Raw genomic sequence first — 461373 nt, 5'->3', positions numbered from 1 at the left:
GGAGGTAAATATATGAAACTGCTTACACTCAAGCTTAAATCGGAAGCGAAGCCCATTCATTCGGGCAGGTTGGGAGATTGCAAGGGAATTAATCCTAAGGGTGAGAGTTTTGGTTTTACGAATTACTATATGACAAAAGACGGGCGACCGGCTATACCTGTTGTGGGAGAATTTCATTTCTCACGTTTCTCCTCTCTTCACTGGGAGGAGGAACTGCTTAAGATGAAGGCAGGCGGCATAAACATCGTCGCGACCTATGTGTTCTGGAACCACCACGAAGAGGAGGAAGGTGTCTTCGAATGGGGAGGAGAGCGTGATTTACGCCATTTCATTGACTTGTGTTCAAAAATCAGGTTACCGCTCATCATCCGGATTGGTCCTTTTTGCCATGGTGAAGTGCGTAATGGAGGGATACCGGATTGGGTGTTTCACAAGCCGCTTGAAGTTCGCTCAAACGACCCTGAGTATCTAGCACTAGCGCGCAGGCTGTACCGTGAAATCGCGAAGCAGGTGAAAGGCACCTTGTTCCAGGATGGCGGACCGATTATTGGGATCCAGCTGGAGAATGAATATATGCATGCCGGAGCCCCACTAGACGCATGGGGATATAAGACAGGCGTGTTTCTGAGCGCAGGAAAAGAAGGCAATCAGCATCTTGCTGAGCTTCGCAGGCTCGCTGAGGAAGCAGGTATGAAGCCGATGTTCTTTACGGCCACAGCGTGGGGCGGGGCTGCTGTTCCAGAGAGCGGAACGCTTCCGATGCTTGCTGGTTATGCATATACACCGTGGATTCCGAATCAGCCGCCGAGCGGAGAATACATTTATCGGGATTTACATGCGACTCCTATGGAGTCCGTGGGGTACGATACGCTCCAGTACCCAGTCGCATACTGTGAGATGGCTGGGGGAATGCAGGTAAGCTACACGGCTAGGCCGAATGTGTCTCCAGACAGTGTGGAGGCGATGACACTGGTGAAGCTGGCAAGCGGAAGCAATATTCTAGGCTATTATATGTATCATGGGGGATCGAATCCTAAGGGTAAACATACGTATTTAAACGAACACGGACTTCCCAAAATCTCTTATGACTATCAGTCTCCACTAGGTGAATTTGGCAGAGTCGGAGAATCATACGATCGTATTCGGACACTTGCACTCATGCTGGATGCCTTTGGCGAGAGTATTGCCCCCCTCGGAACGGAGCTGCCCCCAGGTCAATCCGAAATCCTCCCTGAAGATACAGAAACGATTCGTTGGTGTGTACGCCAAAGGGATGGCAGCGGCTTTCTATTCTTGAACAATTTTCAGGATCATGTGGAGACGAAGGAACATTCCGATGTACGTATTGAGCTCGACACGGGCAGAGGCGTTGCTGCATTTCCTCGTGAGGGCGCGCTTACGATGAATCGTGGGATGGGCGCGGTCCTTCCGTTTCATATGACCATACATGGTATCCGAATTGTAACCGCTACCGTACAGCCGCTGACCAAGCTGGATAACGAAGCGTCGCCGCTGGTTGTCTTTCAGGCACTGAATGACATCAAGCCAGAGCTCGTGTTGGATAAACAGACAGCAGTTCGCATATCTGAAGAAGGCGGACAAGTAATTGAGGAGGAATCGGTTTGGATTATAAGGCCTGCCGTAGGCAAGGAATATACGATCGATGTTCTGAAGCCGAATGGAGAAACCGTTAAAATCGCAGTATTCTCCAGGGAAGAGGCGCTTCAGACGTATAAGCTTGACCTATGGGATCAAGAGAGGCTTATGGTCAGCAGCAGCCGATTGTATGTAAAAGACGGGCGTCTCGTCTGCAGCTCTGAAGGAGCAGAGCATTGGCAGGTTGCCGTCTATCCTGCATTATCGTCTGACCTGCAAACTACGGTTGGTTCTATTACCTCTTCCTCTCTAGGCAGCTTTGACCTAATTGAAGTGAACGTACCTTCTTATCGTCCGATGGTTGAGATCACTTATCCATCTGACAAGCATGCCGTATTACAAACAAATACCGATTGGCCAGAGCAGATCGGTGACGTATTCTTATCTATTGATTACAGTGGTGATGTAGCAGCAGCATATCTGAAGGATGATTTGCTTACAGATCATATTCAATATGGTGAGGCGTGGCCTATTGGGTTAAAACAGTTTCGTAATGAGCTGGAATCCGCTTCTCTTACATTGTCCATAACGCCTCTGCGAGAAGGCACAGTTCATACCTTTGTTAATCAAGCGCTTGTGGAAAGGTTCGAAGGAAGGGAAATCGCTGAATTCCATCTCATTGAAGCGACTCCGATTTATGAGGCAGCCTTGACTCTTTCATTTCATCGTTAAGGAAGTGAACTCAATATGATTAACATTAGAAATGATCTGCCTCGGAAGCTTACGATTACGATGTGGGATTTCTCTTGGTATACGATGACGATGCCGGGTGAGCCGTATAGCGACTTAAGCGCGCGCTTTAAAGAAGCGGTGGAACGAGGATACAACACGATTCGGATCTGCGCTATGCCGTTCATGCTGTTCACAAGTGAAGGGAAGCGCCCTGGTCCATTGAAATTCGGTAATCTAGGAAAAGTCGGTCAGCGCACGCGCTGGTACAATTGCCGCGGTGGAGCTGAGCTGGACGGTCATGCTCATCTGCTGGAGCTGTTCAAGCAGGCACAAGCTCATAACTGTTATATTATGTTATCCTCCTGGGAGTATCAACAGAGCCCTAGCTTCCTAGCCCATCCCGAGCTGCGGGATGAGCTGGCTGCGATACCGCCAGAGAAACGGTTCATGGCTATCGCCGCTTCGATGAATCAGTTAATTCAATTCGTTAAGAAGGAAGGCTATGGCAGTCAAATTGTTTATGCAGAGCTGCATAATGAGGTGGAGTTCGGACAACTGACAGCGATCGGAACCAGCCAAGGGATATCAGATACGAATACGCCGGAACTTGTGGAAGTGATGCAGCCATATATTGAAGAGGCCGTAGATTATCTGCGCGAATGTCATCCAGATCTATTGATAACCGCAAGCTATACGCTGAACGAAGCTTATTCAAAATGCGATGTTGCACGTAACCTTCAGGTTGCTCATTTTCATTTATATATTAAAGGCGTGCTGAACGAGCTGATGGATTTGGCCGGTCTGAACGAGGATAAGCCGTTTCCGAATCCTTTTGTACAGTCGTTGCTTAGAGAAGATGCTCCACCCATTGAAGAATGGACACTTCCGGTAGGACAGGAATGGCGGATGGAAGGTAATCCGGTCGGGATGAAGCTAATTTATCTGCATGACTGGGCGGATACAGACAAATGGGATTTATTCCTATATGAGCACTATGCGGCACAAAAACTCGCAATGCTGCAAAAAGTGGACCTGCGATTTGATGAAGTTCATGACTGGGTACGGCGTAACGGTATTCCGGTTGTCATCGGAGAGGGTTACGTAGGATATACCCCGCTATACGCAGGGTTTGAAGAAGGACCAGTCGGAAAGTTTATCGCTGAATATGCGATCCGTAAAGGGATGTCCCTTGGTTTCTGGGGAATGACATTGTGCTCTAACTGCGCGCCACATCATCCGTTCTGGGACGACATCCCTTGGCAGCAGAAATGGAATCGATTCATATTGGAATATAATTAAGAAGAGAACAGGATTATGGTCAATTTGTAATTAGTTCAAGTAGGAGGAAGCTCCTCAAGGCAGCCAATGATTTAATTGGCTGCCTTTATTTTTTTAGAGAATAACCAGGAAGAGCCAGTAAGGATATCATTGGGATAATATAACAAATATATATTATATAAATAAAATTATAAAAATTATTAATATTTGATGAAGATTATACAAACTTAATACCTTTTAACTATTTAAGATGTTAAACTTTATAAGCTGACTGATAGCAAGGTGAACTGCGTCATTCCCTGAGAAAGTTATATTGATTTTGGGATAGACAGAGTTCTAGGAAACGGAAACAATATAAACCCAAAGGGCCCTTGGGTGAATAGGAAACAATCATATTTTCAGAGGACATGCGCACTTACTTGAGGATCGGTCAGATGTATTGAATTGTAATGGAGGAAAGATGAAATGCAGAAGCTACCCATTTTTACTGTAATCGCATTGTCAGTTGTTCTGTTAGTCGGATGTGGCAATGAGGTCACAAACATTAAGGATGACAATCCGACCGAGGCCAAGATGGAGTCAAATAGTAATGTGGACTCCGTCACTTCTACCGAAAGCGAGGGAACGACAACTACAGAAAACGTAAGTGAGGAAACTGAAAATTCAGACGATATTTGGACTTATTACAATGATGCGACCTGGTCAGACGATTTTAATGGTGTGGTAACAACGATCGAGAAAGTCGTAGTTTCAGACAAAGCACCTAAGGATGGAGATACAGAAGATTTAACTGCGTCCGCAGTAGGAATCAAAATGAATATCGAAAACACTACGGATAAAATATTTACTACGTATCCGGATCAAGCAGAGCTTATCACATCTACTGGGGAACAGGTCGATGCCAATATGTGGTTGTCAGATAATTTAGGAGGGGAGATCGAAGAAGGAGTTATCAAAGAAGGTAATGTAATATGGTTCCTAGATCGTGGAAACGCAGAAGATATTGAGTGGGTTAAGATCAAGTGGTACATTACTGAAGGTGACGGGTTTGGATCCAACGATCAAAGAGAAGAATATTCAGTTAAACTGCAGTTAAAGTAGAATCCAAAGTGACTGAGCATCGGTTAAGGAAATAGGGGGAAGTTTTGAATGTTTGCTATGGGTCTTATAGCTGGTATTTTCGGTATTATTGCTTCAATTGTTGCATTGATGATAGGCGGGGTGGATGCAGCGTTCTCAGATAGCGGAACATCAAGCATTACGGGTTTAGCGATTTCGGCCATGATTTTTAGTATCCTAGGAATTATTGGATCTGCAATGGCAAAATCAAAACCTAAAATTGCAGGAATCATCATGTTAGTGAGTGGTATAGCAGGATTTATAAGCATCTCCATGTTTTTCATTCTCTCCGGCGTACTCTTTGTTGTTGCCGGGTTTATGGGGATTTTGAGTAAAAAGAAGAGTGTAAATATAGAAGCATAGTTTTAATTGATCTGTGTAGCCTTAGGGAGAACTTCCTTAAGGCTGTTTTTTATCGTATTTCGGAGACTTTGTGTTTTCTTGACAACGTCTTGGCAGGGATAAAGTCTCTCTTTGGCGAATGTTTTTGGAAGACAGAGGGGGTGACTTCATGAAAATGGACGGAATAGATGAGTTAAGCAATAGCAGGTTACATGAGATTAAAGAAAATGTTCGTAATCTTGAAAATAATCGCTCTGTTTCTTTTGATGAAATGTTTAACTCGTCTTTCATGACAAGATTCACAAATTTTGAGAGTATAGATGAATTCTTTAATCAAAGCGGATTTAATGCTGACACAGAGGAGGATTTTGAAGCTATTCATCGAGAAGAGCTGGATGCTTATGTATCGAAGCAAACGAAATTTGATAGCTGGGAAGAGATGGTTGGCAAAGCAACGGAGGAATATATTTTTAAGCTGTTAGGCTTCTGAGAAGGAGAACGACTAAAATGATTCAGTCCATTGTACATATCGCTTTGGTTGTAAAAGATTATGATGAAGCGATTGAATTCTATACAAAAAAATTAAATTTCACGTTAATTGAAGATACTTATCAACCAGAGCAAGATAAACGATGGGTAGTAATTTCTCCTCCTGGCTCTGTTGGTACGACAATATTACTAGCTAGAGCATCTAAACCGGAACAAGAGCAGTTTGTTGGTAACCAGACTGGTGGCCGAGTATTTCTCTTTCTAAACACGGACGACTTCTGGAGAGATTATAATGAAATGGTCTCCAAAGGAATAGAATTTGTTAGAGATCCCAAAGAACAATCATACGGAATGGTTGCCGTGTTCAAAGATTTATACGGAAATTTGTGGGATCTTCTGCAAATGAATGAAGATCATCCTATATCCAAACGCGTTAAGTAATTCTTAAATCCAGGTGTGAGAAACACAAGAAGACCTATTCCTTGAGAATGGGTCTTTTTTTGATGGATTGTAATCTTTGATGTAGTGGGATAATATGTTAATTGTATATATCTTAAAGATATATGATGTGTGAGGAGGGGCATATGAAAAGAATCAATACTAGTCATTTTGCGATTCTCGGCTTACTTCGGATTAAACCGATGAGCGCCTATGAATTGGTCAAGTTCTCGAAGGAAAGCATCGGCCTATTTTGGAACGAATCCTATGGACATATTCATAAGAGCATCAAGCAACTGGAGCTAGAAGGTTATGTGTCGGTTGTGGAAGCAGCAGAGACCGGTAGGCGCAAAATTGTCTATGGTATAACGCAAGAGGGATGTAATCAACTTGATTCTTGGTTAACTCAACCTCCGATGGAACCTGTGATGAGAAATGAATTACTGATGAAGCTCTTCGTCTCCGATAAACGGAATGTGCCGCAATTAGTCGCTTTTCTGAAGGAAGAAATAGAAGCGAGTGAGGGATTAACCGCGATGCTCGCAGGAATTAAAGCGAGTGTTCCTGGAGCAGATCGTAAACAAGCCCAGCTCTGGTTATTGACTCTCGACTATGGTGAGCGATATCTGCAAATGACCATCGAATGGTGTCACCATGCACTTGCAATATTAAACCATCCACATTGGAGGCATATTGATGAGTAAAAAACGACTCAATTGGATCCCCATCCTGTTGATCACCATCATGGTTGCCGCTTGTGCGCCTCTATTGCTATGGTTCAGAAGCAGTCCGCTCCTCGCTTTAGAAATATTCGATAGGGCTGTATACAATCTGGAGATTAGTTATCAGATTACGGTATTGTTGTTAGCTATGATTATGATCGGCATTGTATATGGAATCGCAGGTAAAGATGGTCTTACGTATTTAAGTCTTAGAAGGCGAGATGGAATTATTCGGCCGGAACCTTGGATTGGAATTAAGCCAAAAGTAACGGAGTCATGGAAAAACTTAGGTTTCAACTTCGCGATTGTGATTACACTGGTGACCATTGTGGTCATATACTTCCAACTGGGGTATGGGGAAAGCATGAGTTTAGAGCTATATCCTGGGGTCATATTAATTCTTATCTTTTCGCTTATGAATGCCTTCTCTGAAGAAATCATCTTCCGGTTTTCATTTGTAGCTGTTGTTAGCAGATATGGCTTCTCACCGTATATAGCGCAGGGATTATCAGCATTGACCTTTGGTATTGTTCATTATTTCGGAAATCCAGGGGGAATAGTGGGTGTATTGATGGCTGCTTTTATCGGATGGTTTTTGGCCAAATCAATGTTAGAAACGAAGGGGTTCTTCTGGGCGTTAGCGATCCATTTCTTACAAGATGTCGTGATTTTTAGTGCTTTATTTATGAAGTAGGTGCATAAAGCTCATTCCTGCCCTATTTGAGTTCTCATAATGATATAATAGATCAATCTTTATTACTTACGTGGATGCGACGTTGTTGCAGCCATAGCAATTTAGCTTAATGAGTCAGGTCAAAAAGAAGTATGAGAGGACTAACTATGTACAATTGGATGAAAATCCTCATGATCGGAGGCATTGCCGCGGCCGCTTTATTGATCTTCGTAAATCGGATCGAAGCCCCTTCCACTAACGCCGCGTCGGAAGCGTATTATGTAGCGCTGACCGGCAAAGATTCGAATGATGGCTCCAAGCAGTCACCATGGAAAACACTGCAGCATGCAGCGGATACGGTTCAGCCGGGCAGTACGGTCTATGTTCGAGGCGGTGTGTATAAGCAGAAGCTGAACATTACACGTTCTGGTTCCACAGACAGTGGATCGATCACTTTCGTTAGCTACCCGAATGAAACGGCAATTCTCGACGGTACCGGACTAAAGGTCAACGGGCAGGAAGGGCTGATCGAAATCGATGACGCCAGCTACATTACGATTCAAAGTCTGGTCGTCCGAAATTTCACGACATCAGAGAAGGATCAAATGCCAATTGGTCTATTCGTTCATGGTTCGGGATCAAATATTAAACTCTTGAATAATAAGGTCTATGCGATCAAACATACGGCCGCAGTCGCCAGCGATCTGAGCGGAAGAGATGCGCACGGGATTGCCGTCTACGGGAATGAAGCACCCGATGCGATTACGAAGGTGACCATTGACGGGAACGAGCTGTACGATCTTGTGCTCGGGTCCAGTGAAGCGCTCGCGATCAATGGGAACGTGGATACATTCATGGTTACGAACAATAGTGTTCACGATAGCGACAATATCGGCATCGATGTTATCGGTTTCGAAGGTGTCTCACCTGACGAGCGTTATGATCAAGCACGCAACGGCATCATTAGCGGGAATAAAGTATATAACATTACGGCTAATTATAATCCGTCCTACGGCCAAACCTTACCGAACAAGAGTAATTCTGCAGGCGGGATCTATGTTGATGGCGGCAAAGACAGCATCATCGAGCGTAATTACAGCTTCGGCAACGATATCGGCATCGAGCTGGCCAGTGAGCATTACGGCAAAGCAACCAGCGGAATAACGGTGCGCAGCAATGTAGTATACAACAATCGCTACACGGGAATTGCAGTGGGCGGATATGATGAGGATCGGGGTTCAACGACAGACAGCACGATTATCAACAATACGTTCTTCAACAATAACACCTTGAATGACGGCAGCGGCCAATTGCTGCTGCAGAACTACACGCACGACAATGTCATCATGAACAACATTTTTCATGCTGGGCAATTGGATGTCTTCATATCTAACGAATACACGAGCAACTCCGGCAATGTCGTCGACTATAATTTGTATTATAGTCCGGTGGGTACGGACGATTCACTCTGGACATGGAAGGACAAGGAGTATGCTGGGCTAGAGTCATACCGGAAGGCTACCAACAATGATAAACATTCCATCTTTACCGATCCCCAATTCGTAAATATGCAGCTTGAGAACCTTCACTTGCAAAAGAGTTCTCCTGCAATAGATGTCGGTATGACACATATGTCGATCGAGAATACGCTGGACATCGATGGCAACAATCGGATACAAGGAGATATGGTAAATATTGGGGCGGATGAATAGAACAAGGTCACCATTAATAGTCGCTAATTGAGCGACTTTTTTTTATTTTCTGTATAATTTATCTGACAGCTTGATGTCTTCTATAAGTAAGTATGCTTAAAATTTATGTAATCTTTAGATTCAGTTAAGACTTTATAAAGATCTTCCAGTTATAAATGGTATAGGAGGGATTATTATTTACACGATTCTGATTGCTGACGATGAATCTGAGATTGTGGAGCTGCTTCAGCTCTATTTAGAGAAAGAGTACAACATCGTAAAAGCGAACAATGGTAATGAAGCTCTACACATGGTTCAAGCTGAATCTGTCGATCTCATTATCTTAGATGTTATGATGCCTGAGCTTAGTGGGTTGCAGTTCCTGAAGATCATTCGCCGGGATTGTCACATTCCCGTGTTGCTCTTATCGGCAAAAAGTGAACACCATGATAAAATTCTGGGACTTGAGCTTGGAGCGGACGATTATGTATCCAAACCTTTTAACCCGCTAGAGGTGGTTGCCCGTGTCAAAGCCATGATCCGAAGAGTACATCAATTTGATGGATCTACAGGAGAAAAGGAGACGAACTCAAATCTTACCCTCGGTAATCTTGTTCTGGATACAAATGCATGCACGCTGTATGTGTCGGGACAGCAGGTATCCCTGACATCTACGGAATATAAAATTCTGAAGCTTATGATGGAATCACCAGGGAAGCTCTTTACTCGTAAACGCATATATGAGGCGGTGTGGGAGGATTATTATGTGCATGAGGATAACAGCATTATGGTACACATCAGTAACATTCGAGAGAAGATTGAACGGGATTCGAAGAAACCCGAATATTTAAAAACGATTAGAGGATTGGGGTACAAAATGGATGCGTCTGTGGAAAAATAGAAATAAGCGTCCGCTGCAAACTTCGCTCGCATTTGATTTCTTTCGATTTTTACTTATTGTTGTATTCATCGCTTGCTGTGCGTATATGTTTATACAGCTCGACATTTCAAATCAGCTGAAGGAGTATCAGCTTGCTGATCCCGATCTGGAGGTTGAAGCCAGCGTCTACTTATCGGATATGGAGTCTGGACCTGAAACGAAAAAGCTCCTAGATAGCGGTGGTTGGCTTGAACTGTTAGACATAGATAAAAGCATCGTGAAAGTCATCGGATCTAAAAAAGATGAAGTGAATCGTTACACAGAAGAACAATTATTTACGCTTCTCGAAAATGGAGTGAATGATCCATATTATTCCTCTCTCACCCGTTACCAGGACGCTGATTCCACATATTGGCTGCTGCTTAAGATCCCTCGAGATCGAATTAACATTACAGTCAATAGTTTTCCGTTTATGTCCCAATTAAGTGAGCCTCTAGCATTGTACATCATGCTGGGTATCATCTTTATTCTGATACTTATTCTAGGCTACAGTTACACCGTCGCCAGGAGAATTCAAAAGCCGCTGAAGACCATTAGTGAAGGGCTGAATGAAATGATTCGAGGCAACTACAATACGAGAATTGAAGTCGATGCAGAGGAAGAATTTAAACAAATGGGTGAGAAGTTCAATTATATGGCGGATATGATTGAAAAAACGACAGAAGATAAGCGACTGGCTGAGGAGAGCAAACAACAGATGATCATGGATCTCTCCCATGACTTGAAGACACCAATAACAACGATTCAAGGATACGCGCAAGCCTTGTACGAAGGCCGTGTCGATGATGCTGAACGACAGAGAAAGTATTTGACGTATATTTACAACAAGTCGACGCAGGTGACGAAACTAATTCTAAACATGGTAGAGCTGTTAAAAACAGATTCGCCAGACTTTCTTCTGAAGACCGATCGATACGAGCTTGGCGATTTTCTGCGAGAAGTCATTGCGGACACGTATGGCGAAATTGAGAAAAAAAGCTTCAATTTGCAATTTCAGGTTCCGAATCATGCGGTATACGCACGATTTGATCCCGAGCTCCTGGCACGTGTCGTTCACAATATCATCAGTAATGCGCTGATGTATAACAATAATGGAACCCTATTAAGAATCGAAGTTATTCCACAAGAAGAGTTCGTAATGATCGAGATTGCAGATAATGGAGTAGGCATTCCGAATGAATTACAAACGACGATTTTCAACCCTTTTGTGAGGGGAGATAAAGCCAGAACGGCTACTGGCGGTACGGGGCTTGGCTTAGCTATTGCAATGAAAAATACTGAGCGGATGGGCGGAAGACTGACGCTTAGCAGCAATGACAAAGAGATGACAGTATTCAAGATTGAGATTCCTAAATGAAAATATGCGTGACCGACTTAGATGGAGGGGGTAAGTTGCTTCAAACAAACAAGATGATACGCTTTTGTATCGGCGTGATCTTTATTCTGCTTATCATTTTCCTAAGCTATAAAGTGCAATTTGTGTTTATACCTTTGTTTTCACTGTTCAATGTTATAATCGTCCCGCTAATGCTGGCAGGTTTCTTATATTACTTGTTAAGACCTTTGGTGCAATGGATGCATCGAAAATGGGGGAACCGCTCACTTGCCATCTTGATGATCTATCTTGTGTTTTTGATCGTTATCATCGGCTTCATCATTGGTGTGTGGCCTTCAATTCGCGAACAGCTGCATGAGTTCATCCTTAATATACCTGACTTGGTTACGAAGCTGACGGTTCAGCTTCAAGAGCTGGAAGACAGCGGGCTGCTATCAAGTATTCTGCCTGAGGGTAATGAGCTGATGTCACGTGTAACCCATATCATTAACCAGGGAATGAATTTGCTGGGTGCCTACTTGTCGAGCCTATTTACATTCTTCTCCAATTTCATACTTGTATTATTTATTACGCCGATCCTTCTATATTTCATGCTAAAAGAAGGAGGAAAGTTTGGAGAGAAAATCGTAGCATTTCTGCCGAGACGTTTTCGGGAAGATGGGCAGGAATTGATTGAAGAGATCGATAATTCACTTGGAGGCTTTATCGTAGGGCGCGTCATCACCAATATAGCACTCGGAGTCTTAATGTATATTGGGTTTATATTTATTGACCTGCCCTATGCGCTTCTATTAACGGTTATTGCGGTTATCGCGAATTTTATCCCATTTATAGGAGCGATCATATCCGCTGTTCCTATCCTTATTATTGGATTTATCCAATCACCGTCGACAGCGATATGGGCGCTGGTTATTATTCTTGGTGCTCAGCAGATCCAAGATAACATCCTCGCACCTTATATATTTAAGAAGTCAATTAACATTCATCCCATCACAAGTATTGTGGTCGTACTGGTGGGTCAGGATATGGGAGGTCTGATCGGCGTAATTCTCTCCATTCCGGTATATACCACAATCAAAATTATTGTTTTGAAGCTGTACGCTCTCTTTGTGAAGGAGAAGTGGGAGAAAGCTTAGTTCATATTCCAATCAAGAGGAGAGAAATATGATGATTCAAACTTCGGAGGGAAAAGTATCTATTTCTAATCAAGTGATTACCAAAATTGCAGAAAAAGCCTTGCGAGACATAGAGGGAATTAGGGTAGTGACGGGTGGTTTAAACGATATGCTGAGTCAACTAAGCAGCAGTAGGCAATCTAAGGGAATAACGATTCATCGGTTAGACGCAGTCACCAATGTTGAGCTGCGAATTATTGTAGATTACGGAGTGAAGATTCACCATGTATGTAGGGAGCTGCAACAAAGAGTGAAGAATTTGATTGAAAATATAACAGGCTCCTCAATCGGCGAGATTTTTGTAAAAGTAGAAGGGATTGCATTAGATTAGATTGAGGGATTACAGCTATTCGACTGTAGTATGGATTATTAGCGGCGGGGTTGCAGTTTAATGCAACGCCCGCTTTTTTTGTCGAGAAATATTAATCCACAAGAGAAGAAGATACGGACTTTAAAAGTCCATAGCTGTGTCCAATGTTTGACATAATCAGATTACAAATGTAATATCATAGCATGACTACAAATGTAGTCTACTGATTTCATCTGTTGTCCCACAAAGCCGTTAGTTATTGTGGTTGCCAAGTCATGCGAAGGGGGGCGGTTAGAGTTACATGGGCGCTAATGCATTACAAATCATATGAAATGGGGATTAAGTAATGAGAAATGTACAAAGGATCCGGGAGCTCACCGCTTTATATGCTAAACCGTATGTTTTACTAAGCATATTTCTTGTTCTTCTGCTGTTGAATGGGTGTGGAGGAGGAAAGGACACGGCAATAGTAGATAGTGTACAAGGTACGGATGCTAATACTTCTATATCAGTCTCTGCAGATGAAAGCTATGCAGACTTAGAAGAAGAGTATGATACGAGAGTCGGTGTATTTGCATGGGATACAGGTTCCGGCAAGATGGTCTCCTATCGTGCAGATGAACGGTTTGCTTATGCCTCAACCTTCAAAGCGCTGGCAGCAGGAGCAATATTGCTTAAAGAATCGGAGGAGGAGCTGGACAAGATCATTACGTATTCTAAAGAAGATGTAGAGGAGTATTCCCCGATAACAGAGAAGCATGTAACTACGGGGATGAAGCTCAGTGAAATTATGGACGCTGCTATTCGCTTCAGTGATAACACTGCAGGCAATCTGATGCTGAAGGAGCTGGGCGGACCGAAAGGCTTTGAAACCGTACTTCGAGAAATCGGGGATACCGTTACGATGGCTGACCGCTATGAGACCGAGCTGAATGAGGCCGTTCCAGGTGATGACCGTGATACCAGTACTCCGAGAGCCTTGGCGAATTCTCTTCATCATTTTATACTTACAGATACACTTTCCGAGCAGGAAAGAACGCTTCTGACCCATTGGCTCCGCAGCAACACAACAGGGGATGAGTTGATTCGTGCAGGGGTTCCTGAAGGGTGGAACGTAGGAGACAAGACAGGTGCCGGAAGCTACGGAACAAGGAACGACATTGGCATCATATGGCCTCCAAATCGTGATCCGATTGTTCTTGCCATAATGACGAGCCGCGATGAAAAAGACGCCGAGTACGATAACTCGCTTATTGCGCGAACGACAGAGCTTGCAGTTCAGGCTCTAAACCACATGGACAGTGGTTCCTCGAAGTAAGGACCACAAGAGAAGGGAGCGCAGAATTTGTTTGCCATTTTTACTGTCGCTTGTATAGTTTCTTCCATATCAGCTGGCGGAATTCTGCTGTTAAAATTCATGTTTCACCGTCAGCTTACGACGAAGTGGAACTACTATCTATGGTTTCTGTTGTTAGCTGCGTTAGTTATTCCTTTTATACCAAGTTCATTATTAAGTTCCGGAACATTCTTTAATGAATTCGGCGGTGCTTTATCTGCAAATCACAGCGATGAAGCAACTCAAGAACCGCTCTATGTATCCTCCAATGCAAATTTACTTCAGGACTTTACGGTATCTGTGGGTCGTTTCGCACCTGATTTATTTCAGACAGTAGTGATTTGCATTTGGGCTAGTGGAATCCTGATTCTAGCCTTCGTTTTTTTCATTTCCTGGATCAATATAAGACGTGTAACCACGTTGTCTAAGCGAGTTGTCAATCGGGAAATCTTGAATATACTGGAGCACTGCAAAAGAAAGCTTTACTTAACAAATGAATTGCGCATTCTGGAATCGCCACTCGTACAGTCACCGCTATTAACCGGGTTCTTTAAGCCTTGTCTTGTGTTTCCATCCGGATTTACCGAATGGCTGACCGAAGCTGAAGTGAAATATATTATCTTGCATGAACTGCATCATTTAAGAAGCAAGGATTACCTTACCAATTATCTGTTTGTTGTATTCCAGATGCTATACTGGTTCAACCCGCTTATCTGGCTGGCCTTCAGAAAGATGAGATTGGATCGTGAAATTGCCTGCGATCAAGCGGTACTCAAATTGCTGGATGAAGAGCAGCATACTGGCTATGGACTTACCATCCTCCATTTTGCCGAGCGGGGGTCTAAATCTTCTTACCTGAATCTAGCCAATCAGCTAGTCAGTCCAAAAAGCCAGCTGAAGCAAAGGATCGAGAAGATTGCCAATTTCGCAGCAGAATCCAGAAGCAAACAAAGAATAAGCATTGCAGTAGTCATTTTTACCGTCGTATTTATATTGTGTCAGCTTCCTCTTGTTTCGGCTGTTGAGTATGATGATTCCCGTTATTCATTTAAAGAGGCCGAGCCTGTTTATGAGGATTTAAGCCGTTATTTTTCCGGATATGAAGGAACGTTTGTACTATATGATATGCAGCAAGATGAGTATCAGATCTATAACAAGGATCACAGCACAAGGAGGGTATCGCCTGACTCTACTTACAAGATATACAGCGCCTTGATTGGCCTTGAAACAAAAGCTATTTCAGAGCAGGATACGAGAATAGCATGGAACGGTCACAAGTACCCATATACCGAATGGAACAGAGACCAAACGATGCATACTGCTCTGCAGGATTCAGTGAACTGGTATTTTGAGAACATGGAGTCCAGAATCAAACGCAGTGAGATACAACACTATTTGAATCTTATCCAATATGGAAATACTAATATTTCTGGCAATTCTGAGCCTTACTGGCTGGAATCTTCACTTAAAATATCAGCGGTTGAGCAGGTTAAGCTGCTGCATGCGATGTATACAAATCAGCTCGGTTTTGACCGCAAGCATGCTCAGGCAGTTAAGAAAGCGATTCACATAGAAGATAAGGGCGATAAGGCGCTATTCGGTAAGACAGGAACAGGCACGGTTAATCAGAAGAATACGAATGGCTGGTTTATTGGTTATGTTGAGGATGAGGACAACTGCTACTTTTTTGCAACCAATATCCAGGATCATGGTCGTTCAAACGGCAGTACAGCCTCACAAATAACGTTACGGATATTAGAAGACAAAGGGATATATTAGTTAGAAGGATGTGACATCGTTGACGAAACAGGTGCCAAAAATATCGGAATCCGAGTGGGAAGTCATGACAGTACTATGGGAAAGGGCTCCAAGAACAGCTGGCGAAGTCATCGATGCCTTGCAGCAGCGAACAGACTGGAAGCCCAAAACAATCCGAACACTGCTGGACCGGCTGGTCAAAAAGCAGGCAGTATCCATTAATCAGGATACAAAAGTATATACGTTTGCACCATTATTCTCTCAGTATGAATGTCAGCAGGCAGAGACGCAGTCCTTCGTTAAACGAATATACGGCGGTACAATGAAATCAATGCTTGTTCATTTTTTTGAAGACAATGCTGTATCAGACGAGGAGATTAAGGAGCTGCGCAGCTTATTGAACGAGAAAACGGATAAAAAGAAATAAGCACTGCATTGCTGTCGATCGTTTACTCTTAGGATTATCATCACTTACCACTACTGTACTAAATGATCTAAATCCGGCTGCAATTTGGTCCGCAGCATATACATCATGGCTGCTCCAACAAGAAATGCGACGGCATCTGCGATGACAAGTGACCAGATCACTCCGTGAAATCCATGTAACCGATTAGCGATATATAACACAGGAATGAGAGTAATTCCTTGGATCATTGACATAACAAACGCGGGGGCTCCTTGCGCTGTAGCTTGGAAGATCCCCGTAAACAACGTCGTAACTCCTGAAATAAAGAGAGAGAGGAAGGTCACATGAAGAATATAGCTGCCCATTTCAATTAATTGCGGATCATTTGTGAATAAACTAATCAGATGGTCGGAAATCAGATAGACGATGACACCAAATAATAAAGCCAAAACCACAATTGATTTGATCGTAAATCCAATGGTTTGCTTCATGCGTAATTTATTCGCTGTAAAAGTGAATGCAATTAACGGTACAACGCCCTCGCATAATCCCATCAATATAAACTCAGGAAATTGCAATAAACGTGATGAAATTCCATACCCCGCTATGGCTTGATCTCCGTATTCGACGAGAAAATAGTTCACGATCAGTGACATTGCACCCAGGAAGACACTCATAACAAAGACAGGAACGCCGATTTTAAATATGTTGCTCAGAATGTCTTTAGTCGCCCGGAACCATTTTATGGAGATCGTTAGGTACTGACTTCTATAACCCATATGGAAGGTGAAATATGCACTTGCTATTAAGTTTGAGATTACCGTAGCAGATGCAACTCCGATCACACCCCAATTGAAGACAAAGATGACTAGCGCATCCAGAATAATATTCACGACAACACTGAGAATCATGCCGATCATTGAAGTGACCGCTGATCCCTCCGAGCGCACGATATTCTCCAGCGTGAAGAATAAGATGACGAATGGAGAACCGATAAGCATAATCGTTACATACTCCTTTGTGAATCCGAAGGATTCAGGTGAAGCCCCGAGACAATGAACAATGGGATGGATCAGCGGCAGGCCGATGGTCATAACCATAAGACCGAGAACTAAGCTGCTGTAAAATGCGAATGCGGAAACATGTTTTACGTCATCATATTTATTCTCGCCTAGCAGACGAGAGATAAATGTACCGCTGCCTATACCTATCAAGCTGCCTAGCGCCATAATGACTGCGAATAAGGGCAAAGTTAACGCAAGTGCGGTTAACATCGCCGTATTGCCCAGTGTACCAAGGAAAAAGGCATTTAAGATGGAGTATATGACACTCATTGAACTCCCTAGCATCATTGGTACAGCAAAGTGAGCTACGGCTTTGGTAATCGGTGCTTTTTCAAAATAATAGAGGTTTTCCGTATCCATATAAGTCACTACTTTCTTCATAATTTTCGATTTATCTAACGGTGTTAGATTGAACCTTACAGTGTTAGATGTTATCATGAACCTAAGAACCTGTAAAGTATAAACTTACACTGTTAGATAAAAAGGACGGATACGAATGAAAAAACAGCAGCCTCAAATTTCAGAGGATAAGATATTGGAAACCTCGTGGAAGCTTCTCGGGGAGGAAGGCATTGAGAAATTCAGCATGAGACGGTTGGCAGATCGGCTTGGAATTCAGGCTCCATCTCTGTACTGGTACTTCAAGAGTAAGCAGTCTCTATACCAGCGTCTGGCCAACCAAATTTCCAAAATCGTTCTCGAGGAGTTTCGTTCTGATGGGGACTGGAAGGAACAAATGGAGGGTCTTGCGATAACGATACGGAGTGTGCTTAGTCGGTACCCTTGCTCCACACAGCTTATGATGATGACGCTGCCTCATGAGCCGGACATGATCCGGTTCACCAACCGCTTGTTGCTCTGTATGGAGTCAACGCCACTAGAGCAGGAGCAGAAATTACAGGCTGTACTGACGCTTACGAACTATGTTCTCTACTTCGTTCTAGACGATTATCAGCATCAACGTAATATCTCTGCGATCCTTAACGACCAGGAAGTGCTTCCGTCCGATGAGATGACTCGACTCTTAGATTCTATGAGCGAGACGGAAGCGGGACTGTTCCGTAGGACATACAAGAGTGGACTGTTTGATCTAATGGGGACGGATGGGGCATTTGAGTTTGGCTTGAAGCTGATTCTGTTGGGGATAGAGCAAGTGATAAAGGAGCAGGAGAAGTAGAAAGTTGAATGTAGAAAATGCCCATACGATGTCTATATACAACTCGTAATGGATACCGATTACATCAAGGTTATAACCGGAGTATCGCAAACGGAGTAATGACAGTTACAGCACAAAAAGCCGCGTAGAAGCGGCTCTTTGTGCTTTACTTTTGAACTAATGATGCTCACCGCTGTTGTTAGTGCCGCTGGTCGAGTTATTCTGATCCGCTTCGGGCACTTCGACATCTCCCACGATGAGCTGCACAGTAGGCATGACTTCAGAACCTTGAGAAGAGGCCATCACTTGAAAGTAATATATACCATCCTGTGGTAAGACGATATCGGCTGTAAACATCCCATTATTGCTATGGATCGGTTTGATTGTTTCATGAAACGGCTCCTTCCTGTCGTCAGAACTCCATATATGAAACTGAATTACATCAGGATTATCTACATTGATGTCTCCCTGAACAAGCTTAGCAACATAGGACTGGGGTACACCTATCTGGATTAATTCTGGAACGGTAATTTCCGCTCTGAGCACAATTTCTTGCTTGTACTTCTGAGCTGCATCTGCATCTACCGATGTACAAGCTGATAGTAACGAGGTCAATAGGATATACGAGTAGATTAGGGACGACTTTTTCTTCATTATATACCGCCTATTCTTTGAATTACGCGTTAAAGAACTTTTTAAGCACAGGAACCCTTTTAATGATAAAGAAATCAATAAGACCAACAACGATGAGTGACACACCTACTAATGGAAAGAGAATCCCGAACACTGCAAGAATGATGAACAGTCCTTTAATGTTGCCTGGACTTACGGAACGGGGAGCGCCCATCTTACCGTTAGGTTTACGCTTCCACCACATCAAAAAGCCAGTAAATACAATACCTGCAATGCCTATACATACAACAAGCCCTATAATTTGGTTTAATAAATCGAATTCTAACCCTTTATGGAGCGTAATTCCCCAGGCCATTAATTTGCCAATGGGCTCATAGTTTTCATACCGATAATCAGCAAGGACTGCACCGCTATACTGATCAATATGAACCGTTGCTTCATCTCGAGCCTTAGGTGGAAAAACCGATAAAGTAAATACACCTTCAGGAGTTTTTGGAAAAATGACTTCATACGTCGGATAAATCTCAAGGTTACTAGCGATACTTACAACTTGATCTATGGATAGCTGGACTTCTTTTACCGTTGATGCAGGAACATCTAGATTCTCAGCAGCCCATGGAACATCTGCGATATCTTTAGTTTTTAGCCCACTTGAAGGAGCATTTCCAACCCAGATGGACGGCGGATATCCGACTCCTGTATTTGTCGTAATGGTCTGCACTTTGGTCCCCCAAAATCCAGACCATAAGAGACCTGTAATGATAAGAAAAATCATCGCCGCCGATATCCAGAAGGCGGGAACAGCATGTAAATCCCTTAATAATGTTTTTCTTGTGGTCTTAAATCGGGGGATGAGTATACCTCTCCATTTACTCTTATCTCTAGGGAACCATAGGTAAAGCCCTGTGAATACTAAAATCAATGCCCAGCATGCTGCTAATTCAACAATACGATCCCCTGTCGTGCCTAGCATCAACTCACCGTGAAATTCTTCGATCCGATCCATTAGTCTGCTTTTATCATTCATATCTCCTATAATTTCAGCAGAGTAAGGATCCACAAACACGGTATACGTTTCATTGTTTTGGTTGATTTTTACTTCGGCAGATCGTGTCGCTTCCTCGCCAGGACGGTATTTTACGACCCTTGCATCTGGATAGCTGCTCATCACTTTCTCAATGAGTAAGGAAGGAGGGAGCTTGCTGCCTTCATCATTTACAACGTATAAATCACGATACATCCATTGTTCCATTTGAGGTTTGAATAAATATACAGATCCTGTAACTGCTAAGATAAAAATAAATGGGGCGAAGAAGAGTCCTGCATATAAATGCCATCTCCATAAGGTTTGGTAAATGGATGCGTTTTTTTGCTTACCTGTCACTATTGCTTGTTTAACGCTGCCTTTCATTAAGTTGCTCCTGTCCCTATATAATTTTTAACTTAACTCAAGCTATTATAGTTGAATTGATAAGCTGAGAGTATGACTCCAATGGGCTATTCAGGAAGTATGTTTAAATCGTGAATCAGATAAAATTAAGAATATTGTCCATGTAATCAGAGGATGTTGAATGGCTATGAGCGCTTAGCTTCTATATAATAAAGCACAAATTACGAGAAAGAGAGGAATTTGGATGAGCGCCAGATTACGTATCCCATTGGAAGAATCATGGATCTTTCAGGCAGATTTAAAGAACGAGGGAGAGGAACTAAAATGGCATGAAGGCGGCCCGCCTCAAGGAGAGAACGTCATGATTCCACATACGTGGAATGTTCAAGACGGACTGCAGGAGTTTCGGGGTACAGGGTGGTACAGTTGTAGCTTTTATGCTCCACCTGAATGGGAGAACAAATTAATTCGTTTGCAATTTGACGCGGTTTATCGTGATGCAGCTGTATGGGTAAATGGGCAAAAGGTGGGGGTACATATCAATTCTGGTTACACCTCATTTGTATTAGATATCTCAAATGCCGTCTCCTATGGAGAAAACAACAGGATCGTTGTATCGGCAAATAATGAAAATAGTCAGACAGCCCTTCCCGTAGGCAACAGCTTTGATTGGGCGGATGATGGCGGAATAATTCGTGGAGTATCCCTTATTGTTAGCGGACGCAGAGCAATGGATTACAGCAAAATACAGGCCGTTCCTGTATTTAGTGATGAAGCAAACGGGCGTAGCTGCTCGTACGGTTTAATATCAGGAGAGATTCGTTTATGGGAAGAAGAACAGAGTGAGTCGAACAACAGCACTTTTGGACTTAAGGTAACAGTAACCAGTGAAGAGGGCTCCACAATTTCAGAAACATGGGAATTAACCAGCAATGCAGGCATGTTATGTTTTGAAAATTTAAAGGTGGAAAGTCCCAAGCTGTGGCATTTTGATCATCCTCATTTGTATAAGGTTAATCTTGCTTTGTACTTGGATGATGAGCTTTCCGATGAGGAATCCATAGAGGTTGGCTTCAGAGAAATTCAGTCAGATGGCAATACATTACTACTCAATCGAGAGCCAGTCCGACTTATGGGGGTTGAATGGATGCCGGGATCTCACCCGGATCGAGGCATGGCCGAAACGCTTAGCGAGCTTGAGGAAATGCTCCGACATATGAAAGAAGCAAATTGCGTAATAACCCGTTTTCATTGGCAGCAAGATAGCAAGCTACTAGAATGGTGTAACCGTAATGGTCTATTGGTACAGGAAGAGATTCCGCATTGGCAAACGCCGTATGATCCAGACGATGAATGGCTTCAGACGTCTATGCAGCATGCACATGAAATGATTAATCGACACTATCATCATCCATGTATTTATGCATGGGGACTGGGTAACGAGATAAATGGACAATCTCCCATCACAGTTCGTTATTTTGAAAAATTGAAGGCGCTTGTTCGCGGTTTAGATGACACCCGATTTATTAACTACGTTTCCAATACGGTACATGAGGATCCCTCTACTGACACCACGGGTGTAGGTGATGTTATTATGTGGAACGATTATATTGGGACCTGGCATGGAGATCTAGATCGACCTGCTGTAATCGAAGCCATTACAGAAGCTTATAAGAATAAACCTGTAATTGTAGCAGAATATGGACTATGTGAACCAGCTTATGCGGGAGGAGACGAACGACGTAAGGAAATTCTAATAGAGAACACGATAGAATACCGTAAGCATTCTGGTATTGCAGCACTGATATACTTTAGTCTGAATGATTATCGAACACAGATGGGCGAAGCCGGTGAAGGCATGCTGCGACAACGTGTACACGGTTCCATGTATTTGGACGGTACGCCTAAGCCATCATATGAAACCTTACGGCAGTTGGCTTCACCGATCCATGTATCCGTAAATTCGGACAATAAAGAAGGAAGTATGGCAGTAATTATAGATACTGCAAATGACATTCCGTCTTACAGAATATCCGGATATACCATAAAACTTACTGATCCATTTGGTAACTGTTACGAAAAAGATATACCGGAATTAGAGCCTGGTGAGCAATGCGTGTTACATTTTATGGATGTACCTCATATCGACATGGAAGAAATCATACTGGATGTTCAGAGACCGACCGGATTCTCGGTAACGAGCGGTCCATTGACTAAGTACAACGGACATTTTACAGATCACCATTTGGTTCAGTAATTCGGTCTCTTAACTACTTACAATTATCAACCTTTTGGGATGCTCCGATATTCGGTCGGCGAGCATCCCATTATTTTTTTGAACAATCTTGAGAAATAATAGGGGTCCTTTATACCGACAGCTCCGGCTATTTCCTTCACGCTTTTATCCGATAAGGATAACATTTGTCCAGCTCGCTGCATCTTGAGTCTGAGATAGAACTCAATGGGAGGCACGCCAGTTTCCTTGTTGAACAAGTAAATCAAATGTTGTTTAGATAAGCCTAAATGACGTGCTAATTCCGGAAGCGTCAGAGACTCTGTCATCCGATCCGTCATGAATTGCACAGCTTGTTCCAAATAGCGTTCACTTTTATTATCCTGAAGTGTATGCATTAAACTAAATCCTACGTGACTAATTAAATGGCGGATACACTGGGATACATAAATCTGATTGTTCATGGCATACGGTTTATCTGATAACATGTCGTAACATTGTTCAAAGTCATCGACCCACCTAGAATGCAAGTTTAATGTAAAAGGGAGGGGCCCCGCGTCTAAAGAATAAGCTCGAATAAGAGATTCTGCGTCTGTCCCTGTAAGGTGCATCCAATAAATGGTCCAAGGATTTTCATGAGATGCACCATATTGATGCGGGGTCTCCGCTGGAATAACGATAAGTTGTCTGGGTTGCACTGGTACGGATTTATTGGTTTCCACCCAGCCTTCTCCTTTGACACAATAGATGAGGATATGAGATTGAGATCCTTTGGGTCTTTGTCTGTAATGAAATTTTGCAGCAGGAAAAAAGCCGATATCGCTTATATGGAAGTGACTTGTTAATGCATTATTTTGTAATTCTTTGAGCATAAATTCGGGTTGTATAAAAATCTTTTCCTCTTCAAATCCATCTGACTTCAATTTCTGGTCCGCCTCGAACATATACATCCTCTTCTCTAAGAATATTATTAAATATTATCATGGAATTGTAGAAATCAGTAACTTATAAGCTTCTCTCCAACAAAGCACCAACTTGTTTAGCCATCACTTGTGGCGGATACGGCATCTCGTTTTTAATCCACCATTCAATGACTCCTACATAAGCAGTACCAGCATACTGAAGCATTACATCTTCGTTGATATCCACGTTCTTTCCACTCTCCCTATCAATCTCACCTTTGAATCCTTCCATAACGTATTCAAGAAGCCGGGATCGAAAGGAGGGAGCGCCTTTACTGGCCAGCATCGTCGAAAAAAACAAATAATTTTTCTCGAAATACTCAAAAAAAGGTGTAAGTCCATTGCTCCAGTCCAACTTACATGCCCACTCATCCATTTCACCTAGCTCATTCATGTGAGATTCAATTAGTTTATCTAACAGATCATATTTGTCCTGGTAATGAAGATAAATGGTTCCTCGATTAAGATTCGCTTGATCTGCGATATCCTGGATGGTTATCTCATCAAAATTCTTAACGCTCATCAATTCGATAACCGCTTTTTTTAATGCTTCTTGTGTTTTAGCAATTCTCCGATCCATTTTAGCCATGCTTAGTCCTCCGATATTATTTAGATAATTAACATTTTCAAATATTGTGTTGAAATATCAACAAAATCAAAATTATTAACCATTGAAAGTAGTTTAGTGATTTTATAATAATTGACATGAGTTGATTAAACAAACTGTTTTGATAACTTGTGAATTGTACTAGAAAGCATTGAAGATAGGAGTTGTTTTTTTGGTCAAGCAAAATCATCTATTGATATTCATATTAACAATAGGAGTATTCGGGATTTTAAATACGGAAATGGGGATTATTGGCTTATTACCTTCCCTTGCCGATCGCTTTGATGTCAGTGTAACTCATGCGGGATTGCTAGTGAGCGTATTTGCATTAGGCATCGCCATATCGGGTCCGATTATGCCTTTACTTTTTTCAGGAATGAATCGTAAGAAGGTCATGTTATTAGTACTTGGTGTTTTTGTAATTGCCAACATTGTATCTTTAATTACAACGAGCTTTACCATGTTATTAATTGCACGTATCATACCCGCACTTTTTCATCCTATTTATTGTTCCTTGGCCTTTACAGTGGCTGGTTCGTCCGTAAGTAAAGAAGAAGCTCCTAGAGCTGTGTCCAAGGTTTTTATAGGGATATCTGCCGGAATGGTAGCTGGCGTACCCATCGCAAGCTTTATGAATCATACTTTTTCGTATGAGTGGGCAATGGCATTCTTTTTGATCGTCAATGCCTTAGTATTCATTGCTACGGTATTATTTGTACCTTCTATGCCTGTAAAGGAAAGGCTAACTTATGGCTCGCAATTTTCCGTAATAAAGAGACCTGTATTATGGATTTCCATTGTGACCGTGATTTTGTTAAACGCATCTGTGTTCGGCGTCTATAGCTATCTTACGGAGTACTTGGGAACCGTAACTAAGATGTCTCCTAACGCCACAAGTCTGACCTTGTTCATCTTCGGAGGCGCTAATATGATTGGGAACATTATCGCCGGAAGGCTGCTTACTCATAGCGCTGCTAAAGCCGTGTTCGTTTTTCCTTTGTTGTTGGTTGCTGTCTATATTCTTATCTTCTTCACAGGGCAGCTTGCAGTGGCTATGGCTATTACAACTATACTCTGGGGAATACTGGCTGGAGGCATTATGGCTAATATTAATCAATATTTGATTATGTCTGCAGCCCCCCAGGCGCCTGATTTTGCCAATGGATTATTTATATCGGCTTGTAACATAGGAACAACAGTGGGAACAGCTGTAGGCGGGATATTTATAACTCAGATGGGAACACCTTACCTTATACTCGTAGGTATATTATCGTTGGTGTTAAGTTTAGCAACCATTTTATTTAGAAATTATTTGTTTGCTCCTGTTCAACAACTTTCTAAGTGATGAGATTGCCTATACGTATTATCTAAAAAACAGGAAAAGAAGGAGAAGGCATTTATGAAAAGACCATATATCATTTGTCACATGTTGACGTCTTTGGATGGGAAAATAGCAGGAGATTATCTGGAGGAGGTTCGAACCCGATATTTCACAAGTAAATATGAAGAGATTCATGATCGTTACGAATGCAAAGCATGGATATGCGGCCGGATCACCATGGAGAAACATTTCACCTTTGGAAACAAATTGGATTTAGATCTAGAGAACACTCCGACGATTCCTAGAACAGATTACGTAGCAAATATTGATGCTCCGGGCTATGCAGTAGCAGTCGACCCTTTGGGAAAATTGGGATGGACAAAAAATTTCATTGAGGAAGATGAGGATCGTTTTGGCCATCATATAATAGAGGTGCTTACGGAAGAGGTGTCGGATGCATATTTAAATTATCTGCAAAAATTAGGCGTATCCTATATTTTTGGAGGCAAAAATAGTCTTAATTTTACTGTAGTTGTCGAAAAGCTCAAAAAATTATTTTCGATAGACAAACTTTTGCTTGAAGGTGGAGGACTTATTAATGGCTCCTTTTTGTATGAAGGATTAATAGATGAGCTTAGTCTGGTCTTGGTTCCTATAGTCGATGGCTCATCAAACTCATTGTCATTATTTGAAGCGAGCGCTCATCTTCCAAATTCAAATCCCGTAAACTTCTATTTAAAAAGCGTAGAAAGGCTCCATGATGGCGGTCTCTGGATGAAATACAAGATAAATCCTATGGTGTAATAAGAAGTTGATTATATTTCATTCTTGATGTATTATTTTCTCACTTTCTTGAAGTAACTCGAAGCAAAAGGAATCTAAGGAGACTTTTCATATGTACACTGTACCAGCAAGATCTTCTCTATATTGAAGAGGGATTAAATGAAATTTAAGTAGCTGGTGATCGTCATCCTGAAGCTTTGAAGCATTTAACTGATAAATAATTCGGTGACAGCTTTGGGATCGGATATAGAGAAATAGAAATACAAACAGAGGCAAGTGCAAAACTTGCCTCTTTAGCATGTATCAAATATCTAACTTACGAGAACCAATCATTTTCACCATCTCAGGGTCGCGATGGGAGAAGAACAAGCTTTCTTTTGTATCCATTGCAGCGATCGAGCTCATATCCTCTTCACTTAATTGGAAGTCAAAGACATTGAAGTTCTCCTCAATTCTCTCCTTACGAACCGACTTCGGAATAACAACCACTTCTCTTTGAATCAGCCAACGCAGAATTATTTGGGCGACGGATTTGCTATATTTTTCAGCAATGGATGTCAATAGTTCATTTTCAAACATGTTGTTTTTGCCTTCAGCAAAAGGTCCCCACGATTCAATTTGCACATGATTATCCCTCATGAATTGGGAAGCTTCGATTTGCTGACAGAAAGGATGAGTTTCAACCTGATTAATTGCAGGAGTTATTTCATTATGAAGAATGAGATCAATTAGTCGGTCACTATGGAAATTGCTGACTCCAATTGCCTTAACCTTTCCTTCCCTGTACAATTCCTCCATTGCTCTCCAAGAACCGTGAACGTCTCCAAAAGGCTGATGGATTAAATACAAATCCAGATAGTCGAGCTGAAGTCTTTTCAGGGAAGCTTCGAATGCAGTTTTAGTACGCTCGTATCCTGTATCTTGAACCCAAAGCTTGGTTGTAATAAATAATTCTTCTCTGGCCACACCGCTTTGTTTGATGGCTCTTCCTACAGCTTCTTCATTGAGGTAGGAGGCTGCTGTATCAATCAGTCGGTACCCTGCGGAAATGGCTTCTAGTACACTCTGTTCGCATTGATTTGAATCTTGAATTTGAAAAACTCCGAAACCAAGTATCGGCATTTTAACACCATTATTCAAAGTAACGTATTTCATATACTAATTCTCCTTTGTAATATTTATCATTTGCTAAGCTTCAAGCATGAAATCCTGCCCTCTATATCTATTATGCAATGACAAAGCTAGGAAGCGATATCCTGATCATATTAAATGTTTGCCTATTTATATCATTTAATCTGCTAAGAAAACGATACTTTTGGATGAGTCGTAAATTTCCTTGATGTGCTTGATGTCTGATTTGGGAGGGGCCCCAAATAAACGAGAATACTCCCGACTGAACTGAGAGGGACTTTCATAACCGACTCGGAAGGCAGCTTCGGAGGCTTCGGCGGATTCTGATAACAGTAAACGACGAGCTTCCTGCAACCGAAGCTGCTTTTGAAATTGAATAGGACTCATGCCGGTGACCTGCTTGAAGTTGCGGTGAAACGAAGGAGTACTCATATTGGCAGTTTCAGCGAGCTGTTCCACACGAAGGGGTTGATCAAAATACCGTGTTATATGTTCAATCGTTTCCATGATTCGGTAGTTGTTGCTGCCTTCCATTGCAATTTGCCCCAGGGTGACGCCGTAAGGACTCTTGAGAAGTGCGTACAGTACCTCCTTAGTAATCAATGGAGCAAGAAACGGAATGTCCTCCGGTCGGTCAAGTAATTTGACCAGTCGTAGTGTTGCATCCATAAGAGTAGGCTCCATTTGACCTACAAACAGGGCACGATTTGTCTGGTCTTTTGGCTTGATGATTAGGTTAGCCTCATTGATTACTTCTAAAATCTGTGAATGTGTAAATTCGAGTTTTATGCTTAAATAAGGTAATTCAGGAGTGGCTTTAATAATTTTCCCTACAACCGGAAGATCCATAGAGGCGACGAGGTAATCTGTAAGTCCATAATTGAAACGCTCTTGTGCCAGGAATACTTCTTTTAATCCTTGAGCGATCACGCAAAAACAAGGCTTGAAAACCCTATGGGAAGGCTCGGCCAATTTCGAAATCTGAATGATATATAAAGAAGGAATCAGCGTTTCGTGTACTCCGTCAACGACAGAGTGCTTCTGAATAAGCTCAGCCAATGCCTTTTGTTGTTTAAGAATGTCTTCCATCCTAACACCCCTTTCTATGTTCCTATAATTATAAATGAAGGGTGCTATCCTGATAATACCGCTGATAGTAATAGGCAATCATTTAATAGAATCAGGATAACAGCTATTCATTTTACATGTGCATAATTGATAGTGTTCCGATAACCAGGATTATCATTGGAATTGGAACAGGGATGTTTGTTGTGAGTGCCTATGCGATTGCCGCAAAGTTAGCCATAACCGGAAGACAAGGTGCGGCTATATCTACAGTTGCAATGGGTTACAGTTCATCACTTGTGTTTGGAGTTCCGATCGGAAGGATGGTGGCAGCATCCTATGATTGGAAGACAATTTTCTGGGCGATCGGTATTCTGAGTTTACTATCCATCTTTGCAGTATTTAAATGGATTCCTGCTCTGGGAGGAGAATCTGTTGTTTCTTTTCACCAACGTTTCACTCCCTTAGTAAATCCTAAAGTAATTTTCACACTTTTCGTTACTCTTTTTGTTTTTATTAATTATTCAATCATTAATACCTATATCACGCCTTTATTAAATTCAGCATTGCGGAAATGACAGAGATCATAAGTGCCATACTGCTGGCAATGGGAATCGCAAGTTTACTTGGATCACGGTGAAAATGAACTGTGCAGTGAAGGCAAAAAAACGAATGAATATAGATAATCGAGGAGGAAGAATTTGTATAAGCGACTAAAAAATTTGTTTTCAATAAAAGGCTACGGCTTATTTGTCATATGTGTCCTATTGGTCGGTACTGGAATATCAATAACAATGCCATACTTAGCGCTCTATTATACAGAAGAATTGGGAATGAGTGCAGGCGCGTTTGGCTCATTTACAGCTTTCAGTTCATTGAGTGGTGTGGTGGCAAACTCCTTTATCGGTAAATACTCGGATCGCATGCATGATCGAAAATTAATCATTATCTTCGCCACATTATCATCAGCACTAGGCTATACTTCATACTTGGTCTTTGATCATTACTTGATCTTGCTCATTCTCGTTAGTTTTTTTAGTGGTGTAGGGGCTGCGGCTATGCCTCAGATTTATGCTTATGCCCAGGAATCAGCAATTGAAAGTAATTCTGATGATAAGACGTTTGCAATGTCTATTTTACGCACACTTGTGTCTTTCGGATTCCTGATAGGGCCATTGATTGGAACCCTAATTTTAGCGGTTGTAGGTTATAATGGACTCTTTTTAGGAACTTCTGCTATCTTTCTTGTAATTTCATCTCTCGTGCTTCTATTTCTACCCAAAAAAAGAGCTGTTCAAAAGAAGAAGCCGTCTCGCACAAATTCAATGTCAGTCTATCATAAGCAGATTATGTATCCGTTGATTGCTTTTATCTTTCTATTTGCGGTTAATGCCATAAATGGAATTATTACACCTTTGTTTATCGTAAATGAACTTCAAGGCACACACACCGATGTTGGATTGGTGGTTAGTATCTGCGCAGGTTTGGAAATTCCTATTATGTTTATATTAGGTGCATTGGGCAGAAAGATATCTAACCATTCACTGATGATGGCCGCGTGTTTTATTGCAATCATTTACAATATTATATTAAGTGTGTCAACTTACTCATGGCAGATCATTGGGGCACAACTTCTACAGGCCTTGTTTGTTGCCATTATTATGGGTAATGGACTAAGTTATTTCGCAGAATTACTCCCAAATTCACCGGGGATGTCCTCAACGATCTACTACAACGGCTCGATTATTGGAAGGTTAGTCGGAAATTTAGGGGGCGGTGTCATAGCTCAGTTTGTAGGAGTTCGTGAGGTATATTGGGTATGTCTAAGTATTGCCATTGTTACTGTTCTTATCTTATGGTATACAAAACCCCAAAAGGCTGTTAAATTAACTGGATAAAATAATTACATTACAAGCAAAATAATCTTAGCTTATCCACGACTTCTGGACCATGGTTTATCAAGCGATCGAAGACTGACAATTGACAAAGGTTATTCCTATAGATATAATTACCAATAATTTCAAATCATTTAAATGTGCTGATTAGAATTAGTAGAAGCCATGAGACCTTTCAGAGAGCCGTTGGTTGGTGCGAAACGGCAGGTTCGATTGCTTTGAACTCGTCTATGAACAGTTTTCCTGACATGTAGGGGAAACCGGGTTTCCGCCGTTACAAGGATAGATGGTGATGGCCATCGAAGGAGTTCATTTCACCCCAGTGGAATGAAATTAGAGTGGTACCGTGGGTTCAACCTCGTCTCTATTGCAGAGACGGGGTTTTTTTGTTGGCGAAATTCCGGGTTTCGCCAACCCCGCTTGATATAGATATTCCATTAGATTAAGAGGAGGAGCTCAACTGATGAAGCGTAACATTATTGTATTAGACACCACTTTACGTGACGGTGAGCAAGTGCCAGGGGCCAAATTGAACATGCAGCAAAAGGTTGAATTTGCACAGCAGCTAAAGCGCCTGAAGGTCGATATTATCGAAGCCGGATTTCCGGCATCTTCCCAAGGGGATTTTCAAGCGGTGAGGGAAATTGCCCGTACGGTGGGAGATAGCGTGTCGGTCACGGCACTTGGCAGGGCAGTAAAAAGTGATATCGATGCCGTCTACGAGAGCATCCGCATCGCGCAGCAGCCGCTCATTCATATCGTGCTGGGATCCTCGAATATTCATGTGGAGAAGAAATTCAACCGCTCCAAGGAAGCCGTCCTGCAGATGGGTGTAGACGCAGTTCGTTATGCCAAAACCTTGCTGCCGCAGGTACAGTATTCAACCGAAGACGCATCGAGAGCGGATTATGAATATTTGTGGACGATGATCGAATCGGTCGTGAAGGCAGGAGCAACGATCATTAACGTGCCGGATACGGTCGGATATGCGGAACCGGATGAATTCGGCGAGTTGATCCGCAAGCTGAACGAGCGGCTTATGAATCTGAATCCTGAGGTCTTACTTAGTGTGCATTGCCATAATGACTTGGGATTAGCAACTGCCAATACACTAAGTGCAATCAAGAACGGTGCAGGAAAAATCGAATGCACGATCAACGGCTTGGGCGAACGGGCGGGCAATACTTCGCTTGAAGAAGTTGTCATGGCACTCAAGGTTAGAGAAGCGCGTTACCAATGCGGCACGAACATCCAAACCACCGAGCTGCTGCGAACGTCGAGGCTGTTGACTTATTTGACGGGACTGGATGTCCAAGTAAACAAGGCTATCACCGGGGAGAATGCTTTCGCACATTCCTCGGGTATTCATCAGGATGGCTTGCTGAAGGATAAACAGGTATATGAGATCATGTCGCCGGAAGAAGTGGGGGCAGATAGTATGGAGTTGATATTAACGGCTCGATCAGGCCGCCATGCATTCAAGCATGCGGTGCAGCAGCTGGGCTTCGATCCCGGTGAAGGCGAGGAGCTGGAGCAGCTGTTTCAGCGTTTTCTTGAATTGGCTGACGCCAAGAAGGAAGTATATGATCATGATCTGTTCTATTTGGTATCGGAGCATCGAGAGCAATCGGCAAGCAGCCGGCAGCTCTTTGAACTGCTATCGTTCCAAGTCGTAACAAACGATGAGTGTCCAACCGCAGCATTCACGCTGCGCAAAGGCGATTCGGTACTGAGGGGCAGCGCCGTCGGCGATGGTCCCATCGACGCTTTGTTTCGCGGGATAAAAGCACTGGCAGAGCTGGACGTCAGCTTGAAGCACTATAAGATCAACAGCATCTCTAGAGGCACCGAAGCGGTTGGACGGGTCAACATTCAGCTTGAATATGTCGGCAAGACCTATGCCGGCCGCGCGATGGATACTGATATTATCAAAGCCAGCGCTCAGGCGTTCTTGAACGGAATAAACGCTGCGCTGCTGGATACGGTATACGCTCAAGAGGATTCCGCGAGCGGTGAGGTCATGTTATGAAAATATTTGTAGCTGGAGCTGCAGGTGTAATTGGACGGTTGCTTCTACCCAGATTATTGCAGGCTGGACATGAAGTCATTGGAATGACCCATAGACCGGAGCGCAAGCCATTCATTCAAGCAATGGGGGCAAAAGCGGTCATTGTCGATGCATATGAACGGAATGATATTCTAGCTGTTATCGTGGAAGAACGTCCCGATGTTGTCATTCATCAGCTTACTTCGCTTAGCAATTGGGATCTCGAGGAGAATGCCAGGATACGAATAGAAGGGACCAGAAATTTGGTGGAGGCAGCCAAGGCCGCAAATGTTAGCCGATTCATTGCACAAAGCATCTCTTGGGCTTATGAGCCAGGTGATCATCCTGCTTCGGAAGAGGTTCCCTTGGATGTTCAGGCACCTTTGCCGCGGAAATCAACTATTGATGGTATTGTTGCACTTGAAGAGGCCGTAGCTGAAGTGCAGAGCCACGTAATTCTCCGGTATGGAATGCTCTATGGACCTGGAACCTGGTACGACAAAAAGGGAGTTATGGCAGAAAAAGCGCTGCAAAGGCAGGTCCCTGCAACCGACGGAATTACTTCCTTCCTGCATGTGGAGGATGCGGCAAATGCAGCTATGCTGGCATTAGAATGGCCTAGCGGCCCGGTAAATATCGTGGATAATGAGCCTGCTGCTGGAATACAGTGGCTGCCAGTTTATGCTGATGCTCTGCAAGCCCCTTCCCCGGAATATCAAGCGAAAATCGACAGGGGCGCGCGCGGGGCATCGAATACCAAAGCGATAAATGAATATGGCTGGGTTCCTAAATACCCGACATGGAGATCCGGATTTGCACAGAGCTTAAGATCACGATCGTATTAAAATCGTGCTAGCGGTGGAAACGACTTCTTTTTGGTAACGGATTGAAATTGCTCCTCTGATTAGATCCCTTATAGCCGTGAGGTTTCCCTGCGAACGATCTATCGTGACATGGATGCAATTAATCAAGCGGGTATCCCAATTGTGTCTTTCGCCGGATCGGAGGGCGGGTATGAGATTATGCAGGGCTACCGATTGGAAAAGCAGGTATTATCTTTGGAAGATTTCTCAGCAATCTGCTCCGCCTTACGCGGAGTGCGTTCCGCGACGGATCATTTGGAAATCGATCGATTAATTGAAAGAATCAGTGCGTTAATGCCTGGGCAAAAAACATTATGTGGATCTCGATTTCAAGCCGGTACCAAACGATAAAGCGCACATGGGCCCTATACATCAGGCGATCAAAGATCGTCAATATGTTTCATTCGCATACTTGGATGGGTCTTTTTCTCAAGGGATATACTTGGTATTCGTACGGCTATTGCCTGACTCGAATGGACATCCGCGTATTTCGACTGTCCCGTATAGGAGACCTGAAGATCTTAACAGAACATTTAGTGAGACGAGACTTCACGCTGCAAGATGTTGAAGAGCAGTTTATGAACAGAGTCGATTTCAAAAAATTGCAGATGGTACTCATTTTCCAACCCGAGATAAAAACCCGGGTGCGTGATGAATTCGGCTTCGACCAAATGATTGTAAATCTTGATGGAACCTTGTCATTAACCACCTATTTTTCATCAATGAAACGAGCGATTCAGAAAATTTTAAGCTACGGATATATGGTAAAAGTGCTGGAGCCCCCGGGATTAATTTCGAACATACAGCATCAAATTCAGATGATGGCTCAGCTCTATGAGCGATGAGAATGAAGAACCTCCTAAAAAAGCTACTAGAATGAATAGCTAATTTTGGAGGTTTTATTTATTGTGAGATACAAAGTTATGTTAATTGTATGGGATATAGCAGATAGCTCGAAGGTTGAGTACTCGTTATCCGATCATGGCAAAACTCTAAGCTCGGTGTTAAACGATATGTGCAAATGGGGCTTCACGCATATCGAATTTACGAAACAACCGGAAAACGATTGAATAACATAGGGAAGCGAATATATATCCGTTCCATATCTTTAAGCAAACAGGTGGATGCACTTACTTACGATAGCCTCGTTTTAAGATAATAATACAAAAGGCAGCGCAGCTAGGACAACTGCCTTTTGTGTATGAATATGACGAACATCAAATGAGAACAAGGTTCTAAGCCATTAAGTAGCCGTCGTAACCGGCCGGCATCCTGCTGCATACACAACACTGTTGCGGATCAATTGCCGGAAGGGCTCTGGCTCGAATGAGCGAGCGTCATGACCTGGCTGCAGGTAGATGATTTTGCCCAATCCAAAACCATTCTCCCACGCAGCGGGGTATCGACGGCCTTGATATTCGTATTCCAGAAATACCTTCACAGGAGCAAAGGGGTCGAACTCAACGACGTAAGGCTCCTCCCCCATAACAAAATCTGGTACTCCTTCAAGCAAAGGATGTGTCGGTTCTATGCCGTGGTAGCTCAAAATCTGATAAGGTGGATGTGTAATGAATTTCGCCCCTATCATCTGTGCTAATTCAGAGCTCCGCTGAAGGGAGATCCCGTTATGAATTACCAGTATGCCTCCCCCTCCTGCAACGAAGGTGATTAACCCTGCGGTTTGTTCGGTTGTCAAATCCCTCAGCCAGCAGTCCGTATAGGAAATAACGACGTCAAATTCATCTCTCGACAGCTCCTTCAAGGAATCATAATCTTCCGTAACGGTTAGATTAGTGGATTCACCGATGATCTGCACAAGCTGCTGACGAGCCGGCTCTAATGGATGCCAAACATCCACACCGTTATCACCAATTAGAAGGGCATTAATTCTTTTGTTCATTGTGTTTTCTCTCCTTTTCATGTCTAAATAATTGAAATACACTAATGATGTCGCAGAACATCGTAAAAAGACGCAGTTATGCGAGATTTTTTTTTTGGAGGAATAATTATGGAGCTGGAGACATTGTGGATGGATTATCATGAGCAAATACGTCACTTTGTTCATAAGAGGATTCGTGAGCATAACGATGCTGAAGACATCGTACAGGACGTATTCATCATGGCTTCTCAAGGCTTAGCGCAGCTTAAGGACGAAGAAAAATGTCGCGCTTGGATTTATCAGATCACTCGTAACCGAATCGCGGACTATTACCGCAGGCATAGAAGGACCGAGGAGCTGACGGACATGGCAGAGCCGGAAAAGGATGAAGCCTGCTATAGCGCCCGGGAGGCGATAGAGGGAATGAAGTCCATCTTACAGAAGATGCCTGACAAATACCGAGAAGCAGTCGAGTTAGCTGACTTAAAGGGAATGCCTCAAAAAGAGCTTAGTGAGTTTCTAGAACTCTCATATTCCGGGACTAAATCAAGAGTTCAGCGGGGCCGTGAGATGATCAAGGCGATGATGACCAGCTGCTGCGAAATTGAAACCGATCGGTACGGCAATATTATCGAGTACCGTGTTGTGAAGGACGAACCAGTGCCGGCAAGAAGAACGAAGAGATAAAGTCTGATACTCAGCTATTATGTAAAAGAAACAAGAACTTGATCGCTCCGCCGATAAGATATTATCCAACTAATGGACCGGATACAATGTCTAAATCTTGCTGTCTTACTCCGTATTCCTATGTCCCGTTAAAGGTGTGTGATAAATTAATAAAAAATAGATCTTAAAGGAGATGTGAGCTTGTTATGCATACGGTAATTGAACCCAAAATTCTTTACTTTGGCACCTCAGTCGTGCTTATAAGTACGATGAATGAAGACGGAACGCCCAATCTTGCTCCGATGTCCTCTGCCTGGTGGCTCAATCAATCGTGTATGCTCGGTATGAGCAGCAAGTCTCAAACCGTTCAGAATTTGATCCGTGAGCACGAATGTGTACTTAATCTCCCTTCCATTGACTTGATTCCTTCGATTGATCGGCTCACCCTATTAACAGGTCGTACTCCAGTACCCGAATCCAAAGCATTGAGGGGCTATACGTATGAAGCGGATAAATTCGGTGTCGCAGAGTTAACCTCGCTTCCGTCACAACTTGTCTCAGCACCACGTGTGAAAGAATGCCCTGTCCATCTGGAGGCCAAATTTGTGAAGATACATCCATTCGAGCAGCCTAGTTCCCTTGTCGCCATTGAAGTGCATATTGAAAAAGTTCATATCGAAGATTCGCTTCTAATGAATGCGAACTCAAATTATGTCGATCCTTCAAAATGGAATCCAATGATTATGAATTTCTGCGAATATTTCGGTCTAGGCGAGCAACGATCTGCATCAAAATTAGCACCGGTATTCGGACCTGAATCTGTAGAGTAGGCTTGAATTATAGCAAAGGGGGAGACTGGAATGAAGACGATCAAGTGCATGATGGATCACCTGTACTGGGCAGATGAGCAAATAATGGACGCGCTCGAGGAGAGTGAGATGAAGGAAAAGGACCTTCTGAAGCTGGTTCGTCACGTTGCGGTCGCAGAGCAAGTCTGGCTGTCCCGATTACAGGGAAAGGGCAGTACGCAGTATTCGTTATGGGAAGAAGAGGAAGACCTTACAGCAATCCGGACAATGTTCAAAGAAAATGCCGAGCAATATCGTGTCTATATCGAAGATCTTGAGGAATCGGAGCTGGACGAGATAATCAACTATACGAACCAGGCGGGAATTCCATTCAGATCGTCTGTCCGGGACATATTGTTACAGGTTCTCTTGCACGGGCAATATCACCGGGGACAGATCAACCGGGCACTTCGGATTGAATCGGCTGAGCCTGTCCAAGTCGATTACATCACGTTCGTGAGGCTCTAGCACGATCTATTTATTCATTAACCAATCATTAATTGTGAATTTGTTAAATCGTTATTTTCTTACATTCAGAATAATAGGAGATAAAAGCGATGGGGAGATTAGAAATTGTAAAAGCTAAATTTGAAGATGGCAAAATAATATCATTATTAATACAAGAGTCCTTTAAGCGACAAGCTGAGTTATTAAACATATCCGAGTCAGATTACCCAGATTATGTTGCATTCGAGACTGAAGAAATGGCTAGAAATAGAATTGCTAACACGCATGTGAAAATTTTATTTATAGATACTGAGCCTATGGGAACAATTGGTTCGTATATGGTGGATGAAGTCGGATATATTGAAAGACTAGCTATTCTTCCAAGATTCCGCGGGAATGATTATGGTAAACGCTTATTGGAGAAGACAGAAACGGAACTATTCAATAGTGGATGTAAGGTTATCAATTTATCGATTGTTGCGAGTTTTGATAGATTACAAAAATACTATGAGCAAAATGGATATCAGTGTAATGAGAAAAAAAGATATCCATTCTTACCCTTTGATGTGCAATATTTAAGTAAAAACATCAAACAACCAAACTTACGTTAACTACGTTTACTCGGCAGGTATTACTGCTTTTTTAATGTGTCGGTACAAGCTCTTGTCTTAAACCAAGGAGAAGAACTTGTACCCATTGCCGATTAGGTTTATAACTGATTGGTTTGACCTTTTTTATCATTAAAAAAGATTTTTGGTAATTTTCTGAGTTAGATGCTCAATTCTCGGTATCATTGCGGCATCATCAACTAATGAAAGTTTATGAGTTTTAAACAGTTGAATTTTCTTCAACTGATAATAATCGTTTAGAATTTGTTGAACAGTTAGTTGGTTTAACATTAGATATTTAATATCTAACATTCCTCTCAAAATTTCATCCTGCATAATTAAAAGTTTACCATTCAAATCATTAAAAATCCCTTTTTGAATTCCTTCCTTGTAAAAAGCTAATATTTTATCTTCACGCTGCTTTACAGCACCCTCAAATCGACCGTAACAATCTGGGTAACTAGTTTCGAGTTCTTTAATGAAGACATCCGAGAAGTATACGATTAGAGAGACAGATTGTTCAAACATTTGCTGAAACCGAGCACCGTAACTTTGTTCTGAATCCATCGAATTAAATGTTAAATCATTCATGTATTCTATAAAACCATTAACTATGAACCCGATAATCTCTTCTTTTGTAGAAAAATACTTATATAAAGTTGCTCGGCTTATTTCCATTAATTTAGCTATTTCATCCATTCGAACGGATTGAAGCCCATGCTTACGCAAATAAGGGAGCAACTTCGTTATATACTTAGCTCGATTTTGATACTTCTTATCCGGCTTATTTACATGGTTGTTCAGAATATATTCCCCCTCAACTCTATTATAACCTGAATTATAGCCATGTATATAATTAAGATACAAAGTAGACAAAAAAGATATAATTTGTTTACCTTGTAAAAATAATGTGATATGCTGTTTCTCGAAATTAATTAATCCATAGAGAGGATAATTCAAATGAGAACGCAGAAACTTGGAAACAGTGATCTTTTCGTTTCATCGATCGGTCTGGGTATGATGGGAATGTCTCCGGGTACTTATGGGACTATAAATGACGAAGAGTCAATTAAGACTGTTCATTGGGCCTTGGATCTAGGTGTAACGCTTCTTGATACAGCTGATACGTATGGCAATGGACATAACGAGGAACTATTGGGAAAGGCACTAAAAGGTAGAAGAGAGCAAGCTATCGTTGCTACTAAGTTTACGTTCGGACCGAATTGGGAGTTTATCGGAGGACACCCTGATTACGTAAAGAAAGCAATTGATGAAAGTTTGAGACGCCTCAATCTCGATTACATCGACTTGTATTATCAACATCGTGTCGATCCAAACGTTCCGATTGAAGAAACAGTAGGTGCGATGGCTGATCTAGTTAAAGCGGGCAAGGTTCGCTATTTAGGACTTTCAGAAGCAGATCCGGCTAACATCCGTCGAGCACATTCGGTGCATCCAATTTCTGCTCTTCAAACGGAATATTCTTTATGGAGTCGAGATGTGGAAGAAGAAATTCTGCCTACTGTAAAAGAACTGGGCATCACATTTGTGGCTTATAGTCCTCTGAGCAGAGGGTTCATCACAGGTGAACTTCGAAACTTTGAAGATTTTAAAGCTGATGACATGCGTCAATATTTACCGCGCTTCCAAGGTGAAAACTTCCAAAAGAATGTTGATATCGTGGACAAACTTAAAGAAATCGCGCAAGAGAAGAATTGCTCAGTTGCACAACTAGCGATCGCTTGGACGATATCTAAGGGAGCCGTACCAATTCCAGGTACGAAGCGCCGAACATATTTAGAAGAAAATGTAGGGGCAATTGAAATTGAGCTTACTACAGAGGACTTAAAACGAATTGACGGTGTTAGCCCAACTGCGTTTGGTGGGCGGTATTGATCGGGATTATATTTATGATTACCTGTTTCAGGGTGATTTTGTCTACAAAATGCAGTAAGATAGGACATGCTTCAATTGTATACAGAATAGATAAGGACCTCTCACCATAATGGTGAGGGTCCCTTTTTTTGGATTGATATAAAGAAGTGAAATTCCGTTAAGTGATTGTAAGACCTCCACTTGCATATCCCGCAACAGTTGTAGCCACATCAATTCCGGCAGTGACTGATGCTGAGAAAACCATGAGCAGTCGGTCACCGGCTGTAACAGGAATACTCAGCCCTGTAGTTAAACCGCTGGATATCGTGCCCAGTGCCAGGACGCCGGTCAGTGGTGGAGCCAAGGTTACCACTGCACCCGGTACAGCCGCAAAGGTGTTATTAGGTGTAGTCGAACGGAATAATTGTGCTGTAATAGTTACTGTAGATCCGACCAAGCTAAGTCCAGCTGTTGTACTGAAATAAGCGGCCAGTGAAGTAATCGTTCCTGCACGGGGTGCCGAGAAGGCAAAGTTAAGCAAAGTGCCTGCTGCGCCTGTGAGATCAATAATCCCTCCGGTAACACTTACCCCTGTAGAACTGCTGCCAAAACCAACTAAGCTGGAGGTATTCAATAGTCCACCTAACACAGTAGTCAATGCAGCTGGAAGTCCTGAAGCATAAGGAATGATTGCTCCAGAACCTGCCGCTCCCGTGGCTCCCGTTACACCTGCTAAGCCCGTAGCTCCAGTTACCCCTGTTGCACCTGCTAAGCCCGTAGCTCCAGTTACCCCTGTTGCACCAGGTAATCCGGTAGCTCCAGTAACTCCCGTTGCACCAGTTAAACCGATAGCTCCAGTTTCTCCAGTTGCACCTGTTGAACCAGTGGCCCCGGTTACTCCTGTTGCACCAGGTAAGCCCGCAGCTCCAGTTTCTCCAGTTGCACCTGTTGAGCCAATGGCCCCGGTTGCCCCCGTTGAACCTGGTAATCCGGCAGCTCCAGTTTCTCCAGTTGCACCTGTTGAGCCAGTGGGCCCGGTTACTCCCGTTGTACCTGGTAATCCGATAGCTCCAGTTACTCCTGTTGCACCTGTCGAGCCAGTGGGCCCGGTTACTCCCGTTGTACCTGGTAATCCGGCAGCTCCCGTTTCTCCTGTTGCACCTGTCGAGCCAGTGGGCCCGGTTACTCCCGTTGCACCAGGTAAGCCCGTAGCTCCGGTAGCCCCAGTTACGCCAGTAGCTCCAGCGATGCTTGGAATTTCTCCCAGCAATTCAGAAGAAACCAAACGATGGGCTGCTACCAAAGAGCCTGTACTGCTCTTACCCCATACGGATACTTGAATAGGATCATTCACCGTCGCAGTTGTAGTAAAAGTAAACTCGAACGCATCAAAATTAGCAAAATAGTCATTGTTCATTACTTCATTTGGTGCAATGTTAATTGACTCACTGACATACAAAGTCCTCATTCCACCATCCATGTAATACCCTTGAATGAGTACAGATGAAGCTGTTATATCGCTGCGGTTATCAATGCTGATGGTAACTAACTGAGTCGGTCTTACGCCGTTTACAGCATTATTTTCTATTGGCCCTGTTGATAAAAAGCTCATCGTTACATCTCCTCTTTTGAGTAGATTTTGTCTGTTAGATGTCCGTAAGTGTTTTTTCGTGCACTACCACACGATGTGCTTCAACCAATTGTCCAGAAGCTTGTTTACCCCACACGGAAACTCCTACTTCTTCCAAGCCTTCCATGCTTGTTTCAAAAACAAATTCATACGCATCTAAATCCGCAAAATAACTTCTAGTCACTACTTCGTTAGGTGCAATACTGACGACTTCATTCACATACAGTGTTCTCGATGTACCAAGCGCATACCCCTGGACGGATACGGTTAGAGAGTCCACTGCAGCACGACTTACCAATCTAATTGTGACCTGTTGTGTCGGTCTAACCCCGGAAACGGGATTGTTTTGTACCGGCCCCGTTGATAAAATAGCCATTTCCCCATCCCACCTTATATGACCACTTATACTAGCTGTATTTGCTATTAAGCCACATAACAGTATTATTCAAAGAATAAAGCAGCGGTGTGGACTGAAATACTGGAATATTTGAATATCCGCAATTGAGCGGAGACTTCAATAATGTGACATCTGCAGGGAATGATATCAATTAAGAGCACTCTGTGAGAAGCCAAACGCGATTTAATTAGCTATGATATAAAGACAAGGAGGTAAATGATATGCACGCTTGGGAAGCAATAGATAAGACGCTGACATATATTGAGGAACATTTAACAGAAGAGATTCGTACAGAAACGCTGGCTGATGCAGCCTGTCTTTCACCGTTTTATTTTCAACGATTATTTAAGCGATTAGTAAGAAAACCGGTACAGGAATATATAAAACTCCGCCGCCTGGCCAAAGCAATAAATGCACTGAACAATCCAAAGCTACGAATTCTGGATGTTGCATTAGAATACGGATTCTCCAGTCATGGAAACTTTTCGAGAGCATTTAAGGAGATATATCAAATGACTCCCGAAGAATATAAGAGGGATCTGCCGCTCTTAAATACCTTCAACAGACCGGAAATTTCAGCTCATTATGTGCTGGTTGATGAAAATGTCCCTTTGATCGTAGGGAATATGGTTATAGAAATTCAAAAGAAATTACTGAAAGAACCTGAAGTATACTTTGGCTTAGAAGCAGAAGTAAATATTGCAAATCAGATTCCAGTTGGTGAAAGTACGGGGATTGATATTCCGGGACAGCTGTGGAGAGCATTTCAATCCCAGAAAAATGAGATAGCAGATTCTATTAACGGTGATGTTGAAATGGCAATGTCTCATATGGCGAACCTAGAAAAAGGAACCTTCCTTTACTTTGTCGGTGGATTAGCCACATCAACGAATAGAAGTGTAAGTGATGATATCGTTAAACAAATTCTTCCTGCTGGCGAATATGTTGTATGTAGGATTGAAGCAGAGTCCTTCGAAGAGCTTGTTACCACCGCATTGAATCAGGCAAATAAATATTTGATTGAGACGTGGTTGAGTAACCATGAAATCGAAACACATCCGTTCTCTGCCGAAAAATATTACAAGGAAAATCCAGAAATGAACTGTATGGAAATTTGGGTGCTTCGTTTGTGATGCTAGATAAAATAGTTACAAAAAAGTTAAGAAATTATAACAAATTTTCAGTATTTATTTTTGACACTTCAGCATGTGGTAAGTAAATCCAACTAAAAAGATACTAAATGAAATATAGATATATTGACCTAATATAATTCAGGTTGATATTTAATGTTAAAGATATATTTAATTCTGATATTTAGCTAATAATTAGCGTTAGTATATAAAAAAACATTTAGTTCATAGATTTATTTTATAATAGCTGTTGTAGTTATATTATACTATGTAAAGTGTTGGTGTTTTAAGTCTTAAGTCCGATGAAATTTAGCTATATACTAGAATACAATGAGTTCAGTTTATGGCTTTTGAAGGATTTGAAACTTAACAAACCTATTACATCAGGAGGTTCTACAACATGAAGGTTACAAAAATGATACTATCTGGAGCTGTTGCATCTGCATTGCTCTTCGGCTCAGTAAGCCTGCCAGTATTCACAAGCCAATCTTATGCAGCAGCAACAACCAAAGAGGTGCTATACGGAGTTAACCTGCGAGAGACAGCAAGTACTTCTTCTTCTGTTATTCGATTGCTTAAAAAGGGCGAGACCGTTACCCTGCTAGGCACTTCCGGCTCTAACTGGATTAAAGTTAAGGATACAAAAGGAAACACGGGATATATTTCGTCCTCCTCTAAATATACACAAACTGTAAATGGAAGCAGCTCTTCAAGTAATGAAAGCAGCTCCAGCGAAAGCTCTGTTTCAACTAACACCAGCTCAACGGTAGAGAAAGTCATTTCTGCTGGCATGAAATATCTGGGAACACCGTATGAATACGGTGCATCACGCAGCAGCACAAATACATTTGACTGTTCTTCTTTTGTGAGACAAGCATTCATTGATGGAGCAGGAATTACCCTGCCTTCAGATTCTCGTAAGCAAGGAGCTTACGTCAAAAATAAAGGGAATGCAAAATCCAGTATTTCTTCCTTGAAACGTGGAGATCTGATGTTCTTTATGTCTTATAAAGGGACAAGCAAATCAGCTTATTCCGGTATTAACAAGAGCTCAGCTACAATTACACATGTTGGAATTTATCTTGGTGACGGCAAAATCCTGCAGACTTATTCAGCTGAATCAGGCGGAGTAAGAGTCGACTCCATTGAAGGAAAGCATTGGGAATACCGGTTCCTATTCGGTGGCAGTGCATTGTAATCATGATCTTAACATCCTAGCCTTTTCCTTAGGGAAATGGCTTTTTTTATTGGTTTAGGAACGGAAACGGGTCATAAGTTGTATTTTCTTATTGCGTATCTTAACATTGAGCATAACAAGACTTCAATTTCATAGCTGATTTCATTAGGAGAGTGAGTCATCGTGAGTATATCTGAACGTATTTATGGCAGCACAGAACGATTAATTTTAAGGCAATTCTCAGAACAAGATATTGAGCCCTTTTATTCGTACCGCACTAATCCGGTTGTGGCTAAATTTCAACCATGGGGAAACTATCAATATAACGATGCAGTATCGTTTGTTAGACAGCAAATAACAAATGTGCCAGGTCAGCCTGGTACCTGGTTCCAATTTGCCATTGTTTTGGTTGAAACGAATCAATTCATTGGAGATTGCGCTCTACATACACTCTTGGATGAGCCTCGAATTGTTGAAATTGGTTTTACGCTCGCTGAAGAGCATCAAGGAATGGGCTATGCCAGTGAGGCGATTAAACTTTTATTCAATTTTGTGTTTGAACAACTTCATAAACACAAGGTTATCGCGTTTACCGATGTTAGAAACGAAGGCTCAATTCGTCTACTTGAACGGGTGGGTATGAGGAGAGAAGGTCATCTTTTGGAAAACTATTACTCAAATGGACAATGGGTCAACGAGTATCAATATTCGTTACTTCAGTCCGAATGGATTAATTTGAAAAAATAAAAAAAGCGCTACCTAAACTGATAATGTCATAAACCTTTAATTCATAACAATTGACCGTGAGCAGATCAAAGATCCGCTGACGGTTTATTATGCCTTGGGAGCAGGATTATGTCTCTGTGCGTCGTTATACGATCGAAAATGGTTTTATGGACCGGAAGGATGATTGAAGCTTGTATTGGATAAAAGGATAACAGGAGGTAAAACATGCTGACACTAGTAGAAATAAGCGAAAATTTGCTGCAGGCAGAAATGGAGATTTTGAACTCGGATCCGTATTTTAACCGTGTATCGTTCGATTCCGAAGTAATGAGTCCGGAGGATCTGGCACGAGATAAAGAAAACGGAGCGAGGCTAGGGGCTGGCTGAACGGTTTCTGGTTCGGGAGGGAGAAGGGTTTGTCGGAATATTAGAGTTTATAATGTTAAACCCCAGCGATAATTGCCCTTGGCTTGGTCTGCTGCAAGTGGATAAAAAGCTGCAAGGTCAAGGATACGGTTCTCGAATACTTGGGCTTTACATGGAAGAGATGAGGAGACGGAACGTCGCTGTATTTCGAATCGGTGTTCTGGAAGGAAATGATGCGGCGCTTGGTTTTTGGCGGCAACAAGGCTTTGAAGATGTAAGCACGGCTAGAACTGTGGTCAATGATCGTGAGAAAACAGTATTCGTAATGGAGAAAAAAATAAATGAACAAGGACAATATTAGACCCATTGAAAGTTTGTTGTTAAGCGTACTGGAGATTCGTTTCAATGACCTGAAAAGGTCTGCAGGCTGGTCATTCAATCGCGAGGTCATCAAATGAAGCCCATATTCTTTGGTATTGCTTCGGCCTTCTTTTTTGCTTTTGCATTTGTTCTTAATGCTTCTATGGAGCTATCGGGCGGAAATTGGGCTTGGAGCGCTTCATTGAGGTTTCTTTTTATGCTCCCCATATTGCTGTGCATCGTATTCATTCAAAAGAAATGGCTCCCCCTATGGGCTGAAATGAGGAGACAACCGAGAGCCTGGCTTTTGTGGAGTACGGTAGGTTTTGGATTGTTTTACGCACCTATATGTTTTTCAACCGCATATTCACATGGATGGCTTATCGCAGGTACATGGCAAGTGACCATCATCTCAGGTATACTGCTTACTCCTTTTTTTAGCGAGAAGGTATCCTCTGAAAAAGGATTAGTAAACATTCGATACAGAATCCCTATTCAAAGTCTCTTCATGTCGTTATTCATCCTGTTGGGAATAATCTTAATGCAAATCGATCAAGCCAAGACCATATCATTTCATCATCTCCTCCTAGGAACAATCCCCGTTCTGATCGCGTCTTTTGCTTATCCTTTGGGGAATCGTAAAATGATGGAACTATGTGAAGGGCGCATCGATACGATTCAGAGAGTACTGGGAATGACGATTGCAAGTCTGCCTGTCTGGTTGATCCTATCCTTGTACGCCCTGTCTAGCACAGGATTTCCGAGTTTGGAGCAGAGCCTTCAATCCTTACTGGTTGCTCTGTTTTCCGGTGTTATCGCTACCATCTTATTCTTCAAGGCTACCGAGATGGTGCGAAAAAACATGCGAACGTTGGCGGCAGTTGAAGCTACTCAGTCGATGGAACTACTTTTTGCATTAATTGGAGAGATATTGTTTTTATCACTTCCCTTACCCTCTCTGCTATCTTGGTGCGGTATAATCATTGTTATGCTTGGAATGATATTGCAAAGTTTTGCTGCTAATAGAATGAAGTGAAGGCTATAGACAACTAAATAAGCTTAAGAACTCATGCAGTACCTGAAGAATACAAGCAGGTACTGCTATTTTTTTCTTAAGTCTTACTTATTGGACTTAGATATTACGAGTAAAGATACGTCCCCATTGTGGAATAAAGGAATAAATGTCTAATGGATACTTAATGCTAATTTCATGAAGATAAATCCGTTGTTTAGATAATTACAAGGAAAATAAAAAAGTTTTTTTATACTCAAGTGAACGAATTCGTGAACCTCTTCGTAATATATTTGATTCTGCTGATGTGGTCATATAGCAAACATAAATCAAGGAAAGGAGCAGTGACTGCAGTTGGATGAGCTTAAGCAAATAAAACGCGCGCAGCGTGGGGATCGTCAGGCGATGGCGCAGCTGCTGCAGACCCACTACTCCTTCTTAACAAAGTATCTCATTAAAATGACGATGAATCCGGAGCAGGCCGAGGATGTGGCGCAGGAAACCATGCTGAGGTGTATTGAGAAGATTCATCAATATAACGGAAGATCGAAGTTCTCTTCCTGGTTGATTACGATCGCTACCCGGATTTATATCGACCAGATGCGTCGCACCAAGGTAGAGAAGCAGTGGAGGGACCGGGAGCAGGCATTCCGGAGAACGGAGTGGCAGATGAAAGCTCAGCAGGAGGAATGGACTGATGCGATGCAGGCTTTGTCCAGACTGGGGTACGAATGGCGGCTTCCGATCTTGCTCAAACATTATTACGGTTATGCCTATGATGAGATTGCCGTCATGATGGACATTCCGCCGGGGACGGTTAAGTCCAGAATCCATCATGGATTGCAGCAGTTAAGAAAGGAGATGGCGACTGATGAAAAGGAATAAAGGAACGCAGGAACGATCCGCCAATCTGAATGAGCAGGATCCTACGTATGGCGAAGGCTTCCATGAAGTATCCGCAGAGGATCAGGCTCTGATTGCCGAGCTAGTGCATGGGTTCGACCAGATGGAGCTAGCCATTCGCAAGCCGGAGCCGCCGCCACTGCATGAGCTGGAGCAGCTTGTCGCAGCCGAACAGCAAAGGCTCCGCAAACGCACAGGACTAGAAGTTGCCCTGTTTTTGATCATTGCTCTGGCTTTAATAGTAAGCAATATGCTCTTAGCATCCATGAACATCGTTATATTTGTCGCCATCCAGGGGCTGGTCTTCGTCGGGGCGATCGCGTTTGCTGTACGATTTTTTTATCGTTCAAAGAAGAAGGTGAGATCCGAACATGCATAATACGAATCTCGAAACGATTCCTGTATGGGCTCTATTACTCGTCGCCTGCATCCTGCTGATTCAAAGCCTATTTTTATTCATCCATTCCCGCCGTCATACGAAACACTACTGGATCTGGGGAATCGTGGGGCTAATCCAGGCTCCGGGACCGCTTATTGCCTATTGGTTTGTTCATATTTATTGGCCTAGGAGAAAAGAACACCTGAAGAGAGGGAAAGATCGCAGTAAACCAAACAAGTAAAAGGGGGAAACACTCATGGATACAATGTCAAGCATACCTTGGAATCTGATTATGCCTATCATCGTCCTGCAGCTGATTTTGGCTGTGGTAGGATTGATATCTTTATATAAAGCGGAAGCAACTCGCGGACCCAAATGGTTGTGGGTCATCATCATCTTGTGTGGTAACATTCTGGGCTCCGTTGCTTATTTTGTCTTCGGAAGGAAGGATGTCTCATGACCCAAACATTGCTGCAGGTAAGGGATTTATCCAAGCGCTTTAAGGAGCGCGAAGTTGTCAAAGGAATATCGTTCAGTATTAATGAAGGCAGCTGCGCCGCTATACTCGGTCCAAACGGTGCCGGCAAAACAACCACGATCAATATGCTGGCTGGATTACTCCAGCCGTCGGGAGGTTCAATTGAGCTACTGGTAAACGGAAGCCCGACTATGGATCGGCGTCCATACATCGGCTTCTTACCTCAAATGCCTGTGTTTTATCCCTGGATGACCGGTGCTGAATTTCTGCTCTATGCTGGGGAGCTTGCCGGTTTGACAAGCCATGAGGCCAAGAAGGAGACGGGAGAATGGCTAGAGGCAGTAGGCATTCGGGATGCGGGGAAACGCAAGATCGGCGGTTATTCAGGCGGCATGAAGCAGCGTTTGGGGCTTGCTCAGGCACTCATTCATAGACCGAAGCTGCTCATTCTTGATGAGCCCGTGTCAGCGCTCGATCCCACAGGACGTAAGGATGTACTGACTCTGCTTCAGCGCATTCGCAAAGAGACAACGGTCTTGTTCTCCACGCATGTGCTGCATGACGTTGAAGAGGTTTGTGATGAAATTCTCATGATTCGGAGTGGCGATATTGCCCTCCAAGGAAGTCTTGACCATGTCCGCCAAACTTACAGCGAGCCAGTGATCAGTCTGGAGGTGGGTGGAGACGAGGCATCGCGGTCCTGGTTAACCGCTGTCTGCAGCAAGGATTTTGTCATCCATTCCGAGATTTCTGGAGGACGTGCGAAGATGAGGGTGGCGAACGTGGAGCAAGCTTCCCTTGCACTCATGACTGACGCTGTATCTCACTGCATCATGATTCGTTCGCTTGAAGCAGGCCACAGCACACTCGAAGACTTGTTTATGAAGGTGGTGCAATCATGAGGCAGTTCTTCTTGTTTTTTCGTAAAGAAATGCTGGAGATGAGACGCAGCTATAAATGGCTGTGGGTGCCGCTCGTGTTTTTGATGCTGGGGATCATGCAGCCATTGGTGACGCGTTTTATGCCGGTGATATTGGAATCAGCGGGCAATATGCCCAAAGGCATGACGATCACCATCGAGCTTCCTTCTGGGACGGAAGTGATGGGGCAGACGCTTAGTCAATACAACTCAGTCGGTCTCATGATTCTGGTGTTGTCCATCATGACCCTGAGTTCAGGAGAGCGCCAAAGCGGCGTCTCGCAGTTGATATTTGCGAAGCCGGTGTCTTACTTATCCTATACAGCGGCCAAGTGGGCAAGCATGCTGTCTCTCTTCACCGCGTCTTTCGTGCTAGGCTACGCGGGGGCCTGGTATTATACCGTGCAGATCATCGGAAGCGTTGATACCGCGGCAGCCTTAAGAGCAGGCCTTCTCTATTTGCTGTGGCTCTGGTTTACCGGATCGCTTACGCTGCTTATGAGTTCTCTAATGAATCCTGCAGCAGGCATTGCCTTCGTCAGCTTAGGGGCGGCAATACTGCTGTCCATGGCTTCACAATGGTTGCCACGGTTTACGACCTACAGCCCAGGTTCTTTACCGCAAATTTCGACGCAGTGGCTGCAGACAAGCGGTGAACCTACGGCTGCCTTAGGCGCGGCAATCCTTTGTTTGATGTGCATTATCTTCTTTTTCTTGATTGCAGCTTATCAAGTGAAGATAAGGAAATCCAAAGTATAACGGACACTAGATGCCGTATATGTCTTGATAATAAATAGAAGAAGGAGCGATATTTTGAATTCATCTTACATCGAAGTTCGTGACATCAATAAGAGCTACAACACACAGAACGTATTAAATGGAGTTTCCTTCTCGATCGAGAAGGGGAGTATAGTCGGTCTGCTTGGTCCAAACGGCTCTGGAAAAACGACGCTCGTGCGCTTAATGAATGGCGTTATCCTTCCGGACTGTGGCACAATGTGGTTGAATGGTTACGATCCGGTCACCGATGGAAATGCCATCCGGCGTCTCAGTGGCGTGGTTACAGAGGGAGCAGGACTCTATCATGAGATGAGCGGTATAGAAAATTTACGATTTTTCGCCAAAATATACAACTGCTATGATGAACAAAGAATCCGAGAATTGTTACAGCAATATGGCCTAGAAAATGCTCAAGATAAGAAAGTCGGAAGCTACAGTACAGGCATGAAAAAGCGTTTGGCCTTGGCGAAGGCACTTCTCCATCAACCGGAGATTTTGTTTCTGGACGAGCCGACAAACGGTCTCGATCCGGAAGGCATCAAGCAAGTCGTGAGAGACCTGAAAGCGATGAATGAAGCTCATGGCACGACGATCATCCTCTGTTCGCATGTGCTGCAGCAGTTGGAATCACTGTGTCATTCCTATATTTTCTTGAGCAACGGCACCATACTGGACACCGGGACGAAAGAAGAGCTGGATAAGAAGCATTTTAAGACGGTGCAGCTTCGGTTAACAACTGGTTTATCTATAGAGGAAGATAGGTACCATGGTTATCCCGTTCAACGAGTGGGGCCCAGCGAGATCCTGCTAGAGCTTCCTTCAACCGATTTAATATCGACGGTACTCCGTCAAATATTGGAAGAGACATGGGTGCACACTGCAGAGATCATGAATCGTGACTTGGAATCCCTGTATTTTCAAGTGAAGGGTGAGAAATAATGAATTGGAGTCAGATTAGAGCCATCGCTCAGAAGGATATAAAGGCCATCACAAGCAACGTACAAGTATTGATCGGGATTATAATACTTCCACTTGTGTTCGGCGTACTGTTACCAGGAGGGTTAATCTTCGCAATGAAATTGGTGAACATTGTCGATTCTGATTTAGTCAACATGGTACAGAAGGTCGTTACGCAGCTGCCTACAGGAGACAAGAAGGAGTTAATTACGCAGCTGCCTACAATTAACCACCAAATCATCTACATTTTCGTCAACTACATGCTTGGACCATTCTTCATGCTCATCCCAGTGCTGAATTCTTTAATGATCGCACTGAACAGTCTTGTCGGAGAGAAGGAGCGCAGAACGCTAGAAAGCCTACTGTTCGCTCCGATCGAGGTGAAAGACCTGTTCATGGGCAAATTAGTCGGGACCTTCATCCCCACCTTCATCGTCACACTGGCCAGCTTTGTTCTGTGCGGTATTATCATCAACGGGCTGTCATACACCATGTTCGACGGTCTGATCTTCCCGAATCTATCCTGGGGTATTATCCTGCTGTGGGTGACGCCGATGTTTACCGGATTAGTTATCCTGATCAGCATCTTTATCTCCGCGCGTTCCAAAGGGTTCCAAGAAGCACAGCAATTAGGAGGAGTCGTCGTACTGCCCATCGTCGGAGCTGCGATCTCCCAAATTACGGGGATCGTGTTCCTAAGTTCACAGATCCTGCTTGTCACTGGTTTGATGCTGTTCATTATCAATATCCTTTTATTGCGCCGGCTAACAAAAATGAATCAACGGAATGTGTTATTTGAGCGTCAGGTTCATTAAAATTAAAGAACCAGGAACGGCTGCCTTTTGTGTTGATGAATAAAAAGAGGACTTAGATGAAAACTTCGCTTCTAATAGGGGATGATGACAGATATGAACTCATTGGCTCGCAATAAAGACTTGTTCAGTCAAATCAATTGTCTTACGAAGATTGTTACGTTGAATCCTATTACAAATCATATTTTTATGGAAGCACCTGACCTAAAACTAACAGATTATTATATAGGTGCAGGATGCATTGCCAAAGCATTTGGAACTATGTATGTGGGTTACCTGTAAATTATGGGATCCATGATATTGATTTTGTTTATTTCGATTCTGATCTTTCATATGATAAGGAATGCGAGGTCATCGATAAGGTGAACCAAAGGTTCGGAGATCTTCCTATAAGACTTGATATAAAAAATCAATCACGTGTCCATTTATGGTATGAGAACCATTTTGGGTATCCAATAGATCCATATTCTTCGCTTGAAGAAGCCATAAACACTTGGCCCACAACTGCTACAGCGATCGGGATGAGAAAAGATGAGAATGGAGAATGGAGCATATATGCTCCGTTCGGTTTGAATGATCTATTCTCTTTAATTGTAAGAGCGAATAAATCCCAAATCACAAAAGAGATTTATGAGGAAAAAGCAGATAGATGGAAGGGAAAATGGCCAGCCCTTACTATTATCCCTTGGGATTAATCATTTCTGATGATTAGCCAAGATTCTGCATGGAATGATCCAAATAAAAAAACGGCTTTGCTGCCCTATTGGGACAGTGAAAGCCGTTTTTGAGTTAAGCTAGCAGTGAGGTTTTCATTCTGTTATTGTACAATCTGCCAAACACCTAGTTGACTAGGCACATTGCCTTGCGTCCACCATTTCGCTTGGTATGTAACGCCTTCATATAGGACACGATCTCCATCAAAGTAAGATTTGCTCGCATTCCATACTGGCGTTATGCTGCTGAGCAGCTTCCATGCATCCGAATTATCAGGTTGATTGCCTTGCGTCCACCATTTCGCTTCATATTCATTGCCTTGGAACACAACAAGGTCACCGCTTGCATACACTTGTGCAGGATCCCACTCTGATAATTCTCCGGCTTGTTGTTCTTTTGTTTTCAATGTAATAGTATTGCTCGGTTCCGATACATTGCCTGCCGCATCAACTGCCTTCACAACGTATGTGTACTCTGTGTTCGGCTGCAACCCGCTGTCTGTTGCCGTTGTACCTGATACGGTCTGAACTTTAACCCCATTACGATAGATTTCATAGTGCTTCACCCCTACATTATCCATAGAGGCGTTCCACATGAGATCAATCGTAGAGGTCGTCAGTCCCATCGTGTGCAAGGAGGATGGGGCAGTTGGGGCCGTTGTATCTTTAGCTGGGATTGGCTTGGTTGTCACTGTGATTGCAGTGCTTTCCTCGGAAACATTGCCTGCCGTATCCACAGCCTTTACCGTATACGTATAAGAGGTATTTGCTTCCAGTCCTGTATCAACAACGGAAGTACCTGTTACCGTCTGTACCTTTACACCATTGCGATACAACTCATAATGATGAACACCTACGTTATCGGAAGCTGCGTTCCAGCGCAGTTCAACCGTGTTCGTCGTTTGTACAGGAGATGTCACGGCAGTAGGGGCCCCTGGTGCCGTTGTGTCCTGTGAATCTGGAGTTCCGTTCGTATCGTTAATCAAATTCACATCCACTACCTGATAAAAGGCATTTGCGGTATCCGCAATTTCCCATACACCCAGAATCACATGATAGCCGCTGCGATCTGTCGGCAAGTTAATTTGATGCGAAACCGAGCTTGAAGGCTTGGCTCCACCATCGTTAAACGTCTGAATAAGCTCAAAATCAGAGCGAGCTAAAGGCTTATTTGGGTCCCAGTCCTTCTTGGTTATGTAATACTTCCATTCTTTTGTTGCGTGTTGGGCAGTTAATGTCCAATTTATGGTGTTCTTCCCGCCATGCATCTTTACTTTACTCCAGCGAGTAGCTGACTGCTCATCAAGCTGTGGGAACACACCACCACCTGCGATATGGCCATCAGCAGGTCCACTCGCCGGGAAGCCACCTAGACCTTCCACACTTTGCGGTTCGTATTGCACGGGTCCGCAGCTTGTGTTCTTCTGCTCCTTACATAGAGCCGCACGACTAGAGTGAATGTAACCATGAGCAGATACTTGGTCAACGAACAACATTGATCCAATGACTCCACATACGAGTAACGATGCTGCTTGCAGTACCTTTTTCCTCTTAACCCCTGCATTTAAGTTTAAAGTGTTAAACATTTTGCTAATCATTATCTCTCTCCTTTGAATTTATTGACATCTCTCAGAGACATCAAAAATTATCGGATATTGTAGAAAGATTGTGAAGACACAATTGAAAAATAATCTAAACGACTCATCTGCTAGTCCTATTAATTCAGGCACAAGGGACTAATGAACATTGGTCTCCAAAAGTCTTTGGCGAAATGAATAACTACCAATTTAAATTGGTCAAGATTCCGGTGATTTTGTCTGGCATGATCATACAGACACCGATAAGGTTTTTATTGTGATCGAAGGAGAGGTGTTCTTTGATTTTCGAGCAGGTCAGCTCAAACTGTAGCCATTTCCTTGCGGAAATGGCTTTTTGATGATTTAGGAATGAAGTCGGTGATTGAGATTTATTATATGACTAGGAATGCAAGCTAATCGGTAATCGGACTTCACTTGAAGATAAGCAATTAATATAGTAACGTTGACATGTGAAAACTGCCATGATATATTTAGCACGCTAAATGTATTTAAGGAGGCTTATCGATGAAGGTTAGTGTAGACTGTGATATTCGTATGTCCTTGGATAAAGTTTCTTCCCAAATGCGGCGGGATTATAGTGAGAGTCTTAGAGAACTTAATCTTTATGTAGGCCAGGATAATTTACTCTCACGCTTATGGTCGGGTGATGGAATAACACAAATGCAGCTGTGTGAACATTTAAAATGCGAACCGCCTACAGTAACAAATATGGTTAAATCTCTAGAGCAGAATGGTTTCATACACCGTAAACGTGATAAAGAAGATGCAAGGGTGATGCGAATTTATTTAACGGACAAAGGTAAAGAATTAGAAGAACCCGTTGGAATTAAATGGAAACAGCAGCAAGAGAAATTACTTCATTTAATGTCTGCTGAAGAACGCTTAATACTAAGGGATCTTTTAAAGCGTATGGAGAAAAACTTATACTAAGTCTTCTCTTAAAAATATATTTAGCATACTTAATATTTTATTTAGTACCCTAAATATTAAAAGGGAGTTCTGAAGATACATGGGCTAGAATATCGTCAATATTTTCTTAAACAGGAGGAGTCAATAGTGAATAATAGAATATGCGAAATATTAAACATAGAGAAACCGATTATACAGGGCCCTATGTCTTGGGTTACTAATGCCGAATTTGTTGCAGCGGTAAGCAATGCTGGTGGATTAGGGTTTCTAGGTCCAAATGCCGGGCAGGCTGATATCACTCGTTCACCTGAAATAAGTACAGAAAGAATGAGAATTGAAATACAAAAAATAAAATCTTTAACAGATAAGCCATTTGGAGTACCCCTGATTATAAATCGTGATTTAGCTTACACGTGGCCCTTATTGGAAACAGTTATTAATGAGAAAGTTCCGGTTGTTCTTGTGAACGATGTATTGGATGAAAGAATCTTTAAGCCGTTAAAAGAAAATAATATTAAAATTATTTATAGACCCCTTACTCCTACTATTGAGAATGCAAAAGCAGCAGAGGAATTTGGAATAGATGTTTATGTAGCAACTGGATTTGATGAAGGTGGTACAGTTCCGGAACGAGTTATCGGCACATTTTCGATTGTTCCAATGATTGTAGATGCTATAAATACTCCTGTATTGGCAGCAGGTGGTATTGGTGATGTCAGAGGAGTGCGTGCTGCATTTGCCTTAGGTGCGGAAGGTGTGTTTGCTGGTAGTGTTTTTATTCCAACAATAGAGAATCCAGCAGCAGAAAACGTCAAACAAATGATAGTAGATGCTACAGCAGAAGACCTACTAATGTTCCGTACGTTACCAGCTTACTACCGTTCTTTACCTACTAAATTAGCGAATAAACTTGTTGAAATGGATAAACAAGGGGCTACTCGTGAAGAAACAGCAAAATTGATGCGTGGATCAATTGGAATGCGTATCGGCATGTTAGAAGGTAATACTGACGATGGATACATTTCTATAGGTACTGGAATTACGCCAATTAGAGAAATCAGGACTGTAAAAGAAGTGATTGATTCTTTGATGCAAGACTTTAATTAGAATAAATATTGCAATAGCTAGTTGCTGTGTACATTATTTATTAGGCTCAAAAAGAAATTGGCAGGATATTTATTAAAAATGCTACACTATGGGCGAAGAGTAAATCAAATAAGAAGGTGTAAATGAATGCGGTTTGGAGAATTTTATATAGGACAAGAATTTAAAACCAAGTCATTGAGATTGTCCAAGGATGATATCATCAGATTTGCGTCTGAATTCGATCCCCAATATATGCACTTGAACGAGGACAAAGCGAACCAAGGAAGATTCAATGGAATTATAGCATCAGGAATTCAAACTCTGGCTGTTTCGTTTAAACTCTGGGTTGAAACAGGTAATTATGGTGATGAAGTCATTGCCGGAACTGCTATGAATAATATCAAGTTTATAAAACCTGTTTATCCGGGGGACGAATTATATACTCTTGTGAAGGTCACTGAACTGAGGGAAAAACGCAATGAAACAGGATTAGTAACTGTTTTACTAACAACGTTTAATGAGAAAGAGGAGGTCGTTTTTGAAGGAGAACTGACCGTTCTAATAAGAAAATAATACAAGCATTTATTCGTAGCAAGGAGGAAAATAAAATGATTAAGGAGGAAATAATCTCCCATTGCTTAACCTACAATGATGTTTATAAAAACCAACCTTTTGATGACAAATGGACCGTTATACGTCACAAAAGGAATAAGAAGATATTTGCAATGATCTTTAAACTAGACAGAAATCTTTGCTTAAACCTCAAGTGTGAACCAAACAAAGCTGATTTGCTGCGTACTATTTATGATGATGTTAAACCTGGTTATCACATGAACAAAACTCATTGGAATACGATTATTTTGGATCGTAATATGAAAGAGGATGATATCTTCGAGATGGTGCATCATAGCTTTGAACTTACGAAGCCCAAGTCAAATAAACAGACGTAGCAGATTAAGGTCAACTTAATTAACTAGGAAATGTAGAAGGAAAAGAATATATTCCATTGAAGTCGCTTTATTAGCGGCTTTTTTTGGCTAGTAAAGTCAGTATAATCACCTTTGGCAAAACATGCTATTCATTTTAAATTAGCTGTACACCTTTTTCTAACAATCAATGACGGTGAAATCTGTGATTATGTTGGGTTTCATCATAAACGGACATAAAGTAGTAGACTTTGTATTTATATATTGCCTATAATATGTGTACAATCATATTCATCCATAGAACCGAACAATTGAAGAGATTTTGTTGTGGAAGCGCTTCAGTTCTTATCGCAAGTTACTTTGAGAAGCTAGGAGTGCCTAAAGGAATAAATCATGAGATTTGGGGTGAAGAGCAGTGAATTAAAGTGTTGATGTAAATGCCGGGATTTATAGAAACGTTAAGGTTCAAAAGTATGGAATTACATATTCATATAGGTCTTTCTGAAGCCTTCTCATTCTTAACATCTTATAGGTGCCTCTGCTGTATGCAGAGAATCCGGAAATGGAGGATTTATGAAATTAAATATTCCTAACTCTACTGCCGATTTAAGACAAATAGCTGATCGTGTGGTGGATTACACATTTGGCATGGATTTAACTTGGGACTGGCCTGGTGGGGTTGCCTTCTACGGCGTAAGCCGAGCATTTGAAGTCACTGGTGAGCAGGTCTACTTGGAACGAATGGCGGATTGGGTTGATGAATATCTGGAAGCAGGTCTTCCGCGATGGACGGTAAACACGTGCGCTATGGGGCATATGTTAATTACGCTGTATGAGCAGACAAATGACCAGAAGTACCTCGATCTTATTCTCAGCAAGGTGGATTACTTGGAAAACAAGGCGCTGCGTTTCGGGGATGGTGTGCTTCAGCATACCGTATCTTCAAAAAATGATTTTCCAGAGCAATGCTGGGCAGACACACTATTTATGGCCGCTTATTTTATGCTTCGTGTTGGCGTCAAGCTGAAGGAGAAGCGATTAGTTGACGATGCTCTGCATCAGTATTTCTGGCATATCAACTATCTGCAGGATGAGGATAATAGTCTATGGTATCACGGCTACAATCATATTAATCAGGACCATATGTCAGGAATTCATTGGGCGCGTGCCAACGCTTGGGCTGCTTACACAATGTCTCGTGCAGCAAGAGGGGTGCCTGAAGGTTATCTATATCCTCCAATGATGCATATCTGGAGTTCACTTCGAGATCAGCTTGCGGCAATTAAAAAGCTGCAGAAGGAGGACGGACTCTGGGGAACTGTACTTGATTACCCGGAGGCGTATGGTGAAGTATCCGCCACGTCGGGTATCGCTGCCGCCATGGTAATGCAAGACAATCCGCTTCATGCGAAGTACGTTCGAAAGGCTTTAGACGGCGTCCTTGCCAACATCTCCGCGAACGGACGAGTAATGAACGTTTCTGGTGGAACAGCCGTTATGAACGACATTGAAGGGTATCTGCGCATTGATCGGAAATGGGCACAAGGCTGGGGGCAAGGGCTGGGTCTCGCTTTCCTAGCGGCAGTTATTGAGATGGTTGAATCACAGGAGGAAGGCTTAACGACTCAGGAAGGATTGAATCTAAGTCCGAATGAGGTAGAGAAAGAGAAGGAAATTGAAGCAAAGTGATTTCTCAGCAGATGTCTCATAAGTCGCTAAATTTAGCGACTTTTTTGTTTTAATGGTACAAAAGTTGATATCCCGAGGCCAGGAGGTATAAGCACTTGTGCAAAACCCCCATTGATGCATTAATATTAGGATCAAGAAGGGAAGACTGATAACAAAATTAAACTTTCATCAAGGAGTTGAATAAAATGAATAATAATAATGAAATAAAACGTTCTTCAAATGCAGAAAACATTCTATCTCAGATCGATCGTAAAACTAAGCTAGGCGACTTACGAAAAATCGCAAAGGACATTAAAAAAAATCACGAGCTAGCGATGGAACTGTGGTCCACCGAAGAGTTATTGCCTAGACTATTAGCAATCTTAATTATGGATAAAAAATTACTTTCACAAGAAGTGCTAAATAAGCTTGATAAGGATATGCAGACTCACATCTTTGATGAGCGAAATAACTTAATGGATTGGCTAATGGCTAATCAGCTCTCCAAAGACAAGAAGACAATTGCATTGATGGAGTCATGGGAAAATAGTCCTTCTGCTCTTCAAAGGCGAGCTTACTGGTACTATCAAGCGCGATTGAGATGGACTGGACAAACACCGCCTGATAACACCGCAGACTTACTATCTACATTAGAAGCTAATATTACGCGAGAGGAACCGGAAGTTCAATGGGCTATGAATTTCACCGCAGGATGGATAGGCGTTTATGATGAAAATAATCGTGAACGTTGTATTGAAATTGGTGAGAAAACGGGTCTTTACAAAGATGAAGTCGTAGCAAAAGGATGTACTCCCAGCTATTTACCGGAGTTTATCACGATTGAAGTTAACAAACGACAAAATACAATCGGATAACGTTAGACTGAAAAAGCGATCTCATGATAAAGCAGTTCCCACAGCTGTACGACTAAGTAAGCTAACGGAGAACGTTAGTTCAAAACAGCATAGAGCAGTTCGTCAGTCGGCAGATGCTCCTTTTTTGTTAAGATGAGAATTTTATTTGAATTGCTTTTAAAAACATATCAGCAGCTACTGAAAATGATTGATGTTTCTTCCAAACAATATACAATTCTGATTCAAGTCTTGGTTCTAGAGGTTTGAAGCAAAGGTTACTATCTCTAGACGTATTCACTATTTTATCGAGGGCTATTGCATAACCCATGCCCTCTTCAACCATAATCGCAGCATTAAAGGCAAGGTTGTATGTAGTCACGACATTTAATTTGTCAAAACCTTCACCAAACCAATCCAAAAATTCATTTTTAGAATATCTTTGTTGCAAAGGCTGACGGGAACAGATAAGAGGAACATCTAATAAATCCACTGCTTGAATGGTATCTTTGAAAGCAAGCGGACTATTCTTCTTCATAATAATGCCCCAAACATCCTTGGCAGGGATAACGATATGATTGTATTTTGACAAATCAGCCGGTTGAATTAAAACACCAAAGTCTAGCAATCCCTTGTCAAGGCGATCAGTCACATCTTCTTCGTTACCACTATAGAGATGATAACGAATCTTCGGATAATTTAACTGTAGATCTTTGGCTACCTTTCCTATCTGTCTCATGGCATCTGTTTCACCACCACCTATGTACACATCCCCTGCAATTGTATCTTCCATAGAGTTAAATTCAAATTCCACTTTATCGACCAGGTCAATAATTTCTTCCGCTCTTTTCCGCAGGAGAATTCCTTCCTCTGTGAGAGTGACACTGTGACTACTGCGAATGAATAGTTTCTTGCTCAGTTGTTGTTCTAAATCTTTTAATTGTCTTGATAAGGTTGGCTGTGTGATATGTAACAATGCAGCAGCAGCTGTCATGCTGCCTTCTCTTGCTACAGCAAGAAAGTAGCGCAGAACTCTTAATTCCATTTTATAAACCTCCTTTATTTATCTGGTTCAAGTATATAATCTAAAGAAATGTGTTTCAAGCATATCATGATATAAGATATAACTATTAGTATTATCTAAGAAACGCAGTTAAAATAAAATTGTAATTTCAATAGCTAGAAAATTTCGGCAAGACAGTGGAATATGCAGTGGATAAAAATGCCGTTTCAGTGTCGACAGTATGAGATGCATGATTATGTAAGTAATAAATTTAAAGGAGTAATACTTTTGGCTAAACGAAATAATTTACTGATATTCATATTAACGATAGGTGTGTTTGGAATTTTAAATACGGAAATGGGATATATCGGAATATTACCTTCTATAGCTGAACATTTTAATGTTAGTGTATCAACTGCAGGGTTGCTAGTAAGTTTGTTTGCCCTCGCTGTGGCTATATCAGGTCCCATCTTACCGTTATTATTATCAAGAATAAATCGTAAGACGATTATGTTAATTGTACTGGGTGTTTTTCTATCAGGGAACATTGTAGCTATATTTACATCTAATTTCACTACTCTATTAGTTGCGAGGATAATTCCTGCCTTTTTCCATCCGGTCTATTGTTCTTTGGCATTCTCGGTTGCTGCTGCCTCTGTAAGTAGAGAAGAGGCGCCAAAAGCTGTTGCTAAAGTATTTATTGGTGTTTCTGCCGGCATGGTAATCGGGGTACCCGTTTCCAGTTTTATTGATAGTGTATTTTCTCTACAAGCGGCAATGGCCTTTTTTGCTGTTGTAATTGCTATATCGTTCATTGCTACCATATTATTTGTACCCTCAATGCCAGTAGAGGAGAAAATTTCTTACGGAACACAATTAACCATATTAAAAAAATTAATTACGTGGCTTTCCATTGCAGCTGTCATTCTATTGAATGCTGCAATATTTGGAGTATATAGCTATTTAGCGGATTATCTCGGCACAGTTACAAATATGGCGCCTAATACAATCAGCTTAACACTGTTCCTTTATGGCGGGGCCAATGTTATAGGAAGTATGATTGCAGGCAGATTACTTACTAAGAATGCGACTAGATTAGTACTGATGTATCCATTGGCATTAGGAGCAATCTATATTATTTTATTTTTCACAGGACATTTTACTTTACCTATGCTTATCATTAGTTTAGTGTGGGGTATTTTTGGTGGTATAGGAGCTAATATAACGCAATATTGGATTATGTCAGCAGCTCCCAATTCTCCTGATTTTTCTAATGGATTATTTCTCACGGCCGCTAATTTAGGAACAACATTCGGAACAGCTGTAGGTGGAATATTTATATCACAAATGGGTATACGCTACGTTGTAATCGTTGGAATATTATCCGTGATCCTCAGTTTAGCTATGATCTTGTTAAGAATCTTTATATATAATCCGAGCAAAAAGCTAGATGCAAGATGAACATGAAGTTAATTAGATAAGTAGGCATAAAAAAGGCAACCAGACGGTTGTCTTTTTTTGATGAGGAACATCTCCTGAAGAATCCATTTAATAACCCTCCTTTATTTGACTTTAAGTATATAGCTTCAAGAAATGTCTATCAAGCATATCATGTTATAAGATATAACTATTGGTATTATCTAAGTGGCGTAGTTAGAATAAAATTGTAATTTCTATTGCAGAATCACAACGAAAACATCGAAATGGGAGGTAAATACAATGATGAAAAAGAAAAATTTACACTTTGGAGTACTTGCAACAATTCTGACAATGACAGCATGTAGTCCACAGTCAACAGCCCAGGAGGATACTCAGACACAGAGCGCTTCAGCAACCAATTACGGTGCGATGACGGATGTTTCCATTCGTGTAGAACCCATTGAACTCACAGAAGAGTGGGATAAAGTATTCCCTCTCAGCGATGAGGTAAATCACAGAAAAGTGACTTTCGTCAACCATTTTGGAATAACAATTGCAGCCGACCTATATGAGCCAAAGAATTATGAAGGTAAACTTCCTGCGATTGCTGTCAGTGGTCCGTTTGGTGCCGTTAAGGAGCAGTCCTCTGGCCTTTATGCCCAGGAAATGGCCAAAAAAGGATTCTTAACGATTGCCTTTGACCCTTCCTATACTGGGGAGAGTAGCGGATACCCAAGATATTTCAACTCACCTGATGTTAATGTTGAAGATTTCCAAAGTGCTGTGGATTTTCTCTCCGTTCAGGAGAATGTTGATCCTGAGCAAATTGGTATAATCGGTATCTGCGGATTTGGAGGTTATGCGCTTCAGACAGCCGCACTTGATACAAGAATCAAGGCGACAGCCGCAATGACAATGTACGATATGAGTCGTGTTACGGCACTTGGATATAACGATACCCTTGATGAGGAGGGGAGATATCAGGCTCGTGTCGATTATAATAATCAAAGAACAGAAGACTATACAAAGGGCATCTATACCCTGGGAGGCGGAAATCCAGAGAAAGCACCGGATGATGCTCCACAGTTCATCAAAGACTATGTAGATTATTACAAGACTGAGCGTGGCTATCACACACGTTCTGTAAATTCAAATGGAGGATGGGCTTCGACAACTGCAGGTTCCTTAATGAATATGCGTTTATTGGAATATGCTCCTGAGATCCGCAGCGATGTACTTGTTGTTCACGGTGAGGATGCCCATTCTTTATATTTTAGTCAAGATGCCTTTAAGCTTCTCAAAGGTGACAATAAGGAGCTGGAAATTATTCCTGGTGCAAGCCATACAGATCTATATGACCAAATGGAAGTAATTCCGTTTGACAAATTGGATACATTTTTTACTAATGCATTTGCAGATGAGTCATAAGGAACAAGTAGAAGGGAGCAGCTAGCTCCTGTCCTCTCAAATACCCTATACTCGGGTCCATATACGTCGGTTCAAAAGGGACAAGAGTATAGTCCCATTGAAAGTCGCTAATTTAGCGGCTTTTTTAGTTTATCGGTACAAGTCCTTTTCCCGATTGCCGGTAGTGGGTAGTCGTTGACTTGCTGGGTCAGATCATATTTAAGGACAATGGTACACTTCGGCCTTCAGGATACTGTTTGCCTAACGATGATGGGATTGGCAGACGCATCTGATCATACTTGGTTACGAAACGCGTCACCTAATTAAGTTTTAATCATACTTATCTTACAGCCTTCAAAAAGTGAGCTTGGTCCGTAATAAGCTGAATAGATGATATTTTATTGACTAGAAGGTCTATTTAGAAATTCCTGTTGTATGGAGTCAAGTTACCGTTCCCCCTATGAATAATACTTCATAGAATAGAAAATAGAATATCAATTTCATCTATAGAAAGTAGGGGAAATAAACGGTGGATGGGATAGGAAATACAGAGAGTGGTTTTGCGGCTCACGCAGAAGGATTAAATACTACTGCCAGTGGGACAGCGTCTCATTCAGAAGGTTATCAAACGACAGCAAGCGGAAATGCTTCCCATGCCGAGGGAAGCACAACTACAGCAGCCGGTGCAGCATCTCATACGGAAGGATACCTTACGAATTCAACGATCGATACAGCTCATGCCGAAGGTGATTCTACATTAGCTAGCGGCGCTGCAGCACATGCGGAAGGTTATAATACAAATGCTAGTGGAATTGGCTCTCATGCTGAAGGTGGAGAGACACTAAGCAGCGGACTATATGCACATGCTGAAGGTCAAAACACATCTGCCATCGGGCAAGCCTCGCATGCTCAAGGTATGCTTAGCTCAGCGAGCGGTGATTTATCCCATGCTGAAGGTCAAAGCACAACAGCCAGTGGTGTATCCTCTCATGCCGAAGGTGCTAGTACTATCGCAGCAGGAGCAAATTCTCATGCAGAAGGCACAGGATCGACAACGACAGTCAATGGCATTAGCGCTCATGCTGAAGGAGAAGGAAACACAGCGAGCGGCAGAGCTTCTCATGCTGAAGGTGGAGCTCAGGATCCAAGCGGAACAGCTGCTCCTAACCTATCGAGCGGTCCTAGTTCTCACGCGGAGGGGGTTGGAACAACCGCCAGTGGTTTTGCCTCCCATGCAGTAGGGGGAACTTTTGATATTACAATTGTCCAAGGCCCACAGGCGATAGGTGACTTCTCCCATGCGGAAGGGAACAGCACAACCGCAATCGGTATCGCCTCCCATGCGGAAGGGATTGGCACTATAGCAAACGGGGAAGCTCCCCATGCGGAAGGGGTCGGCACGGTAGCAGTTGGTATCGCCTCCCATGCAGAAGGATTGAATACAACAGCGTTTTTCAATGGATCTCATATTATGGGTCAGAATGGACAGGCGCGATTTCCTTTTTCCTGGCACTTAGCAAATGGTCTTATGGTCGGACCCACCTTAAACTCAGCTGTGATTGAAGGAGCCACAGGCAACCTTTATTTGGATGGAACGGTCATCTCTCCGGCAGCTGCCGATTATGCTGAAATGTTTGAAACATTTGACGGAAATACAATTGATGTTGGGTACTTTGTTACCTTAATGGATGATAAAGTTCGAACAGCTCATGCTGAAGATGACTATATTCTTGGTGTAGTGAGTGCGACACCAGCAATTATCGCCGATGCAAGTGATCTAAGATGGCATGATCTATACGTTAAAGATGAGTGGGGAAGAATCCAATATCATGATGTTGTTGTACCTGAAGTGAAAGATAAGGAAGGTCGAATAATTATAACTTCCTTTACCAAAAGAGAAGGTCAACTAAATCCTGAGTATGACTCATCGAAGGAATATATACCGCGATTGCAAAGAATAGAATGGATACCGGTTGGTGTTGTCGGTAAATTGCTTGTTCGTGATGACGGTACTAATCAGGCTGGGGGATATTGCTGGGCAAATAACGAGGGAATCGCAACGTCATCCACAACAGGCTACCGGGTTATGAAAAGGACTGGACCTAATCAAATTTTGATATTTGTGAAATAAGACTTATCTCATGATTGAGATTGTAAATGAATCATTAGCAGGAGCGCTTGAATAAGGTTCCTGCTTCTTATGTTTTGTGTAAACAGAAGATATACGTTAATGATCGATACATATGAGAGATATTCAGAATGAATTGGTTCATATATCGGACTGTAGACGGAGCCATGAATCAGACTCAGGGTTGTTTTGGGACATGCCATTCTCCAAGTAACATAAAGATACAATAAAATGAAAGGGAGTGGTTATTATGACTCGTATAAGGGAGAGCACCGTGAACAATCGTCTATTTTATATGGATCGTCTGCGGACATTTCTCACAATTTTGGTTGTGTTTCATCATGCAGCGACGACATATGCTGTGCCGGGTTCGTGGTATTTTTATGATACGCTGCAAAAGCCTGATGCAAGTTTTGTACTGATGCTGTTGTTTGTCTTTATCAACCAAGCGTTCTTTATGGGATTATTCTTCTTTATCGCGGGGTACTTTGTGCCCTCATCTTCTGATCGCAAAGGACCGAAGTCTTTTCTCAAAGATCGGCTTATTCGCTTGGGGATTTCTTTGATCGTTTATATCTTCCTCATCAGTCCAGTGATTTTATATACCACCACGCTCCATTATAGTGCAAGCGATAGCAATGAAGTGTCATTTTGGGAGTTTTATCGGACGCAGATCCTCAGCTTTGCAATCACAGAACCGGGTCCGCTCTGGTTTTTGCTTGCACTGCTTGTTTTTAATTCAGTTTATGCGCTGGTACGTATGGTTAGGAAAGATAGTGCTCCGAAGAAGAGTATCCCATTCCCATCGGTGAAATTGCTTCTGCTTACTGCCACGCTCATCGGACTTGTAACCTTCGGAATCCGTCAAATATTCCCGATCGGCAAGCTCATATTTGGATTGAATTTCGGCTATTTTCCTGCATATATCGTACTCTTTATTGCAGGGATCATCGCGTACCGTAATCAGTGGTTAACGAATATCCCACGTCGTACCGTGAAAATCATGGGCATCATCGCACTCATTTTCCTGCCGATACTTCCGATCGCCGCTCTCATCCTCAACCCGACATTGAGTACCGGAGGGGGGTTAAACTCAAATGCCTTCATTTATGCCATATGGGAGCCCTTTGTCGGATTTGGCATCTCTCTACTATTGTTGGCAGTGTACCGCAAATATCGCAATCAAACGAACAAATTTCAACGTAGTGTTGATTCTGCCTCGTATACGGTTTATATCATTCATTCACTCGTATTGATTGCTTATAGCATTTGGTTGCACAACGCACAAATGCCTCCGTTTATTGAGTTTCTGATATTAGGTGGGTTAGGGACAATCACGAGTTATTTGCTCGCTATACTGATTCGGAAAATTCCTTACGCCAAGAAAGTACTATAACCATTTTTATAATTGGGACCCTTCAGTGAAACGGCGGCTTCGCAGTGGATCGAAATCAAGTTTTTCAGCTTAGGTAAACACGTTGACAATAAATAAACGATCATTTATTATTGATCCATGAGATATAGAGATGATAACAAAGTCGAGGCAATATTTGACGCAACCATACAGCTAATTAATGAGATCGGGTTCTCTGATACGTCGATATCACAAATCGCCAAGAGAGCGAGTGTATCTGCAGCGACGATTTATATTTACCATGAGAACAAAGACGATCTGCTTTACAAGACCTACTTGAAGATTAAAGGCAAGATGAGCGAGAGAATGTTTCAGGAAGTGGATCATACCCGAACAGTTTACGAACGATTTGAGGTTATCATCCGCAACTATGTTGATTTTATTCAATCTTTCAAAGAGTATTTTTTGTTCCTGGAGCAAATAATGAATTCTCCTCTGCCTCAGAAATGGTGCCTAGAAGATACGGCAAGTCAGTTTCAACCGATCTTCGATCTGTTTGAAGCTGGCATCCGGCAGGAGATCCTGAAGAAGGAAGATATTAACATGCTAGTTGTTTACTCCATCTTGCCGATTGCCGAATTGGTGAAAGCACATTTGAAGAACGGGACCCTATTGAATGGTGAACAATTAGATTCTGCCATCAAGATGAGTTGGGACGCTATTAAAGCATAGTAAAAAAGTTTAAGCGATGATTAGCATCGCTTTTCTTTTCACCAATAGTAAATGAACATTCACTTATTATAGAAAATCGAGAGGGAATGAACAATGAAGTTTACCATCTTTGGAGCTAGCGGGGGTACGGGGTTACAGCTAATAGACCAAGCGATCAACAAGGGACATACCGTAAAAGCCTTTGTTCGTAACGCAGATCGAATCTTGCTTACTCGGGAGGGATTAACCGTTATAGAAGGCAATGTATTTAGTGAAGAGGATGTGGGATCAGCTATTGAGGGGCAAGACGCGGTGTTTGTCGCTTTAGGAGTCACAGCAGGAAGTCCTTCAGATCTATGCTTTCGTGGGACGCGTTCAATTGTGAACGCGATGAGAAGGCATAAAGTACAAAGACTGGTCGTTCTTACGGGCTTTGGCACCAGCAGAGAAAGTAGGAATCAGCTTGGAATTGGGATGAGGATGATTGTTAAACTGGTTTATTTAATAACGTTCCGAGAGTTTTACGATAAGGAAAGGCAGGATGGTATTGTGCGGAAAAGTGGTTTGGACTGGACTATCGTTCAGCCTTCAAGGCTCACCAATGAGCCGGGCAAAGGGCGATATAAGCACGGTGCTTTTAAACCTTCCATACTAGCTAAAATTTCTCGTGACGACGTGGCTAGATTCATGATCGATTCAGTCGAACATGCTCGTTATATCAAACAATCCTCGTTTATTCACGACTGAATGAACAGCATTGCGGTTTGTAATAACCCAATTAGATGTAAAATATAAGCTAACGGAGGAATAAACCATGAGACCAAACTGGACGCCTGACGATCTCCCAAATCTAAAAGGAAAAACCGCTATCGTGACAGGAGGCAATGGCGGGGTAGGCTATTATACGACATTAGAGCTAGCGAAGCACGGTGCCACAGTGATTATTGGAAGCCGGGATCCTATGCGGGGAGAAGAAGCCATCATCAAGATGAAACAAACGGCACCGAATATAGCTGTAACAGTAGAGCCATTAAACTTGGCAGATCTGAAGTCAGTTCGAAGCTTTGCCGACAAAATCCATGGGAAAGTGAAAGGTATAGACGTCCATATAAATAACGCTGGAGTAATGGCAGTTCCGACTCGTGAACTGACGGCAGATGGTTTTGAAATGCACTTTGGAACCAATCATCTTGGACACTTCGCGTTGACAGGTCTGTTATTACCGTTAATTGAAAAGAACCGCGGTCGAATCGTTACAGTTAGCGCAAAGTCAGCTCAAATGGGTGATATAGATTTTTCTGATTTAAGAATGGACAACAAATACAGACCAATGGCAGCATACAATCGCTCGAAACTTTCAAACATACTGTTTGCCCGTGAATTGAATCGACGTGCGAAGAAGAAAGGTATCACTTCTATAGCAGTACATCCGGGTACAAGTCCTACAGGAATCGGGAGAAACACACCGCGGGGAACCAGAGCATTCGGACTGCTATTAATGAAAATATTCGGAACTCCTCCTGATCAATCCGCTTGGCCATCTCTTATTGCGGCGACGGATTCGACAATCACCGGAGACATTTACCTAGGGCTAGGAATGAATCCGCTAAAGGCGAAGAGACCGAAGCTTGTAGATTTCCCCAAAAAGGCTTTGGATGCGCAGCTTGCGGATAGACTTTGGTTACTATCCGAGAAGTTAACCGATGTACATTATAACTTGTAAAAACGATCAAAAGAATGGTTCCTTTTTTCACATATATACACGCTAAGACCGTATTACATAGACTAGAACATTACGCAAGAGGGAGACATTAATTCAAAACCGCATGGAGCAGTTCGCCGGTTGGCAGCTGCTTTTTTGTTTAATCTAATGGGCAGTTTTGTTTAAGATTAGTCACAGAGAGTCGTATCATTTGATTCGCTGCATCGGGAATATGCATAGAGCATCGCCAGCGTTCATCCTGCGGAGCCTCCGGATATGGCCATGGAATCTAAAATCAACCCGATCATCATGATGGCAGTGAGAATAATGATTCGTTTCATCGCAAAAAATGTTGTCATTTGTGTCTATAATCATAAGATATTACGCATTCGGATGATTCTATCGTAAAATTTAATAATAAGAAAGTGCAGGAGTGTGTACCCGTGGCAAATATTATTGATATCGCAAAGCTAGCAGGCGTATCCGTATCCACTGTATCAAGGGTAATAAATAATCATCCTTATGTCTCGGAGTCGAAGAGGGAAATGGTACAGCGAGTCATTGATGAGCTTGACTTCACTCCAAACCGGTTAGCTGTTGATTTAATCCGTAAGGAAACAAAATGCATCGGTGTGATCATACCATACAACAACAATCAAGCCTTTGATCAACTGCTCCATGGCGTACTCAATCGATCGATTGAGCATGATTATTCTGTAATGGTGCTTCCTACGAAATACGATCCTGCTAAAGAGCTTCGCTGCTTAAACATGTTGAAAAATAAACAATTGGACGGAGTCATTATCACTTCTCGTTCTAATGATTGGAATTCAATCCTTCCGTATAGTAAATATGGAACCATCGTTGCATGCGAGTTCACTGATCATCCCCAAATTGGGTGTGCCTATATTGATCGGTATGCATCTTTCGTGGACGCATTCCAGTTGTTGAAGGACAAAGGTCATTCACGCGTCGCGTTTACAACAGCAAGAGGCGAAGAGAGTAGCAGCACACAGTTGACGATAAAAGCATACAAGCAAGTATTCAGTGATTTGTCACCAGTGTATCATTTGAATGATTGTCAAACGATGGATGACGGGTTTATAGCAGCACAGCGACTGCTTAATATGGAAGACAGACCCACAGCTATATATGCTAACGGTGATGAGGTCGCGGCAGGAATGTATCAGTGTGCAAAAGACATGAATTTAAGTGTACCGGAGGATCTGGCGATTATTGGCCAAGAAAATCAACCGGTTGGGATTGGACTGAGCCTATCTACCGTTGATCATCAGTTAGTAAAAGTTGGTGAACAAGCCTTTGATCTTACAATGGATAGAACCAACAATAAAGTAAAGATTCCCTACCAAATCATTATACGTCAGTCTACTTAGCTATTGACCTGAAAAGGATTTCATACTTTAGCATACGAATAGGGTTCATTACTTATCATGCTAAGGAGGATGAAATGATGATGTACAAAACCGTTATTTTTGATATTGACGGAACATTAATCAACACAGAACAAGCGGTGTTAGGCTCATTACAGAAGCTGCTGGAGAAGAACTATAATCGGAAAATGAAACAGGAAGATCTCGCATTTGCGCTTGGGATACCGGGAGCCGTATCTTTGGGGCAACTCGGTATCGAAGATATTGAATATGCGAATAAATGCTGGAATGATCTGATGAATGATTTCCGGCATACCATTCACGTATTTGAGGGTTTTCAACAACTGCTTGCTAATCTGAAGATACAATCCGTTGCAACTGGAGTCGTGACGTCCAAGACTAAACGAGAGTATCAAGATGACTTCGTCCCTTTTGGTCTCGCATCTTACTTGCCGTATGTGGTATGTGCAGATGATACAGATCGGCACAAGCCTCATCCTGACCCACTAGTTAAATTTCTAGATATATCTGATGCAAAGGCGGAAACCTCCATTTACATCGGTGATACGATCTATGATTACGAATGTGCCAGAGACGCCGGAGTAGACTTTGGATTAGCATTATGGGGATGCAAACAACCTGAGGCGATTCCAGCAAAATTTAAGTTCGCGAATCCAGAAGATATTCTTGTTCTTTGGGATGATATGAAGTAAGTAATGATAAGTAAAAAAAGGGGAGATGAAATGATGAGTTTTAAAGTGACAGAGTACGTTAACGAGAGATTAGAAGAGATTGAAAAATTAAAAAGCGAAACATTCGATTGGTTAAAAAACGTAACTAAGACTGTTGATGAGCTTACAAAAGAAGAAGAAATAGAAATCTTAGAGAAAAAAATGATTTATTATTCTGCTTCTGGTGCATTAGAGGAGCTAGGCAGATTAAAAGAGAAATTAGATGAATAGTTTATTGTTGAAACGATGGCAAGGCGTAACCAGAAGACTGTGACATAGAACGGGTTACCGGGGGACAATAATATGTTCTGATTACCGATTAGATGTATATCTAATCGGTTTCCACACGTTAAATTCAAGCTAGCAAGCAGGTTATCAATATTACAAGAAAGAATAGCAAAGCTTACTTCTCTCCCCAATATTTAATTCACATGAGCTTAAACTATGAACTTTCTTCAGTAGAAAACGAAGAGGTTTGTTTCCGATAAGCTGAAGGAGAATGACCTGTCGTTTTCTTAAATAATTTTGAAAATAAAAGTGGATCCTCGTAGCCCACCGAGCGTGCAATATCACCAATCGATAAATGAACGTGATGTAAAAGTTCGCATGCTCTGTTCATTCGATACTTGATGAGAAAAGCTTGTATGCTATGACCCGTGTACTCTTTAAATACAGTGCCTAAGTAATTGCGCTGCAAACCGATGCTCCTTGCGATGCCTTCCACCGTAATTCTACTGTCATAATTTAATTTAATAAAATCGATGACTTGGTTTATGTATTTTTCTTTTGGGTTATGAGAAACTACATTTTTAACTTCAGTGCTTCTTTGTGCCAGTTCACCAAAGTACATATACAAAAGTCCATTTAAATAGATGCTGCGTCCCTGAGCATTAGTATTTGTCCTCAACATCGTTTCAACATATTGAGTTAAGGAACCGTTATTCATATGAAAAATAGGCACTTCGTTTGAAAGTCCTGCTTCAAGAAGCAAATTTTCAGCAGATGTTCCATTAAATCCAATCCAGCAATAATGCCATGGACGTTCATGATCTGCTTTATAAAAAGCGACTTTTTCAGGACAGAGAAGGAATCCGTCACCTTTTTTTAGATTGTACCTTTTTCCTTCATACTGAAACACACCTTCACCATCTAGTATATAGTGTATTTTGTAGTATTCACGTATGGACGGGCCGAAGGAGTGTCCAGGCTTACAGGCTTCCATACCGAATTGGATTAAATAGAGATCATGCAAATGAGGGTTCGGTGAAATAAATTCGGTCATGCAGATATCTCCTTTGCCGTAGCTTAAACGTTTTGATATATAAATTTAACAGTACCACATTACGTGCATGATCGAATAGATCTCGCATCTTATCCCTAAGAGATAACATACATAAAACCATAAGAGAAACACATTGTGACATTATAAACACTTTTCTTTTCTTGTAAGCTCTAACTAGTAATACGAACCGAGTATTTGTTAGTTAATTTCTACACAGAGGAGAAATAGTCATGATATATCAGGCGAATGATCAACGGTACAATATGATGGAATATGAGCGGTCCGGAAAAAGCGGCATAAAATTTCCTGTTATTTCACTTGGATTATGGCAGAACTTTGGAGGCAATAAACCCTTTGAAGAATCAAGGGCGATGATACGGCGTGCATTTGACCTGGGTATCACACATTTTGATCTAGCCAATAACTATGGTCCCCCTGCAGGATCAGCTGAGGAAACATTTGGGGGAGTACTCAAGAAAGACATGATGCCATATCGCGATGAAATGCTAATATCAACAAAAGCGGGGTATTATATGTGGCCCGGGCCATATGGAGAATGGGGCTCTCGTAAAAATTTGCTCGCGAGTTTGGATCAAAGCTTGAGACGAATGGGAATCGATTACGTTGATATTTTCTATCACCATAGACCTGATACAGATACTCCCTTGGAAGAGTCGATGAGCGCTCTTGCACAAGCCGTGAAACAAGGGAAAGCACTATATGTCGGTTTGTCCAACTATGGTCCGGAAGAAACAAGACGAGCTGCTGAAATTCTTAAGGAGCTTGGAACACCGCTCCTTGTTCATCAGCCTAACTATTCTATGCTGAATCGGTGGATTGAGGAGGGTCTAACTGAAGTTCTGCAGCAACAAGGCATAGGATCCATCGCATTTTGTCCGCTTGGTCGTGGCCAATTAACAGGCAAATATGTAGACAAGTTGGAGCATGAATTGAATTCCGGCGAAATCACGTTGAAGCCTCAGGCGGTAACTGCAGAAAGACTCGCTAAATTTCGTGAACTAGAATCCATTGCAGCTCACCGCGGACAAAGCTTGGCACAAATGTCACTTACGTGGGCTTTGCGAAAAGGTGGAGTTACCTCCGTGTTAATCGGAGCAAGCAAGGTAAGCCAGATTGAGGAAAATGCAGCATCCGTATCTTTCCCAGCATTAACCGAAGACGAACTTAAAAAGATCGATAGCGTCCTAGAACAAATAGGGAATTTCCCTTGGTAATGAATTGAACATGTGCTTTAATAGACGTGTGTGAAACAAAATAAAACACTTTCAAGGGAATACCTCTTATCGTAAAGATATGGAGAACAACCTTGGAGGTGTTTTTCATTTGAATTACAGGGAGAGGTGCTGCGGATGGTTAACCGATTAATCGAGCGTGATTTTTGTTGCAGAAGAGAAGGGCTGATGATTCGAGGAAAAGAATTCCTGCCACAAGGAGATCATTTACCAGCGATCATTATTAGTCATGGATTTGGTGGAAATTCAATGAATCTGGAATCATACTGCCGAACGTTTGCAGCATGGGGATATGCGACATACTGTTTTGACTTCTGTGGCGGTAGCCCTGATGAAGAGGGAAGAAGTGACGGAAAATCAACGGATATGACTGTACTGACCGAACGTGATGATTTGATAGCCGTTATGGATTATGTTAAAGAGTTAACTTATGTTGATGACAGCAAATTGACATTAATGGGGTTTAGTCAGGGCGGATTTGTATCGGCGCTTGCCGCTGCCAAACGCGCAAATGAAGTGCACTCAATAATACTTATTTACCCAGCATTTTGTATTCCGGACGATGCCCGAAGAGGTGCATTAGCGAACTCATCCTATGATATCAATTGTGTTCCTGAAATTATAGATTGCGGGAGAATGACTATTGGCAAGATGTTTCATGAGACTGTCGCAGATATGGATCCTTATGAAGAGATCATTCCTTACAAAGGACCTGTACTTCTGATCCATGGCACCTCAGATGGGATTGTACATTACAGTTATTCTGTTCAAGCCCAAAATTCTTATGAAACAGGTCAATGTCAGCTGCAACTCATCAAGGAGGCTGGACATCATTTTACGGAGGAACAAACGGAAAGTATGATTGTTTCCATACATCAATTTTTAAAAGGAAAAAAGGAAGTATTAACGATTGATGTTCTAATTACTGGCAGCGAGGTGAGGAAAGATACGGGAACAGATAAGCAGATTGCTGTCTTTTTTACAGGAAGCAGTGAAAGCCCTTTCTTCAAAGGTGATATTGTCCAAGGGGCTGAGGACGTGCAGGATTATCATGAAGGTAACCTGACAAACATTCGAGCAGATTATGCGCTGGAAGGCGTTGACTATGTGGGGGATCACTGCCGAATTCATATTGTGAACCAGCGTGTGAATGGAGAGCTGAAGCCTGTTATACATACAGATAGCAGAGCACTTGATTTTCTTAATCATGCAGATCTGACGGCCTGTATTGAAGGTTTTACAGGTGGACTTACAGTTCGTATTTTCTCATAAGCAGAGTGTGTTGAGGCTAGGGTGCCTAAAGGTGCTCTAGTTCTTCGTGATCATAACGAAACAAATTCGAAACTGGCGAGCAGTTAGGTGCTAAAATATCTTGGAATCAAATAACAAAGACTGCTGTTATCCAGAAAGACGGGAATCAACTAGTCGCTAAAGTTGGTCCATATGTCAAAATACTAGACGGACGTGTTTATGTTCAGCTCCGTGAAGTGAATGATACTTTTTTTGATCATGATCCCATTGGATGGTCTTCAAGTCATCTTATGGCAAGTAATAATCATTTTTATGTCTCTGTTGCACCATTAGAAACGAGTACCGCATTAAAACTGGCTTCGGCATCCATTTCCAACAAAAAAGAACGCGCTGAGCTAGTTGAGAAAGCGAACGGTGCAGAACTTACTGGAGAGCTAACTTGGGAAGGGTTCAATAAATTTAAGGTTAATTATTCTGTTGAATGGAAGACCGGAGACTACTCTTACAGAACTGGAAATATTGAGATTAAATTGAAAAGGTCCGGAGAAAAATGGATTCCATATTCATATCAATACGATGAGTCTTGGGGAGTTGTAGTTCCCTGAATTTCGAAAGCCTGAGGTTCCAGGGCAGGTCGTCAAGATCAATTTACGTACTACAAGCATCCTATCTAAGTTTTCACTTGGAACGGCTGCAAAAGATGAAGAATCAGTGCACTAATGGAACCAAGACAGATTTCAGTAAAAACTAAACGGCCGCAGCTTAATTCTTGGCTTTTTTGTAATGTCTACTTGACAGGGTTAAGACCAAAGTACGACGCCACCGCCGTATAAAGATCAAGGTGATACTAAACTATTTTCCTTTGGGGAATCCTTTTACTAATTTCCTGTAGGCAAGAGGACTGAGTCTCGTCTTTTTTTTGAATGATTCAATAAAATAACTTTGGCTGCTGAATCCTATTGATTCAGAGATTTCAGAGATAGGAATATCTGTGGACTCCAGAAGTTCAACTGCTCTTGAAACTCGAAATTCCATAAAGTATGTTACGACAAATAATACTTGGATAAAGTACCAGTTTACTTTTTAAAGCTAATTTTGATGAATACAAAGTGATTAATGGGAAGTTTAACGCAACATTCCATTTTTTATAACGTATTAATTTATGGAATTATTGGGCGGTTTGAAAAACTATTTTATAAGGATGAAAGAATGAAAGGACGAAATCCATAATTATGCGTTTATTAACTTTACTTTTTTCATTTATCCTGATAACTGGCGTTATAGGATGTGCACAATCTGACAAAGATACTGTTCAAACTTATATGAATCAAATGAAACAATTAAATCAAGAAAATTCAGTCATCGATACAATCGTTTCAAAAACTGATATGGAAGGGAAGAGTGGAGATATTATAGGATCTCATCGAGATCCTGGTGATGATATCGGAAATATATATAGGATCGTTGATGAACTTGACTCTCTTAATGAAGTCGTTGATAAGCCCCAAATACCTGAATATTATTATGAAATGTTAATAAGTGCACAGGATAAGAACAGCCTAAAAACATTTGATATTAGAATTTTAGTAGACCCTGATATCACTTACATCAAATGGATTGATATTAATTCGAGTGATAAAAAATTGGAAGGTATTCAGATAAATAAAGATTATGAATTATCCGAAAATCTGAAAACTGACATTAAACAAATACTTAACTCGGTTAGTGATTAATGAAGTGTTTGTCTTAAAACAATATTGAGGTGTTGAATGAATTGGCAGTAACCTTTTTTGTCGCAGATTCTTTAGCTGAGTGTGTAAATAATTATGAGATAGTACAATTTGATGAAGATATTCATAGTATCATTTGGAATGACAAAGCAAACTTACCGGAGATTGCAAAAATATTGTATAGTCTAGACCCCTTCGATGTTAAATGTTTTATGGCTTCCGAAGTGGAAGATCTTAAGATCGTTTGTTCCGAGTTGCAGTTGGTGTATAGAGATAATGAGCAGATGATAAACTTTTTTATATCACTTATGAAATTATGCAATATTGCCTGTCAACAAAAGAAGCATATCATTGCAGTAGGGGATTAGTTATCCTAGAGGAATCACATAGGAGTCTAATTACTGTGAACTGCACCCCAATAGTTAGAAATCATCTAACTATTGGGGTGCAGTCTTTTTTACGGGGTTATAATCAAGAACAGTGATGCAGGAGAGTTTATTGACTTAGCGAATACTCTACACATGAAGTTATTTACGAAGCTCGTAGATAAGACGTTAGCCGGAAGAAGTTCTTAGTGTAGGAGGAGTCTATCTGATATTAGAAAAAGTTATAAATAGAATTGTAATACAAAGTGAATATAAGGATTTTGTTGATAAGTATATAGATCATATACTTGCCGAATTTAAAGGTAAGATTCATAGCATTTATATGTGTGGCTCGATTCCAAAAGGAACTGCTAAACCTTTTAAGTCAGATGCAGACTTTACTATTGTATGTGAAAATCCCAAAGATATTGATTACGAAAGATTGACAGCTATTAAAGACAGGCTTTTGGAAGGATATCCAGTTATAACTAAGATTGATACGATCATTTGCTCGATCGACGATGTATTAAGTAAACCAAATGAGTGGGGTTTTTGGGTTAAGATCATTTGTGTTTGCCTATATGGTGATGACGTTGGCGAGAAAGTACCACCGATCATTATTTCTCCAGAGTTCATTTTAGACTTAAATACAGAGACTAAGGAGGAAGTAGTTCGTATACATCGTTCACTTTCTAATGCTAGTGATAACACAATGAAATCTAGATATATTAAAGGTTACTCTAAGAGATTAATTCGTGCATTATATTCTTTGGTTTTAGAAGATACAGGTGTATGGCAAGATGACATTATTAAGATGAAGAATGCCATATTAAACTATTGTGAGATTGACTCCGCTTTAGTTGAATATCTGTATGCATGTTACATGGATAGTAATGTACCTGTTGAAGAGTTTCTGGGAATTGCAGAAGAAGTATATAGCTATTTTGAGAACGCCTTAAATGCAATGGCTGATTCCAGAACTTCCTTCAGCTAACAGAATTTTTACAATTCTGGTCACTCTGAGCAGCCAGCGACCAGACTCAAAATGTCCAACGCCGCCCGAACAGGTTAGCTCAGATAAAAACTCATAAGTAAACTACCTACCAATGTTAAAATCGGTTGTGCCACTACATTAGCCAGTTAAATGAAATGCATCTCTGTCACCTATGATATTATGAAAATAAAGTAAGAAAAAATAGTTAAAGGATGTTGAGTTAGGATGACTAATCGTGCAATGAACATTGTCGTAAAAGAATATGATGCCAATTGGGTTCATCAATTTCAAAAGGAAGCAAGATTGATCCGGAAAGTTCTTGAAGGCGAAATCCTAGAAATTTATCATATTGGCAGCACAGCGGTGCCAGGTCTCAAGGCTAAACCAATCATTGATATCATGCCAGTGGTTAACAAGATTGAGAACGTGGATGGATTTAATTCAAAGATGATTGATATCGGTTATGAACCCCTTGGAGAGTTTGGGATGGCTGGAAGGAGATATTTTCGTAAAGGAGGAGAAAACAGGACTCATCAGGTGCACTTTTTTCAAGTTGATCATGTATATGAGATCGAACGCCATATCGCTGTTCGGGATTATTTAAAATCGCATCTAAAGGACGTGCAAGAATACGGAGAGTTGAAAGTACATTTAGCCAAGCGATTTCCCAAAGACATCGAAGGATATAGTGTTGGTAAAGATGCATTTGTAAAAGATTTGGAAAGGAGAGCATTATTGTGGTGGCAGGAAAGAATTCAGTAAGAGTAAAAAATATTAAAGACTGCTTATTCGGAAAGTTACATTCATCTTAGATGGTAAAGCAGTCATTACAATAGGTATCCACTTTCGTTTCTTCGAAGCAATTACTGCATGTGCAGCTCCTTTTTTCGGTTATACGTTCTTCCGAGGCTCAAATCCAACCCTTGTTTAGAGCAATTGCAACGGCATCGATCCGATTCTTCGCCTCGAGTTTCTGAAGGATCTCTGAGATGTAATTACGGATGGTAGCGGGAGACAAATATAATAGCTTGCTAATTTCGCTCACCGAATATCCGGCTCTCAAATAGGATAGAAGCTCTGACTCCCGATTCGTTAAAGGATTCAGTTCTTCGCTCATGGAGAAGGTGAGGAGTGGACTGAATACGCGACTACCCTTATAAATTTTGCGTAAAGATACGGCAAGTTCCGATACGGGGGCGTCCTTTAGGAAATACCCCATCACTCCAGCTTGAATTGCTCGCTGATAATATCCGCTTTTGGCAAAAGTCGTCACGATGGCGATCCGGCATTTACTGCCCTCTGCCATAAGCTGTTCAGCTACGTCCAGTCCGCTTAATAGCGGCATTTCAATATCTAGTACGGCAATATCCGGCGACAGCTTTCGGATCAGCTGCAAGGCTAGCTCGCCATTGTCGGATTCTCCGACGATTTCGATGTCCGGTTCCATACCGAGGAGCCGGCTTATGGCGCTTCTTAACATTCCTTGGTCCTCTGCAATGACAATCTTCACCCTGTTTCCTCCTTGGCCCGCGTTCGGTGATGAGGGATGGCAATCGTCACTTTCGTGCGATTCTCAGCATCAGAATCCAGTTCCAGTGTTCCTCCTATTAAAGATAACCGTTCCTTCATGCCCAGCAGACCGGCACCCCATTTCTCCGTTTGATTCTGACCCTTCGCGATGCCGATCCCATTGTCACAAGTGAGTAACAAATAGCGTTCCTTATCTTCCAGGAGCTGAATGGAACATTTTCCTGCCCCGCTATGTTTGACGACATTGGTTATACATTCCCGCAAGCACATGCCAAGAACATTCTGTACGATAGGCATCATTCTTTCCGCGTCCATCCGTACGTGCGTTTCGGCCTCAATGCCGGCAGTTTGAAGAATATGCACAGCACGATGAAGTTCATCTCGGATATCGATGGATTGCATATCATTAACCATTTCCCGGACCTGCAGCAAGGCCGCCCTAGATATCCGCTGAATATCACCGACTTCAATTAGAGCCTCATTGGGACTAGATCGAATGAGTCTCTCCACCAGCTCGCCCTTTACAGTAATCATGGAGAACGTCTGGCCCAGCGTATCGTGCAAATCTCTTGCAATGCGTGCTCTCTCCGCATATTTCACATTTTCTGCGCTGGCATGAGTAAGCTTCATCTGCATCTCGTAAGAGACTTGGTACAGTTTGGACACATAGGGAAGGACGATCAATGCGATAGAGATGGGCAGCCACTCGAACCGAAGAGGTTCGTCAGACAGGTAAGCGGACAGGCAGACCGCGATTGTAAAACAGCCTGCCATGAAACCGACCAGACAGGAAATTCTGCGATACGAGACAAGCATCGACATGGCTAAGGAAGGGTAAAAGCCGAAGCTCATATGCCATGGAGTATGAACAAGGATGAAGTAGGAAACGACAATAAGCTGAATGCAGATATTTATCTCACGGTGCTTCGTATATAGCAGGCTCCTCCAATAACAGAAGGCAAGCAGCAAAAATAGGAATTTATCCAGCCATGCTTCTTGAAGCGGTGTGAAACCATATAAATAGACTGCCGGTATAATCAGAGGTACGAAGGCAAGCCATTTTCTTGAAATCGTATTCATAACACGTTCCTATCGTTTTAATTTGGAGAGCGCGCTTAGTAAGCCAGGTTGGAATCCACGCAATCGACAGGGAGGCTGTTAGCGCATGAAGCGTGTTTGCAATCCCTGCAATATTGGGTTCAGATGGATAAGCCCAGTCATACAGCGATAGAAGTAGTGCCCCCAGAACGGTGACTAGCCCATAGTAGAACCTTGGTTTAGAAGTCCTATCCTGGATCTTGTTATAAATAAAGGCGCCTATTACATTGACGACGATTGACGCAATCATGATTGAGAAGGGATTCAGCTGTTCAAACCGAAGATCCAGCAGCGCACACAAGACATAATATAGAATAATACACATGATCCCGGAAAGGAATCCTACACTTATACCAACCTTAAAGATTCTGTTCATTTCGTCACCCACTTCATAAGGTTTTGATTACAACCTTAGTGTATCAGCGTCAAAAATCGGAATGTAGTTATAAATATCATTTTTTTGACTCAGCCCTAGACAGGCAGCGAATTATACCCGAATATAATAACGTATATAACTAGACACGAAGGAGAGATCGTTTTGGAAAAGAGATCTATCGACCGACTTGAAGGGTTCGTCCAAGCAATTCCCGCAAAAATCGAACAATTGGGCTGCGAGCATATGAGGGTTCCACGGTCCGAAGGGAAATGGTCCAGACTGCAAATCCTGGGTCATCTGTGCGATTCGGCCATTCATAATTTGATTCGGTTCATTGACGCCCAGCATACATCGGGAAGATATACGGTAACTTCATATAACCAAGATGCTTGGGTTGTGGCGCAACGCTATGAAACGGCTTCGGTGGAGGAGGTCCTGGCGCTCTGGGAGAGTGTAAATCTCTCTATTCTTAGAGTCATTTCCTCTATCCCTGAAGAATCGTTATCTTCAAGTCAGGTGCTGCTGCCGGATGGGGAGATCCGAACCTTGTTGTGGCTAGTGGATGATTATGTCGAGCATCTGAATCATCATCTCCGGCAAATTCTCGATGTCGACTGATTCTGAGTTGAAAAGGGCCCAATGAAATGTTACGTAAAATTAACGGCATTCCTTTCAAGACGTTAAGTATGATGCTAAAAGAGCTCGAAGCGGACGGCTTGATTCTCCGCAAAGATTATGCCCAAATTCCCCCGAAGGTTGAATATTCCTTATCGGAACTAGGGCAATCGATCATTCCAATTTTACATATGATGTGTGAGTGGGGAGAGAAAAACAGGAGGCTTGATTAAACCTCCTGAAGAGTGTATGCCTTACAGAGTGTCTATAAAGCGAAGATATTCATGTGCTCTCACTTCCAATAGGTTGGTCGTCGGTCTATTGTCTTCGACTGTTGACGCTTCGTCGCCCTCCTTACCATAAACAGCAAAGAACGAGCGGTAGTCTGAATTGCAGTAATGGAACGTTGTTTCAAATGGTGCTAGCAGTTGCTCTAACGAATATTTGTATTTCCCGTCAGAACTATATTCCTCTCGTCTTATCCCGGTTGACACGGCTAGAGCGACTTTTCGATGTTTCATTTGGTTACCGCTGCTTGAACCATAGCCCCAGCCGTAAGTCAATACATCATCAAGCCATTTTTTCAACAGTGGCGGGCAATTGAACCAGAAGATCGGGAACTGAAATACTAGATTTGCATGCGATTCTACCAATCTCTGTTCGCTCTTTACATCAATGTTCCCGTCGGGGTATGTCTTGTACAAATCATGGACGGTATACTTCTCCGGAAACTTATTTAATTCTTCTACCAGCCGTTTATTAATCGTTGACGTTTCTAAGTTTGGGTGCGTTACAATCACCAGGGTTTTCATGTGACCCCTCCTTTATTCATGAGTATAATGGCGATTGCCTCAAATTATAAGTACGCACATTTTTTTCAGGTACTTACCAAAAGGTAACCGGCGGCTTTACAAGAACTGATAAAAATAGGAGGACTCAGGCCAGAGTTCAGCTTATTATGCTCAACAGCGTTAAGGCGAAGAAGAACTTGGTGCAGCAAATAAGTCGCGGAAATGAAGTGACCCCCAAAAGTTAGACACGGTTATTTCTTCAGGCAGCTTTCTCAAAATGAGTTCGGTACTGTACCGGACTCATTTTGATTTTTGCCTTCAACCGTTTGGTATTGTAGTATTTAATGTATTTTTCCAGTTCCTTCTTGAAATGCTCTACACTTTCAAACTTTTTGTAGTATAAAAACTCCGACTTGAGAATGCCAAAGAAATTCTCAATGACGGCGTTGTCATAACAATTCCCTCTTCGTGACATGCTTTGAAGAATGCCTCTCGACTTCAGCACATGGCAATACGTCTTCATTTGGTAATGCCATCCTTGATCTGAATGAAGGAGAAGACGGTGCTTCTCCGGCAGACGCTTCAGTCCTGTATCAAGCATCTCAGATACCAGAGAATAGGTTGATCGTGAACCGATGGTATAGGTGATAATCTCTCCGTTGAATAAGTCCAAAATGGGGGAAAGATACAGCTTTTCTCCAAATAACTTAAACTCCGTGATGTCCGTCACCCACTTCTCATTTTTGGCGCCTCAGCCGTGAACTGGCGATCCAGATGATTCGGTGCAGTCTTGCCGACTGTCCCTTTATATGACTTATACTTTTTCATGCGCACCAGGCATTTAAGGCCCATCTTCTTCATAAGCTGCTGAATCTTTTTGTGGCTTACTTTCCTTCCGCGAATTTCCAGTTCATCACGAATACGGCGATATCCGTAACGACCCTCATGCTCCATGTAAATGGACTGGATTTCAGATTCTAAATCAGCATTCGAATCGGGTTGACTCATTCTTTTTATAAGGTTGTAATAGGTGCTGCGCGGAATACCAGCCAGCTGTATGAGTGCCACCACCGGATATTTATGCCTTAGCTCCCAGACAACTTGTGCTTTGTCCTGTTTGGTGACTTTTCCTTGTTTCGAACTAAGGCATTCAACTTTTTTAGATACTCATTTTCCATTTCAAGCTGCTTGATACGCTCTTCGAGTGCTTCCACAGACCTTTCAACTACGGATCGTTTGGTAGACGAATTAGGATTTTTTTCATGGATAGACGCCCCTTCTTTTTTGGCTCAAGGGCTTCTAGACCGCCTGTCTCCATCTTTCTCTGCCAGGAATACAACATGGAGAAGTCCGGGAGCTTAAACAGAGCAGCGGTATCCATGAGAGAGGCGTTGGATTGAGCCATATAATTGAGTACGTCCAGTTTAAAGCTTGTCGAATAATTTGTATAGCCGTTAGTAAAGACAGACACACCATGCATCTCATAGAGCTTCAACCAATATTGAAATTGAGACTTGGTAACTCCCATTTGATTTGAGTATTCTGTTTGCGATAAATGTTCAGCGTTATACCCTTGAACTATCGCCAATTTTTTATCGCCAGTAAACTTAGTCATAAAAAAATGCACCTCCAACTGTTAGAGTGTGTCTAACAATTGGGGTGCAGTTCATTTTAGCGGCTTTTTTATTTTATCGACACAAGTTCTTGTCCCAGCATCAAAGTTGACAGGAGTTGCATCATTAAATATACTTAATATAGTAACTAACAAAAATACATTAACAAAGATTTATTAATAGAACATAGATTTCACAAGAGCGGAGAAAAGAGGATGAACATATGGAACAATACCGGATTGATACAAACAACGGTTTAGAGTTTGGACTATATACATTGGGGGATCATTTAGCTAATCCTGAAACGGGTAAGCGGATATCTGCCAAACAGCGTATACAGGAAATCATTGAATTGGCGAAGCTTGCAGAACAAGCAGGCATTGAATTTTTTAGTGTTGGAGAGAGCCATCAGGAATATTTTGCAACTCAGGCCCACAGTGTTGTCCTGGCAGCCATAGCACAGGCTACAACTACAATGAAAATAGGCAGCTCATCTACAATAATAAGCACCTCTGATCCAGTCAGGGTGTACGAAGATTTTGCAACGATTGATCTTATATCGAATGGCCGATCTGAGATCATTGCAGGTCGTGCTTCTCGAGTAGGGTTATATCAGTTATTAGGATATGATCTCAACGATTATGAGGAGTTATTCGAAGAAAAGTTTGATTTGTTATTGAAGATAAACGAGAATGAAGTGCTGAATTGGAAAGGCGAATATCGTGCTCCTCTTAACCAAGCAAGAATTCTCCCGCGACCTGAAGAAGGCTATCTACCTATATGGAGAGCCGTAGGGGGAACCCCTGCCAGTGCAATTAAAGCAGGTGTTGCAGGAGTACCTATGTTTTTGGCTCATCTCGGAGGACCTGCAGTGTTATTTAAAAGATCAATCGATGCTTATCGAGAAGCTGCACGTCAAAATGGACATGATCCGTCGAAATTACCTGTAGCAACCGCCGGTTTCTTTTATGTAGATGAAACGACGCAAAAGGCCCAAAGAGCCTATTATCCTTATATTAATGAGGGAATGAAATTAACCAATGGACGTGGGTTTCCAAAACAGGCATTTGCACAAGGAGCTGACTCCCGTGATGTTATGAATATTGGCAGCCCACAAGAAATCATTGAGAAGATCCTATACCAGCACGAACTCTTTGGGCATCAGAGATATATTGCGCAAATGGATTTTGGTGGAGTTCCTTTTAAGAACTTAATGAAGAACATCGATATCATTGGCAATGAAATTTTACCAGCGATAAAGAAGCATACAGTTAAAAAATAAGACATTGGAGGTCAGTAGTATGAAAGTTGTCGTATTGTCCGGTTCGAAGATCGGCTCCAAAACCAGAATCGCTATGAATTACACCGTAAACTCGATTCACAATAAGTATCCGGATGCTGATGTTACATTATTAGATCTGGCTCTCTTTGATGTTCAATTCAGTGATGGACGGAATTATATGGAGTATGAAGGAGACACGAAATTCGTCATTCAAACCGTTATGGAGGCAGATGTGATTGTGATTGGAACTCCTATTTTCCAAGCCTCCATTCCAGCGACACTGAAAAATATATTTGATTTGGCACCTGAAAAAGCCTTCCAAGGGAAGGTAATAAGCATGATCATTACGGCAGGCTCTCAGCGACACTTTCTCGTTGCAGAACAACAATTAAAGCCCATTTTGACTTTCATGAAAGCTCAAATGGTATCAACCTATGTTTTTATTGAAGAAAAGGATTTCCTTCGCAAAGAGATTGTGAATGATGATGTCTTATTTCGTATAGACCGCTTAGTGGAAGATACCTTCGTATTAGCGGAGACTTACACTAAGATCCTAGAGGCTGAAGAAGCGAAATATGGATTTTAAAGGAGCCAATGATGATGACTAATAAGGAGATTACGGCTGAGTCCCTGACTCCTGACAACAGATTCGTTAGTGAGTTAGTAATACAGGGAGATATGGAGAGAATTACACAACTGTATGGACACCCATATACTATTAAGGGGACCGTGGTACATGGTCAAGCACTGGGAAGAACGCTAGGCTATCCAACCATAAATCTTGGAGGGGAAGCTGACCTCTATGTATCTCCAAAACCCGGAATCTATTTCGGGACTTCAGTAATATTAGAAGGAGATCGGGAGACTGAGCAATATAACGCCATAATAAGCGCTGGCAACCGTCCTACTGTGGGTGGAGAATCTTATTTTATTGAAGCCTTTTTATTAGACTATTCAGGCGATTTGTATGGGCGAAAGGTATTACTTGAATTCTTAAAATATGTGAGGGAAGAAATAACATTTGAAAATCTTGATCAGTTAATGAAGCAAATGAAGCTAGATGAAAATCACGCGAAGTGGAAGACGGGTTTTCATTCACGAAATCGACTGGATTATATCATACTCTTCAATCTCAGTAGTCAGGGCATTAGCAGAGTCGGAAAGTAATCTTAAAAAGTCCATTTCTCAAAGCAAAGAAACAGATAGAAAAATGTACTTTTTTCGTATTGAAGATAAATTTTTGAGCACTCACATTGGGGAAATAGGATATACAGTAAACGAAATTACTCCACTCGGAAAAATCTTAGAGGTGGGCTATTTTATCAAACCACTGTTTTGGGGAAAAGGGTACACTTCAGAGGCATTAGAAGAAGTTATACGTTTTGCATTCGAAGAAAATAATGTTTTAGAATCTCATGCGGATGCTTGAAAGGAAACATTGCCTCTGAAAAAGTGATGATTAAGGAGGCCGAATTCAAATCGCTTGTTTGGCACAATGGTCAAATAAAAGATAGAGTTGTTTACCGATTGCTGCGCAACGAGTAGAGTAATTAATCAATAGCATAATCAATAGATATTCCAATTCACTCCTTAAAAAATGGAATTTGGGTACTGGAAAAAGGTATGGAGGGACAAAAACATGTTCCGATCAGCGATTAGGTATATAACTAATCGGTTTCTGTATGTTATATTCATTTTAATGAGGGACAGATTTGAGGAGGAATACGGATGAAAGAGGAAGAAGATATGGCCCCAGGATGGGATGCCATTGAAGATGCGATGACCAAGCTATACGGAAGTCAGATGCCTATGCACTACGGCTCGTCGCTGCCTGCTATGTTCGGAGGTGATCCGCTGGACGGCATCAGTGTATATAAAGCGGACCATCCTGCGCCGCATTGGCATATGGTGACTTTTGGATTCACGGAGCTGTACGGCAAGGAGAAGGAGGATAAGGAGCATAGCGGTTTCGGCTTTGAGCTGACCTTCAGGCTGAAGCGCAGCGAGACGGAGGAGCAGCCTCCGGCATGGGCTATTGACCTACTGCAAAACATGGGAAGGTATATATACAAAAGCGGAAACCGATTCCAGTCGGGCGATTACTTGGATACCAATGGTCCAATCTGCTTGGGTTCGGATACAAAGCTTACAGCGCTATGCTATACGGAGGATCCGGAGCTGCCTTCGATAGAAACGCCAAATGGGCGTATGGAGTTTATTCAAATGATTGGCATTACAGGGGATGAACGAGATGCGATGCAGACGTGGAATTCGCATGCCATGCTGAAAATCTGCGAGCCATATATGCCTTACTATATAACGGATCTAGAGCGCTCATCTTTGCTGATGCTGCCTGCGGTTGCCACAGCGGTGGAGGAAGGCTTGAAGCGTGACGGGTCGAATACGGGCTTCCTGTATGTCAGCCAATTAGGCTGGGAGCCGCCCGTGAAACGAATGTTAAGAAAATCGCCGGCGGTGCTTACGATTGGCGCCAAGCAGGCAGAGATTATCGGCAAGATGCTTTCGGGCCGCATTTTGAAGCAAAACCCTCTGTATCTCTCAGGTCCGAACGTTCGGGTAGCATTAGAGCCGGGAGATAATCCGGTGATTGAAGAAGGTCCGGAGCACATTCGTATCGTACTGGATGCGACAACCGTTGCCGAGCTGTCAAGCAAGCTGCGGCCGAAGGAGGAGCTTATTAAGCTATCCGCCTTTAAGGGTCTAACCGTTCAGGTAGCCAAAACGTATATTAAAGACCAGCAAGACAATGTGGTAGAGACGATTGGTTAAAAGTTAACTTATTAAGGCTAAGAATAGGGCTTCTTAAAGGTCAGCAGAATGACTGTTAAGAGGCTTTATTGCTTGTTAAGGGCTTGTCTGCATCGGCATTATGGACTTGAATGAGCCTCTGTTTAATCTTTCCCATTCACTGTCGGACGGCATTCTGCAGTAAAACTGAATAACTTAAAAACACTTAAACAAGCCTGTCTTTATACATAGACAGGCTTGTTTATACTTTTAATATATCAAGTTAAACGAAGAGTAACTTATCATCGTTCGACCGTTAGCCCACGTACACTTTTAAGTTCAATAGCCCTGTAAGTCCTGATATAATCGCTTCAAAGCTTTTAGTCAACCTAGAATTTAAGCTGCCTCTTGATAACGAAGATTTTCTGAGTACTACTGATGGTTGTCGACTTTTTGAGCATCCTCAATTTGGCTCTGAAAATGATATATATGTCTTAGATGAAGTGTTAACACAGAAAGAAATTATTAACTCAAACTATGGGAAACCTGAACTTCTAAATGTCGCTTATATTTTACAAGATTACATTATCATGAATCTACAAGAAGCAGAAGAGGGCAAACCAACCTACATGTATGTGAAATATTGTTATTCGCCTGTAGAATATATGAGAAGTTTGAATTGCGACTTTCAAACATGGTTAGATCGATTTATAGTATAAATACTGGGATTGGTTATAAGAATGTACTTTGGAGCAGCTTCATCGGCCGCTTTTTTAGTGTGAAGAAGAAACCTATAGCCCCTCATTTGCTCCCGAAACGGACGATCGGAGGATCAGGATAGAGCCTGCAGAGTTTTGTCCTACGGGGAATGCAGGAACTTCACGCGCTGATCCGATCCTTTCCCGAGCGGGGGATTATAGTTGTTCATTAGAACAATAATTTAGTTTATCCATATTGAATAGATTGAGATCAGAGAAGAAGATTCTGAAGAGGTGTATAATGTCAGGCTATCCTATTGAATACCGATTTGAAAAAGGATACTTTCTTATTCATTACTCAGCGACTAAATATAGAGAAGGGGATATCGCTGTAGTTAAACTGTTGGATCGGCCTTTTAAAGATAAGGTAGAAATGATGTTAAACACAAAGAATTATGCTTGCGCAACAAAAGTAGAGTTTCTAAATTTTGATCCAGTAACGAATGAAAAACCAGAGCTACTTTCAGTTGGTCGTTCTATGGAGCAAAGCGAGTTTGATAGGATGTGGGATACGATGAATGGATATTTTGGATAGGTAAAACTACTATGTCGGGGGATAAGAACATATTCCTATTGAGAGTCGCAAATTTTGCGGCTTTTTAGTTTTATATCCCCCTCTACAATCTCATATCGAGACACAAACACAGCAAAACAATTATGCGATACGATGTCACATTACCTCATACATGAGATCGTGTTGCATTTCTTAATCTTAGTACGCCTTCTTTTAATTCAGGATCAGATAAATGTGCAAAAGATAAATAAATACCATGTTTCTTGCTTAGAGCTGTGGAAGTACTGACTTCCGAGAATATAACCCCTTCTGTTCTTGCTAAAGTCCGGAAGGTATAATAACTCGAGGAATCCCCTTTCCACCAACCAAAAACGTGAAGTCCCGCTTCGTTTTCCACCCAATCAAACCAAGTGGAGAGCTCCTGTTTTAATAGTTTAAGTAACAGATGAAATTTGCGACTATACAAGCGATTCATCCTACGCAGATGCCGCTCATATTGACCACTTGTCATAAATGCTGCTAAAGCTCGCTGCTCTAATAAATTTACTGGTCTAGGTTCATATAATGCTTGAGCTTTTCTAAATGTATCAGACAATGATGGAGGAAGAACGACATAACCAAGTCGCACTTCAAATGGTAATGTTTTGGTAAAGCTGCCAATGTAGATTACGCGTCCATCTTTATCCAGTGTTTTCAGAGGTTCTACATGCATTCCTCGATATCTGAATTCACTATCGTAATCATCCTCCACAATCAAAGCATCATGACGATGTGCCCAGTCAAGCAAGGTTCGTCTGCGTTCAAGGCTAAGCATTTCACCAGTAGGAAATTGCCTGGATGGCGTGACAAATAACATACGAGCATCCCAATCTTGAGGAACAATTCCTTGACCATCAAGATTGGCTTCAATCAACTTCGCACCCGTAGCCAATACAGCCTGAGAAATTCCGACGTAACAAGGGCTTTCTGTCACCACATGATCACCAGGATCTGCAATTAATTGCGTAAGAAGTGCTATAGCTTGCATGGAGCCTGCAGTCACAGCGATCTGATTCGAATCGACTTGGATTCCCCTCATCCTTCTTAGGTAGGCAGCAATCGCTTCTCTCAATTTTGGCTCTCCCAACGAGTCCACAGTTGCGTAAGTTGTATTGGAGTAATGCTCTCGATGCCGTACCTCCGCATACAGTCGATTGTTCCATTCATCGTAAGGAAATTTGGTCAAATCGGGCTGATATTTGCTAAAGTCAATTAATGCTTCACTTGTTAAGCGGGTAACTGTTGATTGTGTATGTCTTTGAGGTGTTGTTTGCACAAGCTGCTCTATACGATTTCCCCAAGCGGATAAGTGCTGCGTGCTATATTGGGTTGTATTCTCCTCCTTGTTAAACTCACTTTGATAAGCAACAAAGGTACCTCTTCCATGCTGTGAATGAAGATAACCTTGAGAAGTTAACATATCATAGACTTGATTCACGGTTCCTCGAGAAATTTGATACGTTGCAGCTAATTCTCGTGTAGATGGCATCTTCTCACCGTGCAAGAGATTCCCCTCATGAATAGCTTCACGAATGGCATGATACAGAGCCTTCATCTTGGTATAATGGCGGTTTAAATATGAGCTATAAGCTGCATGAAATTGCATATGACCTCCGTAATTAAGAAAGTGGTACAATGAAATTATAAATTATTGGATCTTTTTAATTGTCAGTTTCCCCTTTATATTAATCCATAGATTCAAGTCAATCAAGAACTAAAAAGAGCTGCGATTAGATTGTTAAACATGGTATAGGGGGAATAGAAGTTATGAGAACAGGTACAGATCGTGTCAAAAGAGGGATGGCTGAAATGCAAAAAGGCGGCGTCATCATGGACGTTATGAATGCAGAGCAAGCAAAAATCGCAGAAGCGGCAGGGGCAACTGCTGTTATGGCTCTTGAGCGCGTTCCTTCCGATATTCGCGCAGCGGGCGGTGTCGCTCGCATGGCAGATCCAACGATCATTGAAGAGGTTATGAAGGTGGTCACTATCCCGGTGATGGCTAAGGCGCGTATCGGTCATTACATAGAAGCAAAAGTACTGGAATCCCTTGGTGTAGACTATCTAGATGAAAGTGAAGTCCTTACACCTGCGGATGAAGTATTCCATATTGATAAACAGGAGTTCACTGTACCGTTCGTATGTGGGGCCAAAGATTTGGGGGAGGCTCTTCGCCGTATTGGTGAAGGGGCATCCATGATTCGTACAAAAGGTGAACCAGGAACGGGTAACATTGTGGAAGCAGTCCGCCATATGCGTTTGATCAACGGTCAGATTCGTAAAGTGCAAAATATGTCCAAGGATGAGCTCTACGCTGAAGCTAAAGTTCTGGGTGTGCCTTACGAGCTTCTGTTTGAAATTCACGAGAATGGTAAGCTTCCTGTCGTTAACTTTGCAGCCGGCGGTGTTGCTACTCCGGCAGATGCTGCACTAATGATGCATTTGGGAGCAGACGGAGTCTTTGTTGGATCTGGTATTTTCAAATCGGACAATCCTGAGAAGTTTGCTCGTGCCATCGTTGAAGCAACAACACATTATACGGATTATAAACTGATTGCCGAAGTATCTAAGAACTTGGGTACCCCTATGAAAGGGATTGAAATTTCTAAACTGACTGCAGCAGAACGCATGTCTGATCGCGGTTGGTAAGAGGAGAATTAGAGTCACGCATAACCAAAAATCAAACTAAACCCTTGGAACTCGTTTCCGAGGGTTTTTTCTACATGCACTAAAGAATCAATGTTTGGATCTAGATCATGATCGGCAGCGATTAAAGGAAGGAAAACCACAACAACAAAGACAAGACCGATATTCAACGCCTTTTATGAAGGAGGATGGTAATCGGATACTTACAGAAAAATGGAGAAATTCGAATTATATACTTGTAAAATGCAAATATATAAAGAGGTGAGCTTAGATGGAAGAAAGTCCGAGAGAACTACTACAAGTGACTGCACGCCGATTCGGCCTTCTGAATAAGAATTGTTGTAGTGTAGGGACTAATGAAATATCAATGATCCAAAGCCATATTCTTTATGAAATTGATCGACAGCATGAACCATCTATGCAGCAGATTGCAGATTCACTCGGTAAGGATATAACTACATTTGGCCGTCAGGTGCAAACGTTGATTAAAAAGAATTTAGTCAAGAAAACAACACATCCCGAGGATCGTAGAGTATATATTCTACATCTTACGACCGAAGGGGAATTCGTGGCTACGACGATTGATGAGAATATGAACAGTTACTTAAATGAGTTTTTCTCTTTTATGAATGCTGACGATTCTTCAATTCTATAATTGAGTTAAATCAACGACTCCAATCTGATACGTTATTTTCATCGAACATATAATAAATTAATCTTTTTTTGAACTCATTCTTTCTAACTTTTCTTTATTAATGATAAAATATTCCCTGCCTTGTTTTTCTAATATTCCTTCTTCACGAAATTGGTTAAGTGTGTATAATAGATGTCGATAGCTTCCCCCCACGTATTCTGCTGTTTCGGTATGCTTCTCTTGAAAGTATCCATTATTTTCTATTTCTAGAATATATTTTGCCAATCGATTTTTAAATTCATAATCCTGCATAGCTGTATAATGATCAGTTCTTTTAAGTAATTTATTACCTAAATATTTTGATAAATTATGGAGGAAAAGATTGTCATTTAACAGATGCTCTTTCGATGAAGCCAATGGAACCGCTAAGCATGTGCAGTTATTTATAGCCACAACATCCTTTAAATTCTTTTCAACCTCAATCAAAGATAATTCACCAATAAAATCATCTTTCTTTAGAAACTGAATCAGCGCACGTTTTCCATTTTCGTGTACTAAATATATTTTTGCCTTCCCATCCAATAATAAAAATAGGTACTGAATATCTTCATCAAAGCGCACTATATATTCATTAGCAGAAAACTTACAAACAAAAGCCTGATGTAAAGCTGTTTTCGGAAAAGTTTCTTGAATATCATTATATATATCCACAAAATTTTCAGCGTAATCCTTTAAATTAATTTTCTCCATTTTATCACCTCTATATGAGATATCTCCTATTATTATATTTTTACTTTAGATATATTACTACCTAGAGGTGGTTAGGGATGAACAAATACAAACATATTATTTTTGACTTAGATGATACGATACTTGATTTTCATAATTCAGAAGAGAAGGTTTTAAAACAAATTATTACACTGTATGAGTTACCTTATAACAAACAAACCATTGCATGTTATAAGTACATTAATGATGGATTATGGCATCAATTAGAGGAAGGCTTGATTTCTCGTGATGAAGTGCTGTCAACGCGGTTTTCGCTTTTTTTGAAGGAATTTCATATAGATGAAAACGGAGCAAAAGTTGAAGCTATGTACCGAGAGCATTTAAACCAAGGTCATTTGGCCGTTACCCATGCACATGAATTATTAAATGCTCTAAGTAAGCAAGATTATAAATTATACATTGGAACAAACGGTGTAGGAAAGACTCAAAGAAAAAGTTTAGAAGATGCCAAGCTACGAGGATATTTTGAACAACTTTTTATCTCAGAAGAAATTGGTTATGAAAAACCGAATCCCCATTTCTTTTACTATATTTTTGATGCCGTGCATATAAGCCGCAAAGAACAAGTTCTAATGATAGGTGATCGTTTGACATCAGATATTCAAGGAGCGATCAATGTCGGAATAGATTGTGTGTGGTTTAACCCTAAGAAAAGCATGCCTAAATCATGTTCACCAAAGAGCACATATACAATAACAAATTTAATGCAAATAATGGACTTAATAGAGGAAGAATCATGAAAAAAGTAATTCCATCAATCCTACTCTATATAGTAAGTGCTATTGGCATTAGTCTTACATTAAAAGCCGATGTTGGAGTAAGCAGTTTTAATGCGATGAATTTATCTATATCTGAGTGGACTTCCATCAAAGTTGGTACAATTACATTCATTGCAAATCTCATTTTTCTAATCGGATATATCTTCCTTTGCGAAGAAAAGGATTATAAAAAATTCACTTTGATGTTCATTTCCATCTTGTTCTTTGGAATGATTATTAATTTCTTCCTCTATACTATTTTCGGTACGATTCACGTAGAAAATTATTTAGTAAGAATCGGACTTCTTATTTTCGGTTTGATACTAGCCGGTGGATCAACAGGTATTATTCTATCATTAGATATTATTCCTTTTCCTATTGAAAGTTTATGTTTACGAATAGCTGAATTAACAAAACGCTCTTTCTCTCAGTATAGATATTGTGTCGATCTATTCTCTATTGTTATATCAATAACAATATCACTACTATACAGTTTACCAATCAATATCCGTGAAGGAACGATTATCAGCTTCTTCTTATTGTCCGGCATTATTTCTTATACACGATTGAAATTTGCCAACTATCAGCAGAAACCAAAAAAAGGGGAATATAGCGCTAATTAGCCCTATAACTGCGACTTACCATGGAAGTGGGAGAGATTGACTGGGATAATCATTACACATCCGTTGAGGAGGAGAGGAACATGAATGTGGAAGTGTATACGTTAAATGCGTTTGCGAAAGGGGACCGTGGCGGTAATCCAGCTGGCGTTGTCTTGGAGAATGGCCTTTCGCTGGATGATACCGAGAAGCAGCTCATAGCGAAGGATTTGGGCTTTTCGGAAACGGCCTTTATGGAAAAATCCTTGCTTGCGGATTACAAAATCCGCTTTTTCACCCCCACCAGCGAAGTTGATCTGTGCGGACACGCCACGATTGCTGCATTTGGACTAATGCGTTCGCTGGGTTTGGCAGAGGAAGGGGCCTTCTATAGGATAGAAACCAAGGCAGGGATATTGGATGTCGATATTAGCTCGGAGGGTCTTGTTTATTTGTCACAGGCTTTACCACAATTTCTTGAAAGGATATCCTGTGAGGAAATCGCCCCATCTTTGGGGATGGATGCCGAGGATCTTGAAACCGGGTTGCCCATCCAGATTGTTTCGACGGGGCTTCGGGACATTTTGATCCCGATTCGCAGTAGGAAGCTTTTGAATGAGGTTCAGCCCAATTTTGACGCTATAACCGCCATAAGCAAAAAATATGATGTGGTTGGATATCATCTGTTCACACTGGATACTCCAGACGATGCTGCTGCGGAATGCCGAAATTTTGCGCCGCTGCACGATATTCCCGAGGAGAGTGCGACAGGAACATCCAACGGTGCCCTGCTCTGCTATTTGTACCAACATGGCCAACGATCTTTGCGGGAAGTAGAGCACGTTATTTTCAGGCAAGGGTATTCGATGGATTGTCCTTCTGAAATTAAGGCTGGATTGCGCCTGAGCGAGAGCGGTGAAATCAACCAGGTTCGGGTTGGTGGTGCGGTCGCTGGCATTGAACGAAGACAAATTATGATATAAGCGGAATCAAAAAGCCTGTTTTTAGCCTGAACTGCACCCCTTAGAATGGACATTGGAAAAACCCCTGGGTTTAACCGATGAAATTCTAGGGGGTGCATTTTTGTATGGCGATCAAAGGTCAAAAGTTTAGGACATATTCTGAGGAACTCAAGTTGGAGGCCATTCGTATGCACGTAGAAGAGAAATGGACCTATCGACAAATCAACGACCATTTCGGAATTCAAGATGAGGGGCGGAAGAAGCGATGGATGCGTCATACGTCTGATGCAACAGCTTGGCCTTCAGGCCAGCATTCGCCGGAAACGTCGATTTAACTTGACATATAAGGCTGCTCGAACGTGTAGCTGAGAATCTGCTTCAAAGGAAATTTACTGCCGAAAAACCAAACCAGAAGTGGGTGACCGATGTGACTCAATACGGGTTCGCGAGCGTTGGCTCTATCTTTCAGCTGTGAAAGATCTGTTTAACAACGAGATTGTGGCCTACGAACTTAGCCACGGAATGACAATGATTTGGTGCTTCAAACCTTTGCCAAAGCGTTCTCTAAGCAAAAAGACGTGACTGAATTGATCGTTCACAGCGACCAAGGATTTCAGTACACGTCTCATGCCTACCACGACATGCTGCCAAAGGTTGGCGCCCAAATCAGCATGTCTCGCAGGGGCAATTGTCTAGACAACGCCTCTATGGAGAGTTTCTTCTCGCATCTCAAAACGGAAGGACTCTACCCTTATGATTATACGAAATATGCTAGAGGCACAAAGGAGAATTGAAAAATATATCCGATTTTACAACAAAAGACGGCCACAGCGTAAATTAAAAAAACTGACGCCGATAGAATTTCGACGTCAGTTTGGATAGGTGTTTTTTAATGTCCACTAAACGGGGTCTTGACCAGTTTTTCCTCGGATCTTTTACATTCGTAAAATTCTTTCATTCGAGTGTTGCGAGATCGGATCAGACCACACTGTACCGCCATAACAAGTGCATACCGAAGCTGCCTGGAACCACGTTTAGTGATTCGATTCCGAGTTGCTGTAAACTTACCTGAAGCAAAAACACTGGGGTCTATGCCTGCAAAGGCAACCAGTTTCTTTGGATGGTCAAATCGGTCGACTTCCCCAATTTCGGATAAAATTGTTGCTGCAATTTTAGGGCCAATACCGGGAATTGACTTGGATTAAATCATACTCTTCAATCTCAGTAGCCAGGGCATCTATGGTCTGTTCCAACATAGCAAGATGCTCCGGGTACTGAAGAATAAGGCTGATTAAGATCTTAAGATTGATGAGGTGGCTCTCATACATGGTTTTCCGAAAAATGAGGTAGGAAACTCATGTAAGAAGCGAAGAGATACGTTAGAATACATAGCACTAAAAACACCTCTATACGCTGGGAAAACCTGATCCAAAACAGCTTGGAATTGCAGCATTGTCTGCACGGCCATCTTAGAGAAGGACTCATGTTGGCGCGTCAGATAACGCATATTGAGCAATTGGACACCTCTTTTTTTGATGGGTTCGAATTCCTCCCTATAGTACAGATCGCCGAGAAGAAGAGCGTCGGCAGCATCTGTTTTTACTTTACGAAGGTTTGTTTTTCGAAACCGCTTAGAAATGAGCGGATTGATTACGATAAATACATAGTGATGTTCCTCTAGAAATTGACAGACAGGGCTTTGGTAGTGCCCAGTGGCTTCCAGAATGATTGTAGGCCGATGACCTGATTCACGTTCGATGTCCTGAAAAACTTGAAGCAATATCTCAAGCCCATCCCACGTATGTTGGAAATAGAAAATTCCTTGGTATGGTTTTCCTCGATCTAAGAAAGCTTGTCCGTTACTTTCTTCTTTAGATATGTCTAGCCCGATAACAGGGTTCATTTTATCTCTCCTCGAAATCAATTAACCGGTAGCCCCAACGAACTCCTTGTCGCGCCACAGCATCGCATGTGATACGGGATCGATGTCCCAACCAGCCTCAAACATGGTTATGACAAGTAGGGGTGAACTTTATAGCGCTCGGGATCTGGTCCCACGGGCAGGTGCGTTCGACACGGCTACATTTAATCCTTTTAGTTAATGCAAAAAGGATCAACCAGAAAGAATTGGTTGATCTCATAATACGATGGGCAGGATTGCTGAATCATTCCTCGAATATTTTATCACTTGGATAATTTTAAAAAATTGTTAGGATAAGTTGTCTGAATGAAACGCAAATCAATAGATAAGGGTGATTCATGTGAAGCGAGGACTCATTGTGTATTTGAACGGAACGTCAAGTTCTGGAAAGACCTCCTTATCAACTGAACTGATAAATCAAAAAGAGATTCCTTTTTACCATTTATCAATTGATGAGTTTTTTAGTAATTACAATGATTTTGTTAATAACAAATTTCCAGATGAACCTCCAAGAGGAATAGATCATCAAGTTGTCTCGCAAATAGTTGATCATTCCATATTCTCAGTGTACCTTTCTACAATTAAATTGTTATCCGAATTAGGTTTTAATGTAATCGTAGATACCGTAATCCCAAATGACAAGTCGTTTAATGATTTTTATGATGTACTTATTGATCATCCTATATTGTTTGTAGGGGTACGATGCTCGAAAGAAGAACTTACTAGAAGAGAGCAGGGCAGGGGAGATCGCGCGATTGGACTTGCCCACTCCCAGTTCGACTACACATATTCATATGATGAATATGATCTTGAAGTGAACACGGAAGAGCTCAGCCCAGTTGAATGTACCGATAAAATATTAAGTTTTATCAAGTCCGATCAGGATTACTCTGTGTTTAAGAATTTAAGTAAAAGAGAGATTATTGTTTCATAGAAGGTGAATCATCAGATAACGACATATTCAAGCATTGGGGCTATTGCCCTTCGGTCTGCCCGCATTTCGAAATAAACTAACGGGAAACTTTAGCTCAATACAGCAAAGGGCAGTTTGCCGGTTAGCAGCCGCTTCTTTTTTTTATATGAGAGGTTGAGTAACTACAGGAATGAACAAACTATGTTATGCTGGATACAACAAAGTGCGTTCATTTCAAGAAAGGGGTTTAAAATGCCATGTGCCGAAATATCAAGACCTTATTCAATTTCGACCCGCCTGCGACGGAAGAAGAAATTCAGGCTGCAGCGCTGCAATTCGTAAGGAAGCTCTCGGGCTTTAACCGTCCTTCCAAAGCGAACGAAGCGGCGTTTAACCAAGCGGTGCAAGAGTTCACCGTCGTTGCACGACAGCTGCTAGATTCTCTGGTGACTCAAGCCGAACCTCGCAATCGAGAGGTCGAGATCGCTCGGGCCCGGGCACGGAACGCCAAGCGATTCGGAGAATCCTGAGTGGGTATAGAGTGAATCGCATTAGAGTTATGTGATTATTTATAAATTATGTAAATTAGATGCTATATGCAATTACTACAGAACATCATGTAGACAAGCTAGTAAATGAGTAGTCCGATTGCCGAAAAGGACAAGAACATGAGCCGATTACCGGTTAGATAAATATCTAACTGGAATTTAATGATCAAAAGGAAAAGGCCGCAGATGCGATTCGGCGGCCATCCTGCGGCGAGAGAATTCAATTTCTCGTTCGATATTTATCAATCTCACTTAGCAACCGATTAATGTTAGAACGGATATGTGAATTGTCTTCGTACAGTCTACTCAACATGACTCCGCCCTCAATTACTGAGGTTATATAGATGGAAAATTCTTCCACCTCTATCTCTTCTTTAAACTCCCCTTGTTCGATCCCCAACCGAAGAAGAGAACGGATTAATTCCAAAAAACTACCCATCGCTATTTGCGCCTTTTCCTTTAATGCAGGATGAGCGTCATCACTCTCGATGGCTGTGTTTAGAACGGGACAGCCCCCTGCAAGCGGGGGATTATCATAAGCATCCTGATAGACTGAAATAACGGCAGACAGTTTTTCAAAAGCCGTCTTTTTGTTCGCCATCGCATCCACGAAAGATGCTCTCAATACCGTTGCAGCATGTTCAAACGCTTCTAGGGCTAGCTGATCCTTATTCTCGAAATGATTATAGATTCCGCCCTTTTGCATACCGGTGACACGGGTCAGATCCGAGATAGAGGAGCCAAAGTACCCTTTCTGATTGAATAAAACGGCAGCTTGTCGGATGATAAAATCCTTGGTCTTTTCTCCTTTTTTCAACGCCATCCCCCTCAAAAAAAAACAATCGTTCGTTATTTTGATTATATATCAAATGATGCCTCTGTAAAGAGTCGTAAATGTATATAGACGGTTCATGAAATTTATGGTAATTTATATAACGAACGTTCGGTTTTTTTGTGGTGTGCAAACATTTCAAATCAAAGAGGAGTGATTGATTCTTATGAAAAAACAATGGTCGGTAGGTATGCTCGTATTTGATCAGGTTGACGCTTTTGACTTCGTTGGTCCGTCTGAGATTCTATCAGTTACGCGATACAGTGCTCAAGATGTTCAGAATATGATCTTTGGCTCAGCGGATGAGCAGCCTAAGCCATTTTTAGTTCATACGGTATCAGAAACAGGGGGAATCGTTACGGCCAGCAATGGCCTCCGCATTATGGCCGACTACAGCATTGAGAATGCCCCCCAATTTGATATCGTTTTGATTCCAGGCGGTTTCCAGCCGATAATCCGCAAACTGATCGCAAATACAAGGGTGATCCAGTGGATCACCGATCAAACTGTAGAATTGATGACATCTGTCTGTACGGGTGCATTCGCTTTAGCTCAAGCGGGGCTGTTAAATGGGAAAAAAGCAACTACCAACCGAAAAGGACTGGACTCCTTCCAGAAGTATTTTCCTGAAGTCACGGTAATTCAAGATCAAAAGTTCGTAGATGAGGGGAGCATTATTACTGCACAAGGACCAGATGCGGGGCTTCACTTAGCTTTTCATCTTGTCAAAAGACTATTGGGTGAAGAAGTGGCCCTCATGACAGCAGATACAGTAGAGTATGATGGATATGAAAAAGCTTTTTAGGTCGATTTCGATTCGATTGTGGCCAGCGAATTAGCCAAAAACCCGGTTTATGTTCTTGTCATCCGAGAACAAGAACTGACCGGGGACAAGAACAAAGACCCATTGAAAGTCGCTAATTAAGTGTATGTGTGAAATTAAATATAGTGATAGATGCTACGCGATTTAGGGAAGATTATTGCAAGTTCCGTATATTGACCCTCTTCTGATTGCACAGTTAGCGAGTGGCCAAGTTTGATTGCCATCTGATTGGCCAGGTATAATCCCATGCCAGTAGAGCTAGTATTTTTTCTACCATTAGAACCAGTAAATCCTTTGTCAAAAATTCTGACCAGCTCTTCCGGAAGAATACCAATACCGGAATCCTGGATCAATAGGCGCTTCTCTCTCGTATTTTCCTCAAGAGAACAGATAACGGAACCTCCACGCTCTGTATATTTCAAAGCGTTGGTGACGATCTGGTCTATAATGAATCCAAGCCATTTAGTGTCACTGTAAACCGTTGTTTCTTCTTCCCACATGGTGAATCGGATTCGCTTGGCGACGAACATCTTAGCATACTTCCGGACACTGGCCCGCATGATTTGATTCAATGAAACCTCTGCAATCAGATAATCTCTTGAGAATGAATCGATCCGGGAATAATAGAGTGTTTGTTCTACATAATGATCAATTTTGTTTACTTCATCCTCCAGCTTGTTCACGAGCTCTTCTAAAGAACTGATTGTATTATTTCTCAACAGTAGATGACATGCTGTTATAGGTAGCTTCACTTCATGTATCCAAGATATGATGAAGTCATGAAAGTCCGTTCGCTCCTCATGGAAAGTCTGGTCTGCTTCCAATTTGGCTTTATGGAGCTTTCTGGCCAGAGACATATACAGTCTCTGTTCATGACTTAAAGACTTAGGGATTGCAGCAAAGAAATCGTTTCCGCCATTTTTGATTATTTCACTCAGTACTTTATAATGTCCGTAGCGGCGAGTGAATCCGACGGCCAGATATACTCCTATCAAAGTAAAGCAACCTAACAAGTTGTAAAGAATATCCTCAGTGTCATACCTACCACCTGGACTGATAAACATCATTAAGCTGGTAAAAAGCATCATTGAAACAGCCAGTATAATAACAGAAAGCTTATCTTCTAAGTATTGTAAAAGACTCATTTAATTATATACCCCTCACCTTTGATCGTCGTTATGAATTGATTCTGTCCCAATTCCATTAGTTTTTTTCTGATACGCGTCATATTCACGGTTAATGTATTGTCATCTACAAAACTTTCATCTTCCCACAGACGTCGCATCATTTTCTCTCGACTGACAATTCTTCCTTTGTTTTGCATCAAAAGATTTAAAATTCGAAACTCATTTTTCGTAAGTTCGGCCGTTTGTGCCCCGCATAACAGCTTTCCTTCATTCAGGTTCAATATCACACCGTTATGCTCAATTACATTTAGGACAGAATCTGTATAAGAGTATGTTCTACGCAGCAACGCTTTGATTTTAGAGATGAGGATCTCGTCATAGAAGGGCTTCGTGATGTAGTCGTCTCCACCCATATTGATCGCCATTACCATATCCATGGGAGTGTTTCGGGAAGAGAGGAAGATAATTGGGACTTTGGAGACTTCTCTGATCCTACTGCACCAATAGAATCCATCATAAACTGGCAGATTAATATCTAGAAGCACCAGATGAGGTTGTTCTTTCACATATTGCTGCTGGACCTGATCAAAATCGTTACAAAGAACAGCTTCGAATCCCCATCTCTGAACGGTCGCTCCAAGCATTTCTCTTATCGTCACATCGTCTTCTATAACCATAATCTTCACACTTGTTACCTCCAATTAGGTTAAGTCCATCTCATTATACCTTTGTTATATAAAGGAAACATCTCTATTATACAAGGTGACAAAAGTGTAAGTCTGCTTACGGAAAACGTAAGTCAGAACCAAGGTTCCTTGTAAGTGAAGGTGTTATGCTACAAAGTAATTAACAAAGGAGGTGCTATGCAAGAAATGAAAGAGATCGTTAGAATTAATCAATTACAAAAGTCATTCGCCGTCAAAGGAAATGTCATGCCTGTACTGCATGGGATTGATATGAACGTTTATGAGGGGGAATTTGTAGGTATTATGGGGCCTTCCGGTTCCGGGAAAACGACACTGCTCAATATCGTTTCCACAATTGACGAGCCGACCTCAGGAGACGTTGTAATAGATGGGGAAAGTGTGCTGCAAATGAATGAAGCTCAGTTATCCGAGTTTCGCCGATCGAAGCTAGGATTTATTTTTCAAGACTATCATCTATTAGATACGCTAACTGTCAAGGAAAATATAGTGCTTCCTCTTGCTCTGGCCAAGATGGACGTGAAAGAAATAGAGCACCGAGTTGAGGCAATCGGGAATCGGTTTGGCATAGAAAAATTGATGGATAAATACCCTTATCAAATCTCTGGCGGGCAAAAGCAGCGTACCGCAGCATCACGGGCAATCGTTACCGATCCGAGACTAATCCTGGCGGATGAACCGACAGGAGCCCTAGATTCACGTGCAGCAACAGATTTGCTGGAAACCATGAATGATCTGAACAGGCAGGAGTTTGCCACGATTCTTATGGTTACACATGATGCTTACGCAGCAAGCTATTGCACCCGAGTGCTCTTTATTAAAGATGGCGGTATTTTCGCAGAGCTAGTCAAAGGCAACATGACCAGAAAAGAGTTTTTTAAAAAGATACTTGATGTGCTGAACGTGCTCGGAGGGGATGCAAATGACGCTGTTTGATCTGGCAAGGAAAAATATTCAGGGTAATTTCCGAAGTTACTTCGTTTATTTTTTTTCCATGTTTGTAAGTACGGTCATTTTTTATATTTTCGTTTCTCTTCAGAATAGTACAGAAATCATCAGATCAATTGAATCATCGGAAAGTATGAAATCTATTTTTTTCATCGCCTCCATAGTCCTGATATTGTTCGTTTCAGTGTTTATCTTGTATTCGAATCAATTCTTTACCCGGAAACGGAAACAGGAGGTGGGGCTTTACGCGCTACTGGGGTTACCTAATCAAACGATTGGGAAACTACTGTTTTATGAAAACCTATTGATTGGTACGATTGTGCTGGTCTTAGCAGTTATGGTTGGAACCCTATTATCAAAGCTGTTCTCCATGATGTTGGCGAGGTTGCTCGGCGTTAATGTCGACATTAGCATTTCAATTTCATTTCCAGCAGTAGCAAGTACAGTCATTGTGTTCATGATCATTATTCTGATTACGTCACTGCAAGCTTACAGACTGATTTACCGATTCCGGTTGATCGAGTTGTTTAGGGCAGAACAGGAAGGTGAGAGTGAATCGCGAGCTTCCATCATTTCTGCGTGTGCTGCGGTCCTTATCTTGTCAATCAGTTATGAGATTGGTTTAAGGGAGTTCACAAATACTGAACAGATACTAACCAACCTAGGAATGATGACGGTTGGAATCATTTTGGGCACTGGACTTATGTTTTCATCATTTGTCATTTTTATGCTGAGATTGATGAAAGGCCGTAAGCAGCATTACTTTAAAGGTATGAATTTGGTTATTACCTCAAATCTTGTATACCGGATGAGGGGCAATGCCCGTACGTTCACCATCATTTCCATCTTGTCGGCATTGGCTTTATGTGCATTTAGTTTTGGATTGAGCACCTACCACACCTACGAACATTCGGCGCGTTTGGCTGCTCCATTCAGCTACATGTTTGTCAGTCAGGACGAAGCTTTCAATAAGCAAGTGGACGATATCATCAAAAGAGATGCCGAACATCCTGTTACTGCGCAGGTGGAGATTTCAGTCGTTCAACTTAACGGTTATTCTTCTAATAACGAAATTATATCAAACAAACAGCTAGCCAATAACGAGCAGCCCATCAAAGTGATATCGATGAGCGGATATAACCAAGCTGCAGAAGCACTAGGCATTCCCCAAGTTAATGTAACGGAAAGCGATCAAGCGATCGCAATTCGCCCGATGTTTACCGAACATGAGTGGGCAGATTATGATTATGAAACCATCTCTCTGCAGCTGTCCTCTCAGCAGTTAACCTTGGCTTATACAGATATGACGATTGAGCGAATCGTGAACTGGAGCTATCCGGATAACATGATCGTAGTAGCTGACGAATTATACAAATTCGTAGAACGGCAAAGTACGCCTGTAAATTATATTGGATATGCGGTAGAAGAACAAAAAACGACGAAAAAAACCTCCGATACGCTTGCCGACATAGCAACACCGGAATCCAAGATGTCCTCGTACTATGCCGAGTATCGTGTAGGAATTGAAAATGCGGGGTTGAATGTATTTATTCTTGGTTTTCTTGGGCTTGTGTTCCTCCTTGCATTGGGTAGTGTCCTTTATTTTAAGCAATTGACTGAAGCTACAGGTGATATTTCCCGCTATGATATTCTCAAGAAGATTGGTGTGAGTAACAAGGAAATCAGAACGTCCATCATCAAGCAAAACGCTGTAGTTTTTATGCTCCCGCTGCTTGTTGGAATAGTCCACTATGTTGTCATTTTCACCTGGATGAGAAGGTTGTTCGGAGGATTGGGAGGCATCAGCCTTTTGGAGCCGATACTGATCTGTATAAGCATCTTTTTGGTGATTTACATGTTCTATTTTATATTGACCATAGGATCGGTCAGCAAACTCCTCATCGGGGAAGCATTACATTCCAGCCGTCTCGCTTTACTTGGTATAGTAGCAGGTATCCTAATACTCGTTGGATTCCTCGTCTGGTTGGCTCCGGAACCACTGAAAGAAGCTGAAGATCGAGGTACAAGCGATGTTCACTTTGATCTACCTAAACCGAAAGGGAATTACGTGATCGGCGTTACAGAGCTTCACTTGGTGGACACGGAAAGAATAGATCCATGGGTGAACCAACTCCAGAGGGAACTCATGATCAGTATTTGGTATCCGGCTGAAAAAGAAAGCGAACAGCGGGCAGCATATATGCATGAGGGTGCGGCTATGCATTACGATGAAGAAGAAATCCCATCGATTGGTCTGGATCCTGGGACGATTGATTTATCGGGCATTGATACGCATGCATGGCTGGATGCACCTGCAGTTGCTAAAAAAGGAGGATGGCCAGTGATTTTCTTCTCACCAGGAGGCACTGTACCACGAAGTTTTGGCACTATTCTAGTTCAGGAGCTGGCTAGCCAGGGGTATGTTGTTATCACAATAGATCACACACATGAATCTTCTGTAGTCGAATTTCCCGACGGGCGGATTGTAAAGGGAACATTACCGGAGATTAATGCTGAAACGGTGCTAAAGATGATAGAGGTACGAGTTGATGATGTGCGATTTGCATTGGATCAATTGGAGGAGATGAGGACCGGGAGTAATATCGATGCAGAGCAGAAGGGATTGCCTCAAGGGTTGCCTGAAACGCTTGATTTGTCAAAGGTAGGCATTTATGGGCACTCCGCAGGAGGTGCGACAGCGGCTCAAACGATGTATGAAGATGATCGGTTCGATGCGGGAATTGATATGGACGGAACTTTAGGGCATATGCCTAACCATCCACTTCCCGTGGCTCAACATGGTCTAGATCGTCCCTTTATGCTGCTTAACTCCGGTATCAATGATGAGGGGAAAGTGGACTCGCATTTGACTGCTGAGGACCGGGGTATGTTCTGGAGCCGAACAAGCGGATGGAAATTCGATTTAAGTATACCGAACGGAGCGCATTTTACCTTCACTGATTATCAGTACCTGTTACCTCAGATTGCGATGAAGCTGAGTCTCTCCAGGCAGGTGATCCATCAAAGCATAGGACCCGTTGATCCTCAGCGAGCGCTTGATGCTCAGAGGGAATATGTATCCGCGTTTTTTGATTATCACTTAAAGTCTATCTCGCAGCCCTTGCTAGAGTCATCTAATTCATCATACGCAGAGGTTAAAATAATTAAGTAGTCTTACGTGAAAGAGAGAAACAGTACAAACAGTATCTTAAGAAATGTAATACGAATTGTGTTTCTCATCGGTATACCCGTCGTAATACTCAAAATTCGGCTTTGAACCAGCGCGACAAGACGGCTGTGATTCTAAACAATTCAAAGTGTCGAACGAGCTTATTCATCTTTGCTATTCGGCAGGATTGCAGGCGGTATTGTTTAAGTTGGGATTTACAACGATCTCATGATAATTGTCGAGCTTGTAATCAATAATTCTTTGCGTCTCTATCAATCGTTCAATCTCTTTCTGAATTCTTTCCTTGTGTTCCATTAGTATGGAGACTCTCTGAGGGATAGAGGCAGCGCCTGCTTCGTAAAGATTGCGGAAATGCTTCATCTCCTCCAGAGTCATGCCTGTTGCCTTGAGCCTCGTTAAGAAAACCATGCCCGCCAATTGGCTTTTGCTATACGTTCGGTGTCCGTTTGCTTTGCGGTCGGCATGCGGAAGCAAGCCAATCTTCTCGTAATAGCGGATCGTATCCTCGGAGAGCCCCGTTAATTCGGATGCCTGTTTAATGGAGCTTACAGATTCAGGAATTTCGATCACTTTGCTGCACCTCCTTATCTTCCCATTCTAACTCAAGCAGAGGCCGGTTGATACAATTCTAAGCGTTCTCCGTCCGGCCCTTGGAAGAATATGAATCTGGTTCCGTCCGCCAACGTTACTATTTTTTCGTTAATAAAAGCTACGCCATGCTCTGCAATCCGAGCTGCTTCCTGTTCGACATCCTCTACCGTAAAGGCAATATGGTTCACGGTTCCTTCGTTTGGAAGCTCTGAATTTGTTCTTTCTACCAGCTCGATGATGAGATTCGCTTCCCCGGGAAAACCTAAAAATCCAAGACGTACGTTAGGATTAGGCTGACGGATTTCTTTAAGCTCCATGCCGAGCACTTTCTCGTAAAATGCAGAGCTTTCGTCGATGCTTCTCACGACTACGCCTACATGCTCCAGTTTTTGAACTCCCATATTTCGCGCCTCCAAGAAGTGGAATTTACTTGCATACTGATAATGATACAACTTGGAGTACACTCCAGATCAAGAGTAAAATTGATATAATGGCGATGACTTAATGATGCAGGAGAGTATTGGGACTCCTCGACCAATCTCCAATATCGGAGGGCTCGCTGGTATGATCCGAATATAGGGCGTTTTATTAATGAGGATACGTATGAAGGGCAACTCAATGATCCTATAACTCTGAATATGTATACTTACGTGCTCAATAATCCGTTAATTCATATAGACCTCAGTGGTATGTGTGTAGCTGGTAGGGATGCTGGTTGTTACGTAGATTCATATAGTGGCTATGACGGATTAATAAACAATCCGCAACTCGAAAACAACTCCAAAATGTGGGGAGAAATTCAAAGGTATATCCAGAAATATTGTAATAATAGTACATGTGTATCGAAACAAAAGGAAATGCAACTAAGATTGGAGAAGGCAAACGATCGAATCCGTAATAATGCATGTTCTTATGTGGATTGTTATATTGGTGATGCAAGCTTTATACTTCAAAGTGGAAAAGCAATTGGTGTGAGGATAAAGGTTCAAATAGTTGAGCCTGGATCGAACGCTTGGGATAAAATATGGGATTCATTTATGCCAACAGCTTATGCTGCTGAGCTGCCGCCAAGTTATATTGGAAAAAATAGTTTTGGATATATTGAACATTATTACCATAGCAATGACCATGCCTGCAGGTCATGTACATGTAATAGACAATAAAGGGAATGTGGTAAGGGTTGGACAAAATGTGTAAACCAATTGAAGGTGAACCGGAATTAAATAGGGCTCAATCATTGCTTGTAACCCAGTATCGAGCACAAATAAGAAGTTCAATCTCGCAAATTATGAAATGGTATAGGTACAATAATCCAAATAAGTACAGGTGATGTTAATAATAATAAAGGTGGTGTATTCTTTAAGTGAAAGCAACAGAAGAAATGATTGCCCTATTGAAAGGTAATCATATTCAAGGTGATGACTTGGTACTTCAAGTAAATCAGCTACTTGGATGTATGGATTTGAATGAACAGTTGGGTCTGCACAGAGTGTTATCACCACAAGCAATTAATCGTTTGCATCCAGTTTTAGACAAAATGACTATACATCCTCATTTAAAAGAACATCTAGTATGGTCGTATTTTTATCATCGTCTATCTGGATTGGATTCTCTTTCAAATGAACTTATGCAGGCAATGTTAAATGAATACTCTCAAAATAAATTCCTTGCTGTTGAAAGTTTGTTTATCAATGCATTGAAGAGCGACATTATTTCTTTAAAGCAACTTGAAATTATAGAAAAGATTTTTTCAAGTAAAGCATTTATCAAAGAGTCAGCCGCTTTCAAATGTCGGGAAATTGTTAGGGCAGGAAATAAATTAAAGCCAGTAGAAATAACAATGTTAATCGATATTAAGGCATTTAAAACTCTTGATTATGCTTTAGATAAAAATGCTGTAACAGATGAAGGGCTGAAAATGTTTACTGAACCACTTAATTCGGAACAAGACAAAAAATCGAAGCTTTCTTTATTCCGAAAAGCCCAGAATCATTTATCTCAATAGTATTGCCTTAGAGCCACTTGCGATTTGTCGGGGAAAAAACATATTCCCATTGAAAGTTGATATGCTCCCATCATAGTAGATAGTAGAAAAAAACTTCTACCGCTACAATGATGGGAGTTTTTCTAATGTCAAAAAGAAGTCCTATTTCCTTAGAAGTAAAATTACAAGCCGTTCAGCGTTGTCTTGAACGTAGGTCAAATCCAAACTATGAATCAAAACAGCTTAGAATTAGCAAGGGTACGGTTAAGGATTGGATAAGAAAATATGAAGCAGATGGTTTGGATGGGTTAAAAGAATCGAATACGTGGAAATCATATTCAAAGGAATTGAAGCTTGCTGCTATCAAGTATACTAATGAGATAGAATTGAAATCTACACGTAAGGGAAAAGCACTATCTCATATGAACAAAGGACGTAAAACAACTTTTGAAGAACGCATTGAAATTGCACAATATACAATCGCTAATAATTTGGATTATCAAAAAGCGATGGAAAAGTACGGTGTATCTTATCAGCAGGTGTACGCTTGGGTTCGTGAACAGGAACGTTTAATGTCGGGGGACAAGAACATATTCCCATTGAAAGTCGCTATTTTAGTGACTTTTTTTATGTTATCGGTATAAGTTCGTAAAAATCTATTTACTAGTTGAAAACGTTTTCTATTTATAATATATTTATATTATTGTAAAATTGTAGAAAAGGAGGGGGGTTCTACAATACTGGTTCCAAGAAATAAATTTTGCATAATACTTTAGAAAGGGTGTTTTTATGTTAAGTACAAACAAAAAAACAATAAGAAAACTCATACTGTGTCTTGTTTCTATTCCTTTAGCGTCCTCCCTTTTTTCTGTAGAGGCAACTGCACTTTCTTTTTCAGGTGGACGACCGAGTGCAAATTTCACAGCTTATTATACAGAGTCAGTTAGCTCATATGGATATGTATCAGCTTATGATGATGCTCGTTTTAGCTGGAACGACACGGCAGATTCTGTGAATATTACTAGAGTATTGAATGCAAATGGAACGCCGGATAAATATTATGTAGGTGTAACTTCTATAGCAACTCGGCTTGGTCAGCAAGAAGGATTTAAAAGAACAAGTACAGGGGGATACATTGCAGCAACTGCGAATGAGACCTGGGCCTATAGTAATGTATCAATATATCATAATAATATAGAGAAATTCGGACTTACTCGCCAACAAATTGTCTCAAATGCTACTCATGAAATTGGACATTCTTTAGCACAAGATCATGTTCCGGATAACTCAACCATAAATTCAGTTATGAGACAGGGAGTTCAAAATATTGGCCCGACATCTTACGATATTATTTCTATTAGAAATAAATGGGGTAATTAAGTAGAAAGGATGAGGAAAAAATGATACGAAATCGACGAAATATAATCTTCTTTTCAATTTTACTAGTTATTATCTTGTCTACATTTGTGTGGACTTTAAACATGAATTCAAATACAAATTCAATAGATACAGGAGCGAGTTTAGTAGAAGAAGAACCTACTTATTCAAATACTGTTTCTATTAGCACAAATTCAATTCGTTTTAATACTGTCGATAATCTTGATCAAGTAGCGGAATTAATTATTGTTGGAACACCGACTGAAACTTTTGAAAACAGAAAGCATGTAATAACCAATTATGATGATGGAGCAATACAAGATTTTTATACTTTGACTGAAATAAAAATCGATAAGATCTTAAAGAAACCTGAAGAATTCTCTGAAGAACAGGAAACAATTTCAATAATTGAGCCAGTTAGTTTAGACGGTGATACTAAATTAACAAGTGATGGTTATGTAGAACTTCAGAAGGGTGACCAAAGTATAATTTTCTTAATGAAAAATACCTTTGGAGATTACAGCATTATTAATGATAATCTGGGTAAATTTAGTCTCAATCATAAAGAGAATTCAGTGAGCAGAATTCAAAGTGAATCAGAACGTCAATCTATTGGAGATCAGTCACAACAGTACGAAGAATTCTATTCTCAAATCATGGAAAAGTACAATTTGAAGTAAATCTCAAAAAAATAACAAGGTCAGTTAAACTGACCTTGTTATTTTTATTGTATTCAGATGCCTTAATTTAATGAGAAAGGTAGAGCCGCTGCAGAGGTCGAAGGCTTTTTGTCCATGTGGGCGACCAAGTGATTGAATCGACCTATAACGGGTAGAAGGCAAGGGATGGACGTATGTCAAAGACCTCAAGGTCGGAGACTTGCTTGTTCAGAGTGATGGGAATACACTCAAGATTGACAGCATCGAACTGTTGCACAAACACAAACAGGTAACGGTTTACAACATGACGGTTGATGAGTTCCATACTTACTTTGTCAGTGACCTTGGGATTTGGGTTCACAATTCTAATTGCGAGTGGACCGCTCATGGTTACAAGCATTTTGCTTCAAAGAATATGACATGGAAAGACACCGTTATATCAACCAAAAGTGGTCCTGCTAAATATGTGTTAGGAACAGACGTCGAGGCACTTGAAAGAAACGTATGGGAAAATGGTACTCAAGTAACCAATGGGAAGACTTGGAAGGTAATGAAATTCGATAAAGTCATTGGGGCTAGTGAGGGTGTCGAAACTCAATATGTTCGAGTCGAGTATAGTGGTGGGACTATACACGGTCATCCTATTACTCAAGCCGAATACAATAAACTATTAAAATAGGAGCGATGATTTTGTTCAAAAATGTTAATTTTGAGCCAGGGAAAATTGTCTATAATGATATACAAATAGACGAGCATGATTCAATAGAAAATCAGCTCGATAATTTGAAAGAAGACTTATTTCAAGTTAATTATGATAATAGATTTATTATTGATATTGGATGGTTTCCCTCTTTCTCTAAGGATGGACATTTCAGAGTTGTGATAATTGAGGATTTTGAATGGGAAAAACCAATATACCAAAAAATTTGCCGCACAGTAGTTGAACTTAAGAAATATATTGAAGAATCAGTTACTGCTGTTAAATCAAAACTATAATATTAACTTGACCTTGGGGGCGGTAATCCTCAAGGTCTTTCTTTTACCTCCACCCAGTGCCGAATGAATCGGGCGGTACACCTTCAAAGAACTTAACCCTCATCACCATCGTATGATATTCCTCTAATATGCCTGTACGCACATGCAATGCTTGAATCTTATACCCTAAATAACTATATTCCGTTACGTTGAGGTGAAAAAAGAGCATACATCAGTCTATAATTTTAGAGTAAAAGATTTCCATACGTACTATGTCTCTAATCTGCATATTTGGACTCATAACCAAGACTCTTGTCGCGATTGGTCTTATGGTCCAAAAAATAGTTATGTATACTATGGAATTAAAGATGGAGAGAGGGTGTACGTGGGTATAACCAATGATACAGTGAGAAGAGCAAAAGAGCATGGTGGAAGATTTGATACACTAGAAGTAATAACTGAAACTCCAGTACAAAGAAGACAAGCGAGAGCAATTGAGACTTATGCGAGAAATCTAAACCCTCAATTCCAAAACGCAATGAGAAGTATTGGGACATATCGAACATGGTATGGATCAGCTATGAATTGGGCAGAACAGTGGTTTAAGAAACAATGAGGTGGGTGATACTATGGAGGAGTTTACTGAACTATTATTACAAAAGAAAAGCAGAAAAAAACCACGGGTAGGCGATGTGTTCTCTTTAAGGACGAAAGAAAACTTGTTCTATTATGGAAAAAATTAAAGTAGAACTAGAAAGTACTAACGTATTTCTTCGAGGATGGAATCTAATTCATGTATACGATCATCCTACGGAAACACTTATTGAAACATCGGAGATTGTCGAGGGACAAGAACATATTCCCATTGAAGTCGCTATTTTAGCGGCTTTTTTGTTTTATCGGTACAAGTTCGTGTCCCGAGTCAAGGACAAGAACTTGTACCGATTGCCGAAATTGACAAGAACATGTTCCGATTACCGATTAGATAAATATCTAACTGAATTCTACAGCTATTTCATTAAGCTAACGGGCAGGTTAGTTTAATAAATACATACCGGGACAAATGAAAAGATCGATTCTTATTGAATCGATCTTTTCATGTTAGATTTAGTTTACTAGCAAATAGTGTTAGATGGACTCTCTGTTAGGTGAAAATTGAGCTTGACTCCTTTATAAAATCAATGATGGTTACTTAATTTCTTTGCAAATTTGGAAAAATCCATTTTGAGTAACAATATTAACTTTTTCGCCATCTTTACTAAAAACTCTCATTCCTCCCATTTGCTCTTCTTTTATCTCTTTCCAACCCTGTTTAACTATTTCATTAACATACTCTTCGGGTATACTATTCTCAAATTTTAATCCTTCAAGTTCATATCTTTCTACTAATAAATCGGCATTATAAGAACCAGATTCAGTTTTTAATGCATTGGATGGAACAGGAAATCCCTTTTGGATATTGGATTCTATATATAGTGTATTTTTATTCTCAGTAATTATTGTGTTTACAGGAGTATTATCAGCTGCATAAACTTGTGGTAATGAGACCAGTAAGATTGCAGCTAGAGAAGTCGAAGCGATTAAAATGGCGTAGTTTTTTTTGTTTTTCATTAATTTCCCACCCTTATTAGTGTTGGGTTTAAATATAACCTAATTAAACACAATTTTCTAGATGTTAATATGTTTTTCTGAATAATTAATTTTTCTTTATCCTAACTCCACAAGTTGATTTTGTGGGTCTGATTCTTTGTAGTATTTTTACTGATGATTTTTATTTCGTATAGCTTGCCATTAATGCCTCTGTACTTAAAACAGGTTCGAAATGCTATATAATTTCACTTTAAAATTGACTATATTAATAATAACTAATAAAATTATAAGGACTATAATAATACTGGAATTAGAGGAAAAAATACTTAAAGGGGAACTTAATTATGAAGAAAAAAATTGTAGGTGCTGTTCTTGTGGCAGGATTGTTAGTTGGAGGAAGCACTTATACTTATCAAACTTTCGCAGCAGAGGGTAAATATAATACGAGTATAGCTGAGAAGTCTAATTTGGAAGATTCGCATGAACAAGAAAAAAACACGAATGTTACGATTAAACCTATTAATACAGTGCCAAGTGATGAAATTCATATACCGTTAGACTTAGCTAATTCAAATGCCACCTCAAATTATTCTAGGGCAACAACAAATAATCCAATTGTTAAACTATTAGGAAGTTATGTTACTGAGCTTGGAGAAGATCAACTTGAAGCTAGAGCAAACTATATTTTAAACAGTGGATCAGCTGTTGATATTATGCAAGTACCATTAAATATATCTCCGGATTCAGCAGTTGCATTCTATACTTCTGGAATTTACCCTGATGCAAAAGTAACAACTGGAGAAATTAATGGTTTTAAAGCTGTCTATATTAATGGGGAATATAGAAGAGCTATTCATTTAATTTCTGAAAAATATGCATATACGATAAATACAGTCTTTGAAGATGTAAATATTGATTATCTAAAAAATGTAGCAAAAGAAATTAAAGAATAGATTTATACTGCTGTTTTTAAGGATAATGCAAAATTGGAATGCTTGATGTTAAAACAAATAATCAGCCTAGTCAATTGGATTGGAACAAAGCTACAATCAGCTCTTAGTTGAATTTATGGATGTTATTAAAAAGGTTGCATCGCAGGTTAGAGCTTGCAGGGTGTCGACTAATTTGGGGAAGTACCAAGACTCAAAACGTCTTCTTTTTCACAATCCTCGGCGAACCATTACGCTAACCGGATTAGTCTTGCTTGCTAAACTAACGGGAAACTTTAGTTTAATCACTAGGAGAAGATAATTTTGAATCATAAAGAATTCGAAGCAGTTATAAAACTTCCCGCGAATATTCGATACGAGTATTTTATTAAGAAGGTTGTTGATTTTGAAGAAGTTTGGGGATTGTATGATGACGGATGGGCAATGACTTCAGACGACGATGGAAGCATGATGATTCCATTCTGGCCAAAGAGAGAATTTGCGGAATATTGTGCTTTTGAAGAGTGGTCTAATTATAAAGCACAGAGTATCTCTTTAGATGAGTTTATCAATGAGTGGTTACCAGGTATTGAGGAAGACCAGTATAAGCCATCAATTTTTTGGAATAGAAATGATTCAGCTGTTCTTACGGTTAACGTACTGCTAAACGATTTGGATCAAGAACTTGAAAAGTACTGAACAACGTTACGCTAACGGGAAACGATAGTTGAATGCTTAATGGCTACCGTGTGGAAGCTCTTCGCTCCACTAACGGGCAGCAGAATAAATGGTAGCCTAATTCATCACATTCCAAACTTATGCGTCTATCAATGGATGTGAAAGGAGGTGTTATTTGTGTCTGAAACATGCACAAAGTGCGGCGCCGTTCATACTGGGGAGAAGACCTGCGAATCGATTTTCAGCGAATTTTTGGCACTCGAGTTCACGGATCCCGATTACGGACGGGTTCATTTTCTCACCGTCGCATGCCACATGGTTCAACATGAGGGCTACAGCGATGAATTGTATGTCTGGGTGCAAACCGAACTGCGAAAATACCTGGAAAAAGGCCACACCACGGAGATGATTCGCCAGGATGCGGCCCAAGGACCAGGACGCAACAAGGGGATTCGAAGGCTGGCGGATGCGCAGCCTCTTCCCAAGGTGGCCTGGTCGATGACAATCGCCGATATGGCCGCGCAGATGCATGATGCGGAAAGTTATTGCAAGCTTATTGAGCAATGGGGACGTACCACTATGCAAGAGATGGGACCGCTTGTTTTGAAAAGATGATAGGATGGATTATAGTACAGCAAACAGCGGCAGTCAGGGGACTATTTCGCTCGCCAAATAAACCGGCTGGAACGCGGCACGTTTCCTTGGCCGAACGGTACTCGGCATGTTCCAAAACAGAATTCTAACAGGCTCCACAGCCGTATTTACGCCCTTTCCGAAAAGGACGTGTCGGGGGACAAGAACATATTCCCATTGAAAGTCGCTAAATAGCGGCTTTTTTATTTTATCGGTACAAGTTCGTGTCCCAAGCCAAGGACAAGAACTTGTACCGATTACCGAAAAGGACAAGAACATGGGCCGATTACCGATTAGATGTATATCTAAATAAGAAGCACATGTAGTTCAAGTCACAAAAGTACCTTCGCACTCGTAACATCTACTACAAGGAGAACAAAACAGAATAGGTTAAATGTTGATTCAGGAAAAGTTATTGTATGGAGAATTAAATAAAGTAGCTGGTTTGTTCAGTACCCAAGAGAATTAGAACTGGAATGAAGAAAGAACGAGAACCTGTACGGTTGACCAATTAGGCAGATATCAATTGATCCTTTCAATATTTTTTCGCAATAAATATTCAGTTAATAAGGGATTAACACATATTCATTTATAGTTGTTTTAATGTAATAATTTACCGTCTTCATTAATACTTACAACTTATGGTACTATGCTAAAGCACATATCTGGAGGGAGTTGAGATTAGAGTATATGTGTACCAATAAAATAGATAGGAGTGGAAGTTTTGAAGCATGGAAAGAAGAAAATTGTAATGAGTTGTCTTATCCTTTCCTTATTATCAGTGGTCTTTGTTAATTTCAGCAATAATAATGATCCAAAGACAACTAGTTCAACTGCTTTTGCAACGGAGAATACTCAGAACGAAGTACAAACCTACCAGTACGATTCTATGAATCGCCTTAAGCAGCTCACTTTTTACAAAGATGGTGTGAAGTACACTCGTAATTATATTTACGATGATAACGGGAATACGAAATCAGTTACGACCACCCCAGCTCCGTAGTAGAGTTCCACATCAGGAGGAAAGAGATGAAAATTAAAAAGCTCACCAGTATATTAATACTAATGTCTATATTTTTTGGTTTCAGTTTCATTCAAGTTGATGCCACTTCTCAAGAATCTAAAAAATCATCCTCAACTAAAGAATACATCGTATCTTTCAAGAAAAATGAAAATTCTCAACAAGTGCTGAAGGACAACAAGATTTCTAATAAAGAGAAAGATAAACTCAAAAATCATAATACTTCTGTGATCAGTTTGAGTAATGAAGAAGTAGAGCTTTTAAAAAAAGATGATAGTGTTGAGTTTGTTGAACCCAATGCTAAGGTGTCCATAGATGCCATTACCTCCTCCACTGGGGAGATAACAGAAGAAGTAATCAATGCAGAGGAAGTTCCCTGGGGCAATGTAGCTATTGGAGCTCACATGCTGGAAGAACAGCATAATAAGGGCAACGACATTAAAGTTGCCGTATTAGATACAGGCGTATCAAACCATCCTGATCTAAAAATTGCGGGTGGAATCAATATTCTCAATGGAACACCAAATTATGCCGATAATCATGGCCACGGTACGCACATAGCAGGTACAATTGCAGCGCAAGAGAATAATCAGGGTATAGTCGGTATCGCACCAAATGTGGAATTATATTCGGTTAAGGTTCTTGGTTCGGATGGTACTGGAACATATAACCAAGTTATTGAAGGTATTGAATGGGCAATCGACAATAAAATGAACATTGTATCCATGAGTTTTACAGGTACGGAAGAAAGTGAAGCGCTTCATCGAGCAATTAAAGAAGCTGAAGCTGCCGGAATCATGATGGTTGCTGCTGCCGGGAACAAAGGACTTGGCGAAGAAACGGAAATGTATCCTGCGTTATATCCTGAAGTCATTTCAGTTGGCGCAACTACCAAATCCAACGTACGAGCGAACTTATCAAGCACAGGAGAGAACTTGGATATTGTGGCTCCTGGCGTAGATATTCGAAGCACAACCAAGAATGGAAGTTATGGAAATTTGTCAGGAACTTCAATGGCCGTTCCTCATGTGGTTGGTGCAGCTGCAGTATTATGGTCCCAAAACAAAACTGCAGATTCCATGAAGATCGAGGAATTGATCATAGAAAATGCTACCGAACTGGGAAATGAACAAGAGTATGGACAAGGTCTCATTAACTTAGCGAAGTCATTAGACATTGTCGATTCTGCTCTTCCTCCATTTCAATCGGATTATGAGGATGACACTCAGCCTGAAGAAGATGGAAATGGTGAAATAAGTATCGCTGCAGTTGAACGTGGTGCAGTCGCTTATCTAGATAGAGGTGTACCTACTCCACCTACTGGATATAGCAGTTGGACTAAATTAGACATTGGGGTCGACAGTGATACTGCACGGGTCTGCTCTGGAACATATACAGGTAACTTTAAAGCTGGACAAACTGCACCGAATCCTCCATTAGCATGTGATACTTCCAACTGGAGTCTAGGCACTTATTCTGTCAAATATACGTACTATTATCCAGAAGGTATGTACAAGATGACACCAGAAATCTTTACAGTAACACCGGAATCACCTACAGGCGTCTCCGTTTCCAAAGTGACACAAAACAGCTTGTTACTGACTTGGAATCCTGTAAAAGATGTCACTACCTATAAGATCTTAGTAAATGGAGTGCTTCACAGCAGTGTGACTACGACAAACAAAAAGTTAACTAATCTGACTCCAAATACGGCTTATTCTATTCGAGTTAAATCTGTTGACCCTACGGATCCTAACGCAGGCGCGACATCTCCCGTAGTGAACCTAACCACAGATGGGCCAGGAGCGCTACCTCAGTCCATTCCACTTATTATTGAAGGTCAAACATATAATGCATATCCATATTTACAGTAATGAGCGAACAACTAGAACAGTCACTTGGGGGAACATATGAAAAACAACTGGGCGAGATACTTATCTATATTCATGATTCTTGTTTTGCTTATCACATCCGTTCCTTTTTCTTTAGCAGAAGCAAAGAAAGATGACACGGATAAAAAAAGTCAGCGTGCAGAAATCGCAAAATCTTTTAATGAAGATGAGAGTGAAATCCAGTCTCTACTAGATAAGGGCCATACCGCTAGTGAAATATCAGTAGCTTATATGAACCAGGCAACGGAAGAAATTACTTTAGAACAAGCGCTAGGGAAAGCTACAAAAGTCACGCTGAATCGATCCAAAGATGAAAGTGTTGTAGACAAATTAGCGACTAAGCCTAAAGTAGAGAAAGAGAAATCGACTGTAGCAAACAAGGACTCAAATGTGACAGCAGCAGCTGCAGTTGAAAATCCGGTGGATAAGGAAACATTAAACAATCTGGATTTAGAAACGAATAATGCTCCTTATTCCATTGGCTCCACAGGTGAATCTATTTCAACCTTAGATGGGAGTTTATCGCTTTCTTCAGCCGATATAACACTGCCGGGTCGAAATGGACTTTCTTTTAATCTTACCCGATCTTATAACTCCTCAGATTCTCAGTATTATGATATCAAGAGCACCATTTATGACGATGATGACCTCATCTATTCTGTATTCTTTAAAGGCCGGGAAAGAACATACCGCTTATTGTTTGCTCCTAAATTCCAGATGCTGCATAAGCGAGAATATGCTAAGACAGACGGTACAGATAGTGAAATCCAAGTCATCGGTACCGACGAGTGGACACTCGACAGTTCCATCAAGAAAAGTGATGCAGATAAGTTGGCGAGTAAACTGCAAAATGCAAAACCATCTTACACGAGTCCATGGTCTGAAAGTGTGAATGGATACAAGAAAAGAGATATTTATACGTACGTTGATAATTCAGTTCAGAGTGTTGATGTTAGTATGGAATATACCGGTGAATCGACGACAGGTGAATTCTTACGCCATCAATATATTCAGGAAAGTGAAGCTAAAGCAGAGCTGAATCTGTTAAATAGTCTCGCTGGTTCAACGGAATATCTGTTTGATGATGCTGAGATTACGGGTACAGATGAAACAGAGTATCTCATTAAGCTATATGATATAGACTCCAAGAGTGGAGAAGTGCAACCCGCAAGAATAGATGTAGAGCCGAACACAGAAGGAAAATGGGTATCCAGCCAGACAACGATTAAAACGTATGAAGATACCTGGTTCCCTTTAGGGAAAGGTTGGTCTTGGAACATTCCTTACATTAAGGACGGTACCTATGTACATCTAGCCAGCGGAGGAACGTATGAGCGAGATGGCAGTTCTTTGAAAGGTTATCCATGGGATGATATTTCGATTGCAGATCAATCAGGTACCATTTCAGTGAATCAGCAGCAGCAAACCTATAAATATATTCTTAGCTCCATAGATGGCAGTAAGCAATACTTTAATGCAGATGGTCATTTAATTAAGATGACAGACTCCTATGGCAACTATATTGATTTTGCGTATGCTCCATCGGCCGACTATGGCAGAGCCTTGCTTAGTAAAATATCAGACCCATTAGGTAACGAAATCAATATCACCTATTCAAAATCTAAAGTTGTCGTTACGAGTGGAACGAAAACAATTACCTATTCTAAAATTTCGATTCAAAATAACGGTAATGAAATTGAGATACTAGATCGGGTGACGGATCCAGAAAACCGGGTGACTCGTTACGAGTACACACAAGCAACAGACACAAGATACAATATGCTTGATGATAATGTTTCTACCGGAATTTCGAATGGCTACGCCTTGATCAACACGGTTTACCATCCAACGGGTGCAGAAACAAAATATGAGTATAAATCTCTTCCAACGACCCGGTATGTTGGCCCTGATGCTGTGAACCAGGCGTACCAAATTTACTCACGGGAAGACCGTATTGTAACTCTTAATCCGGATACACAAAAGCCAACCTATACGGCAAGTAACCGCGTTAACTTTGATTATCCAAAAGACATCGGCAGCTCATACGGTTCCGATCTTACGTTCTCTACCGTCACAGATGATGGATTGGCCAAGACGACCTATCAATATGATAAAGATTATATTGATGCCTCCACACCAACGACGTATTATTTAGCGAACATTAAACAAGAGCAAAGCGGGCTCGAAACTTCGGTAAATTACACTTATGATCGTGCGAAGCAGCTGACGACCCCAAGCGAAACGAGTACTTCATATAAGGATATTCAAACCGGAAAAACAAGAACCGAGTCAACTAAAACAGAGTATGATGCCTATGGGAATATAACTTCTCAAACCGATGAACAAGGTGTCACGATTGTGTATACGTACCATCCTAGAACGAATTTGGTTCATACCATACTGCAGCCTGTGGATGAAGGCCGGAAGATCTATACCGAAGTTACGAAAACAAGCCATAGCGATCCAGACGTGGTAACTCAAAAAGAAAACAGTCAGAACGGCAAGCTGCTCGGTATGAGCGATTACGATTATGATTCATATGGAAATGTGACGAAAGTCAAAACGAAACTCGATGCCGAAGATTTAACGAAAGAATCCGTTCAGGCCTTTGAGTATGATCCTAAATATAAAAATGCGTTTATTACATCACAGCAAACGAGTGGTATCGATAGTGCGGGTAAACCGTTTACTCTAAAAATTGGAGCAGAGTATGACCTGGCTACTGGTAACATGCTGAAATATATCGACGGTAAGAATTTGGTAACTTCTTATGAGTTTGATAAATTGGACCGGCTTCTTAAGATAACGAATCCAGATCAGACGATCGTAAGCACCGATTATGATGATGATAAGAATACGATCACGCAAACAAGTGAAACAGGAGCTGTTACTGAGATTCAATTCGATCCGCTTGGACGTGAGACTCAACAAGGGATTTATAAGAACGGCAGTTATGTAGCTAAACAAAAGATCGAATATGATAATTATAGCCGGATTGATTATCAAGAAGATGCAGTAGGAAATGTAACAAACTATGATTATCAGTCATTATCAAACGGTCTAAAAACAATAATCACCTATCCTGACAACAGCAAATATACAACAATTGAAAATGTAATTGATCTAAAGAGCACTGAAGTGGATGGATTGGGTAACAAAATAGAAACCACAATGGATCAAATGGGACAACCGGTTTCGACCGTCGAAACCGCAATGAATTCCAATGACCCAGCTCAATCCAAAGTGACTCAGATTGAAAAATTAAGCTATGACTATATCGGAAATGTAAAAACGATTGAAGATGCAAAGAAACAAGTCACGAAATATGACTATGATTTCTTAGGTAATGTAAAGAGTGTTACCGATGCTAAATTAAACAAAACTTCATACGAATATGATCTGACGGGAAATCTAACTAAAATCATTTACCCGGATGGCTCTTTCACAGAGAAACTATATGATGAAGCGGGTCGTCTGAAAGTGAGTCAGCAGCAAGGCGGGAAACAAGAAACCTATTTGTATGATGGAAACAGTAATCTTAAAGAGCATCACACACGGACAGGTGTAGTACTGAAATACGATTACGATACTCTAAATCGCTTGGAATTCCGGCAGGATGGATCAGAAACGATACAATTCACCTATACCCTTGATGGTCTTCGCAATAGTATGAGTGATAGTTCTGGAATAACGAGTTATGCGTATGATGAAGATACACGTGAACTACAGTCTATTACCTATCCAGACCAGAAAAAATTAGTGTACCAATATGACGAGCGGGGTAATGTAAAAAATCAAACAGGACCGTTTAATGATTCTGTGACATTTGACTATGATACAATGAGTCGAATTGAGAAAGTAAATGGTGGCCAAGACGGAGCCTATACGTATAACGCGAACGGTTCAGTGAAGACAAAAACGAGAGGAAATGGAATTACAGCTGCGTATAGCTTTGAAGGTCTTAAGCTATCATCACTTGAATATGAGCATCCAAGTCTATCAGCTGCAAATTACCGTTATCAATATGATGATAACAGTAATATTACCACCCAAACTAAAGATAGTATCACGCATTCCTTCACGTATGATGAGTTAGATCGAATTAAGACGTCATCCTTATTCCAGGAAGTATATGATTATGATACTCGTGGGAATCGGCAGACGTTGCAAAGTGTCAGGTTCCTGAAGACACCAATTCAAATTACGTATATGATAATTGGGATCGACTAACCGAGGTCACAACAACAGATCAGACAAAGGTCACTTATCAATATAATGGCGATGACTTAATGATTGAGCGTACTGAAAATGGTATCACAAGTCGCTATTATTACGATCAATACGGTAATATCATAGCAGAAGGCAGCGTCCAAACGGATGGGTCTGTTAAGAAAGTAGCCAGTTATGTTCGTAACGGTAATCAGCTTAATTACCGTGTGGATGAACAAGGCGAAAAACAGTATTATGTATTAAACGGCCACGGTGATGTGGAGTATATAGTTGACTCAGATGGAGAAATTTTAAATTCTTACACATATGATTTATGGGGTAAACCAATCTCGAAAAATGAGAAAGTCTCAAATATATTTCTCTATGCAGGAGAGTATTGGGATCCGTCAACTAATTTACAATATCTTAGAGCCCGTTGGTATAATCCAAACATTGGACGGTTTATAAATGAGGATACGTATGAAGGGCAGATCAACAGTCCGCAGACTTTGAATTTGTATGCTTATGTGCAAAATAATCCGTTGATTTATACGGATCCAACTGGACATGCAAGTCAAGGTCATGTTGTGGGCACTCTTTTAGATGTTGCAAAACAAGATGGCACAAACTCAGAAAGATATTGGAGAATAAGATCCAATCTGGGAACTCAAGCTTTGAATTTCTTTCCTGATGCTAAAGAAGATGGGAACAATAAGTTTAAATATTTATTTAATATGGCAACATTGTCAGGTTATTCTTCAGGTCAAGCTTCGTGGGCTAAGGAGCAACTAATGTTTGCATTCGAGACGAAATATCAATATGATCAAGCGGCATTTGAACAGTATCTGAACGGGCTTTTAATATCCTTGCATGTAAGTATACCAAAAGTGCCAAAAGTTGCTTCTGCAGCAGCAAGTGTGACCAGAGTTGCCAGAAACTCTCAAGTAGGAGTGCTTGGTGAACTTAAACTTGCAGAACTTGTTGGAGGAAAGCCCAATCAATACTTTAAAACAACTTTAGGAGGAAGATATGTAGATCAGTTATCAAATGGTATTGCTTATGAATCAAAAATGGGTTTTGTCAACTATTCTTCAAAAGTAATGACACAAATAAGTAAAGATGCAGAGTTATTGAGCAATGGGTCAATAGATGGGGCTACGTGGGTATTTTTTAGAAGTCCCAGTACAGGTAAGATTGGGGCTGATCAAAGAGTATTAGATGCTCTTGCGAGCTACGGTATCAAATATATATTTAAATAATGGAGGACTATCGATGTATCCTAAATTTATAATCCCATTCGAGTTTATTCCATTTGAAATTATGAATAAAAGAGAAGCAGATATTTTTTTTCAATGGTTCTTGGAGAGTCAACAAAGTAGAATACAAACACTAATTGAATATTTTAGAGGTAGTGAAGGGTTTATAGTTGAAAAATTAGACTTTACTCCAGAGTCTTTAAATTACTTGTGGAATTGGTTCGTACCAAGGATTGAATTGGTAAAAAAGTCAAGGGAGGAGTTACAGGAAGAACACAATGAAATACCGGAATGGCTTAAATCAGAAGTAATAGTAAATGAGGATAAATTTGGTGGAGAAACAGAAACAATAATCATTGATATTGGAATTTACTTTGGTAATGTGTTTCTCCAACAGTTTAGTCAACTCAAATGGGGAGTAATTTATAAACCGCGAAACTTTGCTGATGTAAATAGGCCAATAATCATTGGATTTAATAAAGATGTGGCCCTAAACCCCATAAGAATTGTTAATACTTGTGCTACTAAAGTAGTAAAAGGAACAGGGAATAATAACCTTATAGATTTATATAACGTTTGGGCTAAATATTTAGAGTAGAGCCATTAACCACATGCGAGTGTAACACTCCATGTGGTTTCTTTTTTGATAGCAGCCCCACCAAGTGCAGATTTAATCGGGTGGCAGAGTCCATAAACAAAGTGAAGACCGCCTCATGGGCGGCGTTTTCATCAAAGTTGTCGAGGGACAAGAACATATTCCCATTGAAAGTCGTTATTTAGCGGCTTTTTTTGTTTTATCGGTACAAGTTCGTGTCCCGAGCCAAGGACAAGAACATGGTCGAATTACCGATTAGATAAATAATCTAACTAAAGTTTACATCTATTTCATTAAGCTTACGGGCAGCATTCCTATTATGAAGAAATACGAGGTTTGAGAAACAGAAAGACTCCTTGGTATGATGTCTATGGGTCCTAGATGCTGGCCAGCGACAGGATCCAAATACAAACCAAGGAGACTACAAGATGAATTCTACTCAAAATGAACGGATTAATCAAATCACTTCTTCTACTTTAATTGTCGGTGTCGACATCGCAAAATTCAAACATGTGGCCCGAGCGCAGGACTACCGCGGAATCGAGCTCGGGAGGTCAATTACGTTTGAAAATAATCGAGAAGGCTTTGAATTATTCGTTAGATGGTTCCAGAAGATTGCAACGGAGCAAGAGTTCAAAGACGTCATAGTTGGCATGGAACCCACCGGCCATTATTGGCTGAACCTCGCGTATTACCTGGAAGAACAACAAGTTTTATGCGGTGTAGTTAATCCGCTGCACGTGAAGAAAAGCAAAGAATTGGACAACAATTCGCCGACCAAGAACGATATGAAGCTAGTCAAAGATGGAAGTAAGGAAATCGGCAGACGTTGCAAAGTGAACAGGTTCCTGAAGACACCAATTCAAATTACGTATATGATAATTGGGATCGACTAACCGAGGTCACAACAACAGATCAGACAAAGGTCACTTATCAATATAATGGCGATGACTTAATGATTGAGCGTACTGAACATGGGAATACCAGCCGCTACTATTATGATCAGTACGGTAATATCATTGCAGAAGGCAGTGTACAAACGGACGGATCAATTAAGAAAGTAGCCAGTTATGTTCGTAACGGTAATCAGCTTAATTACCGTGTAGATGGACAAGGTGAAAAACAGTATTATGTGTTAAACGGCCACGGTGATGTGGAGTATATAGTTGATTCGACTGGAGAAATATTAAACTCATACACCTATGATTTATGGGGGAAACCTATCTCAAAAACAGAAAAAGTTACTAATCCATTCCTTTATGCAGGGGAGTATTGGGATCCGTCAACTAATTTGCAATACCTAAGAGCTCGTTGGTATGATCCTAACATCGGCCGGTTTATAAATGAGGATACGTATGAAGGGGATATCAATAGCCCGCAGACGTTGAATTTGTATGCGTATGTGCAGAATAATCCGTTGAAGTATACGGATCCTAGTGGTCACATGGCTAAAAATCTCCTAAATGGATTCTTAAAGGATTTCTTAGGTGGTAGGAATGATGGGACGCAATATACGAATCTTGAGTTATCTGATGCTGTTTTAAATGCAAACGGAGACGATAGAATCTATTTAGCCCTTCATGAAATAGCACAAATTCATGCAGCAAAAGCAATTCATTTAGAAACGGGTTTAAACACTACATTAGAATTTCATGTAGAAAAGGAAATTAAATGGTGGCCAAATAAGCACTATTGGGTGGATATAGTTACGGGGGATGGACAAATGTGGGAGGTGAAAGCTAGGAGAGATGTTCTACATGGTGATACCGACGGATACTATGAGGATGCGGAGGAGCAACTCACAAAATACCAAGATGCAAATAATGATCTCACTAGAGGTGTTCAACATAAAGCAATTATAGGCATAATAGTCGAAGGTGATTTATACATGGATATTGAATTCATAAATAAAGGTAAAATATTTTATGAATTTTATTTAGATGATGGAAAAGGAATTAGATCGATGACAACAATACAAGCAAAAAACTATGTTGAAGCTAATCATTTATACCCCCCTGATTTTGACTTCAAACCTAAGAAAAAAGGGGGAAAGTAGTTTGCGTTCTATAGTAATAGTAGTTGCATTGTTACTAATATTCATGATTGAGGGGTGTTGTTCAATGGGGAGCAGTAATGAATTTAAGGAAGATGCAGAATATGTGGTGGATGTTCTTGAAGCATCAATCGAGAAAAAGGGGTTACCGAAATCTGAAATAGAAAGGCTTGATAAATTCTTTGAAAACGATTATCAAGATAAGGAAAAAGATATTCAAATGAAATTAATAAGTATCTATATGGCATTTTTAGGGAAAACAGATTTTAAAAATATAGAAACTGAGAGCAATCAACAATTGTTTAAAAAACTGAGAGCAGAATTAGATGAGATTAGGATGGAAATAACATCATTATAAACTATCTTATTGCCACATGCGAGTGTAATAACTCCATGTGGTTTCTTTTCGTCAAAAATCATAAATTTCTTTCACCAAACAAGGTTTGTTGGGGCTTATGCTGCAAAAATGAGGAATAGAAACATATGTACAAAATACGGGTTTTGTGAACATATAGTAAAGATTACAGAAATAAATAGCATTATTTTTATCGCAGTCCTTTTATGTACTAATGTGACCAACTTAAATTACTTGCCTCGGTTTTATCGCAGTCCTTTTATGTACTAATGTGACCAACTTAAATTACTTGCCTCGAGTTTTCTTTCATTTTGTATAGATAAATATGATTTTTTCTTTTCTTATTGAATATATTCATTATATTCTTTATTCTTAATGTTTAACTAAACATGGTTATTTCAAACGTTGCAGCTCATCAATGATCTGATCAAGTCGTTCCAGCATCAATTTATCGTTTTCCATTTTTCTTTTCATATTTACTTCAATGGCAACTACTTCGATGGTCAGTACTATAGCCATGAGGATTAATCTTCTAAGTTAACACTATAAATGAAGCAAAAGTTTCAACTCTTCAATGATTTTATCATCCGTAGCTCTGCTTCATATTTCTGTACAAAAAAACCGCATTTGTTATGCGGCTTCGTTGTGAAAGCGTTAACTTACGCTCTAAATCATTACAGGTATTATTAGAAAGTATATTGCCTCTCAATGTTTTTATTCTTGAGATTGATCCAGATCGTTATCCATAGATGAATCCAGATCCGTATCTGTAGATCCTGATCCTGCAGCTTCATCTTCAAGATGCGTATTATTCTGTTGAGTTCTTAAGATATCACTCAGTTGTGTCTGAAATTGATCCATAAGTTCTTTGATCTGTACAGCCTGCGCTGATTCCGGATTAAGCTTGATTTCTTTTACAACATCCGCCATAAGAAACAAAAGTTCTGGCTTCTCCTTCATCAAGCCACGTAGATGGTGTCTTCCCGCTTCTTTTTCCGGACGCAGATGACGTCTACGTTCTTCCCAATGCTCCCGAGGTTGATCTTGAGCCTTCTTTCTATCTGCCAATACAGCTAAGCCTTCCTCGGTAATATGATACAGCTTCTTTCCATCCGTATCTGTATTTCTGATCAGCTTCATGTCTTCTAATAGCTGCAGATTGGGATATACGGATCCTGCACTGGGAACATACAATCCGCCTGTCTTTTCTTCCATGGCCTTAATTAACTGATAACCATGCATTGGCTCAATGACTAATAACTCCAGCAAAGCAAACTTAAATTCACCTCTTCCGAAGAAACGATGTCTGCCTTCTCCTCGTCCGCCTCGATGATCTCCGCGTGAGCCTCCATGCCGGTACTTTACATATTCATGTCCTTCAACAGAATAATCCCGGTGCCCTGCAAAATGTCTCTGTTTCCTGTGTCCGTCTTGAAACTTCATATGACTTCCACTCCTCATTAACGATATATCGTAATAATATAGCGATATATCGTTAATGTCAAACTAAAATTTGGTTTTTTACGCTGTATTTTTGAGACCACATGCCTATTTTTCAATGTCAGCCTAACTCATTCGCAAGTCCCCTACTCCTTACGGAAATGTGTAAGCAGGATGTTACGAGAACTATTTTAGGATATATGTAAATTATTACCTGTAAATATCATCATAGTTTATGTTAGATTATCCAAGTGTTTAAAAACAACATAGAATGGGAGTTATGAATGATGAAAAAGAACAAAACTTGGTTACTCGCTCTAGCATTAAGTGCAGTATTTACCGCGAGCACGCTTCTTCCTTCTGTTTCTCTTGCAGCAACAGTAGTCGAAGGTACAACAGAGACCAGCGAATCGAGCACGCCAAACCAAACCGATGATTCTGTAATTATCGAGGGCGAAGAGGTTGAATTAACTGCTGATGAGCTGGATTTTGAGAACTATCTCGATCAATTGCTTGCGATTGCACAGTATGAGGAAAAAGCTTTCTCAGCACTACCGAGTACGTTGTACATATCCTCTTCAAACCGTAAATCTTTGTTCCTGAAATTCAACAATACAGTAGTGCCTAACTATACGAAATATGTGTCACAGCTGAAGCAGATCAAGCCGGAAAATGCGGAGCTGCAAAAAATCCATAACAAATTAACTCGAGGAAGCTACAACCAGCTCGAAGGATACCTTCTGTATAAGCGTGCACTATCGAAGTACACCATTAACCGTACACTGCTTACTCAAGGTAATGCCAAGGTGAAGACGGGCCAAGAATTGATTGAGCAGTCCAAGGAAGAATTCGATGAATATGCTGAACAGCTGGGCTATGAATAAGGATGCTCTAAGTTAATTAAATGATCTGGATATACAAAAAGAACGGTGATCTGATGAAGATCCCGTTCTTTTTGTGTAGATATCTATCGTGTTGCAGATATATTTCATCTTATGGTGTAGGTGTTCCACCGTTGGCATTAATCGTCTCACCCGTAATGTAGCTCGATTCCTGACTCGCCAGGAAGACATATGACGAAGCCATTTCAGCAGGCTGGCCCGCACGACCAAGCGGCGTGGTTGAACCAAATTCAGCGAGCTTCTCTGTCGGTTGACCGCCTACAATCTGAAGTGGAGTCCATACCGGTCCAGGCGCTACTACATTTACACGTATCCCTTTGCTCCCAACCTGCTGAGCCAAAGCTTTGCTGAATGTATTAATCGCGGTCTTCGTTGTTGCGTAATCCAACAGTATTGGCGACGGTTTGTAAGCTTGAATGGAGGAAGTGTTAATGATGGAGCTTCCCGGCTTCATATGCTTCACCGCCGCTTTGCACAGCCAGAACATGGAGTATACATTTGTCTTAAATGTCGCGTCAAATTGCTCTGTTGTGAGATCCTCGATCTGCTCCACATATTGCTGCTTACCGGCCACATTCGCCAGGATATCGATACCACCCAGCTCTTTGACGGCACTCTCAATCAGCTTCACGCAGTAGGCTTCATCCTTCAGATCACCAGGGATGGCGACGGCCTTCTGTCCCGCCTCTTCAATGAGCTTCACAACTTCTTTGGCATCGGATTCCTCTTCAGGAAGATAAGACAGCACCACATCTGCCCCTTCGCGTGCATAAGCAATGGCTGCAGCACGTCCAATTCCGCTGTCTGCTCCTGTAACGACGGCTTTACGTCCTTTGAGACGTCCTGTCCCGCGATAGCTGGTCTCTCCGCAATCCGGAACAGGCTCCATCTTCGATTGAATTCCCGGCTCAGGCTGCTTCTGCTTCCACTCTGGTGTAGCCTTCGGATACTGTGTCGTTGGATCCTGCATCATATATTGGTCTTGATTTGTCATGAATAGTACCTCCTTGAGTTACAACACTTAAGATTTAGTAAAGGTCCAGCTCTCTTCTTTGTAACCGAAAATTTTCGTTTTAAAACCAAGTACAGAACGATCCGTGGAAAAAGAGGCATGCCATAAAAAAACCATCCCACCAGAGCTAGCTCCAGTGAAGGATGGTTTCGTAACGATATTCAAGTTCAGGTAGTTATAATTGATGTACTAATAATGACCACTGAGTTATTTGCGAGTTACCGTGTAACCGCGATCCTGCAGAAGCTTCACGATGCCGTCTTCACCTGCATAATGAGCTGCCCCTACGACGATAAAGTAATCTGCTTCATCTTCTGCAGTTAAATATCCTTCAATTTTGTCCGCCATTTTCAAATTACGGTCCACGAGCATGCCCTTATAGTATTCTTCATTCGTCTTCATGCTATCGGTAATTTCGAGCAGTGCCTCTTCGTCACCCAGCTTCCACATTTCCGCCATTTGATCGACAGAATCATCGACCAGATGGAAGTTATCTAGAACAGATTTCAAATTAGTCTCTTGCAGCTCACCTGAGAATCCGCTTAACAGCTCCAGCTGGGACTGATAGGTTTCAAGCTCGATGATAGGCATTTTGCGTTCAATGGCTTTTTGCAGGAAATGCAGATCAATGCCGATCTCCCCTTGATACCCGGCTTCCATGGATTTAAGCTGTGACATCGTTATTTCCACGACCCATGGCTTATAGCCGTCTAACGCATCTTTCTCCAGTCCGTTCTCAACAAGGATTTCGCCAAGCTGCTCATAGGTTTCACTCGAAATATGATCCTTAAGTGTCGTTCCGTCCTGATACATTCCAAGATCCAGCATCATTTTCTGCATAGTTTCATCCTGTGCCTGTGTCAGGTCAATCTCTACTCCCAGATACTCTGAATCCTCAAATGCAATTTCATACGATGGGTCTAACGGATAGAAGCTGTCATCAGCAATATGCATCGAACCTACGAGGTAAACCGTATTGTCACGATTGCTTACCTCCCACAAGAAGCCCTTGCCTCCTGTCGTTAGAATGATCGTACGGGTTGCAGGATCCCATTCTACCTTGTAGCCGATCTGCTCACTAACCACTCGTACAGGAACATATGTTGTACCATTCACAATCTTGGTCTTCGCATTTACCGTGATCTGTTCATTGTCCACAAGTACGGTGATTGTACCTGACTTATCGGATTGAACGAATGTTGCATTAAGTGCTTTGAGCAGATCTCCCTGAGGTGCATATGTAATTCCTTTTTCAATCAATGGCAGTTTGCTCGTAAAATCAATCTCATGTCCATTCACTTCAATATCCGTGTCAGGTGCAGCTGCAGCTGCAGGAACGACGGGAAGCACCAGCATGCTTGCGGATAAGAATAAGGCAATAGTGGATGATCTTCTCTTTCTCTTCATTGTTAGTCTCTCCTCCGAATTCATTTCAAAATGTATGTATTGCTTCAACCTACTTGATAAAGCACTTGTTAAAAGAATTGACTGTGCATGTCAATATACACACTATATACTCTGATATTGGAATTCGTCAACCATATTCTGGATTTTTGATCTTAATAGATTCAGATTAATAAAAAAAGAAGCACAGATCTGCTTCTGTGCTCCCTTTATTTTAAGTGACTTATACATCTTCTCTTGTATTCACAATGTTCTGACGCAGAAGTGGTATTAATTCGAATAACGCTTCCTGCTGCGCTGGATGGATTCCCTCCATAATACGGTGCTCTAAGGCTGTTATTTGCTGTCTGCACTCCAGATAGATGGCTTCACCAGATTCAGTGAGCTCAATTATTTTCTCCCGTTTGTCTTTACCCGGGATCTGACGGACAATGTCGAGCTCCTGCAGTCGATTCACTCTTCTAGTGATCGTCGGTTTCTCCACCTGATAGTATGCTGAAATAGCGATGAGTGTGTCAGGTCCATTGTTTTTCAAATAATAGATTACCTGCCATAAAGAATACGACAGCTCATAAGTGCTCATCAGATCATTGAGCTTCGTAATAATAGGCCGATATAGACCAAGGTAACGCTGAAAAAATCCTTCCATAATTCTCACTCCTGCATCGTTTTTATATCCTAATCTAAAGCTTGGCTCTGTTAAATTCCTGGTCGAACTTCATCATACACAGCTGGTGCAAGAGCGTCATATGATTCTTCTCTGATCGAATCCAGCCTACCTGCATAGAAGGAGTTTCAATAGGCTTGATTTCAATTAAAACGTACTGATCTGATAACCATTTCCGCTGTCCAAAGAAAGAAAAATCATGACCAATCGTGACCGCCATATTTTCCTCAAGCGCCGTTCTAATCGCCTCCCCATTATTGGTTTGGAATAGAATAGGCAGTTCACCATAATTGGCCTGATGATCTGCGAGAAAATCGTCAACAAAAACGTCGTTGAACAGGGCAAATGGATATTTAACCAAATCTTTGGGGTGAATCGATTTATGCTTTGCGATCTCTGAATTTTTGTTTGCACAAATGACAAATTTACCTTGAACGATCGGTTCAAATACAAGTCCTGCAAGGTGTTCGATGTCCTTCTTATACATCGCGATTAGACCCAGCCCGATACGATTCAGCTTGATATCGTCCATTATGAGGTTTGAGGTATTCTCTTCAATATTAATTTGAACCAAGGGATAATCTTGTTTAATCGCCGCAAGACAGCGGACCAGTACAGGCATCACACCGGGGAAGGCAGCGACATTCAGCTCACCACGGATGCGATTACTCTCGAAGCGGGACAGCTCTTTGATTTCGTCAATGGTCTGAATCGCCTCCATCGCTTTGTTCAGTATCCTTCTGCCTTCCACTGTAATTTCAGCTCCCGCATATGAACGCTTAAATAGAGTCAGTCCAAGCTCCTCCTCTAATTTGGAGACGGACTGAGACAGTGCAGATTGAGTGATATGCAGCTGATGGGCAGCAGCCGAGAAAGAACCCGATTTGGCGATTTCAACGATATATTCTAGCTGCTCAATATTCATCTAATGCTCCTTTACTATTAGCTATACTAATAGGGTTATTACAAACATTAATTATATCTTATTATGTAACTCCAGGTATAATCAAATTGTAATCGTTATCAATACTTATGATGGTTAAGGGGATGACACATATGAAAGCAGCTGTATTCTATGATATTAAAGATGTTCGCCTAGAAGAGAGAGAAATTCCTGCAACACCTGCAGGTAAGGTTAAAGTCAAAGTGAAGTTTGCAGGTATATGCGGCAGTGATCTTCATGCTTATCACCATGGGATTGGAGTTCAGACAGGTACTCCTCACCCGATATCCGGTGCAATGGCTCCGCTTACGCTGGGTCATGAATTCTCTGGAGTGATTGAGGAAATCGGTGCAGAAGTCACAGGTTATAACGTCGGGGATCGAGTAGCGATCGAGCCGCTGATTTATTGTGGCGAATGTGAGAATTGCAGAAAAGGAAACTACAATCAGTGTAATCAATTCGGATTTATCGGTCTAAATGCCGATGGAGGGTTCGCTGAATATGTAATCGTCGAGCCTTACATGCTTCATAAACTGAACGATCAGGTATCGTTCGAGGAAGGTGCGCTCGTTGAACCTACGGCAGTCGCTCTACATGCAGTACGTCAAAGCAAGCTGAAGGTAGGTAATAATGTCGCTGTATTCGGAGCTGGACCCATTGGACTCCTTACGATCTTGTCTGCCAAATCCGCAGGAGCTGCGCGAATCTATGCTATCGACGTATCCGATGAACGTTTGGAGCTCGCTGCCTCTATAGGCGCAGTACCGATTAACAGCTTAAAGGACAATCCGGTAGATATCATCAATGATGCAGGAGGGGTTGAAGTTGCTTATGAAGCAGCCGGTGTTCAACCGACCTTCAACAGTGCCCTATCCGTTGTCAAAAAGGGCGGCGAGGTCATGGTCATCGCTGCATTTGCGCAGAATCCGACTGTAGATATGATGCAGCTCATGACTAAGGAAGCAAATATCACGTCTATCCTTGCCTATCGTCATATCTTCCCTGAAGTGATCTCCCTCATTGCTGAAGGAAAACTGGATGTGAAGCCAGTCATCACGAAGAAGATTACACTGGATCAGATCATTGAGGATGGACTTGAGCTATTGGTGAGAGACAAGAGCCAGGCCAAAATATTGGTCGAAATTGTGTAATCCAGTTGTCAATTGTTATTCTAGATTCGAAGACCCTCCGTACAAATGTGCGAAGGGTCTTCTTTGTTTTTGGTTTATCTCCATGCGCTGATCCGTTCTGACTTGTGTACAAACTTGGAGGATAAGGCTTTACTCCGTGCCGTGAGGAGCTGCTTCCGTCCATCGATCGTTCGGGTGTATACGAGCTCGGCCGGACCTATATGCTTCTGCCATAATTCAGCGAATCGTTCCGCATGCTCTTTGCGACGTCCAATTTCATCCGGGACCGGATAATAATCACGCCTTGTCACAAACCATTTGCGGGATTGAGAATAAATGAAGTATTTGGGGCTATCAATCGGTTCTAACAGCTGCTGGAGTGTATTCAGAAATACAGTCTTGTCTTCTGTACTTCCTCCAGTCAGCCAGCACACGATCATCCCTTCCTTCTCCTCTGCTTGAATTCGCTCGATATGCGGCGGCAGCTTCATCTGCTTCATTTCGAATAACACGGTATGGACGATAAGTGCGGTTTCCCGGAAGCTTCGCTCCAGAGAATGGTGTCTCAGCTTCATTTTTATTGCTTTATATAACCACGGACTGGCTATAAGTCCTGAAACGACAATGAGGAGAGATATTCTAAACCAGCCAGGAGCATCCGATGTATACCATGCAGGTGTAAGAACAGCCTCATTGCAGGCCGAGATCGCCATAAATAATGCGAATAGTAGGACTGCTTTTACCGTGTGTTTATACACGACGGGCTTCGGTATCCCCTCAGAAGGAATTTGAAGCTCCTCTGTCATTTGACTATTCAGATCAATCGCTGTATTCCAGCGTTTCTTAAGCTGGTCCCTCTGTCTAGCACGTTTAAGCGTATCTTCATTGTACATTCGAATCTGTTCCGGCTTGAAACTGTCATTCGAATCTAGACCCATCCGCGCTATTCCGGATTCGATGGTGTTGTCTATTACGGATAGGCCCACTAGGGAGCGGAATCTTCTGGAGAGTGAAGCTAAATCCTCTCCGCCTGCCCATGCCTCTGTATCGATGCAAGCCAAATGCCATATGGCGCCTGTCTTCTCCGGATGGCTTCGGTCCGTACGAATGGCACGGCCTCTCATTTGATTGGACAGCATAAAAGTCCCAACATAGGAAGCCATAATAAGCGAATTAATGCTTGGCGCGTCCCATCCTTCTCCTAGCAAGGCGGCTGTACCGATCAGGACCTGAATGTGTCCTTGAGAGAACACCTCTGTAACAATGGCTACAATACCTGATCGATTCGAATCACGTATATCTATGATCACATACTTCGGATCATAGTCGAGAGGCTTATGTGACAAAGTAATGCCTCGTGTTGCTGCCAGCTCCAGCGCATGGTCCGCTGCCTTCAGCGGAAGCACAACCAGAGAGCCGCTAAGAATGCCAATGGGTAAATCGGCCGCAGACGATTCCTGATCTCCAAGTTTCCTTCGAATCATTTCGAAGACGGGAACAACACCGAGCCGATGGAGCGGCTTCTCGTCGCCGCCTTGCTTCGGCATATCCTCCTTGCGAATATAGTCGGTCAGGATGACCATACGCAGCTGTTCACCTAAGACGGAACGTTCAAACTGAAGAATCTCACCAATATTCGTCAGCTTAGATGAGCTCTGGATGAGCATCTTATCCATGGAGGGCGTTGAGCGAAGATACACTTTTCTGCGTTCGAGCATACCCATTCGGCTGAGCCTCCGTTTAAGATCCTTCAGCTGGGGCATTTCCGAATCAATATGCTTGTCCTTGAACAGCACGCCATTCAGCAGCTCTTCCAGCCATTCAAAGGTCAGCTCGGGTGCTTCAGATTCTTTCAGACCCAGTACTTTGACTGCTTCTTTCCATACCGGCTGGTTTGTCGCTCTTAAGAAGATAACCATACTTGAATAATAGCCTGGTGACGTCAAAATGTCCTCGATATGGCTGCTGGAATCCAGGATATAAGGATGATTCACTATGGTCTTTATCATATATTCCGCATGGAGGAGCTCCTGTTTGATAGTGCCTGCTTGGGAGCGAAACTCCTTGATTTTCGCTGATTCCTGCTTCGTTGGCGCAGTAAGGCTGATGTAATCCTGATGCGGACATAGCTCCCCATGCTTCACAAGCTCGGGAACACTGATCTCTTCGTCGATGGGGCCACATAAAGCCATGTAACGCTGCCACTCTCGTGGATTCACATCATAAGGCGGTGTTGCCGTCAGCGATATCTTGGTCGGCTCACTCAGCATGCTGCATAGTTCCATAGCACTTTGCCACCAGGACACTCTTAAATGATGGGCCTCATCAAAAATGATCGTATGTATGGACAAGCTCTTTAACTGTGCGAGTGTAGCTTCTGCTGCAGAACAATCGTCACCATCCACTGTTTCATCTTCAGACTCGAAGCCCTCTTCCCCATTGATTTCAATGATTTCGTTAGTTGAATCCTGCTCCTTATCCTCATTCTTCTCGCTTACCGCACTAAAAAGAGCATGCAGTGCCTGATAAGTTGTAATTGTCACGAATGCCGGTTGTTTAATCGAAGTAGATATCCAGTCAGGAAGTGTTGTTGTACCCAGAAACATCTCCGCAAAACGGCTGGCCCATTGCTGTTTGATGGTTAGTGTTGGAGCTAGGATGATGGTCGGACGGTTAATTCTGAGCATGACTTCCAGACCAAGCACCGTTTTGCCCGATCCAGGGGGTGCCACAAGATGCAGATGCCGGTTCGCCAAATGCTCCTCTAAGCTGCCCAGCACACGCTTCTGATAGCTGCGCCAAGGATAACAGAACGTTATGTCCTGCGGAAAAGATTCCATTTCCTTCTTCATTACTTCTCACCTCGTTTGCGTAGAAAATGGGATATTAGACCATACTAATTATACAGAAAAATGATAGAGTGCAGGAAACTTCTCTAATAAAGGGGGATTATACAATGCCTGTGTGGCTTCTATATTCCATACTGTCTGCCATAACCGCTGCCCTTGTTGCGATCTTTGGCAAGATCGGCCTGGAGAACATCGATTCCAATTCTGCCACCGCTATTCGTTCGGTCATCATGGCGTTATTTTTAGTCGGTGTTATTGCTGTACAAGGGAAGTTCGCTGAAGTTGGCGAAATACTGACACAGAAAAAAGCACTAAGCTTCATCGTCCTTAGTGGAGTGGCTGGAGCCTTATCCTGGTTGTTTTATTTTCTGGCTCTCAAGTACGGCAAGGTGTCCCAGGTGAGTCCAATTGATAAATTTAGCGTTGTGATTGCAGTCATTCTTGCGGTTGTCTTTTTGGGTGAAAAAATATCTTGGCTGAATGGTATAGGGGTCGCACTCATCGCTCTTGGGGCTATTCTTGTTGCAATCAAGTAAATACAGGGCAGGACACATCCACCAATTCTGCGCTTTAGGCTCACAGAATAGGCAGGCGCATCACACTTAAATGATGGCTTGACTATATGCTGTAGTATAATCGCAATTCGGTGTATGGATTAAATCCTAACTTGGAGGTGTAGAGCATGGCTGCATTGGCGGAGCTGAAAGCGAGGTCTGCAGCTTACCTCGTCGGGTTACTGCCTGCTGTGAAGCTTGCAGCGGAGAAGCTGATTGAGCGATGCTATTCAGAAGGTGTGGAAATACGACTTACGGCAGGCTATAGAAGTGCGGCTGAGCAGCAGCGTCTGTATGAGCAAGGCAGAACGAAGCCGGGCCCGATCGTCACGAATGCTAAGCCCGGCCAATCCAATCATAACTACGGGCTTGCCATTGATTTTGTTCTCGTACAGAGCGGCTATAGTATGAGCGTGGATGATGATCATGATGGTATAGCTGACTGGGCGGAGGTCGTTGCTCAAGCGAAGCTGCTCGGGTTCAGCTGGGGCGGTGACTGGATTTCATTTAAAGACTATCCTCACTTCGAGATGATGTTTGGGCTCAGCCTTTCTCAGCTGCAGGCAGGAATAAGGCCGACATGGCAGCAGCAGCAAGCTGTGATAAACCGAATTCAGGGAATGGAGGAATCAGAAGAGATGTCAAAAGTGGAGGAGCTTCTTCAGAAGGACAAAGAAAAGTCAGCAATTATATCTGCGCTTGAACAGCGAATTATTGCACTTGAGCGGAGAGTAAATATATCCTTAAACCAAACGCCCCCGGATGCTTATCACGCAGCACTGCAGGCAGCCAAGGCTGCAGGTGCGATGAGCACATCCAATGACAAAGATCTCTCAGGTCTCAAGACAATTCAAATCCTATACAACATGGGGCTGTTTGAGCCGGAGTTTACCCGATTCATTCAGAGCTTAAAGCAAGCAGGAGAGTAACAATGGCCATCATACCAAGGCACTTCATCATCTTAATCATGCATAATATGAGCTCTTATTCAAAAAAAAGTAAGCAGTGGAGAACGATTTCTCCACTGCTTTTATGCTTCATTACAGTATCTTGGACACATGCTGTGCTTTAAGGTCTAATTGCTCGGAGGATTGAGATAGGGTGCTAAATTCATCCATCGTCACTTGAAGCTGCTGCCGGCTCTGATCTATGTATTCCTGTACTGCTCTGGTTCCATTGGATATATTCATAATTTCATTGGACATTCCTCTAATACTGTCGCGTATTTCGTAGATCGAATCCTGCACCATTAACGATAGATTCTTCACTTCCTTGGCCACGACATCAAATCCTCTGCCGTATTCCCCTGCATGTGCTGCCTCGATCGCTGCGTTAAGGGCAAGAAGCTGTGTCTGTGAGGCGATATCCCGAATCGTTTGAACGATCCCTTGCACCGCATGCGATTGCTGCTTCAGCTGATCCAGTATTTTTAAATTGTCATTTGAGACTTCATCTACCGCAGAAATGCTATTCAGTAGCTCCGAGCTTCTATTTATACCGTGTGCAGCTCTAGCATTCAAGCTGGAGGACATGTCTTGCAGCTCCTCAACGAGTTGAACTATCTCATTTTGACGGTTCGTAATGTTGGTCGCTATTTTGTACACCCCAATGATATTATCTCCTTCATCATAGATAGGCATATAGGTAGCCTCGAGCCACACCGTGTTATTCTGTGCGTCCTTCCGCTCAATCTTGTCTTGGAAGCGATGTCCGTTCAGAATACTAGCCCAGAACGATTCATACTCCGGAGTTGATGCGAAGGAAGAGAAGCAGAACTCATGATGATACATCCCATAGATTTGATCTATAGCATAACCCATCGTTTCGGCAAAACGTTCGTTAACGTAGATGACCCGTCTCTCTAGGTTGAACCCGATGATAGCTAGATTCTGGTTAAAAGCCCGGAGCACCGCCGATGGATCAACAGCACGAATGGGTTCCGATTGTATGTTCATTAATGATAAAGCCTCCGTATATTAATAATATGGCCTCAAAAATAGGATGGAAACCATAAATAGGTATGGAGTTAACCCAATTTAAGAGAATAGTCCTATTACTAATATACTACCGCGCGAAATGTTTGAATCACATTTTGTCGAAATATTTGTTAATTTTATTAAATAGAAGATCGATTCTCTCGATAATCACTTGGAGTTAAGCCATAATGCTTCTTGAACAGTCTGCTGAAATACTTCACATCCTCATAGCCGATTAACAGGGCAATTTCACTAAGTTTGGCAGGTGATACGGATAACAGCTCTTCTGCTTTTTTCATTCTTAGTTCCGTGACAAATTCAACAAAGGATCTTCCCGTCACCTTCTTAAACAGCTCACTAAGATGACCAGGATGCAGATGCAGATGATTCGCTACATGCTGAAGATTCACCTCTCTCAGTGAGACTGATTCCATGAAAGCTTTCGCTCGATCCACATGTGATTCTGGGCCTTGACTGACTTGAGAATGGTAGCTGGACATAATCGCATGAAGATAGCGGAACAACGCTCCTTCCGGAATGAATCCATTCCCATCTGCATTTAAGCTGGACTCGATATGGATCTCCCCGTCGGAGCCGAGCATTCGAAAGGTCCTGTCCATCCATCGATGTGCCGCAGCAGCGGCAGAACGTAAACAAGCTATTGTCGTTTCGAAAGTCCCTTCCGGTTCCATGATCAAATTCTCATATAACTGTGAGGTCCATGCTTTTAGAGCGACAGGATCGTTGTCTAGTAGAATGACACCCAGCTGGTTCTCTTCTACTGGACTGATAATGTTTTTTCCGCCTCTCCGTTGTTCTATGTCGGTGTAATTGATTATCTTATCCGGCAGGAGAGGAAAATACCGCAAAGCACAAACAGCTTTTTCATAGCTTACATGTGCATTTTCTAAGTCAGCTACAGAGCTTCCCGCTGCCAATCGTATCGAGCATTTGAGCAAGCTCTCTGCTCGTTCAAGCAGTCTTGACCATGTTCCGTACCGAGGCAAATTTTGGCCATCATAAGCAGGGGCAAGGCAGACCAAGACTTGTTGATGAATCACGTAAATACAGCCAGGTAGAAGATCTTGAAGTAAATTTCGAAGGGCAAATAATAGAAGTCTTGATGAGTAGTTTGGTCCGTTCCATCCGCTGGCTTCCCATATAAGCACCTTACAGCCTGAACTGAAATGATTAATTGTCTTGTCCCCAGACAAACCGCTTGCTAAGAACTCGATCGTTCCTTCTGTCACTTCCCCATGAATAATCCACTTTACACATTCTCGTTCGAATTCCTCACGGGCCTGCAGTACATCCCTTCCCTTCTCAGCCCAGCGTTCCGTAATCCGGCGTTTAGCCTCAAGAACGGTGCGGATGATATCTTCAGGAGGACTTGTTTTGAGCAAATAATCCGTTACTCCCTGTCGGATGGCGGTTTGAGCATATGAAAAATCATCATACCCGGACAAGATAATCACTTCCAGGTCAGGCTGGATCGTTTTCGCTCGTTCACATAGCTGAAGTCCAGAGATTCCATTCATTCGTATATCGGTCATTAGAATACTCGGACACTCTTGTTCGATTCGCTGAAGAGCTTCTTCTCCAGAAGCAGCAGGCTGAAGCAGCTCGAGACCAAGCTCACACCAGGATATAACTCGGGTTAATCCCTCTCTGATAATTTCTTCATCGTCAACAATGAGTACTCTCATATCGTCTCCTCCATAATCGGCAGTTTAAAAGCAATTCGGGTTCCTCCGCCTTCCCTGCTGTCTATTTCGAGATGAGCTTCTGGACCGTAATGCAGCAGAAGACGCTCGTTCACATTTCTGAGTCCGTAGCTGCCTTCCTTCATATGATCATGTAACGATTCGTCCCTATTTGCAGTTGCTTCTATCATTGTGCGGACGTCTTCTAAACGATGCATTGACATACCAGCCCCGTCATCTAAGATTAGAAAGCTCATCCGATGCTGCTCTTTTCGAACCATGATCAGGATTGAGCCCGGTCCCTCCTTCTTGTTCAGGCCGTGAATCATTGCATTTTCGATCAATGGCTGCAGGAGCAGCTTAAGCATCCATTTATTCTCAAGCTCTGGATCAACCATATATTCGATCTTAAATTTGTCAGGATAACGAATATTCTGCACTCGGACATATTGACGGATGTGGTCTATTTCTTGGGAGACAGGGCAATACTCCTTCCCATGATTCAAGCTTAAACGCAAAAATTGACTCAGCCCCTCTACCATATCAGCAATTCTCTTCTCTTTGGCCATCAGTGAAATCCAGTGAATGGATGCTAACGTATTATATAAAAAATGAGGATTGATCTGCGCTTGAAGCGCATGCATATCGGCTTCTTTTTTACGCGCTTCCTCACGGATCAGATCCTGCTTCAGCTGTTCGATATGTGCTCCGAGCAGGTTATAGCTCTGTCCGAGCTTACCGATCTCATCTTGGGTTGTAACTGTGAAATGGGGGAGCGGCTCGTGAGGATTAATCCGATATAAATGACGTGTAAGAAGCAGCAATGGTCGAGTGATTCTGCGCACAGTCGCCCAGACTAAGCACACGCTGATCAGAACCGATATAGCAACCGCAACAGCGGTAATAGTTAAGATGTAACGGTTCTCCTCACGATATTGGTCATAAGGAATAGAGCCGATCAATGTCCATCCCGTAGAAGGCTCGCGCACGTACATGAACGTCTTCTTCTCTTGCTTCTCTCCGTACACCGCTGACCCATTTGCTCCTTGATCCAGCATCGCTAGAAGTCCTGGATATTGATCTTCGATTCGCATTCCTAATCGGGTCTTGTCAGGAGAAGATAGGATCCCCCCGTTGGGATCAATAAGTTCAATTCTACCGTTACCACTCGCGAACTCTTTTTCAGCAAGCCGATGAGAAATTTCTTTCTCACTCAAGCTGATGGACAGCCATCCAAGATGCTTATAATCATGAATACTTCGAATGGGCCTGGTCAGCGTCATCACATACTGCTCTCCGGCATAGTTCATAATTCGATATACAGGAGACCAATGCTTTTCCCGAATTTCGGTCAATACTCCCTCAGGTATGTCCGCTTCATACCAGTTGGCTGTCGTCAAATCGGCAGAGAAGTGTTCGGGCTGAATCACAATACTTGCGATATAGGATTTGGAGGCGGCAAGATTGGTCATTCTGCCAATAATCTCCTGCCTCTCTTCTTCTTGCTCCTTATCCTGCACCAGATAATCTTGGATATCTCGCTCACCAATTAAATAGATGGACAAGTTGTCTACGTCCTGGAGCATAAAATGTAAGTTTGCTTCCAGTTGTTTTAAATAATCTATCCCCGACAGCGTCGCCTTTTCTTCCGATATGCGAGCCGCTGTATCAAAGGCAAATAAACCAAGCACCACGAGGGGTACAATGATCGAACCAGCAATGAGCACGGACAGCTTGCGCTGCAATGATGATCGTAGCCAGCTCCTCAAGAGATCCCCCTCCTTCATGATGTGGTTATGGTATTAGTATCCGTTAACCCTTGACTGCTCCGGCTGTCATTCCTTTCATCATCTGCTCCTGAAACAGCAGGTAGAGAAGAACCGTTGGAATAATAGACAACGTCATCGCAGCCAGCGTAAGTCCATAATCGGTCTGATAACCGTCGGCAAAATTAGCGATGGCTAATGGCAGTGTTTTGAGCTCAGTTTTATTAATGAACACCAAGGCAAATGAGAAATCATTCCATGCATGTAAAAAGCTAAGGATCGTTACGGTAGACAGAGCGGGCAGTGACATCGGAAGCATGATGCGGAAAAATAACCCCCACAGCCCTGTACCATCCATAAACGCGGCCTCTTCGATATCACGAGGGATACTGGTCAAATATGCAGTAAGTATAAAGATGGCTGTTGGCAGGGCAAAAGCAGTGTAGGGCAGGATCAGAGCCCAGTACGTATTTAATAGAAGCATCTGCTTCATCAGAATAAACAAAGGAACCAATGTGCTGTGTATAGGAATCAGCATGCCGATAACAAAAAATGCAAGCATGATCCCTTTCCATCGAAAGGCAAACCGAGCAAGCACAAAGGAGGCAAGAGCGGATATAAATAAGGTGAGTGCCAAGGAGCCTATCGATACAATCATCGAATTGTTAAAGGCATTTCCAAGATTTGCGCTCTCCCAGGCCACAGTGAAATTTTCCCATTTCCAGACTTCCGGTAATCCAAAGGGTCTGTTATAGAAATCCTCATTGGTCTTGAAGGCACTCGTAACAAGCCATACAAAAGGATACAATGTCACAATTCCATAGAGTAAAAGCACGAACCAAAACAACGCTCTTCCTATCCGACGAAACAAAGTGGAAGCTTGGGAAACGGCAGGTCTTGCACCTGCAATGTTTGGCTGCATGTGTATGCCTCCCTTCAATTCTATTGGCATGAATTTAATTTGCAAATGTATTTTGGCCTATAATCAACTCTGAAAAATGCAAATTACACCGATGACTCTTTTTTTCTCGAAGCGATCCACTGACTTGTTCCAATCAATAAGAGACTGATCAGTACGATCGTAGTCGAAATGGCACTTCCGAACCCGTATCGATAGGTCGTAAAAGTGGAGTTATACATATAGGTTGCCAGTAATTCTGTGGTATGTGCAGGTCCGCCTTTTGTCATGATGTAGACAAGATCAAATGACTTCAAGCTGCCGGATATACACAAGATGACAGCCACCTGCACGGTGTTTTTAATCATGGGCAGGGTAATACTCCATATTTTTCGAATCCCTGTTACTCCGTCAATCTTAGCCGCATCATGAATTTCACCTGGAATGTTCTGAAGCGCCGAGACGAAGATGATTAAATACAATCCGACAAAACTCCAGAGTAATGGCGGAACGAGCGAATAGATCGCAATGGCCGGATCTGACAGCCACTCCATCTTCCAATCCTCCAGCTTTAACGCATCCAGCAGAAAGTTCAAGATACCGATCTGTGGGTGATAGATATACTGCCAGATCATACCAATAACAACTGTAGACAAGACCATAGGTAAGAATACAGCTGAACGTAGAAACTTTTGCAGAAAGCTGCTCTTATGCAGGAGAACGGCCAAGGCCAGCGCCAGTGGAATCTGTCCAAAAACAGAGGCAAGGACAAAGATAATGTTATTTTTCAGTGCCCGCCAAAAAATGGGGTCTTTAAAAATCTCTGCGTAATTCTGAACTCCGATATAGACCGCGTCCCCAATTCCTGACCAGTCAAAAAAACCATAGTACGCTGACCAAATGACCGGTACGAACACAAACAGAGCATAAAGAATTACAGCAGGAGCGAGTCCTATAACAATAAAGCGGCGATTTCGCAATGCATTCATGGCTTTGACACTCCCTTTAAATGAGAATACCCCTCCCCTATCGGGAAGGGGATTATTCTATTTTCCAACGGCTGCAGCCTGGGCATCCTGAATCTTACGGGCAACCTCTTCCGGATTGCCGTTCATCAACAGCTCCTGCAGGCTATTGTCGACCACTTCGGTTGCGGCTGAGCCAAACTTGGAATCATATACAGGCGTAATCTTGACATCCTGCATCAGTTCATACAGTTCTACAAAGAGTGGATGAGCCTTGCTTCGATCCAGTTCAACGTCATAGCTGACGAGCGTGCTGCTCTCAAGCGTTGCTTTTTGACCGTCTGGACCGGCTAATTCATAAAATAGCTCCATAGCTGCTTCTTTGCGTTCGCCTGTCAGCTTTTTGCTAACACCAAGGCCCGTGCCGACGACTCCAGCGGTTACCTGCTCCTGGCCCTTCCCTCCTTCGATTGGGGGCAGTATCGTGATATGCGTATGGTTCAGCACTTCTTCCGGTGCATTATTCACCAGATTAGCCAGGGCCCATCCGCCATTAATGACCATCGCTGCTTTTCCTTGAAAATAGAGCTGCATCATTTGCGTTTCATCGATGCTGTTAAAGCCGTCTTGAAAAGCACCTGAGTCTCCAAGCTTCTTGAGCACATTCAATGCTTCTACAAACTCTGGATCTGTAAATTTTGCACCGCTCTGCTCGATCGCCGATAAGAACCATTCTGTTCCTGTAATCCGGTCGGCAAGTGTGCTGAATAGTGTAGATTGAACAACCCAGTTAGCTTTGTTTCCAAGTGCAATTGGAATGACATCCTTTTCATTAAATGTCTGAATCGCGGACTCCAGTTCCGCCCAAGTGGTGGGGACCTTAACCCCGTGCTCTTTGAACAAGGCTTCGTTGTAATAGATAAAAGAGCTTGGCGCAAGGTTCATCGGTACAGAGTAGATATTCCCATCCACGGTATAGCCTTCAAGTGCATTGGGAATGAACTTATCCTTCCACTCCGGATTTTGGTCAAGTTCTTCGTTAATAGGTTGAAGCAGATCCCCTTTAACAAATTCCTTGGTCATGGCATCCGGCCACATGACGAAAAGATCAGGCATTTCATCAGCGGCAGCTACCGTACGGAGTCTTGTACGCAGCCCATCGGATGGCAGTCCTTCATCAATCACTTCAATGTTGGGATGATCAGATCTAAATTGCTCAATAATACCTCGCATCGCTACAGCTTTGGCATCCTGACCTGTCCAGTTGTGCCATATGGTGATGGACACCTTCTCTGAATCTTCGTTATTGCCACTCGTGCCACTTCCTCCGCCGCATCCTGCAGCAATGACCGAGATAAGCAAGCACAAGCTAAGGACAATACTCCATTTCTTCATGTATGTCTAACCCCCTTAAATATGTTAAGTCTCATTCTAATAGAAGCGCTTACACCTGATAAGGAGAATAACATCGGTAAGAAGGTAGAAAAATAACGGATAAAAATAAACCGCGATGATCGCGGTTATAGTCAATTCTTTCTTAGAGGAGTTTGAACCGCACTTCGGGATTGATCCTTCTTGTGAGCTCATCCAGCTCCGGTGAAGCATACCAATCCTGCTCAAATAAACTCTGACCGTATTTAACGGTATGGATTACCGTCCTGCAATATGAGCTTCCGTCCATAGAACAGTTTAAACGGAATTTGCTCTCGCCATTGTCCATCTGATCAAATTTCGTATAGACTCCATATGCTTGAGCTTCAATTTCGGTAATTTCTTTCAAATATATTCATCTCATTTCACTTATGTAATTTCTTTTATTTTTCTTAGTCGAAAGTATTTCTGCCTATATACATATGTGACTGGATTATGGAGCAAGGTTTGTAATTCATGTACAATAAGGGTTGGCTAATTCACACGGAAGAAGGTTTACATATGATTGAGATTGTCGTACTGCTCCTTGTCGGAGTATTGTCTTCATTATGCGGAGCGGTCGTTGGACTGGGCGGAGGGTTTATCATTGTTCCTTTTCTTGCCTTCGCTTATGATATGCCTGTCTCGGAGATTGTCGGTACATCGCTAGCTGTATTAGTGTTCGGATCACTATCCAGCACAATTGCTTATGTGAAGCAGAGAAGAATTGATATGAAGAGTGGCACATTATTCGCGGTCGCCATGATCCCTGGTTCTGTTCTCGGTGCCTTTACGGCCAATATTGTGAGTAATCGGGGATTTTTCGTGGCACTGGGTGTTTTTCTACTATGCATGGCGCTATTTCTACTGAAAAAGCCGCAAAAATCACAAAATTCATTACTGAAGCCTACGGTTACTCGAGCATTCAGTGATGCGAGTGGAACAACACATACCTATTCATTCAATCTAAAGGCAGGCGTCTCCATTGCACTGGTTGTCGGATTCATATCCAGCTTCTTCGGCATCGGGGGAGGCTCTGTCATGGTACCGACGATGGTCATGCTGCTCTCGTTCCCAGCACATATCGCTGCCGCCACTTCCAGCTTATCGATCCTGATCTCTGCAACGTCAGGAAGTATTGCGCACCTAGCCTTAGGACATATCGATTTCATGAAACTATTGTGGCTGGCCGCAGGTTCTCTCATCGGCAGTCAGCTTGGAGCAAGAATTGCATCGAAGCTGCCAGGAGGAGTCATTCTGCGCTTCCTGTCCATTGCACTGATCTTCGTAGCGATACGGTTAATGTTCAAGAGCTAACTACTGGGTAGCTAAGTTAAACACAAAAATATAGGTTGGAATGCTCCAACCTATATATTTAAAACATCATGTTTTGAAGGAAAATCACTCATTTTAGTACCTGCTGTATTCGATCTCACAAGCATCATTTCTTAATTGCTCTATAATTGTTAAATATGTAAGAGTTGATCTCGTCTGACTTGTTATCATGATCTACCATCTCAAGCTCCGATTCAATTTGTGCATTTCTATGTATCGCTAATTGACCGATCATTAAGGACTTGAGTGTCTGTTTCGCAGATTTCGTAACTTCTTGCAGTTCAGCTAGATAGAGTGGCTGCTCTCCGCTATGCTTGATATGCTGAACAACGGCTTGAAGCTGCAGATCCTCTCCAAGATGAAGGGTAACCCGATCATTTCTTTGAAGTCCAAGAACGGATCCTGCGGCAAACAAGATCTCGCTCATGCTCAAATTTTTCACTTCACCTATAGAGTCAGTTTCATTGCTCAGCGATCCAGCATCTGCTGACTTAAGTTCTCTTTCAATAATACAAGTTAGCTGATGTACCGGCAGCAGTACTTCTTTGCGACGCTGGAAGAATCTTTTCTGAACCGGCGGAGGAAGAATACATAATATATGTTTTCGATAAAGGCCGATAGGATAGGTATCAAAGGTAATCAATCCTTCTGCATAAATGGTGATGCCTATGGATTCCCCGAGAGAGATCCTCTTGTTCTCATTTAGTGCAATTTCAAACACATCTCCATCAATATATGTAATACGTCCTCCGAATGTATGATCCCGCGTCCGAATCATCACCATACTCTCCAATAGAACAAACTCACTGATCTTGTCTATTAACATTGTTTACCCATCCTCTCGCGATCAGGACATAAAAAAGCACACATTTACCAATTAGGTGAAATGCATGCTCCTCATTGATTCTATATATATCGGCATTTTGAATCCATTCGTGAAATAATTCTAAATTTAAGTCCCGCAAAAGGTTTGATAAGCACAATCCTTCGGAGGCAGTATGGCATATTCCTCTTGTTCCTTGGAATAGGCATACGGATCAGCTAGAACCTCCAATAACTGCTCCATCACGGACAGATCTTCATCCTCTACGGCGGCTTCCAGCGCTTCCTCTACTCTATGGTTCCGAGGGATTACGGCAGGATTATTTCTCTTCATTAATGCTTGAGTCTCATTCTTGCTCTCTTCTTGCCGCTCTAGACGCTTCTGCCATTTGGAATGCCATTCCTTATACTCTTGCGTATCAAACATGACTTGACCAGCCAGTTGATTCAAAGTCAATGCACGGAAGGTATTCGTATAATCCGCCTGATGCTCTTGCATCATTTCCAGCAGTTCAGCTATTAAAGCCTCATCTTCTGGTTCTTCATTAAATATACCGAGCTTAGATCGTAGACCCGACAACCAGTTCTGATGAAATAAGCTGAAATATTCCGATAATGTCTCTTCGGCCATCTTCACGGCTGCAGCTTCATCCTCGTGCAGGAGGGGGAGCAGCGTTTCAGCAAAACGTGCCAAGTTCCAAGCTCCGATCTGAGGCTGATTGCCATATGCATAGCGGCCCTCTCGATCGATGGAGCTGAATACGGTTGCCGTGTCATATGTATCCATAAAGGCACACGGACCGTAATCGATCGTAATTCCGCTCAGGGCCATATTGTCCGTATTCATAACCCCGTGAATAAAGCCGACCAACTGCCATTTGGCGATGAGTGATGCTTGTTGTTCCACCACTTTCTTCAGGAGATTCAAATATCGTCCTTCATCCTGCTCTACATCAGCATAATGCCTAATTAAAGTATAATCAGCCAGTGCTCGCAGATCCTCTATACTCCCCCAATTTCTCACAAATTGGAAGGTTCCGACACGAAGATGACTATCTGCAACACGGGTGAGTACTGCGCCAGGCAGCACGCTCTCACGATACACAGGTTCACCGGTTGCGACAACGCCAAGACTGCGTGTTGTGGCTATTCCAAGCCCGTGCATAGCTTCACTAATAATGTATTCTCGCAGCATCGGTCCGAGCGCCGCTCTGCCATCACCGCCTCTGGAGAAGGGCGTTCTTCCCGCTCCTTTTAGCTGAATGTCTAAACGCTCACCGTCTGGTGTCAATTGTTCTCCTAACAGAATGGCTCGGCCGTCCCCAAGCATGTTGAAGTGCCCGAATTGATGTCCAGCATACGCCTGAGCGATGGGTAAAGCTCCCTCGGGGAGGATATTGCCTGCGAGAATGGCTGCGCCTTCCTCACTGTTTAACAAATCTGGATTTAACCCCAGTGACTTCGCCAGCGGTTTGTTTAATATAACAATGCTTGGAGCTTTAACTTTAGAAGGTTCTGTAGGTTTATATAGCAGATTCGGCAGTCGGGAATAGCTCTGATCAAAGTTCCAGCCTGCATCCTTGCTTGCATTCATATTTGTCATCTTGTCACCTATATTCTCATCAAAATGAAAACACCACTTCTGTATTGTTTACGGCAAAGTCAAACTTATCCGCAAGTGCATCTCGCATTGAACTGTATCAAAGCTCAAATGCTTACTCCTAAGTTTACCAAAAAACATGCAGAAAGTCCTTTAGATCCAAAAGTGTTATTTTACATTTTAAATTCAGAAAGAAACCCGTTAGATATTGAAACCATATTGTTCATCCGGGATTTTGGTAAGGACGACATACAAGCTAGAGTAGGACTCTGCACCGTTTTGAAATGACAGCATCTCTTCTCCATCGATGTGGATCACATCACCCGATTTTACCAACACGTCAGCTCCATCACTTGTGATGACACCTTCTCCATTCAGCACCAAAATGTAGACGTTCGCATTCGGATGCCGATGAGCTGGCAGCTCTGCACCAGGACTGAAGTTCAGTAAGAAGATAACATTTTCTTTCTCCTTGTTAATGATCCGTTTTGTAAATTTATGCTCCTGATATTCTTGATATTGCTTCAGGTTTGTTCTAATCAACTTCGCCACACTCCTCATAATTAAGATAAGATCCGCTTTGATCCTGTAAGCTCTTGAATTGGTTTAATATTTTGCGTGAATTCGAGCGTTCCCAGATAGGTACCTTCTTCATCCCTTACTGCGAAATATCGAATATATACAAATTTGTCTTTGACCGGTATCCAGAAATCTTCAACATCCTTATTCCCTGCTTTGAAATCATCCAATAGTTGGTTCACTACATGCACACTTTGCGGGGGATGGCAATTTTGAACCGTTCGGCCGATCACTGCTTTGGTGCGCGCAAAAATCCGTTCTTTACCGTGTGAGAAATATCGGACGATATCATTCTCATCAATAAAAGTCAGATCCACAGGCAGATGATTCATCAGTGCTTCCATCTGTTTTACGGATAACACACCTGTACTCATTCGAACATAACCTTCTTGTAACGTCTCATGCTCGCCTTCCATGCTTGCTGCTCCGGGTTCAGTCGCCCTTTCAGGAATCCACTTACGATCTGGTACAATCAGGCAATAACCGATTTCATCACTTTGTGCTGCGATCTGAAGCCATTCATCCTCTGTTAATTTGTCTAAGGCCATCGGCAGTAATATATGTTCTTCCTTATAGATCATCTCGGTAACTTCTTTCATGACTCGTTCGGCGAGACCTAAGAACATCTCCGTATTGCCATCGAAATCTGTTAATTTGGCTTTGAGTTCTTTAATCCCAATTCGAATGCCATCATCAACAGCCCACATCACCTTAGTGGGTCCGTATATCGCATATTTCTCTAAAAAAGGAAAGAGCAAATTCTCTTTCCGGCTGTAATGCTTGTCGACATCATACAGGAGACTAAGATCCTCTAGCAATTTGAGACGATTGCTTTCATACTGATCTTTGAGAAAATGATCCAGATGCAGCGCAATATTAAAATTAACCAGCTGATCGATTTCTCGATTTTCCATTTTGAAGGTATGCACGGGATGCCCTGGCTGCTCCTCTGGAGAGCTAGGTCTGTGAATATCTTGGATTGAACCTTTAAATACGGCGGCATGTACACTGCATAAACGTTGTACTTCGCTGACCGGAATGCCTTCCTCCTCCATGAGCACCCGCTCAAGCTCTGATATTTCACTAACTGAAATTTCTCCAACAGCCGAATTAAATCTTGCCTTTACCTCCTCGGCACTCTTCCCATGATGCAGATCCAAAATGATTTCTCTCAGCATACTTATCCGCTTAGAATGGCCGACAGCTTCTTTGATCTCACGATTGTTAATCAATTCACTCATATCTCTCACTCCTATACAAGTTTCCTAATGAATCTAATCTCAAATTATCATTAGCCAAGATGATTCCTTGTGATTACAATCACAAGGAATGAGGCATCATTTTGAATAATAAAAAAAGAGCCGGCGTTTATTCGCCGACCCTGCTGTTAAGTTCTATACAGCTTCGTTCTTGTATTTCTAATTTAATTGTTCCGATTAATAATGTAGTCGAGCAAATGCTTCAGAAAATCTGTCTTCTTCGGCATCTCATTAAGAGCTTCAATAGCGTTGCAATAATGGTCCCACATCATCTTGCTGGCACCTTCCTTACCTAGCACAGTGACAAAGGTGGAGTTATTATTCTCAACATCCTGTTGGATCGGCTTTCCTAGTGCCTCTACATCCCCTTCGACGTCAAGCAGATCATCCTTAATCTGAAAGGCAATACCTGCATGGTAAGCGTATTTTTTGAGCAGATTCACTTCAGCTTCATTCGCCTTAGCAAGAATTGCCGGCATCACCAAGGAGGCTTCAAATCCAATCCCTGTTTTGTAGAAACAGATCATATCAAGCTCCGCAAGTGTCAGCGGCTTCCCCTTGGAATTCAAGTCCATCGCTTGCCCCATACAGATTTCCCCTGCCTTTTGGGAGGAGTACTGAATCAGGGAGAGCACCGAAGCTGGATCGAATTGATGCAGGGAGGTTTGCTCCTCTGTGGCTTTTTGAATTAGGAACAGACCGGTTAACTCTGCTGTAGCGCTGCTGTGCACCTCATGCAGTGTAGCCCGCCCTCTGCGGGTAGCCGCATTATCCTGTGATGGAAGATCGTCGAAGATCAAGGAAGCCGTATGCATATACTCCAGCGATCGAAGGAGCGGGACAAGGGAAGGATACTCCAGACCATATTCATTAACACCCATAACCCAGGCTAGCAGCGGGCGCAGACGCTTGCCTCCTCCTTCAAGACTGTAGTTGGCAGCATCGATGAGCGGCTCCTTCATCGGAGAGATGTGTTCAGGCTTCGTGATCTCAAGCACACGATTAATTTCGTTCTGAGCTGAGTTTAGCGTCTCTAGAAACTTTTCTTTCTCGGATTGATCATGCTTCATCACGCTCAGCATCTCATCTCGCAGCAATTTGTCGAAGAAGTCAACGTCTTCTGCTTTGTCCACCATGTACTGAATGAGCTGGTTAAACTCCGGATGCCCGGAAGAAAAAATCTGCATGATTTCATTGTATTTTTGTTGACCGACACGCTTCTTGCAGCGCTTCAAACCATTAATGGCCCGATCTAATATCACTTCTCTCGTCTTCGGATCAGACTTGTATACATTGTGAATCAGGTTCGAGATCACCGCCCAGTATAACTCAAAAGGGTTAACCAAATCTGTTCTATGATCCCGGTGTGTTAGATAGTACGTATATGGCGTAACCGCTCCATCCTCTAAGTCTTCGAACATATCCGCGAAATCATCCGCCAGCTGATTGTAGATCCCATAGTAAAAGGTTCGATAATCAAATCCTTCATCCTCAGGAGCACTGATGACGGAACGAACAATGAGCCGGGACGAGGAAGATTTGAGAATGACAGGTAGGTACAGCTCTTCATTGGTGTAGCTTGTGTACTCAAGGCTTTTTACACGGTCAATGTCCTGAGACTCAAAGAACACATAGGATTGCTCAAAAAAAGTATTTATCGACTCAGGCCGTTGATAATTTTTAATATAATCAAATGCTTCCTTAAGCTCAGAATGAATAAATTCAATGAGTTTTGCATTAGCTCCTGACCATTCTTGTATATGTAGTGCAGGGACTTTTCCTGTAAGCAGTGCCGTTCGAATAAAATGAGCGTACCTCTCCTTCTCCTGTATGCTTAACGTCTCGGAATCGAGCAGATCGTCAATGTAAGGATAAGTCAGGCCATAGGAATATCCGAGTCTTAATGCTTCATCAATTCTCCTTGCCCGTTCTGCAGGCAGTGTATCGCCCTCCATATCATCCAGAACGTGCATCACAACGCCAAATATAATCTTAATCAGCTTGCGCTGAGCTTGCTCTGCATTCATCTGCTCAGGGATGTGGGAGGAGACGCTGCTGAGCTTATTCATCACCCAAATAGCTGCCGGCTCAACCCCTTCCTTCTGAGCCCACCGATAAAAAGATGCCAAGCTCACGAAATCCGGTTGTGAATTTCCCTTCTCCTGACTATTCTTCGGTTCAATCAAATGACGTTTAATCGTGGTCACCATCTGCTGCACCTTATGCTCGGTATCCGGAGAATCCAGATATTTGCCCATATCTCTTAAGTAAAAATAAGATACACTGCGATTTAAATAATCGTCTAATTTACCCGTTATATTCAAGTAAGATAGGTATTTATGATAATTGCTGGCATCCATCTTCTGATTGCTCTGCGAAAAAAAAGACCATATCGAACGTCGATGAATATGCTTCTTCTTCCACACTTTGAAATCATCCGTCAGCGCAGATACATAACTCTTATCGGATACTTGCTGCTGTAGAAGTTCAAAATACGCTGCCGCCTTCTGTTCGGACTGCAGGTACCATGTCTCTGCTTGATCTGTATATTGCTTAATCATTTCGTTGTCTAACCTCAGTTTCTGTATTGTATATAAATAATTATAGATATCATCATTTCTCTTTGTTCCTATACGTATTACGAGCTGATGGGTTACAAATGAATGTTTTTCTCCGAGGTAAGTAACTTCAGAATATATACTTACTATTATAAATTATCATCCTTCAAGCAATAATACAAAAAAGAACCTGGCTGGATGCCAGGTTCTTAATGCTGCGTACGAAATATAACCTTTATTCTTTTACTTAATGGAAACCTCGTATTTTTCACGAGCTGCTTTGGTTGCTTCCACCATATGCTTCAGTGATTGTACCGTTTCTTCGGTTCCTCTTGTTTTCAAACCACAATCGGGATTGATCCAGAATAATTTAGGGTCCAGCACGCGCAGAGCACGGTCAATCATAGAGGTCATTTCTTCTACCTTCGGAACACGCGGGCTGTGAATATCGTAGACACCAAGTCCAATGCCCAGCTTGTAAGTATTATCCTCGAAGCTATGAATAAGCTCACCGTGACTGCGTGATGTCTCGATCGAAATGACATCTGCGTCCATATCTTCAATCGAATCAATCATATCATGGAATTCGCAGTAGCACATATGGGTATGAATTTGGGTGGAGTCCTTCACCGTACTTGTAGTCAAACGGAATGCCTTCACTGACCAAGCCAAGTATTCTGCCTGCTCTTCTTCTTTTAGAGGAAGTCCTTCACGTACTGCAGGCTCATCGACTTGAATCATTCCAATGCCCGCTAGTTCAAGCGCTTCAACCTCTTGTCTAAGTGCGTAAGCAAGCTGATAGGCGATCTGTTCTCTTGAAATGTCATCTCTCACAAAGGACCAGTTCATGATGGTAATCGGACCCGTCAGCATCCCTTTAACAGGACGTGATGTTTTGGATTGGGCATACTTGGTTTCTTTTACCGTCATCGGTTCTTCAAATCGAATGTCTCCGAAGATGACAGGCGGCTTCACGCAGCGAGAGCCGTAGGACTGTACCCAGCCGTTCTGAGTGAAGGCGAATCCACCCAGCTTCTCACCGAAAAATTCAACCATGTCTGTCCGTTCAAACTCACCGTGAACAAGCACGTCCAGTCCAATCTCTTCTTGCAGATGGATCCATGTATCGATCTGCTCCTCGATGAAGCCTTCATATTTGCTGTCGCTCCACTCGCCCTTACGCCAGAGTCTGCGCGCTTTTCGTACATCAGCCGATTGCGGGAAGCTGCCAATCGTCGTTGTCGGAAGCAGCGGTAAATTCCATTTATCCTGTTGAAGCAGGTGACGTTTCGAGAATGGCTGACTTCTCTCTGGATTGACGGAGCTAATGGCAGCGACCTGCTCACGAATATCGTTACGCTTGCGATCTGGTGACTGTTCCAGCGCACTGAGAGCCACATCACAATCGTCAAGCTCTGCTTGGATTGCCTCGCTCCCTTGATTGATCCCCTTGGTTAGAAGAACCAGCTCAATCAGCTTCTCATCAGCGAAGGCTAATGCGCCTTTCAGTTCGGGAGCGAGAGCTATTTCACTTGCTAGTGATACTGGTACATGAAGCAGGCTGCAGGAAGATTGGATAATGAGACGATCCTCAGATACCCATTTGCTGATTTCTTGCAGCTGTGCGAGCTTGTCACGCAAAGCGGCTTTCCAAATCCCGCGGCCGTCGATAATGCCAGCTCCAAGTACTTTGTCCTGAGGGAATCCGTATTTCTCAAGCGACTTTACATTGCCTGAATATCCATGAACAAGATCAAGTCCAATCCCTTGAACCGGCAGCTGAATGATATCCCCATAGTTCTCAACGGATTCAAAATAGGTTTGAAGCATAATTCTCAGCTTAGGCGCTGCAGCTGCAAAAGTGCTGTAGATCTTCTGCAGCCGCTGAATATCCTGTGAATCCAGCTTCGTTACTAGGATAGGTTCATCAACCTGCACCCATTCCACACCCTCATTCGACAATTCCTGAAGGATTTGACTATATAGCGGGAGCAGCTGCTCGATCCATTGATCCAGCTCTCCTTCCTTGTATCCTTTGGACAGCTTCAGGAAGGTAAGCGGTCCAATAATGACCGGTTTGCCTTCAATGCCGAGAGCTTCCTTCGCTTCTTTGTAAGCAATGAGAGGTTTATTTTCTGTAAGTGCTGGAGCTGCTCCGTCCAATTCCGGAACGATATAGTGATAATTCGTATTGAACCATTTTGTCATTTCACTTGCAGTTGCCTCTTTCGTTCCGCGAGCAATCCCGTAATACACAGAGAGGGGAACCGTGCCGCCATCATATGTAAAGCGCTGTGGAACGATACCGAACATTGCAGCCGTATCCAGCACTTGATCGTAATAGCTGAAGTCACCGACAGGAATCAGGTCGATTCCTTGTTCTTTTTGTTTGATTAAATGACTTAAGCGAATCTCTCGCAATTGTTCATGAAACGCGGCTTCTTCAAGCTTGCCTGCCCAATAAGCCTCTAGTGCTTTTTTCCATTCTCTCTGTGCCCCAATTCGTGGATAACCTAATATGCTGCTCTTTACCATCTCTTAACACTCCTATCTGAAAAATTGTTAAACAAAAGATATCACGGATCAAAGGTTATAGTGTAACTGTAATAAACTATACCTGGTTATAGCCTGTGGCTATAGCTAACAGCAGAGAGAAGGATAAAATGTCGAAAACATGATTACGTATGACTCCACACGAGTGAATACATTCATTCGTCAAATAAGTTGATTTAAAGTTGTCGAATATTCATAAGTTCAAACGACAGAAAAATGGATATCACTGTGTCGAATCTTGAAATATATTGGGCTTGGCGTGGATATATTAAGCAAGGTAAACGGATGAGGATCTGAACAAAACAAAGAGGAGGCAATAAATCATGGATAGCACGCATGACTATGTGAAGAAATTAAACGAAAATGCCGAGAAACAACGCCATAACAAAAATAATGGCAAAGGCACGCCTGGCGATAAGCTCCCGTCCAAGCAGCACAGTACCAATAAGTAACGACATTGATTTATCTATATTTTTGTGGTTAGATTTTCAGGAATATGTCTTTTGGTCAAGCCTTTGGTTTCGACAGAGATGTGACCTATAGAAAAAAGCCTGACGCGTCAGGCTTTTTCAAGACTATCATTCAATCGTAATGGTTTCATGATTACTCCATATTGAAGATCGAATCAATTCTTTTTTTGGCACCTTCCCATGATTCCATCACAGGTACTTTGTACTGCTCCAGTGCCTTTAGATTCCATGGATGAGGGATACAGAGAACCTTCTTCCCTCGCTCTATGGCGGGCAATAGATTATGCATACCATCATCGATGAGAAGATCATATTCGATCAGAGATTTCCTTTTACACACAAACAACTGCTGTAAGGAAATAAACGGCATATGCTTCTGCAGCCATTTCCACTTCTCCGCTGCCGATGAAGGGTCCCCCGCCGTCACGATAATCAGATCATATGCTTCATGAATCTTCTCCATCTCGGCTACCACATGCTCATCAAATAACTCCAGCTCTTCGTAAATTCGCGGCCGGTTAAAGAATACATCATGAGTACTGTCTGGATGTCGCAGGTGATCCGTGTTCCAGTCGATCATGTCTTCATAACGTAATGGATGTGTCGGAAAATCATTGTTGTTATGAAATATTGCTCTTCTGATGAAATGACATATCGTATCGTCCATGTCTACTGCTATTACGGGCTTCGTCATAGATCCTCCTGCTATGGGCTGAAATCTTAATCATTTCTTATTTTCATTTTATTGATACATTACACGAAAGCATTTGTCAAACAACCGACATGTATTATTTATTTTCTGATCTGTCTCTTTAATGCTATAATCGCACCCAGATGTAGTCCTTCATGAAAAATAGTTCGGATGAGCACTTGCTCAATGGTGTGCATTCCCATCTCTGTAGGAGCAAACTCTTCTTCCATTCGATCCTTGTATGTCTCCCTGATCACACCAGGTTGTTCCTTCAATAGAGCGACCAGCTCAGGCAAGGATGGGGTATCTGCAGTGAACTGGGCCGGGCTTGTTCCATAACCGAACCACTGATTAAATGCATTTGATACCAACAGCTCTTCCTTAGTAAGTATACGTATCCATAAATACTGATCAAGAATAATATGCCCCAGATTCCATCTCATATTGTTATTGAAGCCCTTCGGAATCATCTCTGCTTCTTCTTCGGTAAGGTCCTGCACAAGATGTAGCAGCTCCAACCGATATGTATTCAACTGTTCAAATAATACCTCATGTCTGCTGTTCATTGCATCTCCTCCTTTTCTATTTGTACCAATAATATACATTATATTGGTAAATTCTCTATTCAAGGTAATACTACATTCAGTAAATATTCAATCTCCCGTCTAATGTTTTATTCCCCCTGAACTCCAAATAAGGTAAACTGAACTATTAAGAAATTTAGATAGACGGATTGTAATAGAATGTGTCGCACTTCATATTACAATCCGTCGACAGAAAAAGTTATGGATCGCCGTGTAAAGGAGAGAAATTGAATGTCCAATACAAAAGAACTTGATACCCTGCTGCAGTCATTGCCGAGCTGGGTAGAGACCAGCATCCCCCACGCTTCAAGCGGAAAGGTTGCCTCATATATTCCCGAGCTCTCCAAAGCTCCACAGGATGCACTTGGCATCACCATCCTTGCACCTGACGGCCAATCCGTATCCGCTGGAGATTGTTCCCAAGTGTTTACGATGCAGAGCATCTCAAAAGTATTTACACTCATTCTCGCACTCATGGATAATGGCGAAGATGAAGTGTTTAAGCGAGTTGGTATGGAACCTACAGGTGATAATTTTAATTCCATGCTGAAGCTCGAGCTTGTACGCCCAGGGATTCCCTTCAATCCGTTTATTAATGCAGGTGCGATTACAGTTACTTCTCTGATTCATGGCAAAAACATGGAGGAGAAATCGCAGCGAATTTTAAATTTATTCCATAGCCTAACTGGAAAAGACAATCTTGCTTATGATATCGATGTTTTCAATTCAGAGCTGGAGAGCGGCGATCTGAATCGGTCAATTGCCTACTTCCTTAAGGGGAATCAAGTACTGATCGGAGACGTGGACGAGGTGCTGGACATCTATTTCAGACACTGCTCCATTCTCGTTCAGTGTGCGGACTTGGCAAGAATGGGATTGATTCTGGCCTTAGATGGCGAGGATCCACTGACGGGGACCCGACTGCTGCCCAAGAGATATGTACAGATAGCGAAGACATTCATGACAACATGCGGCATGTACAATGCGTCTGGTGAATTCGCGATAGATGTCGGCTTACCTGCCAAAAGCGGTGTATCCGGTGGGATCTTGTCACTTGTTCCCGGTCGATACGGAATCGGCGTCATCGGTCCTTCACTGAACGATAAAGGGAACAGCCAGGCGGGTGTCCATTTGCTTGAGATGGTATCCAAGCAGATGAACTGGAGCATGTTTTAAGCTAAACAACGTAATAAGGCTTCATCGTTCTGAATGATAGGTTGGTGTATAAAAAGAGAAGCTCCACTTCAGACAGTGATGTCTGATGTGAAGCTTCTTCTTCTATCGATTGAATGCTATTTAACCGATTCTTGAAGTCTGTGAGCTGCGTGCAGTGTAGGTCCTACAAAACGGTTCAGCGGGAAACCGCCTGCAATCGCTTTGGTGATGAAGGACTTCCCTTCACGAACTGCATCTTTTACAGACAAGCCCTTGGCAATACCGGCCGTAACCGCTGCAGAAGTTGTACATCCCGCACCATGTGTATAGTTAGTTTGTACGACATCGGCTTCCTGCCACTCAAAGCTCTTGCCATCGTATAACAGATCTACTGCTCGTCCAGGTTCAATGACACCCCGGTCTTTGATCAGGACATTCTTCGCTCCATGCTCATGAATAATAGCAGCTGCCTGCTGCATCTGCTCATGAGAACGAATCGGCCCCGTCTTCGCCAGCTGGGAAGCTTCAAATAAGTTAGGAGTGACCAGGTCAGCTCCCGGGATAAGATATTTCAGCATCGCTTCGGTATTTTCCGGTTGAAGCACTTCGTCCGTACCTTTGCACACCATTACAGGATCGATTACGATTCCTTTGTGATGGGTACGCTTCAGTTCGGAAGCAACAAGCTCAATAATCTCGACTGAGCCCAGCATGCCTGTCTTCATTGCGTCGAATCCAATCCCGTCGAGCACCGTGCGAAGCTGCGCCTCAACAATGCCAAGATCTACAGGATAGACGAGATGATCCCACGTATCAGGCTTCATTGCCACAACAGTCGTGAGAACCGTCATACCGTATACGCCAAGCTCCTGGAAAGTTTTGAGATCGGCTTGAATGCCAGCTCCTCCGCTTGTATCTGAACCCGCTATTGTTAATGTTTTTGGAATTGTCATGATGATGTTCTCCTTTACAATGTACAGTTGGAATCATCCTACTTCGAATTTGGTAGCTTGTCAAACGATTTTAGAGAGTCGTCGCATCAATTAAAAAAAGAAGAGGAGTAAATCTTTCCTCTTCCTTCCAAATGAAATACCGTATATATTATTTCACCATTTACCATTAAAAATGTAAATTTACAGTGCTTCACTATTACGTTCCGCTTGAACCAGTGCTTTTTGCTGCCAAGCCTTGCTCTTCCAGCGAATCAACAGCAGAATGCCTCTCAGCCATTCATCGGCGATAAATGCCGCCCAAATTCCATACAGTCCGTAACCTAAATGGATTCCTAGTATATAGGTGAGCGGGACACTGAAGCACCAGGTGACCAGAATAGATACCAGCATGGCTGCCTTGGCATCTCCTGTGGCTTGCAGGGCACGCTCTAATATAACATTGAAATTACGGCCAGGCTCCAGCAGAAAACTGAGCAGCAACAGGGAAGCTCCCATGGCAATTATATCTGGATCTGTTGTGAACAGCTGAATCAGCGGTTCCCGAAATAAGACAAGGACAGATACGGCACCTAAGGTGATGAACTGACTTCGAATCAAATTACGCAGTACGGTGCTGTAAGTGGCTTCGTGTTTCCCAGCTCCAACGAGCTGACCCACAATGATCTGACCCCCTCTGCCCAATGAAACGGCCAGAATCATCACAAAAAACATAATGTTTTGAGTGTAAATCTTCGTGGTCAGCGCACTTGCACCCAGCATTGAAATAAAAGCTGTTGTCACAAACTGATTGGTGGAATATGACAAGGACACCGCAGAAGAGGGAACTCCAACACGCAGCACCTTCTCAATATGATCTCTGCGCCAATGCAGCAAATCCGTCCATTGTATACGAACTTCCGCCGTTCTCCGAAGCAGAATTAGATTAATAATAAGGCCGGCACATTGCGCAATAATTGTGCTAATTGCTACTCCGACAATGCCCAGCTTAGGAAAGCCAAAAGGTCCAAAGATGACTAGGTAATTACCGCATATATTTAAAATATTCATGAAGATCGAAACGACCATCGTTTGTCGGGTTAAGCCATGGGACTGGATCATCGCTGTTGCTGCACTGAGAAGAGCCTGTATAACCAGACCTCCTCCAGCAATCATTAAGTAACTCTGTGCCTGCTCAAACAAGACCGGATCCAGATTAAACAAGCGGAGTAACGGACCACTAAACACAATTACAGCGATGCTGACGACGATGCCAAATAGAAAATTGAGCGCAAGCGAAGATCCTGCGAGTCTGCCGATCTCTGACTTTTTGCCGGCACCCAAATACTGCGAGATCACAACTGCAGAGCCGAGTGCTACAAAATTAAACATGAGCACAGCAAACATGATAATCTGATTCGCCACGCCAACGGCTGCTACTGCATCATCAGAAACTCTGCTCAGCATGAAGGTATCGGATGTACGGAGCAGCATCTGCAGGGCTGACTCGATAAAGATCGGCCAGGTGATCGCAAATAGAGTGAGCCCGGCAGCCGGCAGGACATTATTGTTGTTAGACTTCATATGCTCTCTTTATTTTTTCAATCCCCAGCTTAGCTGTTTCAAGAGGGGTTAATGCTCCATAATCTGCCCTAAACAGCTCTAGAGACAAGTAGCCCTTATATCCGGATTTGCTTAACAGAGCAGCCAGTTCTCGAGAAGGAGCAATTCCGTCACCTGGGAATACACGATCCGCATCCTGGATATGCTCCTTCGAAGGGATTCCAGGATAATCATTGACATGAACAATGCCAATCTGATCACCCGTCCACTCCGCAAGATCTTCTAAATTACTTCCTCCCGTATACATATGGAATGGGTCCAATAAAACTTTAGCTCCGGCAACACCGCTCGCTTGTAAAACATACTGTGCATCACTAACACAATGAAGCCGCTTAGCCTTACCCCAGAATTCCAGATAAGGCTCGACTCCGATTTCCCTCGCCAGCTCTGCCAGTTTTGCAAATGAAGAGGCAAAGTCTTCGAGTTCTACATCACCGACGTTGCCATAAGGCGGTGCTGCCGCAGCAGTACAGCCAAGCTCTGCAAGGGTGTGCAGCTCTCTCTCAGCAAGCTCAAATCCTCTTTTTCGCTCAGCTGGATTTGTGTCCGCCCAGCTCCAGAATGCAATGGCGTTTGCGAATTCAAGACTGTGCGCCTCCATATCACTTCGCAGTTCGGATAAAAGTCCACCTGCTTCAAGATAAGTATCAATATCTTTAACCCACAGCTCAATCCCTTGATATCCCGCTTCAGCTGCGATCCGGATCTGTTCCCTTACACCGAGCCGATACGGCAAGAGTGTGGAAGTATTCAAGCATAATTTAAAAGGCAGCAACATCATTTCCTTCTTTCCGTATGTAGTTATGGTTAAGGTTATGGAGTAAACGGGACCCTTCTCTGCTCAGCATGACTTTCCATGCCAAGCTCGATGACACGAATAGCCATTCTTGCCTGCTCCGCCTTAACCGCTAGTTCACTCACTCCCGTGATGGCTTCATACACGTTCCGATAATATGAATCATAGCTGCCGGGAATGGTCTTGATGCGTCCAGTGAAATGAAGCCCATCTAACGTCGTATTTAAAGTTCCCCACCTCTCGGCCGGTTCTTCCCCCCAATGCGGTGTCCCTGGTACTCCGCCAGCTTTGAGTGCATCCTCTTGTGGATCTTCGCCATATTTGATATAAGACCCGTTCATGCCATACAAGCGATATCTCGGTGCTGGATCCACCGAGAGCAAGGTTGACTTCAATCTCACGGACAGTCCGCTGTCATAGTGAAGCGTAACATCAAAATAGTCGGATGCCTGTGCCTCTTCTCGCTGTACCTTCAAGTCGGCTTGAATACTGTTTGGCAATCCAAACAAGGTTAATGCCTGATCAATCAGATGGACTCCGAGATCGTAGAATGTCCCAGAGCCTTCTCCTCCTGCATCCCTCCATCTTCCAGGTTGTGCGATCGGGCTGTAGCGATCCCATATCAACTCTGCTTCGGTTATAGGACCGACCAAATTGCGCTGGACCACTTCTTGCAGCGTCAGATAATCCCCATCCCATCTGCGATTATGGAATACACTAAGCACAAGCCCTTTTTCCTTAGCAATCGAGATCAGTTCATCCGCTTCTTCTCTCGTCGTTGTGAAGGGCTTCTCCACGACAACATGCTTGCCGGCCATAAGCGCATCCTTGGCAAATGAATAATGATTCGTGCTCGGAGTCGTAATGACAACTAGATCAATGTCAGGATCATGATAGAGCTCATCGACCTTCTGCAGAGCTTTGATCGAAGGGTAATCGTTCAAGCAGGAATTGCCGCTTCGCTGAACAATCGCTGCAAGCTCAAGACCTTCGACGGAAGTTATAACTGGCGCATGAAAGGTTTTGGCTGCAAAACCATACCCGATAATACCAACTCGGACATTTTTATTCATATTTACATTCACCTACTTGCTTATATTCGTATACATTCTATCTCTGTGAACCAATGTTATATAAAATTCGATTAATCGGATACTGCGATTCGGACACTTTGACTGGAACGAGATCGCGATAGACCGGATTGAAGTACTTCTTGCGGTATTGACTGGCTGTGAGACCTTTCACCGACTTAAACAGGCGGCTGAAATAATTCTCATCCGTAAACCCTACGGCAAAAGCAACCTCCTTGATGCTGCCGGCTTCATACAGAAGGAGCTGACAGGCTCGATCAATGCGTCTGTGAATAATGGTCTCTCTCGGTGAGCGGCCAATAAACTGTACGAAGGATCTAGTAAAATGTTCGTGTGACCACCCAACCTGATGTGACAGCTGTTCAATCGAAATCGGCTCATCCAAATGCTGATCTATATAATCCAGCGCCTTGACGATCTGACGCGGTACTCGATTGGCAAGCTTCATCATCGGCTCGTCATAGAGGTGTCCATCAATCTCCATCAGTAAAGACCATAGCAAGGAGCTTCCGCGAGTCTGAAGCTTGCCAGGATAGGCATATGCGATATGCATAATTTGCTTCATTAATCCGATGTGCAGCTCTTCACTCAGCGGCACACAGCTTGGTCCTCCAGGAGCAAAAAGGGGCAGAATCTGTTCAATTTCAGACGGATCAGCGAATCCAAAATGAATAAATAAGTGCCTCGCCGGCTGATTTGGATCATATTCATAGGAATGCAGCTCGCCTGGTCTGGTCAGAACAAAGCTCGGCTCCTTCAGCACATAAGCGCGGTCATCTACCCGATAGACGCTATGAGTACTGTCCGGGAAGAACAGCAGCTCATAGTCATTTATCCGTCTTGGACCGAGAGCGGTACCGGGCTTCTTGACGATATCGCCGACAATATGGATACGCGGCAATTGGACCTGATGTGTGTGTTGTTCCCGGTTTGACATAATGCTCATCCTTTTCTATTACGCTTTAATCCCCAGCTTCTGTAGATTTCGGAAGCTGATCTTAAGGCTTTCCATCGGATCTCTACGGCTCTGATCCTGTTCAACAACGAGCCACTGCGTTCCAACCTGCTTGGCAGTATCTGCAATGGCATGGAAATCGAGAATGCCTTCTCCGATCTCGGCAAAAAACTGCTCCTCCCCAGCTTCCATATCTTTAATGTGAAGCAGCGGGCAGCGATTCTTCAATTTGCTTAAATATTGAACCGGATCTACGCCGCCACGCTTCGCCCAATAGGTATCCAGCTCAAGCTTCACAAGCTCAGGATCCGTTTCCCTCAAGACAATATCGAGAGCGAGTTCTCCGTCAAACTTGTTAAATTCCCAATCATGATTATGATACAACAGCTGAACTCCTCTTCGCTTGAACTTCTCCCCAGCTTCATTCAGCTTGGCGGACTTCAGAAGTACTTCTTCTTTAGAAGAGAAGCGGAGTGACAAGCCTACGAATTTCTCACCATTAACCTCTTCCAAATAATCAGCAATCACATCCGGATCAAAATCAAATGTATCAAAACCAGCGTGACTTCCAATGACCTTAAGACCGAGATGATCCAGCAGTGATTTCTGTTCTGCAATCGTCATTCCTTCAGGAGGACGACCTAATTCGATCCCTTGATAGCCAATTTCAGCAATTTGGGTTAGAGTTCCCACATAATCTTGGCTGAGTTGTTCGCGAACGGTGTAGGGCTGTACTGCAATTGGAAACGTATTCATACTTGTATACATCCTCTCTGAGCTTCTTTTGTATTCATGTATTTATGTCAACATTAATCCTTACCATCAAGGCTACATATCCAAAGTGTTATACTTCAGACCCATCGGTATAGGTGTCGGTTTTTCTGTGGTAGATTCCAGCTTAATATGCTGTCCTTGCTCCGAAGCTTCGAAGATTCCCAGCGAGATATCGAGCACATGACGAGCGAGCTGTCCGCTGGCGCGGTTTTTCCGTCCAGACTGAATGGCATAGGCCATATCGGCAACACCCATACCGCGTCCTTCTTCTGCATACGGATGGGAATGTGGAATTTCCTTCGTCTGCCCGTTCGCAAACTGTATGGATATTGTGCCGCCGAAGAAGTTCGGATCTGGAACGTACAGGATACCTTCTGTTCCATAGATCTCCATACGTGGGGAATAGCCGAAGGCTTCCTTAGCCGCAGTGAAGCTCGCCACCGCTCCGCTGTCAAAATCAAGCACCGCTGATACATTGGTCGGGGCTTCGATGGGAACCGACTGGCCAAAGGCTGGAGATTTAGGATTCTGAATAACAACTTCCTTATGTAATTGTCGCGCAGAGCCGGTTACACGGTTCACAGGGCCAAGCAGTGCGATGAGAGCGGTCAAATAGTATGGCCCCATATCCATAATTGGATCTCCACCCAGCTTCAAGAAGTTGCGGAAATTGGGATGCGTACCGCTTGTTGAGTTCCCCATGATAATGGTTGCGCTTGCAGAATAAGGGGTTCCAATCCAGCCGTCATTGATTAATTTGATACAAGTCTGGATACCCGCACCAAGGAACGTATCAGGCGCGCAGCCTACGAGCAGGTTTTTTTCCTTCGCCAGATTCAGCACTTGATCGGCATCCTCCCGGTTTAGTGCAAATGGCTTCTCGGTGTACACATGCTTGCCTGCATGCAATGCCTGTAAATTGAGTGCTGCATGCGCACTGGGTGCTGTCAAATTGAGAACGATTTCAATCTCGGGGTCTGCGAGGAGCTCCTCCACAGTATATACATGAGGAATACCGTATTCCTCGGCTCTTTTCTGGGCAAGCTCCGGTACCAAGTCCGACACCGCTTTGACCTCCACTATGCTATCAAACATGCCGGTTAAATTCTTCAAATATATAGCACTGATCACACCTGTACCTATAACGCCAACTTTGATTCTGCGCACGATCACATCATCCTTTTCACATGAAATTGATTCTCTTGTGTAATTATTATTACGTATTACAGCCAGGAGCTCAATGGACTGTAACGCAAATAAACTGGATTTATTTGATGTGATCTCAGGATGAATTACAGAGACTCCAGGAACAACAGGTTGCGATAAATGTATGGACTGCAGCTAGGCTTGAAATTTAGAGCAATGCCTCCATCTTCAATTCCGGCTTCAACACGGATCAAGGCTTTCGATTTAACGAGAGCTCGAACCATTTTGTTAACGGCTTTCACATCTCCCACGCCTGCGGCTCTCGATAGGGCTGCTGCGAATGGACGGTTGTATGCGAGCTGAGTGTACAATGGAGTGACAGCCCTTGCGATCATGCGATGCACTCTTGTATTAAAATAAAATTGAACGGAACCTGGTATAATGGTCGTGCCATTGGTCAGCTCGGTGATGGAATGTTTTGTGGGAAAAGAAATAAAATATCCGATACCGTTGGAACCGAGGGGCAGTCCCATGGCCTTCCTCGAAGCCAGTCCAAGCAGCACCCCCATCTTATCGAGGTCCGCAGCAATCACTGCCTTGCTCCATGCTGAGGCATATTTCGGATGTTCTGCAATCGCACGATAGAACGGCAGCATTACTACTGCACTGTATTGAATCCTAGATACCGGAATATGTGATGATTTTTTAGGTGCCTTTCGCTTCATCGTCATGTTTAGAAACCTCCTATAGGTATACATCGTTTATAGGATCAGTGTATGACGCTGTTTAGTACATGATTGGGCAGCTTCTGGCATTTATCGTATTTGAGGAGCTGGCATGGCGTTCATGTATATCCAAGGAAGGGAATTACGCATGGCATTATACAGAGGATGATCCTCTCTATGTCTCGAATTCATAATTGATTTCACTGCCATTGTGAATCCGGTGTGGATTTGATGTGGACCACTCTCATTGATGTGAAGATCACCTATGTAATAGTTATAAGTTTGATAATCCTGGAGCAGCAGCTCTATGTTATCCAAGAGCAGCTTATGCTCTTCACTCCCCTTCTCGATGATGACTGAATTCGACTCAGACAGCAGCACCTCTTCAATGTAATGACTGTATAGCTGATTCGTCACAATAAATTCGTTAGTTGACACTTTTTCCCCACCTCTTCCATTGAAATAGGGCTCTATTAAAGCGAACTGCTCGACCGCACGTAAGATATGATCGGAGATTTGACTCGTCCGAAGCGCCAGGTCTTCTCTCTTGACACTGTCCTGACTAAGCAGCACCTGCATGGCTGTCAGATCGGTCACGGGAGCATCAATCCAGTTGCTCTTCAATTCCTTCCACAGCTTTTTATTCACCGACCACAGCTCTGATTTTGCAGCCTTATATGTGCTCAGTTCATCCTCGCTGCGTCCATACTGATTGAATGAAGCAACACTTGCCCATATCAGCAGTATAGAGCATATTGCGACGACCCCGATCCTCGCCTTTGAAGTTTGTTTTGTCATTATAACTACCTCAATTATTTTAATTTCCCCAGCGTAATTCCTCATAGAAAAAATGTTCGCTGCGATCCTGTTGATTCGCTATCTCTTTCATAACTCGCTTGTAAGTGGTCACGATATCCGCAGGGGCATCTGTATTGATGTGATAGGGGGCTAGTGCCTCCGTCAGCCTCGTGTAATCCGATATAAGAAAGCCAACTTCTGTCCGCAATTGATCTATTAATTCCTGATCACCGTCACGAAGGGCTATATCGAATTTCAGAAGCCACTTTTTCTTCAGAAATTCCATGTATTCTCTCGTCACCGAATCCATAGTTGTGATCGTTACCCGGCCGTTTCTATCAAAATGGTCCTCCATCAGGGTAAACAGGAATAACGCTTGCTCCCAATGGAAATAGACATTATTCATCCTGTCCCTGATTTCGGCGGAATTCGATTCGTCTTCATTCAGAAGCTTAGCCACTTGCTGCAATTCTTCCAGCGGATACTGGATCCAGTGCTGCTTTGTCTTCTCCCAGGCCAGTTCTCTCATTTCCAGAACCGTGTCCCTGGTATAAGCCAGTCGATTGATTTCCTGCTCCGTCTTATGCTCCTCATAAGCATTAATGGGTATGGAGATCAGCGGAATAAATAGAATAAGTCCCAAACATGCGGTTAGAATTAATTTGTTCTCTTTGGATATCTTCATGTTCAACTCCATCATTCTGTCGATAAGATAACTAATATTAGCAAAATATACTATATATTAATACTCTTTAAAAGTAATATTTTGGATAGCAAAAAAGAGACAACTTGGTTAACAACCAAGTTGTCTCTTCTGGATACTGCAGGCCAAAATTCAATTGTTTAGTTAGGAACCGACACATCGTTCAATTCACGCTGCAGCACTTCGCCAATTCGCTTCATGCCTTCCACAATCCGTTCATTCGGCATATTAGAGTAGTTAAGACGCAGTGTATTCTTAACCCCGCCGTTCGGGAAGAACGGTGCTCCAGGTACGAATGCGACATTATTATTCAGGCATTCAACAAACAGCACGCTTGAATCAACGGTATCCGGAAGCTCCACCCATATGAATAGACCGCCCTCAGGCACACTGTGCTTGATGCTTGCAGGGAAATATTCCTTGATACAGGACAGCATCGTCTCGCATCTTTCTTTGTAAACGTCTTTGATCTTCTCTACATGAGCATTGATGTCATTCTGCTCCATATATTTTGCAGTAAGCATCTGAGCGAAGCTGTCTGTATGCAGATCAGCCGACTGCTTCAATGCGACATACTTATCAATGATCTCCTCACTTGCGCATACCCAGCCAAGACGAAGTCCTGGTGCAAAAATTTTGGAGAAGGTGCTGAGATAAATGACTCTGCCTTCGGTGTCAAAATGCTTGACTGGTGGAAGAGATTCACCTGCAAATCGAACAGCTCCATACGGGTTATCTTCGACAATCAGCACATTATATTTATTCGCCAGTTCGACCATGCGCTGCCTTCTATCCAGCTTCAAGGTACGACCTGTCGGGTTCTGGAAGTCAGGAATCGTATAGATGAATTTGGCCTCCGGATGGGCTTGAAGAGTCTTCTCCAGCTCCTCCATGATCATGCCATCATCATCCATAGCGACTTCTACGAACCTAGCGTCATATACTTTGAACGCGTTAATGGCAGCCAGATATGTAGGACTTTCACAAATAATCGTATCGCCTTCGTTAATAAACAGCTTGCCTGTCAGGTCAATCGCCTGCTGTGAGCCGGAGGTAACAAGAACCTGCTCAACCTTCGATTGAATACCAATTGCGCTCATTCGTTCACAAATGGCACTACGCAGAGGGGTATATCCTTCAGTTGTACTGTATTGAAGTGAAGCTTGTCCCATCTCCGTCAATACGGTATCAGCAGCTGCTCTGATCGCATCCACCGGGAACAGCTCAGGCGCAGGAAGGCCTCCTGCAAAGGAAATGACCTCGGGTCTTTCCGTTACTTTTAAAATTTCTCTTGTCTCCGACGGTTTAACATAGCCGGCTCTAGTTGAATATTTATCGTCCATTTCATTTACACTCCTTTGAATTATATAATAACACGCCATGGCGAATTGTAAAAAATAATAATCTTCATAAAATCCATAAAGAGAATCACACCTTATGTATTGTATCAATAATTGCAGGATCAATTCGTTGTTATCTTCATTAAGCAGCGGAGTGAATAAACAAAAAGAACTGCAGATCTCCCGCAGTTCTTTACATTGATTATATGTTGACTACCTGCTCCTGCTCCAATTCGTCTCTGGATGGGGGCTCTCCCTGAAGCTGCTTCAGTAGCTTCTTCATCATCACAGAAGCCTTGACTCTCAGCTCTAGCGAATCCGATATTTCCACTTGATAGGCCCCCTGCTGAATAGCCATTCTCAGCTCATCAACGGTGTTAACGGGGGCATTCATCCGGTTCATTACGCTCCCATATTGAAGACATTGATGACTGTCGCTTCCAGCAACAATCGGGAGCCCAAGAAGTTCTGCAAAAGGATAGATTTTCGCTTGATATGCCGCTGCGCCTTGTTTGTACAGATCCTTTGCATTAAGATCCAGGGCATCAAGCCGCTTCAGCAGGTTTACATTGATATGGTGAAGCGGGGTCGATGAGCGATATGGATGCGCTCCAATCTTAAGTACATTCCGTTCCTCTACAAGGTCAAGCAGCTGGGCAAACGGGATGAAGTTATCTTTAGACAGATAAGGCTCAAGCTGTTCCCGAATTGACAAGATCTCCTCTCTTGTGCTGATGAGAAGGATATGCCCTGTTTCTCTAATATCGACCTCCATCCCGGGAAATACACGGACCCCCTCGGCCTCGTAGTAGTGCCCATTATAAGAGTACGCCTCATCAAGCGCTGCATAGATTTGTTCAAAATTCTTCGTGTTAAAGTGCTCGGTGAGTGCAATGCCTAAAATATTATTCGACCTTGCTTCTGTCAGCATCTCCTTGAAATAGTCCAGGGAGAAATCAGATTTCTTGGATAGCTTCCCATGAGTATGCAAGTCTATGAACATTCGATTCATCTCTCCTTAGATATAACTTAAGATAGGAACTTTTCTGTCAATTGATTAGTACAGCAAGTTCGGCAGCCTCTCTCCAAACCAGAACAGCCAGGTGATGTAAGCGAATGAAAAAATGATAAAATAAACATCGATGGCTCGAACCTTAAGATAGGACAGCCTCAGCTTCTTCACTTCAGGATGATTCATACCGTACGTAAAACCTCTTGTCTCAAGTGCCTCTACGGTCGTTCTCGAGCGTTTGGCCGTATTCAGCATAAGTGGGTAGAAGCTGAGCACCAGAATACGTAAATAGTAAAAGATGTTCCTGAAATAGAGCATGCCTGGGCGCTCAGGCGAACGTCCTCTTAGCCGGTAAGACAGCAGAATTTGATGGAACTCTGATAACAATGTAGGCAATATCCGATAACCGTACGATAAGCTGAACGAGAATGCTTCGGGAACGCCAAGCGCAGATAGACCATCACTTAATTTCTCTGGATCCATACTGGAAAATACAGCAATGCTCGCCAGCGAAATAACGGATAATTTCAGTGTAAGAGTGAGGAGCGGCAATAATGTTTCAAGGCTGCCTCCAAACAGCATGGAGAACAGAAACATCCACCCTACCTGACCAACGAGACCCAGCGTTAAAATAATGAGAATAACGTAGCTGACCCTCGCAAGGGCCGTCATACTAACGATAAACACAAACATACCGAACAGTACGGTCGTGTTATGTATGAACCAAGGGACGGTGGCAAAGAACAGATACCACAGCAGCAAGGTCCGGGGGTCTAATCTTCCAATAAAAGTTGTTGATCTGCCGTAGGCTGTCCCTAACAGCTCCAGCTTAATCCGTTCTACGGAGATGCGGTCAAGCGTTTTTCGGACGATATCCATGTGCTCACCTCCCCTTCCCCCGTTAGCTCAGACCCGCTTGCAGGTGAATAAAATGAGAGAAACTCCTCAAGTGTATAGCAGATCCTTGGCAATCCTAAAGCAAGGCTAAGCTCCATGAGCTGAGTCGATACTAGACCTGCACGCTCCAGCAGTCTCCCGTCAGCGAAGATTTCTTCCTTCGTTCCATCTGCGAGCACAACCCCCTGATGCATAACGATGATTCGAGTTGCCCACTCGGAGACCAGCTGCATATCATGCGTGGCAATAATGACAGTCTCCACCTTGTCTTTCAATGAAGCTAATACGTGCTGCATCTCCTGCTTGGTTGCGATATCCAGATTAGCTGTCGGCTCATCCAGGAGCATTATAGCTGGCTCCATGGCTGCACCAATCGCCAGGGCCGTACGACGCTGCTGTCCACCGCTTAGCAGCCGGGCATCCTTGTCCCTAAGCTCCTCTAATCGGAAATGCTGCAACATGCCTTCAAGCCGCTGATCTTTACCATGTACACGATGCGCATTCAGATAGTACGCAATTTCTTTTTCAACGGAATCTTCAATGAACATTTCCTCTGGATTTTGGTATACAAAAGCCGTATGCTTAGCCATTTTCTCGGGTGTCATTGCTCTTACGTCCTGCCCATTTACCTGCAGGTATCCCGAAGTTGGTTTTACGATGCCAGCAATCAGCTTCAGAAGAGAGGATTTGCCTGCGCCGTTATTGCCCACGATGGCGATGGACTCACCCGAATGAATGTGCAGATCAACTCCGTCTAATACCGCCTGCATTTTTTTAAGGATTGTTCGGTAGGACAGATGGACATCTTCAGCCAGGATCATGGTATTTGCTGTATCTTCGATTTCAGTTGGGTGAGTCATTGGCTTATCCTGAGATTTTGCCTCGATTCTCTCCTCCGCTGCAAACCAATGAATGGCTTCCTCCAGTGTGATGGGAAGAAGTTGTTCCTTATGCAAACGCTCATTCTGTGGATCTATGCTCTGTTGACGGGCAACCCGCCAAGCAGCCTGTGTCACCTGAGGGGGGAAGATACCGAGATTCAGCAAAGTTTCCACTGAAGATAACGCTTCGCGGACAGGCAGCTTCCACTTCACTCGGCCACCATCCATCAATACAACCTCATTGCAGTAATCAGCAATAAACTCTGTATGATGCTCTATAACAATAATGGTTTTTCCCAAATCCTCATTCAGATGCTGCAGAATATCGTATATTTGCCGGGCATGACGCGGATCCAGCTGGGATACAGGCTCGTCGATAACCAGAATTTCGGGGTCCATGGCAAGTGCACCGGCGAGAGCAAGCAAATGCTTCTGTCCACCGCTAAGTGACCAGATGAAGGCATCTTTTACACCATACAGTCCCATCATTCGCAGTGCTCTCTCCCCACGGGCAGCGTAATCCTTATATCCGTAATTCAATGGTGTGAACATAACATCGTCCATGACGGTAGGCCTGACCAGCTGATTCTCAAAATCCTGGTATACATAGCCCACATATCTGGATAACTCCGCAACCCCTGCAGCTTCTGCAGTCAACCCACAAACCGTCGCATCCCCTGTATATTCACCTGCATAATAGTGCGGAATCAAACCGTTAAAACATTTGCACAGAGTAGATTTGCCTGACCCGTTGCTTCCGACAATGGCGATAAAATCTCCTTTGTTCACGGTAAGCGATACTTGATCTAACGCAGGGGCATCATCACCGGGATATGTAAACGAAATGTTCGTTAATTGGATAACGGGCTCAGACATTTTTGGTCTCCGTCCCTTTATCCGACTTCTCAGCCTTGCTGCGCATGGCAATGAGTGTAATGACTGATATTAGTGCAGCTGCTCCAATACTGATCCATATGAGCTGCTGTTCGGACACGCCTGTAAAGATGTCCTCCCATTCAGCAATGTTCCATTCCGTCTCAGAGAGAATCTCTGCTCCCACGGCGACGACCGCAAGGATTACACTGAGGATCACATATTTCGGTGATATCCATGCAGCTGTATCATATTTCATTCCTTTATGACGGGGACGTATGCCTAGAAGGGGTTCGATCTTTCCATACAGTCGGGGAACAAGATATAGGGTCGGAAGCAGAGCAAACAATATGCCTGAGAATAACACATCGTTTAGAAAACCAACCCCTTCGATGACGACGATACTTTCAGCAAGTCCCTCTACCGCTTCAAGCTCTTCTACACCTACCCAGACCTTAACAATGTCCACTATAGAACTAAGTAATTGATGAATGGCCACCCCTGTAATTGCTGCGATTCCTACCTGACGCTTGTTCGTTGGATCCTTAACTAATCGACCAGCTGTGTACATTGCCAAGGAAAAAGTGATGAATTTCTCAACTTCGCCAAGTCCGCCGAATTGACCGAGCATCAGCTCACCGAAGATGATCTCCCCTACCGATGCGCCGACAGCAGCATACAGCGGATGAAACAGCATGCACAGCGTGAGCGGAATGAAGGCAAAGTACTCCACCGATAATTCGATAGGCCCAAGCTGTACGCTTGGGATCAGTTCTGTGAACATGTTAGACAAACCATACAAAGACATGGACAGCACAAATATCATCATTTTCTGTGATGAGGTCAGTGTGTACCGTGCAGACAATGTATTCATCGTGTTAAGTTCCTCCTCTAATCGTGAAATATAACACCATTATAGGAAGGTCTGATTATCGCAAAATTCCAGTTATATTAACGCAAAATCAACATTTTTTCATCATTTTTGACGGTGTAAAAATATTTACATAACATTCGATCCTTATATTAATGATGTCTAAGCAAGTTTAATTGCAATGTATGTAGGATGGGGGTAAACAATAGGATGTATGAAGAATGGGGTAAAAAACACTTCTCTACCAATCAGCGGCTGCTGGCTGATTTTATTCAGCGGAATGAGCAGCGCATTCTGTATATGACAGAACAGGAGATTGCTGAGGAGGTTGGAATAAGCATCGCCTCTGTGTCAAGGTTCTGGAAATCAGTGGGCTACGTCAATGCCAAGCAGTTCAAGGCAAAGCTTCGTTTCCGCTTGGAATCGGCTCCCGCGGTCAAATTGGAAGAAACAATGAGTAAGATCGACGGACTGCCTCTGCCACAGACGCTGCTCAGTACGATTCATCAGCACTTGGATGAAACCTGCAAACGACTGGATTCTGAAGTACTGAATGAAGCCTCTGAGGCGATACGTCAAGCGAGACAAATCTTTGTTTTTGCCCCGGGTCCGTGTATTTCACTCGCAGAGCTGTTTGCATTTCGATTACGTCGATTTGGTCTCCAGATTCAGATTATGGCTGCAAGCGGTCATGAATTACTCGAAACGCTGATGCACGCCGGTCCCGATGACGTACTGCTTGTCTTTGGTTTCGTTCAGTTACAGCCGGAGATTGAAGTGATACTCGATTATGCAGAGGAAGCAGGTTATCGGGTCATTCTCATCACGGACCGCCTTGTGTATCCCCGGGCAAGTCAGGCAGATCTGGTGCTGTATGCGGGAAGAGGTGAAGTATGGGAATTCCATTCCATGATTGGACCTGTGTTCGTCATTGAGAACTTGATCCTCAACGTAGGTCTCGCTATGAATGAGGAAAGTCTCGGGAAGCTGAGACATCTTCAGCAATTAAGGGCTAGATATCATTCCAAGCTTCCTCGTTAGTCGATTAATATCGAAAGAATGTATGTGATAGCTAATAAGAGGCTGCTTCCTCCACATAAAAACGATCGAATCCGCTAATAGATTCGATCGTACTTAGCTGCTCTTATTCAGAGACCATCTGGTTTGTCAGAGATCCCAGCTTCTCAATCTCGATGGTCACGGTGTCTCCCGGTTTAAGATATACCCGGTCTTCCTTAGGTAACCCAAGCACGACACCTTCCGGAGTTCCTGTCAAAATGATATCTCCGGGCAGAAGCGTCATATGCTGTGAGATATAGCTGACAATCTCGTCACAGTGAAAGATCATGTCCGAGGTATTGGAGCTTTGCTTGGTTTCACCGTTTACAATACACCTTATATCCAGTGAGTTAGGGTCACCTACCTCATCAGCTGTCACCAAGTAAGGCCCAAGCGGAGAGAATTTGTCACACGATTTACCAAGCAGCCATTGTGGCGTCCTCATCTGCAGATCACGTGCAGACAAATCATTCACATTACAATATCCATAGACGTAATCCAGCGCATCTGCTTGGGCTACGTATTTAGCTTCCTTTCCGATGACAATCACGAGTTCAGCTTCATAATCAACTTCACTGCTTACGCTTGGCAGCGGAATGTCTTCCCCATGAGCAGCCAGGGTGTTATTGAATTTATTGAAGAGAATTGGATATTCAGGTATTGCTGCGTTTGTCTCTTCAGCATGTCTTCGATAGTTTAGTCCGACACAGATGATTTTGCTCGGATGGGTCACACATGGAGCATAGGAGATCTCATCTTCCGGGACAATGGATTGTGCTTGTACTTCCTTATTCTCTCCGACTGCCCGCTTAAGTCGTTCCAATTCTTGTACTCCTGACTGGCCTGTCTCAATTGCAGCGTGAATATCCAATGGAACCCGGTTCATATCTGGCAGCAGCGAAGCAGCTGTGTTTACATCGATAATGCCGCGATCAATCTTAATCCCTAATCGGTTGTCCCCATTCACTCGAAATGTAACAAGTTTCATTTCATATCCACTCCTTTTATGTATTTATGCATTCTTGCCGAATACAACGCCGCCATCAATATACAGAGGAGAGCCCATCATGAACCTGGATTCGTCGGAAGCAAGGAAGAGCGCAGCACTGGCTACGTCATCGGGTCTTCCCAGATCGCCGCTTAATTGTCTTGTCTTCAGAGATTCGAAGGCTTCAGCCGGATCATCATAGGATGAGCGCAAGTAGCTCTCAACGAAAGGCGTAAGAATGGTGCCGGGTAAGATAGCATTCACCCGAATATTGTATGGAGCATAATCGACCTGCATTGATTTGGTAAGGGCAAGCACCGCTCCCTTGGTCGCAGAATAAGATGCCCGCTTCGCGAGTCCAATCTCGGCAATGCAGGAAGACATATTGATAATGGAGCCGTTCTTCTCCTTCATCATATAGGGAAGAACATATTTGGAAGGCAGAAACACACCGCGAATATTTACCGTCATGACACGATCCCAATCATCTGGCTCTATCTCATGAAGCTGTCCAATTCCGCTGATTCCTGCATTGTTAAACAGGATATCGATTCTGCCAAATTGATCTATAATGCGGCTCACCATCTCTTCCACATGCTTGGCATGGGTTACATCGGCTTGCATGAATAGAGCTGTCCCCCCAGAAGCAGAGATCTCCTGGACGGTCTCCTGACCTTTAACTTCATCCAAATCATTGACGATGACAACGGCACCTTCTTTGGCAAAAAGCATTGCACTGCTCTTGCCGATTCCAGATCCAGATCCGGTAATTAAGGCGATTTTGTTAGCCAGACGCAATCGTATTCCTCCCTTATTCGTCATCACAACAAGTCTCTATCGTTCCATATGGTCCTCTGGCTGAGCAGCCTTCACGGTCAATCCGCCATCCACCATCAGCAAATGTCCGTTCACCTGCATCGCCTCTTCTGATGCTAGAAATACAACTGCATCTCCGATTTGACGTGCTGTACCCAGCCTTTTCATCGGATTGGCTTCAATCTCTTTGGCCCGGATTGCCGGGTCAGCCAGAAAATCAGTACACATATCCGTGTCTACTGTACTCGGTCCAACGGCATTAACGTTAATACCGTATTTACCTAGTTCAATCGCCATGCCCTTCGTCAGCATATGACCTGCTGCTTTGGATGATTGGTAATGTGGAATCACTGGACTTGTAACGACAAGGCTCGCCGTAGACAGGACATTTACTATTTTTCCGTATCTCTTGGGGATCATTTGACTAGCAGCGAGCTGTGAACAGAGGAAGATCGATTTGACGTTCGTATCAAATGTACGATCCCAAGTCTCTTCCGTAGCCTTCATGAAAGGCTCGAATGGCGCGATTCCTGCATTGTTGACCAAAATTTCCACCTCTCCAAGCTGCTCCTGGATGGCTGAGAACATGGCATCAACTTGAGCTTTACTACCTACATCGGCCTGCACGATCATCGTCTTAACACCGTGGGCTTCAGCATTTCTGGCCACCTGTTCAGCCAGCGCTCTTGATCTCTCCGAGGAATAATTAATTGCCACATGCGCTCCTTCCTCAGCAAGCCTGTAGACAATGGCCTCTCCAATTCCCCGGCTTCCTCCGGTCACCAGTGCAATGCGGTTCTCGAGTCTCCCCATCTTCCTTCCTCCTTATAAACTAGGTCCAATTCGGTTAATGCTGAATTCCTGGTGGCCGAGTATTTCTGCCTTTGTGAGCTTGCCGTTCGCTACTTCAACAATTTCCTGCCAGATGGCTATCCCAGCTTGCTCCAGGCTGAGTTCCCCGGACAGCATTCCACTTACATCGACATCCATGTTGTCACTCATCTGTTCATACATCCGCTGATTGCCTGTGATCTTAATGACAGGAAGCACAGCTGCACCTGTCGGGGTGCCTCTTCCGGTCGTAAAGCAGACAATATGTGCGCCGCCGGCTGCCATTCCTGATACACATTCAATATCGTTACCGGGTGAATCCATAAAATATAAACCGCTTTCAGGAATCGCTTCTGCATATTCTATAATTCCATTGATAGGTGCAGTACCGCATTTACTGATACATCCAAGTGACTTCTCTTCAATGGTGGACAGGCCTCCCGCAATATTCCCTGGACTGGGATTGCCGCCGCGCATATCGGAGCCCATTCGTTCGACTTCCTTTTCAAAGCGATCAACGATTTCAAACATCCTGTTCTTCATCTCTGGCGTTGTACAGCGTTCAGCAAGCACATGCTCCGCTCCAATGATCTCAGTAGTTTCACCGATCACGATGCCTCCGCCCTGGCCAATAAGGATGTCACTGGCCGAGCCAAGGGCAGGATTAGAAGCGAGGCCGGATGTCGCATCTGAGCCGCCACATTTGACACCCACCTTTAGCTTGCTGATGGGAACAGACACCTTGGGCATGCCATCCAGCTGTGTCTTCATTTTTCGAGCAATTTCGATTCCGTGTGTTATCGCTTTGACAGATCCACCTACAGATTGGATATCAAACATTTCAACCGGCTTGCCTGTTTTCCTGATCTCCGCTGCTAGTGCAGCAGGATCTACAACCTCACATCCGAGACTGATAATAATGACGCCACCCACATTCGGATTCTTTCCTGTCCCCGCCAGCATGTTAAAGGTACGCTCCTTATCCGCTCCAATCTGGGAGCACCCATGCTGATGAGGGATTGCGACGGTATCCGGCACCATCTGCATAATACGATTACTGACTTGGTTAGAGCATATTACGGTGGGGATGATTAACAAATGATTGCGAATTCCAATATCTCCATTGGGCCGCTCATAAGCTTGAATTGTATTCATACTGTCCCTTCCCTTCCTGCTTGATCACCGCGTCCTCGTAATCCTTCGATATTGTGGATATGCACATGCTGACCTGCTTCAATCGCGATACTAGCCTGGCCTATAACCTCCCCGTACTTCTTCACCTTCGTGCCTTCGGGTATGTGACTCAGCGCCACCTTATGACCAAACGGGATGTCATTCAGAACGGTTAATTGAAAACGGTTACCATTAAAAACAAAAGTAATGTCCTCTCCGGCTTGCAAGTCCTTGAGCGCTGTTGCCACATGATCGTCTGCATGCATTTGAATTACATCAGCACCGGTTAGAATATCTTCTCTTATGATACTCACCGCCTTAACATACTGGAATCCATGCTATCATAAACCTTAAATTAACAAGGTTGGTTGGTACTGTCAATAGCAGAAATTGCTCTTCATATAGCCAGCGTACTTGATATTGAATGTACAAAAAATAAATGGCAGCAGCATATTCACAAAACAAATTACAACTGTTATAATAAAAATTATAGTTGAATCAATTTGTTATCTCTTGATTCAGTTACAACCAAATATGTTGATCACGGGAGGAGCCTGCCACACAAGGCCCCTCTCTGTTTATTTTTAAGGCGTGTTTACGGAGAGATTGCGTAAATGCGCCTTTTTTCGTTGAGAGTGGATATTTCCCCCGATGATGTAACAACATAAATATGGAAACGAAAGGAGAAAGATATGGAATTTATTTTACACCTAGTACTCATCCTCATCTTCACTAAACTGGCAGGTCACTTGTCCCTTAAGCTGGGTCAGCCGTCCGTTCTTGGTGAATTGATCGCCGGTGTGATCCTTGGTCCGGCTGTACTTGGATGGGTCCATCAAACCTCATTTATTCATGAATTCTCTGAGATTGGTGTCCTGATCCTCATGTTCATCGCAGGACTGGAAACGGATTTGGAGGAGCTCCGCAAGAACTGGAAGGCTGCACTTGCTGTAGCGGTTGGCGGTATCATTCTGCCCTTCGTAGGCGGATACAGCTCTGCTCTGGCTTTTGGGATTGAGCAAAGCCATGCATTATTCCTTGGACTTCTGCTCTGTGCAACATCAGTGAGTATTTCCGTTCAAACACTGAAGGAAATGAACAAACTGAATTCACGCGAGGGTACAACCATATTGGGTGCTGCCGTAGTGGACGATATTCTAGTCGTTGTCCTGCTTGCCGTGATGATGAGTCTGCTGGGAACAGGAGAATCCGTAAGTATTGGTTCTCTTATTGGTAAGAAGGTATTGTTCTTCGTTGTCATTATCGCAGCAGCAATCTGGGTCGTTCCGCTCGTCATGAAGTGGCTCAGCAAGCTCAGAGTGTCGGAGACCGTTATATCCGGTGGAATCATTATCGCACTTGCCTTTTCATATTTTGCCGAGTGGATGGGCGTTGCAGGGATCATCGGCGCTTTTGCAGCAGGGATTGCCATTTCTCAAACCCCTTACAAGCATACAGTTGAGCACAAGCTTGAGCCGATCGCATACAGCTTATTTGTTCCCGTATTCTTTGTAAGTATTGGTCTTAATGTGAATTTCGAAGGCGTTGGCTCTCAGATCGGATTCATCATCGTCCTAAGTGTGGCAGCCATTCTTACGAAGCTCCTGGGTGGAGCACTGGGTGCCAAGCTGACAGGATTCAATATGCATTCCTCCTTCGCTATCGGTACAGGAATGATATCCCGGGGCGAAGTCGCTTTGATTATCGCCGGAACTGGCCTTGCTTCAGGCCTATTGGATCCGCAGTATTACACGTCGGTCATTATCATGGTGATTGTAACAACTCTCGTTACTCCACCGCTTCTCAAAATCATGTTCGCGGATAAACATGCGAAGAAGCTGAGTCAAGCAAGTTCACAGAAATAAAATAGTGAATATCTTAAAAAAACAGGCACGACATTCTGAAAAATGTCGTGCCTGTTTTATAATCGACGAGACTCGAACCGCCTAACTTCAATCCAGCTCCATCTCATATCTAATAGATTTGGTGCTCATTCCATTGGATTCCAGGAAAGCTTCAGCACGCTCATTGTCCGCAAGTACATCGATCTCAACAGCATCCGCCTGTCTCTCTTTACCCAGCTTAATGATAAATTCCATTAGAGATTGACCCACGCCTGCTCCTCGAATCTCCTCGCGGACACAGAAATCACGAATGAACAATACCTTTCTCTGCTTGTATATCTTGTGTGCACTTACTTGCTCTTCATCCACGATGGCATATCCTGCGATTACATTGTTCGTGGATTCAGCAACAATCACCTCTGAGTGAGGAGCATCAAGGAACCCACGGACTTCTTCCTCCGTATAGTTGTCAGCAAGCTCATACAGATCAGGTCTTCTGTCGGCGATGACTTCATCGTAGTCTTTTCTTAATTGAATAATAGATGGGATATCCCCTTCAACTGCATTACGTATTCGTAGATCCAAATCAAATCTCTCCTGTCATAATAGGCTCGAAGCTAGATATCTATATTATTACCCATTTGTGCTATAAACGATCTCCCTACTTGAATAAATCAATTACGCATCGAAAGAATTATCCTTTTGCTGCTTGAACGTCTATTCGAGAAACATAGCTATGCAGAACCATACCAATCACAACGATCAGCATTCCAATCCATGAAATGGATGAAGGAATTGCAATGGACAATAACAACACTTCACCTGCAAGAGCAAACAGCACTTCCATGGACTGCGTCGCCTCCACTGCCGCTAATTTCTGCATATTCCCTCTTACCATATCCGTTGCTTTGAAGAATAGTACCGTTGCAATGACTCCGGAACATAGAGCCACAAGCAGCGACTGCATACTCTGATCAAGACTTGGCAGGCCCTCCGTTGCTAGACCATACACAGACAGCAGAATCCAGAATGGCAGGCTGGCAAGTGTCATGCCCAGCACTCTCTGGTAAGCGTCCAATCTTCCTTCGCACAGCTCCATCATTTTACGGTTACCCAGTGGATAGGCAAAAGAAGCGATAAATACAGGAATGGCACCTAGCAGCAGATTCTCTAGTGAAAAGCTCTTTGCATGCTCAACCTGCATCAGCACTATACCTAGCAAGATAAGGAGCGACATCAGAAGTCCCTTCATAGGAATTCGACCTTTGATCTGAAGGACGCCAGTGGAAGTATGTACGGTTTCAGTAAATAGCGGAGCAAGCAGCATGCCGGCAATGATCGTAAACTGCCACGTACCTGCAACCAGCCATCCCGGAGAATAGGCTGCTGCAAAGCATAATGGAGCATAAAACAAGCCAAAGCCAACACAGCTCCACAAGAGCCAGGTTCTCGGCTGTTTTTTCATCTCGTCTATCAGTGGTCTGAAATTTCTTCTAAACATGACGATCGCAACGAGAAAAGGAATCATAAATATATAGCGGAGCGAGGCGCTCCAGATCCAGCTGCCGCCGGACAACTCCATCGATGCGTTTAATACAAAAGTAAATGCAAAAAAGAAGGCTGCGAATATTCCTAACAATATCGGTCTCAATGAACTCACCTCAGGCGGTCTATGAATTAGCTGCATGCAGATGACGATAATCAGTTGGTGACATGTGACAGTGGTTCTTGAAAGCACGGGTGAACGAATACAGGCTCGTATATCCGACGCTATATGCAATTTCTGTAACGGTTGCGGTGGATTGACTGAGCAGCTCCTTCGCCTTATCCATTCTTACCCGGGCGATGTATTCCGTAGGTGATACTCCGACAGCGCTCCTGAATTCGGTTGAGAAATAAGTGCGATTCAGCCCCGCTAGACGTGCGATCTGCTGTACGGTAATTCCCTCCGAGGCGTGCAGGCGGATGTAGTCCAGACTCTTAGAGATCCAGGATAGTACACGGTGCTCCGGCTGTCGTTGACTAGAGATCATCAACTGACCTAGTAAACAATAGCAGCGGCCTCTGAGCTCAAAGCTGGCAGCATCATTTGTTGCGTCCTTCTGTCTCAGCACGTTCATCAATCCGGATAGGTGTTCTTCGATCATAGGGCTGCATCGATTCTTGAGATAAGGCTCATGACGTGACATTCCTAGCAGCGTTAGAATATTCTCCATCCCAGGACCATCCATTGCCATCCAGGTAAGCCGAAGCGATTGCTTGTCTTGATTCTTATAGTACAAATAAGTGATGCCTGGATACATACAAAATAAATCTCCCGGACCAAGCAGTCGCTGCTGTCCGTCATATTCAAACCGAATATGACCTTCCTGTACCATATGAATGCTGTAGCATTCGATTCTTCTTGGCCCCACCCGATAGCTGGACTTAGCGATATTTCTGCCCATTCGGACAAGCCAAGCCTGGTCTCTCTTATCGAATTCCGAGGGGGTATTAAACAGAAATTCTAGCACTGGTATAACTTCACCCCGCATACAGACAAAATGTTAAATCTATCATACATTAAGTTATTTCCTCTGTGCAGATCTTTTTTTATAATTTTCGACAGAAGGAGGATGTTCGATGAAGAAACCTAACATATTGTTAATTACAAGCGATCAGCAGCACTGGGATACGATTGGTGCATTCAATAGTGAGCTGCATACTCCTAACCTTGATCGGTTAGTAAGAGAAGGAACGACTTTTAACAGAGCGTATTGTCCTAACCCGACTTGCACGCCTAGCCGTGCCTCCATCATTACGGGGATGTACCCAAGTCAGCATGGAGCCTGGACACTTGGCACCAAATTGCTGGAGGATCGGCATACGGTGGGAGAGGATTTCAAGGCGGCTGGATATCAAACGGCACTGGTCGGCAAAGCGCACTTCCAGCCATTAGTATCCACAGAGACTTACCCTTCCATGGAAGCACATCCTGTAGTGCATGATTTTAATTATTGGAAAGCATTCAACGGTCCATTCTATGGATTTGACCATGTAGAGCTGGCACGCAACCATACGAATGAGGGGCATGTCGGTCAACACTATGCTCTATGGATGGAAGAGAAAGGTCTCGATAACTGGAGAGATTACTTCCTTCCTGAGATCGGAACGATGGATCGTACCCAAACCTACAAATGGCCGATTCCAGAAAAGTATCATTACAATACTTGGATTGCTGAACGGACCAATGCACTGCTGGAAGATTATAAAGCGAACGACGACAGCTTCTTCTTGTGGTCCAGCTTCTTTGATCCACATCCAGAGTATTTAGCACCTGAGCCTTGGGATTCCATGTATGATCCAGACGAATTGACCATTCCCAAGATCGTCGAAGGTGAGCATGACAAGAATCCGCCCCATTTTGGCAAAACACAGGAGGACAATCCCGACTTCTCTTATTTGTCAGAAACCGGTCAGGGAATTCACGGATATCGATCTCATCATTATTATGAATATGGCAAGCGTGCGCGGCTTACAGATTACGATAAGAAGAAGCTTGTAGGCGTTTACTACGGAATGATCAGCCTGATGGATAAATATATTGGCAGCATACTCGATAAGCTTGATGAGCTCGGACTTGCTGACAATACGATTGTCGTCTTTACAACGGATCATGGACATTTCTTCGGTCAGCATGGCTTACAGGCAAAAGGCGGGTTTCATTATGAGGATCTGATTAAGCTGCCTTTCATTGTACGATACCCGGGTCATGTTCCTGCCGATCAGCAAAGCAATGCTATCCAATCATTGGTTGACCTTGCCCCTACCTTCCTGTCATTCTGCGATCTGCCCATTCCACATGCGATGACTGGTGTTGATCAGAAGAAGGTGTGGCTGGATGAGAGCACTTGTGCTCGTGATCATGCGATATGTGAGTTCCGGCATGAGCCGACGACGATACATCAGAAAACTTATGTGGATGCAAGGTATAAAATAACGATATATTACAATCAAACCTATGGTGAAATCTTTGACCTTCAGGAGGATCCACAGGAGCTGAACAATTTATGGGATAACCCTGAACGGAAAGATCTCAAGACCGAGCTGCTCTTAAAGTATGCATGGGCTGAGTTGGGCAAAGAATCCATGCCGATGCCAAGAATTACGGGAGCATGAAGTGAGTAACTGATGGATAGAACAAAATATATTAGCAACGGAGTAATGCCGCATGAACAGAATATGTGATATGCGGTTTTTTTCTTACAAAAAAATGTAGGTTTGTCATCTGATCGGCTATTGTGCCTCGTACATCAACGTACTGTTTAATGAAACGATGCTCCCTGCAGAGCTCACATTAACAGCTTAATCCCTCCATTCTCCTGATTTCGACAACAATACTGTAACCCTGGCTGTAAACATTTCCTCTCATTTCCTCCCTATAATAAATCTTGTCTTACTGTCGTAATGCGAATAACGTGTGATTCGTATCAACATAAGAGTGATCTCTTATAAGAAAAAGGAATTTTTGGGTAATACATAATAAGAAGAGCGAACAGCTTAGACTAGGGAGGAACTAATAATGAATAAGAAAAGTATGAAATGGTCCGCAGCTATTTTGTCCGCAGGTCTATTGGCAGGTAATGCGAGCTTTTTTAGTGGGCAGTCCGAAGCTGTCGTTGCTGCCGCAACCTCAGTCCAAGCTTCAGACGTCGTAATGAAGTATAATGGCAAGACGCTCTCTGCTCCAGGCAAGCTGGTTAATGGAAGCACGATGATTCCGATCTCGGTGTTAAGAGATGATTTGGGGCTTAAATTAAGCTATGAGGCTGGCAAAGGGGTTAAAACCTACACGGTCGGAAGCGGAGTCACTCAAATGAAATTGGAAGTAACGGAATATGGGATTAACACCAGGATCAACGATCGTTATATCGGAGACAACAATACGAGTTATGAAGCCTATGAAGCCAAAAATATAAACGGCAAGCTATATGTTCCCTACAGAGTGTTGAAGGAATATTTAGGTTTCCAGGGCTCTTACAACTCATCATCCAAAACATTAACACTGAAAAAACAGCAGCAGAACAAGGTAACCATCACTTCGGAAACGATCTCAGACAGCAACAACAATGCAACCATGGACATTCGTTATCCGAAGCTTAGTGGGCTTGCGAATGCAGAAGCTCAGGAAGCAATAAACAAAACGTTCAAAGATAAAGCAGAAGCTTTTGCAGCAGAAGCGAAGAAAAAAGCAAAAGATCGGGATGCTGAGTTCGAACAGCCTTATGAATTCCATGGTACCTTCCTCGTCACTTTTAACCGGGATGGAGTGCTGAGCATAGCCACTGATTTGTACGAATATGTAGGTGGTGCTCATGGAATGACTTACCGTGAGGGCTTTACGTTCTCCCTCAAGGATGGTAAGCAGCTGACATTGGACGATCTGCTCCATTCATCAGATGCTGCCAAGAAGAAGCTGGATCAAATGCTGCAGAAGGAGACAAACGCAGACAACTTCAACTTTGGGTTTAACGGACTGAAGGAAGATCCGGATTTCTACGTTTCTGAAAATGGGCTCACCGTCTTTTTCCAAATTTATGAAATTACCTCCTATGCGATGGGATTCCCAACGTATACCTTCAGTTTTGCAGATCTGCTGCCTAAAGGAACAGACCCCTTTGCGGATGCACGATAATTTGCGAAATGGGCAGGCAGCAAGCTTGAGCCAACATATAGATACACCAAAAAACCTTTGGAGCTTTCCTTCCAAAGGTTTTTTGGTACTTCGGTTAAGATACTTTTACTGGAGTCTGTTCTCCCTGCCACAGCAGCTGCATCTCTTCACAGCTCTCTAACAGTTCACGAAGGCTGCCTTCTGCTTCAATTCGTCCATCCTTCATTACAATGATATGATCTGCCTTGGATAAAGCTGCTCTTCGGTGAGAGACGGCGATGCAGGTCACATCCTCTTCCTTAAACAATCCATCCCATACCTGCTGCTCGGTTTCAACATCCAGTGCGCTCGATAGATCATCGAAAATATACAGATCTGAGTCTGTCATCAGCATGCGCGCTGTTGCTGCCCGCTGAATTTGGCCGCCGGACAGCATCACGCCTCTTGGCCCAACCAGTGTATCAAGTCCTTTTTCTAAGTCCCCTACATCTTTATTCATTACAGCCAGATTCATCGCACGCTCGAGGGACTCTTCCACGCGGCTGCGCTTGCCCTGAACCATATTTTCCTTCAAAGTATCACTGAACAAACGCGGCACTTGTGGTGTATACGCTGCTCTTGGCGGTGTTAAGAATTGAGCCGGATCAATCTCTGTTCCGTTCCAGTGAATGGATCCTGACTGCTTAGGAAGCAGTCCCAGCAATGTCCGTACCAAGGTGGATTTACCCGAACCGATTCTTCCCGTAATAACCAGGAACTGCCCACGTTTCAGCTCCAGATTTACATCCTTAATCCCGTGATTTGAATTCGGATATTGATAGGTGAGATTACGGACCGCGACCTCTTCCAGTTTCTCCCTATTATCCCTGCTGATGACGGGCAGCTCGGGAGGATCTTCATACAAATATATTTCACGATGATCCATTATCCGATCCTCTTCACCTGGGCGGAACAGCATACGCATTCGGTCAAAGGACACCTTGAGGCGCTTGTGCTGGAACACCATGTAGCCGAACAACGAGATACTAAACCCGATGTTCGTCAAATAAGTGGTAAATAGTGCGAAATCTCCAACCGTAAAATTTCCATTTCTCATCTCAGCCGCGCACATCAGAAGGATAAGTCCCGTACAAATACTTAGAATGTGTTGATTCAACGATCTCATCCACTGCTTAAACAAGTTATCCTTGAGTGCAGCCTGACGGCGGTCTTCGTTCAGCTTCATAAATCGAGCATGTACGTGATCTTCAGCCTCCCCAAGCTTGAGAGCCTGAACGGCGCCGAAGGTCTCTGCGATAAAGCTAGTAATCCGTCCGGTTGCCTCCTGATTCTGCTGACCATATCTGCGTGCTCGATTGCCTGAGAGGTTGTTCAGCAATGTAACGATGACTAAGGGCAGTACAGCTACTAAAGTAATTTTCCAGTTGATGCTTGCCATGATCGAGACCGAAACGACGGAGAACACGAACATCCCCCAGAAATCGACCCAGGATTCCACATATTCGACGACCTCGTTCACATCATCGCGGAAACGACTCATCGCTTCCCCAGGGGAAGCGGGCAGATTCCGTCCTGGCCAGCGCATAATGCCTGCCAGCATATTCGTCCGCAGAATGGCTTGGATATGAAAAATATAGGTTACCCATTCATAGAAGGCGATGAGCATGGTTCCTACTCTCGTAATTCTTACAGCTACCATGACAAGCAGCGGCACGGCAAGCCACAGATAATCGTTGGTATTCCCGGCAGCTGCGCGATCGAAGAACCACTGCATCGCAAGCCCAATGACTAGCGGGAGCGAATGGAATATACACCATAAGAGACCATTGATAATAAATAAAAATGGCTTGAATCGAAAAAGCTTATTAATAAAGCCAGCTACGGTCATGCCAGCTCCTCCTCTCTGCCTGTAACGAGCAATCTTGCATAGTGGGAGGCTGGATTCCTCGCGAGCTCATCACGTTCTCCAAACTCCAATATTCTGCCATCACCCAGCACCATAATTTTGTCCACTTGATTCAGTGTAGCAAGCCGGTGAGCGATCATAATTCCGGTGCATTCCTTCATCATCTGATCAACTGCCGACTGAAGCATTGCTTCGGTCGCCGCATCCAGCCTCGAAGATGGTTCATCAAGGATGACCAGGCTCGGTTTCGTAAGGAACACTCGGGTTAGGGCAAACAACTGCGCTTCGCCGGCGGATAAAGATGTTCCTCCTGTATTAAGATGTGTATCAAGTCCGTTAGGCTGAGCTTCAATCCATCTGCTTAGACCCAATTGCCTCGTTTTGTGCAAAATCTCATCATCCGAGATTTCTTGATTGAACAGTGTCAAGTTCTCACGAAGTGTTCCATCAAACAGCTGTACATCCTGAGTAACCATCCCTATGCGTCTATACAGCGCTGGCAGAGACAGCTTGGTAACATCTACACCACCTACGCGTATAACGCCGCTGTTGATATTGTATAACCTAAGCAGAGTTCGGCTAAGGCTCGATTTGCCGCTGCCCGTCCGGCCTATAATACCTAACAGTTCCCCAGGCTTCAGCTCGAAATGAATATCAGTGAGAATCGGTTTATCCTCGTTATAACTGAAGTGGACATGCTCAAATTCGAGACTCAAAGGCCCTTCCGGAAGCTCGGTCTCCTTGCCTTCACTAATTTCACTTCGTAAGGATAACAGTTCTCTTGAACGAAGCATGCCAGATTTTGCTTTTTGAAATTCCTGTATTTGATCACCCAAAATTTCAATAGGCTCGTTCAGCATCTGAGTATATTGATAGATTAGGTACAGTGTGCCCAGTGTAATTGCTCCGGACATGTAATAATGTACGCCGATAAGCAGCACGGCCGTTACCGCTAGTGCAAACAGAATAACCGTTATATTCCACGGTATGACCCGGAGCATCCAGGCTCTTCTCCCCTTAAGAAATACGGAGCGCATCAGCCGATGAAATCGATTCATCACATAAGGTACATGGCCATTCGCCTGAACATCTTCGATTCCAGCAATTCGCTCTTCAATCAAACCGAACAGAGAAGCGCTGACCTCCCTTTCTTCCTTAGAGGATCGCACCCCAAGATTGCGAATCACAACCATGAATAAGATCGATAGCAGCGTAAATGCCGTCATGACGAGTGCAATAGGTACGCTGATCGTGAACATGAAACCCAAGATCCCAGCAAGCAATACGAAGCTGCCGATGACCTGAACGATAAACATCGCAAAAAAATTGGAAATGGCTGTTACATCTCCATCTACCCGCTCAATCATCTCGCCTGGTGTTTTCACATTGTGAAATTTCATATCCAGCCGAAGACAGTGCTTCAGCAGATCACCGCGCAGCTGATTGGTTGCACGCCAGGATACATCGTTCCCGAAATAGCTGACGGCTACGGTTATAAGCTGATTGACGACGGCTACAACCAGGTATATACCTGCCAGCTGAAATAAAGTTGCGAGTAATCCCCCTCCTGCAGCTGTGTCGATAAAACGCTGCACAATCTGCGGATTCAATAGCTGCAAGCCGGTTGATGTCAGCAGCATAACCAGCAGTAAGAGCAGCCGTCCTTTGACTGGCTTCAGATACTTTAGCAGCCATGTCATCGATAATTTTTCTTTCTTGGGCACAGTGCCCACCCCCATCTGCACACAAATATGTATCTCTTATTTTCATTTGACCTTAGGTCATTTGCTGATAAATCATAATAAGTCTACATGAAACGAACATCCATTCCTAGGTAAAAAATAATTATAATCCCATATCAGGCGGAATCGCAAAAAAAGCACAGCAGCACTACTGAATTCCCCCTTTAATTACGATGGGTCTATTATTTTTAGATCCACGTAATATAGTATGAGCACCATTGAATTCATCATATTTTTCCAACATCTATCAAAATGGAGCGAATGCATGGACGTTATACTATTTATTATGATCAACGTATTACTTATAAGTTCGCTTGTTGTCAGCTATGTTCACTTAAACAAAAGGCGGAGACAAATCAACCATCAATTGGGCATGAATATCTCGATGACGATCAGTATGATCTGTGCGCTGTCTTTTGGTGCGCTGTGGGGCTTTCAATTCCCTATGCATTCCAGCTGGGTTACCATTGCGGCAACAGTGCTGTCTATGCTCACAGGGTTTATTTACGGAAGGCTGGTCGATATGCAGTGCGTAATTACCGGTATCTCAAGTGGGATGATGACTGGACTAATGGGTCCAATGATTGTGATGCATACAAACCGACCGGCGCTCCTGCTGATCTTTATTATGTTTCTATTCTTCTTCTCTATGATTCTATTATGCGGTTCTGTACATATGAATCAGAAGGATGAACGTTAGCAGAATCACGTTTATCAAGCTGAACAATATGCTATAAATCCTATAAATCTCTCCTTCTTCTAACAAGGCTCTGTTATAATGAGTAAGATTCCTAATCTTTCCAAGGGATCAAAATTCAGATAAGGAGTGATTTCATGGTATCCAAGTTCACCTTGCACAAGCATGTAAAATCACTGTCCAGCGTATTTCTCGCTTCAGTGCTTGTACTAGGGTCTATTGCCCCAGCGGCCCTGGCCGAAGAGCAAACCGCTGCGACAATGCAAGCTCAGCAGGTTAAAGTGCTTAATCCAGAGACAGCTTCCGTATTCCTGGATAAGTTCTTTAATTCACCTGAGGCAATGGCACAATATGTGGGAGCCTCCGTGGCTATTGTGAAAGACGGTGAAGTCGTTGCACAAGAAGGCTATGGATATTCTGACCTTGCAGCACAGACACAGGTCGATCCGGAAGAAACGGCTTTTCGTGTAGCCTCCGTATCCAAGACATTTAACGCTGTGGCCGCGATGCAGCTTGTTGAACAAGGAAAAATCGAATTGAAAGCCGATTTCCAGCAATACATAACGGGTCTTGAATTCGATAATCCTTATGACAAACCGGTAACGATTGAGCATTTGCTGACACATACAACAGGGTTTGAGATACGGGATCCTCAGCAGGAAGATATTCACACGGATTTTGATAAAAACGTTTCCATTGAGGATTATGTTCGAGAGCATATGCCTCCCGTTGTTCGTGAACCGGGGAGCTCTTATATGTATGATAACTTTGCCTCTCTCTTATTAGGACTTGTCGTTCAAGAAGTGAGCGGTCAACCGTATGAGGAGTATATGCAGGATCATATTTTTGAACCGCTGGGAATGAAGAACAGCAGCTTCCTGCTGACGGACAAGTTCAAGGAACAGCTCGCAACGGGTTACGATGCAGCGAAGAATCCCATTGATCTATACGCGATATCTCCGAATCCCATGCCTCATGGTGGAATGCTGACGACCGCTGAAGATATCAGCCAATTTATGATCGCCTTCCTAAACGGTGGAACGGACGGTGAGAACCGAATACTGACCGAGTCTACCGTAAATAGTATGGAAATTTATCGTTCGGCAATCCATCCTCTTCTGCCGGACACAACCTATGGGTTTGAAGCCGCTTTTCAGCTCCCTGGAGCCGGAAGCAGCTCTAAGATTATTACGAAGGCAGGAGATCTAACGGGATTCAGTTCTTATCTCTTCCTTATTCCGGAGCAAAATACAGGTGTCTTCCTTACTTATAATCAGACGGGTGCTCTACGAAATTTGTTCTATCCTGCTTTTATTAATGAATTTTTCCCTCAGTATGCAGAGGCAGTCGAATTTGACGACTATGAGCCCCAATCCGCAGATGAGCCTCAGCGTTATTCCGGATTGTACGCAGACCTGCGTTTAAGCACCATCGTCAGCTCTGTTTCAGGAGCAGAGGAGCAGGCAGGCAAGTTGGCCATTCAGGATGCATTCCTTGGGCCTCGTGTCCTTACACAGGTAGAGGAGAATCTGTTTGTCGATGAGATCAGCGGCCAGTTTACCGCATTTAAAGAACACGAAGATGGCAGCGTATATTTGAAAGAGCCCTATCTGAATCCAATGGGTTACGAACGCAAAGGTGTAGCACCAGCAGGGTTTAGGGATGTAAGTCCAAGCAGTCCTTATGCTGAAGCATTATACGCTCTTCAGTCTTTAGGCTATTATCCAAATGACGCAAGTACGTCGGTCAACCCGAAGCATATCGTCACACGAGCTGAATTTGTCAAGGAGATCCTGAAGGTCAGCAACATTCCTGCCAGTAAGACAGCACCTGCAGAAGGAACCGATTGGGCTCAGCATCCTTCCGCTGGCTATATCCAATCCGCTCTGGAAATAGGGATGCTGAGTGAAGCGGAGCAATTTAAACCGAATCAAGCCATCACACGTCAGGAAGCAGCTGTCATGCTGTGGAGAATCTATAAACTACAGTATCCTGATGAACTGTTTACAGAGGTTAAGCTATCTGGAAACACAAGCGAATGGGCCGTTCCTGCGGTCAAAATGATGATCGGGCTTGGTATTTATGGACCCGAAGTAGACATTCATTCGGATGGTTCTGCCGACTTTCAGTCCAAAAAACCGCTGAATGTACAAGAAAATGCAGCTATTATTTATAAACTATTAACACAACCAACAGATCAAATTGCAGCAGCCCTGGCTTCGGAACAAGCTCAAGCAGCAACGTCCTCCGGGGACGAATAAGTCGAGTAATAAGTTGAGGATACAAGGAACTATATAAGAAAGAACACTTCGGTTGCAAAAATGCAGCCTGAAGTGTTCTTTTTGTTAGCATCCTAACTCTAGGAATTAATTAAGGGCAAGCTGATCTACCAGCTTAGGCAGCCAATCATTCAAATTATCAAATTCAAAGCCGGCTTCGGCCGCTGTATTCGTGTTCATATACCAGGAGGCTTCCACTCCAAAAGGTGATGCTGCATCCTCTTCAGTGTCCTTCGTCAGCATAGCCTTCTGACCTGTCTTCGACTCAATGAGCTCCATCAACTCACCTATTGAAATGGTATTCTGTGATGCCGCGTTCACAGGGCCGGTAATGCTGGATGCTCCTGCCCATGCCAGAAAGCGTGCGGCCTCCTCTGAATGAATAAATCCCATTCGGGCGTTCAGATTAGGCAGTCCGATCGGCCGGCCCTCTTTAATGCGATCCACATGGAAATGCAAACGTTTGGTGTAATCATCGGTTCCGAGTACGATCGGGAATCGTACGCATACGACAGGAAAAGAGGCTTGCTGCATAAATACAGCTTCAGCCTGACGTTTACCCTCCTGATATGTAAAGCGGTCGTGTCTGCCATGCTGAATCCCATACGTCGAAGGATCAAAATCCTCTTCCTCCATAGCATCCTTAACCCCTACATCGTAAACGGACAAACTGGATGTAAAAACGTACTTCTTCGTTCTGCCATCAAAGAGCTTCACCGCATCCATGGCTGCATCTGGAGAGTAACAAATATTATCATACACGATATCCCATTCTTCTTTTTCAGCGGCTGCTCGCAGCTGCTCCTCTACCTCGCGATCGACGATGAGATGTCTTACTTCTTCTCCAAAAGGAAGAGGTGTGTTTCCGCGTGTCGCTACCGTAATTTCAGATTTTCCTTCTTGCAGCAGGTAATGCACAAGTCTTTTTCCAAAAAAACGCGTTCCGCCAAGGATTAGAACCTTCTTCATTCTTTCTTCCCTCCATTTCCTCTCATTTAACAGTAAGGTATACAAGACAACAATTAACTACCGCGAAGTCCAAGCCTTCAATCTCGTCCCACATATGATATTCCAAGTCTATCACTGATTTCATAGAGGAGGAATGGTTATGTGGCTGGCTTTAGGATTATCAGTGGCCGCAGTGATTGTGCTCTCGATCATCACATTACGATATTGGGACAAACGGGCAGACAGTAAATTCCACCCTCATGCGCCAAACGAGCTGATTATCAAGTTTGTTGAGGGCACATCACAGGATGACATGAAGGCTCTGCACGAAAAAGCAAAATGTACCGTTATCGATTCATATGAGGATCTAGGATTCTATCGAATTACCTCTAAACGAAAAATGCGTAAAATGCTTAACATATATCGTAAGCACGAGCTGATTGAATCAGCCGAACCCAATCATGTGTACAAGGCCGTATACACTCCGAATGACCCCTTCTATCCTGGCTATCAATATGCTCCACAAAAAGTGCTGGCTCCTGCTGCATGGGACATCACCCAGAGCTCTGCTGCCATAAGAATAGCGGTCGTAGATACCGGTGTACAGCCGGACCATCCTGAGCTGGCTGGAAAATTACTTCCGGGTTATGACTACGTGGATTGGGATCCTAACACCAGCGATGGGAATGGACACGGCACGCATGTCGCCGGAATAGCTGCCGCTGCAACCAACAATGGAGTCGGCATTGCCGGCATGGCTCCCTTCGCCTCCATCATCCCCATTCGCTCTTTGGATAACAGCGGGAATGGCTTATTGTCCAGTGTCGCTAATGGCATTGTCTATGCCGCGAACAATGGAGCACATGTCGTGAACTTAAGTCTTGGATCACCCGCTAACGATTCGTTTCTTCAAGCGGCTGTGCAGTATGCCTGGGATCGTGGCGCTGTTGTTATTGCAGCGGCGGGTAACGATAACACAACAACACCCATGTATCCGGCCTATCTCCCCGGTGTCGTCGCAGTGGCATCAACGAATGCATCGGATGTGAAGTCGGCCTTTTCCAATTACGGTGCATGGGTCGATGTTGCAGCACCTGGTGACCAAATCTTGTCCACGTATCTTGGCAGCAGCTATGCTTATTTAAGCGGTACTTCAATGGCTGCGCCTCTCGTATCAGGTCTTGCAGCTCTGCTTGCAGCTCAGGGCAGATCGAACGTCAATGTAAGAGACTGTATTGTATTTACTTGCGACCCGATCGCAGGTACAGGCACTTACTGGGCGCATGGCCGCATAAATGCATTACGGGCAGTACAGCAGCCTGTCTCTTAAACCAATGGACCGATCTCAGTAAAGTCTATCTCATCGGTGTAAAATCTTTGACTTGTCCTAATATTTGATCAATTCTCGCTAGAGTAGTAGAATCCAGCTCAATATCTACGGATTTCGCATTCTCCACAATTTGTTCGGGTCTGCTGGCACCTATCAATGCAGAGCTGATTCCCGGCAGGCGAAGTGTCCATGCAAGTGCGAGCTGAGACAGCTTCACCCCAAGTTCATTCGCTAGTCCATCGAGCTGGTACACCACCTCAAGCACGTCGTCACGCAGGTAACTGCGGATCACTCCATTCACGGCTTCATTAGCTGCTCGTGTACCTGCCGGCGGTTTCGCTCCTGGCTTGTATTTACCTGTGAGGATACCCTGGGCAAGCGGTGAAAATACGATCTGACCCATTCCTGCTTGCTCGGACACACTCAGCACCTCTTCTTCTATGTAACGTTCGAACATATTATATATCGGTTGATTGGCAATGAGGGGACGGAGATTCAGTTGTTTCGAGATGACTGCAGCCTCTGTAATCTGAGCAGGACTCCACTCGCTAATTGCAGCGTATAGGATTTTGCCTTGTGCAGTTAGATCATCCAGTGCACGCAGAGTCTCTTCCGTAGGTGTTTCATCATCATACCGATGGCAAAAATAGATGTCGATATAGTCTGTTCCCAGACGCGTAAGACTCGCCTCACATTGCTCTATGATTGCTTTTCTGGACAAACCTTTATCATTAGGTCCCTCTCCCATCGGGAAGAACACCTTCGTGCTCAGCACATAGTCCGAGCGTTTATAGGATCTTAGAGCTGCTCCTAACGCCTTTTCTCCCTCACCCCGATTGTACGCATTAGCCGTATCAAAAAAATTGATTCCGCATTCAAAGGCCTTATCAATACAAGCATCTGCTGCCTGCTGTTCTGCCGCTGTACCATAGGTTAACCAGCTGCCCAGACCAATCTCACTAACCTTGATTCCGCTTGATCCTACTCTCCTGTATTTCATGGACTCTCGCTTCCTCTCTGCATATGATTTTATTTTCTAATAGAGTGAAACCAATGACCCCTTCAATATATAGGAAATTCGGAATAAAGGGCAATGGGGAAATTTGATGTTGACCATTATATTTACACAGCATGGAATAACAAAACCGCGCAAGCCACCTGGATTCGTGACAATGCGCGGTTTATTATTAATCTAGCTATTTTACTTCAGACGCCACGTAATTAGTGCATTCACTACGATTAGAACACCAGCAGCCATGAATAGCATCGCAACATTCGTGAATTCAATAAATACACCAGCGATGCCGAGTCCAATGGGAGCCGCCAGCAAAGACATGCTGCCTATAAAGCTAAACACTCTGCCGAGCAGGTGCGGTTCAATCTCGCTTTGAATTAATGCAGAGAACGGAGCGGAAAAGATCGGACCAGAGAGCCCGATTAACAGACTCATGACGACAAATACATAGAATAAGGATGCCGGCAGAATACCTGATATAAATAAAGCAACGCCCATAATGAGCATGCCTCCTGCCATAAGCCGAACCTTGCTGAATCTGTCACCGAATATCCCTATCACGGATGCGCCCACGATCAATCCGATGGCAAAGACGATTTCAACCATTCCTGCCTGAAGTACACCCTGATCAAAATGGTTTCTTACCATCAGTGGAAAGTACGTACCAACGGGAATATATAGAATGCTGACGACCATGATCAGGATCGCCAATCTCCATACCTTGGGATGGCTAACGATCGCATGGTAGCCTTCTTTCATCTCAGCTAACAGGCTCGTTCCACTGTGCTCCACTTGTTTAGACAGCTTGGGTATTTTAATGAACAATACAATGGTTGAAGCAATCAAGGCTCCAAAGACGTCAATGAGCAGAACCCATTCCAGGGAGCTGGCAGCAAGAATGCTCATCCCCAGCGCGGGTCCAGCAATATTCGTAATGGATCCTACCATTTGACCCCAGCCGGAAGCCTTGGTCAGATGCTCTTCAGGAACAAGCAGTGGAATCGTAGCCTGCATGGCAGGCATATGAAAGGCCGTGGCTAAGGACCGAATGACCAATACTACAATAATAAGTCCAATACCAGGCTCTTGATACAGCATGGTGATAAATAGCAAGAGACTCCCTAAAGCGACGGTCATATCAGCTGCAATCATCATAAGTTTGCGTGAATAACGGTCAATAAGGGTTCCTGCAAGCGGACCAATCAATGCCTGGGGAAGAAAACCCGCAATTCCAGCTATGGCTAATATGAGCGGAGAACCCGTCGTGTCGGTCAGCCACCAGATCATACTAAACTGCACCGCAGCACTGCTCAGTAATGAGAAGAATTGGCCTGTATATAAAGCAATAAATATAGGTTTCCATTTGTTCATCGTCATATGAATCGATACCTCCAAAATTAGCGTATCGATTACTCATCGATACGAGCTTTAAATTAGATCTGAACTAATCTAAGCTCGTATCAAAAGAACAACAACATCATCATATATATCCCTCCAAATAAAAAGTACACAGAATGTACTGCTCCGTGTACAACCTATACTTTACCTGCGGCCCGGAATAATGTCTAGCCTAATCAACCAATTCAAATAAATTCCATCCGTCAATACAGGGTTAGATGACAACATCGTCAATGAAAAGCCTTGCTTACACCGCTGAACAGCTTCATCTTACACTGCGCTGTAGTCAATCTCCATGAACTGAACGACTTCCTTCTCCCAACGCTCAGTTACAAACTCCACATGCTTCGGATGTACATTGTATGCCTCATAATCTTCCCGACTGTTGAACACCATAGAAAATCCATAATCATATGTATTCTTTGGGCTGATCTCGCGAAACACTTGAAAATGGTTAACGGTAGGAATACTGCTGAGTGCAGATTTGCCTTCTTGAAGAAATGCGGATTCTTCCGATGAGCCATGAGCGTGTTTCAGTGAAAATACTACAGAATGTATAATTTGCTGTTGTTCCATCCTATTCACTCCTTGAATTTGTAATTGTATACTTCTAATATTATACGGAAATTATAACCGCTTCCTATGAATATTTGATATGTTCTGAAACTTATTTGGTCCTCATAACGTCTTTTGATTGTAATTTATTTACAGTCAGGAGGACAAACACATGAATAAGCGCCATGGAGCACGTGGTGTAACAGCTATAATTACGACGATCATGCTTCTTACTAATGCAGGAGGGTCTACTCTATGGGCTTCCGATTCTTTAACTAAATCACCATCCTCTAGCTCATCGAATTCATTACTGCATGCTAGCAGCACCGCCTTTACACAAGTTGAAGCAGAACAATGGAATTCGATTGGACTTCGAGCTGATGGTACCGTATGGACTTGGGGAAGAAATTACGGGCTGATGGAATCACCCGCATTATTTAGAATCGTGAGCCCTGCGAGACTGGATATTCCTGCTGAATTTGTCATGATCAAAGAGATGGGACAGAAACTGCTCGGTCTCAAAAAGGATGGCACGGTATGGTTATGGGAGTCAGTGTCACAGACTTCTAACTCTTCTACAGCACTTCATCAAGTACCATCTCTTACAGATGTAGAGTCTATATCTACACTTGGCAATATCGTGCTCGCTTTGAAACAAGATGGAACCGTATGGGGATGGCATTATGACATCCATTCCGGCCATTCAAGTATACCTCTGCAAATAAAAGGATTAGTCCATATCAACAGCATCGGCACAAGCTCATATCAGATGGCACATGCTCTCAATTCAGCTGGAACCGTATGGGTATTCACAGTGACGATAGATAACAAGGAACAGGTGGTATTTTCTAAACCGAAAAAACTTGAGAATCTACCTGAACTTCACACGGTCAGCGCCTATTCTCCAGATCAAATGTATGGTATCACTTCCTCAGGAACTACACTCAAATGGGGCATTGATATGTCCACTTCAAAAATTCGGTTATCGATGAAGCCGCGGAAAATATACCCGGCGTTGAAAATGCAGAGTGTAGATGTTCATCGTGATTATGCGGCTCTATTAACTACCGATGGCGAGCTCTGGATCGACGGGAAACGACCGACTGGTAAAGGCGGCCATATCGTTTCTCTTAAACGCTTCAAGCAGGTGTCCGCAGGAGAATATCATGTGCTGGCTATTGATACGCAAGGAAAGGTATGGGGATTTGGAGCAAACAAATGGAACGAAATCGGAATTCCTAGTACAAGAGACAGCATGGTATATACTCCGCAGCTCGTACGTGATGGCATAACGATCAAGGTGAATGGAGAGGTGCTCTATTCTCCGTATACCGCTGTTATGAATAATCAATTGATCAGCGTTCCGCTAAGGCAAGTGGTTGAGGCATTAGACGCGAAGCTGGTTGTAACTTCATCATCCCATGTCGGTCCAGAGTCACGTCTCTATACAATCACAAATGGTCTAACCTCTGCGTCTTTTGAGATGAACCAACCTGAAGTGAGCATCAATGGGAGAGTAATAACACTGAGCAGTACGCCATACTTAGAAACGAATGCAGTGATGATTCCGGCAGCTTTACTTAAGAAAATGGGTTATCAAGTGAACTGGAATGCTCAGTTGGCTGAGCTCCAAATTAACAGTAACGAATAGCAAGAATGAAGAAAGACCTGTCCCATACAATATAGGAGCAGGTCTTCTTATGTTACTGAATATTATTCAAAAGGATATCGTAGTCCCCACTGGCCACGAATTTGATCAAGCAGCTTCATAATGGATACAGACTCGTCCAGCGGAATCACAGAGCTCTCTGTGCGTCCTTCAATCAAGCATCTGCCAAGCTCTTCGGCTTCAAATGCGTAACCAATGCTTTCGCGATCATCCTCAAACGTTGTTACATTGCCGTTAACATGGAGTTCTGCTGTATATGCATTGAGGAAAGACGGAATGCGGATATGTCCATCAGTGCCGTAAATAAAAGCTTCATTGGTGAGGCCGAGACGCACGGCTCCGTTCAGCTGAGCAGTTTTACCGCTGCCGTAGGAGAATAGTAGTGAGAACTCTTCATCTACACCCGTCTCCCCAATATGTGCTGTACTCCACACCTGCTCGGGTTCAGCACCGAAGATCATGGATGCAAAGGATACCGGATAGATCCCCGCATCTAATAATGCGCCGCCTCCAAGCTTAGGATTTAAGAGCCTGCCTTCTGGATCGTAATTTGCACGGAAGCCGAAATCCGCCTTAACCAGCTTAATTTCTCCAATCTTCCCTTCATTCAGCCACTCTCTTACCTTACATATAGCCGGGAGAAATCTCGTCCACATTCCTTCCATAAGGAAGACCTTATTCTCTCTTGCGAAGGATACGAGCTCTTCTACTTCACCGGCATTCACTGTAAAAGGCTTTTCGCATAATACCGCTTTTCCTGCTCTTAGACACAGGAGAACATTTTCCTTATGAAAAGGATGCGGTGTAGCTACATAGATCGCATCCACCTCAGGATCATTCACCAAGTCTTCGTAACTGGCATGTGCTTTCTTAATTCCATACTCGGCGGCAAATTTCTCCGCACTCTCCGCAGTTCTTGAACCGACGGCATAGGCCTCTCCATTGCTTGCATAGGCAAGGTCCTTCGTGAACTGAGATGCGATCCATCCTGTTCCTAATATTCCCCACTTAATCGTTTTCGACATGTTATGTACCCCTCTCCTCAAATCACAAATTGTCACCGTTTTCAAATCACACTGGATATGTTTGCTGTGGCATCACTTCTGTGAACCATTATAAAGGACTTCCATGAAGATTGCGATAAAGGATGACAAAAAAAGGAACACATCAGCGATGTGTCCCTCTCTTCCGTATGAACTACACTTCGATAATGATGGGTAGTATCATCGGTCTTCTTTTGGTTTCGCTATATATAAATCGTCCTACGTCATCCTTCAAGATTTGCTTGATCAGGTTCCATTGACTCGCTTCTGATTCGGACAGACTGTCCATCGAGTCCAAGATCACTTGATGAATTTGCTCCATCAGCGCTTCGTTCTCTTTGACGAATACGAATCCGCGTGAGATAACTTCTGGAGAAGCCATCATTTTTCGCTCTGTTTTGCTTAGCGTGGTAACAATGATCAGCATACCATCAGAGGCCAGATGTCTCCGATCTCTGAGTACAATGTTCCCGACATCACCGACGCCTAAACCATCGACGAGATTGTTCCCTGCATGTACCTTAGGTCCCATTGAAGCTGATCCATTTTTGATTTGGATGGTTTCGCCGTTCCTGACGATAAATACATTCTCGCTGGGTACACCTACCGATTCAGCAAGCAGGCGATGCTTGTACAGCATTCGAAATTCACCGTGGACGGGAAATAAATATTCCGGCTTCATCAGCGTCAGCATCAGCTTTAACTCCTCCTGACTACCATGACCAGAGACGTGCATACCCGAAGCACTGCCTGAGCCGTAAATAACTTTAGCGCCGATGCCATACAGATTGTCAACGACGTTGGATAGATTACGTTCGTTGCCAGGAATCGCTCCGGCAGCAATAATTACCGTATCTCCGGGCAATATTTCAATGTGCGGATGCTGTGAGCTTGCGAGCCGGGACAATGCAGCCATAGGCTCTCCTTGACTCCCCGTACATAGAACGGCGATCTGCTCTGGAGGATATTTCTCGGAATCTCTTGCATCAATCAGCAGACCTTCAGGAATTCGCAGATAACCTAGATCATTGGCTACTTCGACCACATTCACCATGCTGCGTCCAAGCAATGCCAGCTTACGATTCGTTTCAATGGCCGCATCAATAATCTGCTGGACTCGATTCACATTCGAAGCGAAGGTGGAGATGAACACCTGCTGTTTGGCACTGGAGAAGGCATCAAGGATATGGCTGCCGACAATTCGTTCAGAGGGAGTAAAGCCGGCACGCTCAGCATTGGTACTCTCTGATATCAATACCTTAACGCCCTTCTTCCCGATCTCTGCCATCCGATGAAGGTCCGGATACGGTCCATTTACAGGCGACATGTCAAATTTAAAATCACCTGTATGGACTACCGTGCCCTCAGGCGTGTCGAATACTATGCCGAGACAATCCGGAATACTGTGGATCGTCGGAAAAAAGGAAGCTCGAATGGAGCCTGCGTCAACGACCGAATTCTCATCGATGACATGCAGCTGGGATTCGTCTAACAATCCGTGTTCCTTCAGCTTTATTTTGATTAAACCAATGGTTAATGCGGTTCCATACACCGGTATATTGAGCTGCTTGAGCAAATAGGGGATGCCGCCAATGTGATCCTCATGCCCGTGGGTGACCACAAGTGCCTTGATATCCTCTTGATGATCTAACAGGTAGGAGAAGTCAGGCACAATTAGATCAATTCCCGGCAGGCTTTCATCTGGGAATTTCGATCCGCAATCAATAAGTACAAGATCACGGTCATACTGAATAAAGTACATATTTTTACCGATTTCGTTGACACCGCCTAGAGCTGCGATTAACAACCGACTAGCTTCCGTCCTCAATACGAAATACCTCCCTTTCATGTTCGAGAAAAGATGATTAGGACTCTTTGGTTCCGTAAGTCTGCTTCTTCCTCAGTTCACGATTATCATGATCTACCCATATGTGGAAGACATATTCGAACGCAGCCATAACCAGAGAGATAATCAGAATGTCTGTGAGTGTGGTGTTCCAGAACATAAGCTCCTTAAATATCCATAGAACGGCAAATACAAAAACAAAATCTGCTACCGTTGCTATGATGTTGTTCGTTTTTCGAAATACTACAATATCTCCGAATAAAAAACCGATAGAAGCAATCAGCAGAGCAGCAAACCATGAAGTGATGAAGGAAGCATCGGAGAGCCACATCAGCAGTCCTGTCACCAGCACACTGTATGCTAGAAATTTTGTCATTTCTTTTTTGATATGAATCGCTCCTTCTGAAATGAAATAGATTCTAGATGTTATATTATCCGCAAATTGCAATTTACATCCAAAATGATTCAGAAGTTTAACAGCGTACTATTCGACTCTAATTGTAAACATATAGCTGGCACTTCCCTTGTCCCAGGAAGCATAAACACTATAAATGTAAATACCTGCTATTCCTGGTGCAGTCATCGTGTTATAATCCAATGGGACATTTTCGGATTGCAGATCATCCGTCCAATTCACTACTCCTATTGAGCCCTCCCATCAGGCTATAAGTTGAGCAAACAATGTACAGTTAAACAACTAAATCTTCAGGGCTTAAACCAATATAATAGTAAAGGATGCTTGCACACATGGTAAGTAACAATGGAGTTGCTAACGCCTGGAAAAAGAACACCGCCCTATTCTTAACCAGCCAGACCATTTCGCTATTCGGCTCCTCGCTGGTTCAGTATGCCATCATGTGGTATATCACTTTGGAGACCCAATCCGGCATTATGATGACCATCTCCATTATTTGCGGATTTGTTCCTGCCTTCTTCCTATCCCCCTTTGCAGGAGTATGGGCAGACCGGTATAACCGGAAGCTCTTGATTATGCTCGCAGACTCCATGATTGCCCTATCGACACTGGTACTTGCTGTGTTGTTCCTGCTTGGTTACGAGGCCATTTGGCTGCTCTTCGTGATGTCTGCAATTCGGGCGGTCGGCACAGGGATACAGACTCCGGCAGTAGGGGCCATTCTTCCACAGTTTGTACCAGAGGATCAATTAACCAGAGTTAACGGAATTAACGGAAGTATCCAAGCCTTCATCATGATCATATCTCCTATGGCAAGCGCAGCATTGCTTACGAAGGCCAGCATTGAAGTCATTTTCTTTATCGACGTCGTTACGGCACTAATTGCGATTCTTACTCTCTTGTTCTTCCTTCGTGTTTCTGCGCATACCAAGGCGATGCAGGATCAAACTACCAGCTATTTGGAAGATTTGAAAAAAGGTATTAAATATATTGGCGATCACACCTTCCTGAAGAAATTTTTCGTTTATGTCGCATTATTTAACGTTCTTGCTGCACCTGCTGCTTTTCTCACACCTTTGCAGGTTACAAGAACCTTTGGAAGTGATGTATGGAGATTAACCGCTATTGAAATTACATTTGCGATTGGCATGATGATCGGAGGAATATTGCTCGCAACCTGGGGCGGGTTCAAAAACAAAATCCATACCATGGCTACGATCGCACTTGGCGTAGTCCCGATCTTCGCCATTTACTTAACCTTTATGAGCTTGTTTGGACTCGCAATGCCTTTCTTTAATACGCCATTCACTGTCCTCCTGCAAGAAAAAGTAGAGCCCGACTATCTGGGAAGAGTGTTTGGTGTCCTCACGATGATATCCACTTCGATGATGCCGCTTGGCATGCTTGTATTTGGCCCCGTTGCGGATGTCGTCGCTATAGAATGGCTGCTGATGGGAACCGGCATATTGCTGCTGGTATTGGTATTCACTCTTATTGGAAACAAAGTGCTGGTTGAAGTCGGTAAACCTGCTGTTAATGAAGATACGCATTAAAAATACAAAAAGGCTGCCCAGAAGGCAGCCTTTTTCCTGTTTCTATATCTTATTGAACTTTTTGAAAGGTGTTTTGATGCTCCTTGTTCCATAATTCCTGAAAATAGTTGCTGCGACACATGAGCTCCTCGAAACTCCCTGCATCTTCAATCGCTCCGTCTTTCACTAATAGTATTTTATCAACATCCTTGATGAAGCTAAGCCGATGTGCAACCACAAGCATCGTCTTCTCCTTGAACATATGCAGCATCTCACGCATAATCTGCTTCTCTAGAATATTGTCCAGCGCAGACACTGGTTCGTCCAGAATTACAAGCGGACGCTGCTGACCCATAATCCGGGCAAAAGCAAGCCTTTGCTTCTCCCCGCCAGACAATTTGGTCCCTCTTTCCCTCACCCAAGTGTCCAGCTGCTGAGGAAGTCCTCTCACTTTATTTTTCAAGCCAACCTTATCCAGCAATTCATATAAGTCTTCATCGCAGTGATTCGGCAGCAGCAGATTATGACGAATCGTCGTATCAAAAATCGGGGGCTCCTGCGAAATGTAGGACAACTGATCATACAGATGATGAAGATGAAGCTCGTCAATATTAATCCCATCGATTAATATTCTGCCGGATTTTTTCTTGAGCAGGCCCGTCATCAGCTTGACGATGGTTGATTTACCACTCCCACTCATGCCGGCAATGGCAACCGAGCTGCCCTGCTCAATTGTAAAGCTAACCTCGTTTAAGATTCGATGATTCTCATAATCGTAAGTGACCTTATCAAACTCAATTCTTCCTCTCAGGGCACTAATTGAAATGCCGATATCTAGATTCTGATCCTCTGGTTTGTTCAGGAAAGCTTCAAACCGCGAATAAGTAACCCGGTCCAGCTTGTAATCCACATACAGCACATTGAAGATTGCAATTGGCATATATACTTGATCAATGAACATGATCATCGCAACAATGACACCAATAGACAAGTCACCTGCAATGATTTGGTTCGCACCGTAGAAGATAACTCCGATCTTGATCACATTAACAAACAGAGCAAAAATCGCAAAAAATGCTTCATGCACAAGTCTAATCTGAGTACTTCTCTTGATGATTTGACCCGATGTACGAGTCATTCGATCGATTTCTCTCTGATAACGCCTATTCAAGCGAAACACAACCAGCTCCATAAATCCGCGAACGGTGTATCTCGACATTTGCTCCTGATCTGCGATCAGCGATGCTTTCACACGATAGAGGGTCTTAAGCAGCAAGTGCGTCATTACGAATACAAGCACGTAGCCGGCTAAAATAATGAACATAATATGGATATTATATAATCCGATAAATAACAGGCTGAACGCAATCTTTGGAAGCAACTCATGAAATATGGTGAGGTAGAACGAATGCAGCATTTTGCCTCCTGCCTGAGCTCCGTTCTCAATCACCTTGATCATCTCGCCGGTTCCAATACTTTGATACGATGCATAATCAATTTTGGACACTTTGGTTAATGCGAAGATCTTTAGTTTCTCAACAATGCTGTTTGATAAATAGGTATTTGGATATTCATCGACATAATTCAGAATAGTCAATCCGATGAGCACCGCACCATAGAGGATGATGAACCATATCATTTCTTCGATATGCTCCACAGTAATAATGGTATCCAGTAATTGCTGGAACATTTGGATCCCCAGTGCTTCTAAGTATTGAATGGCAAATCCAATCAGAATATATATGACAATCATCCATCTAAAATGCTTTACACAGCTCTTCAACAAGACACGTCTAACCTCCATCAGTGAAATGTAAAAAAAGCCAAGGAAGCACCATAGCAGTGACAAATGAACCCTGGCTCTCCGGCCATAGGCGTATTTGTCCTCTTGCAGTGTCCCTTGACTCTTTTTATAAAAATGGTCAATTCCGGGCACCGTTCTAGTCATTAATCAACACTCGGCCAAAGGGCAGACTGCCCCCTTGGCGGCTGGTACGCGTTTTACCCAGCCCGATGATTAATTACTTCGAACGATACGGAATGCCATCCTCTTCACCTCGTATGTATAGACTGTTCTTATTGTAAATGATGGAAAAATGGTTGTACAGTCATTCCTTGTACTCAGAAGCCAATATGCCGTAATACTCCAAGTCCTCATATTGTCCCCACTTCATCACATGCTGCGGGAATGTCCCCTCTAGCTTCATGCCAATCTTTCTCATGACTGTGGAAGAAGCAGGATTACGAACTAACGCTGCTGCCCAAACCCGATTTAATTGCAGATCGTAAAAAGCAAATTGGAGTACACATTGAGCCGCTTCCGTACCATATCCCTGTCCCCAAAACGGTTTGCCAATCCAATAAGCAAGCTCAGCATGATTGTGATTACGGTTAACCTGCAACCCCACGACGCCCATGAACTCGGTTGTCAGTGCATCAAGAACGGCAAAGGAATACCCATCTCCCTTAGACTGAATGGCTTGCCTCCGTACTATAAAAGCTTCGGCAGTTCCTGCAGGATAGGGATAAGGAATGTTTAATGTCGTACTTGCAATATCCTTTTCAGTCAGCAAGGCTTCCATTGCAGCAGCGTCCTGTCGGTCCAAGGACCGTAATACCAGCCTGTCCGTCGTTCTTTGTTCCATCATACCTCACCCTCTCAGCAAACGCTCTTTTTTATACTGCTTGTCTCTCAAGTAATCATCCCATGAATCGAGCAGTCGTTCCGGCTCTGCTTCTATTAAATCCATTGCTGCATCCTCATGCCGGCTGCGAAGATCATTCATAATGTCAATTAAATCCTCGCGGTCCAGCAGCCTTACACCATTATATCCTGCCAGCTTCAAGCAAGCATCCGTATAAATGCCAGATGTAATAACGATAGACTTCTGGGCCCTGTAAAATGGCATCGCACTATATATCTCCTGTACAGCAGACAGCCCTACCGGATTACTAACTGCATATCGCTTGGCCTGAATAATTGCCCGATTCCCATTCCGATCGGTAAACACCAGATCCGCTCCAAAATCCCGGCTGCTCACGGTCTTGTAAGCATCTTCGTATCCCAAGGCGAGAAATAAGCGAAACAAATATTCTTCGAAATCCTTGCCATCTTCCATACGATCGATGTCTTTAATAGTGATCTTGTAAGGATTAAGCTCCCTTCGCCTGCGCCTTCTCGATATACGGATAATAATTCTAGCGGCGATGACAATCATGATGGCTGCCACTATGGCATAAATTACGGCCAACATTTAATTCCTCCCTATTCTTTGAGTCCCGATATGTATGCTTGCTTGCGTATGAAGGAATCCTGTGTTCCGAAATCAAGAAAATAATAAGAACATGCATTCTCCTGCTAAACAAATTATAAATGGACTGCTTCGAAAGGTAAAGTATAACAACTACAGAAGCAACAACGCTTCACGTTATGTTGGAAACTGGCTGATTTTGACAAAATCACATGTTAACGGATATCGTATAAGATGAAAAACCTAATCCAGGAATACAGGAGGTATGCAAAATGGAATACACTTATCTCGGAAGAAGTGGTTTGCAAGTATCCAGACTCTGTCTCGGTACAATGACATATGGTGCCTGGGATATGGATGAGAGCAGCTCTCTGTCTATCATTGACAAGGTGCTGGGTTCGGGGATTAATTTCATTGATACGGCAGATACATATGGTAAAGGAACGACAGAGGAGATTATTGGCAAGGCGCTTCATGGAAGACGGGATCAATTCATCGTTGCGACCAAGTTTAAAGTACGGACCGCCGAAGGCGTCAATGGTGAAGGAGCCAGTCGATATCGCATTATGCGGCAGGTAGAGGCAAGCTTGAAGCGACTGAATACGGATTACATCGATTTGTATCAGATCCACCGCCCGGATCCATACACTCCGCTTGACGAAACTCTTCGTGCGATGGATGATCTCGTTACTCAAGGCAAAGTACGATACATTGGATGTTCGAATTTTGAAGCTTGGCGTATTGTTGAATCCCTGTGGGTCAGTGAGAAGATGAATTTGGAGCGCTTTGTCACCAATCAGCCATCCTACAACATGTTCAATCGTTATATTGAACAGGAGATCTTACCTGTCTCCGAGCGGCATGGATTGTCAACATTAGCTTACTCTCCATTAGATGGGGGCTGGTTATCCGGCAAATATCGCAGCGGACAACCCCTTCCATCAAATTCTCGCGGTGAACGGATGGATACAGAAGCTCCAGTGAATCGTGATAAGCTGGCTAAAGTGGACAAACTCGCTGAAATAGCTGAGGCCAAAGGAATTACACTCGGTCAATTTGCTCTTGCCTGGCTGCTTCATCGGCCAAGTGTGATTCCCGTAATTGGAGTTAGAAATGAACAACAGCTACATAGCAATCTTAAGGCACTCGATATCAAACTTACGGAAGAGGAAATAAGACGAGTTGAGGAGATATCCCCTAGTCCTTATATCGACTTTTCTCAAGACGGCAGCTTCTGGTTTGACGAGCCCAGGGCTTATCGATTCAAGTAAGTTCCGACTAGCAATCCGTCCAGCTCTAAACTACTAAATATATTACAGCCCGAGCATATTCTTAATGACGATAAAAATGACGGGGATGAACAACGCTGGGATCATATTCATCGTTTTGAAATGCTTGATACCCAGAATGCTGAGCCCGGAACTAAGAATAAGCACGCCGCCTACGATCGAAATTTCGGTGAGCAGCTCGGGCGTAATATAACCAGCTACCGCACCTGCGAGCACATAAATTAATCCCTGCCAGCAGAACAGCACAGCAGCTGACCAGGCAATTCCAAAGCCAAAGGTGGATGCCAGCACCATGGACGTGATCCCATCTAACATTGCATTGGACAGCAGGTAAGTATGATTACCGTTCAGTGCACTTTCAATAGGTCCCACAATGGATAATGTACCGATACAGAACAGCATGATCGCTGTCGTTAAACCTTCTGCCAGATTCCCTTTCGAGATGCGGGATACTGCGCTTTTGAAGCTGCTCTCAAGATTCAGCCTCTCTCCAATCAGACCACCTACCGCTAGACTGACGATGAACAGTACAGGATAATGACTGTCAGGCAAATATTTAACGATGGAGCTAATGCCAAGTGCGGTAACAGCCAGCCCCATCGCCTGCATCAAAATGTCCTGGTAGCGCTCCCCGACTCCCTTCTTAAATATACTTCCCAGTGCACTTCCCACCAGGATCGTTGCTACATTTACAATCGTTCCTATCACTTGATTTCCTCTCCTATTTGGGTTTTTGTTAAACACAGAATAAACCCTCCAGTTACTGGAGGGTCAATGTTATTTTACAGGGATCTGTATTTCGGTTACAAACTTGGACGTATCCTGCGTAAGACCATAATCGATATACGTAATCTCTAGCCCATCATCCATGATACGATAGCCATTGTCTGCAATGTAATCCATCAGCTGTTCATAATATGGGGCTGCATCCTCATGTGTACCTGCAAACCGAATCGTAATATTCATACTTTGAGGAAGAAGCTTCTGTTCTATATGAAATGGCTTACCCTCTTCCTCAACAACGACAAAGATCGAATCATACTCCTCAAAGCGTCTTGCAATAAGGCTCTCCAATGCAATGGATAGTCCTACTTTTCCCAGAAAAATCGTTGATTTCATCTTGGTTTGATTCTCCAGCATACGAATCGGCAATTCTAAATTATCACTCTTATGTATCTTATGCTTCAGGACTACAATCGCTCTTTCGGGCAGCTCTATCTCACGAATTTTATACAGCTCATTCACATTGGCTGCATCCTGGATTTGATGAATTCGACTTTCTATCTTTTGCTTAATTTGTGTGAACTCATTGATTTTATCTACCGTTCTTTGATGCTGTTCCTGAAGGAGCTGCAGGATATGATCAATATCGCGATGATCGAGAAACTGCTTGATTTGTTTGAGCGGAACGCCGAGTGCCTTCAGATAGAGGATGGTATTCAGCTGTTCAAATTGATCTATTGAGTAATAGCGATATCCCGTAGTGGTGTCCACGGACGCCGGTCTAAATAAATCTATTTCGTCATAGTACCGAAGTGTACGAATGTCGATCTGAAAGAGCTTTGAAATCTCCCCGATCAGGAACAGGTTGTCCATTTCTGACTCGATCCTCCTATTTTCTCTGTAAATCAATATATCATAGTTTGAAAATCGAGGGAAAACAATAGGCATGGGCTTAAGCGGAAATTCCAATGTAAATAAAGTATCTCAAGGGGGATCTAGATTAATTTTGTCATCTTCTAAATGAACTTTTCGTATTGACGAAAGGCTGAACCATAGCCCACATATTGCTAATCCAACTAGCGGAATCCATACAGCTGTGGTGAAACCTAGATGTTCAGCAAGTCCTCCTCCTAGTGGAGCTCCAATAACAACAGCACTACGGTTAATAGATCGAAGTGTGGCATTCATACGACCTTGAAGGTGAGGTGGTGTGACATATTGTCTGTATCCCATTTCAAGAGGTCCCTCAATCCCCATCGCAAATCCATAAACGAACTGTCCTACAATCACATACAGGAGGACAGTGAACTGGGACTCAGAATGGTTAACTGTTGAAGCTAGAGCCGTCAACATAACTGCTGGTGCATAAAGAATTCGAGAAAAAGTGATGCCACGTCCAACACCAAATCGTGTACCAACGATATGAGATAGTGAGGTCCCAACAACTGCACCAACACCGGAAGCACTGAGGATATATCCAAGAAGTGTAGCATTAAGGCTAAGATCAATTAGATAAAAAGAGGTTAGTATTGTCATTGTCATACTATGAAAGAGGAACCATAGATGGGTATTCAGAGCAAGTGTGCGCAGATATGGATGTTGATAAACCCATCTCAATCCTTCCTTAATTTGCTGACCAAGAGGCTCCGTATTCATTCTTTTTGAGAATGGATGTTTAATTGATATCAATTATACTCCTGAAAACAAATACGATAAGGCATCAAAAAGAAGGGCAAACGGTGCACTCACGAATGAAACAAGTCCACCTCCAATTGCTGGACCACTTGCCTCCGCGACGGCTGAACTTTGTTCTAACCTTGCATTTGCACGTGTTAATAAAGGACGAGGGACCAATTGTGGCACAAAGGACTGGTAGGCAGTATCATTAAATAGTGATAATACACCAAACAAAACTAAGAGGGTAATTAGCCAACCAATACTGATCATTCCTGAAATAGACATTAAACAAATAAAGATTAGAACAATGCCACGTCCTATATCTGTTATGACCAATATAGTCTTCCGGTGAAAACGATCAACGAGAACACCAGCAATTAATCCTAAGAGTATGTAGGGAAGCCACCTTGATGCTGAAACCCAGCCTAAATCTACCGCACCCCCTCCCAAATGTTCAACCACTAATACCTGAAGAGCAAGCGTAGTTATATATGTACCAAAACTTGAAGCTGTAGAAGAAACCCAAAAACGAACAAAATCTCTGTTCTCCCTTAATTTCATCGGAATTGCACCTCATTTGTCATTTATTAGCTATCCAATATTTTTCCTTAACCTCTTAAATTCCCTTCTTGAATTATTATACATTTATTCTTTGATTAAAGATCGTAAATAACTATACACAAACCTAATAGCAAAAATAGCAAAAAAAAAGCAAGCGCCTTTAAGCGCTTGCTTCTTCCTTCCTATTTTCTTGGTTTATCAGATGCTTTATTCGCAGCTTCTTCCAATCGACGATATCGTCTCAGATCTGCTTTCCTGATCGGGAGTGGTTCCTTCCTAAGCAGCTTCACAACAGCGATGATTAGGAGCAGCAATATTACAGTGAATGGTAAGGCGGCTATCAATGATGCGGTTTGAAGCGCCTCGAGACCGCCGCTGTATAAGAGAACCCCCGCGATGGCAGCCATCAATGTTCCCCACACCACCTTCGCCGTCATTGGCGGGTTCAAGCTCCCTTTCGTTGTCATGCTGGACAAGATGTAAGTTGCCGAATCTGCAGAAGTGACAAGGAAAGTAAGGATGAGCAGAATAGACAAAATGGACATGACCGTTGAGAATGGCAGCTGTCCAAAGAGCTGGAACAATGCCGAAGTAACATCCTCGTTAACCGCTGCCGCGATGCCTGTGGATTCATGAAGATCGAACCAAATCGCCGTTCCACCAAAGGTTGCAATCCAGAGACAGGCAATGAGCGGCGGTACGACCATAACTCCTACGATAAACTCTCTGATCGTTCTGCCTCTGGATACTCTTGCTACAAAAGCGCCTACGTACGGGGACCAGGCAATCGCCCAAGCCCAGTAGAATATCGTCCAATCTCTTACCCAAGTCCCCTCAGTATAGGGCTGCAAGCGTAGACTGTACGATATGAAATTCGTTATGTAGTCACCCAGTGCCAGCGTAAACGTCTCCAGAATAAACACCGTCGGACCAAGCGTAAATACAAATAGAAGGAACAGCAGTGCTACACCCAGATTTAAATTACTTAGATACTTGATACCTTTGTCCAGACCTGTCGTCGATGAGATCATGTACGCAATAAATATAGCAACAAGTATTCCTAATTGAATAAGCGTACCGTTGCTGGTTCCTGTCAAAGTGCTTATTCCACCGCTCATTTGCATAACACCTAGTCCGATGGAGGTCGCAATCCCCATAACCGTAGCAATGACAGCCAGAATATCAATCGTTTTCTTTACTGCGGGTTTATTACCCGTAACGGGCTCCAGCGCTGTAGATACAAGTCCATCCTTCTCCTTACGAAATTGAAGGAATGCAATGACGAGACCAACGAGCGCAAATACAGACCATTGACTGATTCCCCAGTGAAAGAAGGAATAGCCCATGGCAACGCGTGCAGCTTCTTCCGACTGTGATGCCACGCCTCCAAATGGCGTATCAAAGAAATGGCTCATTGGTTCAGCTACGCCCCAGAATACGAGACCCACACCGAAACCGGCTGAGAACAGCATTCCGATCCATGTAAAAAAGGGATACTGCGGCTTTTCTTTCTCCCCGCCTAAGCGGATCGTTCCATACTTACTGGCAGCCACCCAGATGAGGAACACGATAATAACGAAAATAGACAGCAGATAAAACCAACCAAAATTATTGGTTGTTAAATTGTACAGCATGCTTGCTGTGTTACCGAATGCATCGGGCATTAAGGCACCCAGTACAGCAAGGAGAGTGATGATGATAGCTGAAATGCTAAATACCTTATCTCTCATTAATTTTCGAATCAAAAATCCCACCTCATACCTATTTATTTATCAATACCTCTACAGTATTGCTATTTAAACCGAATTCCATGTAAATAAACGGTGTACGAGACTTTTTATCTTCAACTACAATGAGCAACATCTTACAAGAATCACAAGCTTGGTTATAATATAATGACATCAGCGAGACAGATTATAGAGAGTTGGTGCAGCGAGTGGCTCAAGAAAATAGGACGGTTTGTTATGATACAGATTTGGAAGTAGAGGCTTATCGATTTGAAGGAATTATGCAGAAATTTCCTAACCATTTTCATGATTATTATGTACTTGGATTTATCGAACAGGGAAAGCGCTATTTGGCTTGTAAGAATAAAGAGTACATCATCAACACGGGTGATGTTATCATCTTCAATCCTTACGATCCCCATGCATGTGAGCAAGTTGATGGCAGGACGCTTGATTACCGCTGTATAAATATACAGCCAAGCATCATGCAAAAATATGTATTTGACATCACGGGGAAGCAGGAAACACCCTATTTTAAGGAACCTGTTCTGTGTAATAGTGAGATCGCGGATACCCTGCGAGATCTGCACACGATGATTTCCGAGAGCCAATCTGATTTTAAAAAAGAGGAATTACTCTTATTACTTATAGAAAATCTCTTAAGAGATCATACCGAGGAGTTCATCCCTTCATATGAATCCTGTCTTCGCACAGAAATCAAAACGGTATGCAAATACATCGATCAAAATTTCGATCAAACGATTACCCTTCAAGATTTATGTAAGCTCACAGGTCTGAGTAAATATTATTTACTCCGTTCGTTTACCAAACAAAAAGGAATTTCTCCTTACAGCTATCTAGAGACACAACGCATTATTCATGCCAAAAAGCTTCTAGAGCAAGGAGTTCGCCCTATTGAGGTGGCTATTCGTACCGGGTTCAGTGACCAGAGCCATTTCACTAATCATTTTAAAAAGCTCATTGGACTTACGCCAAAACAATATATGAGAATATTTACTGAGCAAACATCACAAACCGTATATACGGAGGCCAAGGCATAATGATACAGCAGCCAGCCAGATCAACAGGACATATGCTCGCTATTTTCACGATCCTTATATGGGGTACTACTTTTGTTTCTACCAAGCTTCTGCTGTTTGACTTCCATCCGATTGAGGTTTTATTTTTACGATTTCTTATTGGTTACTGTATTCTGTTGCTGCTCTACCCTCGAACGGTTAAAACGAGATCAATCAAAGAAGAGCTGCTGTTTGCAGGTGCTGGACTATGTGGAGTAACCCTTTATTTTCTCTTGGAAAATATCGCTTTGACCCTTACCCTTGCAGCAAGTGTAGGCATCATCGTTTCCATTGCTCCCTTTTTCACGGCTTTATTCGCACATTTTTTTCTGAAAGGGGAAAAACTGAGCATATCATTCATGGTTGGATTTATCGTAGCACTCATCGGGATCATACTGATTGGATTTAACGGCAGTTTTGTGCTCAATCTAAATCCGCTCGGTGATTTCCTAGCCTTCCTGGCCCCTATTCTATGGGCAATTTATTCAGTACTTATGAAAAAAATCAGCGAAAAAAGCTATCATACTATCGGATCTACACGAAAAGTGTTCTTCTATGGTTTAGTCTTTATGCTGCCAACACTGTTCCTATTTGAGTTAGACCTGAGCTTAGCTAAGCTAACCGAACCTATGAGCCTGCTGCATTTACTCTATCTTGGGATTGGCGCATCGGCACTCTGCTTCGTGACTTGGAACCGGGCAGTGGGCATTCTAGGCGCTGTCAAGACAAGTATCTATATTTACTTGGTCCCTGTTATTACAGTCATTGCCTCCCATTTAGTACTGAACGAGCCCCTTTCCTGGACTATGGTGGTTGGAGCACTCCTCACTTTGGTTGGTTCATTTATTTCTGAACGCAGAACAAAGCCTCAATACAGTAATCATTAAAAAGGATGGATCGCTTGAGGCCAGTGGGCTTCAAAAGATCCATCCTCTTCTATATAGTTCAAATAATTAGTTTGTATTACTCAGCCAGTTCTTTAATTTCTTCATCTGTAAGTGCCTTATTGTATACTTTCACTTCATCGAGGCTGCCGTTTAAATACGGATCTGCCGCATAACGGCTCTTGCCAAGATACGCATCGGTCGTGGTGAGCTCTTTTGGATTAAAAGTCATCTGATCGCTCGCTGTAACGACCTCTCCGTTCACATACAGCTTGCCCGTGTTTCCTTCGAGTGTAACTGCAACATGCGTCCATTCATTCACTGGAAGCTTCGTAGGTGCAAGTAAACTTTGATCCACTCCATTATGGATGGTAAACTGCATAACTCCCAGATGCTGAGAAGGTGTCAGGAACATATGCTTGCCGAGCCCATTGCCAAAATCAAAGACTCGCTGCCAATCTCCCCCACCGTTCCAGTATACCCACGCTGCGAAGGTGAAGTCTTCTGCATCTGTAACTAACTCAGGCACTTCCACATAACCATCTGTACCATTGAATTTGATCGCTTGACCTTGTTTGCCAGATCCTTGTGGTTCAGCTCCACCAATCAGTGTACCATCAAATCCGTTGCTGCTGAGGTCAGGAACCGATTGTCCCGATATTCCTTCAAAATCATACTCGACCAGCTTCGGACCTTCGATTTCAGCAAGTACAGTGACATTAAACGTTTTGGTATCCTGTACTTTACCCTTTTGAATCGTTGCTGTAAGCTTCACCACCGCATTATCTTCACCAGCCGCAGGTCTTGTGACAATTCCAGCCTTAGAAATGACACCTTCATTAGAAGAAGTCCATGAAATCACACTGTCTCTGGTTCCAGTCACAGGCAAATTGATATTCTGATATACTGCCGCAGTATTGCCTAGATTGAGATCTTTTTTCACCGCGGCAACCACTTCCTTATCCTTCAACTCCTCCATTTGGCTGCCCCATAACGCGACTCCGGAATCAGATAAAACGCTGAAGGTTACTACATTTTTCTGAGCCGATTCGTCCCATTCGTTCGTGAATACCCCTGTATAGGTAACGCCATCTGCCTTAAGTGTTGCTATCCCGTCTTTATCCATGCTCCAGGTGCCCTTCACATCACCGCTGATCTTGCCGTTCTTCTCCAGTGTAGCAATGACGGATGTTTTGAGCTCCGCTGAAATGTCTTTGCCATGATTCACCATTTTGTAGCTGCCTGCTACCTCGTTCTTCTTCACTTCCTTCTGCTGGATGTCCGTATAGCGGTAAGGTGCGACGACTGGCCATCCTTTGTCATTCATATACATTTCATGGACGCGAATCTCGTGCTCTTCCCCACGACCTGGGAAACGGGTATGGAAGAACAGCAGATGCTTGCCTGTCTCTTCATCATAATAAGCTGAATTGTGACCTGGAGAAATATAGCCAAGACCTGTCCCTGCTCCTGGATCTCCAAGCTCTCTCGTGAATTGATAGTTTCCTACGAGCTTTACTCCAAAAGGTTCAATAGACCGATCATCAAACAGAGGCAGCTCTGGATTTGCTTTGACCTGAATCATATCATTTCCTTCTGCATCCACATACGGACCGTCCGGATTCTTGGATCTCGCAACCCTGATGTTATATCCGCCTACCGCATCCAGCCCGCCAAAGGATACAAACATATAGTAGTAATCGCTTTCAGGACTGTACAAGATATAAGGGCCTTCAATCCGGCTGTGGTTACCGCCCATCAGCTTCTTGCCGTAGCCTTGTCCTGGCAGCTGTTTACCGGTTTTGGGGTCCAACTCCATGATGAAGATACCGCCTGAATAAGATCCGTATACCATCCATAGCTTCCCGTTCTCATCAAAAAATACATCCGGGTCTACGGCGTTCGGATGAATGGTTGCGTCGTAAATGGTTCCATCTTCACTCGGTTCGCCCCACATGCCGGATTTCAGCATGATCCCTTGATCAACATAAGGTCCTTCAATATGATCCGCTACCGCTACACCAAGTGCAGATCTTGGAGAATCCCCTTTACAAGCATTGTAGTACATATAATAACGTCCATCTTCCAGTTGAATAACATCGGCTGCCCACAGGGTAGTGGTCTGTGCCCATTCAAGTGTTTCCTTAAGTTCTTCTGTCACATTCGGGATCAGTTTGTTGCCATCAGCAACACCCGCTGCGACCATATCCCAGTTCATCAGATCATTCGTCTTCGCAGCAGCAAGATGAGAACCGAACACATAATAGATATCATCCACCTTGATTACAGATGGGTCATGCACCGAGCCCTCCTGAAACACGGGAGCTTTATTGGCAGGCTTCCCCTTCTTTGCCGTATCCACTTCTGGACTCGCATACCCCGAAGTTCCAATAACGCTGCACAATACCGTCAGTGTAGTCGTTAATACGGCGGCTTTTTTGCTAGCTTTGAGTAAATTACGCAAAACATCCCTCTCCTTTGCATCAGAAAAAAGTATGAAACTAGAGTCAAGGTAAAACGCTTACACAAAGAACTGATCGACGTATGATAAGACTGAATATGAGGTATGTACATCGACAGATAGTTTACATATATATAAATATATTTAACTATTTGTTAAATAATAGCACCATCTGTATGCGTATTCAATGGATAAATTACACGTTGTTCATAAAAGTCTGATGGTAGGCATTTCTGAATTGGGTCGGAGTCATATTTACATTTCGCTTAAACAATCTCATAAAATACTTCTCATCCGGATAGCCCGATTCCTCGGCCACCTCCTTTATGGACAGGTTTGTCCGAGTAAGCAGCCCCTTCGCCTTCTCCATCCGTATTTGATGAATATAGGCGAGCGGACCCATGCCGGTATATTGCTTAAACATTCGAGATACCGAGTCCTGATGATAATTGAATTTAAGAGCAATCATATTTACAGTCAGCGGCTCAGCCGCGTGCAGCTTCGTCCACTCCAACATTTTGACAAAATGAGATTTCCCTTCAGACACTCGGGAGTTCTGCTCTGCAAGCCGCTGCAGGGTAAGCTCGGATATTTCGATAAGGAGCGAGGTCATCAAGTAATGTACACTTTGCTTCGTATAGTAGCTTGAATTGGCTACGTGCAGAATTTGGTTGACAATAATATGGATCCGGTCACCGTAAGGAGCTGAAGCATACTGCGGAAGATATAGATCAGACACGGTCCAAGCCAGCACGGGCTCTGAATGGATCGACAGGCTCTCTTCTTCCATTTCAGATGAACTTAGAATCTGTGGCGGCTTCGGACAATCAAAATGGAACCAATAGAACTTCACACCAGGCTTAGATACTCGGTATCCCCTGTGCCGGTTCCCTGGCTGCAGCAGTAAGATGTCTCCCCGGCTGATCTCGTACTGTGTATCGTCTTCCTCAATATATACCGTCTCCTCCACCCCGATAATGAGCTCGTAAACACCCATAATCCGGTCCAAATGAATCCATTCCGTTTCAGAAATAAATTCCCCTGCTGCCAAGAAATGCACAGGCTGATCCCCATTAATCTTCAAATAATTCATTCGCGTTCCCCCATATAGGTCTGTCGGAAATGTCCACCTTATGTAACCTTAATCTACCGACAAATCTAGAGATGAATGGTAATTTAATGATAAAAATATACACTTGCTTCTCATTGCTGGCAAGACATAAGGAGAGAATAACATTGAAAGCTGCTGCATTTGACTTGCACCACGTCAGAGTGGATGCCGGTCCTCTTAAACATGCGATGGAACTAAATACAGCCTACCTGCTGAAGCTGGATGCGGATCGTTTACTATCTCGTTTTCGTGAGTATGCAGGACTAACACCAAAGGCTGCTCACTATGAAGGATGGGAATCCAGAGGTATCAGCGGTCATACCTTGGGACATTATTTGTCCGGATGTGCGCTGATGTATGCGTCAACGGGAAATGAAGAGCTTAAACAGCGTGCTGATTACGTCACTCAGGAGCTTAAAGTATGCCAGGACAGTCACGGGAATGGCTATGTATCCGGTATCCCGCGAGGCCGAGAGTTGTTCGAGGAAATTAAAGCCGGGGATATCCGATCCCAAGGATTTGATCTGAACGGCGGCTGGGTTCCACTGTATACGATGCATAAGCTATTTGCCGGGCTGCGTGATGCTTATACTCTTACGGATAATCGGCTGGCACTGGAAGTCGAGATTCGGCTTGGGGAATGGCTTGAGGATATCTGTGCCGGACTTACCGAGGAGCAGATGCAGCAAGTGCTGCACTGTGAATATGGCGGAATGAACGAAGTACTTACCGATCTCGCTGAACATTCCGGTGATGACAGGTTCTTGAAGCTGGCCGAGCGCTTTTATCATGGAGAAGTACTGAACGATATTTCTGAGGAAAAAGACACGCTCGCCGGACGTCATGCCAACACCCAGATTCCCAAAATTATTGGAGCAGCGAGACAATTCGAAGCTTCAGGAGAACCGAAATATGCCGATATTACCCGCTTCTTCTGGGATCGCGTTGTTCATCACCATTCCTATGTTATCGGGGGGAACAGCTACAATGAACACTTTGGCGAACCAGATCAGCTGAACGACCGGCTTGGGGAAGGCACATGTGAAACCTGCAACACTTACAACATGCTGAAATTGACCAGACACATGTTCAAATGGGATGCTCTTGCTCATTATGCAGATTATTACGAGCGAGCGATGTTCAATCATATTCTTGCTTCTCAGAACCCAACGGATGGCAGCGTCTGCTATTTTGTATCCCTGGAAATGGGTGGTCAAAAATCGTTCAACTCTCAATTCGAGGATTTTACCTGCTGTGTAGGATCAAGTATGGAGAGTCACTCTTTATACGGGAGCGCCATTTATTTTCATCAAGATCGTAATTTGTTCGTGAATCAATATGTTCCGTCTACAGTTCAGTGGAAAGAGCTAGGCGTCACCCTACAGCAGGAGACCCGCTTCCCACAAGAAGCGACCGGCCGCATAACAGTCCATGCGGATAACCAGGTACAGTTTACACTCCAAATCCGCTGTCCTTACTGGGTTGAGAAAGGCATGAGCATCAAAGTTAATGGTGAAGCCTTACCAGTTAACGCTCCCCCTTCTACTTACATTTCGCTCACTAGGGAATGGCAGGATGGGGATGTTGTAGAATATGAGATTCCAATGACTGTCAGAGTGGAAGCCATGCCGGACAACCCTAAGCGTGTTGCCTTCATGTACGGTCCGCAAGTGCTGGCTGCAGATTATGAATATGCCGAGAGCGTCAAGGAACGTGAGCTGCCAGCGGTACTGATCGGTACGCCCGAAGGGATCGCAGACCGCATTAAGCCGGCCGGGGAACAACTCTATCATCTGACTGACCGTGGCTCTGACGTATATTTCAGACCGTTCTACTCACTCTACGATCATCGTTATACCGTCTATTTTGACGTGTTCACACCGGAAGAATGGATGCAGACCGAGGCAGAATATCGGGATAGCGCAGCCTATCAAGCGAGGCTGGAGGAGATCACAATCGACTTTATGCAGCCTGCTGAAATGCAGCCGGAACGGGATCATGAGTTTGAAGGCGAGCACGTAAATCTAGGCAAAATCTACAATCGAAAATACAGAGATACATGGCCGTCTGGCTGGTTCTCTTTTGAGATGAAGGTTCATCCGGATGCTCCGGTAAGCCTTGCCGTCACCTATCTAAAAACATCTGATCCAAAGATTCGCTTCCATATGGAGGTGGACGGGATAAAGCTTGGCCAAGGCGTGCTTGAATCTGAAGAGCTCAACCAGCTGGAGACGTTCATATATGATCTGCCTGAGACGATAACAGCGGGTAAGGATAAGATTCGCATCCGATTTGTGGCAGCTGGCGGATACAAGGTGGCACCGGTAGCCGGCGTCCGCACCGTGAAGAGAGAATCACTCTTACCATTATAGAATTGGTGAGCATAACCATTGGACACACAGAATAAGTGAGAATCAATGATTTAACATATTCCAGGAATTGATTAATTAAACACAAATATAAATGGCTCGCGTCCTACTCCATATTGGAGTAAGATGCGAGCCTATCTCTCTCTCAATGTAGAATTCTAAATTGATCCAGCAGTTGACCGTCCACGTCATAGGCTTGATACGTCAGCATTTTCCCCGAGATCGAAATTCCGGCATAGATTTGCTTATTATTCTGAAAATGCAGCTTATGATAGAACTGATCCTCTTTCAGCTTGTTGAATTTAGGTCCGCTGGCATTGACTACGACATAGATGGCTCCTTCGTGATCTCGCACCGTATCGCTTCCATCCCCGGTGACCCTTCCGTCCTTCACAGGATGTGAACGTGAGTACACATGATTGTGACCCTGAAGCACCAGATCCACCTTATATTTGTCGATAATGCGAGACCAATCCACCAGCTTTTTCGTAATCGTGCCGCCATAGATGGGTCGATGCATCACCACGATCTTCCATTCACAATGAGTTCCTTCCAGATCGGCTTCGAGCCATTTCGTTTGCTGCTTAATACACATCTCCGTATTCAGTACTGCAATATGTAAGCAGCCGTAGTCAAAGGAATAATTCGTCTGTGTTCCCTTCAGCGCTTCAGCTCCATTCTCAGGGAGATGGAAATAGGAAGCATAACGGGCTGCTCCGATGTCTTTGATATCATTATTACCAATGACCGGAACAATGGGCGTCTCTCCAATCCAGAATGTGCTGGCATTAAAAAAATAGCTCCATGCGCTCTTCTTCGCTGCTGTATCAACCAAGTCTCCGGCGTGCACAACGAAATCAGGATCTGCAAATCGGGCAAACGCCTGTTTCATCGTATTTTCCCAGAGACGAAAATCGTTCACCTTATCCGCCTGGGAATCCGTTACATAGATGAATGATACCTCTGATATCTCTTCTGCTGCCGTTGTAAAAGTATAGGGTTCGCTCCAATCTTCCTCATTGCTGTCTCTTACCCGATAGCTATACATTGTGCTCGGCTTGAGACCTGCTGCTACCACTCGATGAACAGCCATCTCCTGACCCTCTAGTCTGATCACGGAATGGTTAGCTTCATATCCTGCAACAAAGCTGTGTTCAAAGTCTCTCACATTCCCCTTTGTGATTTGCAGCTGAGCACTGCTATTCGGATTACGACTGTGCCAGGTAAACGCCCTGCTTGTAGACGGATTGCCATGAATTGTCGTTACCATCTGCCCCGGAGTCTTGTGGGCTCTCGATCGTAAAATCGATGAAAGAATGATGAAGCCACAGATCACAGCTATAGCTATTAGAATGATCCCTATTATCGTATTCATGATGAGCACCTACTTTCCGAATCCACCCGCTCTCTCCAAGGGGTAAACCCCCACTTGTCTTTTAAACATATACCCGGTTCGTTTCAGCTCTCAAACGTATTGAAAAGATCACTACACTGTCTTCTTCTATCATTTTCTTCTCATGCTGCGAATCAGCTCTTTCTGCTCCGCACTTACTTGATAAGATTCGGTTATTTTTTGCAGTGCCTTGTTATAAGTGAACTTATCTAGCGAGCTCTCTAACAGATATTTCGTGCTTTGCTCCGGCATTTTGATATAACAGATCGATATAGCCCAAGCAACAGCCATCTGAACATAATATTCCTCGCTGTGTATGGTGTCGAGCTTCTGCAGCACCTGTTCAATGTATTCTTCATCAACAAAGTAAGTGAGAAGCATCACGACACCAAAGCGGATATGATAGGTATCCGCAGATGACAGATAAGGGATAACGAACTCCCATACACGCGGTTTGTTCTTCTTCGTTATCTTAAGTCCGCTGCAAAAGCTGTCACAGATAGACCAATTCGTGATCTTGGGTATAAAAGCAGCTACATATTCCAGCAACTCGTCAATATCAGTCTTGATGTAGCCAAGAACCATTGCCTGAAGCATCACCTCTTCAAAATACTCGTCATCAGCCTGTTTTAGATATGTACGCCAATCGCCTTTGGCAATCGTCTTGGCCAGCTTATGCAGCTCAGGGTGTCTGACACCGAGAAGGTTCGTAATATTCGGTATAAGCCGTGCTGTAAACTGCTGATATTTCTGATCGGATAAGGCAAGCAGTTGTTCCTTTAATTGATTATTCATGGATATTCTAAACTCCTCTTCATTTCATCTATTTCTACTCAAGTCACTCACTCCGCAATTATAGCACATACGTTCGTGTTTTATCGATTAAGATTAATTCAATAGGCTACTTCATAGTTCATATGAACCAGGTATAAAGTTTTAAATATTTTGGAATAACCACCTATTTATTATAGGTATATGGTATTATATTCATTAAAAATCCAAAGAGAAAACGTGGGGGTGGATCTATGTTTGATTGGATAGGATTCAAAAAAGGGTTGCCGTTATGGCGTTCATACCAATTAAACAAAAATCTTAAGAAAGATGTAGAGGAAATCTTTGAAGGAATCGCAGAAACAAGAATGAACATTCTGATATCTTGGACGGAGGATTATTGGCGCCATCTGGAGCAGCTGCTTACGCAATTGAAATCTGTGGCAGGCGAGTCTTCACTCTTTGACAACGATCAGATGAGCAATCGGAGCCAATTGTTTGCTCAGACCTGCGGCCGGGCAACGGACATAACTGAGCTTTTTCTACTAGATAGTAATCATCAGGTGATTTACTCCACTTACGAATCGCATATTGCTGCGAAATATTCGGAAGCCCATGCTTTATGGGAAGGGATCTCATACGTATCCTCTTCTGATCATCAAGACAGGAAATGTCTATTCGGACCTTATCGAGATCCGCTCACTCTACAAATCGGACCTCGCTCTTCCACTTTCCATGATCAGATGACTCTATTGTTCATTGAACCGATATGGCAGGATGATCATTACATGGGCTCTCTCTGCGCAAGAATCCCCAATGACGTGATCGGTGATTTGATTCAAAGAGAATCAGGACATATCTATCCGGATTCCGGTGATAATTATATTTTTATGGCGAGACCTGAGCTTAATACGAGTATCCTTCCTGGAACAGCTCTTTCTCGAAGCAGGTTTGAAGATCATACCTTCACCCATGGTGAAAATCTGAAAGACGGCATAAGCACCGACTGGGGAACGGTTTCAGTAAAGGAACATACGGAACTTGAATTAATGTTCACTGATCCGTCTACGAACGAGCTTCACCCCGGTGTCGCAAATACCATTCGTTATGGCAGTAACTTATTTGTGGAATTTCCAGGTTACTCAGACTATCGCCATATCCCTGTCATAGGCAAAGGTGTTACCTTTCGACTTCCTCATTGCCCCGATACTTGGGGGATGATGTGCGAAGGCGATCTAGAGGAAGTCTACCGGATACGAAGTATAGGATACAATCAATTGAAACAACAAGCATTGTTAGCAGTCATGGGTTCGATTATAACCGGTGCCATTACGTATTTTATAGCAACCTATTCTTCGATTTGGATGGGAGCTCTTCTTGCCGGAGTCATTCAGCTGCTCTCCATCCTCACGATCTTCACAATCGTACATAAAAAAGAAACTACGAAAATTGTCGCAGGACTAAGAGATATTACCCGATTCATACGAATAAATGCAGAAGGTAAAGGGGATTTAACTCAGCGTCTGAAACCAAATGAGTTTGGAAACGATGAAACCCGTGAACTAGCCAAATGGATTAACAATATGATTGATTCCCTTGAAGGCATCATGCTAAGAGTAAAAACTGCGGCGGCAGATGTATTATCCAGCCAGCATACGTTAAATGAATCAACGAAAATAACAGCGGGCTCGACCCAGCGAGTGAATCAAAATGTTCAAAACATGATTCAGCACACGCTTGATCAGCTTCGCGATATTGACGTGGCTAAGGAAGTGACAGGTCAAATGCGTACCCAGCTTCAGAAGATCGAACTGGACGCATCCAAGGAAATCGCCATCGCGCAGTCTGAGGTCGAAAGAATCGGGGATAAAATGCAGCAGATTCATGAAAAAGTGGAAGATACAAACCAATCAATCCGAACATTTATGCATACTACCGAGCAAATTCGCAGTGTAGTAAGAGCGATTGAGGAGATTTCGGAGCAGACGCAGCTGCTTGCCTTAAATGCTTCCATTGAGGCAGCCAGAGTCGGAGAGCATGGTCGAGGTTTTGCTGTAGTGGCTTCTGAGATCCGTAAACTCTCCGAGATGACCAACGAATCAACTGCAGAAGTGCATCAGATTATTAAAAACATACGTGACGATGCCGTTCAAGCCTACAAATTCATGGATGAAGGAAGCCGAGTTGTTCATGAAGGGAATGAGTTAGTATCCGCCGCTATAGAGCTATTATCAGCAGCTTCTGTTGAAAATGCCCGCAAGACTCAAGTCGTAGATGAAGTTGTGATGCTGATGGAGAAAATCGCAGGCACCAGTATTGAAAATCGAGCGATATCAACAGAGGTTGAATCCAAAGTTATGGAACTAATTCACGAAATTAAGAATGTACGACACACCTCCCAAAATGTAGAAAGCACCACTCTTCTGCTCGATCAAATGGTCAGCCAATTCAAACTATCTGAATCACGCACTCGTTAAATGTGGTCATCAAGACGCAAGAGATGAGATCACAGCAATCATTACAACTTATCTCAACAGCATGCTGAGAACGTAATGTATAGACAAATACACACATTTGGGCCTCCTTTAATACAGTAATAGCAACATAAGGAGGCCGAGATCAATGCTGATGTTTGATAAAGAAAATTTAGAGCATGCATCACCAGGTGGCTGGATGGAAGAAGCTTATCGTTTTTTCTCTGCGAAAATGTCGGATACCGACCACAAATTCCCCTGCATACCTGCAACCATTGGATATAAATTGAATCATTTCCGCTATGTATTTCTTAGTGATCCCCGAACACCACAAGCTTCGGAGCAATTGGCAAAGAGCCTTGCTGCTTATGGAGAGCAGTCAAAAGAAATCGGCAACTATACTTCTCTCATTGCTATTTTCGAAACCCCGGCAGATCTAGTTGAGCATTACCATGTAGAAGATTATCAGGGTCTGTTCTGGGATGTGCTTAGTAAAACGAGCGCGCGTGATGAACAGCCGTGGCCTGAGCAGATTCCGCAAGACCCGGATCATAACGTGTGGGAATACTGCTATGGTGATGAGCAATATTTTATGTATTGTGCAACTCCCGCTCATCAGCGAAGGCAAAGCCGGCATTTCCCTTACTTTATCTTTGCCATTACCCCTCGCTGGGTGCTTACCGAATTCAATAAGAACATGTCGGCCGCTGCTCAAATTAAGAAAAAGATTAGAGAAAGAATTACCGAGTATGATGAAATCGGTGTTCACCCAGATTTGAACTTCTATGGCAGTGAGGACAATTTTGAATGGAAGCAATATTTTCTGAGCGACGATGAACAGCCAGCTACGGGTAAATGTCCGTTTGCCCATCTGCATATGAAGAAAATTTAAGATTTTAGTAAACAGTAGCGCTCCAACAAAGTTCAATAAAATCACTCTCTTCCCAGCGCTGCTGTCACTACAGATTCGTCTGATAAATTCTCAGATATACTCTTATTAATTCTTACAATAAACAAATAAGCAGAGCCCTGTTATAACACAGCACCCTGCTTATCCTATAGGTTCTTTTCATCGTTACAGCTATTCGTTACAGTGCTATTTTATAGGAATCCATATCTCTGAATAGCAATCGGGACTGTAAGGATCTTGATCTGTATAGTACTCGAACTCAATGAAGCCTGATTGCACGTATCCGCTAGAAGGAAACCACTCAGTATAAATTTGCTTCCACACCTTCTGCATCGCATCAGGCATAGGACCAACCACTTCAAATACAGCCCATTTCGCAGCTTGAATTGTAAGCTTTGACAAATGCTCCGGAGTCTGCCCCCGATAATCCGCTGCAATCCAGTAGGTCATCATTTGTTCTTTCTGCTGCTCCTCATTGGACACGCAGACACCGAGCACTCCCTTGATCTCTCCGTTATTCAAGCCGAATAACTGGTCATTAATCCCGTTCTCATGCACTTCTTTCCACATCTGTGGAATCATCACCATATTGTCTCCATTAGATAGTGAAAAATCTCGATGAATACCTACAACATCAAAAGCGTCTTTTTCTACAATTCTGTACTTCATCGGTTATGCTCCTCTCAAACTCACCTGGATCACCAAACGGTTAAATGAAATAAGTTGACTACTCGGCTTTCTCGCTTCACTCGGAGTAATACCATGCTGCCTGCGAAAAGCTTTGGTAAATGCTTCGGGAGTGTCGTAGCCGTATTTCAGAGCAATATTAATCACCTTGCTGTCCGTTCTGCTAAGTTCTTGTGCTGCCAAGGTTAGACGTCTCCGCCGGATGTACTCGCCCACAGAAATATCCGTCAGGTAGATAAACATAGGTTGAAACTGATAAAGTGATGTATCTGCTTGTTTTGCAACCTCCGTGATATTGATCTCCTCCAGTATATGATCTTTCTACCGATAACACATAAAAAGCCCTCTATTGAAACGCTGATTAAGCGCTTGTAAGAGGGCTTCCGATTAAATCATTATTCTACGGTCGCCGGGTCCATCCACATAATCTCCCACAGATGTCCGTCTAAATCTTCGAAGCTTCTTCCGTACATAAAGCCATGATCCTGAGGTTCACTGTATGATCTTCCTCCTGCTGCTATAGCCTTGTCCGCTATCTCGTCTACCTGCTCTCTGCTATCTGCAGATAAACAGAGGATAACCTGTGCAGCGGCTTTTGCGTCTGCTACCGGTTTGCTGATAAAGGATTTAAAACGATCCTCTGTCAGCAGCATCGCATAGATTTGGTCACTGATAATCATGCTGGTAGCGTTCTCATCAGTGAACTGTTCATTGAATGCAAAGCCGATAGAAGAGAAAAATTCAATTGAAGCGTTTAAATTCTTAACAGGCAGGTTCACAAATATTTGTTTGGATTGAAGAGCCATAATTCACCTCATCGATTAGGATGATCAGATCATACCATTTTTTTACTATATTGGACATCCTTTTTTGAATAATTCGCCTGCTTTTGGTTCAGTAAGATCCCTATATACAACCTGAACGCCTTCCGGGAGAACGGCTCTGTCCGGATGACGTAAAACTGCCCTAACATTTTTATCCATTTGTACAAGTTCATGAACAAGATGTCTTCCTACGTCCCAGTCGCACCGGTTACTAGAATCGTCATTTATATCTCCTCCATTTATTGTTGATGGATATAACGGGATTGAATTTCAGATATGACCTTTAATAAATCTTCTATCAGCTCGTTTGGAGATAGGATCTCGTCCTTCGATCCGTAATTTAAAATTATCGAAAGCGCGTTAGGCCGCATCCCGACAGGAGAAGTTTCATTCCTTAATACTTGATCAAGGGCATGCAGACTCCAATCGCCGTATCCTTTCTTGTCTCTTGCAGCTTCTCGCTCCGCAACCATTTCCGGATCAGGACATAACACGATGAAGTAGAAGGGACGGCTTTGCATATACGATAAGAATTCATTCAAGACTTTCCCAATTACGACATCTTGGACTATTCTTTATTTTGTATAAAGAGTGATGGGATCTTACCCAAGGGAGTAAAAGATTATAATAAATTTTCTATCCTTTGATTCCCGAAAGTGTTACTCCTTCAATGATGTATCTTTGCCCGATTACATAGACGATCAGAACCGGAATTAGGGCAATAGATGCACCTGCCATCATTAGCGTCCAGTCCGTTGAATACATCCCTCGATATAAATTCAACATCATCGGCACGGTAAACTTCTCTGGACTGTTTAGAAAGATAAGAGGATTAAAGAAGTTGTTCCACATGCCGAGAAAAGTAAAAATACCTAAGGCAGACAATGCCGGTTTAATCAGCGGCAGCATAATTTTAGCATAGATGGTCAGCCTCCCTGCGCCATCCACTATCGATGCCTCCTCCATGTCCTTTGGTATTCCGCGAAAGAACTGTCTCAGTAGAAAAACGCCAAACGCGTTCAACAGCGCAGATGGGATGATGATGGCGAGATGGGAATCCAGCCAGCCGATATTTTTAAACATCAAATACAGTGGAATAATGGTCACCTGTCCAGGAACCATCATAGTTGCGAGAAACATGACGAACAGAGGCTCCCGCAGCGGAAATTTGATTTTTGCAAAGGCATATGCTGCCATAGAACAAGTAATAAGCTGGCATAGGACAACAATGACGTTAATGTAAAGACTATTGAGATAAGCTCTGCCAAAGGGCAGCGCAGTGAGAGAATCCCTGAAGTTGGTCCATACAAACGGATCAGGAATCCATTTCGGCGGAACGACAAACACTTGGGACAAGTCCTTCAAGGAGCTGAGCAGCATCCAGACAAAAGGCAAAGCCATGATACAGGCGCCGATGATTAACACAAAATGAAGCAGCAGCGTACTGATCCTGAAGCCTTTAAGCGGCATTCGTGGTTCCTCCTCTCATAAGATGGGCCTTCTAATCCTCATAATGCACCCAACGCTTCGACATTTTCATTTGGAACAATGTAAGGGTAAGGATGACGATGAATAGAATGACGGCCGCTGCCGTGCTTTTTCCAAAAGTAAAATCAACAAATGCCATTTCATAAATATGATAAACCATCGTATAACTGGCTTTTGCTGGTCCGCCCGATGTCATGACAAAGGACTGGTCAAAGACCTGAAATGAGCCGATAACGGACATAATGGTTACGAAAAAGGTGGTTGGCGACAACAGTGGTATCGTAATGTACTTGAGCTGCTGCCATTTACTTGCCCCGTCGATCTGCGCGGCTTCATAGTATGTGGGCGAAATTCCTTGAAGACCCGCCAGAAAGAGGACCATATTTCCTCCAAGCCCCATCCAGATACTTAGCAGAGCGATAGAAGGCATAACAAATCTGCTATCAGTCAGCCACTGCGGTCCCTGTATGCCGAACCACTCCTGTAAGTACAGATTGATCAGGCCAAAATCCGCATTGAACAGCCACATAAAAACAACAGCAACCGCAACGGACATCGTAATATTAGGCATAAAGTAAATCAGTCTATAAAAGACCTTGCCCTTCACCTTGTTCAGTCCAACCGCAACAAGCATCGCGAGAACAATCCCTGTCGGTACTGATAGAATCGTATAGTAGATCGTGTTGACGACAGCGATCCGAAATTCTTCATCCTTCAGCTGGGAAGCAAAATTGGCAAATCCGACAAACTCTTTCGTTCCCATGCCGTCCCAGTTCATCATACTGATGGCAAAGGCAGAAACTAACGGAATCAGGGCAAAACAGATTAAACCCAATAATTGCGGGAAGATAAAGAAATATCCCCACAAGCCGTCTTTCCTTCTGTTGGTCCATGTTGTTCCCGAGGACATTTCACCCTTCGGAGATGAAGAGGGTAACGAAGGTCTCGGCAGCTGCAAGTTCACTATACAGACACCTCCTTAGCTGGGTACATGATCAATATCACTTGCTCTTATATTCGTCGATCTTCTGGTTCGCCATCGTCTGAATATCCATGAGAGAAGATTCCAGCGGCTGATCTTTCAGCCATAGCGCCTCGAACTTGGAGGCGATGTCCTGAGTTAATCCTGGAATACCCGCCTCAGCAGGAGTAAGTGCATAACCCACCTCACGTGCATCTAAGAACAGCTGTGCATGCTCAGGAAGGTTGCCCTCAAGTACAACTTCATCAACCCCTCCAACGGATGGAACGGCATTACTACCGCCTTGCAGGCGGAATTTTTGACCATCGCTGTTGAGATATTCGGAGAAGAACTGAAAGGCTGCCTCTTTGTTCTTTGAGGCTTTATTAAGCACGAGATAGGCAGTGGCTATCCCTGCCGGCTCGATTTTGTTGCCGGTGTTTGTCGGCCATGTCACGACATCATATTCCAGGCTGGCATTTTTCTTAAACAACGGCAGGTACCAGCGCCCAGCACCGACAAAGCCAACTTGGTTGGACATGAACATTGCATCTCCGCCTTGTCCTTTGGGAAGGGTGCCTGAGAACGTAATATTCTTTACTCTTACGTTATCGTATAGAAACTGAAATGCTTCCTTGGAGCGCTCATCCGTTGCTCCGATAAATTGACCATTCCCATCATAAATCTGGCCTCCGTTCGAAGTAACCCAGCTATGATAAGTGTTCCAGCTGTTATCCAATACGTATCCGTATTTATTGCTCTCACGAATTTTGGTCGTCATCTCCTCAAATTTGTCCCATGTCCATTCTCCGCGCCCCTGCAACTCTGCAGGCAGTTCCGTTATTCCCGCCTCCTCAAGCACCTTTTTGTTATACCAGAGCACCATCGGATTGCAGTCTACGGGAACACCATAGGTTTGTCCGTCCCGCTGAGCTGCACCCCATAACCCTGGAAAGTAGTCCTCCTCTTTAATCAGGCTGCCTTCCGCCTCCATAAGCGGTGTAAGATTCTCAATACTGTTGTTCTCAATCAATTTAACGATAAGTCCATCTCCGGCATAAAAGATATCCGGGGCTGTTCCTCCTGTAAGCTGTGTCAGAATTTTTTGGTCGTACTCACCGGGGATCGGAATAAATTCTGCCTCAATGTCAGCATGCGTGCTGTTAAATTCTTTCGTCAGCTCCTGATACCGGCTGAGTTCTCCCGGGTTGCCCCAGCTTGCCCATTTGATCTTTACCTTTTCCCCCGACTCTCCGTCCGATCCTTCGCTTCCTGCTCCGCTGCATGCTTGAAGAATTGTGGAGAACAACAGCGCGAGTACAAGCATCGCCCCTCTAGCCTGTTTTCTTGTCATCATTTTTCCCTCCCATGAATTTTAGGTGCTGAATGTAGATGACTTCACTACGAAGTATTTTTTGTAAGCGCTTTTATTATAAATCGGGTTGAACTATCCATTGAACGGGATATGTTCCGAAAGAGTGTGTTGGATTCCGATGATTCATTTGCGATACAACCCTTGATATTCAGCAGGAGATATGCCGACCCATTTCTTAAATTGTTTGCTGAAGTGCTTTACATCATTGAAACCGGACATTTCTGCTACCTCATACACTTTGAGCGAGGAGCTTCCCAGCAGGTGTTTAGCATGCCCAAGCCTTAAATGAATCAAATAATCTATGAAGGTATGCCCGGTTACGCGTTTAAACATCTCACTAAAGTAATTACGGCTTACGGATACGTGACTTGCTACTTCTTGAAGTGAAATACTTTTTCTGAAATGGGTCTCTATATAACTGACTGCTTGGGCCACAATTCGTTCATGGATGGATTCTTCCGGAGACAGAGCAGTAGATAACGCTGCGACAAGATCACGATAATCCTGTTTGACAATAACGATCACTTCATGAACCTGCTTTAACCGATCCAGCTGCCTGATGTGAGCAGCAATTTCGTGCTTTGCTCCCTGCTGAACAAACAGGCTTAACACTCCTTCCGCCTCTGTGATTACCCGCTGCTTGCTGTTTGAGCTCATCCAGCACCTGCATATATTCTCGAGGATTTCCTCTCCTTTGCTATACAGGCCAGAGCGGATCATGTCGGTAAATTGCAATATCGATTCCTGGTTATTTGCTGAATCTGCAGGGTAATCCTTTTCCATTGTTTCAGCAGTCAGCACCTTTCCTGGTCCAGTGAAAAACGTCGCGGCAAGCGCTGTTCTCGCCTCTTCCCATGCAGAACGAATCCGGTGTAAAGGTGGATGCTTCCTGCTTATTCCAATAGTCAAATTGAGTTCTGAGCTTGAGAAATCCCGGAGGCTGCGCTGCGTGTCTATCCACTCGGCCAGTAAAGGGATCTTCGCCGTATCCTCAGGCAAATAGATTACACATTGATGAGAATAAGCAGTACAGAAGATGCTATTCGGAAACACCTCATACCATCGCTTCTTGAGCTGTTCTAACGAAATATTGGAGCCGTCAGTGTCTAATACAGCCATCCGAAATGGTCCTGCAGTCATCTCCGTATGAAAGGCTGTTGAGGCAACTATATCTTCTGACAGTGCCTTGTACAGCAGGTGCTCTTTCTTTTTATACGGCAGCAGGATAGCCTCCTTCCTATATTCGTTTAGTATCCGAAGGTTTTGTTTTTCCTGGTGCATTTTTTTCGCAGCTGATCAAGGACAGGGACTAACGTGCTTTCAGTTAATGTTGGTTTCAAGATATAATCCGAGGCACCTAGCCGGATTCCTTCCCTTACGTATTTAAAGTCACTATGGCAGCTCAACAGCAGGACTTGAACCCAAGGACACAACTCCCTGGCTGCACGGGTTAACTCAAGCCCATCCATAACCGGCATTGCAATGTCCGTAATGAGGATATCGATGTCTCTGCTCTCGACCCATTTCATCGCCTTAGCACCGTTAGCTGCTTCACCTACGACTTCATAGCCATGCCCTTTCCAATCAAAGACCGTCCTTAGTCCTGTTCTTGCTATTTTCTCGTCATCAACCAACAGCACCCTGCACATCCAAATCTCCCCCTTGGCTGGATAAGGTAATCTTCACTTCGGTTCCGGCCCCAATTCCGCTTCTCATTTGCACGCCATAGTTATCGCCGTAATACAATTGAATGGTTTGATGCACATGCCTGACTCCGATATTCATCATCCCTTGGTTAAATCGTTCTCTGTCCCGGTTCAACAGCTCCTCCAATCGATCACTGCTCATCCCAACACCGTCATCACGAATGAGAATTGTTAAATCCTTTTCGTTCAAAGCAACCTTAATCTCGATACGGCCTCCACTGTCCTTTGGAGCAATACCATGAAAAATAGCATTTTCTACAATAGGCTGAAGCAGCATACGCGGCAGCGGTATTTCCCTAAGCTCATCCGGACAGCTGATGTCCAGCTGAATCTCATAATCATATCTGTAATTTTGAATGATCATATATTTAGTAAGCAGATCCAGCTCCTCTCCCAGCCTTATAAAAACACCGTCGCGGGCTAAGCTCCCTTCGAGAAGCTGTACAAGTGTTGTTATCGTGTGATCGACCTCTGTCGTTCGGTTCAGCCTGGCCAGCCATCGGATGGAATTCAGTGTGTTATAGAGAAAGTGAGGGTTAATTTGGTAGCGGAGAGCCCTGATTTCCGCCAGTTTCTTCTCTCGCTCCTCTCTTGCGATTTGTTGAATGAGGATATCGATCTGTTCAATCATTTTGTTAAAGCTCTTGCCAAGCTGTCCAATTTCATTGCTTCCTACATCCGGACTTCGCACACTAAGATTGCCCTCTTCTCCTTTTCGCATCAAACGGCTCAGCTTCACCAGCGGATTTCCTATTTTTAAGGTGACAAAATAACCCATTCCTATTGCAAACAGAAGAGCACAGAGTATAATCCATACTGTGAATTTTCGAATACTTGCGGAATCAGCTGTCAGTTCTTCCAGCGGTACAATGCCGTGAACATACCAGCCGTTGTTCATTTTTTCAGGAATCATGAGAGTGCTCTTATTTCCACTGTGAAACTGCCTCATTTGAGCGGGGAGCTCCAGATCACTGATTTGCCCGTAGAGTGTCTTGTCCGGATGATAAAAATACTGATGCTCATCATTCGTGATGACCACATAACCGCTGTCACCAAACTGGACCTTGTCGAGCTCCGAAATCAGCACATTGCCCATCATTTCAAAAAATAAAATTCCGGTTATTTCACCTGTTTCCCAGCTGCGAATAGCCCGGCCAAATCCGAATATAGGAAAGCCCATACCCGCCTGTTTGAGGTACGATTCCTCCGATAAACCAAACCAGACAGAGGCTCCATTAGCCTGAAAAATCTGCTTAAACCACTCGGATTGCTCATGGTTGGGAATCGACATAAAGGAGTCGGCGCTGAGCACAGAATTCCGCTTTTTGATATCAAAAATATAAATATCCAGAATCTCAGGCGAGTTGATCATAATGGAGGTCAGCAAATCTTTTCCCTCTTTCACCTTAGCGGTGCTCTCGTATAATCCGGATTCCTGATCCTCCAATATGCCGTGGATAATTTTGCTGTTGAGAAGCATCATGGAGGAATCGTCGATTTTCTTGAAGAACATATTCAATTTGTCACTCAGCTGCGTTATCGTAAGAGACGCTACCTTGCTTACCTGCTCCTCTACAATGGAGGCTGATTTTTCATATGACAGGTATCCCATGATGATTACCGGTATGGCCATACCGATAAAAAAGAGCAAAAACAATTGAACAACGATGGAATGCAGTGATTGAAGGACTCTCTCGGCAAGCTTCCTCATATAAATACTCATCTCCTCTCTTCTTTTTGATAGCGCTTCCAAATGAAGTGAGTTAATATTACAGCATTCTTGTTTAAAAGTCGTCATTTTCTTTGGGGGAAAAACAAAACGCCCGAAGTCTAAAGTAATAGACCTCGGGCGCATCAATTATTTGTTATAAATTGCTTAAAGCTGGTCCCTCTATGGCATTTTGAAGCTGTAATTCCGTATACGCAATTTCCTGACCGTTCAAGAGCAGTACAATACGGTGAAGGCCGGGGTAATGGCGGCGTGTGCTCAAATCTGCCCAGCGATGGGTCCTTGAGCCGCTAAGCCGGGAACCTCCTTCTACTGTTTTGTCCGATAACAGAAATTTTTTGCGGGAAACCTTGCTTCCAGCCTTAACAAAATCAATACCGTATTCGATTCGAATACGAACAGGGGGACCTGTGCGAACAAGCAGCTCGTACCTGAGTGTTGTATTCTCTCCAATATTTATCGTGACAGGAACTACCGACACGGCTGCCTCCATAGCTAGCGGCGTTGTCTCTGAGGCTGAAGTGTATCCGAACAGGGCCATCACTTCCGGTTCGGCTGAGCGAATTAAGCTTCTGCAGGCATGTCTGACAATCCAATCCGTATGCGGATTCTGTCCCATCCATTCCTTGGCAATCTGTAGAACCAGCTCTGGGTGATCCTTCGCAATGTCATTCAGATTGTTGGCCACACTTTTACGAACATATAAGGATGGATCCGTCTTCAATTGAGTCAGTATAGGCAGGATTGGAGCGGGATCACGCTTAAATTCTGTCAATGCTTGTCCCCACGGCAGTCTTGGTCTGCAACCTTCACTTGCGAGCCGCCGTACATGCTCATTCTCACTTGTAGACCAGGATCGCATTTGCTTCATCATCCGTTTAGGATGCTGAATAATAAACGGTCTTACCGCAAACTCAGCAGAAGAATGCTGCGTAAATGCCTCAAGTGCTCGCATGGACAGCTCAAAATGCTCATCGGCTTGACCGAATACCTCGACATAATCTGGTAGAATCAGATAAGGGAAACCAGAGCAATGCCGGTTCACTTCAAGTAAAATATCTATTGCATGTTCATATCGTTCAGGCAATAAAGTTCCAAGCACGTTAGTAATATGACGAATCCGAGCTTTCAGAGCAAGCTCCTCCCAATGCTCATTCATGACTTTATCTACGAAAGCTTCAGCCGGAAAGGAAGGATCAGCAGCTTGTATCGTTTGTCCGAACTCCATTAGAAAGGTTGGATTATATATTTTTTTCAACGGTTCTGCCATGTAATTATTCTCCTTGTCTTAAATGTACTATAGACACCACATCGAGAAGATTCTGTAACGCTGCTATTCCACGTACTTGTTCTTCTAATGCGTAATCATTGTAGGCCAGTGACTTTAGTGTTATTTCTTTCGCCTGGGCAATGTTATACTTCTCAAGATCCGCTAATACCTCACGAACAATGTTCAATGAATAGGCGGCTTTTTGCACAGTTCGAATGATCAGTACTCTTCGGATATCAGACGCATTGTAAATACGAAATCCACTATCCTTGTGTCGATCTGGAGTGATCAACCCTTCCTTCTCCCAGTGTCGGATGGCAGACGTAGATACATTTGCTTCTCTTGCTACATCCCCAATTGTAAAATAATTTCGATCAAAGAAACGCGGAATTTCCATCAGCTCATTTAATTCAAGTATTTCTGCCGTTTTTTGTACAGTTTCCTTCTCTGTATGTAGCTTTACCTGTGCTTGATTAACCAGCCATAATGCCTCCATCTTGTTCCCTCTTATAATAAGTGGCATAAGCTCCTTAATCAATTCCATACCAAATCCAGGCAAGAGCGCACGGATACATTGAAAATAGGCCTCATGCTCCACGGTATAAATTCGGTATCCATTCTTCTCCCTTTCCACCTTAGGAACCAACCCCCAGGATTCATAATGCCTTAAGGCACTGGTGCTAATGTTCAATTTCTTGGCTATGTCAATCCCTCTCATAAACTACTCCTATGAACATCTTGTTATTTGAAATTAAACCTCATGACGGCTTTTAAGTATAGAATACCCTTACTTCAGTAAAAAACATAACAAACCTTAGCATTTGCATCAATATTATATGATCTAAATGTAAGGTGAAATTTATCAAAATCCTAAGGAGTGAAGTTCAAAATGAAACATACGATCGTACCCTATTTCATGGTGCTGAGTGCATCCCAATTTATTGATTTTACCAAGTCTGTTTTTCAGTCCGAGGTCGTGAAGGTTAATAAGCATGAAGAAACAGGAGGAATTATTCATGCAGAAATGAAAATCGGTGAGAGCCTCATTTACTTTGCCGATACTTCACATGATGGCAGCTGCGGTCCAGGCGTATGCGGTGAGTTAAAAAATGACGGATTAATTCCAATTCAAATGTATATATATGTGGATAACGTAGCAGATACTTACGAGAAAGCAATCGCAGCTGGTGCAGCATCAGTGATGGAAGTGATGGAAGATGAAGTTGGCGGCTGCATGGCAGGGTTTGTCGATCCATTTCAAAACTTATGGTGGCTTCAATCGAAAAAGTAAAGCAGTACAAGAGCCATAACAAAAAGAGAAGTACCTGTCAAAGCAGGTACTTCTCTAGCCTTAATTCCAATGAAGCAAATATTACGCGTGAAATCTCATACCGTCATATACAGCTTCCACGTATCCAGCACGGATGACAAAATCACCAAAATGCTCTCCATCCTCACGCTCTTTAGCATATCTTGCGATGATCTCATCAAGCGACTCCAATATTTCTTTTTCCCCAATATTCTCTTTGTAGAGCTTATTGAGGCGTGAACCGTTAAATGCGCCGCCCAAATACATATTGTATTTACCGGGTGCTTTGCCGATGAAGGATAGCTCAGCCAGCATCGGGCGGGCACATCCGTTAGGGCAGCCTGTCATGCGGATTACAATCTCCTTCTCACGAAGTCCGTTACTTTCCAGAATACACTCGATTTTTTCCATAAGTGTAGGAAGGTAACGTTCGGATTCGGCCATCGCAAGTCCACAAGTAGGAAGCGCAACACATGCCATGGAGTTTCTACGAAGCGCTGAATAATGAAGCCCATCCGTCAAGCCGTATTCAGCGATCAGCTTCTCAATCTTCTTCTTGCTCTTCGGTCCGACGTTCCCAATAATCAAGTTCTGATTCGCCGTGAGGCGGAAATCGCCTTTGTGAACCTTGGCAATTTCACGAAGACCTGTCATCAGCGGATAACCATCTAGATCGACAATTCGTCCGTTCTGGATAAACAGGGTGAAGTGCCATTTGCCATTACTGCCTTCCACCCAGCCATAACGGTCACCATTATGATCGAAATGAAAAGGACGCGCAGGCTCCAAGGCATAACCAAGACGAGTGGTCAATTCATTCTTCAGCCAATCCAGACCCCGATCATCTACCGTATATTTGAAGCGTGCGTGCTTACGAACGGCACGATCACCGTAATCACGCTGAATCGTCACAATCTTCTCAGCTACATCTACCATCTGCTCTGGAGTACAGAAGCCGATTAACTTGCCGACCTGAGGATATGTTTTGGTATCTCCATATGACATCCCCATACCGCCGCCTGCGGTCACATTGAACCCTTTCAGCTTGCCATCCTCCACGATCGCGATATATCCGAGATCCTGGGAGAATACATCGACATCATTCGATGGAGGTACTGCAATACCGATCTTGAATTTACGCGGCAGATATACCGCACCATAGATAGGCTCCTGCTCTGCATCATTATCACGGCTGTCAATGATCTTCTCTTCATCAAGCCAGATCTCATGATACGCTCTTGTGCGGGGATCGAGATGATCACTAACCTTACTAGCCCAAGCATACACTTCTTCATGCACTTCGGATTGGTAAGGATTTGGGTTGCACATCACGTTCCGGTTAACATCTCCGCATGCAGCAAGTGTGCTTAGCAGTGCATCGTTTACTTCGCGGATCGTGCTCTTCAGATTCCATTTCAGTACACCGTGAAGCTGGAAGGACTGACGTGTTGTCAGCCGGATTGTACCGTTTCCGTATTTATGAGAGATCCGATCCATCATCAGCCATTGATCCGGTGTCACCACACCGCCAGCAGCGCGTACGCGCAGCATGAACTGGTAGGCTGGCTCCAGCTTCTGCTTGGCACGCTCGTTGCGAAGATCACGATCATCCTGCATGTAGCTGCCGTGATGCTTCATCAGACGATTATCATCTTCTGGAATAGAACCTGTAATTGGATCTTTTAATGTTTCAACAAGACTGCCTCTTAAATAATTGCTTCGACGTTTTATATCCTCTACATCGCTGTGGGGTGCATTTTGTGGCGGGTACAATTCATTTAGTGCCATGCTAGTATCTCCTTCCGGTATGAAAAGCCTTCCTTAGTAAACATCGCGTTGATATCGTTTGTCCTGCTGTAATCGAATCAGATAATCCGTTGCCGCCTCCATCGTCAAGCCGCCTTCCTGTACGAGAATGGCTGCAAGTGTGGAATGAACATCGTGCGCCATCTTCTTCTCATCTCCACAGACGTAGATGTAAGCACCCTCCTGAAGCCACTCGTACAGCTCACGGCTTCTCTCGAGCATCCGGTGCTGAACATATACCTTCTCGTCTGTATCTCTGGAGAAAGCGACATCCATCCGGGTCAGCACACCATCTGCCAGCCAGCGCTGCCATTCCACCTGATATAAAAAGTCGGTTGCAAAATGCTGATCACCATAGAACAGCCAGCTCTTACCCCCGGCTCCCTGCTCTTCTCTCTCTCCAATGAATGCACGGAAAGGAGCAACACCCGTACCTGGTCCAATCATAATAATTGGTGCATCAGGGTTCGCTGGAAGCTTGAAGTTATCGTTATTCTGTATAAATACAGGGAGTTGATCTCCTGGTTCAATTCGTTCTGCCAGCTGCACGGAGCAGACACCGTAGCGATCCCGTCCGTTCGCTTGGTAACGTACTGTACGCACGGTCAAATGCACTTCATCAGGATATGCACTTGGACTGCTGGCAATGGAATAGAGGCGTGCCGGGATTTTACGAAGCAGCGTAACGAATTCAGATGCGGTTACACCTCGTAGATCAAAGTCCTGGATCAAATCGAGCAGATCATGGTCATTGATATAATTGCGAAGCTCTTGTTCATTACCTGGCTCAAGTAGCTTTCTAAGCTGAGCATTCGAGGTCAGATTCACAATTTGCTCCAGCAGCGGCTTTGTCAGTACCGTAATTTCAAAATACTTCGTCAGTGCATCCTGTAAAGAGAGCGTGTCGCCTTTTTTGGATACCTGAATGATTTCTTCACCGTTCCACCCTGCTGCAGCAATGATCTCTTCTACGAGCAAAGGATGATTCTGAGGGATGATTCCCAAGCTGTCTCCTGGCTCATAAGTAAGTCCAGATCCTTCTAAGGACAGCTCGATATGTCTCGTTTCACGATCAGACCCGCGTCCGTTCAAATTTAGATTCTCAAGCACCTCGGCTTGAAACGGGTTCGATCTGGTGAACTCTGATTCCGTACTGGTAGAGGCTGCCGCACCTACACTACTGACACTTACCGGTGTTAATGTACTTGCCGCATTCAGCTCAGACAGGACATTATTCATCCATTCGGCTGCTGACTCTTCAAAGTCAACATCGCAGTCCATTCTTGGCGTCAAACGAGTTCCGCCGAGCTCGGCCAGACGATTGTCAAAATCCTTGCCTGTTTGGCAGAAGAATTCGTAGGAAGTATCTCCAAGTGCCAGAACAGAGAATTTCAAGTCATCCAGCTTAGGTGCACGTTTACTGTGCAAAAATTCATGGAAAGCGATCGCACTATCCGGCGGCTCTCCTTCTCCATGGGTGCTGACGACAATGAGCAGATTTTGAACCTTCTTCAGATTGTTTGGTTTGAAATCACTCATAGAGCTGGTTGTTACTTCAAACCCTTGCTCCTGAAGCTTCTTGCTGAATTTCTTCGCAATTCCGCTGCTGTTTCCCGTCTGGGAACCGAACAGTACGGTAATCTCTTTGCTGATCGCAGGTGCAGCTACTGCAGGCTGACCAGCAACGTTCACAGCCGGTGCTTCTAACGCAGATGTCGCAGCCACACCGCTTGCTTGAATCGCCGTTAAATAGCCGCTAAGCCATATACGCTGTGTCTCGGATAATGTAGGTAATAATCGATTTAATAGTTCCGTCTGTTCCTGAGTAAATGGGCTGTTAATCACTTGGAGTTCCAATAATATCCACCTCGGATGCTTTGATAATAATTCTCAGTAAGTTTATCAGAATTAATTTGTCTCTACTGAAACTATCACAGGACCAGAGAGTGGTCAATTAGATTGATCTTATGACATCTATCAGGTTTGCTGATAAAGGGTGTTTTTTCGTGAATAAGAGATAATTATCTAGAAATATGGTGATGAATAGAAAACTCTCCCTATCAAATAAGGAGAGTTTCTTAGGAATGCTTTACTTTTTAGATTTTTCTTTCATCTTAATTACAACAGCCGTCAGCGGCTCAAGTGTAATTGAAGTTTTACTAAGTTCAAACCCGGATTTGTCAGAAACCGCCTTAACTCCAGCTTCATCCTGATCCACGACAACAGTTCCTTTCGTAAGATCTGTGTCGAGACTAAGCGTTCTTGGGGTTTGATCCGCATTAACAAAAACATAGTATGTCCCCGTGTTATCCGTAGACTTATTTTTGTAGGCGATGATTAGATCCTTGCTGTTCATCTCCGGTGCCTTAATTAGAGATACATTCTTATCTACGAGAGATTCATCCCCTAGACGGAAGGCGTTGGTTGATTTCCTCAGTTGAATGAGTCCCTCCGTATACTCCCTTGTTACACTGTTAACCGGATATTTCTTACTGTCCAGTGCCTTATCCCAATCGAATTTGTTAATCGCATCTGAAGAGTCATAGGAATCGTGAATGAAATAGCCAAATACTTTACCGGTTTCATCTGACAAAGCGTGATATTTCTGCTCAGGCAACCCTTCACCATGCCACTGCTTCGTACGTCCGTATTCCTGCCCCGCGTGCAGAAATACCGTTCCCTGAGAAGTCAGCACCATCAGATTCCCAAGTCTGATTCGCTGATGAATTTCAAGATCATTTGCCGGTATGGACGGATCTTTCTTGATCGATTGTGCAATAACATCATACAGCGGGAGATTATCGTGAGCTTCAATATATTGCACCATATCTCCAGGATCGTCCGCTGGCGTGTTTGTCGGCTGGCCTTTGATATTGCTCATGATCAGGTTGATATCTCTTGCACCGCCAGTAAGGAATCTAGGCTCTCCTTCAGAACCGAATCCGGATTTTAATTCATTACGAATTTCATCGGAGAATACACCCACATCATTTGTCTCGTCCATCCAATCCTGGTCCGCACCTTGTCCGGCAAGTTCAGTATCTGCATTGGCTCCACTGAAGGTTCTCCAGCCCTCACCAATGAATAGCGCATTCGGATTCAGCTTGGCAGCTGCATCATAAGCTTTTTGAATAGAACCGGAAGTCGCATCCCCCATCATATCGAATCGCATTCCATCAATTTTATACTCATCAAACCAGTATTTCACCGAATCCACCATCAATTTCTCTGCCATTACATGATTCGTAGCCAGATTATTGCCGAAGCCGCCGACGTATGCACCATTACTGTCCTTCCAAGCATAGTAATTCGGAACGATATCATTCAGAAGATCAGCATTCGCCATGTGCGTATATACGACATCGAGAATGACACCCATACCTGCATCATGAATAGCATCAATCATGTTCTTAAGCTCTTTGACTCGAAGCTCCGGATTTGTGGCATCTTCGGAATACGCCCCATCAGGAGAGAAGTAATTGTGAGGGTCATATCCCCAGTTGTATTCGTTGCCTCCGGCAGAGTATTGAAGCTCCCTGTTACCCATCTTCGTCTCATCCCCATAGTACCAGGCCATAACCGGGAGAAGCTGTACGTGAGTGACGCCAAGTGATTTCATATAATCCAATTTGTCTTCTAATGCATTATAGGTGCCCCATCTGGAGGTTAGGTCATCTTGAATTGAAGGATCGGAAGTATAATCCCGAACGTGCAGCTCCCATATAATCGCATCCTCTCTATTTTTATAACCGTCAATCTTGGCATAGTTATAACCCTTCGGATTTGTTTTACTGAGATCAATGATGGCTGCTTTACCAACGACATCCCCGTCTTGACCCGCAGCGCCTGAGGTATCGACCTGGAAGGCTGCCATCGATTTCGCATAAGGATCCAGCACTTTTCGACTCTCGCCATTGTTTACAACCTCATATTGGTAGAAATAATTTTTAAGATCCTTCACGCCATGCTCTTCTGGTCGAACTACGGTCTTCCATACCCCTTGCTCTTGAAGGGTCAGCTCCTTGGATCCAATATGAACAGATGCATCCTTCTTATCGTATACATTTAGCTTTACCGAGCTTGCAGTCGGTGCCCACAGCTTGAAGGTGACTTTTTTCTTACTGTATGTAGCACCGAGGTCGTTACCCTTATAAGCATATAATTCATCAATAACACTCCAATGAAGCTCTGCCTTAACCGATATGCCTGCATACGTAATTGTAAGTGGAAGCTTGTTCAGATCAAAATCAGCTGTGATTTCTACTGTATTATTCTCGCTTACTTTGACTTCACTAGCTTCAACAACCGAGCCAGCCTGATCCTTAATGATCAATTCCCTGCTTACCGCATCCGGAGTAAGTCCTTCAGTTCGAGTAAATTTGAGCTCAATCAGGTCCTTGGATGTGACTGTAGCAGCTGTAACTCCTGTAGCCATCTCACCATAGGGTGAGACGTACACTTGATCATCACCTTCCCGGACCCATAAATGATCATAATGCTGAAGGAGGTTGAAGCTCTTATCTCCACCATCCTTTTCCTCGCCATTATTACGATTCACTATAAGAAACCCGAGCTTCGTGGCATCCTCTTTTAGCTCAACATCAATATAAGCACCATATTTATCGGTCTGTTCGTTAGTAAATGGGAGCGCGCCCTTCGGCCAATCTGTTGAAGGCGCTTTCACATCTTCCCATAACCATAATCCATATCCATTATAGTCTTGATCTGCACGAGAATAATGGATTCGCACGACATCATCAGCCAAGGGTACAGGTTCATACAGGAGAATCTCGTCTGATCCTTGTCCCAGCCACACCTCATTTATATTTGTTGAGCTCAGCTCTAGTATCTTATCTCCACCGTGCTTCTCCCCGGTCGTCCGATCTACGATGAGAAAGCCAACTTTTTTAGCATCTGCTCTGAGCGGAATATCTACATAGGCTCCATAAGCATCCTGCTGTTCTGCTGTAAACGGAATTGCACCGCTTGGCCATTCGGCTGATGGAAGCTCTACATCCTCCCATACCCAAACACCCAGATTCTCTCCAGTCCCGTCATAATGAATTCTTAAATTCTGCTCAGGTATCGACTGAATTGAATGATTCTCCTGAGCATCAACAGGCACGATCCATATGCTTGTCAAGACCATAACTGCAGCGATGAACACTGTTAATGCTGTACGCAAAGAACGATAATTGCGCATGAACATTCCTCCGATTCATATTGAAATGGAATACACCAAATTTGGTACCGTTTGCATAGATTGTCGAACCGTATGGATCGTTGTCATTCTAACTTCTTCCTGTTCAAGAATAGCGTAAACATACACCTCCGTTCTGATTAACGCAAACATTCTTCTAATTGTCTGCTTGTGGTTTTGTTCAGACAAGGAATTCCTTGCTTTATTTCCAATGAAACCGTTTGCATGATTATATTACCTTTGAGTCTTGATCATCGTCAACCACTTGTTACCCTTCTTCGCGATAAACAGTTCTTAAGAAGGATATTTTTTTGATATAATCATCTGAAATGATTCTAGTAACGAATGTATAAACTTAAGGAGACAGGAAGCAATGCAGCCCTTTACCGCAGAAGTGATTCGAGTCATTCAATCCATTCCAGAGGGAAAGGTAATGACCTACGGACAAGTTGCGGCTTTAGCCGGAAGTCCTCGTGCGGCAAGACAGGTTGTCCGGGTACTTCACTCGATGAGTGAGAAGCATGCCCTCCCCTGGCACCGAGTCGTAAATAAGTTCGGAGAGATAGCCATCCCTGAAGACGAGCAGCGATTGATCCAAGAGATGAAGCTCGAAGATGAAGGTGTAGAACTGGGACTTGACCGACGGATTGACCTATCCAAATATCAGGCCTGAAAAATCGAGAAAGAGGAGAATCCGGACCATTATCCGGAACTCCTCTTTTTATTAGGACAAGCGTTCGTTCAGAAACTTAGCGAATTCGAATGACGAATGTTTTCGTATTCGCTGCACCTTGATCATCTGTGACGATGAGCTCCACCGTATAATTTCCGCCTTTGGTATAGGCATGTGTAGCGGTGACTCCACTACCCGTTGCTCCATCTCCAAAATTCCATACATAAGAAACAATGCTGCCATCCTCGTCGTATGAATTTGAAGCATCGAAAGTAACATCCCGGTTACGCTGCGCTGCGCTCGGAGATTGAATGATGGCGACAGGGGCTGCATTTGGCGGAGCCGGCTCTTCCCCACTCTCTGTGACATATAATTTACCAAGTGCTGCAACTTCTGTTTCGTTACCTGCTGTATCCCATACTCTTACTACAATAACTCCGCCTTCGAGCCTCAACGATTCTGAGGTTGTATAGGTTCCTTCATAGTGTCCAGGAGAAGTCTCTGTGAGCGGAGCTTCATTGAAGCTCGATGGGGCATTGCCTGGCAGTTCGACACGGAATGATGCTGACAGACCTGGGCGGCTGTCGAAGGATACATACACCGCCTCTCCTGCTGAAATATGCAGATCCGAACTTGGTGCGAGATTCGTTATGACAGGTGCTGCCCAGTTTACTACTACTGTACGTGTAATGGTCGTTTCGTTGCCAGCCAAGTCTGTTGCTATTACAGTAACGACATTATCACCTGAGTTGATCAGAAGACGATGCTCGAAGCTTCCATCCTCCGTAACTTCAGCTGCTTCACCGTTCACTGTAACCGTATCAAGGTATTCATCATTCACTGTACCTCTCACGGTATAAGCTTCAGCGTTCGTCGTCTCTCCATCCTCTGGAGATGTAACAACAAGCTCTGGTGCAGCTTGATCAAGAGTTACCGTTACTGGAGTAGAAGGGTCTGTTACTTCATCACCCACCAAGACTTCAGCGACAAGAACGTTCTCGCCTGCATTCAGGTCGATCACCGCTTCAAATTGTCCCTCTTCCACCGTCGCAGTTGCTGCTTCTTCTTCCCCATTATAAATCGTCACTGTTGATCCGTTGGCATTGGAAGTACCTGTAATTGTAATGGACTCCTCATTCGTGTACGTATCTTCTGACGGAGAGGTGATGATTGGCGCGCCAATCGCATACTGTACATGCGCACGGATCATGTAATTTCCTTCCTCTAGAGGGGAGGCAGTCCATGCGCCACTGATCCGCTGCCATGCCCGTTCAGCGACTGTACTGCTCTCATCGGTTGCTAGTCCCGGTGAATAAGGATTCGCTTCGGTCTGCTCGTATACAATGTAAAAGTCTCCTGTAACCGAGACCGGTTCCGGGAACTCTACCGTTGTCCATTCATCATTTCTTAGTGCAGTACCGTCAAATGGACCTGCAAGCTCACGTCCGGGTGCTCCATCTGGTCCAGATGCATCATATACAGAATAACTGAAGGCTGTACCGCCTGGGCTCGGCCACTCTGTATTCCAGAAGAGGAAGGATGCTCCGGTTACTTGTGCCGCTTCTGATTCAGGACTCATTTTAACAGCCCACGCATTCCCTGCCGCATTCCATGCACGAGCATTCTCCGCTGTTCCGTCATCATATTTGATCTCACCTGCATAGCCGATGAAGGGCTTCAGATCAAAGTCATGCGTGACAGTATCGTTCGCAGGAACGGTTACTGCTGCTGTTTCACTATAGTAATCTAATGCGGAAATGGACAAAGTATATGTTCCTTCATATACCTGCAGAGTAAAGACCCCCGCTTCGTCAGTCCGTACAGGTGATACCTGTGCGTCTTCCATGACCATGACTACCGCATCTGCAATCGGCTCTCCCGTACGTTCATTTGTAACGGTGCCCGTAATCGTACCTTGTGGAATTTCTTCGAGCTGGAAGTTAACGTTACGTGTCTTGCCATCTTCAATGCTTACAGGAACCGTCTGTGGGTAATAGCCGTAAGACTCGACCTTCAAATTATAGTCACCGGCGACATGATTAAAGCTGTAACGGCCTGTAAATGCATCCGTACGAACCGATCTTCCGGTTTCGAGAACCGTTACCGTAGCAGAGACAGGAAGACTAAACAGTCCTATTTCTCCATCCTTCGATACGGAATCACCTTGAGTCGTAATCGGCTGCTTGCTCACAAAGTCCGTCAATACAGGGGCATTCTGTATTGCTTTAGCTTTTTTAGATTCAGTCTTTGTATCACTAGCTGTTGATTCTGGTGCAGATACAGCCAGCACCCGGACATCATCCAAATACCATCCCGCTTTTTGTACACTGCCATCCGTAGTTAATCTAAAGCGTACTTGAATTTCATTTCCTGCATAGCTTGTCAGATCAATAAATACAGGTGACCACTGTTTACCTTCTGTTACATTGGAGTAGTAACCAATCTCTGTCCAGGTCGTACCGCCATCCGTGGTTACTTCCACGTAGGCATCATCATAGTTTCTTTCGATTTCGTACCAGTGATTGAAGGTCAGTGCAGCCGTATTCTGAGAAGTTAAGTCAATCACAGGCGATACAAGAGAAAAATTTGAGCTTGCCAGATAAGTTCCGTTCAGATCAGTTCCCCAAACATTCGGAGGAGTGACCGCAGAAGCTGGACCCGGTGCAGCAGGAGTGCCCCGCTCCCATACATCATTCGTTCCCAAGTGTGTCCAGCCATTATCGTCTTCACCGTCAAATGAATCGCTGAATACAGTTTCTGGTACAGCTACATCAACCGCTATCTCATTGGAAGCGTCACTCTCGTTGCCGCTGTAATCTTTTGCTTTGACTACATAATAAAAAGTTGTTTCTCCTTCAATCGTAATACTGTCAACATAGGATGCTTCAGATGTCGTGCCAATCAGCTCATATCCCGTGTCAGATGCCACAGAACGATAAACATTATATTCCTTCAGATCTTCATCAGCAGGAGCACTCCACTCTAGCGATACGTCACCAAGTATTGAAGGTGTTCCTGTCAGCTCAGATGGAGCTGCTGGAGCCACTTCATCCGGAAGCTGCAACGAGAAGTCATCAATGTACCAGCCTTCTCCTTGAATTGAAGCGTCCGAGCTGAGAACAAATGCCACATATACTTTTTGTCCCGCATACGCGGTTAAATCTACATATTGGTTCGCCCAATCTTCACTGCTGCCCGTAACCGTCAGCAACTGTTCAAATTCATAGTCGTTCTCTTCTGTCGCTAGATACACAGTACCAAAATCACTGCCGTCTTCTAGCTCATACCATTGCTTGAAGGACAACAGGGCACCTTCAGGCGCATCTTCCAAATTAATTGGCGGTGCAATTAGAGCGGTGTTAGAATTCGGTGCATACGTACCCGTTAAATTTGTCGCCATTACATGCTCCCCAGAATAGGCACTTCCAGGTCCGCTTTCAGGAGTTCCCCATACCCAAGGATTGTCAAGATCAGGCAAGAATCCAACATAGTCCTGTTCAAAATTTTGGGAATAACCTGGTTCAATTCCTTCCAATACGTCTACGGAATGTACTTCCGTCTCATAACCGTTATTGCCATAGTCATTCACACGGATGTAATATTCAAGGCCTGGCTCCTCGATAAGTGCTGCAGGAATAACAGCTCGGTACGTACCATCAAGCGCATCTCCGGAAGTGAGTTCCGCTGGTATGTATACATAGCGGCTCATACCTTCTGTTCTTGCAAAAACACTGACTTCAGTAACGGATACATTATCACTGGCTTCAATGGAGAATCCGGCATCAAGTCCGGCATAAACCGATTCCAGAACAGTGTAATCCAGCTCAGGTGCAGTCAGGTCATCACCGTCGATGGTCACTCGACCCGTTACAGAACCGACACCTTGAAGGACTGAGCCAACCGCATCAAGTGCATTGACAATGCCGTGTCCATATCCGTTGTTAGGTGATTCCGGATAAGTGCTATCTGTTCTTTCTGTCGCTGTTTCTGTCAGAATATCCTCCAGATCATCGACAGTGAGAGAGCTGTTCGCTTGCAATAGCATGGCCGCAATGGCAGTTGTATGGGGGCCTGCCATCGATGTTCCATTCCAGCCTCCTTCATAACTGCCGCCTGGAACCGATGAGCGAATGTTCACACCCGGAGCAGAAACTTCAGGTTTAATCTCATCATACGGGGAGGGACCCAAGAGTGAGAAGTCAGCCAAATCTCCATTGATGTCCGTTGCACCTGTAGCAAAGGATTCCGGATAGTTCGCCGGATTAGCAACCGATCCAGGGCCACCAGGATTCGTCAATGTTGTGTTACCTGCAGAGAATTCGGGGAATATCTGGGCATCACGCCATGCTTGGACGATGGGTCTGAACCATTCATCAATACCTGCTCCTCCACCCCATGAGTTGTTCACCACATCTGGAGCAAGCTCTGGATGTAGATTCCCCTCTTCATCTACCGGTGCCAGCAGCCACTGAGCACCATCCAGAATGATGGCATCCGTGGTGCTCGGATTAAAGATACGGACCGCCATCCATTTTGCGCCGGGTGCTACACCAATCATATTCGTGCCGTCTTCTTCAGCACCTACCATCGTCCCCATTGTATGTGTACCATGACCGTCCGTATCGGCTGGAAGTGAGGCACCGCTATGAGGATCGTACCAGCTCAGCTCTGGATCAACGACATTTCCGCTGGCATCCAAACCACGCCATTTGCTGGCTAGGGCAGGATGTGTATAATCAACGCCGGAGTCCAAATTTGCGACGACAATTCCAGAGCCGTCAATTCCTTGCTCCCACACTTCGGGTGCATTGACTTGAGCGATGTTCCATTCAATTTCTGCCGGGTCATAATCAGAAGGTTCTGTATTCTTGTTCTGATCCGCTGCTGAGGCAGCAGAATCGCTGTCCAAATCATTCGCCTTCGGAGTCGAAGCATTCTTATCAACCGTAACTTCCTGTAGGAATCGTTCTTCATTTGGAAGGATCTTGTCAATGCCAGGCTGAAGGGCCAGCTCCTCCATCACCTCTTTGGTACTTGTAACCGCCAGTGAATTGACAATGAAATAGCTCTTGTATTCTTTAACTCCGCCAACTTCCTTCTGTTCATCCAAATATTTTTGGATCGGTATTTGTGTACGGGATGCCGTTTCACGCAGTGTACTAACCACTGAGGTACGAGCTGAGAGCTTCGCAGCTGCAGGGGTTGCTTTTTGAGTGGAAGCCAGATCCATTGCTTTCTGAGAAGCAAGCGCAGTATCCGCTTGTTCTGACATTTTGATCAGGTAGGTGACATATTTGTCTTCGTCAAACAGCTTATTTAGCTTAGAGTCTACTTTTGCAGTGATCAGTTCGGGAGCCGCAGTACGCAAATCGATCTTATCAGAAACTGAGGTCGTCGGTGCGGCCATAGCCGGACTTACGATGGACACTGCCAGGAGGAAAGCCATGCTTAATGAGAAGGTTTTTTTCGTCTTTTTCGCTGTGACCAAGTCTAATACACTCCTTTTAGATTAGAAATAGAAACGTATGAATTCCCTCCAAACAAATACACGACCAATTAAACGACGAGAAGATACGAATCAGAATTTGATTGGAGCACCACCTCCTTTAAGGGGTTAATAGAAGTGAATTCATAGACTTAAGCGTCTTAGATGGGAAAAAGAAGATTTATTTGAGTAGATTCAGGGGGTTAATCTATTTTGTATTACTGAGAGAGTTTAAAATTCTTGGAGATTGATGAGATTCTGAGAGTTTGATGAGATGAGAGTTAACATTTTAGAGGATTTATTAAATGAAAAGCTATTGCTTGTGAAGAGAGTATAAATCATAAAAAAAGACGGTTACAAGCATTTATTTAACATAATTTTACATTTGGTTCTTAATACTTATTTTACATAGGTCAATTAAGTATTAAGACGGATACGTCATATGACATGCATGTCACATTTTTCGATAAAATTCTCATAAAAGGATAAAGAACCGCGTGTATAGCGGTTCTTGAAGGAAAATGCGAATTGGGGCGTTGATATTACTACTTGGATAGAATAATAATGTCAATTTTGTGAAAGATGCAGGACGGATTATCCAGCATTTATTTTTCAGTTGTGATTTAGGTTGTTTGGTCTATGAAAAATACATTTTGACGCACAGATCAGCATGAATCAAAAACAAAATAGTACCATCTATGCTCGTGCAGCATTTCTTTCGTCCTGTTCGCCTGAATTCTTCCTATTTTATTTGTTGTTTATTAACAACTTAATAGGAATAAAATACTAATTGTTTCATTTTGGCGAATTAGTGCGAGTGCCTGTTTGCTGTTCGAACTTTCGGAACATGATTTCTGTACAAGTAATGAAAAGCTGCGAGCAGGAGGATATGCATGACAGCGAACACAAAATACATATTGCTGAATACCGATGCTTCCAGGTTTCCATTTAGTCCATTCCATGCACTCCTCGCTCCTTGATCAAGGAGTATACTGTAGAAGGAAGCGGCGATTGCGCCGGACATAAAATTAAGAGTCGAAACAAGCCCCATCCCTATTCCTATATATTCTGGAGCAAGTGAACGGGACACGCTGTTAATGAGCGAAATTTGAAGACTCATTTGGCTTACAGTACCTACAATGAGGATAGCTGCTATCCAATAATGATGAGCCCCTGCCCAAATGGACATCGCCATAAATGTAATGAACAAGAGACATGCCGATATCGAATAGACAAAGTGATTCCCACGGGTATCGACGACTTTTCCAATCCTTTTTCCAAGCAAGGCAGAACCGATCGCTGCGGGAACCAACATAAATCCGACGATTCCCGAGGAAAGATCATTGACCTGTTGCAGCAGCAGCGGGGTCAGAAATGGGAACGAGAACCCAATCCCCTGTACAAGAACCAGAATAACCAGCCCGATAGCATAGCCTTTCGATCGAAACAATTGAAGGGGTATAAATGGGACTAACGTCAGCCTTGAACGAACAATAAATAATATAAACAGGACTGACGCTGCTGAAAAATACAGTATGTTCGCTTGAGTTATCGACATCATAAGCAATACAACAAATAAGGCGAGCAGGCTTCCCCCGAAGTAGTCGATCTTATCTTTCTTTAACTCGCCCTTCTCTAAATACTTTAGGTAAAACGGTAAAGTAACCAGTGTAAGGATCGGCACTGCAAACAGCCATCTCCATTCGGCAAAGCTGACAATTGCTGCTGAGATGACAGGTCCTATTGCATTTCCAACCGCAAGTCCTGTAAAGGTAATCCCCAGTGCATACCCTCTTCTCTCCGGACTGAAATATCTGACAGGTATGATGGTACTCATGGCCGGCACTACAGCAGCCCCTGCCGCCTGTACGATTCTGCCCAGTACAACCATAGAGTAAGACTGCGCTGTAAATCCAACCAGCGACCCCAGAGCAAACATGAACAATCCAATCACAACTAAATGCCGCAGATGAACCAGGCTTACCAGCTTCCCGTATGTGAGCGTACCCAGCGCGTAGACGACGAGATACGCGGTGGAGACCCAGCTTACCTGAGCTACGGTTAATGAAAATTCAATGCTGATGTCCGTCAGCGCGATGTTAAACATCGTTACACTCATGACCGACAGCACCATGGTAAATGCTAAAATTCGAATTAGTCTATTTGCACGATCGGCTGCATCTTGTTGAGTCGGACTAACCACCTTGTCGTCCATTTCAGTTTTCCTCCCTTACTTCTCTTTTCTCCAGTTTATTCTTGAAGAAGATGGAAGAAAAATATATATTTAGCCATATTCTTATATACTGAAGTATATTAAGCTGTATATAATCGAGAAAAAGGAGCGAAAACGATGGAACTTTTGCAGCTTCACTATTTCCGTACTGTGGCGCAGCTTGAGCATATGACGAAGGCTGCTGAGCAGTTAAGAATTGCTCAGCCTGCGCTCAGCAAAACCATCGCTCGCCTTGAAGAGGATCTGGGTGTTCCTTTATTTCGAAGGAACGGCAGGCAGATAAGGCTTAATGAATACGGGAGATCATTTCTTCAGCGAGTAGAACTCGTGCTGTCAACACTTGAAGAAGGCAGAAGAGAACTTGAGGACATGGCTGGACTGAACCAAGGAAGGATTGAGATTGCCATTCAAGACCCGGATCGTATAGGAGAGCCTTTGAAATTGTTCAGTAAGAAGTATCCAAACGCCAAATTCGGATCATTCAAGCCACACATCATGAGATGGAGTCTTTACTAAATGAAGATCGGATTGATTATTGCCTGTCTTCCCTTCCGATCGCTGCATCGGATATCCAATCTGAATATCTCACGAAAGAAATTATTAATTTGGCACTCCCCCCAAACCATCCCTTCTCTGATCGTGACAGGCTGCAGCTGTCTGAAGTGAAACAAGAGCACTTTGTTGGTTACAAGGAAACTCATGCTCTCTACCATATCCAGAATGAATTTTGTCGTAAATCCGGAATTTCACCAAATTTTGTATGCCGGGTGGATGAACCCTCCATGCTGCTCAAAATGGTTGAAGCAGGGATGGGAGTCGCCTTCGTATCCTCCTGTATTCGTGACTGGTCTCCCCAGGTGCAGCTAGTCAGCATCGTTGATGAGCATTCCAAAGCCTTGTTTCGTTTAACCTGGCATAAGAACCGCTATTTATCGAAAGCGGCTCTAGCTTTCAAGCAATTTTTAATAGACTACTATATGCAGGGTTTGAATTTAAACGAGAAGCTGGAAGATCGATGGCAGAACGAGGAAAAAATCTCTTCGTCAAGATAAATAAAAGAGCTGGACCGTATTAATGACGAATACGAGCCAGCTCTATAAGAACGAATACACTCTTTTAATTAATAAATCCTTCCAGTGCAATAGTCGGTTTGCCATCTGCGTTCCAGGCACCCTTGTTGTATCCACCATTATACCCGGGGGTCGCTTGAGGTTCCCAATAGAATACACCGAGCCCTTTGCCTCCAGAAATATTACGCACATCATTTTTGATCTTTGTAATGAAGCTCTTGGCTGCCGAAGCCTGATTGTAATCCATACCGATCTCGGATATGACAATCTCTTTTCCATACTTCGATATCAACTGATTCGCATTCGTTATGGTCTGATTCACCTTGGTCGTCCAATCAGAGGCCGATGGATATAGAGACAGTCCGATGACATCAAAATTGGCTCCATTTTGAACAAGACCTCCGATATTCCAGTCGAGAACGGCCTGATCATGTCCGTTTGCCAGGTGCACGATGGTTTTCGTATTCGGACTGATCGACTTCACGGCATTATGCCCGGTGTTCACGAGCCAAGCATAATTTTTCATGTTTACGGAAGCTTTACCGTCATTCCATAACATCCCGTCATTTGTTTCGTTACCAATTTGAACCCAATCCGGTGTAACCCCTTTGTTCTTCATAGTATTCATCACATAAATGGTGTGGGACCATACGGCGTCCATAAGCTGCTGAAAAGTGTAATTTCGCCAGGCATAAGGCTTGTTCTGCTGTCCCGGGTCAGCCCACGAGTCACTGTAGTGCAAGGTCAGCATTACACTCATTCCCAGATTCTTCGCTCTAAGCGCGAGATCAGCTGCTTTCTCTGCATTCATATATCCGTTTACATAATCACTCATGTTGGGATTCACCCATACACGCAAGCGAACCGAGTTCATCTGATAGTCATTTTTTAAAATTTGCAGGATATCACGCTGCACCCCGTTCTTGTCCTTCCACTTGTATCCTGCTGCTTCCATCCCTGCTACCCAGCTGATATCCGCTCCTTTGGCAAAAGCAGGGGCTGCCTCCGCCTTACGATCTTCACCAGACGGGCCGAGCAGCATGAGTAACATCGAGAGACTCAAGAATATCAATCCAAATCTGTTTCGGTGCTTTTTCATACAAGACCTCCTATATCCAGTTCACTCTCCTCGGAAAGTGTTATCTGTATTGTAAACGCTGTCATATATGCATCCTAGGATATTTTTCCAACATTTTGGCACTTATTCTAACCTGACTAAAGGAGTAGGAATCGATAAGGTAAAGGAGGTAAAAGAAAAAGCCCTCCATGAAGGACGACTTTTTACGTTTAAGCAGGTTATTGTAAAGGCTTGAGTGCTTCCACATATTGCGGATACCAGTGATCCCACTCTTCTTTACTCTCTGTTAATGCTCTTCCATTTAACAAAGTTTCAATAGCATCAAGGCAGACATGCCAGCCTGCCAGATCCTTAGGGGTATGGTCTGTAAGAAAAGTGATTTTTTCTGAGAGTAGAAGCGTCGAAGTTTCGCCCGTTTCGTCTGCATGGATTTCAAATCGCACCTTGTCTTCTCCCCACACAAATTCGAGTACCTTGCCCTCTACATAGTCCAATATCGGCATTTCCTCATAAGTCCCATCCTGCATATCAAACAGGATCATTCCCCCGTTTCCGAGTTCTTTCACCTCAAGCTCTGGAAACCACTCTTTCAATCGTTTGTTATCAATGAGCATTGCCCATACCTTATATGCAGGATGATTTAATTCGCGTTTGAATTCTGCGATGTAACCCGATTCATTCCTCTGAATTTGAGCGATCATTTGAATGTCCCTCCTTCTTATATACACATCATTATACCGATAATATGAGGTTAATACGAATGCTCCAAACCTGCGATTCCATTGGACCTGGAGAACTAAGCTACCTTCTTCGTCCGATGTAGAGTAAATGTGAGGATATACCAAGCAGCGCAGTGTCTTCTGCAGTTGAGATCATCAGCTCCACATATTTTCGGTAAGCCTCGTCCCCTTGATTTCTCCAATAATCCACCTGTTCAGGTTGCAGCAATGCTCCGATACTGGTAGAGCCAATAAGATTAATCTTCTCAAATCCATGCTCCTGCATAAAAGGTTCGATGCTGGCTGTGTCGAAGTAGTACGCTCCCGTAAAACGCCCTTTATCCTCGTGATTAAATCTGCCTGTAGCCCAAAATTGCTCGAGATTGCCCATCGTATGATTCGGCTTCCAGTGCGCTGGATTCAGTAATGAGTTCAGCAGCATGCGGGTGCGTGTCTGAAAGGCAACAAATACGATTCCACCTGATCTGGTAACTCGATACAGCTCCTTCGCCGCCTTGGATCGATCCGTTTCCTCCTGCAAATGATACAGAGGACCGAGCATCAGGGATGCATCAAAGGCTTCGTCCGAAAATAAATGGAGGTCGGCTGCATTCAGCACATGAAATCCGTCAAATTGTGAGGTCAGCTGTAAATGAGCTGCCTGTTCCTCAGCTACGCTTACAAGTCTCGGAGTCAGATCAGACAAGGTGACCCGATAGCCTTGCTTCGCCAGCTCCATTGCATATTTACCTGGACCTGCCCCATTGTCCAGTACATGACCCGTCGGTGGAAGATTTCGCGTTATATAATGCCAGTTCACTGTAAATTCCAGCGGTTCCCGATCCAGTCTTCCCCATTCATCAAAGGCTTCATAATAATCAATGATCTCCTTCATCATTACCTTCCCCCTGCAATGGATTTCACCTGCTTAGCACAAAAAATCCCGTCGCCTCTAAAGAGGCGACAGGCCATCATTCCTTCGCGGTACCACTCTTCTTTATTCGAATGCAGGTCATGATCACAAACGCATCCGAATCTTGAACAACCGTATATCGACGGTTAGCCGGTACAGCCTAAATGAAGTCTCCAATATCAGCAAGAGTTCAATTCAGCTATACTACTCCAGGGTGAGGTGTGCCTCTGCTTGAATCCCTGCCTTGCACCAACCGGCAGCTCTCTAAGTCATCATGCGGAAGCAGATCCCTTTCATCGCTTTTCGTGTTTTGAATTTCCACTATTATACATATAGAAAAGGTTATTGCCAAGCAAAGAATTTGCAAAAGCTCACGTAAGATCTCTGATCATTTGCCCCATCTGTCTGGACCATGCTGTGTCTTATTTCAAAATATAATGAGAAAGAACGCTCTGCACCTCGTAAATATTCGTGTTTTTATTAAACGTCTTTTGAAGCGGAACGGTAGAACTGGAAATGTAAATCTTAAGTTCAGCTTCCATGTCAAAGTGTCCTGCCGTTTCAATGGAATAATGCGATATGCTCTTATAAGGGATCGAATGGTATTCCACCTTCTTGCCCGTAATCCCTTGTTTATCAACAAGGATTAATCTTTTGTCAGTAAAAATAAACAAGTCTCTTACAAGCTTATACGCTCGCTCAATTTGCTCATTAGGTGCCAGCAGAGCAGCAAATTCTTTTTGAACTTCAGCCAAGTTCACTTGTGAAGCATTTCCTAATAATCCATCTAAAAATCCCATATAATGGTTCTCCTCCGTTCCTATAATAACTCCATTATATTAGAAAAAGTCCGAAATTAGCAGTCAGAATCTAGGAAACGATCAAAAAGGCAAAATTCATGCGAGCGCAGTAGAACTCACGTGAACCTTGCCTTTCATCTACATATCAAATTGTCATTCTCTAACCTTTTACCGCCCCGAGTGCAACGCTGCCGATAATCTGTTTAGAGAACACGGCGAACACGATAATAATAGGGACAATCGAGATGGCGACACCCAAGTACAGGAGTCCATAATCCATACCGTAATATCCCTGAACCAGTGCAACGAGCACCGGCAGTGGATATTTATCCAGTGAGAAGAACAATACAAGCGGTGTAAGGAAATTGTTCCATGAGCCAATGAACGTAAATATGCCAAGCGCTGCTACCGCAGGACCAAGAATCGGCAGCACAATCTGGTTAAAGGTTCTGAACTCTCCGCTCCCATCAACCCGTGATGACTCGATAATCTCATCCGGAATGCTGCTCTCGATGAATTGCTTGATGAAAAATACGTTGAAGGCATTGGCTGCCGCCGGCAATATGATGGCTGCATAGCTGTCCAGCATGCCGAGTGTACTGAACAGTCGATACATCCCGATCAGCGCCAGCTGTCCGGGTACCATCATCGTCGCCAGCAGGAACAGGAACAGCCATGTGCGGCCTTTAAATTTATATTTTGCAAATCCAAAAGCCGTTAAGGCACCGATATACAGGGAGAGAATCGTGGAAGCTCCTGCGATAAAGATGCTGTTCCCGAAGCCCCGCCAAATGTTGATCTTGGAAGCCATATTGGCATAATTGTCGGGCAGGAACGAACCCGGAAGAAAGGTGAAGGTTGACGCGATCGTAGCATTGTTATGGGTAGAATAGATCAGCATGAGATAGAACGGGATAATACAAATAATGGCTAGCGCAATTAGAAAAAGATAGACCAATACTTTGCCGGGTGTCAGCCGATTCACCTTTGCTTTTCTCTCATAAGCCATGCTTTGCTCTAATGATTTGGCCGTATGCATCCTCATTCCCCCCTCTTATGAGCTGCTCTTGCGTTTGGTCATCACGAACGAGGCAACCGACAACAAAATAATGATCACGAACAAGCAGAAGGCAATGGCTGCTCCATAACCAAAACGCGTGCTTTGGAAAGCAACATTGTACAGATACATAATGCTTGTCATGGCTGCCCGGTCAGGTCCCCCCGTTCCGTTCGTCAGTGTAAAGGGCTGATCAAAGATTTGAATGCCGCCGATGATGGACGTAATAATCTGGAACAAAATAATCGGGCGCAGCATAGGAACGATGATGTGAAGGAAGATATGCTTCTTCTCCGCGCCGTCAATTTGGGCCGCTTCCTGCAAGGAAGGGTCGATGCCCTGCAGCCCTGCAAGATAGATCACCATGGAGTAGCCAAAATATTGAAAGAACAAGATCGCCGATACGATCAGCCGCATGAACCAAGGATCGTTCTTCCAATTGATCGGATTCTCAATGAGACCCACCTGGACAAGAAAGTGATTGAGTCCCCCAGACTGCCAATCGAAGATCAAGCTCACCAGCAAACCTAAGGAAGCAGCAGTGACGATGTTCGGAAAGAAGTATACGGCCCTAAAAAAATCTCTTCCTTTGAGAAGCTTGTCATTTAGAATAAAAGCCAATACCAGCGAAACGGTCAGCTGAGGAACTACCGATATTCCCCATATGAATAAGGTATTAAACAGTGTCTTCCAAAAGAGCGGATCCTGCACGACGGCCACGTAATTGCCAAGACCTACGAACTCCGGCGTCGTAATTCCGTCCCAGTTGGTAAAACTGATGTATAAGCTGTACAGAATCGGATAAAGTCCAAAGATGAGAAAAATGATGAAAAACGGAGCAATAAAATAATAACCATAGTGGTCTTTGCGTATGGACTTAGCAAACATTCATTGGTACCCCCCGTGATCGGATTCCTATTCACGTTCTTTCGTATTCAGCATTTCACTCCAATCCTTCGAGCTCTGGAAATCTCAATTTGACGTCGCGTTTAATTCTCTCTACGGCTTCCTCCTTCGTTTGAATGTCGTTGTTCAGATACAGCTGAAGGACGTTTTTGAATATATCACTGTTGATCACCGTGTCATATTTCGTTCTTTTATAGACAGGAACGTCTTTCGCTGCCTCTGAGAAGAACTCAAAATGCTTCTGCCCGCCAAGATAATCCGACGTTACTGTCTCTGCCAGCTGATCATTCACGATCATGTTGCTCGTAAAGTAGTCTTGTTCCTGTGCCAGCTGAGACAGAAATTCGTGGTCAAAGTTATAAAACTCAATAAACTTCCAGGCCAGATCCTTCTTGTCACTATTGCTGTACATGGCAATATAGGTTCCACCCGAGCTGAATCCTGTTGGTCCTTTAGCGAGCCCCCACAGGCCAGAAGTGTCCGGAGCATTGGCCTTAAAGGTGTATTGAAGCCCCCAGGTGGCTGCTGGGTAAAACATAACTGTCCCCTTCTGCATGGAGGCAGCGGAGCCTGCACTTCCTTCTTCATATTCCGCAAGCACTTTACGTTCTCTCGCTTCTCTAACGAGATCCAGAATCTCTAAATACGTATCATCCATGACAAACTTGCCGTCTTGCACCCAAGGTATTCCATCATAAGAGTTCGAAATCGCGTTCCAGTTCGCCAGAGCATGGACTTGGTTGCCACTCTCCTGCTGTACTCGTTCACCAATCTCAAAGATTTTGTCCCAGGTGTCAATTTGCTTGCTGACCTCTTCGGGATCATCTGTCCCCAAGTATTCCTTCGCCAGATCCCGCCGGTAATAGATAGCGCCCGGAGTTGCCTGATAGCCAATCGCTCTAACATTCCCTTCACTGTCTTTCTCATTGGCCTGGACAAAAGGATACTGCTCAGGAAGCAGTGTGTCCGCATCGTAAGGTGCCTCTGACAGATTTTGCAGGTAAGGCACATCAATCAGCTCTCGTATGTTAGCGTTTTCAATCATAAAGACATCTGGTGCCTTGGAGCTGGTCTGCAGTGCCGACTTCAGCTTGGTGATATAGAAATTGCCCGGAATGTTGACAAAATTGACCTTAATGTCCGGGTACTTCTCCTCGAACTTCTCAATCGCATAGCCGGCTTCATCCGTGAAGCTCCACACCGTGATCTCGTTATCATTAGATTCGGCCAAGGCCTGGAGCTGACAGCCTGACAGCAATACGGCTGAGCATAGCAGTACAAGCAGCGCTAGATGATGGCGTTTAACCTGCGGCTTCCGGTGACGAGAAAATAGATTCATGAGCTCCCTCCTTCAATTAAGGAAACGCTTACATTTTATTCGATTATATTGATTTTGAAGTAGGCTTTCTTCACCGATATTGTTCATCATCCTTCATATTTTGCGTTGTTTGTTTTATGCTTCTTTCGAAAATCGGACGGGGTGCAGTTATTATATTTTTTGAACAGGCGGTTAAATGAGTTAATATTGTTAAATCCGTGGCTTACCGCAATATCAAGAATGGAATCCTCACTGAACAGCAGCGCCCATTCCGACTTAATAATTCGAAAATGATTCAAATACTCCATCAGCGTGATGCCCTTAATATCCTTGAACAGCTTACAGACGTAAAATTTACTAAATTTAATATGGTCAGCGACTTGATCCAGCTTGATATTCTCAGCGTAATGCTCCTCCAGATATTCACATACCCCCTCAATAAACTCAAACTTCTTCGAGGTAGTAATTTGCCAGTTAAGCGCCTCGGAATCCTCACTAGGATCGATTGTGCGCAGGAGCTGTACAATAAAGTCATACAGCCTTGCAATCATGGCCCATTTATAACCTGCCTGTCTGTTGCTCTCTTCCGCTGAAAGCGCACTGAGGTACTCTCCTAATGCTCTTTCTTTACATGTGGATGCAGGAATAACGGATGTTTTATTAAATAACTGCTTCATGCCAAGCCAATCTGTGTCTTCTATAAAGCTACTCGTAAACAGCTCCATTCGAAACAATATAATGGTCAAATTCTGCGTTCCCGGCAAAAAACAATGCACATCTCCAGGCTTGATCACCAGCACATCGCCTTTTTGAAGCTCATAAATACTGCTGTTCACGCCAATACGCCCGTAGTCCCCTTCGACAAATACCATCTCCACCTCTTCATGCCAATGTGCTGCATAGTTAAATTGATCACCCGTATGAATAACCCTGATAGGAAAACCTTCTGTCATATGACCTGTTTCAAGAAATGTCGGTACGCCCATTCTCTCCACCCTTTCCTATTCGTTTTTATCACACTACCTTATTATAGTTATGCTCCCCCGGTTCGTACCAGCAAAAATATAAATAAGCCGCTGTTTTCAATATAAATGAAAGCAGCGGCTTATGCAGGAATCCACCTTGATTTCGAGAACATAAATGAGGTTTTATTGTAATTTACTTCAGTTAATTAGGTCTTCAAAGTAGTTCTTCAATTCCTGTATGCTCTTCGTACGAAGTACAATTTCTTTATCATCGGTAATTAACATCGTCGGGATCTCTTCAACATCCACCCGTTCCGCTCTAATCAGGTTATCTTCCGTGTTGATGTCATACAATTGTACACCTTGAATAACCTCTAGCAAATCTTCACTTGAGTTCATATATTCAAGCAGCTCGTTATCGAGCTCTCTGCTCGAATCGCGAAACAGATGAATTTTGTACATCCCTTCTGTATCGGATAGAAAATAAGAAAGCTCAGCTTCCTTGCTGCTCCCGCTGCAGTCTGCAGCATATAGGAATAGAAACACAACGAGCAACTTGAATTTTGTCAATTGAATCTCCACTAATCAAGCACAATGGTCTTGTTCATTTCAGCCCAGGTAGCAGGACCTATAATACCTAGGCGCCATAGAGCAATGCCTTTCAGATCGTAACGCTTCGCAAGACCAATCTTCGTATTAATGCTTGCTGCAGTTTCGCTGCCACGGGATATCCCCAGAATAAGCTTATCCTTGTCAACCTGCTTCAGTGCCAGCTGTATGGCTTCATCCACCTTTGCCACGGGCTCAGGACTTTTTTCATCTCCATAGGCATACGCCATAAGAACAAGATCATCCGCAAAATTTGCGAGTGTCTTATAGTCATAGCCTTGATACACGCTGTTCAGTGCATGCACAATGACGGTCAGCTTCATGTCTTGCTGCTTGGCTCTTGAAGACAGCTCTTTCACAAATGCATTATAATCGCTCTTTACCTTGGATTTATCACCAGTCATCCCGAGTCCTTCGAGGTCCAGTGCAATGCCTTTGAAGCCTTTTTCTGTTGCTGCCTCCATTATGCTGTCTATCGTTTGACTTCGCAGTTCCTTGTCTTCGAGGTTCTTCGTCAGCTCCAGCATGCCATCTACGGAATATACCATGAGATAGGGAGTTGTTCCTTCCGATGCAGCATCATTAATAATCGATTCACCAGTAATCTCTCCTGATGGAGCGGGCCATCTGTACTCATCCCCGGTTAACGTAAAATGACCTTCTCGATCAATTCGGCTCCAGCCAAACGCGGCAGCGTCAAACTGATGGAGATACGAAATCTCATCAAAGGAACGCAGAGCATAATAGCCAAGTGTGTACATCTCTTCCCGAGGCGATGTAATCGATACAGTCTTGGACGCTTGGTTCCAGCCTACGCCTGCACCAAACTGCTGACTGAAGAAGCTAAGCGGAATCATCGTTGTATTGCTGATCGTCCTTGGGGCTAATGTTAATGAGACGTTTTGACCATTTACCTTAGCTGTCTTGCTGCCGAGGGTGAGCTCAACTGTCTTTTTGATGCCATCTGACAGCTTGGAAGCCGTTATTTTCTTGGCCTTCTGGTTCCATACTACATTGATCCCAAGCGCTTCGGATATCGCTCTAAAAGGAACCATCGTTGTTCCGCTAATGACGACCGGTTCTACTGGAAAAGGCAAAGGATAATTATCCAGCATAATCTTCACTTGATTGGTGCTCGCCGCTTGTGCAAACGGAGCTGCTGCTCCACCGGCTGCTGAACCTAATACAATGGCGCAGCTGAGCAGTATTTTTCCCCATTTCTTCATTCTTGCTCGTCTCCCATTCTCATCATTATAGTAAAAGGTGTATCTATCAACGCTGCATATTTTACTATAATAATAGAAGAAATAGGTTAATTTTCTTTAATCTGATAATATTTATCTTTCAATTTTATTGCATTTACAACAATTATGAGGTAAGTTTATATATATATTTTGTTGTATATGCAACAATAAGATTAAGGAGTTGAGTTATGACGGAGATTCTTCGTGAAATTGGAATGATAGCAAGAGCATTAGATTCTATAAGTAACATCGAGTTCAAAGAATACGATCTGACTAAAGGCCAATATCTGTATCTAGTGCGAATTTGTGAAAAACCCGGAATTATTCAAGAAAAGTTGGCTGAAATGATTAAAGTAGATCGAACTACAGCAGCTCGTGCTGTAAAAAAACTCGAAATGAGTGGCTTTATTAAAAAAAAAGAGGACAAGCATAATAAAAAAATAAAGAAACTCTTTCCTACAGAAAAAGGAATGACTACTTATCCTTTTATTAAGGAAGAGAACGATTATTCTGAACGTGTTGCTTTAGAAGGGTTCTCTGACATAGAAACAGAAAACATGCTTCACTCTCTCAGAAGAATAAGATCAAATATCGAAAAAGATTGGGAATATGTAAAAAGAGGAAAAAAAAGAGTTTATTAAAAATATATTGGGATGTGACATATTCTTATGGCTATTAACATAAAAGAATGCACTAATGAAGATGTGCTGCTGCTCCAAGAAATAAGTATTGAAACATTCAATGACACATTCAGTAATCAAAACTCACCAGAAAATATGAATTCCTATCTGGCAAAAGCATTTCACTCCAAACAGTTGGAAAAAGAATTGTCCAATATCTCATCTGATTTCTATTTCGTTTATTTCAATAATGAAGCCGCTGGGTATTTAAAGATTAATATCAATGATGCTCAATCTGAACTAATGGGTGATGAATCACTTGAAATAGAAAGAATATATATCAGGAGTGAATTTCAAAAACATGGCCTTGGCAAGCGACTTTTAAATAAAGCTATTGAAGTAGCATTAGAACGTAACAAAAACAAAATTTGGTTAGGTGTTTGGGAGAAGAATGAGCCTGCCATCGCATTTTATAAGAAAATGGGATTTGTTCAAACCGGATCTCACTCATTTTTGATAGGTGATGAAGCGCAAATTGACCTTATAATGTCTAGACCCCTTTTATAAGCAGCCCAAGCAAAATTCGAAAATAAGAAAAAGCCAACCTTGTTTAAGGCTGGCTTAAATTCACCACTTACAGGTACAAGGCGTCTACATAAGCTTGATCTTCTTGACCTTTGGGAGAATATCCTTCTTTTATTAATGTACGAATCGTTGTTTCCTTGAGCACCCAGACTAAATATTTATTCAATATCGCCCATAGAAGAATGCCCAGCAGGAAAAATGGAATGAGTGACACAGACATAATTATGGAGAAAAAGAGCAGCATGATCTGTGCGAAGATAAAGTACAAAATAATGAGGCTTGGAGCCAGCATTTTACTTGCTCTCACCTGACGATATACTTTAAACAGCTTGAAGGACGCTGTCCAATTCAGCTTGCCTTTTGCTTTGACAGGCACTTCAGCCGGTGTATCTCCCTTTAACATGTAGAGTAGTGATTTTTGGTCTTTCTTCTTGTTCAACGAATGGTTCCACCTTTTTGTTATGAGATCTGATATTGTATGCTAGTGTTTCGCTACCTCCTCTACAATACCACATCCGAATTCAATATTGAAATATGCGCAGGATCTAGAGATCACTCACTGCCTCTTGCAATATCCGAAAAGATTCCTTACGCTTATCCAGATCGTAGATAAAGGACAAGGCCATCAGCTCATCGAACAGATATTGTTCCTTCAGCTCCGTTATTCTTCGCAGTATGGTTTCCTTAGAGCCTATAATATGAGCCTGTTTAATAGAGTCCACTAGTTCCTTGTCACGCAGCGACAGCTCAGCTTCATTCCAAGCTTCCGGACTGTCCATTCGCAGTACTCTCCCTTTTTTTAAATAAAAGGTAAACTGTATGGAAGTCTTCGCGAGCTCCTCCGCTTCTTCATCTGTATCTGCCGCTATAACCCGAATCGCTGCCAGCCCGTAAGGATCATGAAGACCATCATGAGGTACGAAACTCCGTCTATATTCACGGAAAGCGGAATAGAGCTGCTCCTCCTGCCCTGGTGAGAAATAAGCAAAGGCGTACCGAAGACCCATGGATGCGGCAAGCTGCGCACTGGAGGGACTCGTTCCGAGAAGCCACAGATCAGGAGTGAACTGAGTGCGAGGCGTGGTCATTAATCCTCTTAACGGATGGGACGTAGGGAGCACTCTTCCAAGATATTCTTGCAGCTGACGCAGCTGCTCTGTATAGGTATCCGGATCTCGAAGCTGTAAATCCTGTAACGCTTTGGTCGAGTTCGGCAAACCACCGGGGGATCTCCCTACCCCTAAATCCACTCGATTCGGCGCCAGCGCAGATAGTACTTTGAAATTCTCAGCAACCTTGTACGGACTGTAATTTTGCAGCATAACACCGCCTGAACCAATCCGCATATTTGACGTAATTGCAGCGATATAACCGAGAAGCACTTCTGGCGAAGAACCGCCCATTGCATCGGTGCTATGATGCTCAGCTACCCAATACCGTGTATATCCAAGTTGATCAGCAAACTTTGCCAGCTGGGCCGTTTCGTTAAAAGCCAATTCAGGAGTGCCCTTCACCTTCAGCGGTGTTTGATCCAGTATACTGACGCGCATTGTACACTCCTCCTTCTGTCTTACATGACGATTTTAAGATGCTGAGCTATATTAATTGCATCTTCTATGTATTATAAAAGATTTTGTCGACCAGTCCTAATCACGATGATGATTAGTTAACATAATATTAAATATGTAAAACATTTGGCTTTTTCCACAAAAAAAGATCCGCCATATTGGCGAATCCCTCTTAAGTTTCATTTTATCCTTCAATTAAACCTTTCTCGATCAGAAAATCACGAGCCACATCTTCCTCAAGCATAGCATCTACATCCACTTGGGCATTGAGGTTCTGCATTTCCTCCTCCGTCAGGAAGCCTTCCAACTCATTCAGTATCCCCTCCAGCTCTGGGTACTGTTCAAGCGTATCTTGTCTAATCAATGTGGAAGCGTCATATGGAGGGAAGAATTCTTTGTCATCCTCCAAAATAACAAGGTTATGCACCTTAATCTGCGCGTCCGTTGCATAGGCATTCGTTACATCCGTCTCGCCTGCTTCAATGGAGCGATACATAATCCCGTGGTCCATCCCTTTTGATTCTTTAAAGTTCATACCATACAGCTCCTGAATTCCAGGATACCCGTCATCACGATCGAGGAATTCGAACTCTACTCCAAGCACCATATCTTCGGACACTTTTGCCAAATCACTGAATGTCTTCAGATTATGTTCTTTGGCAGTCTCCTGGGTAACCGCAAGTGTATACGTATTATTTATGCCATAAGGCTCCAAAAATTTAAGTCCATCCGCTTCAACCAGCTCGCGGGTTTTATTCAGCGTTTCTTCAGCAGTCCCCGTCTCTTCCTGATAATAGCTGGCTACAATGGTTCCTGTATATTCGGGATACAGCTGGATTTCGTTATTCTCAAGCGCAGTCCAGACCACATTTGACCCGCCTAGATTTAATTGACGTTTAACGGTAATATCCGTACGATCTTCAATGAGTAGTGCAATCATATGTGCAAGAACGACATTTTCCGTGAAATTTTTCGAGCCGATCGTGATCTCTCCTGCGGAATCACCTGACGCTCCAGACTCCCCTGATCCATTGCTGCATGCACCCAAGATTAAAGAGGCAGCAAGCAGTAGTGCCATTCCTGTTCCAAATCTGAATTTCTTCATTTTGTTTCTCTCTCCTGTTCTATATGCGATGTGTATTATTCTTGTTAAACCTTCAGACCCTTTGGCGTTGTTCCCTTCTCAACCAGCCCCAATACATAATCAATGATGAGTGCAAGCAATGCCGCCGGTATAGCGCCAAGCAGTGTCAATGCGTCGATGTTGCGCTGAATACCAAGGAAGATGAACTCCCCAAGTCCCCCTGCTCCGATAAAAGCCGCAAGAGTGGCTGTACCTACGTTAATTACAGTGGCTGTTCTTATCCCAGCCATCATGACACTAAGTGCGAGCGGGAGCTGGACTCTGAACAGAATTTGCATATCCGTCATGCCCATGCCTCTGGCAGCCTCAATAACAGCAGGATCTACATCCGTAATACCTGTGTAGGTGTTGCGAATAATCGGCAGCAAAGAATATAGAAATAGAGCAACAATAGCTGTATTCATGCCGATTCCAAAAAACGGGATCATAAAACCGAGCATAGCGAGGCTCGGAATGGTCTGCAGGATTCCTGCTGTACCAAGCGTTACGCCTTTAAGAAACTTAACTCGTGTAATAATAATACCGAGGGTAATCCCGACCACCGCAGCAATCAGCATTGAAATCACCACAAGCTGTATATGTACGAGCAGCCCACTCAGCACATCCTCACTTCTTGCCTCGAGCTGATACATCAGCTGTGAAAATAACGACTGATCTCTCATGCGAGCACCTCCTTCTCTCCAACCCATTGAGAAGCAAAGGCAGTCAGCAAGCTGCTTCGGGTGACGATTCCAACAATGACCCTATTCGCGTCAACAATAGGGATAATTCCATATGGAGCTTCATTAATGATGGCCAGCGCATCTCTTGCGGTCCCTGAATCTTCAAGTACGACCGCAGCCGGATGCATGACCTCACCGATCGAAGCTGCGTCCATATGATTGGACAGGTCATAGGCAGACACAATGCCAAGCAGCTTCCCATCTTTGTCACCCACTAGCAATGTATCTGTCTTGCGTTGTCTCATCATCGTAATTGCTTTGGCAGGCGTCCGATCCGGCAGAGCGGTTGACGGATTATCCCGCATCACATTCGTTACCGGAATGTATTCCGGATTCTGATAGATCCGATTCTTCCCGATAAAGCCTTCAACAAATTCATTTGCCGGCTGGCTCAGGATCTGATCCGGTGTATCGATCTGCACGAGTTCACCATCCTTTAGAATGGCGATCTTATCGCCCAGCTTGAGTGCTTCCTCCATATCGTGCGTTACAAACACAATCGTTTTCTTCAGATTCTGCTGCAGCTTCAGCAGCTCATCCTGAAGCTGCTCCCGAGTGATGGGGTCAAGTGCGCCAAAAGGCTCATCCATCAGAATAATTTCTGGATCTGCCGCAAGGGCTCTTGCGACACCGACCCGCTGCTGCTGTCCACCGGATAGCTGTTTGGGATATCGCTTGGCGAATACTGCAGGGTCCAGACCAACCAGCTCCAGCATTTCAGTAACCCTCTGTTTTTTCTTCTCCGGGTTCCACTTCTTCAATTGAGGAATCAGGCCAACATTATCTTCAATCGTATAATGGGGAAATAAACCGGCTTGCTGAATGACGTAGCCCATATTTTTGCGTAGAGTTACGGGGTCTTCTGTTGTAATATCCTTTCCATTGACATAGATGCGACCGGACGTATGCGGAATCAGCCGATTGATCATTTTCATAGTCGTCGTTTTCCCGCAGCCGCTTGGTCCAATCAATGCCAGGATTTCTCCTGCGCCGATCTCAAAGCTGATGTTCTTAACTGCTTCAAGACCATTCGGATACTTCTTGCTAACCTGTTCAAATTTAAGCATAAATACCTTCTCTAACCTCCTGCTAAGTCATATACCGAAAAGCGTGCTTTTCTGCCTCTGCTCCGCTTAGTGAGTAGATATAGAAAAGAAAGCTTTTGGACTAGACATTACTATAACAGATATATATTTTACTAACAACCTTTATATACTATATAAGTTGTATGTATTTTTATGGTAATCACGCTGTATTCCTATTAAATTCGTGAATAAAACCACTCATTGGACCAAAAAAACACTTGAATAAACCGTTAGGTTTATCAAGTGTTTTGGCATGTACTCATCTTAAGTTTATTATTTTGTAGGTCCAAAAGATTCTCTGTTCTAGTTAACATAATATTTATTATGGTAAAAAAGATTATCACTAAGGATTGTTAAGCAGGCTGACAGATGCTGTTCATAAAGACATAAAAAACCTACAGTTATTCATTCCGTATAGATCGCAAGATTTTCCAGTGTGGACCTTAAACCTATGTCGTGATCCTCCTTCTGTATACCTTCAGGTACGTTTTCACATATGATAGTAACCTTTGTGCCTTCTGAAATCGTTTCAAACAGCCATTTCTGTATCATCTCACCTGAGAATGCCGGGTCCTCGGAACTGAAGTTTACGGATTGCACAATTCTTTTTTCTGGAACCAATTCTAAAAACTCGCCTTGGGATACATCTGTGTTATTTGAAGTCTTACCAGGGAGATCGTGATCCATTTCATACGTGAGGGTGATTCTATATGTTCCGCCTACGCGGGGATCAAACACGTCAATACGGCCTGACATTCCTTTCGGTGGTAGCCAAGTAACCAGTGCTTCCGAGTTCACGAACGCCTGATATAGAGTCTGTGGTGACGCCTTAATCACTCTTGAAGCAGTATCTGTTCTCCTGTTCATTGACTTATTATCCATAATAAATCCTCCTAATACATTCTATTTATATTTAAATTATCACATAAGAATGGAGGGTCAAACTATCTTGTATTAATTGTAGAGTTGAGCTACCCAAATAAAATAAGAAAGGCACATTCTCTCATCATGAGTGAATGTGCCTGATCTAATTGACAGCTTTTTTCTCCAAATCCTTAAGGATATTTATTGTTCCGGTTGCATTTTTTGATTGATAAAATGGGCTGTCCGATCGTACATTTTCTCGTCTCCCACTGCCACGATAACATCATCTTCTCTTAAAACAACATGAGGTCCAGGCGAGATGGAGACCTCCGTTCCCCTGCGAAGCGCAATGATGGTTGCACCAGTATTTTGCCAAAAAAATAGGTTACCAATCGTGTTGCCGATCACATGAGAATTGGCCTTAATCGTAATTTCCACAGGCCGGTAAGGCTTCAAATTCTGCATTCGATCCGATGCCTTAATAATTTCGTTTAACAGCTCCTCAAACCGCTCATCAATCGCCTTCTTCTCTTCAAGCAGTGACTCCAGGTCTTGTTTCAGCGAATAGGCTGATTTCAAATAATTATGTTTCGTAATATACTCGTGAGCCAGCTGCTCTGACAAAACGATGATCTCCTTGCCCTGAGATACAGAAACGATATTTTCTTCCTTGAGCAAGCCAATCGCCTTGCGGATGGTCTCTGGAGATACATGGTATTGCCCAGCCAGTAGAGAGCGCCCGGAAATCTTGCTATGACGGGGGAATTCTCCGCTTACGATCCTTTGGGCAATATCAAGAGCAATGGATTTATATCCGGCCTTTTCCTGCATTGTTACTGTCGTCCCCTTATCCTACACGGTCAATTATGGTTGAATTCTTCACTTGTAAATGGATTTCTATATTTTATCTGATTCATTAAGGGATATCAATCAAGCAATCCGTTATGGATTACTTAAAATGTTATCGTCTATATTTAATTAGAAATTGGTTTACATAATATTTATTACGAATACTATATCTTTAATCCTCTCCAGCATGAATATAATCAGGGACGACAATATCCAGCATCGCCATCGCCTGCTCCTTCTCCCGATTCGTTACGTGAGTGTAAACGGTTGTCGTCTGAATCGACGAATGACCAAGCAATTCCTGCACTGTACGCAAATCAGCGCCTTTACGAAGCATCATTGTAGCAAAGGAGTGCCTGAGCTTATGACTTGAGTATGATACGTGCTGCGCAGGAGGTACATCTTGCTGAAAACGCTCAAACGCTTCGGAAGCAATTAACTGTATTGTACGAATGGACAGCCTTCTCCCCTGCTGGGATACGAACAAGGCATCCTCCTTCGATTTTCGAGGCTCAATCCGTTTATTCATTACCTCCTTCAATACTTCACCCACAGCATCAGGTACAGGGAGCAGCCTCCACTTACGACCTTTGCCGAATACACTCAGCGTTTTTCTATCGGCGTTGTAATCACCTAAGTTGAGCAAATGCACCTCACCTACTCGCAGTCCCATATAGCCCATTAGCAAAAAGATCGCCATATTCCGTTCCCGGTATTTCCCTTCTACCGACGCCATGAAACGTGATAGATGCTGTTCATCCATAAATACAGGGACTCTATTCTTCTCTGTCTTGGATTTCTTAATTCCGGCCGCCGGATTAACGGTAAGGAGCTCAAGCTCAATTAGAGCTTTGAAAAAACAATTCACGGCTGCATGCTTCCGATTCCTCGTCGCATCGCTGATGCCCCGGTCACGTGCCTTGGATAAGAAGGACAGCACCTGAAGCCGTTTTACCCGATCGATCGGTTTCCCATCCAGCGTGTCTAAAAATTCAGATACATCACTCTTGTAAGATTTCACGGTATAACCTGTATAGCCCGCATCCTTCAACCAGATGTCGAAAGCCTCGAGCTCCTCAGCATAAGTTTCCTGTATGTAATCTGTCATCATGCTCGTCTTCACCACTTTCTTAGCTGCTATTAAACTGACCAAGTAATCGAGTGTAGATATAAAAATAGATTTAATCAAAAACTGCGTATAATTTATATTATACGCAGTTTTTTTACGGAAAGAAAGCGGAATATAATGTCGTAATATAGTTGTTAGTTGCAATGAATATTAAACTGCTATCTCCCTGCTCACCTACCCTTCGACAATTAATTAATGTAATTCTGATTCCTACAAAAAACAGCTGTCAACTTGACCAGCTGCTTCTAAAGTTATTTAGGATGACCTATAGATTATTTCAGCTCACATATTAAATCTCCCTATGGCTTTGTTCTTTCGTATCATTCAGACGTATTGCTCAACCCACCCTTTTATTTGTGAAGCCACTTCGGTTACATTCGTTTCCGTAGTATCAATTGTAGGCATGGGTGGATTATAAGCCTCGCCAGCAATCTCAAGCAATCGTTCTGCAAAGTTAAGATGATTCTGAATCTCTTCCTCAGACCAATTTCTTTCACGTAGACGTTTCTCGCGAGTTTCTTCATTACAATGTAGGTTGAGATAATATACATGCTTGAAAAAAGAATAGTCTGCACATTTCTCAATATCCCATGGCATCATGGTTCCGCATATAATCGTCATACGTCCACTCTCCGCGATGTTTCGGGCAACTCTCAGCCAAATATTTCGGATCTTCTCCCAATCGTGCCCAACAAAATCAACAAGATGATCAGGGTCAAAAATATCAAAGTCAGGCATTAATCTCCGCAGATCCTGAATTACATAGGATTTCCCAGAACCGCTTGCTCCCGTTACGATAAATAAAGGTAATTTACTCTCCATTGGTTCAACCTCGATTCATCCTATTTAAGCTGTTAGATCTTCTTTGCAAAATAGATCCACAATACAAAGAACACAATCAAAACAAAAAATAAAGCAGCCATTAAGGTATAAAATATCATCGTGTTGAAGAAACCGGCGATAACAGAGGCCATCCCAAGACCTACAAGAATGATGACCATGCTGAGTGAGCTGGCACTCTGAAGAATCACTGCATTCCGCTCGTCGTTCTCTTCGATATACAGCTTCTTCAGCTCTGCTTCATTTTTGCTGGCTTTTCTATACTTGACGAGGAAAAAAACAATGCATAATTCAACACCGATAAAAGCTCCTGTATGAAACCCTTTAATAAAACTGGGTAATTCGGGCAGACCCCCTCGATAAAACACAAGTCCTGCATAGATCAATAACATGGCAGCAGCAATTAATAATAGAGCGTTCTTGCGGGTTGTTACTTGAATCTTATACTTCTCCATTACATTTCCTCCACTTCGCTGAAATCAAACACTTCTTCAATGGTAAGTCCAAAATATTGGGCAATTTTGTAGGCAAGAACAAGGGAAGCCGTATATTTTCCCGTCTCAAGTGAGGTAATGGTTTGTCGGGTAACGCCTACAATGAGCCCTAGTTCCTCTTGCGACAGCTTATGTTGCTTACGCAGTTCAGCAATTCTTGTCTTCAATTGACCACTTCCTTGCAATGTTTACTTTGCATATTTAGAATAGTTTACTTTGCATATTTAGAATAGTTTACTTTGCATTTTATGTCAAGCATACTTTGCATTTAATCTGCTAATCATATTTAATCCATGGATTTTCATTACTAAATCTGATCACTTCTGGACATTTCTCTCGGGAACAAGTAGTTTAGTATTGATACTGTTTAAGGAGGAGAAGGATGATTTATTTACATACTTTTTCATTTCCGAATGATGACATGGAATTTGACTTTTTCATGAATATAAAGAGAACGTGCTATGACTCGTTTTATCCCTTCAAAATCCTGTCCAAAAATGGCTTACAGGTCATTGATTTTGAGCCGGTGACAATATTATATGGCGGGAATGGTTCAGGGAAATCCACTGCACTCAACGTGATTGCAGAGAAAACGGGAATCCAACGTGATTCCATCTATAATAAATCTAATTTTTATCCTGATTATGTGCGTATGTGCGAGATGCATACGAGAGCAGACATTCCAGAACATAGCAGGATTATTACTAGTGATGATGTATTTGACTTCATGTTGAATATCCGAAATCTTAACGAGGGGATTGATCATAAGCGGGAAGAATTGTTCGATGAATATTTGGATGCGAAATATTCGCAATTTCAGATGAGATCTATGGAAGATTACGAGCAGTTGAAGAAAGTGAATGCAGCCAGAAGTAAAACACAGTCCCGATATGTACGAAGCACTTTGATGGATAATGTGAGGGAATATTCTAATGGGGAAAGTGCCTTCCGCTATTTCACTGAAAAAATCGGAGAAAATGGACTTTATATTCTGGATGAGCCAGAGAATAGTCTCTCTCCACAACGTCAGCTGGATCTTATGAAATTCATTGAAGATTCTGCTCGTTTCTTTGGCTGTCAGTTTATTATCTCCACACATTCTCCATTCCTGCTATCCCTAAAGGAGGCGAAGATCTATAACCTGGATGAAAATCCTGTGAAGGTGAGACACTGGACCGAATTAGATCATGTTCGCACATACTATAAATTCTTCAAAAAGAATGAGAATGCCTTCAATTAATCAGATAAATGGAACAATCCTCCACTCCCCTGCGTCAGTTCTTATATGACAACCCTTTGGAGGTCGAAAATGCGATTATCTATAACTGGTCTCACTTTATTATTCATCCTCATGCTGCTGTCTGCTTGCTCTTCCAACGTCGATTACACACCGGATGAGATCACTAAGACGGAGGAATCGGTTACCGCAATCAAAAGAATTGATGATTATCAGATAAGACTGAAAACAAATTCAGTGAATGAACAAACGGCTCAATTGCTGCGATTTCAAGCTGGTCTCCGATATGTGGGCAGCGAATCTAAGATAGAGATCATGCATGGCTTTGATATACACCGAATTGATCTGCAAATAGACGGCGAATCTATTCTTCCACCGAGTTCCTCTGAGAGTATTGCTATACCTACCGTGTTGACTAAAAATGAATGGCTTGAGGAGAACATGGAATTGTCAATGAGTGAAGATCAGTTTGAGCGGATGATCAAATCAGACGGGGATATCGTTCTGTATTCCTATTATTTTGAGGATGGCAGAACCAAGGTGGAGAACATGACCCGAGCGCTTAGCATTAAAATGTCCGACAATTTTCAATAATGAACTAATGCGATAGCTTGGCACACACCTCACCAAGAGAACCCGGCCGGATCTATGGAATTCATACAGCAGAAAAAACAGCAGCGACAATTAGTCACTGCTGTTATGAACTGGCGTTTACCCTCACCCGGGATAAAAGCAACTATTATTCTTACGTCAAAGCATTCCAATACGTTACGCGATCCAGCGGAAGACGAGATTTAGGCAATCCAGGCTTCGCTGCTTTACCGATTGAAATAAGCATGACCGGAATCAGGTTGGATGGAATGTTAAACTCTTCGATGAGTCTTTCATGTGAGAAGCCACCCATCGGTACACTATCGTAACCTCTTGCCTTCGCAGCCAGCATCAGCTGCATGGACACCAGACCTCCGTCAATCTCAGCTGTACTCCGAGCTATTTCTTCTGACATCGTACGGTAATATTCTAGCATTCTTGGTACGTAAGCATCCCGAGCTTCCTGAGGCATGCCCAGCTCTACAGAACGATCATAGATCTCATCTGCCCGTTTATAAGCTTCTTTGTCGCCTAACACAATAATTGTCGCTGCGGAATCCACGACTTGTTGCTGGTTATTTGCGATCGGCTTGAGTGTCTCTTTGACAGCAGGATCATTAACGACAATGAAGCGCCATGGCTGCAGGTTGGAAGAAGAAGGTGCAAGCACGGCATCTTCAAGAATGGCTGTTAGTTCTTCCTCCGAGATCGTAACACTCGGATCATAGCTGCGAATGGACTGGCGTTCGCGAATTAACGTGAAGAAATCAGTTTGTATATCTTGGGTCATTTTGTATGCCTCCCTAATATCTGTAATTATTATAATTACGAATTGAAACGAAAATAATATAATGCAAAATTAAATTTTTGTCAACTTATTTGAACCCATATCGTCTCTATATATTATTTATAATGCTAGAACTCCGTGAATCAAGCTCTGCCCGTTCGCTTTGCCTTATACATCGCTTCATCTGCAATCTTCAGCAATTGAGTTACATTGGATGCATCACTCGGATATATACTGACACCCGAGGAATACGTAATTGGAATTTCCGTATTCTCGTTACGAAATGAATGCATAGATAGCAAGGACAGACGCTGATTAATGAATTCATCCACTTCCGCTTCAGACACCTCAGCACAGCTGATTATTAGTACAAACTCATCTCCACCCATTCGAGCTGCCAGATCATTTGGACCAGACATGTCCTTAAAGATGCGAGCAATATGCTTGAGATACAGATCACCTATGAGATGACCGTACGTGTCATTAACCGGCTTAAAATTATCCAGATCAATTAATACGAGAGCGAACATATCGTGTTGTGCTATTTTTCGCTCAAGGTATTCCTCCATTGCTGCTCTGTTATATAGATCCGTTAATGAATCGTGAAGTGCAAGATGCTTATATTCTTGTTCTGATTCCAGCAGTTTACGCTCTGTATTCTTGAGAGAGGTAACGTCCGTCAAATGCATTACGAAGAGCTCTTCATTCAACCCCTCCACCAAATCCAGATTCATGATGAGATCAACATGATCCATTCGATCACTATCCACTCTCATCTCCCAGTGGGTTGTTCCTTCACGCTGCTGATCTAAGGAAGCCAGTACTTCTGGAAGCCTGATCCCATTATTGAACTCTATATGCTGGGGAATCTCCTCGGCTTTAATTCCTTCAAACCAACGTTTTGCCTTAGGATTAAGCTCTCTTACGATCCCCTGACGATCCAGCAGCATAATGGCTGTAGGAGCTGACTTGAAGAGAATATGAAACAATTTGCGATAATCCGGCATGATATGGTACTTGCCTATCTGATGTCTTAATACAACCGCCCACATGAGATAACCTACAAAATACAAAATCATGGAGTATCTTGTGTTTATTAACATGGATTGCAGCATTAATGTCACCAGTACGAACCAAGCGAACAGCGAGAACAAACCGAGAAGTAAGGAGCGGGATGCTTTTTTTACTTTCTGTTCCTTCGTTCTATACCAGGTTACAGACAATATCACCGCAGACAGCAGAATATATCCGGCTACAAATAAGAGAGTCATCAGCAAAAATAACGGATCCAACGGACTTCTTCCATCAGTTATATCGACGTTATATAATTGCTTATGATCCATCGTCATGAGAAAAATAAGCCACAAGGTAAAGGGAGCGGCATAGATGATTGGTAACCGCCGCTTCAAATGCTGTGTCGCAGATCCGCCCATCAGAATACACAAATGTACTAAGAAGCAGATGACAAACAGAAGCATGGGCGCACTTCCATATAGAACAATCTGCATCTGATACTCTGGAAGCAAGGACGTCTTGACGTATTCCCCCAGAAAATAAAACAGAAAAGCAAGCATCAGACAGGCAGCTATTCGGTTCAACATACTCCTCTTGTTACGATGAATTAAGGTAATCGCCATATATAAGAAAAAATAAGTAGGAAGCAATATTGTTAGAAAATCCATAAATCGTTCGTTCATTGTTAGATAATCCTATCACGTATGTTAAATTATTAGATGTCCAATACCGCCTTCAAGGTCGATTGTATCGTTGGATATTTAAATTCAAAGCCTTCTTCGAGTATCCGTTCTGGTACAACCCACCTGCTCTTCAGTACCAACTCTGTCTCCGTTCGAATAACAATAGCACCCATCTCCAGCATCCACTTGGGCGTTGGAATCCCTACAGGGACACCTAGTGTCTTCCTCATCTCGTGCATTAGTTCACGATTGGTCACAGGGTACGGAGCCGACGCATTAAATACGCCTATAAGATCTTCACGGCTCTGTATATACTGCACTATGCGGAACAGATCCTCGACATGGATGAAGCTGAATTTCTGATTACCTGGCCCCTGCTTGCCCCCTAGCCCAAATCGCGTCAAATAAATATAAGGTGTCAATACACCTCCGCCCGGTCCGAGCACAATAGCAATACGAAGAGCAGCCTGCCTAGTATGAGGCAGTTCATAGCTAAAGAACGCTTCCTCCCATGCCTTAGCCACCTCGACAGAGAATCCCGTGCCGAGCTCACCTGATTGTTCCGTCATCGGTTTGTCTTCAGCATGACGGTAGATCGTTGCCGTACTTGCGTTAATCCACAGGGCCGGGGGCTTGCTGCATTGGAGTACAGCCTCTCCAAGAATCCGAGTTGTACGCGTACGTGACTCTGTAATCTCTTTCTTATTTGAGTCATTGTATCTGCAGTTTACCGATTTACCAGCCAGATTTATTAACAGTTCGGCACCATCCAGGGCATGGCCGATTCCGGTACGATCTTCCCAAGAAATATGACCTTGCTGTCTAGAGATGATGAACACATAATATCCCAGCTGCTCAAAGCTTTGTTGAAAATACTGACCGATAAACCCGGTCCCTCCTGCAAGTACGACCTTCTTCATACGCTCACCTATTTTCTCTATGATAAATTATGAAATAGATTCACTCATAAGTTCAAAAGTTCAAGCCAATCCCGATGATTCAAAGAGGCAGTAGACTCAGTTTGTCCGACACCACAAACATTGCTAGAAACAGGAGAAACAGCACGGGCTGGACTGCAATAAATAACACCGTAGGATTAAGCAGCTTGTTAAACCGGTATACATATTTCGCAACAATGATAAATACCGCTGTCAGGATTACAGCGATCCCAATACCGATCAGGATCATTCCTGCTCCAGGACCTGGCACCGCTTGCCCTATCCTAGGCAGGTATTTCATGACGAGCTCGAACCCTGCCGCTCCTCCTGCATATAATAGAATAAGGCCGATGATATACCGAAGCCTTGATACATATTGCTCTGATAACTTAATCAGTTTGGATACGACGATTGCGTTCCCCATTACAAAGACTATAAAAAAGATGGAGAATGCGATGGTATCCACATTCACTTCCGACGTATAAAGGTCCACTATTTTCATCTGCTGTCATTCCTCTTGTTGTCATATGTTTATGTTCCCTTGCTGCGTACACTGTAATATCTCATTGCTCTGGGTACACCTTGTATCTCTAATTTGCCGCCATAGATCAGCTCTCTTAGTCGGTATTCAATGAACGCATCGCCTGTATACTGTCCGGAATGTCCGATCACTTCGCCAATGACTCTAGCAGCCTTCAAGAACTCCCCATTGGGCTTATCCTTTTCAAGTATACGAACCTTCTCCAATATAAAATCATCAAAATAGGTCACCTCTGCAGAGAGCAGCTCACCAAATGCCCATATGCGGAGCAGATTTGAGCTCTCCGACAAAGAAAGCCATTCTTGTTCATAACATCGCCTTTGTTCGTCTGTTACCAAGACATGCTTGGTTGGATCACGATACACTCGCGATAATTCCTTTGATGAGATCTCTCCCGTATGGGAATAGAAATGTAATACACCCGGCTGATCTTCCTTCTGTTCATTCGCGGCTGGAGCATCCAGTATATATAGATTGTTAGAGCGATCCTTTAATAACCAGCTCACATATCGCATTCCAGTCTGCTCATGTGCATTATTGCTGCACCAAATATATATCGCGGCATCTTCAGGTAGGGATTCAATAGAACGATAACCCCCGTCCCTGACATCCTCAAATTTTGGATCCAGATGCTGACGAAACCAGGCTCTTCTCTCCTCTCTTCCTTGTTCTTCATGAAGCCGCCATATCGGCCCTATAGAGAACACATCATGAAAAAGGATTATTCGATCGGTTCCGTGGGAACCATTCTCTTGAATCATCTGCCTCACACTACCAGCAGCAGATACTCCTAATACGATATGTATATTTTTCGTGTTCTCATCCGGCATCCAGCTCTGTTTATGAGCTAGCTGCTGGTTTTGAGTATTCAAAACCGCCTCATAAATGTTCAGCATTCGATCATACAATTGTTCCTTCAAGATGTCTTGCTCTTGTGCCATCTGCATATAAATCATGAAGTGAAGCATCAGGGTCCTGAGTTCGGATTCGTTCATCTGCTCAACGGTCCGTTTTAATTGATCGAGATCAGGCATCTGGCGTTTCCCCCTTTTTTTACACATTTGCCTATCTATTATAAACGCGCTTTAGTAGAAAAAGTATCGTTATCGTTAGAAATAAGCCCCCCCACTTGTTGTAGAAAAGCATCTGAAACAAAATAGAAGAGATTGCCACAGCAATCCCTTCTCGCTCGTTAATTCTCTTATTTTGCATCATAAGATGCTTGGAACTCCTCAATAACCTGTGATCCGCCTGCTTTTAGCCATTTATCGACTTCTGCCTGCCAGCCGGCTTCGTCAATCTGTCCCATAATGTATTTCGTTTGGGCATCACTGATTAAGAGTTCAAGCTCATTGCCTCTTTCCATATAGGTTGCGGATGTCAGATTCAGACTGATGTTCGGAACCACATATTTGGCGTTCTCCTTCGCCATCGCAGTCCCTTTTTCTCCTTGAGGCGTATCCTTCAGCGGCTTCACATGATAGCCCTCGATATTGAGCAGATTGTCGCGATATGGCTTCACCTGCTGCTGGAACAGGGCAAAATCAATAAACTCCGTCCGGCCATCGTCCGTTTCCTTATAATGCACATCCTTGACGCCTCTCATCAGCAGTGTCGAAGACGGCTCATCCAGCAGTGCATTCATAAATTCAAGCACTCGCTTCAGCTCTTCCTCTGACTTCACCGCCTGCTTCGGAATGGCCAAGAATCCATTATGCCCTGGCTCACCAGCAAGTCTTATGCCTTCGGATCCTGTCCATGCCGCATTATCTACGACATAGCTTGGGTCGGTTGCAGTAAGCCGCTCATACTGACTCTTCAGAGCTTGGGCGACTGCATTTCCAAGACCGGCACGGCCTGAATCGAACAGCTTTCCTGTTTCCGTACCGTCCATCACGGCAAAATCCTGATTAATCAAGCCTTCGGCATACATCTGTCTAAACATATTAAGCACATCCACATACTGCGTAGTCATGAACTCAGGTGTAATTTTACCATCGACAAGCCCCCATTTATTTACCCCACCGATACTAACCGCAAGACGTGTCGTTACCGCAGAATGTCCCGTATTGTAGCCTTTGTCGAGCACAAATCCATAGGTGTCCTCCTTACCGTTGCCATCCGGGTCCTTCTGTACCATCGCCTTCTGCAGCTCATACCACTCATCCAGATTGTCCGGCAGTTCCATACCCAAGGTCTCGAGCCAATCGCTGCGGTAGTTATAAGAAGCACGTCCCATGTCACGGAATAGCGGAATGCCGTATATTTTTCCTTCTACAGAAATGTTGTTATAATGATTCGGGTCTTGTGCCTTCAGATTTGGATAATCGTCAATATAAGGTCCCAGCTCCCAAAAAAGACCGGATTGCAGTGCACTTATTACAATGGGTACGTAATTCAGCTTCATAATCATGGGCATTTCATTGGAAGCAATCATGACACTGACCTTCTCATCATAAGCAGAGGACGGAACCCACTGAATACTAAGGTCCGTATTCGTATATTCCTCAATCGCCTTCTCTACATCACCGCTCTCTGGAATTTCCCCCACCTGGACAATCGCCATACTGATGGGAAACGGACCGTCTCCATCAACAGCTGCACTGCCATCATCAGAAGTACCGCATCCTGCAAGTAATAAGGTGGTGGACAGCGACACTACACAAGCTCCTCCAAGTAAGCGCTTAACTTTTTTCAAAAGTTATCTCCCCTTATCTATTCATTTTAAGATACATATTCATTGAGGCGACTCAGCACATATCAGCCTTTAACCGAACCAAGCATAACTCCTTTTACAAAATGCTTCTGTAAAAACGGATAAACGAGCAAAATCGGCATGGTAGCGAACACAACGACCGCCATGCGAATCGTGAGCGGCTGAATATCCAGATCCTCGAACGCGGTAGAATCCCCGATACTGCTCTGAGCTAGGATGACGATCTCACGCAGGTACACCTGGATGGGCCATTTGGTATTATCGTTGATATACAGGACCGCACTGAAGAAAGTGTTCCAATGATCCACAGCATAGAATAGTGCAAATGTAGCAATGGCGGGACCCGAGAGCGGCAGCACAATCCGGAAGAAAACGCCGATATCCGTACATCCATCGATCTTGGAGCAGTCCTCCAGCTCGCTCGGAATCTGCTGAAAGAAATTTTTAAGTACAATCAGGTTAAATGCGCTGATAGCACTCGGAATGATGAGCGACCATAGTGAGTTGGTTAAATGCAGGTTCTGTACAACAAAATAAGTCGGAATCATCCCCCCGCTGAACAGCATCGTGAACAGCACGCCGAGCATAATATATCTACGTCCTTGAAGCCGAGGTCTGGAGAGCGGATAAGCCACCAGACAAGTGAACACGAGATTAAATAGCGTACCGACAATGGTGACATAGATCGTGACACTTAAACTGCGGATCAGCGTATTGGTTGAGAAAATATACTGGTACGCAGACAGTGACCACTCCTTCGGAAAAAGAATCAGTCCCCCCTTAGCCACTTCCTGCGGCGCTGTAAACGAGACAGCAATGACATAGATAAAGGGCAGCACGGCTGCCAGAGCGGCTATTGTAAGCAAGATATAATTAATCACATCAAACATACGACTCGCTGCAGTTTTATCCTGAACCATGTGAGAACACCCCCTTCTCTTATATTCCCTCCTTTAATAAACGCCTTCTTCTCCGAACCTTTTGGCCATCCAATTGGCTGAGACGACCAGCACGAGAGCCACCACGGACTTGAACATGCCTACCGCTGCGCTATAGCTGTACTGCCCCTGGAGAAGCCCTTTGGTATAGACGAATGTATCGAACACTTCGCCGACATCCCGGTTCGTAGGGGCCAGCATAAGGAAGATCTGTTCGAATCCGGTATCCAAAAAACTGCCAAGCCGAAGAATTAACAGAATAATGATGGTGCTCCGAATCGCAGGCAGAGTTATGTGCCATATCTGACGCCATCTGCCTGCTCCATCCATCCGTGCGGCCTCATATAGCTGCATATCGACACCCGTTAGTGCCGCAAGGAAGATAATCGTTCCCCAGCCCACTTCCTTCCATATTTGCTGAGAGACAATAACCGTTCTGAACCATTCTGCATCCAGCAGGAAGGCAATTTTTTGACCCGTCAGCTGATAGATGAGCTCATTAAGAATTCCGTTCTCCGTCGTCAGCAAAATATAGCATATCCCTACCACAACGACCCACGATACAAAGTGCGGAATATAGATGAGCGTTTGTATAAATCGTTTAAAGCCTTCCCGCCGGATCTCATTCAGCATCAAAGCAAGAATGATCGGCGCCGGGAAGAAGAATACCAAATTGTAAAAAGCGAGCAGAAACGTGTTGCGGAACAAGATAAGAAACTGCGGATCACTGAACAATCGTTCGAAATGCTTCACGCCTACCCATGGACTGCCGAAAAACCCAAGATGCGGTTTGAAATCCTGAAACGCCATAATCAAACCATACATCGGTACGTATTTGAAAATAAGAAAATATAGGATACCAGGTATAAGCATGACATACAGCCATTTATCTCGTAGTAGACCTGCTATGGACAATGATCCCTCTTTTCGCATTCTCATCATGACCGCATCCGGCTTGGCATCCGCTAATTCTGACCGGTACTTGATGATCTTCCTCCCCCTTCTGCATTAGATTAGGGATAATTATACAGATCAACACGATGACAGGAAATGATCATTTCATAACCTTTCATTCCGTTGTTGTAGAATTCAACTCGCTAGTGTCCAATAACTTCCACATAACCTTCGGTATGCAGGATATAAGGTATAGTCAATGCGGACCCGAAGCTCATCGCTAACGTTCAGGTTCTAACTTGGGCTCTCGCTCCCGCTTCAGTTCCAGTTCCCGCTTCAGTTCTGGCTCCGGCTTCGGCCGCTCTGTGCTTCGTTCATACTGCTCCCGATATTGCCCTGGCGTCATTCCTGCCCATTTGCGAAAGGTTCGTATGAAGGCACTCGTATTGCCATACTTCAGCCTGCGTCCGATGTCGGACACGAGCAGACTCGTGCTCTCCAGCAGCAGCTTTGCCTGGCTCATCCGATAGGAAGTTAAATATTCACTGAATGGCATGCCGACATCTTTCTTAAATACTCTGCTCAAATAAAAAGGATGGTAATTCAATTCAGCAGCACACGATTCCAGCGTGATGTCCTGATCAAATCTGGTATGAATCATTTCCAGCATACGGCTCGCAATCCTTACCTGCTGTTCCTCCGCCTGCCGTTCCATTGCACGAATAATAGGCAGGAACAGCTGCTGCTCGAACCAATAACGGATATCCTCCTTTGTATTCAGCTTGGTCAGCTTGGACAGCAGCTTCTCTCCGCTTAAGGTGCCGCCAAGCTGTAATTTCAGCTCTTGTGTCTGTGCTGTTTCAATAATTCGCATGGCCAATTTAATGAGAAGGATATTGAGCTCCGGTTGAAAGGCCCGATTTTCGGTAATTTCGTTCAGATAGAGGTCCATTGCCAGCGAGAGCTGATCCTGCTCTCTTTTTCTCAGTGAATACAGAATATGTTCTTCAATCTCCCGCAGCTTGGCATATGGGGTTCTGCTGTCTGAATGGTCTGTTCGATGTGGAGTGTAACGTATAATTCGGCCCGCATCCGGTACCATCCGCTGCCTTAGGGCAGAGGCGGATTCCAGATAAGCTTCAGGAGCAGCAGACAGATCGAGGAAGGAGCGGCTCAGACCAATACTGATTTGCAGCTGCAAGTAACTCTCGATCTGTTCCTTCAATTTCACCGCCATTTGATAGAATAGTTCCTCCCCTTGCGCTTCCTCAGCTCCAGAGGGCGGCTCTATAAGCAGCGTTACTTGAGCATGTTCCAGAATAACCGGAGCAAATCTATAAGCCGGACTGATTAGCTCTTCTACCATATTATTTATGGCATACAGCAGCAGCTCCAGATTATGCTCCTCATACTTGCTTAAATGGAAGGTATCAATCTGTATCTTCATCACCGATAAGGCTTGCCAAGACTTCGGGAAATCACATCTGGAAGATCGCTTCACAAATTCATCCGCCTGTATTCGATTAGATAGCAGCATCAGCATCAGTGATTCACTCATATGCTCTGTATGCGTAGACAGCTGTGCTTGAAGCTCTGTTCTTGAGGAAGAGAGTCTGCGAATGCTTTGTTCTATATAGTGGAGTTCATTCGAACCAGCACGCTGGGCATTCTGATCGGGCTCGATATCCGTCTGGCGCGAGTATTCGAGCAAGCGATGAATCGGCTTGTACATGCGCCGGCTCCAAATGTAAGCGGTAACAATAATAACAACTAAAACGATGCCACTCACCATGGCTGTAATCCACGCGATATGCTGTGTTTGCTTGGTTATGGCCTCAATAGAGGAGACAGACACATGAGTCCATCCGTAAGAAGCCGAATGAAGATAGGTTACGTTATATTGACCGCCGTCCACTTTGGTCCGAAATGAATGGGCTGCAGTTTGCTTTTTCATTTCAGAGTTTTTTAGACTGCTGAGCACCTCCGTGTTGACCGCTGAATCCAGCTCATTTTGCCAGGAGTCCGGGATGGAGCCAAGGATTAGCCTTCCTTCGGCATCGATAATATATGGTGATCCCAGCTCTGATGCCCTCGATAAACGTTCTGCCATGTGCTTTTTAGGCATCTTCACGACGATAAGACCTTTTGGACCCGTACGCATAGGGAACAGGGGGATTTTTTGGACCCACGTTGTATAGATTCCGCTGCTCGATGTATCCATGAACAGGCTGCTGTCATGGGAAGCATATTTCATGATTAAGTCTCTATCCTTGAATTGATCCAGGCTCTGAAAGCGATCCAATCCTGTGACCGTACCATTCCCGAGATGGATAAAATAAGCCTCCGAGGTCATGACTGGGGTTTGCAAATTAGACAAAGCCGAAGACATCTCTCGAATTTCCTGAAAATGAGTGGGTGTCCAATTCTCTTGTAACGCTTGCTTCATCAGGGGGGAGTTCGCTAGCTGCAGTGTAGAGCGCTCTAGTCCTTTCAGCATGTCATCAATCTGCTGTTCGTTTTGCCGAAGCAGCTGCGTGTTGCTGGCTAATACCTTCTGTTCGACATCACCAGCGGCAATGTAATAAGATAAGAAGCCCATTGTCAGGACCGGAATCAGTCCTAGAAGCAAGCTGAAACGCAGCAGATGCATCATATAAGTAGGCATAAACTTGGCTCCTCCCTTTAAGCTCATAATATATTCACCCTAAATGTGACTGTTCCTGGAATTTACAGCCAGCAGATGAGCAATATATTCCATAAATTGGTGGAAAAACCTCTTATGACGCAACAAATGAACTGATTTTTGAACTAAAAAAGCACCACTGCATAAGCAGTAGTGCTAATTCATACAACGAACTGTCAATTCCGTTACTGCATAGTTGCGGGCACCTTTACTCCCATCAGCCTGCCTTCTGCCTGTATAATAATCATTCCGTTTGTCTTGAGGGTCGCCTCATGCAGATCAGCCCCTGTTTTGACTCGGAAGACGGGTTTAGTTGTCATCATATGAATACCGAGCAGGGTTCCGTTACGCTGTGCCATATAGATTTCATTCCCGTACACATCAATATGAGCCACAGGCGCGTCCCCATACCATCCAATCCTCTGACCGTTCGCCAGCTTAACGCCGGCTAAATTCCCTGAAGCATCCTTGAATAGGAGTCTTTCCTGCACAACTCCGAGCATGTCCAAGCTGTCTCCATCAGGACGCTGTAATCTGCGGAGCGGGTCCTCTCCAGCCTTGTAGCTGTTAAAATTGTATACTGCGACCTTATCGCCTTGCTCAATGTACAGCTTGTCCCCTGCAAGGTATGCATCTCCCGAATAGTAACTATACGGTGGTTCACCAGCCAGCTTCCACATGTACTCCCGGCTTCCCTTCTTCACACCGGTCTTCAGGTTAAACGCATTTACGATCACCTTGCGATCGGGCAGAGACTGATAATCCGTCAGCATCGGTGAGTAATAGTCTATCGAATACACGAGTCCGTCTTGGATCTTGAGTGCTTCACCTTGGCCAAAATCTTCCCACAGCTCTTTTCCCGTCTTCTTGTCGTATGCATTTAGTTGAATGGATGTGAGTGCTCCTTGAACTAAGAAGGTTCTAAGCACCACGCCATCGGCTTCTTCGAAATAAGCAGTACCGTTTCCTTCGGCCTTCTCTTCATCCACCTTCCACTTGAGTTTGCCTGATAATTTATCAAATGCAAAGGTGGTACTGCCATTGATCGCATATAATGTATCGGAAGTGGGGATTAACGCTTCCGTCCGTTCCCATGCATCAACATAAGTGGATGACTGTGCCTGCCATTTTAATTTACCCGTCTTTGCATGGAGAGCATAAGGCTTCTTATCCGTTGTCATCCCATATAGGATCCCTTGATCATACGTGATGAGTCGATTCAAATGTCTTCCGTTACCGTAACTCCATAGCCGTTTACCCGTTTGTGCGTCAAGTGCGATCAGCTTATTGCCGGAAAATGCAAACACTTTACCCTCTTCAGCGATGGCCTGAACTCCTGTACCCTGGCTCTGCTCCAGACCACCATCAACTTGGAGTGTCCAGGCTGGTTTCAATTCAGGGACTTTAATTGTAGAACCGGAATACCAGGTGCGTACAGAAACATCTGCCTTTTCTGCACTAATGATAGAAGTTGGCAGGATATTTGCACCATGAATAGTCAGTACGCCAGCGGTTATAAATGCAATTACTCTCCTGATCCGCTTCTTTTTATATTTTATGGTCCTATCATTTTTGTTAGAGCTAACAATCATTTATCCTCCCCAAACCTCTAATATCGTGACTAGATTACATTTGCCCTCATCATGGAGCAGATAAAGCCGTTGTGCCAAGATTGAAAATGCCGCTGTCGTTTGGATCATCTACTATCTTGCTAGCAATCTGTTCTCCGGATTCGTCGTAGCCCTTAATCTCATAAGGCATGTCTGCTGATGAAGGAAGAAACACGAACCATATGCGCTCATCAGGTCCCGCTTCAATTTGCTTCGCCTCATACCTTCCGTCTTTTATCGTCTCAACCGTTATTCTTACAACAGAGGGATCAAAAAGGTATCCGAATAACATTGGAAACGGAGTCGAAACGCCCTTAAGTTCAGGCAAAATCATATAATGGACAGCAGAAGGTTTATCAGAAGCTTCGCTGTTTGAGAAACCACCTCCCCATACCCATTTCCAGCCGAGCCGGGTTTTTCGGACATATTCGACCTGTAAATTCTCGCTATCTTGTCTCGTGCTTGTCTTGAATAGCAGCATCCCTTCGTCCACAGGCTCTTGATGTATGACATACGGAGATGAACTGCCACCTCTAAATTGTTCAACTGCCTCTTCCGGTGTCTTGCCGATTGGAATTTTCAAAAAATCATCATTCATGCCAACTGCCTCTGATAATAGGCGATCAGCGATACCGCCCGGCCTTTCAATCACAAAGATGGCTGCATAAAAGATGGCTGCAGAGAGTAGAATGACGGCTAGAATTGTGAATATCATCATACGGCTGCGTTTCGTTTGCTGTGTCATTCTGATCTCCACCTTAGACTTATATTTTCAGATGTTACTGTAACGACGGAGGATTCCACGTATTCATAATTCAATATATCAAACCCAAATCCTTCCATACGTATCTATTAAAAGGAGCAGATGATTGAAGTTGATTGAAGTTGATTGAAAATCTATAAAAATTAGATGGGTTTCGCAAGTTAGTCCATTGCCCGAATCAAACCATGGATGCTATAATGAAATCGATTTACTAAAACGGTTTCGTTAACGCTTTCTAAATCCACTATATTTATACATACTTGAGGTGACTTATGAAATATAACAACCCGGTTATCAAAGGCTTCTACCCTGACCCGAGTGTCTGTAAAGTAGATGATACCTACTATCTTGTTACCAGTTCATTTCAGTTTTTTCCCGGTGTTCCGCTCTTTGAGAGTAAGGACCTGATCAATTGGAAGCAGATCGGACATGTACTCACTAGAAAAAGCCAAGTCATGCTGGATAAGGTGAACAGCTCAGGCGGCGTTTTTGCCCCTACCATACGACATAACAATGGCCGCTTCTATATGACTACCACAAACGATACGACCCATCAGAATTTTTATGTCTGGACAGATGATATTTATGGGGAGTGGTCTGATCCGATCTATATTGATCAAGGTGGTATCGACCCGGATCTGTACTTTGAAGACGGCAAAGCCTACTTCATGAGCAATGGAAGCGACGACGACGGTACAGGTGTTATTCTTCAATGTGAGATTGATATCGAAACAGGCCGCAAATTATCTCCTAGCCTCCCTATTTGGAAAGGTACAGGGGGGCGTTTTCTTGAAAGCCCGCATATGTACAAAATTAATGACTGGTACTATTTATTAGCCGCTGAAGGTGGAACGGAATTTGGTCATATGGAGACCTATGCCCGCTCTTCTTCACTTCACGGTCCTTTTGAACCCTACGCGCATAATCCGGTTCTGACGAATCGTAATTTGGGTGGTTATGAAGTTCAGGCCGTTGGTCATGGTGATTTGATTCAGAATCAGGAGGGAAACTGGTGGCTCTTCCACCTGGGCTTCCGCCAGATTGGCAAATGGATCCCTTACCACCACTTGGGACGAGAAGTCTTCCTGACGCCGGTTACTTTCGGTGAGGATGGATGGTTTACAGCAGGACATAACGGGACGACATTAACTAGCTTTGAGACTAACCGGATCCCGGAGCATGTTGTGCAGAATGAGAAGAAAGAGTATACCTTCGAGAATACGGAATGGAGCCTGGACTGGTCCTATCTTCGTCACCCACACTTCGAGAATTATGAACTCGGAACGGATAAAATGACGCTCAAAGGGACTGAAGTTACACTAGATCAAGCTGAATCACCTACCTTTATAGGCATAAGACAAAGAGATTTTAATGCAACCATTTCTTGTGAGGTTGCCGTTACAAACGGTGAAGCTGGCATCACACTCTATATGGATGAGAACCACCGTTACGATCTGGCAATCCGTCAGTGTGAACAAGGCTATGAGGTGATTGAGCGTCTTAACATTGGGGATATCAAAGCGATTCAAACGACGATACCTCTGCCAGACAGCAATCACGCCACACTTATCGTTGAAGCTGTCCATGAACGCTATAGTTTCTTCCTTCAGCAAGGAGATCAACAAATCCCGCTAGGAACAGCCCAAACGAAATACCTATCCTCAGAGGTCGCTGGAGGATTTACGGGTGTAGTCATTGGTTTATATGCTTGTGGTAAAGATGCATCTGCTGAGTTCACGAAATTCCGTTGTAAATACGAGTAAGCTTACGTTAAAAAAGGGGCGGCTGCATAAGTGCAACTGTCCTTTTTTGCGTGTTATTCCGAATGTTCCTTCATTTTCTTACTATCTATGTATATTCGTAAGCTTTCAAAGACGAGCAGAAGTAATTCACACAATAGCTTCCAAATGATCATACACACGAAGAAAAACAAGATTCCCCCTATCATACCAAGTACGTAATTTGGGGCTTCTACACTCGAATAAATGTGAAATCCAGTTGACTCCGTGATCGTAGTTGGAAATAAGACGGATACGGCCTTTCCGAAAATATAAGAGTAATATAGCGCGATAGCTAGTCCGGCATAAAATACTAATGAAATCAGATATTTATAATCGGTATCTCCTAGAGCAAACCAATTGATCATTTTATTTTACTCATAATGACAAGCTCCTTTTTATGTAACATTCTACCATAAATGTAGTCATTATGAATCATACATGGTGAACAGCGGAAAAAGAGCCCTCATCTTCTGAAGGCTCCTTGTTGAAATCGAAGTCGTCATCATGATAATGGTTACGTTTTATGCGTTTTTTTCCCCCTCATTTACATCTCCGATAATTTGCTGTGCAGTTCTGAGAAGGTCTAGTAAATGTGTACAATTCTATAAAAAGTAGATGATAGTTTAATCATATCGATAGAACGGTGCATAAATTGAAAATATGATGCAGGATGGGAGGTGCAAGTGATGACTAATTCTGTTCAAGGAACTTCCTATGATAATGGTTCTTCCAAAACCCTCGGTGTCATTCTAGTATTGTTTATATTGCTTGTAATTATTGTTAAAGCTTTTAAATGGTCTTAATTTGAAAATAAAAATGTGACTCCTTCTGTCAAAGTGGGAGGTGAAAAATATGAACGAAATGGTTAAAGAGTTTCTTAAAAGAAAAAAAATAAAAGTTGTCGTTTTGAAACCAGGTGAAAAAGCACTTGTCGTATGTAAACATCGTTGTCACCACAAAGATCATAACAAGCATAAAAGATCTTAATCTTGATTAGGTTGACTATTCTTTAATCGAGGCTGGATAGCTCCAGATTTATGAAATAACACAATAAAGCACTAACCTCACGATTTAACGAGGTTAGTGCTTTATTGTGTTGATTAATTTTGTTATAAGTAAATTAAGCAAGTCTCGTCTTGAAATCCTGGTATCCGAATTCGCGAACGACCTCACAATTACCGTCTTTACGTTTCACCGCAATAGCCGGCAATGGCATACCGTTAAACGTATTTGTCTTCACCATGGAATAGATCGCCATATCTCCGAATACCAGTCGGTCTCCGCCCTTCAGCGGCTGATCGAAAGAGTAATCTCCGATGACATCGCCCGACAAGCAGGTTTGCCCGCCAAGTCGATAGGTATATGGCTTCTCTCCCGGTTCACCGGAACCCAATAGAGGCGGACGGTAAGGCATTTCGAGTACATCCGGCATATGACAAGTTGCCGATGTATCAAGAATGGCAATATCCATCCCATTCTTGTGAAGATCCAGCACAGAAGTCACCAAGTAACCTGCGTTGAGGGCTACAGCTTCTCCCGGCTCCAGAATTACCTTAAGACCATACTTCTCCTGCATTCTTTTAATGCATGCTTCAAGTCTTGGGATATCATAATCTTCTCTCGTAATATGATGTCCACCGCCAAAATTGATCCATTCCATCTGTGGCAGCCACTGTCCAAACTTCTCTTCCACTGCATTCAGCGTCGTCTCTAAATCATCAGAGTTCTGCTGACATAGCGTATGGAAGTGAAGACCCGTCACGCCTTCGAGCAGCTCTGCACGGAAATCCTCGTGCTTCGCACCGAATCTCGAGCCTGGAGAACATGGATCGTAGATTTCGTGACCTTCCTGCGTGGAGCATTCCGGGTTAATACGAAGTCCAACTTGTCGTCCAGCCTTCAGCGCTCTATCCTTGAACTTCTCCAGCTGTGAGAAGGAATTAAAAATAATATGATCGCAGATCGAGATAATCTCATCGATCTCATCCTCACGGTAGGCAGGGGCAAACACATGGTTCTGCTTGCCCATCTCCTCATAGCCTAAACGTGCTTCGAACAAACCGCTCGCTGTTGCACCACACAAATATTTTCCGATCAGGGGATACATTGCAGTCATGGAAAATGCTTTTTGTGCAAGAATAATTTCGGCTCCTGTACGCTGCATAACACCATTCAGGATCTTCAGATTCTTCTCGATGAGTTCCTCATCGACGACAAAACAGGGTGTAGGTAGTTCCTCGAACTTCATCTTAGCGAACAGACTCCGATTTCTTAGCTTCCTCCGGCAATTGATCTACAAGCACCGGATTGAAATCTTCTACCCACGGAAGTCCCCATTTGTTCAACTCTTCCATGAATGGATCTGGATTGAATTCCTCTACATTGTATACGCCTGGTTTATTCCATTTACCAGTCATCACCATCGCTGCTCCGATCATCGCAGGAACACCCGTAGTGTAAGAAATCGCCTGGGAGCCTACTTCTTTGAAGCATTCTTGGTGATCACAGATATTGTAGACGTAGTAAGTCTTGTCTTGGCCATCTTTCTTCCCTTTGAAGATACAACCAATGTTCGTTTTACCTACTGTACGTGGTCCGAGCGAAGCGGGATCTGGCAATACCGCCTTCAGGAATTGCAATGGAATGATCTGCTTGCCTTCGAATTCGATCGGCTCGATCGAAGTCATGCCCACATTCTCAAGTGCCTTCAGATGTGTAAGGTAGCTTTGTCCAAATGTCATGAAGAAACGAATACGCTTCAGGCCAGGGATGTTCTTCGCCAGGGACTCAAGCTCTTCATGGTACAGAAGGTACATGTCCTTCTCACCTACTTCAGCAAAGTCGTATACACGTTTGATCTCCATCGGCTTGGTTTCGATCCATTCGCCATTCTCCCAGTATCTTCCGTTCGCCGAAACTTCACGGATGTTGATCTCAGGGTTGAAGTTCGTTGCGAACGGATAGCCGTGGTCGCCGCCGTTGCAATCCAGAATGTCGATATATTCAATTTCATCAAAGTAATGCTTAAGTGCATATGCTGAGAATACACCTGTTACGCCTGGGTCAAAGCCGCTTCCAAGAAGTGCAGTAATTCCTGCTTGCTCAAAGCGCTCTTTGTAATCCCATTGCCATTTGTATTCAAATTTCGCTGTATCTTCCGGCTCGTAATTCGCCGTATCCATGTAATGTGTCTTCGTTGCAAGACAAGCATCCATAATTGTTAGGTCTTGATATGGCAAAGCCAGGTTCATTACGATATCCGGTTTAACTTCGTTAATTAGAGCAATGAGTTCATCTACGTTGTTCGCATCGACCTGAGCTGTCGTAATTTTCGTTTTTCCGCCATCCAGTTTTGCTTTTAGCTCATCGCATTTCGATTTGGTACGACTCGCAATGCAAATTTCTTCGAATACTTCACTGTTCTGAACACATTTGTGAACTGCTACTGATGCTACGCCGCCGGCGCCAATAATAAGTGCTTTTCCCATTCTCATATCTCCTAACAAATTAAATTTTCAAGCCGTATTCAGTACAACCAAATCAGCCGAATGTATGCCACTTGTGAAATTTGCAAGAAAAGTATGGTATTCATAGCTTCTCAAAACAAAAAAGCAAGTGTAAAAATCGCATAATTGCGCATCACACTTGCTTACGATATATCGTAAATATTAAATAAGCATAATTACTCCATAACCATCCGAGATGGTCACATGAACATGAGAAGGCTCATTCATATTTATGAGTATATCAATAATGGATCAGAGTCTGTCAGCAAATAATTACTTTTTCCACTCTTATTGACCGTTTCACAAGTTGATGTGCAGTGCACAGGTTGTAAAGTAACCAACTTATAAAATTTGAGCTTTTAACTCAATCAATAAGGCAACGAAAGTTGCCGATCGGCATTTGACCCGGCTGTCCGTGTGGCCTTAACGTCCTACCTTTATCGTAGGAGTGGTCAAAATTATCTGCTGGAAAGATCCGTTACGATAATTAGCTTTCCATTTCACGCAAGGACTACAATAACAGATGTGATAAACTTATTCAAGAGTTTTCTAGAAAAAAAGAAAAATGATTGTTAATGACGCTGATTACCTAATAATTCTTCAAATCTAAATTCTCAAAGCTTGTACTAGGCACTCGATTGAGTCGCTCTGAACCATCCGCGTTTATTAGTTAAACACGGAATCTGGGACGTAATATACTTTTTGTGTATTTGTCTTGTTAACCGGATCGGGAACAATTGTGAAATAGACATTGCCGTTCTTGGTCTGGACCCCTTCGATCTCGTGGTTCCCTACATTCGTTATGTTCACGAGAGTTTTGAAGGTACCTGAGTTCGAAATCATCGCAATTTGAGGCGTATCTCCTTCAGCTCCACCCGATGTGTAAATCTCTGTACTACCCAGCATATCTGCTCCCTGAAAAGAACCATTCGGCCGGATAATGCCGCTTCCCGACTGAGTAAAGCTGCTGACACAGGCACTTACCGCCGCTGCGCTGTCCATCCGTACCTGCTCATTGCTGTCTAGAAGCTGATTCAATTTGGCAGTGTCATAGATCGACCATGTCACGGTACCTTCAGCGGTCTGGACTCGGAAGAAGGTATGTGTACTGTTGCCGCCTCCATCAACACGATAGGTGTCTCCTAGTCTAGCGCCTGTTTTATTCGCATAATTCATGTAGGTAAACCGGCGCAGATCCGTATAATCCACCGTGGTTCCTGCCGCATACTTAAGTCTTGCGACTTGCAGTGACCAGTAATAAGACGTGGAGGCATCCGCTTTTGAGCTGAAATAGAAATAATTCTCCCCATTGTACGTATACATGTCGAGCGTTTGGCAATGGCCGGTATTCGTTACCGTCATCTCGTCCACATAATTCGCGTTCGTGCCATCGATCAGCAGTCTCGACAGATAGCAAGTGCCTTTTGAGCGCTGGGTTACGTACAGATACTTGTCAGCAATATAAGCTTTTTGTACAACGACGTTGTGCTTCAATCCCTTAAGATTGTAGGCCAGCTTAGCTGAGGCATTAACTGTCTTCTGTGGCGATGCAGCCTGTGCAGGCAATACAGTCATACTGAACATGATGCAGGCAAGAAACAGTGATATCCATAATTTCATACTTCCCTTCGGCTTCTTTAACGCTTGCGACTTGAACATAGTACACCTCCATTTGGATGTGAGGATAGCTCGTCCAGCAGCATGTATGAGAACATCAGCACCAGTAGATATGGATCAGCTATCCAGTTATCACTATGTTCTGCTTATGTTTTCCGAATTCCTTGTTTATGTAAATTATGGTCTTGAATCCCTGTTAACTGCATGATGTCATGAACTCCTTAACCGAAGAAAAAGTCCAGAATGTTAGAGCCCTGCGAGGCTTTCTTGTTGTAAAATTCGGAATATCCGCAATTGTTGCAGAACACGACGATAAATTGATTGTTTTGAATATCAAACATTTTAGACAATCCTGTTCCCGTCATGGCTACTTCTTTACTGTCTGCGTTTTTACTTCCACATTTAATACAGCCTTTATTATTGTTCATGTTCATACAGCCTCCTAATTTCAAAATATAGATCTGTCATTGTTACCCGATCGTATACTTGCTCTGCTGAACAACCTTAAGCCATTCATTTGCAATAAGCTGGTGTCCAGCAGTTGTCGGATGAATTCCATCCCACACCCAATAGGCTGTATCTGCACGGTTCGCCGCTTGATTGAAGGTTTCTTGCAGAGGCACGAAAAGGGTATTGTAGTCTTCTGCTAAATGCCGAACGACACTGCGGTACTCGTCCATTTTTGAGCTCCACTCGCTCCAATCTTTATCCGTTGCTTCTGAATGCATTACAAACGGCTCACATAACACAATCCCTGTATCTGGCAATACTTCGCATGTCTCGTCCAGCAGCTGTCGATAGATTCGCTCATACCGGTCTGTAGCCCCCCGAGCACTGCCTGAAATGATACTGTGAGCGTCATTCACACCTACTAGCAGGCTAATCAGATCCGGCTGTAAGCTGATTGCATCCTCATTCCATCTGGCATAAACGTCAGATACGCGATTACCGCTGACCCCTCTATTCATAAAATACGGCTGAGACTCTGCATACTGGGAACCAAGCTGTGCAGCTATAATATATACATATCCATGTCCCAGTATGTGGTTCGGATCGAGGTTACGCCCCCAATTGCCGTCCGTTATCGAATCGCCTTGAAACAAAATTTTTCTTCGCTTGTTCTCCATCCTATTCACTCCGCTCTGCCCTCAAGATGTAATACGCTTCCATTGTCCTCTTCATTGTACATAAGGTCATTCATCCTGCCTAGTCTGTATATCGCTGTGAGCCCATGCTTAGAGTTCCTCATATGGAAGTGCGGGTTCGCGTCAATTGAATAAACTAGCAGCAATAACAAATACTATGGATTGCATCTATGACGAAAGCGGGTGTTTATATGGAATGGATATGGAAATCTCTCCTCTTAGTTATTGCCGGCGTGGTATTACTTCGTGTGGCAGGAAGAAAGTCGATCTCTCAAATGAGCGTAGCAACCACGGTAGTAATGATCTCTATTGGGACAACGATCGTCCAGCCCATAGCTAATGAGCACTTGGGGAAAGCAATCGGCTCAGCCAGCATCTTCATTCTGTCATTGCTGCTCCTTGAATACCTCCAGTATAGATTCAACTGGGTGGAAGAACTATTGTCAGGGAAAGCGAAGCTGGTCATTGAGAACGGACAATTAAGAACGGATAATTTACGATCCATGCGAATGACTGTCGATCAGCTGGAGGTAAGGCTTAGACAGAACGGGATCTCTCATCTATCCGATGTGAAGAACGCAACGATTGAATCTAATGGACATATCGGATATGAACTGATGCCGCATGCTAGACCGATTACAATGGCGGATATAGAGAAGCTAATGAATAATCTTAATCCGACAACTCAGGAGCAGCCACAAGCGGATGAAACACTTTTTGATGAAGTCAAACAAAACGGTCATCGCTCAGCGGTTGATCCAAAGCTTCAGTAAATTCTTAAAGCCCTTATTCGTTAACATGAATCGAGTTCCTGCTTAATCCTGCGATGACATATCGGTGTTACAGTTGGGTTGTACGTACACACATTGATAACACAAAGGATGATTAGACATATGGGAATTCACACTTACTTTCGTTCATTGAACGATCTTGAGCGCATCATACGCACACCTGGGAAGTTTAAATTTGAAGAGCACAGCGTGTCTGCGCATTCCTGGAAGGTAGTGCAATATGCCAAGACCCTGGCTGACATCGAGGAGCAGCATGGAGTCCACGTAGATTGGAAAAAGCTATACGAGATTACAAGCAGCCATGACTATGGCGAAATTTTTATCGGCGATATTAAGACCCCTGTCAAGCACTACTCTCTTGAGCTCCGCGCCATGCTGCAGCAGGTAGAAGAAGGCATGGTTCAGCACTTTATCGAGGAAAATATTCCCGAGGAATTTAAGTCGATCTTCCGCAGACAGCTTCGTGAAGGCAAAGACAATTCTGTTGAAGGGCTAATCCTAGAGGTGGCAGACAAGCTCGATCAGGTATATGAAGCGTTTGTAGAATTGCAAAGAGGTAACACAGAGAAGGAATTTGTTGCAATGTATCGCAATGCAATTGTGAAGATTAAGAATATCGACCTGCACTGTGTTCGTTATTTTCTGGAGCAGATCCTCCCCGACATTATCGACGAATGTATGACCTCCCCTTATGATATTAAGCAGATCACGAAGGAAGCCCTCGCTCAATAAAACCTCATAAATGAATTGGCAGCTCTCTAAAATTTCTCGCACGAAAAAAGCCGCGAAATCGCGACTTTCATACATAAAGGTTTTATACGAAATGATCACATGGTTTAACTACGGTTTGATGGCTGCAATCCGCAGTCTGCTGATGTCGATCATCCAATGACCATCCTTGTATAGCTCAGACCTCACTCGTTCTTCCACAGCATCATATATGAGCGCTTGGTGTTCAGCCGTAACCCCCCCGAATAGATAAGAAGAGAAGTTATCCATCCAGTTCCGAATCCCTAATCCCCCTTTTAACGTAGATTTACTGTCCATATGCTGAGCAAAAATGACCTTGAATCCCGTTTGCTCCAGCAGACTGGAATATTCACCGATTGTAGGATGATACCAAGGGTTTCTTCCCTCCCACTCGTATCCATACTGTTCCAGCTCTGCTCTGATTGCAGTCAGTATAATAGCGATATTACCGCTTGCCGCGAATTCCGCCACGAATCTGCCGCCATTCCGAAGGGCAGACCCGATGGAGCTGACGACTGCAGGTGCATCCTTGATCCAGTGCAGCACGGCATTCGAAAATACAGCATCATATGGAATTTCAGTTCTATAATACCGAGCATCTTCAACCGATAACTGCAGTTCAGGATAATTTAGCTTTGCCTTCGCTATGATTTCCTCTGAGGCATCAATTCCTGTTGGAATCGCGCCGGCAGCCGCAATCTTGGCCGTTAAATTCCCATTTCCGCAGCCTACGTCCAGTATTCGCTCTCCGGCTGCAGGCTGCAGCAAGGAGATCAGATCGTTGTTCTGGGGTCCAGAATGATTAGCCTGGTTCGCAGAAGCTTCAATATTCATTGACTCATCTCCTCTTATTGAAAGTGTTTATAGATATATAATATCTCTAATATGACGTTAGTGTATCCATCTTATGCAGCAAAGGTAGAAAGCTCGGTAGGAACTGTCTACCATGTCAGCATGTGCAATGTGAAATGTACAATCTTCATTCACCATGCGTTTTCTATTTTTCGCACAGTAGGAATGAATCCTTCCTTTAACTTTTTACTTGAAGCATCTTTGCGAGACTGGATATGGTCTGACTTCTCAGATGTTCTTCCATTTTGCCCTCTGCTTCCAGCACGACCTGCTGTATCAAGCACTCGGATCCGTGGTTTAAATTGCATTCGAACAAGGAAGTCGTTCCTTCTATTGCGTGTATAATATCAAGGAAAGAGATCTCTTCCCAGCCGCGTCTCAAGCTATATCCCCCGTTTGCTCCTGAGACCGATTCAATCATCCCTGCCTTGACCAGCTTCGTCAAGATCTTGGATAAATACGTGGAAGATACCTTCTGCCGCTCAGCCAGCTGCTGAACACCGACAGGCTTATCCGGAGTAGCCGCTGCTAGAAACAGCATCGTATGCAGAGCATAATTTGTTGCCTTGGAGTATTTCATTTGCCTATCATCGCCTCGATAAAAGATTTAATGAGTCCATAATACCTTTTATTTCAAGACAGCGTCAAGAAATCACCATGACTGTTCCCAGGCTTCTGCCAGCAATTCTGAATTAATTCCCGCAGCAGCCATGGAACCCATAGAAGCAGCCATAATAAGCTGGTACATCTGAGTTGCTGAATCTCCCGCACTATACACTCCGGGCACACTTGTCTTCCCGAATTTATCTACAACCACCGTTCCATCCTCGGCTGATTCACAGCCTAGAAGCTGAGGAAGGTCAGAGCCAATACCGAGTTCTGGAGCGAAGAAAATCCCGGTACATGGAATCATCGTGCCATCATCCAAACGAATACCTTCAACCATTCCGTTTATTCTCAGAAATAGGAGTATCAAATACCGGAATGTGATGTTTAAACAGCTGTTCTCTGTCCTCTGTCGACATCTTCTCATCTCCATTCGTGCAGATCGTGAAATCTCGAGTCCAGCCGGATAAGGTCTTCGCCAAATGCAATGCCTTGTCATGGCTGACAATAACGACCAGCTTCTGATCTCTAAGCTCCCAGCCATCGCAATAAGGACAGACAAAGGCGCTCTTCCCATATACCTCTGCCAATCCTTCCATTGGAAGTCGGATATCTCTCTTCCCAACCGCCAGCAGCACCTTTTTAGCATGATACGCTAAACCTTTATCCGTGGTAATTGTAAAATCCCCATCCGCTCCACTCGCAGACACGGCTGTATCCGTGGTGAAAGTTACGCTTGGATACGCCTCAATCTGCTCCTTTGCCACTCGCCGGAACTCATGCGGGGTAATTCCGTCTCGAGTGAGAAATCCGTGGGAGTGACGAGTCACTCTGTTCCGAGCCTCCTCGGCATCAATCACCAAGACCTTCTTTCTTGCTCGGCCCAACACAAGTGCAGCATTCAAGCCCGCAGGGCCGCCGCCAACAATAATGCAATCATAAGTCATATCTAAATCCCCTCTCTAAATATAAGATATTATAGATATTTTATATCTATAATTAGTACGTAAAAATGTGTCGCAGTGATGCTTACTGTCTCTCTCAATGCTTCTAGAATGCTGTTCATGCATTCTTGGTTATCCACTACAATCAATTATTATGGATATAATGTGTCTATAATAACTCTAATTAGATGTTTTTACAAGCAGGAATTTTCTCCTTAGGGTTAGAGGAAAGTTATAAACGACTCTATGCTGCACATAAAAACGTCATCTCCCCTGATTCAGCAAGGGAAAATGACGTTTCTGTTCCGTTTAATCCGGAATATTATATTACAGATTAATAAGGATCTGCCTCATGGCTCTTCTTCACCGCATCCTTGGTTGCTTGGTTTGCTGCCAGTGAGCCTTGTCCATATTTCGAAGAGCCTGATTCACGGCCAGGAAGCTTGCCTTCCTGCTCCATCTCACGCAGCTCTTTGACTTTCTTCTCAATGCCTTCTCTTACACGTCGGCCATAATCCTCATCTGCCTGCGTAAAATGCTCGACCATCGCCGTTTGAATTCTTGGGTCACATACCGCAAGTGCTTCAGACAGGTTCTTGATCAATTCATCACGTTCCCAGTCCTCAAAGCTGCGATACGTCTCCCCTGCCTGACCGTAGTTGTTAGGACGATCAATAGGCTCGCTCATCGCTGCAGCATTATACGTCGGACGGTGCTGAGGATGACCTTCTCTGCTCGCTTCCTGATACCCGCCGATCATGGACGGTTCATAGTTGATATGTGGGTTATCTCCGGATTCCTTCGGATCACGGATATCCATCTGTCCGCGATGCTGGTTCGTGCGAACCTCCGTTTTCGGTGCATTTACCGGAAGCTTAAGATAGTTCGCTCCTACACGATATCGCTGCGTATCAGAGTAGGAGAAGGTACGGCCCTGCAGCATTTTATCATCGGAGAAATCCATGCCGTCTACCAGCACACCTGTACCGAATGCGGCTTGTTCAATCTCCGCGTGAAAGTCTACCGGATTACGATCCAGCACCATTCTGCCTACCGGAAGCCATGGGAATTTATCTTCTGGCCACAGCTTCGTATCATCGAGCGGATCAAAGTCCAGCTCAGGATGATAGTCATCCTCCATGATCTGTACGAACAGCTCCCATTCAGGATAGTCGCCTCGTTCGATGGCTTCATACAAGTCCTGAGTCGCATGACCGACGTTCTTCGCCTGAATAGAATCGGCTTCCTCCTGGGTTAGGTTGCGAATCCCTTGTTTCGGCTCCCAATGATATTTTACAAGCACGGCCTCGCCTTTATCGTTGACCCATTTATAAGTATTAACCCCTGAGCCTTGCATATGGCGATATGTAGCCGGTATACCCCACGGAGAGAACAGGAATGTGATCATATGCGTCGCTTCAGGCGAGCGTGATACAAAGTCAAACATCCGCTGAGGATGAGAGACGTTCGAAGCAGGGTCCGCCTTAAAAGCATGAATCATATCAGGGAATTTCATGGCATCCCGGATAAAGAAGATCTTAAGGTTGTTACCTACGAGATCCCAGTTGCCGTCTTCCGTATACATTTTGACTGCAAATCCGCGGGGATCGCGGGCTGTCTCTGGAGAATCCTTCGCTCCTGCAACCGTGGAAAATCGAACCATCAGCGGGGTCTTCTTACCCGCGCCGGAGAATACTTTGGCCCGAGTATACTTCTCTACCGGCTCATCTCCTACTTTTCCGTACGTTTCGAAATATCCAAATGCTCCGGTTCCTCTAGCATGCACGACACGCTCAGGTACCTCTTCCCGGTCAAAATGAGAAATTTTTTCGATAAAATGATAGTTTTCAAGTGTGGCTGGCCCACGATTACCGATTGTACGAATGTTCTGATTATCCCTTACTGGATGACCTTGCCGCGTCGTCAGTGTCTCGCGCTGTACATCTTGCTCGCTTGATGCATTCTTGTCCTTGTTCTCTGCCAAAATGAAAACCTCCTTCAAAAATTTGTACTTTTTGCGGCTTGCAATGGAATATTTCTTCCATCTTAGAACTTCTTCACAAGAGACCTAACTCCTTCATGACGAACGTCATATTGGCCTCATTAATGTTTAAACTTAGAGAATTTTCATCAATCATGAAATGAATTAAGTTAGGATGAATCTTTCGTGAAGCAAAGATTAAGGTTATGAGGCTGAATGTTCAGCTTCCACAGACGCCAGGAAGTGCTGAATTTCTAATGTTGTGTCATTATAAGGCTTGTTCTCATGCCATCCATAATTAAAGAAGCCATGTCCCATGCCATCATAGGTTAGAAACGTAATGTTGTTGCCTGCTTGATTCATTTGCTCGACAAAGGTTTGATTCTGCGCGTAGAGTTCATCCGAGGTTCCACACATCCAGAGGGTAGGCGGCAGACATTTCTTAATATGATGAATAGGAGACAGATCTGTCGCAGTCTCTAGTAAATCAGGAAACAATCTGCCCATAATGTCCACCCCATCCATACCGGCTGCGAACACAATTAGGGCGTTCGGGATATGATTGGTACTGTTATCATCATTAAACTCTTCAAACATGATCGAGGATACAGCAGTATATCCACCAGCGGAGGCGCCGCACATGACAACGCGATTTGGATCTATACCGAGCTCCGTCGCATGGCTTCTGATCCATCCTACTGCCGACTTGGCATCACAGATCGCTTGCATGGGAGTAAAGCCTTCATCATGGCCGTTTCGATAATCAACACAGATTGCAACAATACCCCGAGAAGCTAAATACCGTGCCTGATTCTGAAATTGAGCTGGTGATAAAGGACCCTTTTTGAAACTCCCTCCATTAAAAAACAAGATGGCTGTCCTATTCTTAGCTGAATTATCGGGATGTTCAGACTCAAATATGTACAGGCTCAGTTTACGTTTTCCGACCGTTTTGTAGGTAACTTGTTTTACAGGATAATCGAACTCAATTACACGCATATTCATTCCTCCCCATTCGTTGTAGACTCATTGCTACACACCATATTTTACCATAATAGATGTAAATAAAAGGAATCATCTGCATACAATAAAAGCGAAAAAGCCATGCAGTTCCTCTGCATGGCTAGATTATAACTATAGTGCTTGCAGCTTTATTTTGCCGCATTTCTTCGCATACTTGCCGTCGTTCCTCCATCTACGAGCAAGTCCGTCCCCGAAATATACGATGCCTGGCTGCTGCACAAGAATTCTACGGCAGAAGCGATTTCATCTGGCTCCCCTTCTCGTCCAAGCGGCGTTCTCGCCAGCATTTCTTTCATCACTTCCTGCTGTGCAGACTCCTGTCTTCCCATTGGCGTGTTGATGATTCCCGGAGATAGAGAGACAATGCGTGCTCCCTTCTGTCCCCAGTCCCATGCCTGATCTTCCACCATGAGCATGACGCCTAGTTTGGAGAAGCCGTAGGCCGCACCTGAATTGCCCTGAGCAAATCTTTCCATCTGCTCAACATAGTCCGGAGCCAGCGGATTGATTAAGATCTGGTTATACGCTTCATTACGAGGAACAGAGTGGCCAGATGAAGATGCAATACACACGGCAACCGTTCCAGGAACTGCGAATGGTAAAAACGCTTTCAAAATTAACGCTGTGCCAATCGCGTTGACTTCTAATATTCTCTTCGAGTCACCCATGGTTGGGGACAAGCCAGCCGTATGAATCATTGCACCTAACTGTCCAAGCTCCGCAGCGGATGCAGCCAATTCATTGATCTGCTGTTCATTCGAAATATCTACTGTTCTTGTAGTTACTTCTGTGATCCCTTGTGCAGCCAAATCCCCTTTGGTCTGAGCCAAACGATCCTCGTTAACATCCACAAGAAGCAGCTTGCCCTGCTTCCCCATTCGGCTCGCGATCGCTCTTCCCATACCACCCGTGCCACCTGTAATGACGAATACCTTGTCCATATCTTTTTGCCTCCCTATGTGTAATAAAGTAGAATAATTGGTGAACATATCTCTATTGTAATAGAGCTTATTTTACATACTCAATTTACAATATGGCGCCAAGTGTTCAGTTTAGCAAGGAAGGATACTTCAGAATGCATAGTACTGATGAGCACACCCTCTCCGCCAAATCTCTAATTGCTGAAGCGCTGCTCAAGCTGCTTTCCCTACAGCCCTTTGATAAAATCTCGGTCCGAGCCATTGTGCACAAAGCAGGTGTCAGCCGGACAACATTCTATCTTCATTATCAAGATAAGTACGATTTATACGACCAGTTAACCAAACAGATTACTACAGAGTTTATGAATCTATATGGTGCCAGCACGGATGAGCAGATGGAGTCTAACGTTCGTATGGAATTACAAGATAAAAAGGATCTCCTGCCTGTGACCATCGCCATATTTGATCATGTGCGGCATTATGCTGATTTTTACCGTGAACGCTATGAAGATCCTGCCTTCATCTTTCAGCTGTCAGAACAGCTCTCCACACGGATGAAACGGATTTTTCTGGACGAATTCTATGCCATCTTTCTCGCATATGGTACTGTAGGATATATTGGGCGGTGGCTCAAGGACGGACTAAAGAGCAGCTCCCATGAAATTGCCAATCAACTAACAGGCGTCGCCATCTCTTCGCTGCATCAGGCACGTCAATAATTAAAAATACAAAAGGCCGCTTAGTAGCGGCCGGTGTTACGAATAGGTGGTCAGGTAGATGTACGTCGAGCTAAAAGTGTATATTTTTCATCGCACTTGAGTCTAGCTGATGTTGTTTCTTCGTATAAACCATCATCAGCGGAATACTGATCGCAAACGCTCCAGCCACAAGCAGGAATGGAATTCGCGGATCTATTCCGTATGCCCAGCCGCCAATGACGCCGGAAGGTGAAATAACGATCAGGATGAGGACCTGGAGCAGAGCAAATATTTTGGCGCGGTTCTCATCGTCAATCGCATTCGCCACGGCCGTTTCCAAATAAGGATACGTCATCATCGTACCGATCGCCGCAACGATCGTGCTGACACTGAGCAGGATAAGGTCACCTTTTGGCGCCACAACCAGAATGACATTCGATAAAACAGAAATGATAAATCCCCACACCATGATACGGTTCACCTGCGATTCAGCAATCCGGGGCATGATCCATCGCATGAACATGAGCATGATAATGGAGGAGAACGCCGGGAACACAGAAATCAGCCCGCTCCCTAGCTGCAAATATTCAACCATAAAGATGGAAATATACGTCGTCTTGACTGTCGTTTGAAAATTAAACAAAATATAGACCGCGAATATGATGAGGAGCAGCGGACTGCGGAGCATCACTTTCAGCACGGACAAGTAATCGGACATCCCCTCTTTGATACTCATTGACTTGGCTTCCTTCATTTTACGATAGCCTATATCCGTCTCCCTCGTCGCATAATGGCGACCAATAAACTGAATCGTCATCATAATACACGCCAGAACGAACATGATACGAACCCCAGGTACAAGGGAGAAATGGTACACCAGAAGTCCCCCAATCGGAGCGAACAATCCGCCTACCACACTAATTAACTGCAGTAAAGTAAATACGTATGTTCTTTCTTTAGGAGCCGTATCCTCAACGAGCAGACAGTAGAACGCGGTATGAGGAACCTTTTGAAAACCGTTCACGATCGCGGCGATCACGAAAAACCAGAAATTTTGCGAGACTGCCCACAGCAGTGTAGCGACGCTCCAGCTAAGTACATCAAAATAGAGCAATGCACGCTTACGCCCCATTCGGTCTGTGAGGTATCCGCTGAGGAAGGAAGAGAGTACTTGCACGAGCAGTCCGATGGTAGTGATCCAGCCGATTCCCGTCTCGGTTACTCCGAGCTCATACATGAAGATCGAGCTATACGTCACAAACATGCTGTACGGAATCAGAAACAGCGGTTCATAGATGAGACAGCCCTTCGCATTGCCAGTCAATTGACGAAATGAGTTAGAAGCCATATGTTCCTCCGGATATGTAAGAAATCGAATGATAGAATGATGATCACGTTTTTAAAGTGATAGAAACAATTAACTAGTAATGAAAGCTGCTTTATACTTGATCAGATACTCATTTTCAAGCTTTAAATTGTTTAATAACATGGTCCAATATTCCCTTAACTCACGGTAACTCATTGTATGTAGCTCATCGTTGTTCAGTTTATCTGTAAGATAATTCATGTCTGTTAACCAAGTTTCCATTAGTATCAATGCTTCTTCGTCGGAACCATTTTCGCTCTCTAATAATCTGCCTAACTCTGTAGTTCCGTAAAATCCAAATAAAGTGCCTAACTCTCTATACCGTTCGTCTTCTGGTTCTACAGTCTCCAGCGTATGAGTTGATAGTTCCAAGCTCCAATGAATAGCAGTCACATATTCTGCTTTCTCTTGTAGAGACAAATCTTTATATTTCCTTTGGAGAATATCACCAAATCGATACGCATATTCAACCCCTTTCTGAACCTTCTCAAACTGTGCTTGTTCTTTGTCTCTTAGCTGTTGGAAGAAATAAATATTAACTATTACGGACAAGATGAGTGCGATGATGAGCAGATGCTTCGCCTTCATTTTTGCTATCCTGACCCTCTCCTTATTGAAACAGTGCGAATCCATATCAAAGAAGATTGACTGTATCATCATGTTATCTTCCATAAAATGACTTCGTATCCTTTTGAAGTCTATCATAATAACAAACGGAACTAAATGGTTAATGACATAAAAAAAGCCGCTGTGTGCAGCGGCTGATTACCATTATATTCAAGAACGATTAAACATAACTCTTTGTATACCAATGCTCGGGAATAATATCTTTTTCAAGCTCAAGCAGTTCTTCAATGATACGGTCAGCGTCTGCAATCGAATGCACCAAAGGATCTATCAGCATCGCTCTTCTAAGCTTCTCCCGGCTGCCTTCAATGACCGCTTCGGCAGTTAGTTCATGAGTGTCCAGGACAAGCTCTTGCATTCCTCGGATTCCTCTCGGCATCTCACCTACAGGCAGCGGCTTGACCCCATTCATGTCAACTTCACATAGCAGCTCCAGAAAAGCATCATCGTTCATATTAGTCACTGCACCCTGGTTGAGAGTATTTATGTAGAACGGCTTGCCTAATCCCCCAACCATATTTTCTATAATATCAGTTGCATGATCTGGACCAAATGAAGTCATATATTGTTCAATCGGTATTTGTCCGCTAATAAATTGGTCTACCTGCTCCCACATTTCCTCGTGGCGCTTGTAGCGGTCTTCTGTCTCCCAAATGGATAGCGGCGGTATCGCATTCTTCGTTTTACCAAGTCCCTGGTAGTAAGAAACATATTCCTTTGTATGCGCAGTACAAGTTGGAACATATCCAAAAATATCGTACAATTCGTAGCTTATTGCGTCATTAAACAGTGCCTTAGCACCGGTATCTCCACCCACGGTTTCTGTCTCTGCCGAACGCTTCAGTGATTCAGCAATATCAGGGAGTACATTGCGTCCTTCATACTCTGCCTTAAGCAGCCAAGTGAAGTGATTTACACCTGCGATCTGCAGATCGAACTTGCTGTCGATTTCTGCTGTATACTCGTTTTTGTTGTTAATAATCCCTGCTCTCTCCGCATATATGATCTTCTTGTGAGGCATATGATGGGAATCACATAGAGCAAAGCTCTTGAGGCTTGGCGCATACCTATTTAACGCAATTCCATGTACGGTAGAAGGATTAATGTAATTGATCACCCATGCTTCTGGACAGAGCTCTTCAATGTCCTTAGCACATTCCATGATGACAGGCAGCTCACGCATCGCCCGAAATATACCGCCGGGTCCAATGGTATCTCCTGAACACATTCGAATCCCATATTTCTCGGAGATGGCGCAATCGATGCCCCGATACTTTACGGTATCCTCTGCGAAGCTGAGTACGACAAAGTCTGCATCCTTCAGCACGAGCCTGCGATCTGTGGAGCCCTCAATCTTCAGATCTACCTTATTCGCCTGTACAACCATCTTGGCGAGCTGAACCAGCTTGTGCAAGCGCTCTTCATTCGTATCCACCAAGGCAAGCGTCCCTGTGTTCAGATGCTCGGAATGAACCATTTGCCAGATCGACTGCCGTCCAAAAAACAAGCTTCCTGCGCCGAGCACGACGACTTTCGGATTTTGAATACTCATGACATCATCTCCTCCATTCAATAACTATATTTTAGAATTGAACATTCAATATCTGAATGCCTCAGAGTATTCTAAACATGTCATTTAGTACGATAATGATATACCATTAGTAACCTATGATATATTGAATATACAAGTGATATGTCTAATGGTATGGGAGAATGTGAATATGAATAACTTCAGTATTTTCAGAGATTTATCAGAGCATATCGTGCTGCGAATTAATTCATGCAGAGAAGTTCATCATTTGAGTGGTTGGATCGAGACCAAGCAGCATCATGATTACGACTTGTGGTACGTCCAAGAAGGGCAGATTGAGATTCGCACAAATGATTCCGTACATTTGGCCTCAGCCGGAGATTTAGTTCTCTTTAATCCAAAGGTAGCTTACACCGCTTCGAATCTTGGCGACGATTGCAGGTTTCTCTACACCCATTTTGACTTTGGTTTGGGGGATCAGCTTCGAATCTTGGATCAGTTTCAGCTGGCGGGTGTCATGGCAAGCACTCTTGTCCCAGAGGAAATCAGCCTGTTCTTGAAAGCTTATAAGGAACATCAGCTTGGCTCATCCATGTCAGGAATTCATTTAAAAGGCTGCCTTACGATCTTAGTCGCTAAGATCCTGGAATGTTATGAGCAAGGAGAATATGTAGGCCAATTCGCTAACCCTGCTCCCGAACGCAAAAGAATTACGAGCCTGCAATCCCTTCAGCCTGTACTGGATCATATTCAAGAACAAATACATATGCCGCTCCGTGCGCGGGAACTTGCTGTAATGGCAGGTATGTCGGAGAAATATTTCATTTCCTACTTCAAACAGGCATTGGGGATTACTCCGGGGCTATATATCTATCAGCTAAAAATGAATCGCGCCCGCGAGCTGCTGTACAGCAAGCAGTATACAGTCCAGCAAATCGCTGGCTTACTCGGATATCCAGATCCGTATAGCTTCTCGAAGGCGTTCAAGAAGTATTATAACGTTCCGCCTTCCAAGTTTGATTGAAGCACATATAGCAAAAAGCACCGATTCAGTTAAGAATCGATGCTTCCTTTTTTAATGAAATGAAGTTGTTCCGCCCATGGGTGTTTGGGTTTGCGCTGGAGCGTATCCATTTTGCATTTGTGTCATATCCTGCTGTGTTAGCTGTGGTACTTGGTAGTAGCCATGCTTATTTTGATACAGCGAAATTTCATATGCCATCTCGATACAGTTCGGAACCGAGTCAGCCAGCACACGACGCACCACCGGATTGGTTGATTCTAATGCAGCCATCGTTTTCGCTGTTGCACCGGACTTAACTGAATGCAGCATGCTGCAGGAAATGACTTCATCATTAATCTCAGCTGCAGATTGAATCGGCTTGTTCGGTTGAGTTGGCTGTACTCCGTAAGTAAAATCATTCCCTTGATGCATTTTGTAGCTCTGAGTCGGCATCGATGGATCTTGTCCTGATTTAAAGCACTCTAACGTCGTATTGTACTCATCCGCCATAAACTGCTTCTGGCGCTGCATGATATCTCTCAGCTCAGGATCTTGGACGTGCTGACTCAGTATGGTGTACGTGTTAAGGGTTGTGACAGCCCCTGCCAGTACTTCGTGCACATCGAACATTTCATGTCCACCATGGTTCATTTGCGGTGATACTGCACCCGTTTGCATATTTTGGTGATTGGGCTGGAATTGCATTTACGTAATCCTCCTCTTATTGGCCAAGCATATCTCGTGATTTTATTGGATCGAAGCATTGTTCAAACCAAGGATATTATGAAGTCGTTTGGTCCAAAATATTCAGGAGATCGAAACATCTTATTTGGAGGAATTCGTTGTGGGATACATATTCGGGATCTTGTACTTTCTTTTTTGGTTTTTTGTTTTTACGTTAAAAGGGATCTGGCTTTAATTTTTATTGTAATGATGAAAATCCTAAAGTTATATGTAAAAAAAATGTGATAATTTAACTCTCCTTTTTGACTCCGAACTTCTATATTATTCGGCTGTGCGTCTGGTTTCCTTCACTCGCAAATCGGCGGCTTTCAGTGGAGAGCAAAAAAATACATAAATTATTCCATTATAAATCAAGAAATGTTATTGTTTATTTATACGTACATATTATAAATTTTTCTTAAGCGAATTTGAGGTGAAAGAACAATTATGAGAAAAGATAGAAACATTACAGGTATTGTTTTAGCCCTAATTTATTGTTTTGTCCTTTATACGATTTTAACTGATGCCCCCACTGGTGAAGCTCCAAATAATCCGCTATGGGCTTACTCATTGATTCCAATAGGAGCTGTTGTAATTACTTCTCTCTTTGATTATGTGATCAAGTTTGATTTGTTCAAAAAGAAATTTAAAAATGAGAAAGAATGAATGTCGGATAAAATGACCTTTCTTTATTTTCCCCCTGTCACAGTCGCCTCCTTTAAACACACCCACTGATTGATTTCATCGTACCCACTCACCCTTGCCTTAACCCGATACCCTGGATACATCCATTCCGCTGGAGTAAGAGACTCTAGCAGAGCCGAATCTACTAAGCCCACCGCATCCTGCGTTAATAAGTTAATCAGAGTGCCCTGTGGAAAGAAGGCTTCAATATACCCTTCGACCTTTGTGCCAACAGGAAATTCACCTTTCGTCTGTTTCCAGTGCTCAGCTGAGGTGACAAGCTGCTGGTTCCACAGCCGATTAAACTCGTCTTGATTGATTTCTTCGTAGTAAGGTTCCTCAGGATCAAGCGGATGCTCTGCTAACATAAAATGATGCTGTTCGTGCTTACGATTCGATGTGATTATACTGCCATCGTCATGGATTACAATCTGTCTATAAGCTATACCTTGCTCATTTATTTCGAAATACCAAGTCCCCATACCCGGTTCTTGAACGTCTTTTAAATATCTCAACTCAAATCACTCCTTAACTGCCTATAAGCTGCCATGATATAATGATTTCCTTAAGATCTCTTCCCTCCTGGAGGATTATGAGAAGTGACTGAAAGATGCTATATGCTCTCTAAAAATAGCTCAACTTCTTTGGTGGATTTGAGGATAATCACTCGCTTAGCTTGAGATAGCTCTTCGAGTTTTTTTAGAATGCCAGGTCTTTTCGTTCGGGGATAATTCCATATCCATTTAAAAAAGTCTAGATCGAATTTTTCTTGACAGCCTTCTCCCATATCGGGTCTGGTATGGTTTCGGTATTGAATGATTCGCTTGAATGCACGATATACACAAATGACTCTATGAATGTCCAAGAAAATGATGGTATCTGCAGCATGAAGTCTGATATCCATTGTGCCACTGTAGTTTCCATCAATAATCCACTCTTCTTTTTCCACTAGATCAAGCTGAACGTCTTTTTGTTCATCCTTAGAAGCGGGAACCCAGTTGGGTTTCCAAAAAAGAGCATCCAGATGATATACGGTTATTCCTAACCTTTCACCTAATTGCCTCGCCAGCGTGGATTTACCTGACCCACCTGACCCGATAAGCACCACCTTTCTCATAAATCTCACCTCCCACCGGTAATAAAGATAAATTTGAAAATTTAACCTCTAATTGAACACAGGCCTGAACATGTTCCAAGTAATAGCCGAAATGATCATTTTACCTCAACCGTTTAATCATCTTATAATTGGTTAACTTCACTCCCCTAATCTCAACCGTTTGTTCTTTCACAACTATATAGCCTTGACGTTCGAAAAATGGCTTGGCTGTAATGCTTGCTTCTGTATCTATTTCCGGAAGGTTGAACTTCATCGCCTCTTCTTCCAATCTACTAACTAACGACCCTGCGACCCCCATGCCCTGATAATCTTTGTGGACAAACAGTCGATCCAAGTACCCATCATGCCTCAAATCTGAAAATCCAACGATTTTATCTCCGATTTTGGCAACAAAGGTTGTATTTCGGCTCAGCGATTCTTTCCAAGCCCCCATTTTGGAATCCTTCTCATCTCTTGGCGCCCAAGCATTTACCTGCTCCTCAGAGTAATCTTTCGAATTCACCGCATGAACGGTTTCATAAAATAAATTAACGATTTGCTCCAAGTCCGTTCCCTTAAATCTCACGATCTCAAAATTCATTTGCAGCCCCTCCTTCTAATATAAAGTAACCATGCCTAATGCAGCCCAACTTTTAGGATAAGATTTTATCAGTAAAGCCTGCATAAAGACAAGTAGGAATCTGCTAGCTTGCACATTCATCTCTATATAAAAAAAGCCGCCGTATGGCGACTTCTTCATCTCTAGCTATGCAGTTCGTAACCTTTTTATCGATGCAAAAACAATCAAAGCGGCTCCCAAACCAGCACATATCATATACATAAGAGAATAAGAGGACACATCGGCTACGGGCCCCATCACCACTCCGCCAAGCGAAACGCCGAGATCGGCAGTGGCAATAAACAGTCCAATCAGCATGTTCCGATGCGCTTCAGGCAAGACAAAGGTCAGATAGGTCGTAAGCGTCGGATATAGAATGGCCTGAGCGATTCCGATGAATAATGCACTGATATAGAACAATACTGCTCCTATGGTTACCGACAGACTCACGAATAATGCGGCTAACGTCAGCAGCAGTAGGGTACCGGCAATAAACATCGGATGCCACTTCCCGTCGGACGGAATCTTCTTTCTCAGGACGAGACGGGAGACGACCACCGTAGCCGCTTGAATCATGAGAAATACGGCAGCATTGCCATATGTAATTTGATCCGAATAGAGTGGAATGAACGTGGCGAAGGATCCGAATACAACGGAAGCGACCAGCATCAGAACACTGCATTTAAATAAATGCGGGTTTGTAAATAAATGATGAAAAGACCCGAGCATCCGAGTCCCTGGCTCATTCACCTGCTCCTTCATTTGCGGCTTCGCCGAATCGGTATCCTTCGTCATTCGAGCTGTATATCCGACAATTCCCGTCAGCAAGGCAATCGATATCATCACCGCTCCAAAGTAACGGTCATCGCCTGTCTCCCACAGCATGAGTGCAAACAGGGGTCCTACGATCCCGGGTATATATGAGAACAAGGAGTATAGTGAGATCCCTTGGGAACGCTCCTTTTCCGGGAGTGCGTCGATAATACCAATCTGCAGTGCCATAGAGAAAAAGGCCGTCGATACGCCCTGCAGGATGCGGGCAATGACATATACATTAAAATCAGTCACGGCATACAGGATCAGCGCGATCCCATTCGTAACCAATATCACTCGAAGAATCTTGATGGGACCATACCTTGAAATCATGGAGCCGGCCCATGGACGGAAAAACATGGTCGTAAACAAGTAAGCTCCCATGACGAGCCCGATCGTCGTGTTACTGGCGCCACGCTCGTCCCCCTGCAGCGGTATAATAACATTAAGTATGGCATTGGCACTGAAGTATAGAAGTACCAGAATATATAGTCGAAGAAAAGGCCAAGATAGTGCACCCTTCATGTTCTTCATGTTCCTCCTTGCTTGTAAACTGCAGCATCTATGGAATGATCTATATTGTGATTAATGATCGCAATAACGTTCTGGCGTACGGGGTCTCTACTTCCTTCAGTTGATCCACCGTTACTATTTCCTCAACCTGCCCATCCTTGAAGATGATCACTCGGTCGCATAGGTAGGCTGCTGCTTGAATGTCATGGGTGATGAATACATAGCTCATATCATAGATGGACTTTAATTGCTTCAGAAGCTCCAGGATCTGAACCTGAATCGATACATCCAATGAGCTGATGGCTTCATCCAATACGATGCATTTGGGAAATGTAGATAGAGCTCTTGCAATACATACCCTCTGAGCCTGTCCGCCTGACAGCTCATGGGGATACATTTTTCGATAAGAAGCATTTAGTCCGACTTGTGTTAGCAGCAGATCAATTAATGCATCCACATCCTGAACATCCGTGCCTCTTAATGGTTCTCTAATGGCCTCTTCCACTGTGAAAAAAGGGTTGATCGATGAAGTGTAATCCTGAAATACCGCACTGATACTGCCGGCTCGTACTTTCCTGTCCAGCACATTTTGACCATTCCATGTCACGGTGCCAATATCAGGCTTCTCGATCCCTAAAATTAACCGTCCCAATGTGGACTTCCCGCTTCCACTCTCACCAATAATCCCAAGGCATTCTCCATCCGCACAGTCGAAGCTTACCTTCTTTAAGATCTGCTGCTTTTTGCCGGAGAATAATCCGCCTTTTTTGTATGATTTCTCAACTCGATCCACCTTCAGCAATGGTGTTCGCCCCCATCAATCTTTTAAAATGATTGCTAAGTGTCATTCTGCTGGACACCAAGTATTTCGTATAATCATGCTCAGGTCCATAGAAGATCTTCTGAACAGAACCGCGCTCTACCACCCTGCCATCCTTCATGACCATAACCTCGTCGGCCAGCTTCTTCACGGCAGCCAGATCATGTGAGATAAACAGCATAGAACAGCCGAGCTGTGCTCTTAGTCTCGCAAATTGCTCCAGAACTTCATATTGCGCTATGCTGTCAAGCGCGGTCGTAGGTTCGTCCGCAATAATCAGATCCGGCTCAAGGACCAGGGCGAGCGCAATCATCACACGCTGCAGCATACCGCCTGACAGCTGATGCGGATACTTATCCATCACGTCGATTGGATTTTTGAGCATCACTTGCTCCATCGCTGCGGACATGCGTCTGACGATTTCTTTTTTGTTCCAGCCGTAATGCTCTGACAGCGTCTCTTGCAGATGAACCCCGATTACGCTGGAAGGATCAAATGCGCTCATTCCATTCTGCAGAATCATGCACAGCTCTTTCCCTCTTTTTTTTCTCATTTCCTTCTCTGCTAATTTGTTCAGGTGTTCGCCTTTAAATATAATCGTCCCTTCTTGCCCGAGCCAGCCCTTATTCAGCCGCATGATCGATCTGCAGGTGATCGTCTTACCGCTGCCGCTCTCGCCTACGATCGCAAGACAGCTGCCGTTTCTCAGTTGAAAGGAAACATCGTGTACAATTTTTTGTCCAGTTTGGGTGTTCCAAATATTCAATCCTTCCACTTCAAGAACATTTCCCATCTATCTCACCGCCTCTTCACCTTTATATTTCATGAAGATATTTCTGCGAGCTCTTCTCTCTTTGAATTTCATTCCTGCGAGCTTGGGATCCATGGCTTTCTGAAGCGCATCCGACAAGAAATTGAAGCTCGTAACGACTAGTATGATAGCAATACCCGGGGCGAGCATCAGCTCGGGTCTCGTAAACATCACTTCTCTTGCTTCGTTCAGCATCATGCCCCATTCCGGACTCGGAGCTTGAATACCGAGACCCAAGAAGGAGAATCCGGAAATTTGCAGAATCATCGAGCCTAGTGAGCTGCTCGCAAGCACGGCAATATCCGATAGAGTCAGAGGCAAGAGATGCTTGAATATGATGCGAGTACTACTCGTTCCAGCGGCTTTGGAGAAGCGGATATAATTCGACTCCGTATATTGCATAACAGCCGTTCGGATCATTCTGGCAAACCATGCCCACTTCATCACGATAAACGCAATGAGGATGTTCGTAAGCCCCACGCCGAATACTCCAATAATCGCCAGAGTCATCACGTATCCGGGGAATGAGAGCACGATATCACATAATCTCATAATAAGAGCGTCTACTTTTCCTCTAAAATAACCGGCCAGGAAGCCCATCGCGCCACCAAAAATCAAAGATATAGCGAGTGCGGCGATCACCCATAGCACGCTCGGACGAATCCCATATATTAAGCGGGACAGAATACATCTTCCGAGATGATCATTTCCTAAGAGGTATTCCCATGATGGTGTATTGTAACGCAGCGCCATATTTACCTTGAGCGGATCATGTGGAGCAAACCACGGTGCGAAAATGCCGAGCACGATCGTTGAAACCAAAATAATAAGGCTTGTGACAGCCAGCTTGTCTCTTCTCAAATTTCTCCAGACTCTCATTTATAGATCATTCCTTAGCTTGGGATTGAGCATGGCATTGACAATGTCAGCGATCGTATTGAACAGGACAAAGGATACTGCCAGTATAAGCACAAAGGCTTGAATAACTGGAAAATCCCGACTGAGAATCGACTTCACGCTGAGTGAGCTGAGTCCTGGCCATGCGAATACATTCTCTATAACGACGGTACTGCCGAGAATGACAGGGACTGCCAAACAAAATATGGAAACAGCGACCTGGAGTGAATTTCTCAGCAAATGCATAATCACCTTTCGCTCCTTGATGCCGCTGGCACGCGCATACAGTACATAATCCTCGTGAAGATTGTTCAGCATGGAGCTGCGGACATTTCGGAAATAGATGCCGGCATAGCTTACCGAGATCACAAGCACAGGCAGAATATAATGCTGATAGCTGCCCATCCCGCTGGTAGGCAAGAGATCCAGTTTAACCGAGAAGTAAAATATGAGAAGTGCGGCCAGCCAGTAAGGCGGCAGCGAGGTCAGAATGAATGAGAATCCTCTGATGGATTGGTCGAGCAGCTTCCCTTCATGAAGTGCACATATGATACCAAGCACGATCGACAGGATGATGATGGCCACAGAAGAGACAAGTGTAAGCTTGAGTGTATTCATAAAAGCAGGGCCGATTAAGGCGCTGACAGGTTCTCCATCCACAAAAGAGTGACCAAAATCCAGCTGTATTACGTTCGTTAACCAATGGAAGAATTGAATGAACAGCGGCTGATCCATACCAAGCTCTTGTTCGGTCTGAAGGATCAGCTCTTCTGTAATGACGGGTACGCCTTGTGCCTGCAGGACGGCCTCAGCCGGTCCTACAGGAGACAAGTTAACGAATATAAATGTGACAAAAGAAATGATGAGCAGAAGCGGTACAGATATTAGCAAACGTTTAACAACATAGCTTCCCACTTGCGTTCTCCTTCCTTACTCGAAATGCATCTGATCGAAAGGCAGCTCAAACTGCGATTGTTTAAAGGAAATTCCGGTTAAATCGGACGGAGCGACGACGGTCACACTACCATTAGAAATCGGTATGAACACCGCTTCATCATGAACGACGGTCAGGATATCCGCGTACAATGATTTGCGTGCTTCCTCGTCGGTTGTAATCATGACCTCGTTGATATTTGAATAGAGCTCATCGGCTTGTGCAAGGCCTTGTGTTGTATATAAGTACGATGCATCGGAAGTAAAGGCTGAAACGGTGCTCTGCGGATCATAAGCAAGCCCCCAGGTTTGATTAAATAGCAGCTCATAATCACCCGATCCTCTTCGGCTCGCAACGGAAGTCGATTCTTCAACTATAATCTTCAGCTGAATACCGATCTCCGCCAGCGTGCTCTGTATGAATTCAGCCTGTATTTTCTGAGTGGATGAATTCACATCATAATACAGACTTATGGACAGCGGTTTTCCGTTCTTCGTTCTCACACCGCTGTCATTCAGCTTCCAGCCTGCGCCTTCCAAAATTTCATTAGCCTTGGCCTGATCATAGCCGCGTTCCTTCAGCTCCACGTCCGCATATTCCACATTGGAGGAGAACAAGGTGCTGGCAGGTGACTCTGTCCCATTGAAAATATCTCTGGCAATGGTCTCCCGATCAATGGCGTACCAGATTGCTTCCCGCACAGCCGTTTCGCTTGCCGGACTTTCTTTTTTGCTGCTGTTAGCTACGATCATCTTCGTATTAACCGGTTCACTGCGTACCAGCTGATAGTCACCGGTATCCACTAATTGATTCATCGCTTCAACATCCATGCTGTCGGCTCCCCGGTCATCCGTGAAGGCGAAGTTGACTTCTCCCTTAAGCATGGCAAGGTAAGTCGTCTCTCCTGCCGGCAGCACTTTCGAGGTAATTTTCTTAACCTGGGGCACCTCTCCCCAGTACTCTTCATTGGCTGTGAATACGGCATACTCTTCCTTTTTGTGTTCCGTTAGAGCATAAGGGCCTGTTCCATGATAGCCGGATACCCCGTCCTTGGTCTCTCCATTAATAAAATCCTTCGGGGAAATGAAGACAAAAGGTCTGGTCATGGATAATTCAATCAGAGCCGGATAATACGGCTCACTAAGCACAAATTCAACCGTAAATTCATCAATTACATTGCAGCTAACGAGCTGTGTCGACAGCTTGATCCAGGAATGCTTCTCCGCATTTCTCTGAACAGCTTCTATGTTAAGCTTGACTGACTCTGCATTAAATGGCTCCCCGTCATGAAACGTAACGTCTTCCCTTAGATGAAAAGTATACGTTTTGCCATCTTCGGAAATATCCCATGATTCAGCAAGCAGTGGCTTAATGCCGTCCTTTGTGTTCTCAACGAGTGATTCATATACCATTCCCTGTGCAGGCATGGAACCCGTGTACAGATGAGGATTCATATCGCCGATGTCCTTGGCTGAAGCGTAGATGAGCTCCTGAGCAGGAGTATTGCCGCTGACGGTCTCTGAATTCGTGTCCCCGCCCGATGAGGATTGTGACGAACATCCGGATAGGACGATCACCGCTAATAAAAACATGCATATGGATTTGAAAGGTTTGCTGAACAAGCTTGATCTCTCCCTTTTTCTCTTTTTATATTGATCATGTCTATGAAATATGCGTAAATTTTACGATTAAACAAGAACAGAAAATGGCCATAAAACCACCAGTATATATTGAATTTAGAATCGAATCCTTCCGTGCTATTCAAGTGAAATTGTTCAGTATACGAAGCATGCTTAAGGACGATACTACAGCGGTTATTGAGTTAAAACCATATTGCCTATTGCTATCCTATGATCTTAGGATTACTGCACTTAAGGAGCTGCAAATTTGCTTCAGATCCTCTGCGAAGGTTTGTACTTCAAAAGCATTGGACAATATTCTCTCCGGGTGCTGTAGGGCAATCTCTTGAATCGTGTTCTCATACCTCTCAACAAACCGGTCAATGGTTGGCGAAGCATTGTTTGTATGCCTGGCAATTCCCTGAATGATTTTGAGGCGATAGTAATCCTCCTTCGGCATTCTCGGAATATCCCATTGCCCCTGTTTGTTGATGAATGTCTTTCTAATGGGAACAGCGGAGAAATCGAAGTATTTGCCATCCTTATCCGGCTTGGAGAAGGGATCAATGAGCAGACAAGTGTACCTGATATACAGCAAATATTGCTGATGGATGTCATCCAGCTCAAGAAAATGCTCAATATCCTCGCGGGCCAGACTCTCTGATCTAATCGGGTAATTGTCATCAATCATAAACTTAAGCAGATTAAGCGGTTCCACCTGGAGAGAGGACAATATATTCATGATCTCTTTCCATTGGGACAGCATCTCTTGAATCAAAGTGGATGTAATAGGTCCTTCAGGAAACAGCTTATATACGTAAGCCGGTATATCCGATTTCCCAAAGATTCGATGTAATGAAAAATTATTCATGAATAATGGAGGGTGCACATACAAGGATATGTTTCTGCTCTCCGCGGCGATTGGTGATTCCATTCGCTTAAGCTGGACGCCAGACCTCGCAAAATGCTCGCATAAGCTGCTCACACGATCAGAAGCAGGAATCGTAGATCCGACATACAGCTTCTTCTTCACTGCCGTGGTCAGTACTTGATTGGACGGAGTTGAATCTACCCATCGTGTGTCCCCCAGATAGGTTGAGAAGCTGATCATCTCAGCTGCTGGATTCATGGCTGTCATATAACTCTGAACCAGGCTGCCTGACCCCAGTGTCGGTGACATAAGCAGGATGCAGCTTACATGTCGAAGGAGCTCCGCGTCCAGCCTCTGAAGCACTTGTCCATATGCATCGGCCGTCACGGTTAGTACAATCGTATCCCACATACCGGTTACTGTTTCATAGCTCTGGAACAACTCATCAACCTTAATCTCGCCTTCCATCACTTGATGCAGTTCATTTTGAACATCGGCCCGAACGAATTGATGGTAACTGCTTAAGGCATTATAAAAATGCTCTGATCGCGCAGAGATCCTGCCTGCAATTCCGATGCGGCTGTTCCACTGCTTCTTCATAAATACGGCCATTTGAATCGATACCGGACCTGTACCGCAGATTAGAACTCGATTAAAATCGCTCATACAACCTCCCTAACTCCTAAGAGTTGTTCTTCTTATACAGAGCAATATCAAATACCTGATCGTGGCGCAGTACGTGCTCCTCAAGTCTCCACTTTAACGTGTCCACTTCCTGGAGAGGGAAGTTAAACAAGGACTTCAGTCCATTGCCATACCTCATCGCCACCACCACTTGGTCACTCGTCAGTGCATGCAATCGATCCATGATATTGAATTTGTCTTCTACCGTAGAACTGAAGATGATATGGGTAAATTCGTTTATCCCTTCAAGCTTCTCTGGTGGTGTCTGTGTAAGACAGATATCATACTCCGGTCCAAGAACGTTGAGGACAGAACGACCTAAATGAATCGCTTCAGCATCAATATCTACGCCTACAACCCGCGCACCTGTTCTCTTGGCAATGAGCAGAGGCGTCATCGGGAACGAACCGGAACCAACTAATAACACCTTGGAATCGGAGGACACTTGAAAACTTCCAAATTCCTGCTCGATGCAGGATTCAATATTTTTGAAATAATCAGACTGATCCGAAGAGCCGCTAAGCAGCTTCAGTGCCCGGTATTTCTCCATGATTGCGACACAAAAGGCCGATTCTCTTCTAAGGTTCCATACCAGCTCAGCCCCCAATTCTTCGGACGCCAGCTCATCCCATAAATTTCGGTTTGCCTGGTTCGTAATGAATGCCGCATATTCATCGGTCAATAACTCTAGGTCATGTGAATGGTGAGTCGTCGAATTATATTGGTGAGACATTGCTTCAAACCGTTTCAGGAATGCTTCTAAGCTGTGGGTAAAATCGTGTGAATCGATTGTAATCGTCCTAGCCATCGATATAAGCTCTCCCTTCAGCCACAATTTCGACATTGCCCTTAATATTAACGCTCGTCAATCGATTGTTATATGTAGCATGAACCTTTATAAGTCCGCCGGGCTGAATGACTTCTATATCGACATTTGTATTGTTTCTCCATGCCAGATAAGCTCCTATGGATGCCGTACCCGAGCCACAGCCTCTTTCCCATATCATGCTGCCAAGCTTGGGAACATGAATGAGCGGTGTCATCCTATAATTTTCTGGTTCATACAACAGAATGCCTATAAGCTTATGATGACCAGCCAGTCCCATGAGTTGTGCTGTCATTTGAGCCGAATTTCGAATACTTTCGGAGATCTCGTCTATTTCCATAATGAGATGAATGGATTCCTCGTAACGTAATAAGAAACAGGGATAATCATGTCCTTCCATATGTATCATCTTCGGTTCGATCTCATACGGTACAGGCATATTCAGCTCACAGGTATAGTGATCACCATGACTCACAACCAGACAGTCAATTAATTGATCAGTCCCAGAGGACTCAATAGTAATCTTGTCTTCCTCATAACGTCCGATACCCTTCTTGGATACGATATAGGCGGCCAGAGACATGCATGCATTTCCGCAAAATTCACCTCCAGCCATATGTAAATATGCCGCAGCACTGCCTGTCGGCTGTTCAATGAATCCTACCTGCTCCGCATGAATACTATCATAGGACATAATCTGAGTGGCAATGGACTCATAGTTCCGATTTCCATGATCCGTTTGAACAAGTACGGTCATATTCTGTGTCGGATTACATTTCACAAATTCGATCTCCTGCCGCATCCACACTTCCCTCTCTTTAATTGTAAATATTACGATTAACTTTGGGTTGTGTTGATTATATGATTAACACTAAATACTGTCAATTCTTTTTTTGTCCAAGTCAATTTCATCCAGAAATTAAAAAAAGAAAAGGAGCCGCAGAATCGCGGCCCCTCGTATGCTTCAGCTGGAATATAGAGAACAATAGGTTCGATCAAACCGGCCAGAGAGTAAATCTTCCTTACGAATAAAGAATTGTAATACTCCTGCATCCCACCATAAAAATCCGATATCATCATCAGAATCGATCTCAAGCAGCATAAGCGTATCCTGAATTTCTTGCATAGCTGCCGTCTCCCCGCCTGCAAGCTTCTCAGAGATCCTCTTGAGCGCTTCTTCGGTACTGTATTTGTACTGCTCACCGGTCAACAGCATTAAGGCTGCTTCATATTCTGCATCATCATGCTGTCCCTCTGGATAACCAAATATTTGAACAACATCTTCACGATGTCTGTCTCTAATCGCGAAACTCAGGTCCTCATACTCTCCATAATCGTGTTCCTCGTCCTCTATCACATCATAATCCACGTATGCATAATTTGGAGGCTCAAGTGAAGATCTGGCTTCCAGCTGATAGCCAGTAAACTTCCCTTCCAAAGTAGTTATATTGGGAGATTTACGTCTTGCCGCCCCATCTAGTTCATCCCTCTGCACAAATAATACTTGGTGTTCAATGTTGAAGGCAGGTTCATCAATACCTACAAAAAAATAGAGCATGCCGCTAGATGGCAGCAAGAATGATTCATCATTCTTATGTATCTCATCCAAATTCAGCTGGGCAAGAAATGTCATAGGCGTACCACTGCTTGCCTGAGGCCAGACAATAGATGACGGCAGATCAGGATCTCCGCCAACTCTTGACACGCAAGGATGAGTATAATCCTCTTTCTTCGACTTCTTCAACCTTACCCCTTGCCGTGTATGTTCAATTACATATTCAGCCGCATGAGTGAAATCATACTCTTCGATCAATTGTTCCAGCTTTTGTCGAGCACCTTGTTGAAGACTCATATTTTCTCCTCCTTAGTACATTCTTGTGAACCTAATATAAGGGAAATAGAATGTGGATACAGCCTCAGAGCTCTTTCTGATCTATTAGATATTGAGATGTAAATTCAAAAAATGCAGCAGCATCTTCCCAGCTATCAAAGCCCGCCTGAGCCATTACATCGCTGCCTCCGCCTTTCCCCTTAAATTCAGCCAAATGCTCCTTAAAAAACTTCCCGCAAGACGGAGCAGCTTCTTTATTCTGAGAAAGAACCACTTTATTCTCGGCAGCTGTGGCAAGCAGTACCGGTTTGCTCGTAATTGAGGTTAATTTATTTGCTAACCCTTGCAGATCCTTAAGTGTCTTGTCCTCGAAGGTATGACTGATCAAAACCTCAGTGGCATCACTAATCATTTGATGCGCAAGATACTCATCATTTTGAGCTCTAAGTGCAGCCAGTTCCGTTTGAAGCTGTTTTTGTTCTTTCTCCAAATTCATTAGCCGTTCTACTAGCTCTTCCTTACCCGCTTTGAATCGAGAGGATAACGTGCTGATGATCTGCCCATACAAGTTAAATTCCTTCAGTGCTCGATAGCCGGCTGTAAAATAAATTCGGGTATTCCCTTTCTGCTTCTCAGTCTTGAGCAGCTTGATTATTCCGATCTCACCGGTCGAGGATACATGGGTGCCTCCGCAGGCATTGTATTCCACATCCTTCATCTCCACGATGCGGATGTTCTCCTTCACAGTAGGCTGCTTGACCAGCTTGATTCCAGCAGCTTCTTCTTCGGTCACCCAATAGCTAAGAATCGGATGATTCAAATATATATGGCGGTTCGCTTCCTGTTCCACCGCATTTATTTGGTCTCTGCTCAGCTCAGCTGATTCGACATCAATTGTGCAGTAATCAACTCCCAGATGGAAGCTGAGTGTCGGGCATTTATAGAGCTCAAGGCAGACAGCAGACAGCAGATGCTGTGCGCTGTGCTGCTGCATATGATCGAACCGGACGTCCCAATCAATCCTGCAGCTGACCTCACTCGATTCAGGCAAAGATTGAACCTTATGTACGATCTGATCTCCATCGGCAGTAACATCCAGTACCGGAATCCCTTGAATCGTCCCGATGTCACAAGGCTGTCCTCCCCCATGAGGATAAAAAGCCGTTTCTTCGAGCTGAACGTAACAGCTGTCGTCTTGCTGCCATGCATCTATAATCCGGGTCTCCCATTGGGTCATATAAGCGGAGTCGTAGTAAAGCTTCTTTGTCATGATGAATAGTCCTTTCTTCACTCTGTGGTATGTTCCTCAGACGTGTTACACTTCGGCAGCTGTGAACAGTTACACTGTCCAAGCATGCTTGTTTTATTATACACGGCTTCCTCTTATTAAGGTATTCGTGATCCAGATTATACGCTGATAATATAAAAGAACCTCCGAGTTCCTGCGGCACTGCCGCCAAGCCTCGAAGGTTCTTGTTATTGTTTAATGATGAATTAGAGCACTTTCTGCAGGAAGCTGATCGTACGCTCATGCTTCGGTTTACCGAATACTTCCTCTGGTGTACCCTCTTCAATAATATAACCGCCATCCATGAAGATGACCCGGTCCGCAACCTCACGTGCGAATCCCATCTCATGCGTCACGATCATCATCGTCATGCCTTCACGCGCAAGGTCCTTCATAACGCCAAGTACTTCACCCACCATCTCAGGGTCAAGCGCCGAAGTCGGTTCATCAAACAGCATGACATCCGGATTCATCGCGAGTGCACGGGCAATCGCTACACGCTGCTTCTGACCACCCGATAATTCGGAAGGATAAGCACCGGCTTTATCGGATAGACCGACACGCTGCAGTAACCGCGTAGCCGTCTCACGTGCTTGCTGCTCATTCATTTTACCGAGCTCCATCGGAGCAAACATGATGTTCTTCAATACATTAAAATGCGGAAACAGATTAAAGTGCTGGAACACCATCCCAATGTTTTCTCGAGCTTTGTTTATGTCTGTTTTGGGATCACTTAGATCCTGATCATCCACAATAACATGTCCAGCCGTAATTTCTTCGAGCTTGTTGATGCAGCGTAAGAGCGTACTCTTTCCGGATCCGGAAGGACCAATGACGCACACCACTTCACCCTCGTTGACAGACATATCAATGTTCTTAAGTACTTCATTTGAGCCATAGCTCTTCTTCAAGCCTTCAACACGAACTTTACCCACGACTACGTTTCACCTCCAGCGAGCTAGCAATTTTAGTTAGAATAGTGATGACAATCAGATACATGATAGCAACCATCAGCCAGATATCAAAGGATGCGAACGTTCTCGCGATAATAATCTTACCGGATTGAGTCAGCTCGACCAGTCCGATCGCAGATAGGATCGACGTATCCTTAAGTGTAATAACCAGCTGGTTAATAAATGAAGGAATCATCACACGGATCGCCTGTGGAATGACAATCTTCATCATCGATGTGCGATAAGGCAGTCCAAGCGAACGCGCCGCTTCCATCTGACCTTGATCAATGGATTGAATCCCGCCGCGGATGATTTCTGTTACATAAGCACCTGCATTCAAGCTGAGTGTCAGAATGGCAGCCAGGTACAGCGGCATCGTAAAGCCAAACGCCTGTGGAATACCAAAGTAAATAAAGAATGCGAGTACGATAAGTGGTATACCACGGAATAAATCAACGAACACAGTTGCGATGAAGCGCAGGACCTTGTTTTGTCCAACCTTCATAAGTCCGAAGATCAAACCCAGAATAAAGGCAAAGAACAAGGATACTATCGTATAAATCAGTGTTTGTCCAAGACCCTTCAATAGCGGTGGAATCGACTGTAACATCAGTTCGCCGCGACTTATGGTTGGAGCAGGTACCCCTTCACCGTCTCCCAAATACTTCTCGAGAATCTGATCATACTCTCCGCTCGCTTTAAGGTTTGTGAGTCCAGCGTTAAACTTTTGCAGCAGCTCTTGGTTCTGCCCTTTGCTAACCGCAAATCCGTAGGAACCGCCTTCTTCCTTATCCGTTACGATCTTCAGTCCATTATTTTGAGTTACTCCGTAAGCCAGGACCGGATAGTCTTCAAAAGTAGCCACTGAATTGCCCGTCTTCACATCATCATACATTTGTGAGGAATCATCAAATGGCACAATGGTGAATCCGTACTGTTCCGAAATAGACTCAGCGAAGCTGTATCCTTCAGTACCCGTCTTGACGGCTACTTTATGACCTTCCAGGTCTTCATAGCTCTGAATGGTATCGTTATTAGCACCGACACCCATAACAACCCCGGATTCAAAATAAGACTCTGAAAAATCAAATTTCTGTTTTCTTTCGTCTGTAATACTCATACCGGCAATAACGCCGTCGACTTGATTCGACTCCAGCGCTTGTACTGCCGCATTAAACCCTAGCGGTTTAATTTCGTACTGAAAATTCTGATCCTTCGCAATTGCATCTAACAGATCTATGTCGATACCGACAAAATCACCGTTGATATCTTGAAATTCAAACGGTGCGAATGTTATGTCTGTTCCAATTACATAGGTTTTTCCGGAATTCGACTGTGCTGTAGCACCTCCCGCCCATCCGGACAAGCCGGTTACTAGAAGCAGCACCAGCGACAGAATAAAAAATGAGACCTTTGTTGTTTTCATATGTCCTCCTCTTGACGGTCTTCTTTTTCATAGTTACACCTGATTTACGGAAGGAGCTCGTACTCCTTTTTAACAGACGTAACGATTATTATACATTTTTATTTGCCGCATGAAAATAATCATTCGATGAATTTTTGTACAGTTATTATTCGTCTCTCTTGTGTATTCGATACAATTCGACATAACGAGGATTTCATTATCCAGTCAACATTTCTGCTAACAACGTGCAATATTTCCGCTTAAGTACATCAAACAGCACAAAAATAGCCATCTCCACAGATTTCTTACCATCGTGAAGATGACTAGAATTTTTCGATCTTATTATTCCGTTGGTTCTACTTTAACCAGCATTTTACCGATGTTTGTACCTTGGAACAGCTCCAGGAACGCTTCAGGAACACGATCAAAGCCTTCATATATTGTTTCTTCATATTTAAGCTTCCCTTCCGCTAACCATTGTCCCAGCATCTTCGCACCTTCGGGTAAGCGGTCTGCGTAATCGCCAAGCACAAAGCCTTTAATCATAGACCGTGTCTTAATCAATTTCGTCAGAATCCGAGGACCGACATCACTGCCCTCTTCTTGATTATAGGATGAGATCGCGCCGCAGAGCGGGATACGTGCATAATCATTCAATTGGGTCATAACCGCATCGGAGATGTCACCACCCACATTGTCGAAGTAAATATCGACACCTCTCGGGCAGGCTTTTTCAAGAGCTTCCTTCATATTGGCCGTCGTCTTGTAGTTAATAGCTGCGTCGAATCCAAGCTCCTTCGTAAGCCAATCTGACTTCTCGTCTGATCCTGCAATACCTACGACATGCGCTCCCTGGATTTTGGCAATTTGTCCGACAATGGAGCCGACCGCGCCGGCTGCGCCTGAGACGACAACTGTCTCCCCTTCCTTGGGACGTCCGATGTCCATAAGTCCAAAATAGGCCGTCAAACCTGTCATGCCAATAACACTAAGATAGGCGGATAATGGCGCGATGTTCTCATCAACCTGCTGCAGCTTGTCCGCATCCGCTACGTTATACAGCTGCCATCCAAGCATACCCAATACTTTGTCACCTTTACTGAAGCGATCAGATCGAGATTCGATGACTTCTCCAACGACACCTCCAGTAATCACTTCACCTAGCGGATAGGGAGGAACATAAGACTTGGAATCATTCATTCTGCCGCGCATATATGGGTCCACGGATAAATAAATCGATTTAACCAACACTTGACCTTCACCAGGCTCTTGAATCGGTGCTTCTTCAAATTTAAAAGTATCTTCCGTTGGCATGCCTTGGGGCCGTGAATGGAGCAAGATCTTTCGGTTCATCATAATAAATATCACTCATTTCGTAAGTATTATAGGGATATAAAGTTTTAAAACCTTCAAACTATTTGCGCAAAACAAAGGTTTCTCTTCTGCCTCAGAGGCTATCCAAGAAACCAGGTACTGCTGCATTAAACATATCCTTTACTAAATGAATCTTCTTATTCTGTCCTTCTCTAACGACATGAATCAGCTCAGCATCATTCATAATTTTCAGATGATAAGTAACATTCGATTTGTCCATGCCCAGCGTCCTTCCAATCTCACCACAGCTATTGGCTTGCGGACGTTCCATTAGGTAACGGACAATCTCGATACGTTTCTTCTCCGATAGTGCCTTGAAGATTCGCGCTCTCTTCTCATCATCGATATTCAATAGTTTGATAGTCATAGAACTATCTTACTCATTAAACGATATTTCTGTCAATGAAACTGACCATTCGAAATATTTACAGCAGTTTCGCGAGCTCATTCCATTCAAGCTGAACCGTTGGTTCAAATGCATCACTGTGCAGATATCTAAGAACGCTATGGATGAACTGCCTTCCTTCTGGTGTATCCTTTATTCTCTCATCGTCAAAGGTTCCAACTAACACTCGACCCTTGAACACGCGAGCCTCAAATAACAAGCCGAGCTTATGATTACGCTCGAAATTGTCAATGGTTTGAACAATCGGCTGTAGCTTCGGCTCCATATCGTCCATTATGATAGACCTGGAGTTCATGACAATGCTCCACCATGGATAGGTAGAATGTGACTCCGTAGGGAAATGTGCAAACACCGGATGCTCTTTATTGATATACAGTCCCATCGTTCCCACCGGTGTCGGCTTATTCATGCTTTCTGATATAGATCGAAACATCGGATAACACCAAAAATCCGTACTATAGGTTCCTTCTATGGAATGAGGCAAGGAAGCCGGATTCGGCAGCAGCAACACATCTTCACCCTGCTCTAACAGTGCACGGACCTCATCATTCAGCTCGCGGAATTTATGAACTCCTGCCCAGTCCAGTTCTGTGTGCATCGGATATATCCAAAGATCATAATTCTTGTAAATATCAGTTCCCTCGATCGTCAGCTTCAGCTCGACCTGTGTCATCACTTCAACCTCTGGCAATTGGATCTGAATCGTACCTATCTGTATATGATTCGAATCCGGACCCGCAGGGATCATTAATTCGCCTTCGGCAAGAGACGTCCCCTTACTTAACAATTCCCATTTTAACACTTTATTCTCGATAGAATCTGTCCGGTAATAGCTGAGTTCAACTTGGGCTGCAAATATCGCTCCTGCCTCATAATTATATCGTTCAAATCGAGCCAGCAGGACAGCATCCGAACAGAAGGTTCTCCACTCTTCTGGTGTGATCAGTCCTTTGGAATCCATGAATGCATCCAGCATACCGACTAGCGCCGTTCCTTGTCCACTGAAGTCCTGCAAATCCAGCAGCTGGAATCCAGCAAGTCGTTTGGTCCGAAATGCTGCCTCCAGCTCTTCCTTATAACATGCTGCAGCTAGTTTTCCGGAGTTCTCGAAGTAAGCCTCGGCCAGATGTCCCAGCCCCTTCGCTTCAAGCCGATCCTTAAACACCTCGAAATTTTTGGCCTTCAGTGATCCTGTATATTTCTCCATTTCCTTAAAATTCGGGTATGTCGCATATTGCCCAATCTCATGAGAGATAACGGGAATATGAGGAATTAACTGATCCTCCGCTGTTTCTGCCTGCACAGTACGCATCTCAGTTCCATATTGAATCTGAATCGACTTTATATCCGCTGATTGCTCTTCAATTTCTGTCTTAGCAGAAGGGACAATCTGTTCATCGTAATCCTTCATTGTGCCTGGAAGATCGGTTTGAACATGGCCAAGTGGTGCGTCACACATCGCATAGGAGCCTCGGAACAGACGATCCTTCGAGAAGCGCACTCCACAGTAGAAGTCCTCTTCCTCCAGAATAACAGGTACAAATTGAAAATTGTTCGAGCCTTCAGTATACAAATGCCGCGAATCGAAGTCCTTATACTGCTTCAAAATTTCATTTAATTTCTCCTTGCTCCCCCATAGCTCATTTCCGAGCGACATCATCACAAATGAGGGATGATTACCAAACGCACGAAGCATCGCGTAGCCTTCACTTATTAGATAATCCTGCTCTGCTTGATTATGCTGTTCATGCGTCTCATCGGTTATGGTTCCCCAGAACGGAAGCTCCGGCTCCATATAGATCCCTAACATATCTGCTGCGATAAATGCGGCTTCCGGCGGACAGCAGGTATGAAAGCGATAATGATTAATACCATAAGATTTGGAAATCTTCATAATTCTGAGCCATTCTTCCACATCCGTTGGAGCATATCCCGTTAGTGGAAAAATCAAGCCGTCATGTTTGCCGCGTAAAAATGTGTTCTTCCCGTTGATCGCAAACTTATCTCCAGCTGCTGTGAATTCGCGAAGTCCAATCAAGACTTGATGTGAATCCAAGACATCGCCGCTAACCGCTTTCAATTCAATGTTCAGCTCATATAAATTAGGCTTCAAATCGCTCCACAGCAAGGCATCTTCACCCATTTCATAAGTAACCGATACATTATTCGAGCTTAACTGGAATACTTGCTCCTTCACCGTATGTTTAACATCTGTATTAGAATGTCTTGCCGAGATATGGAGCTTAACGGCATCCCAGCTGCCGACAAGACGGGCTGTCAGCGCAACTGTCTTTTTCACCGGATCGGTATAAGCTTGAATGTTCTCTATATAACGATGGCTGAAGAACTGCAGCTCTACTCGACCCGTGATTCCGTTCCAATTGGTCTGTGTATCCTCGGAAGTCATATGCCCTCCCTTGGTCGGATAATTCGTATTGTCTACACGGATCGTAATGGTATGCTTCCCTTCACTCAGTGCTCCTGTTAGATCATGTACGTGCGGAGTGTTTAGACTGTTCTGTGTCCCAATCTCTTCTCCATCTACCCATACTGTGGTGACACGTGTACGCTCCAAGTACAGGAAGCAAGGCTTGTCCTGAAGATTCTCCGGAACTTCCACTTCTTTAGCAAACCAAGCATGGCCTTCAAAAGCATATTCATCGGTTAACGCACCGACTTTGACCTCTGTATTTTTCTTCCCCTTCTTTGCATGGGATGTCGTATTCGGTAGTGTGATGCTATCTACAAATGGCAGCTGTAGACCCTGCTTCTGCTCATCCAGCTGCAGACGCCAGGCCCCTTCTAGATTCATTCTGTGCAGCATTGTATTCATTCCCCTCTCCAACACTTCAGTTTCTATGTAATACATGCCATTCTATCATGATAACGCTTCATTTTAATACCTTTAATATCCGAAATTATCATTCAGTTCAGAGTGCGGTTAGGATAACAGCCAGCCCATTAAACCCTCCATGCACAATCATTCCTGGCACAATCGATCCTGTCTTCTCATAGCACCATGCACATATGACTCCCGATACAAAATTGACGGGCAAGGTGTTGTAAGTTGGTATATGGACAATCGTAAAGATAAAGGAACTTAAAAATATTCCGGCGCCAACACCCCATTTAACCCGGAACCACTTATATAGAAATCCGCGATAAAAAATCTCTTCATACACAGGTGATATAATCGCCGCTGAGACAAATCCGATCATGATTGTGAGCAGGCTTATATTTTGCTGCAGACTTTCTGTTTTACTATTCTCTGTACCTATGTGCAATAGATCCATCAGGATCAATATGAGAATGCTGGATGCAATTAATGCGATCAGCCAGATTATGATGAATCCCCAATACGATTTAGAAAAAGCTTGTAATCCAACGTCTGCCCACCTTAACCCATGCGGCTTAAGCGCAATGAAATACACGCCTGCGATAAAAATGATGGCCATGATCAGACCGGTTAAAGTACCCGAATATAAGCTGTTTTGAAGCCATTCATACAGAAAGTCTTGCAGTAAATACTCAATCGTGACCGGAACAATACCAAGGACAAGCAGGAGTAATAATCCGAGCTCCTTGAATGACCACTCCATCGATGCAAAGATTTGTTTCTTCATATTTCTTCCTCCTAGAACGCATTGTGTGATAAATTCAGATTAAACGGTGACGTTACGTAACCTGCAAGCTTTTTTTAGGAGGAATTACATAATGAATTTTTTAACTACAGGAATGGTATCGAAAAAGCTGAATGTCTCTCTACGAACCCTGCGTTATTATGATCAGATCGAGCTGGTGCAGCCTTCATTCAAAGACGAAAACGGCAAGCGTCATTATACGCCAGATAACTTATTGCTGCTTGAAAAAATATTACTGCTTAAGTCCGCTTCCATGTCACTCGAAGATATCAAGAAACTAACAAATCAGCTGTCCATCGAAAAAACGCTCCGTGTTCACAAGAACCACCTTGAATATGAGTTAACTCGACTAGAGGGCTCGCTCGATCACACCAATACACTGATTAACATGACGAAGCTCCAAACCGAGATAAAATGGGATCTGCTCCTGCCACTACTGTCAAATGATGATGAAGCTGAAGAACGAAAAAGAAGAAAGAAAAAGGTCATGGAAGCGTGGTTCACTGAGGATGAACAAATCGTCCTTACTAATCAATTACCAAAAATGGAGAACGACCCTGTTCAATTAACAAAATGGATTAACTTGATTAAACGAATTGAAATTTGTCTGGAGGAGAATAAATCTCCAAGCTCACGTGACGCTCAAATTATTGCCGAGGATACTCTGCTGCTATCTAATGAAATGTTTCAAGGCAATAAGGAGCTTGCCGACAAGTTCTGGAATGCAAGACGTTCTGAGGAAGCTTCGTCAGATCTCAATCTGTATCCGATTAGAGAGGAGATTCTTGTTTTTATGGAGCAGGCCCTTATTTATTATGAAACAAATCATAATTTAGAGTCTAACGCAAATATATAAAGTACTGCCATACTATAATTACGAGGTCCAGGGTAAATTATATTTACCTTCGGACTTTTTTTGTATTTGTTTTTCAGTCAGGTACATCACAAGAATGAACTAATAATGTTGACAAATTGTGAACAGAGGAGTAGCTTAGAGGTATACCATTTTTTGAACGTTTGTTCAAAACAATCGTTCAAATGATATACATTTCAATTTTAACTTAGAAGGAGAGATACAGATGAACTACACAAATATTACCGTAGCAGGCAGCGGTGTCTTGGGAAGTCAAATCGCTTACCAGACCGCATTTCATGGATTTCAAGTCACCGTATATGACATCAATGATGAAGCCTTGGATAAAGCGAAGGATCGGATCTCGAAGCTTAAAGCGCGGTATCAGGAGGATATGGGTGCAACTCAGCAGGAGGTAGATGCTGCTTACGAGCGCATGTCTTTCAACTCGAACCTCCGTGCAGCCGTTTCAAGCGCGGATCTGGTTATTGAAGCCATTCCAGAGATTGTGCCGATTAAGACGGATTTCTACAAGAAGCTCGGAGAAGTCGCACCTGCACATACCATTTTTGCATCCAATTCTTCTACTCTGCTGCCAAGTCAGTTTGCCGAAGCTACGGGTCGTCCAGCTCAATTTCTTGCCCTCCACTTCGCTAATGAGATCTGGAAGAACAACACAGCGGAGATTATGAAGCATCCAGGTACCGATGAGAAGGTGTTCGAGGATGTAATTGCGTTTGCTCGCGCCATTGGTATGGTGGCCCTTACACTGCACAAGGAGCAGCCTGGCTATATTCTCAACTCCCTGCTAGTGCCATTGTTAGATGCAGCCGAGCTTCTCTTGGTTAAAGAGATTGCCGATCCGGAAACGATTGACAAAACCTGGATGGTCGGTACAGGCGCACCGAAGGGACCTTTTGCGATTCTTGACGTGGTTGGTCTAACTACAGCCTATAACATCGTTCTTGCGAAAGCGAAGGCTACAGGGAATCCGAATTTGGAGAAAGTTGCAGAGCTGCTGAAGACCGATTATATTGATAAGGGTAAGCTTGGCGTTGCAACGGGAGAAGGCTTCTACAAGTATCCTAATCCCAGCTATGAGCATCCTGATTTCCTTAACAGCTAAAGGAGTATATTGACCTATGAGCCCTGCGAAGGACGACCAGGAAAAAAACAAACATGTAAAAGATCAAATACTGAAAGCAGCCAAGAAGCTGTTCTCATCACAAGGGTATGAAGCGACAACGGTCAGGCAAATCTGTGAAGAAGCCGGTGTTTCGCTCGCTCTTGTGTCTTATCATTTTGGCGGTAAGGAGAAGGTGTTCTTCGCCTTATTTGATCCCATCAGGGTGACGACTCAGAATCATCTGTACGACTTGTCGAAACCGTTAGATGCCCTGATTGATTTTTGCAGATCCTTTGTCTTATTCAGATACGAGGAGCACGAGCTGATTACCATCCTTCAGCAGGAGCTCTTCCTTATGAGTCCGAGGCTGGAGCTGATGACGGATGTATTTCTTCCCTCGTGGGACGAGCTTCGACAGATTCTGACGGCTTGCAAGGAGCAAGGAGTTATTGAGTATGAGTCATTAGAGATGACCATTAATTTTGTGATGGGAACTTTAATCTTCTCGTTAAGCAATCCTTTTCTTAATCCAATAGAGAAGAATTACTCGCCAGAAGAAGCGGCAGAACAAGCCATTGGTTATATTCTCAAGGGCATACGAAATTATAAAGGCACGCAGTAGATGCGTGCCTTTTGCATGTTCTCCAAACTCATTTACCACAGAAAATTTGAACGTTTATTCTACTCTTTTTCTCGAGCCACTTTTTCCATTAATTTATGGATCCAGTCCTGCTCAGCCTTTAGCTTAAATATAGATAGTCGAAGCACTTCATCCCGGTAACGATCAATGTTATGCTGCTCCTGTCTTTGCTCCAAATCGAATAAGAGCTGTTCGAGGTCCTTCATTCTCATATTTAATATGCGCAGCCGGTTATCCGGTGAAATATACCGAAACAGAGACACACGGATCAAGAATTCGGATTGATGCTTCGCATCTCTCTCTGTAAATACATTGACCAGGTCCGTTATTCGTCTCCTTCCATTCTCCGTAATCTCATATATATACTGTGTTGGCCCCCCGCTATGCTCATTCATTCGCTTCGTGACCAGGCCTTCCTCCGTAAACTTACGTAATGCGGGATACAGCATGTTGTTGTTCACATCCGTCAAATATCCTAGATCCTTCTGGATTTCCTTCTTGATTTCGTAACCATGTTTAGGAGATTCTTCGATCTGGATGAGTATAAGCAGCTCTATGTACATAATGTAAACTCCTTATATGGTGTAGTTCCTTCGTTTTTCTACGATATTGTAAGCTTACCAAATTCTTAGCTTTATCTTCAATCTATATTCGACAAAAAACCTCGGATCGGGCTGATGGTCATGGGTCATTCGAATGTGTCTGTGCATTTTCATATATGTTAAACTAACATAGTTAAAGCTTATTCAACACCATATTCTCACAAATGAGTGGAGGGATTGATCGTGAACAATGAAATTATATCCTTGGAGGAAATTACCGAATTCAAATCGTCGTCAGAGGAATTCAGCCCTTATGCCTGGTATAAGGACAAGCTTCAGAACGATCCTGTCAGCTATAATGAGGCAACGAACACATGGAATGTATTCCGCTATAACGATGTAAAACGTGTGCTGAGTGATTATGAGCATTTCTCTAACGTCAGAACACGTACGACCATCAGCGTTGGCGCTGATGTCGACGAAGGTAAGCACGCCGGGAAATTTAACCTGATGACAGATCCTCCCGAACACCGAAAGAGCCGCTCCCTGCTAGCTGCTGCATTTACCCCACGCAGCTTGAAGCTATGGGAGCTTCGAATCCAGGAAATCGTAAGCGAGTTGATTGACTCCATGGAGGACAAGCCCGTCATTGATATTGTCGACGAGTTTGCCAGTGCCCTGCCTACGATAGTTATTGCGGATCTATTAGGCGTCCCTACCAAAGACCGAATGTTATTTCAGCAATGGGTATATGACTTGTTCCTTCCTATGCCCAAGGAGAACCAAGAAACGGTGAATGAGCGTAAACGCAAAGCCGCTGTTGAATACTATTCCTATCTCTACCCTTATATTGTCCAAAAAAGATCCAATCTGTCGGATGATATCATATCGGATTTGATCCGGGCAGAAGTGGATGGAGACCAGTTATCCGATGATGATATTGTTAGAACAACGATGTTCATTCTGGGAGCAGGCATTGAAACGACAAGCCACTTGCTGGCCAATACGTTCTACTCCTTCTTATATGACAATCAGGAAATATATAATGAGGTTCGTACAAACCGTGAGCTGCTTCCGAATACGGTGGAGGAAATGCTGCGCTATCGTTTTAATGTAGCGAAGATGGACCGTACGGTCAAAGTGGATAATAACTTGCTTGGTGTTGACCTGAAGAAAGGGGACGTCGTGGTTGCCTGGATGAGTGCAGCGAATATGGATGGTGAAGTATTCGAAGATCCGTTTACGTTAAATATTCATAGACAGAATAACAAGCAGCACTTGACCTTCGGAAACGGTCCTCACTTCTGTCTAGGTGCACCTCTCGCTAGGCTGGAAGCTATTACAGGAATCAGCATGTTCATGGATAAGTTTGCAAGAATCGAGCCGGTTCCAGGCTTTAACCTGGAAGAGAACCTGACGCCATCTGCTGCAGGAAAAATGCTCTCTTCACTGCCGGTACGAGTTTACAGAAAATAAGCTAACTAAAATCCAATTGAAAATGGAGAGCTGTATACTATTTATGCAGCTCTCCTATTTGTAATTTCACCATAAGCAGCCGTTCAAGCTGTACAAATGTAGAATTTACGAAGTAACCTTTGAATTTCCCTCCTCTACAGCCATCACTTCCCTTGCTGTTTCTATGAAAGATAATATGATGGGTGAGAGCCACTTGTCTTTATGCCATACCATATGTGTGTATACGTGCAGGTCCGGGATTTCCCATGGAAGTGCAATGAGCTCACCTCGTTCAACCTCGGCTTCCACTGTTATTTCAGGAAGAAAGGCAATGCCGATTCTCGCTATAGCACATTGTTTAATCGCTTCCGCATTTTGAAACTCCAAATAGGTAATATCATCAATCCCCTTTTTCTCAAACGAACGGTCAAACATGGTTCGATAGGTACAGCCTTTTTCGTTGACCAGAAACACTTCTCCGTGAAAATCTTCCAGCTGTAGTATACTTCTTTCGGCCAGCGGATGGTCAGGAGCAACGAAAAAACGGAACGTTTCTTCTAGCAGCGGTTCCACTGTAAGTCCCGTCGAGAGAATGGCTTCATCCAGCATAAACACCACATCTGCAGTTCCCTCGAAGAGCGTTTGCTTGAGCACCTGATTCGGAACAGAGCGGAAAATAAGCCGGATTCCCGGATACCGCGAACGAAACTGCTGAAATACGGTGGGAAGCCGATAGGCACACAATACTTCGTTGGCACTGATCGTCAGGGTCCCGCTTAATAAATTATCATTTTCATGAACGGCACTTCGAGCTTCATCCAATTCTTCTAAAATGGTATGAACATGGCTTAGGAATCGCTTCCCCGCTGTGGTAAGTACGAGTTGTTTGCCCAATCGGTCAAATAAACGAACACCAAGCTCCTCCTCCAATGCTTTGATCTGCATCGTGACGTTGGAAGGGACATAATTCAGAGCCTCTGCAGCCCGACTGAAATTTAAAGTTGAAGCAACCGTGCGAAACGTATTCAGTTGTCGCAATTCCATTCTGCAACCCCCATTCACTTTCAATATTATTGAATATAGCTATGAATTCTGTTCACTTTTATTGAGATTACCATAGCACTATACTAACAACAACAAATGCATTTGTAATTTAAGGGTTCAAGATGAAGGGAGCAGTAAATCAATGGATTACGAGGTTTTTGATCTGGGTGACGTTAATTTGCAATCAGGAGTGACTTTACCAAACGCATTTCTTGCTTATAAGACGTATGGAGTATTGAACGAAAAGAAGGATAATGTGATCGTCTATCCAACAGCGTTTGGCGACCAGCATGTTCAGAATGAATGGTTAATTGGAAACGGCATGGCACTGGATCCACAGAAATATTTCATTATCATTCCAAATCTGCTGGGAAACGGACTGTCTTCGTCTCCGAGCAACACAGCTCCGCCTTTCGACCGGGGACATTTTCCACAAGTTACGATCTATGACAACGTGAATTTCCAACATCGGCTGGTCACTGAAAAATTCGGCATTGAAAAGATAGCACTCGTCGTTGGATGGTCGATGGGCGGTATCCAATCATTTCAATGGGCGGCAAGTTACCCCGACATGGTGGAACGAATTGCACCTTTCTGTGGAGCTGCAAAGACTTGGCCGCAAGCGTATGTGGTCCTTGACGGAATGAAGGCTGCACTTATGGCTGCTATTGACTTCGATTCAAGTAAAGTAAACCAATTGACCTCTGCACATATGCGAAGTGTTGGCCGAGTTTATGCGGGATGGGGGCTATCCCAAACCTATTACAGAGAAGGACTATATCGTGATATGGGATTTGACACACTAGAGGATTTTGTCGCTGGCGTTTGGGATGACAGCTTTATGAAGATGGATCCGCACAATGTCCTTGCCATGCTATGGACAGGCCAAAATGCAGATATAAGTGCTAATCCGGTCTATAAAGGAGATTTTGATAAGGCATTACAGAACATAAAAGCACAAGCCTGCATTATGCCAGGGAGTACGGATCTATTTTGTACTTCAGACGAAAATGCATACGAGGCTAAGCTTATACCAAATGCTGTGCTTCGTCCTATTGAATCGATCTGGGGCCACTTTGCCGGTCGCGGAATCAACAGTGCTGACAGCAAATTTATTGATGACAATTTAAGACACTTGTTGTCGCTTCATCCGAACAGATCAATAAATGCAAGAAATTAAAATAAAGAAAAGAAAAGCCTACTTCCCCTCCCTATAGCTTGGGAGAAACGTAGGCTTCTCTTCGTCTAGTTCTATTCCATCGCCTTACGAACATCATAATTCTCCAGGTCGATGTCGAGCTCCATTCCAAGTGCCAGCTTAGCAAGCTGGTTCCCGATATAGGGCCCCATTGTAAGTCCAGAGGCACCTAGTCCATTCGCCGTCATAAGCCCTTCCCATCCTGGAACTGCACCTATGACAGGCAGGAATCCTGGTGTAAATGGACGGAACCCCACTCGGACCTCTTGAAAAGTACTGTTCTCCAAGCCAGGAGCGAGCTCCAGCCCTTTGTTCAGAATTTCCTGCATTCCTCCAGCTGTTACTCTGGTATCATAGCCTTCGATATCGTTCTCATGTGTCGCACCGATGACTATTTTTTGCTCATCAAATGACAGCAGATATTGATCCGTTGGCGGCATAACGACAGGCCAGTCCCCGGTATTTTCATAATCAGCAACCTGAAGATGCATAATCTGTGCTTTCTGGTAGGTTACTTTAAAATGAATGCCTAAGGGTGCGAACAAGGAATTGGCCCAGGCGCCAGCACACACAATGACTTCATCAGCAGAATATCGTTCTTGACCAACAGATACCCCCGTTACCTGGTTTGATGTATACTCCAGAACGGCATCTCCATGAATAAGCTTGGCTCCGTTACGCACCGCCGACCGAAGAAGCGCATCACGCAGTGCCCGGCCATCTACTCTGGCTCCCCCGCTAACGTATACAGCATGGTACCCTTCTGCTAGCAGTGGGAAGAGCTGATGGGTCTCATCCGTGCTTTTCTGCGTAATGTCGCCAATCTCAGGTGCGTCCAGCTTCCGCTTCTGTGCCCGTTCCTCCATTTTACCGATCTTCTCCACATCCGTATGAATGCTAAGGACACCGACTCCGGCATAACCCGTTTCTGTTTCGCCCTCTTTCTCTAAGCTGTCGATCAGTTCCGGGTAATAACGAGCTCCGCCCTTCGCGAGCTGGTACCATGCCCGATTACGCCTCTGTGATAACCATGGGCATATAATTCCCGCCGCAGCATCGGTGGCCTGACCTTCATCCTTACGATCTATAACCAAGACCTCTGCACCAAGCTTTGCTAAGTGATAAGCAGTTGATGCTCCGAGTATACCTGCTCCTACTACGATGACTTTCTTCATGCTTACATTCCTTTCTTCAACCAATGACTCCATTATAACGAATACTGCATAATAGTATAAACACAAAAAGAAGCAGTTCATCATCAACTGCTTCTTCGTGAAATACTAGTTAATCGTATATTTTACCCAGTCGTACTCAGCGTGCAGCGGATTACGACTGGGAATATTGGTCGTAGCCGTATGTTTCATGCTGCCAATCAAATCTAGAACGTATACCCTGTATAGTAAGTCCTTCTGTTGTAAATGAGCCGATCATTTTCCTCGGACCACTCGGAAGCCCTGATCAGGACCAAAACCATTCGCATCAAATTTTCCGGGAAACGAGATCTCATTATTATTAACCCCGCCGATCCAGCCGCCGCCCTTTACTACACGCCAAGAATTCTCCGGGCTGTCGGGGTGGCTGTACCAATCCCAGCACCATTCTCGCACATTACCAGACATATCATAAATCCCTAACTCATTGGCTTTCAGGGACCCAGCTTTCTTCGTTTGATTTCGATTGTTCTCGATGGCGGGCCAGCTCCAATCACCAGTTAATATGTTATCCCCTGCATTTATCCAGTACCATGCCACTTCATCTGGGTTATTGCTTCCACTATAGGCATAATTCAGACTTTTCTGGCCTCCACTTGCAGCGTATTCCCACTCAGCCTCAGTCGGCAGGCGATAACCGTTAGCATCTTCGTTTATGGTAACCGTCCATTTCAAATGATCGTTCTCATTCTTATTCTTCTTATCTATAGTACTCTTATCAATGTTGTAGTAAGGTTTCAAATTCTCCTTAAGACTACGCTGATTGCAGTATTCCACGGCATCGTACCAGCTTACCGTTTCAACCGGCAGATCTTCTCCTTTGAATCCGGACGGATTCTCTCCCATAATCTCCATCCATTCCTTCTGAGTTACTTCATATTTTCCAATATAAAAATCGGAAATCGTGATGTCTGAATCACTAAAAGTAGACTTGCTGCTCTTAAACGTTCCACCTTCTACGTATACTAAATCATCGCTTACATCAGATTCATTCGTTGAACAAGCGCTCAAGCCAGCGGCTGCCACAATAAATAAGCACAGGATCAGCTTTCTCATTCCATAGTCTCCTTTAAAACTACATTGAAAGCAAAACAGGTCTTTGGACCTGTTTTGCTATATGAATATCAATAAATATCAATATTACAAGTGCTTCACTTCATTTGATCTTGTTACCAGACTGTCACGTTAGAGCTACCGCTGCTCTGATATCCCTCAGTAGCCATAACCTGATAGGACCAGCTATTGCCTAAGTGCATACCTTTGCTCGCCCATGCATTAACATGATTACTGAATGTGATCGTGGAATTTACACCAATAGGCCGCTTGGTTTGTCTTACGCTCCAGTACTGAGGGAAGGTTTGAGTACCGTCAATGGAAGGCGCATTATATCTCATAGTCGTGTAGATGTCATACGTTCCGCCATCACTGTTCACTGTGCCTTTGTATGTTCCAGTAGGACGATAGGTTCCCCAGTTGTCTACCACGTAGTACTCGATTAGTGAATTTCTGGTCCAACCATAAAAGGTCAAATATCCGTTACCTGAAGGAGCAAATACGCCGGCATTATAGTTAACTACCCTATTAGGTGTACCGTATGTCCAACCTTTACCCACAACGAAATTGCCGGTGTTCTGCCAGTTTACACTGTAGTTACCACCTGAGCCATTCACGGCATTAACGGTTCCTCCACCATCTGTCCAATTCTGCCAGTAATCCGTCGCAGCACTTGAAGTTGCGGCAAATACTCCAAAACTCATAGAAGCGGCAAGAACAACTGTCAACAATTTTTTACTGAATTTGAACATGGTAAACGACCTCCTGATATTTTAATAGATTGGTTTATATCCTAGTAATACTGTGATCTTCCTACTGTCTGGTTATTTGAACAAGTGTTGTAAGAATAGATACAAATCGTTCTTCCACACGGGCCAGTCATGGCCTCCGCTCTCTTCATACCAAATGTGTGTCACACCATGCTGCTCCAAGTATTGATGTAAGTCAATACTAATCTGTATAAGATTGTCTTGATATCCGCAAGACAACCACAGCAAGTTTAGCAGCGATGATGCTTCCACTGGATTAGGTACGAGAAGACTTGGCGCCTTGGTGTTCGGAGCTGGGGAAAAGGCACCTACCCAAGCGAAAAGGTCCAGATGGCTGAGTCCGATATTCAGAGACTGACCTCCGCCCATGGACAATCCGGCAATTGCCCGGTTATTCCTATCTGCGCTTGCGGAATAGTTCGACTCAATGTAGGGTATAAGGTCATCAATAAGGTCAAGCTCAAATCGTTCAAACGCGCTTATCTTCTCAGGTTCAAATAGGTCCCCTTCAGCACTGTCATTAGGCATAGCCCGTCCGTTCGGAAGGACAACAATCATGGGTACAAGAAGATTGTCATTGTATAGATTATCGAGAATAATCTGCGGAGCTCCATGGTTGTACCACTCCGCTTCATCCCCGCCAATTCCGTGCAGCACGTAAAGGACAGGGTATGTGAGATCCGGGGTATAGCCTGGTGGTGTGTACACCATCGCTTTACGTACATTTCCAACCGTTGTGGAGTTATACTGGGCTGTCTCAATCAGTCCACGAGGTATGTTGTCGCGATATTGGTCATATCCCGCCGGTGCTGAAGATATCATGTACATAAACTCCCTTCACGGCTTGCATGATCCCATTGGCTGAATACATGTCCTTAATCGACATATCCAAAACCGAGTATAGTGAACAGTCTATCCTCATGCCCCTCCATCATTTCAATTTCAATCGTATGCTCCTTCGCCTGATTCTCATCGAACAGGAGCATGGCATGGCAATGTGTCCAGTTCACTTGGTGTGGATCCGCTTTTTTGACGAATTTGCCATCCACCCTGATATTCGCAGTTCCGAAGTGCTCGCTGCAGGAGTCTTTGAAGATCAGAATAAGTCGTTTGCATCGCAGACACAGCTTAAAGCAGCTTTGGCTTATTGTCTTGTCGGGAACGTGCATCCAATTATTCGGGAAAAGCGGCGTTCTGTATTCATGATCATCCATCTCGCTCATCTGCAGATCCGTATCGATGTGCCGAAACCTGCCTGTGTCGATCCGGGCAAGTTGATTCCCGTTCTTTCGATCTAACAGTTTTACATTGACATAATCGTTCCCGATAAGTGGTGTCTTTCTGAGGTCCGGCTCTTCCTGATCCGGTTCGGATAGATCCGTCACTTGGAACAGATAAGCCAGTGCATCGGCCATGATCCGATGTCCCGCATTGGTAGGATGGTAAATATCATGAAAATATTGCTCTTTAGATACGATGTTGCCCTCACCTTTTGTCTTTCCGAATTGCTCTACAAGAGCATCTTTCATGCTCACCATAGGCAGATTATAATGCCAACCTATCGGAGCAAGTCGGTCCTGAAGGTTCCAATCATTCTGAAAAACACTGAACATCAGAATTACCGCAGGGTGATGACCATTAGCAAGCGCTTTCAAAACCAAACTTTCGTAACAGTTACCCCGAGTCTCATCGTCCGCATCATTTACGGCAAATTCAATGATCACGATATCCGGCTGAATCGTACCGTCTCGGAGGACATCCCGCTCATAACGTACGACACCAAGTTCTGAAGGCGTCCCACCAACACCCGCTTTAACTAGCTGAATTGAATTTCCATCTGAAGGAGCGAACATCAGCTTGAATCGTTCATAAGAGCGATAGGCATAACTTTGGAGATGAATGGGTGAAGCACCAGCTCCTTGAGTAATGGATCCACCGATGTAAGCAATAACGACAGGAACGCCTTGTCTGGCCTTATCGATGGCTCGTTTTAATCTGACATTGTTACCCTTGTTCAGCAGAGATCGGGCAATCAGTTCCAGATATGCCGGAGAATCGTAATCAATGTCCGTCTTGAAAGAGGATTCATCCACTCCCACAGGATCGCGCGGTGCAGTTAACTCTAGGTTTTCATCTACATCTCCTGTATTGCCAAGCATGTTACATCACCACCATCCTTTCAGCTAGAGTTTACACTCCAAGTACAACACATTGAAGGAAACCTGTACTTAACGGTAGACTTGAGGCTCCTTCTCTCCGAGTGTATCGCCTACATTCTTTATCAGCTACCCGACAGAATATAGGACTTGTTTAAATTTATCATCTCCATTCAAATAAGAAAATATTGGAAATAAAACATCTGTGATTTTTAATGTAAACGCTTTAATTTATACACTATAAGCATGATATAATTTCATAAACAATCTTTACAAAAGGAGATCAACAATGAATACGTTAAGTCAGGGCGCTTACAATACAGGTGCATACAGCAACTTTTTTCAAAAACTGGGTTATGACGAACAGGAGATTATCGCTAAACTGGAGAAGACATGGAACGATTTGTTCTATGGAGATGAGAACACACGAATCTATTATCCGATGGATCAGGACAAGGGTTACATGCTTGACACTGGCAATTATGATGTTCGTTCTGAGGGAATGTCCTATGGTATGATGATGGCTGTACAGATGGACAAGAAAGAAGAATTCGATCGACTCTGGAATTATTCCCACACGTTTATGCAGCATACTGAGGGTCGTTACAAGGATTATTTTGCGTGGCATTGCAAGCCTGACGGAACCCGGCTGTCACAAGGTCCTGCACCTGACGGTGAAGAGTTTTTTGCCATGGCCCTGATATTTGCCTCGAACCGCTGGGGTGATCGCGGCGCACCGTATGATTACAAAGTACAAGCTCGAAAAATCCTTAAAGCTTGCTTACATCAAGGTGAAGATGGCGAAGGCGATCCCATGTGGGATCCTCATAACCGGCTAATTAAGTTTGTACCGGAATCGTCATTCTCTGATCCCTCCTATCATCTTCCTCACTTTTATGAACTGTTTGCTATTTATGCGGATGAAGGAGATCAAGCCTTCTGGAAAGAAGCAGCAGCGGCAAGCCGAGCTTACCTGCATACAGCCTGTCATCCGGTAACTGGACTTTCTCCTGAATATGCGAACTATGACGGTTCTCCGGCTCCGATTCAACCACACGGTGATTTTAGACATTTCTACAGTGATGCATATCGGGTTGCAGCGAATATTGCTATGGACTGGGAATGGTTTCGCAAGGATCCCTGGCAGATTGAACAATCCAATCGGATTCAGTCCTTCTTCAGTGACATTGATATATCCGATTATCGTAGATATACAATTGAGGGTGAGCCCTTCGACGAGCCATCCTTGCATCCAATTGGTCTGCTTGCTACTAATGCCATGGCATCACTGGCTGCGGACGGCCCCCATGCTGACCAGTTTGTCCGCCAATTTTGGAACACGCCTCTCCGTCAAGGCGAGCGTCGCTATTATGACAATTGTCTATATTTCTTTAGTCTGCTGGCATTAAGCGGCAGATATCGTATCTACTAATAACCAGCTTAACATTCTACTCCTACTCAAGCGAAAGAGGACTTCCCTGAACATCGATTCAGAGAAGTCCTCTTATGCGTCAAATTAATTACTGATGGGAACAAACTTCCATTGTTGATTCAGTGCCCCCGTATAATCGTTTTGCTGCAGCTTAGCACCGTCGGCAGTAGAAGAGTTCATCACCTCAACTGCCTTGTTGCTGTTTACGTTGATAATGCTCCAGTATCCGTTCCCCAAATCATTGATTTTGAAATGCTGGGCGGTCGTGTTCAAGTTGCTCATCAGCTGTACAGCTTCGCCGTTCGTTAATGTCCCGTTGCGAATGTCGATGACCTTATCCGGGGAGTTTACACTAGTCAGCATATAATTCCCCCCAGAAATTGAGTTCAGCACCCACTTCTGAGGATTGCCCCCCAGATCGCTCCATTGCTGCAGATGAAGATTGTTCACATTCTGCCCACCTGGAACATCAATGACTTTGCCAGAATGTCTTGCCACGATTTTGTAGGTCATACCTGCTATCAGGCCAGTTGTCGATGCACTACCCGGATAGGTTTGAGCGCGTTCATAGTACCAATTGAACAGGAAACGCCCCATTGCACTTCGAGAAGTATCTCCATCCCATTTTAGTCCTGCCGTAGGATCGGCAAAGGAGCTTCGTTGTCCCGGCTCCAGAATGAACCCATTCATATGAGCAGCAATGCTTACGTTGCCCGCTGCATTAAAGATTGTTTTGGTATTTGTTCCAAAACCTTCATTGCTGCCATTAAACAAGTTCCAGTAAGCCGAATCTCCAGGCTTGTTCTTGAACCAGGTCACTTCAGTTACGTTAATTGGATAGTTGTCTGCGGCTGCTTTTACATTGGTGTTCCACTGATCTTGTAAGATTGAGAAATTGTCATAAGCTCCATAACCTGGATACCAGTGAACCGCATACCCATAATTGTTCAGCGGATCCGTCAAAGGATGACTTGCAGTTAGACTATAAAATTGGTTATAACCCAGTCCTGCCGCCCAGATTACATTGTCCGCACCCTGGCTGCGAATCGTAGAGATGATCGAATTCTGGAAATTGCGTAAATCGTTCCAATGGTCAACAAAGTCATTCTCCCCGTTATATCCGCCCCAATGTCCATTGGCATACGACTTCACCGGTTCATTGATCAGCTCAAAATGAACATTATCTGCACTTTTTATTTCCGGACGGGAGGCGAGATAACCCCATATTTGATTGAATTTTTGTAGATTTGAAGCCGTCGTTGCTTGCTCGTCCTTCAATGTAAAGTCGAGTCCCAAAACGACATATACCCCTTTTGTCTTCGCATATTGAATGTACGGGATGATAACGTTTTGTGTGACCGTCTGCACTCCGGCAAAATTATATGTCCCAGCGGCCACGTCCCCCATGTCTTGGCGGTCGATGAATAATCTCACTTGGTTCATGTTCCATCCATGATTGCTTCCGTATTTCGGACTTGTGTCTGTAAACGTATCGGTAATATCTTTTAGATAAGCAAGCGTGGCCTTATGCCGATCATTACCGTGGAGATTGAGATAATAATTACTGTCCTGGTATGTCCAGTATGCACCAGATGGCTGGTGCCAGCCATTTAGAAGTACCGGCTGATTGTTGCTGTTGACCAGATGTTTACCGCTTACATGAAGCTTCCCCATTGGCATACCCACCCAAGCCTCGGCGCGGCCGCCTCCCCATGGAGCAATGGTAATCAGCAAAGCTAGAATAAGCAGAAGCTTACAAGATGTCATCATCTTCTTCACTTGAATCCCTCCTGATCTATCAGATGGTTTGCGATATAATGTTTGGTTCTAACCGACGATTCCCGAACGCTCCACACTCTCCACGAAGTAGCGCTGTACGAATAGATAAATTACAATCAAAGGCAGAATAGCGAGTAGAATCCCTGTATCCTGAATCATGCTTAGGTAAAAAGGATCTGCCTTGGAGGCACCATCCCCGACCTGCTGAGCAAGGTTGTATGGAAGAGACGACAATTGCGTCGACATGACCTTGCTGGAGGTCAGATATGTGGTTGTATAGAAACTGTCATTCCACTGCCACACGAAGGAAAACAGCATGACGGTCACCATAGATGGAATGGCATTAGGCAGCATGATTCTAAAAAAGGTTCGACCAATACCTGCTCCATCTACGTAAGCGGCCTCTTCCACTTCCTTAGGGATTCCTCTAAAAAACTGGCGGAAGATAAAAATATACAAACCTGCTTTGAGTGAGTTGGCTGTAACTGCCGTAAGAATGAACGGCCAATAAGTGTTCAACAGATTGACGGGTTTACCCGTGATGAGGGTCATGAGCCCCAAAAGATCAAAGTTCTTCAAATTTAAATACACGGGAATGAGAATGGTCGTTGGCGGCACGAGAATCGTCAGGATCACGCCTGCAAACAGCCAGCTGCTTCCTTTGAATTTAAGCCTTGCAAACCCGTATCCTGCAAGTGCACAAGAAGCCGTCGTTAACAAAGTCGTTGTGGCCGAAAGTGTAAATGTGTTGAACAGCGTTTCCCAGTAGTCCATGACTTGAATCGCCTGTTTAAAATTCTCAATGGAGAAGTTCTGAGGAATCCACACAACTACCGCAGAATAAAGATCAACCTTATCCTTAATGGAAGTCGAAATTTTCTGGAATATCGGGAAGAGGATAACAAAGGAAAGTCCGGTAATTAAAACAAAGCGGATCATGGCCCACAGCCAGCCCTTCCAATGCTCCAGCGATAACAATCGTGATGTCTTCACGCGGGACATCCTCCTTTTTAATCTTGATAGAACACACGTTTCGAAAAAATAACCGTTACGATTATTAAAATGATGGCGATAGCCAGGAAGTAGACCCATGCCATGGCAGAGCTTAAGCCAAAGTCGAACTTAACGAAGCCGGTCTCCCGAATCAGTTCCGTCATGGCATTATTGGCAAATGAATCGATAATAGTATAGATTGCATTGACGAAGATGAGCGGGCTGACCATTGGAAATGTAATTTTCCAAAAGGCTTCGTAGCCAGTTGCCCCTTCGATCTTTGACGCCTCGTATAGTTGAGGTGAGATGGTTTGAATGCCTGCCAGAAAGATCAGAATCTGTACGCCGGATTGACTGACAATCTGATAGATTCGATCTACTGCGCTGCTTAAGTACGTGACGATCCATTCACTTACACCTGCATCAAGCATCAATTTCTCCAGTTCCAACGTGCCGAGCGAGCTTCCGCCCGTGCTGTTCTGATTAACTGCTTCAATTAAACTGGTGCTCTCCAGTGACATAATAACGCCTGATGCCAGAATAACCGGCAGGAAAAAGATAGATCGTGCCAAGGCTCTACCCCTGAATTTCTGATTCAGGATGACGGCAAGGAACAGGCTGAATATGATGATAAGAGGCACGTTGACAAGTACGTCTGTTACCGACTCAATCAATGCACGGTTGAAGCTGGTATTAACGGTGAGCGCTTGAACATAATTGACGACACCGGTGAATTGAATCGCTATGCCTTCCGCATTAGCCTGAATCGTACTCATGCTGTAACGTAACGAAGCCATTAGAGGAATGAAGAAGAACAATACAAATCCAATAAACCAAGGCAGTACGTAGATTACGCCCCACAGGGCTTTCTGCTGAGCATACGTGCGATTTCCCCATTTCCATTTCAGAAGTGTCTTCAGAGCTGCTCACCACCAGTCACGTAACTAAGAGCTTTTACGGTATAGTTCTCCACATCCACGGGGAAGTCATTGTAATTGACGATAGCAAACCCTCCGCCTTCATACGTTGTTCGAAATACGCCTTCCGCGAGGGATTCATGTGACTTCATTGAACGCCCGGCAAACGGAAGGTTCGCCTGATTGGCCTCGTTGTAAATTTGGGCAGCTAGGTCGATCCACTGCTCATAATTTGACGCATAGAGGTGATCGTAATCGGTCTCTTTCACAACATGATTCGGGGCGTTGAACCAGGCAAAGTAAGGACTCGCTCCATATTCAATCAGCTTCAGGACATATTGTCTTGCGTTCGTATAGGTTGAGAGATTGTATGGAGTGCCGGTATAGCTGATGCTCCCATGCACGACGAGCTGATAGAACGGAATCTCTTCATCTTCCAGCTTAAAGCGGCTGCTTGTCATTGGAGCATCTGTCAGGTCTGTTACATAAGGCAGCGCGTAGCCGTTTCCGCCATCCGCAACAACGGAGCCCGCCTGCTGTTTAATCTGTTCGAGTGCCTTGGTTACGACACTAAGCGATTGCGTTCGATCGAGCAGCTTCTTCGGATTCATGTCACTGTTCAACTGTTCTGCCAGATCCCTAAGAGAAAGTCCATCCATCGGAAGAGGAGCTGTATCCTTCAGCATCTCTTCCGTCAATTCGTCTAGTAAATTGGGAGAAAGAACATAGGATGGAGATCGATCCAAGTTACGCCGCTGTCTTGCCGGGTCCATAGGGTAGATGACCGCTGGTTCCTGTGTTAACGTTCGTGAAGCTTCTTTAGATGGTCTAAAACCTTTTTTGGATTGTACACTCAACATAGCAACATCCGGATAAAAGCCGATCCCCGACTCTCGTGTAAAGGAGCTGAATTCGCGCATTTCCTTTTTCCCGCCAATAGCACGATCCACGTTAATGGAGTCCGGCATCCGATGATAAAGCCCGTCATTAAACCAACCGGCATAGCGAACTTGAATGTTGGACACCTTCTTTTCTTTCAGCGCGGAGAGTATATTTTGAGCTTCGTCAAAAGTAGTTAATGCCTCCGTAGAATCATAAGGAATGCCGAATATATGTTGGCGAGTGGACATGCCGCCAAGCAGTTTAAGATAAAACGGAAGGCTGTTCTGCTCTCTACTGGTCTTGGACTCGGGCAGGCCGCCCGTTTGCAGCAGATAATCTCGATAGAGAGAGGCCAAGCCCGAGTAAGATGCCTTCTCTGCGCCGACAAAAGCATATCGAACGACGAAGTCGGATGCGGTCGGTTTGGCCTGGAATTTCGGAAGCGTTCGGACCATGTCACTTGCCTGAAGGGTTACATCGCTCTTGTTCACCACATAGAAGCTCGGATATACATTGTTGTAGCTGTTTAGCTTGCCGCTAATATCAGCATTGACAACCGCAACAGCATCTCCTTCCTCAATAATCCCTAGAAAAGCTCCTTCTTCCCGAATCAGTCCAAAGACGGGCAATCTGGCTTTAGCTTCATTTGAGCTAACTTCGCGAACCTTCATTGTCATATCCGGGCCGTAAATATCTTGCTGATACGCTGGATACTGGACTTTGCCATTATTAAAATGAATCAATGCCCCAGAACCATCTGGTACAAATATGGAGCCTTCTTCATTTGAACCACCGGCTCCGAAATAATCCAGAACAGAGATCGTGTTAACCGGATATTCTTCTGGAAAATGAATTCCGGAGGAGGGTATACATACAAGCAGATCCTCACCGTCCAGTTCATATTCCATGGTGAGCATGAACAGTCGCGGCCCGCTCTGCTCAAGCTCAATCCCATGCTCGGTATGGTCCTGTTCGAGATCTTCTTCCGTATAGCCGGCTGTCTCAAAGGCTTTTAAAGCTCTGGAAAGCTGAAGTCCTTGCAGCGCCTTATCATTTCGAGTGTAGATTCCTTCTTCCTTGTCTTCTGTATAACCGATTTTTAATGCACGCTGCCCAGCGCTGTCGAGCTGGGAGAGCAGCTTCTCTTCAAATCGTTCTTTGCTGATCTTCACTGGCAAATCTTCAATGGAGCGTTCAGTGCTTCCGAACTGATAATGAACCCGAACTCCGTTATCAATCGCTTCATAACTTACCTGCTTGTGTCCAACACTATCCGTGTAAGAGTTTACGGAACTGCTCTGACCCAGACTGTTAAAGAAGCTGAGTCTTGTTTGTGATGAGAGAAGATCTTTGTTAATCCCGGTTGCGATTCCGTCCTTGTCACGATCAGCTGGATTGCTTCGCCATATTTGACCGCTCTGTTTGTGAAGAACTGCAATCTCAGCAGTCTCTTCGTGAATGAACAGCTGAAGCGAATTATTCTGGGCGATTCCAAGCATGCCTGAAAGACGAGCATCGCTGAAAGACGATTTCAGTTTTTCTCCGGGAGGCAGGGAGGGAACCTCAGCTTGGTCAACAGTAGTCGCCGTCTCACGGACCTGGGAAGCTGGCGAGATTTGACAACCACTGAGAAGCAGACTGCCAATGAGCAGCATTCCGCTGATTCTTTTGGCTACGGCATATTTCATTGTATATCTCCTCCTTCCTTAGCCCCGAAGCACTAATTCCTGATAAATAGTTACAACAAAGGAAACGATCTGCTGTACAAGGCTAAAGAACAATAGGCACAGAAATGCCATAAAGGCCATAGCAACTAGGGTGAGCAGCATCGTCAGCACCGTTTTGGCCGGAGTATACTGGTGGACTGTCATATTTCCCACGAATAACAGATATAACGTCCAGCCGACTGCAAGTGCGTTAGAGAAGTAATAAAATGCAGTTTCCTGTGCGGAAATGACGAGACTCAGCCAAATCCATGGAAAATGAATGAGAAACAGCGGCACCAGTGCAAAGCACGTAGACATAAAAATTTCAGAGAATTTACCTTCCCCGTCCATAAGCGTGGTTAAAGACCAATTGGCAATACACCAGAACAGTACCGGAATAATGACATATACCATTTCAAGCAGGCTGTTCAGATACTTCGGATTGTTGAAGTTAATGAGGAAACCGCTGTACTGGGCATGCAAAATTTTAGTGATAACCAAAAGTACTAGAATTAGGAATGCAATCAGCAGTGTTGTTTTCTGATTCCGTTCGTATTTCAGTTCCCAGTATCCATTGAATGGATGAAATATGAGATGCAATGGGTACTGATATAATTGCTTACTTGACGTCTGCATTCGCTGTCCTCCTTTTTTGTCTGCGAACAATGATGACGGTGACAAACGCAGCTGCAGCCAGGAATAAACCAGACATCATCCATGAGAAATGCTCACGCATCAATTCTTTGCGAAACAAAAGAAAAGCTTTGGAGTAGCCTTGGCGCTCCATACTCCGCTTAAAGTATTGCGCAGAATCCTCATACTCCTTCTGGCGAAGCAGCGCTTTGCCGATTCCCGCATAGGCATACTCCAGATTGGCATTCATCTCAGCAGCTTTGGCAAACATGACCGAGGACTGATCTTCGTCGCCGTTATAATAACTGCGTACCGCTTCATGCAGCGTGCGCCCGTACTCCGTCGTTTGAAAGACCGTAATCTCGCCGAGCGACTTATCGAGAACGAGCATACGATCGCCCGAACGTTCCAGAGCCACAGGTGTATTGAACTGACCCCGTCGGTTGCCAATACCGCCAAATATATGGAGCAGATAACCGTCGCCATTGTAGGTGAAAATTCTTCCCATGTTGGAATCCAGCACGGAATACATGTCACTATCACCAACATCAATATCAATCAAGCGTGATGGTCCGGCTTCGTTGGTGTACACTAGATCGCCCTGAGGCGGCTGATAGCCCTCTCTGCGCAGGATGTCTGTTCCCTGGGCATTCAGCTTCTTGATAGAATCTTTACCGCGATCGCCGCTTGTCGCATAAATGAAGCCTTCTTCATCCATATCTAGATTGGTAAATTCCGTCGGGGTAAACATGACCATCTGACTGCGCTGCTCACGGGTTGCGAATCGTTTCCACAAATACTCCACCGGATCAACCTGAACCCTGTTTGCTCCGATAAAGGAAGAGAAGGTGCCATCGGCGCTGAACTCCATAAATCCATCAAAAACGCCTTCGGCCATGATGTAGATCCGTTCCCCCTTGTCCATGACGATCCGTAACGGTTTAAATATAAAATCCGTCTTTAACAGATCCGATTTCGGTTCAGCCACAATCTTAACCAGTTGCCCTTCCTCATCTAGATGCACAACCCGGTGATTATCTGAATCGGCAATAAGCAGGTGGCCTTTATTCGTAACGTACAGTCCCTGGGGATTATTAAAATATTCTTCCTTGCCTTCCCGTTCAAATGAGTCAATTGTTCTCACCAGCTTGAAAGTGTGGTCCATTTCAATAACCCGGCCATTGCCAGAATCCAGTATAAAGACGTGTTGATTCTCTGTTACATGCATATCGCTCGGTTCTTTGAAAGGGACCGTGTTCAGCTCCTTGCCTGTGATGATTGCGGTTGCCTCATATGCCGCTGGAGCTGGAACGGTATCGCCCCAGTAGGAATAATGGTAAGCATCTGAATTGGTGTCTGCACTTACGTAGGATGCTTCTTGACTGAATAACAGGAGGCAGACTATGCCCAAGATGATCACTTTATGTTTTTTCCATATGCTTTTCTGCACGTCGCTGCCTCCTTTCTACTCCTTCATGCCCGAAGTGGCCATGGTCTGCATGACGCTGCTCTGGGAAATGACGAATAGGGTGATGGGTACAATCATGAGCAGTAAGGCAACAGCAGCCCCAACTCCCGCTCTTGCTATCCCTCCCTGAACAATCTGACTCAGTGCATAATGCAGCGTTTTGAGATTTTCACTGTAAATGAAGCTCCCGCCATCCGTGCCCCAGAGCGCAGGGAACTGCAGAATCATGAGCGTAAGCCAGGCCGGTTTCACATTGGGCATCACAATGCTCCAGAAAATTCGGTATTCACTCGCTCCATCGATTTTGGCTGCCTCCAGCAATGCATTAGGAATTTGCTCCATAAACTGCTTCATTAAGAAGAGTCCTAACGAGAAAGCGAGCGAAGGCACGATAATGGATGTATGCGTGTTAATCCAGCCAAGCCAAGACATGACCATGTAGTTCGGAATCGACGTTACGTGAGGAGAGAACATCAATGATAGAATGACAATCGTAAACAGCACTTTTGACCCGGGAAAACGATATTTGGCCAGCGGATAAGCTGCTGCAGAAGCAAGGAGAATATGTCCTGCTGTTCCCACTAGCGTTATAAGCAGCGTATTCGCGATATACCTTGATAAGGGAACCCAGGAGTTGCCCATCAGATTAATCAAGTCTGCAAAATTCTCCGTCGTCGGATTATTCACCCAGAAGCGCGGCGGAAATATAAACAGCTCATCGAGTGGCTTAAAGGCATTGTTTACAGCATAGATTAGCGGGAGTATCATGAATGCTCCAAACAGAGCCAGCAGTGCAAATAACATTAAGCTAACGGTAAATGACCGGTTAAGTCTCTTCGGCATACCAAAGACGCCACGTACTTTGCTAGTCATTGTCATTCACCTATCTTTCTCAGCATTTTTTGCGTCATCACATTCGTTCCCAGCATAAGTACAAAAAGAACTGTAGCAATGGCTGAAGCGTATCCCATCTCGAAGCGAATCGTACCAAAATCCATCAAATGAGTGACGACCGTATGCGCCGCATAGTTTACACTTGGGAACCCTGCCAGCGCGATCGAAATTTCTGCCACAGCGAAGGATGCCGTAATCTGCATCACCGCACCAAACATCAGCTGCGGTCTCATCGAAGGCAGTGTAATGTACCATAGCTCCTGCCATCGGTTTTTGATCCCATCCACGGTGCCGGCCTCCACAAGCGAACGATCAATATTTTGAAGGCCTGCAATAAAGGCCAGGAAGCTGGTCCCTAGACTGAGCCATAGCTGCACAATAATGACGATGGTCAGCACGTACCTTTCGTCTGCGAGCCATTGAATGGGTTCCAGAATAACACCAAGGCGCATCAGGAAACCATTCATGTATCCATAGCTGTCACCAGAGAAAATAATAAGCCAGATGAAGAAGACGTTTCCCGATATGGATGGAGCATAGAAGACCAGCGTCATGACCGCCCGAATCTTGGGAGAAAGTTCATTGATAATCCAAGCAAACAAAAAGCAGGCGATATAACTGACAGGGCCCGTAATTACGGCAAAAAGCAATGTGTTCTTCAGTGCAATCAGAAATACGTCATCGTTCAGGAATAGCCGCGAATAGTTCTGCCATCCGATAAAACGCGGCATTTCCAGCATATTGAAGTGAAAGAAGCTCAAGGCAAGCGAAATGCCCACCGGTATCACAGTAAACATGAAAAAGATGATCATGAACGGTGCCATCAATACGTAATAGTGTCTGCTGAGGTATAGATCCCGTTTCAAAAGGGACCACCAGCCCACCTGACGCGCATGAATGGCAGGAGCGGCTGCCGTCTTGGTTGTTTTGGCTTGCAACCGTTACCCTCCCTTCCCTCTATTTCAGATTAAATTCCTTGCGTTTAAGCTCAATCTCTTCATCGATATACAGTACATAGTCCGACAAAGCCTCACGTGGATTTTCACTGGCGTTGACGACCTTGCGGAAGGCATTGTCAAGATGCCGGCCTGTAAAATAACCTCCAGGAAGCTGTGGGATACCCTTCACCCATTTCCACTGCTTTTCCAGGTTTTGATAATCTTTCACTGGCCAAGGCAATTGCTCCAAGGCTTTAATGTTAGCCGTTGGATAACGGGCAGCAGCCCCCATAAGGCCTTCCATTTCTCTTCCGTATTCGATCTGCGTCTCTTCATCGGTCCACCACTTCATAAACTTCCACGCAGCCTCCTTGTTGGCGGCATTTTCAAGCATCATCACTGCACTGGTACTACTCGCTACCTCATGTCTGATCGAACCGTCTGGTAGTTCTGTACCCGGAACAATCGTAAAGTCCCAAAGGTTACGTATTTCCGGAGCCATGACGGTAAGCATGTTATACGTAGTGTAATCAGCTATCCCGATTGGCATCTCGCCGGTACGGAAGCGGTTGGGAAAATCAGCTTTGAGCGGAAACTTATAATTGGTGTAGAACTGTGTCCAGCGTTTAAAGGCATCCATTGAGATTTCCGAATCCAGCGCGCTTCTTGTCCCGTCTTCGTTATAGAAGGTACCGTCATTTTGGTATAAGAGCATGGCAAAGGTCGCATTCGGTACTAAATTGGCGTTGTTCAAGGTATCATCAATGGGTAGATAGAACTCCATGTTATGCTTTTGAAGTACGGAGATGGTGTTATATACTTCCTCCCATGTCTGCGGCGGTTCCAGACCCAGCTCGTTTAGAATATCCTTGCGGTAAAAGAGCATAGGAAAATGCTGCTGTTCTGGGAGTGCATACACTCCATCGTTGTAGCGATAAGGAGTTAAGCCGCTTTCGCGAAATCTGCCCGAAATCTCTTCGAAATCCGGAAACCCACTTAGATCAGCTGCTGCATTTCTCATTGCATAATTTACCGGGATGTCTTCCCCCATTTGCATGGCTACGTCTGGTCCTTCCCCCGCAAGTGTTGCAGGCAGCAAAATGTTAGGCGGGACCAGACGCAATTGTACTGAAATATCAGTATCCGGGGTAAACGAATCGTCGATCATCCCTTTCAGCACTTGTGCTTGATCTCGTCCGGTCGTAATCCACACGGTGATGGAATCTTTCTTACGCTCCACATTGCCAATGCTGTCGTAATCTTCGGTATATGAAGCGATATATGCGCCCAGCTCGTGCTTGACCTGTTTAATGGCGGTTGCTTCCGCCTTCGGTAATTCCTCATCAGGCGGTGATACGACAAGGTAATCGATTGCAATCGGTTGTTCACGGACCATTAAAATCCAGGTGCCGAGACCACCTACATTGATTTTGAACGTATCCAGCCTTTTAGGTACCGTCTCTGGTCTAGCTGCCATATCCTCAAGCTGGACCACCATGGCATTCAATACGGCGACCTTATCACTCTGCTCTCCTGTACTCTGTTCCAAATAGTCTGCAACCGAGCGAAGGGTATCTGCCTGCCGCTCAAAGACCTCGGTCATCTCTGGAATTCGCTGCTCCAACTGATAATCCCGGAGTGGATCCGGCTGATTAGAGGTGATCATCAATATTTTGCGATACATCTGGTTCAGTTCCAGCACACTGGATTCCACGGTTCGAAGCAGCGGAGCAATGTCCCCTAGCGTGACCGTTAACCGTATTCGATGTTTACCCTTTTCAAGATGGAACTGATAAGGCTCATCCTCTTCGATACCCAGCGCGTGAGTTTGCCAAGTTGGGCTATAGTTAAACCTGATGCGCTTCATTTCCTTAAAGGGAACTTTGCCGTTAATTGTTAGACTGCGGGTGGCGTAGATCCCTCGTAATTGATCCTGCTTCACTTTGAACGCCATTTGATACAACCCGTCTTCAGGCACATCAATTTCCCACTCGATCCATTCACCAGGCAGCTTCCAGTTCATACCACCAATAGCGTTCATACGAATTTTAGATACGTGGTATGGCTCAAGCGAAGGACTAGATCGATCCGAGATGGGCGCAAGCGTCGGCGACGACTTACTTACCGCATCTTCCCCTTGTACCTTCAGAAGGGAGGGGCTCGATTTTTTTAGGCCGAGCGAATCGTAGGTCTTCTCCAGCTCTTCATAGGACGGGACATCCCCTTCCTGATACAATTCAATATAATCAATAGCCATGTTTTCTCTTAACGAAGTGAGTGATAACTGCCGGCTGCCCTTCTCAAAATAAAATTGATATGGCTCCTCGAAGTAACCAGCGCTATCCTTGAAGGAAGCAAGCTGCCATTCAGGCTGTTCCACTTGTCTCGGTTTGAGATCGTTTCCGCGATCATCCTGGCGTGTGTTCTCTTCCCGATTTCCCCATACTCTGTCAAACAGGAGAGCGTCAGCTCCCCTGAAAGGAATCTCTCCGTTTATCTCAAGCCTGCGTTCGATGCCCGAGCTCTTACCTTCAACAGGATAATAATGAATGCGGATGTGATACAGACCACTTACCTGAACTGGAACATCCCAGCGAAGGGTTCCTCTTTCTGGCGTAATTACGGCGCTGCCCTCCAAGCCGGCATAACCTTGTACGACCTCGAACTCCCCGCCATCACTCTGAGCATACGATTCGCCTTCAATGCGAACTATTTCATCAGGTCGGGCCGTGTTGGCATGGGTAGTCAGATAATGCTCATAGCTGTGCTCATCCTCGCTGCCCGATACCGCTTCAAAATCCTCAAGCGCATGTAGCGTTCCCGGCCTGCGATCCTGCGATGGATATAGGGTCCATATGGAGAGCGCCAGGGCCAGGACAAGTACCACGATGAGTCCCTTATTCTTACGTGACCGCATGTTCCAATGTATCCCCTTTCCTTACTGCGTGTTTATTTGTATACCTCATCAATTGCGGCCTGGAAAGGTGCCTTGTATTTCTCAATCAGGGTTGATACGGATACGCCCTCTTTGAGCTCTGCATCAAAATCCCAATATGGTAAGGATGGGAAGGTGTTGTGGTCAAGAACCAGCATGCCCTCTGCCACCATTCTCGCATTATTGATATCGGCTTCATCGATCAGATAGGTCTCCAGTGTGGATTGTTCGGGGTATTCATAAATGGAATCAATTTCATTAATTTTCTCCCAGATGTACATCAACTGTTCCGGATTCTCCACAGATTTCGGAATGGTCAAAGCTTGATAGCGTGATTCACCCGAATGATAGGCCGAAGCGCTAGGTCCTTTTGGAAACGGCAGGAAGCCGATGTCGTAATCCTGCATATCCGTCATAATTCCTTCAACCTCATACATGGCACCTGCATACATGAGCGTATTACCTTGACGGAAGAATGTGGCGGGCTCTGTCCAGTCACCGCCTTCAGAAGCTCTGCCGACCTTCTCTGTTGCCAATTTGGATAGGAAATTCAATGCCTCTTTCGTCTTAGGATCTTCCAGGTTCTGTTTATCCTCATTTGTCAGAGAAGCTTCATTGGAATACAGGATCGGTTCGAGCAGGCCCGTTTGTGCCAATCCCCAGGTATCGAGCTTGCCATCGTTATTTCGATCTTGATTTGCTTGCTTGGCTACGTCGATAAACGTATCCCAGTTCCATTCATCTGTATCCACATATTCTTGCAAAGGCTTTAAGCCAAGCTCCTGCATTAATGTACGGTTATAGAATATCCCATTGATGAAGGAGGACTTATCCTCGGTAAATCCATACCCCTTGCCTTCATATTGCATGTACTCCTTAGTGGTTTTCTGATTAAATACCTTGTCATTTTTGATATACTCATCCACCGGCCACAGCAGATCCTGCTTGGTTAAAGCCGGTATAGCGTAGTCTTTGCCCAGTCTTACAATATCGCCGAGCGGTTCCCCTGCCATCAGTGAAGCGACCACTTTCTCTTGATACTCCCCGAAATCAATCGAAACATATTCAATTTCGAAGTTATGCTTTTTCTTCAATGCTTCCAAATTCTCAATCCGTTGAATGTTATCTGGGTTGTTATCTGGGATTTGCATATCCCACCAGGCAACGACTTTAATTGTCCTTCCCCCCAAGTCAAAATCCATCTCTGGTGTCGACATTTCGTTCGCTACTTCCTCTTCCGGCACCGCCGGTTCTTCTGTTGGAGATTGTTCTTCTTGAGTCGTTTCTGGTTCTGGTTCAGCGCTTGGAGCAGGGCTGCATGCCGTGATAAATAGCATGACTGCAAATACCATAATTAGTAACTTCAAGACATTTTTTCTTCTCATTGTTTTCCCCCTGTTATCATTTGTTCTCAAGTTTATATCTTGAATGAAAACGCAAACAACCCGGGGAAATACAGATGTTTATCCTGGCAGATTATAGATAGGTGTCCTAAACCCGGAACAGCGGGAGGAATGAATTTCCAATTGGTAAAGAAATGCTTATTCAACAAAAATATGCATATTGTATGCGCTTTCTTTAATTACCATAATAGTTTTAAGCTATATTTCAGTTGATCCATGGATACCTAATTCAAGAGAAAGTGAGGTATTGCTTCGTGCATCAAATATTACTTGTGGATTACAGCCGCTATCTGTACAAAGAGTTGGAACAGCTTCTGCGTCATAGGAACGATAACTACACCATCAGAAATTATGTATTTTCCTCTTCTGCTGCCCTGGAAGCAATAACGAAGAGTGATTATTCTGTCATTGTCGTAAATACAGAGCGTTGTGACACGGCTGCTTTATGGTTATGCCATAACATACGTAAGTTCAGTCAGATACCGATCCTCCTGATGGGTGGCAGGGATCACTTTAGACTTGTACGTAAAGCATTAACTTATCAGGTAAATGATTATCTCCCTTTTCCCGTCTGCCTCTCTTCCTTTCTTCACAGTTTGCATGGACTGATAGCCAAGCTGGATACAGAGTCATCGTCTCTTCTTCACCCTATGGATATGAGAGGCAAGCGAATGGATTCTTGTCATGTGATACATGTCGTCAAGACCTATGTGAGGGAACATTTATGTGATGACATCACGTTGAAGAAAATCTCCGACATGCTGCATTTCAACTGTGCTTACCTTGGTCAAAAGTTCAAGCTGGAGGAAAAAATGTCTTTCAATGACTACATGCTGCAGCAGCGAATGGAGAAGGCTAAGCTCCTCTTGTCCTCGACCCGTCTGCGAAATTATGAGATTGCCTTAGAGGTAGGCTACAAAGATCTCGATTGGTTTTACAAAAAGTTTAAAGCCTATACCGGATCAAGCCCCAATGCCTACAGAAGACAAACGAGCTACACCGCCTAGATTAAATTCTCCATCCCAATATGGCTCCTGCTTCACCAAAAAAAACCACAGGGCTGTCCCTGTGGTCATTTACAAATTTAGGCTTGCCCTTCACATTTCCCGCTGCCTATGTTTAGCGTATTACCTGAGATTCTCGGTACTCCTGAGGGGTCATGCCTGTGAGTTTCTTGAAGAGCCGCGTAAACGAATGTGCTGCCTCATAGCCCACCTTTATTGCGACCTCCCGGATCATGAGATCCGTATTCTGCAGCAGCTCCTTCGCTCTTCTAATGCGGCAATCGTCGATAAACTCAGATAGGTTCGTCCCCTTCTCTTGCTTAAACAACCTCGATAAATAAGATGGGTTAAAGTGATGCAGCTCAGCCAGTCTTACCAGCGAGAGGTCTTTTTCAAGGTTCTCCTCAATGTAGCTGCACAAAGAACGGATCGCCATATTCGTACCGTCTTGTTCATTCGATCTCTTGAAATATACCAATTCATCAGCTACACGATATAAGTACTTTACAGCATCTTTTCTACTGGTGAATTCCCCTAAATGAAGCAAGCTTCTTTGATCTTCAATATTCTGCTGAAGTCCCCAACGATTGATCGTCGACTGTAGCAGCAATGCTACGTTATAATAGGTTTCTACAGCTCCCTCCATTGTAATATCCGACTGCAGCAATTCTCCGGTAAGCTCCTCAAACATGTCATAGAATGATTGAATCCGTCCTGTTTCTAAATATCCTGACATAAGCTCAATCTTGCTCGAAATTCTTACGGACTCTTTTGCAAATCCTGTAGAGGGGGATTTGTCATCGTCTGTGAGTACCATGGATATGCACTCGCCTGTATTCATCCATTGAAGCAATCTTAAGCGTTCATATTGTCTCGTAATCTCTGCAAAACTACAGCCTCGCCCACTTAATGTGAAGGTGATGGATACGCCAAGTGAAGCCATGCATGCATTCTGCACCAGCTCTAGTGTACCCTCCAGAAATTTTACTAAGGTGCTATCCGCCATCCCGTCTTCTCGTTTCATCTGAACGAGCCAGACAGTATCACCAGAATGGTCTGTAACACTTGCATATACTGCGTTCTCATGCATGAACGAGGATCCAATAATGCGCACTGATTCTTGAACCCGTGTCAGATCAGATGTATTCTCAAGCGATGGGTTTAATCGACCCAAGACCATATGTACTGGGTGGCCAGCCTGTAAATCAATATTTCGTTTGTTCAACTCATACTGTAAATCGTTTGCCGTAGATGTAGCAGCCATACTATCTTGAAGTAATTTTCGTAAAAATTCATCTTGCTGCATCGCTGCCAGTTGGGAGGTTACTTCACGTGTTTGATTCATCAAATCCAGCATCATGTGACTCCGATGAATCTCATCCAACACTTCTTCAACAACAGACATCACCTTGTTATAGCCTTCCGTTTTGAGCAAGTAACGTACGTTCTGTAATTGCAGAGCTCGATAGGCATAGTCAAAATCACTATGTCCTGTCAAGAAAATAACCCGACAATTCGGCCAATAATCTTGAATCTGTTTTGCCAGCTCCAGTCCACTCATACCTGGCATGCGAATGTCCGTCAAAATAATATCGATTCTAGTGCGCTGCATCCAATGCAAAGCCTCTTTTGAGGAGTAGGCTTTACATACGTCTAGCCGGTCTGGCATGGCTCTGGCGAACGTTTCATACAGACTGTCTGTAATAATTTCCTCGTCATCCACAATCAATAGTCGATACATTTGATTTCCCCTTCCTTCGCACGAATTCGAATAGTGACTTTGAAGCCTTGAAGTTCGCCTCTTGCTAGGAATAGGCCGCATCCTTCTCCATATGTCAGTCGTAGACGTCGATGAATATTCATCAATCCGGTCATTTCATCCGTACCATCTTCCTGCTCTAATCGATCTTGAATACTTTGAATAAGCTCTTCTCTCGTTTCACACCCGTTATCTTCGACCGTAATTTCGGCATATTCACCTATAAGGCTAAAGCGGACGACCAGGAGGCCTGTAGTCGTGTTCTTTTCAAGGCTGTGCTCATAGGCGTTTTCAATAATAGGTTGAATAATGAGCCTGGGCACCTGAATATGTTCCATCTGCTGCGGTAATGCTCCGAAATCTACTTTAATGCGCCTTGAGAATCTGAGCTGCTGGATTTCGGTATATATTCTTGAGTGCTCTACTTCTTCCTTCAACCTGACTTGGTCTGTCCCGTTACGGGTAATGAATCTGAAATATTCCCCAAGCATATTCGTAAACTCTTCGATCCGCTGCGTTTCCCCAGTTCTTGCAAGCGAATTGAGGATGAAGAAACTATTGTATAGAAAATGCGGATTAATTTGCGATTGAAGCTGTTTTAACTCCGCACGCTGCATCATCATTGTTTTTTTAAAATCTCGATCAATGAGCAGCTGAAGATTTTCAATCATCTGATTAAACCTGGAGTAGAGGAATCCAAATTCATCTTTTCGATGGTGGACAATAGGGATATCCAGCACACCTGCCTCCATTTTTTTAAATCTTTTGACCAAATGTAGTAAAGGAATGTGAATTAGCTTGTAGCTTGAATAAAGAAACGCTGCAATCGCAACAAATGATGTGATTGCAAACAACCAGGCCCAATGATTGAACTTGCTGAGGGGACTGGTTACAATTTCTTCCGGTATATACGAAGCCACGGACAAACCGAGGGCATCTATATGGGACTGGGTCACTTGATACCTTTGTCCGTCCACCTTCATCCACACTTCGTCACCTGAAGCCTGTACACTCTGCTCTTGATAATTGGATAGAATGACATTGCTGATTTGTTGTTTATCCGTGATGGCATGTCTCGTTTTGTCCTCAACCAGAAATGTAACACTCTCAGGATACAAGTTAAGCCGAGATAATTCATTCTGAAAATGTTCTGTATCTAGCTCCACTTGTATAACAAACAGCGCTGCTTCACTCTTCTTGCCAGATAGACGAACGGCACTTAGGTTTATTGTCTCCTCTTTTATGGTGAAGCGCGTGCCTTTCCCCTGGTTCCCTGAGCTGAAGTATTCATAGGAGTCCTCATCGAAGTCGTCGATTCCTATAGTTGAGGAAATGCTCTTGCCAACGGTAGGAATATGAATATTGACATTCTCAATATAGGCACTGCTGTTCTTGAAGGCCGCTAGTCGTTCTGATAAATAATTCAGTGTATCACGTCGCTCAACTTGATCCATCATATCCCAGAGAATCGCCAGCCGATTGAGTTTTCGATCTTCAGCGATATTAAACTGCTGAAGCTCAATCCATTCTACTTCCCGGTTTAACTCCGCTACATACTGGTTCAATGTTCTTTCTGCAGATAAGGATATTTCCTTGCTGGCATTGTCATAACTCCATTGATATAAGTACACGCCGAGAAGAATTAGAGGAAGTACGAAGACCAGGTAGGTGATGATTAATCGTGCAAATATACTATTAAACCATGATTCGGCAGGTATCTTCAATCCACTCACATCCAATGCAAAAATGGTAGAAATCCTTCTTTATATAGAGTATGGTCATGGGAAAGTATAGAGCTGCTTAAGAGACCTCCGCTTCGAACCACGCATTAACTTCCGAAGTAATCTGATCTCCTCCCAGCTTGCGCCATTCTTCTACGAAGCGATCAAACTCTTCGATTGGCTTGCCAAGAATGATGTTCATATAAGCTTCAAGCTGGAGATCTCGGAGGATGATCTGCCGATCAACCATCGTGTCCGTTACCCCACCCGTGTACTGATCATATAGAAGCTGACCGTTCTTCTCATAGGAATCAGCGATGCTAAAAGCTCCTGTAGGCCCATAAGTTTGTTTCCAGCCCCAGCCACTATCTACACCTTGTGAATCGTAGGCTACCATTCGTTTGTGAATGACAAGAGCTTCATCCTTCAAGCCCGAGTAATCTCCTGTTTTCCTAGCATCGCGAATTTGTTTGTAGGCATCAATGTTTTTGTTACCCGGAAACGGAGTAACCGGTGACAGCTTCCACACCGCTCGGGAGTCATCGTTATAGTAAGTTTCATACTTTGCATGCTCACCCCAGTTTGTATCGAGATGAAGATTCATCAGCTTCACGATCACTTCAGGATGGGAGAACCCTTTTTTAACAGCGAAATATTGACCCGTATTTAAACGAAGCGGGACAAAGAGATTTCTCCCTGATTCCGCTACAATAGGGTAAGCCTGCCATTCCGCATTCGTATCGTTATCCCGGCTGCTCTGCAGTATAAAGGACGCCCACTGCTCGCCATAGAGCATGCCGATTTTTCCGTCGGAAATTAGACGCAGCTCCTTGCTTCCATTTTTGTAACCGAAATCCGGATCCAATTGACCCTCTCGATACATGGTCTGCAATACTTTCAGCGCTTCGCGGACTTCAGGTTGTATGCCGCCGTAAGCAAGCTTCCCTTCAGAATCTTTAATCCATATATTAGGAAAAGCGCCGTATCCAGCCATCAACCCGGAAGCCCCCATTACGGGATCCCATAAATAATTCGTCAGCGCCAATCCATATGTGTCGTGTTCTCCGTTTCCGTCAGGATCTCCATCTGTAAACGCTTTCGATATTCGAATCAAGTCTTCCATGGTTTCAGGTGGCTGCAGATCTAAACGCTCCAGCCAGTCCGTTCGAATCCACAGATATTGTGCAGTTTCGATCGAAGAAGATGTCTCGGGAATTGCCATAAGTTTACCGTCAATCGTGGCTGCGTTGAACGATCCTCTTCCCTCTGCCTCCAAAATATCTTTTGTAAGCGTTGAAGCATACGTATCATACACTTCGGTCAATTCTTCAATCAATCCGGCATTGCTTAGTTGCCTGAGCTGGTATGGATTGACTTTGACCACGTCTGGGAAACGTCCAGCAGCGAGGGATACCCCCAGCTTCTGGTTGTATACATCTCCACTCGCAATCCACTCATAGTGAATCCGAATGCCTAATTCATTCTCGTACAAACGGGTCCAGCGATTATCCAGCACGGTCTCATCTGGAAGCTCACTAATGATCTGTTGCAGTTCTTCTCCGGTTTCCATGACAAACGACACTTCTATCGGAGGGGAGTATTTCCCTAAACTGTATAAGTTCTGAATTTGCTGCCCATTCGACTGTATATTTTGTGGTTCTACATTCTCTTCATATTGACTTGCTGGGATGCACAGAACAATGAACAGAACGAAGGTCTTCCTTGTTATATCCTGCCATCTCATATTCATGACAACATTCCCCCAATTCAGCTGGAAATGAACACTTCTCTTGCTCTATCATCTGGAATCCCTATATTGTACAACAACTTATGCTTGCTGAGTATATAAGAAGCCGCCGTTTGGCGACTTCTTATATACTCAATCTAACGCTTAGGGCATGATTACTCGGTAATTGAAATTTGAAAAGTCGGCAGTACCACCAATTGCACTTGTTGAATACAAAAACAAACCAATTCGACAACCCATAAAATGATCTAGCTTGTAAACCATTTTATGGGAAATGCCTAAGCTCCTCCACTCCGTTCCATCCAAGTAAGCGAAAGAACACTCGTCTTGATTGTCTACAAAGTTTCCATAAGCTTTTAAGGTAACTACCGGATCTGCTACGAGAATACGGGCATACTCAGTAGCAGGCTCTTGGTCAATCAGATTTCCGAAGATGGTGGAGTCTTCACTGCTTCTAGCCTGCATAACCAAGTAAAATTGACCTTCATTTTTCGTAAGGGCAATCATACCGTATGTACCAATCAGGAAGCACAATCCGGCATAATCACCGTCATTCAGACCGCTGCCATCAAGCCTAACCGTAGTTTCGCAAGCAGGTCCCATGGAACGCTGGGTTAGCGTATTTACGGCAAAGGTCAGATTCGGACTGATCTGACCCGTCCGTACTCGATAAACGCCAGGTTTCTCGGTTACGGTCCAGAGATTGTCATTCGGGGTATGATTCCACTGCCAGATATCACGAAGACGAATTCTCCCATCCTCACCGATTTCATAATGAAATGAATCACTACCGACCAAAGGACGATAGCTATAACCGGGTCTCGTGCTCGGGATATCAATCTGTTTAGGTGCTTCACTTCCAAACTCTGGAACATGGTGATTAAAACGAATCGGTACCACGACAGGAATACGGCCAACCGCCCCATGATCTTGAAATAGCATCGCATACCAGTCACCGTCCGGTGTATCTACGATCCCCCCTTGGGCAACACCGGAGTTAAAGTAACCCATATCATCATTGAATACATCTCCACCGGTAAATACTCCTTCCAGGGAATCGGCCATGTAAAAAGCCTGTGTTCTTCGGCCAGAAGCCTTCGTTATGTGAATTAAAAACACATAATACTTCCCATCTATTTTGTAAAAGTGAGCCCCCTCGTATCCCAGGTAACTAGGCTGCTCTTCCTTTACGATGATACGCTCTAGTCCACCAGGCTTAGGTCCGGTCAGATCTGTATCTAATTCAGTTAAATAGATCTCGGTATTCCCGTGCACAAGATAAATCCGTTCATCATCGTCAAAAAATAAGGAGCAATCATGATAGAATCCCTTTACAATTTGCTTATTCCACGGTCCTGTTATAGAGGTTGATGAGTACAAATACGTTTTTCGAGTATCGTTGGCGACAAAGATGACGTAGAACATTTCCTGATGATACCGTAAGGATGCAGCCCACATGCCTTTGCCATAAATATGTTGACCGCTCTCAAGTCGCTGAGCAGGTGTGTTATCCAGTGTGTCGTAAACATGAGTGGCTACTTCCCAATGGATTAGGTCATAAGAGCGAAGGATGACGCAGCCCGGCATCATATGCATGGTTGTACTCACCATGTAATACGTATCTTCCACGCGTATAACATCAGGATCTGGGTAGTCAGCCCATATCATTGGATTTGAATACATTTTATAATTTCACCCCATTTTGTTCTGAAGAATGAATAAGGAAAAGAACAATATTCAATGTGATGTTGACCATTCTAGTGAAGAAGCTGAGTATATAAACGAAAAACCTTCTATGCCATGTCTGTATTGGCAGAGAAGGTTTTTCGGCCGTGAACGTAATTCCATGCCACTCGCTGAGACAACAAAAACTCAAGTCACTTCAGTGACTGCGGTTAACATCAGAGACTGTCAACCCTATAGAATCCGCAACACTGCTACTTTTCTGGATATGGATCAATCATTTGAATGGTGCCATCCGGATTGTACGTCAGCTCAGCAAATTTAATACAGCGTTTGTAGTCGATGCCTTCGGAGAGGGAACTATCATGATAGAACAAGTACCATTTGTCCTTAAATTGAACTATGGAATGATGCGTTGTCCAACCCATAACAGGTGGGAGAATTGTGCCTTGAAACGTAAATGGACCTGTTGGGCTATCCCCTATGGCATACACCAGCTTGTGCGTCGTTCCCGTGGAATAGGACAGATAATATTTGTCATTATACTTGTGCATCCACGGACCTTCAAAGTATCTGCAATCTTCGTTGCCAGCAGTCAAAGGCTTTCCTTCCTGATCCAATATAACGATCTCCATTGCCTCTGAAGCCATAGAGAGCATATCCTCACTCAGCTTCGCGATTCTTGGACCAAGTGCAGGAGCATCCGGTGCTGGACCGTCAGCATCCTCCTCATACTTCCCAGTCTGCCACTTCTCCAATTGCCCGCCCCATAGTCCGCCAAAGAGCATGTAGGACTGTTCATCTTCATCAGTGAAGACGGCAGGATCGATGCTGAAGCTCCCCTGAATGTAATCTTCCTCCGGCTCAAACGGACCTGCCGGAGAGGGTGATGTGGCGACCCCAATGCGAAAAATGCCTTCATGATCCCGCGCTGGGAAAAACAAGTAGTATTTTCCGTTTTTATAAGCGGCATCTGGTGCCCACATCTGGCGTGATGCCCAAGGTACATCCTTTACATGCAGTACTTCCCCATGATCCGTGACAGGTGAGTCTGGATCAGACATGGATAGAACATGGTAGTCCTCCATTTTGTACTGATCCCCATTGTCATTCACAGGTTCGTTATGATCCAGATCGTGCGAAGGATAAATATAGATGCGATCCTCGAATACATGCGCTGATGGATCGGCAGTGAATATATGAGTAACTAAAGGTTGGTGCTGGTTAGATAATTTGGACATTCCGATGACTCCTTCCAAATAATGTACAATCTTGCTCAAATCAACGATCGATGTTTAAGGATTGAAGATATTACATCAGCCCACGTTCTCATTTGAGCGAAGGAATTTGGGCAACACGTTGATAAGCTTCTTTGGGACGAAGTGCTTCATCAAACAGGAAGGGCCAGTTTTTACGTCCCCGAACAGGGAAATGATCCAGCCACGTGTAATTATCAGCAGCTCCCCAGAATGTCACGGCACTGATGTGCTCACGATACTCGTAAAGCAGTCGAAAAATAGAATCGTATCTCTCAGCCTGTAGTTCCAGCATTTCCTTTGTTGGATGAGTCAGGTCCGTACGTCTGTCTTCAAAACGAAATACAGAGACATCCAGTTCGGTGAGCTGAAGCTGCAGTCCAAGCTGAGCATAGCGTTCAATTGCAGCACGCATGTCGTCCAGTGTCGGATCGTACAAATTCCAATGCGCCTGCAAGCCAACTCCATGAATTGGTACGCCTTGATCCAGTAATGAACGGACGAGTCGATAAATACGCTCCCGTTTATGTGGATTAGACTCATTATAGTCATTATAGAATAATAGCGCTTGAGGATCTGCTTCGTGAGCGAATTCGAATGCTTTGGCAATGAAGCTCTCTCCTGCAATATCCAGCCATTTGGATGGCCGCAGATAAGCATCCTCGTTTGCATCATCAGATATGACTTCATTTACGACATCCCAGCCATAAATGATGTCTTTATATCTGCCAACGACAGTCTGTATATGTGAGCGGAGGCGTGCCAACAAGACCTCTCGATCAACTGGGCCGCCTGTCTCATTCTCAAATAACCAATCTGGTGTTTGGTTATGCCAGACGAGTGTATGTCCACGCAGCATCATGTCTTGCTCTCTGGCGAATGCAGCGATGGCGTCTGCGTCCTCGAAGGTGTACACATCCTCCTGAGGATGTACGCTGGAGAATTTCATTTCATTCTCTGCTGTCAAACTGTTGAAATGGTACGTGAGTAATAAGCGTTGACTTTCAATCGTTCTGGGATTCACTGCAGCTCCAATGTGGAACGCATCCTTGTACAATGTTCTTAGAGGTGCCTCTTCTCGTATAGAATTCATTGTATCCCTCCTCTAAATGCAATAATGAATGCTTTATGTTAGCTCATCAATCCGAATAGCCGTGAGTTAGGACTTGTATTCAAACCAGTCAAAGTGTGCAGGCGTGCGGCTTGCTTGGCCATTACCGGTGGCGTATAGTCCAACTACCGCCCCAGTGAAACACATTTTATGCACGAAATCCTCAGGAGATATTGCACGTGCAGAGCCTGATCCCAATGACATCCAGTTTATTCCATCTTCTGAACAGGACAATTGGTATTCCGTCTCTGTAGATTTGATCTGGAGTATTAGCTCTTCTGATTCCGTATCGCTCTCATGTACAATTTCGGACACTCCTCGTACTGTCAATCGGGCAAAGATCACTTTGCGGCCTTCCGATTGTCTTATGCCGAGCTCATAGTGTGCATCCTCATCCCGGCGAATGCACAATCCCGCCTCTTCTCCGTCAGCGACTGGTGCGAATGAGACGGAAGTTCTAAAACTGGCCAGAACATGCTGCTGTCTCCGCCCAACAAAAGTAATTTGACCCACATCGCTGAGGGTGGAATCTTGACCATACATGGTCAGTGAACCTGGCTTTTCTGTAAGAGAGCTCTTGCCTGCTGACGGATTACGTACGAACATCCAGTGTGGCCCAAGCTCTTCATTAAAGTCTTCTCGAGCCTGAACAGCTGTATGGCCCTCTGTTGTAGAAGGCACAGACAACGGCGTGCGCTCAACAATCATATCTAAGCTTACCGTTCCTTCATTATTATCAATATGCGGCCAGCCATCGTTCCAGATGACCGGTGCCAGGAATGTTTCCCGTCCAAGCACACTGTATCCGTCCTCTGTCAAACGAACACCTAGAAATACTGCCCACCAGTCACCCTGATGATCCTCCACGAGGTCAGCATGTCCCAGATATTGAATAGGATGATCCAAATTGCGGTGGGTCAGAATTGGCTCCGGATAGCGTTCAAATGGACCATAAGGGTTGTTGCTTCTGCCAATGATTTCGCGATGCTCCTTGGCCGTTCCACCCGAGGCAGACATCATATAGTACATACCATTGATTTTGTACAAATGCGGCCCTTCCGTCCATGGTCCGCCATCCCCGTACCAGACAACTTGGGGTTCAGTAAGCGCCTCTCCAGTCTCAATGTTGATCTCGTACTGAATCGCATGAGAATTATAATCCGCACCTTGCTGAGCGGTAACATAGACTTTGCCATCCTCGTCAAAAAACAAAGAGGGGTCTATTCCACCATAAGGAATTCGAATGGGATCTGACCACGGGCCAGCAGGATTGGTAGCTGTCACATAAAAATTGCCGATCCCTCTTACATCTGTCGTAATCATATAAAATGTACCTTCATGGTAACGCAGCGCAGGAGCAAAGATTCCGTCCGAGCTCTTCTGATCGGTCAGGTTAAGCTGGCTGACTCGATCCAGTACGTTCCCAATCTGCTCCCAGTGAATCAGATCCCGGCTCCGAAAAATCGGAACACCGGGAAAATATTCAAACGAACTGCAAATGAGGTAAAAAAATTCTTCTGCCTTCACGATACTCGGATCCGGGTAGAATCCGGGTAGAATTGGATTGGCATAACGAATTGTATGTGATTGAAGCTGTGGCATCTATTCCTTCACACTCCCTACATTAAGTCCAACAACAAAGTGTTTTTGCATGAACGGATACACGAACAGAATTGGTACAGAAGCAACAATGGTCACGGCTGCGCGAATAGAGATTGGAGTTACCTGCGTTGTAAGTTCCGCGCCAATACCGTTAGCTACGGAAGGATTACTGTTCGCATTCATACTAGAGGATAAGAGTTTCATTAATTCGTATTGCAGCGTGCTCAGCTCTTGACGTGAAGACGTGTACAGGAATGCATCAAACCACGAATTCCACGCACCTACGGCGACGAACAGTGCAATAGTCGCAAGTACCGGTTTACACAGCGGAAAAATAATTTTCCAGAAAATCTTGAATTCACCTGCACCATCAATCTTGGCTGATTCAATCAAGCTCTCAGGAATGGTGTAAATATAAGTACGAATAACGATCAAATTGAACGCACTGATCATGGATGGCAACACATAAACCCAGAAGGAATTAATTAAGCCCAGGTCCTTAATTAGAAAATATCCAGGAATAAGTCCTGCATTGAAATACATGGTCATTACAAAGATTGTCGTAATCTGCCTGCGGAAAATATACTCCCGCCGACTCAGGGTGTAAGCCAGCATAGAGGTTAAGAAAATATTAAGAACAGTGGAAAGAACCGTACGCGCAACAGAAACAAAAAACGCGTTATAAATGGTACCTGACGCAAATACGGCGTTGTAATTCTGCAAAGTGAATTCGCGAGGCCACAGATAAAGTCCTCCACGGATCGTATCGTTCCCTGCGTTAAATGAAACAACAATCGTATTTAAAAAGGGGTACAGGGTCACCATAACCAGCAAAATCATAAAGATGGTGTTAAACGTATTAAACACAAGCGGTTCAATACCCTTACTGCCTGGACGACGTACAGCTAGTGGTGCTGTATTTCCTGAACCCGATAAAGGTGTCTTTTTCATCATTATAACAGCCTCTCTTCCCCGAGCCGCTTGGCAGTCCAATTCGCTAAGAGCAGGATTGTAATGCTGACTACGGTCTTAAATATTCCTCCAGCAGTGGCGAGTGAATAGTTACCCTGCGCAATTCCGTACTTGAGTACGAAGATATCAATGGTTTCTGACCAGTCAACAACCAAACCATTCCCTAACAAATACTGAACCTCGAAGCCTGCTTCAAGAATATGTCCAGTCTGCATAATCAGCAGGATGACAATCGTAGGCTTAATTCCTGGTAAGGTAATATTCCACATTTTTTGGTAACGATTTGCTCCATCAATATCCGATGCTTCATATAGCGCAGGATCGATGGATGCAATAGCCGCCAAATAAATAATCGTATTCCAGCCGACTTCCTTCCAGATATGTGAACCCGCAACGACCCCCCAGAAATACTTTCCTTCGGTCAGCCAGAGAATAGGCTCATTTATTAAATTCAGCCTCATAAGAATATCGTTCACAATACCGTCAGAAGCGAGCGATGTCGCCACAATACCAGTAACGATAATCCATGATAAGAAATGGGGAAGATAAGAGATGGTTTGAACCGTCCGCTTCCACATCACCTTTTTGATTTCATTAAGCAGGAGCGCCAAAATAATGGCAGTAACAAAGCCTAAAATCAGGTTAATAATACTCATGGCGAGCGTATTTCGAAGCACACGTATAAAATTGTCATCCGTAAACAAGAACTCAAAATGCTTAAATCCTACCCAGGTCTGCTCAGAGAAGCTTCGTGCAGGTTTATAATCCTGGAAGGCCATTGTCCAGCCCCAGATTGGCACATAAGCAAAGGTAATGATGTATGCAAGCAGAGGAACAGACATCCAGATGAGCTGTCTTTGTGCTTTGATGTTCTGCCAAGTTATCTGCCTTATTTTCCGCTTTTTCTTCGGGTTGTGCGGTTTGGATCCCGCTACAATTTCCTCCATAATATCAAGCTCCCTATCCATCTTTATATTCGAACGAAGTACGACAGATCGACATTTCATATATGATTACAGATCATATACAGCAGCAATTTAAATCAGGAAGGAAGAAAAACTTCCTTCCTGATTATTTCATCATTGCTTTATTTCACAGACCAGTTCTCAATTCTCCATTTCAGAACTTCGTTCATACGGTCTTCATAAGCCTGGATATCCAGCTTGGAAATTTCGGAAACGTATTCATTCCAAATGCTCTCGAATTCAGAGCCATCTGCAGCCAGAATTGCTCTTGGTAAATATTTTGTAGACAACTCATTTAGCTTAGTACTTGCAATATTGGCTGGAGATCCATCAACAAGATCCACAGACCAAGCTGGATAATAAACCGGATTTTCTGGCGGTGCACTGAAGAAGTCTACATAACTGTTAAAGCCGTAAGCATCTAATACTTCCTTATCAAACGGTCTCAGACCAGCTTGATATTCTTCTGGCTGATTGCTCGCCGATGTTGCATTACCATCGCTGAAGTAGCCTTCCATTTTGGGTGCGGTTGCATAAAATGCATCCGCTTTGTTAGCCAGCTTCCAAGTCGCATCTGCGGCGTTATCCCGCTGCTCCTGTGTTCTCATGAAACGACCTTCTTCATTGACGTAGTAGTCCTCGTCCTCAATACCCCAGGTGAGTACTTTCTGCCACTCTTCTTCCATCAACTTATCCAGTGTTTTAATGATTTTGACAGGATCTTCAGCACTCACGGTAATACCGAAACCATTGTTAAGGTTAAGGGCTGCACGGTCACGATAATAATCTTTGATGCTGCTATCATAAACAAGCGGGAAGCCTACATAAGTGCGTTCGATTTTGTTTTGCGTGATCAAAGAATCTTCTGCGCTCCCGAAGTTCCAGTGTTGATCGAACATACCCAGAACTGCACCACTAGACAATTTGGCCATGTATTGATCATAGTTTTGAGCAAAAGCTTCTCTATCCAGCAGACCTTTTGCATTGATCTCGTTTAGCTTCGCGTAATAATCTTTAGCATAATCCTTGTCTGCAAAGATCTCAGCAATTCCATCTTTTACGACTACACCGCCATCATTAGGATGACCGATCAGATGCTGTGGTGCGTTCAGCAAGCCCCAGTTCTTCCAGTCGTAGTTCAAAATTTCAAATCCAATGGTTGGCTGTCCGTCAATGGTCGGATACTTCTCTTTGTATTGCTCGATCAAATCAAAATATTCGTCCAGTGTTTTTGGTGTTGGATAACCAAATTCTTTTAATACTTCTTTTTGAATCCAGAAGGCTGGTCCGCTGTAGTAAGTATCAGCTACTTCACCGTTGTACGCACCGTAGTTAGGCAGGTAATAAATATGTCCATCATTAGGATCCTTCATTTGATTCCAGTATTTTTCGTAATGTTTCTTCAGGTTAGGAGCATGCTCCTCGATCAAATCTTCGAGTGGAATGACTGCACCCGCTGCTGTTAGTTTGGTATCTGCAGAGATAAGGTCAGGATAATCTCCACCAGCAATCATTACACCCAATTTTTGGTTTTTGTCACCAGCCAAAAATTCAAACTTAAAGGAAACGCCAAGCTCATCTTTTATCTTTTTATAAATCTTGTTGTCGGCCGTTGGCTGCTGTCCGGCCTCGTTTAGAAATACCGAAATTTCTATCGGTTGGTCAGCCGCCACGTCAGTTCCTTTTTCTCCGCTGCTTCCTGAATCGTCTGCACCGCTAGAGCAAGCGGCTAGCACAACGCTCAGTGACAACAGCAGTGTTGCTCCCTTGCGGAAAAGCCTCTTTTTACTGTCCCCCATAAAGCACCTCCAAGTTTGATTCGGACTTAAATGTAAGCCCTTTCAATAGAACTATTTCATTATAAAATTCTAGCTATTAAGAAACTATATTCGAATTAAAGCTCTTTCCGAGAAAAGCTCAGGTCTTCTGCGCTACATGTATTTTCTTATACTCATTAGGAGACATGTCCACCCTTTTCTCAAATTGCTTTAAAAAATGATGGTAGCTGGAGTATCCAACTTTTTCAGAAACCTCACTATTTTTGTATTGATTCATCTGAAGCAGCTGACAAGCTTCCTGAATCCTCAGATTATGAAGCAATTCGTTGAAACCAATTCCGTTTTTGCGTATCAGTAATTGTCCTAAGTAGGCAGGATGCAGGAAGAATCGTTCCGCCAGTTTTTTGACAGTGATGCTCTCTCGGTAATGTGCATGAATGTAATCACTAATTTCTTGGGCTATACCATGTGCTTCGGAGGCGTTCTCCTTAAGCAGAAGCTCAAAGCAGACTCGCCCGCACGATTGCAGCATGCCGATCAAATCATTCAAGGTTAACAGAACTTCACCCAGATTGGGTATATCAAACAAGAGGTTGGAAGCATCTGAATCCTTCGCTAGTTGGGCTTCCATATAGGCACGAATTTCATGGAGCAGATAGATTACGAATTTACGAGCCTTATCTGGATGAACCCGCATCTGACGAAACGATTGTTCAATATAAAGGACAACAGACTGGTATGCTGCATGATCAATGAGCTCAAAAGTTCCCAATGTTCTCTCCAGTAGTTCTACCTGATTGTAATCTAATTGAAAGGCCTGATCCTTGAATTCATCATAATCTATGATTAAGTAATCAGCCCCTTCATAGAAGGCATGCAGAAGCGCTTTCTCTGCTGTCACTCGGGAATGGCTGATACGATGAAGGGAGGTTTCGGGAGCTCCAATAGCCAGAAATGCGCGAAAGCCCGCCAGATGGCGAGCCATGACCTCCAATCGCTCTCTTACCGTGTTTTCTTTGGATCCCTCGTTTACCTCGTTTACATCCTTAAACACGATAGAAACCAGATCACATTGTAAACGAATCATAAACACGGCTTGCATTCCAGTTAGACACTCTGCAGCTATGGAGCTCCACTTCCCGTAATCTTCTCCCGGAATTTGAATCAAACATACATTCCAGACATCAGCAGACTGAGACAGTTTCTCCATTATACGAGCCGCTTCTGTAGACAGATCTTTGCCCACTAGAGCGTCCTTCAACGCAATAAGTTCCTGTTCTCTTCGTGCGATCTGTCCAATATAAATCTGCTTCTGCTCTTTAATGATTTCTTCTTTCATTTGCCGAATCTCGAGCTCCGCCTGCTCCTCATCCAGTGGTTTAAGCAAATAACGGGATACTTTAAATTTAAGTGCCTTTCGAGCATAATCGAAATCACTATATCCTGTCAGAATGATAAATTTGGTGGAATGGTTTCCTCTTCGCCTCCACTCCTCAATCATCTCGAGGCCATCCATAATTGGCATATGTATATCAACCATGACTAGATCCGGATGCAGCTCTTCCATTCGTTTCAAACCTTCGGCGCCGTTAGAGCACACCCCGCATATCTCAAAACCAAGATTCTCCCATGGTATCCATAACTGCAGGCCCTCAATGGCCAAGGGCTCATCGTCAATCAACAGCACTTTAAATACCACTGTCCATTCCTCCTTCTTCACCTTGACGTTCCAACAGCTGTAATGGAATTTCAAAGGATACCTCCGTACCCTCTTCAATTTTGCTCTTCAGGTTAAATTTCACTTGATTGTCATAGTACAATTCGAGACGACGATACACATTACGCATCCCAATATTGTAGCCTCCGCTCTCTTCTTGGCTTCGAATTTGACACTGCACTTCTTTCAGTCGTTCCTTATCCATGCCCTTGCCATTGTCGGATACAACGATGCGCAGATGCTTGTCCACAATGTCTGCTCGAATCTTAACAGAGCCCGTCCCTTCTATAGCTTGGATACCATGTTTGCAGGCATTTTCCGCTAATTGCTGGATACTCATTTTAGGTATTTTATAAAACCGAGCCTCATCCGTAATTTCAATGTCATATTCAAATTTGTCCCGAAAACGGAATTTCTCAATCCCCAGGTACATAATGGTGAAACTCATTTCTTCCTCTAGCGTGACGACATCGTCCTTCCAATTCAAAAGGCGACGAAGCAGCTTGGACAGATCCTTAATAATGTCCTTGACGTCCACATAATTATTTTTGGTGCTGACCACAAGCAGTGCATTCAGCGTATTAAATAAAAAGTGAGGATTCATCTGGCTTTGCAGCATATTAAGCTCGGCGCGAATACGTTCAGCCTCCTGACTTCGTTGCTGAATTTCAAGCTTATACACGTTGTTAATTAATGACTTGATTTGAGCAGTCATCATATTAAAGTTCGTAATCAAATGACCAATTTCGTCTTGTCCACCATCGATATTGATCAGCTCAAATTTCTCGTTTCCTACCTTTTGCATATGTCTGGACAGTCGCTTTACCCGGTGATTGTAGGAACGCAGCATAATATAAATAAAAATGGAAGTAATCAGTGTAATAATACCGGCCAGCATGCCGAAATAAAGCTGCATGGATAACATGGCTTCTTTGACACGCGTTTCTTGAGGCACACCAATTAATTTCCATCCTTTTATATAACTAGCACTTCCTATCGGGACAATATGTATATCCTGATCTTCCACCTTATTCATATCAAACAATTCATATTGGCTGTCCACCTCGCCATGATACTTGTCATCCGCAGACACAATGATTTGGTTCTTGTCATTAACCAGATACATTTCCAGAGAGCTCTTCTCTCTTGCAATCACGTCATAGAAACGATTTAGGTAAAAGTCGATACGCACCAACTTCTGATAAGATCTGTAGGCATAGTAGTAGTCCATTTTTTCAATAATGCTTAAATAAGAAGAGGTCGCAGCACGATTATTCATGGCCTGGTCCCGGTAGGCAAGTACTTTTAAAGATTCCCCCGTTGCTTTCCACTGCTTATACCAGTTACTAGCATGCATCGTACTGTTCAGCACATAGTAATCCCCACCGGACACAATGGTCGGATTGTCCGTGTAAATGCCAATACGCTGAATTTGGTTATTCGTTGGAATATACGAGGTTACGCGGTGACGAAGCAGATCATCGAACGTGTTGTAGAATTCCGACTGGCCATTGTAGCCCCGATCGATGGATTCAGATAACACCTTGTCCGTGATCAAGGCATGACTGACAGCTATACCGCCATCAATCATGGTATGGATATCCTTTCGGGCCCTCTCCATTGAGATTTGCAAATTCTGCTCCTCCCGCTCCTTGATCAGCTCTGACATACGATCCATAAACAGATAATAGCTTGCAAAGATGGGGAGTAATATTCCTATGACAAATATGAGCATAAATTTATAGTTCAAAGGAATATCGTTCACGATACTACGGACTCTGAATTTTCTGAACATTTCATTATCGCCATCCTTCGCTTCATGCTTAGCTCTGCAAAGACCTACTGTAGTTTTCTATATTGCGAAGGAGCCGTACCTGTCATTCGCTTGAACTGACTAATAAAATAGTCGGCACTCAGATAACCCGAATGCACGGCAACGTCAGTAATGCTCATGTTGCTCTGACGCAGCAATCGCTTTGCTTCTTCGATCCGCTTATCATTCAAATACTCACGAAAAGTCTTACCCGTCTGCTGTTTAAATGCTTGCCCTAAATAGTTGGCGTTCATATGAAATTTCTGTGCTAGCTCCTGAAGCTGCAATTTGTTGCGGAATTCCTGATTGACGTACTGCTCCACTTGAAAAATCGTGCTGAATTCCTTTTTTTTTCGCTGTTCCTGAAGGGCTTTCAAAGCATTGAGGCTCAATATGACCCCGTACTGTTGAAACGCAGGATACGAGTTTATCCCAATAATGTCACCTGCCATTTGCTGAACTTGCTGTACAAAGCGGTCTACATCCCCTTCAAGCTCCTTTAGATGCTTAAGAATACTCATCTCAAGGGCAATCAGCTGAACTCGAACATATTCTATATCCGATACAGTCTGCTCTGAGTCAGGATTGGCTAGCATCGCATTTACTTTACCTTCCACCCTGTCCTGTTCGCCCGAAATAATGACGTCCATCACATCTGACAAAGCTTTTTGATTCACTTTAGCCATACTGTCTTTCTGAGGTAATTCCTGGTGATTCACAAAGCCGGAGCCACACTGATAGCGCTTCCATTTTAATGCGAACAAAGCTTTTTCGTAAGCTGAACGCAAAGTGTTTACTCCACTTGAATCATGTCCGCATGCCACTGTCATTAATGCTCGGTCTGAATACATTTCAACCAGATTTCTCCCCGCCGCTTCCAGCTGCTTCAGAGAATGATGCAAACCGTCAGCAAACAATCCGATGTTACCTTCCTCATCTAAAAATGGTTCGGCATAAGGGATCCCAGCGTGACTGTACAGCCATGTTTTGACTTCGTCCTTATTCGTATCCGTTGAAATTAGAAGACAGGCCATGCTCTCATGAGCTTCCATTCGAAGCGTTTTACTCACCTCGTATCGCAACTCAATGCTGTCATCACCTTGTAACAAGCGATTGAACAAACAATTTACATAGAGTGCATTTTCGCGTTGATGCACTTTGGCTGAAATCTGCTCTTCTAGAATTTTACGACGAATTAACTCCAATACGGTTTCAATCTCATCTTCATCAATCGGCTTAAGTAAGTAGTCCTCCACACGTTGCTCCAGCGCTGTTTTCACATACTCAAAACTATCGTAACCGCTTAGAATAACAAATCGAGGAGGTCTGGCAAGCACTTGTTTAGAACGGTCTATCAGTTCAAGTCCGTTCACCGAAGGCATATGAATATCTGTAAATACTAGATCTGGCTGAAGATTCTCGATCATGGCCCAAGCCGCATTTCCATTCTCAGCCTCTCCGCAAATTTGGAAACCGTATTTGTCCCAGTTCACCATAGTTCGTAATCCCTCAAGTACCCATGGCTCATCATCTACCAACAAGACATCCAGCATTCATGTTTCCCCTTTTCTATTCAATACATATGGAATTGAATTTTAAGAATCAATCATCAACAGGATAAAAATATCACACCCAAGAAAAGGTTGCTACATAAAATTATCTAAAGCTTTAATCTCATATGCAACCTACAATCCTTTAGTTCGCGACCAAATCTTTACTATTTAAACGGATTCGGAGGGATAACACCTTCTAAAATAGGGGAATGGTATTCTCTTTACTTGCTTAATAAAAAGGCGACCTTCATAAGTAGGCCGCCTTTAGCTTATTGCTCATGTTTCACTATACTTGTTCATACAAGTGGAAGATCTTTAAATTAGATCGCCGCTTTATCGTATTTATTGAACAGCTGTCACTGTAATGTTATCCACATTTGGTCCTTCAGTTCCGGTTGTTACTATTTTTAACGTATTGGTTCCCGCGTTCATGGGGACTTGAATGCTCTTCTCGCTCCAAGTTGACCAGCTTCCCGTTGCCGGGAAAGGCTCGTTGCTGATCACCTTGGTCCCATTGACAAAAATATCGAGGTTACGTGTCCCGCTTTCCAATGCATATCGGAACTTTATGTTTTTGGTACCTGTTATCGTGTTATTGATGGCATTCCACTGAATCGCAGAATCGGTGTAAGCATTAAAGTTAACATATCCGGATCCAGTGTATCCTGGATAGAGTGATTCAATAGCAGCATTAGTAAGTGTAGTCCCTGTTTCTGCTTCGTATGTGGTTCCAGTAACTGGACTCCCCCCGCCGCCAGTAATATTTGCTACAAACGTCGTTACACTTTGGGCAGGAAGTTGCGCTGTAAAGGCTCCCGACGATACGGTGATCGGTGCTCCGCTTGCCATATTGCGACTGCTATCTGTAACCCATGAGGAGACAGTAGATGCGTTTCCATTTTGCAGAACGAATTTTTGGCTTGCAGCTGAAGTGCCGCGATTAATGGCGACGATGACGACTTTGTTATCACCTTTGTAAGCGGAAACAAAAGTGTTCGTATCTGGATTTTTGGTTGCATCTACTCTGATATAGCCTGGTCGCACAAATTTGGAGAAGTGAGCCATATTATATCCACGTTTACTAATGGTGCCGTTCTCATTCATAGGACCGTACTGTCTCCGAATGTACCACCATACATAAGCCTGGAAATCTCCTTCAACCATGGCGTTGTGCATATGGTAGGATACCTCCAGTGCCTCTGGCCAACGGTCCGATGAATTGTTGTCACTGTTCGGGTAATATACTTCGGTCATCCACAGTTCCTTACCTGCACCTTTTTGCTTAAAGAGCGGGTATGCAAAATCTTTGATCTGAGTTCCATACGTATGTGCTCCTAGAATATCCATATTAGCCAGTGCCCCAGGATCATTCAGGATTGGATCAGACATGTTCTTTAGATACTGAAACGATTCAGGTGCCATAACCTTGGTGCCTTGAATAGATCCCGCATTCTCTTTCATGAAACGGAGGATTTCCTGTGGTGTCCACCAGGTCCATTCATGAGCATAATCCGGCTCGTTTTGCACCGAAATGGCGTACAGGTCTACACCATTGTTTTTCATATAAGTGACAAAGTCGTTCAGATGCTGAGCGTAAGCTGCATATTTGTCGTATCTCAGTCGTTTGGCGTTCGGATCCCCGTTGCGATTAAAGGTTTCGACCATATCACTCGGTGGGTTCCAGGGTGAAGCAAATACAATGGCTCCTTGCTCAATCGCTTTTTGTGCGGTAGGAACCTCTCTGTACCAATTATTTCTATTCTCATCTACGTAGATTCGTAGAATCGAAAACCCAAGCTGATTCGCTCCATTACCAAAGGCAGTTTCACGCTGAGCTGGTGTCAGGTCACCGATCCAGGCGGGATGGTTTATTCCTCCAAATCCTTTAATGAGCTGTTTCTCAGAGGACAAATTAATGTTAGCATCGCTAGCTGCTGTCACCTGTGTTGGAGTTACAATCAGAGGTAGAGCCGTTAAAAATGCCAATAAAATAAGGACTGATTTTTTTATGTTCACTCTCAATATCATCAACCTCCTTAAAATGATCAAACAAATGAAAGCGCAATCAAAAATATACAACCCATTCATCATTTAATAGAATACCTACCTATCACTTCCTTTCGAAAAGCTATATAGATGGATTTATTTGTAAATATTACTCTATTCTTCTTTCAGTTAATACCGGACATATTATAGTAATTTCGTGTTAGGCAGATCCGATCAAGAAAAATAAAGAACCACAAAGAGCCAAGGCCCCTAGTGATTCTTGTAAAGTTATTACTTTTGTTCAAGAAGACCGACGATGAGCTTTACTGCTTCTGCATGATTGCCGTTTGGATTCATGTCGAAGATATTATTGATCCGTTCCTTCTACTGGATCGACAATCACTTTTCCATCCGCATCCAATAAAGGGGTAAGGCCACTGCCTTGCGGATTCCATACATGAAGATAATTCACACCAGTTTGACGATCCACCAAAATATAGAGCAAGCCATGCTGATAATTTTGTACCAGCTTTTCTTCAAAACGTTTATCCCCTTTTTTACTAAACATCATCTACCACTCCTCAATAAATTTTTGTTATTCATGACATAAACCATTAATATCGTTAACGATCCAGTCCATTCTTCTTGTAAGCATACACAAATACGACGATAGAAATGATGAGCCAGCCTAAGAGCACACTAATATCTCTCAAATTCCATTGGTAACCACCATCAGCAAATATACTATTGGTAAAGTTCGTTAAGACACCTGTGTAAGTGTAGTTTAATATGTTTGACAAATCCTCATGGAACAGCTTGACTGCAGGGACAGAAGTTAGTATTACTGTAATCGGCATCGTTACAAGCGCTGTCTGTGCCTGGTTATTCGCAAATATGCCTACAATGTATCCAATAATCAGGCTTATAAAGCTGGCAGCCGTTGTCATCAACAAGAAGCTTCCAAACTGCACCTCTGCGAATGAAGTTCCACTCACCGGAATCATCAGAATGTTAACGATTATGAGAATAAATAAGGGTGGCAGCAAAGTTCCGATGAGGTACTCTACGCCGTTTACTGAAGATGTCATGAGTACTCTTAACGTGTTTTTTTCTTTTTCTTCTGCAAGTGGACTGCTGCTCATGGAGATGCCAGCGATGGCGATATTAAAAACAATCCCAAAGCTTAGCACAAATGCATTCGTTGAGAACGTCAACCCTTCGCTGCTTACGTTCAAATCCGGTAATAAACTTCGGGTGGCAAACACAAAGCATAGGGCAAGTATAGGTGCTAATATAACACCTGTATTATTGATAATGGTCTGAAATTTCATTCCTGTAATGGCTCTTATTTTTCTTAATGAAATGTTCAATGTAGTTCCCTCCCCGTCAATTCCAAGAAGACTTTTTCAAGTGTCGGTTCATTAGAATGTATCGTAACAAGCTGATCATCAGCCATCCATTGATTTATTCTTCGGCCTGTTTCTTCGGAATGCGGTAGTGTCAGCTCCTTCTCATCCTTTAACAAAATGCGATAGCTTTTATTCTGATTGTACTTGAGACATAACGCTTTTGGGGTCCCATACTCTACAATCAGACCATCATTTAGCAATGCAACATGATCACACAAGGTCGATGCTTCTTCCATATTATGAGTCGTTAGAAAAATAGCCGTCCCTTTCTCTTTTAACTCGATTAGTAATTCATGCACAGAAATTGCTGTACTCGGATCTAGCCCGCTTGTAGGTTCATCCAAAAAGAGCACCTTCGGCTGATGCAGAATCGCTCGTGCGAGAACTAAGCGCTGAGTCATGCCCTTCGATAATTTGCCGGCTGGTTTATGCTTGTGCTCCAATAAACCAACTCTCTGTAGGAGAGAATCTACATGTTCTTTCTTGACCCCCAAAATTTTGGCGAATAAATTCAAATTGCTGTACACCGACATTTTTTCATAAATGCCACTATGATCTGTAACCATACCCATCTGTTCATAACTACGTTCATTCATTTGTTCAACTGGCTTACCTAACACGATGGCTCTTCCTGAAGTTTGTGCTAATTGTCCTGTCAATATTTTGATCGTCGTTGTTTTCCCTGAACCAGAAGGTCCAAGAAAGCCAAAAATTTCTCCTGACTGTACTGAAAAATCGAGCCCTTTCAGAGCAGACTCGTCTTTGAATTTTTTGGATAATTGTTCAGCGTAAATCACCGTATTTCTGTCCATTCGCTCTTCTCTCCTCCGCTAATATTGAAAGATGATGATGTTGTCCTTCTGTACTCTAATTTAACGAATGGCAGCAAAAATGTCGTAAAATAACGCCGAACGGTAATGCAAACAGCTCAAATGTAACAAAAAGAGGCCGAAATGTACTCATTCCAGCCTCAAATGTACTTTAAATTTCAATTAATTGTTTCATTTCCTCCAGCCGGCTGCGGGAGAGGGGAAGCTTCACATCCGAATTCCCTTTCAAGATCAAGGTATAACTATTTTTAGAATAACTGATCAATTCAGACACGCGCTGCAAATTGACTAAAAAAGATCGGTGACATCGGAAGAAACCAAATTTAGTTAACTTCTCTTCCAGTTCGTTCATCGTTAAATCCGTCGGGAAGTAATCCTCATCGATGCGAATATTACTTACACTGTTGATGCTCTCGATATAATCAATTTCGTCTGGACTAAAAAAGATCGTCTTATCTGCCAGCTTGCTGCTGACCTTGAATACATTGTTTGGCGTAAATTTAATGCTCTCATTCTGTTCAGATGTAACAGGGATCGGTTCATTGACAAGGTCCGTTTTCTCAAGTCCCATCAATCGGTTATATCGATATATATCACGGCTTAACAGCAATAACTCTTCTATAGAGTTCGATGTAATTAAGGTGGCCGTATGATGTGAACGAAGATATTCCAGTGCCGTTAAATAGAGCTCGATTCCTTCGGCTGTTAGATTATGGAGTGGATTCTGAACTAATATTATATCCGCGCGGAATAGAAACATGCGAAATAAGCTGACCCTCTTCTTCTGGTCTTCTGTCAATTTCTTAATCTTTGTCCGCCAAACATCGGATAGAGAAAAAGCGGCAATATATTCTTCTAATGGATGAGGAAAATAGGCGATCCGTTTAAAAAACGTTAAGTAGCTGTAGACCGTCAGCGTATCGTATAAGCCATCATCCTGGCTGGCTGCTAGAATGGAACTCGTTTCTCTCCGAATCGACCCACTTGTTGGCTGAAGCTTCCCCGAGATTAGATCAAATAGCGCTGCACTTTCTTCATTGGACATTTTGATGCCGATATGTGAGTCACTCTCAATAACGAGCTCCATATTTTTTAACACCGTACGATTTTCAACTTGCTTCATTACTTTTTCTAAAGAGATCAAAGGCATTCAATACACACTTTCTTTTTCGTATTTTAGGATCCATAACACTCTGACTAATACGATTCCGTTACTGATAAAGTTCCCAAAAGAAGAGAAAGAATAGCTTAATACGACTGAAGATTACAATCTAAGCTTCGTGCAACTTATATACATCACTCAGTTTACCTGCCTGATAATATGGATATTCAAGCTTCTTCTGTACAAGTCGTGCCGTAGCTTCATTTGTAAGCCACTCGATGATATATAAACCCAAATCGATAGAGGCCGTCACCCCACCGCCGGTTATTACCCTATCATCCCTAACGACGCGTGCTTCAATAACTTCCTCGCAGTACGGAGCCAGCAAATCGTAAGCCGAAGAGTTGGTGGTGGCTCGTTTTCCTTCAAGAAAACCTGCAGCTCCCAGCAATAACGCACCTGTGCAGACAGACACCTTATATGGAGCATTCTCGGCAGTCCGGATCCAATCGATAAAAGCCTTGTCATTCCGAAGTTCTCTCGTCACCATTCCTCCAGGGACAAAGACAAGATCAAACTTGCTTAGATCCGGACCTACTTCATTCACCTTCATCGTTAGTCCCCGATCATCTGTTACTTCTTCCCTGTCCGAACAAAAGGTCCATGATACGTTCTCTTTCGCCTTTAATATGCCTAACCAGGTGATAGCCTCGTAAAATCCAGTAAAGTCCATGCTTGTCATGCCGTTGAAAAGTACAAATCCAATCTTCATTTGTGCACCCGTCCTTTTCTTATTTGTTAAACAAAAAAAGTATCTGATGTAAGATCAAATACTGTAGAAGACAGAACCATAAGCTTTGATCTATATCAAATACTCCGCCCAGGCGTACGGCATGACAATATGCGCTTCCTCGTGGAACTCCACGTTACGCCAGTTACGCATATCCGATATCATGATTATATCAATACTTGAATTAAACTCAAACACATGATATGAAAATAGACATATACCACATAATGCAACCCCCAGCAGTCTAATACTGCGCAAATCGGAGGTCATGTCATGATACCTTTTTATGAAATTCGTGCTGGTGATTTGATTATTAAACATAATGCGAGACAGCTCACGTTTCCTGCTCATCTGCATGGACATATCGAAATCCTGTATGTTTTCTCCGGTAAACAGCGAATACAAATAAATGAAAGCGCATACGAAGTGCAAGAAGGCGAGGCAGCGTTAATATTACCGGACATTGTACACAGGTACTATAGAGTTGGACAGGATCCCGCAGACGCCATGCTGATTATATTTAATCCTCGTATCCTTGGAGGTATCTTTCCTGATCTGATTCAATTTCAACCGGCTACACCTTTAATATCGAGAGCCAATATTCATCAAGATGCAGCTTATGCTCTCAATCAAATTGTCAAAAGCGAGGATTTTGCTGCAAAATTGGGGTTTACTTATATCATCATGTCACATCTTCTTCGCCAAATCGAACTCACTGAGAGGCCGCGAATACCTGTCCAGGACATGTCTAAAAAAATTATGGAATACTTAGCTAATCACTTTACCGAGCCGATTACACTAGATTCCCTTGCTGCTGAATTCTCTGTCAGCAAATACTATATCTCTCGCATCTTTTCGGAACGGATAAAAATGAACTTCCGAAATTATCTTGCCCTTCTCCGTGTCGAATACGCTTCAACGTTGATTCGTACCACAGACGCATCCTTTACGACCATTAGCAGCAATGCTGGATTTGATAGTCAACGAACCTTCAATCGAGTATTTCAGAGCATATACGGCATGACGCCGAGAGAGTTTAGAAATAACGTTACAAAATACCTGAAATGAATCAGCATGAATAAAAGCAAAGGAGTGCCTATTAAGATAGGCACTCCCTTACTTCGATTAATGTAATCAGTGTTCAACAGTGACGGTTACATTCGCAGTGGTTCGATTACCGGCATCATCAGCAGCCTCATACGTTATTGTATACACTCGCCCTGAACCAGCGCCTGAACGCTCTGCCCTTAATTCAAATTCAAAATCTGAAGTACCATATTCTGCTCCCTGAATATCATTATTCGTGTTTCCGTCGCCTTTTCCATTGTCAGGTTCATTGCTGGTAATGGATACGAGAGTGATGGAAGCTATTCCAGATTCCTCATCGGTTGCGTTAGCAGTGACTCGAATCGTCTCCATTCGATGCCCTCTTGCCTTGAGGACAGGCTTATCCACTTCAAGCTGTAGAACAGGGGGCAATTCATCCTCGCCGAAGACAAATTCGATCTCATAGATTTTGACGCCTCCGTCCTGAGAAGTTACATGGATAACCGCACTTCCAGGAACGTTCTCTGCTTGCTCGATCGAAATGACAGACTTCTCTGATTGAGCTGTAGCAGTAACGATTGGGATCTCACTTTGGGCTTCCAGCTCAACTTGGTAATCAGTCACCTGAGGATCAAAATCAGGTACAGCCACACCATCCACATTCAATGCTTCCAGCTCCCGATTACTATTAGCCAAGTCAATTGAATCAACCGGGTTCCAGCCATCACTTCCACTCAAAATGTTAGCCGGCGTATACCATGCCGCCTCTTCAAGTGTTAACTGCTTAGTCCAGCGATATCTGCTCTTCGGATTGGCTCCAGGTCCATAACTCGCATACTCGCCATAACGTGCAGTGGCTTCATTATTCACATTGCCCCAGTTATTCCAGCCTTCTGGAGATATATGCTCACCAAGGTAGCTGTTCACGTAAATAACATTGGCATCAGCACGCCATGGTCTTCCCAGTGTTACTCCTGTTACGCCTGGATCTGCTGTAATCCGGCTATTAATGAATACATAACCTGGCTTTCCTGCACCAGTCGAAGCCGCCGTGACATAACCATTACGGAGACTATGGATGTCACTATTTTCAAATACAGCAGAAGCATTTCCAAATATGAAATCTACAGTTCCCTCGATATAGCTGTCCTTATAATAATGACGTCCATTATTAGCGTATAACGTATCCTGATGTCCTCGCAAGCTGACATCCCGGAATACGAGTCGATCTGCATTGGCATATAACGCGACTGCCTGGCCCGCATCAATGCCTGCATCATTTTGTATAGTTAACCGCTCCGCTGTGAAATCATTCGCCAGAACCCTGAAGCTATAACTGTTGGAAGTTCCCAGCGGGTTCCCATTCCCATCTAAGGTGCTGGCAGAGTCTCCATAGATCAGTATCGTGCCTTCTCTGCTTTCTCCGATTACACGTATATTGATTTTATCGGATGGTACACTGATTTTCTCCCGATACGTGCCGTCTTTAATTTTAATTACCGTCTGAGCCGGACTGTTGCTTGGGACCGCATTAATGGCATCTTGCACATTAGAATATTGTCCGGCGTCGTCTTTAGCAACTACAATCACCTGTGCAGGTACCTCTTTTAAGGGAATAGAGGAAGCTCCCTCCCCCGCAGCGTTTGTAGCCGTAACAATATAGTAGTAAGGAACCCCATTCGTGAGTCCGCTGTCCGTGTAGCTTGTCTCGGTTAGATCGCTTACAATCAGCTCATATGGACCATTCTCTGAACTGCTCCGTTTGACAGAATAATATGTTGCCTCTGAGACGGAATCCCAATTCAGTACCACACTCTCGGCTGCCGGTTCAGTTGTCAATCCAGAAGGTGCTGCAGGTGTGCCGTCGATAGCAGATGGACGGATGCCTACGGCTGCTGAATCGAGACTACGCGAGTGGTCGCTCACTGCAGTGACTCTGTAATAATACGGAAATCCGATCATGAGTCCGGAATCAAGATACGTAGATTCGGATACGGTTCCAATTAATTGATAGGGACCTTCCGAAGTATCGGAACGACGCACTTCATAAAGTGACGCGCCATCTAACCTCTCCCAATGGAGCTCTGCTCCATTAGGCAGCGGTGCTGCTGTAACCGTTGGGGTCGATAGATGATCTGTAGGTGTTACTGTTACCGCTTTGGAGTTGTCACCTTCTCCACCAATGCTTACCGCAGAAATGACGTAATAATACGTCGTTCCATTATCCAATCCACCGTCTCTGTAGGAGGTTGTGGTTATCTTCGATGCAACCGTCTCAAATGGACCTTCCGGATTCGTGCTTCGCTTAATCGTATAGCTGATGGCATTCTCAACACCCTGCCAATTTAAATCAGCTTGCGCGCTTCGAGCGGAGATCATAATTCCCGCGGGTGGATCGGGTCTGATGGCTGCCGAGGAAGGAGTTACTGTCACTTCATTCGAAGAGCCACTCTTTCCCGTTGATCCCACTGCAGTCACGACGTAATAATAAGTTGTATCATTCACCAAGTCCTCATCAATATAGGAAACATCAGTAATTCCACTCGCAACAGTTTCATAAGGACCGCCTTCTGTCATGCTCCTCTTGACAGTATAAGTAGAAGCGCCTTCAGCAGCCGTCCATTGGAGCTGGGCTTTTTCGTTGCCGGGTACTGCAGTGAGTCCCTTCGGACTCTCTACCGGCTCTACATATACTTTAAGATTGTCATAGTAGATCGTTCCTTTACCCGTTCCTGGCGTTTTGGTAGAGATCCGGCCTATTCCTGAAGCTGTCAGATCTGCTTCAAGTGGCGCATCATCTGCCACTAGCTGATTATCTAGATAAATATCTGCAGTCTTCGCTGCTACGTTCGTCACTAATCTCAGGTTGTACCATTGATTATTAACTAAAGGATCGGCGAGTTTGTAATCTGCTCCATTTCTTTTGTAAACCAATGTGTAATCTGGCTCTGCAACAGGCGCTGTTGGTTTGCGTAATTGGATGGACAAGGCCGTTTTGCTTCCTGTCTCGTCCTGAAGATTGAGAACGGTTGCGGTACCTGGCCAGCCTGGAGAGGTCATATCGACTTCCAGAATAAACTTACCCTTCTGCGGTGCAAATTTGCGTAAAAACTCGGTACTTCCGACCGCATTATCGTATAGTAAGAGGGCTTTGTCTGATCCATTACCAGTGGTATCGGAAGGGATGTCCTTAACCACTACTATATGATCCGTGTCCTGCGGATTCGGCATAAATGTGTATCCAGTTGGAGTTGTATCGACAGCCGTGTCCTCAAAATCCTCATTAACATAATAGACCGTTCCCTGTTCTCCCTCTGGTGTTGCGCTTTCTTCACTAGAATTAAAGCTTGTGCCACTGCTATTCTCTACCGTCGTGTAATCTCTGCTGACTGCCGGCAGTCGTTCATCTTGCACAGCAGGTGCTGTTTCCGCAAATGTCATGCCCGTTAATGAAGTCATCATGAGCATAGATGCAGCGAGTAATACTGACACTATTTTTTTCATAAACTTCCTCCTTTAAGTTATAATTTCGTCTTCTGCCTAGTTCATTTCTTTACTCGTCCAATACAATCACCCCTTTCAAGTGAAAATGGATTCTTTTATGAATGCGCTGTCATATTATGAGATTAGCTCGGGTGCCCGAGCAGTAAGAAAAACTTCGCACTGCTCGGGCACCCGACGATTGAGCCTGATATTCACTTTTCTTAGCTGTTTACCGCTTTATAAGCTGCTTCATATTCTGAGATGATCTGATCTCCTCCACTCTTTCTCCATCTTTGAACCTGCTGCTTAAATTCATCCAAATTGATATCTCCAAGAATATATTTATAGGTCGCGTCCGTAATGATTTTTTGCAGCTCAGACCCTTGTGAGGAATACGTATCAGACTCCAGCGAGTATAGAGGGTTGAGTACAGCAAAGGTGGCGTTATCTTGAATGAGCCTTCCTGCTTCCGTTTTCAGCGGATCATTATCGTGGACTTCATAGCCGGGCTCCTTCGGTCTGGAGGAGGCAAACGGCTGAACCTCCTGTTCCCACAATTTTTGATTAATAATGGTTACCGATTTATCTTCATTCATTGAATAATGTATACCTTCAATACCATAAGTCATTAGCGTGTACACTTCTTCAGACATTACATCGTTTACAAATTGAAGAATTCGCTTCAGCTCCTGTTCATCCTTTACTTCCGATTTAGGAAAAGCTAGGAGTCCTCCTACCCCATTACTCGTAGACCAGATGGCGCGATCACTTTTATTCCCTGTAGATGTGATATCGTTAACCATGACAAGCTCCATATTATCCTGAACTCCTTTGGCAGAGTTAAGCAGGTTTTTACTGTCGAATAGGGCTCCCACATATATGCCTGCCTTACCTTGTGAGAAACCTTGCTGCTGATCCGATTTGGCTGTAACCGCAAAGCTTTGATTAATGTAACCGCCTTCATAAAGCTGCTTCATAAAATCCATCGTTTTCACATAACCTTCTGTTTCGAACTCGGGAGTCACCTTGCCATCATCGCTGACAGCCCAGCTGCTAGGTGTTCCAAAATAAGATCCGAGCGTCTTAAATGCCCCGAATACGAGATCACTTCGATCGATAAAACCGGTCGTATCCTTCACACCATTGCCATCGGGGTCTTGTTCGGTAAATGCTTTTGCCACTTCCATCAGCTCATCTGTCGTCTGTGGTACAGACAGCCCTAATGTATCGAGCCAATCCTTGCGTATGATCACACCGTTTCTCGCTACATCCTTTTGCATCGGAATACCGTATAGCTTACCTTCAATAGACGCTGAATTTCTCATGTCCTGTGAGATCGCCGCCAAATTCGGGAATTCATCCAAATAGGAACTCACTTCCCAAAAAACGCCTGCCTTCAAAGCATTGCGAACGGATGAATTCTCCAGCATCGTAAGTGATACAATGTCGGCCAATGAGTCAGAAGCAAGCGAGGTATTGATTCGCTCTTCTTTCGAGGAATCGGGCACCCAAGCAAAATCAATGTTTGTTTGTGTTACTTCCTCAATTTTGCTTAGCACGGTATCGGTCGGTGGCGACGGTGCATGCAAAATATTCATCCAGCTGATATTGGCCATACCGTTTTCATTACTAGGCGGCTCTTCAGCGGAATTTGCTTCACCGCAAGCGGTTAACAACAGTGAGCCGCATAGGGTCAGTGCCGCGAGCTTCATCAACTTCATATTCATTCAGACTCCCCTTTTCTTAATGGATAATTAATTGGATTTTATCATACGAGGAGCTGAGAAATTGGACATAGAGCATTCAAATTTGGCCAAAAATTGCTCTATATAAAGAATTCAGTCATATGACATCACGGCTCTCTTAACACCTATAACAACAAAAAAAAGTGAAAGTTCGAAAGAGTTTGATCTTTCCGAAGCTTTCACTTTTGTAGTCCTATAATGCTAAAAATCTTCTAAGTGCACTAATCAGCAAATCATGATCCTCTTGATCAGGCAGGCCGGAGACGGTGATTGTACCAACTTGTCCTAATTCATTAATGATGAGGGGAAAACCACCGCCTGCAGCCACATAATCAGCAAATGCAAGTCCATAGTCATTCTCAAGATTCTTGTCTTCTTCACGCAATTGCAGAGCCACGTGCCAGGAGCTCATGCCAAAATGCTGAACGACGTTATTTTTGCGACGAATCCAATGCTCGTTATCAGCCGATGTCCCCTCCATCGCATGACTGAACAGCCGCTGGCCGGAGCGATATATTTCTACAGTGATGTTCTTATTCGTTCTCTTGGCTTCTTCAATGATCGCCAGACCCAAATTCAATGCAGTTTCGTTCGTAAATGAAGGAAAACGCAGCTCCTCTTCCTCAAGCTCCATCTGTTTAATTCGTTCACTAATTTCCAGCATCCTCTTCACTCCTCATGATTAGTTAAGTATGTATTGTAATATCTAAGAAAATCGTATCACGAAGAGCTGCTTTTGTCGCAGAGAAAATTTTTATTGCAGGATCATACTATTAGAATGAAATTTCTATCATCATTTATAAAACAGATTAGTTTACATAATATTTATTACGAAAATAATGGTTGTTCCTTATTAGTTACGTATTAAATGTTGTTTTTGATTAGCTGTGGAAGATAAATACCATTTTGTAACCTTCTATTACTGCTTCAGCAATCTGGTCAACAGCTACACCCGTCACTCAGTTCAACGTAAAACAGTGTGACCTTCATATGATCACACTGTCTAAAAATTACATATCACTTTTCCAAACCTGTTCTTACTATTTATATTGATCCTCTATTTGCTCTTTAATCCTAACGTCTGTGCAAGACCCACAACATCAAGCCCATCTACACTAAAGGCGCTTCGCACAAGCTGAGGAAATACGAATTCATCATATTTTCCTAAGTATGGCGCTTCCTCCGCCTCCAGCAACAGGCTGGGGTCCTCAAGATTTAATAGCTCTTCGCTGATCGCATGATCCATGGTGATCGGATCTGTCTTACCGGAAACAACCATATAGTACGGCTCCATAGGCACGATAGATCGTAAATTCAATCGCTGGGATAAATTATGCTTAAGCAGCCGCTCCAAGGTACGAAACTGCTTGCTCCCCGCCCACGGCAGAATGAAGAGCGAATCTCCTCCTGCAGGTATAATCATGCTGTTTAGCAGCCCGCTCTCCCGAGCCAGTCTTCGAGCTCGCTCAAGCCGATTAACTGCGCCTGCAGCTAGATATGAGTATATGGTGCTGCCTGCCAAGACCTCTCGCATCTTCTGCATGACTTTGGTGTGGATATCTCCTCCTGCACCGAGCCATAGTGTATCGACCTTGCCCTTAGCTGATTTGACATACAGTGCTTTGTGCTTGACATCAACCTCTTCGACCTTCCAGAGCTTACCTGCTAGAGAGAAACAATAGCCAGGAGGCGGTACTGTTGTAATTGATCCGATTTCTTCCGACCCATTATATACAACATGCTCCTCATCATCCTTGAAGACTGCGTAGAACCGGTAATTGTTCACAATCTTCTCCCCGCCCAGTCCGATGATCAGGCTGCCCTCCTCTGTACGCTGAATATGATCCGTCTGCAATAGATACGTCAGGAATTGCTTATACTCATGCGTAGTAAATTCTCTAAAGGAAGGCAGTGTGAGTACATGTCTTGCGAGCTCAGCCGGGGTTGCTTCCCCCATGCTTTTTAACGTACTCATCGTCTGATGATACAACACACCGACAGGCTTCTTCCGTACGTCCACCGGCTCTACCCACTTGTCCCGCAGATACAACTCGATCACAGCTATAGCACGCAGCAGTGTCCACGGCATCCGAGCAGGAAGCTGTGCTTCTTCATCTTCTTCCTCAGGAATGAGGAACATCATCTCTGACGCCTGATCCTCTCTACGGCCTGAGCGGCCCAGACGCTGAACGAAGCTGGAGCTGCTGTAGGGTGCGCCGAGCTGGATCACTCGCTCTAACTCACCAAGATCAATGCCAAGTTCTAGTGTAACGGTCGCGGCAGCCACCGCGGGTCCTTGCCCTGTCTTCAGTGCAGCTTCGGTCTCTTCTCGCAGCATGGCGGAAATACTGCCATGATGGACGTGGAAAACATCACGCTGCTCCCTTTTTGCCGCGATCCGTCGTAGCTCAAGTGTAGTAAGTTCCGCATCTGATCTGCTGTTAGTGAACACGAGCGCCTTCTTCAGATGAGTTACGTCATATATGAATTGATGATAGGCCTGCTTGGCCAGCTCTAACTGCTCTGCCTGCTTCTCATCCCGGGCATCCGGCAGGGAGAAATGCTCAACAGACAGCCTCAGCTTCCTCCCTCCTTGTGGGGAAATCACTTCAGTGGATATGGCTGTTCCTGCACCAAGCCATCCTGCAGCCGATTCATAATCGCTTAAGGTTGCCGACAAGCCGATCCGACGTGGCGAACAGGAAGCCATCCGCTCTATCCTTGTCATCTGACTCAGAACCTGTATACCGCGATCGGCTCCCATAAAGGCATGAACCTCATCGATGATAATGTATCTTAAATCATGAAACAGGGCTGGAATTGCATTGGGCCGATTCATAAGCAATCCTTCTAATGATTCCGGCGTAATTTGGAGGACTCCCGAAGGCTTCTGCATCAGCTTGGTCTTCTCTGCTTGCGAAACATCCCCATGCCAATGCCATACTGGTACATTACCTTCCTTCAGCAGATCGCTTACGCGCTCGAACTGATCGTTGATCAGCGCCTTTAACGGTCCGATGTAGAGTATCCCTACGGATTCTGGAGGATGATTATACAGCTCTGTTAGTGCGGGAAAAAAAGCGGCTTCAGTCTTCCCCGAAGCAGTACCCGAAGCAATCAGCAAATGATTCGGTGTGTCAAAGATGACACGGCACGCTTCCACTTGTGCTTCACGAAGCGTCTCCCACCGCTTCTTGTATATAAATTCTTGAATGAAGGGAGCCAGACGCGTAAAAGGATTGGGTGTCCGGTTCATGCTCATAGGTCAAACTCCGCGAGAAAGTCATCCAGATCATCTGAAGCGCGTTCTTCCTTAGATGACACGGATACGGACCCAGACCCGTTACGATGTTCACTCTCCTGTTCACGGTCAGACAGCAGCTCTTCAAAGGTCGTTTCTGGATGCTGATGCATCGTATGAAGCAGGTCCATGAAATCACGGATCACTTCACGTGTCGTCAGAAGCTGTTCTGCTCCCAGTCTGCCCACTGCGGCCTGCATGAAGGCTATCAGCTGCTCATTGGACAGCTGAGCTTCATATTGGAAATGCATCGCGTGAATCTCACGCAATTTTTGCAGCAGAATGAGTATCTCCTCATTCGACAGCATTTCAAGCTTAAGAATGGGAGAAGTGTACGTCTTTAACAGGCCTCCGCCATAACGACCGTCGATTAGACGAGATCGCAGTGCTTCATAGCTGAACAGCCCTCTTCGCTCATCCTCAACAAACTGTGGCGTGCCTCCCATGTATATACCTAAATGCTCTGCTTTGCCCTGCATCGTATCGTTAAACATCGTCAGCAGCTTCTCGTAGTTGCTGTGCCGGGATATACTGTTCGTAATTTTGTACAAGTTTACACCTTCATCTATGAATAACAGCAGACCCTTGTAACCAATCCTGGCAATAAACTCGCTCCACAGCTTCATATAATCATACCAATTGTCATCATCTATAATGACAGAGACGCCGAGCTCCTTGCGAGCTTCCGTCTTGGTCGTATACTCCCCGCGGAGCCAGCGAAGGGATGCACCCTTGAGATCATCATCCCCCAGCTTGTAACCGTTCCAATAAGCTGCGAGCACCTTGGCAAAATCAAATCCATGTACCAGGTTCTGCATTTCATTTGCAACAGCATAGATCTGGACCTCAACCTTCTGGGTGATCGCGGGATCATCCGGCTTAAGTCCGGACTCTAGCATCAGATCCTGCTGAATCGCAGCGATCCATTTCTGCAATATGGCCTCTAGTGCGCCGCCATCAGGACGGGTCTTGGTGGATAGATGGGTCATTAGTTCCCGGTAAGTGGCCAGTCCCTGTCCTTTTGTACCGACCAGACGACGCTCCGGGGACAGATCCGCGTCTGCGACGACAAAATCTCGGTCCATCGCATAATTACGGATCATTTGGAGCAAGAAGCTCTTGCCGCTTCCGTATCTACCTGTAATTAAACGGAAGGCAGCGCCGCCTTCGGCGATATTGTCCATATCTCTTAAGATCGATTCGACCTCAGGTTTGCGTCCAACAGCAATATGTTCAAGTCCGACTCTGGGGACTACGCCTGCAGTTAACGAGTTTACAAGCGCCGTCGTCAGACGTTTTGGAATTTTCAATGATTTCATTATTTATTACCCCGTTTCATTCTCCGGAACATAGCTTGTCCAGCATACTCATATAATCTTCGACAATCATGTCCTCATCAATGATCAAGTCTCCGATATGCTCCATTGCGGCTTCATTAATCTCCTCAATCAACACAGCGGGCATGGAGCCTGCTCTGCTGGCAGCAGCCTGCAGCGCTTGTGCACCATGGCTGTTCTTAAGTGCGAGCAAAATTTCGAGATGTGTATGCTGTAAGCTAGCGGCAAAATCTCTCCATTCCTCATCAAGCTCTTCCACGTTCCATACCACAGCAGGCTGCTCTTCCACTTGATTCTCCGCAACAACAGCTGATACGAGATTCACTTCTTCAATTTCGTCTACAGATAGAGGAGCAGGTGCATCAAAGTCCATAACGGCCTGAATAATCTGCTGTCCTCCAGTCTCGCGCTTCAAGGAAGCTGCTTGGGAGCCGCTATGTTCCATTAATCTGTTATGTCCTCTATGTTTAATCTGTGCCTTACTGGATGTATTCACTGCCTGCTCTTCATCATCTACGCCAAGCATCAGCATATCTCTTACTTCATTGGATTCACGTGCTAAGCGCTCAAGCTTGTGGTGATTGATGTGGATCTGTGGCTTAACTGCCCGAGCTGTTTCGGCTTGGAGTGCGTTCATTTCTTTTGCCAAGTAGCGTGAAATAAGCTCCTCCACATCTTGTTCCAGCTCAATCCCTCTTAGTCGGCCTTTAAATCCTTTCAATTCTCGCAGCTTATTCTCAGTGAACCGTACTAGCTGAGTGAGATAAGCTCTTAGCGGCTTATGCTCGCTGATGGGAACATAGTCAACGGTTATCGTTCGTCCGTAGATGTCACTATCATATAGTGCACTCTTGAACAGCGTCCGTTTCACACGCCAAGACTGGGGTTCAAAGCGCTGGATCAGCCGGGCTCCATGGGATCTGTATAAATATTGATCAACAAGGGCAATGACCTTCGGAGTAAATCTCGTCATCTCATATCGACCACTCTCGATATAAAACCGGCTTCGTTCAGGATCATAATCCAGCATGACAAAAAGGTTGTCCCAAGACAGCTCTACCGGTTCAGCGGTGAATCTCCGTTTCCATTCCAGCTCCTTCAATTCATTCGACATGTTGCGAGGCAGCTTCTTATGCATAGGAGGCGGGACATAACCCAGCTGATGCAGCGTCGCAAAATCATAGAGCCATTCTCTCATGTAGTTGTCCAGCTTCGGATGATGTTTACGGTAAGCCTGCCATACCTTATTAAGCCGCTCCCAGCCATCGGTAGGGTCAACCCAGCCTATCCCGTTAATAAGCTCGTATATATACACAAACAGATAGGACAAATCCGTCACTGGATAATGACCCATCCGCACTTCAGATCTCCAGTAAAAATACCACTGGTATTGCTCAGGTCTCATCTGGTCATAAGTCGGCCAGTAGCTGTGAAAAGGAACAAACGAGGCCTGCTCAGCAGTATGCCCGGACAACTCTTTGGCTGTATGTACAAACTGCTGCTCACGGGATATATACCGAAAATCCTGTTCCCAGTTCACCTGGGGTACAGCTTCCTTAGGGGCATAAATCTGACGAACAGATTCCCTATAAGGAACCTCTTGAATAGGTAGTTTATCTGACTGATTCTGACGGTCATCCTGCATTTTACTGAGCTCTGCATAACCTTCCTTAGGTGGTTTCTCAGTCTTCGCTTCCTCCCAGATCAGCACATCTGGAATGTCCAGATCATCTATCGGCAAATTAAGGGTTCGATTATATGTGGAATCACTAGAACTAGAATTGTTATGCTTAATATCCGTGGAATTGGCTTCAATTGGAGCAATGGGAACATCCCGTTCATTTCCTGACAGATCAAATTCGGCAAACCGGATCCGATCGTTGTTACTCATAGGACATACCTCCCTCCATCACAACTTAGATTATAACACTTCAAGGAAATGAGCATCTATCCCTGCACAAAAAAGAAGAAGGATTCAATGTGCGAATCCTCCTCCTCAGCGCGGGCATATTATTTCAGTTCTGTGCTCTGCGGTGTATCTCTCGTATATTCCACAAACTGGATTCTCTTCATCACTCTGCGGATCCCTTTCGGAAGAAAATAGGCGACAGGAAAGGCCAGCAAAAAGGCAATACCCCAAGAACGCATCCATATCATTAAGAAGGAATCATGGAACCCGTAATTAATGGACATCATGACAAATGACATCAGACATGACATTCCGAACGCCATAAAAAAGGTAAAAATAATCGTTTCGTACTTTTTGTTCAGCTTCATTATGCTACTCTCCGTTATTCTTTGATCTATATGCTCATGTTGCTGCTGAGCCGCATAACGATGTATTTTATCAGTAAGACTGTAGTTCGTCAATGATCTGTCCAGACCTTCTGTTCCTCATATTCTTTCTTTGACCGCTTGAATGAATGCTGCCGGATTCTCTTTGACAGTATAAGGATAAACGCCTTGCTGTGTGTGCAGATAGAGCAGTCCATCCATCTCCCCAACCTTTTTGTAGGAAAGATCAAATACTTTTTCCAGTGGAAACTCCCGATATTTTGTAACAATTTTATCAGGATACAGAACTAATTCACGCTCATCAGCTATCGTCTCCATATGAATACCTTCGATTTTACGTAACATTTTATAGTAGGCCTGTGTGGCGAGCCTCTCCATGCTCTTCACTCCTTAATTGAATGATAGTGCTGCTTAAATCACCCGATCTTCACGAGTCTTTTTTACGATGACTTCGGTTACTATTCATGATAATCTGTTATCACAGTGAAGTAAAATCTCCATAAGGAGTGATCATATGAATCCTTTTTCACCCGACTTGTTAAGAGACAAAGTCATTATCGTTACGGGAGGTGCTACCGGCCTCGGCCAGGCCATGAGTGAGCAATTCGCAGAGCTTGGTGCCAAGCTCGCCATATGCGGAAGAAGACAGACAGCCCTGGATCAAGCGGCTGAGGTGTTTCGCTCTAAAGGTCAGGACATCTATGTACAATCCTGTGATGTAAGAGACCCTGTTCAAGTGAGTGAATTTGTGAAAGCGGTTTATTCTCATTACGGAAAAGTTGATATTCTTGTCAACAACGCAGCAGGCAACTTCATAAGTCCAACCGAGCGATTGTCTCATCGGGCAGTAGATTCCATTCTTGGCATCGTGCTGCATGGTACCTTCTATATGACCCTTGAAGTCGGCAAACAATGGATTGAGCTTCGTCATCCTGGAACGATACTGAACATTGTAACGACTTATGCTTCAACGGGATCGGGCTACGTAACCCCTTCTGCTGCAGCCAAAGCAGGCGTGCTTGCCCTTACTCGTTCACTAGCGGTGGAATGGGCGCCTTATGGAATTCGTCAGGTTGCCATTGCACCGGGAGCATTTCCAACCGATGGTGCAGACTCAAGACTCTCTCCCACACCTGAGCTCCAGCAGCAATTGATTGATCGCATCCCTATCAAACGCGCTGGCAGTAAGGAGGAGCTTACTCATTTGGCGGCCTTTCTTATATCAGACTATGCAGGCTTCATTAACGGTGAAGTCATAACGATTGATGGCGGTGAATGGCTGCAGGGAGCAGGACAGTTTAACGGGCTATCAGAAGTGACGGATGAACAGTGGGATGAGCTGGCTAGAATGACACGCAACGGTAAATAAAATAAAGACACCTATTTTGCTGGCATGATCAACAATAATAGGTGTCCCTTGTATTAACTTAAGATTTGATAACTTCTCCGCCCATATAAATGGTAGAGCTGTATAGTCGCTTCGTTTGAACTAAAGGCTTCGCTCCCGGCATAACTGCGATAGAATCTGCATGCGAAGAATAGATGTGAATCGTATCCCCATCATGAATTGCAATTTGCTCCCGGCCGTTACCTAGAAAATCAGCATGCCCTACATAACCATCTACCGGAAAGGCTGTAACCACATTCATATCACCGTCATAGAGCGTAGGAAATATACCCCCTCCACGTCTATAAGCTAGTATGTAATCCATCCCGCTCTCATCCCAGCCGCTGATGGTATCTATAATGGTGAGCCAGCCGTCTGTTTGACGATGCTCCTTCCATATTTCTTGACCGTTTGCATCCAGCATGAACATTCCATCCTTGCCTTTAAGGCTTGATTTTCCATCTCCGCGAATGATCCGGTCCAGTCCTGCAATTTGGAGCCCCGGCAGATCGTCTCGGAATCGTCCAAGCGCAATATGCTGGGATTCAATGGAGTCCTCATATCTCCATACTTCAGTTCCATGCTTATCCATCATGACCGTTACACTGCCGCCAATGACAATCTCCATTTCTCCGTCACCGTTTACATCCCCTACCCATATACAGTCTGCATGATCAGACAAGTCCTGACAGCTCCATAGTACGTTTCCAGTTGAATCCAGCAGATCATACCCTGCCATGACTTCGTCTTTACCATCACCATCGATATCGTAAACCCACGGGAAGTGCCCGGGATTTCCTTGATGCGTCCACAGCAGTTCAAACTCAGAATTTAATGCCCATATCTGATGATAACGATCTTTAAGCAATAGATCTGTAGGACGATCCTTTCCCGACAAATTCGCGATAATAATACAGTCATGCGCTTCCGGAGATGGAAGGTCATAGACCTGTTTACTCTCCCCTGTGGTCCCGTCAATGATATGGAACTGGTCATTCATCACGCACAGGACTTCCAGCTGTCCATCACCGTCCAGATCATACACTTGTGCAGGATAATCCGATCCTTGTGTGCCTGCATCCCTATCCGAAGTTCCTCTTTGCCAGAGCATCCGTCCCTCCAGATCAAATACCGTGATACACTGCACCTGATGAGGGATATACCTTACATCCTTGCGGTTATCCGGCTGAATCATGACCAGTTCTAATCTTCCATCGTTATTGAGATCCCCGAATAACATCTTACAGTTAGGGCCAGCTGCACTCGCATCAACAGATGCAAGACAAACTGGATCGGATTGCTGAAGTATCATGTGTGGTCCTCCATATCATTGAATGTAGTGTAGATTAGCGTTTACTTTGTACAGCATACGTTAACACGATCTTTCCATCAATTGGACTTTTTTGTAGATGTGCTTTTGGGTATGGAATATATATCCTGTTCATGATATATTCACTCTGTTCGTCAAATTTCGAGTATTTCTGTCATGCGCTTAGGAGGCCTCATGTTCAAACTTCGTACTGTTCTTGTCTTTGCATTCACTGTAATCGTTATCATGCTCACACTCATAATGGGGTCCATTCTCAGTCATCGTGCCGAGAACAGCCTCCAGAAGGAGATTGGTCAATCCCTTGCCAACATCGCCTATCAGATGTCAGATAAGCTGGACAATTTTATGTGGTCAAGGCAGGGAGAAGTTGAAATGCTGGCCGCTACATATACACTGGCCCAGAATAACGAGATCTCCGAAATTCAAAAATTAATGGGCCAGCTTCAAACGAGCTTTCCTTCTTTCTCATGGATAGGTTATATGAATGTGAACGGAGATGTGATGGCGGCGACGGATGGAATTCTGGTCGGGTCCAATATTTCTGAACGTCCTGTCTTCAAGGAAGGAATCAAAGGGAAATTCATTGGTGATGTTCACGATGCTGTTCTGCTGGCCAAGCTTCTGCCCAATCCTAGCGGAGAGCCGCTGCAGTTTGTCGATATTAGTATGCCGGTAATGGACCGTAACGGTCAGGTAAAAGGAGTGCTCGCCGCTCACCTCAGCTGGGAATGGTCTAGAGAGGTAGAGCGCACGATATTAGAGCCTCAGCAGCAGCATACGCAGGGTATGGAGCTGTTCATAGTGAGTAAGAACGATAACACGATTCTGTTAGGGCCCGATGATATGGTGGGTCAACAACTAGACATTCAATCCATCCAAAATGTGCAAAACGGTGAAAATTCATGGAAAATTGAAGAATGGCCCGATGGACAAACATATCTAACCGGCTATGCCTATGGAGATGGATATTTGAATTATGAGGGTCTCGGCTGGTCCGTACTTTCAGGCAGCCCGAAGCCACAGCCTTTATTGGTCTTAACGAGCTGACAAGACAGTTTATTATGGTAGAGGATCTGCATATCTGAGAAACTCTTATATACCGGGATTTTAACATCTTTCCCTTGTCTCAGCTGATTAGCCGCATTGGTGATTCCCCGGATCGGCTTCGTAATTCGCTCGGACAATAACCAGCCGATCGCAGCAAAGATGAGGGCAGCGGCTGCCCACGGACGATATCCTTCTCCTGAATTGGAATCGGACTTTCTAAGGAGAACAGCAAGCCTCCCAAGCTAATATTTTTAATATCACATTGCAGCCCTTGCTCAAATATAATCGGACTGGAGGAAGCGTGCGGTATCAAAGACTCTAGACAAGAGTTCAGGTGTCTGACCGGAATACGGATATCTTTTCGTCTATTCAGCATCTTTTTCTGCAAATCTGGTGGCAAAATACATAGAATCCGCTGCAAGTAGCTTGCAATGGGATAGGTATCAAACACAATTAACCCATCAGCTGAGTAGATCGTAATCCCCACCGAATTACCTAACGGAAACGGGATATTCTCCTCCACCTCAAACATCACTTCAAATACATCGCCTTCTATATAAGAGATACGCCCTCCAACCGAGCGGAGCTTACTCCGTACAACGACGACGCAGTCTATTAATGAGGCTTCGTTAATTTTATCTATGCTCATCATGTATTCCTCCTGAAATAATAAAAAGCTGCATTGAAAATACATCGTTGTGTGTTTTTGGAAAAATGATGATCAGCATTATTATATAAGAATATCAGAGATTTGAAATGTAGTTTTTTATATTCACGTGTCATAGTCACTATAGCTAGAATCGAAATGTGATTCAGCCCTGTATTAAAATTTATCGGATAATACGTCATTTTTTGAAATATTTGCTGTTATTCCATTTTAAGAGCTTCATTTGACAAAAAGAAACAGGGCTCTTATTGAAGCCCTGCTTGTGAATTGATATTTAATCTAACGAAGGTAGGGATAAAATAACAGCACCATCATGTTGGGAAAGAAATCGCGTTGAAGTTGGTATTATTTGCGGATACAGAGGTCACATTCGTGCTTGCCGTCAAAAATCCTCTGACAGTATACGTGTTTGTCGCCGTTGCAGGAGCTGTATCTACATAGGTATTCGCAATGATAAACCGCTGAATACCTGCGGTACTACCGCTTCTAATGATGATCTGTGAATTGATCAAGGTTGCATCCCGGTACAATCTAAATTCCATCTGAACCGACCAATCTGCTGTCGTATCGACTTCTGCAGAGAGTGTGTAATCTAACTTAAGCGGGAGGCCTGCTGTAGTATCCTGTGTTACTGTCGCAAGCGTAATCTCCGTCGCTGCAGGCATAGCTATGGCTGCGGGAACATTTGCAAAAGCCAGCACAGGCGATGCGGCAGTTGCACCTGTCGGACCTGTCGCCCCTACTGCTCCTGCATCACCGGTTGCTCCTGTCGGGCCAGTTGCACCGACTGCCCCTGCGTCACCGGTTGCTCCTGTTGAGCCCGTGGCTCCAACTGCTCCTGCTTCTCCCGTTGCTCCTGTAGGGCCAGTTGCACCGACTGCTCCGACTTCTCCTGTCGCTCCTGTCGGACCCGTTGCACCGACTGCTCCGGCTTCTCCCGTTGCTCCCGTTGAGCCGGTCGCACCGACTGCCCCGGTTTCGCCCGTTGCTCCTGTCGAACCAGTTGCACCGACTGCCCCGGCATCACCCGTCGCACCCGTTGGACCGGTTGCACCGACTGCCCCAACTCCACCTGTTGCTCCCGTCGGGCCGGTTGCACCGACTGCTCCCGCTTCTCCGGTCGCACCTGTCGGGCCCGTTGCACCGACTGCCCCTGCTTCTCCTGTTGCTCCCGTCGGCCCCGTTGCACCTGTTAGCCCCGTTACGCCTGTTGCTCCTGTCGAGCCAGTTACACCTACCGCTCCTGCTTCTCCCGTTGCTCCCGTTGGGCCGGTTGCACCGACTGCTCCGGCTTCTCCCGTTGCTCCCGTTGAGCCGGTCGCACCGACTGCCCCGGTTTCGCCCGTTGCTCCTGTCGAACCAGTTGCACCGACTGCCCCGGCATCACCTGTCGCACCCGTTGGACCGGTTGCACCGACTGCCCCAACTCCACCTGTTGCTCCCGTCGGGCCGGTTGCACCGACTGCCCCAACTCCACCTGTTGCTCCCGTCGGGCCGGTTGCACCGACTGCTCCCGCTTCTCCGGTCGCACCTGTCGGGCCCGTTGCACCGACTGCCCCTGCTTCTCCTGTTGCTCCCGTCGGCCCCGTTGCACCTGTTAGCCCCGTTACGCCTGTTGCTCCTGTCGAGCCAGTTACACCTACCGCTCCTGCTTCTCCCGTTGCTCCCGTTGAGCCAGTTGCACCGACTGCTCCGGCTTCGCCGGTAGCTCCTGTCGGACCCGTTGCACCGACTGCTCCGGCCTCACCGGTTGCTCCCGTCGGGCCGGTTGTGCCAACTGCCCCTGCTTCTCCTGTCGCACCTGTCGGACCGGTTACGCCAACTGCTCCTGCGTCACCGGTTGCTCCTGTCGGGCCGGTTGTGCCCACTGCTCCAACTTCACCTGTTGCTCCCGTCGGACCCGTTGCACCGACTGCCCCTGCTTCTCCCGTAGCCCCCGTTGGGCCGGTTGCACCCACTGCTCCAGCGTCACCGGTTGCTCCCGTTGGTCCGGTTGCACCGAATGCGCCTGCTTCGCCCGTTGCTCCTGTCGAACCAGTTGCACCGACTGCCCCGGCATCACCCGTCGCACCCGTTGGACCGGTTGCACCGACTGCTCCCGCTTCTCCTGTCGCACCTGTCGGACCCGTTGCACCGACTGCCCCAACTCCACCTGTTGCTCCCGTCGGGCCGGTTGCACCGACTGCCCCTGCGTCACCGGTTGCTCCTGTCGGTCCGGTTGCGCCTAATGCTCCAGCTTCACCTGTCGCACCTGTCGAACCAGTTGCCCCAACTGCTCCGGCGTCACCGGTTGCTCCTGCCGGACCCGTTGCACCGACTGCTCCGGTTTCTCCCGTTGCTCCTGTCGGTCCGGTTGCGCCTAATGCTCCAGCTTCACCTGTCGCACCTGTCGGACCGGTTACACCCACTGCTCCGGCTTCTCCTGTCGCACCTGTCGGACCCGTTGCACCTACTGCTCCGGCCTCACCTGTCGGACCCGTTGCACCTACTGCTCCGGCCTCACCTGTTGCTCCTGCCGGACCCGTTGTTCCCGTCGAGCCAGTTGCACCGACTGCTCCCGCTTCTCCTGTCGCTCCTGTCGCACCTGTTGATCCGGTTGCACCAGTTGAACCACCTGGCGGCCCTTCTGGCCCAGTCATTCCTGTCGCACCGGTCTCACCAGTTAATCCGGTCGCCCCCGTACTTCCCGTTACACCGGTTGTTCCGGTCGGACCTGTTGCCCCTGTAGCGCCGATCCCACCGGAGTTTGCTCCAAGAAGCTCAGCTGAAACAATCCGATGGGCTGCTGCCAGATTTCCTGCGCCGTCCTTACCCCATACAGATAACTCAATTGAATCCTCTGCAAGACCGCTTGTAAGAAATTCAAACTCAAATCCATCCAGATTGGCGAAATAGGTTCTGTTAATCACACCATTTGGTCCAATGCTTAACGAATCGAGCACATACAAAGTTCGAGCCGTATCCAACACATATCCCTGAACCGTTACAATTCCACTATTGACGGTATCCCGATTTTCAATAGATATTGTAATTTGCTGTGTAAGTCTGACTCCATTTACCGCATTATTCTCAATAGGTCCAGTTGAGTAATTAGCCATATTACCAATCTCCCTCAATTATGAAGTGATTTGTTAGTTACAACACTCACTTCTTACAATTCTGAAGATACTAATCGATGCGCACTCACGATGTGACCTGATCCATCTTTTCCCCATACGGATACTTCAATCGCATCATTATCATCAATCGACACTACAAACTCATAACCTTCGACATTGGCTAAATAATCGTTTGTAAATACAGCGTTCGGAGCGAGATTGAAGAACTCTTCCACGTAAATTGCTCTTACTTGATCCAGTACATATCCTTGTATTAAGATCGAAGCATTTTGAGTCAATGATTTATTCATCATTTTAACTGTGACCATCTGGACCGGCCGAAGGCCGTTTACCGCACTATTTAAAATAGGCCCCGTCGTGACAACCAATTATTGTTCCCCCTTCATGAACTGACATATATCAATAGGTTAGGAACCATCTTTCTCAACATATGATGCCGGTGCTCAATGAATGTCATGAATCTTGTCGAGTTAACCATTTATTTGGATCATATTCGTACAATTGATCTACATATGTTTAAGTTTTGTCTTGTGGGTGAACATATTAGAGTGTGATGTTGTTTAGAGGACATGGAATAGGGTTTTGTTTATTGTCAAGTGAATTATTTGTGATATATGATTACTAATGAATTTCGCTTGCAAACGCTATTATCATCTAGATGAATCAATTTAACTTACTGATTTACATAGATGAGCAATCCGAATAATTAACTTACCAAAGGAGAATGGAGCATGAATAAACGTTTTGATTCAAAAGTTGTATTGATTACTGGAGCAGGCTCCGGATTAGGACAAGCGGCAGCCCTTGAAATCGCTAAAGAAGGCGCCAAGCTGTCACTGGTTGACCTCAATCAAACCGCACTTGAAGAAACGAAAAAATTGATTCTTGAAGCAGCACCTGAAGCAGAAATCCTTCTTCTCACTGCCGATGTATCTGATGAGCAAGCGGTCCAGAAATATGTAGATGATACGGTACAACAATTCGGCCGCATCGATGGTTTCTACAACAATGCTGGAATCGAGGGTACTCAGGCTCCTACAGCAGAATACAACAGCAAAGTGTTTGACAAAGTCATCGACATCAACCTTAAAGGTGTCTTCTATGGTATGAAATATGTACTTCCTGTAATGAAAGAGCAGCAATCCGGTGCCATCGTGAACGTAGCATCTGTCGGCGGAATCCGCGGAGTTCTAAATCAGGCAGCATATGTTGCGAGTAAACATGCCGTGGCCGGTATGACAAAAAACGCAGCAATCGAATATGGTCAGTACAACTTAAGCATCAATGCCATTGCACCAGGTGCCATAATGACAGCAATGGTCGTTGGTTCCCTGAAACAAATCGGCGGAGAAGACGGTTGGGAAGAAGCCGGCAAACAATTCGTCAGCGTCAATCCGAAAAAACGCTTCGGTAAACCAGAAGAAGTAGGCCGTCTCGTCGCGTTCCTGCTGTCCGGAGAATCCGAATTTATTAACGGTGTCGTGATTCCTATTGACGGTGGACAGTCGAACCAATACTAATTTATCTCAAAAAGATCATTTTGGACCCCTGCTTGGGGTCCTTTTCTATTCCTTGTCACTCAACACAAAGAGGCGAATCCCTCATATTAAGGGATTCGCCTCTTCTTCTCTTCTATCTACTTATTCAAACTAACTTGTCGCCTTCTCCCCAATGTGCAGGGAATGCTGAAGCTGCACAATATCCTCATATATGGCTGGGAACTTGGAGAGCCAAGGGAGGTTCATTTCTACTGGTTCTCTCTTATCCTTAATCGATTGTGTGAGCATTTCGAAATAACGACGAAACTCATGTCTATCCTCATCGGATATCGCTTCGGTTTCATTTTTGTTTGCTGCTGCCAGCAGAACATATCCCAGATGCAGACAATCGGCAACGGCCGGCCACAGCACGGCGATTCGGCCGCTTTTTTTGATAGACTCCGCAAAGGCATCGTCATAAACCAATCTTAATTGAATCAACGCATTACGTAAATCATGCTCTTGAAGCTCTTTATCATGAACAGGATCTTCATTGAGTATTGCCAGAAGTAATTCCCCTTCTTTTTGAACGGCATGGGACATCGCCTCCGGCAATTTCCTGGAAGCCCTTGTTCTCCAGAGCAGCAATGAACCCACAATAGCAATAATACTCCCGATAATAATATCTATAATACGGGCCGATATAAAATATCCTGCGGTCAAAGCAGGCTGAATGGTTGTACCGATCAGCAGCGTGCTTGGTGTCAGGAATAATACAGCGAGTGCATAGTTTCTTCCGTATATAAGCTCCACAATGAATTGAAATATCATCAGAGTGAGGGGGATGACGATACCGATTGGCTCATACCACAGCACTGCAGCACCGATCAAGATTCCAATAATTGTCCCAGCCGAACGCTGCAGACCTCGATATACCGTGCCGATATAGGTGCCTCCAGCCATAACAGCTGCACTAGACAAGGGAACCCAGTAAGAGCGGTCGAAATGAAAACCATAGGCGATCGCCGCTACAACGAGCAGCACCAACCCATATCGAAGGGAAGTATACAGAATCGTTGAATCGGGTCTGAATGCGTTACGCAGCAAGTTGAGGATCGAAGGCTTCGAATCGCCTAATGTCATACTATCTTCAGCCGGTGTATCAGCTTCTCTCGTTAACATATCATACGCCGCTTCAATATGAGCATACAAATTGTGTAACGAACCCTCATATTCTTCTTCCATGGAGTGGTTCAAACGAACTCTAGCATCTCTTGTGTGGATGGCATGGCTCAGCCTCTGCAATGCATGTGCCAGCCCGTCCTCTGCCGCATTTTTGCTCTCCATGGAGACATCGATGATGGATATAAATATATCGCTCGCTTGCAGATTTAATCTTTTTAATTTTTCTAAGTACTGATTATTTCGCGAGCCAATGACTTTACCATTCGTTAAGGTGCGTTCTGCCTGCTTCATGAGTGAAGCGCTCTGATGCTGAAGATCCGTGAATTGCTCTGTCCCGATCGCAGAGAGCAGCTTGGATAAGCTCTGATATACAGCAGACACTGATTTGTTCTCTGGTCCATAAGGAACGATCAGATAACCGAACATCCCCACAATCCAAGCAAACAGACCGCCAAGCAGTACACACAGTGCGCTTAACGGTAATGTACTTGGATCGTGCGGCATGGACGTTCCGACTGAATAGGCAAGGACAAAAAACATCCCCCCAGGACCTGTAATTCGAAAAAGATTGAATATAAAGACAGATAATGCCCCAACAAGACCAAACATGAAGACCATTAGCGGCACATTGTAAGAGCATAAGGCACCCAGCGTTAACGCGGCAGTCAAGCCAAGCGCAACCCAGAATAAGCGGATCGCACGCTGAGCATAGGTTTCATTCGATACATACAAAAAAGTAAAGCCGCCGATGGATGCCAGTATGCCTAGACTCGGATTTCCACTCAGAAACCCTAATATGGAAGGTATACCTACACTTATAGCGGATCCAATTCCTCGAAACCAATTTAAAGGAATCGGCTTGATTGCAAATGCATCTCTATATTTTCTTTCCGCCGGAATGATGTGCTTCGCACGGCGTCTTTCGGTGGATTTTTGATATTTGCTGATTTTATGATTGTTGTAATTATCCATACTTGTTACCTCGATTTCCTACTAAAAATGTACGGTATGAGCAGCTGCATTATCTTCAATCTGACCCAACACTTTGTTGAAGACAGCCAGCTCATCCTGCGGTATTCCGTCAAGAACCTTGCTGAATACCTGTTCCAGATGTTCATATACCTCATCTCTTAATTTGACGCCTTGATCTGTAATGTATATGAGATAGGATCTCCGATCCTCCTTATTTGTCTTCCGAACAATCAGTCCTTCCCTTTCCAGTATGTCCAATATTTTAGCAAGCGTTGCCGGATCTTTATCTGAGATGGCTGCTAACTCTTTTTGCGTAATACCATCATGCTCGTACACTCTCTTTACTACAGTCCATTGCTCAGGGGTGATCGCATAGCTCCTTAAATACCCAGTAAGAAACCGAAGCACAGCTCGGCTAGTTCTTGTTATCGCATAGCCATACTTTTCTTCATTGCCTATAGCTTTCATCTTTCTGCCTCCATAATTGTTATACAAATTATATGTATACATATCAATTTTATCTCTCTAATTGTACTTTTTCAAGTTTTTCTGAAAATTACTTGTTAGACGAATCAATTTCATCATACCCAGGAATCTTGAAATCAATGTTGCTGCACTAAAAAAAAGAACCCGCAATGTTAGCAGGTTCTTCAGTCCATCAGGTGACTATTCATTGGATCTTTCGATACAGCTTCTCACGCCTGTCAAGCGTTTCATATTTGTGGCTATGACTATTAAACAGCATCGATTCCTTGTCTCCCAGTACAAGAAAACCAAGCAGCGCTAGACTGTCATGCAGGAGATGATATACCCGATTCTGCAGCTCTCGATTGAAGTAAATGAGTACATTTCGGCAGAAAACCACATTAAATTCATTAAATGATTGGTCCGTGACCAGATTATGCCGTGCAAATACAATGTTCTTGAGCAGGGATGAATTAAAAATAACAGAGTCCTTGCGGGCCATGTAATAGTCTGAGAAATCCCTTGTACCGCCTGAACGAATATAATTATAGGTGTTCACTTTCATATTTCTCAAGGGATATATGCCCATCTGAGCCTTTTCAAGTGCATCCTCATTAATATCGGTTGCATAGATCCTGGCTCTGTCGTACAAGCCTTCTTCCTGAAGCAGAATTGCCATTGACAACACCTCTTCGCCGGTTGAGCAGCCTGCATGCCAGATTCGAATATGAGGATATGTCCGTAAATACGGAATAACATTTTTACGAAACGAATAAAACATATCCGGGTCACGGAACATCTCCGTCACGCCAACGACAAAGTAACGAAGCAGCTGCTGCATCCGGTCAGGGTAATGGAGTACTTGAGGGATCAGAGCCGAGATTGACTCTTCACCTATCGACTGCATTCCGTGCCTAATTCTTCTATATATCGAATCATAAGCATAGTTACGAAAGTCATAACCATACATACGATAAATCGCCTGGAGAAGCAGCTCTACTTCTATTTTCTCAAGCTCCTTATCTTGACCTGACAGAGGATCAAGCTGCGAATATTCCCCATAATCTGAAATGATCTTCAGCCTCCTTTACGTATAGAGCCACACCTTCAATAAAGAAAGCAACTTCTCAACATCGATCGGCTTGCTAATATAATCAGATGCACCTGCTTCAATACATAGCTGCCGATCTTCTTTCATCGCTTTTGCCGTCAAAGCAATAATTGGAGTATTCTCAAAGCGACTGTTACCACGTATCGCTCTCATCGTCTGATATCCATCCATTTCCGGCATCATAATGTCCATAAGAATAAGATCAAATTCAGGATCCTCAGCAAGAACTTCCATCGCCTCTCGCCCATTCTCCGCAAAGGTCACATTCAATCCATACGATTCCAATATACTGACAAGTGAAAAAATGTTGCGAATGTCATCTTCAACTAGAAGAATTCGTTTCCCGTCGAAATCAGTCTGATTGCTGTACAGCTTCTTCAGTATATTGCGGCGATCTTCCGGCAGATTTGCTTCGACTCGATGCAGGAACAATGCCGTTTCATCGAATAGACGCTCCTGCGATTTAACGTTTTTAATTATAATGCTCTCCGCATACTTTTTGAGCTCAATTTCTTCCTTCATGGTCAGTTCTTTTCCCGTATATATAATGATCGGCAGCTGCTTCAAATGATCATTCTGCCTTATACGGTCGAGCAGTTCAAATCCAGAAATGCCGGCTAGACCAAGATCCATGACCATACAGTCAAATCGTTCTTTTTCAAGCTCCCGCAGAGCCTCTTCACCCGTAGATACATCGGTAATCAGCACATCGTCATGACCAATCAGTTCTACCATACTATTTCTAAGAACGACATCATCTTCAACAATAAGCAGCCGTTTCAGGTCACGATTAATGAAGGTTTCAATATCTGATAGGGCATCCTCGATCTGAACCTTGTTGACCGGCTTCTTCAGATAGGCGATAGCTCCCATCGTTAGTCCCATCTGTTGTTCATTTGCTGCAGAGACCACTTGCACTGGAATATGACGCAATTCCGGATGCTGCTTCAGCCGCTCAAGTACGGTCCATCCATCAATGATCGGCAGCTGAATATCCAATATGATGGCATCTGGTTTATAAGCATGAGCAAGAGCAAGACCATGATCCCCCTGCAGAGCGACGATTCCTTTGAACTTCCGTGATCGAGCCATGTCCAGTATAATTCCAGCAAAATTCACGTCATCTTCAATAATGAGCAGAACGCGATCACCGGCCTCTATACTTAACCGATCATCCAATACGTCCATTTCGAGAGGATTGATCGAACCCGGAGAATCTGCGTGCGTAATAACGGCAGTAGAATCGTTCAGCTGTTCTACAGCCGATTGAGGTTCCTCGCCTGCGACAGCAGCCTCATTTATCATCTCGGTCTCTGAATTATGCTTGTATTCTGGGATGAATAGTGTAAAGGTGCTGCCTACTCCTTCCTCACTGTCAAACTCGATATGTCCGCCAATTAATCCCGCAAGCTCGCGGCTGATCGTCAGTCCAAGTCCAGTTCCACCATATTTTCGGCTTGTTGTTCCATCGGCCTGCTGGAAAGCATCGAATATAATCTCTTTTTTGTCGAGTGGGATGCCAATGCCGCTGTCAGCAACGGTGAATGCAATCCATTGCTCTACCTCGCCTTCATTGAAAGGACATCTGCGCTCATCTTTGTGGATGCTCAGCGTGACTTGACCTTCACTTGTAAATTTAAAAGCGTTGGACAAGAGATTCTTCAAAATTTGCTGTAATCGGTGTACATCGGTGTAAATGTATTCAGGCAGAGGTGCATCTGCAACAATATTAAACTCAATTCCTTTGTTTAAAGCGATGGGGTGAAAGCTTCCCCGAAGACTGTCATTAATATCCGCTAGCAGCACATCATCCATCTCGACCTTCATTTGCCCTGCTTCAACCTTGGATAGATCCAGGATATCATCGATCAGCCTGAGTAGATCGTTACCCGAGGAATGGATGGTCTCAGCAAATTCAACCTGCTTCGCATTTAGATTCCCGTCTTTATTGTCCATCAGAATCTGAGAAAGGATTAGTAAACTATTGAGCGGTGTTCTCAGCTCATGTGACATATTCGCCAAAAATTCCGATTTATATTTAGATGCGATTAGCAGATCCGATGCCTGCTTCTCCAATACATAATTTTGCTTCTCCATTTGCTCGTTAATTTCTTCGATCCTGCGCAAATGACTTTCCACTTGCTCTGTTCTCACCGACAAATCCAGATTGATCTGCTCAAGATCTTGCTGTTGGCGCTGTAAACGTTCCTCGGATTGACGAAGCGCTTGATTGGATGCCTTCATCTCGTCCTGCTGGGAGATAAGCTCTTCCGATTGTGTTTTCAATTCCTCGGTTTGAGACTGGAGCTCCTCAGACATCGCCTGTGATTCTGCCAGCAATCGCTGGACCTCCATTTGCGCCAGGACATTATTGATGGCGATCCCGATCATGCTTCGAGTCTGCTCCACTAACTGAATATGCTCAGGCGTAAATGTCTTCAACGAAGCAAGCTCAATTACACCCTCGACTTCATTTTCAAATTCAACTGAGAAGATCATAATATGACGAGGCGAAGATTCGCCGAGCCCTGTCGAAATTTTCACATGTCCTTCGGGCACAGATTCAAGAAGAATGATCTGCTGTTGAAGTGCCGCCTGACCCACAAGTCCTTCACCAATGCGGATATATTCGGTTCCCAGACCTTCTCCAGAAGAGGCATAAGAAGCGGTCTTAACCAACTTGTTTTGTTTACGAAGATAAAATACCGCATAGGGCGCATCTAGCAGAGAAGCGAGTTTCATAGTGAATGATTCTGCAAGCTTAGATACTTCGATAACGCCTTGATAGGATACGGCAACCTCACGGACGCTGGTCTGCAGCCAGTCATTCTTCTCATACGTTTCAATAAGTCTGTTGGTGACTTCACCTAATTCCCTAATTTCATCACGCGTGCGAACGGTAATGCGTCTAGATAGCTTCTTGCCTTTATCGGAAGCCATGTCCGAAATGGCGGAGCTGACCTGTTTGATCGTACCCACTATATTTCTCGATATGATATAAGCTACAATAATTGATAATAGGATGACGAGAATGATAACGGTGTACATCACATTCCTGAAATCCTCATTTTGCTGATCCAGATGCAGTAACCGTTCTTCCGTCAATGCTTTCTCTGTCAATCGAAATTCGTTGAACTGAGTTCTCATCTGATCCATCAGCCGTTTGCCAATATCCTGTGTGAAATACACTGCGATGTCTTGTTCTCTATTCTCCTGCTTCAGACCAATAACATACTCACCGGCATTTTCGATCCATTGCTCAATATTGTTCTTAATCTCATCAAGACGCTGGATCTGAGTTGGATTGTTAGATACCAGCTCATACAATTGATTGTAATCGGCTTTCCAATTGGACAATGCATCGTTGTAAGGTACCAGGTAACGATCTTCACCAGCGATAACAAACCCTCTCTGACCCGTTTCCATATCCAGCATATGCTTCTCTATCTGGTACGTCAGATTATGTACTTCGATATCGTGATCCGCAATAAAATCCATCTCCTGCTCCATGGACGTGATTCGGCTGCCAAGGACAAAGATCGCTGCTCCCAAGCAAACGATAATGAGAAAGTAACCTATAATAATCTTGGTACGAATCGTAAGCCTCATTTTCTCAAACATTGATTTCTCCTCCTGAACTTTTTTCCTTATAAGTGAGGCTATTAGCAGTCTATCATCAAAAAAAGAATCCTCAGGTACGACTCGGATTCTTCATCGAAAGCGTTCTCTTCATGCAAAAATATAGTACCATATCACTAAACACGAGTATCCATCGGATTCCCGCCCGGAATGGCGTCTATTGCTTAGTTTACGTGAAGTGAAAACACTTGTCTATACGGATTATTAAAGTAAAAAACACAGTGAAGCTTCTAGAGCTTCACTGTGTTTTGATACAAATTAAAGGCATCAATATATTATTTACAGGTCATCTAATCTATTGAACGTGAATAAAGACTACTTCAACAGATTCTCGCTATGAAGCTGGTCAAAAATGAGCTGTGTTACTGCCGATACTTGCTCCCGATCGACATAGTTCAACCATTTCAGCTCCTCAATCTCGGATTCAGGGCTTAAGACTCCTTCGTAATCAGCCATGTAGCAGGTCATCATCACTTGAATCCCTTCCGATTTGCCATGTGCCGGGGCCTCGAACGTACCGTATAATTGAATCCGCTCCTTAAGTATATCGACTGATAACTCTTCTCTGATTTCACGAATCAACGTTTCTTCATCCGTCTCACCAGATTCCCTTTTGCCACCCGGCAAATAATACGTATCCTTGCCTTTACTGCGAGCACCTAGGATTTGACCATTAAGCAAGTGAATCCATGCGATCTTATCTATTGTTGTTGTCATTTACTTGAACACCTTTCCGAATCCGCTGCGGGAGCGGGCTAATAAGTCATCCCATGTTCCTTCCGGCTGGGCCGGAGACAAAATCTCTTGGGACACAACACCATGATATCCGATTCGTGCTAAGCTGCTCAAGTAGCCGGACAGATCAATGACTCCTTCTCCAGGATAAGCGCGATCGTTATCCAGCAGCTGCTCTACAGGAAGATCATAGGCATCGTTTATGTGCACATGGACGATTTGATTCTCTTTGAGTTGAAGCAGAGCATTCGGAGTCAAGCCTGTTGTATGACAATGATAAAAATCAACCAGCAATCCCACATTGGACAAGCCAATTGCGTCGATCATCTCCAGCGTTTCTTCTGCGGTCCAGATAAAAGGATACTTCCATGCCGTTCTTAAATGATGCGGCCCCACAAATTCAAGACCGAGACGTATGCCATAGACCCCAAGCACTTCAGCACACCATCTTAACCGTGAAATGCTTCTGGCCATAAATGAAGCCGCTTTCTCGTCAGTGGAAGGTAAAATATATGTAGTACAAGCCGTACATCCAAGCTGTTCAGCACGGGCTGCTGATAGGGCAAGCCCCTCTAATCCTTGCTTAAACTGTTCATCCGTACCGCGCCATTCTACGCTCAGTCCTATAGATCCAATAATTATGCCGTGTTCGTTGAGAAGCTGCTGTGCTGTTTCCAATCCTATTTTATCAACAAGCTGCTTGGCGTCCAGATCAACCGCCTCAAAACCATATTCTGCTGCTTTTTGTATGAACAAGACGTCATCAATTGAACCAATCCCTGCTTTTGTCAGTCCTTTTTTCACGTTCACTTCACCCTTTCTAGCTTGGATATGAATACGGTAAAGAGATTTCTTATGTCTATCCTACATCATATTCCAGAACTACAAAAGAGATTGAAAGGAATGGCGAATAACATCGCCTCTGCTGATAATGCCTGCAAGAACGCCATTACGGTGTACGGGCAGCTTCTTGATCTGTTTTTTTCCGAGAATGGATGCAATGATCTCAATATCCTCATTCCAGGATACGGTTATCACTTTTTTCTTACATATGGACATCACATTCAATTTCATAATTTGTTTGACACGATCCTCATATTCCTCGTAATTCAAATTGACGGCGTATGTATATATAAACATATCATCCTTCTTGCCAATATAACGCATAATGTCTCCGTCGCTAATGTAGCCGACAATTTCATTGCGTTCATTGACTACCGGAAGACCACTGATCCGATGATCGATAAATCTCTGAATAACCTGTTCCACATTGTCACTTTCTTTCACTTTGTATACGGGACTAATCATAATGTCATGCGCCTTCATCTTCCGGCCTCCTCATCAAGCATCATTTTTATATCCTAAGCTTCTGAATCGTTATTATTCTTATTCTTTATTTTATACTCTTGTTACAAAAAATGCGTAATGGTTCACACCGAAATCATGAATTTCGGTAAAATATTTTTAAGGCTTCCTTTTTTCTTATACCAATCTGATCCAGATAAGGTGATAGGAAGTAATTTTATGGAAAGTATCTAGATAAATAAGATTACTTCCTATTATGAATTTTTCATATGTTGAAATTATAATAAAAGAAGATAGTACTTTCGTTCGTGCTCGTCATATCTGCTTTTATTGGGGTAAGTTTGCAGATGTTTTTTTCTGGTTAGACTTAATTCATACATACTAGCTTATGGAGGTACTTAACGTGCACAATCAAAGCCGGCCAGAATCGAAAACAACATTGAACCCTGGCTCTGTCGGAGCGCAGGGTCGTCTGTCATCATTAAACCTATGGTCTGGTATTTTATTTGGTCTGGGACTTGTGAGCTTTGTAGATGAAACTATTTTTCATCAGCTGCTTCATTGGCATCATTTCTATGATAAATCGACGACCTCTATCGGACTTATCTCCGACGGTTTGTTTCATGCCTTCAGTTGGTTTGCTACGATCGGAAGTTTATTTATGCTTGCACATCTGCTGAGACTAAACTCTCTGCATAAGAAACGCTGGTGGGGCGGCGTCCTATTGGGTGGTGGTTTGTTTCAACTATACGATGGTACGATTCAACATAAGCTCATGCTGCTCCATCAGATCAGGTATGTGGAGAATGTAATCATCTACGACATCATCTGGAACCTGTTTGCCATATTGTTAGTCATTGGTGGAGTGACATTGATTATTCAAACAAAACATACAGGAGCAGCTTCAACCTATGCCGATTCATAATCACATTCCTTCAGCCCAGCATTCTCTTTCCCTCTATATATTTGCTCTGCCTCTCATTACAGTGATGATCGCGTATATGATTGCAGCTATTGTGTCCAGCCAAAAGCTGCGAACATGGAAGATACACCGGACTCTCTTCTGGCTCCTCGGTATCACATGTGCGATCGCTGCAGTCTTCGGACCTTTAGCTAATGCGGCCCATCACGATTTTCGATATCACATGATCAGTCACTTGCTGATTGGAATGCTCGCTCCCATCCTGCTTGTATTTGCAGCTCCGATGACACTCATCCTGCGTACACTTCCTGTTCGACTAGCCCGGAGGTTCATTTCATTCCTCAACCGACCTGTGATCCGAATGATCAGTCATCCTATTTCAGCGTCACTCATCAACCTCGGAAGTATGTGGCTTCTGTATACGACGAGCATCTATTCACTTATGCATCATCACCTTTGGCTGCACTGGTTCGTCCATGTTCATATGCTGCTAGCCGGATTCCTGTTTACATGCTCCATGATCGATGTGGATCCTGTTCCACATCGGTACAGCTTCAGACTTAGAGCCAGTATCTTGCTGCTCTCGTCGGCAGGACATAATATCCTGTCCAAGTATATTTATGCTCACCCTCCTATAGGTGTAAATCTATCGCAGACTGAAACTGGAGCTATGCTTATGTATTATGGAGGAGATATTATTGATGTCCTCCTCATCACAATACTTTGCTCACAATGGTACAAATCCGTTAATTCGAGGTCCTTCCTATCTAGGAAAAGCAGCACACAGTTATCATAAGATGAGAATCTCATGCATCAAGCTCGTAATCTACCTCTTTACTTTAAACATGTTCTCCTGAAGTAATTGAATCGCCTGATCTAGCCGATCTTGCGGTACATCGCCATAGCGATCTCCAATACTAATCTCTGTCTTGCATTCCTGATTGTGAACTTCTCGCAGGAACGAGATTAAGCCGACTCCTGTTTGTGTATATACATCAATCAGTATGGGCTCAAGCTCCCCAGCAGACATATGAAAATGAAGATGAAACATATTTGTCACGGGGACCTGTGGAACAGTTCTAACTCCTGAACACTGATTGAACAAGCCGGCGAGCTCCTTTGCCCTGTTATAATATTCTGCCATTCGGTCAATCCGTTTATTTAAATAATAATCGCTGCTCAGAATGTAAGGATACAGCCCAATCAAATCTCCTCCGTGACGTCTCTTCCATACCTTGGATACTGTAGTGAATTTTTCAGGTCCTGCTAATATCGCACCAGCTATACCGCCAATTCCTTTATAAAAGGAGACATACACACTGTCAAACAGCGCACATATCTCGGCTGCGGACTTTCCATAGTAAGGTGTTGTTTCGAATAGTCTTGCACCGTCCAGGTGCAGCCGAATCCCCTGTTCTCTGCAATAGGCAGAGATTTCAACAAGCTCCTCAAACTCCGGCAGCTGACCTCCAATCTCACGCTGCGGCAATTCTAGCAGCAAGCATGCCACATCTCCTCCTAACTGCTTCACATCTTGCAATCGAATTAGACGGTGTGCTTCTCCGAGAAGGACAGGCTCCAAGTGGTGCAGCTCCTTGAGACCGTCTTCCTCATGAATCTCCAAATGGCTGAGTGGATGATATGCGACGATTTTGCTGCCTTTCTCATCTGACCATATTCGCATCGCAATCTGCTGCGCCATCGTACCACTCGGAAAAAACACTGCGGATTCTTTCCCTAACATATCCGCCATTTTACGTTCAAAATCTTCAATCACTTTGCCTGTACCATAACGGTCTCCTGCCATTGCCCCATCCACATGCTCAAATGCCTCCTTCAGCATCTGAACATTCCATTTACCATTCCCCAGAATAGGGTATTCACTCTTGTTGTATGCTTCTGCTAATGTGATTTTGTTGTTTTGTTCCATGAGGCTCCTCCTGTAATCGATTTCTTAGATTTTTGTTATCTAAACATATCATAAAGCAGCTAAAGGGATTAAGAAATTGCTTCAACTCTATTAAAAATAGTTAATAGCGCAATCCATATCATAAGGGAATGCATAAGATGCTATTAACTCCAGTAAAGGAGGTGCGGATAAATGAGCAACGAAGGCGGATACAACGGCTTTAGCATCGGAGGTATTCTCGTATTATTCATCTTGCTGGTGATTATCTCTAAATCTTTTAATTGGTATTGATTTTGCGCATGTAATAGAAAAGAGCCTTAGCTAGAATGGTGTTCTAGCTGAGACTCTTTTTTTTACAGTCTGCTTGATCTAGCTGGCAGTCTGGTTATTTTAACAATTTATAATAATAATTTGTTGCATCAAGCTCCCCAGTCTCACTTCTTGCATAGTACGGGATCTGACCAGCAAAGAGATAACCATGGGATTGATACAGAAGATTGGAGGGATCTCCATCTCTCGTATCCAGCACGATTAATGTCCTCTTATCCTCCCTGGCACAGGTTTCAGCGGCGTCTAATAGCTTTCTTCCGTATCCCCGCCGTCTCGCAGATGGATGAATCATGAGCTTCGCAATTTCGGCTCTGTGAAGTCCATTTTTCTTAATACATACATGAAGCTGCACGCTTCCTGCGACTCTTTCATTCTCTATGATGACTAAACAGCGCACATCCTCCTGAATGACCCCATCCCAATAAGCTCTGGACTCCTCCTTCGTCAATGGTGGCAGAAATCCGATGGAAGCCCCGTCGTTGACTACATCTACCAATAAGTCTGTTAACTCTTCGATATTATCTTCTACAGAAGTCAACTGCTTAATCATTGCTTGTCTTTGCATGGATCTAACCTCCCGGTTCATGTTTACAAAATCATAGCCTAATCCTATTAATTTGTATAACGAATAATATGTATTATAATAATTAATATTTTGAATAATTAGAGAGCAGGTCATATTCATATGGATATCTCACAGATTGAAGCTCTGCTTGCTGTATGCAAGATTCGTAATTTTACGAAGGCGGCAGAATTTTTACATATTTCACAATCTGCTGTTACCGCCAGAATCAAAGCACTGGAAGCCACATTAGGAAAAACTCTGCTCGACCGGGATAAACGAAATGTCCGTCTGACACAAGCAGGTATTGCCTTTGTACCTTATGCGGAGAGAATGCTGCGAATTTACGAGGAGAGTAAGGTGACACTCCAAGAAGAAGTGGATCATCATCTCATTGTTAGCGGACCTGGCTCCGTATGGCACTACACTTATTTGCAGAACATGCTTGATTTCAGAAAAAAACACCCCCGTATTGCTGTCAAGTTTCTAAGCTATATTGACTCCAGCTATATGATTCGTGACTTGGTACTGGATGGAATTGTACAACTGGCCATTCGTTACGACCCGCCAGAACACCCGAAATTTACGAAGAAGTTTTTGTTTGAAGAGGAAATTATCCTTGTTTCCTCCAAACCGCGAGACAGCTTCATCACAAGGGATGATTTCTATGAACAAGATTACTATCATATTGAATGGGGTCGTCCTTTTCCCGAATGGTTCAGAGGTATAGTGGGGGATGCCTATATTCCCCCGCTCCAGACAGATCACTCAGCGATTATGCTGACCATGCTGCTGCAGGGAGCTGGATTTGGTTATCTTCCCCGCACTATAGCCGATCCGTATATTCAGACAGGACAGCTGTACGAGCTGCTCTCTGAATTTACGGCTCCACCCTCCAAATTGTATGTCGTATATCTGACAGACAATCAGGATGATCCCAGAATTGAGCTCGGACTAGCGATGCTCGGTATTCAATAACGTCAAACAGCCATCCATCCCAGGTTCTCTAGGATAAATGGCTGTTCGTTATTTAAGAATCCTATTCTCTTTTCTCTGGCAGCGGTGTAAAGAGCAGATTGACAGGCAAATTGCTTCCTGGTGCAGCAGTCATCAGAATTTCTACCTTTTGACTATAGTCACCTGTACGATATAATACTGCCTGCTCGTTAGGCGCGCTCACCTGACCGGCTGAGTATATCGCCGTAATGTTGCCGTTGACCATGGCATAACCGGAATATTTACCTCCGCGCGGATTGAAGGAGATGAGTGTGTTGGCCGCTACGTTATCGAATGTCATTTTGTACAATACGCCAAAGTTACCTGTGTTAGATGCTTCAACACCGAGCATTGGGTCCATACCGGCCAGATTCGGATCGTCCTGATTGTCTCCTAGAGCCAAACGCTGCGCTGTATCTCCAACGTACTCAGAATAACGGATTACTCGAGTCGAATTCGGGTACGTACCTCGGTTATGAACACCATCGCGATCGAGAACAGGCAATTCACCAAGTACCGTAAGCGGATCGAGCTTCTCATCAATCATCACGACATTGTACTCAATTGGATAGTCGCTGTGTATATCAGAGAATAACGAGATAACATCACCTTGCTTCATTCTCGTCTTGCTCAGCTCTGTCATCACCAGCTTGCTCTCTCCTGGTTCGAGTGTCAGCATGGATTGTTTGGAGCCGTTCTGCATGGATTCAAAATAATTGTATACGGATTTCTTACCCGCTGCGGTTGCGATACCTGTTGGACCGGCAAAGCCAAGGTTCTCCGTCGTAATGGTGGCCTTCGTGGCGTTCTTATTCGTTGCCACTACATACATCTTCACGTTCTTGCCGACATTGTTCACATGGTGGATCATAAAGCGGGTGTCGCCCACTGAGGTTTCCTTATATACAATGCCTTCGCTGTTAACGGTTTCGGGACTGTTACTGCGAATGAGTGTGCTCGGCTCATCATAATATGAATAGTTGATCTTTGGCAGAGCAGGCACATTAGACCCGTCAAAAGAGAACTTCTCTCCAGGAGGCAGAAGCAGCTTATTAAAGTCATCTGCAGAATACAGTGTTTCTCCCGTTACAATAATCGTCTTCTCATAAGTAGCTGTTAACCCTTTATTGTCCGTTACCGTGAGGCTGATCGTTTTGGGTCCTGGTGTAAAATGGGCATAAGCTTTATTATTCCAATCATGCTTCACAATCTGACCATCGTCAGTGCTCTGATCCGTAATGGTAATGAATTCGCCCATTCGATATTCATCCTTATCCGTCGTAAACATGGCAACCGGCGGCAGATTAGGCTGAAGTACGGTTATCTTCTGGCTGTATGGATCACTCCAGGTCCCGTTCTCATCTTGTACCGTGTATGTAATGGTGTACTCGCCTGACTGAGCATAAATGTCCTGTCTGCCTTCCCAGCGTTCGTTAACAATCTCAAGTCCTGAAGGGGAAGTCGCTTCCGTTACATATGTGAGCGTCGTTTGGCCAGCAAAAATTTCCTTCTCCTGGATGGTGAACTTGGCAACAGGCTTAACCGACACATCCATAATGATCCGCTTGCCGACATTGTCTACCTTATAAGATATGTTAAGTGCTTGCGTAATTGCAGTCAGCGGGACCATGAAGGTATTCTTCGTTTGGAAGGAGGTGCCTTTCATCGACTTGGAAACGCCATTAACCGTATACTTGCTGCTGTCCGTTTTGAAGCGAAGCTCGTTGGTTCCGCTCGTAATAATGGTTTCCTTGGTTTTCTTATCATAAGTCACTTTATAGCCTACACGGTCCACGAGGGCACGGATCGGAACATACGAAACACCCTTCTTGACTTGCATTGGTTGAGGTGCGTTATATACTTGACCACCTTGCTCCATCTTCGTGCTGTTAAAGTGCAGTATCAGCTCATTAGCGGAAGCCGCAGGTATGGGTTCAGTTGTATCCGTATTATTGTCGATAACTTCTGCTGGCGGTTCAGTCACCTCAGCCGGTTCCGTCCCAGTGGCTGCGTTTGGCAATGGTGCTGACTCGTCCGTACCCGCAGAGTTGTTATTTACAGCTTCTCCTTGAGAGCCTTGCTGATCAGAGATAGAAGCTTCGTTTCCAGTCTCTTGAGATGTCAGGCTCTGCTCAAGAACTTCGCTCACATCCGATTCTTGTGGAGTATTGGTTACGGTAGATTGTGCACTAACCGGGATAGCTGAAGCGATCTGTGACAAGGCCAGGACGGTTAGCATGGATAGTTTCTTCAGTTTCATTCTTTGACTCCTTCTGTTCTATTTTTCTATTCTCCTCTAAAAATCATAGTATTAGACGCTCCGTATCGGAAAAAGTTTCTAATTTTATTCTATATAATTCTAATTTTCGCCATAATATCCTAACCCAGCTAATTTACATAGTAAGTAGAGCTGTTAAGCCTGCACACAGATAATTGGTAAAGATTAGATGCGTGCACTATAATTTAATAGAAGAGACAACAAATAGAGAGGAGTTAACCATGCTATCCCATCTTAAGAAAATGGACTGGACGATCGTTATCATTTTATGCTTTTTTATGGTTGCGAGCATTCTTCTCATTCACAGCGGCATTCAGTCTGATCCGATCATGGCCGGCTCTGACAAGACGATGCTGCTCTATTATATTCTTGGATTTGTCGTACTTTTTGGGACCGCATTTGTTAATTACAAGCTGTTCATTAAATATCATTGGATTCTGTTTACGGCTGGTCTATTACTGCTTCTCTATGTTGCTTTTTTTGGAGATGTCATTAATGGGGCCAAAGGCTGGATCAGCTTAGGTCCTGTTAACGTTCAGCCGGCAGAAGTGTTTAAATTTATATTGATTCTGAGTCTTGCTGCTATCGTAGCAGCCAAGCAGCGTGAGCTCTTCTTCTGGAAAGACGTTGTTCCCATTTCTCTCCTCACCTTCGTTCCCTTCGCGTTCGTAATGGTACAGAATGATATGGGAAACGCGCTCTGCTATGTCGTGATTCTGCTGGGTATTCTATGGATAGGCAATATGAAAAGTATACATACCCTGCTGATTATGTTACTTATCGCGGTACTCGTGTATGGAGGAATCAAATCGTATATCGGTTTTCATGATCAGATTACCAGCTTCTTGACGGATATAGACAAGGAGCACTGGCTGGATCGGTTTGATGCTTGGCTTCTTCCCGATGAAGCGAGCAAGGATGCCACCTACCATACCAATAATGCCAAGCTGGCTATTGCTTCAGGGGGACTATTTGGCAAGGGCTTTCTCGGCGGCGCTTACGTTCAGTCGGGCTTTGTCCCTTATACCTATTCTGATTCGATTATTGTTGTTGCCGCAGAGGAGTTTGGATTTCTTGGTGTATCCGTTATTTTATTTCTGTACTTCATTATCGTCCATAGACTCATTACCATTGCGCTGGAGTGCAAGAGCAGCGAAGGTCCTGTCATTATTGTAGGGATCGTGTCCATGCTGCTCTATCAAATATTTGAGAATATCGGAATGTTTATCGGTTTAATGCCCCTGACAGGAATTACACTTCCTTTTCTCAGCTTCGGTGGATCTTCACTGCTCATTAACATGGCTTGCATGGGAGTCGTACTAAGCATCCGGCTGTATGATGAAGAACCTGAGGAGCTATTTATGAATCCTCACCCTTCTTATCTTATGGAGCAGAAGGAACGCTCATTATAGGCATCAAAAAAAGGAACTCTGCCTGAGAATTCTCAGGCAGAGTTCCTTGCTCAGTCTATATCCTACTCGTCATGGTTATCCATCGTTTTCCGTACTTCTTTAAACGTCCTCGCCGCATAAATTCCTACAAACACAAGACCGATCAGCATGGGGATAAATCCAATGAATTGATCTCTACCTGTTAGCGTCATAACGAGCAGGCCTACGAGTATCAGTCCAATTCCTGTATATTTGTTCCATTTATTATTGCGCATTCTGTCAGCTCCACAGTCAATGTTGTACATTCACTGCAATCATACCATATATTCACGTCAAAGCTCTATTCGTCACGCTGTAATATGCGGGCTTTGGCTGATGGTGCTCATCAAATAGGAAGGACCAGTTCTTACGCCCGAGCACTGGCCACGCCTCTCTATTGAGAAGCGGAGATCCTGTATCATGAAATGATTCTAATCATTAGGATTAGAAATTTAATGTATTATTACTCTTCTTGTCTGCTGGTACCTCTGGAATATACTCCTTCTCCCAAAACTCCGCATTCTTGATCCCCAATTTAACAGGGTCAAAAACAGGGTCCTTACCCTCTTTTTTCTGCGCCTCATAATCTTTAAGTACCTTGAGGGCAGGCTTAGTGAGCAGGAGAATGGCTATAATATTGAGCCAAGCCATACTGCCAACGCCGATATCTCCGAGTCCCCATGCAAGGCTCGCTGTCTTCACACTGCCATAGAATGTAGCAGCTAGGATGACCAGCTTGAGCACAAATTCGGTCCAAATCCTACGGGTCTTCTGATTGATATAAGCAAGATTCGTCTCAGCCATATAATAATAGGCCATGATTGTTGTGAAGGCAAAGAATAACAGAGCAATCGCAATGAACGGAGCACCAAAGCCTGGAAGGAAGGTCTCTACTGCCCTGATCGTGAAATCAGGACCTGGGCTAACATCACCCAAGTTATTAACAATCGGATCCGCACCTTCAGGAGTTACATTGTACATTCCCGTGATCAGAATCATGAAAGCCGTAGCAGAGCATACAAACAATGTATCAATATAGATTGAGAATGCCTGAACCAAGCCCTGCTTCGCAGGATGGGATACTTCAGCAGCGGCAGCCGCATGCGGCGCCGTTCCCTGTCCTGCTTCATTGGAATAAATGCCTCGCTTTACACCCCAGCTGATAGCAGCCCCGATAATTCCGCCAAAGGCTGCATGAGCACCAAATGCACTTGAAAAGATCATGCTCAATACGGCTGGAATTTCAGAGAAATTCATAATTACAATAAGGAATGCCATAATGATGTAGCCTGCGGCCATAAATGGAACTGCGATCTGAGCGACATTCGCAATCCGCTTAACTCCGCCAAAGATAATGACAGCCAGAAGAATGACGAGAATAATTCCTGTGATAACCGGATCTATATTAAATGCCGTCGACATTCCCGATGCAATACTATTTGCCTGAACACCTGGCAGAAGGACACCGGTGGCCAGTACGGTCACGATTGCAAACAGTACCGCATACCATTTCATATTCAAGCCTTTTTCTATGTAATAGGCAGGGCCCCCGCGGAATTGACCGTTCTGCTTCGTTTTGTACACCTGCCCCAGTGCTGCTTCGACAAATGCAGAGCCTGCACCCAGGAAGGCAATCAGCCACATCCAGAATACCGCACCTGGTCCCCCAAACGCGATGGCCGTTGCGACACCTGCGATATTACCTGTACCGACTCTTCCCGCCAAGGCCATGGATAAGGCTTGAAAGGAGGATATCCCCGCCTCAGAGCTTTTACCTTTAAACATCTGCTTAAACATTTCCTTAATCATTCTTACCTGCATAAAACGCGTTGCAAAAGTATAAAAGAGTCCTGTCGCTAAACATAGATAGATTAATGCGTCACTCCATATAATACCGTTTAACCAATTAACAAATGACTCCATTCACAAACCTCCCGGAAATTATACTTTTACATCGAGCTACGTCATATAACTTAACTTAATCCTCCTAACTTTACATAATATCACTTACGTATAAATACAATTTTGTCATTATCTTGAGTTATTATAAACTTAACTCCCCATATGATGTCAATATATATTTCATAGGTGTATTCAAGTATGATAAATACTCTATATAAATTCCCGTTCACAATTTGTAATTTATACAGCTGTATGTCAAAGTTTATGTCAAGTTTGAATGAAAACAAAAAAAGAGCCCTGTCTTATACTAAGACGAACTCTTCATTGAACTAACATTTTCATTATGTTAAAGGTATCGTATCTAGTGAAGGAGGAGTTACTACTTCATTGCTCACTTCTGCCTTCTTCAAATATTTCTTTCCTTTCCATCTATAGTAAGACAGAATTCCTCTTAAATATTCATCAGCGATCATGCAGGAATAAATACCGATCAGGCCCCATCCTAGGTGAACTCCCAGTACGTAAGAGAGCCCTGTAGCTACGATCCACATCGATCCTAGTGAGATATACATGGTAAACCTTGTATCTCCAATCGCATTGAGCGAGCTGCCGAGTGCCATATTAAGCATTTTCCCCGGCTGCAAGATCAGATTCATTCCCAGCAAGGAGGCTCCGATCGCAATGATGGTCTGATCATCGGTGAACAGGCCTAATATATGTCTGCCGAACACAAAGAGGATGAAAGCATTGACTACAACATAAATTGCTCCGATACCTAGTGCTCTGTAGGCACTCCGGTATGCTTCCTTTATTTTCCCTGCACCAAACAGATGTGCAATTTGAATTTGGGCTGCCATCGCAATGGAGGAACCGAGCAGGAAACAGAACGATTCCAATGTGTTCATATAAGTTCTGGCTGCCAGTTCTGCCGATCCCAGCGTCGCGATAAAAGAGTACAGGATAAGCTGTGTAAAGACCCAGCAGGAGGAATTGACCCCGAGCGGCCAGCCGATCTTCATAATCTCGCCGAACAAAGGCTTGTTGAATATCCGGAATTCCTTCCACTGTATCTTATAATCAAATGAACGAAGGAACATGTAGAACAGCAGTAATACAGCCAAAAGCCGGCTTACGACCGTTGAGATCGCTACTCCAGTAAGTCCCCACTGCGGGAAACCGAAGGCCCCGAATATGAATCCATAGTTAAAGAAGACGTGGATAATATTCATGCCGATGGCAACATACATCGGCCCCTTCGTATTTCCTGTATTCCGAATCACCGTGCTCATCGTTGCCATCATCGCGACGAGCACCATCCCCCCGCCTACAATGGAAATATAAGTCCCTGCGAGCGGCAGCAATCCGGTTGGGAGCTGCAGCATTGTAGAAATTTGTTCGGGGAACACATACAGAACAGCGCTGCACAGTATGCCAATCAGCGTGGTCACGCTAAAGGCCATTATACCGATAATACGTGCATCCTGCTTCTTGCTTGAGCCCAGCTTCTGAGCAATCAGAATCCCTGCCCCGCTGGCAATTGTTGTAAACAAGACCGTCATTGCCTGGAACAGCTGATTAGAGAATCCGACAACGGCGACGGCATCGTCAGATATCCTGCTTACCATTAATGTATCGACTGCTCCGAGCAGAAACTGCAGAAACAGTTCAATAAATATGGGCCATGCCAGCACCCATAACGTAAACTTTTTACTATCCATATCTAATATTCCAACCTCCACAACAAAATAAGCGTTTATTAATGAAAGCGATCCAAACGCTTCAACATTTTCAAATTATAGATGGTATACTAAATGGATAATATCATTTTATGAACTCAAACTTATAATATTCAAACCTAAGGAAATGAAAGGGCTTTAATATGACGATTCTTCATTTTTCCGTTCCTCCGCTGCCGGAGTATATCATGAGCGGGATTTGTATCGGACCTATGGCGGGTAAGCATCCAAACCGCAGAAATATTGGAATCTTCGATCTGCTGGTTGTGCTCTCTGGTGAGCTTGAAGTGACAGAGAACGGAACTGCCTATCAGATCAGTGCAGGGAAATATTTAATTCTTAGGCCGGATGCGCACCATTACGGGACGAAAGAATGCTCAGAGGATACAACCTATTACTGGCTGCATTTTCAATCTTCTGGCTCGTGGAGCACGGATTCTTCATCTCTGAAGCTTCCGAGTCATGATTCTTCCGAGCTGCAATTAATGGTCCCGAATTACTTTACGCTGCAGATCCCTCAGTTCGGCACGCTGCCAAGCATAGACACAACAGAGGAATTGCTTCGGACATTAACTGGGCTGGTACAGCACGGTCATCATACTCCATCCTTATGGAAGCAGCAGCTTGTTTTTCAAGAGCTGATGGAGCATTTGGCCGGAGCACTTGAGCCGCCGATTTCCTCACCATCCTCTACGTGCGCCAGTAAAGCCGCTGCATATATACGCAAGTATTATCGAGAGGAATTTAAAGCTCAGACTATGGGAGAGCACATCAATTTTCATCCTGTCTATATCGCACGTTGCATGCAGAAGGAATTTAATTGTTCTCCGGTCGAGTATTTACTGCAGTACCGAATTGAACAGGCAAAGCTGCTGCTATTACAAACAGATCTGTCCATCAGCCGGGTCGCTGAAGAAGTAGGCTTTAATCAGGCTGCGTACTTCACATCCTGTTTCACCAAACAGGAGGGCATATCACCTCGAAAATTTCGGAAGCGTTTATTCATGAGTGATGACTCCTAAATAACGAAACAAAGGTCCGAACCGTTAATCGGTATCGGACCTTTGTTTCCTCATATCAGAACCACTATCGATCTAACTCAATGGTATTTAGTGAAGCATAGGCGTGAGGTTTAAATCCTTCCGTCGGCTCGCCTTGCGGGATCGACACCTCATAAATAAACCAAGTGCCTTCAACATCCTTGACGATATATTCATAAGAATTACCTGTCGCTTCTTCCCTTACTTTTAGAAACAGGCTCGCCTTATCGATGCTGTCACTGTCCTGTTCTTCAACAGTGCCATACTTAGAGAGTCTGGTCATCCCCTCTTCTTTTAATTGTGCAAGCTCCGTATCACCGTTTTCTTGAGTGATCTTCACCTCATAACCCGGATCCACATCCATAGACAACACACCTGTCTCTGGATTAAAGGAGAAGATATCAAACACATATAAAGAATATCCAGCTGCTGCTTTAACCAGCTCTGCTTCTTTTTGCTCCGTCGTACCTTCAAGCTGCAATTCGATCTCTGTTACGGCAGGTCTTCCGTCTTCCGGTGATTCGGAATCTATGCCTTCAGGACCCTCACTTCCTTGTGCAGAGCTTATAATCTCAATGAGAACCAACTGCTTCAGCGAATCCTGGCCTTCAATCGGCCGCTCTTCATACCTAAATTCAAGCACGCTGTTCTCTTCCACCTCCGCAATCGCATCCTGCATCCCCTCACCTAACTGAAAGGCTGTTGGCTCGCCATCGATTACAATCTCAGCCGTGTGCGGATCGGCAAGACCTGTAAGCGTTCCTCTCGCTTCCTTGATTACTGCCTCGGGCTCATTCGGCTCCACAACGCCTTGGTCAACTCCGGGATCAGGGACAGGCTCCCCTTCCGTACTCTGACCACATCCTGCAATCGTACATACAAGCAGTAACATCCATATCATTTGGAATCGGATTTTCATGATCAGCACCTCCTCTAATTTAGGACGCGATTGAATACTCTAAAGTTGCTCATAAATCCACATTGGGCTCTGAACTTTTACCCTTCGGTTTTACTTATTGCATAATAATTCCTTCGTTTGGGACAAATTAATGACATCATTTAGTAAACGAGTGTGATGACATGACAGAGAGCAAAGGCGCTCTAAACATATTACAGCTATTTATGATGCTGGCTTTAATGAATGGTCTGGCTAATCACGTCATTATTAATCCAATGCTGCTGGACACTTCCGGAAGAGACGCATGGATTGCTGTCCTTGCAGCAGGAGCACTCTTCCTGCTGTGGATTCCGCTTATTCGGTGGCTGATGCATCGATCCGGCCAACGAAAATGGATGGACTGGATTGCTGACCAATCTCATCCTATTGTGGCATGGATATTGATGCTGCCTATGCTTGCCATTCTTTATTTAATTGGCGGAACCACCGTTATTCACACGATTAAATGGAATCTGTCCAATTACTTGCCTACCAGCTCTGATTTTTTCTTGGTCCTGATTCTAGTGTTGTTATGTATGGTACTCGTGCTATGGGGAATCCATGTTATCGCCATTACGTCAGGTATACTGCTGCCGCTCGTTAGCGGGCTGGGTATTTTCGTTGCCGTATCCAACACAACATTGAAAGACTATCATTTGCTGCAGCCTATTCTTGAGCATGGTCCCAGGCCTGTCATTGAAGGAATGCTCTATGCTGGCGGAGGATTTGTAGAATTTATCATCATACTCCTTCTCCAACATCACCTAAGTCACAAAGTACGCCTGTGGCAGCTATATATCTATGGAGTGTTCACAATCATGATCACACTTGGTCCCATCATAGGTGCTATTACCGAATTCGGACCTGTTGAAGCATCCAAACAGATGGCTTCCCCATTCGAGCAATGGAGATTGGTGAAGATCGGTCAATATATTGAACATCTTGACTTCTTGTCTATTTTTCAGTGGTTATCTGGTGCCTGCATAAGAGTCAGCCTATCGGTCTTTATCCTGTGCGAAATCATTTCGTTCAAGAAAAAAATAACTCGCAGCGTGTTTATCATCGTGGTCATGACGACCTATGCTGTCGGCGCCCTGTTCCCACTCAATGAGTACTCTTTCTATTTATGGCTGTTTCATCATTATGTGCCGCTTAGCTTGATCCTCTTGTTGTCTTTATCCATCCTATGGGCGCTCATCTCTGTGTTTAACAAACGAAAAAAGGAGCCGGCATATGACAGAACATCAGCTGAAGAGCATCAGTAATCCGGAGTTTCTGAAGAGCAGGTACGAAGGCGCTGCGGACGTATCCGTCCAGGTATGCAGCTTGGGCAAGGATGAACATTCTAACATTATCCTTATCTATGCGATTGGGCTCTGCGATACGGACCGGGTATACAGAAACGTATTGCCGAAGCTTGAAGAATATTATGAACAATTCAATCGTTTTCAGCAATCCGAGGAACGACTCGCGGCTTCTATACCGGTAATTTCCTTAGAAAAAGAACCGAGTCTGGATGAGCTGGACGATATCATTTTTGAAGGAGATCTGCTCCTCATATTTCCACATGAGCAGCTCTTTTTTCAAATTGCTCTAGCGAATACACCCAAACGATCACCAATCGATTCTAACACGGAGATTTCAGTCAAAGGCCCCCGAGACTGCTTTATCGAGGATTTGGTTACCAATGTAGCCTTAATACGCAAAAGAATGCGCACCCAGTCTCTTCGCGTAGAGTCCTATACACTCGGAAGACGCACAAAGACAAAAGTGGCGCTATTATATCTCGAGGATGTGCTGAGTCCCAAAATATTAAAAGAAATACAGACTGGACTTCTCAAAATTGATACCGACGGCATCTATTCACTCAACCAGGTCGAGAGCTTCTTAACCAATTCCAAATACAAAGTGCTCCCCCTAATGGACTATACCGGCAGACCTGATTATTGCGTAAGTTCCCTGCTTGCCGGTCGATTCATTCTTGTTGTGGATGGAAACCCAATGCTATTGGTTGCTCCCGCAGGGATAAGTCTGTTATTAAAGTCGCCTGAGGACATTCACTTTAATTATTCCTATGTCACTTTTGTGCGGCTTCTTCGAGGCCTATGCTTATTTTTGTCTATATTTCTCCCTTCCATATGGGTCGCTCTGATGGCATTTCACCAGGATCAAATTCCGTTTCGTTTGCTGGCAACGGTATCTGTCTCACGTATGGGGATACCCTTCTCAGCACAGATCGAGATGTTCATCCTGCTTCTGCTGCTAGAAATATTCAGAGAAGCCGGAGTCAGGCTCCCCAGTGCAATCGGTGTTACGTTAACATCGATTGGCGGCTTAATCATTGGAGATGCGTCTATTCGTGCCGGCTTGGTCTCTCCTTCCATTGTTGTTATCGGAGCTATTACGGCTATTGCAGGTGTAACGCTCATCAACCAGACGATCAGCACGACATCCAGCTTTTTACGATTTATTTTCTTTGCGTTCTCTTCCTTTCTTGGAATGTATGGTGTTATTTTAGGTATCGTTCTTTTTGTTGCATATATGGCGAATCTCAAATCCTTCGGAGTCAATTATTTAGAACCTCTCTCCCCTCTTCATTTCAAAGAAATGCTTAAATCTGTACTCCGATTTCCATGGAACAATATGAGGACTCGTCCTGATAGTCTCCATCCACAGGATCCAGATCGAGCCGGAGGTACAGAATGAAGAGGAGAAGACTTGTCGGACTTGCTATTGCGATGGCCTTGCTGCTGTGTCAGGGCTGTGATGATTCGAAAGACATTCAGAACATGGCTTATGTCACCGGTGTCGGTATCGATTATGTTGATGGAAAGTATATAGCTTATGTTCAGGTACTTAACTTTGCCAATGTGGCCAAAACAGAAAACATGGAGCTTGGCAAGGAAGTCCCGGTATGGATAGGTATCGGAGAAGGGGAGACAGTTACTGGGGCACTTACAGATATGAATACAACCTCTCAGCTGAGAATGTTTTGGGGCCATTTAAAGGTCGTATTCCTCTCCGAAAATCTGCTAAAAAAAGGGGTCACCGATATCTATAATGGCTTGAACCGTTATAGAGAAATTCGCTACAATCTATTCGTCTATGGAACAAAAGAAAATATGATGGATATGTTGCAGGTTCAATCCCTGTTTAACATGTCTCCCTTGGAATCTATTGCTTACTCAGGTGCGCAGGTCAACACTCAGCGATCATTTATTCTACCCGAAATCGGGAATCGCTTCATTGCAGGACTAAATGAGCCTGGCAATCCAACGCCGCTTCCATCCGTTTCCATATCACGGAAGAAGTGGTCCGAAGATGATACCAAGAAGCCTTTGTTTGAGTTAACGGGAGCTTATTTTTTTGAGAAGGACAAAATGAAAAACTGGATGTCTGCTGAGGATCTTATTGGCATTCAATGGTCTCAGGAGAATCTAGACCGCACCATGATCCGACTGCCCAAAAAAGAAGCTGCTATCGCCGTGCTTATGCTGTATCATCCTCAATTCCATGTGAGGCCTGTAATTCTAGGGGATCGTCCTGTCTTTGATCTTACCGTAAATATAGATGGCGAACTAACCGAGCTCCTGGAAAACAGGCCACTGCAAGAAATTGTTCAAATGGGGAATGCCGCGATCAGAGAAGAAATTCAGTTCACCTTCGAGAAGGGACTGGAAAAAGAATGTGATCCGTTCAAGTTAAGCCAAGCTTTGTATCGAGTAGATCCCAAGTTGTTTTATAAGCTCAAGGAAACTAGGGGATTCTTCTTGAACAAGGAGTCCATACGCAATATTAATGTGAAGTTGAATATGACTGGAACAGGTAAATACAAAGGCCGAATTTAGCTGTACACAACAAACCGTCATTTGCGCTTAGACAAACGACGGTTTTTCGTCTATTCATAGATAAAAACAACAGCAAGCTTATTTCCCCAGAGTCTCAGCTCTTAACGATATGGTATGCACAGGCTCTTCACTCTTATTTAAATTGGAATGAATATAGAACATCAGCAGTGCAGCAAAAGAAGACATCGTGCCAAGAAAAATAACCGGAACAATTCCCCAGAGATCATATACATTACCAAACATTAACGGACCAATCATTCTTCCCACATTGGCAAATCCCCCGGACAATCCCATATAGAAAGGTGCATAAGAGCCTGTTCGTTCAGAGAAAAATGTAGGAATTGCAGGCAGCAGCATCATCTCACCGATCGTCGCCAGCATCATGCCAAGGACGAGATAAATGTACTGATCATGGAAGAACAGGATGAAGGAAAACGCCATAACTGAAAATATTGCACTTACAAACATCTGCCTAACAATCGTGTGTGCAAAACGGCTTTTCATCCAGGTAGTAAAAGGTTGTCCGAACAAGATTACAAAACCATTGATTGTCCACAGCAGACTGTAGAACTTAAGATCCATCCCCTTCTCGTCTATGTAAGGAGCTATTCCCGTTGACCAGAGAGAGAAAGAAATCCAGAAGAACATCGCACCAAGTGAAATAAACAAGTATATGCTCATGTTTTTAAATAAGCCTTTTCGATCCAAATGTTCCTCTTCCTTAAGCGGGTTACTTTCTTCTATTATATTAGGCTCCTTACGAGTATCCTGAATGGACTGAGGCTGTGAATATGAAGAGGTGCCTGCTCGTATACGCATAAAAAAAAGCAGAAATATAGCAAATAAGAGTGTTGTTGTTCCTGTAAACGTATAGGTCAATGTAAACGAAATAGAAGCAATCAAACCACCAACCATCGCTCCAATGGACAAACCAAAGTTGTTGCACACATACATGAGGTTATACAGTGTTCTTCGATGCTCTTTCCAACGAAACCCGACATAGGCATTCAATGATGGAAGGGCTATTCCGTTAACAAAGCCAAGCAAGCATACGCATAAAATATACGCCGGCCAGCTGTCAGTGAAGGCTATACCATACAGCGCGGCAGCAGACAGAATAAACGAGCCGGTAATCAGGAGCTTCGGGCCAAGCCGGTAATACAAATTCCCCCCTACGATTTCACCGATTACACTGCACAGCGCCTGATATAACACAATCAGCCCGGCTTCACCATAAGATTTTCCCATTACGTTGTGAACATATAGTGTAGTTAATGGCCACATAATCGCTTTGCCCGTGGAATTGACGAAGCTGGCAGCTATAAACAGCAGTGCATCTCTTGGATACTTTTTCAGTAAATCAAGCTTGGTATTCTTCATATTACCTCTACTTTCATGCACCCGTCCTGCGCGGGTCCATCGCATCACGAATTCCATCACCTATAAAATTAATGGATAGTACAGATAGTATAATAACGAGCCCCGGCGGAATCCATAACCAAGGCTGAGTGGTCAGTGCAGTAATAGACTGTGCCGCATTCAGCATATTCCCCCAGCTTGCAGCCGGCGGCTGAACTCCCATTCCCAAGAAGCTTAGAGAGGATTCTGATAGAATCGCAGCAGCTGCACCAAATGTAGCATTTACAAGAATAGGTCCCATCGCATTAGGTAAAATATGTCCGAAGATGAGTCGAGGTGAACTGAAACCAAGCGCGATCCCGGCTCTCACAAATTCAGTTTGCCGAAGTGAGAGAACACTGCCTCTCACCAGTCTTGCAACTGCAGGCCATCCAAGCAAGGCAAGTACGATAATAATATTCGAGAGCCCTGTACCGAGTACGGTTACGAGTACAAGAATGACCATCATGCTGGGAAATGACATAAACACATCAATGATTCGATTAATCAGCATGTCCACCCATCCCCCGACATAACCAGCAATGGCTCCAACCACTGTACCTATGAGTACATACAGAATTACGGTGATAACACCTACCGCAAGCGATACCCGGGTAGCATAAATTAACCTGCTGAGCACATCTCTGCCTACCTGATCCGTTCCAAGCCAGTGAGCCCCAGAAGGGGATGCGGAGAATGCTCCTATAATCGCATTTGGATCGTATGGCGCGATTAATGGAGCGAATATACCAACGAGAATCAAAAATCCCATCATTATAAGGCCGGCTACAGCAAGCTTGTGACTCATAAATCGCTGTCTTATCATTATCCAGTAGCTATCCGCTTCATAGGAGGGCACTTGGGACGCGGCTGCTGCTGATGTCCTATCTTCTGAAGCTGCAATAGGCTGCACATTCAGTGAAGGCATACTTCGCACTCCTTTCATTAACTGTATTTGATACGTGGATCAACAACCGCATACATCACATCAGACCATAGGTTTGCGGCTAACACAGACAAGGCGGCCAGCATATTTACACCCATGAGCAGAGGAAAATCTCTTGAGAATATGGCTTGAATGGTGAGCTGCCCCATTCCGTTCCACTGAAAGATCGTTTCCGTAATCACTGCCCCGCCGATGAGTATGGGAATATCTAGACCTGCAATCGTGATAAGAGGGATCAGTGCATTTTTGAGCGCATGTTTATTAATAACGATAAATTCCTTCATACCCTTAGCTCGTGCTGTCCTGAGATATTCCTGTCCGAGTACTTCAATGACACTTGAACGCACATAACGGATCATGCCCCCGGATATGGAAGTCCCTAGAGTAATTGTAGGCAGAATGAGGTGAGTCAGGGTATCCCAGAATCCTCCGCTCCCTCCCATTGAGTTCATACCTCCGGTGGGAAGTATACCCAGCAGAACACCGAAGATATAAATAAGACCTAATCCTAGAAAAAAATTGGGAATGGATACACCAAGAAGAGAGCCCGTTGACATCAAGTAATCAAATTTGGAGCCGGATTTGACAGCACAATATATCCCAATCGGTATAGCAATTAAATAACCAAACAATATAGAAGCTCCAACTAGCAGTAGAGTCGGGCCAATGCGTTCTGCTATCATGGACGTAACAGGCTGGAACGAGCTGAAGGAATGCCCAAGATCACCCTGTAACAAATTCGCAAGCCATTTAAAATAACGAATCATAAAAGGATCATTGAGCCCTAGCGCTTCCCTCCGGATCTGCTTGTCCTCCTCCGTTACATCAGGGTTCACATACATATCTACCGGATCACCAGGGGCTAGATTAATCAGTACAAAATTCAGAAAGGTAACACCAAGAAGCACCGGAAGGGCGATAAGTAATCTACGGATAATGTAATTAAACATAGAGCGCCCCCTCTTCTCTAGTCCTCACTATTTGGTTATTTATAAGTGGATAATGACAGGCATACAGATGGTTCTGGTCAGTTCCATGATTCGTCAGTTCAGGCTCTTCTTCCTTACATTTATGATTTGCCATCGGGCAGCGGGTATGAAAACGACAGCCTGTCGGTGGTGCTGCCGGACTTGGAACATCCCCTTGCAAGAGGATTCGCTCTTTATTCCGAAGATATGGATTAGGGACAGGATAAGCATCCAACAACGCTTTGGTATAAGGATGCTTCGGATGCTGGAATAAAGCGCTGGCAGAAGCAAACTCGACGATTTTCCCTAAATACATAACTGCAATTCGGTCACTCATATATTTAACCGAGCCTAGTCCATGTCCAATGAACAGGTATGTAAGATTAAACTCTTGTTGTAGATCCTTCAGCAGGTTCAATATTTGAGCTTGGATCGACACATCCAGTGCCGAGACCGGTTCATCACATACGATTAGTTTTGGCTTCAAGGCCACAGCTCGAGCAATACCAATTCTCTGTCGCTGTCCTCCCGAGAATTCGTGAGGATATTTACCAAGACTTGATAGAGGCAGTCCAACAATCTCCATAAGCCAAGCAGCCTGCTGTAATGCCTCTCCATCCGTCATTCCCCGTAGTACTTTAAGCGGCTCTGTCATTAAGTCCACGATTCGTTTTCTTGGATTCAAGGATGAATATGGATCTTGAAAGATCATTTGCAAGTCGCGCCTTATCCCTCGCATTTGTCCAATTGGCAGCGGAGCAAGATCCTTTCCCTCAAATAGAACCTTACCTGTCGTAACCTCCTCCAGTTTCACAATGCTTCTCCCAAGCGTTGATTTTCCACAGCCCGACTCCCCTACAAGTCCGACAGTTTCACCAGGAAACACCGTTAAGCTCACTCCATCCACGGCTTTAACGTGACCGATGGTTTTGGAGAACACTCCTTTTTTGATGGAGTAATATTTATGAACTGCCTCTAATTGAAGCAAAGGCGGTACAGCTTGAATATTATCCTCTATTACCTTCTGTATTGCAGACATCGAATTCACCCCTCAATCTTGGAGACATGGTCTGATAGAATTGGATACCAGCATCTTACTTTGTGAGCTGCTTTAATCTCTGTAAGCGGAGGCAGCGAATGACATCGTTCCCCGGCTCTTGTGCAACGCTTCATGAATCTGCAGCCCGAGGGCATCTCTTGCAGGGAAGGAACCGACCCTTGAATCGACTGAAGTCTAGTGTCATTGATCTCAATATGAGGGATCGATTCCATCAAGCCGTGGGTATAGGGATGCGCAGGGTGATCAAACAGCTCAAATACTTCCGCTTCCTCAACTACCTGACCGGCATACATTACGAGAATTCGATCCGCCATCTCTGCAACAACGCCCAGGTCATGAGTAATCAGCATGATTGAAGTGCCGTATTCAGAGCGAATATCTTTAATCAACTGAAGGATTTGGGCTTGAATCGTCACATCCAGGGCTGTCGTAGGTTCATCCGCAATCAGGAGCTTGGGCTTACAGGCAAGAGCCATGGCAATCATAACCCGCTGTTTCATTCCACCTGATAATGTATGGGGATATTGGCCAAGAATCTGCTCCGCTCTCGAAAAACCGACTTGCTTAAGGACGGATATTGCGTGCTCTTTGGCTTGTCTAGCGTTCAAATCCAGATGCAGCCGGATAACCTCAATTAATTGATTCCCGATAGTGAATACCGGATTGAGCGAGGACATCGGATCTTGGAATATCATAGAAATCTCTTTGCCCCGAAGTTTAGTGAGCTCAGCATCAGGAAGCTCCACCAGTTCCTTATCCTGAAACTGAATAGATCCTTCGGAAATATAACCACTCCGCCCAAGCAAGCGCAGAATAGATAAAGATGTCACACTTTTCCCGCAGCCAGATTCACCGACGATACACAAGGTCTCTCCTTCTTGGAGAGAGAAGCTGACGTCATCAACAGACGTCACTTCTCCTGTTTCTGTACGAAAATTAGTTCTCAGCTCTCGAACCGTCAGCAAATCGTTCATGGTGTACCCCCTTCGTCATTTTAGATCTCATCTGCGTTCCCATGTGTTAACGTCATAGTGCATACCATCGACGACACCCCCCTTACCGTCAATGTCCTCTCCTATTGCCATGAGGTTAAACTCGGAATATACCGTGATGAGTGGAACATCCTCCTGAATAAGATTCTGAAGCTTGTCATAGATCTCACCCCGTTTCTCTGGATCCGTCTCTGCCATACCCGCATCAAACAACGCATCTACTTCCGGATTGTTATAGCGCATATCGTTCAAAGCCGCAGTCGATCGGTAGACCGTCGCCGGCCCGTCAGGATCGATGATGCTTCCGAAGCTGCTGAGCGCAAGATCGAAATCTCCTGATACCAGCTTAGATACCGTCGTTGGAAAATCGAAATTGACCTGATTCACCTTCAAACCTATTGCTTGAAAATTTTGTTGAATTATATTCCCTGCCATTTCACGTGTTCTATCTCCAGTTGGAACAATAAGCTCAATAGGAGCATTCATATCAAAACCTGCTTCAGCTAACATTTGTTTAGCTAGTTCTGGATCATAGGAATATTTAAGGATATTCTCGTCGTGATACGGATGGCTGTTTGAATAAGGACCATCCTGCAATTCTCCTGTCCCAGGCATCAGCTGATCTACAATCATTTGACGATCGATGGCGTAAGCAAGAGCTTGACGAACTTTTTTATCAGGAAACCGTTCGGTATTAATTTCAATAGAATTGTATCTTCGGGTTTGTTCTTCAAGTGTCTGTAGTCCTTCAATTGACTTAACTGTGCTCCACTCCGTAGCCGGAATATTCCCAACGCCTTGAGCAGCATTCATGTCGAGCTCACCTGACTCTAATTGCGCAACCATATTAGCAGCGGGCATGATTTTAATGAACACTTTCTCTATCTTCGGTACTCCCCGGTAATAATTCGGGTTGGCAGCCAGCTCAACATACGATTTACTCTCATATTTAACAAAAGAATAAGGTCCAGATGTTACATTGGGACTACGCCAGAACGGATTCTGGTTCAGTTCCGCGGGATTCACTTCAGACAATATGTGTTTAGGTACAATGAGCACATCTGAGAAACGTTCATATACGAGATTTGGGTCAACCGGGGTTTTGGTACGCAGCTCCAGATGCTTGTCATCAATGACTTTAATGGACTCCAGCTTGTCCTTTCCTTCCGGGAGCATTCCTTTCTCATTTAAACCGTCCAATGAAAAAATAGCACTGCGCTGCGTTGTGATGGTGTTCGGATTGGCGATCAGATTGATCGTAAATTCAACATCTTCAGCTGTGATGGGTGTACCATCTGTCCAGTTCGCATCTGGATGGAGGGCAATTTTGAATGTTTGATTGTCCTCTGTTTCAAATGACTCTGCCAGCTGAAGCTCAAATTGAAGCGGTCCTGTCGTCTTGATCAAGCTGTCAAAGAAATAACGATACGTAAACACAGCACCGCTCGACCCACTTCCGTCAGAATCGATCGGATTAAACATAAGGGGTGGATTAGTAATTCCAATCGTCAACTGATTTGCTTGAGAAGCACTACCTCCAGATGCCGCTCCTACTGCGGTCCCAGCGCCTTCCCCCTGTGAGCCGCAGCCTGTGATAAGCAGCATACCGATTAGAGGGAGTAAAGCCGTTTTTTTAAACCATTTTCTCATAAGACATATCTCCTTCCGCTCGTGTCACACGTTCCGACTTATCTCTGCGCTTTACTGCAAGCAAGCTGATGAATTCAAATACAATATTAGCTGCATTAAGTGCCGTCACCTGACTTGGATCACGGTCAGGCAGTACTTCTACCAGATCAAAGCCAATAAAATCAATACCTGCCAAGCCTCTCAGCATCTTCTGTGCTTCATAGGTTGTAAAGCCGCCGACCTCTGGTGTTCCCGTTCCAGGCGCATAGACGGGATCAAGAAAATCAATATCAAAGGTAAGAAACACCGGGCGATCTCCGACACATTCTTTCACCTTGCGGCAAAGTTCAGGAATAGTTAAATCTCTGACATCATCTGTCGTCAACACTTCAAAGCCCATCGCTCTAGCTTCTTCCAGACCATCTGCCCTGTATGTCGTTCCTCTCATTCCCATCTGGATGGAATGATAAGGATCAATGAGACCTTCATCTACCGCATAACTGAAAACAGCTCCATGCGACCACATTCTTTCCGGATGCTTGGATCGTCCAGTGTCGGAATGGGAATCAAAATGCACCAGACATACAGGACCATGCTTCTTGGCTGCTGCTCTTAAGTGGGGCAGTGATATAGAATGATCTCCTCCCAGCAATATTGGCACCACACCTGCTCCAAATACTGGCGTCAGCTGATCTTCAATTGCTTGATAGGATTGTTCGATATAACCTGGATGAACGATGAGATCTCCATAATCCACCCCTGATAAATATTCAGAAATATCAATCTGATGTACGGGAGAGATGGGCCTGATCCGCTGAGACATGCTGCGAATCGCTGACGGACCAAACCTAGCTCCAATTCCATAACTGACACCTGTGTCAAACGGAACCCCGATTACGGCAAAATCCACGTCCTCATCCAGATTTTGTTCATAAGGCAAATGCATAAACGTATGGATTCCTGAATACAACGGTTTCCCCATTTCAATCTGTGGACGATATTTCATTCTCAGCTCACTCCATTCTATTTTCTAAGAAAAAAACAAAAAGAGGCCGCTTATGATTAAGCGGCCTCTTTGCCATAGACAAACATCCCACACCAGAGGATGCCTGCTTGTATGCAGTTGTGTAATGCAATTATAGAAACAGGAGCGGCATGTGTCAATATATTTAACACAATCTCTTGAAATTTAATATTTTTTGTACTTTTGTGTCAGATTACTTCACTTAATCGATTGACTTTTAAATAGATGTATTATATAAATTATCATTAATCAGAAACATTCACCTTTGTACATACACAAAACACGAAAGCTGTTGTCTCAATTCCTACTTCGAGGTGATGGGTAAATTATGAAACCAAGATTATTGCATGTTCATGATATCCCGACGACCAAATGTCAAGTTGATGTCAAGTTCAAAGAATTAGGTTATCGTGTTGAGTCTGTTGAAGCTGAATGTATGGAAAATCTTACAGAGAGCAGGTTTGAAATGATCATCCTCGATTTGCCTGCTTGTCGACTGAAGAAATGGCTTCATTTGGCAAACTCCTTATTCTCTTTTCCTATTCTGTGGTGGTGCGATGAACGAAAACCTGCCACTGCCGCTCCACACGAGAAGCTCGACGGTGTACTTTGCTCAGGCATGAATGATAATGAGCTTCAATGGTCATTGCTCATAGGAGTAAAGAACTATCAGATGAGGGTCCATTTGGAACGTGAGTATCGTTTCTTATCCAGCAAGCTTGATGAAATTAAGCGTGTTGAAAGCGCGAAGCTGTCACTTAGTAAGCAGAAAAATATAAGTGAGAACAAAGCCTATGAACTCATGCGTACACAGGCAATGAATGAACGCAGAAAAATTATCGAGGTCGCTGATTCCGTGTTAAGACAGCCTATATGATCTGACTCCTGGCAGGCCGGACAACGTTAAAACATCCGCTGAGCAATTAGCTTCAGCGGATGTTTCTTTATACAACGTGAAGTCAAACAGTCACAGATTCTGCAGCCAATAGCTTCCGACTCCGGCGATGCATAGCCAGAAGTGTAATAAACTCCGATACAATCGCAGCTGCATTCAGAGCCGTTACCCTTGTTGGATCGCGGTCAGGCAGCACCTCTACAAGATCACATCCTATGATATTTATTCCAGCAAGTCCTCTCAACATCTGAATCGCTTCATAGGTCGTAAATCCCCCGACTTCAGGCGTTCCCGTTCCTGGTGCAAACACAGGATCCAGAAAATCGATGTCAAAGGTCAGGAAGACCGGTGTGTCTTTTACTCTATCCTTGACTCTTTGACATAGCTGCTCTGTCCCCATTCTCTTCACATCATCGGTAGTTAGCAGATCAAAACCAAGGGCACGAGTTTCTTCATAATGCGTTAAGCTCGAATGTCCCCGCATTCCCATTTGAATGGATGTCTCCGTATTGATCCAGCCTTCTTTAGCTCCATGATAAAACATATTACCATGAGAAAACCTGCGTATTTCATCCATAGGCTCCCAGGCATCCGAATGAGAATCAAAATGAACGAGGCTGATCGGACCATATTGGGCTGCAGCAGCCTTCACATGAGGATAGGATATGGAGTGGTCTCCCCCTAAAATAATTGGAACGATGCCTTTATCATAAATTGGAGCAAGCTGCTCTTGAACGGTCTCATACGTCTGTTCAATATAACCAGGATAGATAGAAAGGTCACCATAATCGATTCCAGACAAATACTCGCTGCTATCAATCCCTTGGGCTGGATTCGTTGTCCTGATTCGCTGTGACATTTCCCGTATCGCTGACGGACCAAATCTTGTGCCTACTGCGTACCCGGCTCCCGTATCAAACGGATTGCCGATGATGGCATAATCGACCTGATCCAATGACTTGATATGCGGAAGATGCATAAAGGTACGAATTCCTCCAAAAGCCGGTTTGCCTTTCTCTGTTAAAGGTCGATACATGCACAACACTCCTCTGAATGATTTAAAAATGCATAAAGTAAACAGAAAGAGCCGCTCCCTTATCTTCTTAGATAAGCAAGCGGCTCTATTGCCGATCAAGTAGTCACCCGTCTTGGATAGACTGCCTGAGATATGCATTTGTTGTGTATGTAATATAGCAAACAATCGAAAAACGGTCAAGATGCCAACTAAATTATGCATCTAAAGAACCATTTACACAGGCAGCTCCTTACTGACATAGTCAATCCCCAGCTCCGAATACCACTCATTTAACCCCGTCCATAAGCCTTCACATAGTTGATAAATCTCTTCCTTATTGCGCAAATCTCCTTCTATCACTTTCGTTACCAGCGCTTGATAACCAGAAGGACGCCCCATCATATCATATCGTACAAAAAAATCCCTCAACAGCATGAATAAGGTTCATGATCATTAGGATCATTTCTACTCATGTTAACTATTGAGGGATATTTTCTATCAGACACAACAAACCCTTTGCGTCTATGTACTTCTCAGTCTCCACGAGAGATCTTCTCAGCAGACTGGCTTACGCAAGTATTCCTTAATACGGATCCTGCTCATGTCCTTTTTGAATCGCTTCATCTACTGCCCCAGGCGCATCATCAGCACCCAGCGGGTGTGTCTGTGCAACACTGTTATTGTCGCCCATCATTTTGCTCTTCTCTGCAATACCTTCTCTCAAGCGGCGGCCATAGTCCTCATCGGCCTGCTCTGCTAGAGCAATCATTTTATCTTGAATATCCTTCGGGCAGATGGCAAGATCGTTCACCATATTGTTAATCAGTTCATCCTTTTCCCATTGTTCAAAATCACGGTAGGTTTGACCTGCCTGCTTCGTATTGTCATTACGGTCTATCGACTCACGCACGAGATTGCCTTCAATATAAGGTGTGTACTCTTTACCTGTCTGCTCGGCTTCCGTAAGTCCGCCCATACTGGAAGGCTCGTAGTTCACATGCAGGTTCTGCCCTGGTGCCTTATCGTTATAATAACGAAGCTGACCACCCTCCTGGTTGGTTGCGACACGCTTCTTCGCGGCATTGATTGGCAGCTGCAAATAGTTCGCACCTACACGATAGCGCTGTGTATCTGAATAGGAGAAGGTACGACCCTGCAGCATTTTGTCATCCGAGAAATCAAGTCCATCAACCAGTACCCCTGTACCAAAAGCGGACTGCTCTACTTCATTGAAATAGTTCTCAGGAGACTTGTTCAGCACCATGCGTCCAACCTTCTTCCATGGGAACTGATCATTCGGCCACAGCTTCGTGTCATCCAGCGGATCAAAATCGAGCTCTTCATTCGGACCATCCTCCATGATCTGCACAAACAGCTCCCATTCCGGGTAATCACCACTCTCGATAGCCTCATACAAGTCCTGTGTCGCATGGTTGAAGTTCTTCCCTTGAATTTCCTCTGCTTCCTTCACAGTGAGGTTCTTAATGCCTTGCTTCGGCTCCCAATGATATTTGACAAGCACTGCTTTTCCTTCTTGATTGACCCATTTGTACGTGTTTACGCCCGAGCCCTGCATCATTCGGTAGTTCGCTGGAATACCCCATGGAGAATAGACAAATGTGACCATATGAAAGGATTCCGGCGAATTGGCACAGAAATCGAAGAACCTTCTCGCATCCTGAATATTGGTCACTGGATCTGGACGGAACGCATGAATCATATCAGGGAATTTCATCGCATCCCGGATAAAGAAGATTTTGAGATTGTTCCCAACAAGGTCCCAGTTGCCGTCTTCCGTATAAAATTTAACTGCAAATCCGCGCGGGTCACGCACCGTTTCCGGAGAGTGCAGGCCGTGTACAACGGTAGAGAAACGCACGAAGACCGGTGTTTGCTTGCCTTTTTCCTGGAACAGCTTGGCACGAGTGTACTTAGATATCGGCTCATCGCCGCATGTTCCATAAGCTTCAAAGTAACCGTGAGCTCCTGCTCCTCTGGCATGTACAATTCGTTCAGGCACCTTTTCCCGGTCAAAGTGACTGATCTTCTCGATAAAATCGTAGTTCTCCAAGGTAGCAGGTCCCCGGTTGCTGACTGTTCTAATATTCTGATTGTTCGTAATCGGATGGCCTTGTCGATTCGTTAAAGTTTGATCATCTTCTATGTTCGTTTTTGGATCATTATGATTCGTATCCAATACATGTACCTACTTTCCTATAATATGGGTGAGTCTAGCCTACCCCTTGTATATTTTCCACAACTGGAATTTTTATTCTTATAATATTGTGTATAAATAAATGCAAAGTGTAGACTGGCGCAAACTTGGATCCAAAAAAACCCCTTCTCGGCTGGATTGCCAAAAAGAGGTTTAGATCTAAATCCGTATATATCTTAATGCAGGCTGAACGGTTACATCGCACCCATACCGCCGTCGACGCGATATTGCACACCTGTAATAAAGGAGCTCTCATCAGAAGCGAGAAATAGTACAAGATTGGCGATATCACTGGACTCAGCATAACGTCCCAGCGGGATAGCTTTGGCCAATGTCTCCTGATCCGTCTGCATGCCCGTTTCGAGGGAGCGCATCATACGTGTATTCACAGGTGAAGGGTGAATGGAGTTTACCCGGACATTTTTGCTGGCTACCTCAAGTGCGGCTGCTTTGGTCAGTCCCACAACCGCATGCTTCGAGGTAATATAAGGTGTTACTCCAATGCTCCCGCTTAATCCGGCGACGGACGAAGTGTTGATAACACTTCCATAGCCTTGATTTACAAGCACTTTGAGCACATGCTTCAATCCAAGGAACACACCTCTGACATTCACAGCAATAACTTTATCGAAGTCCTGAGCCTCTTGTTCCATGATTGGCGCAACCTTACCTTCGATTCCGGCATTATTGAAGAAAACATCAATTTTGCCAAATTGATCAACGGTTGCTTTTACATACTTCTCTACATCTGCTTCATTCGATACATCTGCTTGTATAGCAACAATTTCTCCATGAGATGACAATTCCGACTTCACCTTATCAAGCGCATCCTGCATGAGGTCCACAATAACCACCTTGGCGCCTTCCTTCAGAAACAGCTCTGCTGTCACTTTACCAATTCCGCCGGCTCCTCCTGTAATAATCGCCACTTTGTCTGTTAGTCTAGCCATTTCGCTCGTCTCCTGTCATTTGTATTCTGGGTTATAATAACTCGACCTAAGTAATTTACCCAATTGACAGAAAAATACGAAATTTTCGCAGAAATAACAGACTATCACCTACCTGCTTGACCACGGCATAATTTCAGTGACGACCTCTTGGCCCTCCTTGATTGATCTCTTCATCATCATAGATAAATAATGATCCTGCGCTGCCTTAGCAAAATTATAGAATGAAGGCCCCAGATCTAACGCATACAGGCCCATCTTATACATGCTTGTCGCTACAGCAATCTCATCGTCCGACAGTCTTCCCATTTCGAATCGATTCTCATAAATCATCTCCGATTCAAATTGGATTCCCCGGTGCGCGTATCCTTCCAGATTCCCTCCGTGTCCCGTATCTATTCTTCTTAAGCGGGATGTGACGGGCGTTCTGAAATCCTTCAGATAAGAAACCTCGTCATTGACAATTTCTCCACGCTCCCCGCGAACCAAGATCCGATTCCCCCGAATCCAAGAGAAGTACTGAACATTGGAAAAATCAAAAACCGCAGTCTTCTCTCCAAATTGAAATACTGCCAATTCTTGAATGGACTGAACGATCTCTTCGTTTTCAGGCAAGCCCTGTCTACCCGGTCCTTTCACAATGGGACTTGTGAATTGATGTCCTGTAATACTCGCCTTCTCATACCCGACCCCCAGCAATTCTCTGATCAGGCTTATTCCATGATATCCATGTGCAGCTGATACTTGAACATGAGAGACCTCACCCAGAATACCGGACCGGGCAAGACGGATTCTGGCCGCGTGCATCGGCTGATACAAGTACTGCTCTGCAACTTCTACCTTAGCATTTGCGGGCAGCTCCTGATGCAGCTTCAATAGTCCGTCCATATCTGGAGCTGGAGGCGTCTCGGCGAGTACAGGTATCTCCTGCTTGCTCAGTTCGGCTATGTAATTCGGATTGGCATCCCAAGGTATAGAAATAATCGCATACGAATAATCCCGGTTCTCCAGGAATTGATCCAATGTTGTAACGGTCTTTATTCCCCATTTCTTTTGAAACAGTTCGGCCTTAGCCTCATTTCGGACCAATACTCTGCTTACTTTAAATAGATCCGGCAGCATTGCAGCAACTCGCATAAAAAATTCAGCTCTCCATCCAGCCCCAATTACAGCAAATACGATTTTATCCATCTCTCATCCTCAACCTTCCATTTCATATCATCCTATTTATAACACATCGCCCCAGGGACTGACTCAATTTCTGGATTGGACACGCAAAAAAAAACAGCGGACTCATAAATCCGCCGCTGTTCGATAATGTTGACCCATCTTTATGGAGTTAAGGCAGGAGCCGTGCGATGCTGGGTGTGCTGTTCATAGGAGTAGGCAAGCTTAATCAATGTCGGTTCACTGAAAGGTCTTCCGATGAAATCCAACCCAACCGGCATGTTGTCAGCAGCTCTGAAGCCAGCCGGAACCGTTATTGTCGGGTAACCTGTGAAGGAGCTGAGCTTAAAGCCATCGCCGATGGTTTGCTCATCCCCGATCTCTGAAATCGGGTTTGCGGAAGTAGGAAAAATAAGGGCATCCAGATTATAATCCGCCATCATCTTAAGTACAGCATTCTGCGCTAACTTGGTACGATGAAGAACAATATCTTTGTAAGACTCATCCTCAAGCGATTCCCGATTGTTGCGCTCCATGAGCTGTGTCTTCACCGATTCATCATATAAGCCCGATTCGATGATCGACGTAAGATCCTTATACGCGCGTTCTTCTCCCAGCGATTCGAGATAATCATTAAACTGGAATTTGAATTCCCATGCACTGAGACTGGCATAGCTGTTAATCTGTTTGAAGTTAGGAATCTCAACATCATCAATGAATATAGCACCTTGGTCTTTCATGTCCTGTATCGCCTCATCCATCACCTTATTGATATCTGGATCTGAGCCAAACACTTCTCGGACAATACCAATTCTCGCTCCGTTTAATCCCGCTGGGTCCAAATAATGCAAATATGATTCCGGAATGCGGTCTACACTTGCTGCTGTAGTCACGTCATCAGGATCATAACCTACCGTTAAGTCAAGGATCGCAGCCGCGTCAGCAACGGTTCTAGCAATCGGCCCTCCTGTATCCTGTGTCAATGCTAACGGCATGATTCCGTCTCGACTTGATAAACCAATGGTAGGACGAATACCGACCAGATTATTAAATGAAGACGGCACTCGAATAGAACCGCCGGTATCGCTGCCCATCCCTACTGCAGCAAAGCTCGCCGCGATCGACGCTCCTGTCCCGCCACTTGAGCCTCCCGGCACTTTGGATACATTATACGGATTCAGCGTTTGACCAGACACAGAGCTTACTGTGGTATAACCAAATGCAAATTCGTGCAAATTGGACTTCGCTAGTATGATTGCCCCGGCTTCTTTTAACTTCTCCACTTGATAAGCATCATCTAATGGAACACTTTCTTTTAATGCTAACGAGCCTCCTGTAGTCGGCATGTCCGCTGTATCGAAATTATCTTTTAAAATGACAGGTATTCCATGAAGCGCACCTCTTGCTCCACTCTGCCCACGCTCGGCATCCAGCTCTTCAGCCAGCTCGTCCGCCTGCTCATTAAGGGAAATAATAGAGTTAAGCTTCGGACCCTCTACATCGTATTTTTCGATGCGTTCCAGATACATATCCACCAGCTCTGCGGAGGTAACTCTTCCTGAAGTCATTGCCTTCTGCAAATCCGAGATCGATGCCTCAACGACACTCACCGGCTGTAAATATTGATAGACCCTGAGGGCAACAACTGCTGCATCCCCCTTGGTAAGGGGCTTGCCATAACCGTATGTATATTCAGCATTCCCCTTCATCACACCGGCCGTCGTAATTACACCAATTGAGCTTGCATAAGGACTGCTGATCGGAATATCCTGATATATCATTTCTTCAACGTAAGGCACATCAATCATTTCATCCAACAAGCGGGCTGCCACTTCTCTGTTAATCTTAGCCGATTGTGAAACTTCTGTAATGAGGCGCTCCGAACCGGCTTCCTTCGCCGCCAGATTAATGAGCTCTGCAAACTGTTCCGTACTGATGGTCTTGTGTCGTTCATTTTCCACAGTCCACTCACTCGGGGCCCAATCGAGTTCCATAAATTCAGACCATTCCGTGCTGACAGGTGCCGCAGCCGCCATCTCGCCAGGAAAGCCGGCCACAGGAAGCAGCAGTCCTCCAGCCAAGAGCACACTCATCATTTGCATTTTGCTATTCCTCATACTTCATTCCCTCGCCCTCATTCTATTTATGTTACTTAAACTAACATATAATAGAATGATAGACTTGTAAATAAGAGGATTTGAGCAAGATTTTAACATGTAATAGGTAGAATAGATTAATTAATGTGAAATTTCAGATACACCTGTAAAGTTTTCTAACATAAATTAAATCATTTCTAACGGTACTTTATGATCTGGCTTCGGAAATGCTAAATCCAGCTCATTGAGATCATCCTCCGTCAGCTCTACCTCATATGCAGCAGCATTCAGTATCACATGCTCCTCCTTAGAAGCTTTAGGAATAGCGAGAACTTGACCGTTCCGAATACTCCAAGCAAGCATTAACTGCAGCGGGGTTATATCATGCTTCTCTGCAACTGCCTTTACGGTCTCATTGCCAGTAATTTCACGCCGAAGTGTACCTCCCTGCGCAAGCGGAGAATAAGCCATAATTGGGATCTGACGCTCTGTCTGCCATGGCATCAGATCAACCTCAATCCCTCTTGAGCCGAGGTGATACAGTACCTGATTAACCGCACAATTACTGCCTTTAGATATAGATAGCAGCTCTTCCATATCTTTTGTATCCAGATTGGAAACGCCCCAACGCGCGATTTTACCGTCCTGAACCAGCTTCTCCATTCCTTCTACCGTTTCGGCGAGAGGAATGTCTCCTCTCCAGTGAAGCAGATACAAATCCAAATGATCTGTCTTCAGTCTGCGCAGGCTCTGCTCACAACGGGTAATGATTCGGTTTCGCCCTGCATTATGCGGATATACTTTAGAAACGAGGAACACCTCTTCCCTAATGCCCTGGATCGCTTCTCCGACAAGGGATTCGGACAAGCCTTCACCATACATTTCCGCGGTATCAATAACATGCATCCCCAGCTCAACACCAAGACGCAGTGCGGCCATTTCTTCACTTCGTACGGAAGGATCATCTCCCATACGCCAGGTTCCTTGTCCGATTGCAGGAAGCACAGTTCCATCTGCCAGCTTGATTGTATTTCTCTTGATCATCGTTACATCTCCTTTTTATGCAGTAATATAGGTAATTGCTGGATTATCCGGCTACGAATGTTATACCCGAATCTTATATCTCATAATCGAAAGATGTATCATACGGGATAAAAATGAGAATATATGTTCCCACACGACCTTTAATGAATTATAATAGAATCTGTTCTATAAGAATAGAGGTGTTATCGATGTCCAAGAGAGAAATTCAATATTTATATAAAACTCCAAAGTCACTGATGAATAAAGGAACTGGATTCCTGTCTGGCTACACCCATACATTGAATCCATATACGGGATGTTCGTTCGGATGCTCGTATTGCTATGTCCGCCGGATGCCTGTTTCTCTATTTCGCGGGTCGGAATGGGGAACTTGGGTAGATGTGAAGCAGGAAGCGTCAACTGTATTCCGCAAGGAATTAAAGCGTGCCACAGCTAAGGGGCCGGTTACGATCTTTATGTCTTCCAGTACAGATCCTTATCAGCCCATCGAATATAAAGAGCAGATTACTCGTTCCCTGCTGGAAGTGATGTGCGAATCTCCGCCTGATTTTATACTGGTACAAACCAGAAGCCCCCTCGTCACAAGGGATATCGATTTATTCACAGCATTGGGAGACAGGGTGCGTGTCAGTCTTACGATCGAAACCGATCTGGATGAGGTCAGAAAACATTTCTCTCCCTCTGCCCCTCCTATTGCTGCCCGAATGAAGGCACTGCAGGAATTAACCGAGGCGGGCATTCCGACTCAAGCAGCGATCGCTCCGATTCTGCCCAGCAGCGAGGCTTTTGCGTCCAAGCTCTATTGTGCGACCAACCGCGTTACCATTGATGATTATTTCATGGGAGATGGCAGCGGCGGCAAAAGAACAAGACAGCTGGGGATTGATGCCTTATATGATGAAATAGATTCAACCGCATGGTATGACTCCACTGCCTATCAAATCGTTCTGTCTCGGATGCGAAGCGTTTTTCCGGAGGAGCGTGTATATATTAGTCAACAGGGCTTTGAACCTTAAGATATACAAGAAGGTCCTGCACTACTGAGTTTTCAGCAGAGCAGGACCTTCTTATTTTTCACCAAGCAAAATATTGTTCACCCTGTTACTTCATCCGTTTGTACCTTGATATTCCTCCTCGCGGGTAATGTTATATCATAAGAATACCTGTTTTAATGTGTATTCAATTTACCCTTGCTGTCTGTAAATACCGCCAGCTTATCGATCATGCGCTGACTTGCTTCATTTAGTCCGGTCAGTCTTACTTCATTGTTATTCTCTCTGTATTTCAAGATGATTTTATCAATCGAGCCTACAGCAGAATCATCCCAAACATGAGAATTGGAGAAGTCAATGACAATGTCGCGATCTTGTACAGACAGATCAAAGGATTGTTCAAATGTCGTGGTAGAGGCGAAGAATAATTGCCCCTTCACTTTGAACACCTGTTTCTTGACATCCTCCGCTGGCTTGGTCACTTCCAGTTTCGATATCTTCGCCACGAAGAACACAGCGCTTAAGATGACACCAGCAATAACTCCTTTGGAGAGATCATGAGTGGCAACGACAATAATTACGGTAACCACCATGACGATGGCATCCGAACGGGGCGCTTTTTTCAAATATTGGAATGAAGACCAATCAAACGTCCCGATACAGACCATGACCATGATTCCAGCCAGAACGGGCATCGGCATTAGGACTACCAGATCACCAAGTACAAGAATCAGGAACATAAGAAACAGCCCTGCCACAAGCGTAGACAAACGGCTGCGTCCGCCTGATTTTACGTTAATCATGGACTGACCGATCATGGCGCATCCCGCCATACCACCGAAGAACGCTGTGACGAAGTTTGCAATCCCTTGCCCTCTAGCTTCACGATTCTTGTCGCTCTCTGTATCTGTCATATCATCGACAATGGAGGAGGTAAGCAGTGATTCAAGCAAGCCGACAATTGCGAGTGCGAAAGAATATGGTAATATTATCTGTAGTGTTTCGATAGAGAACGGTACATCAGGGATCAGAAATGACGGTAAGGTCTGAGTAATGTTCCCCATATCTCCTACGGTCTGGAGATTAAATCCTGTAAATACGGATACAACAGTTAACACGACGATGGCAATCAATGGTGCAGGAATGGCCTTGAAGAATCGAGGCACGACGTATACGATAAGCAGTGTTATACCTAGGAACACATAGGTTGCGCCATTGATGCCCCAGAAATAAGGGACTTGCGCCATAAAGATCAGAATGGCCAGTGAATTGACGAAGCCAATCATGACGGCGCGTGGAATAAACTTCATCAGTGTAGCTACTTTGAACACACCTAGCAGAAACTGAATAATACCTGTTAAAATGGTAGCTGCAAGCATGTACTCGATCCCGTGCTCCCTCACCAGGGGAGCAAGAACCAAGGCCATGGCCCCTGTCGCTGCTGAGATCATCGCTGGTCTGCCGCCAGCAAAAGCAATGATTACAGCAATACAGAAGGAAGCATACAAACCGACCATAGGGTCCACACCCGCAATCAGTGAGAAGGCAATGGCTTCCGGGATGAGCGCAAGAGCTACAACAATTCCGGACAAAATATCAGCTCTTACATTAAAAAACCATGTTCTCTTGAGATTTTCTAACACTTTCTCTCCACACCTCTTTATCTATTTTTGAGAACCCGACTTTTAAGTCTCATAAACGTCAAGTCATCATATAAATGCAAGTTATCAATACCTTCGTTAGTTTATCATGGATCGTTCCAAAATGGAACCTTTTTGAGACTAGTGAATGTCAAGGAGTTTAATACATGCTAATCGGATATGTAAGACCTTATCAGGACGATTTACAATGTAACCACCAGCAAGCCGTATTGGCACAATATGCCTGCGATCATATCATTGCCGAGGAGCATGGCTCCGCCAAGAAACGAACTGCGTTGTACGGTCTATTAGACAAGCTCGTGCCCGGCGATCATATCGTTGTTGCTAAATTATTTGCACTCGCTGATTCAACGAGGCACCTGGCCG

The 461373-nt window shown here is 43.9% G+C and carries 422 protein-coding genes, 10 pseudogenes, 1 riboswitch and 1 other annotated feature (2 of these 434 only partly in view); of the genes and pseudogenes, 175 read left to right on the top strand and 257 right to left on the bottom strand.

Features of this window, described 5'->3' with window-relative positions; genetic code table 11:
- The 17 genes from PUW25_RS13310 to blaI form a co-directional block, all read left to right on the top strand.
- Window positions 1-16, top strand: the 3' portion of a protein-coding gene (locus tag PUW25_RS13310) for a DUF5107 domain-containing protein (RefSeq protein WP_047912001.1). The gene continues 3317 nt to the left of window position 1, outside the view; the window shows 16 of its 3333 coding nt (coding positions 3318-3333); its start codon lies beyond the left edge, outside the window; it ends in the stop codon at window positions 14-16.
- Window positions 13-2328: a beta-galactosidase gene (locus PUW25_RS13305; protein WP_047911886.1), complete on the top strand. Its 2316-nt coding sequence runs from the start codon at window positions 13-15 to the stop codon at window positions 2326-2328. Before PUW25_RS13310 ends, PUW25_RS13305 begins: the two co-directional genes overlap by 4 nt.
- A gap of 15 nt (window positions 2329-2343) precedes the next feature.
- Entirely contained in the window at window positions 2344-3627 is a 1284-nt protein-coding gene (locus PUW25_RS13300) for a cellulase-like family protein (protein ID WP_047911885.1), read from the top strand.
- A 444-nt stretch (window positions 3628-4071) separates the two neighbouring features.
- The gene (locus PUW25_RS13295; protein ID WP_047911884.1) at window positions 4072-4707 is read left to right on the top strand and encodes a hypothetical protein; all 636 of its coding nucleotides are present in this window, start codon (window positions 4072-4074) and stop codon (window positions 4705-4707) included.
- Window positions 4708-4755: 48 nt separating this feature from the next.
- Entirely contained in the window at window positions 4756-5088 is a 333-nt protein-coding gene (locus PUW25_RS13290; RefSeq protein WP_047911883.1) for a DUF4064 domain-containing protein, read from the top strand.
- Window positions 5089-5236: 148 nt separating this feature from the next.
- A complete protein-coding gene (locus PUW25_RS13285) occupies window positions 5237-5557 on the top strand; it encodes a hypothetical protein (protein WP_047911882.1) in 321 nt (106 codons plus the stop codon).
- A gap of 17 nt (window positions 5558-5574) precedes the next feature.
- Complete coding sequence (locus tag PUW25_RS13280; RefSeq protein WP_047911881.1) at window positions 5575-5997, top strand: VOC family protein; 423 nt, start codon at window positions 5575-5577, stop codon at window positions 5995-5997.
- A gap of 143 nt (window positions 5998-6140) precedes the next feature.
- Window positions 6141-6698, top strand: coding sequence for a PadR family transcriptional regulator (locus tag PUW25_RS13275; protein ID WP_047911880.1), 558 nt, complete (start codon window positions 6141-6143; stop codon window positions 6696-6698).
- The gene (locus tag PUW25_RS13270; protein ID WP_047911879.1) at window positions 6691-7410 is read left to right on the top strand and encodes a CPBP family intramembrane glutamic endopeptidase; all 720 of its coding nucleotides are present in this window, start codon (window positions 6691-6693) and stop codon (window positions 7408-7410) included. Before PUW25_RS13275 ends, PUW25_RS13270 begins: the two co-directional genes overlap by 8 nt.
- A 146-nt stretch (window positions 7411-7556) precedes the next feature.
- On the top strand, window positions 7557-9101 hold the full coding sequence (locus PUW25_RS13265; protein WP_420799951.1) for a choice-of-anchor Q domain-containing protein: 1545 nt from the start codon (window positions 7557-7559) through the stop codon (window positions 9099-9101).
- 172 nt (window positions 9102-9273) lie between these two features.
- A complete protein-coding gene (locus tag PUW25_RS13260; protein WP_274338298.1) occupies window positions 9274-9981 on the top strand; it encodes a response regulator transcription factor in 708 nt (235 codons plus the stop codon).
- Window positions 9962-11377, top strand: coding sequence for a sensor histidine kinase (locus PUW25_RS13255; protein ID WP_274337191.1), 1416 nt, complete (start codon window positions 9962-9964; stop codon window positions 11375-11377). The genes PUW25_RS13260 and PUW25_RS13255 overlap by 20 nt, the downstream gene beginning before the upstream one ends.
- Window positions 11374-12492 (top strand): AI-2E family transporter, encoded by a 1119-nt coding sequence (locus PUW25_RS13250; protein WP_338000030.1) that lies wholly within the window; start codon window positions 11374-11376, stop codon window positions 12490-12492. The genes PUW25_RS13255 and PUW25_RS13250 overlap by 4 nt, the downstream gene beginning before the upstream one ends.
- Before the next feature lie 28 nt (window positions 12493-12520).
- Window positions 12521-12862 carry an Asp23/Gls24 family envelope stress response protein gene (locus PUW25_RS13245; RefSeq protein ID WP_274337189.1) on the top strand — a complete coding sequence of 114 codons (342 nt, stop codon included), beginning with the start codon at window positions 12521-12523 and terminating at the stop codon, window positions 12860-12862.
- 325 nt (window positions 12863-13187) lie between these two features.
- Complete coding sequence (bla, locus tag PUW25_RS13240; protein ID WP_274337188.1) at window positions 13188-14159, top strand: class A beta-lactamase; 972 nt, start codon at window positions 13188-13190, stop codon at window positions 14157-14159.
- A gap of 27 nt (window positions 14160-14186) precedes the next feature.
- The gene (locus PUW25_RS13235) at window positions 14187-15956 is read left to right on the top strand and encodes a BlaR1 family beta-lactam sensor/signal transducer (RefSeq protein ID WP_274337187.1); all 1770 of its coding nucleotides are present in this window, start codon (window positions 14187-14189) and stop codon (window positions 15954-15956) included.
- A gap of 19 nt (window positions 15957-15975) precedes the next feature.
- A complete protein-coding gene (gene blaI / locus PUW25_RS13230) occupies window positions 15976-16362 on the top strand; it encodes a penicillinase repressor BlaI (RefSeq protein WP_047911872.1) in 387 nt (128 codons plus the stop codon).
- Window positions 16363-16412: 50 nt separating this feature from the next.
- On the opposite strand, the gene PUW25_RS13225 is transcribed toward blaI, so the two are convergent.
- Window positions 16413-17765 carry an MATE family efflux transporter gene (locus tag PUW25_RS13225; protein ID WP_274337186.1) on the bottom strand — a complete coding sequence of 451 codons (1353 nt, stop codon included), beginning with the start codon at window positions 17763-17765 and terminating at the stop codon, window positions 16413-16415.
- Between the two features lie 136 nt (window positions 17766-17901).
- On the opposite strand from PUW25_RS13225, the gene PUW25_RS13220 reads away from it, so the two are divergent.
- Window positions 17902-18582 (top strand): TetR/AcrR family transcriptional regulator C-terminal domain-containing protein, encoded by a 681-nt coding sequence (locus PUW25_RS13220; protein ID WP_274337185.1) that lies wholly within the window; start codon window positions 17902-17904, stop codon window positions 18580-18582.
- Between the two features lie 156 nt (window positions 18583-18738).
- On the opposite strand, the gene PUW25_RS13215 is transcribed toward PUW25_RS13220, so the two are convergent.
- Together PUW25_RS13215 and PUW25_RS13210 are read right to left on the bottom strand one after the other, a co-directional pair.
- Window positions 18739-19215 (bottom strand): hypothetical protein, encoded by a 477-nt coding sequence (locus PUW25_RS13215; protein WP_274337184.1) that lies wholly within the window; start codon window positions 19213-19215, stop codon window positions 18739-18741.
- 22 nt (window positions 19216-19237) lie between these two features.
- Window positions 19238-20605 carry a PepSY-associated TM helix domain-containing protein gene (locus PUW25_RS13210; protein ID WP_274337183.1) on the bottom strand — a complete coding sequence of 456 codons (1368 nt, stop codon included), beginning with the start codon at window positions 20603-20605 and terminating at the stop codon, window positions 19238-19240.
- A 223-nt stretch (window positions 20606-20828) separates the two neighbouring features.
- On the opposite strand from PUW25_RS13210, the gene PUW25_RS13205 reads away from it, so the two are divergent.
- On the top strand, window positions 20829-22841 hold the full coding sequence (locus PUW25_RS13205) for a glycoside hydrolase family 2 protein (RefSeq protein WP_274337182.1): 2013 nt from the start codon (window positions 20829-20831) through the stop codon (window positions 22839-22841).
- Window positions 22842-22867: 26 nt separating this feature from the next.
- Here PUW25_RS13205 and PUW25_RS13200 read toward each other — a convergent pair whose 3' ends face one another.
- Together PUW25_RS13200 and PUW25_RS13195 are read right to left on the bottom strand one after the other, a co-directional pair.
- Entirely contained in the window at window positions 22868-23740 is an 873-nt protein-coding gene (locus tag PUW25_RS13200; RefSeq protein ID WP_274337181.1) for an AraC family transcriptional regulator, read from the bottom strand.
- Between the two features lie 82 nt (window positions 23741-23822).
- Window positions 23823-24368, bottom strand: coding sequence for a TetR/AcrR family transcriptional regulator (locus PUW25_RS13195; RefSeq protein WP_274337180.1), 546 nt, complete (start codon window positions 24366-24368; stop codon window positions 23823-23825).
- 190 nt (window positions 24369-24558) lie between these two features.
- On the opposite strand from PUW25_RS13195, the gene PUW25_RS13190 reads away from it, so the two are divergent.
- The gene (locus PUW25_RS13190) at window positions 24559-25731 is read left to right on the top strand and encodes an MFS transporter (RefSeq protein WP_274337179.1); all 1173 of its coding nucleotides are present in this window, start codon (window positions 24559-24561) and stop codon (window positions 25729-25731) included.
- Between the two features lie 54 nt (window positions 25732-25785).
- Window positions 25786-26511: a RibD family protein gene (locus tag PUW25_RS13185; RefSeq protein WP_274337178.1), complete on the top strand. Its 726-nt coding sequence runs from the start codon at window positions 25786-25788 to the stop codon at window positions 26509-26511.
- 282 nt (window positions 26512-26793) lie between these two features.
- On the opposite strand, the gene PUW25_RS13180 is transcribed toward PUW25_RS13185, so the two are convergent.
- On the bottom strand, window positions 26794-27645 hold the full coding sequence (locus PUW25_RS13180; RefSeq protein WP_274337177.1) for an aldo/keto reductase: 852 nt from the start codon (window positions 27643-27645) through the stop codon (window positions 26794-26796).
- 135 nt (window positions 27646-27780) lie between these two features.
- A complete protein-coding gene (locus PUW25_RS13175; protein ID WP_274337176.1) occupies window positions 27781-28710 on the bottom strand; it encodes an AraC family transcriptional regulator in 930 nt (309 codons plus the stop codon).
- Between the two features lie 182 nt (window positions 28711-28892).
- Between PUW25_RS13175 and PUW25_RS13170 the strand changes: the two genes are divergently transcribed.
- From PUW25_RS13170 to PUW25_RS13140, 8 genes and pseudogenes are all read left to right on the top strand, one after another.
- Window positions 28893-29264, top strand: a complete 372-nt coding sequence (locus PUW25_RS13170) for an MFS transporter (RefSeq protein ID WP_274337175.1) — start codon at window positions 28893-28895, stop codon at window positions 29262-29264.
- A 123-nt stretch (window positions 29265-29387) separates the two neighbouring features.
- Complete coding sequence (locus PUW25_RS13165) at window positions 29388-30584, top strand: sugar efflux transporter (protein WP_274337174.1); 1197 nt, start codon at window positions 29388-29390, stop codon at window positions 30582-30584.
- 131 nt (window positions 30585-30715) lie between these two features.
- Window positions 30716-30950, top strand: a binding site (T-box leader).
- 94 nt (window positions 30951-31044) lie between these two features.
- Window positions 31045-32610 carry a 2-isopropylmalate synthase gene (locus tag PUW25_RS13160; RefSeq protein ID WP_274337173.1) on the top strand — a complete coding sequence of 522 codons (1566 nt, stop codon included), beginning with the start codon at window positions 31045-31047 and terminating at the stop codon, window positions 32608-32610.
- Window positions 32607-33473, top strand: coding sequence for an NAD-dependent epimerase/dehydratase family protein (locus tag PUW25_RS13155; protein WP_274337172.1), 867 nt, complete (start codon window positions 32607-32609; stop codon window positions 33471-33473). The genes PUW25_RS13160 and PUW25_RS13155 overlap by 4 nt, the downstream gene beginning before the upstream one ends.
- Window positions 33474-33581: 108 nt before the next feature.
- Window positions 33582-33842, top strand: coding sequence for a hypothetical protein (locus tag PUW25_RS13150; RefSeq protein ID WP_274337171.1), 261 nt, complete (start codon window positions 33582-33584; stop codon window positions 33840-33842).
- Window positions 33806-33964: pseudogene (locus PUW25_RS27600) on the top strand (hypothetical protein); the annotation flags it as partial. The gene PUW25_RS13150 and the pseudogene PUW25_RS27600, both read left to right, overlap by 37 nt.
- Before the next feature lie 105 nt (window positions 33965-34069).
- On the top strand, window positions 34070-34336 hold the full coding sequence (locus PUW25_RS27595; protein WP_476641291.1) for a WCX domain-containing protein: 267 nt from the start codon (window positions 34070-34072) through the stop codon (window positions 34334-34336).
- A 78-nt stretch (window positions 34337-34414) separates the two neighbouring features.
- Complete coding sequence (locus PUW25_RS13140) at window positions 34415-34561, top strand: winged helix-turn-helix transcriptional regulator (protein ID WP_420799984.1); 147 nt, start codon at window positions 34415-34417, stop codon at window positions 34559-34561.
- Window positions 34562-34734: 173 nt separating this feature from the next.
- Here PUW25_RS13140 and PUW25_RS13135 read toward each other — a convergent pair whose 3' ends face one another.
- Complete coding sequence (locus tag PUW25_RS13135; protein ID WP_274337170.1) at window positions 34735-35391, bottom strand: ThuA domain-containing protein; 657 nt, start codon at window positions 35389-35391, stop codon at window positions 34735-34737.
- 108 nt (window positions 35392-35499) lie between these two features.
- Between PUW25_RS13135 and sigZ the strand changes: the two genes are divergently transcribed.
- The 4 genes from sigZ (at window position 35500) to PUW25_RS13115 (ending at window position 37942) form a co-directional block, all read left to right on the top strand.
- On the top strand, window positions 35500-36057 hold the full coding sequence (gene sigZ, locus PUW25_RS13130; RefSeq protein WP_274337169.1) for an RNA polymerase sigma factor SigZ: 558 nt from the start codon (window positions 35500-35502) through the stop codon (window positions 36055-36057).
- Between the two features lie 185 nt (window positions 36058-36242).
- The gene (locus tag PUW25_RS13125; protein WP_274337168.1) at window positions 36243-36866 is read left to right on the top strand and encodes a flavin reductase family protein; all 624 of its coding nucleotides are present in this window, start codon (window positions 36243-36245) and stop codon (window positions 36864-36866) included.
- 30 nt (window positions 36867-36896) lie between these two features.
- Entirely contained in the window at window positions 36897-37352 is a 456-nt protein-coding gene (locus PUW25_RS13120) for a DinB family protein (protein WP_274337167.1), read from the top strand.
- An 89-nt stretch (window positions 37353-37441) separates the two neighbouring features.
- Window positions 37442-37942 (top strand): GNAT family N-acetyltransferase, encoded by a 501-nt coding sequence (locus PUW25_RS13115; protein ID WP_047911860.1) that lies wholly within the window; start codon window positions 37442-37444, stop codon window positions 37940-37942.
- Between the two features lie 129 nt (window positions 37943-38071).
- On the opposite strand, the gene PUW25_RS13110 is transcribed toward PUW25_RS13115, so the two are convergent.
- Window positions 38072-38680: a TetR/AcrR family transcriptional regulator gene (locus PUW25_RS13110; protein ID WP_274338623.1), complete on the bottom strand. Its 609-nt coding sequence runs from the start codon at window positions 38678-38680 to the stop codon at window positions 38072-38074.
- Window positions 38681-38899: 219 nt separating this feature from the next.
- Here PUW25_RS13110 and PUW25_RS13105 point away from each other — a divergent pair, with 219 nt between their 5' ends.
- Complete coding sequence (locus PUW25_RS13105) at window positions 38900-39835, top strand: aldo/keto reductase (RefSeq protein ID WP_274337165.1); 936 nt, start codon at window positions 38900-38902, stop codon at window positions 39833-39835.
- 157 nt (window positions 39836-39992) lie between these two features.
- Here PUW25_RS13105 and PUW25_RS13100 read toward each other — a convergent pair whose 3' ends face one another.
- Both PUW25_RS13100 and PUW25_RS13095 read right to left on the bottom strand, forming a co-directional pair.
- A complete protein-coding gene (locus PUW25_RS13100; RefSeq protein ID WP_274337164.1) occupies window positions 39993-41426 on the bottom strand; it encodes an exosporium glycoprotein BclB-related protein in 1434 nt (477 codons plus the stop codon).
- Between the two features lie 34 nt (window positions 41427-41460).
- On the bottom strand, window positions 41461-41820 hold the full coding sequence (locus PUW25_RS13095) for a hypothetical protein (protein ID WP_274337163.1): 360 nt from the start codon (window positions 41818-41820) through the stop codon (window positions 41461-41463).
- 242 nt (window positions 41821-42062) lie between these two features.
- Between PUW25_RS13095 and PUW25_RS13090 the strand changes: the two genes are divergently transcribed.
- The 16 genes from PUW25_RS13090 (at window position 42063) to PUW25_RS13015 (ending at window position 52535) form a co-directional block, all read left to right on the top strand.
- Window positions 42063-42974: an AraC family transcriptional regulator gene (locus tag PUW25_RS13090; protein WP_274337162.1), complete on the top strand. Its 912-nt coding sequence runs from the start codon at window positions 42063-42065 to the stop codon at window positions 42972-42974.
- Between the two features lie 397 nt (window positions 42975-43371).
- Window positions 43372-44169: a C40 family peptidase gene (locus PUW25_RS13085; protein ID WP_274337160.1), complete on the top strand. Its 798-nt coding sequence runs from the start codon at window positions 43372-43374 to the stop codon at window positions 44167-44169.
- Between the two features lie 162 nt (window positions 44170-44331).
- Window positions 44332-44895, top strand: coding sequence for a GNAT family N-acetyltransferase (locus PUW25_RS13080; RefSeq protein WP_274337159.1), 564 nt, complete (start codon window positions 44332-44334; stop codon window positions 44893-44895).
- A gap of 89 nt (window positions 44896-44984) precedes the next feature.
- Entirely contained in the window at window positions 44985-45062 is a 78-nt protein-coding gene (locus PUW25_RS13075; RefSeq protein ID WP_152557734.1) for a DUF2087 domain-containing protein, read from the top strand.
- Between the two features lie 37 nt (window positions 45063-45099).
- Window positions 45100-45261: a hypothetical protein gene (locus PUW25_RS13070; RefSeq protein ID WP_274337158.1), complete on the top strand. Its 162-nt coding sequence runs from the start codon at window positions 45100-45102 to the stop codon at window positions 45259-45261.
- Window positions 45254-45601 carry a GNAT family N-acetyltransferase gene (locus PUW25_RS13065; protein ID WP_338000055.1) on the top strand — a complete coding sequence of 116 codons (348 nt, stop codon included), beginning with the start codon at window positions 45254-45256 and terminating at the stop codon, window positions 45599-45601. The genes PUW25_RS13070 and PUW25_RS13065 overlap by 8 nt, the downstream gene beginning before the upstream one ends.
- A gap of 93 nt (window positions 45602-45694) precedes the next feature.
- Complete coding sequence (locus tag PUW25_RS13060; protein WP_274337156.1) at window positions 45695-46636, top strand: DMT family transporter; 942 nt, start codon at window positions 45695-45697, stop codon at window positions 46634-46636.
- A 330-nt stretch (window positions 46637-46966) separates the two neighbouring features.
- Window positions 46967-47497 carry an RNA polymerase sigma factor SigY gene (gene sigY, locus PUW25_RS13055; RefSeq protein WP_047911851.1) on the top strand — a complete coding sequence of 177 codons (531 nt, stop codon included), beginning with the start codon at window positions 46967-46969 and terminating at the stop codon, window positions 47495-47497.
- Window positions 47484-47894, top strand: coding sequence for a YxlC family protein (locus PUW25_RS13050; protein WP_274337155.1), 411 nt, complete (start codon window positions 47484-47486; stop codon window positions 47892-47894). The genes sigY and PUW25_RS13050 overlap by 14 nt, the downstream gene beginning before the upstream one ends.
- On the top strand, window positions 47887-48135 hold the full coding sequence (locus PUW25_RS13045; protein WP_274337154.1) for a hypothetical protein: 249 nt from the start codon (window positions 47887-47889) through the stop codon (window positions 48133-48135). Before PUW25_RS13050 ends, PUW25_RS13045 begins: the two co-directional genes overlap by 8 nt.
- A gap of 24 nt (window positions 48136-48159) precedes the next feature.
- Window positions 48160-48354, top strand: a complete 195-nt coding sequence (locus tag PUW25_RS13040; RefSeq protein WP_370510353.1) for a PLD nuclease N-terminal domain-containing protein — start codon at window positions 48160-48162, stop codon at window positions 48352-48354.
- Window positions 48351-49274 carry an ABC transporter ATP-binding protein gene (locus PUW25_RS13035; protein ID WP_274337153.1) on the top strand — a complete coding sequence of 308 codons (924 nt, stop codon included), beginning with the start codon at window positions 48351-48353 and terminating at the stop codon, window positions 49272-49274. The genes PUW25_RS13040 and PUW25_RS13035 overlap by 4 nt, the downstream gene beginning before the upstream one ends.
- Window positions 49271-50050: an ABC transporter permease gene (locus tag PUW25_RS13030; RefSeq protein WP_274337152.1), complete on the top strand. Its 780-nt coding sequence runs from the start codon at window positions 49271-49273 to the stop codon at window positions 50048-50050. The genes PUW25_RS13035 and PUW25_RS13030 overlap by 4 nt, the downstream gene beginning before the upstream one ends.
- A gap of 54 nt (window positions 50051-50104) precedes the next feature.
- Window positions 50105-51010 carry an ABC transporter ATP-binding protein gene (locus PUW25_RS13025; protein ID WP_274338376.1) on the top strand — a complete coding sequence of 302 codons (906 nt, stop codon included), beginning with the start codon at window positions 50105-50107 and terminating at the stop codon, window positions 51008-51010.
- The gene (locus PUW25_RS13020; protein ID WP_274337149.1) at window positions 51010-51843 is read left to right on the top strand and encodes an ABC transporter permease subunit; all 834 of its coding nucleotides are present in this window, start codon (window positions 51010-51012) and stop codon (window positions 51841-51843) included. Before PUW25_RS13025 ends, PUW25_RS13020 begins: the two co-directional genes overlap by 1 nt.
- A gap of 233 nt (window positions 51844-52076) precedes the next feature.
- Window positions 52077-52535 carry a nucleotidyltransferase family protein gene (locus PUW25_RS13015; RefSeq protein ID WP_274337148.1) on the top strand — a complete coding sequence of 153 codons (459 nt, stop codon included), beginning with the start codon at window positions 52077-52079 and terminating at the stop codon, window positions 52533-52535.
- A 122-nt stretch (window positions 52536-52657) separates the two neighbouring features.
- On the opposite strand, the gene PUW25_RS13010 is transcribed toward PUW25_RS13015, so the two are convergent.
- A complete protein-coding gene (locus PUW25_RS13010) occupies window positions 52658-54151 on the bottom strand; it encodes a lytic polysaccharide monooxygenase (protein WP_274337147.1) in 1494 nt (497 codons plus the stop codon).
- A 173-nt stretch (window positions 54152-54324) separates the two neighbouring features.
- Here PUW25_RS13010 and PUW25_RS13005 point away from each other — a divergent pair.
- The 7 genes and pseudogenes from PUW25_RS13005 to PUW25_RS12975 all read left to right on the top strand — a co-directional run.
- A pseudogene (locus PUW25_RS13005) lies at window positions 54325-54458 on the top strand (cupin domain-containing protein); the annotation flags it as partial.
- A 197-nt stretch (window positions 54459-54655) separates the two neighbouring features.
- Window positions 54656-55081: a MarR family winged helix-turn-helix transcriptional regulator gene (locus PUW25_RS13000; protein WP_047911842.1), complete on the top strand. Its 426-nt coding sequence runs from the start codon at window positions 54656-54658 to the stop codon at window positions 55079-55081.
- A gap of 126 nt (window positions 55082-55207) precedes the next feature.
- Window positions 55208-56167 (top strand): NAD(P)H-dependent flavin oxidoreductase, encoded by a 960-nt coding sequence (locus PUW25_RS12995; protein ID WP_047911841.1) that lies wholly within the window; start codon window positions 55208-55210, stop codon window positions 56165-56167.
- Between the two features lie 126 nt (window positions 56168-56293).
- Window positions 56294-56719 carry a MaoC family dehydratase gene (locus tag PUW25_RS12990; RefSeq protein WP_274337146.1) on the top strand — a complete coding sequence of 142 codons (426 nt, stop codon included), beginning with the start codon at window positions 56294-56296 and terminating at the stop codon, window positions 56717-56719.
- A gap of 35 nt (window positions 56720-56754) precedes the next feature.
- The gene (locus PUW25_RS12985) at window positions 56755-57096 is read left to right on the top strand and encodes an MmcQ/YjbR family DNA-binding protein (protein ID WP_274337145.1); all 342 of its coding nucleotides are present in this window, start codon (window positions 56755-56757) and stop codon (window positions 57094-57096) included.
- Between the two features lie 549 nt (window positions 57097-57645).
- Window positions 57646-58761, top strand: a complete 1116-nt coding sequence (locus PUW25_RS12980) for a glycoside hydrolase family 88/105 protein (protein ID WP_274337144.1) — start codon at window positions 57646-57648, stop codon at window positions 58759-58761.
- Window positions 58762-58946: 185 nt separating this feature from the next.
- Window positions 58947-59615, top strand: a complete 669-nt coding sequence (locus PUW25_RS12975; protein ID WP_274337143.1) for a DNA alkylation repair protein — start codon at window positions 58947-58949, stop codon at window positions 59613-59615.
- A 127-nt stretch (window positions 59616-59742) separates the two neighbouring features.
- Here the strand turns inward: PUW25_RS12975 and PUW25_RS12970 are convergent, their stop codons facing one another.
- Entirely contained in the window at window positions 59743-60636 is an 894-nt protein-coding gene (locus PUW25_RS12970; RefSeq protein ID WP_047911837.1) for a LysR family transcriptional regulator, read from the bottom strand.
- 246 nt (window positions 60637-60882) lie between these two features.
- Here PUW25_RS12970 and PUW25_RS12965 point away from each other — a divergent pair, with 246 nt between their 5' ends.
- The 10 genes from PUW25_RS12965 to PUW25_RS12920 all read left to right on the top strand — a co-directional run bounded on the left by PUW25_RS12965 (window position 60883) and on the right by PUW25_RS12920 (window position 71668).
- Window positions 60883-62055: an MFS transporter gene (locus PUW25_RS12965; RefSeq protein ID WP_047911836.1), complete on the top strand. Its 1173-nt coding sequence runs from the start codon at window positions 60883-60885 to the stop codon at window positions 62053-62055.
- Between the two features lie 258 nt (window positions 62056-62313).
- On the top strand, window positions 62314-63441 hold the full coding sequence (locus PUW25_RS12960; protein ID WP_238546365.1) for an alpha/beta hydrolase: 1128 nt from the start codon (window positions 62314-62316) through the stop codon (window positions 63439-63441).
- Window positions 63442-63949: 508 nt separating this feature from the next.
- Window positions 63950-65551, top strand: a complete 1602-nt coding sequence (locus PUW25_RS12955; protein WP_274337142.1) for a peptidase G2 autoproteolytic cleavage domain-containing protein — start codon at window positions 63950-63952, stop codon at window positions 65549-65551.
- A 247-nt stretch (window positions 65552-65798) separates the two neighbouring features.
- Window positions 65799-66944 carry an acyltransferase family protein gene (locus tag PUW25_RS12950; RefSeq protein ID WP_052511945.1) on the top strand — a complete coding sequence of 382 codons (1146 nt, stop codon included), beginning with the start codon at window positions 65799-65801 and terminating at the stop codon, window positions 66942-66944.
- A gap of 117 nt (window positions 66945-67061) precedes the next feature.
- Entirely contained in the window at window positions 67062-67634 is a 573-nt protein-coding gene (locus PUW25_RS12945; protein ID WP_274337141.1) for a TetR/AcrR family transcriptional regulator, read from the top strand.
- A gap of 93 nt (window positions 67635-67727) precedes the next feature.
- Window positions 67728-68360 (top strand): NAD(P)-dependent oxidoreductase, encoded by a 633-nt coding sequence (locus tag PUW25_RS12940; protein WP_047911834.1) that lies wholly within the window; start codon window positions 67728-67730, stop codon window positions 68358-68360.
- 67 nt (window positions 68361-68427) lie between these two features.
- Window positions 68428-69336, top strand: a complete 909-nt coding sequence (locus PUW25_RS12935; protein WP_047911833.1) for an oxidoreductase — start codon at window positions 68428-68430, stop codon at window positions 69334-69336.
- A gap of 422 nt (window positions 69337-69758) precedes the next feature.
- Window positions 69759-70709, top strand: coding sequence for a LacI family DNA-binding transcriptional regulator (locus PUW25_RS12930; protein WP_047911832.1), 951 nt, complete (start codon window positions 69759-69761; stop codon window positions 70707-70709).
- A 74-nt stretch (window positions 70710-70783) separates the two neighbouring features.
- Window positions 70784-71419 carry an HAD family hydrolase gene (locus tag PUW25_RS12925; RefSeq protein ID WP_238546364.1) on the top strand — a complete coding sequence of 212 codons (636 nt, stop codon included), beginning with the start codon at window positions 70784-70786 and terminating at the stop codon, window positions 71417-71419.
- Between the two features lie 30 nt (window positions 71420-71449).
- Entirely contained in the window at window positions 71450-71668 is a 219-nt protein-coding gene (locus tag PUW25_RS12920; RefSeq protein ID WP_143042171.1) for a hypothetical protein, read from the top strand.
- Window positions 71669-71879: 211 nt separating this feature from the next.
- Here PUW25_RS12920 and PUW25_RS12915 read toward each other — a convergent pair whose 3' ends face one another.
- Window positions 71880-72719: an AraC family transcriptional regulator gene (locus PUW25_RS12915; RefSeq protein WP_274337140.1), complete on the bottom strand. Its 840-nt coding sequence runs from the start codon at window positions 72717-72719 to the stop codon at window positions 71880-71882.
- Window positions 72720-72949: 230 nt separating this feature from the next.
- On the opposite strand from PUW25_RS12915, the gene PUW25_RS12910 reads away from it, so the two are divergent.
- The 3 genes from PUW25_RS12910 to PUW25_RS12900 all read left to right on the top strand — a co-directional run bounded on the left by PUW25_RS12910 (window position 72950) and on the right by PUW25_RS12900 (window position 75828).
- The gene (locus tag PUW25_RS12910) at window positions 72950-73954 is read left to right on the top strand and encodes an aldo/keto reductase (protein ID WP_274337139.1); all 1005 of its coding nucleotides are present in this window, start codon (window positions 72950-72952) and stop codon (window positions 73952-73954) included.
- A 135-nt stretch (window positions 73955-74089) separates the two neighbouring features.
- Entirely contained in the window at window positions 74090-75244 is a 1155-nt protein-coding gene (locus PUW25_RS12905) for an alpha/beta hydrolase (protein WP_274337138.1), read from the top strand.
- A 215-nt stretch (window positions 75245-75459) separates the two neighbouring features.
- The gene (locus PUW25_RS12900) at window positions 75460-75828 is read left to right on the top strand and encodes a hypothetical protein (RefSeq protein ID WP_274337137.1); all 369 of its coding nucleotides are present in this window, start codon (window positions 75460-75462) and stop codon (window positions 75826-75828) included.
- A gap of 247 nt (window positions 75829-76075) precedes the next feature.
- Here the strand turns inward: PUW25_RS12900 and PUW25_RS27520 are convergent, their stop codons facing one another.
- Complete coding sequence (locus PUW25_RS27520) at window positions 76076-76258, bottom strand: helix-turn-helix domain-containing protein (protein WP_081872460.1); 183 nt, start codon at window positions 76256-76258, stop codon at window positions 76076-76078.
- 197 nt (window positions 76259-76455) lie between these two features.
- Between PUW25_RS27520 and PUW25_RS12895 the strand changes: the two genes are divergently transcribed.
- The 4 genes from PUW25_RS12895 to PUW25_RS12880 all read left to right on the top strand — a co-directional run bounded on the left by PUW25_RS12895 (window position 76456) and on the right by PUW25_RS12880 (window position 79074).
- Complete coding sequence (locus PUW25_RS12895; RefSeq protein ID WP_047911825.1) at window positions 76456-76956, top strand: hypothetical protein; 501 nt, start codon at window positions 76456-76458, stop codon at window positions 76954-76956.
- Between the two features lie 41 nt (window positions 76957-76997).
- Window positions 76998-77321 (top strand): hypothetical protein, encoded by a 324-nt coding sequence (locus PUW25_RS12890; protein ID WP_047911824.1) that lies wholly within the window; start codon window positions 76998-77000, stop codon window positions 77319-77321.
- A 223-nt stretch (window positions 77322-77544) separates the two neighbouring features.
- Entirely contained in the window at window positions 77545-78312 is a 768-nt protein-coding gene (locus PUW25_RS12885; protein ID WP_274338296.1) for a nucleotidyltransferase domain-containing protein, read from the top strand.
- A gap of 240 nt (window positions 78313-78552) precedes the next feature.
- Window positions 78553-79074, top strand: coding sequence for a GrpB family protein (locus PUW25_RS12880; RefSeq protein ID WP_047911993.1), 522 nt, complete (start codon window positions 78553-78555; stop codon window positions 79072-79074).
- Window positions 79075-79222: 148 nt separating this feature from the next.
- Here the strand turns inward: PUW25_RS12880 and PUW25_RS12875 are convergent, their stop codons facing one another.
- From PUW25_RS12875 to PUW25_RS12865, 3 genes are read right to left on the bottom strand one after another with little or no spacing between them, the layout of a single operon-like run.
- Entirely contained in the window at window positions 79223-79822 is a 600-nt protein-coding gene (locus PUW25_RS12875; protein ID WP_081872458.1) for a response regulator transcription factor, read from the bottom strand.
- Complete coding sequence (locus PUW25_RS12870; RefSeq protein ID WP_081872456.1) at window positions 79819-80922, bottom strand: sensor histidine kinase; 1104 nt, start codon at window positions 80920-80922, stop codon at window positions 79819-79821. Before PUW25_RS12870 ends, PUW25_RS12875 begins: the two co-directional genes overlap by 4 nt.
- Complete coding sequence (locus PUW25_RS12865) at window positions 80822-81316, bottom strand: hypothetical protein (RefSeq protein ID WP_047911823.1); 495 nt, start codon at window positions 81314-81316, stop codon at window positions 80822-80824. Before PUW25_RS12865 ends, PUW25_RS12870 begins: the two co-directional genes overlap by 101 nt.
- Before the next feature lie 162 nt (window positions 81317-81478).
- Between PUW25_RS12865 and PUW25_RS12860 the strand changes: the two genes are divergently transcribed.
- Together PUW25_RS12860 and PUW25_RS12855 are read left to right on the top strand one after the other, a co-directional pair.
- A complete protein-coding gene (locus tag PUW25_RS12860) occupies window positions 81479-81934 on the top strand; it encodes a DinB family protein (RefSeq protein ID WP_047911822.1) in 456 nt (151 codons plus the stop codon).
- A gap of 20 nt (window positions 81935-81954) precedes the next feature.
- Window positions 81955-82164: pseudogene (locus tag PUW25_RS12855) on the top strand (winged helix-turn-helix transcriptional regulator); the annotation flags it as partial.
- Window positions 82165-82185: 21 nt separating this feature from the next.
- Here PUW25_RS12855 and PUW25_RS12850 read toward each other — a convergent pair.
- Both PUW25_RS12850 and PUW25_RS12845 read right to left on the bottom strand, forming a co-directional pair.
- Window positions 82186-82743: an NAD(P)H-dependent oxidoreductase gene (locus PUW25_RS12850; protein WP_047911821.1), complete on the bottom strand. Its 558-nt coding sequence runs from the start codon at window positions 82741-82743 to the stop codon at window positions 82186-82188.
- Between the two features lie 238 nt (window positions 82744-82981).
- Window positions 82982-84337 (bottom strand): annotated as a pseudogene (locus tag PUW25_RS12845) (IS3 family transposase).
- Window positions 84338-84558: 221 nt separating this feature from the next.
- Between PUW25_RS12845 and PUW25_RS12840 the strand changes: the two are divergent.
- The 6 genes from PUW25_RS12840 (at window position 84559) to PUW25_RS12815 (ending at window position 89658) form a co-directional block, all read left to right on the top strand.
- A complete protein-coding gene (locus PUW25_RS12840) occupies window positions 84559-85617 on the top strand; it encodes an LLM class flavin-dependent oxidoreductase (protein ID WP_047911820.1) in 1059 nt (352 codons plus the stop codon).
- A gap of 19 nt (window positions 85618-85636) precedes the next feature.
- On the top strand, window positions 85637-86203 hold the full coding sequence (locus PUW25_RS12835; protein ID WP_047911819.1) for an NADPH-dependent FMN reductase: 567 nt from the start codon (window positions 85637-85639) through the stop codon (window positions 86201-86203).
- A 14-nt stretch (window positions 86204-86217) separates the two neighbouring features.
- On the top strand, window positions 86218-86784 hold the full coding sequence (locus PUW25_RS12830) for a riboflavin kinase (RefSeq protein ID WP_274337136.1): 567 nt from the start codon (window positions 86218-86220) through the stop codon (window positions 86782-86784).
- Window positions 86678-87046 (top strand): GNAT family N-acetyltransferase, encoded by a 369-nt coding sequence (locus PUW25_RS12825; RefSeq protein ID WP_274337135.1) that lies wholly within the window; start codon window positions 86678-86680, stop codon window positions 87044-87046. Before PUW25_RS12830 ends, PUW25_RS12825 begins: the two co-directional genes overlap by 107 nt.
- A gap of 299 nt (window positions 87047-87345) precedes the next feature.
- Window positions 87346-88407, top strand: a complete 1062-nt coding sequence (locus PUW25_RS12820; RefSeq protein ID WP_274337134.1) for a suppressor of fused domain protein — start codon at window positions 87346-87348, stop codon at window positions 88405-88407.
- Window positions 88408-89364: 957 nt separating this feature from the next.
- Window positions 89365-89658: a hypothetical protein gene (locus tag PUW25_RS12815; RefSeq protein WP_076314030.1), complete on the top strand. Its 294-nt coding sequence runs from the start codon at window positions 89365-89367 to the stop codon at window positions 89656-89658.
- Window positions 89659-89803: 145 nt separating this feature from the next.
- Here the strand turns inward: PUW25_RS12815 and pdxR are convergent, their stop codons facing one another.
- A complete protein-coding gene (gene pdxR, locus PUW25_RS12810; RefSeq protein WP_274338622.1) occupies window positions 89804-91231 on the bottom strand; it encodes a MocR-like pyridoxine biosynthesis transcription factor PdxR in 1428 nt (475 codons plus the stop codon).
- A 212-nt stretch (window positions 91232-91443) separates the two neighbouring features.
- On the opposite strand from pdxR, the gene pdxS reads away from it, so the two are divergent.
- Complete coding sequence (gene pdxS, locus PUW25_RS12805; RefSeq protein WP_274337132.1) at window positions 91444-92325, top strand: pyridoxal 5'-phosphate synthase lyase subunit PdxS; 882 nt, start codon at window positions 91444-91446, stop codon at window positions 92323-92325.
- A 268-nt stretch (window positions 92326-92593) separates the two neighbouring features.
- Entirely contained in the window at window positions 92594-92977 is a 384-nt protein-coding gene (locus tag PUW25_RS12800) for a MarR family transcriptional regulator (RefSeq protein WP_274337131.1), read from the top strand.
- Window positions 92978-93034: 57 nt separating this feature from the next.
- On the opposite strand, the gene yeiL is transcribed toward PUW25_RS12800, so the two are convergent.
- On the bottom strand, window positions 93035-93706 hold the full coding sequence (gene yeiL, locus PUW25_RS12795) for a transcriptional regulator YeiL (RefSeq protein WP_083656206.1): 672 nt from the start codon (window positions 93704-93706) through the stop codon (window positions 93035-93037).
- A gap of 77 nt (window positions 93707-93783) precedes the next feature.
- Here yeiL and PUW25_RS12790 point away from each other — a divergent pair, with 77 nt between their 5' ends.
- The 6 genes from PUW25_RS12790 (at window position 93784) to PUW25_RS27505 (ending at window position 96946) form a co-directional block, all read left to right on the top strand.
- The gene (locus PUW25_RS12790; RefSeq protein WP_274337130.1) at window positions 93784-94485 is read left to right on the top strand and encodes a YjjG family noncanonical pyrimidine nucleotidase; all 702 of its coding nucleotides are present in this window, start codon (window positions 93784-93786) and stop codon (window positions 94483-94485) included.
- Window positions 94482-95126 (top strand): YczE/YyaS/YitT family protein, encoded by a 645-nt coding sequence (locus PUW25_RS12785; RefSeq protein WP_274338375.1) that lies wholly within the window; start codon window positions 94482-94484, stop codon window positions 95124-95126. Before PUW25_RS12790 ends, PUW25_RS12785 begins: the two co-directional genes overlap by 4 nt.
- Window positions 95127-95206: 80 nt before the next feature.
- Window positions 95207-96085 (top strand): PhzF family phenazine biosynthesis protein, encoded by an 879-nt coding sequence (locus tag PUW25_RS12780; RefSeq protein ID WP_047911811.1) that lies wholly within the window; start codon window positions 95207-95209, stop codon window positions 96083-96085.
- A 167-nt stretch (window positions 96086-96252) separates the two neighbouring features.
- Window positions 96253-96399 (top strand): hypothetical protein, encoded by a 147-nt coding sequence (locus PUW25_RS27515; protein WP_420799950.1) that lies wholly within the window; start codon window positions 96253-96255, stop codon window positions 96397-96399.
- Window positions 96400-96600: 201 nt separating this feature from the next.
- Window positions 96601-96858, top strand: coding sequence for a DDE-type integrase/transposase/recombinase (locus PUW25_RS27510; RefSeq protein WP_420799983.1), 258 nt, complete (start codon window positions 96601-96603; stop codon window positions 96856-96858).
- Window positions 96818-96946, top strand: a complete 129-nt coding sequence (locus PUW25_RS27505) for an IS3 family transposase (RefSeq protein ID WP_152557715.1) — start codon at window positions 96818-96820, stop codon at window positions 96944-96946. The genes PUW25_RS27510 and PUW25_RS27505 overlap by 41 nt, the downstream gene beginning before the upstream one ends.
- Before the next feature lie 28 nt (window positions 96947-96974).
- Here PUW25_RS27505 and PUW25_RS12770 read toward each other — a convergent pair.
- Window positions 96975-97967, bottom strand: a pseudogene (locus tag PUW25_RS12770) (IS110 family RNA-guided transposase); the annotation flags it as partial.
- Window positions 97968-98325: 358 nt separating this feature from the next.
- Between PUW25_RS12770 and PUW25_RS12765 the strand changes: the two are divergent.
- Complete coding sequence (locus PUW25_RS12765) at window positions 98326-98919, top strand: chloramphenicol phosphotransferase CPT family protein (protein WP_274337128.1); 594 nt, start codon at window positions 98326-98328, stop codon at window positions 98917-98919.
- Window positions 98920-99155: 236 nt separating this feature from the next.
- Window positions 99156-99428: a DUF2277 domain-containing protein gene (locus PUW25_RS12760; RefSeq protein ID WP_047911810.1), complete on the top strand. Its 273-nt coding sequence runs from the start codon at window positions 99156-99158 to the stop codon at window positions 99426-99428.
- 238 nt (window positions 99429-99666) lie between these two features.
- On the opposite strand, the gene PUW25_RS12755 is transcribed toward PUW25_RS12760, so the two are convergent.
- Entirely contained in the window at window positions 99667-100263 is a 597-nt protein-coding gene (locus PUW25_RS12755; RefSeq protein WP_047911809.1) for a TetR/AcrR family transcriptional regulator, read from the bottom strand.
- A 181-nt stretch (window positions 100264-100444) separates the two neighbouring features.
- Between PUW25_RS12755 and PUW25_RS12750 the strand changes: the two genes are divergently transcribed.
- Window positions 100445-101083: a DJ-1/PfpI family protein gene (locus tag PUW25_RS12750; RefSeq protein ID WP_047911808.1), complete on the top strand. Its 639-nt coding sequence runs from the start codon at window positions 100445-100447 to the stop codon at window positions 101081-101083.
- Window positions 101084-101217: 134 nt separating this feature from the next.
- On the opposite strand, the gene PUW25_RS12745 is transcribed toward PUW25_RS12750, so the two are convergent.
- Together PUW25_RS12745 and PUW25_RS12740 are read right to left on the bottom strand one after the other, a co-directional pair.
- Window positions 101218-102246: a sensor histidine kinase gene (locus tag PUW25_RS12745; protein WP_047911807.1), complete on the bottom strand. Its 1029-nt coding sequence runs from the start codon at window positions 102244-102246 to the stop codon at window positions 101218-101220.
- On the bottom strand, window positions 102243-102914 hold the full coding sequence (locus tag PUW25_RS12740) for a response regulator transcription factor (RefSeq protein ID WP_274337127.1): 672 nt from the start codon (window positions 102912-102914) through the stop codon (window positions 102243-102245). Before PUW25_RS12740 ends, PUW25_RS12745 begins: the two co-directional genes overlap by 4 nt.
- Before the next feature lie 186 nt (window positions 102915-103100).
- Between PUW25_RS12740 and PUW25_RS12735 the strand changes: the two genes are divergently transcribed.
- The gene (locus PUW25_RS12735; protein ID WP_047911987.1) at window positions 103101-103868 is read left to right on the top strand and encodes an ABC transporter ATP-binding protein; all 768 of its coding nucleotides are present in this window, start codon (window positions 103101-103103) and stop codon (window positions 103866-103868) included.
- On the top strand, window positions 103855-107052 hold the full coding sequence (locus tag PUW25_RS12730; protein WP_274337126.1) for an alpha/beta hydrolase: 3198 nt from the start codon (window positions 103855-103857) through the stop codon (window positions 107050-107052). The genes PUW25_RS12735 and PUW25_RS12730 overlap by 14 nt, the downstream gene beginning before the upstream one ends.
- A 171-nt stretch (window positions 107053-107223) precedes the next feature.
- On the opposite strand, the gene PUW25_RS12725 is transcribed toward PUW25_RS12730, so the two are convergent.
- Together PUW25_RS12725 and PUW25_RS12720 are read right to left on the bottom strand one after the other, a co-directional pair.
- Complete coding sequence (locus PUW25_RS12725) at window positions 107224-107640, bottom strand: MerR family transcriptional regulator (protein WP_047911805.1); 417 nt, start codon at window positions 107638-107640, stop codon at window positions 107224-107226.
- Window positions 107641-107672: 32 nt separating this feature from the next.
- Window positions 107673-108062, bottom strand: coding sequence for a VOC family protein (locus tag PUW25_RS12720; RefSeq protein WP_047911804.1), 390 nt, complete (start codon window positions 108060-108062; stop codon window positions 107673-107675).
- A 108-nt stretch (window positions 108063-108170) separates the two neighbouring features.
- Here PUW25_RS12720 and PUW25_RS27500 point away from each other — a divergent pair.
- The 9 genes and pseudogenes from PUW25_RS27500 to PUW25_RS12680 all read left to right on the top strand — a co-directional run.
- Window positions 108171-108350 (top strand): annotated as a pseudogene (locus tag PUW25_RS27500) (RHS repeat-associated core domain-containing protein); the annotation flags it as partial.
- A 180-nt stretch (window positions 108351-108530) separates the two neighbouring features.
- Window positions 108531-108824, top strand: coding sequence for a hypothetical protein (locus tag PUW25_RS12715; protein WP_238546358.1), 294 nt, complete (start codon window positions 108531-108533; stop codon window positions 108822-108824).
- Between the two features lie 200 nt (window positions 108825-109024).
- Window positions 109025-109666 carry a hypothetical protein gene (locus PUW25_RS12710; RefSeq protein WP_047911802.1) on the top strand — a complete coding sequence of 214 codons (642 nt, stop codon included), beginning with the start codon at window positions 109025-109027 and terminating at the stop codon, window positions 109664-109666.
- 125 nt (window positions 109667-109791) lie between these two features.
- On the top strand, window positions 109792-110289 hold the full coding sequence (locus tag PUW25_RS12705) for a helix-turn-helix domain-containing protein (RefSeq protein WP_052511935.1): 498 nt from the start codon (window positions 109792-109794) through the stop codon (window positions 110287-110289).
- 145 nt (window positions 110290-110434) lie between these two features.
- On the top strand, window positions 110435-111025 hold the full coding sequence (locus PUW25_RS12700) for a hypothetical protein (RefSeq protein WP_047911801.1): 591 nt from the start codon (window positions 110435-110437) through the stop codon (window positions 111023-111025).
- Window positions 111026-111126: 101 nt separating this feature from the next.
- On the top strand, window positions 111127-111702 hold the full coding sequence (locus PUW25_RS12695; RefSeq protein ID WP_274337125.1) for a hypothetical protein: 576 nt from the start codon (window positions 111127-111129) through the stop codon (window positions 111700-111702).
- Between the two features lie 199 nt (window positions 111703-111901).
- Window positions 111902-112360, top strand: coding sequence for a polymorphic toxin-type HINT domain-containing protein (locus tag PUW25_RS12690; RefSeq protein ID WP_052511931.1), 459 nt, complete (start codon window positions 111902-111904; stop codon window positions 112358-112360).
- Window positions 112361-112371: 11 nt separating this feature from the next.
- Complete coding sequence (locus PUW25_RS12685; protein ID WP_052511929.1) at window positions 112372-112677, top strand: hypothetical protein; 306 nt, start codon at window positions 112372-112374, stop codon at window positions 112675-112677.
- Window positions 112678-113385: 708 nt separating this feature from the next.
- Window positions 113386-113700, top strand: coding sequence for a hypothetical protein (locus PUW25_RS12680; RefSeq protein WP_047911798.1), 315 nt, complete (start codon window positions 113386-113388; stop codon window positions 113698-113700).
- Between the two features lie 144 nt (window positions 113701-113844).
- Here the strand turns inward: PUW25_RS12680 and PUW25_RS12675 are convergent, their stop codons facing one another.
- Window positions 113845-114267, bottom strand: coding sequence for a hypothetical protein (locus tag PUW25_RS12675; RefSeq protein ID WP_274337124.1), 423 nt, complete (start codon window positions 114265-114267; stop codon window positions 113845-113847).
- 323 nt (window positions 114268-114590) lie between these two features.
- Between PUW25_RS12675 and PUW25_RS12670 the strand changes: the two genes are divergently transcribed.
- From PUW25_RS12670 to PUW25_RS12620, 11 genes and pseudogenes are all read left to right on the top strand, one after another.
- A complete protein-coding gene (locus tag PUW25_RS12670; RefSeq protein WP_274337123.1) occupies window positions 114591-115199 on the top strand; it encodes a hypothetical protein in 609 nt (202 codons plus the stop codon).
- Window positions 115200-115499: 300 nt separating this feature from the next.
- Window positions 115500-115874, top strand: coding sequence for a DUF2750 domain-containing protein (locus PUW25_RS12665; RefSeq protein ID WP_052511927.1), 375 nt, complete (start codon window positions 115500-115502; stop codon window positions 115872-115874).
- A 156-nt stretch (window positions 115875-116030) separates the two neighbouring features.
- Entirely contained in the window at window positions 116031-116468 is a 438-nt protein-coding gene (locus PUW25_RS12660; RefSeq protein ID WP_047911794.1) for a DUF5946 family protein, read from the top strand.
- Between the two features lie 742 nt (window positions 116469-117210).
- Window positions 117211-117489: a hypothetical protein gene (locus PUW25_RS12655; protein WP_047911793.1), complete on the top strand. Its 279-nt coding sequence runs from the start codon at window positions 117211-117213 to the stop codon at window positions 117487-117489.
- A gap of 26 nt (window positions 117490-117515) precedes the next feature.
- Window positions 117516-119381: a S8 family serine peptidase gene (locus tag PUW25_RS12650; protein WP_274337122.1), complete on the top strand. Its 1866-nt coding sequence runs from the start codon at window positions 117516-117518 to the stop codon at window positions 119379-119381.
- A gap of 36 nt (window positions 119382-119417) precedes the next feature.
- Window positions 119418-123629, top strand: coding sequence for an RHS repeat domain-containing protein (locus PUW25_RS12645; protein ID WP_274338374.1), 4212 nt, complete (start codon window positions 119418-119420; stop codon window positions 123627-123629).
- A 59-nt stretch (window positions 123630-123688) separates the two neighbouring features.
- Complete coding sequence (locus tag PUW25_RS12640) at window positions 123689-124867, top strand: RHS repeat-associated core domain-containing protein (protein WP_274338373.1); 1179 nt, start codon at window positions 123689-123691, stop codon at window positions 124865-124867.
- A 13-nt stretch (window positions 124868-124880) separates the two neighbouring features.
- Complete coding sequence (locus tag PUW25_RS12635) at window positions 124881-125462, top strand: hypothetical protein (RefSeq protein ID WP_047911791.1); 582 nt, start codon at window positions 124881-124883, stop codon at window positions 125460-125462.
- Between the two features lie 425 nt (window positions 125463-125887).
- Window positions 125888-126268, top strand: a pseudogene (locus PUW25_RS12630) (IS110 family transposase); the annotation flags it as partial.
- Window positions 126269-126288: 20 nt separating this feature from the next.
- Window positions 126289-127515 (top strand): RHS repeat domain-containing protein, encoded by a 1227-nt coding sequence (locus PUW25_RS12625; protein WP_274337121.1) that lies wholly within the window; start codon window positions 126289-126291, stop codon window positions 127513-127515.
- Between the two features lies 1 nt (window position 127516).
- Window positions 127517-127870, top strand: a complete 354-nt coding sequence (locus PUW25_RS12620) for a hypothetical protein (RefSeq protein WP_274337120.1) — start codon at window positions 127517-127519, stop codon at window positions 127868-127870.
- 390 nt (window positions 127871-128260) lie between these two features.
- On the opposite strand, the gene PUW25_RS12615 is transcribed toward PUW25_RS12620, so the two are convergent.
- The gene (locus PUW25_RS12615; RefSeq protein ID WP_274337119.1) at window positions 128261-128386 is read right to left on the bottom strand and encodes a hypothetical protein; all 126 of its coding nucleotides are present in this window, start codon (window positions 128384-128386) and stop codon (window positions 128261-128263) included.
- A gap of 195 nt (window positions 128387-128581) precedes the next feature.
- The gene (locus PUW25_RS12610; RefSeq protein ID WP_052511923.1) at window positions 128582-129310 is read right to left on the bottom strand and encodes a PadR family transcriptional regulator; all 729 of its coding nucleotides are present in this window, start codon (window positions 129308-129310) and stop codon (window positions 128582-128584) included.
- A 284-nt stretch (window positions 129311-129594) separates the two neighbouring features.
- Here PUW25_RS12610 and PUW25_RS12605 point away from each other — a divergent pair, with 284 nt between their 5' ends.
- Window positions 129595-130191 carry a hypothetical protein gene (locus PUW25_RS12605; protein WP_047911789.1) on the top strand — a complete coding sequence of 199 codons (597 nt, stop codon included), beginning with the start codon at window positions 129595-129597 and terminating at the stop codon, window positions 130189-130191.
- A 109-nt stretch (window positions 130192-130300) separates the two neighbouring features.
- Here PUW25_RS12605 and PUW25_RS12600 read toward each other — a convergent pair whose 3' ends face one another.
- From PUW25_RS12600 to PUW25_RS12585, 4 genes are all read right to left on the bottom strand, one after another.
- A complete protein-coding gene (locus PUW25_RS12600) occupies window positions 130301-131203 on the bottom strand; it encodes an SDR family oxidoreductase (RefSeq protein ID WP_047911788.1) in 903 nt (300 codons plus the stop codon).
- A 225-nt stretch (window positions 131204-131428) separates the two neighbouring features.
- The gene (locus PUW25_RS12595; protein WP_047911787.1) at window positions 131429-132628 is read right to left on the bottom strand and encodes a TraB/GumN family protein; all 1200 of its coding nucleotides are present in this window, start codon (window positions 132626-132628) and stop codon (window positions 131429-131431) included.
- A gap of 220 nt (window positions 132629-132848) precedes the next feature.
- Window positions 132849-133274: a MarR family winged helix-turn-helix transcriptional regulator gene (locus tag PUW25_RS12590; protein WP_047911786.1), complete on the bottom strand. Its 426-nt coding sequence runs from the start codon at window positions 133272-133274 to the stop codon at window positions 132849-132851.
- Between the two features lie 34 nt (window positions 133275-133308).
- Window positions 133309-134217, bottom strand: a complete 909-nt coding sequence (locus PUW25_RS12585; RefSeq protein ID WP_047911785.1) for a LysR family transcriptional regulator — start codon at window positions 134215-134217, stop codon at window positions 133309-133311.
- A 131-nt stretch (window positions 134218-134348) separates the two neighbouring features.
- Here PUW25_RS12585 and PUW25_RS12580 point away from each other — a divergent pair, with 131 nt between their 5' ends.
- Entirely contained in the window at window positions 134349-135386 is a 1038-nt protein-coding gene (locus PUW25_RS12580; protein ID WP_047911784.1) for a 2,3-butanediol dehydrogenase, read from the top strand.
- Between the two features lie 74 nt (window positions 135387-135460).
- Here the strand turns inward: PUW25_RS12580 and PUW25_RS12575 are convergent, their stop codons facing one another.
- The gene (locus tag PUW25_RS12575; RefSeq protein WP_238546356.1) at window positions 135461-138217 is read right to left on the bottom strand and encodes a DEAD/DEAH box helicase family protein; all 2757 of its coding nucleotides are present in this window, start codon (window positions 138215-138217) and stop codon (window positions 135461-135463) included.
- Window positions 138218-138321: 104 nt separating this feature from the next.
- On the opposite strand from PUW25_RS12575, the gene PUW25_RS12570 reads away from it, so the two are divergent.
- Together PUW25_RS12570 and PUW25_RS12565 are read left to right on the top strand one after the other, a co-directional pair.
- Complete coding sequence (locus tag PUW25_RS12570) at window positions 138322-138750, top strand: EamA family transporter (protein ID WP_047911783.1); 429 nt, start codon at window positions 138322-138324, stop codon at window positions 138748-138750.
- Between the two features lie 146 nt (window positions 138751-138896).
- Entirely contained in the window at window positions 138897-139697 is an 801-nt protein-coding gene (locus PUW25_RS12565; protein ID WP_047911782.1) for a M15 family metallopeptidase, read from the top strand.
- A 111-nt stretch (window positions 139698-139808) separates the two neighbouring features.
- Here the strand turns inward: PUW25_RS12565 and PUW25_RS12560 are convergent, their stop codons facing one another.
- The 7 genes from PUW25_RS12560 to PUW25_RS12530 all read right to left on the bottom strand — a co-directional run bounded on the left by PUW25_RS12560 (window position 139809) and on the right by PUW25_RS12530 (window position 147856).
- Window positions 139809-140723 (bottom strand): methyl-accepting chemotaxis protein, encoded by a 915-nt coding sequence (locus PUW25_RS12560; RefSeq protein ID WP_047911781.1) that lies wholly within the window; start codon window positions 140721-140723, stop codon window positions 139809-139811.
- 161 nt (window positions 140724-140884) lie between these two features.
- Window positions 140885-142450 carry a helix-turn-helix domain-containing protein gene (locus PUW25_RS12555; RefSeq protein ID WP_047911780.1) on the bottom strand — a complete coding sequence of 522 codons (1566 nt, stop codon included), beginning with the start codon at window positions 142448-142450 and terminating at the stop codon, window positions 140885-140887.
- Window positions 142447-144216, bottom strand: coding sequence for a sensor histidine kinase (locus tag PUW25_RS12550; protein WP_274338372.1), 1770 nt, complete (start codon window positions 144214-144216; stop codon window positions 142447-142449). The genes PUW25_RS12555 and PUW25_RS12550 overlap by 4 nt, the downstream gene beginning before the upstream one ends.
- Window positions 144217-144259: 43 nt before the next feature.
- Window positions 144260-145135, bottom strand: coding sequence for a carbohydrate ABC transporter permease (locus tag PUW25_RS12545; RefSeq protein ID WP_152557712.1), 876 nt, complete (start codon window positions 145133-145135; stop codon window positions 144260-144262).
- Window positions 145136-145218: 83 nt separating this feature from the next.
- Window positions 145219-146100: a carbohydrate ABC transporter permease gene (locus PUW25_RS12540; RefSeq protein ID WP_047911777.1), complete on the bottom strand. Its 882-nt coding sequence runs from the start codon at window positions 146098-146100 to the stop codon at window positions 145219-145221.
- 57 nt (window positions 146101-146157) lie between these two features.
- Window positions 146158-147471, bottom strand: a complete 1314-nt coding sequence (locus PUW25_RS12535) for an extracellular solute-binding protein (protein WP_047911776.1) — start codon at window positions 147469-147471, stop codon at window positions 146158-146160.
- 142 nt (window positions 147472-147613) lie between these two features.
- A complete protein-coding gene (locus tag PUW25_RS12530) occupies window positions 147614-147856 on the bottom strand; it encodes a hypothetical protein (protein ID WP_047911775.1) in 243 nt (80 codons plus the stop codon).
- Window positions 147857-148008: 152 nt separating this feature from the next.
- On the opposite strand from PUW25_RS12530, the gene PUW25_RS12525 reads away from it, so the two are divergent.
- A complete protein-coding gene (locus PUW25_RS12525) occupies window positions 148009-148803 on the top strand; it encodes a sulfite exporter TauE/SafE family protein (RefSeq protein WP_047911774.1) in 795 nt (264 codons plus the stop codon).
- A 124-nt stretch (window positions 148804-148927) separates the two neighbouring features.
- Here PUW25_RS12525 and PUW25_RS12520 read toward each other — a convergent pair whose 3' ends face one another.
- The 6 genes from PUW25_RS12520 to metE form a co-directional block, all read right to left on the bottom strand.
- Window positions 148928-149647 (bottom strand): hypothetical protein, encoded by a 720-nt coding sequence (locus tag PUW25_RS12520; protein ID WP_047911773.1) that lies wholly within the window; start codon window positions 149645-149647, stop codon window positions 148928-148930.
- 126 nt (window positions 149648-149773) lie between these two features.
- Window positions 149774-151246 carry a protein adenylyltransferase SelO gene (locus PUW25_RS12515; protein ID WP_047911772.1) on the bottom strand — a complete coding sequence of 491 codons (1473 nt, stop codon included), beginning with the start codon at window positions 151244-151246 and terminating at the stop codon, window positions 149774-149776.
- Window positions 151247-151444: 198 nt separating this feature from the next.
- Window positions 151445-151795: a cupin domain-containing protein gene (locus tag PUW25_RS12510; protein ID WP_370510336.1), complete on the bottom strand. Its 351-nt coding sequence runs from the start codon at window positions 151793-151795 to the stop codon at window positions 151445-151447.
- Between the two features lie 11 nt (window positions 151796-151806).
- Complete coding sequence (locus PUW25_RS12505) at window positions 151807-153063, bottom strand: DUF438 domain-containing protein (RefSeq protein WP_047911770.1); 1257 nt, start codon at window positions 153061-153063, stop codon at window positions 151807-151809.
- A 182-nt stretch (window positions 153064-153245) separates the two neighbouring features.
- Complete coding sequence (locus tag PUW25_RS12500) at window positions 153246-155642, bottom strand: polyprenyl synthetase family protein (RefSeq protein ID WP_274337116.1); 2397 nt, start codon at window positions 155640-155642, stop codon at window positions 153246-153248.
- Between the two features lie 240 nt (window positions 155643-155882).
- On the bottom strand, window positions 155883-158174 hold the full coding sequence (gene metE / locus PUW25_RS12495; protein WP_047911769.1) for a 5-methyltetrahydropteroyltriglutamate--homocysteine S-methyltransferase: 2292 nt from the start codon (window positions 158172-158174) through the stop codon (window positions 155883-155885).
- A gap of 341 nt (window positions 158175-158515) precedes the next feature.
- Here metE and PUW25_RS12490 point away from each other — a divergent pair, with 341 nt between their 5' ends.
- The gene (locus tag PUW25_RS12490) at window positions 158516-158644 is read left to right on the top strand and encodes a DUF4023 family protein (protein ID WP_047911768.1); all 129 of its coding nucleotides are present in this window, start codon (window positions 158516-158518) and stop codon (window positions 158642-158644) included.
- A gap of 151 nt (window positions 158645-158795) precedes the next feature.
- On the opposite strand, the gene PUW25_RS12485 is transcribed toward PUW25_RS12490, so the two are convergent.
- A complete protein-coding gene (locus PUW25_RS12485; RefSeq protein ID WP_047911767.1) occupies window positions 158796-159356 on the bottom strand; it encodes a 5' nucleotidase, NT5C type in 561 nt (186 codons plus the stop codon).
- 98 nt (window positions 159357-159454) lie between these two features.
- Window positions 159455-159919: a DinB family protein gene (locus PUW25_RS12480; protein WP_274337115.1), complete on the bottom strand. Its 465-nt coding sequence runs from the start codon at window positions 159917-159919 to the stop codon at window positions 159455-159457.
- 249 nt (window positions 159920-160168) lie between these two features.
- Between PUW25_RS12480 and glsA the strand changes: the two genes are divergently transcribed.
- Entirely contained in the window at window positions 160169-161113 is a 945-nt protein-coding gene (glsA, locus tag PUW25_RS12475) for a glutaminase A (RefSeq protein WP_274337114.1), read from the top strand.
- Between the two features lie 116 nt (window positions 161114-161229).
- On the opposite strand, the gene thiD is transcribed toward glsA, so the two are convergent.
- The 15 genes from thiD to PUW25_RS12400 all read right to left on the bottom strand — a co-directional run bounded on the left by thiD (window position 161230) and on the right by PUW25_RS12400 (window position 176509).
- Entirely contained in the window at window positions 161230-162045 is an 816-nt protein-coding gene (thiD, locus tag PUW25_RS12470; RefSeq protein ID WP_274337113.1) for a bifunctional hydroxymethylpyrimidine kinase/phosphomethylpyrimidine kinase, read from the bottom strand.
- Between the two features lie 180 nt (window positions 162046-162225).
- Window positions 162226-163605: an MATE family efflux transporter gene (locus PUW25_RS12465; protein WP_274337112.1), complete on the bottom strand. Its 1380-nt coding sequence runs from the start codon at window positions 163603-163605 to the stop codon at window positions 162226-162228.
- Complete coding sequence (locus PUW25_RS12460; RefSeq protein ID WP_274337111.1) at window positions 163595-164425, bottom strand: sugar phosphate isomerase/epimerase family protein; 831 nt, start codon at window positions 164423-164425, stop codon at window positions 163595-163597. Before PUW25_RS12460 ends, PUW25_RS12465 begins: the two co-directional genes overlap by 11 nt.
- Window positions 164426-164457: 32 nt before the next feature.
- The gene (locus tag PUW25_RS12455; protein ID WP_274337110.1) at window positions 164458-165513 is read right to left on the bottom strand and encodes an oxidoreductase; all 1056 of its coding nucleotides are present in this window, start codon (window positions 165511-165513) and stop codon (window positions 164458-164460) included.
- Window positions 165514-165550: 37 nt separating this feature from the next.
- Window positions 165551-166468 carry an AraC family transcriptional regulator gene (locus tag PUW25_RS12450; protein WP_047911761.1) on the bottom strand — a complete coding sequence of 306 codons (918 nt, stop codon included), beginning with the start codon at window positions 166466-166468 and terminating at the stop codon, window positions 165551-165553.
- A gap of 18 nt (window positions 166469-166486) precedes the next feature.
- The gene (locus PUW25_RS12445; protein WP_274337109.1) at window positions 166487-167242 is read right to left on the bottom strand and encodes a sugar phosphate isomerase/epimerase family protein; all 756 of its coding nucleotides are present in this window, start codon (window positions 167240-167242) and stop codon (window positions 166487-166489) included.
- A 72-nt stretch (window positions 167243-167314) separates the two neighbouring features.
- Window positions 167315-168427, bottom strand: coding sequence for a Gfo/Idh/MocA family protein (locus PUW25_RS12440; protein WP_274337108.1), 1113 nt, complete (start codon window positions 168425-168427; stop codon window positions 167315-167317).
- Window positions 168428-168552: 125 nt separating this feature from the next.
- Complete coding sequence (locus tag PUW25_RS12435; RefSeq protein WP_274337107.1) at window positions 168553-169137, bottom strand: hypothetical protein; 585 nt, start codon at window positions 169135-169137, stop codon at window positions 168553-168555.
- A gap of 84 nt (window positions 169138-169221) precedes the next feature.
- A complete protein-coding gene (locus tag PUW25_RS12430; protein ID WP_274337106.1) occupies window positions 169222-169929 on the bottom strand; it encodes a hypothetical protein in 708 nt (235 codons plus the stop codon).
- A gap of 19 nt (window positions 169930-169948) precedes the next feature.
- The gene (locus PUW25_RS12425; protein ID WP_274337105.1) at window positions 169949-170614 is read right to left on the bottom strand and encodes a hypothetical protein; all 666 of its coding nucleotides are present in this window, start codon (window positions 170612-170614) and stop codon (window positions 169949-169951) included.
- A 158-nt stretch (window positions 170615-170772) separates the two neighbouring features.
- Entirely contained in the window at window positions 170773-171975 is a 1203-nt protein-coding gene (locus PUW25_RS12420; RefSeq protein WP_205053136.1) for an aminotransferase-like domain-containing protein, read from the bottom strand.
- A gap of 199 nt (window positions 171976-172174) precedes the next feature.
- Window positions 172175-172975, bottom strand: a complete 801-nt coding sequence (locus PUW25_RS12415) for a PHP-associated domain-containing protein (protein WP_205053137.1) — start codon at window positions 172973-172975, stop codon at window positions 172175-172177.
- A 54-nt stretch (window positions 172976-173029) separates the two neighbouring features.
- Complete coding sequence (locus tag PUW25_RS12410) at window positions 173030-173863, bottom strand: energy-coupling factor transporter transmembrane component T family protein (protein WP_205053138.1); 834 nt, start codon at window positions 173861-173863, stop codon at window positions 173030-173032.
- Window positions 173824-175638: an ABC transporter ATP-binding protein gene (locus PUW25_RS12405; RefSeq protein ID WP_274337104.1), complete on the bottom strand. Its 1815-nt coding sequence runs from the start codon at window positions 175636-175638 to the stop codon at window positions 173824-173826. The genes PUW25_RS12410 and PUW25_RS12405 overlap by 40 nt, the downstream gene beginning before the upstream one ends.
- Window positions 175631-176509 (bottom strand): DUF8171 family membrane protein, encoded by an 879-nt coding sequence (locus PUW25_RS12400; protein ID WP_047911753.1) that lies wholly within the window; start codon window positions 176507-176509, stop codon window positions 175631-175633. The genes PUW25_RS12405 and PUW25_RS12400 overlap by 8 nt, the downstream gene beginning before the upstream one ends.
- Window positions 176510-176716: 207 nt before the next feature.
- On the opposite strand from PUW25_RS12400, the gene PUW25_RS12395 reads away from it, so the two are divergent.
- Window positions 176717-177547 (top strand): MurR/RpiR family transcriptional regulator, encoded by an 831-nt coding sequence (locus PUW25_RS12395; RefSeq protein ID WP_047911752.1) that lies wholly within the window; start codon window positions 176717-176719, stop codon window positions 177545-177547.
- 103 nt (window positions 177548-177650) lie between these two features.
- Here the strand turns inward: PUW25_RS12395 and PUW25_RS12390 are convergent, their stop codons facing one another.
- The 5 genes from PUW25_RS12390 to PUW25_RS12370 are packed head-to-tail and all read right to left on the bottom strand — an operon-like array spanning window position 177651 to window position 181687.
- Window positions 177651-178553, bottom strand: a complete 903-nt coding sequence (locus PUW25_RS12390; RefSeq protein WP_047911751.1) for a fumarylacetoacetate hydrolase family protein — start codon at window positions 178551-178553, stop codon at window positions 177651-177653.
- Window positions 178554-178577: 24 nt separating this feature from the next.
- Window positions 178578-179351 carry an SDR family NAD(P)-dependent oxidoreductase gene (locus tag PUW25_RS12385; RefSeq protein ID WP_047911750.1) on the bottom strand — a complete coding sequence of 258 codons (774 nt, stop codon included), beginning with the start codon at window positions 179349-179351 and terminating at the stop codon, window positions 178578-178580.
- Window positions 179352-179387: 36 nt separating this feature from the next.
- Entirely contained in the window at window positions 179388-180182 is a 795-nt protein-coding gene (locus tag PUW25_RS12380; protein WP_274337103.1) for an SDR family NAD(P)-dependent oxidoreductase, read from the bottom strand.
- A 12-nt stretch (window positions 180183-180194) separates the two neighbouring features.
- Entirely contained in the window at window positions 180195-181355 is a 1161-nt protein-coding gene (locus tag PUW25_RS12375) for a UxaA family hydrolase (RefSeq protein ID WP_274337102.1), read from the bottom strand.
- Window positions 181352-181687, bottom strand: coding sequence for a UxaA family hydrolase (locus PUW25_RS12370; protein WP_337999869.1), 336 nt, complete (start codon window positions 181685-181687; stop codon window positions 181352-181354). Before PUW25_RS12370 ends, PUW25_RS12375 begins: the two co-directional genes overlap by 4 nt.
- Window positions 181688-182065: 378 nt before the next feature.
- On the opposite strand from PUW25_RS12370, the gene PUW25_RS12365 reads away from it, so the two are divergent.
- The gene (locus PUW25_RS12365) at window positions 182066-183238 is read left to right on the top strand and encodes a cation:proton antiporter (RefSeq protein WP_274337101.1); all 1173 of its coding nucleotides are present in this window, start codon (window positions 182066-182068) and stop codon (window positions 183236-183238) included.
- An 87-nt stretch (window positions 183239-183325) separates the two neighbouring features.
- Here the strand turns inward: PUW25_RS12365 and PUW25_RS12360 are convergent, their stop codons facing one another.
- From PUW25_RS12360 to PUW25_RS12350, 3 genes are all read right to left on the bottom strand, one after another.
- Entirely contained in the window at window positions 183326-183802 is a 477-nt protein-coding gene (locus tag PUW25_RS12360) for a GNAT family N-acetyltransferase (protein ID WP_047911745.1), read from the bottom strand.
- 109 nt (window positions 183803-183911) lie between these two features.
- Window positions 183912-184868, bottom strand: coding sequence for a DMT family transporter (locus tag PUW25_RS12355; RefSeq protein ID WP_274337100.1), 957 nt, complete (start codon window positions 184866-184868; stop codon window positions 183912-183914).
- Window positions 184869-184887: 19 nt separating this feature from the next.
- Entirely contained in the window at window positions 184888-185730 is an 843-nt protein-coding gene (locus PUW25_RS12350) for an AraC family transcriptional regulator (RefSeq protein ID WP_274337099.1), read from the bottom strand.
- Window positions 185731-185839: 109 nt separating this feature from the next.
- Here PUW25_RS12350 and PUW25_RS12345 point away from each other — a divergent pair, with 109 nt between their 5' ends.
- Both PUW25_RS12345 and PUW25_RS12340 read left to right on the top strand, forming a co-directional pair.
- Complete coding sequence (locus PUW25_RS12345) at window positions 185840-187375, top strand: sulfatase family protein (RefSeq protein WP_274337098.1); 1536 nt, start codon at window positions 185840-185842, stop codon at window positions 187373-187375.
- Window positions 187376-187778: 403 nt separating this feature from the next.
- On the top strand, window positions 187779-188891 hold the full coding sequence (locus PUW25_RS12340) for a PdaC/SigV domain-containing protein (RefSeq protein WP_274337097.1): 1113 nt from the start codon (window positions 187779-187781) through the stop codon (window positions 188889-188891).
- A 94-nt stretch (window positions 188892-188985) separates the two neighbouring features.
- On the opposite strand, the gene PUW25_RS12335 is transcribed toward PUW25_RS12340, so the two are convergent.
- Together PUW25_RS12335 and PUW25_RS12330 are read right to left on the bottom strand one after the other, a co-directional pair.
- Window positions 188986-190758: an ABC transporter ATP-binding protein gene (locus PUW25_RS12335; protein ID WP_047911740.1), complete on the bottom strand. Its 1773-nt coding sequence runs from the start codon at window positions 190756-190758 to the stop codon at window positions 188986-188988.
- Window positions 190755-192500, bottom strand: a complete 1746-nt coding sequence (locus PUW25_RS12330; RefSeq protein WP_047911739.1) for an ABC transporter ATP-binding protein — start codon at window positions 192498-192500, stop codon at window positions 190755-190757. The genes PUW25_RS12335 and PUW25_RS12330 overlap by 4 nt, the downstream gene beginning before the upstream one ends.
- A 283-nt stretch (window positions 192501-192783) precedes the next feature.
- Here PUW25_RS12330 and PUW25_RS12325 point away from each other — a divergent pair, with 283 nt between their 5' ends.
- Both PUW25_RS12325 and PUW25_RS12320 read left to right on the top strand, forming a co-directional pair.
- Window positions 192784-193218, top strand: coding sequence for a hypothetical protein (locus PUW25_RS12325; RefSeq protein ID WP_047911738.1), 435 nt, complete (start codon window positions 192784-192786; stop codon window positions 193216-193218).
- A 134-nt stretch (window positions 193219-193352) separates the two neighbouring features.
- Entirely contained in the window at window positions 193353-195476 is a 2124-nt protein-coding gene (locus PUW25_RS12320) for a serine hydrolase domain-containing protein (RefSeq protein ID WP_047911737.1), read from the top strand.
- Between the two features lie 105 nt (window positions 195477-195581).
- On the opposite strand, the gene PUW25_RS12315 is transcribed toward PUW25_RS12320, so the two are convergent.
- Complete coding sequence (locus PUW25_RS12315; RefSeq protein WP_274338615.1) at window positions 195582-196463, bottom strand: NAD-dependent epimerase/dehydratase family protein; 882 nt, start codon at window positions 196461-196463, stop codon at window positions 195582-195584.
- 139 nt (window positions 196464-196602) lie between these two features.
- Between PUW25_RS12315 and PUW25_RS12310 the strand changes: the two genes are divergently transcribed.
- Window positions 196603-197772, top strand: a complete 1170-nt coding sequence (locus tag PUW25_RS12310) for a S8 family peptidase (RefSeq protein WP_205053144.1) — start codon at window positions 196603-196605, stop codon at window positions 197770-197772.
- 25 nt (window positions 197773-197797) lie between these two features.
- On the opposite strand, the gene PUW25_RS12305 is transcribed toward PUW25_RS12310, so the two are convergent.
- The 3 genes from PUW25_RS12305 to PUW25_RS12295 all read right to left on the bottom strand — a co-directional run bounded on the left by PUW25_RS12305 (window position 197798) and on the right by PUW25_RS12295 (window position 200761).
- Window positions 197798-198772: an aldo/keto reductase family protein gene (locus tag PUW25_RS12305; protein ID WP_047911735.1), complete on the bottom strand. Its 975-nt coding sequence runs from the start codon at window positions 198770-198772 to the stop codon at window positions 197798-197800.
- A gap of 201 nt (window positions 198773-198973) precedes the next feature.
- The gene (locus PUW25_RS12300) at window positions 198974-200164 is read right to left on the bottom strand and encodes an MFS transporter (protein WP_274337091.1); all 1191 of its coding nucleotides are present in this window, start codon (window positions 200162-200164) and stop codon (window positions 198974-198976) included.
- Between the two features lie 291 nt (window positions 200165-200455).
- The gene (locus tag PUW25_RS12295) at window positions 200456-200761 is read right to left on the bottom strand and encodes a Dabb family protein (RefSeq protein WP_047911734.1); all 306 of its coding nucleotides are present in this window, start codon (window positions 200759-200761) and stop codon (window positions 200456-200458) included.
- A 151-nt stretch (window positions 200762-200912) separates the two neighbouring features.
- On the opposite strand from PUW25_RS12295, the gene PUW25_RS12290 reads away from it, so the two are divergent.
- Window positions 200913-202391 carry a stalk domain-containing protein gene (locus PUW25_RS12290; protein ID WP_047911733.1) on the top strand — a complete coding sequence of 493 codons (1479 nt, stop codon included), beginning with the start codon at window positions 200913-200915 and terminating at the stop codon, window positions 202389-202391.
- Between the two features lie 62 nt (window positions 202392-202453).
- On the opposite strand, the gene PUW25_RS12285 is transcribed toward PUW25_RS12290, so the two are convergent.
- The 4 genes from PUW25_RS12285 to PUW25_RS12270 all read right to left on the bottom strand — a co-directional run bounded on the left by PUW25_RS12285 (window position 202454) and on the right by PUW25_RS12270 (window position 205935).
- Window positions 202454-203434, bottom strand: a complete 981-nt coding sequence (locus tag PUW25_RS12285) for a Gfo/Idh/MocA family protein (protein WP_047911732.1) — start codon at window positions 203432-203434, stop codon at window positions 202454-202456.
- A 172-nt stretch (window positions 203435-203606) separates the two neighbouring features.
- Window positions 203607-205301 (bottom strand): ribonuclease J, encoded by a 1695-nt coding sequence (locus PUW25_RS12280; RefSeq protein WP_047911731.1) that lies wholly within the window; start codon window positions 205299-205301, stop codon window positions 203607-203609.
- Window positions 205302-205317: 16 nt separating this feature from the next.
- Window positions 205318-205746, bottom strand: a complete 429-nt coding sequence (locus PUW25_RS12275; RefSeq protein ID WP_047911730.1) for a DUF2512 family protein — start codon at window positions 205744-205746, stop codon at window positions 205318-205320.
- Between the two features lie 36 nt (window positions 205747-205782).
- Window positions 205783-205935 carry a hypothetical protein gene (locus PUW25_RS12270; RefSeq protein WP_193746028.1) on the bottom strand — a complete coding sequence of 51 codons (153 nt, stop codon included), beginning with the start codon at window positions 205933-205935 and terminating at the stop codon, window positions 205783-205785.
- 110 nt (window positions 205936-206045) lie between these two features.
- Here PUW25_RS12270 and PUW25_RS12265 point away from each other — a divergent pair, with 110 nt between their 5' ends.
- Window positions 206046-207266 (top strand): MFS transporter, encoded by a 1221-nt coding sequence (locus PUW25_RS12265; RefSeq protein WP_274338614.1) that lies wholly within the window; start codon window positions 206046-206048, stop codon window positions 207264-207266.
- 49 nt (window positions 207267-207315) lie between these two features.
- Here the strand turns inward: PUW25_RS12265 and PUW25_RS12260 are convergent, their stop codons facing one another.
- The 3 genes from PUW25_RS12260 to PUW25_RS12250 all read right to left on the bottom strand — a co-directional run bounded on the left by PUW25_RS12260 (window position 207316) and on the right by PUW25_RS12250 (window position 210499).
- Complete coding sequence (locus PUW25_RS12260; RefSeq protein ID WP_238546355.1) at window positions 207316-209193, bottom strand: ABC transporter ATP-binding protein; 1878 nt, start codon at window positions 209191-209193, stop codon at window positions 207316-207318.
- 160 nt (window positions 209194-209353) lie between these two features.
- Entirely contained in the window at window positions 209354-209893 is a 540-nt protein-coding gene (locus PUW25_RS12255) for a GNAT family N-acetyltransferase (RefSeq protein ID WP_052511909.1), read from the bottom strand.
- A 3-nt stretch (window positions 209894-209896) separates the two neighbouring features.
- Window positions 209897-210499: a restriction endonuclease gene (locus tag PUW25_RS12250; protein WP_047911728.1), complete on the bottom strand. Its 603-nt coding sequence runs from the start codon at window positions 210497-210499 to the stop codon at window positions 209897-209899.
- 269 nt (window positions 210500-210768) lie between these two features.
- On the opposite strand from PUW25_RS12250, the gene PUW25_RS12245 reads away from it, so the two are divergent.
- Complete coding sequence (locus tag PUW25_RS12245; protein WP_047911727.1) at window positions 210769-211767, top strand: aldo/keto reductase; 999 nt, start codon at window positions 210769-210771, stop codon at window positions 211765-211767.
- A 42-nt stretch (window positions 211768-211809) separates the two neighbouring features.
- Here PUW25_RS12245 and PUW25_RS12240 read toward each other — a convergent pair whose 3' ends face one another.
- The 4 genes and pseudogenes from PUW25_RS12240 to PUW25_RS12225 all read right to left on the bottom strand — a co-directional run bounded on the left by PUW25_RS12240 (window position 211810) and on the right by PUW25_RS12225 (window position 216476).
- Window positions 211810-212493, bottom strand: a complete 684-nt coding sequence (locus tag PUW25_RS12240; protein WP_205053145.1) for a DUF554 domain-containing protein — start codon at window positions 212491-212493, stop codon at window positions 211810-211812.
- Between the two features lie 69 nt (window positions 212494-212562).
- A complete protein-coding gene (locus tag PUW25_RS12235; protein WP_047911725.1) occupies window positions 212563-213381 on the bottom strand; it encodes a MerR family transcriptional regulator in 819 nt (272 codons plus the stop codon).
- Window positions 213382-213492: 111 nt separating this feature from the next.
- Window positions 213493-214746 (bottom strand): annotated as a pseudogene (locus tag PUW25_RS12230) (MFS transporter).
- A 182-nt stretch (window positions 214747-214928) separates the two neighbouring features.
- On the bottom strand, window positions 214929-216476 hold the full coding sequence (locus PUW25_RS12225) for a BCCT family transporter (RefSeq protein WP_047911972.1): 1548 nt from the start codon (window positions 216474-216476) through the stop codon (window positions 214929-214931).
- 206 nt (window positions 216477-216682) lie between these two features.
- On the opposite strand from PUW25_RS12225, the gene PUW25_RS12220 reads away from it, so the two are divergent.
- A complete protein-coding gene (locus PUW25_RS12220) occupies window positions 216683-217534 on the top strand; it encodes an AraC family transcriptional regulator (RefSeq protein ID WP_274337089.1) in 852 nt (283 codons plus the stop codon).
- The gene (locus tag PUW25_RS12215) at window positions 217534-218439 is read left to right on the top strand and encodes a DMT family transporter (RefSeq protein ID WP_420799948.1); all 906 of its coding nucleotides are present in this window, start codon (window positions 217534-217536) and stop codon (window positions 218437-218439) included. The genes PUW25_RS12220 and PUW25_RS12215 overlap by 1 nt, the downstream gene beginning before the upstream one ends.
- Window positions 218440-218515: 76 nt before the next feature.
- Here PUW25_RS12215 and PUW25_RS12210 read toward each other — a convergent pair whose 3' ends face one another.
- Both PUW25_RS12210 and PUW25_RS12205 read right to left on the bottom strand, forming a co-directional pair.
- Window positions 218516-220900 (bottom strand): arabinan endo-1,5-alpha-L-arabinosidase AbnB, encoded by a 2385-nt coding sequence (locus PUW25_RS12210; protein WP_274337088.1) that lies wholly within the window; start codon window positions 220898-220900, stop codon window positions 218516-218518.
- Window positions 220901-221093: 193 nt separating this feature from the next.
- On the bottom strand, window positions 221094-221990 hold the full coding sequence (locus tag PUW25_RS12205; protein WP_274338613.1) for an AraC family transcriptional regulator: 897 nt from the start codon (window positions 221988-221990) through the stop codon (window positions 221094-221096).
- Window positions 221991-222133: 143 nt separating this feature from the next.
- Here PUW25_RS12205 and PUW25_RS12200 point away from each other — a divergent pair, with 143 nt between their 5' ends.
- Entirely contained in the window at window positions 222134-224380 is a 2247-nt protein-coding gene (locus PUW25_RS12200; protein WP_274338612.1) for a glycoside hydrolase family 127 protein, read from the top strand.
- Window positions 224381-224522: 142 nt separating this feature from the next.
- On the opposite strand, the gene PUW25_RS12195 is transcribed toward PUW25_RS12200, so the two are convergent.
- Both PUW25_RS12195 and PUW25_RS12190 read right to left on the bottom strand, forming a co-directional pair.
- Window positions 224523-225752 (bottom strand): purple acid phosphatase family protein, encoded by a 1230-nt coding sequence (locus tag PUW25_RS12195; RefSeq protein ID WP_274337085.1) that lies wholly within the window; start codon window positions 225750-225752, stop codon window positions 224523-224525.
- A gap of 129 nt (window positions 225753-225881) precedes the next feature.
- Complete coding sequence (locus tag PUW25_RS12190; RefSeq protein WP_274337084.1) at window positions 225882-226565, bottom strand: DNA alkylation repair protein; 684 nt, start codon at window positions 226563-226565, stop codon at window positions 225882-225884.
- Between the two features lie 230 nt (window positions 226566-226795).
- Between PUW25_RS12190 and PUW25_RS12185 the strand changes: the two genes are divergently transcribed.
- Together PUW25_RS12185 and PUW25_RS12180 are read left to right on the top strand one after the other, a co-directional pair.
- Window positions 226796-229018, top strand: coding sequence for a methyl-accepting chemotaxis protein (locus PUW25_RS12185; protein WP_047911719.1), 2223 nt, complete (start codon window positions 226796-226798; stop codon window positions 229016-229018).
- A gap of 145 nt (window positions 229019-229163) precedes the next feature.
- Window positions 229164-229907, top strand: a complete 744-nt coding sequence (locus PUW25_RS12180; protein WP_047911718.1) for a YqcI/YcgG family protein — start codon at window positions 229164-229166, stop codon at window positions 229905-229907.
- 204 nt (window positions 229908-230111) lie between these two features.
- On the opposite strand, the gene PUW25_RS27435 is transcribed toward PUW25_RS12180, so the two are convergent.
- The 12 genes from PUW25_RS27435 to PUW25_RS12125 form a co-directional block, all read right to left on the bottom strand.
- Window positions 230112-230594, bottom strand: a complete 483-nt coding sequence (locus PUW25_RS27435) for a GyrI-like domain-containing protein (RefSeq protein ID WP_047911717.1) — start codon at window positions 230592-230594, stop codon at window positions 230112-230114.
- Window positions 230595-230597: 3 nt separating this feature from the next.
- The gene (locus PUW25_RS27430; protein ID WP_338000054.1) at window positions 230598-230906 is read right to left on the bottom strand and encodes a helix-turn-helix transcriptional regulator; all 309 of its coding nucleotides are present in this window, start codon (window positions 230904-230906) and stop codon (window positions 230598-230600) included.
- Window positions 230907-231007: 101 nt separating this feature from the next.
- A complete protein-coding gene (locus PUW25_RS12170) occupies window positions 231008-231418 on the bottom strand; it encodes a VOC family protein (RefSeq protein WP_047911716.1) in 411 nt (136 codons plus the stop codon).
- Window positions 231419-231675: 257 nt separating this feature from the next.
- Window positions 231676-231978: a hypothetical protein gene (locus PUW25_RS12165; protein ID WP_238546354.1), complete on the bottom strand. Its 303-nt coding sequence runs from the start codon at window positions 231976-231978 to the stop codon at window positions 231676-231678.
- A 94-nt stretch (window positions 231979-232072) separates the two neighbouring features.
- Window positions 232073-232906 carry a carbohydrate ABC transporter permease gene (locus PUW25_RS12160; protein WP_047911715.1) on the bottom strand — a complete coding sequence of 278 codons (834 nt, stop codon included), beginning with the start codon at window positions 232904-232906 and terminating at the stop codon, window positions 232073-232075.
- 31 nt (window positions 232907-232937) lie between these two features.
- Complete coding sequence (locus PUW25_RS12155) at window positions 232938-233834, bottom strand: carbohydrate ABC transporter permease (RefSeq protein WP_047911968.1); 897 nt, start codon at window positions 233832-233834, stop codon at window positions 232938-232940.
- 91 nt (window positions 233835-233925) lie between these two features.
- Window positions 233926-235239, bottom strand: coding sequence for an ABC transporter substrate-binding protein (locus PUW25_RS12150; RefSeq protein ID WP_047911714.1), 1314 nt, complete (start codon window positions 235237-235239; stop codon window positions 233926-233928).
- Between the two features lie 144 nt (window positions 235240-235383).
- Window positions 235384-236379, bottom strand: coding sequence for a helix-turn-helix domain-containing protein (locus tag PUW25_RS12145; RefSeq protein ID WP_274338611.1), 996 nt, complete (start codon window positions 236377-236379; stop codon window positions 235384-235386).
- A gap of 128 nt (window positions 236380-236507) precedes the next feature.
- Window positions 236508-236909: a response regulator gene (locus PUW25_RS12140; RefSeq protein ID WP_274338610.1), complete on the bottom strand. Its 402-nt coding sequence runs from the start codon at window positions 236907-236909 to the stop codon at window positions 236508-236510.
- The gene (locus tag PUW25_RS12135; RefSeq protein ID WP_047911712.1) at window positions 236887-238677 is read right to left on the bottom strand and encodes a cache domain-containing sensor histidine kinase; all 1791 of its coding nucleotides are present in this window, start codon (window positions 238675-238677) and stop codon (window positions 236887-236889) included. The genes PUW25_RS12140 and PUW25_RS12135 overlap by 23 nt, the downstream gene beginning before the upstream one ends.
- Window positions 238678-238831: 154 nt before the next feature.
- Window positions 238832-239965: a DNA alkylation repair protein gene (locus PUW25_RS12130; RefSeq protein ID WP_047911711.1), complete on the bottom strand. Its 1134-nt coding sequence runs from the start codon at window positions 239963-239965 to the stop codon at window positions 238832-238834.
- A 4-nt stretch (window positions 239966-239969) separates the two neighbouring features.
- On the bottom strand, window positions 239970-240683 hold the full coding sequence (locus PUW25_RS12125) for a MerR family transcriptional regulator (protein ID WP_047911710.1): 714 nt from the start codon (window positions 240681-240683) through the stop codon (window positions 239970-239972).
- A gap of 171 nt (window positions 240684-240854) precedes the next feature.
- Here PUW25_RS12125 and PUW25_RS12120 point away from each other — a divergent pair, with 171 nt between their 5' ends.
- Window positions 240855-241256, top strand: a complete 402-nt coding sequence (locus tag PUW25_RS12120) for a VOC family protein (protein ID WP_047911709.1) — start codon at window positions 240855-240857, stop codon at window positions 241254-241256.
- Between the two features lie 81 nt (window positions 241257-241337).
- Here PUW25_RS12120 and cysI read toward each other — a convergent pair whose 3' ends face one another.
- From cysI to PUW25_RS12105, 3 genes are all read right to left on the bottom strand, one after another.
- Window positions 241338-243062 carry an assimilatory sulfite reductase (NADPH) hemoprotein subunit gene (gene cysI / locus PUW25_RS12115; RefSeq protein ID WP_047911708.1) on the bottom strand — a complete coding sequence of 575 codons (1725 nt, stop codon included), beginning with the start codon at window positions 243060-243062 and terminating at the stop codon, window positions 241338-241340.
- Window positions 243063-243095: 33 nt separating this feature from the next.
- Complete coding sequence (locus tag PUW25_RS12110) at window positions 243096-244937, bottom strand: assimilatory sulfite reductase (NADPH) flavoprotein subunit (RefSeq protein ID WP_047911707.1); 1842 nt, start codon at window positions 244935-244937, stop codon at window positions 243096-243098.
- Window positions 244938-245169: 232 nt separating this feature from the next.
- Complete coding sequence (locus PUW25_RS12105) at window positions 245170-248283, bottom strand: pullulanase (protein WP_052511899.1); 3114 nt, start codon at window positions 248281-248283, stop codon at window positions 245170-245172.
- Between the two features lie 370 nt (window positions 248284-248653).
- Between PUW25_RS12105 and PUW25_RS12100 the strand changes: the two genes are divergently transcribed.
- Complete coding sequence (locus PUW25_RS12100; protein WP_047911706.1) at window positions 248654-248953, top strand: MGMT family protein; 300 nt, start codon at window positions 248654-248656, stop codon at window positions 248951-248953.
- A gap of 76 nt (window positions 248954-249029) precedes the next feature.
- Here the strand turns inward: PUW25_RS12100 and PUW25_RS12095 are convergent, their stop codons facing one another.
- The gene (locus PUW25_RS12095; protein ID WP_047911705.1) at window positions 249030-254441 is read right to left on the bottom strand and encodes a S8 family serine peptidase; all 5412 of its coding nucleotides are present in this window, start codon (window positions 254439-254441) and stop codon (window positions 249030-249032) included.
- A gap of 805 nt (window positions 254442-255246) precedes the next feature.
- On the bottom strand, window positions 255247-256653 hold the full coding sequence (locus tag PUW25_RS12090) for an MFS transporter (RefSeq protein ID WP_047911704.1): 1407 nt from the start codon (window positions 256651-256653) through the stop codon (window positions 255247-255249).
- A 135-nt stretch (window positions 256654-256788) separates the two neighbouring features.
- Here PUW25_RS12090 and PUW25_RS12085 point away from each other — a divergent pair, with 135 nt between their 5' ends.
- Both PUW25_RS12085 and PUW25_RS12080 read left to right on the top strand, forming a co-directional pair.
- Window positions 256789-257187, top strand: a complete 399-nt coding sequence (locus PUW25_RS12085) for a LysR family transcriptional regulator (protein WP_081872425.1) — start codon at window positions 256789-256791, stop codon at window positions 257185-257187.
- Window positions 257172-257723 (top strand): LysR family transcriptional regulator substrate-binding protein, encoded by a 552-nt coding sequence (locus PUW25_RS12080; protein WP_081872423.1) that lies wholly within the window; start codon window positions 257172-257174, stop codon window positions 257721-257723. Before PUW25_RS12085 ends, PUW25_RS12080 begins: the two co-directional genes overlap by 16 nt.
- Before the next feature lie 64 nt (window positions 257724-257787).
- Here the strand turns inward: PUW25_RS12080 and PUW25_RS12075 are convergent, their stop codons facing one another.
- The 10 genes from PUW25_RS12075 to PUW25_RS12030 form a co-directional block, all read right to left on the bottom strand.
- A complete protein-coding gene (locus PUW25_RS12075; RefSeq protein WP_238546377.1) occupies window positions 257788-258792 on the bottom strand; it encodes a glycoside hydrolase family 53 protein in 1005 nt (334 codons plus the stop codon).
- A 245-nt stretch (window positions 258793-259037) separates the two neighbouring features.
- A complete protein-coding gene (locus PUW25_RS12070; RefSeq protein WP_047911702.1) occupies window positions 259038-259520 on the bottom strand; it encodes an SRPBCC domain-containing protein in 483 nt (160 codons plus the stop codon).
- 100 nt (window positions 259521-259620) lie between these two features.
- Window positions 259621-260433, bottom strand: coding sequence for a class I SAM-dependent methyltransferase (locus tag PUW25_RS12065; protein ID WP_047911966.1), 813 nt, complete (start codon window positions 260431-260433; stop codon window positions 259621-259623).
- Window positions 260434-260873: 440 nt separating this feature from the next.
- On the bottom strand, window positions 260874-261251 hold the full coding sequence (locus PUW25_RS12060) for a PH domain-containing protein (protein ID WP_047911701.1): 378 nt from the start codon (window positions 261249-261251) through the stop codon (window positions 260874-260876).
- A 160-nt stretch (window positions 261252-261411) separates the two neighbouring features.
- Window positions 261412-262290: a carbohydrate ABC transporter permease gene (locus PUW25_RS12055; protein WP_081872421.1), complete on the bottom strand. Its 879-nt coding sequence runs from the start codon at window positions 262288-262290 to the stop codon at window positions 261412-261414.
- Between the two features lie 15 nt (window positions 262291-262305).
- Window positions 262306-263196 (bottom strand): carbohydrate ABC transporter permease, encoded by an 891-nt coding sequence (locus PUW25_RS12050; RefSeq protein ID WP_047911700.1) that lies wholly within the window; start codon window positions 263194-263196, stop codon window positions 262306-262308.
- Between the two features lie 55 nt (window positions 263197-263251).
- Complete coding sequence (locus PUW25_RS12045; RefSeq protein WP_047911699.1) at window positions 263252-264553, bottom strand: ABC transporter substrate-binding protein; 1302 nt, start codon at window positions 264551-264553, stop codon at window positions 263252-263254.
- Window positions 264554-264639: 86 nt separating this feature from the next.
- On the bottom strand, window positions 264640-265518 hold the full coding sequence (locus tag PUW25_RS12040) for an AraC family transcriptional regulator (RefSeq protein WP_047911698.1): 879 nt from the start codon (window positions 265516-265518) through the stop codon (window positions 264640-264642).
- A 177-nt stretch (window positions 265519-265695) separates the two neighbouring features.
- Window positions 265696-266067, bottom strand: a complete 372-nt coding sequence (locus PUW25_RS12035; protein ID WP_274337082.1) for a hypothetical protein — start codon at window positions 266065-266067, stop codon at window positions 265696-265698.
- Between the two features lie 11 nt (window positions 266068-266078).
- Window positions 266079-267332, bottom strand: a complete 1254-nt coding sequence (locus tag PUW25_RS12030) for a stalk domain-containing protein (RefSeq protein WP_274337081.1) — start codon at window positions 267330-267332, stop codon at window positions 266079-266081.
- A 206-nt stretch (window positions 267333-267538) separates the two neighbouring features.
- On the opposite strand from PUW25_RS12030, the gene PUW25_RS12025 reads away from it, so the two are divergent.
- Together PUW25_RS12025 and paiA are read left to right on the top strand one after the other, a co-directional pair.
- Window positions 267539-267991, top strand: coding sequence for a MarR family winged helix-turn-helix transcriptional regulator (locus PUW25_RS12025; protein WP_205053178.1), 453 nt, complete (start codon window positions 267539-267541; stop codon window positions 267989-267991).
- A 27-nt stretch (window positions 267992-268018) separates the two neighbouring features.
- Window positions 268019-268537, top strand: coding sequence for a spermidine/spermine N(1)-acetyltransferase (paiA, locus tag PUW25_RS12020; RefSeq protein ID WP_047911695.1), 519 nt, complete (start codon window positions 268019-268021; stop codon window positions 268535-268537).
- Between the two features lie 67 nt (window positions 268538-268604).
- Here the strand turns inward: paiA and PUW25_RS12015 are convergent, their stop codons facing one another.
- The 11 genes from PUW25_RS12015 to PUW25_RS11965 form a co-directional block, all read right to left on the bottom strand.
- Window positions 268605-268994, bottom strand: a complete 390-nt coding sequence (locus tag PUW25_RS12015) for a hypothetical protein (RefSeq protein ID WP_047911694.1) — start codon at window positions 268992-268994, stop codon at window positions 268605-268607.
- A 106-nt stretch (window positions 268995-269100) separates the two neighbouring features.
- On the bottom strand, window positions 269101-270105 hold the full coding sequence (locus PUW25_RS12010) for an LLM class flavin-dependent oxidoreductase (protein ID WP_047911693.1): 1005 nt from the start codon (window positions 270103-270105) through the stop codon (window positions 269101-269103).
- Between the two features lie 202 nt (window positions 270106-270307).
- Window positions 270308-271228, bottom strand: coding sequence for a glycine betaine ABC transporter substrate-binding protein (locus PUW25_RS12005; RefSeq protein WP_047911692.1), 921 nt, complete (start codon window positions 271226-271228; stop codon window positions 270308-270310).
- A gap of 44 nt (window positions 271229-271272) precedes the next feature.
- The gene (locus PUW25_RS12000) at window positions 271273-271929 is read right to left on the bottom strand and encodes an ABC transporter permease (RefSeq protein ID WP_047911691.1); all 657 of its coding nucleotides are present in this window, start codon (window positions 271927-271929) and stop codon (window positions 271273-271275) included.
- Entirely contained in the window at window positions 271926-273056 is a 1131-nt protein-coding gene (locus tag PUW25_RS11995; RefSeq protein ID WP_047911690.1) for an ABC transporter ATP-binding protein, read from the bottom strand. Before PUW25_RS11995 ends, PUW25_RS12000 begins: the two co-directional genes overlap by 4 nt.
- 423 nt (window positions 273057-273479) lie before the next feature.
- A complete protein-coding gene (locus PUW25_RS11990) occupies window positions 273480-273956 on the bottom strand; it encodes an SRPBCC family protein (RefSeq protein WP_274338609.1) in 477 nt (158 codons plus the stop codon).
- A 183-nt stretch (window positions 273957-274139) separates the two neighbouring features.
- Window positions 274140-274769, bottom strand: a complete 630-nt coding sequence (locus PUW25_RS11985) for a TrkA C-terminal domain-containing protein (RefSeq protein WP_047911688.1) — start codon at window positions 274767-274769, stop codon at window positions 274140-274142.
- Window positions 274770-274959: 190 nt separating this feature from the next.
- Window positions 274960-275898: a tyrosine-type recombinase/integrase gene (locus tag PUW25_RS11980; RefSeq protein WP_205053179.1), complete on the bottom strand. Its 939-nt coding sequence runs from the start codon at window positions 275896-275898 to the stop codon at window positions 274960-274962.
- 342 nt (window positions 275899-276240) lie between these two features.
- Window positions 276241-276738, bottom strand: a complete 498-nt coding sequence (locus PUW25_RS11975) for an AAA family ATPase (RefSeq protein WP_047911686.1) — start codon at window positions 276736-276738, stop codon at window positions 276241-276243.
- 32 nt (window positions 276739-276770) lie between these two features.
- Window positions 276771-277211, bottom strand: a complete 441-nt coding sequence (locus tag PUW25_RS11970) for a hypothetical protein (protein ID WP_047911685.1) — start codon at window positions 277209-277211, stop codon at window positions 276771-276773.
- A complete protein-coding gene (locus PUW25_RS11965; RefSeq protein WP_047911684.1) occupies window positions 277211-277417 on the bottom strand; it encodes a helix-turn-helix transcriptional regulator in 207 nt (68 codons plus the stop codon). Before PUW25_RS11965 ends, PUW25_RS11970 begins: the two co-directional genes overlap by 1 nt.
- 215 nt (window positions 277418-277632) lie before the next feature.
- On the opposite strand from PUW25_RS11965, the gene PUW25_RS11960 reads away from it, so the two are divergent.
- Entirely contained in the window at window positions 277633-278490 is an 858-nt protein-coding gene (locus PUW25_RS11960; RefSeq protein ID WP_047911683.1) for an AAA family ATPase, read from the top strand.
- Window positions 278491-278559: 69 nt separating this feature from the next.
- Window positions 278560-279081, top strand: coding sequence for a hypothetical protein (locus PUW25_RS11955; protein ID WP_274337076.1), 522 nt, complete (start codon window positions 278560-278562; stop codon window positions 279079-279081).
- A gap of 151 nt (window positions 279082-279232) precedes the next feature.
- Here the strand turns inward: PUW25_RS11955 and PUW25_RS11950 are convergent, their stop codons facing one another.
- The 11 genes from PUW25_RS11950 to PUW25_RS11900 all read right to left on the bottom strand — a co-directional run bounded on the left by PUW25_RS11950 (window position 279233) and on the right by PUW25_RS11900 (window position 292627).
- On the bottom strand, window positions 279233-279868 hold the full coding sequence (locus tag PUW25_RS11950; RefSeq protein WP_047911681.1) for a nitroreductase family protein: 636 nt from the start codon (window positions 279866-279868) through the stop codon (window positions 279233-279235).
- Between the two features lie 140 nt (window positions 279869-280008).
- Window positions 280009-281466, bottom strand: coding sequence for a diguanylate cyclase domain-containing protein (locus PUW25_RS11945; protein WP_238546353.1), 1458 nt, complete (start codon window positions 281464-281466; stop codon window positions 280009-280011).
- Between the two features lie 128 nt (window positions 281467-281594).
- Window positions 281595-282482 carry a TIGR01777 family oxidoreductase gene (locus tag PUW25_RS11940; RefSeq protein WP_047911679.1) on the bottom strand — a complete coding sequence of 296 codons (888 nt, stop codon included), beginning with the start codon at window positions 282480-282482 and terminating at the stop codon, window positions 281595-281597.
- 79 nt (window positions 282483-282561) lie between these two features.
- Window positions 282562-283002, bottom strand: a complete 441-nt coding sequence (locus tag PUW25_RS11935) for a DUF1129 domain-containing protein (protein ID WP_047911678.1) — start codon at window positions 283000-283002, stop codon at window positions 282562-282564.
- 29 nt (window positions 283003-283031) lie between these two features.
- The gene (locus tag PUW25_RS11930; RefSeq protein ID WP_047911677.1) at window positions 283032-284075 is read right to left on the bottom strand and encodes a DUF1835 domain-containing protein; all 1044 of its coding nucleotides are present in this window, start codon (window positions 284073-284075) and stop codon (window positions 283032-283034) included.
- 167 nt (window positions 284076-284242) lie between these two features.
- Complete coding sequence (locus PUW25_RS11925) at window positions 284243-285739, bottom strand: extracellular solute-binding protein (protein WP_047911676.1); 1497 nt, start codon at window positions 285737-285739, stop codon at window positions 284243-284245.
- 62 nt (window positions 285740-285801) lie between these two features.
- Complete coding sequence (locus tag PUW25_RS11920) at window positions 285802-286677, bottom strand: carbohydrate ABC transporter permease (RefSeq protein ID WP_047911675.1); 876 nt, start codon at window positions 286675-286677, stop codon at window positions 285802-285804.
- A gap of 33 nt (window positions 286678-286710) precedes the next feature.
- Window positions 286711-287637 (bottom strand): ABC transporter permease, encoded by a 927-nt coding sequence (locus PUW25_RS11915; protein ID WP_047911674.1) that lies wholly within the window; start codon window positions 287635-287637, stop codon window positions 286711-286713.
- A 232-nt stretch (window positions 287638-287869) separates the two neighbouring features.
- The gene (locus PUW25_RS11910) at window positions 287870-290254 is read right to left on the bottom strand and encodes an AraC family transcriptional regulator (protein WP_047911673.1); all 2385 of its coding nucleotides are present in this window, start codon (window positions 290252-290254) and stop codon (window positions 287870-287872) included.
- 203 nt (window positions 290255-290457) lie between these two features.
- A complete protein-coding gene (locus tag PUW25_RS11905; protein WP_274337075.1) occupies window positions 290458-291864 on the bottom strand; it encodes an outer membrane protein assembly factor BamB in 1407 nt (468 codons plus the stop codon).
- Between the two features lie 49 nt (window positions 291865-291913).
- Complete coding sequence (locus PUW25_RS11900; protein WP_047911671.1) at window positions 291914-292627, bottom strand: hypothetical protein; 714 nt, start codon at window positions 292625-292627, stop codon at window positions 291914-291916.
- A gap of 290 nt (window positions 292628-292917) precedes the next feature.
- On the opposite strand from PUW25_RS11900, the gene PUW25_RS11895 reads away from it, so the two are divergent.
- Both PUW25_RS11895 and PUW25_RS11890 read left to right on the top strand, forming a co-directional pair.
- Entirely contained in the window at window positions 292918-294408 is a 1491-nt protein-coding gene (locus PUW25_RS11895) for a glycoside hydrolase family 43 protein (RefSeq protein ID WP_047911670.1), read from the top strand.
- An 870-nt stretch (window positions 294409-295278) separates the two neighbouring features.
- Window positions 295279-295413: a hypothetical protein gene (locus tag PUW25_RS11890; RefSeq protein ID WP_274338608.1), complete on the top strand. Its 135-nt coding sequence runs from the start codon at window positions 295279-295281 to the stop codon at window positions 295411-295413.
- A 133-nt stretch (window positions 295414-295546) separates the two neighbouring features.
- Here PUW25_RS11890 and nspC read toward each other — a convergent pair whose 3' ends face one another.
- The 5 genes from nspC to PUW25_RS11865 all read right to left on the bottom strand — a co-directional run bounded on the left by nspC (window position 295547) and on the right by PUW25_RS11865 (window position 300676).
- Entirely contained in the window at window positions 295547-296674 is a 1128-nt protein-coding gene (gene nspC, locus PUW25_RS11885) for a carboxynorspermidine decarboxylase (RefSeq protein ID WP_047913864.1), read from the bottom strand.
- A 1-nt stretch (window position 296675) separates the two neighbouring features.
- Window positions 296676-297914, bottom strand: coding sequence for a saccharopine dehydrogenase family protein (locus PUW25_RS11880; protein WP_047913863.1), 1239 nt, complete (start codon window positions 297912-297914; stop codon window positions 296676-296678).
- 684 nt (window positions 297915-298598) lie between these two features.
- Window positions 298599-299552, bottom strand: coding sequence for a phage baseplate protein (locus tag PUW25_RS11875; RefSeq protein WP_238546490.1), 954 nt, complete (start codon window positions 299550-299552; stop codon window positions 298599-298601).
- A 218-nt stretch (window positions 299553-299770) separates the two neighbouring features.
- A complete protein-coding gene (locus PUW25_RS11870) occupies window positions 299771-299977 on the bottom strand; it encodes a zinc ribbon domain-containing protein (protein ID WP_047913861.1) in 207 nt (68 codons plus the stop codon).
- Between the two features lie 42 nt (window positions 299978-300019).
- Window positions 300020-300676, bottom strand: coding sequence for an SGNH/GDSL hydrolase family protein (locus PUW25_RS11865; protein ID WP_047913860.1), 657 nt, complete (start codon window positions 300674-300676; stop codon window positions 300020-300022).
- 209 nt (window positions 300677-300885) lie between these two features.
- Here PUW25_RS11865 and PUW25_RS11860 point away from each other — a divergent pair, with 209 nt between their 5' ends.
- Window positions 300886-301467 carry a DUF421 domain-containing protein gene (locus tag PUW25_RS11860; protein ID WP_047913877.1) on the top strand — a complete coding sequence of 194 codons (582 nt, stop codon included), beginning with the start codon at window positions 300886-300888 and terminating at the stop codon, window positions 301465-301467.
- Window positions 301468-301587: 120 nt separating this feature from the next.
- Window positions 301588-302217, top strand: a complete 630-nt coding sequence (locus tag PUW25_RS11855; RefSeq protein WP_047913859.1) for a YfbR-like 5'-deoxynucleotidase — start codon at window positions 301588-301590, stop codon at window positions 302215-302217.
- 108 nt (window positions 302218-302325) lie between these two features.
- Here PUW25_RS11855 and PUW25_RS11850 read toward each other — a convergent pair whose 3' ends face one another.
- The 6 genes and pseudogenes from PUW25_RS11850 to PUW25_RS11825 form a co-directional block, all read right to left on the bottom strand.
- Entirely contained in the window at window positions 302326-303069 is a 744-nt protein-coding gene (locus PUW25_RS11850; RefSeq protein WP_047913858.1) for a class I SAM-dependent methyltransferase, read from the bottom strand.
- 196 nt (window positions 303070-303265) lie between these two features.
- Window positions 303266-303667: an Rrf2 family transcriptional regulator gene (locus PUW25_RS11845; RefSeq protein ID WP_047913857.1), complete on the bottom strand. Its 402-nt coding sequence runs from the start codon at window positions 303665-303667 to the stop codon at window positions 303266-303268.
- A gap of 72 nt (window positions 303668-303739) precedes the next feature.
- A pseudogene (locus tag PUW25_RS11840) lies at window positions 303740-304640 on the bottom strand (NAD(P)/FAD-dependent oxidoreductase).
- 331 nt (window positions 304641-304971) lie between these two features.
- Complete coding sequence (locus tag PUW25_RS11835) at window positions 304972-306621, bottom strand: catalase (protein ID WP_047913856.1); 1650 nt, start codon at window positions 306619-306621, stop codon at window positions 304972-304974.
- A 201-nt stretch (window positions 306622-306822) separates the two neighbouring features.
- Window positions 306823-307617, bottom strand: a complete 795-nt coding sequence (locus tag PUW25_RS11830; RefSeq protein WP_047913855.1) for an alpha/beta hydrolase — start codon at window positions 307615-307617, stop codon at window positions 306823-306825.
- Between the two features lie 152 nt (window positions 307618-307769).
- Window positions 307770-308582, bottom strand: a complete 813-nt coding sequence (locus tag PUW25_RS11825) for an SDR family oxidoreductase (RefSeq protein WP_047913854.1) — start codon at window positions 308580-308582, stop codon at window positions 307770-307772.
- A 134-nt stretch (window positions 308583-308716) separates the two neighbouring features.
- Here PUW25_RS11825 and PUW25_RS11820 point away from each other — a divergent pair, with 134 nt between their 5' ends.
- On the top strand, window positions 308717-309280 hold the full coding sequence (locus PUW25_RS11820; protein WP_052512273.1) for a TetR/AcrR family transcriptional regulator C-terminal domain-containing protein: 564 nt from the start codon (window positions 308717-308719) through the stop codon (window positions 309278-309280).
- Window positions 309281-309350: 70 nt separating this feature from the next.
- Here the strand turns inward: PUW25_RS11820 and PUW25_RS11815 are convergent, their stop codons facing one another.
- The 3 genes from PUW25_RS11815 to PUW25_RS11805 form a co-directional block, all read right to left on the bottom strand.
- Window positions 309351-310607 carry an MFS transporter gene (locus PUW25_RS11815; protein ID WP_047913853.1) on the bottom strand — a complete coding sequence of 419 codons (1257 nt, stop codon included), beginning with the start codon at window positions 310605-310607 and terminating at the stop codon, window positions 309351-309353.
- Window positions 310608-310676: 69 nt separating this feature from the next.
- A complete protein-coding gene (locus PUW25_RS11810) occupies window positions 310677-311297 on the bottom strand; it encodes a hypothetical protein (RefSeq protein WP_047913852.1) in 621 nt (206 codons plus the stop codon).
- A gap of 115 nt (window positions 311298-311412) precedes the next feature.
- Window positions 311413-312804, bottom strand: a complete 1392-nt coding sequence (locus tag PUW25_RS11805; RefSeq protein WP_047913851.1) for a family 4 glycosyl hydrolase — start codon at window positions 312802-312804, stop codon at window positions 311413-311415.
- Between the two features lie 169 nt (window positions 312805-312973).
- Between PUW25_RS11805 and PUW25_RS11800 the strand changes: the two genes are divergently transcribed.
- Window positions 312974-313807: an AraC family transcriptional regulator gene (locus PUW25_RS11800; protein ID WP_238546485.1), complete on the top strand. Its 834-nt coding sequence runs from the start codon at window positions 312974-312976 to the stop codon at window positions 313805-313807.
- A 51-nt stretch (window positions 313808-313858) separates the two neighbouring features.
- On the opposite strand, the gene PUW25_RS11795 is transcribed toward PUW25_RS11800, so the two are convergent.
- Window positions 313859-314491, bottom strand: a complete 633-nt coding sequence (locus tag PUW25_RS11795) for a spore coat protein (protein ID WP_047913849.1) — start codon at window positions 314489-314491, stop codon at window positions 313859-313861.
- Window positions 314492-314956: 465 nt separating this feature from the next.
- Here PUW25_RS11795 and PUW25_RS11790 point away from each other — a divergent pair, with 465 nt between their 5' ends.
- Window positions 314957-315175, top strand: coding sequence for a hypothetical protein (locus PUW25_RS11790; protein WP_047913848.1), 219 nt, complete (start codon window positions 314957-314959; stop codon window positions 315173-315175).
- Between the two features lie 23 nt (window positions 315176-315198).
- On the opposite strand, the gene PUW25_RS11785 is transcribed toward PUW25_RS11790, so the two are convergent.
- The 20 genes from PUW25_RS11785 to PUW25_RS11690 all read right to left on the bottom strand — a co-directional run bounded on the left by PUW25_RS11785 (window position 315199) and on the right by PUW25_RS11690 (window position 336576).
- Complete coding sequence (locus PUW25_RS11785) at window positions 315199-315708, bottom strand: hypothetical protein (protein WP_047913847.1); 510 nt, start codon at window positions 315706-315708, stop codon at window positions 315199-315201.
- Between the two features lie 98 nt (window positions 315709-315806).
- Complete coding sequence (locus tag PUW25_RS11780; RefSeq protein WP_047913846.1) at window positions 315807-316310, bottom strand: DNA topology modulation protein; 504 nt, start codon at window positions 316308-316310, stop codon at window positions 315807-315809.
- A gap of 100 nt (window positions 316311-316410) precedes the next feature.
- Window positions 316411-316890, bottom strand: coding sequence for a GNAT family N-acetyltransferase (locus tag PUW25_RS11775; protein ID WP_047913845.1), 480 nt, complete (start codon window positions 316888-316890; stop codon window positions 316411-316413).
- 165 nt (window positions 316891-317055) lie between these two features.
- Window positions 317056-318246, bottom strand: a complete 1191-nt coding sequence (gene cntE / locus PUW25_RS11770; RefSeq protein WP_047913844.1) for a staphylopine family metallophore export MFS transporter CntE — start codon at window positions 318244-318246, stop codon at window positions 317056-317058.
- A gap of 49 nt (window positions 318247-318295) precedes the next feature.
- The gene (locus PUW25_RS11765; RefSeq protein WP_047913843.1) at window positions 318296-319036 is read right to left on the bottom strand and encodes an ABC transporter ATP-binding protein; all 741 of its coding nucleotides are present in this window, start codon (window positions 319034-319036) and stop codon (window positions 318296-318298) included.
- Window positions 319014-319847, bottom strand: coding sequence for a staphylopine uptake ABC transporter ATP-binding protein CntF (cntF, locus tag PUW25_RS11760; protein ID WP_047913842.1), 834 nt, complete (start codon window positions 319845-319847; stop codon window positions 319014-319016). Before cntF ends, PUW25_RS11765 begins: the two co-directional genes overlap by 23 nt.
- Complete coding sequence (gene cntC / locus PUW25_RS11755; RefSeq protein ID WP_047913841.1) at window positions 319848-320744, bottom strand: staphylopine uptake ABC transporter permease subunit CntC; 897 nt, start codon at window positions 320742-320744, stop codon at window positions 319848-319850.
- A complete protein-coding gene (gene opp1B, locus PUW25_RS11750; protein ID WP_047913840.1) occupies window positions 320745-321677 on the bottom strand; it encodes a nickel/cobalt ABC transporter permease in 933 nt (310 codons plus the stop codon).
- Window positions 321678-321692: 15 nt separating this feature from the next.
- Window positions 321693-323288: a staphylopine-dependent metal ABC transporter substrate-binding lipoprotein gene (cntA, locus tag PUW25_RS11745; protein WP_047913875.1), complete on the bottom strand. Its 1596-nt coding sequence runs from the start codon at window positions 323286-323288 to the stop codon at window positions 321693-321695.
- A gap of 256 nt (window positions 323289-323544) precedes the next feature.
- Window positions 323545-324852, bottom strand: coding sequence for an opine metallophore biosynthesis dehydrogenase (locus PUW25_RS11740; protein ID WP_047913839.1), 1308 nt, complete (start codon window positions 324850-324852; stop codon window positions 323545-323547).
- A 16-nt stretch (window positions 324853-324868) separates the two neighbouring features.
- Window positions 324869-325678, bottom strand: a complete 810-nt coding sequence (locus PUW25_RS11735; RefSeq protein WP_047913838.1) for a class I SAM-dependent methyltransferase — start codon at window positions 325676-325678, stop codon at window positions 324869-324871.
- Entirely contained in the window at window positions 325671-326477 is an 807-nt protein-coding gene (locus tag PUW25_RS11730; protein WP_338000050.1) for a histidine racemase CntK family protein, read from the bottom strand. Before PUW25_RS11730 ends, PUW25_RS11735 begins: the two co-directional genes overlap by 8 nt.
- A 183-nt stretch (window positions 326478-326660) precedes the next feature.
- Window positions 326661-327548, bottom strand: coding sequence for a YwqG family protein (locus PUW25_RS11725; protein ID WP_047913836.1), 888 nt, complete (start codon window positions 327546-327548; stop codon window positions 326661-326663).
- A 64-nt stretch (window positions 327549-327612) separates the two neighbouring features.
- Window positions 327613-328797, bottom strand: coding sequence for an alanyl-tRNA editing protein (locus tag PUW25_RS11720; RefSeq protein ID WP_047913874.1), 1185 nt, complete (start codon window positions 328795-328797; stop codon window positions 327613-327615).
- A 224-nt stretch (window positions 328798-329021) separates the two neighbouring features.
- On the bottom strand, window positions 329022-329750 hold the full coding sequence (locus tag PUW25_RS11715; protein WP_047913835.1) for an amino acid ABC transporter ATP-binding protein: 729 nt from the start codon (window positions 329748-329750) through the stop codon (window positions 329022-329024).
- On the bottom strand, window positions 329743-331194 hold the full coding sequence (locus PUW25_RS11710) for an amino acid ABC transporter substrate-binding protein/permease (RefSeq protein WP_047913834.1): 1452 nt from the start codon (window positions 331192-331194) through the stop codon (window positions 329743-329745). The genes PUW25_RS11715 and PUW25_RS11710 overlap by 8 nt, the downstream gene beginning before the upstream one ends.
- A gap of 321 nt (window positions 331195-331515) precedes the next feature.
- The gene (locus tag PUW25_RS11705; protein WP_047913833.1) at window positions 331516-332529 is read right to left on the bottom strand and encodes an NADP-dependent oxidoreductase; all 1014 of its coding nucleotides are present in this window, start codon (window positions 332527-332529) and stop codon (window positions 331516-331518) included.
- Between the two features lie 91 nt (window positions 332530-332620).
- Window positions 332621-332914 carry an ArsR/SmtB family transcription factor gene (locus PUW25_RS11700; RefSeq protein WP_047913832.1) on the bottom strand — a complete coding sequence of 98 codons (294 nt, stop codon included), beginning with the start codon at window positions 332912-332914 and terminating at the stop codon, window positions 332621-332623.
- A 58-nt stretch (window positions 332915-332972) separates the two neighbouring features.
- A complete protein-coding gene (locus tag PUW25_RS11695) occupies window positions 332973-335786 on the bottom strand; it encodes a glycoside hydrolase family 2 TIM barrel-domain containing protein (protein WP_274338607.1) in 2814 nt (937 codons plus the stop codon).
- 97 nt (window positions 335787-335883) lie between these two features.
- On the bottom strand, window positions 335884-336576 hold the full coding sequence (locus tag PUW25_RS11690; protein WP_047913830.1) for a CPBP family intramembrane glutamic endopeptidase: 693 nt from the start codon (window positions 336574-336576) through the stop codon (window positions 335884-335886).
- Window positions 336577-336667: 91 nt separating this feature from the next.
- Between PUW25_RS11690 and PUW25_RS11685 the strand changes: the two genes are divergently transcribed.
- The 3 genes from PUW25_RS11685 to PUW25_RS11675 all read left to right on the top strand — a co-directional run bounded on the left by PUW25_RS11685 (window position 336668) and on the right by PUW25_RS11675 (window position 339195).
- Complete coding sequence (locus PUW25_RS11685; protein ID WP_205053186.1) at window positions 336668-337450, top strand: MerR family transcriptional regulator; 783 nt, start codon at window positions 336668-336670, stop codon at window positions 337448-337450.
- Window positions 337451-337667: 217 nt separating this feature from the next.
- Window positions 337668-338573 carry a 3-hydroxyacyl-CoA dehydrogenase gene (locus PUW25_RS11680; RefSeq protein ID WP_274520947.1) on the top strand — a complete coding sequence of 302 codons (906 nt, stop codon included), beginning with the start codon at window positions 337668-337670 and terminating at the stop codon, window positions 338571-338573.
- Between the two features lie 16 nt (window positions 338574-338589).
- The gene (locus PUW25_RS11675; RefSeq protein ID WP_047913828.1) at window positions 338590-339195 is read left to right on the top strand and encodes a TetR/AcrR family transcriptional regulator; all 606 of its coding nucleotides are present in this window, start codon (window positions 338590-338592) and stop codon (window positions 339193-339195) included.
- 59 nt (window positions 339196-339254) lie between these two features.
- Here the strand turns inward: PUW25_RS11675 and PUW25_RS11670 are convergent, their stop codons facing one another.
- A complete protein-coding gene (locus PUW25_RS11670; RefSeq protein ID WP_047913827.1) occupies window positions 339255-339776 on the bottom strand; it encodes a PadR family transcriptional regulator in 522 nt (173 codons plus the stop codon).
- Between the two features lie 222 nt (window positions 339777-339998).
- Between PUW25_RS11670 and PUW25_RS11665 the strand changes: the two genes are divergently transcribed.
- On the top strand, window positions 339999-341231 hold the full coding sequence (locus PUW25_RS11665; RefSeq protein WP_047913826.1) for a cytochrome P450: 1233 nt from the start codon (window positions 339999-340001) through the stop codon (window positions 341229-341231).
- A gap of 105 nt (window positions 341232-341336) precedes the next feature.
- Here PUW25_RS11665 and PUW25_RS11660 read toward each other — a convergent pair whose 3' ends face one another.
- Window positions 341337-342254, bottom strand: coding sequence for a LysR family transcriptional regulator (locus PUW25_RS11660; protein ID WP_047913825.1), 918 nt, complete (start codon window positions 342252-342254; stop codon window positions 341337-341339).
- Window positions 342255-342396: 142 nt separating this feature from the next.
- On the opposite strand from PUW25_RS11660, the gene PUW25_RS11655 reads away from it, so the two are divergent.
- Window positions 342397-343434, top strand: a complete 1038-nt coding sequence (locus tag PUW25_RS11655) for an alpha/beta fold hydrolase (RefSeq protein WP_205053187.1) — start codon at window positions 342397-342399, stop codon at window positions 343432-343434.
- 71 nt (window positions 343435-343505) lie between these two features.
- Here PUW25_RS11655 and PUW25_RS11650 read toward each other — a convergent pair whose 3' ends face one another.
- The 6 genes and pseudogenes from PUW25_RS11650 to PUW25_RS11630 all read right to left on the bottom strand — a co-directional run bounded on the left by PUW25_RS11650 (window position 343506) and on the right by PUW25_RS11630 (window position 348645).
- Window positions 343506-344627, bottom strand: a complete 1122-nt coding sequence (locus PUW25_RS11650) for an NAD(P)/FAD-dependent oxidoreductase (RefSeq protein ID WP_205053188.1) — start codon at window positions 344625-344627, stop codon at window positions 343506-343508.
- A gap of 105 nt (window positions 344628-344732) precedes the next feature.
- Window positions 344733-344822, bottom strand: a pseudogene (locus PUW25_RS27495) (beta-glucanase); the annotation flags it as partial.
- Window positions 344823-344879: 57 nt separating this feature from the next.
- Window positions 344880-345719 carry a formylglycine-generating enzyme family protein gene (locus PUW25_RS11645; RefSeq protein ID WP_205053189.1) on the bottom strand — a complete coding sequence of 280 codons (840 nt, stop codon included), beginning with the start codon at window positions 345717-345719 and terminating at the stop codon, window positions 344880-344882.
- A 113-nt stretch (window positions 345720-345832) separates the two neighbouring features.
- Window positions 345833-346468, bottom strand: coding sequence for a glycoside hydrolase family 11 protein (locus PUW25_RS11640; protein ID WP_047913822.1), 636 nt, complete (start codon window positions 346466-346468; stop codon window positions 345833-345835).
- 72 nt (window positions 346469-346540) lie between these two features.
- On the bottom strand, window positions 346541-347308 hold the full coding sequence (locus PUW25_RS11635) for an alpha/beta hydrolase (RefSeq protein WP_205053190.1): 768 nt from the start codon (window positions 347306-347308) through the stop codon (window positions 346541-346543).
- 53 nt (window positions 347309-347361) lie between these two features.
- Window positions 347362-348645, bottom strand: a complete 1284-nt coding sequence (locus PUW25_RS11630; protein ID WP_205053191.1) for an SGNH/GDSL hydrolase family protein — start codon at window positions 348643-348645, stop codon at window positions 347362-347364.
- A 286-nt stretch (window positions 348646-348931) separates the two neighbouring features.
- Between PUW25_RS11630 and PUW25_RS11625 the strand changes: the two genes are divergently transcribed.
- Window positions 348932-350074: a family 8 glycosyl hydrolase gene (locus PUW25_RS11625; protein ID WP_205053192.1), complete on the top strand. Its 1143-nt coding sequence runs from the start codon at window positions 348932-348934 to the stop codon at window positions 350072-350074.
- Between the two features lie 84 nt (window positions 350075-350158).
- Here the strand turns inward: PUW25_RS11625 and PUW25_RS11620 are convergent, their stop codons facing one another.
- From PUW25_RS11620 to PUW25_RS11575, 10 genes are read right to left on the bottom strand one after another with little or no spacing between them, the layout of a single operon-like run.
- A complete protein-coding gene (locus PUW25_RS11620; RefSeq protein ID WP_274338293.1) occupies window positions 350159-351844 on the bottom strand; it encodes an RICIN domain-containing protein in 1686 nt (561 codons plus the stop codon).
- A 57-nt stretch (window positions 351845-351901) separates the two neighbouring features.
- Window positions 351902-352846: a carbohydrate ABC transporter permease gene (locus PUW25_RS11615; protein WP_047913817.1), complete on the bottom strand. Its 945-nt coding sequence runs from the start codon at window positions 352844-352846 to the stop codon at window positions 351902-351904.
- A gap of 17 nt (window positions 352847-352863) precedes the next feature.
- A complete protein-coding gene (locus PUW25_RS11610) occupies window positions 352864-353766 on the bottom strand; it encodes a carbohydrate ABC transporter permease (RefSeq protein ID WP_047913816.1) in 903 nt (300 codons plus the stop codon).
- Entirely contained in the window at window positions 353763-356333 is a 2571-nt protein-coding gene (locus tag PUW25_RS11605) for a DUF5696 domain-containing protein (RefSeq protein WP_274337060.1), read from the bottom strand. Before PUW25_RS11605 ends, PUW25_RS11610 begins: the two co-directional genes overlap by 4 nt.
- 18 nt (window positions 356334-356351) lie before the next feature.
- Window positions 356352-356987 carry a YIP1 family protein gene (locus PUW25_RS11600; RefSeq protein ID WP_047913814.1) on the bottom strand — a complete coding sequence of 212 codons (636 nt, stop codon included), beginning with the start codon at window positions 356985-356987 and terminating at the stop codon, window positions 356352-356354.
- Window positions 356971-358434 carry an NHL repeat-containing protein gene (locus tag PUW25_RS11595; RefSeq protein ID WP_274337059.1) on the bottom strand — a complete coding sequence of 488 codons (1464 nt, stop codon included), beginning with the start codon at window positions 358432-358434 and terminating at the stop codon, window positions 356971-356973. Before PUW25_RS11595 ends, PUW25_RS11600 begins: the two co-directional genes overlap by 17 nt.
- Before the next feature lie 15 nt (window positions 358435-358449).
- The gene (locus tag PUW25_RS11590) at window positions 358450-359325 is read right to left on the bottom strand and encodes a carbohydrate ABC transporter permease (protein WP_047913812.1); all 876 of its coding nucleotides are present in this window, start codon (window positions 359323-359325) and stop codon (window positions 358450-358452) included.
- 2 nt (window positions 359326-359327) lie between these two features.
- The gene (locus tag PUW25_RS11585) at window positions 359328-360245 is read right to left on the bottom strand and encodes a carbohydrate ABC transporter permease (protein ID WP_256209607.1); all 918 of its coding nucleotides are present in this window, start codon (window positions 360243-360245) and stop codon (window positions 359328-359330) included.
- Between the two features lie 58 nt (window positions 360246-360303).
- Entirely contained in the window at window positions 360304-363201 is a 2898-nt protein-coding gene (locus tag PUW25_RS11580; protein WP_274337058.1) for an extracellular solute-binding protein, read from the bottom strand.
- A gap of 32 nt (window positions 363202-363233) precedes the next feature.
- Window positions 363234-364604 carry an extracellular solute-binding protein gene (locus tag PUW25_RS11575; RefSeq protein WP_047913809.1) on the bottom strand — a complete coding sequence of 457 codons (1371 nt, stop codon included), beginning with the start codon at window positions 364602-364604 and terminating at the stop codon, window positions 363234-363236.
- Between the two features lie 272 nt (window positions 364605-364876).
- Here PUW25_RS11575 and PUW25_RS11570 point away from each other — a divergent pair, with 272 nt between their 5' ends.
- Entirely contained in the window at window positions 364877-365629 is a 753-nt protein-coding gene (locus tag PUW25_RS11570; protein WP_274337057.1) for a helix-turn-helix transcriptional regulator, read from the top strand.
- 112 nt (window positions 365630-365741) lie between these two features.
- Here the strand turns inward: PUW25_RS11570 and PUW25_RS11565 are convergent, their stop codons facing one another.
- The 19 genes from PUW25_RS11565 to PUW25_RS11475 all read right to left on the bottom strand — a co-directional run bounded on the left by PUW25_RS11565 (window position 365742) and on the right by PUW25_RS11475 (window position 391402).
- On the bottom strand, window positions 365742-367367 hold the full coding sequence (locus PUW25_RS11565; RefSeq protein ID WP_047913808.1) for a response regulator transcription factor: 1626 nt from the start codon (window positions 367365-367367) through the stop codon (window positions 365742-365744).
- Window positions 367352-369118: a sensor histidine kinase gene (locus PUW25_RS11560; RefSeq protein WP_152557826.1), complete on the bottom strand. Its 1767-nt coding sequence runs from the start codon at window positions 369116-369118 to the stop codon at window positions 367352-367354. The genes PUW25_RS11565 and PUW25_RS11560 overlap by 16 nt, the downstream gene beginning before the upstream one ends.
- 67 nt (window positions 369119-369185) lie before the next feature.
- Window positions 369186-370856: an extracellular solute-binding protein gene (locus PUW25_RS11555; RefSeq protein ID WP_081872762.1), complete on the bottom strand. Its 1671-nt coding sequence runs from the start codon at window positions 370854-370856 to the stop codon at window positions 369186-369188.
- Window positions 370857-370997: 141 nt separating this feature from the next.
- A complete protein-coding gene (locus PUW25_RS11550) occupies window positions 370998-372536 on the bottom strand; it encodes a glycoside hydrolase family 43 protein (protein ID WP_047913806.1) in 1539 nt (512 codons plus the stop codon).
- A 254-nt stretch (window positions 372537-372790) separates the two neighbouring features.
- Window positions 372791-373777 carry a glycoside hydrolase family 43 protein gene (locus tag PUW25_RS11545; protein WP_047913805.1) on the bottom strand — a complete coding sequence of 329 codons (987 nt, stop codon included), beginning with the start codon at window positions 373775-373777 and terminating at the stop codon, window positions 372791-372793.
- A gap of 88 nt (window positions 373778-373865) precedes the next feature.
- Window positions 373866-374885: an endo-1,4-beta-xylanase gene (locus PUW25_RS11540; protein ID WP_047913804.1), complete on the bottom strand. Its 1020-nt coding sequence runs from the start codon at window positions 374883-374885 to the stop codon at window positions 373866-373868.
- Window positions 374886-374951: 66 nt separating this feature from the next.
- Complete coding sequence (locus PUW25_RS11535) at window positions 374952-376505, bottom strand: glycoside hydrolase family 43 protein (protein ID WP_047913803.1); 1554 nt, start codon at window positions 376503-376505, stop codon at window positions 374952-374954.
- Window positions 376506-377459, bottom strand: coding sequence for a carbohydrate ABC transporter permease (locus PUW25_RS11530; protein ID WP_205053198.1), 954 nt, complete (start codon window positions 377457-377459; stop codon window positions 376506-376508).
- Entirely contained in the window at window positions 377459-378424 is a 966-nt protein-coding gene (locus tag PUW25_RS11525; RefSeq protein WP_047913802.1) for an ABC transporter permease, read from the bottom strand. Before PUW25_RS11525 ends, PUW25_RS11530 begins: the two co-directional genes overlap by 1 nt.
- 140 nt (window positions 378425-378564) lie before the next feature.
- Complete coding sequence (locus tag PUW25_RS11520; protein WP_047913801.1) at window positions 378565-380241, bottom strand: type 2 periplasmic-binding domain-containing protein; 1677 nt, start codon at window positions 380239-380241, stop codon at window positions 378565-378567.
- Between the two features lie 118 nt (window positions 380242-380359).
- Entirely contained in the window at window positions 380360-381919 is a 1560-nt protein-coding gene (locus tag PUW25_RS11515; protein WP_047913800.1) for a response regulator, read from the bottom strand.
- Window positions 381909-383732 carry a sensor histidine kinase gene (locus PUW25_RS11510; protein WP_047913799.1) on the bottom strand — a complete coding sequence of 608 codons (1824 nt, stop codon included), beginning with the start codon at window positions 383730-383732 and terminating at the stop codon, window positions 381909-381911. The genes PUW25_RS11515 and PUW25_RS11510 overlap by 11 nt, the downstream gene beginning before the upstream one ends.
- A 44-nt stretch (window positions 383733-383776) precedes the next feature.
- Window positions 383777-385303 carry a response regulator transcription factor gene (locus PUW25_RS11505; protein WP_047913798.1) on the bottom strand — a complete coding sequence of 509 codons (1527 nt, stop codon included), beginning with the start codon at window positions 385301-385303 and terminating at the stop codon, window positions 383777-383779.
- Between the two features lie 342 nt (window positions 385304-385645).
- Entirely contained in the window at window positions 385646-387331 is a 1686-nt protein-coding gene (gene xynC / locus PUW25_RS11500) for a glucuronoarabinoxylan endo-1,4-beta-xylanase XynC (RefSeq protein WP_047913797.1), read from the bottom strand.
- Between the two features lie 325 nt (window positions 387332-387656).
- On the bottom strand, window positions 387657-387860 hold the full coding sequence (locus PUW25_RS11495) for a DUF6440 family protein (protein WP_238546484.1): 204 nt from the start codon (window positions 387858-387860) through the stop codon (window positions 387657-387659).
- A gap of 52 nt (window positions 387861-387912) precedes the next feature.
- On the bottom strand, window positions 387913-388659 hold the full coding sequence (locus PUW25_RS11490) for an ABC transporter permease (protein WP_047913795.1): 747 nt from the start codon (window positions 388657-388659) through the stop codon (window positions 387913-387915).
- Entirely contained in the window at window positions 388656-389510 is an 855-nt protein-coding gene (locus PUW25_RS11485) for an ABC transporter ATP-binding protein (protein ID WP_047913794.1), read from the bottom strand. The genes PUW25_RS11490 and PUW25_RS11485 overlap by 4 nt, the downstream gene beginning before the upstream one ends.
- 169 nt (window positions 389511-389679) lie before the next feature.
- Window positions 389680-390615: a LytTR family transcriptional regulator DNA-binding domain-containing protein gene (locus PUW25_RS11480; RefSeq protein ID WP_238546483.1), complete on the bottom strand. Its 936-nt coding sequence runs from the start codon at window positions 390613-390615 to the stop codon at window positions 389680-389682.
- Between the two features lie 184 nt (window positions 390616-390799).
- Window positions 390800-391402 (bottom strand): DJ-1/PfpI family protein, encoded by a 603-nt coding sequence (locus PUW25_RS11475; protein WP_205053200.1) that lies wholly within the window; start codon window positions 391400-391402, stop codon window positions 390800-390802.
- A gap of 99 nt (window positions 391403-391501) precedes the next feature.
- Window positions 391502-391579: riboswitch (ZMP/ZTP riboswitch) on the bottom strand.
- 114 nt (window positions 391580-391693) lie between these two features.
- Here PUW25_RS11475 and PUW25_RS11470 point away from each other — a divergent pair.
- A complete protein-coding gene (locus PUW25_RS11470) occupies window positions 391694-392488 on the top strand; it encodes a helix-turn-helix transcriptional regulator (RefSeq protein ID WP_047913791.1) in 795 nt (264 codons plus the stop codon).
- A gap of 66 nt (window positions 392489-392554) precedes the next feature.
- On the opposite strand, the gene PUW25_RS11465 is transcribed toward PUW25_RS11470, so the two are convergent.
- The 8 genes from PUW25_RS11465 to PUW25_RS11430 form a co-directional block, all read right to left on the bottom strand.
- Complete coding sequence (locus PUW25_RS11465) at window positions 392555-395971, bottom strand: pectinesterase family protein (RefSeq protein WP_052512270.1); 3417 nt, start codon at window positions 395969-395971, stop codon at window positions 392555-392557.
- Window positions 395972-396171: 200 nt separating this feature from the next.
- Window positions 396172-397677, bottom strand: coding sequence for an extracellular solute-binding protein (locus PUW25_RS11460; RefSeq protein ID WP_052512269.1), 1506 nt, complete (start codon window positions 397675-397677; stop codon window positions 396172-396174).
- A gap of 211 nt (window positions 397678-397888) precedes the next feature.
- Complete coding sequence (locus PUW25_RS11455; protein WP_047913790.1) at window positions 397889-398359, bottom strand: heme-degrading domain-containing protein; 471 nt, start codon at window positions 398357-398359, stop codon at window positions 397889-397891.
- 393 nt (window positions 398360-398752) lie between these two features.
- Window positions 398753-400957, bottom strand: a complete 2205-nt coding sequence (locus PUW25_RS11450; protein ID WP_370510380.1) for a DEAD/DEAH box helicase — start codon at window positions 400955-400957, stop codon at window positions 398753-398755.
- Window positions 400954-402315 (bottom strand): ATP-binding protein, encoded by a 1362-nt coding sequence (locus PUW25_RS11445; protein ID WP_205053201.1) that lies wholly within the window; start codon window positions 402313-402315, stop codon window positions 400954-400956. The genes PUW25_RS11450 and PUW25_RS11445 overlap by 4 nt, the downstream gene beginning before the upstream one ends.
- A 16-nt stretch (window positions 402316-402331) precedes the next feature.
- Window positions 402332-404224, bottom strand: a complete 1893-nt coding sequence (locus PUW25_RS11440; protein WP_052512268.1) for a TerB N-terminal domain-containing protein — start codon at window positions 404222-404224, stop codon at window positions 402332-402334.
- A gap of 119 nt (window positions 404225-404343) precedes the next feature.
- Window positions 404344-404610, bottom strand: coding sequence for a DUF2798 domain-containing protein (locus PUW25_RS11435; protein ID WP_047913788.1), 267 nt, complete (start codon window positions 404608-404610; stop codon window positions 404344-404346).
- 117 nt (window positions 404611-404727) lie between these two features.
- A complete protein-coding gene (locus PUW25_RS11430) occupies window positions 404728-405006 on the bottom strand; it encodes a hypothetical protein (protein ID WP_047913787.1) in 279 nt (92 codons plus the stop codon).
- A 136-nt stretch (window positions 405007-405142) separates the two neighbouring features.
- On the opposite strand from PUW25_RS11430, the gene PUW25_RS11425 reads away from it, so the two are divergent.
- Entirely contained in the window at window positions 405143-405997 is an 855-nt protein-coding gene (locus tag PUW25_RS11425; RefSeq protein ID WP_047913786.1) for an SDR family oxidoreductase, read from the top strand.
- 58 nt (window positions 405998-406055) lie between these two features.
- Here PUW25_RS11425 and PUW25_RS11420 read toward each other — a convergent pair whose 3' ends face one another.
- Entirely contained in the window at window positions 406056-407327 is a 1272-nt protein-coding gene (locus PUW25_RS11420) for an FG-GAP-like repeat-containing protein (RefSeq protein ID WP_047913785.1), read from the bottom strand.
- A gap of 192 nt (window positions 407328-407519) precedes the next feature.
- On the opposite strand from PUW25_RS11420, the gene PUW25_RS11415 reads away from it, so the two are divergent.
- The gene (locus PUW25_RS11415; RefSeq protein WP_274337053.1) at window positions 407520-408392 is read left to right on the top strand and encodes a cache domain-containing protein; all 873 of its coding nucleotides are present in this window, start codon (window positions 407520-407522) and stop codon (window positions 408390-408392) included.
- 79 nt (window positions 408393-408471) lie between these two features.
- Here the strand turns inward: PUW25_RS11415 and PUW25_RS11410 are convergent, their stop codons facing one another.
- The 3 genes from PUW25_RS11410 to PUW25_RS11400 form a co-directional block, all read right to left on the bottom strand.
- Entirely contained in the window at window positions 408472-409044 is a 573-nt protein-coding gene (locus PUW25_RS11410; RefSeq protein ID WP_274337052.1) for a PilZ domain-containing protein, read from the bottom strand.
- 326 nt (window positions 409045-409370) lie between these two features.
- Window positions 409371-412157: a beta strand repeat-containing protein gene (locus tag PUW25_RS11405; protein ID WP_205053203.1), complete on the bottom strand. Its 2787-nt coding sequence runs from the start codon at window positions 412155-412157 to the stop codon at window positions 409371-409373.
- Between the two features lie 53 nt (window positions 412158-412210).
- Window positions 412211-412546, bottom strand: a complete 336-nt coding sequence (locus PUW25_RS11400) for a hypothetical protein (protein WP_047914219.1) — start codon at window positions 412544-412546, stop codon at window positions 412211-412213.
- Window positions 412547-412909: 363 nt separating this feature from the next.
- Between PUW25_RS11400 and PUW25_RS11395 the strand changes: the two genes are divergently transcribed.
- Window positions 412910-413698: a glucose 1-dehydrogenase gene (locus PUW25_RS11395; RefSeq protein ID WP_047914220.1), complete on the top strand. Its 789-nt coding sequence runs from the start codon at window positions 412910-412912 to the stop codon at window positions 413696-413698.
- 129 nt (window positions 413699-413827) lie between these two features.
- Here the strand turns inward: PUW25_RS11395 and PUW25_RS11390 are convergent, their stop codons facing one another.
- The 7 genes from PUW25_RS11390 to PUW25_RS11360 form a co-directional block, all read right to left on the bottom strand.
- Window positions 413828-415813, bottom strand: a complete 1986-nt coding sequence (locus tag PUW25_RS11390; RefSeq protein ID WP_274337051.1) for an FUSC family protein — start codon at window positions 415811-415813, stop codon at window positions 413828-413830.
- 21 nt (window positions 415814-415834) lie between these two features.
- Complete coding sequence (locus PUW25_RS11385; protein WP_047914222.1) at window positions 415835-416281, bottom strand: MarR family winged helix-turn-helix transcriptional regulator; 447 nt, start codon at window positions 416279-416281, stop codon at window positions 415835-415837.
- Between the two features lie 202 nt (window positions 416282-416483).
- Complete coding sequence (locus tag PUW25_RS11380) at window positions 416484-417353, bottom strand: CheR family methyltransferase (RefSeq protein WP_047914223.1); 870 nt, start codon at window positions 417351-417353, stop codon at window positions 416484-416486.
- A 12-nt stretch (window positions 417354-417365) separates the two neighbouring features.
- Window positions 417366-421010: a response regulator gene (locus PUW25_RS11375; RefSeq protein WP_274337050.1), complete on the bottom strand. Its 3645-nt coding sequence runs from the start codon at window positions 421008-421010 to the stop codon at window positions 417366-417368.
- A gap of 333 nt (window positions 421011-421343) precedes the next feature.
- Window positions 421344-421745 carry an NUDIX hydrolase gene (locus PUW25_RS11370; protein WP_274337049.1) on the bottom strand — a complete coding sequence of 134 codons (402 nt, stop codon included), beginning with the start codon at window positions 421743-421745 and terminating at the stop codon, window positions 421344-421346.
- Window positions 421746-422567 carry a sugar phosphate isomerase/epimerase family protein gene (locus PUW25_RS11365; protein WP_047914225.1) on the bottom strand — a complete coding sequence of 274 codons (822 nt, stop codon included), beginning with the start codon at window positions 422565-422567 and terminating at the stop codon, window positions 421746-421748.
- A 78-nt stretch (window positions 422568-422645) separates the two neighbouring features.
- On the bottom strand, window positions 422646-423089 hold the full coding sequence (locus PUW25_RS11360) for a CBS domain-containing protein (RefSeq protein ID WP_047914226.1): 444 nt from the start codon (window positions 423087-423089) through the stop codon (window positions 422646-422648).
- Between the two features lie 382 nt (window positions 423090-423471).
- Here PUW25_RS11360 and PUW25_RS11355 point away from each other — a divergent pair, with 382 nt between their 5' ends.
- Window positions 423472-423993, top strand: a complete 522-nt coding sequence (locus PUW25_RS11355; RefSeq protein ID WP_370510383.1) for a DUF2243 domain-containing protein — start codon at window positions 423472-423474, stop codon at window positions 423991-423993.
- Window positions 423980-424786: a cytochrome c oxidase assembly protein gene (locus PUW25_RS11350; protein ID WP_047914227.1), complete on the top strand. Its 807-nt coding sequence runs from the start codon at window positions 423980-423982 to the stop codon at window positions 424784-424786. Before PUW25_RS11355 ends, PUW25_RS11350 begins: the two co-directional genes overlap by 14 nt.
- Before the next feature lie 30 nt (window positions 424787-424816).
- Here the strand turns inward: PUW25_RS11350 and PUW25_RS11345 are convergent, their stop codons facing one another.
- Window positions 424817-425920 carry a threonine aldolase family protein gene (locus PUW25_RS11345; protein WP_047914228.1) on the bottom strand — a complete coding sequence of 368 codons (1104 nt, stop codon included), beginning with the start codon at window positions 425918-425920 and terminating at the stop codon, window positions 424817-424819.
- 171 nt (window positions 425921-426091) lie between these two features.
- Between PUW25_RS11345 and PUW25_RS11340 the strand changes: the two genes are divergently transcribed.
- Window positions 426092-426190 carry a YjcZ family sporulation protein gene (locus PUW25_RS11340; RefSeq protein WP_238546509.1) on the top strand — a complete coding sequence of 33 codons (99 nt, stop codon included), beginning with the start codon at window positions 426092-426094 and terminating at the stop codon, window positions 426188-426190.
- A gap of 94 nt (window positions 426191-426284) precedes the next feature.
- Here PUW25_RS11340 and PUW25_RS11335 read toward each other — a convergent pair whose 3' ends face one another.
- Entirely contained in the window at window positions 426285-426794 is a 510-nt protein-coding gene (locus PUW25_RS11335) for a GNAT family N-acetyltransferase (protein WP_274337048.1), read from the bottom strand.
- A gap of 120 nt (window positions 426795-426914) precedes the next feature.
- On the opposite strand from PUW25_RS11335, the gene PUW25_RS11330 reads away from it, so the two are divergent.
- Window positions 426915-427769, top strand: a complete 855-nt coding sequence (locus PUW25_RS11330) for a LysR family transcriptional regulator (protein WP_274337047.1) — start codon at window positions 426915-426917, stop codon at window positions 427767-427769.
- Window positions 427770-427830: 61 nt separating this feature from the next.
- Here the strand turns inward: PUW25_RS11330 and PUW25_RS11325 are convergent, their stop codons facing one another.
- Complete coding sequence (locus PUW25_RS11325) at window positions 427831-430047, bottom strand: stalk domain-containing protein (RefSeq protein WP_274337046.1); 2217 nt, start codon at window positions 430045-430047, stop codon at window positions 427831-427833.
- Window positions 430048-430286: 239 nt separating this feature from the next.
- Between PUW25_RS11325 and PUW25_RS11320 the strand changes: the two genes are divergently transcribed.
- Complete coding sequence (locus PUW25_RS11320) at window positions 430287-431477, top strand: FtsW/RodA/SpoVE family cell cycle protein (protein ID WP_274337045.1); 1191 nt, start codon at window positions 430287-430289, stop codon at window positions 431475-431477.
- 62 nt (window positions 431478-431539) lie between these two features.
- On the opposite strand, the gene PUW25_RS11315 is transcribed toward PUW25_RS11320, so the two are convergent.
- The 3 genes from PUW25_RS11315 to PUW25_RS11305 all read right to left on the bottom strand — a co-directional run bounded on the left by PUW25_RS11315 (window position 431540) and on the right by PUW25_RS11305 (window position 435115).
- Complete coding sequence (locus PUW25_RS11315) at window positions 431540-431731, bottom strand: hypothetical protein (RefSeq protein ID WP_047914233.1); 192 nt, start codon at window positions 431729-431731, stop codon at window positions 431540-431542.
- A gap of 208 nt (window positions 431732-431939) precedes the next feature.
- Window positions 431940-433418, bottom strand: a complete 1479-nt coding sequence (locus PUW25_RS11310) for an alanine/glycine:cation symporter family protein (RefSeq protein WP_274337044.1) — start codon at window positions 433416-433418, stop codon at window positions 431940-431942.
- A gap of 320 nt (window positions 433419-433738) precedes the next feature.
- A complete protein-coding gene (locus tag PUW25_RS11305; protein WP_370510384.1) occupies window positions 433739-435115 on the bottom strand; it encodes an MATE family efflux transporter in 1377 nt (458 codons plus the stop codon).
- Between the two features lie 161 nt (window positions 435116-435276).
- Here PUW25_RS11305 and PUW25_RS11300 point away from each other — a divergent pair, with 161 nt between their 5' ends.
- A complete protein-coding gene (locus PUW25_RS11300; protein ID WP_205053205.1) occupies window positions 435277-436155 on the top strand; it encodes an AraC family transcriptional regulator in 879 nt (292 codons plus the stop codon).
- A gap of 64 nt (window positions 436156-436219) precedes the next feature.
- Here PUW25_RS11300 and PUW25_RS11295 read toward each other — a convergent pair whose 3' ends face one another.
- A complete protein-coding gene (locus PUW25_RS11295; RefSeq protein ID WP_205053206.1) occupies window positions 436220-437092 on the bottom strand; it encodes a hypothetical protein in 873 nt (290 codons plus the stop codon).
- A 161-nt stretch (window positions 437093-437253) separates the two neighbouring features.
- Between PUW25_RS11295 and PUW25_RS11290 the strand changes: the two genes are divergently transcribed.
- Genes PUW25_RS11290 through PUW25_RS11280 form a run of 3 tightly spaced genes read left to right on the top strand, consistent with a single transcriptional unit; the run spans window position 437254 to window position 440958 of the window.
- Complete coding sequence (locus PUW25_RS11290; RefSeq protein WP_205053207.1) at window positions 437254-438375, top strand: endospore germination permease; 1122 nt, start codon at window positions 437254-437256, stop codon at window positions 438373-438375.
- Window positions 438344-439816 carry a spore germination protein gene (locus PUW25_RS11285; protein ID WP_274337043.1) on the top strand — a complete coding sequence of 491 codons (1473 nt, stop codon included), beginning with the start codon at window positions 438344-438346 and terminating at the stop codon, window positions 439814-439816. The genes PUW25_RS11290 and PUW25_RS11285 overlap by 32 nt, the downstream gene beginning before the upstream one ends.
- Window positions 439813-440958 (top strand): Ger(x)C family spore germination protein, encoded by a 1146-nt coding sequence (locus PUW25_RS11280; protein WP_047914239.1) that lies wholly within the window; start codon window positions 439813-439815, stop codon window positions 440956-440958. Before PUW25_RS11285 ends, PUW25_RS11280 begins: the two co-directional genes overlap by 4 nt.
- A gap of 78 nt (window positions 440959-441036) precedes the next feature.
- Here PUW25_RS11280 and PUW25_RS11275 read toward each other — a convergent pair whose 3' ends face one another.
- From PUW25_RS11275 to speB (PUW25_RS11245), 7 genes are read right to left on the bottom strand one after another with little or no spacing between them, the layout of a single operon-like run.
- Window positions 441037-442383, bottom strand: a complete 1347-nt coding sequence (locus PUW25_RS11275) for an MFS transporter (RefSeq protein ID WP_274338292.1) — start codon at window positions 442381-442383, stop codon at window positions 441037-441039.
- Window positions 442352-443284 (bottom strand): oligopeptide ABC transporter permease, encoded by a 933-nt coding sequence (gene opp4C, locus PUW25_RS11270; RefSeq protein ID WP_274337042.1) that lies wholly within the window; start codon window positions 443282-443284, stop codon window positions 442352-442354. Before opp4C ends, PUW25_RS11275 begins: the two co-directional genes overlap by 32 nt.
- A 17-nt stretch (window positions 443285-443301) precedes the next feature.
- Window positions 443302-444252: an ABC transporter permease gene (locus PUW25_RS11265; protein WP_274337041.1), complete on the bottom strand. Its 951-nt coding sequence runs from the start codon at window positions 444250-444252 to the stop codon at window positions 443302-443304.
- A complete protein-coding gene (locus PUW25_RS11260) occupies window positions 444245-445309 on the bottom strand; it encodes an ABC transporter ATP-binding protein (protein ID WP_047914242.1) in 1065 nt (354 codons plus the stop codon). The genes PUW25_RS11265 and PUW25_RS11260 overlap by 8 nt, the downstream gene beginning before the upstream one ends.
- Window positions 445310-445314: 5 nt before the next feature.
- Window positions 445315-446304, bottom strand: a complete 990-nt coding sequence (locus tag PUW25_RS11255; protein WP_205053211.1) for an ABC transporter ATP-binding protein — start codon at window positions 446302-446304, stop codon at window positions 445315-445317.
- Window positions 446305-446331: 27 nt separating this feature from the next.
- The gene (locus PUW25_RS11250; RefSeq protein ID WP_205053212.1) at window positions 446332-447972 is read right to left on the bottom strand and encodes an ABC transporter substrate-binding protein; all 1641 of its coding nucleotides are present in this window, start codon (window positions 447970-447972) and stop codon (window positions 446332-446334) included.
- Window positions 447956-448957 carry an agmatinase gene (gene speB / locus PUW25_RS11245; RefSeq protein ID WP_205053213.1) on the bottom strand — a complete coding sequence of 334 codons (1002 nt, stop codon included), beginning with the start codon at window positions 448955-448957 and terminating at the stop codon, window positions 447956-447958. Before speB (PUW25_RS11245) ends, PUW25_RS11250 begins: the two co-directional genes overlap by 17 nt.
- Before the next feature lie 346 nt (window positions 448958-449303).
- On the opposite strand from speB (PUW25_RS11245), the gene PUW25_RS11240 reads away from it, so the two are divergent.
- Entirely contained in the window at window positions 449304-449852 is a 549-nt protein-coding gene (locus PUW25_RS11240) for an ANTAR domain-containing response regulator (RefSeq protein WP_205053214.1), read from the top strand.
- Between the two features lie 82 nt (window positions 449853-449934).
- Here the strand turns inward: PUW25_RS11240 and speB (PUW25_RS11235) are convergent, their stop codons facing one another.
- The 7 genes from speB (PUW25_RS11235) to PUW25_RS11205 form a co-directional block, all read right to left on the bottom strand.
- On the bottom strand, window positions 449935-450906 hold the full coding sequence (speB, locus tag PUW25_RS11235) for an agmatinase (protein WP_205053215.1): 972 nt from the start codon (window positions 450904-450906) through the stop codon (window positions 449935-449937).
- A 213-nt stretch (window positions 450907-451119) separates the two neighbouring features.
- Entirely contained in the window at window positions 451120-451320 is a 201-nt protein-coding gene (locus tag PUW25_RS11230; protein WP_047914248.1) for a kanamycin nucleotidyltransferase C-terminal domain-containing protein, read from the bottom strand.
- A 148-nt stretch (window positions 451321-451468) separates the two neighbouring features.
- Window positions 451469-453082 carry a catalase gene (locus tag PUW25_RS11225; RefSeq protein WP_047914249.1) on the bottom strand — a complete coding sequence of 538 codons (1614 nt, stop codon included), beginning with the start codon at window positions 453080-453082 and terminating at the stop codon, window positions 451469-451471.
- Window positions 453083-453294: 212 nt separating this feature from the next.
- Window positions 453295-454050, bottom strand: coding sequence for an SDR family NAD(P)-dependent oxidoreductase (locus tag PUW25_RS11220; protein ID WP_047914250.1), 756 nt, complete (start codon window positions 454048-454050; stop codon window positions 453295-453297).
- 108 nt (window positions 454051-454158) lie between these two features.
- Entirely contained in the window at window positions 454159-455238 is a 1080-nt protein-coding gene (locus PUW25_RS11215; RefSeq protein WP_047914251.1) for a Gfo/Idh/MocA family protein, read from the bottom strand.
- A 140-nt stretch (window positions 455239-455378) separates the two neighbouring features.
- Window positions 455379-457331, bottom strand: coding sequence for an amidase family protein (locus tag PUW25_RS11210; protein ID WP_047914252.1), 1953 nt, complete (start codon window positions 457329-457331; stop codon window positions 455379-455381).
- Window positions 457332-457496: 165 nt separating this feature from the next.
- Window positions 457497-458354 carry an aldo/keto reductase gene (locus PUW25_RS11205; RefSeq protein WP_047914253.1) on the bottom strand — a complete coding sequence of 286 codons (858 nt, stop codon included), beginning with the start codon at window positions 458352-458354 and terminating at the stop codon, window positions 457497-457499.
- A gap of 188 nt (window positions 458355-458542) precedes the next feature.
- On the opposite strand from PUW25_RS11205, the gene PUW25_RS11200 reads away from it, so the two are divergent.
- Window positions 458543-459370 carry an SPL family radical SAM protein gene (locus tag PUW25_RS11200; RefSeq protein ID WP_047914254.1) on the top strand — a complete coding sequence of 276 codons (828 nt, stop codon included), beginning with the start codon at window positions 458543-458545 and terminating at the stop codon, window positions 459368-459370.
- A 152-nt stretch (window positions 459371-459522) separates the two neighbouring features.
- Here the strand turns inward: PUW25_RS11200 and PUW25_RS11195 are convergent, their stop codons facing one another.
- The gene (locus PUW25_RS11195; protein WP_081872817.1) at window positions 459523-460989 is read right to left on the bottom strand and encodes a SulP family inorganic anion transporter; all 1467 of its coding nucleotides are present in this window, start codon (window positions 460987-460989) and stop codon (window positions 459523-459525) included.
- Between the two features lie 164 nt (window positions 460990-461153).
- Here PUW25_RS11195 and PUW25_RS11190 point away from each other — a divergent pair, with 164 nt between their 5' ends.
- Window positions 461154-461373 carry the start of a recombinase family protein gene (locus PUW25_RS11190; RefSeq protein WP_047914256.1) on the top strand. It continues 329 nt past the right edge of the window, so the window shows 220 of its 549 coding nt (coding positions 1-220); its start codon is at window positions 461154-461156; its stop codon lies beyond the right edge, outside the window.

The sequence above is a fragment of the Paenibacillus urinalis genome (genome assembly GCF_028747985.1).
Taxonomy (GTDB): Bacteria; Bacillota; Bacilli; order Paenibacillales; family Paenibacillaceae; genus Paenibacillus; species Paenibacillus urinalis.
Note: the sequence above shows the minus strand (reverse complement) of the source record. Positions and strands in the feature narration are given on the sequence as shown.

What these genes read in the sequence shown, in the direction of transcription:
- PUW25_RS13305 (WP_047911886.1), top strand. Translation starts at nt 13, where the DNA reads ATGAAACTGCTTACACTCAAGCTTAAATCGGAAGCGAAGCCCATTCAT.
- PUW25_RS13300 (WP_047911885.1), top strand. Translation starts at nt 2,344, where the DNA reads ATGATTAACATTAGAAATGATCTGCCTCGGAAGCTTACGATTACGATG.
- PUW25_RS13295 (WP_047911884.1), top strand. Translation starts at nt 4,072, where the DNA reads ATGCAGAAGCTACCCATTTTTACTGTAATCGCATTGTCAGTTGTTCTG.
- PUW25_RS13290 (WP_047911883.1), top strand. Translation starts at nt 4,756, where the DNA reads ATGTTTGCTATGGGTCTTATAGCTGGTATTTTCGGTATTATTGCTTCA.
- PUW25_RS13285 (WP_047911882.1), top strand. Translation starts at nt 5,237, where the DNA reads ATGAAAATGGACGGAATAGATGAGTTAAGCAATAGCAGGTTACATGAG.
- PUW25_RS13280 (WP_047911881.1), top strand. Translation starts at nt 5,575, where the DNA reads ATGATTCAGTCCATTGTACATATCGCTTTGGTTGTAAAAGATTATGAT.
- PUW25_RS13275 (WP_047911880.1), top strand. Translation starts at nt 6,141, where the DNA reads ATGAAAAGAATCAATACTAGTCATTTTGCGATTCTCGGCTTACTTCGG.
- PUW25_RS13270 (WP_047911879.1), top strand. Translation starts at nt 6,691, where the DNA reads ATGAGTAAAAAACGACTCAATTGGATCCCCATCCTGTTGATCACCATC.
- PUW25_RS13265 (WP_420799951.1), top strand. Translation starts at nt 7,557, where the DNA reads ATGTACAATTGGATGAAAATCCTCATGATCGGAGGCATTGCCGCGGCC.
- PUW25_RS13255 (WP_274337191.1), top strand. Translation starts at nt 9,962, where the DNA reads ATGCGTCTGTGGAAAAATAGAAATAAGCGTCCGCTGCAAACTTCGCTC.
- PUW25_RS13250 (WP_338000030.1), top strand. Translation starts at nt 11,374, where the DNA reads ATGAAAATATGCGTGACCGACTTAGATGGAGGGGGTAAGTTGCTTCAA.
- PUW25_RS13245 (WP_274337189.1), top strand. Translation starts at nt 12,521, where the DNA reads ATGATGATTCAAACTTCGGAGGGAAAAGTATCTATTTCTAATCAAGTG.
- bla (WP_274337188.1), top strand. Translation starts at nt 13,188, where the DNA reads ATGAGAAATGTACAAAGGATCCGGGAGCTCACCGCTTTATATGCTAAA.
- PUW25_RS13225 (WP_274337186.1), bottom strand. Translation starts at nt 17,765, where the DNA reads ATGGATACGGAAAACCTCTATTATTTTGAAAAAGCACCGATTACCAAA.
- PUW25_RS13220 (WP_274337185.1), top strand. Translation starts at nt 17,902, where the DNA reads ATGAAAAAACAGCAGCCTCAAATTTCAGAGGATAAGATATTGGAAACC.
- PUW25_RS13215 (WP_274337184.1), bottom strand. Translation starts at nt 19,215, where the DNA reads ATGAAGAAAAAGTCGTCCCTAATCTACTCGTATATCCTATTGACCTCG.
- PUW25_RS13210 (WP_274337183.1), bottom strand. Translation starts at nt 20,605, where the DNA reads ATGAAAGGCAGCGTTAAACAAGCAATAGTGACAGGTAAGCAAAAAAAC.
- PUW25_RS13205 (WP_274337182.1), top strand. Translation starts at nt 20,829, where the DNA reads ATGAGCGCCAGATTACGTATCCCATTGGAAGAATCATGGATCTTTCAG.
- PUW25_RS13195 (WP_274337180.1), bottom strand. Translation starts at nt 24,368, where the DNA reads ATGGCTAAAATGGATCGGAGAATTGCTAAAACACAAGAAGCATTAAAA.
- PUW25_RS13185 (WP_274337178.1), top strand. Translation starts at nt 25,786, where the DNA reads ATGAAAAGACCATATATCATTTGTCACATGTTGACGTCTTTGGATGGG.
- PUW25_RS13180 (WP_274337177.1), bottom strand. Translation starts at nt 27,645, where the DNA reads ATGAAATACGTTACTTTGAATAATGGTGTTAAAATGCCGATACTTGGT.
- PUW25_RS13175 (WP_274337176.1), bottom strand. Translation starts at nt 28,710, where the DNA reads ATGGAAGACATTCTTAAACAACAAAAGGCATTGGCTGAGCTTATTCAG.
- PUW25_RS13160 (WP_274337173.1), top strand. Translation starts at nt 31,045, where the DNA reads ATGAAGCGTAACATTATTGTATTAGACACCACTTTACGTGACGGTGAG.
- PUW25_RS13155 (WP_274337172.1), top strand. Translation starts at nt 32,607, where the DNA reads ATGAAAATATTTGTAGCTGGAGCTGCAGGTGTAATTGGACGGTTGCTT.
- PUW25_RS13150 (WP_274337171.1), top strand. Translation starts at nt 33,582, where the DNA reads ATGGATGCAATTAATCAAGCGGGTATCCCAATTGTGTCTTTCGCCGGA.
- PUW25_RS27595 (WP_476641291.1), top strand. Translation starts at nt 34,070, where the DNA reads ATGAACAGAGTCGATTTCAAAAAATTGCAGATGGTACTCATTTTCCAA.
- PUW25_RS13140 (WP_420799984.1), top strand. Translation starts at nt 34,415, where the DNA reads ATGTTAATTGTATGGGATATAGCAGATAGCTCGAAGGTTGAGTACTCG.
- PUW25_RS13135 (WP_274337170.1), bottom strand. Translation starts at nt 35,391, where the DNA reads ATGAACAAAAGAATTAATGCCCTTCTAATTGGTGATAACGGTGTGGAT.
- sigZ (WP_274337169.1), top strand. Translation starts at nt 35,500, where the DNA reads ATGGAGCTGGAGACATTGTGGATGGATTATCATGAGCAAATACGTCAC.
- PUW25_RS13125 (WP_274337168.1), top strand. Translation starts at nt 36,243, where the DNA reads ATGCATACGGTAATTGAACCCAAAATTCTTTACTTTGGCACCTCAGTC.
- PUW25_RS13120 (WP_274337167.1), top strand. Translation starts at nt 36,897, where the DNA reads ATGAAGACGATCAAGTGCATGATGGATCACCTGTACTGGGCAGATGAG.
- PUW25_RS13115 (WP_047911860.1), top strand. Translation starts at nt 37,442, where the DNA reads ATGGGGAGATTAGAAATTGTAAAAGCTAAATTTGAAGATGGCAAAATA.
- PUW25_RS13105 (WP_274337165.1), top strand. Translation starts at nt 38,900, where the DNA reads ATGAGAACGCAGAAACTTGGAAACAGTGATCTTTTCGTTTCATCGATC.
- PUW25_RS13100 (WP_274337164.1), bottom strand. Translation starts at nt 41,426, where the DNA reads ATGAGCTTTTTATCAACAGGGCCAATAGAAAATAATGCTGTAAACGGC.
- PUW25_RS13095 (WP_274337163.1), bottom strand. Translation starts at nt 41,820, where the DNA reads ATGGCTATTTTATCAACGGGGCCGGTACAAAACAATCCCGTTTCCGGG.
- PUW25_RS13090 (WP_274337162.1), top strand. Translation starts at nt 42,063, where the DNA reads ATGCACGCTTGGGAAGCAATAGATAAGACGCTGACATATATTGAGGAA.
- PUW25_RS13085 (WP_274337160.1), top strand. Translation starts at nt 43,372, where the DNA reads ATGAAGGTTACAAAAATGATACTATCTGGAGCTGTTGCATCTGCATTG.
- PUW25_RS13075 (WP_152557734.1), top strand. Translation starts at nt 44,985, where the DNA reads ATGCCTTGGGAGCAGGATTATGTCTCTGTGCGTCGTTATACGATCGAA.
- PUW25_RS13070 (WP_274337158.1), top strand. Translation starts at nt 45,100, where the DNA reads ATGCTGACACTAGTAGAAATAAGCGAAAATTTGCTGCAGGCAGAAATG.
- PUW25_RS13060 (WP_274337156.1), top strand. Translation starts at nt 45,695, where the DNA reads ATGAAGCCCATATTCTTTGGTATTGCTTCGGCCTTCTTTTTTGCTTTT.
- PUW25_RS13050 (WP_274337155.1), top strand. Translation starts at nt 47,484, where the DNA reads ATGAAAAGGAATAAAGGAACGCAGGAACGATCCGCCAATCTGAATGAG.
- PUW25_RS13045 (WP_274337154.1), top strand. Translation starts at nt 47,887, where the DNA reads ATGCATAATACGAATCTCGAAACGATTCCTGTATGGGCTCTATTACTC.
- PUW25_RS13040 (WP_370510353.1), top strand. Translation starts at nt 48,160, where the DNA reads ATGTCAAGCATACCTTGGAATCTGATTATGCCTATCATCGTCCTGCAG.
- PUW25_RS13035 (WP_274337153.1), top strand. Translation starts at nt 48,351, where the DNA reads ATGACCCAAACATTGCTGCAGGTAAGGGATTTATCCAAGCGCTTTAAG.
- PUW25_RS13030 (WP_274337152.1), top strand. Translation starts at nt 49,271, where the DNA reads ATGAGGCAGTTCTTCTTGTTTTTTCGTAAAGAAATGCTGGAGATGAGA.
- PUW25_RS13020 (WP_274337149.1), top strand. Translation starts at nt 51,010, where the DNA reads ATGAATTGGAGTCAGATTAGAGCCATCGCTCAGAAGGATATAAAGGCC.
- PUW25_RS13015 (WP_274337148.1), top strand. Translation starts at nt 52,077, where the DNA reads ATGCATTGCCAAAGCATTTGGAACTATGTATGTGGGTTACCTGTAAAT.
- PUW25_RS13010 (WP_274337147.1), bottom strand. Translation starts at nt 54,151, where the DNA reads ATGATTAGCAAAATGTTTAACACTTTAAACTTAAATGCAGGGGTTAAG.
- PUW25_RS13000 (WP_047911842.1), top strand. Translation starts at nt 54,656, where the DNA reads ATGAAGGTTAGTGTAGACTGTGATATTCGTATGTCCTTGGATAAAGTT.
- PUW25_RS12990 (WP_274337146.1), top strand. Translation starts at nt 56,294, where the DNA reads ATGCGGTTTGGAGAATTTTATATAGGACAAGAATTTAAAACCAAGTCA.
- PUW25_RS12985 (WP_274337145.1), top strand. Translation starts at nt 56,755, where the DNA reads ATGATTAAGGAGGAAATAATCTCCCATTGCTTAACCTACAATGATGTT.
- PUW25_RS12980 (WP_274337144.1), top strand. Translation starts at nt 57,646, where the DNA reads ATGAAATTAAATATTCCTAACTCTACTGCCGATTTAAGACAAATAGCT.
- PUW25_RS12975 (WP_274337143.1), top strand. Translation starts at nt 58,947, where the DNA reads ATGAATAATAATAATGAAATAAAACGTTCTTCAAATGCAGAAAACATT.
- PUW25_RS12970 (WP_047911837.1), bottom strand. Translation starts at nt 60,636, where the DNA reads ATGGAATTAAGAGTTCTGCGCTACTTTCTTGCTGTAGCAAGAGAAGGC.
- PUW25_RS12960 (WP_238546365.1), top strand. Translation starts at nt 62,314, where the DNA reads ATGATGAAAAAGAAAAATTTACACTTTGGAGTACTTGCAACAATTCTG.
- PUW25_RS12950 (WP_052511945.1), top strand. Translation starts at nt 65,799, where the DNA reads ATGACTCGTATAAGGGAGAGCACCGTGAACAATCGTCTATTTTATATG.
- PUW25_RS12945 (WP_274337141.1), top strand. Translation starts at nt 67,062, where the DNA reads ATGAGATATAGAGATGATAACAAAGTCGAGGCAATATTTGACGCAACC.
- PUW25_RS12940 (WP_047911834.1), top strand. Translation starts at nt 67,728, where the DNA reads ATGAAGTTTACCATCTTTGGAGCTAGCGGGGGTACGGGGTTACAGCTA.
- PUW25_RS12935 (WP_047911833.1), top strand. Translation starts at nt 68,428, where the DNA reads ATGAGACCAAACTGGACGCCTGACGATCTCCCAAATCTAAAAGGAAAA.
- PUW25_RS12925 (WP_238546364.1), top strand. Translation starts at nt 70,784, where the DNA reads ATGATGATGTACAAAACCGTTATTTTTGATATTGACGGAACATTAATC.
- PUW25_RS12920 (WP_143042171.1), top strand. Translation starts at nt 71,450, where the DNA reads ATGATGAGTTTTAAAGTGACAGAGTACGTTAACGAGAGATTAGAAGAG.
- PUW25_RS12915 (WP_274337140.1), bottom strand. Translation starts at nt 72,719, where the DNA reads ATGACCGAATTTATTTCACCGAACCCTCATTTGCATGATCTCTATTTA.
- PUW25_RS12910 (WP_274337139.1), top strand. Translation starts at nt 72,950, where the DNA reads ATGATATATCAGGCGAATGATCAACGGTACAATATGATGGAATATGAG.
- PUW25_RS12905 (WP_274337138.1), top strand. Translation starts at nt 74,090, where the DNA reads ATGGTTAACCGATTAATCGAGCGTGATTTTTGTTGCAGAAGAGAAGGG.
- PUW25_RS27520 (WP_081872460.1), bottom strand. Translation starts at nt 76,258, where the DNA reads ATGGAATTTCGAGTTTCAAGAGCAGTTGAACTTCTGGAGTCCACAGAT.
- PUW25_RS12895 (WP_047911825.1), top strand. Translation starts at nt 76,456, where the DNA reads ATGCGTTTATTAACTTTACTTTTTTCATTTATCCTGATAACTGGCGTT.
- PUW25_RS12880 (WP_047911993.1), top strand. Translation starts at nt 78,553, where the DNA reads ATGAACATTGTCGTAAAAGAATATGATGCCAATTGGGTTCATCAATTT.
- PUW25_RS12870 (WP_081872456.1), bottom strand. Translation starts at nt 80,922, where the DNA reads ATGAATACGATTTCAAGAAAATGGCTTGCCTTCGTACCTCTGATTATA.
- PUW25_RS12865 (WP_047911823.1), bottom strand. Translation starts at nt 81,316, where the DNA reads ATGAACAGAATCTTTAAGGTTGGTATAAGTGTAGGATTCCTTTCCGGG.
- PUW25_RS12850 (WP_047911821.1), bottom strand. Translation starts at nt 82,743, where the DNA reads ATGAAAACCCTGGTGATTGTAACGCACCCAAACTTAGAAACGTCAACG.
- PUW25_RS12840 (WP_047911820.1), top strand. Translation starts at nt 84,559, where the DNA reads ATGGAACAATACCGGATTGATACAAACAACGGTTTAGAGTTTGGACTA.
- PUW25_RS12835 (WP_047911819.1), top strand. Translation starts at nt 85,637, where the DNA reads ATGAAAGTTGTCGTATTGTCCGGTTCGAAGATCGGCTCCAAAACCAGA.
- PUW25_RS12830 (WP_274337136.1), top strand. Translation starts at nt 86,218, where the DNA reads ATGACTAATAAGGAGATTACGGCTGAGTCCCTGACTCCTGACAACAGA.
- PUW25_RS12825 (WP_274337135.1), top strand. Translation starts at nt 86,678, where the DNA reads ATGAAAATCACGCGAAGTGGAAGACGGGTTTTCATTCACGAAATCGAC.
- PUW25_RS12820 (WP_274337134.1), top strand. Translation starts at nt 87,346, where the DNA reads ATGAAAGAGGAAGAAGATATGGCCCCAGGATGGGATGCCATTGAAGAT.
- PUW25_RS12815 (WP_076314030.1), top strand. Translation starts at nt 89,365, where the DNA reads ATGTCAGGCTATCCTATTGAATACCGATTTGAAAAAGGATACTTTCTT.
- pdxR (WP_274338622.1), bottom strand. Translation starts at nt 91,231, where the DNA reads ATGAAGGCTCTGTATCATGCCATTCGTGAAGCTATTCATGAGGGGAAT.
- pdxS (WP_274337132.1), top strand. Translation starts at nt 91,444, where the DNA reads ATGAGAACAGGTACAGATCGTGTCAAAAGAGGGATGGCTGAAATGCAA.
- PUW25_RS12800 (WP_274337131.1), top strand. Translation starts at nt 92,594, where the DNA reads ATGGAAGAAAGTCCGAGAGAACTACTACAAGTGACTGCACGCCGATTC.
- yeiL (WP_083656206.1), bottom strand. Translation starts at nt 93,706, where the DNA reads ATGGAGAAAATTAATTTAAAGGATTACGCTGAAAATTTTGTGGATATA.
- PUW25_RS12790 (WP_274337130.1), top strand. Translation starts at nt 93,784, where the DNA reads ATGAACAAATACAAACATATTATTTTTGACTTAGATGATACGATACTT.
- PUW25_RS12785 (WP_274338375.1), top strand. Translation starts at nt 94,482, where the DNA reads ATGAAAAAAGTAATTCCATCAATCCTACTCTATATAGTAAGTGCTATT.
- PUW25_RS12780 (WP_047911811.1), top strand. Translation starts at nt 95,207, where the DNA reads ATGAATGTGGAAGTGTATACGTTAAATGCGTTTGCGAAAGGGGACCGT.
- PUW25_RS27515 (WP_420799950.1), top strand. Translation starts at nt 96,253, where the DNA reads ATGCACGTAGAAGAGAAATGGACCTATCGACAAATCAACGACCATTTC.
- PUW25_RS27505 (WP_152557715.1), top strand. Translation starts at nt 96,818, where the DNA reads ATGATTATACGAAATATGCTAGAGGCACAAAGGAGAATTGAAAAATAT.
- PUW25_RS12760 (WP_047911810.1), top strand. Translation starts at nt 99,156, where the DNA reads ATGTGCCGAAATATCAAGACCTTATTCAATTTCGACCCGCCTGCGACG.
- PUW25_RS12750 (WP_047911808.1), top strand. Translation starts at nt 100,445, where the DNA reads ATGAAAAAACAATGGTCGGTAGGTATGCTCGTATTTGATCAGGTTGAC.
- PUW25_RS12745 (WP_047911807.1), bottom strand. Translation starts at nt 102,246, where the DNA reads ATGAGTCTTTTACAATACTTAGAAGATAAGCTTTCTGTTATTATACTG.
- PUW25_RS12735 (WP_047911987.1), top strand. Translation starts at nt 103,101, where the DNA reads ATGAAAGAGATCGTTAGAATTAATCAATTACAAAAGTCATTCGCCGTC.
- PUW25_RS12730 (WP_274337126.1), top strand. Translation starts at nt 103,855, where the DNA reads ATGACGCTGTTTGATCTGGCAAGGAAAAATATTCAGGGTAATTTCCGA.
- PUW25_RS12720 (WP_047911804.1), bottom strand. Translation starts at nt 108,062, where the DNA reads ATGGGAGTTCAAAAACTGGAGCATGTAGGCGTAGTCGTGAGAAGCATC.
- PUW25_RS12705 (WP_052511935.1), top strand. Translation starts at nt 109,792, where the DNA reads ATGTCAAAAAGAAGTCCTATTTCCTTAGAAGTAAAATTACAAGCCGTT.
- PUW25_RS12700 (WP_047911801.1), top strand. Translation starts at nt 110,435, where the DNA reads ATGTTAAGTACAAACAAAAAAACAATAAGAAAACTCATACTGTGTCTT.
- PUW25_RS12695 (WP_274337125.1), top strand. Translation starts at nt 111,127, where the DNA reads ATGAATTCAAATACAAATTCAATAGATACAGGAGCGAGTTTAGTAGAA.
- PUW25_RS12680 (WP_047911798.1), top strand. Translation starts at nt 113,386, where the DNA reads ATGGAAAAAATTAAAGTAGAACTAGAAAGTACTAACGTATTTCTTCGA.
- PUW25_RS12675 (WP_274337124.1), bottom strand. Translation starts at nt 114,267, where the DNA reads ATGAAAAACAAAAAAAACTACGCCATTTTAATCGCTTCGACTTCTCTA.
- PUW25_RS12670 (WP_274337123.1), top strand. Translation starts at nt 114,591, where the DNA reads ATGAAGAAAAAAATTGTAGGTGCTGTTCTTGTGGCAGGATTGTTAGTT.
- PUW25_RS12650 (WP_274337122.1), top strand. Translation starts at nt 117,516, where the DNA reads ATGAAAATTAAAAAGCTCACCAGTATATTAATACTAATGTCTATATTT.
- PUW25_RS12645 (WP_274338374.1), top strand. Translation starts at nt 119,418, where the DNA reads ATGAAAAACAACTGGGCGAGATACTTATCTATATTCATGATTCTTGTT.
- PUW25_RS12640 (WP_274338373.1), top strand. Translation starts at nt 123,689, where the DNA reads ATGATTGAGCGTACTGAAAATGGTATCACAAGTCGCTATTATTACGAT.
- PUW25_RS12635 (WP_047911791.1), top strand. Translation starts at nt 124,881, where the DNA reads ATGTATCCTAAATTTATAATCCCATTCGAGTTTATTCCATTTGAAATT.
- PUW25_RS12615 (WP_274337119.1), bottom strand. Translation starts at nt 128,386, where the DNA reads ATGGCTATAGTACTGACCATCGAAGTAGTTGCCATTGAAGTAAATATG.
- PUW25_RS12610 (WP_052511923.1), bottom strand. Translation starts at nt 129,310, where the DNA reads ATGAAGTTTCAAGACGGACACAGGAAACAGAGACATTTTGCAGGGCAC.
- PUW25_RS12605 (WP_047911789.1), top strand. Translation starts at nt 129,595, where the DNA reads ATGAAAAAGAACAAAACTTGGTTACTCGCTCTAGCATTAAGTGCAGTA.
- PUW25_RS12600 (WP_047911788.1), bottom strand. Translation starts at nt 131,203, where the DNA reads ATGACAAATCAAGACCAATATATGATGCAGGATCCAACGACACAGTAT.
- PUW25_RS12595 (WP_047911787.1), bottom strand. Translation starts at nt 132,628, where the DNA reads ATGAAGAGAAAGAGAAGATCATCCACTATTGCCTTATTCTTATCCGCA.
- PUW25_RS12590 (WP_047911786.1), bottom strand. Translation starts at nt 133,274, where the DNA reads ATGGAAGGATTTTTTCAGCGTTACCTTGGTCTATATCGGCCTATTATT.
- PUW25_RS12585 (WP_047911785.1), bottom strand. Translation starts at nt 134,217, where the DNA reads ATGAATATTGAGCAGCTAGAATATATCGTTGAAATCGCCAAATCGGGT.
- PUW25_RS12580 (WP_047911784.1), top strand. Translation starts at nt 134,349, where the DNA reads ATGAAAGCAGCTGTATTCTATGATATTAAAGATGTTCGCCTAGAAGAG.
- PUW25_RS12575 (WP_238546356.1), bottom strand. Translation starts at nt 138,217, where the DNA reads ATGAAGAAGGAAATGGAATCTTTTCCGCAGGACATAACGTTCTGTTAT.
- PUW25_RS12570 (WP_047911783.1), top strand. Translation starts at nt 138,322, where the DNA reads ATGCCTGTGTGGCTTCTATATTCCATACTGTCTGCCATAACCGCTGCC.
- PUW25_RS12565 (WP_047911782.1), top strand. Translation starts at nt 138,897, where the DNA reads ATGGCTGCATTGGCGGAGCTGAAAGCGAGGTCTGCAGCTTACCTCGTC.
- PUW25_RS12560 (WP_047911781.1), bottom strand. Translation starts at nt 140,723, where the DNA reads ATGAACATACAATCGGAACCCATTCGTGCTGTTGATCCATCGGCGGTG.
- PUW25_RS12555 (WP_047911780.1), bottom strand. Translation starts at nt 142,450, where the DNA reads ATGAGAGTACTCATTGTTGACGATGAAGAAATTATCAGAGAGGGATTA.
- PUW25_RS12545 (WP_152557712.1), bottom strand. Translation starts at nt 145,135, where the DNA reads ATGCAGCCAAACATTGCAGGTGCAAGACCTGCCGTTTCCCAAGCTTCC.
- PUW25_RS12540 (WP_047911777.1), bottom strand. Translation starts at nt 146,100, where the DNA reads ATGAATGCATTGCGAAATCGCCGCTTTATTGTTATAGGACTCGCTCCT.
- PUW25_RS12535 (WP_047911776.1), bottom strand. Translation starts at nt 147,471, where the DNA reads ATGAAGAAATGGAGTATTGTCCTTAGCTTGTGCTTGCTTATCTCGGTC.
- PUW25_RS12525 (WP_047911774.1), top strand. Translation starts at nt 148,009, where the DNA reads ATGATTGAGATTGTCGTACTGCTCCTTGTCGGAGTATTGTCTTCATTA.
- PUW25_RS12520 (WP_047911773.1), bottom strand. Translation starts at nt 149,647, where the DNA reads ATGTTAATAGACAAGATCAGTGAGTTTGTTCTATTGGAGAGTATGGTG.
- PUW25_RS12515 (WP_047911772.1), bottom strand. Translation starts at nt 151,246, where the DNA reads ATGACAAATATGAATGCAAGCAAGGATGCAGGCTGGAACTTTGATCAG.
- PUW25_RS12505 (WP_047911770.1), bottom strand. Translation starts at nt 153,063, where the DNA reads ATGAGTGAATTGATTAACAATCGTGAGATCAAAGAAGCTGTCGGCCAT.
- PUW25_RS12500 (WP_274337116.1), bottom strand. Translation starts at nt 155,642, where the DNA reads ATGATTAAGCAATATACAGATCAAGCAGAGACATGGTACCTGCAGTCC.
- metE (WP_047911769.1), bottom strand. Translation starts at nt 158,174, where the DNA reads ATGGTAAAGAGCAGCATATTAGGTTATCCACGAATTGGGGCACAGAGA.
- PUW25_RS12490 (WP_047911768.1), top strand. Translation starts at nt 158,516, where the DNA reads ATGGATAGCACGCATGACTATGTGAAGAAATTAAACGAAAATGCCGAG.
- PUW25_RS12485 (WP_047911767.1), bottom strand. Translation starts at nt 159,356, where the DNA reads ATGACGAAGCCCGTAATAGCAGTAGACATGGACGATACGATATGTCAT.
- PUW25_RS12480 (WP_274337115.1), bottom strand. Translation starts at nt 159,919, where the DNA reads ATGAACAGCAGACATGAGGTATTATTTGAACAGTTGAATACATATCGG.
- glsA (WP_274337114.1), top strand. Translation starts at nt 160,169, where the DNA reads ATGTCCAATACAAAAGAACTTGATACCCTGCTGCAGTCATTGCCGAGC.
- thiD (WP_274337113.1), bottom strand. Translation starts at nt 162,045, where the DNA reads ATGACAATTCCAAAAACATTAACAATAGCGGGTTCAGATACAAGCGGA.
- PUW25_RS12465 (WP_274337112.1), bottom strand. Translation starts at nt 163,605, where the DNA reads ATGAAGTCTAACAACAATAATGTCCTGCCGGCTGCCGGGCTCACTCTA.
- PUW25_RS12460 (WP_274337111.1), bottom strand. Translation starts at nt 164,425, where the DNA reads ATGATGTTGCTGCCTTTTAAATTATGCTTGAATACTTCCACACTCTTG.
- PUW25_RS12455 (WP_274337110.1), bottom strand. Translation starts at nt 165,513, where the DNA reads ATGAATAAAAATGTCCGAGTTGGTATTATCGGGTATGGTTTTGCAGCC.
- PUW25_RS12450 (WP_047911761.1), bottom strand. Translation starts at nt 166,468, where the DNA reads ATGTCAAACCGGGAACAACACACACATCAGGTCCAATTGCCGCGTATC.
- PUW25_RS12445 (WP_274337109.1), bottom strand. Translation starts at nt 167,242, where the DNA reads ATGAATACGTTTCCAATTGCAGTACAGCCCTACACCGTTCGCGAACAA.
- PUW25_RS12435 (WP_274337107.1), bottom strand. Translation starts at nt 169,137, where the DNA reads ATGACGATGAAGCGAAAGGCACCTAAAAAATCATCACATATTCCGGTA.
- PUW25_RS12430 (WP_274337106.1), bottom strand. Translation starts at nt 169,929, where the DNA reads ATGACAAAACAAACTTCAAAGGCGAGGATCGGGGTCGTCGCAATATGC.
- PUW25_RS12425 (WP_274337105.1), bottom strand. Translation starts at nt 170,614, where the DNA reads ATGAAGATATCCAAAGAGAACAAATTAATTCTAACCGCATGTTTGGGA.
- PUW25_RS12420 (WP_205053136.1), bottom strand. Translation starts at nt 171,975, where the DNA reads ATGGACGATAAATATTCAACTAGAGCCGGCTATGTTAAACCGTCGGAG.
- PUW25_RS12415 (WP_205053137.1), bottom strand. Translation starts at nt 172,975, where the DNA reads ATGTTCATAGACTTGCATACTCATGGGAAGCTATCCAAGAAATCTGAT.
- PUW25_RS12410 (WP_205053138.1), bottom strand. Translation starts at nt 173,863, where the DNA reads ATGGATATCGTCCGAAAAACGCTTGACCGCATCTCCGTAGAACGGATT.
- PUW25_RS12405 (WP_274337104.1), bottom strand. Translation starts at nt 175,638, where the DNA reads ATGTCTGAGCCCGTTATCCAATTAACGAACATTTCGTTTACATATCCC.
- PUW25_RS12400 (WP_047911753.1), bottom strand. Translation starts at nt 176,509, where the DNA reads ATGAATACATTGTCTGCACGGTACACACTGACCTCATCACAGAAAATG.
- PUW25_RS12395 (WP_047911752.1), top strand. Translation starts at nt 176,717, where the DNA reads ATGTATGAAGAATGGGGTAAAAAACACTTCTCTACCAATCAGCGGCTG.
- PUW25_RS12390 (WP_047911751.1), bottom strand. Translation starts at nt 178,553, where the DNA reads ATGAAACTTGTTACATTTCGAGTGAATGGGGACAACCGATTAGGGATT.
- PUW25_RS12380 (WP_274337103.1), bottom strand. Translation starts at nt 180,182, where the DNA reads ATGGGGAGACTCGAGAACCGCATTGCACTGGTGACCGGAGGAAGCCGG.
- PUW25_RS12375 (WP_274337102.1), bottom strand. Translation starts at nt 181,355, where the DNA reads ATGAATACAATTCAAGCTTATGAGCGGCCCAATGGAGATATTGGAATT.
- PUW25_RS12365 (WP_274337101.1), top strand. Translation starts at nt 182,066, where the DNA reads ATGGAATTTATTTTACACCTAGTACTCATCCTCATCTTCACTAAACTG.
- PUW25_RS12345 (WP_274337098.1), top strand. Translation starts at nt 185,840, where the DNA reads ATGAAGAAACCTAACATATTGTTAATTACAAGCGATCAGCAGCACTGG.
- PUW25_RS12340 (WP_274337097.1), top strand. Translation starts at nt 187,779, where the DNA reads ATGAATAAGAAAAGTATGAAATGGTCCGCAGCTATTTTGTCCGCAGGT.
- PUW25_RS12335 (WP_047911740.1), bottom strand. Translation starts at nt 190,758, where the DNA reads ATGACCGTAGCTGGCTTTATTAATAAGCTTTTTCGATTCAAGCCATTT.
- PUW25_RS12325 (WP_047911738.1), top strand. Translation starts at nt 192,784, where the DNA reads ATGGACGTTATACTATTTATTATGATCAACGTATTACTTATAAGTTCG.
- PUW25_RS12320 (WP_047911737.1), top strand. Translation starts at nt 193,353, where the DNA reads ATGGTATCCAAGTTCACCTTGCACAAGCATGTAAAATCACTGTCCAGC.
- PUW25_RS12315 (WP_274338615.1), bottom strand. Translation starts at nt 196,463, where the DNA reads ATGAAGAAGGTTCTAATCCTTGGCGGAACGCGTTTTTTTGGAAAAAGA.
- PUW25_RS12310 (WP_205053144.1), top strand. Translation starts at nt 196,603, where the DNA reads ATGTGGCTGGCTTTAGGATTATCAGTGGCCGCAGTGATTGTGCTCTCG.
- PUW25_RS12305 (WP_047911735.1), bottom strand. Translation starts at nt 198,772, where the DNA reads ATGAAATACAGGAGAGTAGGATCAAGCGGAATCAAGGTTAGTGAGATT.
- PUW25_RS12300 (WP_274337091.1), bottom strand. Translation starts at nt 200,164, where the DNA reads ATGACGATGAACAAATGGAAACCTATATTTATTGCTTTATATACAGGC.
- PUW25_RS12295 (WP_047911734.1), bottom strand. Translation starts at nt 200,761, where the DNA reads ATGGAACAACAGCAAATTATACATTCTGTAGTATTTTCACTGAAACAC.
- PUW25_RS12290 (WP_047911733.1), top strand. Translation starts at nt 200,913, where the DNA reads ATGAATAAGCGCCATGGAGCACGTGGTGTAACAGCTATAATTACGACG.
- PUW25_RS12285 (WP_047911732.1), bottom strand. Translation starts at nt 203,434, where the DNA reads ATGTCGAAAACGATTAAGTGGGGAATATTAGGAACAGGATGGATCGCA.
- PUW25_RS12280 (WP_047911731.1), bottom strand. Translation starts at nt 205,301, where the DNA reads ATGAAAGGGAGGTATTTCGTATTGAGGACGGAAGCTAGTCGGTTGTTA.
- PUW25_RS12265 (WP_274338614.1), top strand. Translation starts at nt 206,046, where the DNA reads ATGGTAAGTAACAATGGAGTTGCTAACGCCTGGAAAAAGAACACCGCC.
- PUW25_RS12260 (WP_238546355.1), bottom strand. Translation starts at nt 209,193, where the DNA reads ATGACTAGAACGGTGCCCGGAATTGACCATTTTTATAAAAAGAGTCAA.
- PUW25_RS12255 (WP_052511909.1), bottom strand. Translation starts at nt 209,893, where the DNA reads ATGATGGAACAAAGAACGACGGACAGGCTGGTATTACGGTCCTTGGAC.
- PUW25_RS12250 (WP_047911728.1), bottom strand. Translation starts at nt 210,499, where the DNA reads ATGTTGGCCGTAATTTATGCCATAGTGGCAGCCATCATGATTGTCATC.
- PUW25_RS12245 (WP_047911727.1), top strand. Translation starts at nt 210,769, where the DNA reads ATGGAATACACTTATCTCGGAAGAAGTGGTTTGCAAGTATCCAGACTC.
- PUW25_RS12235 (WP_047911725.1), bottom strand. Translation starts at nt 213,381, where the DNA reads ATGGACAACCTGTTCCTGATCGGGGAGATTTCAAAGCTCTTTCAGATC.
- PUW25_RS12225 (WP_047911972.1), bottom strand. Translation starts at nt 216,476, where the DNA reads ATGAGAGATAAGGTATTTAGCATTTCAGCTATCATCATCACTCTCCTT.
- PUW25_RS12215 (WP_420799948.1), top strand. Translation starts at nt 217,534, where the DNA reads ATGATACAGCAGCCAGCCAGATCAACAGGACATATGCTCGCTATTTTC.
- PUW25_RS12205 (WP_274338613.1), bottom strand. Translation starts at nt 221,990, where the DNA reads ATGAATTATTTGAAGATTAATGGGGATCAGCCTGTGCATTTCTTGGCA.
- PUW25_RS12195 (WP_274337085.1), bottom strand. Translation starts at nt 225,752, where the DNA reads ATGAATACGATAATAGGGATCATTCTAATAGCTATAGCTGTGATCTGT.
- PUW25_RS12190 (WP_274337084.1), bottom strand. Translation starts at nt 226,565, where the DNA reads ATGAATAATCAATTAAAGGAACAACTGCTTGCCTTATCCGATCAGAAA.
- PUW25_RS12185 (WP_047911719.1), top strand. Translation starts at nt 226,796, where the DNA reads ATGTTTGATTGGATAGGATTCAAAAAAGGGTTGCCGTTATGGCGTTCA.
- PUW25_RS12180 (WP_047911718.1), top strand. Translation starts at nt 229,164, where the DNA reads ATGCTGATGTTTGATAAAGAAAATTTAGAGCATGCATCACCAGGTGGC.
- PUW25_RS27435 (WP_047911717.1), bottom strand. Translation starts at nt 230,594, where the DNA reads ATGAAGTACAGAATTGTAGAAAAAGACGCTTTTGATGTTGTAGGTATT.
- PUW25_RS12170 (WP_047911716.1), bottom strand. Translation starts at nt 231,418, where the DNA reads ATGGCTCTTCAATCCAAACAAATATTTGTGAACCTGCCTGTTAAGAAT.
- PUW25_RS12160 (WP_047911715.1), bottom strand. Translation starts at nt 232,906, where the DNA reads ATGCCGCTTAAAGGCTTCAGGATCAGTACGCTGCTGCTTCATTTTGTG.
- PUW25_RS12155 (WP_047911968.1), bottom strand. Translation starts at nt 233,834, where the DNA reads ATGTCCTCGGGAACAACATGGACCAACAGAAGGAAAGACGGCTTGTGG.
- PUW25_RS12150 (WP_047911714.1), bottom strand. Translation starts at nt 235,239, where the DNA reads ATGACAAGAAAACAGGCTAGAGGGGCGATGCTTGTACTCGCGCTGTTG.
- PUW25_RS12145 (WP_274338611.1), bottom strand. Translation starts at nt 236,379, where the DNA reads ATGGCTGTATTAGACACTGACGGCTCCAATATTTCGTTAGAACAGCTC.
- PUW25_RS12140 (WP_274338610.1), bottom strand. Translation starts at nt 236,909, where the DNA reads ATGTGCAGGGTGCTGTTGGTTGATGACGAGAAAATAGCAAGAACAGGA.
- PUW25_RS12135 (WP_047911712.1), bottom strand. Translation starts at nt 238,677, where the DNA reads ATGAGGAAGCTTGCCGAGAGAGTCCTTCAATCACTGCATTCCATCGTT.
- PUW25_RS12130 (WP_047911711.1), bottom strand. Translation starts at nt 239,965, where the DNA reads ATGGCAGAACCGTTGAAAAAAATATATAATCCAACCTTTCTAATGGAG.
- PUW25_RS12125 (WP_047911710.1), bottom strand. Translation starts at nt 240,683, where the DNA reads ATGAGAGGGATTGACATAGCCAAGAAATTGAACATTAGCACCAGTGCC.
- PUW25_RS12120 (WP_047911709.1), top strand. Translation starts at nt 240,855, where the DNA reads ATGAAACATACGATCGTACCCTATTTCATGGTGCTGAGTGCATCCCAA.
- cysI (WP_047911708.1), bottom strand. Translation starts at nt 243,062, where the DNA reads ATGGCACTAAATGAATTGTACCCGCCACAAAATGCACCCCACAGCGAT.
- PUW25_RS12105 (WP_052511899.1), bottom strand. Translation starts at nt 248,283, where the DNA reads ATGCGCAATTATCGTTCTTTGCGTACAGCATTAACAGTGTTCATCGCT.
- PUW25_RS12100 (WP_047911706.1), top strand. Translation starts at nt 248,654, where the DNA reads ATGCAGCCCTTTACCGCAGAAGTGATTCGAGTCATTCAATCCATTCCA.
- PUW25_RS12090 (WP_047911704.1), bottom strand. Translation starts at nt 256,653, where the DNA reads ATGGACGACAAGGTGGTTAGTCCGACTCAACAAGATGCAGCCGATCGT.
- PUW25_RS12085 (WP_081872425.1), top strand. Translation starts at nt 256,789, where the DNA reads ATGGAACTTTTGCAGCTTCACTATTTCCGTACTGTGGCGCAGCTTGAG.
- PUW25_RS12080 (WP_081872423.1), top strand. Translation starts at nt 257,172, where the DNA reads ATGGAGTCTTTACTAAATGAAGATCGGATTGATTATTGCCTGTCTTCC.
- PUW25_RS12075 (WP_238546377.1), bottom strand. Translation starts at nt 258,792, where the DNA reads ATGTTACTCATGCTGCTCGGCCCGTCTGGTGAAGATCGTAAGGCGGAG.
- PUW25_RS12070 (WP_047911702.1), bottom strand. Translation starts at nt 259,520, where the DNA reads ATGATCGCTCAAATTCAGAGGAATGAATCGGGTTACATCGCAGAATTC.
- PUW25_RS12065 (WP_047911966.1), bottom strand. Translation starts at nt 260,433, where the DNA reads ATGAAGGAGATCATTGATTATTATGAAGCCTTTGATGAATGGGGAAGA.
- PUW25_RS12060 (WP_047911701.1), bottom strand. Translation starts at nt 261,251, where the DNA reads ATGGGATTTTTAGATGGATTATTAGGAAATGCTTCACAAGTGAACTTG.
- PUW25_RS12055 (WP_081872421.1), bottom strand. Translation starts at nt 262,290, where the DNA reads ATGCATACGGCCAAATCATTAGAGCAAAGCATGGCTTATGAGAGAAAA.
- PUW25_RS12050 (WP_047911700.1), bottom strand. Translation starts at nt 263,196, where the DNA reads ATGTTTGCTAAGTCCATACGCAAAGACCACTATGGTTATTATTTTATT.
- PUW25_RS12045 (WP_047911699.1), bottom strand. Translation starts at nt 264,553, where the DNA reads ATGAATCTATTTTCTCGTCACCGGAAGCCGCAGGTTAAACGCCATCAT.
- PUW25_RS12040 (WP_047911698.1), bottom strand. Translation starts at nt 265,518, where the DNA reads ATGGGCGTACCGACATTTCTTGAAACAGGTCATATGACAGAAGGTTTT.
- PUW25_RS12030 (WP_274337081.1), bottom strand. Translation starts at nt 267,332, where the DNA reads ATGAAGAAATGGGGAAAAATACTGCTCAGCTGCGCCATTGTATTAGGT.
- PUW25_RS12025 (WP_205053178.1), top strand. Translation starts at nt 267,539, where the DNA reads ATGACGGAGATTCTTCGTGAAATTGGAATGATAGCAAGAGCATTAGAT.
- paiA (WP_047911695.1), top strand. Translation starts at nt 268,019, where the DNA reads ATGGCTATTAACATAAAAGAATGCACTAATGAAGATGTGCTGCTGCTC.
- PUW25_RS12010 (WP_047911693.1), bottom strand. Translation starts at nt 270,105, where the DNA reads ATGCGCGTCAGTATACTGGATCAAACACCGCTGAAGGTGAAGGGCACT.
- PUW25_RS12005 (WP_047911692.1), bottom strand. Translation starts at nt 271,228, where the DNA reads ATGAAGAAATTCAGATTTGGAACAGGAATGGCACTACTGCTTGCTGCC.
- PUW25_RS12000 (WP_047911691.1), bottom strand. Translation starts at nt 271,929, where the DNA reads ATGAGAGATCAGTCGTTATTTTCACAGCTGATGTATCAGCTCGAGGCA.
- PUW25_RS11995 (WP_047911690.1), bottom strand. Translation starts at nt 273,056, where the DNA reads ATGCTTAAATTTGAACAGGTTAGCAAGAAGTATCCGAATGGTCTTGAA.
- PUW25_RS11990 (WP_274338609.1), bottom strand. Translation starts at nt 273,956, where the DNA reads ATGGATAATAAGTCAATGAACAGGAGAACAGATACTGCTTCAAGAGTG.
- PUW25_RS11985 (WP_047911688.1), bottom strand. Translation starts at nt 274,769, where the DNA reads ATGCAGGAAAAGGCCGGATATAAATCCATTGCTCTTGATATTGCCCAA.
- PUW25_RS11980 (WP_205053179.1), bottom strand. Translation starts at nt 275,898, where the DNA reads ATGATGACAGATTACATACAGGAAACTTATGCTGAGGAGCTCGAGGCT.
- PUW25_RS11975 (WP_047911686.1), bottom strand. Translation starts at nt 276,738, where the DNA reads ATGGAGAGTAAATTACCTTTATTTATCGTAACGGGAGCAAGCGGTTCT.
- PUW25_RS11970 (WP_047911685.1), bottom strand. Translation starts at nt 277,211, where the DNA reads ATGGAGAAGTATAAGATTCAAGTAACAACCCGCAAGAACGCTCTATTA.
- PUW25_RS11960 (WP_047911683.1), top strand. Translation starts at nt 277,633, where the DNA reads ATGATTTATTTACATACTTTTTCATTTCCGAATGATGACATGGAATTT.
- PUW25_RS11955 (WP_274337076.1), top strand. Translation starts at nt 278,560, where the DNA reads ATGCGATTATCTATAACTGGTCTCACTTTATTATTCATCCTCATGCTG.
- PUW25_RS11950 (WP_047911681.1), bottom strand. Translation starts at nt 279,868, where the DNA reads ATGACCCAAGATATACAAACTGATTTCTTCACGTTAATTCGCGAACGC.
- PUW25_RS11945 (WP_238546353.1), bottom strand. Translation starts at nt 281,466, where the DNA reads ATGTTGAACCGAATAGCTGCCTGTCTGATGCTTGCTTTTCTGTTTTAT.
- PUW25_RS11940 (WP_047911679.1), bottom strand. Translation starts at nt 282,482, where the DNA reads ATGAAGAAGGTCGTACTTGCAGGAGGGACCGGGTTTATCGGTCAGTAT.
- PUW25_RS11935 (WP_047911678.1), bottom strand. Translation starts at nt 283,002, where the DNA reads ATGAAAATAGTGGACCTTTATACGTCGGAAGTGAATGTGGATACCATC.
- PUW25_RS11930 (WP_047911677.1), bottom strand. Translation starts at nt 284,075, where the DNA reads ATGCCTGATCTCGATCAATTAAAACGGACCGTTGAGCAGATGAACGAA.
- PUW25_RS11920 (WP_047911675.1), bottom strand. Translation starts at nt 286,677, where the DNA reads ATGGTTCAGGATAAAACTGCAGCGAGTCGTATGTTTGATGTGATTAAT.
- PUW25_RS11915 (WP_047911674.1), bottom strand. Translation starts at nt 287,637, where the DNA reads ATGATGAGAATGCGAAAAGAGGGATCATTGTCCATAGCAGGTCTACTA.
- PUW25_RS11910 (WP_047911673.1), bottom strand. Translation starts at nt 290,254, where the DNA reads ATGCCTACTTATATGATGCATCTGCTGCGTTTCAGCTTGCTTCTAGGA.
- PUW25_RS11905 (WP_274337075.1), bottom strand. Translation starts at nt 291,864, where the DNA reads ATGATTGTTAGCTCTAACAAAAATGATAGGACCATAAAATATAAAAAG.
- PUW25_RS11900 (WP_047911671.1), bottom strand. Translation starts at nt 292,627, where the DNA reads ATGACACAGCAAACGAAACGCAGCCGTATGATGATATTCACAATTCTA.
- PUW25_RS11895 (WP_047911670.1), top strand. Translation starts at nt 292,918, where the DNA reads ATGAAATATAACAACCCGGTTATCAAAGGCTTCTACCCTGACCCGAGT.
- PUW25_RS11890 (WP_274338608.1), top strand. Translation starts at nt 295,279, where the DNA reads ATGAACGAAATGGTTAAAGAGTTTCTTAAAAGAAAAAAAATAAAAGTT.
- nspC (WP_047913864.1), bottom strand. Translation starts at nt 296,674, where the DNA reads ATGAAGTTCGAGGAACTACCTACACCCTGTTTTGTCGTCGATGAGGAA.
- PUW25_RS11880 (WP_047913863.1), bottom strand. Translation starts at nt 297,914, where the DNA reads ATGGGAAAAGCACTTATTATTGGCGCCGGCGGCGTAGCATCAGTAGCA.
- PUW25_RS11875 (WP_238546490.1), bottom strand. Translation starts at nt 299,552, where the DNA reads ATGAAATTATGGATATCACTGTTTCTTGCCTGCATCATGTTCAGTATG.
- PUW25_RS11870 (WP_047913861.1), bottom strand. Translation starts at nt 299,977, where the DNA reads ATGAACAATAATAAAGGCTGTATTAAATGTGGAAGTAAAAACGCAGAC.
- PUW25_RS11865 (WP_047913860.1), bottom strand. Translation starts at nt 300,676, where the DNA reads ATGGAGAACAAGCGAAGAAAAATTTTGTTTCAAGGCGATTCGATAACG.
- PUW25_RS11860 (WP_047913877.1), top strand. Translation starts at nt 300,886, where the DNA reads ATGGAATGGATATGGAAATCTCTCCTCTTAGTTATTGCCGGCGTGGTA.
- PUW25_RS11855 (WP_047913859.1), top strand. Translation starts at nt 301,588, where the DNA reads ATGGGAATTCACACTTACTTTCGTTCATTGAACGATCTTGAGCGCATC.
- PUW25_RS11850 (WP_047913858.1), bottom strand. Translation starts at nt 303,069, where the DNA reads ATGAATATTGAAGCTTCTGCGAACCAGGCTAATCATTCTGGACCCCAG.
- PUW25_RS11845 (WP_047913857.1), bottom strand. Translation starts at nt 303,667, where the DNA reads ATGAAATACTCCAAGGCAACAAATTATGCTCTGCATACGATGCTGTTT.
- PUW25_RS11830 (WP_047913855.1), bottom strand. Translation starts at nt 307,617, where the DNA reads ATGCGTGTAATTGAGTTCGATTATCCTGTAAAACAAGTTACCTACAAA.
- PUW25_RS11825 (WP_047913854.1), bottom strand. Translation starts at nt 308,582, where the DNA reads ATGGACAAGGTATTCGTCATTACAGGTGGCACGGGTGGTATGGGAAGA.
- PUW25_RS11820 (WP_052512273.1), top strand. Translation starts at nt 308,717, where the DNA reads ATGCATAGTACTGATGAGCACACCCTCTCCGCCAAATCTCTAATTGCT.
- PUW25_RS11815 (WP_047913853.1), bottom strand. Translation starts at nt 310,607, where the DNA reads ATGGCTTCTAACTCATTTCGTCAATTGACTGGCAATGCGAAGGGCTGT.
- PUW25_RS11810 (WP_047913852.1), bottom strand. Translation starts at nt 311,297, where the DNA reads ATGGAAGATAACATGATGATACAGTCAATCTTCTTTGATATGGATTCG.
- PUW25_RS11805 (WP_047913851.1), bottom strand. Translation starts at nt 312,804, where the DNA reads ATGAGTATTCAAAATCCGAAAGTCGTCGTGCTCGGCGCAGGAAGCTTG.
- PUW25_RS11800 (WP_238546485.1), top strand. Translation starts at nt 312,974, where the DNA reads ATGAATAACTTCAGTATTTTCAGAGATTTATCAGAGCATATCGTGCTG.
- PUW25_RS11795 (WP_047913849.1), bottom strand. Translation starts at nt 314,491, where the DNA reads ATGCAATTCCAGCCCAATCACCAAAATATGCAAACGGGTGCAGTATCA.
- PUW25_RS11790 (WP_047913848.1), top strand. Translation starts at nt 314,957, where the DNA reads ATGAGAAAAGATAGAAACATTACAGGTATTGTTTTAGCCCTAATTTAT.
- PUW25_RS11780 (WP_047913846.1), bottom strand. Translation starts at nt 316,310, where the DNA reads ATGAGAAAGGTGGTGCTTATCGGGTCAGGTGGGTCAGGTAAATCCACG.
- PUW25_RS11775 (WP_047913845.1), bottom strand. Translation starts at nt 316,890, where the DNA reads ATGAATTTTGAGATCGTGAGATTTAAGGGAACGGACTTGGAGCAAATC.
- cntE (WP_047913844.1), bottom strand. Translation starts at nt 318,246, where the DNA reads ATGAAGGGTGCACTATCTTGGCCTTTTCTTCGACTATATATTCTGGTA.
- cntF (WP_047913842.1), bottom strand. Translation starts at nt 319,847, where the DNA reads ATGGGAAATGTTCTTGAAGTGGAAGGATTGAATATTTGGAACACCCAA.
- cntC (WP_047913841.1), bottom strand. Translation starts at nt 320,744, where the DNA reads ATGAGAGTCTGGAGAAATTTGAGAAGAGACAAGCTGGCTGTCACAAGC.
- cntA (WP_047913875.1), bottom strand. Translation starts at nt 323,288, where the DNA reads ATGTTTTTATTAGCGGTGATCGTCCTATCCGGATGTTCGTCACAATCC.
- PUW25_RS11740 (WP_047913839.1), bottom strand. Translation starts at nt 324,852, where the DNA reads ATGAGCGATTTTAATCGAGTTCTAATCTGCGGTACAGGTCCGGTATCG.
- PUW25_RS11735 (WP_047913838.1), bottom strand. Translation starts at nt 325,678, where the DNA reads ATGGCTAGGACGATTACAATCGATTCACACGATTTTACCCACAGCTTA.
- PUW25_RS11725 (WP_047913836.1), bottom strand. Translation starts at nt 327,548, where the DNA reads ATGAGTCTTCAACAAGGTGCTCGACAAAAGCTGGAACAATTGATCGAA.
- PUW25_RS11720 (WP_047913874.1), bottom strand. Translation starts at nt 328,797, where the DNA reads ATGACAAAGAAGCTTTACTACGACTCCGCTTATATGACCCAATGGGAG.
- PUW25_RS11710 (WP_047913834.1), bottom strand. Translation starts at nt 331,194, where the DNA reads ATGAAAACAACAAAGGTCTCATTTTTTATTCTGTCGCTGGTGCTGCTT.
- PUW25_RS11705 (WP_047913833.1), bottom strand. Translation starts at nt 332,529, where the DNA reads ATGATGAACCGAAAGATCTTGCTCCATTCACGGCCCCAAGGCATGCCA.
- PUW25_RS11700 (WP_047913832.1), bottom strand. Translation starts at nt 332,914, where the DNA reads ATGACTATCAAACTATTGAATATCGATGATGAGAAGAGAGCGCGAATC.
- PUW25_RS11695 (WP_274338607.1), bottom strand. Translation starts at nt 335,786, where the DNA reads ATGAATACAATGCTGCACAGAATGAATCTAGAAGGGGCCTGGCGTCTG.
- PUW25_RS11690 (WP_047913830.1), bottom strand. Translation starts at nt 336,576, where the DNA reads ATGAAGAAACAAATCTTTGCATCGATGGAGTGGTCATTCAAGGAGCTC.
- PUW25_RS11685 (WP_205053186.1), top strand. Translation starts at nt 336,668, where the DNA reads ATGAATTTTTTAACTACAGGAATGGTATCGAAAAAGCTGAATGTCTCT.
- PUW25_RS11675 (WP_047913828.1), top strand. Translation starts at nt 338,590, where the DNA reads ATGAGCCCTGCGAAGGACGACCAGGAAAAAAACAAACATGTAAAAGAT.
- PUW25_RS11670 (WP_047913827.1), bottom strand. Translation starts at nt 339,776, where the DNA reads ATGTACATAGAGCTGCTTATACTCATCCAGATCGAAGAATCTCCTAAA.
- PUW25_RS11660 (WP_047913825.1), bottom strand. Translation starts at nt 342,254, where the DNA reads ATGGAATTGCGACAACTGAATACGTTTCGCACGGTTGCTTCAACTTTA.
- PUW25_RS11655 (WP_205053187.1), top strand. Translation starts at nt 342,397, where the DNA reads ATGGATTACGAGGTTTTTGATCTGGGTGACGTTAATTTGCAATCAGGA.
- PUW25_RS11650 (WP_205053188.1), bottom strand. Translation starts at nt 344,627, where the DNA reads ATGAAGAAAGTCATCGTAGTAGGAGCAGGTATACTCGGAGCATCAACT.
- PUW25_RS11645 (WP_205053189.1), bottom strand. Translation starts at nt 345,719, where the DNA reads ATGAGAAAGCTGATCCTGTGCTTATTTATTGTGGCAGCCGCTGGCTTG.
- PUW25_RS11640 (WP_047913822.1), bottom strand. Translation starts at nt 346,468, where the DNA reads ATGTTCAAATTCAGTAAAAAATTGTTGACAGTTGTTCTTGCCGCTTCT.
- PUW25_RS11635 (WP_205053190.1), bottom strand. Translation starts at nt 347,308, where the DNA reads ATGATATCTTCAGCACCGGCGGGATATGACCAATATCGCGACAACATA.
- PUW25_RS11630 (WP_205053191.1), bottom strand. Translation starts at nt 348,645, where the DNA reads ATGCTTGGCAATACAGGAGATGTAGATGAAAACCTAGAGTTAACTGCA.
- PUW25_RS11625 (WP_205053192.1), top strand. Translation starts at nt 348,932, where the DNA reads ATGAATACGTTAAGTCAGGGCGCTTACAATACAGGTGCATACAGCAAC.
- PUW25_RS11620 (WP_274338293.1), bottom strand. Translation starts at nt 351,844, where the DNA reads ATGATGACATCTTGTAAGCTTCTGCTTATTCTAGCTTTGCTGATTACC.
- PUW25_RS11605 (WP_274337060.1), bottom strand. Translation starts at nt 356,333, where the DNA reads ATGAAATATGCCGTAGCCAAAAGAATCAGCGGAATGCTGCTCATTGGC.
- PUW25_RS11600 (WP_047913814.1), bottom strand. Translation starts at nt 356,987, where the DNA reads ATGCAGACGTCAAGTAAGCAATTATATCAGTACCCATTGCATCTCATA.
- PUW25_RS11590 (WP_047913812.1), bottom strand. Translation starts at nt 359,325, where the DNA reads ATGACTAGCAAAGTACGTGGCGTCTTTGGTATGCCGAAGAGACTTAAC.
- PUW25_RS11580 (WP_274337058.1), bottom strand. Translation starts at nt 363,201, where the DNA reads ATGCGGTCACGTAAGAATAAGGGACTCATCGTGGTACTTGTCCTGGCC.
- PUW25_RS11575 (WP_047913809.1), bottom strand. Translation starts at nt 364,604, where the DNA reads ATGAGAAGAAAAAATGTCTTGAAGTTACTAATTATGGTATTTGCAGTC.
- PUW25_RS11565 (WP_047913808.1), bottom strand. Translation starts at nt 367,367, where the DNA reads ATGTATCGACTATTGATTGTGGATGACGAGGAAATTATTACAGACAGT.
- PUW25_RS11555 (WP_081872762.1), bottom strand. Translation starts at nt 370,856, where the DNA reads ATGAATATGAGATGGCAGGATATAACAAGGAAGACCTTCGTTCTGTTC.
- PUW25_RS11550 (WP_047913806.1), bottom strand. Translation starts at nt 372,536, where the DNA reads ATGTATTCAAATCCAATGATATGGGCTGACTACCCAGATCCTGATGTT.
- PUW25_RS11545 (WP_047913805.1), bottom strand. Translation starts at nt 373,777, where the DNA reads ATGTCCAAATTATCTAACCAGCACCAACCTTTAGTTACTCATATATTC.
- PUW25_RS11540 (WP_047913804.1), bottom strand. Translation starts at nt 374,885, where the DNA reads ATGAATTCTATACGAGAAGAGGCACCTCTAAGAACATTGTACAAGGAT.
- PUW25_RS11535 (WP_047913803.1), bottom strand. Translation starts at nt 376,505, where the DNA reads ATGCCACAGCTTCAATCACATACAATTCGTTATGCCAATCCAATTCTA.
- PUW25_RS11530 (WP_205053198.1), bottom strand. Translation starts at nt 377,459, where the DNA reads ATGATGAAAAAGACACCTTTATCGGGTTCAGGAAATACAGCACCACTA.
- PUW25_RS11525 (WP_047913802.1), bottom strand. Translation starts at nt 378,424, where the DNA reads ATGGAGGAAATTGTAGCGGGATCCAAACCGCACAACCCGAAGAAAAAG.
- PUW25_RS11520 (WP_047913801.1), bottom strand. Translation starts at nt 380,241, where the DNA reads ATGGGGGACAGTAAAAAGAGGCTTTTCCGCAAGGGAGCAACACTGCTG.
- PUW25_RS11510 (WP_047913799.1), bottom strand. Translation starts at nt 383,732, where the DNA reads ATGTTCAGAAAATTCAGAGTCCGTAGTATCGTGAACGATATTCCTTTG.
- PUW25_RS11505 (WP_047913798.1), bottom strand. Translation starts at nt 385,303, where the DNA reads ATGCTGGATGTCTTGTTGGTAGATGATGAGCCATGGGTACTTGAGGGA.
- xynC (WP_047913797.1), bottom strand. Translation starts at nt 387,331, where the DNA reads ATGATATTGAGAGTGAACATAAAAAAATCAGTCCTTATTTTATTGGCA.
- PUW25_RS11495 (WP_238546484.1), bottom strand. Translation starts at nt 387,860, where the DNA reads ATGATGTTTAGTAAAAAAGGGGATAAACGTTTTGAAGAAAAGCTGGTA.
- PUW25_RS11485 (WP_047913794.1), bottom strand. Translation starts at nt 389,510, where the DNA reads ATGGACAGAAATACGGTGATTTACGCTGAACAATTATCCAAAAAATTC.
- PUW25_RS11480 (WP_238546483.1), bottom strand. Translation starts at nt 390,615, where the DNA reads ATGGAGCTCGTTATTGAGAGTGACTCACATATCGGCATCAAAATGTCC.
- PUW25_RS11475 (WP_205053200.1), bottom strand. Translation starts at nt 391,402, where the DNA reads ATGAAGATTGGATTTGTACTTTTCAACGGCATGACAAGCATGGACTTT.
- PUW25_RS11470 (WP_047913791.1), top strand. Translation starts at nt 391,694, where the DNA reads ATGATACCTTTTTATGAAATTCGTGCTGGTGATTTGATTATTAAACAT.
- PUW25_RS11465 (WP_052512270.1), bottom strand. Translation starts at nt 395,971, where the DNA reads ATGAAAAAAATAGTGTCAGTATTACTCGCTGCATCTATGCTCATGATG.
- PUW25_RS11460 (WP_052512269.1), bottom strand. Translation starts at nt 397,677, where the DNA reads ATGAATATGAAGTTGATGAAGCTCGCGGCACTGACCCTATGCGGCTCA.
- PUW25_RS11455 (WP_047913790.1), bottom strand. Translation starts at nt 398,359, where the DNA reads ATGCTGGAAATTAGTGAACGAATTAAACAGATGGAGCTTGAGGAAGAG.
- PUW25_RS11450 (WP_370510380.1), bottom strand. Translation starts at nt 400,957, where the DNA reads ATGAGCATGAACCGGACACCCAATCCTTTTACGCGTCTGGCTCCCTTC.
- PUW25_RS11445 (WP_205053201.1), bottom strand. Translation starts at nt 402,315, where the DNA reads ATGAAATCATTGAAAATTCCAAAACGTCTGACGACGGCGCTTGTAAAC.
- PUW25_RS11440 (WP_052512268.1), bottom strand. Translation starts at nt 404,224, where the DNA reads ATGAGTAACAACGATCGGATCCGGTTTGCCGAATTTGATCTGTCAGGA.
- PUW25_RS11435 (WP_047913788.1), bottom strand. Translation starts at nt 404,610, where the DNA reads ATGAAGCTGAACAAAAAGTACGAAACGATTATTTTTACCTTTTTTATG.
- PUW25_RS11430 (WP_047913787.1), bottom strand. Translation starts at nt 405,006, where the DNA reads ATGGAGAGGCTCGCCACACAGGCCTACTATAAAATGTTACGTAAAATC.
- PUW25_RS11425 (WP_047913786.1), top strand. Translation starts at nt 405,143, where the DNA reads ATGAATCCTTTTTCACCCGACTTGTTAAGAGACAAAGTCATTATCGTT.
- PUW25_RS11420 (WP_047913785.1), bottom strand. Translation starts at nt 407,327, where the DNA reads ATGATACTTCAGCAATCCGATCCAGTTTGTCTTGCATCTGTTGATGCG.
- PUW25_RS11415 (WP_274337053.1), top strand. Translation starts at nt 407,520, where the DNA reads ATGTTCAAACTTCGTACTGTTCTTGTCTTTGCATTCACTGTAATCGTT.
- PUW25_RS11410 (WP_274337052.1), bottom strand. Translation starts at nt 409,044, where the DNA reads ATGATGAGCATAGATAAAATTAACGAAGCCTCATTAATAGACTGCGTC.
- PUW25_RS11405 (WP_205053203.1), bottom strand. Translation starts at nt 412,157, where the DNA reads ATGGCTAATTACTCAACTGGACCTATTGAGAATAATGCGGTAAATGGA.
- PUW25_RS11395 (WP_047914220.1), top strand. Translation starts at nt 412,910, where the DNA reads ATGAATAAACGTTTTGATTCAAAAGTTGTATTGATTACTGGAGCAGGC.
- PUW25_RS11390 (WP_274337051.1), bottom strand. Translation starts at nt 415,813, where the DNA reads ATGGATAATTACAACAATCATAAAATCAGCAAATATCAAAAATCCACC.
- PUW25_RS11385 (WP_047914222.1), bottom strand. Translation starts at nt 416,281, where the DNA reads ATGAAAGCTATAGGCAATGAAGAAAAGTATGGCTATGCGATAACAAGA.
- PUW25_RS11375 (WP_274337050.1), bottom strand. Translation starts at nt 421,010, where the DNA reads ATGTTTGAGAAAATGAGGCTTACGATTCGTACCAAGATTATTATAGGT.
- PUW25_RS11370 (WP_274337049.1), bottom strand. Translation starts at nt 421,745, where the DNA reads ATGACAACAACAATAGATAAGATCGCATGGATTCACTTGCTTAATGGT.
- PUW25_RS11360 (WP_047914226.1), bottom strand. Translation starts at nt 423,089, where the DNA reads ATGAAGGCGCATGACATTATGATTAGTCCCGTATACAAAGTGAAAGAA.
- PUW25_RS11350 (WP_047914227.1), top strand. Translation starts at nt 423,980, where the DNA reads ATGCCGATTCATAATCACATTCCTTCAGCCCAGCATTCTCTTTCCCTC.
- PUW25_RS11345 (WP_047914228.1), bottom strand. Translation starts at nt 425,920, where the DNA reads ATGGAACAAAACAACAAAATCACATTAGCAGAAGCATACAACAAGAGT.
- PUW25_RS11340 (WP_238546509.1), top strand. Translation starts at nt 426,092, where the DNA reads ATGAGCAACGAAGGCGGATACAACGGCTTTAGCATCGGAGGTATTCTC.
- PUW25_RS11335 (WP_274337048.1), bottom strand. Translation starts at nt 426,794, where the DNA reads ATGCAAAGACAAGCAATGATTAAGCAGTTGACTTCTGTAGAAGATAAT.
- PUW25_RS11330 (WP_274337047.1), top strand. Translation starts at nt 426,915, where the DNA reads ATGGATATCTCACAGATTGAAGCTCTGCTTGCTGTATGCAAGATTCGT.
- PUW25_RS11325 (WP_274337046.1), bottom strand. Translation starts at nt 430,047, where the DNA reads ATGAAACTGAAGAAACTATCCATGCTAACCGTCCTGGCCTTGTCACAG.
- PUW25_RS11320 (WP_274337045.1), top strand. Translation starts at nt 430,287, where the DNA reads ATGCTATCCCATCTTAAGAAAATGGACTGGACGATCGTTATCATTTTA.
- PUW25_RS11315 (WP_047914233.1), bottom strand. Translation starts at nt 431,731, where the DNA reads ATGCGCAATAATAAATGGAACAAATATACAGGAATTGGACTGATACTC.
- PUW25_RS11310 (WP_274337044.1), bottom strand. Translation starts at nt 433,418, where the DNA reads ATGGAGTCATTTGTTAATTGGTTAAACGGTATTATATGGAGTGACGCA.
- PUW25_RS11305 (WP_370510384.1), bottom strand. Translation starts at nt 435,115, where the DNA reads ATGGATAGTAAAAAGTTTACGTTATGGGTGCTGGCATGGCCCATATTT.
- PUW25_RS11300 (WP_205053205.1), top strand. Translation starts at nt 435,277, where the DNA reads ATGACGATTCTTCATTTTTCCGTTCCTCCGCTGCCGGAGTATATCATG.
- PUW25_RS11295 (WP_205053206.1), bottom strand. Translation starts at nt 437,092, where the DNA reads ATGAAAATCCGATTCCAAATGATATGGATGTTACTGCTTGTATGTACG.
- PUW25_RS11290 (WP_205053207.1), top strand. Translation starts at nt 437,254, where the DNA reads ATGACAGAGAGCAAAGGCGCTCTAAACATATTACAGCTATTTATGATG.
- PUW25_RS11285 (WP_274337043.1), top strand. Translation starts at nt 438,344, where the DNA reads ATGACAGAACATCAGCTGAAGAGCATCAGTAATCCGGAGTTTCTGAAG.
- PUW25_RS11280 (WP_047914239.1), top strand. Translation starts at nt 439,813, where the DNA reads ATGAAGAGGAGAAGACTTGTCGGACTTGCTATTGCGATGGCCTTGCTG.
- PUW25_RS11275 (WP_274338292.1), bottom strand. Translation starts at nt 442,383, where the DNA reads ATGCGATGGACCCGCGCAGGACGGGTGCATGAAAGTAGAGGTAATATG.
- opp4C (WP_274337042.1), bottom strand. Translation starts at nt 443,284, where the DNA reads ATGCCTTCACTGAATGTGCAGCCTATTGCAGCTTCAGAAGATAGGACA.
- PUW25_RS11265 (WP_274337041.1), bottom strand. Translation starts at nt 444,252, where the DNA reads ATGTTTAATTACATTATCCGTAGATTACTTATCGCCCTTCCGGTGCTT.
- PUW25_RS11260 (WP_047914242.1), bottom strand. Translation starts at nt 445,309, where the DNA reads ATGTCTGCAATACAGAAGGTAATAGAGGATAATATTCAAGCTGTACCG.
- PUW25_RS11255 (WP_205053211.1), bottom strand. Translation starts at nt 446,304, where the DNA reads ATGAACGATTTGCTGACGGTTCGAGAGCTGAGAACTAATTTTCGTACA.
- PUW25_RS11250 (WP_205053212.1), bottom strand. Translation starts at nt 447,972, where the DNA reads ATGAGAAAATGGTTTAAAAAAACGGCTTTACTCCCTCTAATCGGTATG.
- speB (WP_205053213.1), bottom strand. Translation starts at nt 448,957, where the DNA reads ATGAAATATCGTCCACAGATTGAAATGGGGAAACCGTTGTATTCAGGA.
- PUW25_RS11240 (WP_205053214.1), top strand. Translation starts at nt 449,304, where the DNA reads ATGAAACCAAGATTATTGCATGTTCATGATATCCCGACGACCAAATGT.
- speB (WP_205053215.1), bottom strand. Translation starts at nt 450,906, where the DNA reads ATGTATCGACCTTTAACAGAGAAAGGCAAACCGGCTTTTGGAGGAATT.
- PUW25_RS11230 (WP_047914248.1), bottom strand. Translation starts at nt 451,320, where the DNA reads ATGCTGTTGAGGGATTTTTTTGTACGATATGATATGATGGGGCGTCCT.
- PUW25_RS11220 (WP_047914250.1), bottom strand. Translation starts at nt 454,050, where the DNA reads ATGGCTAGACTAACAGACAAAGTGGCGATTATTACAGGAGGAGCCGGC.
- PUW25_RS11215 (WP_047914251.1), bottom strand. Translation starts at nt 455,238, where the DNA reads ATGGATAAAATCGTATTTGCTGTAATTGGGGCTGGATGGAGAGCTGAA.
- PUW25_RS11210 (WP_047914252.1), bottom strand. Translation starts at nt 457,331, where the DNA reads ATGAGGAATAGCAAAATGCAAATGATGAGTGTGCTCTTGGCTGGAGGA.
- PUW25_RS11205 (WP_047914253.1), bottom strand. Translation starts at nt 458,354, where the DNA reads ATGATCAAGAGAAATACAATCAAGCTGGCAGATGGAACTGTGCTTCCT.
- PUW25_RS11200 (WP_047914254.1), top strand. Translation starts at nt 458,543, where the DNA reads ATGTCCAAGAGAGAAATTCAATATTTATATAAAACTCCAAAGTCACTG.